This window comes from Cohnella hashimotonis (assembly GCF_030014955.1).
GTDB lineage: Bacteria > Bacillota > Bacilli > Paenibacillales > Paenibacillaceae > Cohnella > Cohnella hashimotonis.
The window spans coordinates 5703889-6165261 of sequence record NZ_JAGRPV010000001.1; the positions used below are offsets into that span (position 1 = coordinate 5703889).

The 461373-nt window shown below is 55.9% G+C and carries 358 protein-coding genes, 3 pseudogenes and 1 other annotated feature (2 of these 362 cut by a window edge); of the genes and pseudogenes, 100 read left to right on the forward strand and 261 right to left on the reverse strand.

Annotated features, from left to right (window positions below; all coding sequences use genetic code 11):
• The 3 genes from KB449_RS22990 to KB449_RS23000 all read right to left on the reverse strand — a co-directional run.
• A protein-coding gene (locus KB449_RS22990) for a response regulator (RefSeq protein ID WP_282910579.1) crosses the window boundary here: on the reverse strand, positions 1-313 show its start. It extends 1340 nt beyond the left edge of the window; 313 of the gene's 1653 nt are visible here — the first part of the coding sequence; its start codon is at positions 311-313; the stop codon falls past the left edge of the window.
• Positions 314-320: 7 nt separating this feature from the next.
• Complete coding sequence (locus KB449_RS22995) at positions 321-2039, reverse strand: sensor histidine kinase (RefSeq protein ID WP_282910580.1); 1719 nt, start codon at positions 2037-2039, stop codon at positions 321-323.
• Between the two features lie 98 nt (positions 2040-2137).
• On the reverse strand, positions 2138-3877 hold the full coding sequence (locus KB449_RS23000; RefSeq protein ID WP_282910581.1) for an extracellular solute-binding protein: 1740 nt from the start codon (positions 3875-3877) through the stop codon (positions 2138-2140).
• Positions 3878-4207: 330 nt separating this feature from the next.
• Between KB449_RS23000 and KB449_RS23005 the strand changes: the two genes are divergently transcribed.
• Together KB449_RS23005 and KB449_RS23010 are read left to right on the forward strand one after the other, a co-directional pair.
• Entirely contained in the window at positions 4208-5065 is an 858-nt protein-coding gene (locus KB449_RS23005) for an ABC transporter permease (RefSeq protein WP_282912892.1), read from the forward strand.
• Between the two features lie 21 nt (positions 5066-5086).
• Positions 5087-5965 carry a carbohydrate ABC transporter permease gene (locus KB449_RS23010; protein ID WP_282910582.1) on the forward strand — a complete coding sequence of 293 codons (879 nt, stop codon included), beginning with the start codon at positions 5087-5089 and terminating at the stop codon, positions 5963-5965.
• Positions 5966-6860: 895 nt separating this feature from the next.
• On the opposite strand, the gene KB449_RS23015 is transcribed toward KB449_RS23010, so the two are convergent.
• From KB449_RS23015 to KB449_RS23025, 3 genes are all read right to left on the reverse strand, one after another.
• Entirely contained in the window at positions 6861-9452 is a 2592-nt protein-coding gene (locus tag KB449_RS23015) for a GH39 family glycosyl hydrolase (RefSeq protein ID WP_282910583.1), read from the reverse strand.
• A gap of 67 nt (positions 9453-9519) precedes the next feature.
• Positions 9520-14547 (reverse strand): S-layer homology domain-containing protein, encoded by a 5028-nt coding sequence (locus KB449_RS23020; protein WP_282910584.1) that lies wholly within the window; start codon positions 14545-14547, stop codon positions 9520-9522.
• A 209-nt stretch (positions 14548-14756) separates the two neighbouring features.
• Complete coding sequence (locus tag KB449_RS23025) at positions 14757-15731, reverse strand: oxidoreductase (RefSeq protein WP_282910585.1); 975 nt, start codon at positions 15729-15731, stop codon at positions 14757-14759.
• A gap of 147 nt (positions 15732-15878) precedes the next feature.
• Between KB449_RS23025 and KB449_RS23030 the strand changes: the two genes are divergently transcribed.
• Positions 15879-16322 carry an Lrp/AsnC family transcriptional regulator gene (locus KB449_RS23030; protein WP_282910586.1) on the forward strand — a complete coding sequence of 148 codons (444 nt, stop codon included), beginning with the start codon at positions 15879-15881 and terminating at the stop codon, positions 16320-16322.
• On the opposite strand, the gene KB449_RS23035 is transcribed toward KB449_RS23030, so the two are convergent.
• Both KB449_RS23035 and KB449_RS23040 read right to left on the reverse strand, forming a co-directional pair.
• A complete protein-coding gene (locus KB449_RS23035; RefSeq protein ID WP_282910587.1) occupies positions 16313-17653 on the reverse strand; it encodes an LLM class flavin-dependent oxidoreductase in 1341 nt (446 codons plus the stop codon). The genes KB449_RS23030 and KB449_RS23035 overlap by 10 nt on opposite strands.
• A gap of 198 nt (positions 17654-17851) precedes the next feature.
• Positions 17852-19735 carry a 3'-5' exonuclease gene (locus KB449_RS23040; protein ID WP_282910588.1) on the reverse strand — a complete coding sequence of 628 codons (1884 nt, stop codon included), beginning with the start codon at positions 19733-19735 and terminating at the stop codon, positions 17852-17854.
• Between the two features lie 256 nt (positions 19736-19991).
• Here KB449_RS23040 and tnpC point away from each other — a divergent pair, with 256 nt between their 5' ends.
• The gene (tnpC, locus tag KB449_RS23045) at positions 19992-21449 is read left to right on the forward strand and encodes an IS66 family transposase (RefSeq protein WP_282910589.1); all 1458 of its coding nucleotides are present in this window, start codon (positions 19992-19994) and stop codon (positions 21447-21449) included.
• 273 nt (positions 21450-21722) lie between these two features.
• On the opposite strand, the gene KB449_RS23050 is transcribed toward tnpC, so the two are convergent.
• The gene (locus KB449_RS23050) at positions 21723-22280 is read right to left on the reverse strand and encodes a hypothetical protein (RefSeq protein ID WP_282910590.1); all 558 of its coding nucleotides are present in this window, start codon (positions 22278-22280) and stop codon (positions 21723-21725) included.
• Between the two features lie 32 nt (positions 22281-22312).
• Positions 22313-22732, reverse strand: coding sequence for a hypothetical protein (locus tag KB449_RS23055; RefSeq protein ID WP_282910591.1), 420 nt, complete (start codon positions 22730-22732; stop codon positions 22313-22315).
• A 136-nt stretch (positions 22733-22868) separates the two neighbouring features.
• On the opposite strand from KB449_RS23055, the gene KB449_RS23060 reads away from it, so the two are divergent.
• Together KB449_RS23060 and KB449_RS23065 are read left to right on the forward strand one after the other, a co-directional pair.
• A complete protein-coding gene (locus KB449_RS23060) occupies positions 22869-23606 on the forward strand; it encodes a hypothetical protein (protein ID WP_282910592.1) in 738 nt (245 codons plus the stop codon).
• A 94-nt stretch (positions 23607-23700) separates the two neighbouring features.
• On the forward strand, positions 23701-24684 hold the full coding sequence (locus tag KB449_RS23065; RefSeq protein WP_282910593.1) for an aldo/keto reductase: 984 nt from the start codon (positions 23701-23703) through the stop codon (positions 24682-24684).
• A 71-nt stretch (positions 24685-24755) separates the two neighbouring features.
• Here the strand turns inward: KB449_RS23065 and KB449_RS23070 are convergent, their stop codons facing one another.
• Positions 24756-24881, reverse strand: coding sequence for a hypothetical protein (locus tag KB449_RS23070; RefSeq protein WP_282910594.1), 126 nt, complete (start codon positions 24879-24881; stop codon positions 24756-24758).
• A 155-nt stretch (positions 24882-25036) separates the two neighbouring features.
• Positions 25037-26050 carry an alpha/beta fold hydrolase gene (locus KB449_RS23075; protein WP_282910595.1) on the reverse strand — a complete coding sequence of 338 codons (1014 nt, stop codon included), beginning with the start codon at positions 26048-26050 and terminating at the stop codon, positions 25037-25039.
• Positions 26051-26164: 114 nt separating this feature from the next.
• Between KB449_RS23075 and KB449_RS23080 the strand changes: the two genes are divergently transcribed.
• Entirely contained in the window at positions 26165-27055 is an 891-nt protein-coding gene (locus KB449_RS23080) for a LysR family transcriptional regulator (protein WP_282910596.1), read from the forward strand.
• 134 nt (positions 27056-27189) lie between these two features.
• On the opposite strand, the gene KB449_RS23085 is transcribed toward KB449_RS23080, so the two are convergent.
• Complete coding sequence (locus KB449_RS23085) at positions 27190-29193, reverse strand: peptidoglycan D,D-transpeptidase FtsI family protein (protein WP_282910597.1); 2004 nt, start codon at positions 29191-29193, stop codon at positions 27190-27192.
• Between the two features lie 342 nt (positions 29194-29535).
• Here KB449_RS23085 and KB449_RS23090 point away from each other — a divergent pair, with 342 nt between their 5' ends.
• Positions 29536-29961, forward strand: a complete 426-nt coding sequence (locus KB449_RS23090; protein WP_282910598.1) for a PH domain-containing protein — start codon at positions 29536-29538, stop codon at positions 29959-29961.
• A gap of 752 nt (positions 29962-30713) precedes the next feature.
• Entirely contained in the window at positions 30714-31130 is a 417-nt protein-coding gene (locus KB449_RS23095; RefSeq protein ID WP_282910599.1) for a VOC family protein, read from the forward strand.
• Positions 31131-31355: 225 nt separating this feature from the next.
• Here KB449_RS23095 and KB449_RS23100 read toward each other — a convergent pair whose 3' ends face one another.
• The 6 genes from KB449_RS23100 to KB449_RS23125 form a co-directional block, all read right to left on the reverse strand.
• On the reverse strand, positions 31356-31790 hold the full coding sequence (locus KB449_RS23100) for a hypothetical protein (RefSeq protein ID WP_282910600.1): 435 nt from the start codon (positions 31788-31790) through the stop codon (positions 31356-31358).
• Entirely contained in the window at positions 31790-32656 is an 867-nt protein-coding gene (locus KB449_RS23105) for a carbohydrate ABC transporter permease (protein ID WP_282910601.1), read from the reverse strand. The genes KB449_RS23100 and KB449_RS23105 overlap by 1 nt, the downstream gene beginning before the upstream one ends.
• Positions 32657-32687: 31 nt before the next feature.
• The gene (locus KB449_RS23110) at positions 32688-33296 is read right to left on the reverse strand and encodes a carbohydrate ABC transporter permease (protein ID WP_282910602.1); all 609 of its coding nucleotides are present in this window, start codon (positions 33294-33296) and stop codon (positions 32688-32690) included.
• Positions 33297-33528: 232 nt separating this feature from the next.
• A complete protein-coding gene (locus KB449_RS23115) occupies positions 33529-35805 on the reverse strand; it encodes an ABC transporter substrate-binding protein (RefSeq protein WP_282910603.1) in 2277 nt (758 codons plus the stop codon).
• 316 nt (positions 35806-36121) lie between these two features.
• Positions 36122-37231: a carboxypeptidase-like regulatory domain-containing protein gene (locus KB449_RS23120; RefSeq protein ID WP_282910604.1), complete on the reverse strand. Its 1110-nt coding sequence runs from the start codon at positions 37229-37231 to the stop codon at positions 36122-36124.
• 75 nt (positions 37232-37306) lie between these two features.
• Positions 37307-39079: a pyrroloquinoline quinone-dependent dehydrogenase gene (locus KB449_RS23125; RefSeq protein ID WP_282910605.1), complete on the reverse strand. Its 1773-nt coding sequence runs from the start codon at positions 39077-39079 to the stop codon at positions 37307-37309.
• A gap of 397 nt (positions 39080-39476) precedes the next feature.
• Between KB449_RS23125 and KB449_RS23130 the strand changes: the two genes are divergently transcribed.
• On the forward strand, positions 39477-39902 hold the full coding sequence (locus tag KB449_RS23130) for a cupredoxin domain-containing protein (RefSeq protein WP_282910606.1): 426 nt from the start codon (positions 39477-39479) through the stop codon (positions 39900-39902).
• A 69-nt stretch (positions 39903-39971) separates the two neighbouring features.
• On the opposite strand, the gene KB449_RS23135 is transcribed toward KB449_RS23130, so the two are convergent.
• The 11 genes from KB449_RS23135 to KB449_RS23185 all read right to left on the reverse strand — a co-directional run bounded on the left by KB449_RS23135 (position 39972) and on the right by KB449_RS23185 (position 50946).
• A complete protein-coding gene (locus tag KB449_RS23135; RefSeq protein ID WP_282910607.1) occupies positions 39972-40391 on the reverse strand; it encodes a MarR family winged helix-turn-helix transcriptional regulator in 420 nt (139 codons plus the stop codon).
• A gap of 149 nt (positions 40392-40540) precedes the next feature.
• Positions 40541-40966, reverse strand: a complete 426-nt coding sequence (locus tag KB449_RS23140; protein ID WP_282910608.1) for an SRPBCC family protein — start codon at positions 40964-40966, stop codon at positions 40541-40543.
• 75 nt (positions 40967-41041) lie between these two features.
• Positions 41042-42067, reverse strand: coding sequence for a sigma-70 family RNA polymerase sigma factor (locus KB449_RS23145; RefSeq protein WP_350356241.1), 1026 nt, complete (start codon positions 42065-42067; stop codon positions 41042-41044).
• Between the two features lie 286 nt (positions 42068-42353).
• The gene (locus KB449_RS23150) at positions 42354-42677 is read right to left on the reverse strand and encodes a hypothetical protein (protein WP_282910610.1); all 324 of its coding nucleotides are present in this window, start codon (positions 42675-42677) and stop codon (positions 42354-42356) included.
• Positions 42678-42870: 193 nt separating this feature from the next.
• Complete coding sequence (locus tag KB449_RS23155) at positions 42871-43302, reverse strand: hypothetical protein (RefSeq protein ID WP_282910611.1); 432 nt, start codon at positions 43300-43302, stop codon at positions 42871-42873.
• Between the two features lie 367 nt (positions 43303-43669).
• On the reverse strand, positions 43670-44929 hold the full coding sequence (locus KB449_RS23160; RefSeq protein ID WP_282910612.1) for a hypothetical protein: 1260 nt from the start codon (positions 44927-44929) through the stop codon (positions 43670-43672).
• A 64-nt stretch (positions 44930-44993) separates the two neighbouring features.
• Positions 44994-49169 (reverse strand): sigma-70 family RNA polymerase sigma factor, encoded by a 4176-nt coding sequence (locus KB449_RS23165; protein WP_282910613.1) that lies wholly within the window; start codon positions 49167-49169, stop codon positions 44994-44996.
• Between the two features lie 147 nt (positions 49170-49316).
• Entirely contained in the window at positions 49317-49838 is a 522-nt protein-coding gene (locus KB449_RS23170; protein ID WP_282910614.1) for a hypothetical protein, read from the reverse strand.
• The gene (locus tag KB449_RS23175; protein ID WP_282910615.1) at positions 49835-50362 is read right to left on the reverse strand and encodes a hypothetical protein; all 528 of its coding nucleotides are present in this window, start codon (positions 50360-50362) and stop codon (positions 49835-49837) included. The genes KB449_RS23170 and KB449_RS23175 overlap by 4 nt, the downstream gene beginning before the upstream one ends.
• A 71-nt stretch (positions 50363-50433) precedes the next feature.
• Positions 50434-50733, reverse strand: coding sequence for a hypothetical protein (locus KB449_RS23180; protein WP_282910616.1), 300 nt, complete (start codon positions 50731-50733; stop codon positions 50434-50436).
• A 24-nt stretch (positions 50734-50757) separates the two neighbouring features.
• Positions 50758-50946, reverse strand: coding sequence for an aspartyl-phosphate phosphatase Spo0E family protein (locus KB449_RS23185; RefSeq protein WP_217591919.1), 189 nt, complete (start codon positions 50944-50946; stop codon positions 50758-50760).
• A 165-nt stretch (positions 50947-51111) separates the two neighbouring features.
• On the opposite strand from KB449_RS23185, the gene KB449_RS23190 reads away from it, so the two are divergent.
• Positions 51112-51363, forward strand: a complete 252-nt coding sequence (locus KB449_RS23190; protein ID WP_282910617.1) for a helix-turn-helix domain-containing protein — start codon at positions 51112-51114, stop codon at positions 51361-51363.
• An 84-nt stretch (positions 51364-51447) separates the two neighbouring features.
• Here the strand turns inward: KB449_RS23190 and KB449_RS23195 are convergent, their stop codons facing one another.
• From KB449_RS23195 to KB449_RS23220, 6 genes are all read right to left on the reverse strand, one after another.
• A complete protein-coding gene (locus KB449_RS23195) occupies positions 51448-53466 on the reverse strand; it encodes a hypothetical protein (RefSeq protein WP_282910618.1) in 2019 nt (672 codons plus the stop codon).
• A gap of 399 nt (positions 53467-53865) precedes the next feature.
• Positions 53866-54600: an NERD domain-containing protein gene (locus KB449_RS23200; protein WP_282910619.1), complete on the reverse strand. Its 735-nt coding sequence runs from the start codon at positions 54598-54600 to the stop codon at positions 53866-53868.
• 101 nt (positions 54601-54701) lie between these two features.
• Positions 54702-55415 (reverse strand): NPCBM/NEW2 domain-containing protein, encoded by a 714-nt coding sequence (locus KB449_RS23205; protein ID WP_282910620.1) that lies wholly within the window; start codon positions 55413-55415, stop codon positions 54702-54704.
• 183 nt (positions 55416-55598) lie between these two features.
• Positions 55599-58043, reverse strand: a complete 2445-nt coding sequence (locus KB449_RS23210) for a DEAD/DEAH box helicase family protein (RefSeq protein WP_282910621.1) — start codon at positions 58041-58043, stop codon at positions 55599-55601.
• Positions 58027-58353 (reverse strand): nucleoside triphosphate pyrophosphohydrolase, encoded by a 327-nt coding sequence (locus KB449_RS23215; RefSeq protein WP_282910622.1) that lies wholly within the window; start codon positions 58351-58353, stop codon positions 58027-58029. The genes KB449_RS23210 and KB449_RS23215 overlap by 17 nt, the downstream gene beginning before the upstream one ends.
• A 266-nt stretch (positions 58354-58619) precedes the next feature.
• Positions 58620-59978 (reverse strand): IS4 family transposase, encoded by a 1359-nt coding sequence (locus KB449_RS23220; protein ID WP_282906693.1) that lies wholly within the window; start codon positions 59976-59978, stop codon positions 58620-58622.
• Positions 59979-60241: 263 nt separating this feature from the next.
• On the opposite strand from KB449_RS23220, the gene KB449_RS23225 reads away from it, so the two are divergent.
• From KB449_RS23225 to KB449_RS23240, 4 genes are read left to right on the forward strand one after another with little or no spacing between them, the layout of a single operon-like run.
• Positions 60242-61498, forward strand: coding sequence for a DNA cytosine methyltransferase (locus KB449_RS23225; RefSeq protein ID WP_282910623.1), 1257 nt, complete (start codon positions 60242-60244; stop codon positions 61496-61498).
• Between the two features lie 28 nt (positions 61499-61526).
• On the forward strand, positions 61527-63563 hold the full coding sequence (locus KB449_RS23230) for a sensor histidine kinase (RefSeq protein ID WP_282910624.1): 2037 nt from the start codon (positions 61527-61529) through the stop codon (positions 63561-63563).
• Positions 63564-63566: 3 nt separating this feature from the next.
• Positions 63567-64244: a response regulator gene (locus KB449_RS23235; protein WP_282910625.1), complete on the forward strand. Its 678-nt coding sequence runs from the start codon at positions 63567-63569 to the stop codon at positions 64242-64244.
• Between the two features lie 5 nt (positions 64245-64249).
• Complete coding sequence (locus KB449_RS23240) at positions 64250-65203, forward strand: hypothetical protein (protein ID WP_282910626.1); 954 nt, start codon at positions 64250-64252, stop codon at positions 65201-65203.
• Positions 65204-65376: 173 nt separating this feature from the next.
• On the opposite strand, the gene KB449_RS23245 is transcribed toward KB449_RS23240, so the two are convergent.
• Both KB449_RS23245 and KB449_RS23250 read right to left on the reverse strand, forming a co-directional pair.
• On the reverse strand, positions 65377-67257 hold the full coding sequence (locus KB449_RS23245) for a DUF2075 domain-containing protein (RefSeq protein ID WP_282910627.1): 1881 nt from the start codon (positions 67255-67257) through the stop codon (positions 65377-65379).
• Positions 67258-67268: 11 nt separating this feature from the next.
• Positions 67269-67601 carry a nucleotide pyrophosphohydrolase gene (locus KB449_RS23250; RefSeq protein WP_282910628.1) on the reverse strand — a complete coding sequence of 111 codons (333 nt, stop codon included), beginning with the start codon at positions 67599-67601 and terminating at the stop codon, positions 67269-67271.
• Positions 67602-67867: 266 nt separating this feature from the next.
• On the opposite strand from KB449_RS23250, the gene KB449_RS23255 reads away from it, so the two are divergent.
• Positions 67868-68371 carry a hypothetical protein gene (locus tag KB449_RS23255; protein WP_282910629.1) on the forward strand — a complete coding sequence of 168 codons (504 nt, stop codon included), beginning with the start codon at positions 67868-67870 and terminating at the stop codon, positions 68369-68371.
• 199 nt (positions 68372-68570) lie between these two features.
• A complete protein-coding gene (locus KB449_RS23260; RefSeq protein WP_282910630.1) occupies positions 68571-68858 on the forward strand; it encodes a hypothetical protein in 288 nt (95 codons plus the stop codon).
• A gap of 122 nt (positions 68859-68980) precedes the next feature.
• Here the strand turns inward: KB449_RS23260 and KB449_RS23265 are convergent, their stop codons facing one another.
• The 4 genes from KB449_RS23265 to KB449_RS23280 form a co-directional block, all read right to left on the reverse strand.
• Positions 68981-69757: a hypothetical protein gene (locus KB449_RS23265; RefSeq protein WP_282910631.1), complete on the reverse strand. Its 777-nt coding sequence runs from the start codon at positions 69755-69757 to the stop codon at positions 68981-68983.
• Positions 69738-70286 (reverse strand): RNA polymerase sigma factor, encoded by a 549-nt coding sequence (locus KB449_RS23270; protein ID WP_282910632.1) that lies wholly within the window; start codon positions 70284-70286, stop codon positions 69738-69740. The genes KB449_RS23265 and KB449_RS23270 overlap by 20 nt, the downstream gene beginning before the upstream one ends.
• 123 nt (positions 70287-70409) lie before the next feature.
• A complete protein-coding gene (locus KB449_RS23275; protein ID WP_282910633.1) occupies positions 70410-71438 on the reverse strand; it encodes a hypothetical protein in 1029 nt (342 codons plus the stop codon).
• Between the two features lie 23 nt (positions 71439-71461).
• A complete protein-coding gene (locus tag KB449_RS23280) occupies positions 71462-72094 on the reverse strand; it encodes an immunity protein Imm33 domain-containing protein (RefSeq protein WP_282910634.1) in 633 nt (210 codons plus the stop codon).
• A gap of 257 nt (positions 72095-72351) precedes the next feature.
• Here KB449_RS23280 and KB449_RS23285 point away from each other — a divergent pair, with 257 nt between their 5' ends.
• From KB449_RS23285 to KB449_RS23315, 7 genes are all read left to right on the forward strand, one after another.
• Positions 72352-73536 (forward strand): stalk domain-containing protein, encoded by a 1185-nt coding sequence (locus KB449_RS23285; RefSeq protein WP_282910635.1) that lies wholly within the window; start codon positions 72352-72354, stop codon positions 73534-73536.
• Positions 73537-73586: 50 nt separating this feature from the next.
• On the forward strand, positions 73587-73721 hold the full coding sequence (locus KB449_RS23290) for a hypothetical protein (protein WP_282910636.1): 135 nt from the start codon (positions 73587-73589) through the stop codon (positions 73719-73721).
• Between the two features lie 5 nt (positions 73722-73726).
• Entirely contained in the window at positions 73727-73993 is a 267-nt protein-coding gene (locus KB449_RS23295) for a hypothetical protein (RefSeq protein WP_282910637.1), read from the forward strand.
• A 156-nt stretch (positions 73994-74149) separates the two neighbouring features.
• Positions 74150-74749, forward strand: coding sequence for a TetR/AcrR family transcriptional regulator (locus KB449_RS23300; protein WP_282910638.1), 600 nt, complete (start codon positions 74150-74152; stop codon positions 74747-74749).
• 31 nt (positions 74750-74780) lie between these two features.
• On the forward strand, positions 74781-75614 hold the full coding sequence (locus tag KB449_RS23305) for a DUF4097 family beta strand repeat-containing protein (protein ID WP_282910639.1): 834 nt from the start codon (positions 74781-74783) through the stop codon (positions 75612-75614).
• Positions 75615-75635: 21 nt separating this feature from the next.
• The gene (locus KB449_RS23310) at positions 75636-76292 is read left to right on the forward strand and encodes a hypothetical protein (RefSeq protein ID WP_282910640.1); all 657 of its coding nucleotides are present in this window, start codon (positions 75636-75638) and stop codon (positions 76290-76292) included.
• A gap of 328 nt (positions 76293-76620) precedes the next feature.
• Positions 76621-77184: a dihydrofolate reductase family protein gene (locus tag KB449_RS23315; protein ID WP_282910641.1), complete on the forward strand. Its 564-nt coding sequence runs from the start codon at positions 76621-76623 to the stop codon at positions 77182-77184.
• A gap of 80 nt (positions 77185-77264) precedes the next feature.
• Here KB449_RS23315 and KB449_RS23320 read toward each other — a convergent pair whose 3' ends face one another.
• On the reverse strand, positions 77265-77990 hold the full coding sequence (locus KB449_RS23320) for a VCBS repeat-containing protein (RefSeq protein WP_282910642.1): 726 nt from the start codon (positions 77988-77990) through the stop codon (positions 77265-77267).
• Positions 77991-78151: 161 nt separating this feature from the next.
• Between KB449_RS23320 and KB449_RS23325 the strand changes: the two genes are divergently transcribed.
• The 9 genes from KB449_RS23325 (at position 78152) to KB449_RS23365 (ending at position 86108) form a co-directional block, all read left to right on the forward strand.
• Entirely contained in the window at positions 78152-78922 is a 771-nt protein-coding gene (locus tag KB449_RS23325) for a barstar family protein (protein ID WP_282910643.1), read from the forward strand.
• Positions 78923-78933: 11 nt separating this feature from the next.
• On the forward strand, positions 78934-79665 hold the full coding sequence (locus KB449_RS23330) for a class I SAM-dependent methyltransferase (RefSeq protein WP_282910644.1): 732 nt from the start codon (positions 78934-78936) through the stop codon (positions 79663-79665).
• A gap of 22 nt (positions 79666-79687) precedes the next feature.
• Positions 79688-80152, forward strand: a complete 465-nt coding sequence (locus tag KB449_RS23335) for a DinB family protein (RefSeq protein ID WP_282910645.1) — start codon at positions 79688-79690, stop codon at positions 80150-80152.
• Complete coding sequence (locus tag KB449_RS23340) at positions 80145-81056, forward strand: RCC1 domain-containing protein (RefSeq protein ID WP_282910646.1); 912 nt, start codon at positions 80145-80147, stop codon at positions 81054-81056. Before KB449_RS23335 ends, KB449_RS23340 begins: the two co-directional genes overlap by 8 nt.
• Before the next feature lie 261 nt (positions 81057-81317).
• Positions 81318-81776, forward strand: a complete 459-nt coding sequence (locus KB449_RS23345; protein ID WP_282910647.1) for a CDI toxin immunity protein — start codon at positions 81318-81320, stop codon at positions 81774-81776.
• Between the two features lie 109 nt (positions 81777-81885).
• Positions 81886-82482, forward strand: a complete 597-nt coding sequence (locus KB449_RS23350; protein ID WP_282910648.1) for a HEAT repeat domain-containing protein — start codon at positions 81886-81888, stop codon at positions 82480-82482.
• Between the two features lie 76 nt (positions 82483-82558).
• A complete protein-coding gene (locus KB449_RS23355; protein ID WP_282910649.1) occupies positions 82559-82924 on the forward strand; it encodes a hypothetical protein in 366 nt (121 codons plus the stop codon).
• 575 nt (positions 82925-83499) lie between these two features.
• Positions 83500-85149, forward strand: coding sequence for a P-loop domain-containing protein (locus KB449_RS23360; protein WP_282910650.1), 1650 nt, complete (start codon positions 83500-83502; stop codon positions 85147-85149).
• A 434-nt stretch (positions 85150-85583) separates the two neighbouring features.
• Positions 85584-86108 carry a DUF4871 domain-containing protein gene (locus KB449_RS23365; protein ID WP_282910651.1) on the forward strand — a complete coding sequence of 175 codons (525 nt, stop codon included), beginning with the start codon at positions 85584-85586 and terminating at the stop codon, positions 86106-86108.
• A gap of 263 nt (positions 86109-86371) precedes the next feature.
• On the opposite strand, the gene KB449_RS23370 is transcribed toward KB449_RS23365, so the two are convergent.
• The 5 genes from KB449_RS23370 to KB449_RS23390 all read right to left on the reverse strand — a co-directional run bounded on the left by KB449_RS23370 (position 86372) and on the right by KB449_RS23390 (position 93173).
• The gene (locus tag KB449_RS23370) at positions 86372-88363 is read right to left on the reverse strand and encodes a GDSL-type esterase/lipase family protein (protein ID WP_282910652.1); all 1992 of its coding nucleotides are present in this window, start codon (positions 88361-88363) and stop codon (positions 86372-86374) included.
• A 15-nt stretch (positions 88364-88378) separates the two neighbouring features.
• Positions 88379-89971 (reverse strand): glycoside hydrolase family 43 protein, encoded by a 1593-nt coding sequence (locus KB449_RS23375; RefSeq protein ID WP_282910653.1) that lies wholly within the window; start codon positions 89969-89971, stop codon positions 88379-88381.
• A 42-nt stretch (positions 89972-90013) separates the two neighbouring features.
• Positions 90014-91144 (reverse strand): glycoside hydrolase family 88/105 protein, encoded by a 1131-nt coding sequence (locus KB449_RS23380; protein ID WP_282910654.1) that lies wholly within the window; start codon positions 91142-91144, stop codon positions 90014-90016.
• Between the two features lie 6 nt (positions 91145-91150).
• Complete coding sequence (locus KB449_RS23385; RefSeq protein WP_282910655.1) at positions 91151-92206, reverse strand: dienelactone hydrolase family protein; 1056 nt, start codon at positions 92204-92206, stop codon at positions 91151-91153.
• Between the two features lie 76 nt (positions 92207-92282).
• Positions 92283-93173, reverse strand: a complete 891-nt coding sequence (locus KB449_RS23390; RefSeq protein ID WP_282910656.1) for a pectinesterase family protein — start codon at positions 93171-93173, stop codon at positions 92283-92285.
• A gap of 80 nt (positions 93174-93253) precedes the next feature.
• Between KB449_RS23390 and KB449_RS23395 the strand changes: the two genes are divergently transcribed.
• Complete coding sequence (locus tag KB449_RS23395) at positions 93254-94123, forward strand: helix-turn-helix transcriptional regulator (RefSeq protein WP_282910657.1); 870 nt, start codon at positions 93254-93256, stop codon at positions 94121-94123.
• Here KB449_RS23395 and KB449_RS23400 read toward each other — a convergent pair.
• Positions 94120-95589: a glycoside hydrolase family 28 protein gene (locus KB449_RS23400; RefSeq protein WP_282910658.1), complete on the reverse strand. Its 1470-nt coding sequence runs from the start codon at positions 95587-95589 to the stop codon at positions 94120-94122. The genes KB449_RS23395 and KB449_RS23400 overlap by 4 nt on opposite strands.
• 16 nt (positions 95590-95605) lie before the next feature.
• Complete coding sequence (locus KB449_RS23405; RefSeq protein WP_282910659.1) at positions 95606-97387, reverse strand: glycoside hydrolase family 43 protein; 1782 nt, start codon at positions 97385-97387, stop codon at positions 95606-95608.
• A 194-nt stretch (positions 97388-97581) separates the two neighbouring features.
• On the opposite strand from KB449_RS23405, the gene KB449_RS23410 reads away from it, so the two are divergent.
• The 4 genes from KB449_RS23410 to KB449_RS23425 all read left to right on the forward strand — a co-directional run bounded on the left by KB449_RS23410 (position 97582) and on the right by KB449_RS23425 (position 103853).
• Positions 97582-99858, forward strand: coding sequence for an AraC family transcriptional regulator (locus tag KB449_RS23410; protein WP_282910660.1), 2277 nt, complete (start codon positions 97582-97584; stop codon positions 99856-99858).
• A gap of 397 nt (positions 99859-100255) precedes the next feature.
• Complete coding sequence (locus tag KB449_RS23415; RefSeq protein WP_282910661.1) at positions 100256-101212, forward strand: ABC transporter permease; 957 nt, start codon at positions 100256-100258, stop codon at positions 101210-101212.
• 12 nt (positions 101213-101224) lie between these two features.
• Complete coding sequence (locus KB449_RS23420; protein WP_282910662.1) at positions 101225-102109, forward strand: carbohydrate ABC transporter permease; 885 nt, start codon at positions 101225-101227, stop codon at positions 102107-102109.
• A gap of 169 nt (positions 102110-102278) precedes the next feature.
• On the forward strand, positions 102279-103853 hold the full coding sequence (locus tag KB449_RS23425; RefSeq protein ID WP_282910663.1) for a DUF3502 domain-containing protein: 1575 nt from the start codon (positions 102279-102281) through the stop codon (positions 103851-103853).
• A 388-nt stretch (positions 103854-104241) separates the two neighbouring features.
• On the opposite strand, the gene KB449_RS23430 is transcribed toward KB449_RS23425, so the two are convergent.
• A complete protein-coding gene (locus KB449_RS23430) occupies positions 104242-106461 on the reverse strand; it encodes a glycoside hydrolase family 36 protein (RefSeq protein ID WP_282910664.1) in 2220 nt (739 codons plus the stop codon).
• Between the two features lie 177 nt (positions 106462-106638).
• On the opposite strand from KB449_RS23430, the gene KB449_RS23435 reads away from it, so the two are divergent.
• A complete protein-coding gene (locus KB449_RS23435; RefSeq protein ID WP_282910665.1) occupies positions 106639-107535 on the forward strand; it encodes a helix-turn-helix transcriptional regulator in 897 nt (298 codons plus the stop codon).
• A 58-nt stretch (positions 107536-107593) separates the two neighbouring features.
• Here the strand turns inward: KB449_RS23435 and KB449_RS23440 are convergent, their stop codons facing one another.
• From KB449_RS23440 to KB449_RS23500, 13 genes are all read right to left on the reverse strand, one after another.
• Complete coding sequence (locus tag KB449_RS23440) at positions 107594-109960, reverse strand: alpha-L-rhamnosidase-related protein (RefSeq protein ID WP_282910666.1); 2367 nt, start codon at positions 109958-109960, stop codon at positions 107594-107596.
• Positions 109961-109975: 15 nt separating this feature from the next.
• Entirely contained in the window at positions 109976-112153 is a 2178-nt protein-coding gene (locus KB449_RS23445) for a hypothetical protein (RefSeq protein WP_282910667.1), read from the reverse strand.
• A 45-nt stretch (positions 112154-112198) separates the two neighbouring features.
• Positions 112199-113035: a carbohydrate ABC transporter permease gene (locus KB449_RS23450; protein ID WP_282910668.1), complete on the reverse strand. Its 837-nt coding sequence runs from the start codon at positions 113033-113035 to the stop codon at positions 112199-112201.
• Between the two features lie 16 nt (positions 113036-113051).
• Entirely contained in the window at positions 113052-113942 is an 891-nt protein-coding gene (locus KB449_RS23455; RefSeq protein ID WP_282910669.1) for a carbohydrate ABC transporter permease, read from the reverse strand.
• A gap of 59 nt (positions 113943-114001) precedes the next feature.
• Positions 114002-115375 (reverse strand): extracellular solute-binding protein, encoded by a 1374-nt coding sequence (locus KB449_RS23460; protein WP_282910670.1) that lies wholly within the window; start codon positions 115373-115375, stop codon positions 114002-114004.
• A 542-nt stretch (positions 115376-115917) separates the two neighbouring features.
• Complete coding sequence (locus KB449_RS23465) at positions 115918-118230, reverse strand: glycoside hydrolase family 95 protein (protein WP_282910671.1); 2313 nt, start codon at positions 118228-118230, stop codon at positions 115918-115920.
• 223 nt (positions 118231-118453) lie between these two features.
• Positions 118454-119020 (reverse strand): cupin domain-containing protein, encoded by a 567-nt coding sequence (locus KB449_RS23470; RefSeq protein ID WP_282910672.1) that lies wholly within the window; start codon positions 119018-119020, stop codon positions 118454-118456.
• A gap of 588 nt (positions 119021-119608) precedes the next feature.
• Complete coding sequence (locus KB449_RS23475; RefSeq protein WP_282910673.1) at positions 119609-120559, reverse strand: NHL repeat-containing protein; 951 nt, start codon at positions 120557-120559, stop codon at positions 119609-119611.
• Positions 120560-121092: 533 nt separating this feature from the next.
• Complete coding sequence (locus KB449_RS23480) at positions 121093-121329, reverse strand: hypothetical protein (protein ID WP_282910674.1); 237 nt, start codon at positions 121327-121329, stop codon at positions 121093-121095.
• Between the two features lie 149 nt (positions 121330-121478).
• The gene (locus KB449_RS23485) at positions 121479-123383 is read right to left on the reverse strand and encodes a glycoside hydrolase family 127 protein (protein ID WP_282910675.1); all 1905 of its coding nucleotides are present in this window, start codon (positions 123381-123383) and stop codon (positions 121479-121481) included.
• A 60-nt stretch (positions 123384-123443) separates the two neighbouring features.
• Entirely contained in the window at positions 123444-124313 is an 870-nt protein-coding gene (locus tag KB449_RS23490; protein ID WP_282910676.1) for a carbohydrate ABC transporter permease, read from the reverse strand.
• Positions 124310-125236, reverse strand: coding sequence for a carbohydrate ABC transporter permease (locus KB449_RS23495; protein ID WP_282910677.1), 927 nt, complete (start codon positions 125234-125236; stop codon positions 124310-124312). Before KB449_RS23495 ends, KB449_RS23490 begins: the two co-directional genes overlap by 4 nt.
• A gap of 72 nt (positions 125237-125308) precedes the next feature.
• Positions 125309-126727, reverse strand: a complete 1419-nt coding sequence (locus tag KB449_RS23500) for an ABC transporter substrate-binding protein (RefSeq protein ID WP_282910678.1) — start codon at positions 126725-126727, stop codon at positions 125309-125311.
• Positions 126728-127050: 323 nt separating this feature from the next.
• Between KB449_RS23500 and KB449_RS23505 the strand changes: the two genes are divergently transcribed.
• Entirely contained in the window at positions 127051-127941 is an 891-nt protein-coding gene (locus tag KB449_RS23505) for an AraC family transcriptional regulator (protein WP_282910679.1), read from the forward strand.
• Positions 127942-128299: 358 nt separating this feature from the next.
• Here the strand turns inward: KB449_RS23505 and KB449_RS23510 are convergent, their stop codons facing one another.
• The 9 genes from KB449_RS23510 to KB449_RS23550 form a co-directional block, all read right to left on the reverse strand.
• Positions 128300-128551 (reverse strand): type B 50S ribosomal protein L31, encoded by a 252-nt coding sequence (locus KB449_RS23510; RefSeq protein WP_282910680.1) that lies wholly within the window; start codon positions 128549-128551, stop codon positions 128300-128302.
• A 100-nt stretch (positions 128552-128651) separates the two neighbouring features.
• Positions 128652-128978 (reverse strand): DUF3024 domain-containing protein, encoded by a 327-nt coding sequence (locus KB449_RS23515; RefSeq protein WP_282910681.1) that lies wholly within the window; start codon positions 128976-128978, stop codon positions 128652-128654.
• A gap of 39 nt (positions 128979-129017) precedes the next feature.
• Positions 129018-129287 carry a 30S ribosomal protein S14 gene (gene rpsN / locus KB449_RS23520; protein ID WP_282912893.1) on the reverse strand — a complete coding sequence of 90 codons (270 nt, stop codon included), beginning with the start codon at positions 129285-129287 and terminating at the stop codon, positions 129018-129020.
• 56 nt (positions 129288-129343) lie between these two features.
• The gene (locus KB449_RS23525; protein ID WP_282910682.1) at positions 129344-130237 is read right to left on the reverse strand and encodes an AAA family ATPase; all 894 of its coding nucleotides are present in this window, start codon (positions 130235-130237) and stop codon (positions 129344-129346) included.
• Positions 130238-130257: 20 nt separating this feature from the next.
• On the reverse strand, positions 130258-130407 hold the full coding sequence (rpmG, locus tag KB449_RS23530) for a 50S ribosomal protein L33 (protein WP_282910683.1): 150 nt from the start codon (positions 130405-130407) through the stop codon (positions 130258-130260).
• A 113-nt stretch (positions 130408-130520) separates the two neighbouring features.
• Complete coding sequence (locus KB449_RS23535) at positions 130521-131729, reverse strand: MFS transporter (protein ID WP_282910684.1); 1209 nt, start codon at positions 131727-131729, stop codon at positions 130521-130523.
• Between the two features lie 78 nt (positions 131730-131807).
• Positions 131808-132395, reverse strand: coding sequence for a TetR/AcrR family transcriptional regulator (locus tag KB449_RS23540; protein ID WP_282912894.1), 588 nt, complete (start codon positions 132393-132395; stop codon positions 131808-131810).
• 156 nt (positions 132396-132551) lie between these two features.
• Entirely contained in the window at positions 132552-133580 is a 1029-nt protein-coding gene (locus tag KB449_RS23545; RefSeq protein ID WP_282910685.1) for a hypothetical protein, read from the reverse strand.
• 303 nt (positions 133581-133883) lie between these two features.
• Positions 133884-134810: a helix-turn-helix transcriptional regulator gene (locus KB449_RS23550; protein ID WP_282910686.1), complete on the reverse strand. Its 927-nt coding sequence runs from the start codon at positions 134808-134810 to the stop codon at positions 133884-133886.
• 96 nt (positions 134811-134906) lie between these two features.
• Here KB449_RS23550 and KB449_RS23555 point away from each other — a divergent pair, with 96 nt between their 5' ends.
• Complete coding sequence (locus tag KB449_RS23555; protein WP_282910687.1) at positions 134907-135389, forward strand: effector binding domain-containing protein; 483 nt, start codon at positions 134907-134909, stop codon at positions 135387-135389.
• Positions 135390-135454: 65 nt separating this feature from the next.
• Here the strand turns inward: KB449_RS23555 and KB449_RS23560 are convergent, their stop codons facing one another.
• From KB449_RS23560 to KB449_RS23570, 3 genes are all read right to left on the reverse strand, one after another.
• The gene (locus KB449_RS23560; RefSeq protein WP_282910688.1) at positions 135455-136858 is read right to left on the reverse strand and encodes a M56 family metallopeptidase; all 1404 of its coding nucleotides are present in this window, start codon (positions 136856-136858) and stop codon (positions 135455-135457) included.
• 9 nt (positions 136859-136867) lie between these two features.
• Positions 136868-137242, reverse strand: coding sequence for a BlaI/MecI/CopY family transcriptional regulator (locus KB449_RS23565; protein ID WP_282910689.1), 375 nt, complete (start codon positions 137240-137242; stop codon positions 136868-136870).
• Positions 137243-137428: 186 nt separating this feature from the next.
• Positions 137429-137905 carry a hypothetical protein gene (locus tag KB449_RS23570; protein WP_282910690.1) on the reverse strand — a complete coding sequence of 159 codons (477 nt, stop codon included), beginning with the start codon at positions 137903-137905 and terminating at the stop codon, positions 137429-137431.
• A gap of 550 nt (positions 137906-138455) precedes the next feature.
• On the opposite strand from KB449_RS23570, the gene KB449_RS23575 reads away from it, so the two are divergent.
• Together KB449_RS23575 and KB449_RS23580 are read left to right on the forward strand one after the other, a co-directional pair.
• Entirely contained in the window at positions 138456-139259 is an 804-nt protein-coding gene (locus KB449_RS23575) for a class I SAM-dependent methyltransferase (RefSeq protein WP_282910691.1), read from the forward strand.
• Between the two features lie 54 nt (positions 139260-139313).
• Positions 139314-139967 carry a hypothetical protein gene (locus KB449_RS23580; RefSeq protein WP_282910692.1) on the forward strand — a complete coding sequence of 218 codons (654 nt, stop codon included), beginning with the start codon at positions 139314-139316 and terminating at the stop codon, positions 139965-139967.
• Between the two features lie 62 nt (positions 139968-140029).
• On the opposite strand, the gene KB449_RS23585 is transcribed toward KB449_RS23580, so the two are convergent.
• From KB449_RS23585 to KB449_RS23605, 5 genes are all read right to left on the reverse strand, one after another.
• Positions 140030-140461, reverse strand: a complete 432-nt coding sequence (locus KB449_RS23585) for a DoxX family protein (protein ID WP_282910693.1) — start codon at positions 140459-140461, stop codon at positions 140030-140032.
• Positions 140462-140513: 52 nt separating this feature from the next.
• Positions 140514-140909 (reverse strand): VOC family protein, encoded by a 396-nt coding sequence (locus KB449_RS23590; RefSeq protein ID WP_282910694.1) that lies wholly within the window; start codon positions 140907-140909, stop codon positions 140514-140516.
• A 162-nt stretch (positions 140910-141071) separates the two neighbouring features.
• Positions 141072-141866: an alpha/beta fold hydrolase gene (locus KB449_RS23595; protein WP_282910695.1), complete on the reverse strand. Its 795-nt coding sequence runs from the start codon at positions 141864-141866 to the stop codon at positions 141072-141074.
• Between the two features lie 983 nt (positions 141867-142849).
• Positions 142850-143227 carry a VOC family protein gene (locus KB449_RS23600; RefSeq protein ID WP_282910696.1) on the reverse strand — a complete coding sequence of 126 codons (378 nt, stop codon included), beginning with the start codon at positions 143225-143227 and terminating at the stop codon, positions 142850-142852.
• Positions 143228-143309: 82 nt separating this feature from the next.
• Positions 143310-144143 carry a helix-turn-helix transcriptional regulator gene (locus KB449_RS23605; RefSeq protein WP_282910697.1) on the reverse strand — a complete coding sequence of 278 codons (834 nt, stop codon included), beginning with the start codon at positions 144141-144143 and terminating at the stop codon, positions 143310-143312.
• A 118-nt stretch (positions 144144-144261) separates the two neighbouring features.
• Between KB449_RS23605 and KB449_RS23610 the strand changes: the two genes are divergently transcribed.
• Complete coding sequence (locus tag KB449_RS23610) at positions 144262-145395, forward strand: serine hydrolase domain-containing protein (RefSeq protein ID WP_282910698.1); 1134 nt, start codon at positions 144262-144264, stop codon at positions 145393-145395.
• A gap of 98 nt (positions 145396-145493) precedes the next feature.
• On the opposite strand, the gene KB449_RS36580 is transcribed toward KB449_RS23610, so the two are convergent.
• The 6 genes from KB449_RS36580 to KB449_RS23640 all read right to left on the reverse strand — a co-directional run bounded on the left by KB449_RS36580 (position 145494) and on the right by KB449_RS23640 (position 156024).
• On the reverse strand, positions 145494-149852 hold the full coding sequence (locus KB449_RS36580) for an S-layer homology domain-containing protein (protein WP_282910699.1): 4359 nt from the start codon (positions 149850-149852) through the stop codon (positions 145494-145496).
• A gap of 180 nt (positions 149853-150032) precedes the next feature.
• Positions 150033-153101 carry an ATP-binding protein gene (locus KB449_RS23620; protein ID WP_282910700.1) on the reverse strand — a complete coding sequence of 1023 codons (3069 nt, stop codon included), beginning with the start codon at positions 153099-153101 and terminating at the stop codon, positions 150033-150035.
• On the reverse strand, positions 153098-154252 hold the full coding sequence (locus tag KB449_RS23625; protein WP_282910701.1) for a response regulator: 1155 nt from the start codon (positions 154250-154252) through the stop codon (positions 153098-153100). The genes KB449_RS23620 and KB449_RS23625 overlap by 4 nt, the downstream gene beginning before the upstream one ends.
• Before the next feature lie 190 nt (positions 154253-154442).
• The gene (locus KB449_RS23630) at positions 154443-154922 is read right to left on the reverse strand and encodes a DinB family protein (protein WP_282910702.1); all 480 of its coding nucleotides are present in this window, start codon (positions 154920-154922) and stop codon (positions 154443-154445) included.
• The gene (locus tag KB449_RS23635; RefSeq protein WP_282910703.1) at positions 154919-155599 is read right to left on the reverse strand and encodes a carboxylesterase family protein; all 681 of its coding nucleotides are present in this window, start codon (positions 155597-155599) and stop codon (positions 154919-154921) included. Before KB449_RS23635 ends, KB449_RS23630 begins: the two co-directional genes overlap by 4 nt.
• Before the next feature lie 14 nt (positions 155600-155613).
• Positions 155614-156024, reverse strand: a complete 411-nt coding sequence (locus KB449_RS23640) for a GNAT family N-acetyltransferase (protein WP_282910704.1) — start codon at positions 156022-156024, stop codon at positions 155614-155616.
• A gap of 84 nt (positions 156025-156108) precedes the next feature.
• Here KB449_RS23640 and KB449_RS23645 point away from each other — a divergent pair, with 84 nt between their 5' ends.
• Positions 156109-156810 (forward strand): HAD family hydrolase, encoded by a 702-nt coding sequence (locus tag KB449_RS23645; RefSeq protein ID WP_282910705.1) that lies wholly within the window; start codon positions 156109-156111, stop codon positions 156808-156810.
• Between the two features lie 276 nt (positions 156811-157086).
• Here KB449_RS23645 and KB449_RS23650 read toward each other — a convergent pair whose 3' ends face one another.
• From KB449_RS23650 to KB449_RS23700, 11 genes are all read right to left on the reverse strand, one after another.
• Positions 157087-157881: a TatD family hydrolase gene (locus KB449_RS23650; RefSeq protein WP_282910706.1), complete on the reverse strand. Its 795-nt coding sequence runs from the start codon at positions 157879-157881 to the stop codon at positions 157087-157089.
• A 385-nt stretch (positions 157882-158266) separates the two neighbouring features.
• Positions 158267-163051, reverse strand: coding sequence for an S-layer homology domain-containing protein (locus KB449_RS23655; protein WP_282910707.1), 4785 nt, complete (start codon positions 163049-163051; stop codon positions 158267-158269).
• Between the two features lie 32 nt (positions 163052-163083).
• Positions 163084-165192 carry an apiosidase-like domain-containing protein gene (locus tag KB449_RS23660; protein WP_282910708.1) on the reverse strand — a complete coding sequence of 703 codons (2109 nt, stop codon included), beginning with the start codon at positions 165190-165192 and terminating at the stop codon, positions 163084-163086.
• An 18-nt stretch (positions 165193-165210) separates the two neighbouring features.
• Positions 165211-166296, reverse strand: coding sequence for a glycoside hydrolase family 99-like domain-containing protein (locus KB449_RS23665; protein WP_282910709.1), 1086 nt, complete (start codon positions 166294-166296; stop codon positions 165211-165213).
• 89 nt (positions 166297-166385) lie between these two features.
• A complete protein-coding gene (locus KB449_RS23670; protein WP_282910710.1) occupies positions 166386-167210 on the reverse strand; it encodes a carbohydrate ABC transporter permease in 825 nt (274 codons plus the stop codon).
• On the reverse strand, positions 167210-168088 hold the full coding sequence (locus tag KB449_RS23675; RefSeq protein WP_282910711.1) for a carbohydrate ABC transporter permease: 879 nt from the start codon (positions 168086-168088) through the stop codon (positions 167210-167212). The genes KB449_RS23670 and KB449_RS23675 overlap by 1 nt, the downstream gene beginning before the upstream one ends.
• A gap of 98 nt (positions 168089-168186) precedes the next feature.
• A complete protein-coding gene (locus tag KB449_RS23680) occupies positions 168187-169584 on the reverse strand; it encodes an ABC transporter substrate-binding protein (RefSeq protein ID WP_282910712.1) in 1398 nt (465 codons plus the stop codon).
• 101 nt (positions 169585-169685) lie between these two features.
• Positions 169686-171239, reverse strand: a complete 1554-nt coding sequence (locus KB449_RS23685) for a response regulator transcription factor (RefSeq protein WP_282910713.1) — start codon at positions 171237-171239, stop codon at positions 169686-169688.
• Complete coding sequence (locus KB449_RS23690; protein ID WP_282910714.1) at positions 171236-172969, reverse strand: cache domain-containing sensor histidine kinase; 1734 nt, start codon at positions 172967-172969, stop codon at positions 171236-171238. The genes KB449_RS23685 and KB449_RS23690 overlap by 4 nt, the downstream gene beginning before the upstream one ends.
• A gap of 184 nt (positions 172970-173153) precedes the next feature.
• Positions 173154-174086 (reverse strand): AraC family transcriptional regulator, encoded by a 933-nt coding sequence (locus KB449_RS23695; RefSeq protein ID WP_282910715.1) that lies wholly within the window; start codon positions 174084-174086, stop codon positions 173154-173156.
• 77 nt (positions 174087-174163) lie between these two features.
• Complete coding sequence (locus tag KB449_RS23700; RefSeq protein ID WP_282910716.1) at positions 174164-174670, reverse strand: MarR family transcriptional regulator; 507 nt, start codon at positions 174668-174670, stop codon at positions 174164-174166.
• Between the two features lie 161 nt (positions 174671-174831).
• On the opposite strand from KB449_RS23700, the gene KB449_RS23705 reads away from it, so the two are divergent.
• Entirely contained in the window at positions 174832-175926 is a 1095-nt protein-coding gene (locus KB449_RS23705; RefSeq protein WP_282912895.1) for a nitroreductase family protein, read from the forward strand.
• Positions 175927-175999: 73 nt separating this feature from the next.
• On the opposite strand, the gene KB449_RS23710 is transcribed toward KB449_RS23705, so the two are convergent.
• Entirely contained in the window at positions 176000-177028 is a 1029-nt protein-coding gene (locus KB449_RS23710) for a DUF4185 domain-containing protein (protein ID WP_282910717.1), read from the reverse strand.
• A 173-nt stretch (positions 177029-177201) separates the two neighbouring features.
• On the opposite strand from KB449_RS23710, the gene KB449_RS23715 reads away from it, so the two are divergent.
• Complete coding sequence (locus KB449_RS23715) at positions 177202-178050, forward strand: AraC family transcriptional regulator (RefSeq protein WP_282910718.1); 849 nt, start codon at positions 177202-177204, stop codon at positions 178048-178050.
• A gap of 10 nt (positions 178051-178060) precedes the next feature.
• Here the strand turns inward: KB449_RS23715 and KB449_RS23720 are convergent.
• The 18 genes and pseudogenes from KB449_RS23720 to KB449_RS23805 form a co-directional block, all read right to left on the reverse strand.
• Positions 178061-178624 (reverse strand): annotated as a pseudogene (locus tag KB449_RS23720) (RNA 2'-phosphotransferase).
• A gap of 149 nt (positions 178625-178773) precedes the next feature.
• A complete protein-coding gene (spoIIP, locus tag KB449_RS23725; protein WP_282910719.1) occupies positions 178774-180015 on the reverse strand; it encodes a stage II sporulation protein P in 1242 nt (413 codons plus the stop codon).
• 190 nt (positions 180016-180205) lie between these two features.
• Positions 180206-180526 (reverse strand): hypothetical protein, encoded by a 321-nt coding sequence (locus KB449_RS23730; RefSeq protein WP_282910720.1) that lies wholly within the window; start codon positions 180524-180526, stop codon positions 180206-180208.
• A 525-nt stretch (positions 180527-181051) separates the two neighbouring features.
• Positions 181052-181936, reverse strand: coding sequence for an alpha/beta hydrolase (locus tag KB449_RS23735; protein WP_282910721.1), 885 nt, complete (start codon positions 181934-181936; stop codon positions 181052-181054).
• Positions 181937-181969: 33 nt separating this feature from the next.
• Positions 181970-183025 (reverse strand): sialidase family protein, encoded by a 1056-nt coding sequence (locus KB449_RS23740; RefSeq protein WP_282910722.1) that lies wholly within the window; start codon positions 183023-183025, stop codon positions 181970-181972.
• On the reverse strand, positions 183022-183843 hold the full coding sequence (locus tag KB449_RS23745) for an HpcH/HpaI aldolase family protein (RefSeq protein ID WP_282910723.1): 822 nt from the start codon (positions 183841-183843) through the stop codon (positions 183022-183024). The genes KB449_RS23740 and KB449_RS23745 overlap by 4 nt, the downstream gene beginning before the upstream one ends.
• A 12-nt stretch (positions 183844-183855) precedes the next feature.
• Positions 183856-184923, reverse strand: coding sequence for an FGGY family carbohydrate kinase (locus KB449_RS23750; RefSeq protein ID WP_282910724.1), 1068 nt, complete (start codon positions 184921-184923; stop codon positions 183856-183858).
• Positions 184920-185600 (reverse strand): hypothetical protein, encoded by a 681-nt coding sequence (locus tag KB449_RS23755; RefSeq protein WP_282910725.1) that lies wholly within the window; start codon positions 185598-185600, stop codon positions 184920-184922. Before KB449_RS23755 ends, KB449_RS23750 begins: the two co-directional genes overlap by 4 nt.
• Positions 185597-186445, reverse strand: coding sequence for an amidohydrolase family protein (locus tag KB449_RS23760; RefSeq protein WP_282910726.1), 849 nt, complete (start codon positions 186443-186445; stop codon positions 185597-185599). Before KB449_RS23760 ends, KB449_RS23755 begins: the two co-directional genes overlap by 4 nt.
• A complete protein-coding gene (locus KB449_RS23765; RefSeq protein WP_282910727.1) occupies positions 186432-187391 on the reverse strand; it encodes an aldo/keto reductase in 960 nt (319 codons plus the stop codon). The genes KB449_RS23760 and KB449_RS23765 overlap by 14 nt, the downstream gene beginning before the upstream one ends.
• 163 nt (positions 187392-187554) lie before the next feature.
• Positions 187555-189546, reverse strand: a complete 1992-nt coding sequence (locus KB449_RS23770; RefSeq protein WP_282910728.1) for a DUF8034 domain-containing protein — start codon at positions 189544-189546, stop codon at positions 187555-187557.
• A 72-nt stretch (positions 189547-189618) separates the two neighbouring features.
• Positions 189619-190491: a carbohydrate ABC transporter permease gene (locus tag KB449_RS23775; RefSeq protein ID WP_282910729.1), complete on the reverse strand. Its 873-nt coding sequence runs from the start codon at positions 190489-190491 to the stop codon at positions 189619-189621.
• 13 nt (positions 190492-190504) lie between these two features.
• Positions 190505-191413 carry an ABC transporter permease gene (locus KB449_RS23780; RefSeq protein ID WP_282910730.1) on the reverse strand — a complete coding sequence of 303 codons (909 nt, stop codon included), beginning with the start codon at positions 191411-191413 and terminating at the stop codon, positions 190505-190507.
• A 6-nt stretch (positions 191414-191419) separates the two neighbouring features.
• Positions 191420-197434 carry a right-handed parallel beta-helix repeat-containing protein gene (locus KB449_RS23785; RefSeq protein ID WP_282910731.1) on the reverse strand — a complete coding sequence of 2005 codons (6015 nt, stop codon included), beginning with the start codon at positions 197432-197434 and terminating at the stop codon, positions 191420-191422.
• An 81-nt stretch (positions 197435-197515) separates the two neighbouring features.
• Positions 197516-199114, reverse strand: coding sequence for a type 2 periplasmic-binding domain-containing protein (locus tag KB449_RS23790; protein WP_282910732.1), 1599 nt, complete (start codon positions 199112-199114; stop codon positions 197516-197518).
• 180 nt (positions 199115-199294) lie between these two features.
• Entirely contained in the window at positions 199295-201580 is a 2286-nt protein-coding gene (locus KB449_RS23795; RefSeq protein WP_282910733.1) for a helix-turn-helix domain-containing protein, read from the reverse strand.
• A 274-nt stretch (positions 201581-201854) separates the two neighbouring features.
• Positions 201855-202433 (reverse strand): YdeI/OmpD-associated family protein, encoded by a 579-nt coding sequence (locus tag KB449_RS23800; RefSeq protein ID WP_282910734.1) that lies wholly within the window; start codon positions 202431-202433, stop codon positions 201855-201857.
• 26 nt (positions 202434-202459) lie between these two features.
• Positions 202460-202927, reverse strand: a complete 468-nt coding sequence (locus tag KB449_RS23805) for a VOC family protein (protein WP_282910735.1) — start codon at positions 202925-202927, stop codon at positions 202460-202462.
• An 89-nt stretch (positions 202928-203016) separates the two neighbouring features.
• On the opposite strand from KB449_RS23805, the gene KB449_RS23810 reads away from it, so the two are divergent.
• Positions 203017-203928, forward strand: coding sequence for a helix-turn-helix transcriptional regulator (locus tag KB449_RS23810; RefSeq protein WP_282910736.1), 912 nt, complete (start codon positions 203017-203019; stop codon positions 203926-203928).
• 44 nt (positions 203929-203972) lie between these two features.
• Here KB449_RS23810 and KB449_RS23815 read toward each other — a convergent pair whose 3' ends face one another.
• The 11 genes from KB449_RS23815 to KB449_RS23865 all read right to left on the reverse strand — a co-directional run bounded on the left by KB449_RS23815 (position 203973) and on the right by KB449_RS23865 (position 220600).
• Positions 203973-205262 (reverse strand): carbohydrate-binding domain-containing protein, encoded by a 1290-nt coding sequence (locus KB449_RS23815; protein WP_282910737.1) that lies wholly within the window; start codon positions 205260-205262, stop codon positions 203973-203975.
• Positions 205263-205449: 187 nt separating this feature from the next.
• Positions 205450-206040 (reverse strand): ankyrin repeat domain-containing protein, encoded by a 591-nt coding sequence (locus KB449_RS23820; protein ID WP_282910738.1) that lies wholly within the window; start codon positions 206038-206040, stop codon positions 205450-205452.
• A gap of 31 nt (positions 206041-206071) precedes the next feature.
• The gene (locus KB449_RS23825; RefSeq protein WP_282910739.1) at positions 206072-206464 is read right to left on the reverse strand and encodes a winged helix-turn-helix transcriptional regulator; all 393 of its coding nucleotides are present in this window, start codon (positions 206462-206464) and stop codon (positions 206072-206074) included.
• A 136-nt stretch (positions 206465-206600) separates the two neighbouring features.
• Entirely contained in the window at positions 206601-207158 is a 558-nt protein-coding gene (hxlB, locus tag KB449_RS23830) for a 6-phospho-3-hexuloisomerase (RefSeq protein ID WP_282910740.1), read from the reverse strand.
• A gap of 4 nt (positions 207159-207162) precedes the next feature.
• Positions 207163-207795, reverse strand: coding sequence for a 3-hexulose-6-phosphate synthase (gene hxlA / locus KB449_RS23835; RefSeq protein WP_282910741.1), 633 nt, complete (start codon positions 207793-207795; stop codon positions 207163-207165).
• A gap of 834 nt (positions 207796-208629) precedes the next feature.
• Complete coding sequence (locus KB449_RS23840) at positions 208630-211713, reverse strand: hypothetical protein (protein WP_282910742.1); 3084 nt, start codon at positions 211711-211713, stop codon at positions 208630-208632.
• 11 nt (positions 211714-211724) lie between these two features.
• Positions 211725-214307: a glycoside hydrolase family 2 protein gene (locus tag KB449_RS23845; RefSeq protein WP_282910743.1), complete on the reverse strand. Its 2583-nt coding sequence runs from the start codon at positions 214305-214307 to the stop codon at positions 211725-211727.
• Positions 214308-214310: 3 nt separating this feature from the next.
• Entirely contained in the window at positions 214311-217085 is a 2775-nt protein-coding gene (locus KB449_RS23850; RefSeq protein ID WP_282910744.1) for an alpha-mannosidase, read from the reverse strand.
• Positions 217086-217108: 23 nt separating this feature from the next.
• Positions 217109-218710: a type 2 periplasmic-binding domain-containing protein gene (locus KB449_RS23855; protein WP_282910745.1), complete on the reverse strand. Its 1602-nt coding sequence runs from the start codon at positions 218708-218710 to the stop codon at positions 217109-217111.
• A gap of 61 nt (positions 218711-218771) precedes the next feature.
• The gene (locus tag KB449_RS23860) at positions 218772-219716 is read right to left on the reverse strand and encodes a carbohydrate ABC transporter permease (protein WP_282910746.1); all 945 of its coding nucleotides are present in this window, start codon (positions 219714-219716) and stop codon (positions 218772-218774) included.
• Positions 219710-220600, reverse strand: coding sequence for an ABC transporter permease (locus tag KB449_RS23865; protein ID WP_282910747.1), 891 nt, complete (start codon positions 220598-220600; stop codon positions 219710-219712). Before KB449_RS23865 ends, KB449_RS23860 begins: the two co-directional genes overlap by 7 nt.
• Positions 220601-220797: 197 nt before the next feature.
• On the opposite strand from KB449_RS23865, the gene KB449_RS23870 reads away from it, so the two are divergent.
• Positions 220798-221898, forward strand: a complete 1101-nt coding sequence (locus KB449_RS23870) for a GntR family transcriptional regulator (RefSeq protein WP_282910748.1) — start codon at positions 220798-220800, stop codon at positions 221896-221898.
• Positions 221899-221967: 69 nt separating this feature from the next.
• On the opposite strand, the gene KB449_RS23875 is transcribed toward KB449_RS23870, so the two are convergent.
• The 6 genes from KB449_RS23875 to KB449_RS23900 form a co-directional block, all read right to left on the reverse strand.
• Entirely contained in the window at positions 221968-227229 is a 5262-nt protein-coding gene (locus KB449_RS23875) for an S-layer homology domain-containing protein (RefSeq protein WP_282910749.1), read from the reverse strand.
• Between the two features lie 601 nt (positions 227230-227830).
• Complete coding sequence (locus KB449_RS23880; protein ID WP_282910750.1) at positions 227831-228265, reverse strand: HEAT repeat domain-containing protein; 435 nt, start codon at positions 228263-228265, stop codon at positions 227831-227833.
• A gap of 98 nt (positions 228266-228363) precedes the next feature.
• The gene (locus KB449_RS23885) at positions 228364-228774 is read right to left on the reverse strand and encodes a hypothetical protein (protein ID WP_282910751.1); all 411 of its coding nucleotides are present in this window, start codon (positions 228772-228774) and stop codon (positions 228364-228366) included.
• A gap of 180 nt (positions 228775-228954) precedes the next feature.
• Complete coding sequence (locus KB449_RS23890) at positions 228955-230091, reverse strand: beta-galactosidase (protein WP_282910752.1); 1137 nt, start codon at positions 230089-230091, stop codon at positions 228955-228957.
• Positions 230092-230107: 16 nt separating this feature from the next.
• Positions 230108-230848 carry a sugar isomerase domain-containing protein gene (locus KB449_RS23895; protein ID WP_282910753.1) on the reverse strand — a complete coding sequence of 247 codons (741 nt, stop codon included), beginning with the start codon at positions 230846-230848 and terminating at the stop codon, positions 230108-230110.
• 1 nt (position 230849) lies between these two features.
• Positions 230850-231605 (reverse strand): sugar isomerase domain-containing protein, encoded by a 756-nt coding sequence (locus KB449_RS23900; protein ID WP_282910754.1) that lies wholly within the window; start codon positions 231603-231605, stop codon positions 230850-230852.
• A 204-nt stretch (positions 231606-231809) separates the two neighbouring features.
• Here KB449_RS23900 and KB449_RS23905 point away from each other — a divergent pair, with 204 nt between their 5' ends.
• A complete protein-coding gene (locus tag KB449_RS23905) occupies positions 231810-232574 on the forward strand; it encodes a DeoR/GlpR family DNA-binding transcription regulator (protein WP_282910755.1) in 765 nt (254 codons plus the stop codon).
• Positions 232575-232592: 18 nt separating this feature from the next.
• A complete protein-coding gene (locus KB449_RS23910; protein ID WP_282910756.1) occupies positions 232593-233567 on the forward strand; it encodes an N-acetylglucosamine kinase in 975 nt (324 codons plus the stop codon).
• On the opposite strand, the gene KB449_RS23915 is transcribed toward KB449_RS23910, so the two are convergent.
• Entirely contained in the window at positions 233564-233722 is a 159-nt protein-coding gene (locus tag KB449_RS23915) for a hypothetical protein (RefSeq protein ID WP_282910757.1), read from the reverse strand. The two genes, KB449_RS23910 and KB449_RS23915, sit on opposite strands and share 4 nt — an antisense overlap.
• Positions 233716-234636, reverse strand: a complete 921-nt coding sequence (locus tag KB449_RS23920) for an AraC family transcriptional regulator (protein ID WP_282910758.1) — start codon at positions 234634-234636, stop codon at positions 233716-233718. Before KB449_RS23920 ends, KB449_RS23915 begins: the two co-directional genes overlap by 7 nt.
• Positions 234637-234765: 129 nt before the next feature.
• Between KB449_RS23920 and KB449_RS23925 the strand changes: the two genes are divergently transcribed.
• The gene (locus tag KB449_RS23925; RefSeq protein ID WP_282910759.1) at positions 234766-235881 is read left to right on the forward strand and encodes a Gfo/Idh/MocA family protein; all 1116 of its coding nucleotides are present in this window, start codon (positions 234766-234768) and stop codon (positions 235879-235881) included.
• A 321-nt stretch (positions 235882-236202) separates the two neighbouring features.
• Here the strand turns inward: KB449_RS23925 and KB449_RS23930 are convergent, their stop codons facing one another.
• Together KB449_RS23930 and KB449_RS23935 are read right to left on the reverse strand one after the other, a co-directional pair.
• Positions 236203-236352: a hypothetical protein gene (locus KB449_RS23930; RefSeq protein ID WP_282910760.1), complete on the reverse strand. Its 150-nt coding sequence runs from the start codon at positions 236350-236352 to the stop codon at positions 236203-236205.
• 21 nt (positions 236353-236373) lie between these two features.
• Positions 236374-236616 carry a TroA family protein gene (locus tag KB449_RS23935; protein ID WP_282910761.1) on the reverse strand — a complete coding sequence of 81 codons (243 nt, stop codon included), beginning with the start codon at positions 236614-236616 and terminating at the stop codon, positions 236374-236376.
• Positions 236617-236788: 172 nt separating this feature from the next.
• Here KB449_RS23935 and KB449_RS23940 point away from each other — a divergent pair, with 172 nt between their 5' ends.
• Both KB449_RS23940 and KB449_RS23945 read left to right on the forward strand, forming a co-directional pair.
• Positions 236789-237283 (forward strand): small multi-drug export protein, encoded by a 495-nt coding sequence (locus KB449_RS23940; protein WP_282910762.1) that lies wholly within the window; start codon positions 236789-236791, stop codon positions 237281-237283.
• Positions 237284-237321: 38 nt separating this feature from the next.
• Positions 237322-238113 carry a helix-turn-helix domain-containing protein gene (locus KB449_RS23945; RefSeq protein ID WP_282910763.1) on the forward strand — a complete coding sequence of 264 codons (792 nt, stop codon included), beginning with the start codon at positions 237322-237324 and terminating at the stop codon, positions 238111-238113.
• A 130-nt stretch (positions 238114-238243) separates the two neighbouring features.
• On the opposite strand, the gene KB449_RS23950 is transcribed toward KB449_RS23945, so the two are convergent.
• From KB449_RS23950 to KB449_RS23960, 3 genes are read right to left on the reverse strand one after another with little or no spacing between them, the layout of a single operon-like run.
• Positions 238244-238888 carry a peroxiredoxin-like family protein gene (locus KB449_RS23950; RefSeq protein ID WP_282910764.1) on the reverse strand — a complete coding sequence of 215 codons (645 nt, stop codon included), beginning with the start codon at positions 238886-238888 and terminating at the stop codon, positions 238244-238246.
• Between the two features lie 30 nt (positions 238889-238918).
• On the reverse strand, positions 238919-239611 hold the full coding sequence (locus KB449_RS23955) for a cytochrome c biogenesis CcdA family protein (RefSeq protein WP_282910765.1): 693 nt from the start codon (positions 239609-239611) through the stop codon (positions 238919-238921).
• Between the two features lie 16 nt (positions 239612-239627).
• On the reverse strand, positions 239628-239894 hold the full coding sequence (locus KB449_RS23960; RefSeq protein WP_282910766.1) for a thioredoxin family protein: 267 nt from the start codon (positions 239892-239894) through the stop codon (positions 239628-239630).
• A gap of 183 nt (positions 239895-240077) precedes the next feature.
• Here KB449_RS23960 and KB449_RS23965 point away from each other — a divergent pair, with 183 nt between their 5' ends.
• Both KB449_RS23965 and KB449_RS23970 read left to right on the forward strand, forming a co-directional pair.
• Positions 240078-240791, forward strand: coding sequence for a response regulator transcription factor (locus KB449_RS23965; protein WP_282910767.1), 714 nt, complete (start codon positions 240078-240080; stop codon positions 240789-240791).
• Positions 240788-241822, forward strand: a complete 1035-nt coding sequence (locus tag KB449_RS23970; RefSeq protein ID WP_282910768.1) for a sensor histidine kinase — start codon at positions 240788-240790, stop codon at positions 241820-241822. Before KB449_RS23965 ends, KB449_RS23970 begins: the two co-directional genes overlap by 4 nt.
• 210 nt (positions 241823-242032) lie before the next feature.
• Here the strand turns inward: KB449_RS23970 and KB449_RS23975 are convergent, their stop codons facing one another.
• Positions 242033-242812, reverse strand: a complete 780-nt coding sequence (locus KB449_RS23975) for an immunity 22 family protein (protein ID WP_282910769.1) — start codon at positions 242810-242812, stop codon at positions 242033-242035.
• A 298-nt stretch (positions 242813-243110) separates the two neighbouring features.
• On the opposite strand from KB449_RS23975, the gene KB449_RS23980 reads away from it, so the two are divergent.
• Positions 243111-243659, forward strand: coding sequence for an SAM-dependent methyltransferase (locus tag KB449_RS23980; RefSeq protein ID WP_282910770.1), 549 nt, complete (start codon positions 243111-243113; stop codon positions 243657-243659).
• A gap of 122 nt (positions 243660-243781) precedes the next feature.
• Positions 243782-244825: a copper amine oxidase N-terminal domain-containing protein gene (locus KB449_RS23985; protein WP_282910771.1), complete on the forward strand. Its 1044-nt coding sequence runs from the start codon at positions 243782-243784 to the stop codon at positions 244823-244825.
• A 183-nt stretch (positions 244826-245008) separates the two neighbouring features.
• Here the strand turns inward: KB449_RS23985 and KB449_RS23990 are convergent, their stop codons facing one another.
• From KB449_RS23990 to KB449_RS24000, 3 genes are read right to left on the reverse strand one after another with little or no spacing between them, the layout of a single operon-like run.
• Positions 245009-245206 carry a hypothetical protein gene (locus KB449_RS23990; RefSeq protein ID WP_282910772.1) on the reverse strand — a complete coding sequence of 66 codons (198 nt, stop codon included), beginning with the start codon at positions 245204-245206 and terminating at the stop codon, positions 245009-245011.
• A 41-nt stretch (positions 245207-245247) separates the two neighbouring features.
• Positions 245248-245589: an endoribonuclease MazF gene (gene mazF, locus KB449_RS23995; RefSeq protein ID WP_282910773.1), complete on the reverse strand. Its 342-nt coding sequence runs from the start codon at positions 245587-245589 to the stop codon at positions 245248-245250.
• Positions 245583-245813: an AbrB/MazE/SpoVT family DNA-binding domain-containing protein gene (locus KB449_RS24000; protein ID WP_282910774.1), complete on the reverse strand. Its 231-nt coding sequence runs from the start codon at positions 245811-245813 to the stop codon at positions 245583-245585. Before KB449_RS24000 ends, mazF begins: the two co-directional genes overlap by 7 nt.
• 135 nt (positions 245814-245948) lie before the next feature.
• Here KB449_RS24000 and KB449_RS24005 point away from each other — a divergent pair, with 135 nt between their 5' ends.
• Positions 245949-246128 (forward strand): copper amine oxidase N-terminal domain-containing protein, encoded by a 180-nt coding sequence (locus KB449_RS24005; protein WP_282910775.1) that lies wholly within the window; start codon positions 245949-245951, stop codon positions 246126-246128.
• A 110-nt stretch (positions 246129-246238) separates the two neighbouring features.
• Here KB449_RS24005 and KB449_RS24010 read toward each other — a convergent pair whose 3' ends face one another.
• The 4 genes from KB449_RS24010 to KB449_RS24025 all read right to left on the reverse strand — a co-directional run bounded on the left by KB449_RS24010 (position 246239) and on the right by KB449_RS24025 (position 249739).
• The gene (locus tag KB449_RS24010; RefSeq protein WP_282910776.1) at positions 246239-246532 is read right to left on the reverse strand and encodes a hypothetical protein; all 294 of its coding nucleotides are present in this window, start codon (positions 246530-246532) and stop codon (positions 246239-246241) included.
• Positions 246533-247062: 530 nt separating this feature from the next.
• On the reverse strand, positions 247063-247800 hold the full coding sequence (locus KB449_RS24015) for a hypothetical protein (RefSeq protein ID WP_282910777.1): 738 nt from the start codon (positions 247798-247800) through the stop codon (positions 247063-247065).
• Positions 247801-247982: 182 nt separating this feature from the next.
• A complete protein-coding gene (locus tag KB449_RS24020) occupies positions 247983-248465 on the reverse strand; it encodes a hypothetical protein (RefSeq protein ID WP_282910778.1) in 483 nt (160 codons plus the stop codon).
• 8 nt (positions 248466-248473) lie between these two features.
• A complete protein-coding gene (locus KB449_RS24025) occupies positions 248474-249739 on the reverse strand; it encodes an AAA family ATPase (protein ID WP_282910779.1) in 1266 nt (421 codons plus the stop codon).
• Between the two features lie 291 nt (positions 249740-250030).
• On the opposite strand from KB449_RS24025, the gene KB449_RS24030 reads away from it, so the two are divergent.
• Positions 250031-251809, forward strand: a complete 1779-nt coding sequence (locus KB449_RS24030) for a chitobiase/beta-hexosaminidase C-terminal domain-containing protein (RefSeq protein ID WP_282910780.1) — start codon at positions 250031-250033, stop codon at positions 251807-251809.
• A gap of 66 nt (positions 251810-251875) precedes the next feature.
• Here the strand turns inward: KB449_RS24030 and KB449_RS24035 are convergent, their stop codons facing one another.
• Positions 251876-252277: a hypothetical protein gene (locus tag KB449_RS24035; RefSeq protein WP_282910781.1), complete on the reverse strand. Its 402-nt coding sequence runs from the start codon at positions 252275-252277 to the stop codon at positions 251876-251878.
• Between the two features lie 222 nt (positions 252278-252499).
• Between KB449_RS24035 and KB449_RS24040 the strand changes: the two genes are divergently transcribed.
• Together KB449_RS24040 and KB449_RS24045 are read left to right on the forward strand one after the other, a co-directional pair.
• The gene (locus KB449_RS24040) at positions 252500-254650 is read left to right on the forward strand and encodes a sensor histidine kinase (RefSeq protein WP_282910782.1); all 2151 of its coding nucleotides are present in this window, start codon (positions 252500-252502) and stop codon (positions 254648-254650) included.
• Between the two features lie 4 nt (positions 254651-254654).
• Complete coding sequence (locus tag KB449_RS24045; RefSeq protein WP_282910783.1) at positions 254655-255362, forward strand: response regulator transcription factor; 708 nt, start codon at positions 254655-254657, stop codon at positions 255360-255362.
• Positions 255363-255411: 49 nt separating this feature from the next.
• On the opposite strand, the gene KB449_RS24050 is transcribed toward KB449_RS24045, so the two are convergent.
• Together KB449_RS24050 and KB449_RS24055 are read right to left on the reverse strand one after the other, a co-directional pair.
• Positions 255412-255828, reverse strand: coding sequence for a hypothetical protein (locus KB449_RS24050; protein WP_282910784.1), 417 nt, complete (start codon positions 255826-255828; stop codon positions 255412-255414).
• Positions 255825-256034 carry a hypothetical protein gene (locus KB449_RS24055; protein WP_282910785.1) on the reverse strand — a complete coding sequence of 70 codons (210 nt, stop codon included), beginning with the start codon at positions 256032-256034 and terminating at the stop codon, positions 255825-255827. The genes KB449_RS24050 and KB449_RS24055 overlap by 4 nt, the downstream gene beginning before the upstream one ends.
• Positions 256035-256353: 319 nt before the next feature.
• Here KB449_RS24055 and KB449_RS24060 point away from each other — a divergent pair.
• Together KB449_RS24060 and KB449_RS24065 are read left to right on the forward strand one after the other, a co-directional pair.
• Positions 256354-256461, forward strand: a pseudogene (locus tag KB449_RS24060) (LysR family transcriptional regulator); the annotation flags it as partial.
• A gap of 152 nt (positions 256462-256613) precedes the next feature.
• Positions 256614-259682: an ATP-binding protein gene (locus tag KB449_RS24065; protein ID WP_282910786.1), complete on the forward strand. Its 3069-nt coding sequence runs from the start codon at positions 256614-256616 to the stop codon at positions 259680-259682.
• Between the two features lie 62 nt (positions 259683-259744).
• Here the strand turns inward: KB449_RS24065 and KB449_RS24070 are convergent, their stop codons facing one another.
• Entirely contained in the window at positions 259745-260890 is a 1146-nt protein-coding gene (locus tag KB449_RS24070) for a response regulator (protein WP_282910787.1), read from the reverse strand.
• Positions 260891-261976: 1086 nt separating this feature from the next.
• On the opposite strand from KB449_RS24070, the gene KB449_RS36585 reads away from it, so the two are divergent.
• On the forward strand, positions 261977-264535 hold the full coding sequence (locus tag KB449_RS36585) for an S-layer homology domain-containing protein (protein ID WP_282910788.1): 2559 nt from the start codon (positions 261977-261979) through the stop codon (positions 264533-264535).
• Between the two features lie 80 nt (positions 264536-264615).
• Here KB449_RS36585 and KB449_RS24080 read toward each other — a convergent pair whose 3' ends face one another.
• Positions 264616-265503 (reverse strand): AraC family transcriptional regulator, encoded by an 888-nt coding sequence (locus KB449_RS24080; RefSeq protein WP_282910789.1) that lies wholly within the window; start codon positions 265501-265503, stop codon positions 264616-264618.
• 217 nt (positions 265504-265720) lie between these two features.
• On the opposite strand from KB449_RS24080, the gene KB449_RS24085 reads away from it, so the two are divergent.
• The gene (locus tag KB449_RS24085) at positions 265721-266476 is read left to right on the forward strand and encodes an SDR family NAD(P)-dependent oxidoreductase (protein WP_282910790.1); all 756 of its coding nucleotides are present in this window, start codon (positions 265721-265723) and stop codon (positions 266474-266476) included.
• A 72-nt stretch (positions 266477-266548) separates the two neighbouring features.
• Here KB449_RS24085 and KB449_RS24090 read toward each other — a convergent pair whose 3' ends face one another.
• The 5 genes from KB449_RS24090 to KB449_RS24110 all read right to left on the reverse strand — a co-directional run bounded on the left by KB449_RS24090 (position 266549) and on the right by KB449_RS24110 (position 270533).
• Complete coding sequence (locus KB449_RS24090; RefSeq protein ID WP_282910791.1) at positions 266549-267262, reverse strand: ABC transporter permease; 714 nt, start codon at positions 267260-267262, stop codon at positions 266549-266551.
• A gap of 47 nt (positions 267263-267309) precedes the next feature.
• Positions 267310-268074: an ABC transporter permease gene (locus KB449_RS24095; protein WP_282910792.1), complete on the reverse strand. Its 765-nt coding sequence runs from the start codon at positions 268072-268074 to the stop codon at positions 267310-267312.
• Positions 268071-268778: an ABC transporter ATP-binding protein gene (locus KB449_RS24100; RefSeq protein ID WP_282910793.1), complete on the reverse strand. Its 708-nt coding sequence runs from the start codon at positions 268776-268778 to the stop codon at positions 268071-268073. The genes KB449_RS24095 and KB449_RS24100 overlap by 4 nt, the downstream gene beginning before the upstream one ends.
• Positions 268779-268857: 79 nt before the next feature.
• A complete protein-coding gene (locus KB449_RS24105; protein ID WP_282910794.1) occupies positions 268858-269856 on the reverse strand; it encodes a sensor histidine kinase in 999 nt (332 codons plus the stop codon).
• A complete protein-coding gene (locus tag KB449_RS24110; protein WP_282910795.1) occupies positions 269853-270533 on the reverse strand; it encodes a response regulator transcription factor in 681 nt (226 codons plus the stop codon). Before KB449_RS24110 ends, KB449_RS24105 begins: the two co-directional genes overlap by 4 nt.
• Positions 270534-270760: 227 nt before the next feature.
• Between KB449_RS24110 and KB449_RS24115 the strand changes: the two are divergent.
• Positions 270761-270877: pseudogene (locus tag KB449_RS24115) on the forward strand (carboxymuconolactone decarboxylase family protein); the annotation flags it as partial.
• A 65-nt stretch (positions 270878-270942) separates the two neighbouring features.
• Here the strand turns inward: KB449_RS24115 and KB449_RS24120 are convergent.
• Together KB449_RS24120 and KB449_RS24125 are read right to left on the reverse strand one after the other, a co-directional pair.
• Positions 270943-271176 carry a hypothetical protein gene (locus tag KB449_RS24120; protein ID WP_282910796.1) on the reverse strand — a complete coding sequence of 78 codons (234 nt, stop codon included), beginning with the start codon at positions 271174-271176 and terminating at the stop codon, positions 270943-270945.
• A 24-nt stretch (positions 271177-271200) separates the two neighbouring features.
• Positions 271201-271770 carry a TetR/AcrR family transcriptional regulator gene (locus KB449_RS24125; protein ID WP_282910797.1) on the reverse strand — a complete coding sequence of 190 codons (570 nt, stop codon included), beginning with the start codon at positions 271768-271770 and terminating at the stop codon, positions 271201-271203.
• Between the two features lie 149 nt (positions 271771-271919).
• Between KB449_RS24125 and KB449_RS24130 the strand changes: the two genes are divergently transcribed.
• Complete coding sequence (locus KB449_RS24130; RefSeq protein WP_282910798.1) at positions 271920-272849, forward strand: ketopantoate reductase family protein; 930 nt, start codon at positions 271920-271922, stop codon at positions 272847-272849.
• A 134-nt stretch (positions 272850-272983) separates the two neighbouring features.
• Here the strand turns inward: KB449_RS24130 and KB449_RS24135 are convergent, their stop codons facing one another.
• Together KB449_RS24135 and KB449_RS24140 are read right to left on the reverse strand one after the other, a co-directional pair.
• On the reverse strand, positions 272984-273571 hold the full coding sequence (locus KB449_RS24135; RefSeq protein ID WP_282910799.1) for an SF0329 family protein: 588 nt from the start codon (positions 273569-273571) through the stop codon (positions 272984-272986).
• Positions 273572-273580: 9 nt separating this feature from the next.
• Positions 273581-274570 carry a tRNA dihydrouridine synthase gene (locus KB449_RS24140; protein WP_282910800.1) on the reverse strand — a complete coding sequence of 330 codons (990 nt, stop codon included), beginning with the start codon at positions 274568-274570 and terminating at the stop codon, positions 273581-273583.
• A 192-nt stretch (positions 274571-274762) separates the two neighbouring features.
• On the opposite strand from KB449_RS24140, the gene KB449_RS24145 reads away from it, so the two are divergent.
• A complete protein-coding gene (locus tag KB449_RS24145; RefSeq protein WP_282910801.1) occupies positions 274763-275278 on the forward strand; it encodes a thioredoxin domain-containing protein in 516 nt (171 codons plus the stop codon).
• Between the two features lie 440 nt (positions 275279-275718).
• Here the strand turns inward: KB449_RS24145 and KB449_RS24150 are convergent, their stop codons facing one another.
• Positions 275719-276471, reverse strand: coding sequence for an SDR family oxidoreductase (locus KB449_RS24150; protein WP_282910802.1), 753 nt, complete (start codon positions 276469-276471; stop codon positions 275719-275721).
• Positions 276472-277294: 823 nt separating this feature from the next.
• Between KB449_RS24150 and KB449_RS24155 the strand changes: the two genes are divergently transcribed.
• Positions 277295-277918, forward strand: a complete 624-nt coding sequence (locus KB449_RS24155) for a TetR/AcrR family transcriptional regulator (protein ID WP_282910803.1) — start codon at positions 277295-277297, stop codon at positions 277916-277918.
• 167 nt (positions 277919-278085) lie between these two features.
• On the opposite strand, the gene KB449_RS24160 is transcribed toward KB449_RS24155, so the two are convergent.
• The 4 genes from KB449_RS24160 to KB449_RS24175 form a co-directional block, all read right to left on the reverse strand.
• Positions 278086-281988 carry an InlB B-repeat-containing protein gene (locus tag KB449_RS24160; RefSeq protein ID WP_282910804.1) on the reverse strand — a complete coding sequence of 1301 codons (3903 nt, stop codon included), beginning with the start codon at positions 281986-281988 and terminating at the stop codon, positions 278086-278088.
• 369 nt (positions 281989-282357) lie between these two features.
• Complete coding sequence (locus KB449_RS24165) at positions 282358-282654, reverse strand: hypothetical protein (RefSeq protein WP_282910805.1); 297 nt, start codon at positions 282652-282654, stop codon at positions 282358-282360.
• A 41-nt stretch (positions 282655-282695) separates the two neighbouring features.
• Complete coding sequence (locus tag KB449_RS24170; protein WP_282910806.1) at positions 282696-283271, reverse strand: DUF3885 domain-containing protein; 576 nt, start codon at positions 283269-283271, stop codon at positions 282696-282698.
• Positions 283272-283314: 43 nt separating this feature from the next.
• The gene (locus KB449_RS24175) at positions 283315-283611 is read right to left on the reverse strand and encodes a hypothetical protein (protein WP_282910807.1); all 297 of its coding nucleotides are present in this window, start codon (positions 283609-283611) and stop codon (positions 283315-283317) included.
• Positions 283612-283989: 378 nt separating this feature from the next.
• On the opposite strand from KB449_RS24175, the gene KB449_RS24180 reads away from it, so the two are divergent.
• Positions 283990-284334, forward strand: a complete 345-nt coding sequence (locus KB449_RS24180) for a helix-turn-helix domain-containing protein (RefSeq protein ID WP_282910808.1) — start codon at positions 283990-283992, stop codon at positions 284332-284334.
• Positions 284335-284661: 327 nt separating this feature from the next.
• Here the strand turns inward: KB449_RS24180 and KB449_RS24185 are convergent, their stop codons facing one another.
• Positions 284662-285417 (reverse strand): DUF6710 family protein, encoded by a 756-nt coding sequence (locus tag KB449_RS24185; RefSeq protein WP_282910809.1) that lies wholly within the window; start codon positions 285415-285417, stop codon positions 284662-284664.
• A gap of 290 nt (positions 285418-285707) precedes the next feature.
• On the opposite strand from KB449_RS24185, the gene KB449_RS24190 reads away from it, so the two are divergent.
• The 7 genes from KB449_RS24190 to KB449_RS24220 all read left to right on the forward strand — a co-directional run bounded on the left by KB449_RS24190 (position 285708) and on the right by KB449_RS24220 (position 291212).
• Positions 285708-285935 carry a hypothetical protein gene (locus KB449_RS24190; RefSeq protein ID WP_282910810.1) on the forward strand — a complete coding sequence of 76 codons (228 nt, stop codon included), beginning with the start codon at positions 285708-285710 and terminating at the stop codon, positions 285933-285935.
• A 161-nt stretch (positions 285936-286096) separates the two neighbouring features.
• Positions 286097-286702, forward strand: coding sequence for a hypothetical protein (locus tag KB449_RS24195; RefSeq protein WP_282910811.1), 606 nt, complete (start codon positions 286097-286099; stop codon positions 286700-286702).
• Positions 286703-286736: 34 nt separating this feature from the next.
• The gene (locus KB449_RS24200) at positions 286737-287165 is read left to right on the forward strand and encodes a hypothetical protein (protein WP_282910812.1); all 429 of its coding nucleotides are present in this window, start codon (positions 286737-286739) and stop codon (positions 287163-287165) included.
• Positions 287153-287713 (forward strand): hypothetical protein, encoded by a 561-nt coding sequence (locus tag KB449_RS24205; protein ID WP_282910813.1) that lies wholly within the window; start codon positions 287153-287155, stop codon positions 287711-287713. Before KB449_RS24200 ends, KB449_RS24205 begins: the two co-directional genes overlap by 13 nt.
• Entirely contained in the window at positions 287706-287996 is a 291-nt protein-coding gene (locus KB449_RS24210) for a hypothetical protein (RefSeq protein ID WP_282910814.1), read from the forward strand. Before KB449_RS24205 ends, KB449_RS24210 begins: the two co-directional genes overlap by 8 nt.
• Before the next feature lie 130 nt (positions 287997-288126).
• Complete coding sequence (locus tag KB449_RS24215; protein ID WP_282910815.1) at positions 288127-289485, forward strand: AbiJ-related protein; 1359 nt, start codon at positions 288127-288129, stop codon at positions 289483-289485.
• A 26-nt stretch (positions 289486-289511) separates the two neighbouring features.
• The gene (locus tag KB449_RS24220; RefSeq protein WP_282910816.1) at positions 289512-291212 is read left to right on the forward strand and encodes a hypothetical protein; all 1701 of its coding nucleotides are present in this window, start codon (positions 289512-289514) and stop codon (positions 291210-291212) included.
• A gap of 443 nt (positions 291213-291655) precedes the next feature.
• On the opposite strand, the gene KB449_RS24225 is transcribed toward KB449_RS24220, so the two are convergent.
• From KB449_RS24225 to KB449_RS24255, 7 genes are all read right to left on the reverse strand, one after another.
• Complete coding sequence (locus tag KB449_RS24225; protein ID WP_282910817.1) at positions 291656-292246, reverse strand: ATPase; 591 nt, start codon at positions 292244-292246, stop codon at positions 291656-291658.
• A complete protein-coding gene (locus tag KB449_RS24230) occupies positions 292239-292415 on the reverse strand; it encodes a hypothetical protein (RefSeq protein ID WP_282910818.1) in 177 nt (58 codons plus the stop codon). The genes KB449_RS24225 and KB449_RS24230 overlap by 8 nt, the downstream gene beginning before the upstream one ends.
• Before the next feature lie 114 nt (positions 292416-292529).
• Complete coding sequence (gene rlmD / locus KB449_RS24235; protein WP_282910819.1) at positions 292530-294149, reverse strand: 23S rRNA (uracil(1939)-C(5))-methyltransferase RlmD; 1620 nt, start codon at positions 294147-294149, stop codon at positions 292530-292532.
• Between the two features lie 106 nt (positions 294150-294255).
• Entirely contained in the window at positions 294256-295170 is a 915-nt protein-coding gene (locus KB449_RS24240; protein WP_282910820.1) for a diacylglycerol kinase, read from the reverse strand.
• A gap of 650 nt (positions 295171-295820) precedes the next feature.
• Positions 295821-296912, reverse strand: a complete 1092-nt coding sequence (locus KB449_RS24245) for a sirohydrochlorin chelatase (RefSeq protein WP_282910821.1) — start codon at positions 296910-296912, stop codon at positions 295821-295823.
• A 116-nt stretch (positions 296913-297028) separates the two neighbouring features.
• Positions 297029-298405 carry a hypothetical protein gene (locus KB449_RS24250; protein ID WP_282910822.1) on the reverse strand — a complete coding sequence of 459 codons (1377 nt, stop codon included), beginning with the start codon at positions 298403-298405 and terminating at the stop codon, positions 297029-297031.
• 197 nt (positions 298406-298602) lie between these two features.
• A complete protein-coding gene (locus KB449_RS24255; RefSeq protein WP_282910823.1) occupies positions 298603-301947 on the reverse strand; it encodes a beta-galactosidase in 3345 nt (1114 codons plus the stop codon).
• Positions 301948-302081: 134 nt separating this feature from the next.
• On the opposite strand from KB449_RS24255, the gene KB449_RS24260 reads away from it, so the two are divergent.
• Positions 302082-304412 (forward strand): helix-turn-helix domain-containing protein, encoded by a 2331-nt coding sequence (locus tag KB449_RS24260; protein ID WP_282910824.1) that lies wholly within the window; start codon positions 302082-302084, stop codon positions 304410-304412.
• A 402-nt stretch (positions 304413-304814) separates the two neighbouring features.
• On the opposite strand, the gene KB449_RS24265 is transcribed toward KB449_RS24260, so the two are convergent.
• From KB449_RS24265 to KB449_RS24275, 3 genes are all read right to left on the reverse strand, one after another.
• Entirely contained in the window at positions 304815-306416 is a 1602-nt protein-coding gene (locus KB449_RS24265) for an extracellular solute-binding protein (RefSeq protein ID WP_282910825.1), read from the reverse strand.
• 121 nt (positions 306417-306537) lie between these two features.
• The gene (locus tag KB449_RS24270; protein ID WP_282910826.1) at positions 306538-307458 is read right to left on the reverse strand and encodes a carbohydrate ABC transporter permease; all 921 of its coding nucleotides are present in this window, start codon (positions 307456-307458) and stop codon (positions 306538-306540) included.
• Between the two features lie 16 nt (positions 307459-307474).
• Positions 307475-308419: an ABC transporter permease gene (locus KB449_RS24275; protein ID WP_282912896.1), complete on the reverse strand. Its 945-nt coding sequence runs from the start codon at positions 308417-308419 to the stop codon at positions 307475-307477.
• Between the two features lie 378 nt (positions 308420-308797).
• On the opposite strand from KB449_RS24275, the gene KB449_RS24280 reads away from it, so the two are divergent.
• Positions 308798-310093: a glycoside hydrolase family 125 protein gene (locus tag KB449_RS24280; RefSeq protein WP_282910827.1), complete on the forward strand. Its 1296-nt coding sequence runs from the start codon at positions 308798-308800 to the stop codon at positions 310091-310093.
• A gap of 388 nt (positions 310094-310481) precedes the next feature.
• Here KB449_RS24280 and KB449_RS24285 read toward each other — a convergent pair whose 3' ends face one another.
• The 4 genes from KB449_RS24285 to KB449_RS24300 all read right to left on the reverse strand — a co-directional run bounded on the left by KB449_RS24285 (position 310482) and on the right by KB449_RS24300 (position 316116).
• Positions 310482-312920 carry a glycoside hydrolase family 31 protein gene (locus tag KB449_RS24285; protein WP_282910828.1) on the reverse strand — a complete coding sequence of 813 codons (2439 nt, stop codon included), beginning with the start codon at positions 312918-312920 and terminating at the stop codon, positions 310482-310484.
• A 43-nt stretch (positions 312921-312963) separates the two neighbouring features.
• Positions 312964-313785 (reverse strand): carbohydrate ABC transporter permease, encoded by an 822-nt coding sequence (locus tag KB449_RS24290; protein ID WP_282910829.1) that lies wholly within the window; start codon positions 313783-313785, stop codon positions 312964-312966.
• A gap of 1 nt (position 313786) precedes the next feature.
• Positions 313787-314656 (reverse strand): carbohydrate ABC transporter permease, encoded by an 870-nt coding sequence (locus KB449_RS24295; RefSeq protein ID WP_282910830.1) that lies wholly within the window; start codon positions 314654-314656, stop codon positions 313787-313789.
• Between the two features lie 92 nt (positions 314657-314748).
• The gene (locus tag KB449_RS24300; RefSeq protein ID WP_282910831.1) at positions 314749-316116 is read right to left on the reverse strand and encodes an ABC transporter substrate-binding protein; all 1368 of its coding nucleotides are present in this window, start codon (positions 316114-316116) and stop codon (positions 314749-314751) included.
• Positions 316117-316331: 215 nt separating this feature from the next.
• Here KB449_RS24300 and KB449_RS24305 point away from each other — a divergent pair, with 215 nt between their 5' ends.
• Together KB449_RS24305 and KB449_RS24310 are read left to right on the forward strand one after the other, a co-directional pair.
• A complete protein-coding gene (locus tag KB449_RS24305) occupies positions 316332-318179 on the forward strand; it encodes a sensor histidine kinase (RefSeq protein WP_282910832.1) in 1848 nt (615 codons plus the stop codon).
• Positions 318180-318193: 14 nt separating this feature from the next.
• Positions 318194-318952: a response regulator transcription factor gene (locus KB449_RS24310; RefSeq protein ID WP_282910833.1), complete on the forward strand. Its 759-nt coding sequence runs from the start codon at positions 318194-318196 to the stop codon at positions 318950-318952.
• Positions 318953-319077: 125 nt separating this feature from the next.
• Here KB449_RS24310 and KB449_RS24315 read toward each other — a convergent pair whose 3' ends face one another.
• The 13 genes from KB449_RS24315 to KB449_RS24375 form a co-directional block, all read right to left on the reverse strand.
• Positions 319078-320046 carry an S-layer homology domain-containing protein gene (locus KB449_RS24315; RefSeq protein WP_282910834.1) on the reverse strand — a complete coding sequence of 323 codons (969 nt, stop codon included), beginning with the start codon at positions 320044-320046 and terminating at the stop codon, positions 319078-319080.
• 106 nt (positions 320047-320152) lie between these two features.
• Entirely contained in the window at positions 320153-325894 is a 5742-nt protein-coding gene (locus KB449_RS24320) for a X2-like carbohydrate binding domain-containing protein (protein ID WP_282910835.1), read from the reverse strand.
• Positions 325895-326432: 538 nt separating this feature from the next.
• Positions 326433-327254 carry a carbohydrate ABC transporter permease gene (locus tag KB449_RS24325; RefSeq protein ID WP_282910836.1) on the reverse strand — a complete coding sequence of 274 codons (822 nt, stop codon included), beginning with the start codon at positions 327252-327254 and terminating at the stop codon, positions 326433-326435.
• Positions 327255-327262: 8 nt separating this feature from the next.
• On the reverse strand, positions 327263-328147 hold the full coding sequence (locus tag KB449_RS24330; RefSeq protein WP_282910837.1) for a carbohydrate ABC transporter permease: 885 nt from the start codon (positions 328145-328147) through the stop codon (positions 327263-327265).
• Between the two features lie 73 nt (positions 328148-328220).
• A complete protein-coding gene (locus tag KB449_RS24335) occupies positions 328221-329603 on the reverse strand; it encodes an ABC transporter substrate-binding protein (RefSeq protein ID WP_282910838.1) in 1383 nt (460 codons plus the stop codon).
• Between the two features lie 398 nt (positions 329604-330001).
• Complete coding sequence (locus KB449_RS24340; protein ID WP_282910839.1) at positions 330002-331606, reverse strand: response regulator; 1605 nt, start codon at positions 331604-331606, stop codon at positions 330002-330004.
• A gap of 68 nt (positions 331607-331674) precedes the next feature.
• Positions 331675-333462, reverse strand: coding sequence for a cache domain-containing sensor histidine kinase (locus KB449_RS24345; RefSeq protein ID WP_282910840.1), 1788 nt, complete (start codon positions 333460-333462; stop codon positions 331675-331677).
• Positions 333463-333648: 186 nt separating this feature from the next.
• Positions 333649-335262: an ABC transporter substrate-binding protein gene (locus KB449_RS24350; protein WP_282910841.1), complete on the reverse strand. Its 1614-nt coding sequence runs from the start codon at positions 335260-335262 to the stop codon at positions 333649-333651.
• Between the two features lie 120 nt (positions 335263-335382).
• Positions 335383-336312 carry a carbohydrate ABC transporter permease gene (locus tag KB449_RS24355; RefSeq protein ID WP_282910842.1) on the reverse strand — a complete coding sequence of 310 codons (930 nt, stop codon included), beginning with the start codon at positions 336310-336312 and terminating at the stop codon, positions 335383-335385.
• A gap of 38 nt (positions 336313-336350) precedes the next feature.
• Entirely contained in the window at positions 336351-337355 is a 1005-nt protein-coding gene (locus KB449_RS24360; protein ID WP_282910843.1) for an ABC transporter permease, read from the reverse strand.
• A 96-nt stretch (positions 337356-337451) separates the two neighbouring features.
• Positions 337452-339077, reverse strand: coding sequence for a response regulator transcription factor (locus KB449_RS24365; RefSeq protein WP_282910844.1), 1626 nt, complete (start codon positions 339075-339077; stop codon positions 337452-337454).
• A 71-nt stretch (positions 339078-339148) separates the two neighbouring features.
• Positions 339149-340969: a cache domain-containing sensor histidine kinase gene (locus KB449_RS24370; RefSeq protein WP_282910845.1), complete on the reverse strand. Its 1821-nt coding sequence runs from the start codon at positions 340967-340969 to the stop codon at positions 339149-339151.
• A gap of 257 nt (positions 340970-341226) precedes the next feature.
• A complete protein-coding gene (locus KB449_RS24375) occupies positions 341227-341568 on the reverse strand; it encodes a YerC/YecD family TrpR-related protein (protein ID WP_282910846.1) in 342 nt (113 codons plus the stop codon).
• Between the two features lie 288 nt (positions 341569-341856).
• Here KB449_RS24375 and KB449_RS24380 point away from each other — a divergent pair, with 288 nt between their 5' ends.
• Positions 341857-342444 (forward strand): aminotransferase, encoded by a 588-nt coding sequence (locus KB449_RS24380; protein ID WP_282910847.1) that lies wholly within the window; start codon positions 341857-341859, stop codon positions 342442-342444.
• Between the two features lie 565 nt (positions 342445-343009).
• Here KB449_RS24380 and KB449_RS24385 read toward each other — a convergent pair.
• The 7 genes from KB449_RS24385 to KB449_RS24415 form a co-directional block, all read right to left on the reverse strand.
• Positions 343010-347113: an S-layer homology domain-containing protein gene (locus KB449_RS24385; RefSeq protein ID WP_282910848.1), complete on the reverse strand. Its 4104-nt coding sequence runs from the start codon at positions 347111-347113 to the stop codon at positions 343010-343012.
• A gap of 353 nt (positions 347114-347466) precedes the next feature.
• Positions 347467-348411 (reverse strand): DUF1861 family protein, encoded by a 945-nt coding sequence (locus KB449_RS24390; protein WP_434082563.1) that lies wholly within the window; start codon positions 348409-348411, stop codon positions 347467-347469.
• Between the two features lie 105 nt (positions 348412-348516).
• On the reverse strand, positions 348517-349512 hold the full coding sequence (locus KB449_RS24395; RefSeq protein WP_282910850.1) for an inorganic phosphate transporter: 996 nt from the start codon (positions 349510-349512) through the stop codon (positions 348517-348519).
• 29 nt (positions 349513-349541) lie between these two features.
• A complete protein-coding gene (locus tag KB449_RS24400; RefSeq protein WP_282910851.1) occupies positions 349542-350156 on the reverse strand; it encodes a DUF47 domain-containing protein in 615 nt (204 codons plus the stop codon).
• A gap of 368 nt (positions 350157-350524) precedes the next feature.
• On the reverse strand, positions 350525-351598 hold the full coding sequence (locus tag KB449_RS24405) for a glycosyltransferase family 4 protein (RefSeq protein ID WP_282910852.1): 1074 nt from the start codon (positions 351596-351598) through the stop codon (positions 350525-350527).
• 12 nt (positions 351599-351610) lie between these two features.
• Positions 351611-352813, reverse strand: coding sequence for a glycosyltransferase family 2 protein (locus tag KB449_RS24410; RefSeq protein WP_282910853.1), 1203 nt, complete (start codon positions 352811-352813; stop codon positions 351611-351613).
• A gap of 152 nt (positions 352814-352965) precedes the next feature.
• Entirely contained in the window at positions 352966-353343 is a 378-nt protein-coding gene (locus tag KB449_RS24415; protein ID WP_282910854.1) for a hypothetical protein, read from the reverse strand.
• Positions 353344-353516: 173 nt separating this feature from the next.
• On the opposite strand from KB449_RS24415, the gene KB449_RS24420 reads away from it, so the two are divergent.
• Positions 353517-354761, forward strand: coding sequence for a sialidase family protein (locus KB449_RS24420; RefSeq protein ID WP_282910855.1), 1245 nt, complete (start codon positions 353517-353519; stop codon positions 354759-354761).
• An 80-nt stretch (positions 354762-354841) separates the two neighbouring features.
• Here KB449_RS24420 and KB449_RS24425 read toward each other — a convergent pair whose 3' ends face one another.
• Both KB449_RS24425 and KB449_RS24430 read right to left on the reverse strand, forming a co-directional pair.
• Positions 354842-355276 carry a hypothetical protein gene (locus tag KB449_RS24425; RefSeq protein WP_282910856.1) on the reverse strand — a complete coding sequence of 145 codons (435 nt, stop codon included), beginning with the start codon at positions 355274-355276 and terminating at the stop codon, positions 354842-354844.
• A gap of 127 nt (positions 355277-355403) precedes the next feature.
• Positions 355404-356465 carry an LLM class flavin-dependent oxidoreductase gene (locus KB449_RS24430; RefSeq protein ID WP_282910857.1) on the reverse strand — a complete coding sequence of 354 codons (1062 nt, stop codon included), beginning with the start codon at positions 356463-356465 and terminating at the stop codon, positions 355404-355406.
• 363 nt (positions 356466-356828) lie between these two features.
• Here KB449_RS24430 and KB449_RS24435 point away from each other — a divergent pair, with 363 nt between their 5' ends.
• Positions 356829-357677 (forward strand): amidohydrolase family protein, encoded by an 849-nt coding sequence (locus KB449_RS24435; RefSeq protein WP_282910858.1) that lies wholly within the window; start codon positions 356829-356831, stop codon positions 357675-357677.
• Between the two features lie 124 nt (positions 357678-357801).
• Here KB449_RS24435 and KB449_RS24440 read toward each other — a convergent pair whose 3' ends face one another.
• From KB449_RS24440 to KB449_RS24450, 3 genes are all read right to left on the reverse strand, one after another.
• A complete protein-coding gene (locus KB449_RS24440; RefSeq protein ID WP_282910859.1) occupies positions 357802-361977 on the reverse strand; it encodes a glycoside hydrolase family 9 protein in 4176 nt (1391 codons plus the stop codon).
• A gap of 838 nt (positions 361978-362815) precedes the next feature.
• Entirely contained in the window at positions 362816-364138 is a 1323-nt protein-coding gene (locus KB449_RS24445; protein WP_282910860.1) for a M20 metallopeptidase family protein, read from the reverse strand.
• Between the two features lie 129 nt (positions 364139-364267).
• The gene (locus tag KB449_RS24450) at positions 364268-365245 is read right to left on the reverse strand and encodes an NADP-dependent oxidoreductase (protein ID WP_282910861.1); all 978 of its coding nucleotides are present in this window, start codon (positions 365243-365245) and stop codon (positions 364268-364270) included.
• Positions 365246-365395: 150 nt separating this feature from the next.
• Here KB449_RS24450 and KB449_RS24455 point away from each other — a divergent pair, with 150 nt between their 5' ends.
• The gene (locus tag KB449_RS24455) at positions 365396-366031 is read left to right on the forward strand and encodes a TetR/AcrR family transcriptional regulator (protein ID WP_282910862.1); all 636 of its coding nucleotides are present in this window, start codon (positions 365396-365398) and stop codon (positions 366029-366031) included.
• Between the two features lie 25 nt (positions 366032-366056).
• Here the strand turns inward: KB449_RS24455 and KB449_RS24460 are convergent, their stop codons facing one another.
• Together KB449_RS24460 and KB449_RS24465 are read right to left on the reverse strand one after the other, a co-directional pair.
• Positions 366057-366983 carry a hypothetical protein gene (locus KB449_RS24460; RefSeq protein WP_282910863.1) on the reverse strand — a complete coding sequence of 309 codons (927 nt, stop codon included), beginning with the start codon at positions 366981-366983 and terminating at the stop codon, positions 366057-366059.
• 66 nt (positions 366984-367049) lie between these two features.
• Positions 367050-367874, reverse strand: coding sequence for an AraC family transcriptional regulator (locus tag KB449_RS24465; protein ID WP_282910864.1), 825 nt, complete (start codon positions 367872-367874; stop codon positions 367050-367052).
• Positions 367875-367993: 119 nt separating this feature from the next.
• Here KB449_RS24465 and lacZ point away from each other — a divergent pair, with 119 nt between their 5' ends.
• Positions 367994-371146, forward strand: coding sequence for a beta-galactosidase, LacZ type (gene lacZ / locus KB449_RS24470; protein ID WP_282910865.1), 3153 nt, complete (start codon positions 367994-367996; stop codon positions 371144-371146).
• A 703-nt stretch (positions 371147-371849) separates the two neighbouring features.
• On the opposite strand, the gene KB449_RS24475 is transcribed toward lacZ, so the two are convergent.
• Positions 371850-372971, reverse strand: coding sequence for an ABC transporter substrate-binding protein (locus tag KB449_RS24475; RefSeq protein ID WP_282910866.1), 1122 nt, complete (start codon positions 372969-372971; stop codon positions 371850-371852).
• Positions 372972-373138: 167 nt separating this feature from the next.
• Between KB449_RS24475 and KB449_RS24480 the strand changes: the two genes are divergently transcribed.
• On the forward strand, positions 373139-374245 hold the full coding sequence (locus KB449_RS24480; RefSeq protein ID WP_282910867.1) for a FecCD family ABC transporter permease: 1107 nt from the start codon (positions 373139-373141) through the stop codon (positions 374243-374245).
• Positions 374246-374247: 2 nt separating this feature from the next.
• Positions 374248-375012: an ABC transporter ATP-binding protein gene (locus KB449_RS24485; RefSeq protein WP_282910868.1), complete on the forward strand. Its 765-nt coding sequence runs from the start codon at positions 374248-374250 to the stop codon at positions 375010-375012.
• 524 nt (positions 375013-375536) lie between these two features.
• Here the strand turns inward: KB449_RS24485 and KB449_RS24490 are convergent.
• From KB449_RS24490 to pxpB, 11 genes are all read right to left on the reverse strand, one after another.
• Positions 375537-376730 carry an LLM class flavin-dependent oxidoreductase gene (locus tag KB449_RS24490; RefSeq protein ID WP_282910869.1) on the reverse strand — a complete coding sequence of 398 codons (1194 nt, stop codon included), beginning with the start codon at positions 376728-376730 and terminating at the stop codon, positions 375537-375539.
• 36 nt (positions 376731-376766) lie between these two features.
• On the reverse strand, positions 376767-377726 hold the full coding sequence (locus tag KB449_RS24495) for a substrate-binding domain-containing protein (RefSeq protein WP_282910870.1): 960 nt from the start codon (positions 377724-377726) through the stop codon (positions 376767-376769).
• Between the two features lie 58 nt (positions 377727-377784).
• A complete protein-coding gene (locus KB449_RS24500) occupies positions 377785-378096 on the reverse strand; it encodes a 2Fe-2S iron-sulfur cluster-binding protein (RefSeq protein WP_282910871.1) in 312 nt (103 codons plus the stop codon).
• Positions 378097-378131: 35 nt separating this feature from the next.
• On the reverse strand, positions 378132-379841 hold the full coding sequence (locus KB449_RS24505; protein WP_282910872.1) for an FAD-binding protein: 1710 nt from the start codon (positions 379839-379841) through the stop codon (positions 378132-378134).
• Between the two features lie 39 nt (positions 379842-379880).
• On the reverse strand, positions 379881-380642 hold the full coding sequence (locus KB449_RS24510; RefSeq protein WP_282910873.1) for a LamB/YcsF family protein: 762 nt from the start codon (positions 380640-380642) through the stop codon (positions 379881-379883).
• Between the two features lie 220 nt (positions 380643-380862).
• Positions 380863-382287, reverse strand: coding sequence for a UbiD family decarboxylase (locus KB449_RS24515; protein ID WP_282910874.1), 1425 nt, complete (start codon positions 382285-382287; stop codon positions 380863-380865).
• An 18-nt stretch (positions 382288-382305) separates the two neighbouring features.
• Positions 382306-383367, reverse strand: coding sequence for an ABC transporter substrate-binding protein (locus KB449_RS24520; protein ID WP_282910875.1), 1062 nt, complete (start codon positions 383365-383367; stop codon positions 382306-382308).
• Positions 383368-383490: 123 nt separating this feature from the next.
• Positions 383491-384288 carry an ABC transporter permease gene (locus KB449_RS24525; RefSeq protein WP_282910876.1) on the reverse strand — a complete coding sequence of 266 codons (798 nt, stop codon included), beginning with the start codon at positions 384286-384288 and terminating at the stop codon, positions 383491-383493.
• Positions 384288-385079 carry an ABC transporter ATP-binding protein gene (locus KB449_RS24530; RefSeq protein WP_282910877.1) on the reverse strand — a complete coding sequence of 264 codons (792 nt, stop codon included), beginning with the start codon at positions 385077-385079 and terminating at the stop codon, positions 384288-384290. The genes KB449_RS24525 and KB449_RS24530 overlap by 1 nt, the downstream gene beginning before the upstream one ends.
• Positions 385080-385083: 4 nt before the next feature.
• The gene (locus tag KB449_RS24535) at positions 385084-386112 is read right to left on the reverse strand and encodes a 5-oxoprolinase subunit C family protein (RefSeq protein WP_282910878.1); all 1029 of its coding nucleotides are present in this window, start codon (positions 386110-386112) and stop codon (positions 385084-385086) included.
• Positions 386109-386930, reverse strand: a complete 822-nt coding sequence (gene pxpB / locus KB449_RS24540; protein ID WP_282910879.1) for a 5-oxoprolinase subunit PxpB — start codon at positions 386928-386930, stop codon at positions 386109-386111. The genes KB449_RS24535 and pxpB overlap by 4 nt, the downstream gene beginning before the upstream one ends.
• A 285-nt stretch (positions 386931-387215) precedes the next feature.
• On the opposite strand from pxpB, the gene KB449_RS24545 reads away from it, so the two are divergent.
• Positions 387216-387953 carry an IclR family transcriptional regulator gene (locus KB449_RS24545; RefSeq protein WP_282912897.1) on the forward strand — a complete coding sequence of 246 codons (738 nt, stop codon included), beginning with the start codon at positions 387216-387218 and terminating at the stop codon, positions 387951-387953.
• Between the two features lie 370 nt (positions 387954-388323).
• On the opposite strand, the gene KB449_RS24550 is transcribed toward KB449_RS24545, so the two are convergent.
• The 6 genes from KB449_RS24550 to KB449_RS24575 form a co-directional block, all read right to left on the reverse strand.
• Positions 388324-389550 (reverse strand): MFS transporter, encoded by a 1227-nt coding sequence (locus KB449_RS24550; RefSeq protein WP_282910880.1) that lies wholly within the window; start codon positions 389548-389550, stop codon positions 388324-388326.
• A gap of 18 nt (positions 389551-389568) precedes the next feature.
• Positions 389569-393000 carry a glycosyl hydrolase gene (locus KB449_RS24555; protein WP_282910881.1) on the reverse strand — a complete coding sequence of 1144 codons (3432 nt, stop codon included), beginning with the start codon at positions 392998-393000 and terminating at the stop codon, positions 389569-389571.
• Positions 392997-395207 (reverse strand): alpha-L-rhamnosidase C-terminal domain-containing protein, encoded by a 2211-nt coding sequence (locus KB449_RS24560; protein WP_282910882.1) that lies wholly within the window; start codon positions 395205-395207, stop codon positions 392997-392999. Before KB449_RS24560 ends, KB449_RS24555 begins: the two co-directional genes overlap by 4 nt.
• Positions 395208-395244: 37 nt before the next feature.
• The gene (locus KB449_RS24565; protein WP_282910883.1) at positions 395245-396060 is read right to left on the reverse strand and encodes a carbohydrate ABC transporter permease; all 816 of its coding nucleotides are present in this window, start codon (positions 396058-396060) and stop codon (positions 395245-395247) included.
• Between the two features lie 11 nt (positions 396061-396071).
• A complete protein-coding gene (locus KB449_RS24570) occupies positions 396072-396950 on the reverse strand; it encodes a carbohydrate ABC transporter permease (protein ID WP_282910884.1) in 879 nt (292 codons plus the stop codon).
• Positions 396951-397037: 87 nt separating this feature from the next.
• Complete coding sequence (locus KB449_RS24575; RefSeq protein WP_282910885.1) at positions 397038-398666, reverse strand: ABC transporter substrate-binding protein; 1629 nt, start codon at positions 398664-398666, stop codon at positions 397038-397040.
• A gap of 371 nt (positions 398667-399037) precedes the next feature.
• Between KB449_RS24575 and KB449_RS24580 the strand changes: the two genes are divergently transcribed.
• A complete protein-coding gene (locus KB449_RS24580; protein WP_282910886.1) occupies positions 399038-400114 on the forward strand; it encodes a LacI family DNA-binding transcriptional regulator in 1077 nt (358 codons plus the stop codon).
• A gap of 157 nt (positions 400115-400271) precedes the next feature.
• Here the strand turns inward: KB449_RS24580 and KB449_RS24585 are convergent, their stop codons facing one another.
• The 3 genes from KB449_RS24585 to KB449_RS24595 form a co-directional block, all read right to left on the reverse strand.
• Positions 400272-402752: a heavy metal translocating P-type ATPase gene (locus KB449_RS24585; RefSeq protein ID WP_282910887.1), complete on the reverse strand. Its 2481-nt coding sequence runs from the start codon at positions 402750-402752 to the stop codon at positions 400272-400274.
• A 98-nt stretch (positions 402753-402850) separates the two neighbouring features.
• The gene (locus KB449_RS24590) at positions 402851-403210 is read right to left on the reverse strand and encodes a metal-sensitive transcriptional regulator (RefSeq protein WP_282910888.1); all 360 of its coding nucleotides are present in this window, start codon (positions 403208-403210) and stop codon (positions 402851-402853) included.
• A 501-nt stretch (positions 403211-403711) separates the two neighbouring features.
• Complete coding sequence (locus KB449_RS24595) at positions 403712-404773, reverse strand: LacI family DNA-binding transcriptional regulator (RefSeq protein WP_282910889.1); 1062 nt, start codon at positions 404771-404773, stop codon at positions 403712-403714.
• Between the two features lie 156 nt (positions 404774-404929).
• Between KB449_RS24595 and KB449_RS24600 the strand changes: the two genes are divergently transcribed.
• Complete coding sequence (locus KB449_RS24600; protein WP_282910890.1) at positions 404930-407488, forward strand: discoidin domain-containing protein; 2559 nt, start codon at positions 404930-404932, stop codon at positions 407486-407488.
• Positions 407489-407561: 73 nt separating this feature from the next.
• On the opposite strand, the gene melA is transcribed toward KB449_RS24600, so the two are convergent.
• Positions 407562-408860 (reverse strand): alpha-glucosidase/alpha-galactosidase, encoded by a 1299-nt coding sequence (melA, locus tag KB449_RS24605; protein ID WP_282910891.1) that lies wholly within the window; start codon positions 408858-408860, stop codon positions 407562-407564.
• A gap of 137 nt (positions 408861-408997) precedes the next feature.
• On the opposite strand from melA, the gene KB449_RS24610 reads away from it, so the two are divergent.
• Positions 408998-409852 (forward strand): helix-turn-helix domain-containing protein, encoded by an 855-nt coding sequence (locus tag KB449_RS24610; protein WP_282910892.1) that lies wholly within the window; start codon positions 408998-409000, stop codon positions 409850-409852.
• A 544-nt stretch (positions 409853-410396) separates the two neighbouring features.
• Here the strand turns inward: KB449_RS24610 and KB449_RS24615 are convergent.
• Positions 410397-411965, reverse strand: a complete 1569-nt coding sequence (locus tag KB449_RS24615; RefSeq protein ID WP_282910893.1) for a 2-isopropylmalate synthase — start codon at positions 411963-411965, stop codon at positions 410397-410399.
• A gap of 92 nt (positions 411966-412057) precedes the next feature.
• Positions 412058-412291 (reverse strand) — a binding site (T-box leader).
• A 484-nt stretch (positions 412292-412775) separates the two neighbouring features.
• On the opposite strand from KB449_RS24615, the gene KB449_RS24620 reads away from it, so the two are divergent.
• Both KB449_RS24620 and KB449_RS24625 read left to right on the forward strand, forming a co-directional pair.
• The gene (locus KB449_RS24620; RefSeq protein WP_282906615.1) at positions 412776-413096 is read left to right on the forward strand and encodes a transposase; all 321 of its coding nucleotides are present in this window, start codon (positions 412776-412778) and stop codon (positions 413094-413096) included.
• Between the two features lie 11 nt (positions 413097-413107).
• Positions 413108-414028 (forward strand): IS3 family transposase, encoded by a 921-nt coding sequence (locus KB449_RS24625; protein WP_282912706.1) that lies wholly within the window; start codon positions 413108-413110, stop codon positions 414026-414028.
• A gap of 292 nt (positions 414029-414320) precedes the next feature.
• Here KB449_RS24625 and KB449_RS24630 read toward each other — a convergent pair whose 3' ends face one another.
• The 8 genes from KB449_RS24630 to KB449_RS24665 all read right to left on the reverse strand — a co-directional run bounded on the left by KB449_RS24630 (position 414321) and on the right by KB449_RS24665 (position 425123).
• Positions 414321-415865, reverse strand: coding sequence for a diguanylate cyclase domain-containing protein (locus KB449_RS24630; RefSeq protein WP_282910894.1), 1545 nt, complete (start codon positions 415863-415865; stop codon positions 414321-414323).
• 181 nt (positions 415866-416046) lie between these two features.
• Positions 416047-417054 (reverse strand): aldose 1-epimerase, encoded by a 1008-nt coding sequence (locus KB449_RS24635; RefSeq protein ID WP_282910895.1) that lies wholly within the window; start codon positions 417052-417054, stop codon positions 416047-416049.
• 4 nt (positions 417055-417058) lie between these two features.
• Positions 417059-418075 carry a Gfo/Idh/MocA family protein gene (locus tag KB449_RS24640; RefSeq protein WP_282910896.1) on the reverse strand — a complete coding sequence of 339 codons (1017 nt, stop codon included), beginning with the start codon at positions 418073-418075 and terminating at the stop codon, positions 417059-417061.
• Between the two features lie 51 nt (positions 418076-418126).
• The gene (locus KB449_RS24645) at positions 418127-418963 is read right to left on the reverse strand and encodes a carbohydrate ABC transporter permease (RefSeq protein WP_282910897.1); all 837 of its coding nucleotides are present in this window, start codon (positions 418961-418963) and stop codon (positions 418127-418129) included.
• The gene (locus KB449_RS24650) at positions 418960-419937 is read right to left on the reverse strand and encodes a carbohydrate ABC transporter permease (RefSeq protein WP_282910898.1); all 978 of its coding nucleotides are present in this window, start codon (positions 419935-419937) and stop codon (positions 418960-418962) included. Before KB449_RS24650 ends, KB449_RS24645 begins: the two co-directional genes overlap by 4 nt.
• Before the next feature lie 60 nt (positions 419938-419997).
• Positions 419998-421380 (reverse strand): ABC transporter substrate-binding protein, encoded by a 1383-nt coding sequence (locus tag KB449_RS24655; protein WP_282910899.1) that lies wholly within the window; start codon positions 421378-421380, stop codon positions 419998-420000.
• Between the two features lie 342 nt (positions 421381-421722).
• The gene (locus KB449_RS24660) at positions 421723-423987 is read right to left on the reverse strand and encodes a helix-turn-helix domain-containing protein (protein ID WP_282910900.1); all 2265 of its coding nucleotides are present in this window, start codon (positions 423985-423987) and stop codon (positions 421723-421725) included.
• A gap of 44 nt (positions 423988-424031) precedes the next feature.
• Positions 424032-425123 carry a DUF3048 domain-containing protein gene (locus tag KB449_RS24665; protein ID WP_282910901.1) on the reverse strand — a complete coding sequence of 364 codons (1092 nt, stop codon included), beginning with the start codon at positions 425121-425123 and terminating at the stop codon, positions 424032-424034.
• A 255-nt stretch (positions 425124-425378) separates the two neighbouring features.
• Between KB449_RS24665 and KB449_RS24670 the strand changes: the two genes are divergently transcribed.
• The gene (locus tag KB449_RS24670) at positions 425379-426437 is read left to right on the forward strand and encodes a LacI family DNA-binding transcriptional regulator (RefSeq protein ID WP_282910902.1); all 1059 of its coding nucleotides are present in this window, start codon (positions 425379-425381) and stop codon (positions 426435-426437) included.
• Between the two features lie 436 nt (positions 426438-426873).
• Here the strand turns inward: KB449_RS24670 and KB449_RS24675 are convergent, their stop codons facing one another.
• From KB449_RS24675 to KB449_RS24700, 6 genes are all read right to left on the reverse strand, one after another.
• Positions 426874-430269: an alpha-amylase family glycosyl hydrolase gene (locus KB449_RS24675; protein WP_282910903.1), complete on the reverse strand. Its 3396-nt coding sequence runs from the start codon at positions 430267-430269 to the stop codon at positions 426874-426876.
• Positions 430270-430637: 368 nt separating this feature from the next.
• Positions 430638-431396 (reverse strand): phytanoyl-CoA dioxygenase family protein, encoded by a 759-nt coding sequence (locus tag KB449_RS24680; protein WP_282910904.1) that lies wholly within the window; start codon positions 431394-431396, stop codon positions 430638-430640.
• A 17-nt stretch (positions 431397-431413) separates the two neighbouring features.
• Positions 431414-432799 carry a class I adenylate-forming enzyme family protein gene (locus KB449_RS24685; protein ID WP_282910905.1) on the reverse strand — a complete coding sequence of 462 codons (1386 nt, stop codon included), beginning with the start codon at positions 432797-432799 and terminating at the stop codon, positions 431414-431416.
• Positions 432800-432815: 16 nt separating this feature from the next.
• The gene (locus KB449_RS24690) at positions 432816-434204 is read right to left on the reverse strand and encodes a hypothetical protein (RefSeq protein ID WP_282910906.1); all 1389 of its coding nucleotides are present in this window, start codon (positions 434202-434204) and stop codon (positions 432816-432818) included.
• The gene (locus KB449_RS24695; protein ID WP_350356242.1) at positions 434188-435612 is read right to left on the reverse strand and encodes an alpha/beta hydrolase; all 1425 of its coding nucleotides are present in this window, start codon (positions 435610-435612) and stop codon (positions 434188-434190) included. The genes KB449_RS24690 and KB449_RS24695 overlap by 17 nt, the downstream gene beginning before the upstream one ends.
• A gap of 241 nt (positions 435613-435853) precedes the next feature.
• A complete protein-coding gene (locus KB449_RS24700) occupies positions 435854-437128 on the reverse strand; it encodes an MFS transporter (protein ID WP_282910908.1) in 1275 nt (424 codons plus the stop codon).
• A 180-nt stretch (positions 437129-437308) separates the two neighbouring features.
• Here KB449_RS24700 and KB449_RS24705 point away from each other — a divergent pair, with 180 nt between their 5' ends.
• A complete protein-coding gene (locus KB449_RS24705; RefSeq protein WP_282910909.1) occupies positions 437309-438235 on the forward strand; it encodes a LacI family DNA-binding transcriptional regulator in 927 nt (308 codons plus the stop codon).
• Positions 438236-438496: 261 nt separating this feature from the next.
• Positions 438497-440656 (forward strand): alpha-amylase family glycosyl hydrolase, encoded by a 2160-nt coding sequence (locus KB449_RS24710; protein WP_282910910.1) that lies wholly within the window; start codon positions 438497-438499, stop codon positions 440654-440656.
• A gap of 77 nt (positions 440657-440733) precedes the next feature.
• On the opposite strand, the gene KB449_RS24715 is transcribed toward KB449_RS24710, so the two are convergent.
• The 8 genes from KB449_RS24715 to KB449_RS24750 all read right to left on the reverse strand — a co-directional run bounded on the left by KB449_RS24715 (position 440734) and on the right by KB449_RS24750 (position 451532).
• Positions 440734-442740 (reverse strand): ABC transporter ATP-binding protein, encoded by a 2007-nt coding sequence (locus KB449_RS24715; protein WP_282910911.1) that lies wholly within the window; start codon positions 442738-442740, stop codon positions 440734-440736.
• Positions 442741-442756: 16 nt separating this feature from the next.
• Positions 442757-443284, reverse strand: a complete 528-nt coding sequence (locus KB449_RS24720) for a TlpA family protein disulfide reductase (RefSeq protein WP_282910912.1) — start codon at positions 443282-443284, stop codon at positions 442757-442759.
• Positions 443285-443299: 15 nt separating this feature from the next.
• Entirely contained in the window at positions 443300-443806 is a 507-nt protein-coding gene (locus KB449_RS24725) for a MauE/DoxX family redox-associated membrane protein (protein ID WP_282910913.1), read from the reverse strand.
• Between the two features lie 334 nt (positions 443807-444140).
• Positions 444141-446168, reverse strand: coding sequence for a methyl-accepting chemotaxis protein (locus KB449_RS24730; RefSeq protein WP_282910914.1), 2028 nt, complete (start codon positions 446166-446168; stop codon positions 444141-444143).
• Between the two features lie 73 nt (positions 446169-446241).
• Positions 446242-447963 (reverse strand): alpha-amylase family glycosyl hydrolase, encoded by a 1722-nt coding sequence (locus KB449_RS24735; protein WP_282910915.1) that lies wholly within the window; start codon positions 447961-447963, stop codon positions 446242-446244.
• The gene (locus tag KB449_RS24740; RefSeq protein WP_282910916.1) at positions 447960-448796 is read right to left on the reverse strand and encodes a sugar ABC transporter permease; all 837 of its coding nucleotides are present in this window, start codon (positions 448794-448796) and stop codon (positions 447960-447962) included. The genes KB449_RS24735 and KB449_RS24740 overlap by 4 nt, the downstream gene beginning before the upstream one ends.
• Positions 448793-450103 carry a carbohydrate ABC transporter permease gene (locus KB449_RS24745; RefSeq protein WP_282910917.1) on the reverse strand — a complete coding sequence of 437 codons (1311 nt, stop codon included), beginning with the start codon at positions 450101-450103 and terminating at the stop codon, positions 448793-448795. Before KB449_RS24745 ends, KB449_RS24740 begins: the two co-directional genes overlap by 4 nt.
• An 88-nt stretch (positions 450104-450191) precedes the next feature.
• Positions 450192-451532 (reverse strand): sugar ABC transporter substrate-binding protein, encoded by a 1341-nt coding sequence (locus tag KB449_RS24750; RefSeq protein ID WP_282910918.1) that lies wholly within the window; start codon positions 451530-451532, stop codon positions 450192-450194.
• 450 nt (positions 451533-451982) lie between these two features.
• Between KB449_RS24750 and KB449_RS24755 the strand changes: the two genes are divergently transcribed.
• Together KB449_RS24755 and KB449_RS24760 are read left to right on the forward strand one after the other, a co-directional pair.
• Positions 451983-453011, forward strand: coding sequence for a LacI family DNA-binding transcriptional regulator (locus tag KB449_RS24755; protein ID WP_282910919.1), 1029 nt, complete (start codon positions 451983-451985; stop codon positions 453009-453011).
• Positions 453012-453016: 5 nt separating this feature from the next.
• On the forward strand, positions 453017-454984 hold the full coding sequence (locus tag KB449_RS24760) for a glycoside hydrolase family 15 protein (RefSeq protein ID WP_282910920.1): 1968 nt from the start codon (positions 453017-453019) through the stop codon (positions 454982-454984).
• Between the two features lie 165 nt (positions 454985-455149).
• Here KB449_RS24760 and KB449_RS24765 read toward each other — a convergent pair whose 3' ends face one another.
• From KB449_RS24765 to purM, 6 genes are all read right to left on the reverse strand, one after another.
• Positions 455150-456166 (reverse strand): S66 family peptidase, encoded by a 1017-nt coding sequence (locus KB449_RS24765; protein WP_282910921.1) that lies wholly within the window; start codon positions 456164-456166, stop codon positions 455150-455152.
• A 226-nt stretch (positions 456167-456392) separates the two neighbouring features.
• On the reverse strand, positions 456393-457214 hold the full coding sequence (locus KB449_RS24770; RefSeq protein ID WP_282910922.1) for an alpha/beta hydrolase family protein: 822 nt from the start codon (positions 457212-457214) through the stop codon (positions 456393-456395).
• Positions 457215-457553: 339 nt separating this feature from the next.
• Positions 457554-458813, reverse strand: a complete 1260-nt coding sequence (purD, locus tag KB449_RS24775; protein WP_282910923.1) for a phosphoribosylamine--glycine ligase — start codon at positions 458811-458813, stop codon at positions 457554-457556.
• A 22-nt stretch (positions 458814-458835) separates the two neighbouring features.
• Positions 458836-460395: a bifunctional phosphoribosylaminoimidazolecarboxamide formyltransferase/IMP cyclohydrolase gene (gene purH / locus KB449_RS24780; RefSeq protein WP_282910924.1), complete on the reverse strand. Its 1560-nt coding sequence runs from the start codon at positions 460393-460395 to the stop codon at positions 458836-458838.
• Between the two features lie 264 nt (positions 460396-460659).
• Positions 460660-461280, reverse strand: a complete 621-nt coding sequence (gene purN, locus KB449_RS24785) for a phosphoribosylglycinamide formyltransferase (RefSeq protein WP_282910925.1) — start codon at positions 461278-461280, stop codon at positions 460660-460662.
• Positions 461277-461373 carry the end of a phosphoribosylformylglycinamidine cyclo-ligase gene (gene purM, locus KB449_RS24790; protein WP_282910926.1) on the reverse strand. The gene runs 950 nt beyond the window's last position, so the window shows 97 of its 1047 coding nt (coding positions 951-1047); its start codon lies off the right edge, out of view; the stop codon is at positions 461277-461279. The genes purN and purM overlap by 4 nt, the downstream gene beginning before the upstream one ends.

The following is a 461373-nucleotide window of genomic DNA, read 5'->3' on the forward strand; positions in this document are numbered from 1 at the left end:
TCAGAATATAATCGACGGTATCGAACTGCAGCGCCTGCCTTGCATATTCGAAGTCGGCGTAACCGCTCATCACGATGCACTTGATCCGCTTGCGCGCCTGCATGACCCGCCGGATCAGCTCCAGCCCGGACAGGCCCGGCATCCGGATGTCCGTCACAAGGATGTCGACCGGATACGTATCCAGCACCTCGAGCGCCGCCGGCCCCGAGTAAGCCGTATGAACCTGACTGATCCCGAGCGATTCCCAGGGGATGGACTTGACTAGACTGTCTACCAAATGCGCGTGATCGTCGACCAGCAGAACCTGGAACATGCCCGCTTCACTCCTCTATGCTGTCATGCCAATGCAGAATGGTTGTCAGCCCGCCGGCCGCGGAGGCTTCGAACCGTAAGCCTGACCGGCCGCCGAACTGGTAGCCGAGCCGCTGATGCACGTTCCACAGGCCGCAGCCGATCTCGTCCGTGAGCGGCAGGTTGATCTTGCGGGACAGCGCGCTTCGCCCCTCCTCCGTCAACCCCGGTCCGTCGTCCTCGACGACGATCGTGTTCTCTCCGTTCGCCGAGCTGCCCCGGATGACGATCCTTCCCGCCGTCTCGCACGGCTCGATGCCATGCACGATCGCGTTCTCAACGACTGGCTGGATGAGCAGCCGCGGGATCTGCTTGTCCAGCAGCGCATCCGGCAGCTCGATCGATACGCTGAGCCGCTTCATCTGAAGACCTTGAATGCGCAAATAGTTCTCGACCAGCGCCATCTCTTCCCGGACGGCGACGAGCTGCTGCTCGTTGCGCGTCGTATACCGGTAATATTTGCTGAGGCTGACAGACATGGCGATGATCGCTTCCTTCTCCTCCAGCACGGCCATGCTCTTCATAAAGGCCAGGCAATTGTACAGAAAATGCGGATTGATCTGGGATTGCAGCTGCTTGAGCGTCGCTTCGCGCGAGCGGAGCTGCTCGGCGTAAACTTTTCCTACGAGCAGGTCGATCTCCTCGGCCATGTCGTTGAACTTGTGGAACAGGAAGGTAAATTCGTTGTCGCCTTTAACCGGGATCCGTGCGGCGTAATTGCCCTTCTTAAGTTGCTGAACGCCGCGGATGAGCGCCTTGATCGGCCTGCGGATGTTCTGGTACAGCACGTAGGAGATGAGCAGGCTCACGACGAGCAGGATGGAGGCGAACATAATAAAATAGCGGCGCGACTCGGTAATGGGAGTCAAAATATCCTGCACCGGCACATAATCGACCAGATACCAGCCGAGCTCCTCCGACTGCATGTAGTTGACGAAATACCCCACATCGTCGATCTCGATCGTATCGTAGCCCCGGCTCTGGATCGTCTTGCCGCCCAGTTCGACCTTCAACCGATCGGCCATGGACGCCGAGCCGACAGGCACAATCGACGCCGTCCCCCCGGGATCGAGCAGGAACGTCCCGCCCCCGCTTTGCGCTCGGTCGTTGTTGTCGAGCAGCTTGACGATATTGTCGGCCGTGAAGCCGACCTCGACGATCAGCCGGGCATTCTCCGCAAGCCCCCGCTCGCTGATCGGATCGAAGGCGTACATGACGAACCGGTCCCGCGCCGCGTCGTACCGCCAATCCGGCACGGCCCGCTGCGCGATATCTCCCGCATCGTAGTAGACGAGCGACGACTGACCGACCGCCCTGCCGATCTTCGGCGCATAGATGACGACCGAGTTTGTAAACGCATTCGCAACGCTTTGCAGCATCAGCTTCTGACTGATCGTCTGCACCGTTTTCAGCGCGTTGTAGTTCATGTCGTTCTCGTACAGCTCCATGTCCCGGAATTCCTTGACCGTCGGGTCGCGCAGCAGCATGTTGGCCATCATCGACAGCTGATTGACATTGTTGTCCAGCTGCTTGTACAAGTAGTTCAGCCGGTCCATCTGGGATTCCCGGATATGCCGCTCCAGCACGGAGACGCTCGTTCGGTTGGAGATCATGTACAGGGTCAGCAGCGGCACCAGCAAAATGAGAATCAGGATGTTTACTTTCGCGAAGCTGTTCATTTTGACCATGGAGGATCGCCTCATCCGCGCTTTTGCTTTCTATTATGAGCGGTGCCGGAAAAACGGACAAGAGAGACGGACGATCCCGCCTCCGCTTGCCCGTTCCGTTATTTTTTAAGCACGTTCTGCGCGTACCAGTCGTTCACTTCCTGCGTGATCTTGTCCCCGCCGCCGGACTTCCACTTGGCGACAAACGAATCGAATTCCTCCAGCGGGCTCGTGCCGAAAATGATCTTGACGATCGTCTCGTATTCCAGCTTGCCGAGGAAGTCGCCCTGCGTCTTCTGGGTATCGGTCGTCGGACCGACGAAGGCGTTGATCGTGTCGGCGTCCTGCTGCGTTTTCCACGCCTTCATCGCCTCGATCTGGCCGTTGATGCAGAGCGGATTGTTCTTGCAGGAGTCGAAGCTCTCCTGCTCGCTCTCCGTCCGGCCCGGCTTGCCCTGCACCAGATAGTCGAGATAACCGTCGATCTGCTCCCACGGATCGACGAAATAGTTAGGCATGAAGCCGTACTTCACGATCTGGAAGGAGCTTCCTTGCGCCGCGTAGCCTTGGTCGATCAGGCTTTTCCGCGTCATGTCCCAGATGCCGCTGTCTCGGCCGAACTCGTACATGGCCTGGGCGTACTTGAACACGGCGTCGGGATGCTCGTAATTTTTATTGATCAGAATCGTCGCCCCGATCAGCGGAAACGCGCGCCTGCCGGCCTGGCCGTCCGGACCGGTCGGCACCGGGTACACCTTGTACGTCGCGCCCTTGATGTTTTTCTCCAGGTCGGGCAGCGGGAAATAAGGGAACCAGTTCGGTCCGAACACGATGCCCGCCTTGCCGGAGGTGAACAGCCCCGTCGCCGTAGCCCCGTCCTGCTGAGGCGCGTCCTTTGAAATGTAGCCCTTGGACATCCAGTCGCGCAGCTCGGCGATCGCGTTTTTCATCTGCAGCTGCACCGGATCGTAGACGAGCGATTGTCCGTCAGCGGCGGGTCTCCAGTTGTTCGGAATGGCGCCGAACGCGCCGAACAGCGCGGTCGTGTCGGCAAAGATGTCGCCCGACAGGTTCTTGAGCTGCAGCGCCAGCCCGACCGTATCCTTCTTGCCGTTGCCGTCCGGATCCTGGTTCGTGAAGGCGTCCAGCACCTTCTCCAGCTCGTCGATCGTCGTCGGCGCCTTGAGACCCAGCTTGTCCAGCCAGTCCTGGCGGACGTACATAACCGGCGAGCCGTTCGGGCCGAACGACGGAATCGGCAGCGCCATGATGCGGCCGTTGCGGGTAACGGAGTAGAACAGGTCCGGATTGGCGTCGTACACCCGCTTGACGTCGTCGGTGGCGTACTGCGCGATCGCGTCCGTCAGATCCATGAACTTGCCCGAATCGATCAGCTGGTTGGTCAGATCGGTGTCGCCCATCGTGTTGATGACGTCGGGCAGCTTCTCGCCGGACGACAGCGACAGCAGCATTTTCGTCTTGAAGCCTTCGTTTTTCGTCGGCGCCGTCCACAGCACCTTGATGTCGAGCCCCAGATTCGCCTTCACCTTGTCGAACAAAATATTTTTCTCCGCGGTCTCGCCGTTGAAATACTGGATGTCGTCGCTGATCGGAATAACGGTGTTGATCGAGATCGGCGGGTCGTATTTGCCGTTCTGGAAAGGCGCGGTCTCCTTGGCCGCAGGCGCGGATTCGCCTGCGCTTGCCGTGGCGGCGCTCGCCGTCGACGCGGCGGCCGATGCGGCCGGAGACGAGGAACTGCCGGCGTTGTTGTTCGCATTGCCGGAGCATGCGGCCAGTATCGATACCAGAAGCGCCGGCGCCAGCGTCGCCGCGATCCGTTTGTTGCGTACGTTCATGTGTGGACCTCCCGTGTATTTGATTTTGCAAACTCAGCATATCGGAAAAACTTCGGCGAAAATAGAAAACAAAATCAAGAAAAATAGCAATTCGTCAACATGAACGGGCGGCCGCCGCACAAAGTTGAGAGAGTGCTTTTTTTGTTGAGAGATTGGCGTATCTGGGGGAAAACGACTCTTTTACAATAAATTTATGCCGCTTGCACACCGCCGCCCGCTCTCCATTCGAACCGTCGTTTTAGCTATTGCAATCTATCCGCGCAGGAGGAACGTCCATTGAACTTTATCAGATCCGTCTTGGATTCCCGGCAGACGTGGCAGCTCCACGCGATGCTCGTGCCCGGAATCGTGCTCGCCGTCGTCTTTCTTTATTTGCCGATGCTCGGCCTGGTCATCGCCTTTCAGGACTTCAAGCCCTGGCTCGGATTCGTTCATTCGCCCTGGGTCGGGCTCGACCATTTCCGCCTGATGCTGTCCAGAGAGGACAGCGTTCAGGTCATCCGCAACACCTTCGCGATCGCCTGCCTCAAGATCGTGTTCGGCCTGCTCGTGCCGTTCGTGTTCGCGCTGCTGCTGAACGAGCTGCGCCATATGTTTTTCAAGCGGCTCGTGCAGACGCTCGTCTATTTGCCCCACTTCATGTCTTGGGTCATTCTGGGCGGTATTCTGATCAACCTGCTCGGCAACAGCGGCCCCGTCAACCAGCTGCTGTCCTCGCTTTTCGGAATCGAGCCCGTGCCTTTTCTGGCGGACGGCGACTGGTTCCGGTTTACGGTCGTCGTCAGCGACATCTGGAAGGAATTCGGCTTCGGCACGATTTTGTTCCTGGCTGCGCTGACGGCGGTCAACCCGTCCTTGTACGAAGCGGCCGAGATGGACGGCGCCGGACGCTGGCAGCAGACGCTGAACGTAACGATTCCCGCCGTGACGCCGATCGTGATCGTATTGGGCACCCTCTCGCTCGGCAGCATTTTGAACGCCGGCTTCGATCAGATTTTTAACCTGTATAACGCGCTGGTCTACGATAAAGGCGACATCATCGATACGTTCGCCTACCGGGTCGGCCTGCTTCAGACGCAGTTCAGCTTCGGCGCGGCCGTGGGCATGTTCAAGGCGCTGATCAGCTTCGTGCTTATCGTGGTCGCGTACCGGATGGCCTTCAAATTCGCCAACTACCGCATATTTTAAACCAAGAGGGGCCGAGCGACGATGTATTATAAATCCAGAAAATATCGCCTTTTCTATATTTGCAACTTCGCTTTTCTGCTTGTCGCCTCCATCGCCTGCGTGCTGCCGCTCATCCATATCCTCGCAGTCTCGTTCAGCGCCAAGGAACCGGCCAACGCGCAGGCGGTCGGCCTGTGGCCGATCGGCTTCAACACCGACGCGTACAAGCAGACGTTCTCGAATCCGAACTTCCTGGAGTCGATCGTCGTATCGATCGAGCGGGTGCTGCTGGGTACCATCATCGGCATGGCCGTCACGATCCTGACCGCCTACCCGCTGTCCAAGATGAACGCGCGGTTTCGCGGCCGGACGATGTACACCTGGTTTTTCGTCTTTACGATGCTGTTCAACGGCGGTCTCATCCCGACTTATATGGTCATTCAGAAGATGCATCTCATGAACTCCATCTGGGCGCTCGTGCTGCCCGGTGCGGTATCGGCGTGGAACATGGTGCTGCTGCTTAATTTCTTCAAGACGGTGCCCCGGGAGCTGGAGGAAGCGGCGCTCATCGACGGAGCCAACCACATCAAGACGCTGTGGTACATTTATTTGCCGATATCGATGCCCTCGCTCGCGACGCTCTCGCTCTTCACGATGGTGGCCCACTGGAACTCCTGGTTCGACGGCATGATCTACCTCACCGACGCGCAAAAATGGCCGCTCAGCACGCTGCTGCAGACGATCGTCGTCACCGAGGACTTCAGCAAGATCAATATGCGGCCGGAGGACGTCAAGCTCATCTCCAACGAAACCGTCAAAGCCTCGCAAATCTTCATCGGCGCGATTCCGATCCTGCTGGTCTACCCGTTTCTGCAAAAGTACTTCGTGAAGGGGATGGTGCTGGGGGCGGTTAAGGAGTGAGCGCGAGGGGCGCGTTAGTTTCCCGATTGCGCTTATCGCAGGCGCTGCACGGGCCAGTGAGGGCGCGTTAGTGCCCGAATGCGCTTATCGCAGGCTTTGCTCGGGCCAGTGAGGGCGCGTTAGTGCCCGAATGCGCTTATCCCGGGCGTTGCACGGGCAAGTGGAGGCGCGTTAGTGCCCGAATGCGCTTATCGCGGGCGTTGCTCGGGCCAGTGAGGGCGCGTTAGTGCCCTATTGCGCTTATCGCAGGCGCTGCACGGGCAAGTCGGGGCACGTTAGTGCCCAATTGCGCTTATCGCGGCGGGCGTTGCACGGGCCAGTGAGGGCGCGTTAGTGCCCTATTGCGCTTATCGCGGGCGCTGTATGGGCAAATCGGGGCGCGTTAGTGCCCTATTGCGCTTATCGCAGGCGCTGTACGGGCAAATCGGGGCGCGTTAGTGCCCGAATGCGCTTATCGCAGGCGTTGCTCGGGCCAGTGAGGGCGCGTTAGTGCCCTATTGCGCTTATCGCAGGCGTTGCTCAGGCCAGTGAGGGCGCGTTAGTGCCCGAATGCGCTTATCGCAGGCCGTGGAACGGTGATCCCCGCGGCTTTTTTGTAGGTGTTAAGCTCGTTGATCTACGTGCATACTTTGGGTTTCTAGCCTCGCGCCACCGCTCATGTGTTGATCTACGTGCACACTTGGGGTTTCTAGCCTAGCGCCACCGCTCATGTGTTGATCTACGTGCACACTTTGGGCGTCTAGCCTCGCGCCACCGCTCATGTGTTGATCTACGTGCACACTTTGGGCGTCTAGCCTTGCGAACCGCAACATGCCCCCTGCCTCCTAGCGCGCGTCATCGACGCCTGCCTGAGACAGGGGGCCTTTCATATCGCGCCAAAAGCTTGCGTGTTCATCTACTGCGTAATCGTGACCTGGCTCAGCTGCGGATTCCAACTCAGCGAACCGCCGACCGGATATTCGACCTTGACGTAGTTCGTGCCGGACGGGATTCGCTCGGGCGGCAGCCGGTACGTTCGCTCCGTCCAAAGGCCGCCATTGATGGGCGCGTCGGCGTAGTCGGCTCGTACGGGAAGCCAGACCTGGCCGTCCCGCGAAGCATAGAAGCTGAAGTCGCGAATCGCTTCCTGGTCGGTGGCGAACAGGCCGACGGCCTGCAGCTCGTTCACGTGACTGCGATGGTAGGTGATGTATTCGGCCGGACTTCCGCTCGTGCCGGTACGCATCGCCCGGCTGGCATCGCCAAGCGCTGAGGCATTGGACGTATCGAACGCGAGTCCCGCGCTGTGGGTGGCTGCTTTGCTCCAGTCGTTCAGATGGTCGGTGTCCGCCGTCGGCGTATACCGCACCGATACGCGGCTCAGCTGCGGATTCCAGTTCAACGTGCCGCCCGTCGGAAATTCAATCTTGATATAGTTGGTGCCGGCGGGCAGCGAAGCCCAATTGTAGTCCCGCTTCGTCCACAGATTGCCGTTGATCGGCGTGTCGGCCGTCGTATATCCGCTCTGCAGCGTCCACGTTCCCGCGGCCCCGCTCGGCGACGAATAGACCTTGAAGTTGCTGATCGGCTCCGCGGACGTATCGAACAATCCCGTCAACGCCATGCCTTTGGCATTGTCGTACCGATAGACGACATACTCCGGCGTCGTCCCCGTTCCCGTCCGCGCCAGCCGCCTCGTATCTCCAAGCGCGGAGACGTTTAAGCTGTCGAAAAACAGGCCCGCGCTATGGCTATCCATTTTCGTATAATCGTTGACTTCGTCCGTCGCCGTGACGGTATTGGAGAGACTCGTTACGTTCGTAATCTCGTACAGGACGACGCCATGCCGGTTCAGCGCAGGCGACAACGAGATGGCATTGCCTGAAACCGTGACGGCCGAGGTCGAAGAAGCGGTCAACGCCGCCAGCGTCTGATAGGCGCCGAGCCTGCTGTTCCAATACGTTCTCGCGGCTGCGTTCGTCAGCGTCGCCGAAGCCTCGACCGTCTGCGGCGACCATCCGCCGTAGTCGGCCGACGACAGCGTCGAGCCCTTGTCGCTCCACCACTGCGGCCAATAGTTCGCATGGGTGTCGTCCACGGTCCAGCTCCGCACGTTAACGGTGCTGCCCGCGACAGGCGCGATCTGGTTGATGCCGAGCGTGAACGTCTCTCCGCTCGTCGCCGCCGGATTCGGATTATAATTGTGCAAAAAGATGCGCAGCGTCTTGGTCGCGTCGTTGTAGCCGGCATACCCGTCGATGTAATTGCCGGCGTTCGTCGCGCTGCCGCCGATCGACAGACCGGCTCTCCGGTCGCCCGCCAGCTTGTGCGCGAGCGAGATGACGTTGGTCGAAATGGTGGGAACGCTCGCGCCGCCCCATACGCCGTTCGCATTGAGCGCCCACACCGAAAACCAATCGATGCCGTTGTCCACGGTCTCTTTGATTTTTTTGGCCAGATACGCGCCTTGATACCCCGTTCCCGTCGACCGCGAATACAAGTCCTTGCCGCCGCTGTCCGTCAGAAACCAGCCTTCGTCCACGCCGACCTGCAGATTCGTCAGACCCTGCGTTATCGCGCGATCGCGCAAGCTTGCGATGACGGCCGGCAGCGAGTTGGCGGTATAATTGCCGGGCGACTGGTCGTAATAGGATGCGGTGATGAAATTAATTTGCGTGCCGGTGCCTCCTGTCTTGTAATTCGTCCCGCTCGCGCAGTGATCGATCAGGTCCCGGGGATCCCACAAGCCCGGCGTCACGGCCATCGCGTGCGCGCCGACGACCAAGTTGCCGGCCCCGACGGCATCCTGAAGCGCCGCGACCGTGTAGTCGTACAGCTTGAAGTACGCCGTGCGGGAAGCCGCCGCGTTCGGCGAGCCGGTCCCGTCCCAGAACCAATCGGAATTCTCGTACTCCGACAGCACGCCCCAACGCCACGACTTCATCTCCTGCACGCCGAACTGCGAGACCAGCGAATTCGCCAGCGCCTTGATGTAGTTGTAGTAGACCGTATAGTCGGCCGGCGGCCTCGTGTTGACGTTAAAGCCGCCGATATTCGGCGCCGTCGAATACTTGAGCGGCACATTGCCGGTAACGATATAAGGCTTCAGCCCCTTGTTCAGCACGTTCTGGATCGCCGCTTTCAAGTCGTCGAACTTGTAGTCGGTCATCGTCGACGCGTTGGCCGGATCCACGAACAAGTCCCGGTCGTTGCAGTTCGCGTATCCCGCGTAGCAGCCGCCCGTCGCCGCGAACAGGCGAACGTATTGAACGAACGGATAGTTGTCGGCAAAATAGCCGTTGGGCTGGCCGGACGCGGCGGAAGTCCAGTCGCTTTTGTAAAACCAGCTGTTGAGCGTGTTAAAGGTGTCGAGCAGCGTATCGCTTTGAACCGACGCGTCCACCGTGACTTGGTAAGCCGCATCGGCGGGTGCAGGCAGCGAGACGGCGCCAACTGCGACGGAGGCGGCGATCAGGCAGCTTAATAAGGCTTTTATCCGGATTTTCATGAATCAGCTCTCCTTTTAATGAAGAAATAAAGATGCCGCGCTTGCGGGCACGGCATCTGTCGATTTCTTATTGCGGCAGGAAAAGCAGTCTCTGAATGATCGCTGCGGACTCGGCGCGGGTTGCGGTCGACTTCGGCTGGAAGCGTCCGTCGCTCACCCCGTCGATGACGCCGGCTTGCCGCATGGCGGCGATCGCCTGCACGGCGAAGGGCGAGATCGACGTCTGATCGGCAAACGAACCGGTCTGCGATGCGGCGATGTCCGAAGACGCAAGCGCCCCCGCCTTCTGCGCCGCCCGGTACGCAAGGACGGCCATCTCCTCGCGCGTGATCGGTGCCGCCGCGTCGAACTTGCCGCCGCTGCGTCCCTGCACGATGCCCAGCGTCTGGGCGCTGGCCGCCGCCGCGTAATACCAGGCGCCTTCCTTCACGTCGCTCAGCGTGCTCGCGGCGCTGCCGTCGATCAGGCCAAGCCCTTTCATCAGCATCTGCACGAATTCTGCGCGCGTGACCGTTCGATTCGGCTGGAAGCTGCCGTCTCCGCTGCCTTGCACGATCTCCTTCGCCGCCAGCGCGCGGATGTATGTCTCCGCCCAAGGCGCCGTGCGCAGATCGGTGAAGCCGACATCCGCGTATGCAACGGCGAATCGGCTGAAGTGCCCCGGCCGGAACGTCGCTTGTCCTGTCGCCGGATCGAACCTGGCGTTGGACACGGCCTGCGGAACCCCATTTTCAGGCAAGTACCAGACGACGACCTGCTCGGGCCGCGCACCTTGCTGCAGGGTGTAATCCAGCGATACGGCGATCGCCCCCGACGGCTGCCAGGAGGTGACGGCGCTGCCGTTCGCAGTCAGCGCAAAGTCGTAGACGGGACTGCCGCCGAGCTTTTCTCTTGTTCCATCCGGCAGCGTCGAAGCATCCACCAGCTTCAAAGTCAGCGTCAGCAGACCGGATGAGGATTCGCCGAGCAAGCCCGGCGCCTTGTCGAGGGCCATCGTCACGACGCCTGCCCCCGCCTGAATCTTCAGTGTCTTGACGCCGCCGGAGCCGGATTCGCCGAGCAAGGCCCGGATCGGCATCTCGAGGCGAATCTCGGTCGGCGAGGCAGCCCCGTCGACCTTTGCGTCGATGGTCAGCGTACCTGCGTCATCCTTGGCCGATCCGGCCGCCTGGCGAACGTCTGACTCGGACAATTTGAATACGGCTGCGCTCTTCTCGTCCGCTCGCGTCACCGCCGTTAATCTGCCGCTGCCGACAGTCACGGAGGTACCGCCCCCGTTCGACGTCTGGCCGCCGGATCCCGGACTCGGCGTCGGATCGGGGCTCGGGCTTGGGCTTGGACTTGGGCTTGGACTTGGGCTCGGACTTGGGCTTGGGCTTGGACTTGGGCTTGGACTTGGGCTTGGGCTTGGGCTCGGACTTGGGCTCGGACTCGGGCTCGGGCTCGGACTCGGATCGCCGCCACCCGGCTCCTCCGCCGAAGCCGTCGTGCCCGCTGCCGCGGCCGACAGCCCGGATTCGCCGCCTGCGCCCAGCGCCGACACCTTGTAGTAGTAAGTCGTGCCTGCCGACAGGCCGGTATCGCCATAGACGACATCCGCCACCGAGGCGTCATTGATCTTCTCGAACGGACCGGCCGAATCGGCGGCCCGGTATACGTTGTACCCGGTTGCTGCGGCGGATGCCGTCCAACTGACGTCAAGCGCCGATGTACCTTTCTGACCGACCGTCACTCCCGTAGGCACCGGCGGCGCCCCGTACTCGGTCACCTGAATTTCGACTCTGCTGAGCTGCGGATTCCAGAACAAGGTGCCGTTTTCCGGATACGCAACTTTTAAATAAACGGTGCCCTGCGGCAAATCCCCAAGCGTATACTTGCGATTGGTCCACAGCACGCTCGAAATCGGCGAATCGAGCACGGCCGCGTCTTCATAAGCCGTCCAGGTCTCTCCATCAGGCGAAGTCGAAAACGCGAAATCGTAAATCTGCTCCTGATTGGAGGCGAAAAATCCGTTAATCACGGCTTTGGACATGCCCGCGAATTTGTAGACGACGAACTGCTCAGGCTCCTCCCGGGTCTGAGAACGCATAAGGCGGCTCGGGTCGCCGAGCACGCCGCCGTTGCCCGTATCGAACTCCACCCCGTCGGTATGCGCGTACACGACGCTCCAGTCGTTCAGCTCATCGACGTGCGTCACCGTTGCCGTGCTGGCGGTCGTCGCGCTTACCGGCGCCGAAGGCGTCGATTCTCCCGCGCTGCCGACGGCTGCGATCTTGTAATAATAAGTCGTGCCCGCGTCAAGCCCGGCATCCTGATACACGGTCGCGGTCACAGGAGCCGCGGTGATCTTGACATAGGGGCCTGCGACGCCTAAAGCCCGGTACACCTGATAACCGCCGGCGCCCGGCGACGTCGCCCAGCTCAGCTGAACGGCCGCCATGCCGTCCGCGCTCGCAGTTACGTTAACCGGCGCGGGCGGAGCCGTCTGCACGGCCACCCGGCCCAGCTGCGGATTCCAGAAGTTGTTCCCGCCCAGAGGGAACTCGACTTTTAGATAGACGTCCCCTGCCGGAATGTCCGTCAACGAATACGTGCGGCTCGTCCAGAGCAGGCTCGTAATCGGCGTATCCGCATGCTCGAATGCCGTATGCGCCGTCCAGTCGGCTCCGTCCTTCGACGTATAAAACTTGAAGTCGCGGATCGCTTCGTCGTTCGAGGCGAACAGGCCGGTCACTTGAGCGCTCGCCATCTCGTCGAACCGGTAAACGACGTAATGGGCGTTGACCGGGTCGGCCGTCGACCGCATGACTCTGCTGCTGTCGCCCAGCAGCGAACCGTTGCCCGTATCGAACTGAAGCCCATCGCTGTGACTGTCCGCCATCGACCAGTCGTTCAGCTCGTCGACATACGAGAGCCCGTTGTCGCAGGCGCATGCCGCGTAGACAAGCTCCACCTTGGACAGCTGCGGATTATAGAAAAAGGCTTGCTCCGGCGGGTACTCGATTTTCACGTAATTCGTACCGGCCGGTACCGCGCTGAGCGTATATTCGCGTTTTGTCCATAACCCGTCGTTAATCGCGGAATCGCGGCTGCTCCAGCCGAGCTGCCGGCTCCATGTCGCGCCATCCGGCGACGTGTACAGCTTAAAATCGCTGATGCGCTCGCCGTTCGTGGCGAACAGCCCCGTCATGGTCAGGCCGATCATGCCGGGATAATGATAGGTGAGCGTCTCGCCGCCTTCCGGCCGGAAGGATGAGCTGCTGCGCATCACCCGGCTGCCGTCCCCGAGCAGTGCGGCGTTGCCCGTGTCGAACACGAGACCCGCACTATGCGTGTCGGTCTTGCTCCAATCGTTCAGATCGTCCGTAACGACGGTCGGCGAGGCCGTACTTACGGCATTCTCGATCTCGTAATACACGACGCCATGATGGCCGAGCGTCGGATGCAGCGTGAGCGAGCCGCCGCTGACCGTGGCCGTCGTCGTCGTGGGCGTCAGCGAGGCCAGATTTTTATAAACATCCTCTCTGTCGTACCAATAATCCCGATCCGCCTGGCCGACGAGCGCGTGCGGCACCTCGACGGAATACTTGGACCAGACATTATAGGAAGCGTCGTTTAGCCCCCGACTCGCCTGGTCCGCCCACCACGTCGGCCAGAAGTTGGCGTGCTGATCGTCAACGACCCACTGCTTCACGGTGACGGTATTGCCCGACAGCGGCGCGATATTACGGATCGTCACCGCCGGCGCTTCGCCGGAGGTTGCATTCATATTCGCATTGTAGTTATAGAGCATGAGACGCACCTTGTTGTCCGCGCCGTCATACCCGCCGATGCCGTCGACCTCGTTGCCCGCGCCTGCCGGCGTCCCGGACACTTGCGCGCTAATCCGTTTATCGCCGACCATCCGGTAAGCCAGATTGGCGACGTGGGCGCTGACGGAATCGACCCCACCCCAGATGCCTTCCGTGTTCATACCCCACATCGAAAAGTAATCCGCGTTCCAATCGTGCATCTGCTTGAACAGCCTGGCGTCCGCGGGCGCCTGGAAGCTGTGCCCTACGACGCGCGAATACAAGTCCTTGCCGTCCGGCCCCTGCAGGATTCTCCCCTCGTCGATGCCGAACTTCAAGTTCGTCAGTCCGTTCTCCTGCGCGCGGAGGCGGAGCATGTTGATCGTATCCGCCAGCGTCTTGGAGGACGGCGCCGGCACGCCCGGCCGCTGGTCGTAGAACGAGCCGCTGATAAAATCGATCTGCGTCCCGATCGCGCCCGTCTTGGCGTTGATGCCTTTGGCGACGTGATCGATGAACTCCAGCGGACTCCAGATGCCCGGCGATACGGCCATCGCATGCGCGCCCACGGTCAGGTTGTCCGCTCCGATCGCAGCCTGCAGCGCGGCCACCGTGTAGTCGTACAGTTTAAAATAGGCGCTGCGCGTCCCCGCTGGATCGACCGCGCCGTCGGTGAACCAGTCGCGGTTCTCGAACTCCGTCAGCACGCCCCAATCCCACGTTTTCACCTCATCGATGCCGAATTCCGCGACAAGCGCACCCGCCAGCGCTTTGATGTAGCCGTAATACACGTTATAGTCGTCCGGCGGGCTGACGTTCACCCCGAATCCGCCGATCGCGGGATGGGCGCTGTACTTCATCGGCACGTTGCCCGTGACGATATACGGACGCAGCCCCTGCCGGACGACGTTGCCCGCCGCTTCGATCAACGAGTCGAACTTGTAGTCCGTCAGATTCGACCGGTCCGCAGGATCGACGAACAGATCGCGGTTCGTACTGCAGCCGGCATAGCCCTCATAGCAGCCGCCTGTCGCCGTCATCAGCTGGACGCGGTCGATGAACGGATACCGCTCCGCGAAAAAGTCGGCCGGCTGACTCTCCGCCTCCTCCGTCCAATGCTCGTTCAAATCCCACACCGTCAGATCGTAAAACTTGTTCGATATCGTCTGGCCCTGCGCGCCCAGGTCGAACGTGAGCTGCAGCCCTGCCGTCTCCGCGGACGACACGCCCGGCGCCGGTACCCCAACCGCGCCAAGCGCCATCGCCACAACGAGTACAGCGCTTACAAATTTTCGTTTTAACATCGCCGTGCTTCCTCTCCCCATGAAGTTTTTCCCCGCATGAATGCCGACAACGGGCGAATTTCCACCCAAGCATAACGAAATCCGGAGAACGGCGATAGAAAACAAAATCAATAAAAACAGCATTCCGTTAACTTCTTGATCTAAAAAGACAAACAACCCGCAAGCGGCACGCTTTTGGCGTGCGCATCTTGCGGGTCTTCTCTTCTCATTCACGCCAACAACCTTCCGGCAAAATCCGGATCGTCGAGCATCGGACTGCCGATGGCGATCAGATCCGCCAGTCGATCCTCCAGCGCGCGGTTGGCGAGACTTCGCGTATGAAGCTTGCCGACCGCAATCACCGGAATCCGGAAATGCTGCTTGATCGCGGCGGCATGCGGCAGCTGATACGCCGGATGCACGTCCGCCGGCTTGATCGGGAGCAGTCCGCCGCTAGAGACGTGAATGCCGTCCAGCTCGGCTTCGAGCGGCTTCAACAGCCGCACCCATTCCTCGGGCGTAAGCCCGCCTTCGCAATAGTCCGTTGCGGAGATCCGTATGAGGACCGGATAGTCCCTCCCCACTTCCTGCCTGATCGCCAAGAGCGCCTCCTTCAGAAATCTCGATCTGCCCTCGGAATCGCCGCCATACTCATCCGATCTTGCATTGGTGAGCGGAGATAAAAATTGGTGGATCAAAAAGCCGTGCGCGGCATGGATCTCAATGCCGTCAAACCCGGCTTCGACGCTTCTGGCGGCAGCGAGGCGATAATCTTCAATGACGCCGCGAATGCCGGCCTGCGTCAACGCTTCGGGCGTGCCGTAATGATCGTCGAAAGGCAAGGCGCTTGGCGCAATCAGTGACCGAGTCACCTCGGGAGAGGATTTCCGGCCGCCGTGCGACAATTGGACGAACACGGGCGTTTCGTGCGCGTGAATCGCATCCGTTATCTTTTTCAAAGGCTGCACGTGCTCTGCCTTATAAATACCGATATCGCTCGGCCATAGCCGGCCATTAGAAGAGACGGCTGTCGATTCTAAGATAATAAGTCCTACATGTCGCGCTCTCCGGCCGTAATGGGCGATATGATGATCCGTCGGGAACGCGTCGAGCGTGCCTTTATATTGCTGCAGCGGGGCCATGACCAGCCGGTTTTTGAGCTTCAAACCGCCCAGGGTCGCGGTGTCGTTGACGGTCACTGTCATAGAAAATTCTCCTTCGCAAGTCAGGTTTGACATTTTATAATGGATTCAAGCAGATTCACATGCGATTATCAAGGCCAAACATCGAATACTCATTATTTATTAAATCATTTTCTTTTCATAACCTCAATTCATTAAGCGGAGGCTCTTATGGACCATATCGATTCCAAAATCTTGACGCTCTTGCACGACAATGCCAGAATATCGATCTCCGAAATGAGCAGAACGATCGCCATGTCGCAGCCTGCCGTTACGGAACGGGTTCGAAAGCTCGAGGAGCAGGGGATTATCACGGGTTACCGCGTGCAGCTATCTCCGCACAAGCTTGGGAAGCATACGACTGCCTTCGTGTTGTTTAAAACGAACAAATGCCCCGACTTGACCGCGTTCTGCGAATCTTCGCCTGATATCGTGGAGCTTTACAGAATCAGCGGTGAGTACAATTTTCTGATGAAAATCGTTACGGAAACGACGGAATCGTTAGCCAGCTTGCTGGACGAATGCAATGCCTTTGGCTTTTCGTCTATTCTGGTCGTGCTCTCCACGGCGTTCGAGGATAAAAATATCGCGGAGGTCGGCCCCACTTATCCTTGAGCATCCGCCGCCGTCGTGGCAAGCGCATGGCGATTGGCCGGTATCGGCACGCCCAGGTTGCCTCGCAGCGTGTCCGCTTCGTATTCGGTGCGATAGATGCCTCTTTGCTGCAAAATAGGGATGACCAGCTCCACGAATTCCTCCAGCGCGCTCGGCGTAACGGATTGAATGAAGAAGCCGTCCGCCGCTTCTTCCTCGTAGTAACGCTGGATCAAGTCGGCGATCTGCGCCGGCGTGCCCATAAAGCCGCCTGGCGGCGATACGAAGCGAAGCGCGACCTGGCGCAGCGTCAGATTTTCCTCGCGCGCGATTCGCCGGATTCGTTCGGTCGTGCTCCTATAGCTGTTGCTGCCGAGATCGCCGAGATCGGGGAACGGCGCATCCAGCGGATACTGCGTGAAATCGTGATGCTCATAGAATCGGCCGAGATGGGCGATCGCTTTTTCAATCGTGACCAGGTTCGCGATTTCCTCGTATTTGGCCTTTGCTTCATCTTCCGTGCGGCCGATAATGACGCCGATGCCGTGCAGGATCGCGATGTCGTCGGGCGACCGCCCATAGGCCGCGGCGCGCGCTTTGACATCCCGGTAGAATTGTTTGGCGTCTTCGATATAGGCATGCTCCGTCAAGACGGCATCCGCCGACCGCGCGGCGAGATTTTTGCCGGCTTCTGACGAGCCCGCCTGGAATACGACCGGCTGCCCTTGCTTCGAACGTCCGATATTGAGAGGCCCGCGGACGGAGAAAAATTCGCCTTTGTGGTCAAGCGTATGAAACTTGGAACGGTCGAAAAAAACGCCGGTGTCTTTATCGCGGACAAAGGCGTCGTCCTCCCAAGAGTCCCACAACCCCCGCACGACTTGGAGATACTCCTCCGCCATGCGGTAACGCTGGGCATGGGAAGGATGCCCGTCCTTGCCATAATTGAGGGCGGAGCCTTCCAGCGGCGAGGTGACGACATTCCAGCCCGCTCTGCCGGCGCTGATGTGATCCAGCGAAGCGAACTGCCGGGCAGCGTTAAACGGTTCGCTGTAGGAGGTCGACAGCGTGCCTACCAGGCCAATTTTGCTCGTAACGGCAGCAAGCGCGGACAAGATGGTAATCGGTTCGAACCGGTTCAGAAAATGAGGTAGGGAATCCTCCGTGATAAAGAGCCCGTCGGCGATAAATATGAGATCGAACTTGCCGGCTTCCGCCGTCCGCGCCTGACGTTTGTAAAATTCAAGGTTGACGCTCGCGTCGACCGGCATGTCAGGGTGTCTCCACAGGCCGGTATGCGCCCCCAAGCCTTGAAGGATGGCTCCGAATTTAAGCAGTTTTTTTCCGGACATTCCGATTCGACTCCTTGTCGTTGTATGATCGAGACCTCATCGACGCTATGCTTCGATAAGCGTATCACCAACTATTCAAGGCGGTCTATGCGGATTTAAAGGGAAATGGACGTTAAAAAATTAAAATTAACGGAAATCGCATGCGGAAAAGCCCTCCACGAATGAAGGGCCCCTACACCGCGCTATATTCAATCAGATTCACCCCATCTTCTTCGAAGCCTTCCCCTTCCTGCTCCGTTGCTCCAGCACCTCGTCCAGATACGCCGTAAACTTCGACTCGCCGCTGTAGGACACATACAGCCAGTCGAGCGCCCGCGTCAGCGCGATGTAGAACAACGACACTTCCTTCTCCTCCGCCGCTTCGAGCGGAAACGGCATGCTGTCGACATTCACGACGAAGACCGCTCTAAAATCCAGCTCCTTCGCGCCGTCGATCGTGGAGATCTTGATAGAATCGTGAGCGCGTTCCAGCCGCTTTTTCGCATCCTCGTTTTCCGTCACCCAATAATAGGGCATGCCCGCTTCAGTCAGCGCTCTGCGAATCGTATCGACGTAGGAGAACTGGTAGTTATCCTTCACGCGGTACAGAATGGCCATGTCGGCGTACGAAATGCTCTTCTCGTTGTGTAGAAAAGCGATTCGTTCGCACACCCGCTTGATCTCATCGGTAAACCGATCGCATCGCGCAATGACCGGCTCCGGCCCCTTACGGTGCGTGCTGTAAGGCGGGATGATGTCTACGCCGTCCACGGAACCGCTTCTCACCGTATCCTGCAGGGCGGAATGCCGCTGGTAAAAATCCCAGGCGAACTGCGCGATCTGCGCCGTGTTACGGTAATTCATCGAGAGAATACGGGACCTGCCGCGTAGTGAATTGGTTTGCGCCCGATCCCCCGCCAGCGGATTCCCCTGCAGCTCAGGGTTCAAGACGAGACCCAGCAGCTTCAGCCATTCCGGCTCGAAGTCCTGCACGTTATCGATCAGGATCGCGTCGTACGTCGGCAGGATCGCCTCATGTTGATCGAGCTTCCCGATCAGGACCGGTATATCCGTCACCCGCGCATTCAGGACCGCCCTCAGCCACTCGTAAAAGCCGAACACCTCGATGTTCGACGCCACGGCGGCGCCCGCCTTCTGCTCCTCGAGGCGGATGAGATCCAGCAGGTCCTCCGGCTCGTTCATCAGCTGCTCGATCGTCTGCTCCAGCGTCAGCGATCTCGCGGCATCGCGGCACAGCACAAGAAGCTTCCAGTCCGGGTACTGCTTGGCAAGCGTTCGCGCCCGGCCGGCCAGTTTCGCCGCATTCCCGCATCCCACCGCCCCTCGCCTTTTCCGCTGATCGTCGCCCGACTGCCCGTCCCTATTTTCCGCATACGAATCTGTGGTCTTGATATGCCGAAGCGAGAGGAGCAGCTGATCCTGGTCATCGGCCGGCTGCCTGAACTCCGCGCTGATCCGCGCCTCGGCGAACAGATGCTGCCGAATCGCCCGAATATCCGCCGTCGTCAGATAATAGCGGCTGCTGCTCCACACCGTGAACATCGCATGTATTTTCTCGATCAGGACATCTGCCGAAAAAGCTGCATCCTCCGGATCCACCTCGTCGCGGCACAGCACGAATTCCCGGGCGATCGCCTCGTAAAGGTCATACTTGATGAAGTCTGCCTGCTTCAATCTCGTAAATACGGTCCCGCAGCCGCACGGAAATTTGAGCTGACCCCGCAGCTTCCCCGCGGGCTGGATCAGTTGCTCATCCTGCTTCAGCTGCTGCGCGACAAACCTGGCGTTATCTCTCGCCTCGTTGTACGGATTCCGCACGATCTCCACGCGCCCCGCCGCACCATGCAGCTGCCATTGATCATGATCGACCTGGAGTAGCGCGGCCGGCGTATAATCCTTCACGTCCAGCACGACCAGTCCCAGATCCGGACCGATAATGACGAAGTCGAGCCTCCGCCCCTCGATCTCCGGTTCGTAATACACCATATAATCGCTCGGCAGGTATTCTTCCAATGTGCGAAAAAGTAAACGTTCCCCCGCTGCAGCACTCGTCCGAATAACCTCCGGGACCATATAGGCCATCTTTCGTCACACCTTTAACGGATTGATTGCATTTGACACTAGTATATATGATTTGCGGTATCTTACAGAAAATTATTCGAATTCAATCGTCTGATCGTCGAAGTCAGATCGCCGATTCGATGCGTTGACTACCGTAGCACGCCAGACGCTGCGAAGAAATAGTTGCCAAAAAGGTTACTACTTAGGTCCGCCCTTTTAGTTTTCTGGATATAGGTGTAAAAGATTATACCTATGCGTTCAGAAACGGGGGAGCCGGATGATAGATAAGAAACTCATCAAGCAGATCAGTCATAGTGATCCTGAGACCATCGAGGCGTTCATTACATCGCTGGTCGATCAGTTTACCGCTACAATCGCGCAGTATACCGCTAAAATCGAGAAGCTTGAAAACCGAATCAAAGACCTCGAACGTCAGCTTGGCCAAAACTCCCGCAATAGCAGCAAACCGCCTTCAAGTGACGGTTTCCGCAAGCCGACCAACTCGCGGCAGCCCGGCGGAAAAAAGGGAGCGCCAAAGGGCCATGACGGACATACGTTGCTCTTCGCTGAAGTGCCGGATCACGTCGTTCATCAAACCATATCCGTCTGCGGCGCTTGTCAGGCGTCGCTCGAAGCCGTGCCGTCTTTGGACTACGAGAGACGTCAGGTTTTTGACCTGCCTGCACCACGCGTTGTGGTCACCGAGTATCGCGCAGAGAAAAAGTGTTGTCCGCATTGTCGGCGTACGCAGCGCGCCCTCTTTCCTGAGGGCGTGAATGCTGCCACACAATACGGCGACGGATTCGCAGCCTGGACCGCGTATTTGAGCGCGTTTCAAATGATTCCGCTTGCGCGTATTGGGCAACTCTTTGCCGATTTGACCCGTTACCGTCCGAGCGATGCGACGCTCTTGTCGTACCTAAAAGTCATGCATCACCGCCTAGCACCGGCTGAGCAATGCGTGCGCGAGGCGCTGCTGAAAAGCGACTATCTGCATTGCGACGAAACGGGCTTTGGTGTCCAAGATCACGAGCACTGGCTACATACCGCCTCCACTGCCGATTACACGCTATTTACCGTTCATCCCAGCCGCGGAAGTGTGGGCATGAAAGCAGGAGAAATCTTGTCTACTTACACGGGAACGGTGATGCATGACAGCTACGGCGCTTACTTTAAAGATGAATTCTCCTTCTCCCACTCGCTCTGCTGCGCCCATCTGCTTCGTGAATGCCAGGGGATAAGCGAGCATGACAAGCATACCTGGTCGACGCGGATGAAAACGTTGCTGCAGGAAAGCTGGAAGACAGCTTCGGACCACCGAAAACGAGGTGAGCCTTTGAGACAGGAACACATCCAGCAGATGCAGCAACAGTACGACGAAATTCTAAAACAAGGTGAACTTGAATGGTCCAAAGATCCTGTTCGCCCCAAAACCGGCCCGAGAGGCCGAAAAACGAAAAGCAAAGCGGCGAATTTGGGACAGCGGTTCCTGAGTTACAAGGACGCCATTCTCCGCTTTCTTTATGATGCCAAGGCGCCCTTTGACAACAACCAGGCCGAACGCGATATTCGCATGGTGAAAGTCAAAGACAAAGTTTCAGGCTGCTTTCGTACAGAGCAAGGTGCAAAAGTTTTCGCGCGCGTGCGCGCCTTCATTTCCACGCTTCTCAAGCAACAACTCCCCATACTCCCCTCCCTTTCGGCGGCACTCCGCGGCACGTTTACTTTCGGTTGACCTAAGTAGTAACCCAAAAAGCATCTATTTTCGCCGATTTTCCAAAATGATTCGGAATAAGTGTTAAAAGGCAGTTAATTCGTCGCGTAGAACCATTCTGCAGCCGTATGCGGTGGAATAATTGCCTTTTAACCACTATTCGGCGGGGCAACGGTGTGCAAAGAAAAATAACTGCCTTTTGACAGCTATTTATAGATTTAGCGAAGTCCGGCCGCCCGGCAAAACCGCAACTATTGTATTGATTGACACACTCCTTAGATTGGGAGTACCTGATTACAAATTTAACGACAAAATCTTCTTCGTTCCTTGCACGTCAAACTGAATCGTGGATTCGTTTAACCATCGAACCTGTTGGATTCCCGTGTAATTCTCATCGTGTTGCAATATAAAGTTGAAATCGTCAGATGGCGTATGACGCAGCAACAGTCGATTGGAGGACTTCTGATAGGTTTCGAAAAAATAGTGACTTTCCCCTAACGTTGCCGTCCGATAACGAAGCACCAACGAATGCTTATGCTGAGGAGAGTCAAATTGTTGATAGCTCCATTGCGGAAGCGCGTAATGCGCATACAGATACACGCCAAGCCCAACACCTAGAACAATTGGCATGGAGATGATCAGGATCGCCCTTGCCCAGCTTAAGGAGATAGAAAACAAAAGCATAATAACAACGTGGGCAAGTATAAAAGACAGAACAATGCTTTCCTTGAGAAAAAATAGAACATAGCCATTCAAATATAAAATGAGCAAAGAAGCATCTACGAGAATCATCAATAGAAGCAAGACTAGAAAAACGATTTTAAAAGTCCTCTTTCTTGTCTCCTTGTACACGCGTTTCCTCCCTTCAAGCCGAGCTTACAAGATTATTGATTGAGCGCTCTTTGCCGCCAATTCTCCCCGAACCTCTTGAAAAAAAGCGTAGCGATCGCAAGGTGGATGATATCGATTCCCCAGTAGACGACAATCGCGTATTTATAGTCTCCGAACAGCCAGACGCCTAATAAAGAAACAAGGACAGCAAAGATCACGTGCATGCAGCCCATCAAAAGCAAGTAAATCCATTCAGATAAAGAATTTCTGGATTGTATACAGCAGAACAAGTAATTAAGGAATAGCGAGCCTACAGCTAAACCTAATAATTTAATTAAGTAGGCTTCGGGGTCATACGGAACAATATACTGCCCCATCAAATCAACAAGCGAGAGGTATTCTACAAACTCAAAAAATAGAACCCCGATCAATACAAAGAAAAAAATCAACCTGAGTACGGCGCGACTATTCAATAAAGATACCGCTCCTTTAAATGGCGGAGATGACGGATGACGAACCTTTTTAGTATATATCGACTTGCTAGAGATGGATATAAATTCATGAATATAATAAAATCTGGTTGAAGGAAATTTCATGAGGTGAACATCAATGCGAATTATAACACGGCTTGCCATCGCCATTCTCGTGCTGGCAACGATGCTGGCCGCATCCGGCTGCGGATTGAAGGATGGGCTGCCCGGAGCGCTTAGGGGAGAGTGCCTTGGAGAGATCGATTGGGTCGACTTTCTTATGCTGGGCGATGTGATGTACACGTCCAACATCGAAGGAACGAAGGGCGTCTCCGAAGGAAAGCAAGGGGAGAAGATTGGCGAGGTATCGTATATGTTGGATGAGCATGCCTGCACGGACCATCAGTCGAAGAACGGCGATGCCGCCTACCTGCCGATCGGCACGGCGATCTATGCGATGAACGGCTATAAGCCTTCGTACCGCGTCATGGCGGAGGGCAAAGTGTACGAGGCTCGCAGCAACCCACATGCGAAAACGATCGGCGACCTGTGGGACATCGACGGGAGGATTGCAAAGGTCAGCCTCGAGAGCGGAACGGACGGCAGTCCGATCGGCGACTTCGCGCCGGAAGCGTCGGCGGTCTTCGCCAGGGATCTGCCGCAACTGAAGCTGGTCGGCTCCGATACGATCTACAAAGACAATAAACCCGAATACGGCATTTTCCTGCGGGTGCATCTGCAGGACGGGACTTCGTTCCGGATGGTCTTCTACGAGAACGCGAATGCCTTCCCCACGGGCGCCTATGGCACCGAAGCGATAAAGTCGGTTATTGTCGGCGAGCGAACGCGGATCAAGAAGGCGGCGGGATTGATGTAGCAGAGGCATAACAGAGGCATGATAGCGCATTCAATCCCCGTCTGCTACAATACGGTTGACGAAAATTCACGTACTGACAACGGAGGATGGACATATGAACTTACGGCCGCTGGGCAAAACGGGTTTGCAGGTGAGCGAAGTCAGCTTCGGTACGTGGGCGATCGGAGGCTCATGGGGGCAGACGAACGACGCAGAGTCGCTCCGCGCTTTGGACAAGGCGATGGACGAAGGCGTCAACTTCTTCGATACGGCCGATGTCTACGGCGACGGCAAGAGCGAGCGGCTGCTCGCCCGCGCCACCAAGGGCAAGGAAGACAAGATCCACATTGCTACAAAGTTCTGCCGTCAGGGAGATATTCACGACCCGCAGACGTATTCGGAACAGCGGGTGCGCCAGTGGTGCGAGGACAGCCTGAAGCGTCTCGAGCGCGATACGATCGATCTGTACCAGATCCACTGCGCGCCCTTCGAGATCCTGAAGCAGGGCGCCGTGTTCGAGGTTCTGGACAAGCTGCAGCAGGAGGGCAAGATCCGTGCTTACGGCGTCAGCGTCGAGACTGTGGAGGAAGGTTTGTTCTGTCTGGAAAAGTCGGGCGTGCAGGCGCTGCAGATCATATTCAATATCTTCCGGCAGAAGCCGATCGCGGAGCTCCTCCCCCGCGCGGCCGAGCGCGGCGTCGGCTTGCTCGTCCGGCTGCCGCTCGCCAGCGGTCTGCTGACCGGCAAGTTCAAGGCGGATGCCTCCTTCGAGGCCGAAGATCATCGCAACTTCAACCAGAATGGCGAAGCCTTTAACGTCGGCGAAACGTTCGCAGGCCTTCCCTTCGCCAAAGGGGTAGAGCTCGCATCGCAGCTCGGCTGGATCGCAGAAGGCCGCGGCAACATGACGCGCGCCTCGCTTCGCTGGCTGCTGGACTTCAAGGAGATCACCTGCGTGATTCCGGGGTTCAAGAACGTGCGTCAGGTCGAGGACAACCTCGGCGTGCTGGCCATGAAGCCGTTCACTGCGGAAGAGCACGAGCGGTTGCGGAAATTTTACCGGGAGCAGGTTAGCGAACATATTCGGGGCGCTTACTAAAGCTAGATCGGAACAGGCGCTCATAAAGCAGCGGATCCCCACACGGCGGATCCGCTGCATTCATTTCATGACTAGTTGATGCGATTCAATCCTTCCAGCTCTTTGACTCGCTCCTCTAAATGAGCGATTCTTTTATTCATTTTGCCAATAACCGGAACCCCAAATACAAGGATTAAAATAAACAATACCACAGCCACGTTCAACACCTCCTCTTAGATTCATCGGCCGTTCGGTCGTATCCTTTCATATAAAAGGCGATGTACCCGATGTTTATCGGTTGGATAAGGTTCGCCTTAAACGAAAAACAGAGCCGAGACGATATACGTCTCAGCTCTGCGTTCGTTCCGCCTTGTTAATGATGAAGCGCCAACAGACGCTCGAGGCTGTCATCGATAAATTGGTTGTCTGCCTTGTTGATGCCGCGACCGGCAAAATGGCCCCAGATCGACTCAATCGGTTTAAAGACGGCATGCGGCATAAGCTCCGCTTCGTACTTGTTATCGTCCGCCGGGCAGAAAAGATCCGTGCTCCCCGGCATGACGTAGGCATGTGCCGTAATGCTCCTCAGCGCCTTCTCGAAATCCCCGTTATAGGCAGGGTTCGCACTAATATCTGCGCGTATGCCCGTCCCTAACATGGCGAGGACATTGTGCGGATCCATTTTCATAAAGCTATCTTCCCAGACGCCGGTCATAAAGTCCGCCACCGAGTCGAATCCCAGCTCGCGATAAAGCCCCTCTCTGTAAAACGCCTGCGACAACCCCCATCCCGCATACACACGGCCAACGGCACGCATGTCGGCGGCGGTCAACTGGCCCAGCTTGCTTGAATCGAATCCGACTGCTGCCAAGAGCGGCGCTCTCACGCCCTCTAGGACCAAATACGTTTGAGGCCAAGTCTTGGCCATGCCGGCGATCGGCGCGATTCGTTCCACTATACCCGGATAACTCGCTCCCCACTGGAACGCTTGAATCCCTCCCAGGGACCATCCGACGACGAGCGCGATCTTTTGAATGCCGAACCTCTCCGTCACGAGCCGATGCTGGAATTGAACGTTGTCATAAACGGTAACCTGCGGGAAGTTGGCCTTGTCGAAAGGCGGTGGCGTGTTGGTCGGAGAGGAAGACAGCCCATTGCCCAGCAAATTCGGCACGATAATGAAATATTTCTGCGGATCCAGCGCCATGCCTTCTCCGATCAACCACTCATTCTGAACATGCTGATCGCCGAACGCAGTCGGATAGACGATGACATTGTCTTTCTTTTCGTTCAAACGGCCATACGTCTTATAAGCGAGAAAAGCGTCCGGCAGCGTCGCTCCCGACTGCAAAGTGACGTCACCCAAATCAAAAATCTCGTAGTCCATCGTAAGATCGCTCCCTTCTTGTCGTTAGTATAAATCCGTGCTACGATCAATAAAAGTGAACACAATTCAAAGTAATATTCATTTTTATTGAAAGTAAAAAGAGGTGGTCACACGATGGAATTGCGCCAACTGAACACGTTCCGAACGGTCGCATCCACTTTAAATTTCAGCCGGGCCGCGGAAGCGCTGAACTACGTCCCCTCCAACGTTACGATGCAGATGAAGGCGTTAGAGGACGAGCTTGGCGTTCGTCTCTTCGATCGCCTGGGCAAGCAGCTTGTGCTTACGACGGAGGGCAAACGCTTTTTAACGCATGTGCAAGACGTTCTCGACAAAGTGGACGAAGCGCGCAGCGCGGTTCATGACAATGAACATCTAACCGGCACCTTGACGGTGAGCGCCAATGAGGTCGTCTGTGCCTACCGGCTGCCGGCCGTCTTCAGACGGTTTCGTTCGCAATATCCGGGCGTCCGTCTGATCTTCCGCTCCGTGCCGAATCAAGCGCTCAGGCAAGCGCTCTTCGACGGAGCTGCGGATGTCGTCTTTATACTGGACGAACCCGTTCGCTCAAGCGGACTCGCCGTCGAACCCTTGCTGGAAGAGACCTTCCGCCTGTTTGCCGCGCCGGACCATCCGCTCGCTGCACGAACCAAGCTGCAGCCGGACGATTTTCACCGAGAAGTTTTTCTGACGAATGAAAAAGGCTGTCCCTACCGCACCATGTTCGACCGCTCATTCGAGAAAGAGGGCATCGACAGCATCACCTACCTGGAGTTTCAAAGTGCCGAGGCGATCAAACAATGCGCCATCTCGGGGATCGGCATCGCCTTTCTGCCGGAGATCGTGACGGAAGCCGAAGTCGCACGGGGCGAGCTCGTCGCGCTGCCGTGGCAAATTCCGGACTTGCGCGTGTACACGCAGATGCTGTGGCATAAAGACAAGTGGCTGTCGCCCATTATGACGGGTTTCATAGAAGCGGTAAGGGAAGTTTCACCGAAGGCGTAGTGCTCATTTCCGAGCATCCGAAATATCAACCACATAATCATCTACGTCGTAATCAATGTAGTGTCGATTCCAAATTTGTCTGGTCTGGTCGTCACGACCGCCTGGATCATGATCCATATTGGAATCAAGCTATACTACTGTGTCTGATCAATCGTCCCGATCGGCGGCCTTGGACCTGCATCCGTGAGGCCGACCTCGGCATCGTACGCATCGAAAATCTTGCGCGCGATCGGCGCCGCGCCCCAGCCGCCGTAGCCCCCATCAGGCACGATAACAGCGACAGCGAGCTTCGGCTTATCCTGCGGGGCGTAGGAAATAAAGACGGCGTTCTCGACGAACTTGCGCTTGCCGACGCCCTGCTGCTGGGACGTACCGGTCTTGCGATAGAAGTCATAACGCACGCCGTCGAAGCCTTCAACCTTGACCTGCGCCATGCCGTCTTCGATCGTTTTCCAATACGAATTCGGCAGCTTGATCTCGTTTAGCATCTCGGGCTTCATCGTCGTCATGACGTTGCCGTCCGCATCGGTCGTATGGTCGACTAGCATCGGCTTCATCCGCTTACCGTGGCTGGCGAGCGTAGCGGCGTATTGGGCCAGCTGCAACGCCGTATACTTGCCCTGCTGGCCGAACGACGCGTAGATCATCGCCGACTGAGGGCTGTCCCGTGTCGCGCTTACGAAGTAATCCACAATGCCGGGCATTTCCAATGGCAGCCCGCTGCCAGTTTTCACCCCGAGTCCGAACTCCTTCATGTGCTTGTCCCAGATGTCGACGCTTTTTTTCTTATATTGCATATAAAGCGCGTTACCGACCATTTTCGCCATGTATGCGTTGGACGACTTGGCGATCGCCCTTGTAGGCGTGAGCGAACCGTTGTAGGCGCGTCCGGCATTCTGAACCTCAGCCTGATCATCGCGACCGAACTTGAAGTAACCCGGGTCCGTCCATGTAGTCGAGGGCGTGATGACCTTTTCCATCAACCCGGTCAGAATCGTCAACGGCTTCTGCGTCGAGCCCAGCGGCACAAGCGACGTCGGATGCTGCGAGCGTTCCTTGGGGTCCTTGTAAGGCGGAAATACTTCCCGGATCGCGCCATTGCCCATCGCAGCCGTGATCTCGTCCAGTTCCTCCTGGCTGATCCCGCCCTGCCAGATATTCGGATCATAATCCGGCATGCTCGCCATCGCCACAACCCTGCCGGTCTCCACCTCCATTGCGACCGCATATCCCGTCGTCGGCTGCGCATCTCTGAGCGTCTTGGCCGTCGAAGCGCGGGTCGTCGCGATCTGATCGAGAATGGCTTGCTGCGCAGTGAGCTGTACTTTGCGATTAATCGTCAGATACAGATTCTGCCCTTTGACCGGCTTCGTCAGCTTCATGTCGCCGACGATCCGGCTCGTGACGTCGATTTGATAAGATTTATAACCGTTAAGCCCCCGCAGCTCCTTCTGATACATCAACTCGATGCCGTCGTAGCCGACCTCCTCCGAATCCAGATACTTAAGCGTGGGATCCGATTGATTCGCGTTGATTTCTTTGTAAAAATCCAGATTTTCCTTGGCTCCCTTCATCTTGTTCATATAGCCAACCAATTGTACGGCGACCCGGTCGGGAGTATATTGGCGAATGCTCTCCTCCACGATCTCCACGTCGGGATACTCGTCGCGGTGCTCGCTAAGATAGGCGATCTCTTCTTTTGACAGTTCCGATTTGATCCGCCGTTGCTGAAACGGCAGATGCGTTATGCCATCGATGTCCATCGCCTCGATCACGTCCTCAGTCGTCATCGGCTTGGAACGCTCATCGCCTTTTTCGTTAAACAGCTTCACGAGTTTTGCAGCCAGCGCCTCCGCGGCTTTCTGCTTAAAACCTGTTTTGAAAGTAAAATACAGCGACTGCGTCGAGATCGAATAGGCGATCCGACGTCCCGCAGAATCGTAAATATTGCCGCGGATGGGCGGGATGGATACGCCCTTCGTGATCATGCGCGTCTGGCGCTCCTGGAGACTCGGACCCTCGACGAGCTGCACATAAGCAAGACGCACGATTAGCCAGGAGAACAGGAAAAAGGTAACCATGAAAAAGACATTTAACCTGATACTGAATTGGCGACGGTTTTGAACTTCTTTTTTCATTCGTTCCTCGGTTTTATGGTCAACTTCATTCCGCCATTGGATACCCACCCTTATATTGTCATATATTGAGACGAATCCCTTTTTAGAGAGGTTCAATCTTTATTCAAAGATTTTCGAAAATGGCATTGACGTCCACATTCACGAGCTTGAACCTGCCTGTCAAAAACGCAGCGCATCGAAGGCGTTCTTCACCGGACTCGATTCGCGCTCAACCCGCAATTCCTCGACAATAAGAGCCGGGAAAAAGTCGATGAAATCGTGAATACTGCGGTCTCTGAGGAAGGTTTTAGCGAGATTGCGCCGAATTGTGTATCCATCTCATCCCTAAGGTGGTCATCGTTTATGGGTCTTTTCAGCGGATTGTTCAACAACTATTCTGAGGTGTCGGTCCAGGAGCTGCAGGAGAAATACGGTGCTTTTCTGACGCCGAACGAGACGATTCAGACCGGCTTCAAGCTGATTCGGGACGCCTTCGTGTTCACGGAGGAACGGCTGATTCTAATCGACCATCAAGGCGTGACCGGCAGCAAAACAAGAGTCGTGTCGATTCATCTGGACGCGATCTACGAGGTGACGATGGAGACGGCGGGCACCGGATTCGACGACTGCGAAGTGACGATCCACTATATTACTTCCCCTTACCACAAGAGCAACAATATTTCAGTCTCGTCGTACAAATTTGAGTTCGGCAAAAAATTTAACGCAAAGCCGATCTACACGACCTTGATGTCCATCGCCCTTGCCAATAACAAGCGGTTGAACGGTTGACGCTCGGCCATATACATTTCGAAAAGGCTCAGGTTCCCTAAGGATCCTGAGCCTTTTTATTTCTACGACGCCCGACTCGCAGCGCCTCGTAAAGCTCAAGAAAGTCCGCTTTCAAATCAATTGTAATAGGATACTAAATCGCTTCGATGAGCGTTGTATAGGGCTTTCCACATCCGCAGACTTGCAACCTCGATTGTTCTGGAAACGTCTAGTAGAAATGAACAGCTTCTTCATAGAGAGACTGTCTTACAAGCTGGAAATTAAATAGGCGGTGTCCAAATGAAAACATGGATCTTCAGTCTCCTCCTCCTCAGCTTGCTCCTCCTTCTCGGTTGTGGGCAACGTCCTAATGAACAAGCCAACTCCCCTGCCGCGCTTCCTCAGCAATCGGAGACAAGCGGCCATACCGCAGCGGCAGACCTGGTCCCAAGCTCCGAACCAACCAGCGAGCGTTATCCCGCAGATCCTTACGGAATCAAGGTGAACGAAACGATCCTATTAGAGAGACCTTTGATTTTATGCGTTTCGTGGTCAAAGACGGACTCATCGTGCAGATCAAGATCTTTCATCTGATCCCCTGAGAAAAAAAATGCCTGCGCTATGGGCAAATATGGATGGCATTTATACCAAATTATTTTTAAAATTCGATCTTCCCACGCAACCACACCGATGAATTCCCGAATCGGCTGTCGTCTAATTATACGTAGACTCAACGACAACCAAAAATTCACTTAACGATGGGGTGTATGAAAATGGCATTAACGTCCACATTCACGAGCTTGAACCTGCCTGTTAAAAACGTAGCACAATCGAAGGCGTTCTTCACCGGAATCGGATTCGCGCTCAACCCGCAATTCCCCGATAGCGAGAACTCGGTAGCCATCGTCATCGGCGACAATCTGCAAGTCATGCTGATCGCTGATTCATTCTTTAACACGCTCACGGAGAGGGAATCCGTCGATACGAGCAAGTATTCGCAGTTCACGATCGCACTCGCCTTCGAGAGCCGGGAAAAGGTTGATGAAATCGTAAATACCGCGGTCTCCCTGGGCGGGAAGCTGCACGCTGAACCTGAGGATCATGGGTTTATGTATCATTGGGGTTTTGTGGACTTGGACGGCCACCTGTGGGCGATCAACTACATGAACGCGGATGCGGCTCAAGGTTAAGGATAACGAAGCGCACGATTCGTATTTGGTTTTAAAATGAAAGCCCCTGGGCGCTTGATATGCTCTCTGTACAGTAGACAGGCGAAATAATAAAAAGCCTACAGCTGTATGGAGGCATATCATCTTCATTTAGCGGTCCTTAGAATGGTTTGATACTGCGTGATGCTTGTACCCTCGTCGGCGTTCAACTAGGTCACCCACTTTTCGACCTGCGGGATTATACGCCTATTCGTTTGCAAGCACGATTTTTCTTTCCTTTCCACGAAGAACTGCAGGATCCAGCACGACCTTAAGCGGTTTGCCGGCTTCGATACGTTGGCTTGAAGGTGCAGCGATAAAGGAAATGGCGCTGATGCGCGTTCCTCTCGCTTCAATCCGGACTTCCCGCCTTCGTGCATAGTTTCCATCTAACCAGTAATGATCTGGACGCTCTACGATGTACACATAGCTTCTCCCTTGCTCCTCTGCGATAGATCCATTTTGAACAGTCATCTTTTGCAGGACGCCATCCATATATTGCGATTCGACTGTGCCTGCTTCTACGCGCACCGCCAGCAGATCCGAATACTTCACCACGAGTGCCCCGCAGAGGATAAGTACCAGCATTCCTGCGCCGATTAGCGAAGCCGTTTTCCGATACCTGCCCACATTCGACTCCATTACCCGTCCCGCTTCCTTCCATCTTTAAATATCGCTTGCATGCCCTGAATAATCTGTTCATAGAAAATCGAATACGCGATTAGAACGGGCACTAAAAACACAAGGGAAGGAACAAAGGCCTCGCCGGGTTGGACCTCGATCGATTGCCGAATGAGTATCGATAAAGGCATAAGCTGCATATCGGTCAGAAAAAATACAGGCTGCTCAATCATGTTCCACGAATCGATGATCTGTATCAACGCAATCGAACCTATACCGCTCTTCGTCAGCGGAACGACAATATGCCAAACCAGCCGCCACCAGTTCGCCCCATCCATTTTGCCGGCTTCGATAAAAGCATGCGGGATCCGCACTAAAAACAGATAAAGCAAAACAGCCGAGAATGGAATGAACCACTGCGGCAGCAGGAGACCCATCGGGTGGTTCAACAGGCCCAGCGCGTGCAGCGTCAGGTATGAAGGCACGACGGTCACTTGAAACGGCATGAGCATGAGGATCAGATATAAGGAAAGGACAAAGGCTCTCCCCTTCACACGAAGCAATGCCAGCGATACAGCCGCAGGAAAAGCCAATATCATCTGCCCCGCTGCGATGCCTGCGCTGTATAAAAAGGAGTTTAAAAAAGCGCCAGCCAGCTTGGAGCTTCCGGTTGTCACGCGAACGAACTCTCTAAGATCGAATGCACGAATAAATATTGTCCCTTGACCGTTTACGCCGCTTATTTGATTGATCGTCGACTCTACTTGAACCGGATCCGCCAAAGCGTAGTTCACAAGGATTAAACATGGAATAAATAAAACGAAAACCACCAAACTTATTCCTGTCGCCTGGAGCGCTCTGCGCCCTCTAGCGAGACGAATATTCAATGTCAGCACTCCTCATCCCGGATATCGGATATTACGGCTCATAAGCGGATCGATTCATTCGAACGAGGAGTAGAATCAGAAGCGCCGCGACTGCAGCCGTCAATGTAGATGAAGCGACCAGGCGATTCAGGTTCAATTGTATAAAGTTGTTATTCATAAAGTGCTGGACGAGATAAATCGATCGGGGCGGATAGGCGCCGAACATCGCGTACGCTTCCTTGTATATTTTGAAGTTATAAAAAAAGCCGAGCAGCGCGATGAAGCTGAGCTCCGGCAGCAGCAGCGGGATCGTGATCCATCGGGTCTTGCGCATGAACGACGCACCATCGATTGCAGCCGCCTCGTATAGATCACCGGGTATCGCCTGAAGTCCGCCGAGCAGAATCAATATCGGATAGGCACAGTACTTGATCAGAAAAAAACTGACGAGCGGGACAAACAACCAGTTCCCATCCAGCCAATTGATGAGAAGCCCGCCGAATATCTCATGGATAACCCGATTCACGATGCCGGAATTGCCGAATAGCAGCGTCCAGCTGTAGGCAATGGATGCCGTAGGAATCGCGTAATAAAGCACGAATGAATGCAGCAGCCATATGCTGCCCCGAATGGCATTGTGCACGGACAACGCCACAGCCATGGCCAACACCACATGTAGCGGCACTGTCAGACAGGTAAATAACAAAGTGTTGAGGACCGCGACTTGGAAAGCGGCGTTATGAAAAAGTTCCGAATAATTTGAAAATCCCAGCCCCGATGCATCATTGAAACTGCGAATGACGCTCCAAAGGAAAGGATACAAATAAAATACGACAACTCCCCCTAAATGGGGGAGCAAGATCAGCCAGCCGATCCAAAAGCCTTTCGTCCGCTTATTCATTCATGTATAACCAGAGCTTGTTCTGTATCGTTTCCACGGCCGTGTTCAAGTCGGTTACGCCCTCGGCATATTGCCGTGCGGTATAGAATAAAGCATCCGTCAATCTGTGATCGATATAGCGAAGCGTATCTAAGCTATCCGTGATCTCGCGGAGTCCTTCGATGGCCTCGATCCGCTCGGGAGATGTACCTACATTTTGCTTAAGTTGATCGAAGGTGTCCTTATAAAGGATATTATTGGGTTCGGCGTGCTCAGCAAGATACAATGCGAGCTCAAGTGCCTGTTCTTTTTTATCGCTTTTTTTATTAACCGCATAGCCTTCCTGGATCATAAACGGGTGTCTTCCCGATTGCTGGAGAGCAGGCGGCCCCAGCAGCACCTTCTCTTTTCCCAACAAGTCCAAGTAATCCGTGAATGAAGAGACGGTAAAGTAGTTTGCGATATACAGCGGCTTATCTTGCGGAGGCGAGGCGTAATCGTTCGCATTTCCGGTTCTTTTTAAGAAATCCAGCAGCTGCTCGATCAATGCTTTTTGCTCTTCCGGTCGGTCTCGCAGGCTCATCAGATCCGATTCGAATGCATCGCTGATCCGTTCATATCTGTTAACGAAGGAATCCTCGCCCGCCCCCATGTACCATGCTTTTACGTTCGGATTGTTTTTCTTGGCGAGTTCGGCGCGCTGCAGCAAGTCGCTCCATCTGTAGCTGGACGGCGGCAGATCCGCGCCTGCCGATCGCTCCGCAAGAACGGTGAACAACGATATTCGGCCTGGAATCAGTTTGAGCGTTCCGTCTACTGTGGAAGCCTCGAGTATATTCGGAAGAAATTTATTTTTTTCCTGCTCCCATTTCTCAGCGTTTATGGTCGCGACATCCGCAAATAGATCCTTATCCAAGTAATCTTTAAATGGCAGCAGCTGAGTAGCCATAATATCCCACTTAAGCTTATCTGTAAAAATCTGAAGACTTACATATTGCTTGTAGTCCTCAAAATTGAATTCCTCGTCCGACTCCCGAAAAAAAGTGAACTCCACTCTTAAACCGGGATGGCTCTTCTCAAACTGCTTCGCCTTTAGCTCCAGATTATTGTCCTTAAAGGGCGCCAATACGCGTACGACCTCTTTTTGCTCGGCCTCGCGCGCCAAAGCCGCGACACGCGCTTTTTTCTCATCACCGGATAGTTCGCGGTATAAGAATCCCTTGCGAATTGTTCTGGTCTCGTCGGTTGCTTGAAGAAAGAGGACCAGCTCATTCTTATCATTATAAAAATAAGAGCCTGGCTGTAGCGTCTCGCTGCGATTCATAAACGGCAGCACCCAATCGCCGGATTGATATTGTTCATACTTAATGATTTCTTTGCGATACTTGCCATTTGCATCATAAGCTAGAATACTGTCAACGGATGATACATAGATCGACGAGTCATGCGCTTCAAACGATACGCCGCGGGACAGAAAACCACCAGGTAGTTCAGTGCTCCAAGCCGTGTTCCTCGACGAAGGCGAATAGGAAGAAATATAGGAATGGCCGGAGGAAGGTTCTTGCAACACAACGATCTGGTCGGCGCTTATGAGATCTGCATCGATAATGATTCCGCTCGGCAATTTCTGAGCGACTCCAAGTTCGACGTTAACGGCTTGTGTCGAAGCTATGGCTACCTCATCTAATGTGCGTCCCTGCTCGTCCAAAATTTGAATGCCGGTATTGCCTATGAGGACAATACGCTTCTCGCGCGCTATGAGTTTGATCGGTTTAAAATTGCGAATCGACTCAGACGGCTGTACGGATAATTCGCGAATAAGCTTTCCCGTCTTGTCATATACAACGACAACCGACTCTCCGTCCATATACGGCAACTTATCTTTATATCGAATTTTGAATTGAAGGATATAGATATCTCCGGCTTCACTCGTATCGTAGATGGGACGATTGCCTACGCCGTACTCGGCATTCGGATATAGTTGAACGTTGCTGTAATCGATAAGCCGGGATAAGTCATTGCCGATCGTTTCTTTCGGAGTCAACGATTCGTCCGCATAGGCCAGATTGAACGATTGTTTCTTCGTATCATATAGAGACAATATGTAGTTCTCTCCGGCACCCTTTTTGACCGTATAAACGGGAAATTGTTCAGCAGGTATTGCGATCTCTGACTCCTCGTAAATCGGGCTTTGAGATTTTTCCGTTTTGGAGGAAGAACAGCCCAGCAACAAGAATATGATGGCTGCCATCAGAGACAAAAGCTTAACAAGCATAAAACGCCGATACATGAATGGCCTCCTTTATAGCGCTGACATAGCCGGAATAGTATTCTGATTATAGGAAAATTATGGTCATTAGTCCCCTCGCTCAATCTATCAGCGACATGCCGAAATGTCAATTATTTAAAATTTTATTTTACGAAAGGAATTGAAGGGCGTAACTGGAAATAACCCTAAAAGGTTAAGGACAACCGTGAGCACCCGCTTGCTCTTGAACTGCTGTACCCAGCAAATCACAAAAACGGGACCGAGCGGAGAGAATCTCCAGCTCGGTCCCGTTTTATGATGGAGCGGCCGCCTTGTCAGCGCGGCTTGGCTCGAAAGCTTATTGCCCTTCCTGCTGCGCCTCGATGTTTCTCGGCGCATTGGGCTCGGCCTTGATGAAGGAGCCGGGAATTGGATCTCCGGCTTTCTTTTTCCCTTGTTCGATGAACGCGGTCATGTTCGTTTCAAAAAAGGTCGGCTTCTGCTCCCAAACCTTGCTCGGAACCGTCAACGTGAAATGCCCTTCCGCGTCCGGAATCGTAACGGTATAATCGGTGCCTTCCGGAACGTTCAGTCCGACCAGCATCCCGGTGTACAAAGCGCCCGGGGCGGTATGGCTGACCAGCGTCGGCGGCTTGTCGACGATGACCGTCCCTTCCTTCGGCAGGGTAATGTCGATGTTCACGCTGGTGTCTTCGGGGATGTGGTAGACCTTGCCCTTGGGCAAAGTATAAACCATCGCGTTGTAGCGGACATTAAGATCCGTCTCTTCGTCTTCTTCCGGCAAATAATACATCTCATAATGGCCGGCCGCATCCGTTTCGACGGATTTGGCGAAGCCTTCGCCCTCGTCCCGGACAATCCATACGGTGGCGCCTTGAACCGGATGGCCATCCGCATCTTTAACGGTGCCGCCGATCCGGTATTTATCTTCCTGAAAATAAGCGACCGACGCGGTTTTGTCGGCCAGCAGGCGTCCCTTGACCACGGTCTGATCCGGATCCTGCTCCGATCGAGCAGCCGATTCCACGACAACCGGGTGAAAAACGCGCAAGGAAGCCGTCGCCCCGGTTCCTTTGCCCACCGCTTCCCGATCGATCGGCTTGCCGTCCACGGTCGCCTGGTCGAGGTTCACCACGTTGACGTCGGTCGTCCCCAGCAGACTTTGATCCAGCAAGATTTCAAATTTACCGCTCGCATCCGTTTCTATATTCCGTTTGCTCTCGCCCGTGTGCAAGATGGCGCCCTGGACGGGATGATCGCCGAGCAGCAAGGTTCCGTTTACGTTGGAACGGTGCGTGCCGTCCATTTTCCACTGCTTCAGCGTAAAAGCCGTTTCGTCCAAGCGAATCTGCAAGGGCGCCTGGTCTTTTTCTTTGGCTTTTTCCGTGCAGCCGGCGGCCACTGCCGCGAGCAGGAACAGAATGACGGCTCTGGATAACCATTTCATAGGCGATCCCCTCCTCTCATATCAAAAGCGGGTCCCGAGGAACCCGCTCCAGCATGGCCTTGAAGCTTCAGAAAATTACTTGCTGCTGCTTTCGTGCGCGTTTCCGTTGTTGGCTTGCCCTTCGCTGCCCTGCGTTTTGTCGCCGCCGAGCGCGAATACGTGGATTTTCGGTTTCGTGCCGCCGGTGGTGAAGGTCAGGTACGTTTTGCCGTCGACGGTGAAGAGCGCCGGAGCGGCCTGAACGTTATCGCCGGACGTTTGGAAGGTCCAGAGCACCTTGCCCGTTTTAATATCCATGGCGTTGATCTTGCCGTCGAGCTCGCCGTAGAAGGCAAGACCGGTATCGGTGCTGGTCAAGCCGCCGCGCATCATGTCCTTCGTTTTGTTCTGGTACACTTGCTTGCCGGTGTTGACGTCGATCGCGGTTACCGTGCCATAAGGCGTGATGTCGGCCGGCACTTCGCCCATCGCCGTGCCGAACGCCATCGCTCCCGGATTCTGCGCATCGAATGCATGATCCTGGTCTGCGGCGCGCTTGATCAAGGACGGATACTCAACACCCGGGATCAGCACATAGTTGGTGGCGGGGTCGTACGTCTCCGGCGCGTAGTTTTCTCCGCCGAGGACGCCGGGATACACCAACACGCCTTCTTCCGTCGGCTCGGGGTGATCGATCTTGGCGAACGGCACGCCGTCCCAGATTACATCGCCCGTTGCCGCATCCCACGCCCACCATTGGCCGGATTTGCCGCCTTCAACGACGACTTTTTGCGATTTTCCGTTGACCGTGGCGTTCAGGATCATCGGGGATGCCGCAGCGTCATAGTCCCACTGGTCGTGACTGATCTCCTGCTGGGCCCAGATCAGCTTGCCCGTGGCGGCTTCGACCGCGACGACCGAGTCCGTGTACGGGTTCGCGCCGGGACGGTCTTTGGCGTAGAAGTCCGGAGCCGGGTTGCCGACGGAGAAGTACATGATTCCCGTATCTTGGTCGATTGCGACCGGGTTCCAGACAGCGCCGCCGCCATGGTACTTGCTGTTTTTCAGCCAATCCTGGCCCTTCGGCGGTACGGTCCAGAACGGAGCGTCCCAGGCCGGCGAGAGATCGCTCGCTTTGTAGGCCATGACGAAGCCGCGCACGCCGTTGTCGCCGCCGCTGCTTCCGATGAAGATGTTGCCGTTAAAGTAAATCGGAGCGGTCGTCTCATAGTAACCATTTTCCAGCGTTACGCCTTCCACCGCATCGGAGATGGCGACCGCTTTGACCAATGCGCCGGTTTTCTGATCCAGCGCGATGACTTGATTGTCCGTGGTCAGCATGAAGACCTTGCCTTCGGCGACTGCGACGCCACGGTTGGCGACGATACCGCCTTTGCTAATTTTCTCAAGCATGGCGGCGTCAGGCTTCCAGTGCCATAGCTGCTTGCCGGTTGCGCCTTCGAATGCGAATACCTGGTTGCCGCCCGTCGTGATGTAGATCACGCCGTCCACAACGACCGGGTACGATTGGTTGCCGTTTTTTACATCCTTATCAAGCGATTTGAAGTCTGCCGTCCAAACGACACCCAGATCGTTGACATTGTCGGCCGTGATCTCCTTAAAGGGAACGTGGCGCGTGTTGCCCAGATCGAATCCGTAGGTCGGGAAGTTTTCGAACGTCGAGCCTGCGGAAGAAGAAGCAGATGCAGATGCAGATGCGGACGCAGATGCGGACGCGGATGCTGAAGGCGAGGCGGATGCCGAAGCCGACTGGGACGAAGAAGCGTCGGAATTATTGTTGCTGCTGCAAGCCGACAGTGCTAGCACCGCAGCCATGACAGCGCCGGATAAAGCCAGTTTTTTACGCAAGATGTATTCCTCCCCGGTTGATAAGTTGAAAATGCCCCCACTTTTGAAAATGAAATAAAGAATTGTTCATTTGCCAAAAGGCCGTACGCGACAGAAAGAACCGTCCGATGACGTCAATTGAGCCATGCAGCGGTACGCGTCCTATTTGTTTGGAAGGACTCCTTTCCGTAAAAAGATGAGCTGATTTCTCTTACTGTTAAGACACATATCGTTCACAAAGCATCTTACGCCTGTGCTAAATATTCGTCAACGATAATTTTAATATTACGATAATGTTTCTATTTGATCTCTTTTGTTTAATTAAATTGTTGACGGACGCCAGATTACAGGCGTATACTTTCTCGTTGTTAGGAATCTTATTGGTAAGTAATATTAAAACAGCTGGGGGTAGTTCGACATGAAAAAAACAAGATCTGCGCTTTTCATCGCCATGCTTGCCTTGGCAGCCGTGTTGGCCCTGAGCGCCTGCGGCAGCAATAATGACGACAACGCATCCGCCTCTTCGCCTGCAGCTTCTGCTTCCGCAAGTTCGAGCGCATCGGCACCTGCCGCAGCCGGCGAGACGAAGGAAATTACGTTGAAGGCAACCAACTTCGAATTCGACCAGACCGAGATCAAAGCCAAAGTCGGCGACACGCTGAAAATCACATTGAAAAATGAGAGCGGCGTTCACGGCATGGAAATCAAAGACCTGGGCGTTAACATCAAGAACGGCGAAACGGCTACGATTGTACTGGACAAAGCCGGCACTTACGATTTCAACTGCTCCGTCATGTGCGGTACCGGACATGACAACATGACCGGCCAATTGATCGTCGAATAATCGTACACAAGAAAAAGGGCTTTCCCTCGCGGGAAGCCCTTTTTATATGCATGTATTATAGGATTCGATTTAATTGCCATCGACCAATTTCCCGAACAACTGCGCCAGCATGGCCACCTCTGCGTCGGTAAGAGGCGTAAATACCTCATCCATCAAGGCGTCAAAATCTCTCTTGACATCCGGGTACATTTCCCGGCCTTTTTCCGTGAGCTCGAGGAAAACGGCACGACCATCTTCGCCATGCTTGACTCTGCGAACGGCGCCCAGCTCCGAGAGCTTGTCCGCAATGACGGTCACCCCGCCTGAAGTAACGCCTAACATATACATCAAGTCTTTTGGCTGTTGTGGGCCCGCGTTCAACAGGATCAGCGTGAATGCCTGGCTGCTGGTCAATCCGTTCTTGTTGTGCTTCGCCCAGGCTGTCTCCCACATCTTCCGATGCAGCGTAAACTTCTCCAGATAAGCCGACAAATATTTGCGTCTATCCAAACGAAAAACTCTCCTTCAGGCATCGGCGTCACTTGAGCAATTCCATTATAAGCGAATCATCTGATATTCTCCAAAATTCCGGCGTTAAAATGCAAACAAAGACGCCAGGCGCATAGGCCCGGCGTCTTCATCGATCCGCTACCGACGGATTAGTTCTGCTCGGTATAGGCTTTGAAATTGTCCATAATCGCTTGCCAGCCCGCTTGCTGCATCTCAACGGGATTGGTGCCTTCCGCGTCAAACGTCTCAACGACCTTCGTCGCATCGCCTTGATTGACGAACGTAATATCCACGCGTCTCCCGTCTCCGATCGTGTAGGAGATCGCCTCATGCAGATTCACGACGTCGTAGACGCCGCCAAAGTCAAAGCCCATGCTGCCGTCCTTCGCTTCCATACGTGTCGTAAACTCGCCGCCCACCCGCAGATCGTTTTCCGCTCTCGGCGCATGCCAGTCTTCGGATGCCTGGTTCCACTTCGTGATGTGATTCGGCTCGGTCCAATAGCGCCATACCTTCTCGACAGGGGCTTGGATGACAGTTTCCACGGTTACTTTCGTTGGTTGGTTCGTTTCCATTTAAATAGACACCTCTCTCATAATATTCGTCGTTTGGTTGTTCTCAATCATATAGACGTAAGCCAAATACGAAATTCATCGGTCGAGTCGCTCAGGCAGCCCAAATCTTGAAAATAATTCGGCATTGATGAAATTTTGAACGTGCAGGATTTGATCTTCTTTGGTCTCGATGACGTGGATGCCCCAAGGCACCAGGCTGGCGTCCTCCTTGCCCGGCATATACTGGGCCAACGCCGGATAACCGCCATTCACCGTAACGGGCACAAATCGCGAACCCTCGCAATGCCAGCGCGTAAGCGAATAAAAGGCAGACAAATCGTCCTTGCCGCGGATCCACATCTCGAAGGGCGGCATCGACATGCAGCCTTCCTCGTGGAACAACGCGACGAGCGCGTTGATATCGAACTGTTCGAAGGCTTCCACGTACCGGGATAGCAGCTCCTGCTCCGGCTGAACATCCATGCTGCTGAGCTCGTCGGAGCGAAGCTGCGCCCGGTCCATCGTCTCGCGGGCTCGCTGCAGGGCGCTGTTCACCGCTGCGGGCGACATCGCGAGCGTTTCCGCGATCTGCTTGGACGACCATTCAAATACATCCTTCAAAATGAGTACCGCACGCTGCCTCGGAGGCAAAGCCTGCAGGAGCGCGATGAAGCACAGCTGAAGCGTATCTCTGCGCACGAGCCGATCCTCCGGATTGCCGCCAAAGTCGGGAGACGGCCAGATCCATGACGCGTCCGGCTGCGTATCGCGCGGCTCAACGATCGCGACGGCCGGATCGAACAAGTCAACGGGAAGCGCGCGGCGCTTGGATTGCCTCAGCTTGTCCAGGCAGAGGTTAGATGCAATTCGATAGACCCAAGTTTTGAACGAAGATTCCTGTCTGAACGTGCTCCCGCTCTGCCAGACCCGAATACTCGTCTCCTGAACGGCATCGTCCGCATCGTCCATCGAGCCCAGCATCCGGTAACAGAACGACGTTAAGCCCGGCTTCAAGCTTGCAAATAAAGGTTCGTCAAATGCGGTCTCGTTCATCGCGGCCTCCCTTAACGATCTCCCCGAAGGGCTACTTTCAGTATAATTCAAGGGGGCGGAGAGGCTCAATTGAATTTGTAGGCGGGAGCTTGAAGCTGCCGGGCACGATTGTTGAGGCAGCCGCTAACGATGAGGCACCCCTTCCTTTTCTTCTCTCATCATTGAGCGGACCTTGTTTTCGTTAATGGGACGGGGGCACGAGCAATAATGGTATGCCCTTGTTATACCTGTTTTTTAGGATTTTGAGATAGTATCTGTTTCATCACCTTCTCCCTCGTATACGTCATAATAATGAATTCAGGACGAAGAAAAACCTTGAAAGGCGCGAAGCCATTCAAGGTTTTTTAACACAATGCTATCCCATCCACAAGACGGTATCGTCCGTTTTAAATGCTGATGGTAACTCTTTAACAAGCAAATCAATCCTGGAAACCATGTATTCCAAATCAGTATCCTGTAAATTAGATTGCGCCCAATTCCTTAACTGCTCCAACTCCATAAGTGTTGATTTCAACTGGTCTTTTCTTATCTCTATTCCGTTCCAAATTCCAGTAATGCCCAATTCATCAATTGCAGGTTCCCAAAACTCTGTAAAGAATTTTTCTCCTGAAATTGGCACTTCAAAACCTAATTCAAATAAATCATCATCTTGATTCATTCTAAACAAACCGACTGACATTATGAGCCTCCAAACTGAGCTGAGAAGTTATAGCCGACATTCGTCGGGCATGGGATCAAGTTCTTGACATCTGCTAATGGCAAGAACTTGATCCCATAAGACAAAAAAGCCGAGACCCTTAAGGCCATGTTTTTGACCCCGACACCAAGAAAAAAAGCCATAGAGAGAACAGTCCCTCTTGTGGTTTTACAACCTATTTCTTTGCTTCTACAGAACTACTTTCTCTTTTTGAAGTAGTTTTATTCAAATAAAATGATTGGCCCGTTTGATTGTTTAAATTTTCAGCCAATGTGGTTACTTCACACGTAAGCGAAAGATACCGTGCCATCCAAAGTGAAATATCAAACATTCGGTCATTAAATACTTCTTGGAATGAATCAGTTGTAGTTGCTTCTAGCAAAAATTGATAATCAGGCCATTTATCACTATTCTGCATACTTCTTAATTCGACCTCAAAACCAAGAACCTCAGCGTAACCCACTAAATCATAAGGTTCATCTTCCATATTTTCATATCTTAATGTAGATATATTTAGTCCTTTTTCCATCTTTGTGCCTAAGTCCTGTAAAGTACCTTCAAATTGAATAAATACCTTTGTACGAGCACCATATACTTTGTCTGCCATCTCCATTTTGACCTCCTATTTACTCAAAGGCTTAAACTCGACTACGACCTTTAACGGAAATCCCGAGCCGCTGACCATCTTGCGCTGCGATAATGTCGATACCGACATGTTGGACATGCGCACACTCATGGCCCGCCTTTGACAGACAGTACATTACAAGGTGTTCTGCAAAATCGCCGGTTATCTTAGCGTGGTTACTGCTGTATGCCGTTTGCAGTGTCATAGGGGACTCCTCTTCAGAATTATATTATGTAGGAAGACAGCAATGGCTTGAACAGAGCATAGAAGAAACGCTAAACCGTTCGCTGGCTATTCTCCTGCTTCTTTCGCATATCGCCGTGATTAGCACAGACGAACTCAGCCAATATTAGCGTTTCACTTGATTCATGTCTTCATCCTCCCAACCTTCCAATGTCGGCAATAGTTTTACTGGCACAACCATAGAAGGATCATAAATAGCAATTTCCTCAGATTGTCCGCTAAAAAGATACCAGGACTTTCGAATGCTGCCCCATGTTGTTCCATCCGGGAACGCAGATGCTGACCTTAAATAATGAAATAACTTCTCATTCGTTTGGTACCATTTGCCCTTATCCCCGTCTTGGACAAGAATGTATATAATATTTGATTTGTCGGACACGATGTCCACAATATTAGCGCCATTTAATGGAGTACCTTTTAAATCAAACTCATATTCCTCGGCATTTTGAGATAAATTAAATTTCCGAAATGCGTTGGCCGAGGAGTTGAATTGATAGACATACTCGCTGCCTTGACTCATGGACTTGTAACCGGACAAGGTTCGCCACCCGTCAAACGTTTGCTGAGATGTGAGCGTGAAGTTATCCAGATCGATCTGATACAAGTCGTCCTTACCGTCCGCCGCCCACATAGGATAGGAGTTTCCTACCATCGAGCCGAATAAAATCTTCAAATTTTTCAAGGCTGAAGGTTGGAAGAATTGATATCCTGCATATATATCGATACTCGACTTTGTTTTGTCCATCGACGTTGTCCGATTTATACTAATGTCCCATACAATGTTCTTGTCAGCATCCAAAATCAGAAATTGATCATCCGCGAACAACTTCATCTCGATATGTTCCCCAAGCGTCACGGGCAATTTGTAAATCTCGGCTTCTTCATCTCTAACATTCGTTAGGTAATAGGGCGGAAAATAAACCAACTGGTCATCGCTCGTCAATAACCAACCTTGGAAGGATTGATTCTCCATTTCGTATGCCTTAGCATGGCTCACGAATTGATTAAACTGAGAATCCGTAAGCCTTTTAATCTCAGGACTTAATTGGACATTCGTTAATTCGCTAATTAAAGAATGAGAAAATCGGTTGCCCTGTGCGTTAGTGGAATCCAAGTCCTCGCCGGATTGGCTAAAGTCCATATCGCCTGATTCGAGTGACTGCTCTCCCCCGCTCGTGGCGCTTGCAAGGGGATATGAGTCTGAGGACGCTATAGCGCCTGCTTGATTCATTTCTTGATCGTTTTCATCGTTTTCATACATCTTAGATGCATCGGCAATTCCCCGGGAAGCAAAGTATTGCGAATAAATGATCGCTCCGCTCCCGATAATGAGCAATATTGCAAAGACAAACAAGTACTTTTTCATGAGCAGACTCCGATCGCGTCAACATTTTCAAATATGTTTTTTGAAACGTTTCCGGTTACCGCTATTATAGACCGTCGTGCTTTACGAAATTCAACTGCTTTTCCTCCACCGAAACCACACCCTCATCCTCCACCACAAAAGGCGCACTCCCACTCTCCAACTTGGCAGTCGTCTCCAACAAAAACTTCCCATCCTTGGAGTACTTCAGCTCGGCAAGTCTGCGCTGCCAATCCGCACGCGACGCTCGCCCGCCATACTCGGAACGCAGGATGTAGGCCAACCAATCCGTATCGCACGCGATCTCCGGATGATCACGTTTCACCACGACATGATCATACGATCCCAGCAGCTGAAATCCGCCGCTCTTTCGCAAACAGTCCGTGAACAGCGCCTCCGTCCAGGCCAAATCCGCTTCCAGCTCCGGCAGATCCAGATCGCTCAACAATTGTGTAATCGTCGTGTACGGCACTCCCTGCAATTCTAGACCATCCAGCCTCTCCATCACCGCATCGACCAGGTGACGCGCTTTTTCGTCGGTCCAGCCGAAGCGCTTGCGATGGATATATTCGCCGAATTGACCGTCCCGGTAGAAGTAGATCTCCTTGCTTGCCGCAAGCACCGAGTCGAGCGTCACCGCTCTTGCGCCCACTTCCTCCGTCACCCATTGATAGACGACTTCGCGAGCAACCTCTGCCTCTTGCTCTTCCAGATACTGCTCGACTAACGTTTGCAGCGTCAACTCTCCTGCCGGATGGTCAGCCGACAAGATGAGCGGATATCGAACCATTCGGTACTTGTCCCCTTCCGTCCCCTTCAGCAAATCATACAGGAGAAAGGATGATCCAATTCCAAGCGATGCGCATGAATCCAGCATATCTTCATACAGACGATTCACATGGATGACGCCTGTTTCCGCCAACAACTCCTGAAGCTTGTCCGCGATCGGTGCCAAGTCTCTGCCGGTATACGGATAGAATTCCCGCAGGCCAACGACGCCATGATCTGTACTTACGAAGTCCGGGTCCGTACTGATGGAGAATTCAAGCGTAAACCTCTTCCAACCTCGTTTCCCCACAAATTCATCTCGTAAATGCTCGATTTTCATCGGTTCACGATGTTCCCGGATATAGACTTTAATCTGCTCCGCATTGCTAAGCTGGAAGGCGTCGTCGCTATGCCAAATATGCGGAAACTTGTTAGGTGCAAGCTTGCTCGAGCCCAGTTTTCGTAGCATCGTATACAGCGCATACTCCGTAGGGATGCCACCCTCTTGAAGCCGCTCCTCGAAAATTAAATACAGTCGATTAACCGATATCGGGCTGCGCTTTTCCAGCAATTCCAGCGCTCTGTCCGATACCTCCTGCACAAGCGATTCATCTACATGAACGTATTCATGATGGATAAACGCCCCTCTTCCCCACAAATAGGCGATATCCATAAATTCATCTCTCGAAAATACAGCGGCGAAGTCCCGTTCCTTGACGTACTCGCTAGGCTTGATGATGTTGGCCAGCGCCATCAATTCCTCTTCTCGCTTATAGACTTCAACACCTTGCGGGAATTGGCGGAGGACCATTTCAACGACCTCCCATTTTCGAGAATTTCTTAGGAAGTAGTTGCCTTCCGTCGTCGTCTCCAGGTCGCGCGCAATCAAATTCCAAGCCAGTTGCGAGGGTAAACCTTCCTCCTGCAATGCTACGTTAACAATTCCCCGTAACGACTCTTCATCCCATACGCGACCTCGTAATCGAACATTCAACTGTTGTCGCAGCGCTTGCTCGACACGATTCACTTCTTCAAGCGTCCGTGTCGTCCACCATCCATAGGATTCCAAATAGATAAGCCCTTCTACTTCTTCAATGACAAGCTCGATCAATCCATTCCCGAAGCTATCGTTGATGTCCATCGGATAGTAGAAGAATCCATGCTGATCTGTACAAGCCTGGTTCAATGCGCGCTCGAGCTCGATCACATCCGGGTGGAACGAACGAAGTACCTTCGGCATAATCTGACGGACGCGTTCTCTCGTCAATCCGAACTTCTGCCCAAGCCATTCTAAAGTTGCCTTTCGGCCTTCTTTTCTTTCTAGCCAACTGGTGTATACAATTTGCAGATTTCGATTGCTATCGATTGCTTCCTCGGTGAGTTTGGCAGCCAACTTCTCCATCGTTCTCTGTAACGAATAATCGATTCGTTCAGAATCGGACATCGCCTCCAATTGCTCCCGCATCAGAATCTCGGATCTGTATTCCTCTAATCTTGCGATCAGCAGTTCCGCAAACTTATCAATGGAGGTTTTGCCGACACTATCGCCTTTAGAGAGCTGAGTGAGCATCATCGGGAGCAACCCGAGACTTGTTATACCTTGTTCCTCCAGATAGCGCGTAATTCGCTTGACAGACGGATACTCGGAGGTGGTGATCGGCATCGACAGATCGCTGTCGCTCAGTTCCAGCACCTGATGTCCCCATATTAACTTCTTGCTTTGACCGGTTGTTTGATCTGCAAAAAGTTTGTTCGATTCGTCTGACGCAACGACTTGCTCCAATTCGCCATTCTTGGAAACAAACCGTTCGAGCTGGCCCGCCATTTTCTCAAGTGCCCCTGCACCCGCTCCTTTGATGTTCGCCAAGAGGCTGCTTAGATCGTTCGGCAGGTCCCCTAACACCGTAACATTACAGTTTTCAATCATTCCTTTTAAAAAAGCCGCGCACCCGTAAATAGGCACATCTTGGATCGGAAAAGTCAGCAACTGCGACGGAATCTCGATGACGTAATCCGCAGATCGGACAATGTGAGACGACTGATCATTAGGTGCAGCTGTGCCAACCGTTTCTTCAGCTGTCGGATGAAGAATATACGGCTGCAGCGCTTTTTGGACAACCTCATACCGATGGCGAAGCAGCCATTGAAGCGAATATTGCGGCAATCCTATCAGTTGATCCGATGTGCGAATGCCGAACCGCTCCAACTGACGCACTACATTGAGAGCAAGTCTATCTTCAAGCTGAAGCCCTGGTGTCAACGAAGGTACCGCTGCCCATTCGTCCGTTCGCTCCAGCTTAATGAATCTGCCCCACTCCCCGACAAATTCAAATCCATAGAACCACAACTGCACAAGCATGTCGTGGAGCAGCTTGGGCTGCTGCCGGTACAGCTCGTGAAGCCGATCCTCCGACCAATCGTTAAAGTAAACAATGCCCAGACTGCCGGCAATCTCGCTCATGCGGCTCGGCTTGTAGGAAGAGACCTCTCGCCACTGAAGGTAGGACGGGACTTTAACGGAAGCTTCCGTCTCTGAATTCACCTCAATTTGTTCTCTTCGATCAGGCTGCGCTTCAAGATTCCAGTCCCGCTCGGCATTCGATTGCGTTGTTGAACCTTCTTCATATTCTTCAAATACTTCTGTATCGAGCGCTGCAGCTGCTTCCTCCTCGGGTACTGCCGCCTCATCCATCTCAGTCCCAGTCGGTGTGGTTGTATGTGCCGACACATATCGCCTCTCAGTCGGATCCTTCCCAGTCAGGAACCACGCCGGCTCACGCTTGGTAGATTGGCTTCCACTGCGGGCAAATCGGAAGTAGAAGCCTTGCTCCTTGAGCGCAAAAAAGGCGTCCTTAAGCTCCCATCCGCCCACGACCCACAAACAACCGCCATGATCTCGCTTGTCGATAATCGATAGCGATCTATCGGTCAGATAATCCGCGATCTCTATTCCTTGTTCATCTTCTTGCTGAGCCTCCCCTACCTCCATTCGCACCGTTTCGCCGAATCGCTTATCGATCAAGGGGAGTTGTTCCTCTACTTCTCGCATTTTTTCCGGGAAGGAGGGCTGCGGTCTCCGATATTCAGGGATGATAGCACCAGGTAATCCGTATGTTTCCGCGTACCAGGCTGACAACAGATATACGTAACGATCTGCTGTAAGCGAGAGATCAGTCGGAACTTCACTCGGATCATGGGCAGCAGCATCGCCATTAATCCGGAGCCATTCGAAGCCTTCTCGAATGTCCTCCGAGAGGATGTCTCTTTGAGCGAACAGCTGAAGCCGCTCCACTTGTTGAATCGCATAATCCGGCTCAACCTTCTCGATCCCGGCAACAAGCGCCGCCAGCCGTTCTCCGAACAACCGGCCCCGTAGAAGTGCCGGTCTCGGACTCGCCCATACCGCGGCCTCCACTTGTTCCGCAAGCTCGGCCAGCATCTGGTTGACATGATATAAGAACGCAAAGTATGACAATCTGGTTGCCCCTTTCCAGCGTGACAAATTCCTTATTTGAGCATAATTACCACTAACATAAAATTCGAGTTTATACGACTTTTTTCCTGCATGAAAAAAGCCCTACATGACTGAAGGGCTTCACTGGGTACACTTCCCCGGCATCTTCTAACGATCTTGCACAACAATGGTTTTAACAGCCTCATCATGCTCGCTATTAAACACTTCGTTTACCCATTCCCGAACCCGCACATACCACGTGGCGTCCGCGGAGCTGTAAGTTAATTCATCAATAGCGTAATACGGAAAACCTACATCTCGTATCGCTTGTTGAACGGCCTCTTGTTCCGTTAGCTTGGCAGGGAGATCAGAAGCTTGAGCAATTACGTTTACCTTCTTAGCCATCAGGTGCGAAGGCATTTCCAGAGAAACAGGTGCCCGAGCGTCCGGAATGACCGTGACTTTCTGTCCAACTTCCAGGCTCGAAGGGACATTGGAAAACCACATGGGAGGCTGGCCATCCGGACCGGCGGATAGGAGGATCTCTTGATCTTGAATGTCGGTAATATAGCCGGTCACCTGATCGACCTGTTCGCCCGATTCTCGTTGACTGCATGCGGCCCCAATGAGTGCAATCAAAATGATGAGCCCGAGGCTAAGGATGTATTTCATTCGTGTCGCAACATTCACCGCGACGACCAACTCCAGAAATCAGCCGATGTCCCATTCGCCAACCATTCATTCCTTGTTCTTAAGAGAAATTCTTTCTTAGGTCTCATGTTTGGATCTGAAATTTTAACAAAAGCTGCATATTCATATTTCAACGTTTCTTCTCGGAAATACCCATTTAGTTTCTCAATGTCGTATTGCTCCAGACGCTCCGAGACTCCCATTTTCTTAACCTCAACCACTAGCAGATTTTTAGAAGAATCTCTTTTATGTACGATGATATCGGGATAAACGGATTTGCGTCCGGATAAAACTTCTTCTTCATCCAGCACATCTGCGAGCCAAGGGATCTGCTTCCTGCCTCCAAGATTCCTGTTATACTCTACGTCAACATTCCAGTCCTCAAAAAATAGGGTGCCCAGATGAACAGCTAGCCGATGGGTGATCGATCTTTCATTTGAATTGTTGGAAATGATGAGTGAGTCAAAATGGTACAGCCTATTCAGTGCATTTCTAAGTCGATTTTCAATAAATTTCTTATCCACTTGTACACCTACCCACTTTTTCCCGAGGTTATTTATAACTATTGTAGCACGATAAAGTGGAAGAAGCGGATTTATGAATGATCCTCTTCTGGCTTACTCCCATCAGCAATTAGCGCCGCAGCCAACCGAGCGCCATCCTTCACGCCCTCCATATACAGACGCTCATTCTCCAGCGCTCGCCTGTACAGATGCCTGTCTTCCCAAGCCATGTACTTGGTAAACTGTATCACATCCATACCGCCGTACAACGACGCGAACGCCTCCTGCTCCTCGGCGCGTGCTTGCTGCAACTCCACTCCTACATCGCTGTGGGAAATAATCTCGTCAAGCCGCTGCTGTATGGCATTCCGAAACCAGTCCGGCACTTCCATCCGCCTCCCCCTTCCTTGCATCCATTATGGACGCAGCCGCTTATTGCGTTCCGCCTTCTTCTTATGTAATTGAACGATCAGCTCGTCCACCTTTCGACTCTGCGCTTGCACCGCCTCGTTCATGTACAACGGTATCCCCTGCTCCAACGACCGCCGCCCCAGCTCGTTTAACTTTCGCTTTTCCTCCTCATACTGATGGAGTAAGTGGAGCATGGTTGGCCCTCCCTGCATCGTGTTTAATCGTTTTGTGCTCTTCTAAGATGCGGGCACTTTCATAAACTTTACTGCGAAAATCGGTTTATTTCATTTTAATGCGATTATCGCATTAAAACAACCATAACCTCACTTACAATTTGGCTAAATGTGAGGTGCGATCAGATGAAGCATCGGAAAGAACCGCCAGGCGATAAAAACATAATCGGCACCAAAGTGGTTGCCGTCCGAACTGCTAAAGGGTTAAAGCAAAAGGAGTTTCTGGCTAAGCTCCAGACCTTTGGTCTTGATATAAGTCCAACTAGTCTGTCACGTCTAGAAGGGCAGTACCGGCTTGTTCAGGATTTTGAGGTTCTCGCGATTGCGAAGGCTTTGGATATTACCGTGGGGGAATTATTGGGAGAAGTGACTTCATAGCGAAACCTCTCTCATCGCCACTAGCGACGAGAGAGGTTTTTTTGCAAGCGAAGGTAAGTTGGGATGCCTCGGACGAGGCTTTTCTCAGTTTTTACTTCCAGCAGTTAAAACAATATTGATAAACCTACTCCAGTATGTCTCAACTAAGGAATCAATTTCAGTATAAGAAATGTCGCTTTGCAAATGTGTTTTATACATACTTTGTATGTCTTCCTTATATCCTGTTCCTTGCCCCCATCTAGTTTTTGCATTTTTCCAAAATAAAATATTCTCAGATTCATCGGTAGCAAATATTTGAATATTTAAAAGTCGATAAATTGATTCGTTTAACTCTCTCATTGAATTATCGAATTCTTTATTCACTTTATCATATAATCTATTAAAGAATGTTTTCGTTTTAATTGTCATGTTATGAAACTGCCTGATTGTATCGATTTTCGATATTATTTGATCTTTCATCTTTTTAAATTGTTCTTTATAAATTTCCTCAATAGTAACCGATCCTAAATAGTAAATGTCATGTGAACTGAAGATACCGTAGGACCTGTTAATAGCGGCTAATGTTGAAGGATGAATTGATCCCAATTTTTTAAGATAAACATTTGAAAATAAAGCCTTGTAATCTCCATTTGCATTTTTTAGAGCAAAAATTTCTTCCTTGATTCTATTCAAATGTTCTTCAGCATAGATATCATTTTCAAAGTTAAATTTGATGCTTTTAAATTCTTGAATTAAAATTTCAAGTTCATTTAGCCAGCCTTGTTCTCTTTTTTCAATTAGCTCTCCGAGTAAATTCAAAATGCTTTTCCTATTTTCATTGATTTCATTTATTTTAGCCAGTTTAGCTGCTTCTATGCTTTCATATTCTTCTATTTCATCTTCAGAGACTTTTATCTTTTTATCTTCAATACCAAACATTGAATTGAAAAACATGATGTTTTCAGTAATTACCGGTATTTTTTCAGATAAAAACTTGTTTTCAATTTCTCTTTTCCTTACTATAATTCCCTCTTCTTCATTTTCAACCTTATCATTGTAGGATAAAACATTAGCTGCTTCATCTTTCTTATGAAGAATTAGTAATATCATCTTAGCCGATAAATCCTTCAGTGATTCATCATATAAATATCTCTTAAATAAATTGAATACAGGTTCCGAGGGACTTGGAGGAAACGAATCAGTGATAATGCATAAATTTTCTATACCTTCACGAATATATTGTTCAAGATCTTTTCTATCGAAACTCGATTGGGAATCCAACCCTCTCGTATCAATTATTGACTGAATACGAGGCAACGAATCAAAATCAAGAATATTTTTCGATAGGGAAATTGTAACTTTTCTAGGAATTAAGATATCTGGAAATTTAACAAGATTTATATCTTTAAATGTTGATTTTATCCATTCCGCTTCTGATTCTATTGCTTCATGTGAATTTTCGTAGATGAATTTGGTAGTTATCCTATTATCTATACTCGCTAACCGAACTACTTCATTTTTAAAATCTTCAAACTCTACGTAATCTTTTGCTCTTTGAATTGCTTTGTCAACTTCTTTTACGACAACCAACTCAGTCATGTTTCTGATAGCTCTCTCAACTTCTGAAGCAAGGTAAAAAGTTCTAGTGTCCTCAAAGTGCTCGTATTCACTCATTCTCTTCTTCCATACAATATTACAAAATGTTTCAATCTCATTTAATGCATCATTCGAACTGTAAGGTTCAATTGCTATCTGTGTAACTTCTGATAAAGATTGATTTAATATTACATCACAAATCGTCGTCCCACCCGCACCAGTTTCTAATAACTCCTCAATGATCTTCTTGTTTTTCCCCTTACCTGATATCTTCGCTTGAACATTTCGTTCAACAAGTAGATTAAATAAATTACTAATAGCCGTTGTTTTACCAACCCCTTTTTGTCCAATGAATACCAAATTAAACTTCTCAACTGATAAGAAATGCTCTAATTCACTAGCCTTTTCTAGTATCATATTGTATGAATCTTTATCGAATTCATCTACTTCATTCATTGCTAATTCTTCTAAAATTTCTTGTTTTAAAATTGTAAGCTTTGATTTGTCTTTGATAGCATCCTTAGGCATTTTGACCCCTCCACCATTTCACTAGATACATGCATTTTAATTTAAACAAAATTATAATGTTGTCGAATTAAGTCGTTTTATTTAGTAAGAATAAACTCTTCGGAGTGAAGAAGAACGAATACGCCACCTGGGAGTTCATCGCCAAGCTCTCATTTGCTTGTCCAGCGTCATTAAAAAGTTGAAGGAGTCGCTAGGTGACATTCGCCTATATCCCCGGCTAATATAAGTGTTTTTTTATGGGAGAGGGCACGCCTAGCTAGTGGAATTGGCTGACATGCCTTACAAGTGGAGACCGTGGAGAGCATTTTGAATTCAAGTCTAGATGCTCCTTCTTCTCCGGGATCTCAATCACACCGAACGAAAAAAGTCCTGCATGTACTAAGTGATCTGCTTTCATTACTAACTTGTCTTCGTAAATCCACACTTCGGATAGCTGCTACAGCCAATGAATGCACCATTCTTTCCGCGTCTCTCCATCAGCTTCCCGTTGCATCTTGGACAGATGCCCGCACTCACCAGCGCCTCTTTCTCCTTCAAGTTTACTTTGATGTCAGCGACGTGTTTTTTTCGTTCTTGTCGGGTATGAACAGTCTTAGTAGACAGTGCCTTATGAATATTTAGCCTCTTCTCCTCAGACAACACAAGCGTCTTATACTTCTGTATCGTTGATACCAACCTCGTCGTATAAACGACCTCTGCACTCATAGGCTCAAGCTTAAGGTCCGCACGCGTGCTAAAAGCAACGATGGATATGAATGGTATCGTCTCATCCTCCAGAAAACTTTCCAGCGCCTTAATATGTCCGTAGTTCTGCCGGATCGGATTGTAGAGCTTCTCCTTGCGTTTGTATATCACTTGCGTCCAATACTCCGACTTCTCGCTCCCCATGATCCATCCCGTGTAGTTCTTGGTCTCAATGACAAACACACCATAATTCGATACGACGAGATGGTCGATCTGCGATGTCTTCCCGTCAGGTCGCTGGATCATAACATCGTGGAGTACCGTGTACTCTTTGGGATCAAGCTTGCCTAGCTTACGGCGAACGGAGGTTTCGCCTATCATGCCTTTAATTTTTGGGGATCTGGATATCACCCCCAGTATGAGGATTATCAATAACAGCAGATAAATCATCCGAACACTCATCTCCACTTTGCGTCCGTAGCGGACCTTAATCTTATATAAAAATGTAGTTAAAAAAGCGCCAATCAGGCGCTTAGAGCTAGAGCACTTAATTACTGAAACAACTTTCCATCAGCTAAAGATGCATAAATTGATGTAAACGAATCTCCCTGCTTCTCTACAATAACGCGAAGTTTTAAAACACCCGTTAAATCTACACTCACAGGAATAGGATTATTCCCACCCTTTACATCTGTCACTGTGAGCAATTCGTTATCATCTCCAATAAATTTGAATGAAACAGTGTCTGGGGAGTTCTTTGTTTTATCGTCGATACCTACAAATGCTGTAAACTTTTTATACTGTCCATTTAGGTTGTAATCAATAGACTCAATAGAACCGTTAAAATAATTAGTATTAAAGTTAATCCCTTTTTGATAAACATTAGAAGCAATTTGAATCTTTTCTCTATTATAGTTTTGATTAAAATCAATATAAGACTCACTTGGTGCATCTAATCTAGCATAACTAATATCACTCAAATATTTAAATGATCCAGGCTTCTTGCCAATCCAAGCAGTAGAATTCTTACTATCGTAATTAAGCTCTTTACCGAGGGCTTTCGTAACGTCTTTTAAAGGAACATACAACTGTCCCTTATATGTAATAGCTGCATCTGTGCTGGGCTTTTGTACGCCATCGATCATATATTTTACTTGCTGGAAAACCACATCAATCTTTATCGAGCTAGCAGCAATCGCAGCAGAGGACGATATAAGGCTCCCTACCACCAATCCAATTGCTATACCTTTCACCTTATCCTTCACAAATAACACTCCCTTTCCGTTTTCCACCTACTATTCGACAGAATTCCTTATTTTCCCTCTTGGGTCTAAAGAAATACTTTTAAAAAATAAAGATTCCACACCTACTGAGACAAAAGTTATAAACCAGGTCTATTTCCTCAGCACTAATAATCTTGTTATCCAAGATATAAAAAAAGCCCCTCATTACTGAAGGGGCTCCCGCTTCTGCTCTCGTCGTTCAAAATGATAATGCAACCGATACAAGCAAATTTCCTGCGTCCACTGATACAACGTCAAGCGATCATCAGGCGCAATCTCAAACCTCAAACCGAAGACGCCATCTTCGAAACGAGTCGTACTTCCCTTAGCCGATCCCCACTTCGTCATCGGCATATTCTCAATCAACCGACTGATGCCGCCTTCATCATAGTTCCATAGTTTCTGAGATTCCTTGTCAGAAAAGTCGATGCGCCGCCGGTATTCCTTTTCCGTAAGGTAGTTGTGAAAGAATGACGCTACCTCCTTGGCGGTGACCGGCTCAGCCCAATGCTCCGGACCGCGCTCCAGCATATACAGAAGCACGATCATTTTGTAGCTTTTGGTCATAACCGTCTTCTCTACATCGCGGATCCAAGCTTCGTAGCGATAATAAACTTCCTCTTCTTCATTCGTTAGGCACTCTGCCCACAGTAGAAAGCCGACGTACGAACCAAATTCACCACGAAACTCCCAGCTGTTTGAGCTGCCATGCAGATGAAGTTCAAGATAGGTCGGAATGCACCCAAGCTCATTTTTCAGATCTAGAAACGACCGCAGCAGGCGATCGCGATGCGGCAGCTTCTTGTGGCTCAGCTCTTCCAGCAAATTAATGACTGCCGTCTCCAGATGAAGCTCGCAGCCCGCGGGTACTGAGGGGATGACCGGCTCCTTTGCGGTTCCCTTGAATCCTTCGTCAATTGAAAACAGCCGCAACTTCACATCCGCATTGCGGTAGTTGCCGATCAGATCGACAATGGTACAGTGCGTTTTGCGCTCCGACAACCGCAATCCACGACCGACCTGCTGCGTAAACACCGTCAGCGATTCCGTGGGACGGACGAAAAGCAACGTGTCCACTCTAGGGATGTCGACGCCCTCATTGAACAAGTCCACCGTGAAGATAACTTCCAGCTCCCCGGTGTCCAGCATCCGAATGGCCTTTTCCCTCGAGATTCCGACCGTACCTGAGTGCAGACTGATCGCGGGCACGCCTCGATCCTGGAAGTATCCAGCCAAGAAATCAGCCTGCCGAATGGAGGAGCAAAAGCCGATCGTTCGGGTCTGTTTATGCTCATGCCAGGCCTCGAAGATCCGCTCAGCCAACGCATCCCGAAGCTGCGCAGCCGTTAGCTGTTCATCGTCATAATGTGTGCCCAGCCAGTGGATTGAAGAATAATCCGTATCGTCATAGACGCCGAAGTATTGGAACGGAGACAACCAACCGCGCCGGATCGCCTCGATAAAGTGCAGTTGATAGGCGACATTGCCGTCACAAAGGGCATACACGTCCTTGCCATCCATCCGATCCGGCGTCGCCGTGATGCCGAGCAAGAACTTCGGTTGAAAGTATTGGATGACCGACTGATAGGAGTTTGCCGCCGCATGGTGGAACTCATCCACAACGATCAGATCGAATCGATCCGGCGAGAACGACTCCCGGTGCTTCTTCATGCCCAAGGTATAGATGGATGCGAAAACACACTGAGCGTCCCCCTCCTTGGACACGCCGTTGTATATCCCCAAGGACTTATCCGGCATGATCCGTTGAAATGATCGCTTCGCCTGATACAGGATCTCCTCTCGATGCGCGATGAATAGCACACGTTCAAACCGCTGCGCGAAGAACCCGGCCAGATAGGTTTTACCCAGACCGGTGGCCATGACGACCATCGCCTTGTCGTATTCCTCCTCCAGCGTTCGCTCAAGCGCATCTAACGCATCGAGCTGCGCAAATCTGGGCTGGATCGTCGATAGCTCAACGGAGGCCGCCGACTCCTCTACAGGAGCATTCCCACTATCACTCCGGTACTCTTCTTCTTCCATCTCCGTGATCTGGCGGATGAGCTCCGGATTTTTGCGATGATAGGCTCGATATTCTTCTTCGTAAAGGGAGATCGTGTGCGCGTTCAGCGGCAGCGTGTTTTCGTGATAGAAGTTCTGCATGAACTTCTCCAGCGCCAACTGGAACGTATACGGCTCGGCCTTTGCATTCATCGCCAAGTTCCACTCCATCCCCATCCGCATCGCGGACATAGAGAAATTCGAGGAACCCACGACAAGCAAACCTTCGCCGTTCTCGTAGTCGAAGAGATAGGCTTTCGGGTGAAAAGACGTCCCCATACTCCGCCACAACCTAGCCTCCAGCCGGGCGTCAATATCGAGCAGCGCCTGCAGCCCTTCCGGCTGCGTTACAAACAGATAATCGCCGGCGAGCACCTTCACCTCGGCGCCCCGTTCAATTGCCCGCTTCAGATGCGGCGCCAGAAGGCGCACGCCTGATTGCATGATGAAGGACGTCATGATATAGATCCCTGAAGCATGCTGCATGCCGAGAATAAGTTCGTCACCAAGGTTCTCCGTGATCAGCTTGACGTTAAGCGTCGTCGACATCGATTAGATACACCCGCTCATGGAAACCACCTCGCGCCTCGGCTTTCCGCTCCCGAATTGCCTCCAGCTCTTCCCACGAAGCACCATGCACGGTTGCTAGTGCACGGATTATCTCCAGAATATCAGCCAGTTCCTCCAGCGAATCCTTCGGATTCTGAGCTGCGAAGTATTCCGCAGACTCTTCCTTGAGCTTCGTGACGAGCTCTTTAATATACTCTTCCTCATCGAGAATCCGCGTGCGATACGCCAAGCTCTTGGCCTCCAGCACTTGGGGAATTCGATCACGTACAAGCTTATTGTAAACTGGCATTATATAATCACCCTTTCCCAAAAAATATTTTTATATATTGTAACATGGTAAAGGAATGAGGCGATCACATGGGTTAATGACCTTTTTTCATACCGAACATACTTTACAGGTCAATCTCCACAATCATTACTTGTTTTCTCCCTCATTAACTCCTAACTCCTAACTCCTAACTCCTAACTCCTAACTCCTAACTCAATGTACTAAAATTGTACATAAAATTGATTTCATTTTTAGACGCTTCAAATTGCAAGTAGAGACTAAATTACTCAACTTTCGCAGCATGAAATCGGCAAACAAGCCCTGATGTAACTGGGCAAACTGGCAATCCATTGCTGGAGTTGACGCTGAATCAAAGCCCCCAGCTTCTTTCCTGCTTTCGTGGCGATTTCGCTGATCAGATCAAGCAGTTGTTGCAAGGCGACTGTCCAATCCAGCGTGCCGACTTCGTCGCACAGCACATAAAACAAACCGCCGAACGTGCGTGCATCTGTACTCTGTCGATGCTGCCAAGCCAGTAGCAGGTAACGCGAAAAGACAATTGTGGTGTGGCTGATCAGCAAATCATAAGAGCGGCCTTGGAATTCCTTTTGCAAACGTAGCAGTGACTTGGTGCATTTGAAGAAGACCTCGATGTCCCAGCGGATCGCGTAAATTCGGATGACGTCCTCTACACAGAGCGCTAGGTCTGTCGTTAGAACGGCGAGCCAATCATTCTTCTTCGAGCGGTTGCGAACGAATACCACATGCACTGGCGTGCCGCAAGCCAGCACCGTTCGGATCGAGCGGAGAATGCTGCGTTTCTTGCTCGCTACAGGCGTGGCGACTGAGTAAAGCTCTTTAAGCGACAACTTCTGGCCTTGCATAAGGAATCGTTTGTTGTCGTTCTTGACCATGCCAATCACATCAAGTCCACGGGAGACGATTTCGCGAATGAGCGGCGCATGCGTGAACCAACTGTCCATCAAGACATAAGAGGCGGTTGCTCCGGCCGCCAAGACGCGGTCCAGCATGGACGCAACGACTTGCGGAGCCGACAGAAGCGCTTCCTGCCGACGCTTGTAGCCGTGCGACCGTTTGTCGACGGACTCATTCATGCCGGTGATCGCCGACTTGCTTGAACTGAGCAATGCAAAATCCACGGGTAAGAACGTGTGGCCGTCCGACCACCCCATCGTTAGCATGCGGAAACCTTTGTAGTACGCACCTGTCGCATGATCTTTGAACCGGGCGAGCAACTCAACGGCTTTGCTGCGATTGCGTTCGAACATCGAATCGTCGACGATGAAGACGGCATCCCGATCCGCAGACGTCAGCGCGTCCACCTTCTTTACGGTGGCGACACTAAGCGAGGTCAAAAACCGGCGCCATGCAAGGCCGGTATGATTGAGAAAGCGATAAACCGCATCTTTGCCGGGCATGGAATCATCTTTGCGGCTCTCCAGCAGACGAAACCAGTTTTTCTGATGAAACAACAGAACGAAGACGAGTTGAAACAATTGGGCGCAGCTAAAGCCAAAGCGTTTGCGAAATCCAGCTTGCTGTAAATGCTGCATGACTTTCAATTCTTGAAACGTCGGTTTTAGTTCGTTAGGCAGTTGATTCAAATTGGAGGGTTGGGCTATCATAAGGGTAGACACCTCTTCGGTTGAAGTGATTGCTCGACACTCTCACTTTATCAAACGGAGCGGTGTTTTTCTATTTACAAGCCCAATACCTGATCGCCTCGCGAGCTTACAACGACCTGCACTTAAGATGATTTTTGCTCTGCGAAAGTTGAGTAAATTAAATCATAAAAATATGATTTTTTTTTGATAAGCTCAATTCCCCCTGATAAATCTAACGAGATTTATGATATTCTGGAAATAAAAATACAACTAGGTGGATATAAATGGCGATTAAATACTTACATCAAGTTACAGCTATGTCCCAACAAAGCTTTAATGTTCTCGATTTGTTTTCCGGAGCGGGGGGGATGTCAGAAGGATTTTTACAAGCGGGATTTAAAGTGCCAAACGCTTGTGATTATAGTATTGAAGCATCTACAACCTATCAAAATAGACACAAACAATTAGGATATAAAGAATCAAAATTCCTCAATAGTGATATTGGTGAACTCACAAAGCCTAAAAAGTTAAAAACCTTTTTAGATGGAGTTACTATTGATGTTGTAGTGGGAGGCCCTCCTTGTCAAGGCTTCAGTCTTAGTGGGAAAAGAAGCAAAGAAGACCAAAGAAACCGCTTATTTCTCGATTACTTGAAAATTGTAAAAATGGTGAAGCCAAAATATTTTGTTATTGAAAATGTTGAAGGGATGCTTACTTTTAAATTAGAAAAAGTAGAAGGCGTAAGTGGGACCATCTATGAAAATGAATTTGTACCTGACATCATTGTAAAGGAGGCCCAAAAAATAGGATATTTTGTAGAATATAGATTGCTAAACGCAAAACATTTTGGTGTTCCACAAAACCGTCCACGCGTAATTTTTCTTGGTCATAGAGTAAAATATACAAAAAACAAAATAATCCATTTGGTAACTCCACCGAGATTTCCCGAACCTAAAAGCTCATTCATTTGTGTCAAGGATGCAATTTCTGACTTAAGTTTCCTTAAATCAGGAAACAAGTCTCTTACATATAATTCCTTATATAAACCAACAGCCTTTCAAATGGCTCTTAGAAATGGACTAACGCCTAGTATTAATGGACAAACCATTATATCCAAAACCATATTTAACCATTCAACTTCAAAACATAATGAGAATGTTGTAGCCCGCTTTAATTTGTTAAAAAACGGAGAAAGCATTGGGGAGTTATTAAAGCGCCTTTCAGTTGAAGACTTAAAAAAATATAAAACAAAAAAATACAGATGCAGAAAACTCGATCCAAATAATGTATCTCCCACCATACTTACATTGCCAGATGATATAGTCCATTACGACTCTACGAATCCTAGAATACTATCTGTTAGAGAATTTGCAAGATTGCAAACTTTCGATGATAGTTTTGAATTTTTAGGAAAAAGAACGACAGGTGGAGATAGAAGGAAACACGAGACTCCGCAATATACTCAAGTAGGTAATGCGGTTCCTCCTTTGTTTGCTAAGGCAATTGCAACACAGATAATGAAGGCTTTGTTAGGAATTTAATATTTATTTGTTATTTGGAGGTGATTATTTGCCTACACTACATTTTAGTTCTTCAACGAATATAAAGGACCTTGTAGGTAGAAGACTTGTAACCAATAAAATTTCTGCGATTTTCGAATTAGTTAAGAATTCATTTGATGCTGATGCTGAAGAAGTTAACGTTTTAATAGATCCGGATAAAGATATTTTAATTATAAGTGATGATGGTTCAGGTATGGACTTAAAAGATATAAAGACCATGTGGATGGTAATTGGAACTGATAACAAAAAAGGGATTAACTTGACCCCAAAAGGTCGCCCGATTAATGGAGAAAAGGGTATTGGTAGGTTTTCTGTCGATAGATTAGGAAACAAGCTTCAACTGATAAGTCGGAAAGAAAACACGGATCAAACCATATGTGTTGATTTTGACTGGGGGAAATTTGAAGATCAAGAGAATAAACTATTAAGTGATATCCCCATCCAATATTCTCTAAACACATCTATCAAAAAGAAAAAAGGTGTAATTTTAAAAATATCAGGCTTGCGAGATTCATGGACTAAAACTGAAATTGAAACACTCGAGAAGCGTCTTAAAGGCATGCTGTCTCCATTTTCGAGTCTAGAAAACAATCCATTCAAAATCATACTAGATTGCAAGAAATTTGGATATGACAAAAAAACATTAGAAGCTTATAAGCTGGATGAGATAAGCTCACTCTGGGTTGAAATGAACATCGAAGTCAGTAATCCTCATGTTGTTAACTACGAGGTATATAGGAATGGCGCATTAATTGAAGAAAACAGTTATCCAAACAAGTTTAATTTTGGGCCGGTTAAGGTAGTTATATATTCATTTGATAAGGGAGATAAGCAATCTTTTAATCATAGATTTAAAGAACATGTCAAAGATTACGGAAACATTCGAATTTATAGGGACGTTTTTCAAATTTATCCTTATGGTGAGGCGCAAAATGACTGGCTTGAACTTGAATTAAGAAAATCACAAGGACATTTTAGGTTTTTGGGTGTGCGCGATATTATAGGTTTCATTCAAATCTACCGCGAACATAACACTCAATTTATTGACGCAACTAATAGACAAGGTCTAGAAGAAACAGAAGCCCTTAATCAATTAAAAAATTTTATTGGAAAAGATGTAATGAGTAAATTAGAAGAATACTTTTTTTTCAAAAAATTCAAAGTTGCTGACAGCCAACATGTAGAACATCGTGTTGAAATAACAGAAGCCACGAAAAAACTAAATACAATGGCTAAAGATATTAAAAAGTTCTCTCCTGAACTGGCTAAACAAGTTACAGATCTTACTAAAGTAATTAGAAGTAGCAATATTGAACAAGATAAAATTATTAAAAATCAACAACAACTTGTTGAGGTATACAAGAGATTAGCTAGCAAAGAAACATTGCTTCAAGGTATTATTCATCAGGTTTTAATTCGCTTACAGAATTTAGAGACTTCCGTTTGGAACCAAAGAGCAGACTTAAAGAAAATTTTAATAGATGAAAGTTTGCTCAACATTATTTCCAACAATGAAAATTTTATTTTAGAAACAGCAAAAGAAGTTAAAAGCTATTTATTAGGTGCGAGAGATTACCTTCTCAAAAAAAGGGAAAAAGTTGAAATAAATCTTTTTGAACAACTTACAAGGATATTCAATTCTTTTAATAATACTTTTACAAATGAAGGTATACAGCATTCGCTGAGCGGACCACAAAACGTAAGGTATAAAGTAGACTTAAACGATCTAAAAGTAATATTTGAGAACCTTATTTCCAATGCAGTTAAGTCTTTGAGAAATATTTACGATAGAAATAAAAACATAACTATCTCTTATGAAGTATCTGCAACAAAATTAAACATTTTTTTTAGAGATAATGGTGTTGGTATAGATGAAGCCATTATTCCTCACATTTTTTCTCCATTCTATACAACTACAGAAGGTGGTTTTGGAATGGGACTTTCTATCGTAGATGAATTAGTTAAGAATAATAATGGAGAGATTAATCTTATTAAATCTGACATTGGTGCTGCCTTTCAGATTAGTTTTAACTTGGGGGATTAATACATGCATGACTTTACAAGAAATATCATGATAGTAGATGACTCGAAAAATATAAGTAACGAGATTAAGCAATATATCAGTATATTTGAAAGTTTAAAAGCTGAACATCAACTAGACTTCAACTTGAACTTCACGGCGATTCAAAAATATGATCAAGCAATCACTTTACTTGAAAGTAAAGACTCAGTTTTTGATGTATTGCTCATTGATTACGATTTAAGACAGACTGGCAATGCAGAACGTGGTAGTGATCTTGTCAGGGAAATTAGAAGCAGGATAAACAAACATTGTAAAATTATTTTTTATACAATGGGTGATCTAGCAACTGTCTTTCCCCATAGAAATGACTTAATAAATTTATTTAATCAAGGTATCTATAAATTTCTTTCTAAGGATACATTCTCTCAAAGTCATAATATTTACGGACAACCAGAATTACAGATCAGAGTAGAAATAATGATTGAAGCAATTCATAACATAGATTTTGTACAAGTTACTCTTGAGCGATACTTTGCTGAATATGGAGATATCGTCTCTGAAGAACGTATTAGGGTCAATAATAATGAATATACGCTTAATGAGATCATTACTCTCATTAGACGTGATGAAGACACAGGTAGGGTTTATAAAAGTAACCTTGCAGAATCAGTTATTATTCATAATTTAATATCCGGGAGATAAGATCATTGAAAATAATTCACTTCTTTCCTCGTTCATTAGGGATAAGATTTTTAAATTCATTCAAGCAATTTCTTCAAGAATCATATGGTTATGCCTATATTTTTCACGATAAATCCGAAGGTTTAGTTTCCGAACTCGTCAATAGACACAATGAAACTGATATCGTGATATTTACTGCACATGGTACAGAGGATAGTATAATAGGAGAGATGGTCAAAGGCGAGGAAGTATCTCTTCGTGAAGACAAACTTTCTAATCTGAAACACTCCTTTGTATTTTCTTTTTCGTGCTCTACAGGTGCCTTAGGAGAGCGTTTATGTTTAAATTGTAATGTGTTATCTTATATAGGCTTCAACGATATAATCAATTTATCCGTCAAATCGGAAGACAATGCATTCAAACAAGAATTAACAAAAGTATTGAAGTTAATATATAGTAGTGCTTTACAAATCTCTTTTGACACATTTATAAAAAGAAGTTATGATGTCGGACAATTTTCAAGGTTAATTTCTTTGAATTTGAAACGCAGCTTTTCAACGGTTCTTGCAATGAATAGTAATCAATTGAGCACCTATTTTAGTATTAGTGCCGTAACTTCTTCTAATCCAGCTTTTATTAAAAAGCTGCATAGTGATCTTCTAACTACTATCGATTCGGTAAGGTCAAGAATTGTTGTCCATGGCGAAAAAGGGTTTATTCCATGGTTCTTTATTGAAGATGATGAAGCAAAGAATCGAGAAATAATATTGAAATTAGAAAACGTTAGTTTCTCAAGCCAAAATGAATATTATCGCTTTTTTATCTTGGCTTGGCTTTATCTAAGAATTGGGCAGAGCAAAAATTCCATTAGAGCCTTCAATAAATCTCATAAACTGTTTCCGGATTTTGAACCACTAAAATTATTTCCTTTTAGTTCAGAAGACTTCGAACAACTGTACTCTGAAACAGAGGCAGGTTGAATTTCTAATGTTCAAATAAAACTAGGTATAACACAGCCCCCACAAAAGAAGCTTGTTGAGGGGGCTGTGTTATACCCACTGATAAACTAAAGATATACAGGTCCATCATCCAATAAAGTCTAGAAAAATCAAAGTTTCAGCATTATGCATAACTGGAAGTAGAAGTTCAAGTATTATTCCTGTGACTCATGCACCACCATTATGCGCCTCCATTGCACCTCTAAATATTTCTGAAGCTCCGGATCACGGCAATACAAATAGCATCCCTTCATCCCTCGAGAGATTAAGACTTTGTATATATTCTTAATCAGTTTCGTCAGACGCTCATTATCGTTTTTCAGCCCGCGTTTCCCCATCTTGTCCTTATAAGCGTCATAGTCCGCATAGATCTGCTTCGTATCTGGGTCATATTGCAGATCATTTCCGATGATCACGCCGACATAGTCGAACTCCAGTCCTTGCGAGGTATGCACGCACCCAATCTGTTCCACGCCTCGCTCATCGATCGCCCAGGTAGACAGCGCTCGCCCATTCCATGGCATCTTGAACTGATGCTCTGGAATGTCGACGTCCTCGACCTCTCCGTTCGGATTGCCGTCCTTCGCGTCGGTCCAGTTCCACGCATACCCGGCTAGCATGCGAGCTTTGTAACCCTCATCGACCTTCCGCTTAATTTGGTCATATACGGAAAGTGGGCTGTCCATAAGCATAAACTGGAAAGCATCCTGATCCCAGCCATTAAAGTTGCCTGTCTCTCGGATCTGGAAAATGTGATCGATCCAATTGAGGAAGCCCTCCGCTCCCGAGCAGCGAAACTGCGCCGACAAGGCGTATTCGAGGACATCGGAGCTGTTCAATTCGGCGATCCGTTTAATCTCCTCGACGGTGCCGATGTCGTCGGGGCGAATGCGCTGGAAGTCGTCGATGAAGAACACGTTGACCTTGGATGATTTAATGATGTCTTCAATCTGGTTTACGCCCTGATACATATAGGCGCCCTTCCCCTTCAGACGGTGGGCTTCGTCCACGATTAAGACGTCAAAGAAGTCGGCTGGGGAATTGTAAAACTGACCGGAGCCGGAGAATAAATTTCGAACTCTCACTTTATGCTTCGCTTGCCTATCAACCAAGGTTTCTACCATCGCCGACCGGAAGGAAGCATTGGGAGCGACGAATTTAACGTTCAGCTTCTTCTTTAGCAAGCCACCTAATGCGTTCATCGAAATCACCGACTTGCCGGTACCGGGGCCGCCCTTTACGATGACCGTCTTCTTCTCCGTAACGTCCTTAGCTGCGCTGATGATGGATTCATAAGCAATCTTCTGTTCGTCCAGCAGCGTGAACTCGGTACTGCCCTTGAACAGTCCGTCTATATGCTCAATAAGCTTCTTGGAGGGACGGATTTTCCCGTTCTCAATTAAGTAGAGCAGATTAATGCCGTTGCCTTTGCCGGTATGTTTATGGATAAAGTCCTGAAGCTTCAACGTATCTTCAGATCGGAATAAGGGCGCCTTCTGGATAATCGGTTGGTACTGCTCACTCTGAAGCGGGTCCGGCTGCGGTGACCTGTAATTATGCAGATAAGCGCAAGAGTAGCTACGGAGCTGATTCGAGTGAACGGCTTCGTTCATATCCTCGAGATGCTGTCGGTAGGACCATGCCTGATAGGAAGGATGCGGCATTTCCCGCTCCCGCCCTCCGACGCAAGCCAGGACCACATCCTCGCGATCCGTTGCTTTGGCCGAGTCCCACTGCTTCAGTTCCACGATGATGAAGTTTTTGTTGCCAGCCTCGTCGTGCCCCGTCACGATAAAATCGACCCGCTTGCTTGTCGCTGGAATATTGTATTCAATTAAGATGCCGCAGTCATCGGCAATATTGGAGTTGCGAATGACGCGCTCCATAAATTGCATCGAGTTGTTCCAGGCCCGAATCTCCCCTTGGCTTGGATGCATCCCCATCTTGCGCACGAAGGCCTCTTCGATCGTAACCGTGAGCAGATTGCTATCTACTTTTTCCCGAAATTCACGCGCGCTACTGCTAAATATAATCAAGGTCCGCACCTCTATAAGTCTGTATATTTGTCCTTCCGGCCATATGCCTTCTCCACCGGATACTTCTGCTCGTTCTTGGCCAGCTTGTCCCGAATGACATCCTCAAGCCTGACATCTACGGCATCCGCCAGATAAATGGCATAGATGAGGACATCCGCCAATTCGTCCGCGATACGCTCTTTCTTCGAATCCAGCGCTTCCTCGGACGTTTTCCATTGGAAGTTCTCCAGAAGTTCAGACGCCTCAATGCTTAGCGAGATCGCCAGATCCTTAGGGTTGTGGAACTGCTCCCAGTTGCGATTTTTGCGGAACTCCAGGACCTTTCTTACGATCTCCTCATTCATGGGTCGTCCTCCTTACCTATACTTCAGATTATATAGTAGAATTTGGGTGCTGTGGCCGTTTTCGTCGAATAGACACTTATGACTGCAAAAAAACTCCCTTCCAACGACGAATACCGCGTGAGAGAATCCCTCTTTTAGATTTGCATCGTTGGTACGTCTCCCTAATAAGTGATCAGAAAATGAGTAATTCTTTTCAGAAGGTACCATAGAAAAATGGTACTCCCTAAGAGCCGCAGCCGATGCTAGGCTTTTCCTGGGGGTGCACAATGAAAAGGATTATCTTCTTATCTGTAGTTCTGTTTTTACTCGTGCCGTCAGTAGCCTTCGCAAACTTCGTATGGCCTGCAATGTACATGACCAGCTACGTATATTCCTGGAAAATCATACTGGCAAGCATATTGCTCGAGATGATCGCGATCCGGTGGATGACCAAGTTCCCCATCCTTAAATCCATGGTCGTGAGTGTAGTTATAAATGCAGTTTCAGCAGTGATTGGGGCTTTCCTATTGCCCTTCTCAGGAATCGTTTGGGAGTTAATTTACGGTCCGATTAGGGAATGGATCTTTGATTATGGCACCTTCCACTGGAGTACCTGGATTACCACCTTATTTATTGCCGCATGTATGAATGTAGTTCTGGAAGGTTTGGCAATGCGAATCATTTTTAAATTCCGAAGCTCGATCGTACATATTCTTCTCCTCTTTCTCGTCAATACCATAACCATTCTTTTCGCCGCTTTCGCCATGCAGAAGGAGCATCCGTTCTTTTGAAACTGGAGGTAATCATCGCGGCTGTCTTGGTCAGATGGACCGTGCTGCTTAGCGGACTTCTGTCTAAGCTGATGAGGGGCGCAAGATCCATCTGCAACTTATTTCCAGTGCGATCGTCAAATATCATAAATTCGAAGTCAGCCTGCTCTGCTTCGTAATTCCTTAGTACCATTTTGCCTTTCCGGGAGGGCGAGGGCTCGTGTCAAAAAGACTGAAGAATATCGTGCTTACTCTCGTCGTGATCCTATTCGTCTACTTTTTATTTCTTCCCTCAATAACGCCTGAACTAGCCGTCCGAAAGCAACTGTTATTTTCCTTTCACCCCATTAAAGCAGTAACGTCTGCGGTGCGGCAAGGTAGCATAAAAAACGACCCGAAATATGGAACGCTCTATGAAGTAGCGGATCAAGCTATAACCGAACCATTTATATATGTTAAAAAATCATGGTTAGGTTGGCGTGTAACTTCTGTTGGATCAGGACCGTGAGTCGATCTCGACATCCATGAAGAAGCTCCGCCGTCTTATAGGGACTGCGGAGCTTTGCCTCATTATAGCTCGGTCAAATTGCCACTAGCTTTAATGCACTTGCATAATTCTACTCCCTGCTTCTACTCCCCATTCAGCTCAATCTGCTCCAATATCTCCATACATTCTTCTACAGTTCCTTCATTGGTCATTACCGTGAATATATGCTTGTCCGTTATTAAGTGAGCAACTCTTCTTACTTCTCCATCTACGTAGATGACTGCATGTCCTTGGATCTCGGTTTTTTCCTTCTTTTCAGTGGCATAGGCGTCGCTTGTTAAAAACCATTGAAGCGTCTCCTCTTCAGCGACCGGCTCAGATGCCTGGACAAATAAATACTCCACACCGCCTGATGTTCGAAAAGTAGTTCTGAGTGTGAATCCTCTCTCCGTTTTCTCAGCCGATATAGCCGATCTTTCTAAATAAGAGGTTTCGTCTTCTTCGGGTGCGTGTGAGAGCTGAACCGACTTGGGTACGAAATTCTCGTCAGCTGGCACCTCCGATATATCGATGTGACCAAGCGGCAGATTACTTGAGATGTCCGTTGGCTTCGGCACGGCAGGCTCTTGATCCGGCAACTCCTCCAAGCCTCCAGCTTGTGCTTGTCCGCCTTGTTTCACAATGGGGTCTGGTTGGTGCTCGATCCCCACCGAGCGATGCGTAACGAACAGCACCGTTAATACGACGAGCAATGACGCCAGACTTACATGAACCAACCAGGAACGAATCGGCTTTGACGCTGTAGCTTCGGCATTTTGAGAACGCAGCACTATTTTTTGCAGCAACCGATCGTTAAACTTTTTTTGTTTAAAAATATCCGCCTGCAAGTCCTTATACCAATCAGGATCTGAATGGTTCATACGCGTAGTCCTCCCCCAATCGTACATTCATTTTTTTCCGTGCCGCAAAAAGTCTCGACCTTACCGCTCCCTCCGAAATATCGAGCAGCTGAGCGATCTCTGGTATGGACAGCTGATATTTGGCGTGCAGGATCAGGATCTCTCTGGATTTTACAGGCAGCTTCAGGACAGCGATCCACACCTCATTCGCCGCTTCATGATCCAGGTAGGTCTGTTCAGCGGATCTGCTGCTTTCCTTTAAGCTCACGTTTCCGACAAGAAAAACCTTACGGATAAAAGCGGACTTCCGATAGTTGTAGCTGATATTGCGTGTTATTTTCAGCAGCCAAGTCTTCATGGATGACTCGTTCCGGAAGGATACGACATGACGGAATACCTGCAGGAATACATCCTGGGTAATGTCCTCCGCCATGCTCTGATTTTTGACAATGGAATAGGCGTAGTTCCAGACCTCTTGACCGTATTCGTGCATCAGCGCTTCAAATGTTATGGGATCTAAATTTGCCATCGTACGAATGGAGCCTTCCATCAATTCTCACCACCTCGATATATAGACAACTCAAACCGAGTTTTGTTTGCACAAAAAAACCAGCGGCATGCTTGGACTGGAAGTGAAGTCCCAGGATGCGCTGGTACACTCATCTATCGAACATTAGGGTAGGTCAAGTTTTTTAACTAGCGACTGGCGCTTTGCATCCTTGTAGAACTGATTGCGATTTCCATCATAATAGAAGATGTTCTCCTGCTCTGCAGACTTCTGTGTCAACCGAATGCGATAGAGTCCCTCAGGCATCAGAAAAGCATCGCATGTAATGTCGTAATTCGTGCCAGCCGCAGACGGCTTGAACCCAAACCGCTTGGCAAATAGCCCCCTGACCTGCTGGAGATCCCACTCTAAATTCTCGCCCGTTTCCCCATAGAACACGGCCGCTCCATTCTCCACTTTAGCGTACCATCTTGCTATGACCGTATCGCTGCTTCTTGGCATCTCAATGACGTATTCGTTCCATCCATTCTTGTTCTTTTCCGTGAACGATAAGACGTAATACAGATACAGATCGTCGGGATTGCTAGGCGCTGTTGATGAACCTGGCGAACGCCAGTAGAAATATCCCGTCTTCTTGTCTTTATTAATCCATCGGGCGTTCGTTGCTGCATCGATCAAGTTGTATTCTTTGCGAAGCTGCTCCAAATTCTGATCCTGACCATCAAAGGACAGTCGCTTCAGCTTCCGCTCATGCGCCTTAACAGCGATCTGATGATGCGGCGTGCGGATCTCAAAATCCCAATACCCGTTAGCCTTTAACATGGCTTCTGTCGTCCCATTGAGATAATCATTCATGACTTCAGTTAGATTCCAATCATACCGCATATAAAAAACGGGATATTCTTTCGTTGGAAATACTATTTTTGAAAGGCCTCTGTCGATTAAGTATGGCTTGATCGGGTGATCCCAATGGTCTACATCGGAAATGATAACCGGGGCGGCTGCGCTTTTCTTCGGCTCTTGTTGGCCAGTCGATGGCGTTTGGCGCGAATGTTGGACCGGGTTAGCAGCATGACTTGCCTTATTTGGACCGTTAACCTGCGCCGAGCCGGATGGCTCCGATTCACCGCAGGCCGTGGTCGCTTGCAGAATGAGGAACAAAACGATTCCATATGCGAACAACGCGTACTTCATGAGACCCCTCACCTATGATCAAATTAATCGGATGATCCGTTCCAATCCTTGATTTCAATCCAAGGACTGTTCGAATTTTCTCTCTCGAAGGCCGTTCCGAACGCGCCTTTGAGCGGCGTTATCAGGCTAGGATCCTTATCGAGTAAAGCGTATACGTTTACGATGCTAATGTTTGATTTATTGCTATTATATTCATCGTCCTCGGTACCTTCGAGCAACCTCCATCCGCTGTCCTCCTCCCGGTCTGGCTTTTCACGGTAGAGCCACCGCACGCAGCCGCCTTCTTCCAGGCATTTATTTGAGACGACAGCCATTTGTTCGCCAATCTCTAACCAACGCGGATCGTCTTTGGGGATTAAAATTCTGGCAATATGCCTGGGCTCGAATTCAATGATATCGCCAATCTGCAAGGATTTAATGTATACGGGCTGATTGGTTAGAATCCCGGTGTACGTCTGACTCCATCGCTTCTTCCCGGTCACTTCCACCCACATTCTTTCCGCGCGAGGATCGTCCTCGGCCGGATGTTCTAGCACAAAGTGCAATCTGACCAAGTCGCCTTTCTTTTGCAATTTTCTCTCTTTAAGATTGGGGATAAAAAATGTATTTGGATATCGTAGATTCGTTTGCTCTACGTCCTCCAGGCTCCATTCCAAGTTTAATCTTCCTTCCTATCCTGGCATTAATAAAAACCGGCCACTTCTAATTTCACTATTCATCCAACTAAAATATTCAACTAAAATGAAGAATTTCCTTTACCATCCCGATTACCGATTCGGCGATTCCATTTACATGTACGGTCGTAAATAACTGCCCCCTTTGTCTGCCATTTAATGGGCAAAAGTGGCACCCCTTCTCGTGGTTATCATTGGTATACTTGATGAGACACCAAGAAGAAGGGATCTGAGATGCATTGAGTAAGGTTTTATCGGGGTTGTTGTTCGCTTCCGCCATGTTCCTTAGCTTGCCTGGACAGGCATGGATGGAGGCGGCCCCGCCCCAAGACGTACAACTGCAACAGGACTCGGAGGTTCACTTTCAGGATCAGATGTTAGAGACTGCGATCAGGCAGCAATTGCAAAAGAAAGATGACGCAGCCGTTACGACGACAGACATGGCGTCATTGACCACCCTCAATCTTACAGGCGTAAAAAGTATAGCGGGCTTGCAATATGCGACGAATCTGACGCAGCTGTATCTATCTGCGGGCGAGGTTGAAGATATTAGACCGCTCAGCGCCCTGACCAAGCTGACGAGCTTAAACCTCTCGGACAATCACATCGCGGATCTCAGTCCGCTTAAGCCGCTGACCAAGCTGCAATCTCTTTACCTCACAAAAAATCGGATCACGGATCTCCAGGCGCTAGCCGGATTAACCCGACTGAGCTCGCTCTACGCGGGGAACAATCAGATCAAGGATCTGGCTCCTCTGAAGAAGATGACGCAGTTGGTCGACCTGAACTTCGCGGGCAATTTGGTTTATGATCTCGAGCCTTTGCGATCTCTGAAAAACATCGCTTACTTGGACCTATCTTACAACCGCGTATGGAATCTGGAGCCGATTCGCAACCATACATTTGCGCATTATTACGACACGGGCGCGCTTATCTACGGGCTTAATTTTGTAGGCAATTATTTGGATCTGAGGCGCACTTCCTCATCGTACAAGATTCTTAATGCGCTTGAACAGATGGACAGTCCGTCAAGCACCACGCCGATCAAAAAATTCGAACGCTTAGTCATCGGCAGCACGACCGCCTATATCTGGGAGAGCCCTTTTCAGCTCACACATGCCCCGTTCATTGTATCGGACCGCACGTATGTCCCCATTCGGTTCGTGTCCAAGTGGTTGGGGGCTGAAGTCGGCTGGGACCAGACCAAGAAAGAAGTGACGATTCGCAAAGGCACGCAAACGATCCGTTGGACCGTGAACGAGAAAAATGCCGACGTAAACGGACAGACGGTACCCTACGATGTGCCGATGCTGCTGAAGAACAACAGCGCGTTTGTCCCGGTACGCTTCGTGTCCGAACGGCTGGACGCCTCCGTGGAATACATGACAAATCCGAAGACCGTGCTTATATTTGATCATAAGTAACTGAAATAGCCTGCCGGCGATCCGGCAGGCTTATCCGGGAGGAAGCAGCCATGAGCGATTTAAAACAAAAGATCGTTTACGAACGCGGAACGAACGAATTGCTGGAGAAAAGCTTGCGCGCGCAAAAGCTTATGCGTGGAACGGAACGCCGGTCACCTTATCGCAAGGGAAAGCAGGAGCACTGACCATTTTGGATGAGAAACGGGAAAATAACCAAATCACGCTCACCTATGAAGTGTCGGGCGCCCGCATCTTCGATCAAGTGCAGCACCTCTGGCTCGAGGACGGCAAGGGCAACCGATACGACAAGGAAAACGGGACGATTCGCAGGGAAGGCGGCAACAGGTATCAAGTTACTTTTTCGAATATAAGCGATGTCGATACGCTGTATGTTTGCACGTATCAGTTAAACGTTCATTATTTGAAGGAGCTTGAGGTTACGGTGGATATGGCCTAATGACTATACGGCAGCCGGTTTGAAGACCGGCTGTTTTTTTACATAAAGCTGGTTCAGGTTGGTAGAACGTTGACATGAAGAAATGGCGCGTATAAAATAAAAAATATTGATCGATCAGGATTTTAAATGATCAATCAAGTTTAGGAGATGAATCGAATGGAAAATAAACAATATCTGATCGCTGAAGCGCGCAGAGAACAGGTCATCAAAGCCGCTATTAAGGTTTTGACGGAAATCGGATACCACAGCACAAGTCTTTCCAAGATCGCAAATACAGCCCATATAAGCACAGGACTTATTTCTTATCACTTCTCCGGCAAGGAAGATTTGATGAGAAATACGTTGATGTATCTGGTTGAGCATGAGCGAAGCTATATCAAGGAAAAAGTTGCGCCGAAACCAACCTACATGGAGAAATTGGTCGCTTTTATCGAAGCAAGCCTGGCCTATGTGGGTACGAACGGTGAAAATAGCAACGCTATGCTTGAAATCGTTTTTAATGGCCGCACACCGGACAACGTCCCCTATTACCAGGCCGAAGTTCATGAGGAAGACGGACTACTCGTTTTGTTGAAGGACATTCTCCGCAATGGACAAGAAACGAAAGAATTCGGTGACTTCGATCCCCAAGTGACGGCCATGATTATACGAGGAGCGGTTGCAGCGGCGAGGGGGCTTCCTCAAAAGGGGGATGCGTTAAGCCTGGAGGCGTACAGTGAGCATGTAATCAAGAGCATTTTGAAAATGATTCGCTGACACACATTCGAACAGGGAAAGGAAATAATCGATGATCCATCATAAACGGTATGGTCCAATATTCGTGCTGATCGTTCTGATTCTCATCGGGACGGCATGTCAGTCGCGCGATTTACTCGACAAGCTGCCTGCTCACGAGCAAAAGTGGACGTTTACGCAAGGCAAGCAGCTCTCGCTCGTCGTCGACAGCGAATATGACGTGAGCATGGCGTTTATCGCGAGCGCCGACGGATCCAATTATATAGAGATTAGCGGCAATATGCAGCAGCACACGATCGATCAGCTGGAAGCGACGGAGATTGTGGGGAATACACTGAAGGTGGAGCTGAATAAGGATGTGAAATTAGTCGCCCCCAATTACAAGTCCACCAAGCTGCAGATGACCGTAGCTTTGGCGAATGACGCCCGGCTGCAACAGGTCAGCTACAAGTCAAATGCCGGCCATGCAAGCTTTACCGATTTGAAGGCCGAACATGTCGACGTTTCTTTTCATTCCGGCGATGTCAAGGTGGATGGGCTGCAGGGCGCTTTGACCGTGGAGGGGACTTCCGGCAATATTACCGCCGCAGACATCGACGGTTCGGCCGACGTCTCCTTGCGCACAGGAAAGATCAAGTTCGATCGGTTTAAAGGAGACGGCGTATTTAAACTAACGTCCGGCAGCATTGATTTGACGGAGCAACGTTCGGATAACCTGGATATTTCCGTGCGTACCGGCGACGTTACGCTGTCGCTCGACCCGGCGTTCAAAGGATTCTTTGACCTGAAGACCATGACCGGACGCGTCAACGCGCCGGAGCCCCCGCAAGAGACGACGGACAAGATCAAAGTACGGGCAACCTCGGGTAATATTCGCATCCGGTGACCCCCTTGAAAGGAGTCCGGCATGATTAAGAAGCGCAAGTGGCGCAGAGCCGCAAAACGCGTCCAGGCCGGTAATGGGCGTCCACTAAAGCCGATCCGATGGTGGCAGCTGTTCGCCCGCAGCTTGTTCTACCTTCCGTTGACGAGTGATGAGGGCCGACAGGCCGTCTTCGCCGTTGACGTTCCGCATTGGCAACAGCTTCAATCGGACGACGGGAGAGGCAAAGCACACCTGTACCTCGATGGCAAACATTACGCGATGTCCAAACTTCCTGCGGCTTTCCCCGTTCCGGGAGGAACGATCATCGTAGAGACCTCAGCGTTCGGCATGAAGCGTTGCCACTTTGTGACCGACGAGGGACGCATGCAACAGCTTATCCCGGATGCACGCTCCGCGGAAGGCTATCGCACTCGTCTTGACAGCACACACCCGGTATTGAGCCGATGGATCGGATTTGGATCGCTGGTCTTGCTCATCGTTCCGATGGTGCTCGCCATTCCACAGGTCATCGAAGCGGTCTCCAAGGTGCCCCCGATCGCTCAGCAATTTGGTATTTTCATCTCGCCCATTCATTTGCCGGTATGGCTCAACGTCGTGCTCGGGGCCTGCGCCGTCGCAGCCAGTATCGAGCGCGCAATGCGATTGCGATGGAATGCGCTGCTTGACGGGTCCACTTGAGGGTTCTGTTAAAGGAGTGACCTCTCTTCAGGAGAAGAGCCCTTCCTCCGCTTCCGTTAAGCGATATAAATAATAAAGTCCTTTCATTTGAAGTCTGATCCATCCTGTTTTCACTAGATCCTATGCCTTGCTAGTCTAAATCGCGATCCTGATTCTCGGTTACCATAGATTAGCGCAATAAGAATGAAAACTGAGCTTGGCACATTAGCAATCCATGAGAAGCCCGGCCTCCTTTGGAATGATAAGATGTTGTTGAATGCCAAAGCCTGCCGAGTCCCGTCGGCGGGCCGTTCAACCAACGGTCACGAAAATGGGAGGCGTTATTGGAATGGCTAAACTGATCTATCCTATTAATCTATCCTTGGACGGCTACATGGAGGACGAGCGCGGCGATCTCGATTGGTCGGTCTCCGATGACGAGACCTATGCGTTCTGGACCGGCTTCCAGCGGACGATCGGCACCTACCTGTACGGGCGCGGGATGTACGAGTCGATGGTGTACTGGGAGACGGCGCACGTCAGCGACGACGAACCGGCGGATAAAGCGCGGGAGTTCGCGCAGATCTGGCGAGCGGCCGATAAGATTGTGTATTCCAGCACCCTTCCGACGGCAGCAAGCGCCAAGACCAAGGTCGAGCGTGAATTTGATCCTGAGGCGATCCGCAGGCTGAAGGCGTCGTCGGAAGCAGACATTACGATCGGCGGCCCCGAGCTTGCTGGACAGGCCATGCGCGCGGGACTGATCGACGAGTGCCACCTGCTTCTTAATCCGATCGTCTTAGGCGGAGGCAAGCGAGCATTGCCCGACAACCTCCGCGTGCGGCTCGAGCTGCTCGGCGAGCGCCGCTTCCGGAGCGGCATTATTCATCTCCACTACCGCGTGACCGTCTGACCGACAGCCAACTCAGCGACAACAAGCTGCCGCAGATCGGCAGCTTGCTGCGTTAATGGCCATTTAACGGAAGAAAAATCCTAGAAAAGACTGATCAGCTTCGACCCAAGTATAGCGACTGTCAATCTGGAGGATGCAAATTGCGTGCCGTTCCAAGTCAGAAGGTTCTCGACATAGCCTAACGTATCGGCGTTCGTCGTCCCGATAATGCGTTGCAGCGCAAATAAATCGTAGCCCACGCCTCTCTCGTTCGTCACGATGGGAAACAGTCCGCCTAGCGCAAGGACCTCGCCCTGGACAGGCTTTTTCAGCTTGCCGTCGTCATCGTAATATTGCGATAAATAGTCGTAGCCTTTACTACTAATGTCTATAGTAAATAGCACGTCAAGCTGCGGATTACTGACGCTCACCTTGTAGAAGTCCTCGTAATTCACGTTAAACTTATAGGCCTCGTTATATTTTTCAAAGTCAAACATCTCATAAACGACATTGTTCTTGAAGGAATACATATAAAAGATCCCGTATCCCCCGCTCCCGCCGGTATCGATGCTGACTAAAATGTCCTGTACGTTATCCTTGGAAAAATCCCCAAGGAAGAGCCTCGCATTGTATCCCGCGTTATTGGGAAGATTGACCGCCGTGCTGCGGTTCGAACGCCCATCTTGAATGATCAGCGTAATGTGGTCGGCGAAGGGTCCATCGGATTGGTTGCCGTATAAATACACGTTATCAAGGATGCCGTCCCCGTTAACGTCTCCTTGCTTCGCGTCGAGCAGCACAATGCTTCGTGCATGAGCGTAATGCATTCGAACATCCCCTATTCGCAGTCAAATGCCTTATGCCTACAAATATGTAGGTCGGTACCTAGGGGATTGTGCGGATGCCTAGGAAGGAAGACGAAAACGGAGTTAACGGGCCGCTTCGCGTGGTAATATGAAGTATTCCTATGTTCGCTTGGAGGGAGCCAATGGACTTTAAGTATTCGATTGTGAATGATGATAACGATACAGTCCTGGGTTTCTGCAATGAGGTAAATATACGAAAAGCGGACGATGAATGCTGCTCAGTACTGCGTTTATATGACTTGAAGTTAACAGAAAAACATAGGAAGCTGCCTACAACAACCCTCTCAAACTTTCGTCTCCATATTTTAAGCCTGGATGGTAAGAACCTGGGCGGATACTCTTTCTCTCCACGTAACCATTTCAAATTACAGTTTCTAGAGACTACGCAAGGTCCTACTGATATCGAGGTTCGCTTTTCGGAAGCCCCCCTCCCTTTCGCCTTTGAGGTGTGGAACCGTTTGCGTGAGCGTCCTAATGATCCGGGTCAATGGCATTCCTGTTCTCACGGAGAGAAACAAGCCTGGTTACAGGTTTTACGTTTGAGATGCAATAAACCTCAAATAGACAGGAAAGGACAAGTTCTTTCCGTTGATGGAAGTATAATTCAAGATGAAGAAACGTTTTTCATTGCCCTAGGAGAAGCCATAAATGGCCCTTTTGGCTATTATGGAGCGGACCTGGATGGGCTTGCGGATTGTCTATGCGGGGGGTTCGGTTTGATTCCACCGTTTACATTAACGTGGACAAACTTTCATAAATCGTTTAACAATGGTTTATTAGCTCATGAAAAATTCATTGCTTTGTTGCTTCATTTGCTTACTAGCAGCGGCTGTGATGTACATTTAACGGCATCATCCGAGAAGGTAAAAACGATGGTTGATATCAAAGTTTAGGAGTTGTATGAATGAAGGAGAAAGTCATTCAAGCGTACGATAGACTCGCAAAAGACTACGAAATGCATGTGGATACGCAGAGCGGACATAACGCTTATTACGAACGACCGGCCATGATGGAGCTTTTGCCGGCGGATATGGACCAACTGTCAGTCCTGGATGCCGGTTGCGCTGCGGGATGGTATACGGAGCAGTTTATCAAAAAAGGGGCGCAGGTAACGGCGATCGATATGAGTCCTGAGATGGTCGAAGCCTGTAAAAGGCGAGTCGGCGATCAAGCAGCGGTGTTCACCTGTGACATGACCGATCCGCTGCCCTTTATGGACGAGGCCTTCGACCTTATCGTTAGCTCTCTAACCCTACACTACATTGACGATTGGGCGCCCACCTTCCGTGAATTCCATCGCGTGCTGAAACCAGGGGGAAGCTTCGTTTTCTCGGTTCACCATCCCTTCATGGATTTTAAACACTTCAATCGCCCGGACTACTTCGCTCACGAGTTATTGGCCGAGATATGGGATAAAAAAGAAGCGGGTCCTGTGGAGGTCACTTTCTTCAGGAGACCCCTTCAAGAGATTATGAACGTCACGTCGGCCCAGTTTATCATTAACCAAATCATCGAGCCAAAACCAAGCCTGGCATTCAAGGATATGCCCGAGGCAAAGGATTGGTATACGAGATGGTACGATCGTCTGGCGACGAATCCGCATTTTTTGATCGTGAGGGCTTGTAAGCCCCAATAAATCCGCAAAGGAGAATTCTGAAATGAAAACGATCAAGCGCATGATGGAACACATGTATTGGGCGGACGGACGTATCTTGGACGCGCTCGAGGGGAGCAAGACGAAGGACAAGGACCTTCTAAAGTTGGCACGGCACGTCGCGGTCGCGGAGCACGTCTGGCTATCCCGCTTGCAAGGCAAGGGCAGCGCGCAATATTCGTTGTGGGAGGACACGGAAGACCTGTCGGCGATCCGGAAGATGTTCGAGGAAAACGCCGAGCAATATCGCCTCTATATCGAGGGGCTTGAGGAGTCCGAGTTAGACGAGACGGTCGACTATGCGAACCAGAGCGGGATTAAGTTCCAAACGTCCATCCGCGACATCCTGTCGCAAGTACTCCTGCATGGACAATACCACCGGGGACAGATCAACCGGGGGCTTCGGATGGAATCGGCAGAGCCTGTCCAAGTCGATTACATCACCTTCGCGAGGCCTAAACGTGGATGATAAATCAACGACTGATGCTGCGCTAAAGGTGAACCGGTGGCCTAAAGGTACCATAGCGGCTGGTCACCGTCACACCATCGGTCTACGATCCGACGGTACGGTGGCGGCAGTAGGCGACAATAAACTGGGCCAATGTCATGTAAGCGACTGGCGCAACATTGTAGCGGTCGCGGCCGGCAACGTTCATATGGCGACAAACACGGGGAATTCGCATACCGTCGGCCTTCAATCGGACGGTACGGTGGTGGCCGTGGGCTGGAACAAGCATGGCCAATGCGATGTAAATGACTGGTGCGATATCGTGGCTGTCTCGGCAGGATGGCGTCGTACCGTCGGACTCAAATCGGATGGCACGGCGGTGGCCGCAGGCCGAAATCATGAAGGCCAATGCGAGGTAACCGACTGGCGCGATATCGCGGCGGTATCGGCGGGCGACTGGCATACCGTCGGGCTTCGATCGGACGGCACGGTGGTGGCCGTCGGCAATAATCGGTATGGCCAATGCAACGTAAACGGTTGGCATGAGATGGCGGCAGTCGCGGCGGGTTACCTCCATACCGTCGGTCTGAAGTCGGATGGTACGACGGCGGCTGTGGGGTTAAATCGGCATGACGAATGTGACGTGAGCGACTGGAGCGGTATTGTGGTGATCGCGGCGGGTAGTTATCATACCATCGGGCTCAAATCGGACGGCACGGTGGTGGCTGCGGGGAAGAACGAGCACGGCCAGTGCAACGTAAGCGGCTGGCACGATATTGTGGCGGTGGCGGCGGGCTGCGCGCATACGCTTGGCCTCAGGTCGGACGGCACCATGGTTGCCGTGGGCAGCAATGAATATGGCCAATGCGATGTAGGCGGCTGGCGTGGCGTTGGACTTGGCGATATTGGGGAGGCGTGCGATTGAAAATTATAACCTTTTTGTATGGAAGGTGAAAAAGATAGCTCTTTTAAATCGAAATATTTTCGATTTGTCTATTGGTTCATGGTTGTTTTTTATGGTCTATTCAATTCATTTAATGATCCAAGGCTTAAAACGAGAAGCGAAGAAAGGTTAGAAAGGTGATAACTTCGAACCAAGAATGACTACCGTCAATCTGGAGGATGCCGTGCCCGGACAAAAATTTTCCTGCATACCCCAAATCAGCTATGATAGAGGCTTGATCTCATGGATAAACAAGAAAGAAAATTTCGAATCGATCAGCTAAAAGGAAAAGTAAAAAAGGAAGTACAAACTCATACTTTGTTTGATGAATGTATTCATTCATTAGGTGAAAATACAAAAATATATAGTTTGGACGAATCCGTTAGAGTTATTGCCAGGTTAGTTATGTCGATTCCTTTTACGGACTGGGGACGAATTGACTGGAATTCGGTTGAGCAGAAATTCACCATTCATGATATTGGTGAAATAAGAAAATTAAATGCGTTTGAAATCGAGGATGAGTTATTAATTATTTGGGATGAGATGAATTTACCTGTGATAGAGAGCTCATTGGAAAAGATCCTTAATCATATTGATGATGTTGAGGCAGTTGGATTCAATACTTGGATTGTAAACACGGAAATGAATAAAATTATTGAGATACACCATGAGGGTGGGATAATCGTTGGAATTCTTACATAAAGGAGCGGCTGCCACAGCACCCATATGAAGTAACCGGGCAGGATTGCGCACTCACATCGCGAATCTTTCGTGCTGACAACGATATTTTATATAGGCTAAGGGGATTCCAATGGACAACTGGTACAAGATCATACAAGACCCCAATAAAGATATGTATCAAAAGCTTGATGAGCAGGTAGACGAGTTCTGGCATTGGTCCAAATCCGTCAAGCAAGACCTAGAATGGGAGACCAACTATCCGCACTGGACTATCCTAAACACCATTTTTAATAGCATAATTGAAACGACAGACCCTAATAAATGGGATCGAAGAACAATCAATAACTTACTTTATATTTTAGGGAGAGATAATGAATGTGAATTGCTGATCCAAAAACTTAGTGAATTCCCCGCAAGCTTTATATTCCTATCTGAAGAAGGAATCCATTATCCCGACCGCGACGCCAAATGGCAGTTAGCTCATTATTTAACGAAATGTACATCAACCCATTTTTCTGAAGCAGAACAACTTCTCATCAAATATTACGAGGATGAAAACGAGTACGTCAAAAGACATGCCCTTTTAGCATTAGGGATTATCAAATCAAATTACGCAGAAAAATGTGCGCTGAATTCATGGAGTACAGGAATTAAATATCAAAGGATAGCTGCGCTCCAAGTCCTTAAGCAATTAGACTCTCCTCATTATGATAAGCTCCAACGTTGAACGACTGACATCTGACTGGGCGACATTTTTAATGATCCAAGGCTTAAAACGAGAACCAAAGAAAGGATAGAGCGACATGGAACATGTATCGATTGCAGATCAGCAGGAATCCATAAAATCTTTGCGTTCGACAATCAGCAAACTGGAAAATGCCTTATCCCAGATGACTGAAACCGGCGCAAGTACGACGCTAGTGAAGAAACGACTCAAAGCTATTAACGTTGGCCTAGCTATGCTAGAAAACGTTTGGCATCAAAGCCCCCACGACTATACCCTGGAAGACTTAACAGAAGCCCGTATGGTGATCACGGGTTTATTTCCATCCATTGAAAACAGTTATACGAAGTCAAAGGCAGGCAGTCCCCAAAAAACGCTTTTGGAAAGACGAATAAAAGCGTTGGAGCTTGCCCTTCATGCAATTGAATTTATTATAAAATTGTAGTTTTCCGGATACGCGCAAGTAAGCACCAATTTATTTCCCCAATCGGGATTCATAATCAAATTCCTTTATTATGGATAAACTTTGTGTTATGATTCTGTTGCTGTAAAAATTAATCGTAATGAGGTGAGGACAATGAAAACAAAAACAACATATATGTCCTATCCTCCTATTGCTGCTTAGTTACCGATTACCTTAACGAATACATTAGGCCCTGAGGGTAGGTTTTCCCTCGGGGCTTTTATATTTTAGGCATAAGAGAAAGTTTAAGCTTTCTTGCCGGTCTATGACAGCCACTCTGGGAGTGGCTGTCTTTTTTATATTTTGCAATAGCCCGGGATTACATCGTTTGGGGGGATCGGTATTGAACTTGCGTTACTTCGTAAGGCATTCATCTTTGGCGGGAAATGGTCGCTGCCTTGTTCCAAAGGATAAGGGGCCACCTTCTTAACCTAACGTTTCAGCTTCGACACGGTTCTTGTGTGACTCACCGCTTCTCAAATCGGAAAGGATGATGCTTTATTAAAAGACTCGCTCAATATTTTCGTTCCTTGCAATCCGGACAGTCGTCTTACAATTTGATTTATGAGGGCTCCTACTATAATCAAGGGGCAATAATAAGCGACCCCACGTATTGGAATCATGATGTTGCCTATTTCATTGAACGGACCCACAAGCTCACGCCGGATATACCGTGCATCACCATAAAAATACCCTACGACCGTCTTCATTTAGATGAAAAGATCGAACCGGTGGTTCTCTCCGATTTTGCATTAAGAAAATGGATCAGTCACATAGAAGCATTGAACGAATCCGTTTATAACCGATCGCGTTCCGATAAAGAAAACGGTGTTTTTTATAGTTTCCGTCCGACCAGCGTGGTGTTGCAGCGTAATGCCTCCTTCGTCGAAGTCATCTCTGACATTTGGTATCTATGCTTAATGATCACGGTTCAACTTCCATTCCAGAACAACGATAAAGCGATGCGCATGCTCTGCAAGATGCTTCCAAGAGAAGTGGAGGAATTCATAGCCAACTTTAATCTTGCTCAATTGCACGCTGCTAGTGAATTGGTCAAAACACAAAATAGTATTCGCGAATGGCTGAAATCGAGCGATTACAGCGCGTTTATTGCGAATGGCAGCATTTTGCCGAGAAATAAGGACAATAGCGGTCCATTGGAAGACGCTTTGCCTTTTACATCCCCGGAAGACGTTGAAGTTGAAATTTGCGGCTTGCGAGGAATGGGCATCAAACGGGGAGTAACGGTCATCACCGGCGGTGGCTATTCGGGTAAAAGCACATTGCTCGACGCCCTCAATTCAGGGATTTACAATCACTGTATAGGGGACGGACGAGAATTTGTGATAACGGATCAAAGCGCCATGGAAATATCGGCAGAGGAAGGGCGTTCCATCAGCAATATTAATATTACGCCTTTCATTAAATGGATCCCCCATCGTTCTGTTGATCGGTTTTCGACGGACTACGCTTCAGGCTCCACATCCCAAGCCGCCAACATTATGGAGGCCATCAACTACGGATGCAAGCTCCTTCTTATTGATGAAGACAGAAGCGCGACAAACTTTATGATTCAAGATATCAAAATGCGTTCATTAATCAAGCATGAACCCATTACGCCTTTTACGGAACGTGTCCGGGAACTCTATGAAAATGCCGGCGTATCTTCCGTGCTTGTTATCGGAGGCAGCGGCGAGTTCCTAGCCGTCGCCGATCAGGTCATCTTGATGGACCATTTTGTGCCGATAAACGTAACCAAGGAAGCAAAAAAATTATGCGAACACGATCAACCGCGCGAACGTATCCCCTATACAAGCTGGGAGATCAAAAGAGAAATAACCGCCGATCGCTTTTCGAGCTATCCCCAGGGCAGCGGCAGAGAAATGCTGATGGTCTCAACCATGGGGTACCTGACGATGGGTGACGAACAAGTGGATATCAGAGGGCTTTACAACATCACGTCGCACGCCCAGCTTGCAGCGATCGCCTTTTTGATTCGCAAAATCGCGATAAGTAATCAGGATCGCCTCATCCCTCTTCATGAGAAGATCGAATCGGGTCTCGAAGATATGGAGAGAAATGGCGTGGATATCGTATTTTCTTCTTCTTTTCCCGATTTCGATAGATGGCTGGAATTGCCACGAATGAATGAAGTGTTAGCTGTTATCAACCGAATGAAGCATTTAAATTTTATTCGTTATAGCTGATCAACCTGAATGGATTCATCTGATTGCATTCATGCACCAACTGGAGATCCGGAAGCCAAGCGAAAGAAATTTCGATTGGTTCATTCAACAGTTTTCGCAGAGGACGAATCGTGGGGGACTTCCTATGGCCTTGGTGGCAGTCGAGGATACTTTACCCGTGGGTAGCGTTACTCTTCTCGACCATCAATTACTTCCTCATTCAGATCTTATACCATGGGTTGCCATCCTCTTCGTTCTTGAACAATATCGGGGACTTGGTGTAGGAGGTCGATCGGTGGTTATGAGAAAGGAAATAGAACAATTATGACCTTAGCGGCCTATCGCGCTAAAGGGAGACCTAAAGCTCAATAAGGACGAAAAGGCAGCCGCATTGATGATGATTCGGCTGCCTTCTCTATGCTAACGGGAGTTTAGCCCAATAGGATTGTGATAAAATGGAAGGGGAATTTCTTTCATTATTTAAAGGAGAAGCTATGCGCATCGGAATTCTGCATGTTAATGGGATGAGAGGAGTGATTGATGTGAAATTTCTTTGTACAAGCATATTAATTGTTGGATTGCTAATTTTATTTGGTTGTTCAAATACTGCCGAAAAAGATGCAGAAGTCAGCCCGAAGTTTGTAAGTACGGGGATCGAATTGCAAGGCATAGAAGGGAAAATCGGTATCTTGGGACCGGGATTCGTGGCGAATCAGGCTAATAAATATATGTGGCATTTATGGGGAAGTAAAGCTGATTTAAACGGGAATTTTAAAGTCGATGCCATTAATTTAAAAACCGGTAATAAGGTAAATCCATTTACTCTAAATATCCCCATGTTATTGGGTGGTCCAAATAATGGTGCAGATGCTCATCTACCATCTACAATGAAGTTACCTGAACCTGGAGTTTGGCAGCTTAACGCTTATATTGACGAAAAGTTGTTCGGTAGTATTAATGTCGAAGTCAAAAAATTATAAAACTATCGGAGAACGTTCTTTATTAATAAACAAAAATTGTTGAAGTTCCCTTTATAGGTATGGACTTAGACGAAATAACCATATGCTCTGACACATTTACGAGTTTTCTAAAATATTTGGCTTCTTTGCCCGATTGAGCATTCTGGGATTTTCACTAAATCTGTAGATACTTGCAAGTACGCGCTAAGAATCAAATACAAATAGGATGAAGCAGATGCACCTCTGCCCCATCCTATTTTTGCTTGGCTTGATTATATGCCTCGCTAGTCTAAAGCGCTGACCTGGTTCTCCCCCAACACATCCTGCCGCAGCACCCACATGAAGTACAGCGCTTTGGCGGCTTTGGCGCGAGTGACAACGGTCTTGGGCTCGAAGGCCGTGCCGTTTGCTTTCCGGCCCCGGGCGATTCCGGCTTCCGAGCGGATCAGGCCGAGCTCGTACGCTTCCTTGGCTTTTGCGAATAACTCGGGGGCCATGGCTTCCGTGTCGGTCAGCTGTCCGAAGGAGACGAGCGGGTAGTACATCGCCCCTCTCGCGCCCGAATCGAGATTCGGATCGTAGCCGGGATCGCCGGGGACAACGGATGCGCCGTTGTAGTCGGTCATGAACCGCGGCTTGTCAGCAGGAAAACGGGCATGGTAGGCGTCGGCTAAGATGGCGGCCATCGTCTCGCGGGTCAGCTCGCCGTCCGGGTAGTCGGAGATAGACGATAAGGCAACGCCGAATGCTAGCGACAGCGCCAGCGTGAACGCGGACACGGTCATCGACTCGTCCGGGCGGAAGTTGCCCTGCGCATCCTTGTGCATGATGCCGAGTTGGATGAGCTTCTCGATCTGGTTGCGATAATAAGCGTCGGGGCCGGTCGTCGTGTCCTGCGTCATCTCGGGGAAGATTGCCGACCAATCGCCGGTCGAAGCCGCGTCGTTGACTGCCGGCAGCAGCAAGGACGAGATGGCGCCAGCCGTGAGATCTCCCGCTTGGCCCAGGCGGCATAGCTCAGTCGCGACAATGCGGGCAAACGGCTTGGCTAGCGCCTCCTTGTAGTGCGTGCCGTCGATCTTGTTCGCGGGATGGCCGTTGGCATAGCTGCCGTCGTTGGTCTTGCCCGGCGTCTCGCCGGCTTCGATGGACATGACGAAGGCGCTGACGGCGTCCGGGCCGGATTCGTTGTAAAACTTGAGGCTCTCCGCATTGAGATCGACCAGCGTGATCCCGGCGGCTTCGGCCAGGCGCTTCATCAATGCAGGAAACTGGCGGACGACGAAGGAATTCGTGAAAACGTCGGAGAGCGCATCGCCGTCCACTCTCGACATCGGCGTCACCATGACCGGGATGAGGCCGCGCGCGCGAATGGCCGGGAAATACAGCTCCGTCATGTATTTCGCGTACATCTCTTCGGTTGACCCGCGCCCGAAGCGCCGGAACTCGTCGTAGCTCTCGTCGTTGTGGCCGAACTGGATAAGAATGTAGTCGCCGACGCGGCCTTCGAGTAGAATCTCGTTGAGACGGCCTTCCCAGTACGAATTCTTGAACGAGCGGCCGCCCATCGAATAGTTGACGACGTTCACCCGGTCCGCGTCGAAAAGCGAGCCGATGATCTGTCCCCAGCCGCTCATAGGCGCTTCGTCGAAGGTGTACGTCTTGACCGTCGAATCCCCGAGTAGGAAAAGATTCGGCACACGTCCGTCCTCTCTCTTCTGCGGGGGCAGCGGTTCGAGCGTGATCTCCGCCAGTCCGACAGGAACGCCGATCCCGGTTGGCTCGATCTCGACTTCAATCGCATCGTATCCGTTGACATACGTATATGTCCACTCGCGGTCCGCAGCCTCAGCCTTGAAGCGGATCGGCAGTAGCTTCGCCGAATCCCAGTGGCCGTCGTGGAGCAGACGGTCGCCGTGCATGCCGGATACGGAGACGGTCGTCTGCGCGGCTTCCGAGGTCAGCTTGACGCGGATGCGATAAGCGCCGGGCGGCGCGTCAATGCGGAACGCCATGCCGTAGCGGTTGTATTCGTCGGCCTCGAAGCCCGGCTCGGCGTCGAACGCCGTTTCCACGATCGAGAAACCCGAGCCGTCCGACCGGATGCCAGCGGTATGAACGGTTCTGGGCGGCAACGCGCAGGTCTCCTCGACGAATCCGTATCCGACCGTTGGATCGTAGAGCGGCGCGCGCCCATCCGCGCCGAGCGTCACGGCCAGATACCCGGGTTTGGGTTGTTCGGTAAAATTAAATTTTTGTGCAAGCCCCTCCGTCATGCGTGAGGCACCTCCTTACTTCTGTCCGCCGACCCGCGCCGACACACGAAACCAGTCTGCCTCCAACTGCCCGCCGCCGGAACCGGACGCGAACAAGCCGAGCTTGGCGCCGACCCAGTGGCCTTCCGAAGCTTGGAACGCCTTTGCCGGGACCTCGGCATACGATGCACCATCGTCCAGACTGTAGCTGTAAACGTAGCTGGCATCGGCCGAAACCTCGACCCGCAAACGGACGATCTCCGTCCCTGCCAGCGGGAGCGACCATGACTCGGCTTCGCCCGTCTTGTCGCCCGAAGCGAGATAGAGGGTCAGCGGGCTATTGGAAACGCCGGCGTCATCTGCCTTTACAGCGTTCGCCGTTCCTATGCGCACAGCCAGGCAGCTGTACCGATAGCCGAACACGATCAGCCCGCCGCTGTCTCCGTCCTTAAGGCCCATCGCGTCCACGAGGCATTCGGCCGCAAACGCCGGCGCCGGGAACTTCTGCATCAGCAGGTTCGGCGCCATATACAGTCCGCCATTCTCCCCGGTCCGCGGCACGACATGCAACCGAATAAAACCCGGCCGCGTCGACAGATCAAACCAGCGCATGTCCGGATTCGCCTGCCACTGCCATTGCAGTCCAAGCTGCGGCGCGTCAAATTCATCCGACGTGGCCGGCACCTCTACCGCGCACGCTTCGCCCACATTCGGCTTGCGCCAGCGCAGCACCGGCTCCCCGATCGCTTCGCCGGATCGCCGCTCGCCCATGACCGGCCAGCCGTCTTCGTCCCAGCTCATCGGCTGAAGATGAACGACCCGGCCGTACGGCCCCTTGTCCTGGAAATGCACGAACCACGACTCGCCCGACGCCAGCTCCACCCAGCCGCCTTGATGCGGGCCGTTGACCTCCGTTTCACCCTGATGCAATGCGATCCGGTCCTCGTACGGCCCCCAGACGCTATCCGAGCGGAACACCGTCTGCCACCCCGTCGCGACGCCGCCCGCCGGCGCAAAAATATAATAATAGCCGTCGCGTTTATAAAACTTCGGCCCCTCGAGCGTCGGATGCTTGTCCGTCCCGTCGTAGACAATCCGGCCCTCGCCCAGTACCGACCGGCCGTCCGCCGACATCTCGCAGACGTTCAGCTTGTGCTTGATGCCGCTGCGGCTGTGCGCGTACGCGTGGATGAGATACGCCCGGCCGTCCTCATCCCACAGCGGGCAGACGTCGATCAGCCCCTTGCCCGGCTTCACCAGATGCAGCGGCGCCCATTCCCCCGCGGGATCGTCCGCGGTCGTCATCAAGATGCCGACGTCGGGATCGCCGTAGTAGATCCAGTACTTGCCCGCATGGTAGCGCAGGCTCGGCGCCCAGACGCCACCCCCGTGCTGCGGCGCATCGTATCCAGCCAGCGGCATGCGGGGCACGGCATGGTTGATCAGTCGCCAGTTGACCAAGTCCCGCGAATGCAAAATCGGCAGCCCGGGCACATGCCCGAAGCTTGATGCCGTCATATAGAAGTCGGACCCGACCCGGATGACGTCCGGATCGGAATAATCCGCGTGCACGATCGGATTGAGATAAGTGCCGTCGCCCTGATCGGGCACCCACGGATGCTGCGCCACGCGAGCCCCTCCTTTTCGCCTCAAAGTTACCGCTCCGACCGACTATTCCTGCGCCAAATAACGCTCGATCTCAAGCGCGCACAGCAGCAGCGGACCGATGCCCATATAGTGATCCGAGACGATCGCTTCCGAAATGTAATAGTCGAACGTGCCGTTGCGATCCTTGCTTAAGCCCGCGCCGTTGCAGATCCGGTGCAGATGCACGCCGTCCGCGTCCTCCGTGACGAGCCGTTCCTGGATGCCCTGCCAGCCCTTCAGCGCCGCATCGCGGAAGCCGCCGCTCAGATAGCCGAGGCGCAGCGCCTTGGTCATCGCATAGACGAACATGATGCTGCCGGACGCCTCGAGGTAATTGCCCTTGCGATCGCCTTGATCGAGCACCTGGTACCAGAGGCCGCTGGCCGGATCCTGTACGCGAACCAAGGCATGGCACATCCGTTCGAAAATGCCGATGATCGTCCCGCGCTTCGGATGCGCGACTGGAATATGATCGAGGCAGTCGACGACCGCCATCGCGTACCAGCCCATCGCCCGGCTCCAGAAGTTCTTCGAAAGGCCCGTGCTCGCGTCCGCCCACTCCTGCTCGCGCGCCTCGTCCCAGCCATGATAGAGCAGCCCCGTCCGCGGATCGCGCGTCCGGCGCTCGACCAGCAGCAGCTGATGCGCGACTTCGTCCGTCAGCTCCGGGCGCTCCATCACTTTCGCATACTCCGCCAGAAACGGCGATGCCATATACAAGCCGTCCAGCCACATCTGGAACGGATAGATCTTCTTATGCCAGAAGCCGCCCTCCGACGTGCGGGGCTGCCCGATCAACTGCGTCGCCAGCGTATCGGCCGCCTTGGCGTACCGTGAATCGCCGCCGCGCGCCAGCAGCGGAAACAGATTTTTGCCCTGATTGATCTGGTCGAGGTTGTACTCCTCCAGCGAATACGTGGCGATCTTGCCGTCCTCGGCGATATAGTGGTCCATGTGCAGGCGCATAAAGTGGAAATAACGCTCGTCGCCGATCTGCTCGCCCGCCCGCGCCATCGACATCAGCAGCATCCCCGGGACGTACGCCCAGCGTTCGAGCGGATACGGATGGTAGCCGTCCTCCCCGCACTGCCGTATAATCGTGTCTGCGATCCGCGTCGACCAGGCCGTTTGCTTCGTTATCGATTCGGTTGTCATCGTGTGTCATGCCCCTCTCTCGTTATCCAGGTACGCCGTCAGCCGCAGCTGCTTCCGCAGCCACGCATACGCCGGTTCCCCGTGAATCTCATGCCCGCCTTCGAAAAAGTCCGCCTGCACGGCTTCCGTCGCGCCGGCTTCACCATATAGACGCTTCAACTGTTCGTAAGCCTTGAGCGCCGGCTCGCGCGGGAATACGCGGTCCGTATCGCCCGACTCCAGGAACAAGCCTCTCGGCGCGATCAGCCCGAGCAGGTCAGGCATCTCCGCTTCCGGCAGCAGGCCTGGAATGTAGTTGTCCAGGCAGTGATTACGGTCGAGAATGCTCTCCTCGAACAAGCTCGCATACCCGCTGACCACGGCGCAGCAGATGCGCGGATCGAGCGCCGCCGCGAAGCCCGCCACGAGGCCGCCGCCGGAGATACCCATGATGCCGATGCGCGACGGATCTACCTCGGCACGGCTCTGCGCATAGTCGATGGCGGACTTCGTCTCCCTTACCCGCAGGCCCGCAAGCGTGCGCCCGGTCATAAAGAGATGAACCGCCAGCCGGAAGCACGAGGACTGGCCCGGACCCTGCGCAATGTCCTCATTCAGCCTGCGGTCGCCGAAGCCCGCCAGCTCCGGCGCGATCGCGACGAACCCCTGCCGGGCGAGCGACACCGCAAAGTCCTTGTGCAGCCCGGCCGCGCCCGCCCGCTCGCTCCCGTCCGGCTCCAAGCCGACGATCTCTCGCGCCCCGTAGCCGTGGCCGTGAAGGGCGATGACCGCCGGCAGCTTCGCCGCTTCTGAGTCCGCGCCGGTCGGAACGAGCACGTACACGCGCATCCGCAGCCCTTCGACCGTGCCGATCTCCACAAGCTCGCGCGTATAACCGTCGCATGCGACCCGCTCCAGCAGCTGCGGCTGCGGATCGTCCCCGGTCTCCGGAAATGCGCCGAGCAGTCGGCCGAACGTCTCGATCAGCTTGCCTCTCGCCTCGTCCGTTATCGGCAGGCCTCGCGCCTCCCGTTTCTCCGCCGCCTGATGCTTCAGCGTATCCAGATAATGCTCCAGCTTCATCGCGAATCCCTTCCTTTTCTCATCAACGGCCTTCTATTCTATCAACAGAGCCTTATATTCGATCAGCAGCCTTCGCTCAATACCCTTCCGGATGCCAGCCGCCGAAAATCTCGATAATCCGGTAATCCGCCGCCTCCGCCGCGGACAGCTGCCGCGACCATGCGACCCGCGCCCCCAAGTCGGCGCCCGGCCCGCTGCTCGCAAACTCCTCGTACCTGCTCGTCCCTTCGCGATCCGGCTGCCCCCAGTTGTGCCAGCCCTCTGCCGCCACCGAACCGTCCATGACCGTCCGGATGAACGCGACATGCGCGTACGGACGCCACGGCCGGCCGAGGTAAACGTCCCTTACGCCTTCGCCGCTCGTAATCTTGCAGTCGAGGAACACGTACCCGAACCGCGTCCCCTCCGGCGTCGAGGCGGCGGTAATATAACCGCGCGACCGCTTGTTGTGCAGCGTGCACCGGTCGAACACCGCCGTAGCGGCGCCGAAAATGTAATCGACGTCCCCTTCGATATAGCAGTCGTTATAATATTGCAGGCCTTGGCCCGTATATAGCGTATCCTGATCGCCCAGCAGCGCGGCATTGCGGAACACCGCCCGCCCCGCGTCGACGAACGCTGCGACGGCCTGGCCGGTGCCCGGTCCGGATGCGTTGCGGATCGTCATATTCTCTACGGTGAACGACTCGGCCAGCACGTTGAGCGTGCCCGAGCGGAACGTGCCGAGCGGCTGCCCGTCGGCGCCCAGCGTATGGGCGTTGTCCGACCAGGTCAGAATCGTCCGCTCCCGGTCCTCGCCCAGCAGCAGAATCGGCGGCGCCGTGGCCGGAATCGTGATTTTTTCCTCGTATACGCCTGGCTTGATGCGGATCGTGACCGGCGCGCCGCCCGCTGTCGCGAGCGAATCGACGGCGTCCTGCAGGCGGCGATAATCGGCGTCTCCTTGCGCAGATACAGTGATCACCACAGCATGAGCTCCTTTCCAATACGAACCTTATTCATTATAATCTAGGATCAAGAGCCGCTGCCCGATACGGAGGAATGACGATGTCCGCCTCGATGGACGCAACGCCCAAATATTTCGTGGAAAATGGAAGCGTCAGCATTCAGCGCATCAAGCGCCACGGCGTGACCGCAATGCCGCGGCCGCACAGCCACGATGCGGTGGAGCTGTATTACCTGCTGGACGGCGAGCGCGTCTACTTTGTCGACGGCAAGGTGATCACGCTGCGAAAAGGCGAGCTCATCGCCATCGCCGGCGGCGTCATCCATTCGACGGCCAGCTCCGAGATCGCCGAGTTCGAGCGCGTCCTCATCCATTACGAGCCGTCCGCGCTGCCCGGCACGCTGCGGGGCCAGGTGCTGTTCGAGGCCGGCGAATCGTGCCGCGTCTTCGCGTTGAACCTGCGCGAGCGCGAGGAGGCCGAGCGCCTCATGCGCCGGATGCTGGAGGAATGCGCGCTAGCGCGGCCTTACTACGAGCCGTGCTGCGTGTCGCTGCTCGCGGAGCTGACCATTCTGCTCGGGCGCTCCGAGCGGTCGGCGGCGGCCGGTGCTTCCCGGGACGCGCTGCATGCCAAGGTATCCGAGGTCGCCGAATATTTGCAGCGGCATTACCGCGAATCACTGACGTTAGCGGATACGGCCAAGCACTTTTACCTCAGCAGCTCGTACCTGAGCCGCGTCTTCCACCGGCTGACCGGCTTCCATTTCCGCGAATACATCCTTCATCTGCGCGTCCGGGAGGCCCAGCGACTGCTTGCCCATACCCGCAAGCGCATCTCCGACGTCTCGCTCGACGTGGGCTTCGAGCATCTGTCCCACTTCAACAAAGCGTTTAAGCAGGCGTGCGGGCTGACGCCCATGCAGTACCGCAAGCTCGCCAAGGCGGACCCGGCGAGACAAGCCGAGGTCTAGCGGATATCCGTGTTCGTGCAGGCATGGAGCCGGATCTCCGGCTCTGAAGTAACCTGCAGCCGCAAGCCCCGCAGCGTCAGCCGGTCGGCATGGCGTGCGACGACGCCAGTGGCCGTTTCCGCCGTGAAGTTTTCCACCGTCAAGCCTTCGAGCGGCAGCTCCGGCAGCCCGTTGATCAGCAGCGCCGTCTGCGCGCCCACGCAGCTCAGATCGCGCAGCGTAATATTGCGGATGACCGGCGTCTCCTCCGTCACTTCATAAGTCTGCTCATCGTAGCCCTCCGAGCCTTCCTTGCCCGCGTAAAACAGATGGAACGACACCGCCTCGAGCGGGATACCAGACATATGAATTCGCTCCATGACGATGTCCTCCACGACGCCGCCCCGGCCGCGCGCGCTCTTGAAGCGAATGCCGATATCGGTGTTCATGAACAGGCAGTCGGAAACGCGAACCGCCCGCACGCCGCCCGACATCTCGCTGCCGACGACGACGCCCCCGTGCCCGTGATACACCGTGCAGTCGCGGATCGTCACGAATTCGCACGGCAGTCCGCGCCGCCGCCCTTCCTCGTCCTTGCCCGACTTCAGGCAGATCGCGTCGTCGCCGACATCAAACGTGCAGCGCTCGACGAGCGCGTGCCGGCAAGATTCCAGGTCCAGTCCGTCGCCGTTCTGCGAGTACCAGGGATTGAGCACCGTCACGTCCCGCACCGTCGTCTGCTCGCAGTCCATGAGGTGCAGGCACCAGGCAGGCGAGTTCTGAAACGTCGGTCCGTCCAGCAGGACGCGCTTGCAGCCGCGCAGGCTGAGCATCGCGGGACGCAGATGCGCCCGCGCCGGCATGTAGGCCTCGGGGTCGGTCACGCCTTGCTCGCGCAGCTGATGGACCAGGGCCTCCCCGTCCCGCGCTTCGGCGGTCGGCCACCACATCTCGCCGCCTTCGCTGAGCACACCGCCCGACTGGAGCAGTTTGCGCCACTGGTCATCGGTCATCTTGAATCGCTTGACCGGGCGCCAGCCTTCGCCGCAGCCGTCGAACACGCCGCTGCCCGTGAACGCGATGTCCTCTAGCGCTTCGCCGTCGAGCGGCGACAGGCAGCGCACGGCCGATTGGCCCTCGTACTGCGTCGCGACCAGCGGATACAGTGTCGGGTCCGACTCGAAGCGGACGAGCGCGCCCGCCTCGGCGTGCAGCGCTATTCGGCTGCGCAGCCGGAGCGGCCCCGTGCGCCAGATGCCCGCGGGGATGCGCACGGTGCCCCCGCCCGCCGCAGCGCAGTCGTCGATCGCGCGCTGCAGCGCGTCCGTGCACAGCGCGAGCGGATCGGGCGCCTCGACATAGTCGGCGAGCGAGAACGTCCGGTCCGGGATGTCCGGCAGCGCGGGGATCGGGTAGGCTTGGTCTTCGGGTTTTGGTTGGTCCCGGTGTTTGGCTTGGTCTTGTGCCGCTTTGGTCTGTGCCGTCATCTGCGTCTCCCCTCCCTTAAGCGTCCGCCGGTTCATAATCGAACCAGTCGAAGTACGCGTAGTTGTCGGTGTCGGTGTCGGTGTCGGTGTCGGTGTCGGTGTCGGTGTCGGTGTCGGTGTCGGTGTCGGTGTCGGTGTCGGTGTCGGTGTCAGTGTCGGTGTTCGCATCGCGGCCTGCCACGTGACTGTCCGCTGAGCCAGCCTCGCGATCTGCCACATACCCTGCCGCCGGGCCGGTCTCGGGACCAGCCCCGCTGCCTGCCTCGCCACTTGCCTCCTGGCTCGCGGCATACATACCAATGTAGGCGCCGGTAAACCCGCCCGCAATATCGGTGCTCAGCAGCGTGCCGTCGGCGTCTTCGAGCAGCGTCCGCCACTCCGATGCGCCCGGCTCCCGCCAGCTGAACGCGTACCGTTGGCCGTCCGCCTCGGCGCGCAGTTCCAGCGCTTCGCCCGCGAACGCGGCCGTCGCCAGCACCGTCTCTTCGCCCCGGCGCCGCTGCGTCAGCCGAAGCTCGGTACCCGCTCCGGCCTCGCCAATGCCGAACCGGCCGTACGTTAGCCGGAACTGGTTGTCCGCGTTCTGCAGCAGCACGAGCCCGGCCTCGTCGCCTTCCGCCTTCGGCGCGAAGCGCATCGCGGTCGCCGCAGCGAACGACATGTGCTGCTGCCTGCGGCCCACGAACGCCGGATTGTCGTTCCTCGTGATCGACGCAGGCTTCAAAGCAAGCCGCAGCGCGCCCGGCTGCGCCGCAAGGCTCCAAAATTCGCCGCGCGGCGTGCGAATAAAGTTCCAGCACGGCGCGAGCGCCGGCGCGTCGAAGTCGTCCCGCACCGCGGCCGCCGGCCAAGGCGTCTCGGGCAGATCCGGCGCTTCGCCTTCCAGCTCCACGACGCCTTTGCCCGGATTGACAACCGGCCACCCGTCCTCCCATGCGACGGGCACGAGGAACGTTTCCCGCCCGAGATTGCGATAGTAGCCGCCATAAGGACGGGACGCGAGGCACACCATCCACCAATCGCCCTTTTGCGTCTCGATCAGCTCGCCGTGGCCGACGTTGACGATCGGATAGCCGCGTCCCAAATGGCGGTGCGTCAGAATCGGATTGCCTTTGTAGCCCTCGAACGGTCCGGTCGGCGAGTCGCTGCGCGCGATCGTGATCGCATGCGTGTGGCCCGTGCCGCCTTCGGCGATCGTCAGGTAGTACATGCCGCCGATCTTGTACAGATGCGGCCCCTCCTGGGCATGGGCGACCTTGAGCGCGCCGCGCCACAGGCTGACCTTCGGTCCGACAAGACGCCCGCTCGCGACATCCAGCTCCTGCAGCCAGATGTCCATTTCCTTCGCGTATTGCTGGCCCTCGGGCGGTCGCCGGTTGCCCGTATAGTAGACTTTGCCGTCATCGTCGAACAGCAGCGACGGATCGATGCCCGGCGCGTCGTCCAGCCACACCGGATCGGACCAGCGGCCCGCCGGATCGGTCGCCGTGACGTAGAAGTTGCGGCATTCGAGGTCGTTCGTGACGAACGTCGTGATCATATAGAACACGCCGTCGTGATAGCGAATCGTAGGCGCCCAGATGCCTTTGGAGGGCAGAATGCCGTCCAGGTCCAATTGCGACGGGCGGTCGAGCACATGGCCGAGCTGGCGCCAGTTGACCAGATCCTTGCTGTGGAAGATCGGTACCCCGGGATAAAACTCGAAGCTCGAGGTGACGAGGTAATAGTCGTCGCCGACGCGAATGGCCGACGGATCCGGATAAAAGCCGGGGAGAACGGGATTGCGGAACGTGCGCATGCTGCGGCCTCCATTGCCTGACGTTGAAGAAGCAGCTTTAGTATAGTTGATGAAAACGTTAAATTATTGGCATTCCCGTGCTCATTTTTCATTTTTTTATACTTTCTTGTCCTCACACCTTCGATTGCCATGCAATAGACAGTTAACAATCGCCTCGACATCCTTTATAGTAAGTCTACAAAGGAGCGATGGGCATGAACGGGGAAAGACGGCTGAAAATCCGGTTTTTTATGAGCTTGACGTTAATCTCGATCTGTTCGGTGCTTGTCCTGGCTACCGCCCTTTTCTTCTGGTTCCGCGGCAAGACGATCGACTACGTCAACAAAGCCAACGATAGCGTGCTGCTGAACACGGAGACGGTGTTCGCCAAATATATGGATTCGGTGCAAAACTATACGCTCGCCTTCTACCGCCACCCGAACATCAACTCGGTCATGCAGAGCGGCGACAGCAGCTGGAGCGACCAGTTGTTCAGCGCGCTCAGCCAGATCAAGGGGACGCTCACCGTCAACCCGTATCTTGAAAACGCTTATATCATGGGCGCCGACGGTCCGGTCATGATGTTCGAGAACAATCCGCTCAGCAAGGCGTCCAAGCAGGAGCTGTACGAACGCATTCGGGACGGCTTGATCAAGGATTCGCCCTTCTTGTGGACCGCGACGCTCAACAACGGCGACAAGGAAACCGTCATGATGACGTACTACAACGACAAGGTGTACGCGAACAGCGAATACACCGGCGCCATCGCGATCTCGACCAATCTGGGCAAGCTTCAGGAGAACATCTTCACGGACGTCGCGGACAGCGATACGCACTATGCCGTGCTGAGCCCCGAAGGCGCCGTACTCATGCAGAGCGGTCCGCCGGGCGACGACTACGACGAGGCGCTGCTGCGGCGAATCGTCGGCGGGCGCAGCACGTCCGGCACGCTCGTCTGGAAGCCCGATCGCGGCCCCAAGCAGCTGATCACGTATCGCCTGGCCGCCAAGCAGGGGCTCTGGTATCTGTCTGAGACGTCTTACCGCAACAGCATCCGCGACATCTCCAACGCCATGGTGCTCCTGATCGCGCTATGCGTCGTCCTCGCGGCGGCTGCGGCGGGCGTCGCGGCGTTCGTGTCGCATCGCATGTACAAGCCGATCGGCGCGTTGTTCGGCAACATCCGCAGCCTGTCGGGCGAGCGTCTCGCCTTCGCGGGCGCGGGCGGCTTCGAGGAGGCGAACCGGGAGCTCGAGCGGATCGCCGGCCGGTTCGGCGAGCTCAAGCGCGAGAACGAAGACAGCGCGCTGCTGTCCTGGCTCACCACGCCGTACCGCTCGGGCGAAGCGGTGCCTTCGGCGCTGCCGCTGCTGAAGGGCGGCGGCCCCGGCAGCGCGGCCTTCTGCGTCGCGGTGCTGCGGCTGGACGAGCGCTTCGGCGAAGGCGAGGCCCCGACGGACGCGACCGACGCGGAGCGGATGGCGCGGCTTCGCGACCTGCCGCGGGCGGTCGAAGCTTTGTTCGAGGGTGCCTGCGCGTGCCGCGGCTTCTTCCCGAGCCCGGGGACGGCCGTGCTGATCGTCAGCGAAGCGCGCGAAGGCAGCTTCGGCGATCAGGGCATCGCCCGCGAGCGCTGGGAGGAGCTCGAGCAGCTGGTCCGCGCTTGGCCGGGGACGCAGGGCGCGCTTGGCGTGAGCCGGCTGTCCGCCGATCCTTCCCAGTTGAAGTCGCTGTACGAAGAGGCGAGAGATTGCCTGCAGTACATGAAGTTCCAGTACCGAACACCCGTCGTCTACGCCGAGGACGCCGCACAGCTGTCGGACGCGCCGATGCCGGATCAGACGCTCGAAGCCGTGCTGCAGGTCGTCCGCGAGCAGAAGCACGAGCTGATCCCGCGCGCGGTGGAGCGCGCGCTCGCTGAAGCCGGCGGCTATCGCGCCGAACAGGCGACGATCGCGCTGTCGCGGATCGCCTCGGAGCTGTCCGCCATCGCGGACACGGGCGCGGCCGGCGGAATCCCGCGGCACGCGGACTTCCTCGAACTGTACCAGCGCATCTGGAGCTTCGCCGGCTACGAGGAGCTAAGAGCGTGGCTCGAGCAATTAAGTTTCAGAGCCTACGAGAAATTAAAGGAACGCAACGCCGTGCAGACGCGTGACGTCGCCGGGGAAGCCATCGCCCATATCCGCAAGCACTTCGCCGATCCGATGCTGTCGCTGAACGCGCTAGCGGACAAGCTCGCGATCAGCCCGCCGTACCTGAGCCGCCTGATCACCGAATCGACCGGCAGCAGCTTCCCAGACTTCGTCAACCTCGTCCGGCTGGAGCATGCCCGTTCCCTGCTCGTGGACGAGCTAGAACTGGACATCCGCACCATCGCCGAGCGCTCGGGCTATGGCAGCAGCACGTACTTCACGACACTGTTCAAAAAGCGGTACGGCATGACGCCGACCAAGTGGCGGCTCAATCACATCGTGCAGCAGAGCGAATGACCGCAAGCGTCGTCCGCGAGTCTCGACCGCTAGCCTCGATCGCTAGCCTCGACCGCTAGCCTCGATCGCTAGCCTCGACCGCTAGCCTCGATCGCTAGCCTCGATTGCATTCGTCGTTCGCGACTCTCGATCATAAGCCTCGACCGCTAACCTCTCCGAAATCCTCGTTCGCAAGCCCCGAATCCGCGCCGGATCCGGGGTTTTCGTTTTTTTGAGCGATTTCATTTTATTGAAGGCGGGCTTCGCTTCGATTTTTTAAGCGATTTCATTTCTTTGAGATGGCGCTTTGCCGTCAGGGTGAATAAGCTTGGGTCAGTAAAGCGCTTTCGGTCCACGCATCGATGCGAAGCTGCTTTGGCGCCCCATCCACCAACCGCATGACAAGGAGTGAATCTCGATGACGGAAAAAGCTTATCCGACGCCCAAGGCGCAAGGGCGAAGCAAATGGCTGAGGTCGCTGCGCAACGACAGCTCGCTGTTCCTGCTGGCGCTGCCCGGCGTGATCGCGCTGATTCTGTTCGCTTATTTGCCGATGAGCGGACTCATCCTCGTGTTCAAAAATTACAATTTTAACGGCGGCATCTTCGGAAGTCCCTGGGCGGGCTTCGACAACTTCGACTTCTTCTTCTCGAGCATGGACAGCGCCATCCGGGCGACGCGCAATACAGTCATGCTGAACGTGCTGTACATGCTGACCGGCACCTTCTTCTCGGTGGCGCTCGCCATCGCGCTGAACGAGCTGCGGAGCAAGGGCTATATCAAAATTACGCAGAGCGTCATGTTCTTCCCTTACTTCATCTCGTGGATCGTCATCGGCGCCATCCTGTTCTCCCTGCTCGACTTCGAGAAGGGGATCGTCAACCGCATGCTAGAAGGCATCGGCATGCAGCCGATCGACTGGTATGCGCATCCGTGGCTGTTCGTCGTCGTGCTCGTGCTGGCGAACATCTGGAAAAGCGCAGGCCACGGCGCCATCATATACTATGCGGTGCTCCAAGGCGTCGATACGTCCTACTACGAGGCGGCGCGAATCGACGGCGCGTCCCGGTGGCAGCTCATTACCAAGATCACGCTGCCGATGCTCATTCCTTCTATTATATTGCTCACGCTGCTGAGCATCGGCGGCATGCTGAAGGGCGACCTCAGCATGATCATGGGCGTCACCTTCCTCAATCCGCTGCTGCTGCCGACGACCGACATCATCGACGTCTTCGTATACCGGACCGCGATCCGTTCCGGCGAGTTCGGCTTCGCGTCGGCCATCACGCTTTATCAGTCCGTATTCGGTCTCGTGCTCGTGCTCGTCGCCAATAAGCTGGCCGGCTGGTACGACAGAGACAGCAAACTATTTTAGGAGGGACGCGTCATGGCAATCCGGGAAAATCGAACGCTGCTGATTTTCTTCTACGTATTCATCGGCGTGTTCGCCGCCATCTGCTTAATCCCGTTCATCCTCGCGGTATCGGGTTCGCTCTCGTCGGAGGCCAAGATCGCGGCGAACGGCTACTCTTTTTTGCCGCAGGGCTTAACGCTGGATACTTATAAATTCATGTTCGGCTCCAAATCGGACGAGATCATCCGCGGTTACCTGAACTCGGTGAGCATCACGGTGCTCGGTACCGTGTCCGCCGTGCTCGTCACGTCCGCCTACGCCTACGTCATCACCGCCAAAGGCTTCCGGTTCCGCGGCGCCTTCGCCTTCTTCGCCTACTTCACGATGCTGTTCAGCGGGGGAACGCTCCCCTGGTACATTTTGACGACCAAGTACTATCATCTGAACGATACGCTGGCCGGCCTGTTCTTGCCCTACTTGCTCAACGTGTTCCTGATGTACCTGCAGGCCAACTATTTCAAAAGCATCCCGCACGAGGTCGTCGAGTCGGCGCAGATCGACGGGGCGGGGCATTACCTGATCTTCTTCCGCATCATGCTGCCGCTCGGCCGCGTCGGGCTCGTCACCATTGCGCTCTTCTACGCGCTGCAGTTCTGGAACGACTTTTTCCTCCCGCTCATGCTCGTCACGGACGAAAAGCTGTTTACGATCCAGTACATGATGTACTATATGATGGCTAACATTCAATTTCTGGCTTCGGGGAATGCTTCAAGGATCAGCGGCGCCCTCATCGCGCCTCCACTCGAGACGGCCAAGCTCGCCATGACCTGCCTCACCGTGCTGCCGATCGCGATCCTGTATCCGTTCCTGCAGCGCTACTTCGTCCGAGGCATCGTCGTCGGCTCCGTCAAAGGCTGACCTTTGACAGCTTCGTTCATAAAACTAAAGCGATTTCATGTTTTTTAAGGCCATCAAACCGTTGATTTTTAACGCTTTTCATTTTCTTAAGATAGCCGCGAACGGCATGTAAACGTATTCTGAAATCGCTTCCCAAAACGCCAAAAAAAAATCCAGGAGGTCATGTTCCATGGTACGTCGCAATGCTTCCAGGGCGCTGCTCGCCCTCGTCTTCACCATCACGCTCGTCTTGTCCGCCTGCAGCTCCAAATCGAACGAAGGCGGCGCTGCCGAGTCCAGCTCACCGGCTGCATCTTCCGGCGCGGCTTCGTCCGGCGCAGCGTCATCCGACGCGAACGATCCGTCCAAGCCCGACTTTTCCGAACCGGTCAAGCTGAAGCTCTTGTTCTACACGGGGCAGTCCAAGCGCATGGCCGAGCTCGCCAGCAATGAACTGAAGGATCTCGTCAAGAAGGAAATCAACGCCGAGATCGAATACGTCTACCTGCCCTGGTCCGAATACGGCGGCGGCAAGACGGACCTCATGCTCTCCTCCGGCGAAGAGTTCGCCGCGTACACCGACATCAACTATATGTCCAAGTCCGTATCCAAGGGCTTGTATGCGGACTTGACGCCCTACGTCGATACGTATGCGCCGGATCTGAAGAGCAACGTCGCGGCCGCTTCGTTCGACGCCTTCAAGCAGAACGGCAAGCAGTATGCGATTCCGGTCGGCAACCGCGCCAGCTCGGCCGCCTTCTACAGCGTCATGGTCCGCCAGGATCTGCTCGAGGAAGTCGGCATGACGACGATCGGCTCGCTCGCGGATCTGGAGCAGTACTACGACAAGGTGCACGCCAAATATCCGGACATGATCGGTTTCGCCTCGACGGACGCCACCTACATGCTCATGTACGAGTACACCGACCAGAACCTGAACTGGATCAACAACTTCATCGCGGTGAATGAGGCCGCCCAAGACGACAAGCTGATCAGCTGGTACGAAACGCCTGAATTCAAGAAATACGCCGGCCTGATGAACGGCTGGTACAAGAAAGGCATCATTCCGAAGTATGCCGTCACGAACCAGCCGCAGCTGATGTCCGACTGGAACGCGGGCAAGGCGATGTTCTTCCCGGGCACGGCGACCCGTCCGATCGAAGGCATCGCGGGCATCACGAAGGCGGTGCCGACCGCGAAGCTGCAGAACTACTTCCTGAGCAAAAACGACCGGCCGAAGATTAGTCGCGGCACGTACAACACCGCCTACTTCGTGTCGGCCAACGTGAAGCACCCCGAGCGTTACGTCGCCTTCTTCAACCTGCTGCAGAAAAACCAGGAGCTGTACGACCTGTTCACCTACGGCATCAAGGACAAGGACTACTCGATCGACGAGAACGGCCGCGTGACGAAGCTGACGTCCGATCTCTTCTTGGACGACTGGATGATGATGAACGATAAGTTCATGCGCTTCGAGAAGAGCGTGCCGGACGACTTCATCGAGCAGTACAAGCATTGGGACGACGACGCGATCCTGTCCAAGACCGCAGGCTTCAACTTCGACAATACGGCCGTCAAAAACGAGGAGTCCAAGCTGAACGGCGTGTTCACCGAGTTCATCGCGCCGATCGCCAGCGGCTTCGTCGACTACGACACCTACTTCCCGAAGGCGCTCGACAAGCTGAAGGCCGCGGGGCTCGACAAGTATATCGCGGAATATCAGAAGCAGTTCTCGGCGTGGTATGCAAATAAACCGAAGGCATAGGTAGTTGTGTTCAGCTCAAGCTGCCCCATGTGTGGGGCGGCTTGGGCTGAAGTCGTCTCATCTGGCACTTTCTGCAACACTTGTGGCGCGATTCGGGCAGGAAGTGGATTCGTGCAGTGTACTTCGACCTCCGCGCCGCGACTTGTGCTAGAGTGGCTTCGTACAGCGTTACTTCGACCGCTCACGCCGCGATTCGGGCTCAACGCAAAAAACGCTCGTCCCTGGGATTGCCATCCCGTGACGAGCGTTATTTGTCTTTCGCCGGCTATAGCAACCGGTGTGTGTGGTCTCCCGGCGCGCATCGACAGCGCGAGCAAGCCGTCAGCTTGCAGCACCGCTGCCTCAGTCGGGCTGCATTCTTGTCCTCAAGTCCCGCAATTATCTATTCTCATCCGTAGTTCCCTGCGAAACGAATCTCGAATAGCCGCGCCTGATACAGCTTGGGCATTCGAACGGTCAGCTGTCCCGTCTTCGGGCTATAGTGGCAATCAACCGCATAACCTTCGCAAGGATACAACTGCACGATATCCGCCCGAATTCCGCCCGCTCTGCTCACGCCGTCCGAACCGACCAGCGGAATCGTCCGGTATTCGTCGCCATCCCCTAGCCTCCAGACCGACAGCAGCAGCCGAGAACGATCCCTAGATGCTAGCCCGACGGCAGCCCAACTCAACCCGTCGTTGATCCGCGTAAAGCCGAGCGGCCAGATTGGATAGGCTTGCGAGATGAAAGCGCGCTCCCGCTTGAACAGTTCGACCGCCTCCGCGATCAGCATGCGGTTCGCCTCATCGGCAAGATGGATGTGGCCGGACAGATAAAGATTGCCGCACATGCCGTTCACCATGTTGAAGATCGTCTGCTCGCCATCGGCCATCGCCGCCAGCCGGTCCGTCTCCTTCAAGATCTCCGGATTTTTCAGATCCTGATAGAGCAGCGGGTTGGGATAAGCCCAGATGCCGAGTTGCTCCGGCAGAACCGCCGCCAAGCTGCCGCCGATGATCGACGGATATTTGCGGTAATCCTCTTGATCGCTGGAGCTTTGCAGATGAAAATGGGCCAGTGCTTCATAGTCCGCCCTCATGCCGCCGGAGCTGCAGCTTTCCAGCCTTACATGCGGGTGGCGCGTTCTCACCTCGTCAATGAAGCGATAAAATGCCGTAAGTGCCTGCCGCAAGCCCTCCGCAGCCGCCTGGCCTCCGGTATCGTCGCCTGGCCCGATGCACAGATTGTAATCGTTCTTGAAGTAACGAACACCCATCTCTACGAGGCTGTCGACGACGCCATGCATATAAGATCGCACGTCCGGATGACCGAATTGGAGAAACGACCGAGCCCCCCCGCCCACGCGAATGCCGTAACGGCGGATAAACCAGTCGTCCGGCTTAGTGGCCAGTGCCGCGTTTTCGCCGCACACTTCCATCTCCAGCCACAGGCCGGGCTCCATGCCTTTGCCCGCGATATAGGCGAGGAAAGACGCCAGTCCCTCCTCGCCGAAGCGGTCGCGGCTCGGCTGCCAATCGCCGAGACCGCTGCTCCATGACGTGCCAATCTCGCCGAACCACCCCGCGTCCATGCAAAAATATTCGCAGCCCGCAGCGGCTGCCGCATCGACAAGCGGCATCAGCTTCTCTTTTGACGGATCGCCCCACAGCGTGTTCATATAATCATTGTAGACAACGGCAGCTGGTCGCAATTCCTCGTACAGTCCCTTCGTCAAGTAGCGGCGATATGCCGTCAGCTCTCTGATCGCATCGGTGAAGTCGCCTTCGCAGCAGCCGAACGCCGCCGGAACCGCTTCGTAGCTCTCGCCCGGCAGTAGTCGCTTGCTCCAACCCCCGAACCGCTCGTCGGCTCCATCAGCATGAATAAACAAGCCGCCGCTGTCGTCGTCCCAAGAGCCGCGGTAGCCGATCTCCAGATGCCAGTTCGCGGACGTCTCCAGCTGGCAATACCAGGTTTTTCCCGTCTCCAGGTCTTCCAGTACCATAAGCGGCAGCAGCTTGCCTGTGCTCCAGCTGCCGACCGAAGAGAAATGGACGGCCGACGTGCTCGGATGCACCGATGTCGGGTACAAGCCCAATTCCTCCAGATCTCCAAAGCGCCATTGGCCTTCCCCATTCCAGGTTTGGCGGCAGTAGTGAACGCGGATCTTCCGTTTGTCGTACCAGGGTAGAAGCCCGTCCGTGGCGACGCCCTGCACGCACATCGATGACAGGTGGGTCACCACGACCGGAGAATCCCCTTCATTGGTGACAACGGTTGTCTGCCGGATCGCAGCCGCTCCGGGAATAAATCGCATATCGACCTGTACCTTCAGCCGCAACTGTTCGTGCCGATAGAGAAGCTGCATGCCTTCGGCGTCTGCTGATTCGGACACCAGCCCCATTTCCGTAGGCAGGGCGGTCAGCCCGGTGATCAGTGCCGGATTGTATCCATGCGGTCGCCCTGCAACGGCCAGCTGAAAATTGGAAAAAGGAATGCCCGGGACCCGCTCCTGCAGTGCCTTGGCCGTATTCAAGGTGATCTGCATCCAACCTTTTTCGGTATGCGCAAAGCCGAGATGCATCCCTTCATGCTCGATCGTCATCCTGTTCGCGTGTTCCTTCATTCGTATCCTTCTTTCCGGGAAGCCAGCTTCGGCCGACCGGTTTCCGTCGGCTCCAGCACCTAGAATTTGCAATATAATAACCTATCAAACGAATACGGATTCTGCTACAATTTCATAAAACGACGCCTGATGTGATTTCATTTTTGCATCATTTAACTTTAATTTAGGAGTGCTGTCATGGAGCCCGGATCGATGCTGTATATGGTCGCCCCTCCTATGCCCTTTTACGTAATAGGCGGAATTAATACGTATTATCCGGGTGACGAGCACCCCGACCGATACGCGATCGGCGTGTTCGATATGCTGCTCGTGAAAAGCGGTACGCTTCGAATCGCGGAAGAGCGGCGAAGCTGGCGGGTCGGCCCCGGACAGATGCTGATCCTGCGCCCGGACCTGCACCATTACTCCGCCGGCCCCTGTGAAGAGGAAACGCATCACTACTGGCTGCACTTCATGCCTGCCGGCGAATGGTGGGAGGTTCCGGAAGACCAGCGGCCGCCCGACAAGGACAGACTCGTCCAGCTGCAGTCGGTTCGAACGAAGTTCCCCCTTCATCGCGTGTACACCATCGCGCTGCCTAAATACGGCATGATACCTTCCCCGGGAAAAACGTTCGATGCGCTCAAGCATCTGATTCAATCGGAGCTGGAGCCACAATCCCTGGTGCTGTGGCAGCATCAGTCTATCTTGGCCGAGCTGATCCGGGACTTGCACCGCGATCAGAAGTCCGTTCACGATACGCAGGCCGTACGGCTGGCCGAAGAAGCGGAGGCATTCCTGAAGCAGAACTATAAGCATCCGTTCACGAATGCGATGCTTGGAGAGGCCTTGCACTTTCACCCCAATTACATTGCGCGCAGCATGCGTAAAGTGCTCGGCTATACCCCGGTCGAGTATCTGATGCAATATCGCTTGGAGCAGGCAAAGCTGCTGCTCATGAAGACGGAGCTATCCGTTACGCAAATCGCGGAGGAAGTAGGTTTTCAGCAAACCGCCTATTTTTCGCGCTGCTTCTCGAACAAGGAAGGGATCTCGCCCTTACAGTTCCGCAAAACGTTTAAGAAAAAAGGCTGAAAACCCACGCTTCGCGGGGTTTTCAGCCTCGTCCATCGGTAGCATGCTCGTCATCCATCTATTTTTCTTGAAGGTCGGCGACCACATGAATCTCGTCTGTACGCTCGAATAGGCGCTTCGTCCCATCAGGCAACCTAATCTCCGTCGGCTTGCCGCGTAGCCCGCTCGCACGCAGACGGAATTTTCCGCTTCGCTCGTCAAGCTCCCATGCGACGTTCACGACCCCATGGGGCGTTGACACGCCTCCCTTCGCCCAAGTCAAAGATCCGATTCGAGGCTGGATCAAGATTCGCTCATAGCCGGGAGCGCCCGGCTTCACGCCGAGCCATTCGCCGGTGCATTCGTAAAGGGGGGATGCTCCCCAGCCATGGCAATCGCTGCGCTGCGAGACTGGGTCCTCCAGCCACGTCGTCAGACCGAGACCGATCTGCTCCCGCCACAAGTCCCACATGCCGACAGTCCGGTCGTATATTCCTGCGGCCGACGCCGCCCGAAACAGGAAGAAGGCCATCGCATAAGATACTTTCGCTAACGAATTCTCGTCCAGCATGCTTTCCGCCAGACGCACAGCCTCCTTCCCTTCGACGGCATTGGCAAGTATCGCCCATAGCTGGGCGTGCTGGCTGTATTGATCTAACGAAGGCGCGTCTTGGAACAGCGCTCTCTCCTGCGACCAACAGTGGCGCTTCACCGCGTCGATCGTGCGGCTCGCCCGGATTCGGTATTCTTTGCCCGTATCCGTGCGCCCGGTTGCTTCGTTTAATAAAGCGGCTTGCTGCAGCGCATTCGCGTACATAAAATTGTATACGGTAAGCGGCAATGACTGGCCCGGGGCGGGAACGCCTTTCGATTCCTCCCACTCCCTGACCCAGTCGACGTAAGACCAATACCCGCTTGGGGCCGGACCTGCGAGCCCCGTGTCCGTTACCGAGCGTTCGAACCAGTCCAGCACCGCATCGATGGTCGGCCGGTATCGTCGTACGAGCGAAGCGTCACCCCAATACGCATAATGATCGTGAACCATCATGACCCAGTGCAGCGCGAATCCCGGGATGACCTGCGCCTCGTTCGAAGGAAAGCGGCTCTGGAGCATGCCGTTCGGCAACATGGACTTATGGAAGTCGTCAATCGCTTTGCGCGCCAATCGGTCATCCCCGCCGATTCGATACGTAAACAACGCCTGCAGTCGCGTGTCCATAATGTATTGAAGCCGTTCGTAATACGGACAGTCAATATAAGTTTCGAACATGCAACGCCGCAGCGTTCGGATGCTGATGTCCCACATGGGAGCGAAAGTTTCGTCGGAGCAGGCGAAGGAAGCCTTGATTTCCAGCGGGTATCCGGTGTCGCGGTAATCGATGCTGCACAGGGTCAAAGGCGTTTCAGCCACCTCGACGACGAGGCGCACGAAGCGAAACGTACGGTAGTCGAACGTCTCGTATTCCTCGCGCTCGGACAGATCCGCACCGCCGACGCGGTACGAATCGGTTCCCCCGCACAGCCCTTTCCCTTCATGATCATCACGGTTACCTTTTCGGCCTTCGCCGTCTACATAGCTCTCCGAGCAGAGCAAGCGAATCTCGCTTCCCCCGCCGCTCTCGGTTGCGATCCTCAAAAAACCGTTAACCAGTTCCCCCGCATCCAGCTCTAGCGAAACTTTGCTTCGGGCCGGCAGCACAAGCGGGGTTCCGCCGCTTATGATAGCTTGATAGCACCGATCATCATGTATTCCCTCGCTACGTACCACGCGAGCGAAGGCGCGGGGATGCTCGAACGGGAGCGGAATCGGCCGCGGAGCAAGGGGCCACGCGCCGACGATGCCGTAGACGCTCGTGTTCGGCGATTCTCCGATCGCCTCCGCCGGAGACCATCGCGAATCGTCATAATCGGTTCGCTGCCAACCGTGCGGGAGCCGTCCGCCATCCGCCTCCTCCAATCCTCCCGTTACCGTGAGCGCCTGCGGCTGAAATCCGACAGCCTCGTCCGGCAGGCATCGCCACGAGTCGTTTGTAGACAGCGATTCCAGCAGACCTTCCTCAGCGTAAACATGACCTTCAAGCAGGAACCCTCCCACCGGAGCGCCGATGATGGCGAGCGGCTTCGTGCCGTCCTCTCCATAATGAAGCACCTTGGCCGCCAGCACATTCCCGCCCTCCCTTAACATAGAGGAGAGATCGACCGTCTCGTAGTATTGCGTCCACCGATCCCCCGGGCAAGGCCCGAAAGCTACGGGTTCCCCGTTGAGGTAAAGACGGTAGCGGCTGCTCGCCGAAACATCGACGATCAATCGGCACTTGCGGGAAGGCGGGAGATAAAACGCGCGCCGGAAATACACGATGCGGCTTGCGACGGAATCGCTGCCGTCTCCGTTCTGCGCCCATATCCATTGGGCAGACCATGTTCGATTCGTTTGGTCGATTTTCATCGTTTTCTATCGCCGTCAATACCCTGCGGGCAGCGCAAACAGCTTTCCTTCCCCGGGCGCAAATGAGGCGGACAGTTGCCCGGTCCCGCTGTTATAGTTCGTCGCAACCTCCGCACCCGTCGTCTTGGACACTTCGGTAACGGCCGTCGGCTTCGGCGTTAAGGCGAAAGTCAACGTTCGCGAATTTACCGTATCCCTGTTCACGACCATGACGTACTTGCGTCCGCTCCCGTTCACGAAGGACCCGATCACGGTTGGCTTCGTCGTGTCCGTCGGTTTCCAGAAAAAGCTCGCCGGAAGCGCTGCGGCGCCGGTTGGAATCGCCCCCGTATGGTAGACCGCTTGCGAAGTCAGCGAGTTAAGCGACGGTCCTAGTTTCAATACCTCGCCGTTAATCTCACGGGCGGATGCGTAAGAGCCGGTTTTCGTTCCGTCCGGCAAAATGATGCCGTCGTGGAAAGGCGAGTTCCAAACGCTGTCCTGCGGCGTCCAATAGGTAAAATAAATATAGCCTTTGGCGCCATAGGCCAGATTGGTGTAGATCTGATAACGCATTTCTTCCTTGCTTGGCACGCGATAAGTGCCCGTTATACCGACCGATTGAATGTACGACCAGAAGTCGACCTTGCCAAGCAGCGCTTGCCGGCGAATCACTTCCAGGTTTTCAAAATAGTCGTTCCTGAATGCCCCGGCTTCAAGAAACGGATAATGGTCGAACACGAGAACGTCCGGATGCTTGCTGACCCATCGGTACACGTAATCCTCGTATGTCAGCGGGGTAATGTTTTGGTTGATCGTGAACCAGAAGTCCGCATTGATCGGCGCTCCGCCGACATAGGCGGTACCATCTTTCTCCCACTTCTCGCCCAGGTTGGTATGAATGACCCAGCCGACCGAATTGTCGCCCCCGCCGTTATGTGTCAACTCCATGTAGTAGAGGGTATTGGCGCTGACCGCCGTATTGATCGGAAACTGCGGCCAGTTGGTTGAAGCAGAGGTAATCGTCGTTTCGGCGATCTTGGTCGTTTTAGCCGTGGAATTCCATAAAGTGAGCTTAAGCGCTTCGCCCGCCGTCATTTGAGAGCGGTCGAAGTACATTTGAATCGTATTGATGAAATTAACATTCGGCCCGGTGCGGAACGTCTGTCCAAGCGGCGTGACGGAAGTAACGTAATCGCCGGCCATCGGCCGAAAACCGAACAACCCTTCCGCAGAGCTCGGCAGCAAATTCGCGTACACCATATGCGACGGGTCGTTCGTCTTGAGCCGTTGCTGTACTTCCTGCAGGCGCACCATCAGATCGACCGTCGGCTCGTCCTTAAGGTTGTAACCAAGCACGGCAGGATTCGCGTTATAGAAATCGACGAGCGTATCGAGATAAGCGTCGGACGGCCTGTCTCCCTGTCCGTAAGCCGAGGCCAGTTGGGAATAACGGATCTCGAAATACAGATCCTTCGCTTGCGGCGTTCCGTTCAGGTAAGCCTGGCCGCCCGCATACGAATCGTTCGCGCTGACCGCGATCCGCGCACCTTCTCGCGAACTGTTCGTTTGCAGCTCCATATAATACGTCTGATTCGCGTTAATATTAGAGAACGACGCATACGTAGGATTAAGGTTTGGCGCGATCTGGAATTCTACGATGTCATTGTCGATCGGCCCCGTTACGGCGTCGCAGCCGATCGTCGTCGTCTTGCTCGGACTGTCGTATACGCAAAGCTTCAGCTTGGCATTGCTGGGCAGCGTCGTCTTGTCAACCTTGAGCGCGACATGGTCGAGAAACCACCCAGTCCCCGACGCGGGCGAAGCGAACGTCTGCCCGATCGTGCGATCCGACCGCGCCCTCCATCCGTCACCGGCACTCCGCTGCACGGCCATCTCGCTCTTTAATTCCAAGCCGTAGTCGTGAACGAGCAGTTTGAGACCATGCGCTGCGGCGTATTGGAGCGCCCGCTCGTTCGAAGCATGCGAGACGACGTTATTGGTCCCGACAATGAACGTGGCGTTCATGTTGGCAATGTCTGCGTAAGCGGCATCGTTGGTCTCCGCGGGCTCGGGCGGGTAGAAGATGCCTATCGGGAACGGCGAGACCGTGGCGGCATCGGCCGCATTCGGCTGCCATGCAAATCCAAACGAACAAGCGGCGAGCGTGAACATGCAGGCAATCGACCTTGCGGCAACCTTGTACATTTTCACAAAAATTCTCTCCTTTTCGCGATCCGATTTTCCGCCGATTCAGCTCTAGCCTTTCAGACCGCCGGTCGTAAAGCCGGATACGAGTTTATTTTGGAACAGGATAAATACGAACAGGATCGGAAGGACGGATAGCGTCAGCGCGGCGAACAAGGTCGTCCAGTCCGCCGCATACTGCTGCTTCAGCATCATGTCGTACAAGCCGACCGAGATCGTATACAGACGGTCGTCCTGTAGAAACATGAACGGAAGGAAATAATCGTTCCAGACAGACACCATCGTCACCAGGCTCACCGCAGCGATGCTAGGTCCGCTCAGCGGCAGCATGATACGAAAGAAAATTTGCCAATGACTCGCCCCGTCGATGAACGCCGCTTCCCCGTACTCCCAGGAAACTCCTCGGTAAAAGCCGTGCAAAATAATGAAATTCATGCTTAGGCCGCCCGAATATAAGATCAGCAGCCCGATATGGCTGTTGTACAAGTGCAGGTCGAGCATCAGTTTATACAGCGCGGCCAGCGACCCGACCTGCGGAATGAGAAACGAGCTGATCGCGAAAAAGTAGACGACGTTTTTTCCCGTAAACTTGTACTTGGCCACCGTATAAGCGGCCATCGACGAGAATATTACGGACAGAAACGTGCCTGCCGCAGTAATGTAGAAACTATTAAAAAAATAGTTGCCGAGACCGCTCTCTTGCCATGCTTTGCCGTAATTGGACCAACGCAGTTTCTCCGGCCAGGACCACACATCCGCATAAAACTCCGGATTCGATTTGAAGGCGTTGATCGCCATCCACAAAAACGGATACAGTATGGTCGTGGCATAGGCGAAAAGTCCAATTTGGAGCAGCAGGCCGCTTCCTTTTCGTTGGAACGAATTCACTTGATCATCTCCTGGGTCAGTATTCGACGACGGTCTTGCGGTCAAGCGCATACTTCACGGCGTACGTAATTCCGAAGCCGACGAGGATCAACATGATGCCGAGCGCCGAGGCTAGCCCGTAATCCCCCTTCTGAATCAATACCGTAATTTGCAGCGCCACTGTGTTGGTCGTCGAATTGGGGCCCCCGCCGGTCAACAGCTTGGATTGCAGGAAAATCGTAAAAGCGGAGCTCGTGCCGATCAAGATAAGTGCTGAGATATTGGGCCAGATCATGGGAACGATGACTTGGACGAGCTCCTTTCTTTTCGACAGCCCCTCGAGCTTGCCCACCTCAAAAATTTCCTGCGGAATCCTCGCGATCGCGCCCATAATCATCGTCGCGTAAAACCCGATGCCCGCCCACACGCAAAAGAAAAACACGGTTGGAAGCGCAGTCTGCGTATCCCCCAGCCAGGATCGCTGCCAACCGTCCAGGCCGATCCAGCCGAGCAGCGGATTGACGATGCCGATGATGGGACTCGTAGCGAACGAAAAAACCATGGTCATAATGACGATCGAGATAATCGTCGGCAAGAAATAGACGGCTCGGTAAAACGAATGGAATCTCACTTTTTGCGACAACACGTACCCTACCACAATCGAGAGCGGCAGCAGGACGAGAACGTTGAGCGGAATCCACAACAGCGTATTTTGCACCGCGTACCGGTAAACGGGGTCTTCGCCGATCAGCTCGAATACTTTGCGGTAGTTGTCCCAGTTCACCCATTCGATTTTTCCGGTATATACGTTCCAGCGCTTGAAGGAATAGACGACGGTCTGATAGTTGACGAACACGGTAAAGACGAGGAAGTGCAATACCGGATAGGCCAGCATCGTAAAGATGAACAGCTTCTGTTTGCGCTTCATGCAGTCGATCCTCCAAATCCGGCTGCACCGGTTCCTGCGAAGGAACCGGGCAGCGTTAGCTATTTCAATCCCAACTCTTTCTCGTATTCGTCCCACTTATCCTTGGCAAATTTATAATCGTCTTCGAACTGCTGATCCGCGGTCTTTGTGCCGGTCGAAATGTTGCCGTTGAACTCGCCGGACGGGAAGATCCCTCCGAACTTCATGTACATCGGGCTGCTCGAGTTGAACGTAAACGGCTTCGAGCTCTGCATGATATCCACGACGCTTTGCGTAAACTCGCTCACCTGGACGCCATCCATGTCATACTTGAACGGACGCAGGGCGCCGGTAAGCGCTGTGAACTGCTTGTTCATTTCCTTCGTCGCGGCGAAGCGAACGAATTCTTTGGCCAGTTCCATTTCCTTTGCTTTCGTCGGAATAACCGTAATATCGCCGCCTACCATGCTGAATGCAATATTCGTTTCTTTGGGGTTGTCGACGAGCGGGACCGGCATCATTTTCATTCGGAAACCACTCGGAATCGACGACTTCATTTCGTTCTCCAGCCAATGCCCGTTTGGAATCATGGCTGCCTTGCCGGACAGGAACAGCATTTGAGCTTCCGTATGATTGACCGCCTCCGAGCCCTTCAGTACCCAACCGTTTTTGAATAATGCCTCGTATTGCTCCAGTGCCTGCTTTTTAGCCGGATTGTTAAGCGGCTCGGGCGACTCCATCTTCAGAAGCTCGTCCAGATAATCAAAGCCCCCGGCCTGCACGATCATCGGCTTCACCAAGAAGTCCATGTACCCGCCGGGAATTTTGCCAGGGTACACGATCGGCGCGATGCCTTTCGCCTTCATTTGATCCGCAAGCTGCGCAAATTCCTTCCAGGTTTTCGGAACCTCCCAGCCGTTCTCCTCGAACATGCCCGCATTGTACACCATGCCAAGAAGCCCGTCGGACCAAGGAAGCGCGTATATTTTGTCTTTGTCGGACACGAATTTTTGAGCTTCCTCGTTCATCGTATCTTTGAACTTGCCGCCGTCAAGGCTGTCCCCGTCATAAATGTCGGACAAGTCGGCCAGATAGCCCTTGCCCGCCCAAATCTGCCATTTGTCCGAGTGGATGAGGAAGGCCACGTCCGGCAAATTGCTGCCCGATTCAAAGCGAGGGTCCAATTTGTCCATGATGCCCGCGTCTCCTTCGAGCTCGACGGTCACATTCTGATGGACCTTCTCGAATTCCTTCTTTAGCGCCAGGAACCAGGCGTCACCGTAACCGCCCTTAAAATAAGCTACTTTCAGCGTCTTTGGCGCGGCGCTTGAAGACGAAGCACTTCCGCCAGACGTCTCCTTCTTCTCTCCTCCGCATCCGGCCAGTAACGCGACAAGCATGACAGCGACCAGTAAATGAAAGGCATAAACATAAGTTTTGTTTTTTGGATTCATTGTTTTAGCTCCTTCTTGAATGTTATGAAGCGTTTTCATATAATGCCGCCATTCTTCTCTGTTTCCCCCCTGGGCGATAGAAATGAATTTCGAATGTTAGACAGAATTTGTAATATTTAATTCCGTCTGTCATTCATTATATGGCATTATATAAATAAAAAAATGCGATCTACAAACCTTATTTTTGCATTATTTAAACTTACGTTTTTACATTCAAAGAACCTAGAGAACATCCGTTAGGGGCTAACATAACCAAGAATAGTCGTGCTTTTAAATAAGACGATGTATATTATATTCAACTATTCGGCAACAAAAAAAGTGCGCAGGCTAAGTCTGCGCACGCTGAGTGATCTTGTACCAGCCCGAAGGCTGTATGTACCTGCAGCATTCATTCAGTGGCTTCTATTCTTTCGTGGTGCGACTCGGGCATAAGTGGCGTCGTACAGCGTTACTTCGACCGCTCCCCCCCCCGACTGAGGCTCAACGCAAAAACGCCCGTTCCGGATTATCATCTCGGGACGAGCGTTTTTGTCTTTCGCCGGCTATAGCGGCCGGATAACCACGGTCTCTCCCGCGCGCATCGATAGCGCGAGCAAGCCGTCGGCATGCTCCGCCGCCGTCTCGACCGGGCTGCCGTCCAGGCGCAGCGCCCGGATCGGTTCGCCTGCGCCGACGCGCAGCCGGAGCGTCTCGCCGCCGGTCGACGTGATGCGCGCCTCCGTCAGGCGGCCGTCGCGCCACGCCAGATCCAGCTCGAAGCCGCCGCGCGCGCGCAGACCCGTGATACTGCCGGCCGGCCATGCCGCCGGCAGCGCCGGGAACAGCGCGACATGCTCGAGATGGCTCTGGAGCAGCATCTCGGCGATGCCGGCGATCGCGCCAAAGTTGCCGTCGATCTGGAAGGGCGGATGGTTGTCGAACAGGTTCGGCAGCGTCGACATGCGCAGCAGCGCCATCGTATGGTCGTAGGCCTGCTCTCCGTCCAGGAGACGCGCCCAGAAGTTGATGATCCAGGCGCGGCTCCAGCCCGTATGTCCACCTCCGTTTTCCAGCCGGTGCAGCAGTGTCTCGCGAGCCGCATTCGCCAGCGCCGGCGTCTCGGTCGGACTGATCGTCGTGCCCGGATGCAGGCCGAACAAGTGGGAGATATGACGGTGCCCCGGCTCCTGCTCCTCGTAATCCTCCAGCCACTCCTGCAGCCGGCCGCCCCTGCCGATCTTCATTTCCGGCAGACGCGCCTTGGTCTCCTCCCACATGCGGCGGTCCGCCTCGTCCGTGTGCAGGATCAAGCTGGCTTGAATGCAGGCATCCAGCAGCTCCGCGATAATCTGCGTATCCATCGCCGGTCCGTAGCACAGCGTGCCGGTCTCGCCGCTCGGCAGCCGGTAGACGTTCTCCGGGGAAACCGAAGGATTGGTTACGAGATACCCTTCGGGGCTCCCCACCAGGAAGTCGACGAAAAACAACGCCGCTTCCTTTAGCGTATCGTAGGCGCGCCTTAAGAACCGCTCGTCCGGATCAAAACGGTAATGCTCCCACAGATGCAGACTCAGCCAGGCTGCGCCCATCACCCACTGCGTAGCCGGACCGTAAATGTCCTGGGGCGCGGTATCCGCCCAAATGTCCGTATTGTGATGCGCGACGAACCCGCGGCAGCCGTACATCTCGCGGGCCGTCACCCTGCCGTTCTCCCGCATGCGCTCGACCAGCTCGAACAGGGGCTCGTGGCATTCCGCGAGGTTGCAGGACTCCGCCGGCCAATAGTTCATTTGCGTGTTGATGTTGATCGTGTATTTGCTGTCCCACGGCGGCGTCATCGAGTCGTTCCAGATGCCCTGCAGGTTCGCCGGGAGCGAGCCCGGCCTGCTGCTGGCGAGGAGCAAGTAACGGCCGAAGTGGAAATATAGCGTGATCAACCCTGCATCCTCCGCACCCTGCGCGACCTGCGTCAGCCGTTGTGCGACGGATCGGTCGTTCGCAGCATCCGTGTGCGAGCCCAGCGTCAGCTTCATTCTATTGAATAGCGGCGCGTAATCCTTAATATGTCTCGCTTTTATCCGATCGTACGTCTCAGCCGCCGCGCCCTTCAACACCTCCAAGCACTGACGCTCGGGCTCCGGATAGCGGAACGTGCTTGCCGTTGTCAGAATGAGCGTCACGGCATCGGCGCCTTCAACGAATAGATGCTCGCCGATGATGCGAACCTGCCCGCCTTCGGCGACAGCCTTGACCGCTGCCGTATAGGACAGCCCGTCCCGCCCACCGCAATCGTTGCTCATTGTGATCGTATCCGTGCCTGCTCGCCCCGACGCGTCCATATAACGCCCTTTATTTCGCTCAAAGCGCGCATTAAAAGAGATCGCCCCGGCCCGATCCGCCGTGAGACGAATGAAAACGGCCTGGTCCGGAAAGCTGCTGAATACTTCCCTGCGGTACTTCACCCCGCCGTATTCGTATGCGACGGACGCGACGGCCGATGCCAGGTCGAGCACCCTGCGATACCGCGCCGCCACGCCCTCGGGATGATCGAACCGGATCACCAGATTGCCCGCCGTTAGATAATGCCGCTCGCTGCGCGGCGTGGCGGATAGCGCGGCTTCGGCCAGACGATGTGCTTCCTTGAGCCTGCCTTCGAATACCAGCTTCCGCACTTCAGGCAGATAGGTCAGAGCGTCCGGATTGTTGCGGTTGCGCGGACCGCCGTACCAGACGGAGTCGTCGTTGAACTGGATCAGTTCCTCTTCGATCGTGCCGAACACCATGGCGCCGAGCCGCCCGTTGCCGATCGGCAGCGCCGAGTTCCAGTCGCCGGACGGCTCATCGTAGGACATCAGCGTTTCAGACAACAGCTTCATTCTTCGCACTCCTTTACTTTCGGGTCGCTTGGCGGATCGCAATCCAAGCAAGTCCCCTCAAGTATAGGTCAACGAATCGCCAATTTCTTGGGATAGCGATGTTCCTTTTTCTCCTATTTATACATTTTTGTCCTGCAATAAGCGTCTCGATGCCATGACGCTCTCCCCAAGCAAAGAAGCCGACCACCCGGGTCGACTTCTTTGTTTTAAATTACAATCGCGCTCATTCGGCAGCCATCGCATCCGCCTTCGTCTGATGCACCGTCCCGAAGGGATGCTGCGGCGGCGCGTAGATCACGTACACCTTAAGCGGCTGGCTGCCGGTATTGGTCACGTTGTGCCAGGTGCCGGCAGGAACCATGACCGCGTCTCCTTCGCCAGCCGCAACCTGGTAATCCAGCCGGTCCTTGGTTTTTCCCATCTGCACCAGTCCCTGGCCCTCTTCGATCCGGATGAACTGATCCGTGTGAGGATGCACCTCAAGACCGATGTCGCTGCCGACGGGAATGCTCATCACGGTCACCTGAAAATGCTCACCCGTCCAGATGGCAGTACGAAACGTGTCGTTCTGCTTCGCTGTCTTTTCAATATTAATGACGACCGGTTGTTTCCCGTAGTCCTTGATGGCGTTCGCTGGCGCGGGCTGCGCGCTGAACCGCTCGTTGCCATACGGGGACGGATAGGACAGATACGCAGGCTGCTCAAAATAGGGGTAGCTGCAGCTGCGGTATAGCTCCCATACATAATAAGAGTACGCCAGGCTCGGATTGGCTTGGTGCAAAGCTTGCATTGCGTTCATCCCTTCGCGCTTGATTACTTCATCGTATGCCCGGCGTGGGCAAATGTACCTTGGCCGCCATAGGTAGCAATCGTCGCTGCATCGTTCTAATGCCGAAATGCCTGCAAATATACATCTTTTTAGGCCGATTTCGCCACTTTGGGATAGGAAAGATGCAAAAATGCAGGCTTTTTCCTCGATCAGCCGGATTTCGTACTTGTGCTTTGAAAATACCTGCATATTTGCATGTATTTCATCAAGTGCCGTTGGCCGACAGAAAATACATGCGCATATGCAGGCTTTTGACCTGCAAACTCCGCGCCGCCAAGCCTAGGTATGCCGAACGAACGCTTTCCCTATCAACGCACCACCGCCCACGCACCGCCACGCACCTACGCCCCTGCACCGCTGCCCACGCACCGCTACCCACGACCACCGCCCACGCACCGCTACCCACGACCACCGCCCTCGCACCGCCGTCCCCTCCTAAACACACCAATTTCCGCAAAAAGATCCCCTCCAACGGCGCTTCCGTTCGAGGGGATTTTCGTTTTATTCTCTTATTCTCTTATTCTCTTATTCTCTTATTCTCTTATTCTCTTATGTCCCCAGAATCTTCTTCCGATTCAACACCGCCGCGTTCGGCGGGCCGTAATCGTGCATGACGTCGATCTTGGAGATCTCGTCGTTGTACACCTTGAACGAGCGGATCGCCGAGTACGAGTCGATCTCGGTGACGTACACTTTGCCATCGAAGTAGGACATGTAGTACGGCACGCCCTTGAAACCCATTTTCGTATACAGATTCTCGGCGGTGCTAAAATCGGACAAGTCCTTCAGCCGGATGAACTGGTTGTAATACACCGTGATGTAGTAGTAGTTGCCGATCTTCTTAATATCGTTCATCGCCCGGTAGCCTTCCGGCACGTCGTACTTCTGCTGCAGGGAGAAGGTGCCGTCCTTGTAATTGGCGACCAGAATCTGGTTCGGTCCGCTTACGAAGTACATCAGGCCGTCGATAATCGAGAAGGATCTGACATACGACGCCTCCATATAAGGGAGGTTCTTCTTGCTGTCGATCACGACATGGCCGTCTTTGACCGATAGGGTGTACATGTTCTGCGTGTCCGAGGTGAGGACGTAGAATTTCTGGGTGGCCGGATCGTAGATGGTCCGGTGCGGTCTGCCCGTAATGCCGCCGATCGCCTGCGTTCTGACGAAGCCCTTGGTCGTCAGGGTATACACGATCAGGCGGTCTCGGCCGGTGTCTTCGGTGATGAAAATGGTGCCGTTGCCCGCGATGGAGTGCGGAGCGGCTATGTAATCGTCGAGCACCTTCCACTGGCTGATCGGAAGCTTCACGTCTCGGCTGTAGAGAATTCTATGATTCCAGGAGTCGGTGATAAAGTAGAGTCCGGAGATCTTGGTGATGAACATCGGCGAATACAATCGGTCGGCATAGGTGGCGGTAGCGGCGTTGGTCGGCGTCGACTGGAAGACGAGCGCGATCAAGAAAACGAGCATCGTGAAGCGCAGGCTTGCTTTTCTCAAAATATCCCTTCCCCTCTAGTTGATGGTCATCAAATATATAACCACAACTCCCCTATTTCGTAACAGGCGAGGACAATTTGAGACAAATCCCACTGGATGGCGCGTATAAAACAAAAGCGCTCCCCCGAGAGGAGCGCCGCGTCATATCGTTTCTGTTATTTCTTGCTGGTGTCGGCCGGTACAGCCGGATGATGGCTAATCGCGAATACCAACGGTTCGTCTTTGGGTTCAACGCTAGTGAAATTCGTGATCTCCTCCCGCGGCCGCGGATCAGGTTCTTTTGCGACAACTTTGCCGGCATGATTGGCCTTGGCATAGTTTAAGGATTGTCCGATAAACGTCCCTCCCATTACGCACACGCATAATACCCCAATTAGCACAGCCCACTTCGTTCCGTTTACACGCAATTGTATCCCCCCCATTTATTGTTATTTATTCAGACGCGGTAAAGGAGGGGATGTTGCAGTCTCGCACAAACAGGACGAAGCAGAGGCTTTCCTGCTTCGTCCCGTTTGCGTTTTTTCCCATGAATCTTAAATCAGCGCGATCGCCAGCAGCGTAAACAGCGACAGCGCGACGATGCCGGCCCCCCAGCCGCCGTAGCCGCCATAGCCGACGCCCCATGCGGACAACGTCAATTCGCCCTTGGCAGGCCGCAGGTACAGATTATCCCAGTCCACGCCCACGATGGTTCCCTCAAAGGCCCCGTTATGCGTAGTCACGCGCACTCTGCGGTTTTGGTGTTTGACGCAGAATTCGTACATTCCCATTCGCTTCCAACCTCCCTATACGTATGCCGGCAAGGCTGATATCAACGTATGAGAGATGTACGCGCCTTGATTGGATTGATAGAGAAATGTGCGGTTGTCCACGCCGCGATTCGTTTATCGCAGCCGGTACTTCTCCCGCATCAAAACCGTTATTTCTCCCGAATCCACACCGTCATCTCGCCCGGCTGCCGATTGCCCCAGTAGGCGTAGGGCACCGCCGTGATGCGGACGCCGTTCTTTTGCCGGTTGACCGGCCTGTAGAGCTCGCCGCGCCAGGAGTGCTCCTCCGAACGCAGTCCTTCCCCGGTCAGGACGACGGTGCCGCCCAGCAGGTCTTCCCTATATTCCGCGACCAATTCAGCGTCCTCGGCCAGGCTAATATCCGTGAGGTCGGCGCCGTTGTCCGCTTCCTCCAGGCAATAGACGATCGGGCCGTACTGCAAAGCGACTTTACCGGCGTTCTCGTGCACCTTGGGGTTCGACTCGATCCGCTCGACGACCATCGGCAAGTGAAGCAGAATCTCATCGCCGTCTGTCCACGTTCTGCGAATACGCGCATAGCCGCGCGTGACGATCGCATCCAGCGCCACCGGCTCTCCGTTCACCTGAATGCTCGGCTGCCTGCACCAGGCTGGTATGCGAAAAGCAATGGCGCAATCGGTCGGCGCATCGACCTGTACGCGAACCTGGATCGTACCGTCCCATGGATAACGTGTGTCCGTCCGCAAGCTGATTTTTTGCCCCCGGACCTGGAAGCTGCTCTCGTTGGCACCGTATAGATGCATGGCGATCTCCGCTTCGTCTTGCGTAAAGAAATACGTATCCAGAGAGGCGAGCAGCCGCGCGATGTTGGGCGGGCAGCAAGCGCAGCCGAACCACGGCACGCGCTCGGTCTTCACATGCTGCATATCGTAACGATACTGCGCGACGGCCGGATGAACCTCCAGCGGGTTGACGTAGAAATAACGCGTCCCGTCCAGCGACATGCCGCTCAGAACTCCGTTGTACAGAACGCGCTCCATCACGTCCCCGAATCGGCTGTCCATTTCGAGCCGGAGCATTCGGGAGGCCAGCATGACCAGTCCGATGGACGCGCAAGTCTCGGTGTACGCGGTATCGTTGGGCAGATCGTAGTCGAGCGTGAACCGCTCGCCATGCTCCTGCGAGCCGAGTCCCCCGGTAATATACATTCGCTTGGACGTCACATGGTCCCATAGCTTGCGAAGCGCCGCGGTCAGCGTATCGTCGCCGTAAGCGATCGCCAGGTCCGCCATGGCCGCGTACAAATACATCGCCCGCACGGAATGGCCTTCCGCGGTCTCCTGCTCTCTCACCGGGGCGTGCGCCTGATGATAATCGAGCTCGAACCAACGGTCCTTGAATTGGAAGCCGAACCCCGGATCGTCCTTGAGAAAGCTCGGCTGCTTGCCCCGCTCCTCGATAAAATGGCGACACAGCTTCAAATACCGTTCCTCCTGCGTCGTCCGGTACAGCTTGGCTAACGCGAGCTCGATCTCTTCATGCCCGCAGTACAAGTGCGTCCGCTCCGACTCGGGCCCCATGATCCGGTCGATATAGTCCGCGTAGCGGCACATGATGTCCAGGAAAGTCCGCTTGCCCGTCGATTCGTAATAAGCGACCGCCGCTTCGATCAGGTGCCCCGCGCAATAGAGCTCATGACCGAATGCGAAGTCCGTCCACCGCTTGTCGGGCTCGGCGACCGAATAATAAGTATTTAAATAACCGTCAGGCTGCTGGGCCCTGCCCATCAAGTCGACGACCGCATCGATGACGCCTTCGAGCTGCGGGTTCCGATATTGGCGCAGGCTGTATGCGGCAGCCTCGATCCATTTGGCCACGTCGCTGTCCTGAAAAACCATTCCGTAAAATGTGCCTGTCTGCTCGCCGGCCGCAATTCGGAAGTTTTCCACGGCATGACTGGGCTCCGCGCCTTCAATCTCGTCGTTCAGCGCCTTCCACTGATAAGGAATCGTCGCGAGGGCCGTCTGCCGCACCTTGGGCTGCCAAAACTGATCACTAAGTCTAACCTGCATGTCAATCTCTCCTTCAATGGGACAACGATGGGACTGTGCGACAGGAGGCGCGAGCTCGGACTAGCTTTTCATGCCGGTCAGCGTGATGCCCTCTACGAAGTACTTTTGACCGATCACGTAGAAAAGGACGCCGGGGGCAAAGGACATACACGTGGCCGCCATCGTCAGCGACCAGTCCTGCTTCAATTGGCCTCTGAAATTGGTGAGCCCGAGCGCGATCGTATATTTGTCGCTACCGTTGATATAAATCATCTGCTGGAGCAGGTCGTTCCACAGCCCGATGAAGATGAACAAGGCAACGACAATCATGGCCGGCCGGATGGCGGGCATGATGATGCTGAACAAGATGCGGAAGTACCCGGCCCCGTCGATCGTCGCCGCCTGATCGAGCTCTCTTGGAATCGAGACGATAAACTGCCGGATCAAAAAAATATTAAAAGCGCCGCCGCCGCAAAAATACGGCAGAATCAAGGGCAGATAGCTGTCATGAAGCCCCAAGCCTCGCGTCCACCCGATATACAGCGGAATGAGCGTTACCATGGCAGGCAGCAGCATCGAACCGACGCATAGCGCCCAGATCAGCTTTTTCCCGCGAAACCTTAGTCTGGCGAAGGCATAGCCGCACAAGGTCGCCGTAAAGGTCCCTGCCAGACACGAAGGAACGATAATGATCATCGTGTTCCACAAGTACTTCCAGAACTTGAAAATCTCCAGCGTCTTCTCATAGTTGGAAAACAGCCAGTCGGCCGGGAGCAGCGAAGGCGGATATTTGTAGATCTCGGCGTTCGTCATGAGCGACGTCCGGAAGATCCACCAGATCGGGAACAGTACGAGTACGGCAAAAAACACGACGACGACCAACGTAATGAGGTTTGCCGTCCGCTCCTGGCGTTTCTTGCTCTTGAGTCTCCCGTATGCTACCTCGCTCATTTGTCGTCGTCGCCTCCTTCGTCGAAAATCCATCCTTTGGACGTTTTGAACAGTACGCCGGTGAAAGCCGCAAGAATCGCAAAAATGATAAAGGTCGTCGCGCAGGCGTAGCCCAGCTTGTAATTGACGAAAGCTTGATCGTACATCAGGTAAGTCATGAAACGCGAGGAATTGCCCGGTCCGCCGTTGGTCAAGGAAAGCGCGGGGGTAACGACCTGGAGATTGGCGATCAAGCTCATCAGCAGGTTGTAAAAGATGATCGGCGACATGCTCGGCAGCGTAATATGGCGGAAGCGTGCCCATCCGTTCGCGCCGTCGATCTGGGCAGCTTCATGGTAGACGCTAGGCACGTTCTGCAGCCCGGCCAGGAAAATGACGATCAGGTTCCCGGCCAACCAGACCGAGATTAAGGAAAGCGAAGGAACGACATGGCTGGAGTCCGCGATAAACAGCACCTTGTGCAGGCCGATCTCGGAGAGCAGGTAGTTGAAAAAACCGAAATTCGCCTCGTACAGCCAGGACCAGCCGACATAGATGGCGGCAGCCGGCAGCACGTAGGGCACATAAAATACGGCTCTGAAAAAGCCTCTCGCCGGAATCTTGCGATTGAGTAGCATCGCTATAAATAGGGAATAAATCATACTTCCGGCTACTGATAAGGCGGCAAAGTAGATCGTCGCGATAATGGAATCCTTGATGTAGGGGTCCGAGGTAAACAGCTTGCTATAATTGTCGAATCCGATAAACTTGGGCGCAGACAGTCCTGTCCAATTCGTCAGGCTGATGCCGAGCACGCTGAGCAGCGGCACGTAGGTAAGAAAGATCAGGCCGATAAAGGCGGGGATCAGGCAAATATATGCGACGCGCGCCTCGGCTGAATAGATTCGGGAACGTCGTTTGACCGATTTGTTGATGGTGTCCATAGCTCGCTCCCCACCTCATGTTTAAAGGATGACCGCCGCTTGCGCGAACCCGGCGGTCATCCTGTTTATCTATTATTTGCTGCCGGCATGCGCGGCCTTGAGCGCGTCGAGATTTTTGGCAATCGCGTCTTTGGCGGTCGTCTTGCCGGTCCATACGTCTCCCAGAATCGAGCCGAGCAAGGTGTTGAAGTCCGTGGTGTGATTCGTGTAGAACCAGGAGGCCGGTCTCGCTGCGGACGATTGCGCGTAATCGACGACTGCGGACTTGTATTCTTCATATGGAGGGAAGTTCGGATTGTCGACCCATTTGTGGGTAAGAGTCTCGTCCTTATACCACTTCTCGAGCGTCGGCATCCAGATGCCCGAGCTGATCAGTCCCCAGTTGTTTTCCTCGGAGTTGTACCATTTGAGCCATTCCATCGCTTCTGCCGGGTGCTTGGTCTGGGAGAATACGACGTTGGCGCCGCCCGTGTTGAGCGTCACTTTTTCCTTCATGTAAGGCAGCACGGCCACGCCGTATTTGAGGCCGCCTTCCTTGGCCGTGTTGAGGCTGGTGCCGACGTTCCAGGCGCCGTTCGTCGCCATGGCGACCGTGCCTGCGATAATGGTGCGCTGAATGCCGTCATCGGTCTGGCCGACGGACAGCGGCGCGACATGATCCTTGAGGTACAGATCCGCGACGCGCTGAATCGCTTCGGCGCTGGCGTCCTCTCCGATTTTCACCTCGGTGCCGTCCGCGGAATAGAAGCCGCCGCCATTGCTGAGCGTCCACGTTTCGAGCTGCCAAGGGAGGTTTTCGACGGATGCGCCATACTGCATGATGCCGTCCTTATCGAAGCCTTCTTCGCCGGGATGCTTGCCCTTCTTGTCGTTCGTCAGCTTCTTGGCCGTCGCTACGAATTCGTCCCACGTCCATGCCTTATCGAGCGCGGACGGCGGATAGGCCACGCCGGCTTTGTCGAACATGTCTTTGTTGTAATAGAGGAGGAGCACTTCGTTGGCTGCCGCGTAGGCGACTGTCTTGCCTTGATATTTGTAAGCCAGGCTGTCCAGCGGTTTGCTGTCGCTGCCTTCGTACATGGAGCTGACGTCGTTCAGCATGCCGTCGGAGGACCACTGGATGACGCCGTCTTCCTTGAGCATCCCCGTGTCCGGCAGCTGATTGCCCGTTGCCTGCGTATTGAGCTTCGTCATGTAGTTTTCCCAAGGAATCGCGACCACTTCGACCTCGATCCTGTCCTGGGAGGCGTTGAATTTGTCCGCGATCTTCTGCGTGACGCTGCCTTCTTCGGCGCTGCCCCACATCGAATACGTAATCTTGACCTTTTTCGTCTTGGCGGGCGCCGTTTCGGCTGCCTTCGTACTGGCGGCTCCCGTCGCTGCCGGCGATGATGCGTCTGTCTTGTTGTTGTCATTGCCCCCGCAGCCTACGGCACTCATTGCCATTGCTGCCAGGAGAACGCCTGCCCCAAGCTTCTTTCCTGTGTTCATTGCCCCACTCTCCCTTTAATATTCGCATCATGACTGCCTAACCGTTCGATCCATCGGCCCGGAAGACCCAAGCGAATGCGTCAAACGTCGAGCGCCCGCCTGCTCCAAGCCCGCAAGCTTTGTTCGCCTTCTTGCAAGAAGAATTTGGTAAGCGCTTTAATCGTATTGTGCCATGAGTGAATGTCAAAATAAACAAATGAATCCAACCTAAATTTTAATAATTTCAACCTTTTATCTTTTTCTAACGAGCATGTTCAAGTATCATAAAAATTGAAACGTCTTCCAGTTCAAAGCGATCGATAAGAGGTTTGGGAGGAACGCGCGTGGACACGGCGATCTTGCACTTCATCTCTCCGCCTATTCCTTATTTCGTAGACTTCGGTTATGCGCATTATGGCGTCGGGGATTCCCATATCGAACGGAACGAGATCCGCGTGTTCGATCTGATCGTCGTCCGTAAAGGTGTGCTCCCCATCGGCGAGAATGGACAAGACCGGGAGATCCATGAAGGAGAAGCGTTTATTTTATTGCCGAATGGCCATCATTACGGCAGCGCGCCCTGCAAGACGGATACGGAGATCGTCTGGATCCACTTCCAGACGTTCGGCAGCTGGCAGGTGTGCCTGGACATGGACGAGTGCATGGGCAACCAGATGGCTTTGATCGAGGAGCACAAAAAGCTGGCTTATCTGAACCATGCTGACGTCAGCTCTATATTCATTCCGAAACATATGAAACTATCGGCGAAAGCGATCGAGGTGCTCGAGACCTTCTTCCAGCAGGCGCACGAGCCGCAATCGCTCCGGAACTGGAAGCGGCAGGCGACCTTCCAATCGTTCCTGCAGCATCTTAATCGCGAATCGTCCTCGTCCGCCAACAACACCGCGATCGAGCTCGCCGACCGGATCGAGCTGTTCATTAGACAAAATTATGCAAGCGATATCACGAATTCCGTGCTGCAGCAGAAGATGAACTATCACCCCAACTACCTGGCCAAAATGATGCTTAAAGTGTACGGCATGACGCCCATGAACTATCTCCAATACTACCGGCTCGAACAGTCCAAGCGGCTGCTGCTCCAGACGCCCTGGCCGATTGCTCGGATTGCGGAAGAGGTAGGGTTCCATCACGTGTCGCACTACTCGACGTTTTTTTCGAAAAAAGAGGGGCTGTCGCCGTCGGGGTTTCGGAGCAAGTTTGCGAAGAAGCATTAGGGGGACGGCGGGCGGTGGCACTCGATTGCCCGCGCGGGGCGGCCATGTAACGCTGTACAGCGTCTCTTTGCCTCGAATCCCCGCGCGGGGCGGCCATGTAACGCTGTACAGCGTCTCTTTGCCTCGGTTGGCTAGTTCATCGGGCCATGTAACGCTGTACAGCGCCTCTTCTCATCGATTGGTTAGTTGGTTCGGCCATGTGACGCTATACAGCGTCTCTTTGCCTTGGTACGTCGGGTGGTCGAGCTATGTAACGTTGTGCGGCGTCTCTTTGCCTCGAATGCCCGCGCTGTCTGGCTATGTGGCTCTGCGCATAAAAAATCGCCGCCCGCTTCCATCGGAAGAGAGCGGCGACGCTTTACTTTCTAACTTGGGACAATCTCTGGTTGAACTTGTCGATTCGCCCGCCCGTCTCGGCCAGCTTCTGCTTGCCGGTGTAGAACGGATGGGACGCGGAGCTGGTGTCGACCCGGATGACCGGGTATGTTTCCCCGTCTTCCCATACCATTGTTTCATTCGAGCTTCTCGTGGAGCCGCTCAGAAATTTGTAACCCGCGCCGGCGTCGTAGAAGATAACCTGCTGAAACTTGGGGTGTATGCCCTTCTTCAAAGTAATTTCCTCCTTCATCCGGGTTTCGGCCTCTTGGGCAACTCACCACATAAGGTGCAAAGGTGCGTGCCGGCTGCCATCCTCATTTTGTTCGCTAGCATCAAGCTGTCCAAAATATACCCTGGGGGTCCGCTTCAACCTGTTCAAGCTGGGACTCAAAATCGAAATGCGGCTCGATTTCCTCGACGGTCTCCCATTCGCCCGTGCTGCTTTTCGCGCATACCTGCCACAACGACCGCTGCCGGCGAAATTGAACGATCGGCACGCTCTGCCATCCTGCCTCATCCGGACGCTCCTCCGTCAAGGTCACGCCATCCTCGTCCCACCTATAGGACAAGCGTACCGAGGCACGCATATTACGGGGCACTTTGAGCGCGATGTAGCCCTCCAATATTTTCTCGATCCTGCGGACTGTAAAGGTGTCCATCCGTTAATCCTCCGCCTAGAGCGCCAACGCGCAAACCCCTTACCAGCTTGCTTTTTTGACGCCTGGGATTTGACCTTTGTAGGCCAGCTCGCGAAACGCGATCCGCGACACCTTAAACTTCCGAAGGTACCCGTGCGGCCTGCCCGTCAGCTCGCAGCGGCTGTGCAATCTCGTTGGCGACGCGTCTCTCGGCAGCTTTTTCAGCCCTTCGTAATCCTTGTTTTCCTTCAGCTGCCTCCGGATTTCCGCATAACGCGCCACGGTCGCTTGCCGCTTGCGCTCTTTGACGACCTTCGATTTTTTAGCGATGACGAACACCCTTTCATCCTTATTCATGCGAATAGCGTCGTTCAAAATCGTAATTATTACGATAAGTTGACGCGCCTTATTCCATTCTTCATTCGGCCGCCTACCTTACCGCAAGCTGCGCTGGCTTCTTCCCTTGTCGCAACTTCATCGCGATCCGGTTTGTACTCGGCATACGAATCCTTCACATGGCTATCGTGCAACAGACGGTCCTCGATGATCGCCTTGCGCTTGGCCTTCAACAGAATCTGCTCCATGTCGGCATAGCTGCAGCCGCTAAGCAGCTCACTCGCGTTCTGACCGACGCCGTCCTCCTGCGCAAACCCGCCGAGCAGCTGGCCGATATACTCGGCGCGCGTCCGCTCGTCCGGCATCCGATACGACATCTTCGTATCGAACCGCCGCCAGACGGCCTGATCTAGCTCCGTCTCCAGGTTCGTAGCCGCCATCAGCACGCTGTCCCCGTCGAAGGCATCCAGGCATTGCAGCAGCGTATTGACGACTCTCGCCATCTCCTTGACCTCGTCGTTGTTGTCGCGCGTACGGGCGAGCGCGTCGAATTCATCCAGGAACAGTACGCAGGGAGATGCGTGAGCATGCTCGAAAATTTTGCGCACATTGCTCCCCGTCTCGCCCAGATGACTGTGGATGATCGCATCCAAGCGCACGACGATCAAGGGAAGCGCAAGGCGCTCGGCGATGTGATAGGCGGTCAGCGTTTTCCCCGTGCCGGGCGGGCCGTACATCATAATCTTGTTGGGCACCGGCACCTCGAAACGCGCAAACTTCTCCTTCATCCCCAAAATGGCGATGAACTCCTCCACGATCTTCCGGTTGTGCGTCGGTAATACGATATGCTTTGCTTTTCTGGCGCATTCCTTGGGCGTGTAATAGGTCGCCATGTCGATTCCCTTTGCCCGGGGAAGACGGACGGCTGCGTTGCTTTTGCTCATTTGCAGGCTGCTCCCCGGACTTAACGCGTCTCGCGGTGAAGCGTATGCCGCTTAAGCCTCGGGCAATACTTCATCAGCTCGATGCGGCCCGCGTGCGACCGTTTATTTTTAGTGGTCGTGTAGTTCCGGTCCCCGGTCTCCGTACAAGCAAGCGTGACAATAACGCGCATGGGGCATTCTCCTTTAATCGTAATATTTACATATTAGAAAGATACCTTTTCCCCTTGCCTATGTCAAGGGGAGAAGATTGAAGACATTCATGCGTCCGCTTCGACTGCCTTGCTTACCGTTGGTCTCCCGTCGCTGCCGTCTCTTTCCTACTCTTGAGAGACACCGCAAAGCATATCAGCAGCACCACGGCCGCGAGCGCATACGGCGCATTGATCTCGATGTCGAACAGCACGCCGGCGATGACTGGACCAACGATGTTGCCGAGGCTCGTGAAGGCCGAATTCAATCCCGCTACATAACCCTGCTGGTCTTTGGCCAGCTTGGACATCTGGGTGCTGACGGTGGGGCGCAGAATATCGGTGGCGAGGAACACGACAAAGGTGACCGTGAAAATCAGCCAGAATTTGTGCACGAACAGCATCAGAAGAACGAAGATACCTGCAACGAGCAAGCAAGCCGTAATGATGCGTTTTTCCCCGAAGCGGTTCAGCAGCCAGCTGAAGATCGTGAGCTGCACGACCGCGCCGGCGATCGAGCCGAACGTGATGACGAAGGCGATGTCCTTCGGATCGAAGCCGAACTTGTGATCCACGAACAGCGAGTATATCGTCTCGAAGTTGGCGAGGCCAAACGACATGACGAAGACGATGATCAGGCTGAGAAAATAAGGCTCGCGATACGAAAACCGCAGTTGGGTAAGCAGATTGCTGCGTTTCTCCGCTGCCTTTACTGGAACCTCGTTTCCCTTTCCTTTTGCCGGAAGAGATTCCTTGAGGAAAAATAACGTCACGAAGGCTGCGATAACGCCGCCTACCCCGGCTGCATAAAATGGCGCGCGAATGCCGAACTCGGCGATATAGCCGCCAAGGCCCGGACCGATGATAAACCCGGTCGTGATCGACGCGTTCACGTAACCCATTCCGGCTGCCCGTTCCTCGTCCGTCGTAATATCCGCCGCATACGCCATGACGGCCGGCATGATCATCGCCGCGCTGAGACCGCCGAGCGCACGCGATACGAACATGAGCAACGGCGATTGCGCGATGCCGAATAATCCTTCGGATGCGGCGAACACGAACATGCCGATAACGATCATGCGTTTTCGTCCCACCGTATCGGCCATGCGTCCGGCCAGCGGGGAAAACAGGAACTGCGCAAGCGAGAAAACCGCGATCATCAGCCCCATGAGGCTGCCGCTCACGCCCAGTTCATTCATAAAGCTCGGCATGATTGGAATAATAAGACCGATGCCGGTGAACACCAGAAACAAGTTGAGCATCAAGATGAGCAGCGCGCCCTGTTGTTTAAGCAAGATAGCCATTTCTGAAGTCCTCCAAGTTCGATCGACGAATACTGAATATTCATTCTAGATGTGGGCAAAAAAAAGGAAAAGCGGCGTTTATGCGATTCCGTGCAGGAACACGTCCACCGCCAGGCGATAGGTAGTGAGGGCCGTTTCTCGGTCCATGCGCCGGGTATGCTGGCTGAGCCCGAACATCAGGCTGTCCAGAATGATGGCAAGTCCGGTTACGTCCGCTGCCTTGAATTCCCCGGCGTCGATGCCTCGCTGCAGCAGCTGCTTGTTGAAATTAACATACCCTTTCACCATCTGCTGGATCCGTTCCTCAACCTCCGAGCCCTTCTCGGCGTTGTTGAAGAACTCATCGATCGCCTTGGTCAGCGGATGATTGATCTGATCGAGCGCCAGATGCTCGGCCACGCCGTACAGCTTGTCGGCCGTCGTCGCGTAAAGCGCCTCCTTCGCGAGCCATGTCTCCTCCCACTCCCGGTCCCATTCCTCGATCAGATACAGGAACAGCCCTTCCTTGCTCTTGAAGTGGTAATAAATATTGCCCGCACTGCACCCGGTCGCCTTCACGATCTCCTCGATCGCGGTCGCTTTATAGCCTTTTTTGATAAAAAGCGCCTTGGACGCCTCTGCGATTTTCTTTTTGGTTTGCTCGGTTTGGAGTTGTTTTTTGTTGATGGGGGATCACCTCGAATGCGATGTGGGGCTGGGATGTTGAAATACTGAATGATTATTCAGTATTATAGCGTTCTAAAAGTATTTTAGCAATCACTGTTGTTGTGGGCGAGAAATAACTTCCAATTTCAACCTTAAACATGTTTTTCATGCTTCACTTTAGTCTTTATTGTCCTTGCATTCTTTTAAAGTTTTTATTGTTTTAATGTGTAAATTATCTGATGTTATACTATGAGTAATATTGCAATCATCTCTAATAATAATCTGATGTTCTTTCTCAAATATTCTAATGCCCTCAATGTGATTTATACCTTCTAGTTCGTAATCGACCGCTACATAATCCATATCGAAGTTTGATATAGACTTGCCTAGATACCCCGGAATATATAATACATGACTAATTAAAACAATAATGATTGCTATCATCATTATCCGTGAAAGAAAAGTATATACAAATTTTGACCACTGCTTCCTACTCTTTTTAGAGAGTGCGTTTATTAACCACACAAAAAAAATTAGTACTGAGAATATCCATAGTTCAAAATTCAATGAATATTTAATTCGAGAATTAAGATATTCAGGGTCGAGTAACGTTATATTTTGAATAGAAACTTGTTCTCCTGCAATCTTTCTAATAGCAAACTCCAAAATGCTATCATATCTTGATTTAAACAACATTACGTACACAATAAAGGGGACTATATTTAAAACTACATATAAGGAAGCAGAGAAGGATAACAAATAAATTATTGCTAAAAGAAGGCTTCTTAAGCATTTCTTCAGTATGCTTATGTCACTTGTTGTTTTGACTTTTTTAATAAACAAATAATGCAAAATAATAGGAGTAAGCAGTGGAACCATTGAACTTATCACCAGAAAACAAAATATAAAGGCATATTTAAAAACTAAATCATCTTCAAATGGTATAGGATTTTGAAATGCAGACACTATCGATAAGGCTTCGTTTCTTGCCTTGCTTTGTAGAACAATAAACCCCAGCATATAATATAATTTTATTGATAAAATACTAAATATAAATCCAATCACCAGTTTTAATGCTAATGGAGTCTTCAAGTACAAGAGTATTACAGAACAAAAAGGTAGTTTTTCTTTATAGTTCTCAACTTTTTGAATTAATTTAAGATTTATGTCCTGATACCATTTAAAAATGTTCATAAAAGAATACACGCAAGAACATCCCCATCTATTAATAAATAAGTAAAATATCGACTTCTTATTATAGCAAATCCCCTTCAATAATCGACAATTTTATACAATCCAGTAAAAATGCTTATACAATGGCACTTCATTAAAACAAACGTACACTGAGTAGTCTAATCATTATCTTCTGAGCTCGATACGCAATCACACAAGATTGAAAGTGTTATATATCTATTGAGCCAACCATTCTCTACAGATATCGCGAACAGTTCGACGATTATCAACAATATCCGTAACATAAATGCGCCTGATCACATCATTACACATCCCCTACTCGTCGTACCTCCCCAAAATCCCCCGCAAATACGCCCGAAACGCAGCCCGCACTTCCGGCGGCTCCAGCACTTCGCACTTATCCCCGAACGCGAGCAGCTTGTCGTAACCGAACGTATTGTTAACGATGGGATACGTAGCGAGGCAGGTGTCTTTCCCCATCTCCAGGACATGCGCTTCTCCGAAGCGTTCGATCACTTGATCGACGACGGAGCGATGGATGCGAATCTTGACGTCGACACGATCCTGATTCATCCAAGAGCCTCCGTCCATCGGCAGCGGCTTGAATTCTCTCGGTGAAAAATGGTCCTGCAATACTTGCAGCCCTCGCATCCGCGCCAGCTTGAAGATGCGGTAATCCGCACGTTCGACGCAGAAGGCCTGCAAGTACCAGCTGCTTTCTTTGAAAACAACCTGGTACGGCTCGACCTGCCGGCCGCTGAGACGCCCGTCCCGATCCGCATAATCAAAAGCCAGATAACGCGAGTCGTTCATCGCCGTCTCAACAAGGCTCAACAAGCTGCGCAGCGACTCGTTTCCTTGATTGAGCGACAGATCGACTGCGAATTTCCCGCCCGCCGCCAGGTCGCTGCCGCCCTCGCGATGGATGGCATTCAGCTTCTCGAGGACGTAAGCCAGCTCTTTATGGCCGAACAACTGCCGGTAGCTTTTTAAACCGGCCGCCAACGTCTGTACGTCGCGCTGCGTGAAGAACGACTTGTCCACCTTATAAGCCTTCATCAGCCCGACGCCGCCCGTCGCGCCTTCGTGCGTATAGATCGGCAGTCCGGCGACGGTTAACGTATCGATATCGCGATAAATCGTTCTGCGGCTCACTTCCAGGCGCTCGGCCAATTCCCGGGCACTGATCCGGTCGCGCTCAAGCAAGATCAGGATCAACGCGATCAGGCGATCGATTTTCACCATGCCACCCCCGACTCAAGTATGCCATACAGGTGTCATAGTTGACAGCTTATGCTGAAGAGGTCATTCACACTCACCGATCAGGAGGCATCACCAATGAACAAGGTTAAAATCGAGAAAAAGCCCGCTTTTCGTCTCATCGGATTTAGAACGGTGCTCCAAGGCGGGACAAGCATCCACGCGCCGCAGTATTCGAACCAGAAGACGACTTTTTTCAAAAGCCAGATCGAAAACGGGCGGCTCGCCGGCATTCGCCCCCTTGCTGAAGGCCCCTATGGCTATGCCGCGGTCGCGTTGGAAGATGGCAGCGTCCGCTATTATGCGGGCGTTTCCTCCACTAAACCGTTGCCAGCAGGTGCAGATGAGCTACATTTCCCGGAAGGCGAGTATGTCGTGCTGTCGGGCCAAGGCGGATTGTCGCGCCTCGCCTTCGATCGGCTGGAGGATCAGGCCTTGGGCTCGCTCTTTACGGATGCATTCGAATACGAATATAACGGCGGGCCGATCGCGGAAGTGCTGCTGAACGGGAATCCGATGGACGCGGAAGTCGAGGTATGGGTGCCGGTGCGGAAAAAGTAAAAAGAAAAACCACATGGAGCCGATGCGCTCGCATGTGGTAAAGGTCATTCGCATTCATTCAAAAGTCACTTTTCAGAAGAAACTGCAACCGCTTGGGGTTCAACAGCAACAGCCTTGGCCACCGGTTTGGCAGCTTGAGCAGCAGCTGGCGCTGCAGTCGCTTGCGGAACGGCATGTACTTCGTCAGCCGGAGCCGTCTGGGGCACGGGTTTGGCAGCTTGGGCAACCGTCGGCGCTGCCGTCGCCTGCGGAACGGCATGTACTTCGTCAGATGGCGCCTCCGATGCTTGCGTAACGGCCGTCGGCGCAGCGGCCGGCGCGGCTGTTGCATGCGGCTCGCTTGCGGGACTCGCTGTCTCTTCGCCTTCGGCCGCAGCTGTCGGAACCGGTCCCGGCACTGTCGCCCCGGACGCAGCTGCGGTTGCAGTCAGCGCTTCTGCGGGTGCCGCTTCTTGTTGCGCGACTACGGTCGGCGTATTGTCCGAGGCCCAGACGGCCGCGGTCGTGCTGACCGCTGCAATCAAGAACACTGCGGACACGGTCAGAACCATCGTTTTCTTTTTCAATTTTTTCACGTTCAACATGAGCGTTAGTCTCCTTTTGAGTTGTTTACCGTCCCCCGATAAGGAGGCGCAGAACCGCGTCGGTAAATTCCCCGAGCCTGCCACGACGTTAAGCAGCGTGCTGCCATACCTTTTCCGCTCGGCATGGGACATGCCGACGACGACTTCCTCGTCGCAGGACAACTCGCTCCAGAGCTGAATCTCCTTGCGGAGCAGATGCGCCAGCGGGTTATACCAATGCAAGGCGCCGACGACCAGCGCGAGCGCCTTGACCCACAGGTCCTTCCGTTTCAGATGCATCAATTCGTGTCGGAGCACCATGTCCATGTCCAAATCCACGCCCGAGGCAAGCGCTTGAGGAAAATAGATCGTCGGCTGCCGCAAACCCGCCAGAACGGGACTTCGAACGATGGAGCTGCCGGCGAGCGCGACTTTGCTTTTTAAGCCGAGCTCTTCCTTGAGAAAAGATAGCCGTACGGCGGCCTCGCCGCGCTCCGGCAGATCGGTGCGCGAACGGGACAGCGCGACGGTGAACCTGCGATAATCGTACAGCTGCCGCGCCGCAAATCCGATCGCTCCGATCGCCCATATACTCAGGAAAATAAGGGCTGCACTGGCTGGAATGGTTCGCAAGGACATGAACGACTCCGGAATGAAGCCTGCTTGGGTGATGGACGTCGAATTCTGCACGGTGGTCGTGGTCGTATGAGCGTCGATCAGCGGAAAAATCCATGAAATGCCGGCCGCGACGGGCAGCAGGTATAACAAGATCGCGATTTTTTGAAGCCGATAACGCCACTTGGCAGGGAATATGTGGACAGGTACTTTTCGCAAAAACAATATGCAGGCGGTGACGACACTACCGGCTACGGCCAGCGTAAACAGCAATTCAAGCATCGTGTTCATCGGCAGCACCTACTTTTCTGAAAACCATTTTTTCAGATCGGCGATGTCTTGATCCGACAGCTTGTCACCGTCGTACATGGCCGCAATCAAGTTCTTCACGGAGCCTTGATACAACCCGTCCAGGACGTGCTGCGTCTCCAGCAGCTTGTAATCCTCGGGCGTAATACGCGGCATGTACTTGTTGGTCCTTCCATCCCTCGTCGCCTCAAGCGCGCCTTTTTCCACCAACCGCGATAAAAAAGTGGAGATGGTCTGCGCCTTCCACGCTCTTCCCTTTTGCGCAAACAGATGCAGTAGTTCCGTGGATGTGACCGGAGGCGTGCACGCCCAGATCGCTTCCATGAGCTCCATTTCCGTATCCGACAGCTTCTGAACCAGGGCCACTGGCAACACCTCATTCATCCATCATGCGTCCATGACGGCATCTATTACTACACTACGTAGTAATAATAAACTACTACATCGCGTAGTAGGTAGTCAAGTAAGGCGGCGATAACGTAAAAATCCCTTCCGCACGGAACGTGTCCGACTGGAGGGGATGAAGTGACAGGATTATTTAGTTACGTAAGATTACCTACGGGCTTGTACCTCCGCAAATTCGCGCGCGCACTTCTCCATCAGCATGCAGAACGAACGGTTGTGGCCGATCAGAAACGAGGAACAATCGTACCGGCCGCGCGCAGGCTCAAAGGTGACCAGCAAGCGCCGTGGCATATAAGTCATCGCCGCCTGCACGAACCGGTCCGCCAGCGGAGAAGCGATAAAGGTAATGTAGGCGTACATGGAGTGATCCTCGGGCTCGTCCAGCACGCTGACGCCCGCACACGAATATTCGGTCGCGATCCCGATTCTCTTAAACTGCACCAACGCGCCGAGCAGCTCTGCGTCGATCTCGACGGGTCCGAGCCAGGCCGTCTGCTTGGCCTTCCGCCGAACCTTCGGCCGCTCCGTCCACTCGGCCAGCTCCAGCCGCCGCTTCCTCCACATCACATCGTCATGCTTGCTGACGATCGTCTCGCCATCTTCCGTTTGGACTGCATCATACATGTTCGACACCTCCGGCTGCATCTAAGGGAACGGGAACCGGCCTATATCCGACGCACGCAGCCTTCACGTACCTCGTCATTATTTTCGCGCGTGCGGGCGGGCACGTCAAATTTAGCGGCCGTCATTGGTTTATTAGTAATAATTACACTTAGGAAAGAGTACTCTTTTTCTGCTGCCTCTGTCAAGAAAACAGGGTTCGACCAGGAAACTTTTGTAACTTTAGCTGCTTGAATTCGTCTTATTTTAACAGTAAATTCGTGGAGGGATTGGATGAAAGGCCTAAAATTTAGCGGCGGTCTACTCATTTTTGTAATTGGATTATATGTTGCCTCGCAAGGATATTCGACATACACGTTTAGTGCACGGAGCAGTGACGGCAGTATGGGAATAAATAAGTTAGGTTTCTTTATCCCCGCAACCGACTCCCACCTGCACACAACTGGAACTATATTCGTTTGTATTGGTCTCGCGTTAATGATTGCAGCTTCTTGCATGATGTATTTAATTCTGAAGAAGAAAAGAAAACAGAGATAACCTAGGAGGAACGGCTATGGACAAAAATGCTGCACATAGAACAAACATGATAGGCGGAGACGAGGTTGATGCCATATCGGTCGAATGGGATAAGCGTGTTGTTCACGAGACCAATAGCTTATTTTGGGATACGACAGGAAACGATATTTTGGGAGCAATCGCGCTTCCATTTTACGGAGCATTTGTTTCAGAAGAAAGGCGCCGGCTATTTGGAGATGTCTCGGGAAAAAAAGTGCTGGAAATAGGCTGTGGCAGCGGCCAATCCTTGCAATACCTGGGGGAACGCCAAGCCTCTGAATTGTGGGGGATCGATCTCTCGGAAAATCAAATCGAAAAGACAAGGCAACAATTGACGGAACACGGTCTCTCAGCGACATTAATCTGTTCCCCCATGGAAGAAGAATGCGGCTTGCCAGAGAATTACTTTGACTTTGTCTATTCGATTTATGCCCTTGGTTGGACAACTGACCTTGAGGGCACATTTCGTAGGATCGCATCTTATCTAAAAAAAGACGGCGTATTTATTTTCAGCTGGTCTCACCCGATACACAAATGCGTTGCTGCAGAAAACGATAAGCTTGTTTTTAAAAAATGTTATTTCGATGAATCCTGGTATTCGGTCTCTCTCGGCGAAAATACGCTTGCATTATCGGATCGTACACTATCCACCTATGTGAATGCTTTAGCAAAAGCCGGCTTCGTCATAGAACAAATGATTGAGGAATCTGATGATGAACTGGTGCAGGCAAACGGCAGCGATTTTGCAAAAAAGGCAAAAATGCTCCCAGTGACTTTTGTAGTTAAGGCGCGCAAACCATAGGCAATATAGACGAACATTATGATTCGAAATTCGTTAACCAAGGGTGTGAAGGAAATGGCTAAAAAAGGCTGGATCATCTCAGTTTCGCTTGCCGCGGCGGTCATTTTCATATTCCTGGCACAGAACAAAAAAATCGAGTCTCTGCGATTGCAATTAGACGAAACGAAGCAGGAACTAAAACAGAAAACAGAAGAAATCAGCACAACCCGGAACGAGACGGATGCTCAGAAGAAAAAGCTTGTGAACGTAACATACAGCTTAGAAGCGGAAAGAAAGACGTATGAAGAACAAAACAAGGTATTAAACGAGGAATTGCAACGAGCGAATGCTATGGTGATTACGAATGTATCGCTGTTGTTCGGAGATCGAGCACCTGTGGTGGATAGTTCTATCCCATCCCATATTTCATCGACAATTATCGAGCTGTATGAGGCTATGCAAAAAAACGATGCGGCAAAATTTTCTGAACTCGATAAGAAGGGCGTTCTCACCTCTTTTTACGAGCAGCGAGATAAGGTTGAAAAATTATTATGGTTACAAAACGACCCCGATCATAGAGCCGAAGCCGTCAAAGAGTGGTTAGAAGTCAACAACGCTGAAGTGCGGTTGATCAAAGTAATTTACTTGATGAGGGACGGCTCCATGATCGACCCGAACTATGCCATGGTACGGGAGAACGGTAAATGGGTGCTCTTTAGAGCAGATTGACCCAGATTAAACGCCAGTAAGCCCCCGCCTGCTGGCGAGGGCCGAAGTCATAAACCGGCGCGTCATGCGCCGCCGCTAAGCAGCTTCCGCAGACGCTCGTCCCGCAGCCAGAGCGCGCCCCAGACGAGGACGGCTACATAGACGGGAAACAGCGTGTTCGAGAAAAGCGGTGCGTCGATCCTTACTTGCGCGGCTACTGCGCCGCCCAGGTACGCCGTCAACAGCAGCGCACCAAGGAAGGCAGTGCGCGGCACGATGTACAGCAGCGTCGCCAGCAAGCTGAGGATGCCCATGATCGCCAGGTGGCTCTCGGCGAATCCGAGCTCACGCGTAGCCTCGACGACCGGCACCGGTCCGACGAGCTTGCCGATCCCGTCAAATAACATGAACAAAATCGCGATACCGCCCAGCGCCCTCGACGTCCAGCGGTGCGCGCCCGATCGGTCCGCCGTCCGCGTGCTTTTCTGCATGTTCAATTCCCGTTCGATTATCATATAGATTCATCCTCTCAATTTGAATAGGTATGCGCAGCGTGGAACGAGCCGTTTACTGCTTCACGATCTGCCAATGAATGCCGTACTTGTCTTCGACCTCGCCGTGATAGGCGCCCCAAGGCTGCAGTGCAAACGGGAACTTGACCGTTCCGCCGCCGGCCAGGTTTTCGAATGCTTCGCGCGCCTCCTCTTCATCCGCGAAGTTAAGCGCCAGGGAGACGGCACGCCCGCCGCTGGCCGACGCGAAGGTATCGGACAGGAATAGCACGTTACCGCCCGCCACCTCGAGTACGAGATGCATCACCTTGTTTTGCATGTCGGCCGGCGCGTCCGGCAGCTGCCCGTGCGTCATGACGGACACAATTTGCCCGCCGAACGCCTTCGCATAGAACCCCGCCTGTTCCCTTGCATCCTCCGATTGAATATAAGCATTCAGTTGTGCCTTCATGTTTAACATCCTTTCTAATTTGTTTATTTGGCTGCTTCTAATTAGACAACGAACGGCAGACGACGAAATCGACATACCGGCAAAAACTTTTTTGAGAAAAAAAATCCGCCCGAAAATTCGGACGGATCGCAGGTTAAACGGAAGCAAGACGAGACTGCAGGTTTACTGGAAAAAATCCGTTAATACGGGCGCCAGCGCGGCGGGTTTGACGATATGCGTCTGGCCGGGGAGCGTCCGATGCTGCGCATTCGGGAGCGCCTGCGCGAGCGAATCCATGCCATGGCGCATCCAGGCGGGACTCTTGCCGCCGACCGCGACCAACGTAGGCGTCCGGACGGCAGACCATCGGCCGAGCGGCTCCTTGCGGCCCTGCTGCTGGTCGATTGTCAGCCGCGTATCGTACGGAAGCGTGTGCGCCACGGCCTTGAGCTTGGACCAGGCCGGCATCAGCGGCATGATCGCCACGATCGGCGCGGGCAAACCCACGCCTTTTCGCATGAACAGCTTGATCGCGTCGCCCCGCCGCCCATCCCGGATCAGCGTCTCCATCCGCCGCTCATAATCGTCCGGCACGGGCTCGCGGCTGCCGTCCGTCACGAATGGCGCCTCGTACAGCGCCAGCTTCCGGATCGACGGCAGACGCAGCGCCGCATCAAGTGCCAGAGCCGCGCCCGAAGAGATGCCGTATACGAACGCGGATCCGCCTGCTTCCTCGATCAACGCTTCAATGTCCTCCACCTCGCGTTCCACCGCATAAGGCGCCTTGTTCCCGCTCTCGCCGCGCCCTCTGCGGTCATACGTATACACCGTATAATGCCGCTTGAGCAGCGCCGCCAACGCGCCGTTCGGACCGTTCGTCCGGCTGCACAGCGCTCCATCGACTAATACCAGCGGCTCTCCTTCGCCGACCCGATCGTACGCGATGCTGGTGCCGTCCTTCGAAGTGACTGTTTTCATAGCGACCTCCCGATTGATATTGACCTCTATGAAGACGACGAACGGACGAGGCTGCAATCGACATGTTGTTCATATTTTTTTCGACAGTCGCTGGAAAGAACCCTGCTGGCTAGCAAGCCGCGCGCCAACTATTGATCTACGTGCATCCTTCAGCCGCCCAGCCCCCGCAGATCCGCCAACTATTGATCTATGTGCATTCTTCAGCCGTCCAGCCCTCGCAGACCGCCAACTATCGATCTACGTGCATACTTTAGCCGCTCAGTCCCCGCAGACCGCCAACTATCGATCTATGTGCATTCTTCAGCCGCCCAGCCCCCGCAGACCCGTCAACTATCGATCTATGTGCATCCTTCAGCCGCCCAGCCCCCGCAGACCCGCCAACTATCGATTTACGTGCATACTTCAGCCGCTCAGTCCCCGCAAACCGCCAACTATCAATCTAAAAAAGCGTCATGGGAATTACCTGCAATAGAAGACGGCAACGCCTCCGGAGCTGATGTGTGAACTGTGGCGGGACGACGTATCCGTGTGCGCAATCCTAACTGTGGCGGGACGATACCTCAATTGTGCGTAAGACCGATGCGTGACCGGGCGACGTTTCCGTGTACGCGATCCGAACTGTGACGAGACGAAGTTTCCCATGTACGCGATCCGCCTACTCGAGCGCTACAGACGAATGCCTGCAAATATACATCTTTTTCGTGCATGACAGCGCTGTAGCGAGAAAGGTTGCAAATCTGCAGGCTTTTCCCTCTTTTCCTTCGATATCTCGGACTTCGTAGCTAAAAGGATGCTGATTTGCAGGAATTTCCGCTTTAGCTCACAGAATCGGCTAAAAAGCCTGCACGGATGCAGGCTTTTATTTGTCGTCCCGTCTTTTTTGGTCTTCCTCCCGCAGCTCCCCGCGCAGATGCGGCGGTGCGTGTCGGCTGTCAACCTCAGCCGCTTTTACATCGCCTTTTTCGCCGCTTGATCCGACACCTTTACGCGACCAGGCTGATCAGATTGCCGTCGGGGTCCTGCACGATCGCATACCGCTCGCCCCACGGCGTATCCCTCGGCTCGAGAACTCCGCGATGTCCGAGCGCCGTCAACTGGCGGTACACGCCATCCAGCGCTTCGCGGCCCTCCAGTTCGAAGGCGAGCTCCGCCCGATAGCCGACCGGCGCTTCCCAGCCTTCAATGATGCTTTTCACCGATTCCACCTTGTCAAAAGCGAAAACAAATCCATCTTGCTCCACATCGACGTGATGCGCCTCGTCGGCTCCCTCGGGGATAACGAGCCCAAGCGTTCGGTAGAAATCCAGCGCCCTCTTCATCTCTTCAACGTAAATCGAGACTCGTTTCATCTTAACTGTCATGGCTCCCAGCTCCTATCCGCTTTGTTTTCACCCCCATTGTAATCACTGGCCCAGTTCTGAGAATAGTAAAAAACGGCCCTGTTCAACCGCTTTGCGTCAACTGTTTGAGGGGCAGCCCATAATAGCGCGCGAACGTATGGCCGAAGTGTGATTGATCGTAGTACCCGTATTGAAGCGCCAAGTCCGCCAAGCTGGGATAATCCCTTCTGCTCAACGCCTCCAGCACGCTTTGAAAACGGACGATACCCATCATCTCCTTCGGGCTAAGGCCAAGCTCCCGTTCGAAGGCCCGCCGCAAATGCCTCTCGCTGAAGCTCACTTTATTCGCCAAATCCGACACGGAGAGATTACCCTTGCAATCGTAGATATACTGCATGCTTTGGTGCATCAAGGGTGTGGCGGGCGCTGACGCGACGGTCAACATGCGCTCCAGCTGCCGCTCCGCAATCTCGATCCTGTCCGCAACCGACGCGGCGGCAATCATCCTATCGCTCCATTCCAATGCCTCGGGTCCCCAGACTTCCTCTATAAAAACGTGATTGGCCGCAAATTCCGACAGGGGCGTACGCAGAAGGGTACGGGCAGATTCCGCGTACAGTCGAATGCCGAATACGGAGCGCGCCTCGGCAAACCGCATCACTTCCGCATGCGTCTTCAGCCCCACGACATAGGCGGCCCGACGGCTTGAAGCAGCGCGAAGATCCAATATAATATCGACACAGCCGTCCGGAATGGCGCGATGACCGTGATTGCCCGGCACCGGCTGGAAATCGACCGCCCAATAGGCGGCGACATGCGACGCCAAGCGGTCGCTTGGCGCATACTCCGCGACACTGTGCGAGTGACGATGCCATTGCGGCTGCAATTGTGGCGCATGCAGCGGGCGATAAGGGTGCGTCATATATGGATGCGTCATCTGGGTCTCTTCTTTCTTTTTGATTTGGAGCTTGAGATTTGTCCATGAAGCGATTTGCGGGAATGGTTCTCCCTGCACAATAATAGAGACAAAACCATTTGTAAAGGATGAGGAAGCTATGGACTTCACGCCGCTGTCCCGGTTCATCGATCGCATCGTCGCGTGGCGCATTCCGTGGGCGGAGGTGCTGGTTATGCACCGCAACGAGACGGTTTTCCGCTATCGCGCCGGCTACGAGGATCTGGAAGCCAAGACCCCGATTGGGGAGGATCGGATGATTTATTTGTATTCGCTGACGAAAATACTGACGTGCGCGGCCGCGCTTCAATTGGTTGAAAAAGGGGCGATTCTGCTCGGCGATGCGCTCTCCGACTACTTGCCGGAATACGCTGAGATGAAGGTGCGCCAACAGCAGCCGGACGGAAGTGATTCGGTGGAACCGGCAGAGCGGCCGATCACGGTTCGCGATTTGTTCACGATGACGGCCGGCTTCTCCTACGACCTGACGGCGCCTGCTCTTGCGGAGGCAGCGAAGCGCACGAACGGCAGGCTGCCGACGCGGGAATTTGCGGCGGCGCTCGCCAAGGAACCGCTGCTGTTCGAGCCGGGAACCCGCTGGAATTACAGCCTGTGCCATGACGTGCTCGCGGCGCTCGTGGAGGTCGTCGACGCCAGGCGGTTCGGCACTTACGTGCGCGAGGAAATTACCGGTCCGCTCGGCATGCGCGACACCGGCTTCTTCCTGTCCGAAACGCAGCGCAGCCGGCTCGTGCCGCAGTACCAGTACGACGATGAGTCGTGCAAAGCCGTGCGTATGGACGGAGACTGGCACCTTGTCGGAACGGAGTTCGAGAGCGGCGGGGCCGGACTGTTGTCGACCGTGAGCGATTATGCGCTGTTCCTGAACGCGCTGACCAATCGGGGCACAAGCCCCGACGGCGTGCGCATCTTGTCTGCCGCCGGCGTCGATCTGATGCGGGCGGACCAGTTGAGCGAGCATACGCGTGGCGATTACAACTGGTCGCAGCTCGCCGGTTACGGCTACGGACTCGGCGTGCGGACCCATATCTCCAAGGCTGGCAGCGGCTCCTTGTCTCCGCTCGGCGAATTCGGATGGAGCGGCGCGGCCGGCGCCCTCGCGATTATTGATCCCGAGTCGCAGCTGACCGTCATGTACGCGCAGCATATGGTGAACAATCCCGAGCCGTATGTGCATCCGAGGTTAAAAAATGTAGTGTATGGTTGCTTGTAAGACCGGAGGTGGGGTGTGGCGGAGTTGCGCAGTTTTCCGTGAGTAAACAAAGGGTACAGCCCCCTCAAAATAACGAGGATGCTGTACCCTTTATTTACTTAAATCAAGCCCGACTTTTGCAATAGCCGCTGCACGAGCGCCGCGACCTCGGCCCTTGTTACGGCTTCCTTCGGCGCAAGCTTCGCGTCGCCGCGTCCCGTTGCGATGCCGGCCGTCACGCTCGCCGCAACGCCTTCCTGCGCCCATGCTGATACTGCAGCCGCATCCTTGAACGGGCGCAGCGCAGCGTCGGCCGACGGAATCGAAAGCTTGCCTTGCAATCCGGTAATCGTCAAGGCTTTGGAGACGATGACCATGGCCTGCTCCCGGGTGAGCTTGTCGTTCGGCCGGAACGTGCCGTCCGCAAAACCGTCGATCAAGCCATAGGCGCTTGCCGTGGCGATCGCGGCGCCGTGCCAATCCCCGGCCGCCACGTCGGAGAATGAGGAATCGCCGCTCTCCGGCTTCAGTCCGAGCCCGCGTACGACGATCGCCGCAAATTCCGCGCGAGTCACTTCGCGGTCCGGGCTGAACAGCCCGCCGCCGGTACCCTCGACGACCATCCGGGAGCCCATGTCTTCCACCGCGTCCTTGGCCCAATGATTCATCGTATCGGTAAATGCCATCTCATGCGACACGACCGCATACGTGCTGTTGGTCAAACTGTTGATCTTGGCATAATAGCGGCCGTCGATGACGACGACTTGCGTCGGCACATGGCGTGTCGTGCCATCCTGATCAATAACGACCCCCGTCGTAATCTTACTCGCATCCACGCCGTCCGGAATCGCGATCGTCCGCTCGATATAGGCGTTGAACCGGGTCACCTCTACCGATTCCGTGCCATAGCTTGCGCGAACCGTGAAGCTGACCGGCGGCACGGCAAGCGTGAACTCGCCGTTTGCGGCCGCCCTCTGCGCCGCGGCTATCGTGTCCGCAGACGGTTCGGCAATCTCGATCTGCACCTGGATGTCTTCGAGCTTCAACGCTTGCCCCAGCTTCCCGGACAGGGCGTCGATGTTGAATTCCTTCGCCGGAATCGTATAGCTCGCGTTGTCTGTCCGGAGAACGAGCGTAGCCGATGCATTCTCCATGTTTTTGACCAGCTGTCCGGTCAATTGCCCGATCTTCTGCGACGACTCTCCTGCAACCGGTATCGTCACGACCGCATGGCTGCCTTCCGCATCCAGCTTCGCTTGCAGCCTGGCCGCATCCACGGTGACGGTCGTCGTCTTCACGCCACCGGTTTCGGCGGTTTTCGCCTTGCCCAGCTTCTCCACTTTGCCATTGACCAGAACCTCTACCTCATCGGTCGGGACCGGGTTCGAAGGGACATCAATCGGCGGAACGTACCCATCGTCCTCCTTCACGACGACAGCCGTCGTCTGGCCGAAGCGAACGACAGCGCCCGCCGCGTCGATTTCCGCAACGCCGACTTTATCGCCGTTCGCTGCTGCGATCAGCCCGTTAGCCGGCAGGTCTGAATACTCGGACAGGTTCAGCGCGTCGCCCACATTCGGTACGTTCACACTGCCGCTGCCAAAGTTATAGTACACCAGCTTGTTCACCGACATTGGCTCCGGCGTTACCGTTAGCCGCGTCTTGCCGTCGTTCTCCGCGCCGCTCGGGTCGTTCGACACGACCGTCAGCCCCGCTGCCGGAACCGGTCCGGGTCCTTCGGATTCGTCCGATGCCACGGCCGTCGTCTGGCCGAAGCGTACGACGGCGCCCGCTGCGTCGATTTCCGCAACGCCGACATTATCGCCGTTTGCCGCCGCGATCAGGCCGTCCTCCGGCAGGTCCGCGTACTCAGACAGGTTCAGCGTTTCGCCTACATTCGGAACGGTCACATTACCGCTTCCGAAGTTGTAATACACCAGCTTGTTCACCGATTCTGGCTCTGGCGTCACTGCCAGCCGCGTCTTGCCATCGTTCTCCGCACCGCTCGGATCGCTCGAAACGACCGTCAGCCCGGACGCCGGAACCGGACCCGGCCCTTCCGTCTCATCCGTCGAGACGGCGATTCCCTGGCCGAAGTGAACCACGTTTTCCGTTGCCGCATCGATCTCCACGACTCCGATATGATCGCCGTTCGCCGCCGCAATCAGCCCACTCTCTGGAAGCTCTGCGTATTCGGCCAGGTCCAGCGCCTCGCCCACGACAGGCACTGTCACATCGCCGCTGCCGAAGTTGCGGTACACGAGCTTGTGGCCCGGTGCCGGAGCCGGAGTCACGGTCAGCTTCGTCTTGCCGTTGTTGGCCGCGCCGCTCGGATCGCTCGCGTCGACCTTCAGACCGCTGATGGTAATCTCCAGCGTGCCCTCGCTCCCGCTGACGGCATAATCGATTCCGTCGAATTTGCCGACATAGCCGGAGTATACCGCCTTAAGGGTATGGACGCCTTCCGAAAAGTCGCCGACCTTAAAGGAAAACGTACTGTACGCGCCCATTATCGTCCCTAGCTGCACGTCTTTTTTCTGCAAAACGCCGTCGATGTAAAAGGACTGCGTGCCGCCATAACTCTGCGATCCGATCCCGGAAGAGGAAGGGGCGCCCGTTACGTAAGACAGGTAGTAGCCGTCGATCTGCCCGAATGTTATATTTTTTAAGCCGCTGATCGTTGTCGTCGAAGGCGTGCCGCCGAAGGAAAGCTTCGCGCTCTTGTTCCCCGCCTTGTCTACCGCCTCGACTTCATACACGGCATTTGCCGGCGGATTGCTTACAATAGTGGTCGTTTCGTACACCTGGGTGGCCGTCCCGTTGACATACAAATTATAATAGGCCACGCCGCTGCCCGTGCCATCGACCGCGCCGTCCCACGATAGATTGACATTGCCGCCATTCTCGCTCGGCGTGATCGAAGCGCCATTCTCCCAAGCCGGCGGCGTGTTGTCGACCAACACCTCGGGATAGAAGACGCTCGTCCGGCGGCCGTCTTGATCCACCAGGTAATAGCCGTCGTCCAACCGCTTCTTTCCTTCGATCGCTCCCGTCGTGTCAACCGTGACCGGTATCGGCGCGCTCTCGCCAGGACCGAACGTGCCGACATTTTCATCATCCGCCGCCCGATAGACCGTAGCCGTCTGGCCGTAAACGACATAACCGGAGTTCGCATTAACCGTCAGCTCGTGCGAATGCGAGATCTGATCCGATACGGCGCTCGGATCCACGTCGAGCTTGAGGTCCATGCCGCCGTACAGCTGCGGATAACCGTCCGCCTGCATGAACCAGTAGTGTTCGAAATCCCACTTTTTGTTCGATTCCTGTGCAGATGTGAAGGTTGCCTTTTCCTGCAACTCGAATGTGCTGCGACCGATGCCGTACTGCGCAGCGTCGGATTCGCCCGCGTCCGGCACGCCGGACGTGCTCGTGTCCCAATAGGACGCGACCACCGTCGATGTCGATTGAAAATTATCGCCGATCAAACCGTGGGTCAGGCCAGTCGTTACGATATTTCCGGCTGAATAATTGTGCAGAATCTTGTCTTCGCCCGAGAAGCCGAGCAACCCGCCGACCACGGAGCCGGTTACGTCGCCGGTGGCGTAATTCATCTGAATATCGTTTCCGTTCGATGCGCCGATGAGACCGCCGACGTTACTGCCGCCAAGCGATGTGACGGCTCCCGTCGCATAGCTCCTTGTCACCCTCGTACCGGTGGCGCTGCCGATCAGGCCGCCCATTCCTTCGCCGCTTCCGACTGACGCCGCGGACGAGGAATTGTACACTTGGGTCTTGTCGGACAATCCGACGAGTCCTCCAACGCTTCGAGCACCTGTCACGACACCCGCACCCATTTGATTGTAGGCGAAAATAGCATAAAAGGAATTGGCAGCTTCCGCGTACCCGACCAAGCCGCCTACGTTTCTATTCCCCGTCACGTTTCCTGTCGCCTTGATTAAAGACACCCACACTTGTTTGTTGCTGTTCGTCTGCGCGATCGCTCCCGCCAGCAAACCTACATTATTTTTTCCGACGACGCCTGACGCCGGATCCGTCTCGATCGTCAAATTATACACGGCACCGTTGGTAATCTGGGAGAACAGGCCGATATTGTCCTCCGTCGGCCGATCGATCGACAGGCCAGAGATCGTATGGCCGTTGCCGTCAAACGTACCGGTGAAGCCGTTATCGGAATTAAAGCCGATCGGCGTCCACGCTTCCGTCAGCGCGATATCGTTCTTCAAAATATAATAGCCGCTTAGCGGATAATTGCTTGAACCGATGAGACCCAGGTTAAACGAATTCGTGACCTTCCAGGGACTTTCGGCCGTGCCTTGTCCGCTCATGCCGCTATCGGCATAAGCGCTCCCGCCTGCGGAGGAAAACAGAGACAAGACCAGCGCCAGGCTGGAGAGGAACGCAAGCCATCTCCTGTCACGCCAAGCTTTACTCCATCGCGCGCCGTGTTGTTTATTCACGTCGTACCCACCTTTATCCAATAGTATCCAATCCTTGCTCAGCTTATCTGACGGCACCTTAAAGAAACCTTAAAAATCGACATTTTTCTAAATCGGCCGCAAATAAAAAACAGGCTTTACCGTTCCAAGGAACGGAAGCCTGTTCGTTTAGAGTAATCCTTCATTTGCTTATCGCGTGCTTCAAGCCGATCGATCCGGGATGCGCACCGTGATGGTCGTGCCGCGTCCTAGCTCGCTCGCAAGCTCCAGCGCAACCCCGTATTCGTAATTCAGACGCTTGTTGATATTCAGCAAACCGACGCCCTGGGTTTCCTTCGCATCGGCGCGATCAAGCAGCTTCTTCAATTGTTCGGGCGCGATGCCGACGCCGTCGTCGGTCACGACCAGCTGCCATTGTCCGTTCGACAAGGCCGCCGTCAGCTTGACCGTGCCACCCTCGATCCGGCTGCCGATGCCGTGCCGTATCGCATTCTCGACCAACGGCTGCACCAGCAGCGGCGGCAATCGGAGCGCATACGCTTCTGCTGCGATGTCGTAGTCGAAGCGGATCCGATCCTTGAACCTGGCCTGCTCGATATCGACATACGTCCGAATCAGCTGAAACTCCTCCGCAAAGGCGATCCGTCCCTCCGCGTTGCTGAAGCGGAAGCTGCCGCGCAAGTAATCGGAGAGGTCGACGATCATCTTGCGCGAGCGGTCGGCGTCGGTATAGCTGGATGCCGCGATGCTGTTCAGTACGTTGTGCAAAAAATGCGGCTTGATCTGCGATTGCAAAAAAGCGACCTCCAGATAGACCGCCCGGCCAAGCGACTCCTTCATCGCAAGCAGGCTGCCGATTCTGGCCTTCAGCTCTTCCAGGTCGAACGGCTTCGGCAAGTAATCGTTGGCCCCGGCCTGGAAGGCGGCCACCTTCTCCTGCGGCTGGATGGCCGCCGTCACCATCAGAACCGGCAGCTCCAGCAGCGTATAACGCTTGCGGATCTGCTGGCACACCTCGTAGCCCGACAGGCCCGGCATCATCAGATCGAGAATGACGAGGTCGATCCGGCCCGGCCGGTCGATCTCCGCCAGCGCCTCGTACCCGTTTTGGACCGCGATCACCTGGTAATGGAGAGGCTGAAGCGCGTCCAGCAGCACCTTGAGGTTCACGTGTTGATCGTCGACGACGAGCACCGTTCGCTCGCCGTCCGGATTCGAGTAATGCGGCGTCGCAAAGGAATATTCGGCTGCCAGGGGCTCTGACAGGCGGTTCGACAGGGACGATGAGGACGCATGAGACGATGAAGACTGCGCCGCGTCAAGACTTCGGGCCGCGATCGGGAGCGTGAAGGTAAACGTCGAGCCGACGCCGGGCGAAGAAGCGACCATCAGCGTGCCGCTCTGCAGCTCGACCAGCTGCTTCGCGATCGACAGCCCCAAGCCGAAGCTGCGGCTCTGCGTGGACTCGAGCGATCTGAACGGCTCGAAAATGAACGGAAGATCCTGCGGCTCAATTCCTTTTCCCGTATCCTGCACCGCAATTTCCAGTCTGCCGCCGCGCTCCGCTCCGGTCACGACAACGCTGCCGCTCTCGGTATGCTTGATCGCGTTATCCAGCAAGTTGCCGATGACCTGGCTCAAACGACTCTCATCGGCCAGCGCGAGCGGCAAGTCCGCAGGAACGCGATTGTCCAGCGCGATGCTCCGGCCCATGCACAGGTAGGAATAGAACTGTACCTGCACCTCAGCGACCGAGCGGACGTCGATCGGCGCCGGCGAGATCCCGAGCTCGCCGCGCTTCAGCTTGGACAGGTCCAAAATGTCGTAGACGAGCTGCGAGAGCCGCTTCGTAATATCCGTAATTAACTGAAGCTTATCCCGCTGATCGGCGGTCGGCGGAGATGCGGCATTATCCAGCATCGACTGAGAGATATTCATCACGCCGTGCAGCGGCGTCTTGAATTCATGCGAGGTACGGGCCAGAAAGTCGTCCTTCATCTTGTCCGCTTGCAGCAGCTGACCGGACAGCTCTTCGATTTTGCGAAAAGCGTTCGAGAATCGGAGCGACATGAGCAGGGCGAGCATCAGCAGCACCAGGAAAGGCTCGACCGGCGGGAACGCATAGATCGGCACGCCAAAATAAAAATTCATATTCAGGCTTAGCGCCATCACGTTCAAGGCCAAGGCGGCCACCGCCAGATACCGGCTGCCGGCCACGCGGTGCAGTGCGGCCAATATGAACACGTAGGTAGCGTAGAGCAAAGCGAAGGTTGCGAATAGAGACGTCAGCGGACGAGTCAGCCCTCCCGATAGCTGAGGCCCGAAGCCGGCATTCAGTACGCCCAGTACCGCTCCGATGGCCACGCTGCACCGAACGAGCCATTTAAAGCAATAGGGCCGAAACGCCGTATTTAAATAAAGGAAAAATCCAAGTCCCACGCCGATCGCCGAAGTTAGCTGGATGCGATAATAAAGCCGGAACGGGAGCCAGCCGGCTGCATGGAGCAGCACCCGCTCGCCGCTGACGCTAATAAACAGCGCGATGCAAAGACAGACGATGCCAAATACGGCAAGCGAGAAATCGTTCCTGCGCTGCGTGTATAGACCGAAAAAATACAGCCCCATGATCAGAAAAACGCTGACCGAAATCCAGTCGTGCGCGGTCGCCCGATCGCGAAGCTCGGTAATCTGGCCGGCCTTGCCCAGCCGAATCGACTCGACGATCCCGCTGTTGGCGCGAAAATCGTAGTTGGCCACTTGGAGCAAAATTTCGTTCCAGCCCGGCTGCAGCGTAAAGTAGCTGACATACGGCCGATTAAACGCCTCGTATTGCCGCGCCTCCGCCGGATTTCCGCTCGAGCCGACGACCTGGCCATTGACGATGAGACGATTGGACACCGGGATCGACGCCGTTTTTAAACCGTATACCTCGCCCGGATCGCGGACCTGGACGCGCAATCGATAGGTGGCCATGCCGAGCGTATCCATCTGCTTCGACCAGGATCCGGGCACCTGCGTTACTGCGGGCGTCAGCGGCTCTCCGCCTGCGGCGAAGTCCCGTCCGGTCAGAAGCTTGCCGGGATACAGCTCCCACTGGCCGTCCAGCGGAATGACGCCGTCCTCCTCGAACCGCCATGCGCTGAGGTCCATATACCCGTTAACTGCTGCAGTTGCCGGCTTCTGAAGCCGGGAGGAGAAGGTCAACAACAGACTGAAGGTCGCGATTAACAAAATGAGCGTGATCAGCGCCGCCGCGGCTTTTTTCCTCATCGGACGCCCCTGAAGGCTTCGTCCGTCGTCTGGCGGATCAGCTGAAGCGTCTCCTCCTCCAGCTCGGCAGCCAGTTGGATCCGCACCGCCTGCTCGAGCTGGCGGCCGACGCGATGGGCCTCATGTCGATCGCCCGCCTCCAGATGCAGCCGCATCAGCTCTCGTCCATCCAGCTCGGACTCGGGGGCGAGCGCCAGTATGCGCTGCAGGCTGTCCGCCGCCAGTTCAGCACGGCCCTGCCCCCGGAACGACGAGTGCCAGCCGCGAAGGGCGCGGATGTACGAGGCTCTGATCTCGAGCTGCCTGGGCACGGCCCAGCCGAAATCGCAAGCCTCCATGTATTCGCCTTGGTACAGCTGGTTCATCCGGTCGTATGCGCTTACGTCTTGAGCCGGCGCTAGGGCGGTCAGACATCGCTCGAAGTCCGCGACATCGACTGTCACGCCTTCCAGCTCGGCCATGAAGCCTTGATCGAACTTGTGGATGCGGATCGGTACGCGATGCTCCGTCAAGGTTTTCCGCAAATAGGACAGGCATGTGTACAAATACGTCTTCGCCTTGTTCAGATCGTAGCCCGGCCACAGCGCTTCGATGATCGCCGCCGCATTCGCGGACTTCCCTTCGTGATGGACGAGGTACGCGCAAAGCTCCTTTTCCTTTTTCGTCTTCCAGGACACGCCGCCCTTGCCGGCTTCCGACGCTTGGATCTGGAACCCGCCCAAGCATTGGACGACAGGCGTGGGGCTCGGCTCGGCGCTCCCGCTCCGGTTCGCTTGGGAAGTTAGTTGCGGCAATGATTGCCGGATGCGCGTCACCGCGTTCTGCAACCGGTCTATCGTAAACGGCTTCAGCAAATAATCGGTCGATTGGATCTCGAACGCTTCGACCGCGTACTCCGAATAGGCCGTCGTGAAAATGATAGGCATCGTAGGCATCGTCTGCCGGATCCTTCTGGCCGCTTCCGTCCCCAGGATGCCCGGCATCTGATTGTCGAGGAACACCGCATCCACGGCTGAACCTTCCAACGCATCGAGCGCCTGAACCGGATTCATGTATCTGCCGGCGATCTCGACATCCCCCAACTGCCTGAGCAGGATCTCCAGCAAATCCAGGGCATCTTCTTCATCGTCAATAAGCATCACGCGAATCATGCGGACTTGTCTCCCTATTTCCATTTCGCCAAAATTTGACTCTTTTCTTGCCTTTCGACAGCGAGGGGGCGGTTCCCTTCTTGAGTCGCGGAACTCACTTCCGAAATTAAACGCTAAAATACGCACACCCGCATTCGCCACCAGTTAGCCGGTTTTTCCGGCTATCTCCGACTCGCGCGCCCGCGCTAGTTCAGATGACCGCTGCGATTTGACCTTGATGATGACGGTCGTGATCGTTAAACTCATGGATGATATAGAGCAGCGAATAGGGCGTACCGGTGTGCGGGCAAGTCTCGATGCCGTTTACCGTTACGTATTTTGCCGCAACTTCGGGCTCCTCCAACAAACGTTCGACCAACGCATGGCGCGTTTGCTTGAATTCGTCGAGCAGGCGATCTTTGGCCACGCCCGACCGGGCGTACGCATACGCGATCCGGTTAAACGCATCGAACGCCGGAAACGTCACCCCTTCGCCGCGCTTAATCGCGGGAATGACCGTATCGATCAGGTACTGATCCCAATGCTGCAAATGCGCGATAATCTCCGCTACGGTCGCTTTCCCCTCGGCAACAGGCCCCGTCCATACCCGTTCATCGATCCTCCGCAAAGAATCCGTCCAGTCCGTGAATTGCTTAAAAAGAACGATCGTATCGGCGCCCAAGCTGATCACAGCGACACGCCCTCCCCATTATTTTTATAGTTTAATAACCATGCGATCAACGCGGCGTTACTGAACGTTTCTGCGATTACTTTGTTCGCGTCATGTCGCAATCCGGTATAGTAGGTAGCCTGAACCGGCGTGCCGATGGACGTCAATGCTTGGACCATTGCTTTGGTCTCGGACACAGGAACCCTATTGTCATCCTCGCAGTGAAACGTCCAGATCGGAACCTCCTTGAACAGCGCCGCTCGACTCGGGTCGAACCAGCCGGACATCGGTACATAGGCGGCAAACGGCCGCGGCGACCTGGAAGCGTAATCCCAGACCCCATGTCCGCCCATGCTGAATCCGGCTGCGTATATCCGATTCGCGTCGACACGATAGTTCCTTTGAATGTCGCCAACCAACGCGACGGTCCATTCATATTCCTTCGTCCAATCCGAGTCGGCCGGACATTGCGGAGAGACGACGATAAACGGGAAATGTTGTTGGTTTTCTGCGAACCAGGCAAGCCCATACCCGTCCAAAAGTTCAATATCTCTGCCTCGCCTGTTCATGCCGTGAAGAAATAAGATCATCGGATAGTCCGCTTCGGTCGAGGAATAGTCATGGGGGAGAAATAACTGATAGTTAGCGACCGTGTTTTGAGGCGAATCGGCTTGGCGACTATGACTGCTTACAGGCATCTCGTCCACTCCTTTTAACACAAGTTTTTCGTAAATATAATTTCTAAAGGCTCCCGCTCAAGCAGCAAGCAACCCGAATCCCGATAGCCGGACTTTCTATAGAAATGCTGCGCCTCTTCGTTAGATAAAGTAGACGTCATCGCCAGCTTAAAGCCCCTTTGCTTCATCTCCTCTTCCCAGAAGCGTATAGCTGTCCTTCCGAATCCTTTGCCGCGATAGGATTCATCGATCCAGATCATATTCATGAACGGCGTGTTGTCCCAAAAGTATCCATAGCGCATCCAGCCGATCGTGTCATCATTGTCCGATTTAAATAGATATATTTCATTTTGGCATATTTTCTGCGCAATTAAGTTTTCCAACACATGTTGATCATGTTCCCTTAAGTATTCATAGTCGGCTTCAGTCGCGTAAATAATTCTCAAAAGTCCCCCTCCAAACGAACCGTTCATCGGTATAATCATAATACGCATCCGAAAATTCTAGCATCGCATTCCGGGAGGTAGTACGTGAGCTACAAGGCGATTCTCTTTGATCTCGACAATACGTTGTTAAACTACTCGATGAGCGAGCTCAAATCCATGCAGAACACCGTAGAGAAGCATGGGCTCATTCATAAAGCGACTTTTTCTTGGAACACTTTCTGGGCGCTTTTCAGCGACGTCAACTTCCGTTATTGGAACGAGCGACTGGTATCCAACTATACGATTTATCAAGTTCTCGAATACTCGTTCCGGGATACGCTCCAAGGTCTTGCGTTGGATCACTCGGAAGCGAGACTCCTCTCTACGTTATACTGGGAAACGTTTTGCCGCGCTTGCGATTTCGAGGAGCATGCCATGGAGATCTTGACTCACTTGCACGGCAGGCACAAGCTGGCCATCATCTCCAACGGCATCGGCGAAGCGCAGCGAAGCAGGCTTGCGGCGGGCGGGATGAATCACTTTTTCGATGCCCTGATTATTTCAGATGAAGTAGGGTATTGGAAGCCCGACAAAAAAATATTCGACGAAGCGCTCCGGCAATTAAGCATTGACCGCAGCGAGGCATTGTTCGTCGGCGATTCGTTGCGGGACGATTACGTTGGAGCCGTCAACGCCGGCATCGACTTCTGCTATTACAATCGAGCGGGCCTACCGATCGATGCGGATGTTCGCCCGAAGTATGTCGTTCATAGCTTGATGAATGTGGCTAGCTTGCTGGGAAATTAATCATGGCGTTTATCTGGCCAAACGAATGGCCAGCATAGCGGTTCGTCGCTACAATGGCGAAACCGCGAACGGCAAGTGGTATCGAAAGCTTTATTGCTCTTGGGACATTTGCGATTATCGATTCTACCGGACGAAGCAGCAGGCGATTCTGGAGTGGGAGACCGCACGTTCGGCTTGGAAGCGTCGTTGGAGCCGAGCAGATTGGATCAACGATTGGGAGAGAACTTACCACAGAAAGTAAGAAGAAACGCTGGTCAGGGAAGCCCGACGCTTCTTCTATGTTAGGCGAAAAAATTCTCTAGCGGTCTCCGTCGTGGCCTTCGCCACTTCTTCGGCCGGCTTGCCGATGCAACGCGCCACGGCTTGCAGGATGTGCGGCAGGAACTTGGGCTCGTTCCTTCCCTCCGCCGGTTTCTCCTGCAGATCTCGAGGCGTCAAGAACGGCGCATCCGTCTCCACCATCAGGCGGTTCAGCGGAATGTTCCGCACGAGATCCCGCAGCGGTTTGCCCCTTCGCTCGTCGCAGATCCAGCCCGTAATCCCGATGTAGAAGCCCAACTCCAGATAGGCCTTCAGCTCCGCATAGGTTCCGGTGAAGCAATGAACGACCGCTTTTGGCGCGCCATGCTCCTTCAGGATGGATATGAAGTCCTGATGCGCCTCCCGATCATGCAGAAAAAGCGGCATATCGAGTTCGATCGCAAGCTTGATCTGCTCGCCGAACCACCGGCGCTGCACGTCCCGCGGCGAGAAATCCCGGTTGTAGTCCAGCCCGCACTCCCCGATCGCGACGACTTGCGGCTGGGCAGCCAACTCCCTAAGCTTCCGGATCGTGTCCGGGCTGCAGCTCTTGGCATCATGAGGATGCACCCCCGCCGTCGCATAGAGCTTGCCCGGATATTGCCCGGCGTAACGTGCCGCTTCTTGACTGCTTCTAAGACTGGTTCCTGTAATGACAAGCGGCGTGACGCCGCTCGCAATCGCCTTCTCGACGACCGCCTCACGATCATGGTTAAACGAGCGGTGCATCAGGTTGATGCCAATATCGACAATTGGATTGGAATAACTCATCTCTTTCTATTCTCCTCTTCCGCGTATGGCTGATAGACTGATAGACTGGTAGACTGGTAGACTGGTATGCCTATTTTAGAAAATATTGGTCCACAAGTACAGCGTTCAGAGCAAGATGAGTTGACGTAGGTCCATACTTGGCAGGGGCACGGCTCCTCCGAGCTGGATGTGTTGACGTAGGTCCATACTTGGCGGGTGCACGGAGCCACTGAGCTAGATGTGTTGACGTAGATCCATACTTGGCAGGTGTACGGCACCTCAGAGCTGAATGTGTTGACGTAAGTCCATACTTGGCCGACGCATCGCGCAGCATAAAGCAAGAAGCTGCCTCCAAGTCGTGGATTCGACTCGAAGACAGCCCCTGTTGCAATTCAGTTGGTGAAAACTACGACCGGTTCAGCACGGCCATAACGATTGTTACGGCTTGGGCGCGCGTTACGATGCCGGCCGGATCGAAGCGGTTGCCGCCAATGCCTTTGATCAGTCCGGCCTTCGCGGCGGCGGCTACGTAAGGTACCGCCCACTTCGGAATGCGGTCCGCATCGGCGAAGGAAATCGCGGATAGTCCCGATTCCTCGTCCGTCTGCAAGCCCGCCGCCCGAGCGATCAGCACCGCCATCTCCACCCGGGTCATCGCCGCGCCCGGACGGAAGGTGCCGTCGGCATAGCCGGAGAACCAGCCCTGTTCAACCGCTTGGGTCACGTACGGTAGCGCCCATGGGGCAATGCTGGCCGCATCGGCGAACGCCGCCGTCCCTGCATTTGCGCTTGAGCCTGCTTCTTCACGCTCAGGCTTCAACGCCCGCCCCAGCATGACGGCGAACTCCGCCCGGCTCACCTTGCGATTCGGCTGGAACGTTCCGTCCTGGTACCCGTTGACGATGCCGAGCCGGACCGCTTCGCGAATGCTGTCCGCCGCCCAGTGCGCTGCCGGAACGTCGGCCGGCAAGGCTCCGCTGCCCGGACCGCCGGGCTGCGTCCCCGGATCCGTGCCCGGCCCTTCACCCGGATTTGTGCCGTTGCCGTTGCCGTTGCCGTTACCGTTGCCGTTGCCGTTGCCGTTACCATTGCCGGTTCCAGTACCGGTCCCTGGCGACGGCCCCCCGCTTTCCGGCGCAACGGAGAATCTCACCTCATAGGTCGACTTCGTCTCGCCGTCCTCCGCGGTCACTTCAACGACGGCTTTTCCCGTCGCGGACTCGGGCTGCACAATCTTTACTGTTGCCTTCTCATGCATCGGCGCCGCCGTGACGACCGGCGCAGCCGCCGTGCCCGAAGGCAGCACGACGTCGTATCCGGTCTTCTCCGCTTCGAAGCCCGGCACCGAAGCACCGGCCTCGCCATAGGCGAGCGTCTTCAACCGCGCGTCATGCGACTGCGCGTCCTGATACACTTCGATCGCGCTGACCCGGATAATCCCTAGCCCATCGCCCTTGTAGCCGACGATCCGGACTTTGTCCGTCGTGACTTCCGGGATGAGCGCTTTGACCGCATTGGACGTGTTGCCCTTGACCGAATAGAGCGCCACCCACTTCGTTCCGTCCCAATATTGCACGTCGAAGTCCTTGATCTGATAGCCTTGGGTGGAATACACCTCCAAATGATTGAATGTCGTCGGCGCCTTGAACGCCACCTGCAGCCATTGCGGGTTGTCGTAGGATGCCTTGACGTTCGTGTCGGACGTCCACCCTTTCCAGTCCCCGTATTGGCTCGTGATCGCCTTGACCGGACGATAGTCGTTCAGATAGTCCGTCGTTGACGCGGTGACCGTCGCGCCCTCGAACAGCGGATTGACGATCTTGTCGTCGAACTTGATCGTATACTCGTAGGTGCCGCTGACGCCCGATCCGTCCCTGGCGGTGGCAACCACCTTGACGGTTCCCTCTTTGAGCAGATAGATGATGCCCGTATCGGGCGTAATCTGCGCCTTGTCGGTCGGCGTGACGCCATCCGCCTCGTAGACGGCCCATGCCGCACGCTGATCGAGCGTATCGTTTGGCTCGAAGTAAGCGAGCAGTTGACGTTTGCCGCCATCCTTGATCGTAATCTTCCCTGCCTTGGCCGGCGGTTCGCTTTTGTCCTGCCGGGCGATGATGACCGTCTTGGCGCCCGACATGCCGCTGCCGTCTTTCATGGCAGCCACCACCCGGACGATTCCATTGCCCGCCCCGGCCGCCGTCAGCAAGCCGGCTTCGTTAACGGTCGCCAATGAAGTCGGCGTGCCGTCCGTATTCACGACCGTCCAGTTCACGCTGCCGGTCCTGTCGCTGCCGGCGATCGCAGCCGACATTTGCAGCGTGCCCTGCCGTACGAAAACGGTCGTGGCATTGTCTGCGCTCATGACATCCAGCTTAGGCGCGAGCGCGGACTCTGCGGAGGTGACGAGCAGCACCCAGTCCTCCCCGTCCGGCTTCTCGGGAACGGTCCATTCTCCGTTGACCGGAACGACGCGATCGGAGATCAATGTATACGCTCCGGTTCTCGTGTCGTACCACTGCGCTTTGTACGCCGTGTCGGCCATTTTTTTCAGCGTCCCCGTCTTCTTGTCGCTGTCGGCGAAATAAACGACGAACGTCCGGCTGCCGTCTACGGCCATGAACGTATTGTCGCGCGCAGCGAAGTCGGCATAGCTCGCATCGCCGAATACCGGCGTCAGCTTCCACCACTCGAGACTCGAATAGAACCGTTTGAAATACGTCATCTGGCTGCCTGCAGTCGCGTTCAGCCCGTCGAACCAACGGTAGTACGAACCGTAGTGAAACCAATCGTCCGGCGAATGGTTGATGGCCCACACGCCCTGGGACCCGTAGCCGAAGCCGAAGGATCCGTTCTGGAACGCGATGTAAGGCGTTTTTCGCGGGCTGTCGGCCGTCGTCACATTATTCTCGTAGCCCGTCTCGTACGTGATGACCGGCTTGACCTGCGGGTAAGCCATGAACGATTGATAGAAGTCCTTCGTCAAGGTCAGCACCTGGGCCGCGAACCAGGAATGAAACGGCAGGTCACCCCAGGTCGTCTCGAACGAAGGAACCGCCGCCATATGGGCGGTCATCGGGTGCTTGTAGTCGTCGCTGTCGGCGATGCCTTGCGCCACTAGCTTCCAATATTGCGGATCGAGATCGCCGAACTTCGGGTCGATCTCCTGCGCAACCGTCCAGAGCACCGGGTATGCGCCGTACCTCGCTTGCCAGTAGCGGCCCAGCCGCTTCAGCACATCGGGGTCCGTCACGCCGAGTACGCTGGTGAACGTCAGCGCTGCGTTGGCATGCACCAGTCCGGCATCCGCGATATATTGGAATTTGCGGTCGATATCCGCGAGCTTGGCCAGGCTGTCCGATTGGATGCCGCGGGTCACGTTCAAGCCCATGCCGTTCGAATACAGCGGCTCCGACTGGTACACGGTATAGCCCTGGCTGACGCGATGGTCGACCGCGTACTTGAACTGCGAATCGACGCCGTCGACGTTCGAGGAATCGAACCTTTCGTCCGGCATCAGCCAGTGCGTGTCGCCCAGATAAAAGAAAGGCGTGCCGTCACCGTAGGTGAAATATCGTTTCCCTTCATCTGCCTTCAAGAAGCCCCGTTGATAAATATCGAGCGGTCCGGCGTACGGAATAACTTCAAAAGAGACCGGTTCGCCCTTATTCAAGCCGGCATCGTCGGATACGTTCGAAGCCGTCGTTACCGTCCATTGCCCGGCCGACGTCGGCGCGAAGCGGACCTTCCACGTATGGCCGCCGTCCCAGAAGGCCGGACGGGTCAGCTTCTCGCCATGCGGACCCGTGAAGGTCGCGGTTACGTCGACGGCGAGGAACGGATCGTCGTACGTCTTGGCGCTTACCAGCGCGAGCTCCTGCTCCCGCCAGGTCTCGCCTGCGGACACGATTGCGATATCCGTCGAACCGGCGATGCCCGAGCCGTCCGCAGCCGTTGCCGTCACGGTGACGATGCCGGGCGATCTCGCGGTCAGCAGTCCGGTCGACGGATCGATCGATGCGTCGCCACTGGAGCCTTCCTTGGTCGCGACCTGCCAGGTAACCTCTTGCCGAGTGGCGGTGGCGGGCTCATAGACGGCGTTCAGCTTCATCGTCAAGCCCTTCACGACCTCAAGCTTCGCCGGCCCCTGCACCGCAATGCGTTCGATCGGAATCGGCTGGGAGGAGTATACCTGGAACTCGTACAGATTGGCCCAATCGCGTGCGGTGAAGCGGACGTACCTGCCTTCCGTCCCCGCGGGCAGCAGCGCTCCCAGCTCGTTCGGCTGCGTCTCTCCGTTCGTCGCCGTCTTATCCTTCAGATAGTCGTACGCGCTGCCGTCGCCGCTCAGCACGGCCGTCCAGTGTTCGGCATCGTCGGAGACGTAGAGCTTGTTCGTGCCCTGCCACATCCGGTTAAAAAGGATCTTCACGTAATCGAGCGTCAGCTTGCGGCCGAGGTCGACATAAAAATCGACCGTGCCGTACCCGCCCGCCATCGTGCCGGGATTCCCGTCGGTCAAGCTGGCAGGTTCGCCGTCATTGAACTTCATGCCGTTGTAGCCGGTCACGCTTGCCCCCTGCGAGACCAGCCGCGATCCGTCAGGCGCAGAGGCCGCGTAATCCTTATTTTCGGCCAATGGTTCCTGGGAAGTATACACCTCGACCTCGTACAGGTTCGCCCAGTCCTTGGTCGTCACGCGGACATAACGGCCTTCCGTCCCGTCGGGCAGCAGCGCCCCGAGCTCATTGGGCTGATTCTCGTCCGTCGCGGTCGTATCCTTCAAATAATCGTATTGCCCTTCGCTGCCCGAGACGACGGTCTGCCAGCTCTCGCCATCGTCCGAGACGTACACGGTATTGTCGCCGCTCCACATCCGGTTGAACAAGATCCGGACATAATTCAACGGCTGCTTCCGTTCCAGATCGATCACCAGATCCACGCGCCCGTAACCCCCTGCCAGCGTGTCCGGCAGGCCGTCCGTAAGATTGGCCGGAACGCCGTCGTTAAAGGTCATTCCGTTATAGCCGGCGACCGCCGCCCCCTTCGACACGAGGTAGGAAGGCTCGGGCGCCGTCTCGTAAGCTTTGGCCCCGGCCGCAGCCGCGGGAAGCGTCGCGGGGATCGCCTCCAGCAGCAGACCGAGAATCAACAGGAAGGCCGTCAGGCCTGCCAACCGTCTTTTCGCAAACAATCGATATCACTCCTTCGCATCATTAAGCGCGTTCATAGGTTATAAAGCTCGAATTCGTAGATGATCGGCGCGTGCTCGTTGCCCGACGTGAAGTAGATCCGCGCCTTGCTTCCCGTCACGGCGGGAAACGTCAGCACGCGCGGGATGCCGGTCGCGCCGATCGTCGTTCCCGTGTACGCCGTCTGCCAGGTCGAGCCGTTCCAATATTCGATCCGGAATCCTTGCGTCCGGCCGTTGTATTCGGTCAGCACGGCCTGGTTAAACGTCATATTCGCCCCGAAGTCGACGGCCAGCCACTGTCCGCTCCAGCAGCCGTTGCACGCTTGCCAATCGGTGACGTAATTCTGATCGAACGCCTTGGGCGCCGTCTGGCTCGCATCCCATGACGACGAGCTGGAATACGTCTTGCCCAGCGCCAGATTGGCCGGCGCCGCGGTCGTCGATTTCTGCACCAGCAGCACCCAATCGGAGGCGTCCGGCTTGCCAGGTATCGACCAGAGCCCGCCCGAGGCATGCACGCCACCGGAGATCGTCGTGTACGCGCCGGTGCGCGGGTTGAACCAACGCGCCGTATACAGGCGGCTGTTGTCCATCTGCTTGAGCGTTCCCGACGCCGTCGTGCCGTTAAAGAAAAACACCACGTATGTGCTGTTTCCGTCCGACGAGAGAAGCGAACGCGCGCCGTCGCCGAAAGAACCCCATGCGCCATCGTCGAACCGGGGCGTGAGCTTCCACCATTCCAGGCTCGTATAGAACGCTTTGAAATAAGAGAGCCGATCCCCGGTCGCCAGATTGGCGCCGTCGTACCACCAGTAATATCGAGCCGGCAGCTCGTAGGCGGTGCCAAAATCGTCCGGCTCTCCCGGCTTGGCGTAGACGTCGTTCCACACGCCTCCCGCTCCGTAGCCATAACCGTATATACCGTACTGGAACGCCTTGTAGGCCGCGCCCAGCGCGCCGTTTCCGTCGGTCCAGAATTGATCGTAAGCGCTCTCATAAAGCACCGAGGGCTTGACGGCGGCATTGTTCCAGAAGTTTTTGGCGATGCTCATCCCGGTCATGTCGCCCTGCCACTGCACGGCCCAGCCGTCGTGATAGGCTTTGCTCGCCCACCACGAGGTCGAAGCGACCGTGGAGCTGACGTTTTCCATGTGCGGCAAGAGCGGATGGTTGTAGGCGTCATTGTCCGAGATGCTTTGGCCGACCGCATACCACTTCTGGATCGTCGTCGCATCGTAATTGCCGTACATGTTCTTGTCGATTTCCTGCGCGATCGTCCAGATGACGGGATAAGCCCCGTAGCGGGCGACCCAGTAGCGCGCGATTTTGGCCATGTATGCGTTCGTGTAGACGCCGTAGCTTGCGGGATCGTTCGCCCAGCTCACCTGCGCATTGGCATGGACAAGGCCTTGATCCGCGATGTACTTGAACTTCCGGTCGAGGTTCGCGAAGCCCGCAAGATCGGCGCTCGTAAAGCCGTCGCTCAGATTGGCGACCGCTTCCTCGTCGGCGCCTGCGTGCGTCCCGCCCCCGTGCGGCTGCCAGATCGGCTCGGATTGGTAGACGGTAAAGCCTTGAGCGACCCTTTTGTCGACCGTGTACTTGAACTGCGAAGCGACGCCTGTCACGTTGGATGTTGAGAACCGCTCATGCGGCAAGATCCAGTGCGTATCCCCCAAGTAGAAGAACGGCGTACCGTCCGCATACGTGAGGTAACGGCCATTCGTGCTCACTTTCAGAAAGCCGTGCTTGTAAATGTCCTCGCTGCCCGTATAGCTCACGGCATCGACGGTCTTCGTCACGCCGTGCAGGCCCGCGTTCGCCGTATCCGTAGCGGCCGTCGACATCGTCCAGCTACCGGTCTTGGTGGGCGCGAAGCGGACCTTCCACACATTGCCCCCGTCCCAGAACGCCGGACGCGTGATGACCGTTCCGCCCGGTCCCGTAAAGGTCGCCGTCACGTCCACGCCGTTGAACGGATCCGCGTAAGTAACGGAGCTGTTCAGCGTAATTTCGACCGACTGCCACTGCTGAACTGAATAGTCGGCGGCATACGCCGTCCGGGCGCCGGGAAGTCCCCCAAGCACCGCCAATCCAAACATTGAGCCGAACAATACACAGAAGAAAACGATTTTTCGCATCTGATCTCTCCCTCTCGGTCAAGAATGAAATACGTTTCGGATCGCTTCCAGATAACCCATGCCATGCTTGGTGTCCGGTTCCAGATACCCCCCTTCCGTCCATTCGTTCCATGCATAGACGGTCAGCATCGGGGGCGATAGCCGCGTGCGGTCCAGATACGCTTTGGCTTCTCGCAGCGCCGCTTCAAAAGCGGCCGGCGTATTGTCCGTGGCGACCGGCGTATACGGATAATCCCCTCTGACGTACGGCAGGTCCGGATCGCAGCGCGGGCTCGGGTCCCATCCCATCGTCACGTTCGGATAGTAGGGCACGGAGGCGAATCGCGCCTGCAAGTCGTCCCACATCCCCGTCGCCTGCTCGGACCACTCGGCATAGTCGACGCCGGGGAACGACTCGGGCTCCGCATGATGCAGCCATACGTAAGACGTTACGCTGTCCGCGCCAAGCTTGGCGAGCAGCGCGTTCGCGTCGGGGCCGATGATGTCGGCATGCCGCGGATTTAATCCCCACTCGACGAAATTGAGATGCAGATCCGCATAGCCGGCTTCCCTGACTTTGCGGCGAAAATCGGCCAGCGCTTCCGCCGTTGCCTCCATGCCGCCCAGCCCGCGGATGAGCGTCATGCACTCGTAAATCGAGAAGTACAGCTTCCCGTCGATCGTCAAGTAGTTGTCGTAACCGAGATAATGCCCCACGATGTAGTCGGTCATTACGTCGAACCGCGCCCGGGACACTTCGTTGTGATTCGCCCACATAAGCGCGAACTTCAGCCGATCGCGGTTGCCGGCCTGCAGGAATCCACCCTCCAGCGCGCGCTGCAGAAACGGCCCCTCTCCCCCGCCCATGTCCCAGTACCAATCGTACAGAAAGCAGGTAATGCCGTGGTCGGCCGCCTCCCGAATCTGCATTTCGGACACGCGCGGGTCCGCTTCGTCGATCTCGCCCCAGAGCGGTCGCTTCGGCTGCTCGTGCCCGGGAAACCGAGGCTTGGCGCTTCGCAGCGACGGCCATTCCGTCCATCCCTTCCCTTTGCTCGCTTCGTTCTTCGGATCCGCATGCCACTGCGGAAAGTAGTAAACCGCCACCTCGTAGCCGCTGCCCATTCAAGCTCCCTCCTGTCTTTTGCACGGCCTAGCCTTTCAGCGTTGCGTTTAGCCTACTAGCCTACCAGCCTATCAGGCCTACTAGCCTTTTAGCCCTTAACGGAACCCATGACCAGCCCGCGGAGCATGCGCTTCTGCGTCAACACGAACAACAGCAGAAGCGGCAGCATCGCCAGCACGCTGATCGCGAATACCGGGCCGTAATTGGTCGATTGCTTGTTGAACATGAACTGGACGATCGTCGGCATCAACGTCATCTTGTCCGGCGAGTTGAGGAAGATGAGCGGGGTCAGGAAGTCGTTCCAGATGCCGTAAACGTTCGTGAGAATAAACGTGCCGGTGGCCGGCAGCAGCAGCGGAAAAATGATGACCCAGAACATCCGCAGCGACCCGCAGCCGTCGATGCTTCCCGCCTCCTCCAGCTCTCGGGGAATCGACTTCGTGAACGCCGAGTAAAGAAAGGAAGCGAAAGGAATGAAGCCCGCCGTATACAGCAGAATGAGCAGCGTGCGCGTGTTGATCAGATGGAGCAAGCTCGCCAGCTTAAACAGCGGGATCAGCGAGCCCACCGTCGGAATGACCATCCCCGACATGAACAGGTAGAAAAAGAAGAGAAACAGCTTTTCCCTCCTGCGCGCCAGCACGAACCCGGCCATCGACGCGACCAGAATCGTAAGCGCCAGCCCGCCGACCGTGACGAGGAGCGAGTTGAACATGCTCCGGAAAAACGACGTGCCCAGCGCAAGCTTGTAGTAGTCCAGATAAAGCCGGTCCGGCATTGCGAGCGGTTTGTAAAAGAGGCGCGGCTCCTTGAACGTCATCACGACGAGATACAGCACCGGGAGGAGAAACAGAAGCGCGGCCAGGATGAGCACGATTTCAAGCGTTAGGGACGCCCGTTTGGATCCGTTCATCAGAGCTCGACCTCCTTGCGTCTGGTGGCCGACAGCTGCGCGATCGAGACGATCACGATGAAGATGGCCAGCACGATGCCTCCCGCGGTGGCGTACCCGTAGTTATTGTCCTTGAAGGCGGCGTTGTAGACGGCCAAAAACAGCGTGTACGAAGACGTGCCGGGACCGCCGTTCGTCAGAATGTACGGGAGATCGAACATCTTGAGCGCGCCTACGACCGTCAGAAACAGCACGATCGTCACGGCGGGCATGAGCATCGGGAGCGTGATGCGGCGAAATAGCGAAAAGCCTCTCGCCCCTTCGATCTCGGCCGCTTCGTACATGTCCTGGGGAATCGCCTGCAGGCCGGCCAGATAAATGATCGCGCAATAGCCGATCGCCTGCCATTGCGTCAGCAGAATGATGGCCGGAAACGACGTTCGCACGTTGCCGAGCCAATCCTCCGTGACCGATTCCAGTCCAAAGCGGCCCAGCACGGCGTTGATCAATCCGTCGTACTGCAGCATCTGCCCCCAGACGACGGAAGCGACGACCAGGCTGACGACGACCGGAAGATAGAACGACGTCCGGATGAACGACCCGGTACGGAACTGCCGGTTAAGCAGCACCGCCGCCAGCAAGGCCAGCGGATTTTGCACGACAAGCCCGAACGCCGCCATCTTGAGCGAATTCAGCAGTCCGTCCGTCATGTGCGGGTCTTTCCACAGGTAAGCGTAATTGGTCCATCCCGTAAACTTCGGTCGTCCCACCCCGGTCCAATCCGTGAACGAATAATAGATGCTCTGGAGAAACGGAACATAGAAAAAGAGAATAAAAATAGCGGCCGCAGGGATGAGAAAGAGGACCGCCGCCGCATATTGCTTTCGTTTCAAATTCATCGCCGCTGTTTCCTCTCCGTTGGAATGAGGCGTTCAACCGCACGCGAAGGGGCTGCGGTTGAACGCGGGCCGGCTTGCGTCCGCTGCCGGTTACCCGATCAGGACGCGGGCAGCACGACGGTCGCCTTGTCTTTATTCATCGCATCCTGCGCCGCCTGCAGGTCGGCCGGATTGAACTTGACCCCGGAGACGACGTTCGTCAGCACGTCGACCATCGCGTTGGCGCTGCTCGCCGGCATAAAGGAGCTCAGCCCGTACGGAAGCGTGAGGCCGCCGTCCAAATATTGCTTCACCGTGTCCATGACCGGATCGGCGAATTGGACGTTGACGTCGGTGAACATCGGCAGGCCGCCTTCGCCTTCCAGCCACGGCCCCATAATCTCAGGGCTTACCATCAGCGAGACGAGGTCCTTGGACTCCTGGACCAGCTTCGTCTTCGCGTTGATGCCAAGGCCCGTGCCGGAGTTGAACACGATGCTGCTCTTGCCCGCATCGTCCATGAACGGGAAGAAGCCGATCTGGAACTTCTCAAAGCCGCCCTTCTCGATGTTCTCGACGTTCGACGCCGGCATCCAGGGCCCTTGCACGATCATCGCGGCTTCTCCGGAAGCGAACAGCTGCGCCGATTGCGGCCAGTCGATGCTCAGGGCGTTTTTGTTGAAGTAGCCCTTGCTCTTCATCGTTTCCACCTGCTGATATACCTTCTGGATAACGGCGTCGTCGAACTTGACCGTGCCGTCGTACAGCTTCTTGCCGTAGTCCGCGTCGCTTGGGAACGTGTAGGACTGCAGCCAAGCCATGAGGAACATGTTGGCGGTCCACAAGTCCTTGAAGCCGAGCGCGATCGGCGTCTTGCCGGCGGCCTTGATCTTCTCGCTGGCGGCGAGGAATTCATCTGTCGTCTTGGGCGGCTCGATGCCCATCTTGTCGAACAGATCCTTGTTGTACCAAACGCCGCCGCCGATGCTGCCGGAGCCCGGCGCGCCGTACAGCTTGCCTTCATACACCAGGGACGGGTCCTTCTTCGCGGCGTCGCTCATGCGCGACACCCAAGGCTCGCCGGACAAGTCCATGAGATTGCCGGCTTTGGCGTAGTCCAGCGTCTGGTAGAACGTCACGTCCGGCGCCGTGTCGGAAGCGAACTGCGCCTTCAGCTTGTCGAAGTAAGTCGCGCCAAGCGTCACGTCCCACTGGATCGTGGCGTTCGGATACAGCTTCTTGTAGCCTTCCTCGACCGCCTTGCGGAACGCCACCTGATGCGCGCGCTCGTCCAGGAACCAGGCGCCGGCGCGAATCGTGAACGTCTTATCGTTGGAAGCGGCCCCCCCGCTTGCCGTCCCCGTATTGGTGTCGCCTCCGCTCGTCGCGCTTGCGGTCGCGGAGCTGCTCGGACTGGCCTGCCCTTCGTTGTTGTTTCCTCCCGAACCGCTGCAGCCCGCCAGCACCGACGTAATCAGCAGCGTCGACGCCAGCAGCGATGTAACCCTCTTTTTCATGTGCGAGCCTTCTCTCTGTAACAGGATAACTTTCTAGCTTCATTGTAATCGCTTCACTTTCTCGCACGGATACTTGCATTCTGGTTTATCATTGCTGTGTTTTACTTCCCTCCGTCGCGCTGCGCAGATGCATGGAGCTTGTAGGCGCTCGGAGACATCCCGACGACCTTCTTGAACAGCAGGCTGAAGTGCGCGTAGTTTTTGAACCCGACCGCATAGGCCACCTCGTATGCCTTCAAGTCTTCGCTCAGCAGCCTGGCCTTCGCCGCCTCGATGCGGGTTAACCACAGCAGATCGGAAAAGTTTTTGCCGGTCTCCTTCTTGATCACGCGGCTCAAATAGGAATAATTGACGCTCAGCCGTTCGGCGACCATCCGCAGCGTCAGCTCGTCCTCGTACGCTTGTCCGATGATCGCCTTCGTCTCGGCGACGAGCCGCTTGGGCGCCTGTTCGACCAGCGTGCCGATCCGGGCGGCGCAGCCCTGCAGCAGCTGCTCGATATCCCGCATCATATCTGTCAGGATGACGCTGGACAGCAGCTTCTCCCGGATCCGCAGCTTGTCCTTCGGATCGATCGAGAGACCGAATTCCTCCATCACGTATTCCGCCTTCTCGACCAGGTTGATGCAAAAATGCTGAATGTCCGGCTTGCCGGCGCCCACGGTCAGCATCGTCCTGTAGGCCTCGCGCAGCGCGTCCGCGATGCCGTCGCGATCCCCGATGCGCAGCAGCTCCTCCAGCCGGTTGGTGGACAACAGCAGCTGCCGGTCCTTCTCGCTTCTTATCGATCGGATCGCATCGTAAGCGATGACGGACCGCTTCCCGATCAGCATCCGGTATTCCATGCATTCCGCGATCTGCCGGAGCGCATCCGGCAAGCGAAGCAGCGATGGCTCGGCCCGTCCGATCCCGACCGATAGGGAGAGCTCGCTTGCGGCGCCGCCCAGCTCCACCATTTGCTTGGCGAGCGCCAGCGCCTCTTCTTGCAGGCTGGCGGGATCGATCCCGCTCCCGCGCAGCAATACATAAAGGCCGGCATTCGTTCCCTGCGTCCAATAAGGAACGGGACTTCGCTCCAACGCCGGCATCACCGCCGCCAGCACGGCGCGCTCGCGGAACGGACTCCGCTCGCCGGCCGCTCCCGCGACCGTATCCAGCTCGCCATAGAGCAGGATAAACGGCTCGTCCGGCTGATTGCGGTCTCGCAGCCACGCCAGCTTTTCTTCGTCGCGATCCGCCGGCCCGCCGAACAAGACGAAGAATGCTTCCTGATGCTTCCATTCCGTCATGAGCTGCTGCTGCACTTGCTTTACGGCCCATACCAGATCCGCCGCGACGAAAGGCTTCGTGATGAAATCTACGGCGCCGAGTCGAATCGCTTGCCTGGCATACTCAAATTCGTTGTAGGCGGACAGAAAAACGATCGGCAGCTCGGGCTGCTCCTTGCGAATGGCCTCTGCAAGCGCGATGCCGTCCATCACCGGCATGCGGATGTCCGTCAGCAGAATATCCGGCCTGATGTCGCGCGCAAGGGCCAGCGCTTCGGCTCCGTTCGCGGCGACCGCCGCAACGCTGCAGCGGATGTCCGCCCATTCCGGCATACCTGCGATATAGTCTCGAATTTCCCGTTCATCGTCCACGACCAGCATTTTCATCCCGTCGATTCCTCCTGCCATATTTGGATCGGTATCGTCGCCCGCACGGTTACGAAGCCCCCGTCGCGAGTCAGCTTGACGCCGTAATCGCTGCCGAAATGATGCCGGATGCGGTCGTTCACATTGTCCATGCCGGAGCCGAGCCCGCGCCTAGCGCGCTTCTCGCTGGCTCGCGGAGAATCGCCGTCCGGCGCTGCTTCTTCCTCGGACGAAGGGTTGCGAATGACGATCTCCAGATGGTAGTCCGCCTCCTGCACCTCGATCTCGATCTTGCCGCCTTCGGGCAAGCGGTCGATGCCGTGCAGGATGCTATTCTCCACGAGCGGCTGCAGCATGAACCGAGGGACGGCCGCCTGGCGGAACATCGCAGGCAGGACGATGGAATACTGCAGCCGCTCCCCGAAGCGGTATTGATGGATCTGCAGAAAGCTCTCCACGTATTGCAGTTCCGTAGCAAGCGGCACGAAGGTGCCGCCGGGCGTAATCGAGTAACGGAAAATGCCCGACAGCTTCCGCACGACATCCGGTACGTACTTCGCTTTATCCGGCGATTGCGAGATGACGCTGATATATTCCAGGATGTTGTACAGGAAATGCGGGTTGATATACATGCGGATCGCCTTCAGCTCCGCTTCGCGCACCCGCAGCTCGTTCTTGTAGTTCGTCTCGATCAGCTGCTCCGTCCGGGTGACCAATTGATTGTAGCCGCGGCAGAGCATGGCGATCTCGTCCTGTCCGCGGATGTTCGGGAAGAGGCGGTATTCCGCAAGCTCCGCCTGGCGCATCAGCCGGTACAGCCGCCGGATCGGATGGGTGATCCGCTTCAGAATTTGATAGGTCGTAATAAACACGGCCGCCCAGGCCGCCAGCGTCACGGCGAGCGCGAACAGGGTTTGCTTTTTGACCAGCGCGTTCGCCCCCGCCGTCGCGATGCGGACGTACTGAAAATCGGACGTTTGCGATTTCTGCCGGACGACGAGCCTGTTCTCCAGGCTGCCGGAACCCAGCAAACTTCCGATATCGGACAGGTCGGAGGAGGATACGATCAAGTTGTCCGCGTTCGCGATATAAAACGTCCCCGGCTCGTAGTTCTCGTACAACTGGGAAGCCTTGGCCGGATCGAGGGTCAGGACGAGCATGCCGATCTCCGTTTCCGAAGTCATCGCGGCACCGCCTGCATACAGCTTCAGGTCGCATGCCATCCGCCGGTAGTCCGTGAAAAACGCCCATTGCGGCACGTTCGGGAACTCGAAGGGCAGCAGCCGGAAAGCCGATACGTATTGCAAGCGCTTACCGGAATCCGTAGCGTAAATGTCGCCGGCTTTGTTGATCAAATAAAGATTGTCGACGAAATCGCCGACATTGTTGCGGGCCTGCTCCAGCTCCGACTGCATCAGCTCGGCCGCGGCCGCTTCCTGCCGCCGATGGTCCTCGCCATCCGAATTCGTTCCCTCGCGGGCGTCCATCAGCAGCAGCGAACGGATCGCTTCCTGCCGCCCGAGCTCCGACAGCAGCTTGCGCACCTCATGCAGCCGGGCGTCGATCTTGCTCGCGGTGGCGTTCAGGTCCTGCTGGACCGTCTCCGTCTCCTTCTTCTCGAGCAGCTGATCGGAGCGGACATAGAAGGCTGCGCTGACGACGACGAGCGGGACGAGCGTCAGAATCGAGTAGCTGATGAGCATTTTGTACAGCAGGCGGGAGCGGATCGTGCGAACGAGGCCGGCTAGCATGCCGGCCCCTCCTTGGCTTTATATTTAACTTTAGCCGTAACGATCATGGCCTTGTTTTCGAATGGCGTTCTTTTCAAACAACATCCTCCTCTTCTAACCTTTGTCTTGCCCGCTTCCGGATGCGTTTCATTGATTTCCCTTCATTATAGGCGCGGGGAGCGGGATTGTATTTAGAGGGGATACCTCAAAAGGTGGACGATTTTACGCGATGCAGCATCTCGTCCGCGTACTGCTTCGGCGACCTTTTTTCGTGACGCTTGAACAGCCGGCTAAAATAATGCGCGTCGTCGTACCCGACCATCTCGCTGATGCGCTTAATCGGATGCTTCCCTTCCAGAATGAGCTCTTTAGCTTTCTCCATACGGCATTGGATGACGTATTCCATCGGCGATTTTCCCGTCGCTTTCTTGAACATCGTGCGCAAGTAGTTCGGAGACAGCGCCAGGTCGGCCGCCAGCCGCGCAAAGTCGATGCTCTCGCGATAGTGATCGCGCAAATAGAGAACGACCGCGTCGATTTCTTCCCGCCCCTGCTGCTTGTTGGCGTTCTCTTCCGCATAAGCGGTATCCAGGTACATGAGACGCAATATTTTCAGCAAAATCGCGCGCATCTCCAGCTGGAAGCCGGGCGTCCGCTCGGTGAACGCATGCAGCAGTTCGGTGAACAGCCGTTCGTAGTGAAGCGGGTCGCCTGTCCGGATCAAGGACGGAAACGCCACTTCGCCCGGTTCGACGAGCGGACGCTCGTCCAAGCCTTCTTCAACGGGGAGGACATCCTGCGTATAGTCGCAGTCCGAGTAAACTTCCGGCGGAAAATCGAGCGTGTCGCCCATGTAAAGGTAATCGAAGTGAACCGCAAAATAACGCGCGTGCCCGGGAGGAATCATGCAGGAATTGCGCTGGTGCGGCCGAATGACGTGCAAGTCGCCTGCGCTGACCGTATAGGAAATGCCGTCAAGAATGTAAACGCCGCCTCCATGCGTGAAGAAAACCAGCTCGTGATCGTAGATAAAACGAGGCGGCACCTTGATATCTCCCGGCCCGTCGTATTCGTGGATATAACGGACATAGGGCGCCAATTGCAAAAAATTGACTTCCATGCGTGCGGAAACGGTCATGGCCGAGTCACCCCTTTGCGTTCCTGCCTCTATCTTCCCCGGATGCCCGATTCCAGTCAAGCTGGCATTCTACAGCCTTACAGCGTTACCTCACCTTTCACCATCTTATCGGTCTCATCGATCAGCGTCTGGATAAACTTCAGCGATGCCGCGAGCTCGGGTTCCGTAAAGGCATCTAACGCCCGGATAAAGGAAGCTTCTATTTTCTCGTGCATCATAGCGTGCACCTCGAAGATCTGCCTGCCTTTGGGCGACAGGCTAAAGTACACTTCCTTTTTGTTGTCGTTCAACTGACTTCGCTTGATAAAGCCCTCTTTCAGCAGCTTGGTGCTTATTTTCGTAATGCTCGCCTTGGACAGATTCATTTTCTCCGCGATGGACGTGTTGTTGATGGGCTCGTTGCGCCCGATGCAGTCGATGACGTGAACGCTGGTCATATGACTTGGAATCGATGCAATGCCCTGCACCCGCGCCAGGTCGGCAAACGCCTCGATCTCGGTAGACACCGTGTGCTCGAATACATGCAGATAGTGATTCAGACGGCTGTGCAGCAATCGCTTAAGCCCGTCGGATGTGCTCGTCATGCCGTAGCGCCCCTTACTATACAGTGATTATCGTTTATGTATAAACAAATATATCACATCGTATAAGCGATAAAAATTAAATTTGACAGATGTATGCATCGGAATTATAGTTTACCTGTAAACAATATTAAATTGTGTACGGGGAGGGATTTACGGTGAATATGTCCATTACGATAAGAGAACGCAGATCCATCCGCAGATATAGCGCCAGGCCGGTAGCACGTGAAATGATCGATTCCTTGCTGAATCAGGCTGCAAGTTTGTACCAAGCCGAAGGCGAAGGCGCCTCTCATTGGCGCAGTATTTGCTATTCCACCCCGGAAGCGCGTCACAGGCTGGCCGACAGCATGATCGCCAAGGTCAAGGGAAGCACGCTCGGCAAGCTGCTGCCGGGAAAAATGCTCGACCTCATGAAAAAGCAAGTTACGGATACGCCCGCGCACCTAGTCTTTATCGCGGAATCCGGAAGTACGCAGCGGCAGAGCGACGAAAATTACGCGGCGGTATGCAGTATCATGCAAAACGTTCAGCTGCTGGGCTGGGAGCAGGGACTCGGCATGCTGTGGTATACGGATCCGATGCTGAACAGCGCGGCATTCGAACGGGAGATCGGTCTGCGGGCGGGCGAGAGATTTGCGGGGGTCTTAAATATCGGATTTTATGAAAAGGTGCCGCGAGCGCGCAAAAGAACGCCCGCGGAGCAGAAGTGGACGGCTATCGAAGGCGACGCGAGCGGGTATGTGGACCACCTTCAGGTATCTTCGCAGAATGGATCTGGGCCTGCACATAAGGCATCTTCGGGAAAGGTTTCTTCTCGAACGGTATCTTCGCAAAGCGTTCTGGCCCTGCTGAACGATGCCGTCTGGGCGCCCAACGACGGACTGCGAGAGCCGTGGCGTTTTGTCTTCGCGGCCGTTGGCGAAGCGGCGGATCGACTCCGCGCCTTGGACGGGGATGCTTCCGCAGCGTTTCTGCTGGTCGTAGCCAAGGAAGAGCCGGACTCGCATAAGCGCAAGGAAGATTACGCGGCGGTATGCTGCCTGATCCAGAACTTTCAATTGCTGGCCGCATCCGAGCCGTGGCCCGTACGGCGCACGATGCCGGAATGGATCTACGATCCGGCGCAATGCAAGCCTTTCGGCGTCCGGCCGCAGGAGCGGATCGTAGCGGTGCTGGCGCTTGGCGGCGACGGGCTGCATTCCTCTTCGGCGCTAGCGTCCCTGGCGTCCGTACCGATTAACATTACGCATTGCTAAGCGTACGAGAAGCTTGCGGGATATCCAGACCACGACAGATTTGCGATTTTCTCCTGAGTCACATACTTCTCTCTCAGCGCAGCTTCAACCGGACTTTCTGAAAAGTAAAATTGTAATCCTCTTCGCTGCCGGAAGACACCATCCACATTTCCTTGCCGTCTTCGCTGATCCATTTCGTCGGAAATATGGGCTGATAGTCACCTGAGCTTCCCCAGTTGTTGTCCTGATGGAACAGGGACCAAGGCCCCCATGGATTCGGAGCCTCGAACAAGGTCAACTGACTCGGAAACCGGCTGTCGTCAACGGGATCTCCCGGCTGTTGGTGATAAGGACGAGGGTTACCTTGTTTGTCCGTGAATGAAAAGTTGCCCATGATGTACCGATTTAAGCCTTTATTGAACGAAACATGATTTTCTCCCGTCATCAGCGGATATTCAAATACCGGAGCTGCGCGGTCCGCATCCGAATGCCAGACCGGTTGGCCATGCTCATCGCCCGAATAGAACGTCCACGCATCGCGCTCGAGGATGCGATCTCGGCGGACTTTTCCCAGGAGCAGGTAATCGCCGTTGCACCAATAGCTATTCCCGTCCATCGCGGCAGGGAAATACGCATAGACGAACTCGTCCCTGGCCCCCTCGTAATCCTGCCCGAATTGGATGAAATGCGGAGATGCCAATCGGCCGTCAAAGAAATCCTGCCGAGTCGCCTCCCGGTTCCATGTGTTGCCGTTATCATCGCTCGTAATGATCCAACTGGAAATATTATGTTGGCGATTAAAAGACGGATTATCTCCGAAATTCATCAGCTGCACCGCGAAATACAATACACCGTTCAAGCTCAGCAAGCTCGCCGGCTTGACTCCCCAATGCGGATGCACATGGGGACGCTGGCAATATTCCTTGGGGTCGATCGGCAGGTTGTCGATGAGAAACAGATGAGGATACGGCCCCCAGAATGGTTCGCCCGGATGGCCTTCAATCCGCCATACGTTCATTGGACTTCCAAGATTGTCCCCTGCCGCGCCGTAACAATGGCCGTCCGCCGCCCAAGTAATCGGCCACATGTCTCCGTCGGCTTTGTGATATCTTCGGCTGTCCATGATCGCGCATTCAATCATTTCGCTGATTGGAAAATCGCCGCTCATTCTTGCACCCCATCTATGTGTTATATTTTTTATGTATCCAGCTATATTATATCCTTGATTTAAAAGGACTTTTCTAGCTAAAATGCTTAAAAATATAACTATTGCGCTAATTAGTAGAGGGGATAACTATGGATTCAACAGATTATGGAATGCTTGTCTACACACCAAGTCAGTTGGCTAGGTCTACGTTTTTGTATGTGCAGCATATCGGAAGATGGAAGTATGACGACGATTACGTCATTACGCGGGAAGGGTTTGAAAGTTATTTATTTCAATACACCTTTAGCGGTCGCGGCTATCTTAAGCACGAAGACAGGGAATATGAGTTACTGGCTGATTCCGTCATTCTTATCGATTGCCGGAAATTTCATGAGTACGGGACGCTTTCGAATGAGCAATGGGACGTAGGCTGGGTACATTTCGATGGAAACGGAAGTGCCTCTTATATGCAAGCTATACACGATAAATACGGACCCGTCATTCGGCTTCCGGTTCCACACAGGTTCATTCAGCACCAGCAAAGTCTTATCGAGATAATTAGAGGCAACGGAGTTAACCTTGAAGCAGAAGCCGCACTTCATATCTTTCAGTTACTAATGGAGGTTTTCACAGCAGGTACAACCTCCCCTTCCGGCAATGGTATTCTGGTGCGTCAAAGCGATGGCCTCGAGAAAGCACTTCAATACCTGCAAATTCGTTATGCCGAACCTATTTCCGTAGACGACTTGGCCCGAGAAGCAAACATGAGCAAATCCCACTTTACGAGAGCCTTCAAACTTTGGACCGGGTGCTCTCCCATTGAATATTTAATCAGGCAGCGTATTACAATGAGCAAATCACTCTTGCTCAGAGAACGAACAAAATCAATAGAGAGAATTGCCGAGCTCGTTGGCTTTGAGAGCGCTAGCCATTATATTGTGACTTTTAAGAAATACGAAAATCGCACGCCGCTGCAATATCGAAAAATGTGGTTATGATTTTTCATTTCTAGCCTTCCTTTGCGTCCCATACCGAGCAGCACGCCGGCGGCACGCGGTCAGCCAGCCACACCTCATTGCCGGCGTAATAAAACGCAAAGCCTAGCTGCCGCGCTTCCGCCGTGTTTACGCGCAAAATAACAAGCTCTCCCCTTCGGCTCCCTGCGAGCGTCGCAAAATGAACGCCTTCCGACAAGTGAACGTACTGACGACCCATCGGGAGCAGCCCTTCCTGCAATATCGACGGAAGCGCCTTCGTATTCGTACCGTGATACAGAATCTCCGGCGGCTCGCCCGGCGTATATTGGACTTTATCGTGACTATGGCCGTACCTCGCCCGGATACGTCTGTCCTCGATGACAAACCGCTGTTTATCCGAATTTCACACGACCTGCTCGAGGTCCTCCAGCTTCACCCACGACCAGCCGGACTGGGCTTGAATAGATTTAATGAAGGAAGGGAGCGGGCATGAGCCGTCCTCCGGATCGAGCGTCACGCCAAACGCTTCGGGGCTGTGCCGCAAAATCTTGGTCATTAGTTTGCTTAGGCTTTTCTCTGTCGACGGGTTTAGCATCGAGATCTCCTTCCTGAAATTTCTGTAGTCAAATCGGCGATCAAGCGGAGAATGTATAATGGTTCCTTATATCGCAAGACGCAAGGATCGACACAGTTAAAAAGCCACGCAGAACCTCCTCGAGGAAGTTCTCCATGGCTCTTTTCATATTATATCGACAGCTTCGACGCCCCGACATAAGCGGCAAATATATCCCCGAACGCGTCGGCCGTATTCAACGCTTCCTGCAGCGTATTGTTGGCGCCGCCGAATTCGAGCAGCATGCTGTTGGGCGACAGCGATTGGTTGTATTCGCCGTCTCCGTGCGCCTTGTCCTTCATCAGGACCCCACGCGACAAGCCTGGATATTTCTTCTCCAGCCGTTCGCTCAGCGCTTCCGCAAACTGCTTGTTGGCTTTGTAATCCGCATTGCCCATTCCGATAACGAACAGTACCCGGGCATACGTCTTGCCGCCAATCGTTACCGTCGTCTGCTTGCGAGGCACATCGCCGTCCCGGTGGATATCGAAGAAATAACCGAGCGACGCATTCGACTTCATCGCCGTCTGCACGATCTTGCGGGATTCGGTATACGATTGCGAAAAGCTCAGGTTCTTTTCCGCAAGCCGCTCCGTAATATCGTCTTCAGCCGTGAAGGCCGAGATGCCTCTCTTCTGCAGCGCGGTTCCGAGCCTATCGCCTACCAGCGTGATGTTGACCTTCGGGTCGTCGATCGAAGAGCCTTTGGTCTGTGTGGCCACGTTTTTCCAGGACTCCCGGTTGTGCGTGTGATAAATATAAACCTGGCGTCCGCTCGCCGACGATGCCGCCTTGACCGTACTCGTACTATTCGTCGATACGACCCATGCGGCTACATAAGCCGTCCCCTTCGCGCCGCGCGAGATGCGGTACCAGTCCCCCTCCTTGCTCAGAATGGGGTAAGTCTCGCCAGGTTGGGCCTTGCCGACGATTTCGTCCTCGGTGCTTGGCCCCTTGCGCAGGTTGGTGACATCCGTAATCTTCACGACCGATGGCTCGGTACTCGTCTTGACGACCGCCGCGATAGCGCCACTTGTCGAACCTTTGGTCGTCTGCTTGATATATTCAGCGGATACCCATCCCGTCTGCTTCTCCGACAGCTGAATTTTCAGCCACTCGCCCTGCTTGTCCAACACCTCGTAGCTGCCGCTTTTGCCGATCATCTGGATGACCGACGCAGTCAGCTTCGGCGACGTCCTTACGTTCAGACGGTCGACCGTGCTTTGTGCATACGTTTTGCTCGCCTTCACGTCAGCCGTTTTCACCGCGGCGCCGCTCTTCGACTGGGAGGAAGCCGCCTGTGCAATAGACGGTCCGGTCGTACCGAGCAACAGACATGCGCTGATTACCGCGCTTCCGATCGCATAACGCAATAAGTCCGCCCCTTTCATTTCAAAAAAATAGGAAGATGACTCATCCGGCTTCTCGACCAACAGGATTTCGACATGAAACTTGGATTTCCTGCTTGGATCGGCAAATTTCCGCGTAAACACGGCAAATAAAAAAGGCCAGCCGGAATTCCGACCGACCTGCTATGACGACTATCAAACTTCTTTTGGTTCGTTAGATATTTTTTTCTATATACAAATGCTCCATGATTTCGCCTTTCCCAACCTTACGACTGCCCACTTGAAAATCGATGGGGTTGCCTTCTTTTACGAGATGACAAATGGCTGGAAATGCCTCTTCATTAATCGTGAACATCTCAATATCGACTTCATACCATTCGTTTAAAAATAGAAAATCGCCAACGTCTCCGATCGGCTTTATAATTCCAGAGAAGGTTAATCCATTGCCAAAATTGACGCCAGGCATGAGTGCTATTTTAGTACTGAGATTATTTTCAAGACCACCGAACATAACCTTTGCTTTGAGCAGGAGCACTAGAGATTCCTGTGATCAAAAAGAGTGGAGCCGCCGATTTGTGGTCTGGGTGCCGGGCTGCGGATATCTACTGTCCTAAGACAGTCGTTTGCGCATTTGGTAGCCGGGTACCGCCCATCTACTGTCCTACGACAGTCGTTTGCGCACTTAGCAGCCGTGTACCGCCGATCTACTGCTCTACGACAGTTGTTTGCGCACTTAGCAGCCGGGTACCGCCCATCTACTGTCCTACGACAGTAGTTTGCGCACTTAGCAGCCGGGTACCGCCCATCTACTGTCCTACGACAGTAGTTTGCGAATTTAGCAACCGAGCTGCTGCCATCTACTGCCGTACGGCAGTAGATACCATTCTCCGGAAACCGGCCCTGGCCAGCCATACGATTCCCGGTCATCGAAAAGAGGCTGTCCTCAGGCCTTTTATGGCCTTTGAGACAGCCTAGGTAACTTCCGACGGACCTGCCCTATTGAAATTTAATCTAGTTGCTGCTTTCTCTGCCGCTTATCATACGACATCTACCGTCCCGCTCAGTCCTGCATATATCCGTGCCGTTCCAGAAACGCTTCGATCCGGCCCATTGCACGCAGCACCTCGACTTCGGCGGCCGTATAGTCGAATAGTATAAATGCATGTCGCCAGCCAGGGTAAAGCGCCAGCTCCGCGTCGTTGCCGACCGATCGATAGGCATCATAAAAGCGAACGGCATCCTCGGGCGCAACGACGTCGTCGGCCAGGCCGTGCAGGATCAGCATCGGCGGTTGTCCGGCCGACACGCGATAGAGCGGCGACCATGCCTTGGCTCGCTCATGTCTCTCCATCCAGGCGCGCAACCCGTCGTCCTCGCATCCGACGACAGGCGATCCCGCCGGAATCATCTGCTTCCATTTCCCCGTCAAATCGACGATGCCGTTGCAATTGACGATGAGATCGGCCCTGACGGAAACTTCGCGATTGGCGGCCGCGCCTGCCTGCTCAGAATCGTGGCCATCGACGAGGTCGACCGCAAGGCTGGCCGCAAGATGACCGCCGGCCGAATCGCCGACGACGGCGATCCGATCCGGGCGAATGCCGAACCGGCTGGCGTTCGTCCGGATGAAGCTGATCGCCGAACGGCAGTCCGCCATGCAATCTTCGAGCGAGGACGCCCGGCATGCCGTATCCGGCTTACCCGGGCTCGGCAGCAGCCTGTACGCCACGCTGAAGGATACCGCGCCCCGGTCCGCCATCATCCGGCAGTGCCGCTCGAATTGCTCCGGTGCGCCGCTATGCCACCCGCCGCCGTGAATCCATACGACCGCGGAGCGGCCGTCCGCTTCGTGCCAGCCGTCCGGCTTGCAAACCAGCAGCTTAAGACGCGCGCCATCCGTTTCTTTATAGATGACGGTCTCGATCGGCCGATCGCCATCGCTCATCGCGCTCCCCCTCCTCGCCCGCGGGGCTGCGCCTTAAACCTCTACCTTGGCCTCGGCCGCCGTCTCTAACTCTACCTCGTGATCGACGAACAGGATGTTGAAGCGGCTGTGCTCGATCGTGAATCGGATATGCCTGCCCCCCTCCTCGCAGATGCCGTCCGCATAGCAGAGGCCACCGGGAAAATCGCTGACGATCCGCTTGTAGCCCCAGGTCCGCATGTCGTCGTCCGAGATCCAGACCGCCAGCGGAGTACGCTCCAGCATGCCGTGCCTGCCGTTCGGCGTATGGATGAGCGCGATTCGGCCGCCCGGCATGGCGATCAGCTTCGGCTTGTTGGACGGATTGGGAATGTCGGTGCGCTCGGCCGCGCTCCAGCCGGCCCCGCCGTCCCGCGACTCGCTTCGCCACAGGCAGCCGGATTCGTTGACGCGCAGCAGCATGACGAGCGTGCCGTCGGACAATTCAGCAAGCGTCGGTTCAGGCCAGTTCCACTTGGGCTGCCCCTTCCCCTTGATCGGCGTCCGCGGCCCTTCATGCCTTGTGTAGGTCCGGCCGTTGTCCTTGCTGATCAGCACGCCGTTTTCCACATGCGAGATGCGCGCTTCCCATATCTTGAGGCCGCTCTGCGCCAGGCGGTCATTTTCCTCGGGGGAGATCGGGTAGTGCTGATACGGAATGACAATGTCGCCGTTGCTCAGCCGAATCATTCCGCGCGCGAACGAAAAATTCGGCAGGGCGGGATGGATGCCGATGTCCTCCCACGTATAGCCGTTGTCGCGGCTTTGCATCGTCGTGCACTGCCAGTTGACGAAATGACCGTTGTGCAGCGTCAAAAAAGCGTAAAACACGCCGTCCAGCAGCATCAGCTCCGTGGCGTAAACCGCCTGACCGTCTTCCGGATAAATCGAGAACGGCTCCGACCAGGTCTCTCCGTTATCTTTGCTATGAAAAACGACGACCCGATTGCCGGGCGCCGGCTCCGTGATGTCGCCGACCTGGCCGACGCAGATCAGCTCGCCGTTCGGACAACGCCGAAGGATCGGCTCGCAGCTCAGATGGTCGCGGTGGACGAGACGAATTCGGTTCATCGTTGCAGCTCCTCTACTTGTTGGATAATGCCTCGGCATGCCAGCTTCAGCATATGAAGCTCACTGCCAATGCAGTAAATGCCCATGCCGTTCGCTTTGGCATGCCGCAGAAAGACCGGCTCCGAGGTGATGATGCCGCCGGCCTTGCCGAGACGGCGCACCGCTGCGGCAACGGCGGCGATCGCGTCCAGGATCGGCGCCGCCTCCCCGAGGCAATCGAGATCGCATGCCAAATCGTTCGGTCCCACGATGACGCCGTCAACGCCGTCCAGGCCGACGATCTCATCGATCGCGTCCAGGCCTGCCTGCGATTCGATCTGCGCGAATACCAGCGTGCGTTCATTGGCTTGGCGCATATACTCGCGGATGCCCGTCGGCGCGTACAAGGTATGGCCGCGGGTCGTGGAGATGCCGCGCCGCCCGACCGGCGCGTACTTCGCATGCCGGACGACGGCGGCGATGTCTTCCTTGCCGCCGGTCATCGGCAGCAGCAGGCCGTCGGCGCCCATGTCCATGAGCCGGGTGATCTCACTGCGCGCATGATCCGCCAGCCGCACCAGCACGGTGATGCCGGCAAGCCGGGCGGTCATGATGAGTCCCGACAACGCGGCGTGGTCGAAGCCGCCGTGCTCCGTATCAACGATAAAAAAGTCCAGGCCGCCGCTCTTGAACAGCACGGCCATATTGGGAAACGGAATTTCGCTGAGCATCGTGCCCGTATACGTCTCGTTGGGTTTCAAATCGTTTTCACCTTCTTCATTTGCTCGAACTAGTCCGTTCATGGATACGTTCATCGATACGTCCATAGATACGTTCATCGATCCGCCCGCTCAACCTGTGAGATCGCTCAGTTCGATCAGCCCGTCCAGCGCATCGCGATCCGGACGCAGCCGATAGGGAACGCCCAGCCGGTCGCAGACCGCGGCCACCAGCGCCTCGTGATGCCTGGCCGCTCCGCCGGTCACGAGGAGCCGCGCCCTGGCAGGCAGCTTGATCAACGCGGCTTCATAATCGCTAACCATCTCGTCCGCAAGCCCGGCCGTGCCGGAGCGAACCGCCATCTCCCGGCCGCCGGGCAAGCCGGACACGGTGCACAGCGTCCGGCCCGCGAAGTACGGCCGGCTCTCGAACTCGCCTGCCGCATGCGCTTCCGCGATGACGCACAGCTGGGCCGCCGTCCCCAGGTTGAGCAGGTACTCGCGCTCGTCCTGCAGCCCGCTTCCAAGTACCGAAGCCTGGTGGTCGCCGACCGGGCTGTACACCGCCACAGGCCCCCAAGCGCCGATCGGCAGCACCTTCATCGTCGCCTCTGGCAGTTCCAGCTCCGGATACGGGTTAAATTGCGGCGATCCGTCTTCTTTGTTGTACATGCCCGAAGCTGCCGCGTCCGTAATATGCGTCGCATTCGCGCCGGTCAGCCTATAGGCAATATAGGACCCCAGCGTGTAAAAGCGCCTCGCCCGCGAAAACAGTTCGGGCTCCAGCAGCTTCATCGCAAACAAGCCGCAGAGCGGCGAGTTCGGCTTGACGCAGCTGCCCGACGCCGGCGGCAGTCGAACGGGGAGCTGCGCCAGGCAGCTGCGCCCGTTCGCGGACAGCGTGCTGCGCCGGTCCTGCCAGGAGATATACGGCGTCAGCAAGCCGCCGCTGCCGTCGCCGAGCAAATATCCGTGCATTTGCGTGGAGATGTAAAGGCGGTCCACCGTGGCGGCATAACGCTGCAACGCGTCCATGACAGGCCGGACGATATCCTCGACGCTCACCTCGTGTATAGGCGGACGATTCTCGACGGGCATCGGAAACGGCACCGAAGCGGCCTCGGACTTCAGCCGCTTCTCCCGGTCGTAGACCGCCCACTTGATCGAGGTGCTTCCGATATCGAGGAGCAAGCTTTTCATACGATCCGCTCCATCCCGCGCCACAGCTCCTCCCCGGCCTTCGCATCCGCCCACGGATCGAAATGAGGCGCCATGACCCCGTGCCAGTCGGACGGCGAATGATTCGTCGTCAGCAGCCCTTGCCGCTTGACCGCGCCCGCGACGGCCGGCAGCTCGCGATAGTTGAACAGAAGCGCGCCGGCGCTGCCGATGACGCAGCTTGCATTGAAGCTGCCCGGCGTCTCCTCCTGGCGCTGATAGTGGTAGTAGATATAGCTCGACGCAAGCGCCGGCTTCAATCGCGCGAGGGTGCCGATCCGTTCCTCCGGCCGGAAGCGGACGCCCGATGCTTCGAGCTCCTCAGGAAGCCCGTCGTGGAAAATATCGATCATCGGGACTGCCAGCCTGAACGGCGTCTCTTCCGCGCCGCCCGTCCGCGTCCCCGCGACCGGCGCCGGCGGCCATTTCTCCAAATACGTCTCGTAGCAACGCGGCCAATCCCAGACGGCGCCTCCCCCCGCGTCCAGGCGCTCGGCATACGTGCAAACGTACGGGCCGCAGGCGAATACGGATATCTCGCGCAAGCCTTCGCTCTCCCAGCCTTCCCGCAGCGCGGCGGCCTCCCGTCCGACCTGCTGACGGAACGCGTCCTCCGCTCCCCGGCGAAGCTGGGCGTAATACAGCTGCCTCTCTCTCATAACGACCGATCTCCCGCTTCCGTATAAAATCGCCGGGCGTTCGCCCCTCTCGCAGCATCCCGCTCCGATTCGCTCCACGCCTGCGGCAGCAGCCGCTCGAACAGCTGCACGACGTCCCGGTACGTTCCCGCCGTCAAGGCGACCGGCCAATCGCTGCCGAACAGGACGCGGCTTGGACCGAACAGCTCCGCCGTGCGCTGAATATAAGGCGCGAGCGCCTCGGCATCTGCGCCCCCCGCCGCGGTGATCATCCCCGACCATTTGCAATAGACGCGGGGGAACGACGCCAGCTCGCCCATCCGCGCTGCCCACGGCTCAAGCTCGCCCCGGCGGACGTCCGGCGAACCGATATGGTTGATGGCCGCCTTCAGCCGGGGGAGTCGCGTCAGCCATCCGGCCACGACCGGCATATCCGCCGGTCCGATCAGCAGATCGACGGCAAGGCCGTCCCGCTCCAGCTGGGCCAGATTCGCCAGCAGGCGCGCCGGGGCGGGCTCCTGGCGGCAAGGTTCGACGATGGCGCGGTCGATGCGGATGCCCGCGAATCGCGGATGGCGGCGGAGCCTGCCGTAGTCCTCTGCAAACGAATCCGCCAGCGGGTTCAGGTAACCGACGACGCCGGCGATCCGTTCGTGCCGGTCGGCCAGCGCCAGCAAATATTCCGTCTCCGCCGTCGTCGCCGCGGCTTGTATGGCGATGAAGCCTTCCATGTCGCACCCCGACGCTGCGGCGAACAGATCGTCCGGCACATAATCCCGGTAGAGCGCGGCATTGTCCGGCTTCAGCCAGCGGTAATCTCCCCGCGCGAGCTGCCAGAAGTGCACGTGACTGTCAAGATAGCGCATGATCGCTCCCCTCCTCCCGGCGAGCTTTCGGACCGGAGCGCCCGCCGTCGCTCCACGCCCGGTACCATCGGAGCCAGGAATCGTACGCCTGCTGCTCGAACGACTCTGCCAGCAGGTCCAGATTTTCCTCAAGCTGGTCGAGCGAAGCCGGTCCGAACAAATTCAGCGCGATATCGGGGCTGCCGAGCGGAAATTGCAGGGCGAAGCCGACCGGATCGACGCCGCTGCGCGCGCACCAGCTCCGGTAGGCGACCGCGGCGGGCAAGCGCCGCCGCCGATGATCGTCCTCCGTCAGCGCCAGGCTGCGCGGGTCATCGCGCGAGATCAGCCGACCGGCGAGCGGGCTGCCGTTGACGACGCAGACGCCGGACGCCGCGGCCTCCCGAATGAGCGTTTCCGCGCTCTGCTCCAACGGCGTGTAGTCGCCGTAGGTCAGAATGCTGTCGAACGCCCCGCTTGCCGCCGCTTCCCCCAGCACCTCGTGGCTGGCGGTGCCGATCCCGATATAGCGGATCAAGCCTTCCCGCCGGGCCGCCTGAAGCATTTGCAGGATGCCGTCCTCGCCGAATGCCTGATGGAGCGACGTCGTCTCGTGCAATTGATATAGATCGATATAGCCGGTGCGCAGCCGCCCGAGACTTGCCTCCAGGCTCGCGCGGACAAGCGCCGCCGCCTCCGGGCCGCTTAACCGGACCGGCACGACGATCGCCTTGGTCGCGATGAACACGGTCCGCCTGTCCGTCCCGGCGACGAATTGCCCGAGCACCTCCTCGCTCTCGCCTTTGCCGTAGTTATAGGACGTATCGAAGTACCGAATCCCGCTCCCGTAGGCGGCGCGATGAACGGCCGCGTCCCTCGCGTACGCGCAGCCGATGCCGTAAGGGATCGGCCCACGGCGGCCGTGCCGCAAATAAAAGCGCCGTATGTCCTCGATCAAGGCTGTCACTTCCGCTCAAGTCCTCCTTCAAGCGCTATTCCGCATGTGCTCTTCATCAAGTTTTCCGCAAGGCTTTTGCCTCACGCCATCTCCTTCATGCCTTCTCCTCATGCCCTCTCCTCATGCCGTAGCCTCATGCCGTAGCCTCATGCCGTAGCCTCATGCCGTCTCCTCAAGCCATCTCCCAAGGCTGCCGGTAGCTCGGCTTGTAAGCATGCCGCTCCACCTCGAGCACCAGCGGCAGCCGCGAAGCCGGCGCCAGCTCGACCTCGAACGCCGGCGCGCCGATCTCCGTCGTCCGCGTCGTCCGCTCGGCGGCAGGCCATGGCGCCCCGGCTTCTACGTACGTCGCAAGCTTCAGCTCGCCGGACAGCTGCCCGGCATGGACGCGAACGATGCGGTGCTCGCCGTAGCCGCTCGCCTGCACGATCAGCCGCCGCGCGCGGGACGGATGCAGATTGACCAGCTCCAGCTCCACCTCGTCTTCCGTCAGCCGGCTGACCAGCGCCGCGACGTCGTCCGGCACGCCGGGACGCCGCAGCTCCGCATCGTAATACCGCACGCGCGGGAACCACAGCCCGCCGTTGTAGATCATGCGCGGCGCGCCGCACATGAGCTGCGACAGCGCCTCCGTCACGACCGGATTGCGATACTGGAAGTACGTCTCGCGGTACGACGACGGATCTTCCCGATCGTGATGGATAAAGGCCAGCCGGTAATACAGCAGCGTCAGGCTGTGCCGGAGCATATGCAGCGGATAATCCGGGTATTCCCCGTGCAAGTAAGCGGCCCACGGCTCATCGTTGCCGCCGAAGTCCTTCTTGACGCGGAAGCCGGACCGGACGCGCCGCGCATCGTCTTCATGCGCGTGCCGCAGCTTGACCGCGCGGTCCCAGTCGTCCTCCGCCATCGACGCATGCCACAGATGCACCGGGAAGTGCGGCTCCATCGGCTGAAATTCGAACCAGCCGTCCCGCCACAGCACCGGACTGCCGGTCGGCTCGTGCGGACGCGACGCGCTCCCGTCCGCCAGCAGCACGCTGTCGATCCACAAATCATAGTCGTACCAGCCGGGATCGCCGTACTTGTACGGCACATGCAGCGTGCCGCGGTGCATGATGCCCCGCTCCGTCAAGGCGTCGAGCTGCCGCCGCGCGAAGTGCAAGTACCGTTCGTCGCCGCCGCTGACGAGCCAGCCGTTTTCCGCCGCCGCCATCACCGCGCAGCCGACCGCATGCCAGCCGTGCGGCCACGTCCAGCCGTAGTAGCCGCCGTACCATTTCCCGCCCGTATACTCGCCGACCTGCCCGCTCAAGCCGACGTTGTCCGGCACGACGCCGCCGTTCGCATCCGCCCGCTCCATCCAGCCGCCGACGTAGCGCTCGATCCACAGGCGGTATTTGTCGTCGCCCGTATGCAGATAAGCCTGCGCCACCATCGACGTGACGGCCAGATTCACCGCCGCGTCGCCGCGGCTCTGCCGCGCTTCCAGCGCCCGGCCCATCGCCGCTGCGGCCGCTTCCGTCTTCACGTCGTCCAGCCGCTCGACGCCCTGCACGTCCTGGAACGGCAAGCCGTAGAACCGTTTCCAGTTCGCATAGCCCCACGACTTGCCGGCGAAGTTGCGCCAGCCCGGCCCCATGCTGCCGCTGTGCGGACTGCGGATCACGTTGCGCGCCGCGTCGTAGTTGCGGGCCGTTTCTTCCACATACAAGTTCGCGTACCGGATCGCGCGCTCCCGGTTCGTCCCGCCTGCGGGGTCCATCATGTTCAGCAAGTAAAAAAACAGATAGCCCTCGCCCTGGTGGAACCAGTCGTATCCCTGCTCGTACTCGTCCACGACCATCGGATGGCCGTGGCCCGTCTGAACGCCCGCGAACTGCTTGACGATCGCGTCGTACTGCCGCAGCGACCATCCCCGAAGCCGCTCGTCCCCGCCGAGCATATACAGGAGCGGCCAGTTGTGGAAGCTCTCGAACATATCGTCGAGCGCGTCGATGTCCTCGTGATCCGCGTCCGTCGGCCACAGCATCGTGCCGTCCTCGCGGACGTATCGGGAGATCGCCAGCTCCGCCGCCTCGTTCATGCGCGCGATGAGCGCCCGCTCCAGCAACGCCCATGTCGGCGGTTCGACGAGCGGCAGCGTACTGCGTATCGCTATCATTTTCCGTCTCCCTCATCCCTTTGTTGAATAAGCGCCTGCTTCTAATCTGAACCTGTTCCTGCTCCGGCAGCCTCAGCCTTTAACCGAGCCGACCATCGTGCCCTTCTCGAAGTACTTCAACAGAAAAGGATAAATGACGAGCAGCGGCGTGATCGCCACCATGATGGACGCCATCTTGAGGCTCTCCGGCGCCGGAGGCTCCTGGGTTTGCGTCAACGAGGCGAACGAATCCTGCCGGTCCTGGATCAAGATTTCCTGAAGCACGTACTGCAGCACGAATTTGCCGCGATCGGTCACGTACAGCAGGTTGTCGGAAAACTGGTTCATATGCATGACGAGATTCCACAGCGTCAGCGTCACCAGCACCGGCACGGTGAGCGGCAGCATGATCTGCAGCAGCGTCCGCATCTCGCCTGCGCCGTCGATGCGCGCCGACTCCTCGAGCTCCTTGGGGATCGTGCGGAAGAAGCTCATCATGACAAGCACATGGAACGCGCTGGCCATATGCAGCACGACGTAGACGCCCCGCGTATTGATCAGCTCCAGATCGCGCAGCAGCAGGTACGTCGGAATGATGCCCCCGTCGAACAGCATCGTGAACAGAATGACCAGCGTAAACGCCCGCTTGTACGGGAAATAAGGGCGGGACAGCGGATAGGCGGCCAGGATGGTCACGAGCAGGCTCGCCGCCGTGCCGACAATCATCCGGAACAGCGTGTTCTCGTAGCCGACCCAGATGTTGCGTGCTTGGAATACCTGCTCGTAAGCTTCCAGGCTGAACGATCTCGGGAAAAAGTGAAACCCGTAGCGAAGCGCCTCTCCGCGGTCGCTGAACGATACCGACAGGACGTGGACGAACGGGTACAGCACCATGAGCAGCACCGTCCCGATCACCGCATACAACACCGCGTCGACCGCTTTTTCGCCCGGAGATTTTAAGTTCATTGCGTCTCTCTCCTCACCATAGTCCTTGCTCGCCTCCGCTGGCCTTGCGGGCGATCGCGTTCGTCAGCAGCACGAGCGTCAGCCCGACGACCGATTTGAACAGCCCGATCGCGGCCGTGTAGCTGTATTGGAACTGCTGCAGGCCGATGCGGTACACGTACGTCTCGAATACGTCGCCGCGGTCATAGTTCAGCGGATTGAGAAAGTTGTAGATTTGCTCGAAGTTCGTATTCAAAAATCCGCCCAAGCTCAGGATGAGCATCACGACGACGGTCGGCATGAGGCACGGCAGCGTAATATGCCAGATGCGCTTCCACCGCTTGGCGCCGTCCATGACGGCCGCCTCGTGCAGCTGCGGATCGATGCCGGCGATCGCCGCGAAAAAAATGATCGAGTTCCAGCCCAGCTCCTTGAACAGCATCGACAGCACCAGCAGGGGCCGCAAATATTGCTTTTCGCCCATGAAGAAGATGGGATCGAAGCCGAGCAGCTGGATCACATAATTGACGACGCCCATGCTGGGGGACAAAAAGTAGATGAACAGGCCGGAAATGATGACCCACGAGATAAAATGCGGCAAATACGTCGTCGTCTGGACGATCCGCTGGAACCAGCGATGCCGCAGCTCGTTGAGCATGATGGCGAACGCAATCGGCGCCGGGAACACGATCAGCACGAAATAGACGTTGATCAGCATCGTATTGCGGAACAGCGTGTAGAAGTTCGGGTCGGCGAACAGTCGGCGGAAGTGAAGCAGTCCGACCCACGGACTGCCCCACACGCCTTCCACCACCCTGAAATTTTTGAACGCGATCAGCAGGCCGTACATCGGACCGAACTTGAACAAAATGAAGGCCGACAACGAAACCAGCAGCATGACGCTCAGCTCTTTATATTTCCAGAACAGTCGGATCTGGCTCAAATCTCTCTACTCCTCTACGGCCATGATTGCGATATTGTCAAAGTAGACGACGGCCGGCCAGCGGTCGGAGGAAAACTGCAGGACGAGCGTATCGATCGCCCCGGGCGCGTACGTAAACACTTCGGTCCCGTTGTTCAGCTTGAGCCGCACGCCGTCGATGTCGACCGTGTACTGATTCGTATCGAGATCGAGCAGCATGTCGATATGCCTCCACTGGTTCAGCAGGCTCGGATACGTCGACGCAGGGCTCCAGTCTACGTAGTAGTAGCCGTAGGCCGAGAACAGGCCGCTCAGGCCGCTGGCCGTCACCGGCGCCTTGGCCGGGAACAGCTGGAAGTGCGCCGTCTGGTTGCCGGTATGCATGACGTCCCAGCTCAGATGCAACTTGCCGCTATCGAGCGTCGACGGCAGCGGAATCGTCAGCCGCGGCGCGTCCTGCTGCCCGTCGGAGGCGATGACCAGCGAACGGTTGAATCTGCCCGGCACCTCCGCGATGCCGATGCTGCTGGTCGTGCCCGTTCGGACGGTCCAGGCCGACGGCAGCCCGCTTAAGGCGTTGAAGTTCTGCGCGTACAGCAGCTCGCGTCCGTACGGCGCCGTGCGAATCTGCTGCACCGCGTCGGCCCGATCCCAGACGTCGGAGCCGTTGACCGCTTGCACCTTCCAGTAATAGGTCGTCCGTTCGTCGAGCCCGTCTGCGGCGGGCATCGTGAAGGCGTTCGTCGCGATGTCCTCGTAGACGAACGTCGGCGACGTCAGCGCCGGGTCGGTGCCGATCAGCAGACGGTACGATGAGGCGCTCGGCACGTCGGTCCACGAGAAGGCCGCCCCGTCGGTTACGACGTCGTGCGAGCCCTGCTGCGGCGCGAGTGGAATCGGCGCGTCCCGCGTGAACAGCACGCCGTAGTGTGCTTGCACATCGGCAGCGGGATCGGCCGACGTCCAGACGAACGTCAGCTCGTCGCCGGCCTGCAGCGAGATCCGTTCGTGCGCCTGGTACACTGACGTCAGCACCGATGCGCCGGCAACGGGATCGCCGTTGACCCGCAGCTCGAAGTCATAGTCGGAGCCGTCCAGCTTGCGGAGCGAAGCGAGCGCCTCGACCTCCCCGTCATACGGAGCCGTCCACTGCCACTCCGCCGCCGTCAGCGACGTCGCCGTGATCGCGCCGCTGAACCCGGCCTGCGGCTGGCCGGCATGACCCTGTCCGACGCCATCCGCATAGGAAGCCACGCGATAATCGTACACCTCGCCGACCGCCGCCTCCGTATCGAGCCAGCTCGTCGCCGCCAGCGGGCCGGCGCCCGTGCCGGTGTCCAGCCGCTCGTACGGATCTGCCGAGCCGTGAAGCTTGCGGAAGACGTAGTAGCCGTCGGCACCCGTCACCGCGGACCAGTTCAACTGGACGCCGTATACGGCCGGGATGACGGATACCTCCGACGGCGAAGGGAGCAGTCCGCGCTCGATGACGATCGTAGACTCGCCGCCGTCCGCGACGAGCGGCCATGCGCCGGACACCGCGTTTTTCCGCAGCACGTTGTTCCTGGCATTGGGGGTGACGACGATGGCGCTGCCGACCTTGTTGTGCTCCAGCAGGTTCGCCTGCACGTTCCCGCTGGCCGATTGCACCGAGTTGGTGCGGAACGACAGCCTGTCGGTGTCGTTGCGGCGCAGCGTATTGCCGTACGAGATGACCGACGCGCGCGCCGTGCTGCCGTAGCCGTATTCGGAATAGGTGATTCCCGCCTCCGGCGAATCCGCATTCTGAATCAGGTTGTAGTAAGCCGCGCCGTACTGGCTCGGGTGAGACGAATGATCGAGCGCTGACACCGTGGAGCCGCCCTGCTCCGCCGTATTGCCGTCCACGATGTTATCCAGCACGTTGCCCCACAGCACAAAGTTGTTTCCTTTGTTGAGATAGGCATGGTTGCCGACCACGAGGTTGAGCGTATGGAAGTGGGCGACGACCGCCTTTGAACGATAATCCGGCGTCACGTCCCAAGGCTTGTCGACATACACCGTACCGTCGCTGCTGCCCGTCACCTTGCGATATTGTCCAAGTCCGCGGCCGTCGACGATCAGCACGTACAGCTCCTTCATCTGGTTCGCGGTCCAGCTGACATTGGCGAATGTCAGCGAATCCGGCGTGCCGTCCTTCACCGCACCGTAGTAATGCGTAGTCGGGAATGGCGCATCGCCGTTGTTGTCGAACAGCACATATTCGCCGTCATTGGTCGGCGTCGCCTCGTTGCCGACATAAGTGATGTTGTTGCCGGATACATAATTCATTTCGTTCGGCTTGAGGCCCGGCCGGTCGAAGCCCATGTTGAACGTGATGCCGCGGCTTGCCTCTCTCACCCCTGCGGCATTGCGGCCGTCGATCGTGTTGCCTTCGATAATGTTTTTGGACGAGCTCGTAAACACGATCGGCGTATATCGCCGGGTCAGTACCGTATTGTCGATAAAGCGCCCGTATTCGGATAGGTCGAAGTTGATGCCGTTATAGCCCTCGAACGTGTTGCCGACGATCTGCAGCCGTTCGAAATAATCCGTCGTGCCGCTGCTCCCGAAGACGCCGCTGAAGTAGCCCTTGATTCCGCTCGTCGGGAAATAGTTGCGAACCTCGTTGTATCGGACGAATACATCATCCGCGCCGTCCTCGATATCGATGCCCATGTCTACGCTGACGCTGCCGACCAGCTTCAGGTTCTCGACGCCCGAGCCGTCACCCACGCGCACGATCGCCTTGCCGAGTCCGCCTGTCGCAGGACCGACCGGGTCGCCGGTTATAAACTTGATGACCGACTGATGCTCGCCGCCGGCGTCCTTGCCCAATCCCTTCAGCGCCGTATGCTCTCCGACGTGAAGCGTATTGGAAATATCGTACGTCCCCGCCGGCACCAGCACCGTGCCGCCGCCGTCCGCCGCGTCGAGCGCCGCCTGAATGGCCGCCCGGTCGTCGACGCCGTCGTCCGGAATCGCACCGTAGGTCGCGATCGACACCGAGTACGTCGAGAACGGCTCGTCGACGACCTCGATCGTCTGCGTCTCTCCCCAGCCGTACGCCCCGCCGTAGCCGTTGTGCGTCCAAATCTCGTACGTGCCGGGACCCAGCGCCAGCGGCCATTCGAACACGAGCTCGTACGGCCCCGCTTCTTCGAGCGTTACCGCCGTTGCGTCGCCTTCCTCGTCGACGAGATACACATAAGCCGCGTTCGAGACGCCGGCAAGCTGCTTGCCGATGATCCGCACCTCGCGCGAGGAAGCCGTATTCAAGCGGTTGGGCGACGCGAAGTAAACCGTCGTCTTGTTGAGCAGCTTGGGCGCGCTCCACTGCGTATCGTTCACGGCCCATACGGCGTACATGCCCGGCGTCTCGGCCGCCGGCACGACCGCCCGCAGCGCCGTATCGTTGCCGTACGGCTCGCCGATCGCCGCCGCTTCGTCGCGGTCCAGCGCTTCCGGGTCGGCCGCGGCGCCGATCAAGGCTTCAAGGCCGGCAGCCGGCGTATCGTCCAGACGCAGCAGCCGCACGTCGTCCGTATCGAAGCTTGCGCCGAACAGCTGGAACATCTCTCCCGGCTTCACCTCCGTCGGCGCTGCGGAGAACAGCACCGGCACGCGGTTGCCGCTGGCGTCGAGCTGCGTCGTCAGCCTCGCCGCGCTGCCGCCCGACCAGCTGTCCGCTCCTTTGTGGGCGACGACCTTCCAGTAATAAACGGTGTCGTAATCGAGCGCCGCAGACGCAGGCAGCGTGTACGCGTTGTCCGTAATGCCGTCGATAACCTGCGTCACCTCGGTGAGTCCGCTGTCTCTGCCGATGACGAGCGTATACGAATCGGCGTGGGCGTCCCGCCATTCGAACGCGGGCGTGACGGACGTGTCCTCGCTGCGGTCGACGGGACCGACGGCCGACGGCGAAGTCGGCTGCCAGGCGACCGTCACGTCGTCCACGTCGTAGGCGCCGGTATGATACCCGTTGTCCGCGCCGCCTCTGCCGTACTTGTTGAAGACCATGAACTGGGTCAGCGGATTCGCGCCCTGGAACGCGATCGGCTGCTGGTTCGTCTTCTGTCCGTCGATATACAGGTCGTACGTGCCCGCATCGACATCGACGACCATGCGGTAGTCGTACCACTTATCCGCATCCATCTTGCCCTGCGACCGGTAGGTCGGGTCGGTCGCATAGACGTTGCCGTAGTCGACGAAGGCCCATACCGGCTGTTGATTGTAGGTCAGATTGTTGCCCATCGCATACGTGAGGAAGCGCTGGGTCGAATCGCGTCTGACGCGGAACGACGCGTCCAGCGTGCCGTTCGCGACCGTCCGTCCGAACGGATAGATGAGCGCCGGCCCCGCATCCGTCGAACCGGTCGAGCGATTCAGCTCGACATAGCGCTCCCCGCCGGCCTCGACGACCTGCACGGTGCTGACGGTGCCAGGCGCAAACGCCGTGAACGGCGCGGGAACGCTGCCCGACGCGGCCGACTCGAAGTCCTCCGATACCCAGACGCTGTCGTCGGTCTCCGTCAGCCACAAGCCGCTGCCCGCTTCGGTGACGCCGTCGTCCGCCAGCACATGCCAGCTATAATTGCGCGAAGCGTCGAGCGCGAAGGGCACCGTAAATTGCGTGCCGGCAATGCCGTTGTACGCGTAGGATTGAGGCGTGCCGTCGACGGATGCGATGCTCACCGTGTACGCGGCGCTGCCCGGCACCGCCGTCCAGGTCAGCGACGGATAGCGGCTCACGTCCTGCGGGCCCGCCGGATCCTTCATCGTCTTGAAGCTGGCCGTGTCGGCGGACCAGCTCCAGCCGTCGTCATGGGCGACGACCCGCCAGTAGTACGTCGTGTCGTAGTCCAGCCCGGCGGCGGCGGGAATGCTCAAGCTGTCCGCCGTACCGGCCGCCGCGCCGCTCCATGCGATGTCGGTCATCGCCGCGTCGCGCGCGATCACGATCGAATAGTCCTCGGCGCCGCTGTCCTGCCACTGCAGCGTCTCCGTCAACCCGAGCTGGCTCGCGCCGGATGCAGGCGCTGCCGCCCGCGGCGGCGTCCGCGAATGGCGGATCGTCACGTCGTCGACCCAGTACGGGCCGGTCTGGTACGCCAGATCGCCGCCTCCCCGCCCGGCGGAGTTGTACACGGTGAACTCGCGGATCGGCTGGGTCGCCTGGAACGCCACCGGCGCCGCGTTCGCCTTGACGCCGTTGATGTAGAAATCGTACGTCCCCGCATCGATATCGGCGACCAGCCTGTAGTGATACCACGTATCGGCATTCATGGCGCCGACGTCGCGGTACGTCGGATCGTACAAGTAGTGACGGTTGTAGTCGACGAAGGCCCAAGCCGCATTTTGCGAGCGCGTCAGGCTGTAGCCGAGCGAATACAGAATGAAGCGCTGCGTGCTCGAACGCTTCACGCTGAACTCCGCGCTGACGATGCCGTCCGTCAGCGGCGCGCCGAACGGATACGTGAGCGCCGGCCCGTATACGGCGGAGCCTACCGACCTGTTCAGCTCGATCCGGTGCTGCGTCCCGTCGGCGATGACCTGTACGGTGTTGTTGGCATCCGGGGTGTACTTCGTGAAGCCCGCCGGCAGCGTGCCGACCGCATCGTCCTCGAACGCGTCGGACACGAGCTGCTCCCGATCGGCCGGCGTCGCGAGCGAATCCTCGGCCCACGCCGTCCAGCTCCCCCCGCTGCCCGACTCGACCGTCAGGTCGTAGGTCGCGCCCGGCTGAAGACGGTTCGGCAATGCGAGGGAACGCACGCCGGCAGGCAACGTGTACACGGCCTCCGGCGCCGCTTCTCCTTGCCGTTTTACGGTCAATCGGTATTGCGACGCGCCGGCGTCCTCGGTCCATTCGAGCTTCGGATACAGCGAGGCTTGAATCGTCAAGCTGCCGCTCTCTTCGGCGCTTGCCGTCTGCATGACACCGCCCGCGGGCGGCAGCAGCCCCCACAGCAAAGTCAGTAAAACCGTCCAAACCGTAATTCGCCTGAAAATTCTGACTTTCATCTTTATTCCTCCTGCGGATTCGGATTCAACGGCGCGCCTTTCCGCTCTTCCGGCGAAGAGGCGCACCGCTTCAGGCGATGATTACTTCAATGTGGCATACAGCGCGTTCGCTTCATCGGTCAGCTTCTGACCGCCTTTGGCGTACCATTGCTTTACGTAGGCGTCATAGTCGTCCAGGCTCTTCTGCCCGGTGATGATCTCGGCGAACGTGCGCTGCATCAGCAGGGTCAGATCCGCCTTGTACATGCCTTCCGAAGGCAGCACCATGAAGTAGGTGGCATCCGTCCAGTTGTCGCCCGCTCCGTATTTTTGAATGGCGGCCGTGAGGTCCGGATCCGTCAAGTCGGCGCGCATGGCATTCGTGTTGATGGCGCCCATGGCGAACATGCGCGCGCCTGTCTGATCTCTGTCCTCGACTTTGGCCCATCCGTCGAGGAATTCCGTCGGACCGCTCGTGCCGGATACATATTTCCACTGCTCGCCTTCATAGCCCTGGTTAAGCAGCAGGTACAGCCCGCGGTCGGTACTGTAATCCCGCATCATCTGCAGAATGCGATCCAGCTTGCCCTGGTCCTTGGCCATTTGCGAGCCGAACACAACGTAGTTGCTCTTGGAGCCCCAGCTCCACGAGCCGCTGCCTCCGGGACCGGTCGGATTCACGCCGGGCGCCAGCGTCGCCGAAGCGTTGATCTCCTTCATGCTCGCGATGGTGGAAGCATCCTCGCGATACAGGCGGCCGATCGTCTCTTCGATGAAGCCGATGCGGCCGTTGAACAGCTTCGTCCGGTACGACTCCTGCGTATCGGTGATGAATTCGGGATCGATCACCTTGTCCGCGTACCACTTGCGCAGCGTGGCGAGCGCTTCCTTCGTCTCCGGCATGACGGAGCCGTTGACGACCTTGCCGTCGCGGACATGCCACATCGTCGGCTCCACGCCGTACGCGCCGAATATATTGTAGAAGCCGGACGACCATGTGGTCGTCATCGTGCCCGTCAAGCCGTACGTATCGTTCTTTCCGTTGCCGTCCGGATCGTTTTTGGCGAACGCGTATACGGCTTTCTCGAACTCCTCGAGCGTCTCCGGCGTCTTCTCGATCCCGACCTTCTTCAGCCAATCCGTGCGCCACAGACCGGCAAAATCGTAGCCGCGGAGCGTCACGAACATCGGAATCGCCCACAGCTTGTCGTCGAAGGTGGCCGGCGCGAATAAATTGCCCGGCACCGATTGAATGTCGGCTTCGTATTCGGGCAACCGCTCCCCGATCAGCGACCTCTCGATCGGCATCAGCACGCCCTGCGTCTGATAGGCCGCGACCGCGCTCGGATCGCTTAGCGTGAACACGTCCGGCACTTCGCCGCCGGCGATGCTCGCATCGGTGATTTTGACCGGCTTAATCGTCACGTTATAACGCTTCTCCAGCTCCTTCTGGACGCGGGTGTCGGCGATGACGCCCGGCGCCTGGAAGTGAATGCCCCAATTAATCGTATAGTGCTCGTTGTTCGACGCTTCGGCGGAAGCCGTGGCGCTCGCGCTGCTCCCCGCAGTCTCCGCGGGTGCCGCCGAAGATGAAGCGGGCGACGACTCGGACGAGCCGCCGGACGAGCAGGCGCTCAGCACCGATGTCAGGATGGTCGCGGTCGCGGCCGCCTTTGCCCACCAACGCATGTTTTGTTGCATGTAGATGTTCCCCCTTGGCTTAGATGGAATCGCGATCGATTCAGGCACAGCGTAACGGAATAGATAGCGCTTTCACAATTTCGTTATTCCTATTTTTTTGCGTTTTCCGTTAATATCGGCCGTTTTTGCCTTTGCCTTTTTCGCGTTTTCTTATGTAAAAAGAGAATCATCGCTGATTCTCTAGGTATTTTCCGGCTTCGCGCCATGCTGCCGGCGATATTGTCCGGGCGTCATCCCGGTTTTCGTTTTGAACAATCTCGTAAAATAGCTGAGCGTATTGTAGCCGATTTGCTGGCTGATTTCTTCGATGACGAGGTCGGTGTCCGTCAGCAGGCGTTTGGCCCGGCCGATTTTCAGCTCGATGATGTATTCGTTGATCGTCGTGCCGTACCGCTCCTTAAACAGCTTGTTCACGTAGGAAGCGCTCAGGCGCACATGCTCGGCCACCTGCTCGACCGACAGCTGCTCCTGATAATGCTCCTGAATGTAGCGAACGGCGCGCTCCAAAGTGGCGTCGTGCACCCGGGACGATATTCGCGCATACTGCTCGATCAGGGCGTCCGCGATAGTCTGAAGCAGCCGGATATATTCATAAAGCGTCATGTCGTGGCGCTCGGGCATCGAGAGCTGCAGGACGAGCGTCTGCTCTTCCGCGCCGAAGCCCGCGATCAGCTTCAGCATCTCGCCGCGAATTTGCGTCATCGATTGCTGCATGACGACCGGGTGAGGCCTGTGCTCGAGCATCCAGTCCCGCAGACTGTCGAGCCCTTGCCTGACGCCTTCCGCATCTTTATCTTTAATCGCCTGCACGAGCCGCTTTTCGATCGCGCCCGGATACGATTGGAGCCGGTCCGCGCCGTCGTCGCCGTCCTGCAGCCGTTCGTAGCGGATAATCGCGCCGCGGCCTGCGTACAGCTTGCGGCGCAGCGCCTCGTTCGCCTGCCGGTAGGCCTGCTCGAGTCGGTCGATCCCGCGGTGAAGCTCGCTGATCCCGACCGTCATCGGCGGCAAGCCGAATTGCAGCGCCTGCCGCTGCCAATGCGCCGCCATGTCGGGCGCCGGTTCGCCGCCGACGATGACGACGATCTGCCCGTCGTCGCGCAGGACGACCTCGCCCGACACCTGCTTGCGGAGCGAATCCGTCCATTCGAGCAGCGACAGCTGCTGTTGGATGTTGTCCTCCGCCCGTCGGCCGTCCGACTGGCCCTCCGGCTCGAACAGGATGAGCGTATATTGGGCTTCCCAGACCGACCAAACTTCTTTTTCTAAAGGCGCGATCGGCAGATGTTTGTACTGGGTCAAGCCCAGCCCCTGCATCATATCGAGCAGCAGCCTTTGCCGCACGATTTCCTCATGATTTTGCCGCTCCTGCTGCCGCGTTCGCTGCAAGCGATCATACACCGAAACGATGAGCTCCGCCTCGCTGCGGCTGTCGCTCGTCTCCTCCTCCAGCCTCCGGATATAAGCGATGGATTGCGCCAGCGGCCGATAGATGCGCCGTGAAAAATACCAGGCGCTCACGCCTGCAATCGCGACATAAAGGAGAGAGACCGAGAACACGACGGTTTTGAGCTTGTCGATATGCGCGAGCAGCTGCGCCACCGGCACCAGGTGCACGAACCGCCAATGCGTCGCAGCCGATTCCAGCGTGGTGACCAGCTGCTTCCGATGCGCGACGGTCGCGACGATCGAATCCCCGCCGCGCTGCGCCAGCGCGATCTTGACGATCCGGTCCCCGTTCGTCCGCAGCTCGTCGCCGCCGTAGAGGAACTCGCCGGACGGACCGAGGACGAGCATCTCGCCCGCGCTCGACGAATAGGCTTGCAGGTAATCGCCCAGCAGCCTGTCCTGATCGATGTTGATCACGATCGCGCCGATCGGCTTGCCGATCAGCGGCATCGTCTGCACCAGCGTGATCCAGCGTCGTTCGGGCGCCGCGGCTTCCGCTGTCTTGGCGACCGCGCCTTCCGGATGCGTCTCGCGATTCACTAGCCATTGCGTACGCTGCGCGTTGCCGCCGTAAGCGGAGGTCCAGCCCCGGTCCGCGAATTCGGCAAGCGGCCGCGCCTGCAGACCGCTCGTGATGATCTGGTCCAGCTTGTCGTAATACAAATAGATGGAATCGATATACGGGTTGAGCGAACGCTGCTGCTTCAAGTAGTTGTTCAGATCGATGATCGACCCGACGGACAGCGTATTTTCCCACTCGGCGAACATATAAGACTGCGTCATTAAAATGTTGGCCGCGAGGCTGCTCACCGAATCCAGCTCCTGATCGATCAGCGACAATTGCTGCGTCAGCGCGGCCGCGTTCGACTGCTGCGCATTTTCGAAGCTGTTCTTCTTCGCAAGCGAATACGTCAGCAGCGAGATCAGCAGCACGCTGCTTAGCAGCAGCACCGTGATTAGCACGAGCATCCGGATGTAAAGACTCTTATCGACGTTCGCCAGACGAAACTTGCGCATCGTATCCCCCGCTCTGCGAAGCTTAATGGAACCGTTTACAAAATGTGCTTAAGTGGCCGCTTCGCGCCGGACCGGCCCCTCTTTACCTTAATTCTCGGGTTCAGATCCGTCAATCCGAAAACGCCCGCAAGCAATAAATAGTTTATTATAATAAACAAAGTTTAATATAAGAGAAATGATATCATCTGTCTATGTGAAGCACAATCTAACTTGCGTCCTACTCCAAAAAGCAGTTAACCCCCAGAACTTGGTCTGGGGGTTGAACGTGCACCGGTTATGAATCCGAATCCGCCAACAGCCGTCCGTCATCGTGCCACTGGCCATACATCTTATTTTGCCTGGTGGATTGCATAAACTTCTCCAATCGCTTGTCGAACAATTCGGCATCTTTCTTGTAGCTTTGAATGGTGTCGATTCGGACGGTACGGTACAAATCCGGGAACGTGGCGAAGTTCTCGTACGCCGCCGCATCCACTTGCAGCCTTTGCTCGATGACCGGATCGATCCTGAACGCCTCCGGACGCATATCCGGGAGGACGCGCCTGCCTTCCTCCTTCATCATCCCCAGCCGCTCGAGGCGGCGGACCCGCGCTTTATTCAGTTCGGTCCATGCGCTTTTCCGGCTCCTGGGAGATAGTCTTTGCGCAACCTCCGTCTCTGAGATTTTCTTTTTCGTACTATCGATCCACCCAAAGCATAAGGCTTGTTCGACGACGTCCAGATAGAGCAGCGCACCCGAAGCCGGCTTCATGCCGACGACTACCCAGCATTCTTTTTCGGTCCCGCCATTGTCGCGGAGCCAGGCCCTTAACTCTTCTATGGTTTTTACTGCCAGCAGATTTTTAATCTCCATAAAGCAGGCTGCCCAGCTCCTTTTTTTTACGATTGCTTCATTGCGAGCACGCGATCCAGAAATTTGTCCGCGTCGCTATTGAACTTCCAGACGATGCCGAACGCATCGACCAGCATCCCGAAGCAAGACGACCATGGCGTATCGGAAAGTGGCATGATCACATGGCCGCCCGCCGATAGACGCTCGAAGTAACGTTCTAACGTCTGTTTGCTTTCGTTTGTGATGCTGATGAGCACATTGTTGCCTTTGACCGGCTCGCCCGATCCCTGCTTCATCGCGGACAGCAGATCCGATATCATGATCTTCCCGCCGGCGAATGCGATCGACGACTCCATGATCATGTTTAATTCGTGCTCCGGCAATGGATAATTCGGATCCTGCGGGAGATCGCCGAACTTTACTTGCTTGACCTCGTCTGCCTCAAACGCCTTCGCATAAAAATCGATCGCTTCCGCCGCATCTCCGTCGAAATTCAAGTACGCAATGACCGCCATGAATAAAACCTCCTCTTTGTTATATGTGCAGCATACGCTATGATAGGTGACAGTATATTGTCATCATTTCATCTGCACGGGAGAAAAAGATGGAGAAAATCGAGCGGTTAATCGCGATCGTGATGATTCTGCTGCAAAAGGAAGTCGTCTCAACGACGGAATTTTCTCGACTGTTCAACGTCTCTAAACGAACGATTCTCCGCGATATGGAGACGCTCGGCCTGTCCAACATACCGATCTATTCGATACATGGGGCGAATGGCGGCTACGGCATTATGGACGAATATAAGATCGATAAGCGTCTGTTGAACAGCGGCGACCTGGAAAATATTTTGGCGGCTCTTGGCGGCCTGGAGCAAATCTATTTGAGCCAGGAAGTCGAAATCACGATTAAAAAAATCGAATCGATGGTTCGCGGCGCACCGCTTAAAAGCGCCATACATGTTTCCTTTTACAATTGGAGCGGTCGCGATGAGATGACCGGCATCTTGAAGTTATGTCAAGAAGCGATCGCGCATAACAGACAGGTAAACTTCGATTATATCGATAAAAACGGGGCGTCGACAGCTCGGACGGTCGAGCCGTACCAGCTTCATTTTAACGAGATGAGCTGGTATTTGATCGGCTACTGCTTGACGCGTATGGAATATCGAACCTTTAAATTGTCCAGAACCGACAACCTGACGCTGGGCAAGCAGACATTTGTTCCGAGAGATCACGCGGCGGACCGGACGTTCGCAGAAGGATATTCGCCTGAGCTCGTTCAAGTTAAGGCGCTGATCTCGCCTGCGATCAAAGATCAGTTTATCGAAAGGTACGGCCGCAAGCGCATCGAACCCCACAGCGCCGATTGGCTGTCGGCAACGATCCAGCTCCCGCAAAATCCAATCGGCTTCCGGCATTTGGCGAGCTTCGGAACCGAGCTCAAGATTGTTGAGCCGCCATCTTTCGTGGAAGCGTTCCGGCAGTATGTAGCGGACGTTCTAAAAAGTTACAGCTAAAAAAAGAGAGGCTCTTCGCCTCTCTTCATTCGTTGACTGTAATACTACCGACGCATACCGCCTCTGCCGCCACCACCGCCGCCACCCATGTGCGATTCCGGCATTTCCGTGATTTGCTCGCCGTTAACCGTGACATCTCCGCCGTTCAATTGCGCCGTGCCATCCGCGTCGAATGAGGAAGTCGGCGCCGTCACTTTAATCGTACCGCCGTTCACGTAGAGATCGCCGTTGGAATCGAACGCGTCCGTGTCGCCGCTGCCCACGGTCACGTCCAGCGTGCCGCCGTTGACTACGATCGCCACGTCGCCCTCGGCCTTCTGCGCGGCATTAATGCCGTCGTCGTTCGCATACAGCGTGATCTGGCCGTCGTTGACGAGGATATAGTTGGCTTCGATGCCTTCTTCGCTTTTCGTAATGTTAATGGTGCCGCCGTCGATTTGTACCAGGCTGGTGCCCTGGATGCCGTCGTCTGCTGCGGCGATATTCAGCGTGCCGCCCTTCATATAGATATATCCAAGCGTCGCATCATCTGCGTTTTCGCTGTGCAGACCATCCTTGCCCGAATCGATCGTGACCGCTCCGTCGTTGATCAGAATGGAATCGTTCGCCTCAAGCGAATCCGCAGCCGATTGAATGCTGTAGACGCCGCCCGTGATCTTGAGGTCGTCCTTCGACGAGATGCCGTTTCCTTCCTTCGATACGATGTCCAAGGTTCCGGTGCCGTTCAGCGTCAGATCCGATCGGGAGAAAATGACCGCATCCAGATTGGTTTCCCCGTCCGCCGCATAAGTGCCGGTAACCTCCATATGATTCGTGCCGTCGGCGGAGGTCACGAATACTTTGTCCGCTGCCTTTACATAGATGGCAGGCGCGTCCGCATTGACGATGCTGACGCCGTCCAGGACGAGCTGCACCTTGGCATCGTCGGGCGCCTCGACGGTCACTGTCGCGTTCGTCGCCTCGCCGCTCAGAACGTAGACGCCCTCGGCATCGATCGTTACGTCATTGCCGCTCTCCAGTTTAACTTGCGTGGCACCCGTCAGATCCGCAGTCTGCGCCAGATCCCGGTCGCTGAACATCGTCGATGTGTCCAGCTTGGTCGTCGCGGCTGCCGACGTACCGCCGGATGATGCTGCCGTGCTTGTCGTGGACGTTGTTGCGGATGGCGTGCTCGCTGATTGCGTGCTTGCCTCCTGCGTGCTGGTCGTGCTGGCTGCTTGCGTAGCCGCGGCATTCCCGCTGCCGCTTTGCCCCTGGGAACATCCTGCGATCGTCGCGCTCAGCAATACGGCCATCGTCACGGTGCTTAAGGTCTTTGCTTTTTTCAATTTCATTGATTAACACTCCTCGAAAGCTCGGTAGCGAGCATTTATTTATCAGACCGCGAATACCGCTTCATGTCTTACTTACATCATGCGGGCTGCGGCTTAAATCAACCTTAAAGATTAAAGCATCGCGTTCGCGCAGAACAAAATCCCCTCAAACGATTCGTTTGAGGGGATGCGGTAAGGGGGAGGCTGATTACGCCCCCGCTTCGGTTAAAATGTCGGCGATTTCCCGGAAGCCTCTTTGCCGCGCATGCATCAACGGCGTGAGTCCGTCTCTATCCGTGATATTTAAGTCGGCACCATGGCTAACCAGCAGCCTTACGATTTTTTGATGCTTTTCCCCGCCGTTGCCTAGAATGACCGCCTCCAATAAGGCCGTCCATTGCAGATTGTTGATATGGTTCACATCGGTGTCCGAACGGCTGAGCAGTGCTTCGACAACCTCGACATGTCCGCGTTCCGAAGCGGGAATCACAGCGATTCCCCCGAACCGGTTCGTCAGTTTGGTATCGGCACCCGCGTCGATCGCGAGATTGACGATATCGAGAAACCCTTCCGCTCCGGCATACAAAAGCACATTATTTAAGCGGCGGTCGCGAATGTTGATGTCCGCACCCTTTTCAATAAGCGCCTTCACGACTTCCGCCCGATTGTTATAGGTGGCTGCAAGGACGGCCGTTCTTCCGTCGCGATCCGTCGCGTTGATGTCCGCTCCTTCGCGGAGCAGCTTCAGCACGCTTTCCACGTCGCCCTTTTCTGCCGAGACGATCAATGGCTCGTTCACAATATTCACCTTCTTTTCTGCAAACCGATTATCATGCGTCGGCTGCTGCGATCTCCGGACCCGTCTTGCCGTCTTTCCAGATCACTTGTTCGCCGTAATTTTTGCCCCAATTGTACATCATCTTCAGCACGGGGATGAGACTCTCGCCATATTCCGTCAACGTATACTCCACCTTCGGCGGGACCACGGGATACACTTTGCGGAAAACCAGCCGGTCCTCCTCCAATTCGCGCAGCTGATTAGTCAGCATTTTTTGCGTAATGTGGGGAATCAGCTTTTTCAGCTCGCTGAACCGTTTCGTGCCTTCCAAACCGAGATGCCACAATATAATTAACTTCCACTTGCCGCCGATCACCGCCAGCGTCAGTTCCTTCTCGCAGTTGATCGTCGCCAAGTCGATTCGATCCTTGATTTCCGTCGCCATCGTCATCCCTCCTCATGGCAGTATACAACGAGCGATTACAGGATGTAAAAGCTTATACCTTCCATTTGGAAACTAAAGAACAGCCCTCGCCATGTGCGGCGAGGACTGTCCGTTAATCGAGCGGTTGGCGTGCCGCTTATTCCAGGTTGGCATGCCTGCCGTACATCCGGCCGGTGTCCTGTCCCTGCTTCTCCATCATCCTGAGAATGACCGCGTCGTAAAAGATCAACATCGTCTGTTCGAACAGCGAAGCCATCGGCTGAATGGTCGTATAGCTGCCGCTCGCTTGATCTTTGGGCGATCCGGGCAGCCTGACCACCGCGTCCGCTAGGCTTCCGATCGTAGACTCGGGCGCGATTGTGACGGCCACGACGGATGCGCCGAGGCTTTTGGCTTTTTGGGCCATCGGGATCAAGCTTTTCGTTTCCCCCGAGCCCGTACCGATGATCAGCACATCGCCTTCGCCGATGCCGGGCGTGATCGTTTCGCCGACCACATACGCGTTGGCCCCGGTGTGCATCAGACGCATGGCGAATGCCCGTCCCATCAGGCCCGATCTGCCTGCGCCGGCGACGAACACATGGTTCGATTGCAAAATGAGGTCCGCCAGTGTCTCGGCTTCCGCATCGGCGATCTGCTCGGCCGAACGCTGGAGCTCCTTGACGATCTCGGCGACGTATTGGATCGCTTCCATGCGTTTAGGCCCGGCCGACCAGTTTTTTCATTTCGGCCGCCGTCGCCTTCTTGTCCGACTGGCCGGTGATGCCGCCGCCGACAATGACCAGATCCGGCTGGGCTTTGATGACTTCCGGCAGGGTGTCAAGCTTGATGCCGCCGGCGATCGCCGTTTTGGCTTGCTTGACGACGCGTTTGATCGCCGCAAGCTCCTCAAAGGAGTTTTTGCCTTCGGCCTGATGGTCGTAACCGGAGTGCACGCAGATGTAATCAACGCCGAGCGCGTCGATTTCTTGCGCTCTGCCTTCGATGTCCTTCACGTTGATCATGTCGACCATGATCTTTCTGTTTTGCTTGCGGGCTTCCTCGACGGCGCCTCGAATCGTCGAATCATCCGATACGCCCAGCACGGTGATAATATCCGCGCCCGCTTCGGATGCCTTCATGACCTCGTAGCCGCCGGCATCCATGATTTTCAGATCGGCCAGCACGCGCAGCGACGGGAATGCCTCTTTAATTTCCTTTACCGCTCGCAGCCCTTCGTTGATGACGACAGGCGTGCCGATTTCCACGATATCTATATGATCCGCCACTTCCGCAACGACTTGCTTCGCTCCGGCAATATCTACAAGATCCAGCGCCAATTGAAGTTCCATGGAATGATCTCTCCTTCAGGATGAATGTGCTTGATTAGCTCTAGCCCATTGTAGAGTCAACGTTCCATTTGCGTAAGTAGGCACTTTCGCGTGAGGGAGTTACCTGGAGGAAACTATAGCGCGGCAAAATACGGCCGGCGAGCGTCTGTGCGCTCCCGAACGGCGTAGCCAGCTGGGCCGATGTGGCTGGGGGCTCGGTGGCTGGGGGCTGGAGTGGCTCGGGCTCGGTGGCTGGGGTAACAGTGTGGCTGGGTGCTCGGTGGCTGGGGGCTGGCTGGAGTGGCTGCGGCGGTTGCGACCGTACGACGGTGGGTAGCGGACATAGGAGCCCTTATTTTGTGAATAAGCGGTCCATTTGCGGCGGTAGCGGACAGGAGGTACGTTATTTAGCCCAATGATGGACAAAACGGCTCGCATTTCCGAAAATAGCGGATTCTGAGTCCGCGGGTGAATGGAAATGCGAGAATTGCGCAGAAATAGCGGATCGTGTGTCCAATCGCATGGAACGGCTTTGTGTGACGGTCCGGGTAGAAAGCACCCTCGCTGCCGTTGATCAGAACCGGGTCCTCCCGGGCAAAACTGCAAAAATACATCTATTTCGCCTGATATGAACCATTTCATAGCGGATACCTGCAAATATGCATCTATTTCGTTGTCTCGTGCGATTGCCGCCTCCTTCTTCGAGATTTACCTGATTATTTGCAGGTATTTCATCGAACGCCGCTGCTCGGCAGAAAATAGATGCAAAATTGCAGGTGCGCGCCGCACGCGACATTCGATGTAAAAAAAGAACGCCCTGTATAGGACGTTCTCATCATACAAACGATAATAAACTTAACCGTATTCGAACGCATCGATCACAACGTTATAATCGGTCGCCGCAGCGTTTTTCGTCCGGTCGACTTCCACCTTGACGGTGTGCGAGCCGGGCGCCAGATCGGCCGTGCTGTAGACGATCTGCTGATATTTCTTGGCCGCGCTGTACAGATCGACCGTGCGGACCAGCTTGCCGTCCACATAAATGTTGGCCCGGCCTTCGTTCGAGCCGAAGCCGCTGATCACTCGAACGGCCGTGCCGGTGAACGTCAGCTGCGCGTTGTTGCCGGCGGCGCTGCCGAACGTCTCCGTGCCCGCGTAATCTGACGTGTCCGACCACTGCCCCCAGCCGCCGGTGTACGCGACGGATGCGTGGCGGTCGTCCACCTTGGTCGCGAGCGACGTGCCGTACTCGAACCGGTCGATGACGACGTTCGCGTTGGTCGAGGCGGCGTTTTTTGTCCCTTTGACGACGACCTTGACCGTATGCGCAGCGTCCGTCAGCCCCGTTTTCGCAAACAGCACCTGGCGGTACCGCGCATCCGGCGCGTACAAATCGACGTCGGACGCTTGCAGCACGCCGTCGACGTAGAAGTCGGCTTTGCCCTGGTTGCCGCCGTACTTGCCGATGACCCGGATCTGGCTGCCGGTGAACGAGAATTGCGCATAACCGCCCGCCGTGTAGTTGAACTTCTCGGTCGCCGCATGATCGAGCTTGTCGCCGTCCCAGTTGTTCCAGGCTCCGCTATAGGTGACGGCAGCGTCCCGATCGTCGACGTATTTGGTCTGCAGCTTCGCCGGCGCGCCCGCGGCGCTCCAGTTCACCGTCACCGTCACGCCGCCGGGATCGTTCCAGTATTTGACCAGCGCCGACTTGCTCTCGTCGTCCCATTCCTGCGAATACAGCGTGCTGCGGCCGCTGCCGTTCACCGCCGTCGCGAGCTGCGGCACGAGGCCGTCCTTGCTTAAGATACGGATCGCGCCAAGCGCATTCGAAGCGCCTTTGGCCGTAACGACGGTGCTCGAAGCGCTCTCGGCGATCGCCGGATTGTTGCCTTGCGCGAACAGCACGCGGGGAATCGTCGTCACGGCGATGCCGGAGACGTCCTTCAGCAGCGCCGACTTGCCTGGCGCGACCTTGCGCGTCGTGACGACCTGAAGGTCCGGGTCGAGCACGTCGATGTATTTGCCCGTCTCCACGGCCGTGCCGCTGATCGAATAAATGCCTTTGTACGGGCCTCTCGTATAGGCAATCGCGTTTTGGACGCTCACCGACACGCTCTTGTAGACGGCGCCGATATTTTGCATGATGTTAAACATCTTGGAGCTGCCGCCGGCGCTGTTCCCGAAATAATACGGATCGATGCCGAAGTAGACGAACTTCCCGGTTCCGTAGCTTTTCTCGAACGCGACCGTCGTCGTCCCCTGCTTATACATCGGCGTGAAGCTGCCGCCCGTATATCCGATGTAGCCGACGCCGGACGTCGAAGGCAGCGAGCCGATGCCGGCAGCCAGCGCCGATCCGGCTTCCGCCGACAGCGTCGCGTTCGACAGCGTGCCGGCCGTGCGGCCGGTCGCGCCGATGCCGAACAAGCTGAGCAAGTGATCCTGGGGACTTGCGTAGCTGCTGCCGCCCGAGTTCCACCATTGGTTCGGCGTATTCTCGTACGGCGTGCGCCCGCCGAAGTAAACGACGATGCCGCCGCCGTTCACATAATCCCGCAGCTTGATATTGTAGGCGCTGCTTTGCGGCTTCATGAGATCGTAGCTCACGTAGACGACGTCGAATTGGCTGAGTGGGTTCGCAGCGGCCGTAATTCCTTCGAGCGGCACGCCGTCGATCAGGAAGCCGCGGTGCAGCAGCGGCATCGCGAGCGAATAAACGCTGTCCTGATTGGCCGTATTGCCCGGGCCGCCCGCCTGCCAGTTCGTCGTATCCGAGATCAGGATGCCGGCCTTCAGCGGATGGTTGGACGTCGCGATCGCGCTTGTGTAATTATGCATGTCGTTCAAAACCGTAATCTCGTTCGCCATCGCGGTCTTGAAGCTCTCCGGCGCTTCGTTCTCGTCGATGCCCATAATCCGTTCCGGCCAGATCGGGATCTCGAACCGGTACGCATTCGGCTGCGATACGGCGGCCGCCAGCTGGTGGGCGTTCATGTCCGCCAGCCAATCCCATGACTTGGCCGCATAGCCGTCGCCCTTCGGGTCGATGATGAGCGCGACGTCCTTGCCCGGATTCGCCCGGCCGAGCTGCGCGAAGTAGCTGTAATCCAGATATCCGTTTTCGAAGGGCAGCGATACGGACGCGCCCTCGTACAGCACGCCGCCCTCCATCGTGTTGGACCATGCTTGCCCGACGATGCCGTCGACATTGGCGTTCGCCAATCCTTCCTGGCCCGCGTACGGGTTTTTCCAGGGGAAATACGAGAGCTGGCTGTGCGCGGCGATATACGTTTTGACGGTCGGATAGTTGGTCTTGATATAGCCGAGGACGGCGTCGATCTCCCGCTGCAGCAAGTAGTTCCGCAGCTTCGACGCTTTGAGGAAATTGGCTTCGCTGCCGGCCGGGTTGGCCCACGCCGTGCCGTAATAGGCGAGCCATTCGGCTTTGAACGCGTCCTCGTAGCCCGCGTCGCCGAACAGCTCCGGCTCTTCCAGAATGATCGTCGTCGCGCCCTTGCCGATCGCTTTGACCGCCTGGTCGCGGACGTAATCGTTCCAGCCTGCGGTGGGCGTCACATAGCTGTGCGTGCCCAGATGCTGCTTCAGGTTGCCCGCGGCGTCCTTCTGCACGATATCGTAGTGCGTCGATCCATCGTAGAAGCCGCCGACATACCGGTTGTCAAAATCGTGGGTGAATGAAATCATCGCCATCTTTTCGTAGCCGGCGTTGCCGTAGTTCGTAATCGCATTTTCGTAAGGCTCCTTGTTGCTGATCAAATAAGGAGCCGCAGCGTCGACCGGCAGATGCAGATTGGTTCGATAGTCTTGCCCGGTCTGAAAAAAAGTGTAGGCGTTCGCCTGCGCGGCGACGGCGCTCTGCGACAGCGCCGCGACTGCGACCGCGGCTGTCGCCAGCTTACGAATGGACTTTTTCATTCACGGCCACCTCACTCGGTAGGGGTATTCATCGCTTTAACGCTCCAGCGCCGGTCCTGAGGCAAAATGTCCGCGAAGCGACGACGGACGGTCTCGCCGGGAAAAATGAGAAATCCGTCTTCCAGCGGCCGGACAACCGGGTGGTTGCCGCCGTCTTCAGGCGTCGTGCCGCTAATCCTCACCCATAGAGCGACCGTCTCTCCCGTATTACGGACTGCGACAGTCGTTCCGCCGTCTTCCTCTTTCGTCTCCCATTCCAGGGAAGTCGCAGGCAAAGAAAGAAAGGCTTGCAGCGGCGGCTCCTCGTCCCGTTCCTTGACGGCGAAGGCATATTCGTTGTCCGCCAACGCCCGCCGATCCGCGGCGCCGATCGCGCCAAGCGTGACGAATACGGCGGCAGCCCGGGGAATCTGAAATTCAACGGTGCCGGCAAAAGCGGTCGGGTTCGTCATATTGCGCAGCGAATAGGAGCCTTCGGATAGGATGCCGCCTTTCTCGTCCCTTGCCGCCCATGCCACCGTGAGATCGTCCGCCTTCCTGCCATCTGCCGTTACGTAGATCGATCCTCTAAACGTATCGCCTGGCCGATAGGAAATGCCGTCATACTGAAGCGAGACGTGCAAATTGCGATTCGCCTTTGCCACCCAGCTATAAGCTAGCTTCGGGTTGCCGTAGTAGTCGATCGCACTCGTGCAGGATACGTTCGGATACGGTTCGTTCAGCTGCCACAGCAGGCTTCCGCTGCAGTGCGGCGCCCGCCTGCGGTTCGCTTCGACGGCGTACCGGATGCCTTCCGCCTGCAGCCACTGCGACGCCATGACCATCCGTTCGAACGTACCGAAATTCGAGCCGAACAGGCTTTGCAGCTGGTCGTCCATATTCCAGTATTCATAGCCATGCAACAACCACTCCACCGACCCTGCATGCCCGGCTTCCATCCGATGCGCCGGCATGAAGCGTGCTATGCTTTCGATCGAAGCAAAGCCGTCCCCGCCATATTCGCTGTGCAGCAGCGCATCGCTCCGGTTATACAGCCGGTAATGCCCGGTCTCCCCCGCATATTTCCACGGTCCGTGCACGTCGTACATCTTGTCTTTGCCGGCGTGGGCCTCTTCCAGGAAAAAAGTCGGGCCTGTAGGCGAAGTGGGCAGGTAAAGCCTGGTCTCGTCGAGGTCGGATACCAGATCCCGAAGCAGGCGCAGGTTCGTCTGCCTGTCGGTGAGCGGCACCATCTGGCTGTCCAGATGCCCGCCCTCCGTCAACTCGTTGCCGCCGCACCAGATGGTCAGGGACGGATGATTGCGTTTGTCGCGAATGACCTGCCGCATCGTATGCGAGACGGTATGGAGAAAGGCGGGGCTTGCGGACGGCTCATTATTGAAGCCCGAGCTGGACTGCATCATCTCCTGCCAGACGAGAATGCCCGCTTCGTCGCACAGCCTGTAAAAGAAGTCCTTCTCGATCAGACCGCCGCCCCACACGCGAAGCATGTTGACGTTGGCCCGTTTGGACAGCGCGATCAGGTGCCGTACCTGGTCCTCGCGATCCCTGCCGTACAGCTGATCGGCGGGCACCCAGTTCCATCCCTTGATATAGATCGGCTCTCCGTTCACGGCCACCGTGAACGCCAGCGCATCGGAGGGAGCGCCGGGGTTGGCGCGGAACGACAGCGTGCGGAAGCCGATATGGCACTCATGATCGTCGGAGGAGCAATACCCGCCTTCAGAATCGTCGACCTCAAGCCGCAGGTTCAGCCGATACAGCGGCTGCTCTCCATAACCGTTGGGCCACCACAGCCGCGCATCCGGAACCGTAATTCGCTGCCTGACCGTCTGCAAGCCGGGAACCGCTTCACCTTCATAGCTGGCCGCCCCGGCGATCCGGCCGCCAGGTTCGTACAGCTCGGCCGTTAGCCGGAACCGTCCCGACCGTACGCTGTCGATCGCGGCGCTCACCGTCGCTTCGCCGCTTCCGTCCGCCCCGGGAACCGCTTTGACCCTGACGTTGTCGAAGCGGCTCCATTCCGATATTTGCAGGCTGACGCCCTTCCAGAGTCCGATATGCACCAGCCTCGGGCAGAAATCCCACCTGTAGCCGAACCTGCTTTTCAGATGGTCCACCTGCTGCGTGTAGCCGAGCTGCGCCACCCCGTCCGGCGATCGCTCCACGACCACGACCAGCGTATTGCGCTCGCCGTACCGCAGCGATGCCGACAGATCGAATTGGCCGGGAACGAACATCCCCGTATGACTGCCTATTCGCTCGCCGTTAAGCAGCACCTGCGCCGAATGATCGACGCCCTCGAGCACCAGCGCGATCCGTTTGCCCTTCCACGACGCTTCGGAGGTAAAAGAAGTTCTGTACAGCCAATCCCGCTGGTTCACCCATTCGCATGCCGGCGCGTTCGCGCCATAATACGGGTCGGGCAAGTAACCCGCGCGGTGCAAATCCCAATGGACGCTTCCCGGCACTTCGGCCGGAATCCAGGGGACGATCCCCTTGAGCTGCACGCCCACTTCCATGCTTCGCCCGAATGCCCAGAAGCCGGGGTACGATCCGGTCAATTCCCAATTTTCCGTCAGATCGATGCGCATCGGTTAACGCTCCCTATTCAGTCCAAACCATAGCTTCAAGGTTACGATTTCCTTGGGCTTCGCCGTGATGCGCAGCATGTTCCCCTGCTCGACCTGGATCGTACCGACGGTCTGCTCATCCAGATTCGTCCGCTCCGCCTTGATCACAGGGTCCGCGGGTTGAATGCTCCCGCTCGATTCGTTATTCGCGCTGTTCCACAACCGGATGATCCAGGCGTCGGCATCGTCTTCGGCCCGCTTGCAGGCGCTGACGATCAGATCGGAGCCCGTCAGATTCAGGTAAGCATGCCGGGCGGGCAGGTTGCTGTCGCGTCTGTGCAGCGTTTCGAAGGCGACCGGTCCCGGCTTCCGGTTCACGGCCCGAATGCCGAGCGAAAACTGCTGCTGATCGGCGAGCAAGTCGCCCCATGAGGTGTCGGCGGGATTAAACGGCCGGAACGCATATTCGAATTCCAGTCGTCCCAGCAGTTGTCCGCCGTCGCCGCCGTCGCTCATCACCTCGTCCCTCGTGCTCCGGTATAGCGTAAGCGCCGCCGTCCGCGTCCGGTCGTTGCGCAGCTGCGCTTCATAAAGCCCCTTGCTGTAAATTGCGAATCCATGCCGTTCGCTCCGAATGGCCAGCAGCCCGTTCGAAGGCACGATCCCGCTGTCCTTCTCGATATGACGGCTATAATCCGGCAGCTGTACGCTTCGCTCGACGAGATCGAACGGTGTGCCCGTATAATAACGGTCGCTGTCTACGCGCGTCGGGAACAGCAGCTTGAGGCGGTGGTCGCGTACGCCGTTATCGACGACCGTGCGGCAGCGGATGACCGTGTCGTCCTTGCGCAGCGTGATATAGGTCGTGACCGGCAGGCCGATCCGCTTGTCCGAGCGCTTCGTTCGGTCCGAAGCGATCTCTTCCGGCACTTCCAGCTGCAGCGCCAGGCGCAGACAGGTTTCCAGCGGCCCGTCGTGCACGATGGACACCGACGCGTGGCCGACCGTGGAGCTTACCGTCTCGTTGCCGACCGGCGCGATATACTGCCAGCCGTCCCCGATGTCGGCCTGATCCTCGAGGGCCAGCAAACCCTCCGTTTCATAGCCGGTCTCCAGATCGCGCAGCGACAGCGTGCCGTTCGCCGCGACCTCCAGGCGAAGCTTGCCGTTTTCCCATACGTTCGGCGCTGTCTGCTGACTGCCGACATAACGCACGGGCTCCGCAGCCCGGCGGAATGCGTATTCCCCTTTGCCCGGCAGCTCCGATGCTTGCATATCGACGGTGTAGGTCGTATAACCGAACGCCGGAATGTCTCCTTTTAGCGCGACGGTGATCCTGTCGACCTGCTCCCCGCGCGGAATATCGCGATAGGGACGCCATCTTCTCATGCTTTGCTTCTTCACGCCGACGACCTGGAATGGCACCGCTTCGCCTTTCGAATCCAACAATCGGAAATTCGTGCCGCCGATCTGCGGAGAGATGGCGGGCACGGCCGAATTGAGCGGCAGCTCCAATTCGACTTGAACCACGCCGTCTACCGGGCGCTGCGACGAATTGAACAGCACGACGGCGTGCCGGCCCTCCAATGCGGACTCCGCGATATGCCCCGACACATAATTGAACGCTTCGGTCAGCATGCCTTCCCCGAGCGAACGGCTCTGGGCAAAGCGATACAGCATATCCTCGTGCACCGGCGTGATCGAGCATCCGCATATCGAGTCGTGCGGATGGTTCTCAAGCAAATGCTTCCAGGCTTGATCGAGAAAGGCTTTCGGGTAAGGGCGGCCTTCCCGCGACGCAAACGAGCTCCACGGCTCCGCCCACCCGGTCAGCAAGTTCTCGCAGTGCTGATTGTGCTGCTTGAGATGAACGCGGGACGAAAGAACGTTCGCCAGCACCATGTTATTGACGCCATTATAGCCGGGCATGCGCTGCTCGCCCTTGAACACTTCAAGCTCGCCGATCCGGGCGCGCAGCGCTGCGACATAATCTTCGATCGTGCTATGCGCCCACGCCACGCCCGGCGTCCTTTCGTTTAACCGCCCGAGCATCCATCCCAGGTTCGGTTCGATCTCGATATGATCGCAGCCGTCGAGACTGAGGGCAATGTCCGTCGTCGCGCGTTTAGCCTTGTAGTCGAGCATCGCTTCGGCGCGCTCGATCAGCTCTTCCTCCTCGTACTGAAATCCCCGGTCCACGAACGGCCAGCGCAGAAAGAAGTAAAAGTCGCTGTACGATCGGTCTTCGTCCAGCTTCAAGCCAAGCAATCGGCTGCCGTCGGCGCCTTCCCACCACAATTCCGCAGGATCCGCGTTGCCGTAAAAGCCGCGGAACAAAACCGCATTATCGATGCCGAACCCTTGGAAAATTTGCGGCATCTGGCTGTTGTGCCCGAAAATATCGTTCACGTAGCCCGACTTCATCGGCTCGAACCCCATCTGACGCGATTGCCGGAAGCCGGTCAGCAAGTTGCGCACAAGCGACTCCCCGCTCACGAGAAATTCGTCCGGCATCACGTACCAAGGTCCCGCGGTCAATCTGCCCTCCCGCAAATGCTTCAACAGCTCTTCTTTTCGTTCCGGGCGTATTTGCAGGTAATCCTCGATCATGATCGTCTGGCCGTCCAGCATGAAGTGACGATAAGAGGCGTCCTCCCGCAGACGTTCCAGTAATTCATCCATCATATAGACGAGCCGCGTTCGGAAGCTTTGGTAGTCCTGGTACCATTCCCTGTCCCAGTGCGTATGAGAGACGACGAATACTTTGCCGAGCTGCTTGCTCTGTTGCTGTAGGGTCATTCTCCGTATTCTCCTATCCTCTTTTAATACTTGGGCTTCGTTTTATTTTTCTGAAGCTCGTTGACTTCGTCGACGATCTTCTGTCCGCCGGCCTTCAAATACTTGTCGATGGCCGTATCCCATTCCTGCTCCGTCACTTTGTCGTTGATAATCGCGCCGTCGACGACCGATTGCAGGTAATCGGTGTACAGCTGCGCGCCCTGCTCGACTTCAAGCGGAGAAAAGACGGTCGGATTGCGGTATTCCGGATATTGAACGGCATTGTACGCCTCGAACTTGGCTTTGGCATCCGCGAAGGCTTCGCCGACGCCGGAGCCCTCATAAGTCGCTTCGATCGTATCCCAATCCAGCGCTTCGGACATCGGCTGCAGGAACTTCAGCGGCTCGATCTGACCGGTTTTATAATCCGCTTCCTTCTCGTCTTCTCCCAGCAGCACCTTCTTGCCGTCTACCACGTTGTAGGTCTTGCCTTCGACGCCGTATCTTCTAAAATCGCTGCCTTCCGTAAGCGTCCAGTTGAGCACGCGGAAGAATCCGTCCGGATCGGACATTTTCGCGTTCACGTACATGCCTCTGTCCCAAGCCCCGAACGGGCGAATGCCGCCCATCGCGCCGTCCGGGCCTTCCAGCGGCGGGAGAATGCCGATCTTCGCTTCCGGATGCGTCTTCTTCAAGGTCGAGTAGATCTCCGGACCGTAACCCCAGTTGATGCCGAGCACCGCCGCCTGGCCGGAAGTGAACTTTTGCTTGGCATGATCCCAGTTTTTCGCCATCAGAAATTCCTTGTCCAGCAGTCCCTTGGCTCTCAGGTCTTTCAAGTAAAAATAGTATTCCTTCATCTCTTTCGTCAGATAGAAAGGAACGATCGTATTCGGATTTTCTTTGTCCTCTCCGGTGGCCGGTCCCCAGCCGAAATGCGTGAAGCCGAAGGAGGTCGACAGCGCGCCGAGTCCCCAGATCGTATCCTGGGCGGTCAGCGGAATCATCTTGGCGTCGCTTTGCTTGATTTTGGCCAAGGCATCTTCCAGCTCTTTAACCGTCTTCGGTTCCGGAATGCCGAGCTTCTCGAAGATGTCCTGGCGATAGTACATAAAGATCGGAATGAGCGGATTGGATACATTGGGAATAAAATAAATATTGCCTTTGTCGTCCGTCAGCGTATCCCATACCGATTGCGGCACGGCTTCCTTGATGGCGGGGTATTTATCGAGGTATTCGTTAATTCGCAAGAAGGCGCCCTGGTCCTGCATATCCTTGAACTTCTTGTCCGTCGGCCCCGCTGCCCAGAACACGTCGGGAATGTCGCCGGAAGCGATGACGGTCATGATTTTCTGGTCGTATTCGGTTACGGGTATGATCTGTACGTCGATTTTCGCATTGGCTTTCTCGAACATCTCTTTTTCGTAGGCTCCGCCTTTCGTATAGGTGGCCGCCCCCCACACCGGCCGGACATAACTGAACTTGGCCGACTCTTCTTTACTTCCCGCAGTCGCGCTTGCCGTCTGACTTCCTCCCTGCGTCGAGCTCGATTCGCTTGCTTTTCCGTTTTCTTTGTTGCCCGAGCAAGCCGCCAGCATGGTCGCAATCATCGTCAAGACAAGCAGTATAATTCCGCGCTTACGCATTGCACGACACCCCTTCGCCAATTGTTTTATATGAAAAATCCTGACGGATCTCCCAACGCACTTAACCTTTCACGGAGCCCAGCATGATGCCTTTTACGAAATACTTCTGGAGAAACGGATAGACCAGCAGGATCGGTACGATCGAGAAAATGATGGCCGCCGCTTTGATGTTCTCGGGCGTCAGCATGATCTTGGTCGCATCTTGCCCGATTACGGCCGTTACCCCTCGCGTATTGAGGGCGTTCATATCGATGACGATGGAACGAAGCAGCACCTGAAGCGGCCATTTCGTATTGTCGTTCAGGAAAAACAAGCCGGTAAAAAAGTCGTTCCAGTGGCCCACCGCGTAGAAAAGGCCGATCGTCGCGATTGCCGGCTTCGAGAGCGGAATGATCATTTTCCACAAGATGCCCATATCGGAAGCCCCGTCGATCCGCATGGCCTCCTCCAGCTCCTCCGGGATGCTCCAGAAGAAATTGCGCATGAGAATCAGGTTAAAAGGAACGACCATGCCCGACACGACCAGCACCCAGATGTTATTGAGCAGGTGCAGTTCCTTGAGCAGCATGTAGGTCGGGATCAGCCCTGCCCCGAACAGCATCGGGAAGATGCAGATCCATAGCAGAAATTTGTTGCCCGGCAGCGCCGTTTTGGACAGCGAGTAAGCGCCGGTTATCGTAAAGGCCAGATTGCACAGCGTTCCTGCGACCGTCGCAAAGACGGTGACGGAAAACGACTTCAGCAAGATGGAGGTCGAAAAAATATACTCGTAGGCCGCAAAGGTAAAGCTGTAAGGCATGATCATGAGCGGGTGCTTAAAAATCGCGTCCGCCTCGCTGAACGACATGGCGAACACATTCAGAATCGGTAGCAACGTTACGAGCGCCATCGCCGTCAATGCGAGATAGATCAAGGTCTGCACCCAAACCGGATTGCGGTCCAGGCTTTTGGGGCGGTTGATGAGCGCTAATTCATTCGTTTCAGCTTGAACCGGCGGATTTACCACAGCGACTTCTCTCCTGTCCGTCGAATGATATGATTGGCCGACACGATCAAGATCGCCGCGATCACGCCTTTAAAGAGGCCTACTGCCGTGGCTAATCCATAATTCGCTTCCAGCAATCCGACGCGGTACACGTAAGTGTCGATAATGTCCCCGACGCTATAGACCACCGGATTGGACAGGATCAGGATCTGCTCGAATCCGGCATCCAGAATGCTTCCCAGTTGAAGAATGAGCAGCATCGCGATCATCGGCCGAATCCCCGTCAGCGTAATATGCCAAATCTGCCGGAGCTTGCTCGCCCCGTCTATTTTCGCGGCTTCGTACAGATGGGGATCGATGCCGGTCAACGCAGCCAGGTAGATGATCGCCGCCCATCCGAACTCCTTCAGGATGCCGGTGACGACGACGAGCGGACGGAACAGATCCGGGTTGGCCGACAGATTGATCGCTTCGATGCCGATCTTCTCCAGCAGCAAATTAATGATGCCGGACGGGCCGACGACATTGTAGATAATGCCTCCGAATATGACCCACGACAGAAAGTGAGGAAAATAGGCGATCGTCTGAATGCTTCGCTTGAACCACATGACGCGCACTTCATTCAGCAGCAAGGCGAAGAGGATTGGAACGGGAAAACCGAAAATAATTCTGTAAAAGCTGATCAACACCGTATTGCGGATGAGTTCGGGGAACTTCACGGAGGAGAACATCGTCTCGAAATTTTTCCACCCGACCCAGGGGCTATCCCCGATACCCAAAAACGGTTGAAAGTTTTTGAAGGCGATGACAACGCCGTAGAAGGGAATATAGCTGAACAAGATAAAATACAACAGCGTGGGCGTCAGCAATAAGTAAAAGTATCGCCATTTCCAAATCGTCCGCAAATGCCTTCCCCCAGACTCGAAATATGTATCCGCTTTCTTTCAGCAACATCATAGTATACATATTGTCTTATGTCAATATTAATTTTGTTATATTTATATCATACATTTAACTTAGATCGAGCAATTCAGCTTATCCTGATTGCGTCTGTAATAGCATAATGTTATATTACTTTATAATACCTTTTGACGAGAGGAATATGTCCTTGACCTCTGATAATCAGCCTTTATACCTCCAAATAAGAGATATGCTTAGGGAAAAAATCAATCTGGGCGTATTGAAGCCGGGGGATCAAATTCCAACCGAGTCGGAGCTTGTCCTGCAGCACGGCGTCAGCCGCATAACGATCAAGAGCGCACTGAAGATGCTTGTCGAAGACGGCCTGATCTATCGGATCGCAGGGAAAGGCACATTTGTGTCCGACCCCGATTCTTCCGAGCCGATCCCGATCGATGCGAATGCCCCCTATAAAAAAGTGGGCTTTCTCAGTCCGCTCGCCAACGACGAGTTTTCGATGAAGCTGCTGCTCGGCGTGCAGGAAGCATGCAAGGAACAGAATTTGATCCTGATCGTCCGGTCCGCCTCGACGCAGTTCGAGGAACAAGAAGGCATTCGATTCCTGCGCGCAGCCGGCGTCGACGGGCTGCTTATCTTTCCTGTAGACGGCGAAGCCTACAGCGAGGCCGTATTAAGTTTAAAAACGGAGGGCTTCCCATTTGTCCTCATCGACCGCTATCTGCCGGGCATCAAAACGAATGCCGTCTATTCCGACAATTTTGCCGGCGGAAGCATGGGCACCGAATTTTTGGTGCAAAAAGGCCATCGCCAAATCGGGATCATATCGGGCACCAAATCCAAAACGTCCAGCTCCGAAGACCGCTTCTCCGGGTATTTGGATATGGCCAAAAAAGCCGGGCTCAAAATCGAACCCGCGCACTGGCTGACCCGTATTGACGAGGTCACTTATATGGACCCCAATATCGGTCGTGATATGATTGGAAAGTGGCTTGAATCCCAACCCGAGATTACGGCCATTTTTGCTTTTTCAAGCGCCATCGCTCTTTATGTAGCGGATGTAGCGGCGATGATGGGCAAAAAGGTGCCCGAGGAGCTTGCCATTCTTTCCTTCGACGCTCCCCCGATCCGCGATTTTCAAGGGTGCTGGTTCACCTACATCGAGCAGCAGGAAGATAAAATGGGCGAAGAAGCGATTGGCTTGCTGCTAGCGGCCATCGAAGATCCCGCCATCAACCGGCAGATCGTCATTCCCGTTAAGGTGAACGAAGGACGGACGACATAAATCATCACGGAACAAACGAACCGCCCCGCCGAGCTTCCAAGCGCTGCGGCAGGGTGGTTTTTTGCTTTGTTAGGATTGGAGGCCAGCCAGCATTTTGGCCAAAACCTGCGCGCCTTCCGCCCGGGTCAGCTTTTCTTTGGGCGCGAAGCGGTTATTTCCGCGTCCGTCAAGGAAGCCCAGTTCCCGCGCTTTATGCGCTGCGTTTTGTGCCCACACGCTAATCTGAGCCATGTCGGCAAAAGAATCCGCAGCTGCGACTGCCCCCTCCTTTCCCTTCCGGTATTCGTAAGCGCGAATGGCGATCGCCGCCATCTCTTCGCGCGTGATCGTATCGTTCGGCGCAAATAACGCCGCGCTGCGTCCAAGCACGATGCCGGCCTCGTATACGGCGGCGACGCTGTCCGCATACCACTTCGCGGCGTCGACATCATTAAATGTCGCGTTATTTACGGCCTTTAACGTCAATGCGCGCGCGATCATGGCCGCGAATTCCGCTCTCGTGATGTTGCCTTGCGGATCGAACCGCGTATCGGAAACCCCTTCAATCACATGTTTGGCAACCATATTTTTAATCGCTTCGCCGGCCCAGAAGCCCGCGCTCACATCCGAAAACGATTTATCATATGCCAGCACCGCATAATGGGCTGCATGATCAACTTTAAAAGCCATGACGCCGTTGCTTAATGTTCCGCCGATATACGTCATCGTTCCGTCCGCAGCCACTTCGTACGCGCCTAACAAGCCCGGATTCGCATCCGGATTGACCTTCAACGTGAGCGTTAACGGCTCCGCCAAGGCGGTTACCGGCAGGACCGAGCCGTCGCCGGCAACGACGTTCAGCTGAAAATCAATGACGTCGCTGGCCGCAGCTACATGAACCGATCCCTTATTTAAACCTTGAACGATCGTCGCAACCTTCTCGTCCGGAATATTGGCTGCCGAGATACGGATCTGCGCGCCGTTGGCCTGCGAGCCGGTAGCGGCGCCCTGGATGCTTTGCAGCTGCGCCTTGGAGAACGAGATCGTCATATGGTTTTGCGCGATTTGCAAACGATTCGAACCGATAAGGTCGGCTATGTTCGTCGGGAGCAGCACAGATTCCTTATTTTCCATCACTTGAATGCTGATCAGGCCATCCTTTGCATTTTTTAGGTCCGCTTCCGTAACCGTTTGTTGTTTGCTTGCGACTACAGGCGCCGTCGGCGGGATCTCCGGCGCAGGCTTGCCGACCAGCTTCATATCGGCCCAATTCGCCTGGTCGTCGCCATTGCCCATCCACATGAGCTGTCCCCATACGTCGCCGCTGAGCTTGCGAGTCGCGAGCATGCTCATCCCCACGAGCCGGTCATTGTCCGGAACGAAAGGCGTCGTTTGCAAAGCGTCCCACGGGATCGCCATCTCGAGCACGTACTTGTGCGCCTCCGGATCAATCGTAGATTGAATAGCCGCATCGGTTAACGGATATTGTTGCACCCCTCCGTCCTCTCCCTGCCTCATAAAGACATGCGGCTGCGAATCCGGTCCGCCGGCCGTGAACAGGACTGCATAATCGCCCGACCGGTAGGCCGCCCCCGACTTGTTGCGGTCGATATCAAGGAAGAGCATCGATGCCGTCGAGCTGAACATATTGGCGCCCGTCTCGGTAAACAGGAACTCGCTGTCTTCCCGCTGCTCCAGTACGTACAGATTTTTGTCGTCCCACTTCAGCCGATACTTGGCGTTTATGGTCCCCGTATTCCCCCACAACGCGCCATAGCGCAGCAGATCCGGGTCGCGCTGATTAATGACGATGTCCTTCGCGTCGCTCCATTCGCTTTCATTCACGACACCGTCTACCGTAATCGGCGAGGACGCCCAATTGCCCGCATAGACCGGTTTAACGAAGTTGATATTGATCGGCAGCATGTAATCGACTCCGATCTCGCCTGCCGACAGACGTATCGGCTGCTGCGGCGAAGAAGAGGCAATATCCGTATTCGGCGTGACCTGGACGCGAATCGTTCGCGTCTGATGCGGCTGAATCTCCAGGTTATTGTCCGGAAAAGCGATCGCCAGCTCCGGTTCGCTATCGCCGGATAGCGTCAGCCTGTGGAGCATGCCGCCCCAGCCCCGTCCATAATGATCGCCGATTTTGACATAGACGGATCCGACATCGCCCTGATAGCCGCCGACCGGATAGCTGCGCTCCCTGTTGTTCGTGCTTCCCTCTACGGCGCTGTCCGGTTCGTAATCTACAACGTTCCAATTCGTTCCATCGGAGGACAAGGAAACCTCAAACCGGTTGGACAAAGCCAATTTTAATACAGGGTTGCCCAGGTCCTGCGGCACGGGGATCTTGTATACGAAGTAGTTGGTTCCATCTGCGTAACGCGCCCCTCCGGATATCGCCGAGCCCGCGTTTTCGACCAGGTAGTCTCCCTCTGCAGCCGATTCCGGAACGAAAGACAAGGTATCCTTCACGGTCGGAAGAATCGACATCGCCACTTGATGCGCTGCCGTATCGCGATTCGTCACGGCCAGCTCCAGGGCTTTCGTCTCTCCAGGCTGGATGTTCAAGGTATCGTTCGCGCGCACGATAAACGGCGCAATGCGCTCTTCGTAACTAAGCGTGAAGCTGTACATAACGGGACCGTACCCTCTCGAAGGGTCCGCGTTTGTCATTTTCACGTAGACTTCGCCGTCGGCATTCGCGTATTGGGCCAGATTGCCGATCCTTCGTACGCCTTTATTCGCGCCTCCGACGACCGGTTCTCCGTTGTCATCCAGGTCCGCCCGGAAAAGCTCCGTCCAGGCCGCATCGTCGCCGGAGACGCTGATGACGTAGTTGTTCGCGATCTCCAGCATCAGGCTGGCTTGCGGATATTGACGGACGTCGAATTTATAAACAAGCTCCTGATCGTGGTCCGTATATCTAAAATCGGGGTGCTGGCCGCCGGTATAACGGACTTTATAGGCGGCGTCACGATCATTCTGATTCGTCTCCACGCGCTTCTCTGCAAAGTCGACCGGCGAAGAATCGGGTACCGGTGTGCTCGACCACCGAACACGAATGGTCACGCCTTGCTTCTGATGATCGTGCCGGATCAGCAGCGTCCTCGAGCTGTTCTCCCATTCCGTCGATACGGTTACGGGTTCGTTTGCGGCATCCGTTGCCGTCACCGTCTCCGGATACAGCCCGGCAGGCGCGCCCAGTCTGGCGCTCGCACGGGAATTCGGCGTACCGGCCAGCTTGTAGCCGGTTTCCGTCGCGCTTTCCACGACATCCGTCAGGTCGCCGCTAGCGAACAACACCTCAGGCTTAACCGCATCTCTGTCATTGATGTCGTACAGCATCGCATTGGTACGGGGCTGCATCTCCGTCATGCCTGTAACAACCTGCAGCCGGTCGTCGAACAGATCGATGTAGGCGCCTTGCAATTGCAATTGCTCGGGCCGATCCATCACTTGAATCGTCGTATACGGTCCGCGGACGGACTTCAACAGATTCGCCTCGGCGTACGTTCCGCCCGCTTGCTCCACCGCATATTTCGCAATATCGCGGATGAGCTGGGAAGCCACCGGGCTGGAAGCAAAGTAATCGGGCGATACGCCAACGACGATGACCTTGCCTTGCTCGACCGCTTGCTCATAAGCAACGGACCGGCCGTTCGCCGCGTACAGCGAAGTCGCGCCGGGGCCCAGCTCCGCCGAGGTCACCGTAAATCGCTTCGGAACGTTGATCGAGGAACGCCCGCCGAATGCGCCGATCCCGCCCGAGGCTTGCAGCGCGACATCGTTCGCACCGTCGGAAGCTCGCTCGCCCGTTACATTTAACGCAAGCTTGTTCCATAGATCCTGCTTCGGCGAAGACAGATTCTTCTCCGTCCACCACTCGTTTAATTGGTCCGTACTGCCGGAGCCCCCGGTGTACACCAGAACGCCGCCGGCCTTCACCCAGTCGCGTAAAGCGTCGTTCACCTTAGCGCCCGTGCCGTTTCCGGCACCCGCGTTGCCTTCGATCGCTTTCCAATCGTCATAGCTGACGAACAACACCTTCGTATCGGCCAAAGCATGCGGCCTGGTCAACGTTTCCGCCGGAATCACCTGCAGCGGTATGCCTTTGGCCACCAAGGGAACCATCGGGCCGTAGAAGGACGGGACTGCGCCTACGGTCGACATTTGCGAGATCGTATCCGAATACAAGATGCCGATCCCCTGCGTACCGGCCTCGATCGTTGCGGATTTGTCGTACATATCCTGCAGCGCCCGGTACACATTGGTTTGGATCGTCTTATAAGTCCCCGGCGCCTGCGCAAAGCCGCGCTCCGACCACGGCACGACTTCAAACTGTTTGAATTGCGGCTGCATCAGCTGCGCGGCAATGGTCGTTTTATAAAACTGCTCGTACTCCGTCCAGCTATATCCCGGCGTATCGGCCTTCGGGTCGGCCAACGCGTACAGCTGCTTGCCGTCATCGTCCAATTTTAAATGGGCAAAAGAAGAGTAATCGATGTAAGCGGATTCAAAAACCCGCCGTTCGCTCGTCCCGTTCGTCGGAACCGGCACAAGCGCGGTATCGCTCCATACCTGCGCAATATAACCGTCGATCGTCGGGATGTTGTAATAGTCATAGTTTGACGTCGTGATCCCGTACATGAGGTAGCTGATCGCCGTATGCGAGGCCACCAATACTTTGACGTCCGGATCGTACGCCTTGATTCGTTCGGATACTTCTTTAAGCGCACGATAGCACAAATATACTTTGAGCTTTTGCGATTTGAACTCCGCTTCCTTCGAGGAAGAAGGATCCACCCAATTTTCCCGGTAATAAGCCAGCCACTCTCGTTTAAACGCGTCGGAATAGCCGGATTTGATGAACACGTCCGGCTCCTCGAACACAATCCGTCTGGCGCCTGCATCAATACTCGTCTTCGCCATGGAATAAATGAAGTTATTCCAATTCTCCGTCGGCACCATATAAGGGACATCGACGCTGGTCGAGTGGGTGATGAGATTCCCGCTCTTATCCTTCTGAATTTCGTCCTCGTGTTCTACGCCGTCATAGAGCCCCCGTTTGTAATAATTCATGTCCCGATTTAAAGCCATCATCACATCCACTTGATATCCCCGGTTAGCCCAAGCCGAAACCTTCGACTGGATCGACGCAGGCTCGCCTACATAAACCATCACCGAATCCGCCAATACGTGGGCGCTCTCATTGTCCCCTGCCGCCGCCGTCTGGAATGTCGTACGCACGACCGGCGGGTCGGTCACGGGATCCGTTGCCGCATAAGCAGGTACAGACCCCGCCATTGTTAGCGCTACCAAAAAACTCAACATCTTTTTCTTCATCACACACCTCCGAAGGATAAATTCAAGTTCAAGCATATTATTACATAACAAAATATATCTTTTAGATTTGTATTATGTCAATATAAAATAATATTGATGTACGGCACTGTCCGTCGTATGTGCTTGTCTTGTCTGGTCTGGTCTGGTCTGGTCTGGTCTGGTCTGGTCTGGTCTGGTCTGGTCTGGTCTGGTCTGGTCTGGTCTGGTCTGGTCTGGTCTGGTCTGGTCTGGTCTGGTCTGGTCTGGTCTGGTCTGGTCTGGTCTGGTCTGGTCTGGTCTGGTCTTGGACTGCGCTCGGGCGGTTTGGTCGAAATACCTGCAACCATACATCTTTTTCGTCTATGTGGCCCCATTTCAGAGAGAATACCTGCAAATATACATCTATTTCGTTATCTCATGCGATTGCCGCTTCCTTTTTCGAGATTTACCTGCATATTTGCAGGTATTTCATCGAGCGCCGCTGCTCGGCAGAAAATAGATGCACAATTGCAGGCTTTGTGATCTGCATCCCCTCCGGGAGACTTCATTCATCCGAAGCGCGCGCAAAAAAACCAACTCCCGACCGGGGAGTTGGCTTTGGATCTGGCGTTGTTCTATCTCATTATAACGAAGCCCACACTTTTTCCAGCCACGCATCAAAATCAGCGCCTCTTTCGCCTTCATAGGCGTCATAGACGTCGAGTCTCATCTTCTTCAGCTTCTCTTTAAATTCTTCAAAGGAATGGCCAGCAGGCAAGCTTTTTTTAATGCGCACCAGGATTTTGTTGACGCCCTTGATCAAATCGCCCGTTTTCCGAGTCGGCGGTTGAACGTCTTCGCCCCACTGCTTAAGCATACGGTACGCGGCCTCTTGAACGAGGTAGACCGTGTCGTTGTTTAATCTGTGCTTGAGCACATCGATCGTTTTAGGCGTGTTCCACTGACCCAGCTCTTCTACCGCTTTCAAACGTTCTCTCCAGCTGGACGTCCGATTCGCGGCTCCTTTCAGCTCTTCATAATTCGGAGGCAGCTCTTTATTTGCTTCATCTATGCTCAATCGAATCCATCCCGTCCATTGTAATTGTAAGCGCAAGTTGGCACGCACCCTGCTCTATATAGTATAGGCTTCGTTTCTAACAAGCAACACGCTGCGCCCTAACCAACGATCCATTCGATCTCCTCAATGCCGATTACTTCAATTTCATTACAATAGAACTTAAATGTATCCTCGTTTTCAAAGTCCCTGACCAGATACTTTATAGCGTCCCAGCCCCGATCCGCAATATCCAATATTTCAAAACCGCTCAATTGAATGACAGTCCCATCCGCAGACAAATGAACGCTGCCTAATTTCTTAAAACAAATGGTGACCATGTATTTGGGAGCATCGCTATATTTGGGTACCAAGACAAAGTTAATGATCAGGCTCGCATGGTTGTGTTCATCGAATAAATGAACCGTATCGATTTCAACCTTATAATTCAAAGCTGTGACAAATTTCAAATCCCCAATGGTAAAATCATTTATCTTTGCGGTTATTAATTCAACGTTTTTAATTCCTAACATCAGTTCTCCCCTCCTGATAAAAATGCACTTGTGCGAATGAGTTGTTCTTAATATTTACATCGCTGAGGAGGTCCTGAATAAAGTTGTTCCGCCAAATAAAAAGAGCGCCCCATCAAGGACGCTCTCCAGCTCCATACATGCGCTCCATAGATGCATTCCATCATGCACTCCGCACATTTCCTACGCTCCGTTTGTCTCCCGCAGCCGAATCAGCTTGCCCGCGCCCGGTTCGAGGCGGATCGTCACCGAAGGCGCCTGATCAAAGACAATAATCGATTCGGCCTGATTATCGTGACTGAGGTTGACCACGAACAACGAATCGGGCTCCCCGTCGGCGGAGAAGCAGCCCGCGACGACCGGGTCCCCTTCCAGCCCGGCCACCGGTCCGAAGGACGGCAACACGCGCTCGACGCCGTCCGGAATCTCCCCGCGCACGAGAATGCCTTCCGGCCGCAAAGACTGCAGCACCTGACCGACGACGGCCAGCTCTTCGTTGATTCGCTTGACGCGGTCGTACTGTTCGGTTCTGGAGCCGTCCTTGCGGATGAGCGCTTCCCCGAACGTCTCGTTGTTCCAATCGTCGGGCGACCAGTAGGTGAAGTATTGGATTCCCACGGCGCCGAAGGCGAGACTCAGATTGACCTGCCAACGCAGCTCCGCTTCATTCGGTTCCCTGTATTTGCCGTTGAACGACAGCGTCTGAATGAAAAGCCAAAACGGCACGTCGTGCCGGCGGCACGCTTCGCTAATCGACCATAGGTTCGCAAAGTAGTCCGGTTTGTTCTTATTCATGAGCAAAGGATAATGGTCGTACGACAACACTTTCGGCTTAAACGTGCTGAGGAATCGCTCCACATAATCCGCGTATGTATCCGTTCCCCACATCGGCGGCTTCGCATAGGTGGGCAGCAAATTGACGTACGCCAGGCCGTCGGGCACATGCGCGTAATAGTTGTCGGCAAGCGCGGCCAACCGTTCGAATTCTTCGGCGCCCGGTTCGTCGAAGAATAAGTGCCCCATATAGGCGGGATGCGCGGAATAAGGAGCGACGAGCGGTCCCATTTCCGATAACTCGGACAATGCCAGGTTTTTTACTCGCGGATCGCTGACCAGGTACTTGAGGCCGTTCGCCTCGGCGCAATCGAGCGCCTTGATCACCGTCTCTTCGCCATCCTCGATTTCCCTGAATCCGATTACAAAAGTAAACCCGCCGTCGCGGATCTCCTTGTATCGCTCGACGGAAATCTCGGATGCCGGAGGCGGCACCCACATTCCGACCGGAAAAGTTTGCGCGCCGACAAAATCAGCTTTGCTCATGCCCCGTTCCCCCTGCCTACATATAGTGGATTTGCGACCTGTACTGCGCAAGCAGCGCCCGGTTGTAATCGTCCCCGCCGTCCCGATTGCCCGACATGAACACCGGCGGCGTCATGCCCCGTTCGACCAGCAGCCGCAGCGTCTCCGAGATGACCGCGTGCATCATCGTAATGCCGGTAACCGTGGAGATCGCGCCTGTCTTGACCGGCAGTCCCGCGATATCCAGCACCGCGTCCCCTTCCGGGCACATCAGATCCAAGACGAGATCCGCGACCTCGAACAGGCGAAGCCCGCTGGCATGCCGGCTCGTTACGGCCCCGGAGTATGCCATCGAAGTCAACGCGACGACGGATATGCCCCGGTCCCGCGCCCATACGGCCATCTCGACGGGAACGTCGTTGCGTCCGGACACCGAAGCGATAAACAGGACGTCCCCCGCCCGGATCGGCGAGCCGGACAATACCGCTTCGGCGATGCCCGATATTCGTTCATATTGGCTCGTGAGCGTGACCGGACGAACGTCCAAAGTCATGCCCGGCAGCAGGATCGGATTCATGAGCAGAAACCCGCCGGCCCGGTAATACACCTCCTGGGCGAAGATGCTGGAGTGGCTGCAGCCGGTAATGTAAATCGACCGCCCGTCCGCCACCTTGTCCGCGAGCAGCGCCGCGACGGCGGTCATCGCCTCGCGCTGCTCGCTTTGAATCCGCCGTACCGCCTCGGTTACGCACTCGCAGTATTCCGCGATCGGGTCCATCTCAATGTCCCGTCTCTTGGTAGCGCAGCATCTGCGTTTCGTTAAACTTGTCGCTGCCGGGGTTATTGATCGACTTGAGCACGGTCGGCTTGATCCCCCGCTCCAGCAGCAGTTGGACCGTCCTGGCTTCGATCGCCCACATGATGACGGCCGAAGAGATGCCCGAAGCCGGACAGATCGGCGCGTCCATGTCCGGCACCTCGATCATGGCGTCCAGCGCGGGCGCGCAGTTGTCGATCGCCAGGTCGGCCAGCTCGAACAGCCTTTTGCCGGTGGAGTGATCGCTCTTCAACAGCCGCGAGTAAGTCAGGCTCGTCAGCGCGATGACCGTGACGCCCAGCTGCCGGGCTTCGAACGCGAGATCCACGGGAAATACGGTCTTGCCCGATACGCTCCCGATGACAAGAACATCGCCGGGCTGGACGTTGCTCGACTTTAACGCATACCTCATCAGACCTTCGAGGCTGCGGTCCTTCTCCCCGTCCTCGGGACGCTTGCGGACATCGTTGTCGATCTCGAACTTCATGGAGAGCCGCTTGAAGCTGTACAGCCCGCCCGCTCTATCGATCAATTCGCTGTCCAGCATGTGACCGGTGTCGAATACATGAAGACCACTTCCCCGCTCGACCGCATCGGCGATAATGGCCGACGCCTGATCGATGACCCGGCTTTGCGTTTGCTCCACACGCTGAATTAATTCGTTAATCTTCTGAAAGTAGACTTGCTTGAGATCGAACGGTTGTGCAAGGATAACCATGCGCCTCCCCGGAATAGAGTAACAGTTCGGAATACGCCAAACCTTTCGATTTCTTTCGATCATTTATTATTTTATTATATTTCCCTGATTTTACACCTGTCAATTTATATATTTATTTCATCATTCATTGTGGATCGCAAGCTTTTGATATAAAATCATTCATAAATCCGTCCGTATATCGCAACACGCAAGGAGAGATCGCCGATGTTCGCTTCGCAAAGAAGAGACGAGATCTATAAGCTGGCCCAGGATCGTCAATTCATCTCGGTTGCCGAACTCAGCAGCATGTACCAGGTATCCGAAGTCACCATCCGGTCCGACCTCAAGCTGCTCGAGCAGCAGGGTAAGATTACGAAAAACTACGGTGGCGCGTCCATCCTGAGGGAAGACGTGCAGCCGCTTTCCACGACATCTCAATTATTGAGCGACATCAAGGCGGCGATCGCGCACGAGGCATCCGCTTTGATCGAAGAAGGCGACAGCCTCTTCCTCGATTCCAGTTCGACGACCATTCTAATGGCGGACGCGATTGCCCGGATGAGCAACGTGACGGTCATTACCAACTCGATCCCGATCTTCGACAAGCTGAAGGAATACCGCAACGGAACGGTGATCGGCATCGCCGGTACCCTGAGTCCGTACACGCAGTCGTTCGTCGGCCCATTCGCCGAAGAGATGATAGCCAAGCTCAGGGTAAGCAAAGCCTTCATCGCGCCGAAGGGTCTTCTGCCGGAAGGGCTGCGGGATACGAGCGTGCAGGAGGCGGCCATTCGCAACAAAATGATCGCGTCCGCCGATAAGGTTGTCGTGCTCGCGGACCATAGCAAATTCAACAACGAGAACGTTGTCTTCAGCATCAGCAGCTTCGACAAGGTTCGGCACGTGGTAACGGATCAAACGCCGATCGAGCCGTTCATCCACTTTTTTCAGCAGAAGGGCATTGAGGTTCGGGTCGCTAACCTGACTTAGGCGGAGGATGGATGGCCGATGAGATATATCGCGTCTTTGGATGGGGGCGGCACCAAGCTGAGCTGCCTGATCGCCGACGAACGAGGGAAGCTTGCGGGGCGGGCGACCGCGGGATCGACGAACTCGCAGTTCGATACCGTCGACGAGATCCGGTCGGCCATCCGCTCGGGGCTGACCCGCGCGCTGGAGTCCGCGGGCATCGCAGCTTCGGACCTCTCGGCAATTTATACCGCGATGCCCGTTCTTCAGGCAGAGATCGTCGAACGAGCGCTGGACACCCTTGCCGGCGGGAATACGGCCGTTCATATCTCGGACGAATTCACGCTGTCCCTGTTCGGCGCTATTCAGGAGCGGTACGGGAGCCTCGCGCTGGCGGGCACCGGATCGTTTGCCGGCGTGCGCAATCAGGACGGCTTTTCGGCTGTCGGCGGTTGGGGCGCCATGATCGGAGACGAAGGCTCGGGGACGTATATCGGCCAGCAGGCGTTGGCAGCTTGTTCGCTCATGGCGGACGGGCGCGGACCGTCCACGGTGTTACTGGAGCGAATTTTGCGCCTGTGGAATGCGCCCCGCCTGCTGGACGTCATGATTATGCTCTATGCGGCGAAGCTGAACGCGCAGCGCAAGCTCGTCGCCTCTCTCTGCCCGCTCGTCGGACAGTGCGCCGCCGAGGGCGACCAAGTGGCCGCTCGGATTCTGGAGGATGCTGCCGGACAACTTGCCGACCAGATGGTGCACTTGATCGGGAAGACAAGCGCGCAAGACTTGCCGCTAACGGTATCGGGCGGAGTCTGGAAGTCCAGTCCGCTGCTGTTCCGCTCGTTCGGCCGGCGCGTCAAGGAACGCTACCCGGACATCGCCCTGATCCCGCCCAAGTTCGACCCCGTCGTCGGTGGCATCTTGCTCGGGCTGGAGGCGCTTGGCATGGATGTCCGGCAGTTGGCGGATGCTTCGTATGACGACTTCGCATTTCCCATTCTGCCATTGGATTAACGGTCTCCCGTCTGTCTCCCGTCTGTCTCCCGTCTGTCTCCCGTCTGTCTCCCGTCTGTCTCCCGTCTGTCTCCCGTCTGTCTCCCGTCTGTCTCCCGTCTGTCTCCCGTCTGTCTCCCGTCGATCTGCATGCGATTGCGGGAACCGCCTACCACGCTTCATCCCCTCCGGACATTCTCGCCTGTACCGTGCGGGCGTATTCGGACGGACTCATGCCGACTTCCTTCTTGAACGCCCGAGAGAAATAATGAAGGCTCGCATAGCCCAGCTTAACCGCAATTTCGGACATATTGTACGATTCTTCCCGGATCATCGCCTTGGCCCGTTCCATCCGCATCCGTGTCACGTACTCCATAACGGGAACGCCCGCAAGCCTGCGAAAGACCCCCTGGAGCCGGGCCCTCCCGATGAAAAACGCGCCGCAAATCGTTGCAACGGCGAGCTTGTCATGCAGATTGGCCCGGATGAAGGCAACGATGTCGCGGTACAGCCGCTCGTCGCCGTTCTCGAGCGTCGCCGGGCGCAGGACGGCGGGTGACGCTCGATTCTCCTCCATCACCCGCAGCAGGCGGATCAGAAAGATTTCCAGATAACCGCGCAGCAGCTGCTCGCTGCCCGTCTTGGGGCGTTCCAGCCGCTTCAGCGGATAAGTAAACGGGAAGCAAAACGTATGCCGCGCTTCGCCGATGATCTGCGCGAGCAGCTCCCGTTCCGTTTCTCCGAGCCGGAGCACCTTGTTTTCAAACAGCTTCATCGCCGCGGAACCGCAATCGAAGGTGATGACGATCGCATTAAGCGCCAAGCCTTCGACCGCACGGAACTCGTGGAACTCGTTGGGCTTGTGGAAAATGATCTCGCCCTGCCGCAGCGTATGCTTGACCCCGTCTGCGCCGGCTACGATCTCTCCCCGATCCAGATACAGCAGCTCCCAAAAGTCGTGCTTCTCTCCGCCGAACCGGAAGTTTTTCCCGAGCTCCAGATAGTACAGCGTAATCAGCCGATTTACGGTGATCAGCTGCCTCAGCTGCGTGCGTTGATAACGACGGACGCCTTCCTCTGCAATCGCCAACTTGCCATACCTCCCGCTCAAGCTGCTTATAGATCAAATCGCGGTGCGCATTGTGTAAATCCAAAAGCCTGGAATGCTTCTATACTACGAGCATACGAACGATTCAACAAGCCAAAGGGAGTGTCGAACATGAATATCGGCGTCATCGGCTACGGGCTCAGAGCCCGGCATATGGTGCAGGTCATGCTGAAGGAGGATCCCTCGTGCCGTCTCGTCGCGGTTGTCGATCCGAGGCGCGAAGAACGCGACCAGGACGCCGGCTTCCGGTATTACGCAACGGTCGAAGATATGCTCCGGGATGCGCACGTCGACGGTATCGTCATTGGCACTCGCTGCTCGCTGCACGTGGAAATGGCGCTTAAAGTGCTGCCGACAGGCATCCCGCTGTTTCTGGAAAAACCGGTTGCGACAACGCTATCCGATCTGCTGCGCCTGAAGGCCGCCCACGAAGCATCGGACTGTCCGGTCGTCGTGTCGTTCCCGCTGCGCGTGACGACCATCGTCAACACCGTGAAGGAAATCGTGGATTCCGGCAAGATCGGCACCGTAGAGCATGTGCAGGCCATTAACAATGTCCCGTACGGCGGCGTCTATTTTCATTCCTGGTACCGCGATCCTTCGCTGACGGGCGGTCTGTTTCTGCAAAAAGCCACGCACGATTTCGATTATATCAATGCCGTGCTGGGCGCGTCGCCGGTCGAAGTGAGCGCGATGACGTCCAAGCAGGTATTCAGGGGAGACAAGCCCGCCGGCTTGAAATGCGTCGATTGCGAAGAAAACCGGACTTGCCCGGAAAGCACGGCGTTTCTGCCCCAAGCGGATGCCTGGCCGCATTGCTGCTTTGCGGAGGATACCGGCAACGAAGACTCGGCGAGCGCGCTGCTGCGCTATCCCTCGGGCATGCATGCCTCCTATTCGCAAAACTTTTTTGCGCGCCGCGGGGCCGGCGCCCGGGGTGCGCGGTTTTTGGGCTACAAAGGAACGGTTGAGTTTGACTTTACGACCGGCAGGATTAAGGTATTCATGCATCATACGCCCCGCGTGGAGACTTACGAGTTCGAAAACGACGACGGCCACTTCGGCGGCGACAACGTGCTGGCCCGCAACTTTATCGGCATGATGGCCGGCAAGGAGCGGCCGATGTCGACGCTCGAAGACGGCCTGCTCAGCGCGCTGTCCTGTCTCAAGGCGACGGAGTCGGCCGCCACCGGGCAGTTCCGCGCCATCGGCTGGGACCGGCTATGAGAATCGATGCGCACCTCGCGTTTACCTCCTCGCGTTTACCTCCTCGCGGTACCTCCTCGCATCGTGGCTTCGCCGAAATGCCTGCAAATATACATGTATTTGGGCCGATAGCTCCCCTTTTGGACAGGATAGATGCAAATACGCAGTTATTTTCCTCGGTCAGGCGAATTTCCGGCTTTCCGCTCTGAATTACCTGCATATTTGCAGGCATTTCATCGAGCAGCGTTGGTCGGTAGAAAATACATGTACCCATGCAGGTTTTTGACCCGCAAAGCTTCCGCATCCGAAAAGGTCCGGCGCGCCAATGGCGCGCTTGCCTGCCTACGAATCGCCGCCTCCCAAGCCATTGCCGCCTCCCAAGCCATTGCCGCTTCCCGAGCCATTGCCGCCTTCCGAGCCATTGCCGCTTCCCGGCCATAGCGCCTCCCGGGTCAGAAAGGAAAGCACGTACAAAAAGGAACGCCCAAACAAGGAAGTCCTCCCACCTTTTCGTTAACTCTTCGTCAAACTGTCCACGACGTTGTCCACGACATATTGCAGCTCGGCCTCCAGCGAGATCGGATCGCTGTAGATGAAGCCCCGGGTTTCGTTTCGGTACACGCGGCCGTTTTTCACGGCGGACTGGTTGTTCCAGAACGAATCCTGGAACACAGGCTCCGGTTCCTCGCTTCCCTTCCGGCCGCTGATGAAGATATAATCGCCGGCATATTCGGACAGCAGCTTCAGCATCGGCATAGCCCAGCCCGCGCCCCCAAAATCGCAAAAATGCTTGAAATAACAGGACTGCAACGCCAAGTTGACAAGACGCAACCGCCAGTCGCTAGCTTGCGGAAAAGGCGCTTTATACAATTTTTAAAGGCTGACTTGCGGAAGTTCAGCACACTTAACCGGAATCGGGAGGATAACCATGACGAAGGATATGTTAAAATTCGTGGTAGAACATCTAAAGGACTGGGACCCCCTGCTTCAGTATGCGGGGATATTGCTGGTCGCCGGCATCCCGTTTGCCGAAGCGATGCTGGCCACCATGGCCGGAACCGTACTCGAGCTGCCGGTTGTTTGGATACTCCTGCTTGGATTCGTCGGCAATTTACTGTCCGTGCTGACGATCGTCGCGCCTTTCCATGCTTTATTCCGCTGGTTGAGGAATCGTCCGAACAAAAAATCGGGATTCGTTCACCGTCGTTCCGAGCGGGCGCGCGAAATCTTCGATAAGTATGGCGTGCCGGGACTCGCTCTGATCTCGCCGTTGATCGCTTCGGGGCATATCGCCGCCTTCACGTCTTTGGCTGCCGGTACGGGAAAACGAAAGGTGATTGTGTGGCATATCGTCAGCATCGCCGTTTACAGCGTGGTCGGTTTGGCCGTCGGCCTTTTCCTGAAAACGAAATTGATCGAATAGCAAGCCATGTAATCGCGGGCTGGGGAGGGTTTTAAAGGGTGACATTCGGCGAAAAGCTGGTGAGTCTGCGCAAAGAAAAAGGGTTGTCGCAAGAAGCGCTGGCCGAACAGTTAGGAACGACCAGGCAAGCGGTAAGCAAGTGGGAGAACGGTCAAGGATATCCGGAGACAGAGAAGCTGCTCATGATCGGCAACGTCTTTGAAGTATCGATGGATTTTCTGTTGAAAGATGCCGTAGAACCGCGCTCGGAGCGAGAGGCGGGCTATTACGTCAGCAAAGAAATGGCCGAGGGATACTTCGTATATTCCCGCAAGTATGCCCGCTCCCTCTCCTTCGGCATCTTCTTTTTGGCGCTGGCCTTTGTGCCGTACTACTTGTTCGATCGGGACGTGGCTTATTACTTGCTTCCGACGGTTATTATAGGTACGATCGGCATCGGATTTTTGGCTTCCACCGCGCTTTTTGAAGAAGTGTCGTACAAGATCTTAAAGCAGGAACCGCTCCTGATCGATCAGCCGTTCCTGCAGGAAATTCGACAGCGCTACGCACACTTGAAGCAAAAAAACAGACTGTTCATTCTATCCGGCATAGCCGTCTTCACGGCCGGATGCTTACCCGTCGTACTCGTTCGCAAGGAAATTGTGGCTTTTGAAAATTTAATGTCTTACTATCCGCTGTTTTTTGTGCTGATCGCAGTCGGTCTATTCATCATGATCCGGCACTTCACGCTGTTAGAAGCCTATCGTCTGCTCGCAAACAACGACGTGTACACGCGCAGGTTCGGCTTCAAGCTGCGTCGCAAGATGCTCAAGAAGTTCGACGACCTGTAGGTCGCGCATGCGACAGGCAATCCGACCAACCTTCCAGAGCGATTTGAGCCGGCGAACAGAATGACTTCAAAAATAAAGCCCATGCGTTATCGGCGCATGGGTCTTCGTTTTGATTCATATCAATCACGATTTACAGCTTCCTTAGCTCGTCCAGAATATCCTCCGGCGCCAAGCGCTTCATAAAATCCGGGTTGACGTACGCGGACCGGACGATGCCGGATTCGTCGATCATGAAGGTGGACGGAATGGGCAGAATCCATCGGTCGGTCGCGTTGTACTCGGCCAGATCCATCTTGAACTGGTTCGACATCAGCTCCTGAAGGTATGACGGCACGTCGTATAAAATATGGTAGAAGGCGGCGACCAGACCGTTCGTATCGCTGAGCACCTCGAACTGCAGATCTTCCTTCTCTTGATGGGACAGCGTGTTGTCCGGGCTTTGCGGGCTGACGGCGATGAGTCTGGCGCCCAGCGCGTGAATCTCCGGGAGCACCTTCTGGTAAGCGCGAAGCTGCGCGTTGCAGTACGGACACCAGCCGCCGCGATAGAAGGTGAGCACGACAGGTCCCTTAGCTAGCTCGTCGTATAAGTGGACGGGGATACCCTTCGCGTTTTTCAGCGTAAAATCCTTTGCCTTCTGCCCTTCCTGCAAGCCATATTGAGTGCCCGACTCCTGCTGTTCCCGGATCGAACGGAACATCGCGGCCTGGACCTCCATGGGCGAATGCGCGACAAATTGCTGCTTCATTTCTTCCAGCGTTTGATTTAAGGACATGGATGATTCCCCTCCTATGTGATCACTCTATTATTTCATAAATCCAATCGCGAGGAAAAGGATGCCAAGCGCGATCGAAACATAGCCGGCAACTTTTTTGACGGGACCGCCCCATTTTGCCAATCTGCGCAGAATGGAGATGGAGAAGACTGCGACAGCCGCGAGAATCACGCCTTTCCCCAGCGAATAGGCCGTCATGAGCAGCGCGCCGTGCAGCGGACTTCCCTGGAGCGCAATATAGCCGATCAGCGCAAAAAAGATCGGGATCGCGCAGGGCGAAATGACGAGTCCGTACGGAATGCCCAGCTTGAATGCGGCCGCGGGGCCTTGCGAACGTTCCGGCCGGTTCAACGACTTTTGGAATGTCGGCATGGCGAACGAAATGACGCCAAGCAGCTGCAGTCCGGCCAAAATATCAAAGATAGGCGGCACCCAGGTCAGCAAACGATATTTTTCAACAAAGGGCAGGAACTGTTGGCCAAGCAGCGCGATGATCAAGCCGACCGCCAGCGAAGTGACAACCATGCCCAGAATAAAGTTGATCGCGATCAACAAGGCCCTTCTTTTATTATCGGCAGCGCCTCGCTGAACGTAACCCGCGAACATCGCCAGCACAGGCAAATAGCAGGCCAATACCGCGCTTACGATGCCGACGATAAACACAAGGATGTAGGTCGAGACGGAAATGCCGCCCGTAATCGAAAAATGATATAAATCTTCCATATGCGTCTCCTTTTATCTAGCGTTCCTCTTCATAATCGAGCCATGCATACACGCGTTCGCGAAGCTCGGACAATTTGGGCAAAGTGCCGAATTCCGTTTTCCCATTGATGAGAATCGCTCCGGCGCTGAAAATGTTCAGTTGCTGAAGCCGCTCGAACGCATCGACCACATGCAGCTCCCGAACCTCGATTTGCGAAAATTCCGCCGCCACCTGCTTAACGAGACTGAGTGCCTTTTGACAAACAGAACATCCTGGTCCGGCCGACACCACTTCGATTAACAAAAGCCCCTCCTCCTTCACTCCATTCTGTTCACGATCCTCCGTGCAAAAGGAAGATTAGCTTTGATTATAGAGATCGGACTGTTAAATCCTTGTTAAGAAACGCGGCGAAAGATTGCATAATTTTCCTCGCATCGCGGAAACGCGAATGCTATGTTATTCTCTGTAGCAGGAAGGAGTGGTCGTATGCGAATTCTCATCGTTGAAGACGAGGAGGACCTCTCGCGTGCTTTAGCCAAAGGTTTGAAACGGGAAGGTTATGCCGTGGACTGCGCGCTTGACGGACTGACCGGGTGGGAGCTGGCGGACACCAACGAATACGACGTGATTCTTCTCGATATCAATCTGCCGGAACTGGACGGCATCTCGCTATGCCAACGCATTCGCCGGTCCTCGCACCATCACGACGTATGTATCCTCATGCTGACCGCGCGCAGCCATCCGGACGAAGTGGAAGAAGGACTCGATTCAGGGGCGGACGACTATCTCCGCAAACCCTTTGTTTTCAATGAATTGCTTGCCCGTATCCGGGCGCTCCTGCGGCGGCGTTCGTCCGTGAAAAGCACGGTTCTGCGCTTCGACCGGCTCACCCTGGATTCGAAAACCAAAGAAGTATGGTTCGAGAATGAGCTACTTCCGTTGACGAAAAAAGAATTCGGCTTGCTCGAATATTTGATGCTCCATCCCGGCGAGGTCATCTCGTCCGAGCGGCTGCTCGAGCATGTGTGGGACATCCACGCGGATCCGTTTTCCTCTACGGTCCGGGTTCATATCAATTCCTTGCGCAAGAAGCTCTCGCTCCATGATCCGGCGGCGGGCGAAACCTATATTCAGACCGTTCAAGGTCATGGATATCGATGGGCGCCGCGCGCAGCCGGAGAGAAAGAGGCCACGACATGAGACGTTGGAACCGTCTATCCCTGCGCTCCAGATTGACGCTGTTCGCCATTCTTTATCTGGCGGCCATGCTGATCGCCTATACGGCCTTGGAGTCTTTTTTCTCGGCTACCGGGATCGTGTCGGAGCTGCAGGGGCGGATCATCAGCCTACTCGTCGCGCTCGCGGGCATGATTCTCAGCGCGCAATGGCTCGCATCGATTATTCTTAAGCCTGTGAAACGGATGAGCGAGACCGCTGCAGGCATCACCGCAACCACGCTCGACAAACGATTGGAGATCGACCAGCTTCACGACGAATTGAAGAAGCTCGGCATCGCGTTTAATACGATGCTGGACGGGCTGGAGCGCGCCTTCGATCAGCAGGCCCGCTTCGTATCCGCGGCCGCGCACGAATTAAGAACGCCGCTGTCCATCCTGCGCACCAATCTGGAAGTGTCCGGAGACAACGATGGCATCGATCCGAGCGATTGGCAGGATTACAGGGCGACCACGGAGCGGACGCTGTCGCGGCTGGAGTCGCTGACGGAGAATTTGCTGCTGCTGGCCGACGGATCGTACGATCGTACGGAGCGCGAGCACCAGGTGGTGGAGCTTGCCGACATCCTTACGGATGCAGTCTCGTTTATGGAACCGATGGCAGTCGAATACGGCGTGAAGCTCCAACTGGTAGAGCCCTGCTCTGCGTCGGTTAGGGGGGACGAAAGCTTCTTGTTCCTGGTGTTTCGAAACCTGCTGGACAACGCCATCCGCTACAATCGGCCGAACGGGAGCGTTACGCTGCATGTTGCGCATGAAGATGGGCGCGTTGCGGTTCGGGTGGCGGACACGGGGAAAGGAATATCCCTTTCGAACAGGGAGTTGGTTTTCGAGCGGTTTTATCGCGTCGACGCTTCGCGAGCGCGCAGGCATGGCGGGGCCGGCCTGGGCCTGTCGATCGTCCGCCATTTGCTTGGCTTTTTTGAGGGAACCGTTGAATTGGAGAAGAGCTCGGAAGAAGGAAGTGTGTTTAAGGTATTGTTGGTGCGGGGTTAGGCGCCTTCGCGCGCCGACAGGCAACCGAAGCGCTGCTGGATACTCGGGAGGTTCATCGTTTGAATAAAGTTGCAATGCAGCTAAAAAGTGCAAAGAGACTGCCGCGGCAGTCTCTTTGCTTTGCAGCTTTTCATTGACTATAGCCGGACTGTCGAGGAAACCCTGGATGAAATCTCGAACCTCATTCGGCTTTTTCATCGATGAGGAAATTCATTCAGCATCGAATTTTCCGATATACGCCATCCCTAAAGCAGAACCGATTGCCGAACCGTCTATTTTAAATGGTTCATATACGATCAAATCGAGAATAGCGTTTGCCGTGGGGGATACTTGCAGTTCGTCGACTTTTAAAATCATACTTTCCGCAACATTAAAATCTTCCACTTGCATAATTATCATTTCGTCCAGTTTTTCCTTTTTATTGCTATAGTAAAAATGAATATTTACGATTGCATCTTCATCGATGTTCAATTTCTTAATTTCTTTTCTTACCGCTTCAGATGAATGTATCGATAGCGTCTCGCTTTCTCCAACCCATAAATAATGAACGACAGCACCGCCAATTTCATGATTCGGGGTATTTCTGTTCACCTTGCCCAAGTATGTTGTGCGTATGGATTTTGACGCGCTCTCCGTGCTTAAATCCTTGTCTTCGTAGGCGATCAGCGCATTCACCCGATCCAACCGATGCCGATTCCACAACCTCCCGAGCTCTTCTCTGTCGGCAACAATCGCATCGACAATGCGATCTGCATCCACTGATTTTCCGTAATATTGTAACTCTATGTAGTCTTCGTCATAGGTGTCCAGCTCAACTTCCTTGCAAAATTCACATCTTAGCGCAGGACTCGGTTCTGCATCTTCTTCTCCGCCTGTTGGCGGTTCATTATCATAGATGGCCCAAGCTTCTAAATATTTTTCCTGGTCTACAAATTTCTCAAACTCTTCTTCAGATTCAAAATATCCTACCCAAACGTGCATGCTAGGCATCATTCAAATCTCCCTTGCTTGTATTTGATCCTATATTATACAAATACATTTAAGAATGCGAGCTTGCGAGAAGAGGATCCTGAGAGAAGCGGCCTGCGAGCTTAATCCTTTGGCTTCAAGCTGTCGGCTGACCTCGCGCCATGCGATCATAGTGGCGGGTATCGACGCACTTAAGGTAAAATAACGTGGCAAGCGCCATGAAGGCGCACGGAAGGAGCGGCCTGTATGCATGGACAAGGACGCGCCGGCAGCCGAATCGGCTCGCTCTCCAGTCGGCTCTCGGGAGAGGCGCACTGACGTGGCAGCGGCGTATACGGCCGGCTTGTGGGTCGGCATAATAGCGGCGGGAGCGGCGCTGCTGGCCGTGTTCTCCATCGTCTGGCACAGCTGGCGCAACGGCATCTCGCCGATGCCGGCGTCCGGCCCCGCCCGCCGTGCGGTAGCGGCGGAGCTGCTGCGGCTCGGTCCGCGCGGCACGGCGGTAGAGGCCGGCTCGGGTTGGGGCACCCTGGCGCTGCATGCGGCGCGGCGCTGTCCCGGCTGGCGGCTGATCGGCATCGAGAACTCGCCGCTGCCGTTTGCGGTGTCGCGGCTGCTGGCGAGGGGGCGGCCGGGAGTGCGGTTCATGCGCGGCGACTTGTTCGCGTACCCCTACGAGGACGCCGACGCGGTGATCTGCTACCTCTATCCAGGCGCGATGAATCGCCTTGCGCCGCTGCTCCGGCGGCATCTGGCGCCCGGCGCCTGCGTCGTCAGCGTCTGCTTCGCGCTGCCGGGCTGGACGCCGGTGCGGACGGTCGTCTGCGCCGATCTGTACCGGACGCCGGTCTATGTCTATGTCCGCTAGGATGGGGAGATTACCGCGATCCGTGCATGCACCAGCGGGCTGCCGCTGCCTACGAATGTCGTCCGTTTCGGAATGCGCGCTTTCGGCTAATTCATAAAAAAGATGAGGGAAGGGATCTTTATATGAAGAAAAATCCGTTCATCCTTTTATTCGCTTTGACGGCGATGCTGTTCGCGATAGTGCCTCTTCCGTCTGCACATGCCGATTCGCCCGTCACCTCCACCAATTTTTACGTCGCGTATAAAGACGAACCGATCGTCCAGAAGGCCCTTCAAGCGGGCGGCATGACGGCCGAACTGGCGGCCTACCTAGCCGACGAATCTTCGCCGCTTGCGCTGCGCGCCGCCGTCATTAATGCCATAGGCTGGGACACCGAGCCGACCCATCGCGCGGAAGCCTATGCACAGCAGGCGTACGGCAAGTCGCTTGCAGCGATCAAGCAGTCCGAGCTGCGCGGCGACGAACGCTTTGTCATCGGCTACTTGCTGGCGATGGACGATTATCTGGATACGCGCGAGGCGGAGCAATGGCTCGAGGACGCACGCCGGCAGCTGCCGGACAGCTTCACCGCTGCGTTGATTCATGCCATCGTCCAAGCGCAGGAGGAGATGAAGGACGCCGGTTGGCCGCAAGTGTGGAAAGCCGTCGCAGACGTGGCCTTCGATCCGGACTTGAAGATGGATATGCGGCCTGAAGCCGCCAAAATCATTATCGATTATATGGTATTGTACAGCGACAAAAAGGTAATCAACCCCTTTGCCGAAGAAAGTCGCCTTACGCTTCGAATCGGGGATCGCGACTTCAAGCTGAACGGCGAGACGTTCGAGATCGATCCCGGCTACGGCACGGCGCCAGCCTTGATCGATGGCAGCGCCTACCTGCCGGTTCGTTTCTTGACGGAGGCTGTCGGCGGAGACATTCGCTGGGAAGCGTCCACGCACACCGTGCGTGTAGAGACCGCCCATGTATCGATGAAGCTGACCATCGGCGAAAAGACAGCTGTGGTAAATGGTGAGGAAAAGCAGCTGCTTGGCGCTCCATACCTCTCAAACGGGCGCACCATGCTGCCGTTCCGCTTCCTCGGAGAAGCGCTCGGCTTTGACGTCTCATGGGACGCAACAACGCGCGAGATCGGTCTGACGTTGAGCTCGCAGTGGCATAAATAATTGGATAAGAGCTCGGAAGAAGAAAGTGTGTTTAAGGTTACGTTGATGCGGGGTTAGGGAGATCGCCATCGTTATCAAGACTGCATTATGAAATGGTGACAGTAGCTATCTCCCTCCCAGCCCATAACTTGAAGCTGTATCCTGATTCAAGCAGGTGCCACGGTGCCTCATCTACGATAAAAGCTACATCCGCATGGTTTGCGATTCATCGACCACTTCTGTAACGCGAACCAAGACAGTCCACACATCGCCATGAATGATCCTGCCAACGACCTCTCCAAATATGACGACAATATCGCGAAGCCATTCGTTTAATGGGAATTTGTTCGGGTCTTTATCTTTATCCCATTCAATGATGGCTTTGCGGTGTTTTCTTTCCATCCTATCCTTCAGAATTAGCCCCTCGAAAAGCTAATTATCGGTTAGCGGATCAGTAAGTCCAGTTTTTTAATTACCTCTGACAGAATCTCTGGTGGCACTTTACAAATGAACGCTGCCTGTCTTGATTGCCAGTCGAGACTTTTTACCTGATCTGCCAGGATGACTCCTTCGATTGGCAAATCCTGCGGGATAATTACTTCGAACGGGTAGCCCTTTTGCTTGGAAGTTACCGGACAGAGCAAGGAAAGTCCGACCTTACCATTATAAGATGCAGGCGAAACGACCAAAGCCGGGCGTTTACCTGCCTGCTCATGCCCTGCTTGCGGGTTGAACTGCAACCATACCAAGTCGCCGCGATCCGGTACGTATTCTTTGCTTACCATGCTTCCCGTCCTTGTGGCTTACCGGTAGGAATCTCAGTGTGGACATTATCCGGCGTGATTTGGGACAGCAGCTCATCGAGCGCTTTCGACTTCGGCTTGATTACAAGGTGACCGCCTTCAATATCCAAGTCGATTTCGGTTCCTTCCTCGATCCCCACCTTCATGGCAAGGGATTTCGGGATGCGAATGCCGAGGGAATTACCCCACTTTTGGACCTGAAACATGTTACCGCCCCCTAAAATGTATAAACAAAGTATACACATAAAGTCATTAAAAAATCAATTCGAGGTGGCGTATGATTGGAAGTGATTACCTAAAGCACAGAGCAAGAATAATGTTTCTGATAGGCGAAAGGAAAGGTGATTGAAGGAAGAAATAACGATTGCGGCGAAATGACAACTGTCGTAAACGGCGAGGAAAAGCAGCTGCTCGGCGCTCCTTACATCTCGAACGGGCGCACCATGCTGCCGTTCCGCTTCCTCGGAGAAGCGCTCGGCTTTGACGTCTCATGGGACTCCGCAACGCGAGAGGTCGGTTGACGCTGGGCTCGCAGTCGCACAAGTAATTGGATAAGAGCCCGGAAGAAGGAAGTTGTTTAAGGTTACGTTGGTGCGGGGTTAGGGAGAGCGGCATCGTTATCAAAACCGCATTATAAAATGGTGACGTTAGCACTCTCTCTCCCAGCCCATAACTTGAAGCTGTATCCTGGTTCGAGCAAGTGCGGTGCCTTGTCTACGATAAAAGCGACATCCGCGTAGGTGCGCGATTCGTCGATCACTTCTGTGACGCGAACCAAGACAGTCCATGCATCGCCATGAATGATCTTGCCGACGACCTCTCCAAATATAACGACAACATCGCGAAGCCATTCATTTAAGGGGAATTTGTTCGGGTCTTTATCTTTATCCCATTCAATGATGGCTTTGCGGTGTTTTCTCTCCACACGGGTTGCCTCCTTTTTATGTACGTAAATGCCAATCATTGTCCTCTGCTATTTTATTTACTCGCTCTCTTCTTTAGTTTTCGTAGAGCAAACGCTCTCGTATCTTCGTAGCTGTCATACGAGCATTCTTCCAGTATCTCTCGAGGAAGTATTTTTCTTTTAGCCATTTTTTGAATCAATGAATTTCTGCAAAATGAACACAGCGTTTGTCTGTACATGTAGAAAAAGACGGATGGATCAATTCTAACGGATCGGTTATCCAATAGATCTTCTATCTTCATAAAAACGCCATGCCAGCCGTTATCCTCATAAGATACTGTCAGGCCTTGAAGACCTTCGACAAGAATGCTTTCACTTTCAGGCTTATAGCAAGCGCACAAAAGGCTCAGTGCATTTGCGAGCTCTTTCTTTTGCGTAATCAGGTTTATCGCGAAGCTGTTCGTCCGTTCTGACGGTAAAAGCTGAAGCATCTCAAAAGCAATGTCTCGTATGGACCGATCATCACTTTCTGTAAGGTCAAAAACAATCTGTTAGCCCAATGGGAAACGAACTTTCTTGAACGTCCATAATAGGCCTAGTTTTGTTGCCAAATCGGATTCTTCAATAGCACGCTTTGCTAACTTTACTAAGTCCGTATCTGTAGCCACTTTGGCATACCGAAGTGAAAGCATCCGGCTTCGAATGGGATTTTCTCTTGCGGTTTGAATCAGGTTTTCTAATGTCGGTGCGGGAATACCCTCTTTATTTGGCGTCTCTGAAGGTGACACAGCCATCAGAAATGCATTTATTTGTTCCGATTTAGCCGCATTTTTCTGTAGATATTTATCGACACGTTTGTCTCCAAACTTATTTTTTGAATTCGCGTAAAACCAATCTACTTGAACGGACTTGCTGTTCTCTAGGATGCGTTCGCCAAGCTGTGTAACAATGCTCTTAAAAGCAGAAAACTCATCTATGGACGTGAGCCATATACAAAGCCATTCTAAATTATTCTTTTGTTTCCGAGTAGTACGTTGTGAAAGTGTTCCCAGCAAAATACGATACTTTTCATATAATGTGTCCCTGGCTTTCATGCTGCCATCCATAGAAAATGAATCTAAAAGCTCGCACAGCTGATTGAATAATCCTGCATCCAAATTTTTTCTCATAAATCTTTGGATGATGGCTTGCTCAAAGAAATCCCGATCTTCAAATAGGCCAATTGCTTCATACAAAAAAATCCCACGTCCCCCTTCGCTTTGCATGTCATAGCAAGTATTCCGAATCAAATCCCTTTAATCCCCTTCAAAATTTTACTATATTTCTAGATTGCTGAACGTTTAAGTTCTCGACAATATTTATAGTACAAAAAAAGACCAAGGCTACAAGCCCTAGTCTCAACCCCAATCTCCCCTTAGTCTTTCAAAGCTATCAAGATGGAATTTCCATATAAAGGACATGATTTGCGCAACTATCTATTTCTTCTTCTTCGAATTGCTGGCATTTCTTCGTAATAAGATTTCAAATGATTGTCTAAACTCCATATTCTTATTGACCCTATTGCGGGAACAATATCCTTATACTTTTTGTATACTTGCACTATCGAAAGGTCACCGATTCCAATCTCCATTACTGCATGCTCGACAACTGCACCTGATATTTCTAACAAATCTTCACGCTCGAACTCTTGACCAAAATATGTCCACGGAGCCTGATCATTCACCGTTCTCTTAATTAATTCAGACATTGTTTGAGCTCGTTCTCTTCTCAAATTGCCATCAGCAATATGTGCAATATGATTACCCGTTTCAATTATAGTTGCCAAGGGTAGAATCAATGTTTGCTGATTATCTTCTTGCAAAAGTGCCAGTTCTACAATAACTTCTCGATGGTTCTGATTCATGTGGGGAATGTTGATTATATTGCACAGGATAGAAGTGTCGATAATACTCACATGCATTCCTATACTCCCAACCAGCCTAAATCATTGCTGCTGTTATCTGGCTTCTTTAATGCTTTTACCAATTCATCTTTCACAGTTAGGTCGCCTAAATTACCTTTTGATAATAAGGTAGGTAAAGATTCAATATCTGGCAAAGCATAAAATTTGCTCGAACCATCATTCGGATCTCTGTAACATAGAACAACGCCTAATAACTCTTCTCTCGTAAGTGCATTAAGCAAAGTAGGGTTATGCGTTGTGATAATAACATCGATTTGCTTTTCTTGGGTTAGTCTAGATATGGTTTGAATTAACGTTTTGATTCTGCTTGGATGAATTCCATTATCAACTTCTTCAATTACAATCATACTGCCTGGCTCTTCACTGATTAGAGAAGATAATATTGCCAAATATCGGAGTGTACCGTCTGACAATCGCTTTGCCTCAACAAATTCAGAGCGCTCTCCATACCGTTCTTTTAATCGAAACATAACATCGCCAATTGAAGTTTCAATAAATGAAATATCCAATATCTCATTTTCCGGCAATTCTTTTAATGCCTTTAACAGACCTTTTTTGTATTCTTTATTCTGGCATAATTGATACAGTACGGAAGATATATTGTCAGCTGTCGGCCTCAGTTCGTGGTCACTCATTCTTGAATAATCTCTCATGCGACTAGGGAGCGGATCTAAAAATAAGATCTTTCCCAAGCGCTCTAAAACTAAATTAATATAAGTAACATTCTTTTTGTTATTTTCGGTTGTCACAGGCATTTTAGATGATAGTTGAGCTAGTATAGAAACAGAGCGAATACATGTAAGCTCGGGATTTCTACCCTTTCTTCCATTATTGTATTCGACGTTAATATCACTAAATTCATCAGATGTATCTTTCGTTTGAAAAATGACAATCGTTTTTGCATTAGAAGAACGTTTATACAGATGTTCTGCAAGTATAAAAACTCGATTGCTGATTTTTATAGTGATTGAGTATTCAAGATCATAATTTTCATCGATATCCACCAAACAGCCTAATGTAAAAGTATCCGTACCAATCCTAGGGCAGCCTATACTTCCACCTCTGATTTCACTGTCAACATTTTTCGATCCATCAAGTATTACTGCCAGTTCTCTCCCGGATGATATTTCGGAAAGAATCTTTATTCCCTCAATCCCATTAGTCTTACCACCTGCGTTGGTACCGATTATAGAAGTTAATTTCTCTATTTCTAAAATTGATTGATCAAAGCTTTTGAAGTTTTGGAACGAAAAACTTTTTAGCATTTTCCCCCTCCTTACCATTGTATCGAACTTCCTTCACATACTACTCATTATAACAGATTACATTCACTGCCAAACAAGAAAGGCTCCTCTTGCCTTCATTGCTAATAATGTGAATTCTGGATAACCAACCTGCTCCGAAGCATACTTATATGGCTCTCAGGATATATGCTCAGAGCCAGAAGCCCCCTGCAAGCTCTATCTTAAAGTTTTCTTTACGTTTCATATATCGACAAATCTCCCCTGATAAAATGGAAGAAGGAAAATCGATATTATCCTTCAGGGGGACAAACGATGAAGAAAAAATTTGTGGGTTTGTTGATGGCGGTGCTGCTGTGCTTTCACTTTTCGGTCAGCTTTGCAGCAGGCGCAGCGAAGACTTCAGCCGACTTTTCGGACTTGCAGGATCTGGATGCTGCGACGAAAGCCAAGTTCGATGCGTTGATCTCCGCCGGTGTATTCAACGGTGTGAGCGAAACCAAATTCGGTATCGGGGATGAGATGAATCGGGCGCAATTTGCTAAGGTTGCAGCGTTAATTTTTGATTTGGAGGTAAACAAGGACGCAAAGACGTCTTCGTTTAAAGACGTCAAAGCCGACGATCCTGCAAATGGATACGCGTTGCCGTTCATCGAGGCGGTGAAAGCAGCAGGGATCACGGAAGGCTATGGCGAGGGGATTTACGATCCAGCCGGCAAGGTGACGAAGGAGCAGCTCGCGACGTTTCTTGTTCGCGGACTCGACATGAATGAGGAAGCCAAGGCAACGCCAGGCGTGAATGATGCTACTGTATCTGACTGGGCGAAGGGGTATGTCGCCTTGGCGTTGGAAAAGAAATTGTTGGATAACGGATCAGACGGACAGTTCGGCGGTCAAACCAACGCAACGCGCGATCTGCTGCTTACGGGCGCATTCGAAGCCCAGTCGCAATACACAGCACAGGTAGAACAAAAGAAGAAAGAGGAAGAAGAAAAGAAGAAGGAAGAAGAACTGAAAAAAGCCGAAGAAGAAAGAAAAAAACAGGAAGCGCAGTCATGGTCTCCAACTCCGCTGCCGGTACAGCAGGAGGAGCCGACTCCAACTCCCCCGCCGGTACAAGCTACCGTTGAGACGCCTGCGGCACTTCCTGCAGGCGGCGCTGTGACTCCGGGAACGCAAGTTACTTTGACTTCGGCGACCGCATCTGCGGCAGTGTACTATACGACGGATCTCAGCGAGCCGACCGCTTTCAGCACGCCGTATACGGGACCGATCGTCATTACAAGCAGTACGACGATCAAGGCCATCGCCGTTAAGCCCGGTTCGACGAATAGCACAGTTGCGAGCTTTGAATATAAGGTCGCGATGCCAATCGTTTTGCCGGACTCCATATCGCCTTCAACTTCGGCTGAAGGACAACCTTATACCAGCAATGTAGCGAAGCTGTCCGGAGGAACGGGCGCCGTTACTTATGTGGTGACGAGTGGCGCACTGCCTGTAGGGCTGACTTTGAATCCAAGCACGGGAGAGATTTCCGGAACGCCTAGCGTGAGCGGTGATTATAACTTTACGATCAGCGCGACGGATTCGGCAGCGCCTCCAGCAACAGCAACCATGCCATATACGGTTACGATCGCGCCTTCACTTTCCAAAACGGCACTCGCGTTGATTAATGCTGCATCGGAGTCGGGCGATTGGGACCATGTTGACTTAACGACTTTTGCCGAAGCGGGTGTTACGGGTGTTACATCCGAGAACTTTTACAGCGTCCAATATTACTTGGATCCTGCTGTATCCACGCATTCGCCCCTTCCAAGAACATTGGCCGACATTCAAGCGATTGTTGACGAGACGATTCAACAAATGACGGTAGATGCCATCTATGCCTATTTAAATCCTTTCGGCGGAGGATCCGCCCCTACCGTAGAAGCATTCGCTCGCGCCGGCATCACCGGTGTGGATGCTGCCAATTTGGACGCGATATTAGATGAACTTCGTTTGGCCTATCAGGAGTCCAGGAACGATCCTTTTGGAACGCCGATGTCTACGAAACAAGATATTCAGGACGTTGTCGATCGTTTCTTGACCGTATAAAGTAATCTAGAAAAATAGCAGCGCAAGGGAGGTCATCCCTGCGCCGCTATTTTTTCAATATCCATCTCACCCCAGCGAGGCATACTTGCTCGATCGCATGAACGCCCGATGGGCTTCCTGGATCGCATTCGTGCGCATCAGCAGCTCCTCGGAGCCGCCTTGCTTCAGTTGCCCGGCAATCTGCATCAGCTTAAACGTGTTGTAATAGTTCGCATCCGCTTTGCTGCGGCTATGCTGCAAGGTGTCCTCATATGATTGGCGTTCCATCGAGAGGCTCATCGCTTGTTGATGTAGATTGGGATCATGTCGCTGCAAGTAGTCCAAATCGTCTGTGCGCAGCTTCTTGCCTAGCATGAGTGTGTTTCGAATAGATGCCACGCGCGACTCATCCTTCGTCTCGCGTGCGTCCTTGTATGGTTGCATCGTTTTCAAATATTCACTGATTGGCTGCCCGGATTTTATATTCACGCCATTCCCCTCCTAAATACGAATAAGCGTTGTACAAGCCGCTGCTCCCCCTCGACCGTTTCACTCAAAATGACCTTTAATCCAATTTAACATAGTCGTTTAACCCTTTAAATGAAACGTAAAGAAAACTTTAAATTTGCGCAGTAACGGATTTCCATTCATGATGCTATCATTAAGCAATCAACCTTTTCATAGCGCATCTTGTAGATTGGGGTCGACTTCATGATGAGGGGTATTCTCCGATTCGGTTCTCGTTCTATCCTGCTTCATATCGCCGTTGTCGTTGTTGTCGGTATGGTCGCAAGCTATGCACTCGTGGCTGCACCGGACTCCCCTAAGTTTCAAAGTGAAAAAGGCATGCTGGATTTAACGCAGGTTCATGTCAGCGAGCATCCGATCAAGTTAAACGGGGAATGGGCGTTCTATTGGCAAGAGCTGCTGTCGCCGGCGGATATACGGAGCCGTATGGAACGAGGGGAAAAGGAGAATCGATATATCGACATCCCCGGATCCTGGCTGGGCTACCCGTTGGATGGTCATTCGCTCCGAGGAGAAGGCTTTGCAACCTTTCGGCTGGTCATCCGCCTTAGCGAGCAGGATCGGAATGCGCGGCTTGCGCTGCGGCTGCCTACCATTTTTCATGCGTATCGATTATGGGTGAATGGAGAACGGCTGGCCGAGGTCGGCGTGGTCGGTCAGGACAAGAGCGGCGTGACGCCGCGTCTGTCAACGAAGCTGGTATTCTTCCAGCCTGCGGACAACACAGTAGAGCTGGTTATGCAGGTAGCCAACTTCCATCATAAGCGAGGCGGCATCACCAAGTTTATAGAGCTGGGCGGCAGCGATACGTTAACGGTCAGGAAAAATCTGAGCGAAGCCTCGGGGATGTTCGTAACGGCAAGCCTGCTGGTGATCGGCTTGTATAATCTGCTGTTGTTCGTGCAGCGACGCAAGGACAAGGCGACGTTGTATTTCGGTCTGTTCAGCCTGTTGTTCGGTATCCGATCGTTGCTGGTCGGCGAGCTCATGCTTACGCAATGGTTTCCTCATTTCCCGTGGGAACTGCAGTTCAAGATCGAATATCTGATTCTCTGCGTCAGCGGTTATATCATCACGATGTATTTTGATTGCATTTTCCCGAATTATGTGTCGCGATGGTTTCGTCTTGGCAGCCGGATCGCAACGGGCGCGCTCTGTCTGGTTGTTGCGGCCACCCCTGCGCTCATTTATTCAAACTTGTTACCGGTAATCGGCGTGATTGTTGTTCTGCATATGGTGTATCTCATGGTTGGGCTGGTTTATTCAGCTATGCGGCGGAAAGAGGGAGCGCTAATCTTCCTTGTGGTGTCGGTGATTGCTTTAGTTACGGTTATCGACGACCTTTTATATTTTAGCGAATGGTCGCCGATCGGCAATACCTCTCCGCTTGGTCTGTTGATATTTACGATCGCCCAGATGATGCTGCTCTCTTCCAGATTTACGAGGGCGGCATCTAACGAGGAGAGAATTGCGCGCGAGCTTCAGGACGCCAACCATAAGCTGACGGAAATGAATGCGAATTTGGAACGGACCGTTCAGGAACGCACGCAGGCCTTATCCGCAGCCCACGACGATCTTCGCGCATCGTATGACCGGTTGCTTCACTCCGAGCAAGGGAGGAAGAAGCTCCTTGCCTATATTACGCATGATCTGCGCATGCCGCTGTCCAGCATGCTGGGATATGTAGAGGCCGTACAGGACAGGGTCAAGCCGGAACGCAACGAACAGTACCTAAAGTATATCCGCGATAACACGATCAGGATTAACCGGATGATCGAGGAGCTGTCCTTCCTGTCGCATTTGGAGACGGGACAAGTCTCGTACCGAATGGAGCCTGTTCCTGTGGTTCGTTTCTTGCGCGGTTTTTTTGAACAATATGAGCTGGTCGTGCGAGACGCAGGGTTGGATTTTAGGCTGGATACCGGAGATGCGGAAGCTCAGCGACTTCACTTGCCTATCGTCGAGATGGATGCGCAGAGATTAGAGCAGGCCTTGTTTAATCTCGTATCGAACGCGATGAAGTTTACCTCCGGAGGCGGGCTGGTGCGTATTGCGCTAGCTGTTGGCGACGTGAACGATACCCGATCTGCGATCATTAGCGTCCAAGACTCTGGCACGGGTATCCCTCCGGATCAGCTCGAGCAAATCTTCGATCGCAATTACAGGTATGATCGACCGGGCATGGAGAATGACGTAGGGGGCAGCGGGCTTGGTCTTGCGATTTGCAAAGAAATCGTACAAGCGCATGGCGGGACTGTAAGAGCAGAGAGCGACGGCAAGACGGGGTCGATATTCTATGTGTCGCTGCCTTGTATTGTAAAGGAAAGAAGGTGACGGTGTGGCGGACACGCACAAAATCATGATCGTCGATGACGATCCCCATATTTGCGAGATTGTTCAGGTGTATTGCGAGCGGGAAGGTTTCCTATCCGCCTACAGTCATAACGGGACAGAAGCCATGAAGCTGTTGGCGTCTTTCGAGCCGGATTTGATAGTACTGGATGTCCTGCTGGCTCATGAAAACGGGATTGAGTGGTGCAGAAACGCACGCAGCTACACGAATGCGCCGATCGTGTTTCTGAGCAGCCGCGAGGAAGACGAGGTGAAGATCAGCGCCTTATCCGATGGCGGCGACGATTATGTGACCAAGCCGTTCAGCCCGGGCGTACTTATGGCCAAGATCAAGGCACACCTGCGCAGAGTGTCGACGGGCAGAAGAGAACAATTGCTGGAGTTGCCGGGTCTAACGCTGGATTACTACGCACAGTCCGTCAACATCGGCAGTAAAACTGTCTTTTTATCTAAAAAAGAGTTCAGCCTGCTGTCCTATATGGCACAAAACGTGAATCGCGTCGTCACTGTAGATACGTTGTTCCAGCTCATCTGGGGAATGGAGAGTCTGGAGGATACGAGAACGGTCGCCGTACACATCAGTAACTTACGCAAAAAAATCGAGGTTGACCCTGCCGATCCAGAGAGAATCGTTACGATTCGGGGGAGCGGATATATGCTGGTTGCCGGCAGTGCGTTGCAGGCGCGAACATAGCGTGAAATCCGTGGCAGGCATAGATACAAACAAGCTAAAAGCCCTGGCGTTATTCGCTAGGGCTTCTCTTCTTATAACCCTTCGATAGGTCCGGATACTTGACCTCGATCGGCAGCCGCGGAATCTGTACCTTAATGATGAGGTCCGAGTAATCCTCCACTCTTTCCGTCATGTATGCGCGCAACGTGGCCCTCTCGACCTCGTATAACCCGCGCCGGCCAGCTACAGCATATGTAAAGATTAATTTTAGCCCGGAGCGCTCCGGTGTATCCTTGATCCAGATGCGGCGCTCCTTGAGTCTGCCCATTGATCGTTCCAGTTCTCCTTGCAGGAAACTGCCTACAAGCTTAGTGATAGCCGCTCGCGTGCCGGTTGCCTCTTCATGCTGCTTGCGCGCCAGCTCCATGAGCGTCATGATCTCGACGTGCTGTTGGATAAGCTGCAGATCTTCTGCTTGTGCGCTCATGAGATGTCACGACCCTGCATCGGCAGCGGCCGGCATGCTAAGATGCGATCGGCGTGCAGACTGCGCGGCGCGTGCTTAGACAGGTCGTAGGCAGATACCTTATTGTCGGTCACTGCAATCACCTTAACCGGGCGTTGCGTAAAATTGCCTTGCTGATCTTCATAAATCATCATAATTTCTCGGCTTATATACTTCGTGACGTCCATTCTGACCGCCTCCGTATAGAACGTATGTTCTTATAATACCCGGAAAGCTGGATTTTATTCAATAGGAGGCGGATTCCATATGGGTTGCAAATTGAAGTAAAGTAAATTCGCAAAATCACGCCAAAGTGTAAAGCAAAACCGGGACGGCACAGAAACAGCTTTTGCTTCAAGGGCATATCCCCGAAACGAACCAGGATAAGCCGTACCTCCCTTAGGACATCCCGCTTAGCCATTTACTTTACATGATGTCCCAAGGAGCCGAAGTATATATTAAACTATAAAGTACATATACTCGGGTGCATGGGATGGAGAAGATCATATGGAGCTTCTGCAGTTGCGGTATTTTCGGACGGTGGCACGGATGGAGCATATGACGAAGGCGACACAGGCGTTGTTAATCGCGCAGCCTGCGTTGAGCAAACATATTGAGTTCCCCGTTTGCCGGCGCAATTTTCAACTCGTATGGCAAGACAAGCGGTACCTGTCCCTCGCTGCGCGCAAGTTCCGCGACTTTCTCATCGGGTACTTTGCCGAATCGAAGGACTTCCCTTCGTCCTCGTCGAGACAGGTTGAACTATGATGACTAAAAGAAAAGCTGTTCTGATTACCGCGTCATTCTTTATCGCTTTGCTCCTGTTGCGCGTCCTGTGGGCTTCTCTTCAAGCTTCGCCGGATCGGCCGCTTGCGGTTCGCGGCGAGTTGGATTTGCGCGGCTTCGACTTCACCAAAAATCACACGGTTACATTAGACGGGGATTGGGCGTTTTATCCCGGCAGGTTCGTGATGCAAAGCGGGGCGAACGCCGGCTTATCCAATGAAGGAATGAGGCTTGTTCGGGTGCCCGGGAACCTGGGCCATTCTCTATCCGGCCACGACTCGCCGTACGGCTTCGGCTCCTATCGTTTACGTATCAAGGTCAACCCGGATCCCGATCTCGTCTATGGCATCCGTGTTTCGAGCGTGCGTAGTTCTTCTGAAATATTCGTGAACGATCGTCTTGTGGCGCGTAAGGGGCAACCGGCAACAAGCAAGGAGCAGTATACGGCCCGGAGCATGCCCTATTCCGCCGCTTTTAATGCCGATACGGACGAAATCGATATTGTCGTGCAAGTTGCCAATTACGACAACAAGCTAAGAAGCGGGCTTGTGGGATCGATCAGGTTCGGCAGCGAACGCGCGGTGAACAAAGAAGTGGGATTTTCCGTCCATATGCAGCTCATCGTATGCGTCGTTCTGGCGATCCATGCCTTGTACGCGCTTATTCTGTACATGACGGGAACCCGGCATAAAGCGTTAATCTCTTTCTTTATGCTCATTGTTTGCGCGCTTTTCATGACCCTGCTCGATGATGATAAACTGCTGCTTGTATGGCTGCCGGCCATCGACAACGAGTGGTCCGTTAAACTGGTTCTCCTTTCTATTATTGGCGTAGGCGCCTTCCTGATGCTCTTTGCCAAGATGCTATTGCCGGAACATGCGACGAACCGCGTGTTCCGCTGGTTCCCCTCGCTCTGCGCGATCGCAGCGCTGTCGGTTGTGCTCCTGCCGTCCAGACATGCGCTGAGCGCATTGTTTGTATACTATCTCATTGATTTGCTCGCCTGCTTGTTTATTCTCGCCTTTTCGCTGCGGACGGCCACGAGAAGCGACCATGATGCTATTTATTTGGTGCTCGGTATCACAAGCGTCCTGACGAATGTCATCGGAGGTTACCTCAAGACGCCGCTCGATATGGGCTATTATCCGATCGATTTGATTGTCGCCTGCCTCGCTTTCGCAGCATTCTGGTTTAAGCGCTATTTCCGCATTTCCGCGCAAACGGCGAAGCTCGCCGAGAAGCTGCAGAAAGCGGACAAGCTGAAAGACGACTTTCTGGCCAACACCTCCCATGAATTGCGGAATCCGCTGCATGGCATTCTTAACATTGCCCAGACCGTCCTGGATACCGGCATTCGCGATCAGGACGATAAAAGCAAAGAAAATATGAAGCTGCTCATTTCCGTAGGCAAGCGAATGTCGTATATGCTCAGCGATCTGCTCGACATGGCGCAGCTTCAGGAGAATGGCATCCGCTTGCAGAAGGGGAGTGTCCGCGTTCAGGGAGTCGCATCCGGTACGGCCGATATGCTTCGTTTCCTGACTGAAGGCAAGCCGATCCGCATCTTCAACGACATTCCGGAGAGCTTCCCTCCTGTCATAGCCGACGAAAACCGGCTAACGCAAATTTTGTTCAATCTGCTTCACAATGCGGTGAAATATACGAATCAAGGATATGTCGCGATAACGGCCGAGATTACAGGCGAAATGGCGAACATTGCCGTCGCAGATACCGGCATCGGGATGGATCACGAGACGCAGCAAAGGATATTTGCGCCCTACGAGCAGGGAGACTCTGGTATAACGGCGATCGGAGGCGGCATCGGGCTCGGACTCAGCATATGCAAGCAGCTTGTAGAGCTGCACGGAGGCACGCTGGAGGTGAACTCCGTTCCGGGCCGGGGCTCGGTATTCAGCTTTACGCTGCCGTTATCCGATTCATCCGTCCTGCCGCACGATACGGAAGCAGCCCCTCCATTCATGGCCGCGCACGCAGAAGCGGCGGCCTCCGCTTCATCCGGACCGCGCGGAGTCATCTCCGAACCGGAAGCGGCGAATGCTCCGGACCGGCTTAACATTCTCGCTATAGACGATGATCCTGTCAATTTAAATATATTGAGCAGCATCCTCACGGCGGACTGCTATAACGTCGTTGCGGCTTCAAGCGGCCTCGAGGCACTCGACCTGCTGGATACGAGAGAATGGGATTTGATCATGACCGACATCATGATGCCGCACATGTCCGGATACGAACTGTCCCGCATCGTTCGCGAGCGCTTCTCCGCCTCGGAGCTGCCCATCCTGCACCTGACCGCCCGCAGCCGCCCGGAAGATATAGACGCCGGCTTCCAGTCGGGCGCCAACGATTATGTGACGAAGCCGGTTGATGCGATAGAGTTGAAGTCGCGGGTACGGGCATTGACTGAATTGAAGAAATCGGTGCGCGAAAGGCTGCGTATGGAAGCGGCATGGCTGCAGGCGCAAATTCGACCGCATTTTCTGTTCAATACGCTCAATTCGATCGCCGCGCTCAGCGAAATCGATAATGAAAAGATGAGCGAATTGCTCGAGATGTTCGGCCATTATTTGCGCGCAAGTTTCGACTTCCGGAATTCGGAACGGCTCGTTCCGCTCGAGCACGAGCTTGGTCTTGTCCGGTCGTATCTGTACATCGAAAAGCAGCGGTTCGAGGACAGATTGAGCATTCACTGGGAGGTGAACGCAAGCCTGAATCTGCGTATCCCCCCGCTATCCATTCAGCCTCTGGTCGAAAACGCAATACGGCACGGTCTGCTAAGTCGTGTTGAAGGCGGAAATCTTCATATCCAAGTTACCGAAAACGAACATGAGGCTAAAATTTCAATTGCGGATAACGGTGTAGGCATGGATGAGGATACGGTGCGGCGATTAATGGACGGCCGCCCGGACGTAAGCAAGGGAATCGGCCTGTACAATACGGATCGTCGATTGAAGCAGTTATACGGCAAAGGATTGCAAATCCGAAGCGTTCCGAATCAAGGCACGATCATCGACTTTATCGTATCCAAATGAGGGAGCCGGGGGAAAAGACTAGGTGTCCCGCAGTCTGAATTGGCTTGGGGACACCTTCTTTTTTATGTGTAAACCGCTCGATGATCGGATTGCTTCCATCGGGCGTACCATTCGATGATGTCAGGACCGGGGCCTACTCCCGCTTCCCTATCCAATGTTCGAACGATAAATTGATACTGCTTGTCCACAGAATCCGCATCGTTCAGTCGTGCATACAGATCCATAAGCGCGAGACAGCTATCTTCATGGAGAGGATCCTGCTTTTGTAATTGATGGTAGACGCCAATCGCCTCTATGGGCATGCTGCGAGCGCAATAGAATTGACCCAGCTGCCGGGCATGCTGCAGCCATAGCGCCTTAAGTCTTTGGCGCTCGCCCTCCGCCCACACATAATTATCCTCTTCGTAAAAATTGCCGCGATACCTGTCGAACAGCCGTTGATGCTCAGAGACCTGTTCGATTGAAACGGGGTTTAAACGGCGAAGCTCCTGCTCCCATTCCTCCGCATCGATTCGCAGCTGCTTCGACTCGAGGACATATCCGAACTGAGCATAGCGGATCGAGATATAATTTTCTCCGACTGTATCCTTCCATACGCTGCGAATCCGATTAATGCTTGTCTGAAGATTGGCGAGACCTTTGCGTTCGTCCAGCTCCGGCCAGAACAGCTCCAGCAGGACGTTCTTGCTAATCACTTTTCCCCGATGGAACAACAAGTAGGCAAACAGCTCTTTCGCCTTCGTCGTCCTCCACTTCAGAACCTGCTGTTCCCCGTCCGGCTTGCTGAGCTGCATGGCCCCCAAGCAATGATACAGCAATCCGTCTTCTTTCGGGGGCTCCGTCTTCGTCGCAACGCATCCCCGCAGGCGCTGTATGGTTCGGCTCAACCGTTCACGTCTTACCGGCTTCACCAAGTAATCGGTTGCTTCCAGATTGAATGCCTCAACTGCATATTCATCATAGGCGGTCACATAGATGATTTTCGTGTCCGGCGCAATCGACCGTATTCGCTCCGTTGCCTTCAAACCGTTCAATTCCGGCATGTGAATGTCCAGAAAGACGGCGTCAGGCTGGATCTCGGCAATATGCTCGATCGCCGGCTCCGCTCGCAAGAAGGCTTCGGTCACTTGGCAATCGGAAAACTCCCCCAGCATTTTTTCCAACCTGACCAGTGCCAGACGCTCATCGTCTACCAGCGTGACTTTCATCCGGTGCGAACCTCCATCCGTCGATCATGTTGTCATCTTTCTTCTCTATTTTATATCGGCCAGAAACGTTTCCTGTTGCACAAGGAAATGTTGAGCGAACAGCGCTAATTCACCCGTAGCGGAGCGGAGTGTTGGTGTCGCCTGTTGCCGTGGTTAGAGATTGGTTAGAGCCGCACTTTATAATCAATTTGTCTATCATTTTTATATGCTCTCTTCAGGAGGAATGAACAGAAGATGAAAGTGAAAAATCGAAGCCTGCTCTCTCTTTTAATGGCCGTCGTTATGATGTTGACGATGATCCCATTTTATCCGTTAGACGCAAGAGCAGCGGAAGCACCTGCCCTTGATCCGGGCACCCCTGTCCGATTATCCGAGACAACCTATCGGCTGTCCAACGCAGCATTCGGAACAACGGGTGTCGTTCATGCGGCGGGCGGATACTTTACTGTAGTCGTCAATAACGGCTCTATTGCCGTTGGACCTTCTTCAAGCGGTATTACCGAGTTGACTAACGGCATAACCATTAGCGGCATTGTAACCGACCAATCTACGCCGACGAATAGAGTATTCAATTTTTCGGCGGGTACGACTTATGAAGACATTCAAGCTTATATTCGGGCGATGACATTTACGCAGGATGCCGGGCAAGCCCAACGTATCACAGTAAACGTAACGCCGGGGGCTCAATTGGCCGATGGCAAAACATCTGTACGTACCTACGGTGGACGTTATTTTGTATATGTGGCAAGGCAGACCGCCACTTTGAGTTTTAAAGAAGCCGTGACGATTGCAGCGAACCAGAACGGACATCTTGTAGAGCCGACAGCGGACAATCCGGGCGAAATGTTTGCGATCGCGAGTATGTTTAAAGAATTTAAGAGCCCGAGCCCCTGGAGCGGGGACGGGGGAATCTGGCACTTTCTAAGCTTTATTGGCGTTACCAGAGCTCAAGGGCCTGAATGGAACGAATTGAGTCTTTACGGCGAAACTCGGTATGTCACACGCCCGAATCAGGCGACAGGCATTGACCAAAACCTTCTGCCAAACGGAACGCCCACCCACATTACGCTTATGCTGGACAATAATGTGACGAAAATCGGTTACTTGCCCGTAAATAATACGCACGGCGATACTAGCGTCTATAAAGACCCTGGCGTTATTGTCGAGTATAATTCAGGTGCCATTACCGACATCGTCACCGCCACCCAAGTGGTTGATAGCTTTTCCGGCGGCATTGCGGATGTAACGTCCGTCGTTTCTTCCGTTTATAACGGATCCGGCGCCATTACCGCAATCCCTGCCGATATTAGTACGGTGATGACGGTTACCGATGAAGACGGAAACACAGTAACGGGACTCCGCGCATTTGACCAAGCGGGCAATGAGCTTATTGCAGACGAGTATGGTTGGTATCCAAGCAACGGAAAGCCCATTGTCTTTCAACCTCTGATGCCGGGCGGAAAGTACAAAGTAGCTGCTTCAACGACATTCGAAGCAAGTACGACGACGCCAGGTACGGCTGAAGAGACAGAAAACGTGACATTGCCGACAGCAGGCGATAACGTTGCAGCAGGAAAAGATACGGACCATCCCGGTAAGACGACCATTACAGTAAATCCATCGTCCACGCTGGCCAGATATGCTATAGCCGATGCAGACGGCAATGTGGTAAGCGATTGGATAACGGGTACGGGTTCGGATATAGCCTTTGACAACCTTGAGCCAGGGACCGCCTATCAAGTGGTTACGGTTCCTGTCGATATGACAGGAGAGCCTCCTGAAACGGGATTGAGCGGCACCAGCGTTACTACGCCGGAATATCCGGTGATGGGCGGCGTCGTGTCGATCGGCGGTACGGCAAAGACCGGTCAATCGTTGACGGCGAACTTATCGGGGATTACGTACACGCCTAATGTATCGGGCAATGTGCCGACTTATCAGTGGTACCGAGACGGCGTCGCCATCACGAACGCGACGGGCGCAAGCTACACGTTAACCGAAGACGATCTCGGCGCGAACATCACCGTGAAGGTAACGGCGGATGGCGTTCATGCGATAGGTAGCGTGACGAGCGCGGCGACGGCCAAGGTCGTGAAGTCGGACGGAGCTGCGGCGCCGGTTGCGCCGACAGAGGACAGCAAGACCGCTACGAGCATTACGTTGAAGGCCGCGAGCGGACAGGAATACAGCATGGACGGCGGCGTGACATGGCAAGACAGCCCGACGTTTAATGGATTGACGCCGGATACCGAATACTCATTTGTAACGCGGGTGAAAGAAACGGCGACGCAAAACGCGTCTGCCATCAGCGCGGCGACAGTGATTCGCACGCCGGCTTGGATATCTACGGGAAATAACACGACAACGGTAACGCCGAAGCCGGAGGATGCCGGTCTCGAAACCTCCGTGAACGGCAAGGATGGCTTGCTGGCAACGGGCAAGACGGCAACTACGGGAGATCGTACGACAACAACGGTTCAAGTCGATTTGAACAAGCTGAACGAGGCCTTGACGCAAGGAAACGGACAGCAGCTGACGATTCATTCTCCGAAAGACGGCGATGTGAAAGTCGACGGATTGACGGCAGAAACCGTTAAGCAGCTGGCTGATAAGGACGCGAGCCTTGCCATCAGCAACCCGCTGGCGATCTATCCGGTGCCCGGCGGAAAGATGGACTTAAGCGAGGTGTCCAAGCAATTGGGCAACGCAGCGCTTGGCGATATTGCGGTTCATATCGACATCGTCCGTTCTTCGGACACCTTGATTAACAACGCTAAGAACAAAGCATCTGCGGAAGGCTACGAGCTGCTCGTGCCCCCGGTCGATCTGGATCTAACCTTCTCGCATGAAGGCAAGACGATAAGGTCGGAGCAATTGAACGGATATGCGGAGAAATACATTGCCCTGCCGGAAGGCATCGATCCGAACCGCATTACGACAGGCGTCATCGTCAATCCGGACGGCAGCGTTTTCCACGTGCCGACGGTCGTCACAAAGATTAGCAATCGCTATTATGCTTTGATTAACGATTTGCACAGCCATGGCTCCTATTCGGTCATCTGGAATCCGCAGGATTTTGACGACGTGAAAAGCCACTGGGGCAAAGCGGACGTGAACAATATTGCCGCCAGGCTTGATCTTGAGGGAACCGGGAACAATACCTTCTCGCCGAATCGCAGCGTAACGCGCTCCGAGTTCTCTCAGATCGTTGTCGCAGGTCTGGGTCTGATGCGTCAGAATGCGCCGCAAAACAGGTTCCCTGACATACCTGGCTCCGTATGGTATGGCAATGCGGTCACCATTGCCAATGAATTCGACATCGTCCGCGGTTACGACGACGGCAATTTCTATGGCGACCAACAGATTACGAGGGAACAGGGCATAGCCATGATCGCCCGTGCTTACAACCTGATCGATCCGCAAGCCGCGCTTAGCGAGGCAGAGATCGCTTCCCTGCTGGCGAAGTACGAAGACGCTTCAAGCGTATCCAAATGGGCGAGAGCGGATGCGGCCCGACTGATCTCGGCGGGAATCGTAGAGGGCAACGGCCTGCAGCTTCTGAGCCCGCAGTCGAATATGACGCGCGCCGAAGTAACGGCATTGATCGCAAGACTGCTCAAGACAACCGATCTGATCGACAAGTAAACAAGCGATCCGAACAACCATTGCCGACTGTTAAGTCGTCGATGGTTGTTTTTTTCTGCGCCAAGTGCAGTGCCAACTATCTAATCCCTCGTGCTTTCGATTCGTCTTAGATTCTCGGTATCCCGAGCTGGAGATGAACCAAAGAAACGAGAGTACTCTCGATTAAACTGTGAGGGGCTTTGATAACCAACATGATAAGCGGCGCTTGCTACCGGATAGCCTTCAAATGCAATGAGATTCCTAGCCTCCAACAGCCTTAATTGCTTTTGAAATTGAATTGGGCTTAAACCCGTTGCCCTTTTAAACTGTCGGTGAAAGGTATTTAAAGCCATACCAGATTTTGATGCCATCTCGCCAATGTCTATTGGCCTCATAAAATTTTCGCGAAACCATTTTACAATATGGGATATCTTGAATAAGTTACTTTCCCGCAGACCAAATTGCCTCAGATACCATCCTTGCGGTCCCATCAGAACGCGATATAGGATTTCGCGCTCATAAGCCGGTGCGAGTGCTGGAATATCTCTTGAAGCTTTCGATAATCGCAATAAGCGCAGCCATGCCTCCATCAATGCAATGTCCATTTCACAAGCGGCGAAATGCTCGGAATCATTCGGTAATAGATTTTCAGGAAGATCTCTTAATAAACGCTGAAGAACAGTCTGATTCAACTTAAGACCAAGGGACATGTAAGGACGGCCCTCGCGGTCTGGATGTACGCTCGCTGTTGCAGGAACGTGCACCGGTAACACGTAATAGGATGGCCCTTTCAGGTCAGTGCTACGCTCCCCGATTGATAGAATCTTTGTTCCTTGAACCGTAAATCCAATCATTGGCTCGTAAAGCGCTGCGAGTTGGTGAGCGGGGATATCTCCCTTAATCATACTTAGCCCCGGTACTCCGGTTTCAATTTGTCGAGTACCTGCGTCTTTCATGAGATCAATAATTTCTTCAAGGACGTTATTCATGCACTTATATTATCACGCGACTTCTTATCTCTCAACATAGCCACGATATACTTCGGCATTTTTAGGCTCATCACATGACAAATATAAAGGATTATTCGGGTTAATCAAAGAACAACGTGGTGTTTTTAGGCAATCAGAAGGCATTTTTAGATCTATATTACTGCAACAGATACAACTAAAATTGAAACCAGATCGAACACAAAACAAGGAGGAACTTATGAAAATTGCGATTGTAACGGGTGGAAGTAACGGCATTGGAAAAGCGACGGCGCTTGAGCTTGGCAAGCGCGGAATTAGCGTCATTCTCACATACAACTCTTATAAGGACCGCGCAGAAGCTGTCGTTAAGGAAATTGAGAAAAATGAAGGCGTTCGAGCAATCGCACTGAAGCTGGATCTGACTCGAATGTCAACATTCGACGGTTTTGTGCTAGAAGTGAAAAAGAGCCTCCAAGACATTTGGAACAGGACGACTTTTGATTACTTAGTTAATAATGGCGGAGTCGGCGGACCCATGATGTTCACTGAGCTGAGCGAAGAATACTTCGATAAGATTCTGAACACGAACTACAAAGGACCGATTTTTTTAACACAGCGACTTGTCGGATTCATGGAGGATGCCGGAGCTATTGTAAATACCACGAGCTCATCCAAAAACCAGTCGTTTCCAGGCTACTCCATCTACGGCTCGTTAAAAGCGGCATTCTCAAATTGGACCCGCTACATCGCCAAAGAGCTTGCACCTCGCCAAATTCGAGTCAACGCAGTATCGCCCGGTCCTACGCACAGCAATTTTGGCGATGGCGTATTCGATAAACATCCTGAATTCATTAAGCCGCTGGCTGAGCAATCTGTATTTGGCAGAATCGGCCAACCCGAAGATATGGCGAAGGTCATTGTGAACTTATTGTCCGATGATTTCGGCTGGGTTACAGCCCAGGACGTTGAAGTGTCTGGCGGCCATTTGCTTTAAGAAGGCTACGATCCCCATGTGAAAGGTGTCCCACTGTCACTATCATGACTTATGGGACACCTGCATTTACTATCACACATCTCGCTTGCGGTATACAGCAGCAGCAATGAGGATTGCGGCAAGTGTCCAAGCCCCCAGAAGGATGCCGCCTTGCACGGGGGTGAACGCACTGGAATCATCGGGCTGCGGAATCCACATCACGACTCCGGCCGTATCCGGAAGATACTTAGCGAAAGCTGCCTGGTCCCGTATAAGCGGACCTGCGATGAAGTAATAGCCGAGCATGATAGCGAGACCAGGAAGCATCCTGCGCAGAACAACGGCAATTGCCGCGCCGATCAGTACAGTCAAGGTGAGATATGCGCTTACTCCCAGCATGGCGGGCACGAAATCTCCCCATACAATAGGAGCCCCGGCATCTCCGATAACAATCTGCGTCAGCAGAACGCCAGAATAGGATACAACGAATGCGGCAGGAATAAGCACGACGGTCAGGGCGAATAACGCCGCGAAAATTTGGATGCCTCGCCGCGGCATTGCCGTCAGTGTCGTGCGAATCTGACCGCCATTATATTCGGAGCAGGCAGTCAGTATTCCCAGGATCATAAGTCCCGCTTGCGAATAGCTGATAGAAGCCAACCCGATCTCCAGCGTGCTATGTATGGAGGTTAAGCCCTGCAACCCGGCGTTTGAGACAGCATAAGCCAGCATCAGATTGACGATAAAGGTGCCCCCTAGGGTGAACCATGTAACTGGCAGCGAACATAACTTGGACAGCTCCGCCATTATCGCCCGACAGACGTCTTGGCCAGATGTTCGGGTTATTCGCGTACTCATGCATCCCTCCGACAAAAGATAATCGTTCCAAGGATCAACAATGCTGTCACCCAAGCTGCCATGACGACACCGCCCCAAAGCGGCGTGAGTGGACTCCCGGCACCTTTGATTTCAACAAACATGCGCATACCGGCCATATCCGGCAGATAGTTCGCCAAAGGGGTGACGCGAGTCAGCAAATAAGTCACGCTCACGAAGGAGGTATTCAGAAGCAAAACGGCCAGCGGCAGAGCGGCGTGCCGAGTCAGGATTGTAATACCAAAGGCCAAAAGCGCGGTAAGCATCCAGTAGCATACAACGCCGACAAATCGAGAAATATCGGTACTTCCAAGCGCAGGAGCATGCTCCGCAAGGATGATCCGAACCACAGCCATTGTAAGCGCGATCGCGATGATGGCTAGAATGGCGCTAACCGTTGCAACGGCAGTCGCTTTGGACAGCAGCAAACGAATTCGTGATGGGTTGGCTGTCAAACTGGTGGTCATCTGGCGTCCCCCGCCGGATTCTTCACGCTCGGTGAAGTACTCACTGCTGATCGCGATAACGCCGACAATAATAACCCCCATAACGCCGAAGCCCAGCTCTTCAAAACCAACAGCGTATTCGACCGATGTTTGAACGCCTTTTGTGATCTCGGAAAGCTCCTGAAAGGCGCGAATGACGGCGATTCCAGGCGCAACAAGTATACCCCCCGCAGCTGCGATCCATAGGGTGGGTAAGGAGAGAAGCTTTGAAAACTCTGCAGCAAGCGCTTTTTTCATGAGATGTCCCTCCTCGCGGTAAACTCGAAGAAGGCATCTTCTAATGTCTCATGGGAACCAACGATCTCGGCAAGCGTACCGTTCGCCACGATTTGCCCCTTATTAAGGATAACAATGTCGTCTACCGTTTCGGCGGTTTCCCCCATCAGATGACTCGATAATAATACGGTGCGCCCCGATGCCGCACGTTCACGGAGAAACGTCCTGATCCAACGGATTCCCTCGGGGTCAAGCCCATTAGTAGGTTCGTCCAATATCAAAATCTCCGGATCGCCAAGCAGCGCGGCAGCCAAGCCCAGTCGCCTCGCCATGCCAAGAGAGTAACTGCCAACCCTCTTCGAGGCGGCATGCTCAAGCCCTACAATCTCAAGGACTTCATTGACCCGAGAATGAGGAAGCCCCGCTGACCTGGCAATCCAGTTCAAATGCGCTCGCCCTGTGCGCGACCGATGCGCTCCCGATCCGTCAAGTACGGCGCCAACGGTCGTCAGCGGATCGGTAAGCTTGGCGTATGGCACGCCATTGATCAGCGCAGTGCCCGATGTGGCTCGGTCAAGGCCCAATAGGATCCGCAACGTAGAACTTTTCCCTGCGCCATTGGGACCGAGGAACCCGGTCACGCGACCGGGCTTCGCTTTAAAGCTAATACCGTTTAGGATATGATGCGATCCGCGGCGCTTTGTTAACTGATCGACGGTGAGCAAGCATAACACCTTCCTTGTCTTTGTTATGCTTCACATCCTACCGAATCAAGTCTAAAATCAGGGAAGGTTATTTCTAAGTTTAGTCTAATTTTTTTCCGATCCGCACGGTCGTCCCCTCCGCATCGGAACTCAAATGGACTTGAAGTCTCATTTCCTTTAGCATGTACTTGGAAATCGTGAGTCCCATGCCGGCGCCGCGATTGGCAGACAAGGCATCCACCCCCGGTCCACGATCTTGTATGATGAAATGCTCTTGCCCGATATCCGCAGCAATACGGATAAACCTTCCATCGGCTGCATGGCGAAGGACGTTTTGAAACAGGTTGCCAAGCACGCGCGTCATCCATTGCGGATCGATGTCCCATGAGAAGGTCGCATCAAACGGCAAGTCCGCGTCTATATGGAAGCCCGCGTTCTCAAATGCCGGATACCACGATGCAACAGATGTTCTTAGGAACTGAACCATATCCGTGGTCGCGGGATAGTACGGGTATTTGCCCGATGTAAGCAAGGTATAGGACAGAAGATCATCCATCAGCTCGCTCATATGCGTGATCGTGTGGTCAATCGCTGTTAGCGAGACCACCCCTTCCTGGCTGAGAGGTTCCCTTTGCAATCTGGAGGCATGCCCGCGAAGAGCGGTCAGCGGCGTCCTTAAATCATGGGACAGGTTGGCAATGAGTTGTTTTCTGAGCGATTCTTCTTCCTGCTCCCGCAGGTGGCTATCGTGAAGCTTCCGAATCATTTGATTAAACGAAGCCCCCAGCTGATCCACTTCATTCATTCCAGCAGCACGTTCCGGGATCGGTTCTGGAATCCAGGACCCGTCCCCGGGAACGGTCATCGCCTTTTGCAGGCGGATGAGCTGCTGCCGAAGGCGATAGAAAAACACCCCTGACACGGAAATAAAGATGATAATGATGAGGCCGATCAAAACGGATATGCTGCGTGTCGTATCCATGCTCGGGTCAGAAGACGGATATACGCCGGCTACCATCATAAGGATCATTACGGGCAGCAGCACAAGGCTTAGGAAATGAACCACTAAGTACCGTCGAAAAAAAGTGTGCTGTTTCATATTTTCACCCGATATCCGAGGCCGCGTACGGTCTGGATGATCTCCGGCGCATTGGGGTCTTGTTCCAGTTTCTCGCGAAGATGGCGAATATGGACCGACAGCGCTTTGTCTCCATTGATGAATGATTCTCCCCAGACAGCCACCCATATTTGCTCTTGCGTAAGAATCTGATTCGGATGGCGCAGGAAACACGCAAGAATTTGGTATTCCTTTCCTGTCAGGTTAACTTCTTCTCCAGTGCGTTCGTTGATCACCGTACGTCCGGAAAGATCAACAAGGATGTGCTGTCCAAGCTTTATATGATCCGGGAGTCCCGCTCCGCTGCGGCGGAGCAGCACTTCTATTCTGGCGGCCAGCTCATCGAGGTGAAAAGGCTTGGTGACATAATCGTCGGCAAACTGCAGCCCCTGCAGCTTATCATCGACAGCCGCGCGGGCGGACAGCAGCAAAACGGGCACCGAAGGCGCTGCTTTCTTCAATCGCTGGCCGACCGTAAAACCGTCCAGTCCAGGCAGCATGATATCGAGAATAACCACATGACTTCCCTGTATTTCGTTTTCCGCATTTTCACCGGATAACAGCCAGCGGACTGCATACCCCCGCTGTTCCAGTTCCTCCTGAACCCAGCGTCCGATATCTTGATTGTCTTCTATCAATAAAACACGTTTCGGCTTCATGACATCACTTCCCTTGCTAACTGGTTCTGTCCTACTAATCATAGGCTTTGGAGGGATCCGCTTACAAGAGCAGGAACCTTGCTGTAACGATCCATTTATGCAAAAAGGCTGACGATTGTTTTCGTCAGCCTGCCGCGATACAATGCGGTATTTTCCAGTTCAAGTTCTGGCCGATCATAACAAACATCCATCCTGCAAAGGTGAAGAGCGGGCCTAACGGGAACCACGGCCGTTGCGAGCCACCGCTTCGGATTCATATTAACGCGGCTCTTAATGTGGGACTCTCTCCTCAAGAGATCATTGAGGCGATTGCGCATTGTGTTTTAACCCTGCAAACACCTTAGAAATCGTAATTGTCGAAAAATAAATCGGCATTTTATCACGGGAGGTCTGTTGAACAAAATCATACTCATGCATCCCATACCTCACGCGATTTGCTTACTTCCTTAAGAAGCTCTTTCCCTCGTTCAGGCGTTAAAGTGCCGGCCGCTTCCAGAAGATCATCAACGCAATAGTCGTCTTCTAGAGCTTCCACAGTTTGCTTTTCTAGGTCAATCAGTACACTAGGGTTATTTATATTGAGTTTTTGTAGGATGGACTTTATCGTATTCGCAGCTTGTACATCCATTTTTTTGGAGATCATCATGATCCCTCCATTGTCCCGTTTTTACTCTTTCTTGACCGTGCCAAAGATATGAAACGGCGTTATCCCATTTGCAAATAGGCCATCGACCAACTTGGCCCATTCTTCAGATGATAGATCTTTTCCGTTGCGTATCCAAAGGCGAAACAAAGACATTAATGTTGATATGTAAAACTCAATCAGGTATGGCGCCAAAATTTCATTTGTTGGAAGGTTCACAATCAATTTCTCAAAGGGTATTTCTCTTTTCAGGCGTTCAACAAAATGAACAGAACCATAGTCACCGAGGAGGGCTTTTAGGATAGAAATTTCTTCTGTACTTTCCAAGCATTGAAGCGCATCCTGGAAAGTATGCGTAGAAAGCTCTCTGCTTGCCATTTCCTCGTTAATGGATTTCAACATCTTCTCTTCAACGTAGTTCAGCAGCTCATAAATATCTGTAAAATATTGATAAAATGTACTGCGGTTATATCCTGATTTGTTGGCAATCTCTTGAATCGATATTTTTTCAATTGGCTTCTGGCTATATAAATCACAGAACACATTTATAAAGGTCTGCCTGGTTTTGTCCGTAATTTCAGGTTGCTTGTTCATGATTGTTCTCCATTTCCGGCTCAATAGATGACCCGACAGATATTGAAAATCTGATGGTTGATGACTGTATGGTGAATTCATACAATATTATTATACAACACGTTGTTGGATCATCAATAAGGATTATCAACTCTTTGGGGGAGTCTAACATGAAAATTTTATTCTTCGGTAGAGGTTTAATATCGACCCAATATGCGTGGGCTTTCGAACAGGCAGGTCATACAGTTGAGTTTTACGTTAGAAAGGGGAGGAAAGAAACCTATGGGAGCCGTATAGAGCTGGAAATGTGGGACGCACGAAAAGGGAAAAAGCTCATAAAAGAACGCTGGAACGTCAAACTGCATGAAGAGATCCTTCCCAATTATGATCTCATTATTGTGAGCGTCAACACGGAACAACTTCCGGAAGCAGCACAATTCCTATCAACTGCTGCAGGAAATACCCCGATCCTCCTATTCAATAACATTTGGCAAGATTTGAAATCATCGATCGCACCATTGTCTATGAACAATGTTGTCTTTGGCTTCCCCGGAGCAGGAGGCGGCATCGCGGACAATAAGCTTAGGGGCGGCTTTTTGAAAATGGTATTTCTAGAAAAACCACGGGCAGGCACTGAGCCTATTAACAAAAAGGTCAAAGAACTATTTGAAAGTGCCCATTTTAAAATTAGTTGGATCAAGGATATGCAAAGCTGGTTATGGAATCACTTTGCCATGAATGCAGCAATGGAGACCGAGGTATTAAAACGGGGAAGTTTTCCAGCGATCATGAACCATCGTGACTCGTTCGTAAATGTTGGTAAGCATATGAGGGAAATGGTCCCTGTGCTTAAAGCAAGAGGCGCAAAGCGTGATATGATTTTGCTACTATTGACTAAGGTTCCGCCGGCCCTTCTCGGCATCCTGTTTAACAAGGTTATTTTTGCAAAAGGCAGCTTGGCACGACTCTTCATGGAATACAACAATAGTAAAGCAGGTTTTGCGGTGTCTGAAGTTGTGAGAGAAGCCAAAAAGGCAGGCATACCTCTGCCGCGTCTTACAAAGGCAATTGAAAATACGGAATATGCAAAAGGAATATAAAAAGACACCACTCCGGCGTCCAGTAGAACCGGCGAGTGAGGCAAATGCCGCACTCGCCCATTGGCAAACGATAATACATGTCTTAAGAGGTGACTCCTTGCTCATCTATGATCAATCGCGTGTTTCATCCTTCATCACGCACTACGCCTCAGCTCATAAAAATACTGCACAATCGGATGCTTGAACTTCATCTGCCCAGCCATGTTTAATACCCGCTTTTTCCCGACTCTTCTGTCCACCAGCGCTAGAATATTCAATACAATATCATGGCTCTCTATGCTTTCCTCTATAGAAGTTGATAAATACTTATTAGCCACGACGATAAAATTCGATTTACTTAATGAAACCTGTGCTGACAAAAGCGCTTTGGCATGCGCTGTACTTTTTCTGCTTCTGGCCATGACGATTAAACGATCTTCCGGCACTGTACCCTTTGTATTTTTTCTGATCGCTTCAATATCTTCATTGCTGATCGGAATTTGAATATCCGGGTCATTCTTAATTTCCAGCTCCGTTTGATACCATCTGATAGCGTTCGTTTTATCATTCATATTGAGTATATTCTTTTTATCTACCATAATATAACAAACACCCGGTTTATCGGGTAAATAACGGTAACCCTGTGCGCGGTATTCTACTCTATTATTTAACGCGGGACTGAGAAAGCCCTCCAGTTGCTGCTTTAATTTGCTCCCAGGATATGTGGCCTCCCCCCTCTCCAATCGCCGATCCTAGTCCCCACGTTCCTCGTTCTCATCATGCACCTTGCTTTCAAACTCGCCAAGCAGTGCGCGCACTTCACTTGTTGACTTTGCGTTCATTAAGTTATTTCTTAATTCGCTTGCTCCCCGAAATCCGCGGACATATATTTTGAAAAAACGGACAAGTGAACTGAACGAACGAGGTTCCAGTCCTGAATATTGATCATAGAGATCCAGATGCAGCCGCAGCAAATCCAGCAATTCCTCACTGCTGTGCGTTTTCGGTTCCTTCTCAAAAGCAAACGGATTATGAAAAATACCGCGCCCGATCATAATGCCGTCCACGCTGTATTGTTCAGCGAGCTTAAGGCCGGTCTGGCGGTCAGGGATATCCCCGTTAATGGTCAGTAGCGTATCCGGTGCCACTTCATCGCGAAGCTTCTTAATCTCCGGAATCAGTTCCCAGTGGGCATCTACTTTACTCATTTCCTCTCTCGTGCGCAGATGGATGGACAGATTCACGATGTCCTGCTTCAAAATATGGGTTAACCAGCCGCGCCACTCGTCGACCTCGCTGAAACCGAGCCTTGTTTTTACGCTGACGGGCAGTCCCCCTGCTTTGGCCGCTTGGATGATATCCGACGCGATCCCAGGACGGCAGATCAGGCCGCTTCCCTTCCCGTTCTCCGCCACATTCGCTACAGGACAGCCCATATTGATATCAATGCCTTTGAATCCCTCTTTTGCCATACCGATGCTCATCTGACGGAAGTATTCGGGCTTGTCTCCCCAGATATGAGCGACGATGGGCTGTTCATCCTCCGTAAAAGTCAAACGCCCGCGCACGGAATGGTTCCCCTCCGGGTGACAATAGCTCTCCGTATTCGCAAACTCCGTAAAAAACACATCCGGTCTGGCTGCTTCGCTCACGACATGGCGAAACACAACATCCGTCACATCTTCCATGGGCGCCAGTATAAAAAAAGGCCGTGGCAAATCGCGCCAGAAATGATTAGTCATATCGAAAACCTCTCTATAAATAATGGGACTCGGCCGAAATCGTCTCGCAGCCGACGCATCGGCTCCTTAAAACATTATAAACGGGAAGACGGGTATACAACAGAATGATGATATAATCATGGCAAGCCAGCAATAATTAGCCATGACTACGAGTCCATCATTCCAGGTAACATCAAGCAAAGGGGATTGAACATGACACGAGTTATCGAAAATGCATTTTTAAGCTATGGCAAGGAAGATGCACCAGTAAAAGTAGAAGTGTTTTTAAATTTAGCGTGCCCGTATTGCGCAACATTCTTTCAAGCTGCTGATGAAACATTGCCTTCTTATATCGAGAACGGACAAGTTCAATATGTGGTTAAACACTATGACAAACCGCGCGAAATGCTTTTATACGGCACTCTGGCGAACGCGTTTTTAGACTATAAGGTTCCGGAGCGAGTCTACGAGCTTATGAAGGATTTATTCGCCAAACAAAGCCAGTGGAGCGAATCCGGCAGCCATTCGATTAAAACAATGTTAACCGAAGCGTATGGGTTACAGGAACAACCTGATAACATCGACTTAAGTTTAAGCATCATTGACGAAGCCATTAAACGTCATGTGAAGATGGTGCCGACCGTATTCATTAACGGCAAAGAGATCCAATACCCTGATGAAATTGATGCAAACGGGTTAATCAAGGAAGTCGAACAAGCTTTGGCCTAAGAAAAACTGTATGGCGAAATATGAATGCGAAACAACAACCCCCGAAACCGTATTCGGTTCGGGGGTATTTACGGTGGGCAAAAGGTTTGCTGTTCGAAGCGCCTCTCTCCCACGGACTCGAACCGGATTGAATTTCCGGGCTTAATGGTTATGTTTCGGGGAATGGGCGCGTATAAGTACAAAGCTACCTCTTCCGCGACAGCGCGAGCGGATGGCCGCCCGTCTTGTGCCAGACGGCGCCTCGACCCAAATCCGTTTCCGATGTTTCTTCGGCATATGCGAAGTCCGTTTTCCCAAAATAACGATTCGCCGCACTTTTGCCGCCGATACGGAGAGAGCAAAATAAATGTAAAAATCGCCCTTGTCCGGCTGACTGAGCCAGACAAAGGCGATTGCGAGCCCGGGAACGCACCTTGTCGGTCACGTGTCCGCTGGAGGCATTAATCCATTTGGATGCCGCCGTTCACTTTCATGCAGCTGCCGGTGACGAACCGACTCTCCTCGCCGGCGAAAAAGGCGATCGCCCCCGACAGGTCATTCGGCAAAGCTACCCGCTGCATCGGAGTCATCGCCGCGATCTGCTGCTTGACCGCTTCCGGGGTTACGCTTGACGCTTCTGTTTCGACCAGTCCGGGTGAAACGATGTTGGCAGTCACCCCATAAGGCGCGCTCTCCAGCGCCACATATTTGACGAACGCTTCAAGCGCCGCCTTGGCCGAGCCGTGTGCGGCCATATAAGGCACCGGGGTGTCGGCCGCATTGCTGGAAACGTAAATCATTCTTCCGTATTTCCGTTCGATCATGGCAGGCAGTACGGCTTGCGTCAATGTAAAAGCGGCCTTCATCTCGTCGTTCAACTTCTGGGCTAACTCTTCCCATTGCATCCCCAATACCGGCTTCATAACAAAAGACATATGCGCATTGTTCACCAGAATGTCGATGCCGCCCCATGCTGCCCGAATGGAATCCAGTGCTTCCCTTACTTGTTCGGGATCGAGCACGTCCGCTTTGGCGAGCGCCGCCTCTCCCCCGGCTTGCCGGATCTGATCCACGACAGCTTGCGCCGACTCCGCCTGGCGCACATAATTTACGGCAACCTTAGCCCCAAGCCTGGCCAGCTCCAGCGCTGCTGCCGCGCCGATTCCGCGGCCCCCTCCCGATACGAATGCAACTTTGCCATGTAGACGATTCATACAGTTCCCTCCAAATTGTGTGATAAAGAATGTTTTTCGAACCTTTAACCTAAAGAGATGTCACGTCCCGTCAATGTTGGCAAGCTCGCGCCTTCAACAATGATCCAATATTCGTTATTGGAAGGATCGTTCGATTCCCTAATAGACCGGTTGTCATTGGAATAGGTCGATCTCTGCCGAGCGTCGGCCGATGAAATATCATCTTTCGTTCACGCCCGTCGCATCTTTCCTATCTTTTGATATTACGTCGTTTGACTCAAGTCGAGTAGTGACAGCGGTCATCACTTTCGTCACATAATCAATCCAGTATGCAAGAAAAAGGTACAGCCTCCTCCAATCAAGAGGATCTGTACCTTTTGGTCAAAGCAGCTGGTTGCCAGATGATGATTTATTCTATCTTCGTACGCTCGGGGAAGGATTCGGTCACGCGATATTGAAACATTGCAGACGGGGGGCCTCGAAGCGATCCAATCCCGAGAGTGCCATCTCCTCAGAATTTTCGTACTGATGTGAGCAAAGAGAGTAATGCTCGAAAGTCCTGCATAAGCGACTTCCGAGCATCACGTGTTTACATTCAACACAAAACTGGACAACTTTTTTGAGGGCTCTCGTCTGGCCTCGACAGGAGTACGATAACCCAGCACCTATGAAGTTTTTATAAGGTTGCCGACATCGACGCTTCGATCTGCCTTTCCTGAAGCAGTTTATCCAACTGAACCGTTCAGTACTAAAATAATCAATAGGAAGCCAAAAACATTGACCGGCTTTTCAGTAATGTGAAATACTTAGATACAACCAAACCAGGAGTTAGGGTGATATTCCCATGACGATTTTGCCACCAAGACAAGCTGCCAAACGCAAACAAATCGTAGATACCGCTCGGCAATTGTTCTTAACTCGAGGCTATGCCGGCACGAGCATGGATCTCATCACTTCTGAAGCCGGTATATCCAAGATGACCCTCTATCGCTATTACCCAACGAAGGAGGCCTTGTTTTCCGGTCTGCTGCATGAAGTCATTGACGAACTTACCGAAGAGAAGCAGCCTGAGCTGACGAACCTACCCGCTCCGGCAAATCGGGAACAGCTGTACGACATCCTTTTAAAGATGGCCCATGTGATCTCTGAGAAGCTGTCCGACCCGTTATATCTTTCCATTCTCCGTATCATCTTCTCGGAGGCTGCCCGGTTCCCCGAGCTAAGAGATCTGTATCTGCAAAGTACGCCGAGAAGCATCGGACTGCTAGCAGATTTGTTGCAAAGATCAAAGCAAAACGGACTGATTCGTCTGGCGGATGAAGATATCGGGATGTCGATCCTCATGTTCATCGGTCCGTTCGTATCCAACGTCTTCAATGGCGTGCTCGGTTCAACGACCACTATGCCTTCCCATGCCTTAGAGCAGCTGTGTCGCATATATGTGGATGCGATCACTTTCACGCCCTGAAGATCAAGCTCGACTCTCAAAAATCTCTCAAAATTCGGCTAAAACCCCGCTGCGCCCGGAATTTTCCAAGCCAGCGGGTTTTGCAATGGACCGAGGACGATTTTACCTTAAATCTAATGAATGACTTCTGTTATCGGTCTTGCGGCAAGCTCAACAAAGGATTGACCTTACCTATCGATTAAACCTAGCGTTTGCAGCGTTTTGATTAATACAACCGCCGCCTGTGCGCGTGTCGTCTCTCCTTTTGGACTAAACGTGTCCGCGCTTGTGCCTCTCATAATTTTAAGCTTGACCATCAGGCGAACGTCCTCAAGATAGGCCGAATATGCTTTGGAGATATCCTTGTAACCGTCCAAGCTTACAAACTCCTTCGTCATCGGCAGCTTTTCAAGGTTAATCACGGCCGCCAACATGCTCGCCATTTCCTCTCGGGTCAGCGGTTGATCGGGCTTGAAGCTCGTACCCGTTGCAAAGTCGAGCAGTCCAAGTTCCTTCGCTATTGCTACCACGTCGAAGTACCATGCGCCTGGCTTTACATCATCATACGGCGCTGTGCTAGTCGTAACTGTTCCACGTCCGAACGCTCTTGCCAGCATGGCGGTAAACTCTGCTCTTGTTACAGCTTGATTCGGATCATACTTTCCGCCGCCAACGCCCTCCACAAGTCCCTTCGCTGCTGCGAGCTCTACGTCTTGTCTGCTCCAATGCTGCTGCACATCGGTAAAGCTGACCAGATTTTCCGCTACAGCGTATACACTGTTGGAATAGGATTTGATCATCACGTACCATATGCCATCGATCTGCACCTTCGTTGCAGGGATAAAATCAAATTTTTTCGTGGTTTCGTAATAGCGGAATGCGCCCCACTGCGCAGGCATGCTCACCATGTTCTTCGGCATCGGAATGATCCTTGTCAGCGCCTGACTGAACTTGTCCGCCGTTCCGATGACTTGCAGTGTATTGGAGTTAATGATAACGATGTGAAAATCTACAATCGCGCCCATCACTTTTCCAACGGGTAAATCGCTCGCAAGCTTCGTTTGAATGCCCTTGTCGCCAGATTTATCGGCCAGCGTGATCTTGATGCTGATATCCTCGGCTCGAAGATTGTTCTTAGCAAGCAAATCGTTCAGCCCCGGAATGAGCGATGCAAGATTGACCGGCACTTGATAGCTGCCATAAGGTGCCTGAATCTCGATAAAGAAGGTGGCGTTCTTACCCTCCAGACTTGTCAAAATACGAGCCGGTATAGCGACATAGGCTGTGCCATCTGCGGTTGGTGTCACTTTCAGCATGATGGACGGCTTCGTAATGTCGATGCTCGCTGGGTCAAGCAACACACCATTTACATCAATCATAGGCTCGGCAGCGCTTGGTGTTTCATCGATTGGCGTTGCGTCATTATAAATTTGCGTCCATTTCGCGTACAATGTAACGGGCGATGTGACCGCTGTTGCGAAATCGTAGGCGGACGTTAAGCTACTATTGCTGTACCAGCCGCCGAAGGTGTACCCTGTCTTCGTCGGATCAGCCGGTTTAGTAGCCGTACCGTTGTAGTTTACCGACTGGTTGCTCACCGCCGAGCCGCCGTCGCTACTAAAGCTCACCGTGTAGCTGTTAATCGTCCACTTCGCGTACAGCGTCACGTTGGAGGTAACTGCTGTTGCGAAATCGTAGGCGGCCGTCAAGCTGCTATTGCCGTACCAGCCGCCGAAGGTGTACCCCGTCTTTGTCGGATCAGTCGGTTTAGTAGCCGTACCGTTGTAGTTTACCGACTGGTTGCTCACCGCCGAGCCGCCGTCGCTACTAAAGCTCACCGTGTAGCTGTTAATCGTCCACTTCGCGTACAGCGTCACGTTGGAGGTAACTGCTGTTGCGAAATCGTAGACTGTCGTCAAGCCACTATTACTGTACCAGCCGCCGAAGGTGTACCCTGTTTGCGTCGGTAGCATCGTCGGTTCGGTTGCGGTACCGCCATAGTTCACCGATTGGCTGCTCACAGCCGTACCGCCGTTGCTATTGAAGCTCACCGTGTAGCTGTTAATCGTCCACTTCGCGTACAGCGTCACGTTCGAGGTAACTGCTGTTGCGAAGTCGTAGGCGGTCGTCAAGCCACTATTACTGTACCAGCCGCCGAAGGTGTACCCCGTCTTCGTCGGATCAGCCGGTTTAGTAGCCGTACCGTTGTAGTTTACCGACTGATTGCTCACCGCCGAGCCGCCGTCGCTACTAAAGCTCACCGTGTAGCTGTTAATCGTCCACTTCGCGTACAATGCAACGGGCGATGTGACCGCTGTTGCGAAATCGTAGGCGGTCGTCAAGCCACTATTACTGTACCAGCCGCCGAAGGTGTACCCCGTCTTTGTCGGATCAGCCGGTTTAGTAGCCGTACCGTTGTAGCTTACCGACTGGTTGCTCACCGCCGAACCGCCTTCGCTACTAAAGCTCACCGTGTAGCTGTTAATCGTCCACTTCGCATACAATGTCACGTTGGAAGTAACTGCTGTTGCAAAATCGTAGGCGGTCGTCAAGCTGCTATTACTGTACCAGCCGCCAAACGTATACCCTGTTTGCGTCGGTAGCGTCGTCGGTTCGGTTGCGGTACCGCCATAGTTCACCGATCGGCTGCTCACAGCCGTACCGCCTTCGCTACTAAAGCTCACCGTGTAGCTGTTAATCGTCCATTTCGCGTATAGCGTCACGTTGGAGGTAACTGCTGTTGCGAAATCGTAGGCGGCCGTCAAGCTGCTATTACTGTACCAGCCGCTGAAGGTGTACCCCGTCTTTGTCGGATCAGCCGGTTTAGTAGCCGTACCGTTGTAGTTTACCGACTGGTTGCTCACCGCCGAGCCGCCTTCGCTACTAAAGCTCACCGTGTAGCTGTTAATCGTCCACTTCGCGTACAGCGTCACGTTGGAGGTAACTGCTGTTGCGAAATCGTAAGCGGTCGTCAAGCCACTATTGCTGTACCAGCCGCCGAAGGTGTACCCTGTCTTCGTCGGATCAGCCGGTTTAGTCGCTGTACCGTTGTAGTTCACCGACTGGCTACTAACCGCTGAACCACCGTTACTATTGAAGCCCACCGTATAGCTGTTAATCGCAAAGTTCGCCGTTACATTCAGGTTGGCTATCACGTTTGTGTCCGTCCGACTCGCTGTCGTTACGCCATCACTCCAACCCGCGAAGTGGTAGTTCGTACTTGGAACTGCCGTAACCGGCGTTCCGCTTGCGCCGTGATTTACGATTTGCGATGTGTTGCCGCTTAGTGATCCGTTGCTTCCTGCTGTATAGGTCAGGGTGTACGTCTCAATCCCCGCGCGCAAGCTCCCCGCTTTGATAAAGAGATCGGAGTCGTAATTACCATCTCCCACATCCGCTATAGCTAGCTTAATATGGTTGATTACGTGAGGGGTGACGGTTGCGGATACCGACATAACGGTCGTAAGCCCATCCATCTGCATCAAGGTCGAGCCAATGTTGTTGATATAGTACATCGGATGATTGCCCGCGTTTACCGCATTAATCGACACGGGAATCGAAGTATTAGGAATCAGCGCTTGATTGACGCCATTAACGTAGATAGCAAAAATATCATTGTACCCAGCATTCACAAATTCAGGATATTCTTCCGATGCAAAGACATACTGTAAGGAGAATTGGTTATCATCCGGAATAAAATCAAACTCTAAGATCGCAGCGTCAAACGTTCCTCCTGCTGTCAACGCATCTAAATCGGGATCTCCGCCAATACCACCTTCAACTCCCGCGCTGTATGTATTATTAGGACCTTGCACAATAGCAGCATCCCCCGTGCTAAGGATGATGCCGGAGTCGAAGCCGATGTTATCCGCGCCCCCGCTAAAGAACCCGAAGGACCCATTCCCCCCATGCTGAGTGATATTCGAAACCTGAATTCCGGTTCCGACTATTGCATCCGCCAAAGCCTGCGCATCGGTCGAAGTCGTTACAGACAGGGTTCCTGCCGCGTCAGCCTCGGATCCTGGAATCCTAGGAAACGCCAGCAGCAGAGCGAGCAAGCATACCGTCACCGGCCAAAATCTTTTTTTCATAAAAAGCCTCCCACTTCAAACTGGGTGATAGTAAAATAGCCATCTGATACTTGTATCCCTCCGAGCATTCAGATTGTCGACCAGAATACATCCGATGGGACTTTGACACGCGATACGCGATCCCGAGACTCATCCCACCATCTCTCCCATTCGACAAGAATCTACCATTTTGTCATTAACAATACTGTACTGTATAGTACTCAAAAAAACAATAGTTGCGGCAACCCACTTAGACGAACCGTGTGATGAAGGTTAAACCTGGCTTTTTCGAAGGGACCGTTGAATCGGAAAAGAGTTCTGAAGAGAGAAGTGTGTTTAGGGTTATGTAAGTGCGGGGCCAGCGAGAGGGACATCGTTTTCAAGATCGCATTATAAAATGGTGACGGCAGCAATCTCCCTCCCGGCCCATAATTTGAAGCTAAATCCTCGTTCAAGCAAGTGCCATGGTGCCTCGTCTACGATAAAAGCCACATCTGCATAGGTATGCGATTCATCGACCACTTCTGTAACACGAACCAAAACAGTCCACGCATCGCCATGAATGTTCTTGCCAACGACCTCTCCAAATACAACGACAATATCGCGAAGCCATTCGTTGAATGGAAACTTGCTCGGGTCTTTATCCTTATCCCATTCAATGATGGCTTTGCAGTACCTTCTCTCCATCATATCCCACCGTTTCATTCTCATCGTATAGACAAGAGGAATTAATCTTCTTCCATGAACATCGAGTCAATTCTCTTACGATCGTATCTCAATATCCAATCATTTCGTTTTACATAAAGCTCTCTTAGCGCTTCCTTGGAGCTGGCTGCCACGTCAAGTCCTCTACTATCATAAAAATGAAATATCGTATTTTTCGAAAGGTTGACGAAGTAAATATCATTAGGCGCAAAAAGGACCTTTCGATAGTTTAGCTCCGAACGCTTACATCCCAGAACGTATCGATAGGATTCCCATTCATCATCATCGTCATCATATTTATGTAAGTTTACACAGGCTAGTGTACGGATCACTTTAGAATTATAAAAGGCATGATCGAATGCCTTTAACTTCGTTCGCTTTGTAGCCCGGTGTGAATCGTGATTTACAACCATAAGTATGTCGTCATCGGCATGATGTACATCTGTAAATAGGGTTTTGGCTCGATGATGGACTTGCGCTCGATACGCTTCATCGGACACCGAGGGATCTGGATTCCCGACTTCAAATCGGATGCCATACTCCGCATTATAGAACAGTGAAGATTCCAGTTTTAACTTCGACGAAAACTTCTCTTCCATGAAGTCATTTAGAATAGAAAGTGTGTTAATAGTCGTACCTCCATTACTCGGAATCAATGTTAATCCATTTATCGGCCAGCAACGCCGCAACCATTTGAGCCCCGTCCTGTACGCCTTTCATATAAAAAAGTTCATGCTCGAGCGCCCTCTTGAATAGATGCTTATCCTCCCAGGCTAAATACCTGGCGAACTGTGTCTCATCCATGTTGCTGTAGAGTGCTTCGAATGCCATTCTCTCCTCGGTACGCGCTCTTAGCAATTCAGGATCTAAATCGTTTTGGACACAGATTGCATCCAAACGTTGCTGCATCGCCATCCGAAACCAAGCTGGAAGCTCCACTCACTTCTCCCTCCGATATCTCACTATTTGTGTAGCCGCTTATCATATCCTGCTTGCTTGCGATGGAACTGAACGATTAACTCGTCAACCTTCCGACTTTGCGCCTGAACAGCCTCATTTTTGTACAGCGGGATTCCTTGCTCTAACGATTGGCACCCAAGCTCGTTTAACTTTCGTTTTTCATCCTCATACTGATGAAGTAGGTGGAGCATGGGTTGGCCTCCTTATCTCCAATCTTTTGGATATTACCAATGCTCTTTGTAACTTATTAATCATTATACATTTGACTATTATTTGTATCAATATTTTAATTGTGACCTCTTTAAAGTGATTTTTCGTGACTCAAATAACCTCTAAACTCATTATGAGGTGTACAACATGTCCGAAATTTTGAAAAACGTTGGCCAGCGTATCCGAGAAATTAGAAAAGCAAAAGGCTTATCCCAAACTGCCCTAGCCGAAAAATGTGGTTTTACCTTTTCGTACATTGGCGGCGTTGAAAGAGCTGAGAAAAACATCTCTCTAATCAACTTAGAAAAAATAGCAGAGGGCTTGGACGTAGGAGTACACCAATTCTTTGTTTATTCTTATCAATATGAACAGCTGCCTGCTAATGAAAAGATTATTCAGGAAGTGGTTTCTATGCTGATCCAGCATGATGAAGGAACGATTGAAATGGCAAAGAATATATTGTCGGAAGTTTTAAAGCGTTCACGTCAGTAAGCCATGTCAAAGCGGCATGGCTTACACTTTTAAATTCTTAAAAAAGCACCCGAAGTTGCCTAATCAAAGTAATCCGTGAAATACTTTTATCATCTTCCATAACGGAAAGCCGTAAAAGAGCCTGAACAAGTCGGTGATACCCCTTTTCAGACGACGGACAAGGATAACTGAATCGACGGTATCCCTTAACCAGCGGAAATGCGATTTAATGAGCACGATATCGAATTTACCTTATTCCTCATCCTTCATCAGTAGTTGTAGAAAAGTCCGCTTCGCTGTGCTAGTTTTTGTGATACCTTCAACTTATGTAATATTACAGGGAATAGTTTATCTAGAAATTCCTTGTGCTAACATCATTCTTCCAACTTCGAATATGGCGGCGAATTCAATATTCATAACCTCTGAAATCACTGAATCATCTTCCAGCCGTTTATACTGAAGCCCATCAGTATACACATATTTGTAAACTTCACTAAAGTCATACACATTTTTAGCTATTAATGTTCCTTCTCCATATATAATTCCTGAAGTAATGGAGTGATTACCTCCTTCAACAAAACAAATTCCCATAGGCAACAACACATCCACTCGATGGTTTGATGTGTCTTCCTTCCACTTACCCCATGGCCTTGATTCGCCTATGGAAGAAATTGATTCCACATATCGAGAAATATTCCACGGCCAAGGTAACACTAAATCTTGAATAATATTTACTTCTATAGTCCTGTTCTCTTCCTTATTGTAAATCATATTGTACATAGTTTTTCCATCTAAAGAGACTTTCTCAGACAGTCCGAAAAATGGAAGCCACGGCGTGATGCTCGGATACTTTTTCGTTTCGCCATGATCATCTTCATAAAGAAGATTAGTTAAGTAAGCTGTCTGTAATTTCATTCCAAGTAGTTTCACGAAATCCAGTATAGGATGCCTATACCCTTCGTTAACTTGACGTTGCTCTGCTTTGTTTAATATTGAATTAGCTAAACTGAGCATTCTATCGAATTGCTTTTTTTTAATTTCAAGATCACTTAAAATAACTGCGGTATGCTTCTTACTTCTATTTTTAAGAAACCAATTTAGCAAAACACCCTACCTCCATAAAGCAATCACTTTTATTAGACCTACTCAATATTCATAATACAGTATCTTTCAGAAAGTTTTTAAAATCTGGATGTACTTTTATGATGTATTCATCAATAAAACTCTGTATAAAAGGTTATCTACAATATCGCCCGCCCCGCTTCCTTAGGGACATAAATCAAGCGGGCCAAGGTCAGAGATGAGCTTGCCCGTGTACTGGAATATCTTCGTGAGAACGGTATTGAGTTCATCGCAGCGGGCGTATCCACTCTCAACAGTTGAAGGAGGATGAGGTGTCTTGGCCTACAGTATTATTCACTCATCCAGACTTTGTTGTTCTGCCAGTGCATGCTCATGCGTTACAACAAAACGGTGTTTTTAACTTAGAGCCACAAGAAATCGGACTCCGTTTTGTAGTTGCCGATATCGAGACTAAAGAAGATTTTGAGCGAAATACGCTGGACGGAGATGCCTTCATGGGTTCTTGGGTCACACAACAAGTCGCCGTGGCGAAAATGTAAGCTACCTTTTTGAGCTATGATTGCAGGGTTCGACCTCATTTGAGAGTCGAACCCTTTTATTGAGTTGAATTAACCACATATTCGTTCGAGTTTTTGTTGAGCCTTATGCCCTATTGCGTTAAGATTAGAGGATAATGTTACCAATTCCGACAGGAGGCTTTATGATTCCATCATATGATAGAGAAGCTGATCTAAGAGAGAAATTCAATCAATTCGTCAGCAGTAAAGTCACCGGGGTAACGGAAGACTATTATTCCCGGTTGTCGGTTGAGGACTTCGAGGAGATCAAGACGACCCTAAAGGACATACATAACATCATCACGTACAAGACGACAGTCCGTTTCATCGATTGGGTAAGTGAGCGATTTCCCTATGTAAAGGAAAATTATCAGATATATTTGGATCAAGTACTAGGTACGAAGCCGAGCGACAATGGATACGATCTCGTAGTTACTGGTGGGGTAAACATCATTGCCGAAATCAAATGCAATAAGCCGATCAACAACGGGTATAAATTTGGCTCCGCTCAGAGAAATGGTATCGTTAAGGATATCAGGGGGTTACTCGAAGGCAAGTCCAAGGCTAAATCTGTTGCCCCAAGCAATGCGTATAAGTTTCTTGTCATCTATGACTTTGGTGAATATACGTTGAAAGCCGTGCAGCACCTTATCAAGAATATTGAAGCTGATCTAAGAGGCAAAGTTGAAGTTTACGATGACAGCACCACTCTAACCTTGGAGAAGGTATATATCGTATTTACAAAATAAATAAGGTGCAGTACTAGAAATGAAGTTAGACCTTATGAAATTCTTCGATGGCTATGTAAAAAACTACCATACCTTCAATTTCTCTATTCATCATGGCAAGCACTCTTTCACCATGACAGAAATTGAGTATTTTTCGAGACTTGGCTCGGTCAACTTAGACAAGCTTTTTTGTGATCGTGAAGTGCGTCCCTATAACGTCATTGGCATTATGAGTATTCCAAGTATTTACAGGGTCGAGGAGTTACTCAGTATCGCAAAAGCTACATGCAAGGTTGACAACGCCTTACTTGTATTCAAAACATATTCGTCGAGAAAGAGTCAGTCCTACTTTGACGAGGCTCATGCTTATCTGCTCAACAAAAGAAAAATAATCGCTACTAAATTGGCGTTAGTATCCGATATTGGCGGTACCTTATTTATGCATTTCAATAAACCGTCTCAAGGTGAGCAATGGACTACTTAAATCATTATTACCAAGAAGCCTATATCTTTGGGACAGTACATTCCCGTTTCGAAGCTCAGGGCTTCCTAACCGCATATGACTTCTTCTGTATCATAATCTGGAAAGCAAATCGGGCCAAGACTAAGATAGCGAAGCGTTTGTTAAAAAGCGGCAGCTATGCCAATCTTGATGAAGCTGTGATTGCTCTTACTTCAGGTATTAACGAAGTTTCAGACCACAAAAACCGACTTCGTTTATTGATGATGAATTGGGGTTTTCAACTCCCGATGGCGACGGCAATACTGACCGTTTTATATCCAGATGACTTTACGGTTTATGATATCAGGGTTTGTAATGAACTGAACGGCTTTCATAATCTCAAAAATATGGTTAGCTTCGAAAGCATCTGGAGTGGTTTTCTTTCATATAAGCAACAGGTTGAGTTGGTTGCACCAACAGACATATCCCTTCGAGATAAAGATCGCTATCTATGGGGTCGATCTTTTGCTAGTCAGCTTGAGAATGATATCGCAAGAAATTTCTTGGAGGAGGAACCCGAAGATGAGTGACGAACTAAAGCATTACTTACCAGAAGAAGTTCCCAACCATCTGTTCACACAAAGCCGATTAAGCAAAATGGGTCTTGCTCCTTCCGCAGATCATGCCGCCTTTGTTGTTTGTCCAGAACAGAGGCAGAAATTCAAGTTGTACGACATCAATGCGACTAGACAGCGTAAACAGCAAAAGTGGTTCTCTCTCGTTCAGAAGGATGCGACGGTCGAGCAGATATTGGCTGAACGCAAACGTGAACTAGAGGTCAGGAAAGCTCAAATAGGGCCGGGTCCCAAATAACTATTTTCGGTGTCGAACATTTTTGGTAGTTTGATCGACGTCGATTAATTATCTACTTGTAACCAGATCGTTTGCTTATATATTAAGTTTATTGCTCAGTAGTAAACTGCATATTGGAAGGGGGTATTCAATGGCTAGTCTTAACGAACTTATTGATGCGATCACTCTGGTACTAACAGAGGAAAAAGCATATGACTTACCCACCGTTTGCACGAGATACGGTCTGGATAGCGGAGATGAGTCAGAGGCATTTAGAAGTAGACGTGTCTATGTCCAAAAAAGGCTTAAAGCTAAAGATCAATTATTCCTACTAGACATGGCAAAGCGGGTTATTAACGACTATGGTTCAGCAGCTAATTCTTTAGCTAAACTAGTTCTTCGTCTTAGCCCAACAGGACTCTTTACGATCAGTGAGATAACTAGACGAAATATCATGGATGAACTACATGCTAGGAATAACATTCCGGGCAAGTACGATTTGATCGAGTTCTTAAACAGGATATGGGATTTGGACAGCATGCCGTCTTTAGATTCCCGTTTCAAGACAGCATCAGGCGATATTTGGCAGCATATGATCAATAATTCTGACTGGGACGATTTTTACTTATACGAGAAGTACTTAGAGTTATTGACTGCAACTGATGAAGTGTTTATTAAATTTTTGGAGCAAGTCGTACATCCGTTAGTGCGGCAACAGACCGAACAGGATGAGTATGTTGAGTTCATCAATAAGCATTTAGTACACGATGGCTATAAATTCTCATTGGCAGACAATATATCGGGGTTCCCAGTATATAAAATAAGCAAGGTTCTTGATGGGGTTAAAGGCAATGTGAAAAACCTGATATTCGCCACGGTGGGTCAGAAGCCGGAAATTGTGATCAGTGACTCGATCAACAACGATATTAAAATCGTAAAGCATGAAGAGAATTGCTTAGTCTATGACCGAGCAATTCCGAACACTGGCTTGTACTGGGCAGACCTTGTGACGTGGTGGGCAGATAGAAGTGGCACTGCGGAGCCATATCGAGATACTGAAAAATCTCTCTATTGGCGTTTATATAAGACATTAGCTTCTCCACCGGAACAGCTATTATTCAGAAATTATTTCAAGTACTTTAAGGGATTGTTTGACAAGAATTTTCCTGCTCTTATTCCGCAGGTTTACTTGCACTATGATCCATACACGATAAAACAGCGGGCTGGAAAAGCGCTCTTGCCCAGGCAGCGAATGGACTTCCTTTTGTTATTCTCTAATAAGCAGCGAATAGTCATTGAAATAGACGGAAAGCAGCATTACTCTGATGGTGAAATTTCTAGTCCTCAAAAGTACGCTGAAATGGTGCATGCTGATAGAGAGTTAAAACTTAGTGGCTATGAGGTTTATCGATTCGGCGGATATGAGCTGATGGACGAAGAAATAGGAGCACCTATTGTTAAAGAGTTCTTCGAAGGATTATTCAAAAAGCATGGAGTCAAATCATCATAAAAACTAAATGATAGTTGGAGGGGACAATGTTACAAATAATCTCAGGAAAATTTTATGGAGATAGGCATATTCATGAGAATAAAGGTCTTGGAATCCTGTACTCCAACTATAGTTGGTTCAACTCTATAGAAACCGACATAGTCTCTTTAGAGCCTGCTGATCTTCATGGAGATGTCAAAGGATACATTATTAGTTATGTAAACAAACTTGAAAGTGATGAAGGAAAAGGGTTTTCTTTAGTCAGAACGGGTGACCCTGAGATTGTGCAGCAATTCAGGTTACTGTGTTCTTTTGCATTGAATGCGTACTTCGATCATGACAAAGTAACCGTACAAATAAATTGCAGAGAAAAATCAGAGGGTATAGGTGACGATACAGTTCCGGCGCAGTTTGTACCTAATTTTTTCAAAAGGGAAATTAATGGTACTGCTGCAGAGGTCGACTATTTTATCTCATTTGTAAAGCACGTGATTGGTTTGAGACGGGAAGACTATAATAACGTCATTGCGTGTTTAACAAACTATTTGGATGCACTGGAAGCTGTAAACTATAACATCGATTTGGCTTATTCAATGATCATCTATTCGCTAGAAGCCTTGAGTAAAAAGTATAACCACTATACTCCTTCTTGGCAAGATTACGATCAACGGTTGAAGAAAGATTTAGAGGCTCATTTCGAGACAATTGATGCCGAGAAGGCTCAAGGGATAAAGGATATACTGGTTAATTCCGCACACTTGAAATTACAGCAAAATTTTATTGACTTCGTAAACAGTAATCTTTCTGATTCCTTTTTTGAAGAAGAGTCTTTCGGTGTGAGTGCTGCACTTAAGAAGTCAGAATTAAAAAGAGCACTCCGAAATGCGTACTTTCTAAGATCTGGGTATGTCCACGAATTAAGAACAATGTTGAAGCAGTTAAAGATACCCACGATAGCCGCCGGAGACGTCTACAATTGGCAGGGTGATCCTTATTTAACGTTTTCGGGGCTGATTAGAGTTTTTAGACATGTAGTAAAGAATTTCATCTGGTCGAGAGAAACTGTTACCACCGAAAATATAGACTGGAGAAGTGAATTGCCTGGTATGGTGATTCTTGAGATCGCCCCTCAATACTGGGTGTGGCAACATGAGAACTTCCTCACCGCTCATTCAACGAGTAAATTTTCTGGTTTCCTATCACAATTAGCTGAGGTACTATCTCAAAACGAGCCTCTAACTAGTTTAAAAGAGTTACTTGAAAAGTATATTATACTTTTACCGAATGCAAAGAATAAGGAAAAAGTATCAATGTACTGTATGTTCTTTCTATATACAATTTCGGTTAGGGAAGAACATAGGCCTGTTAATCATCAGAAGTTTATAAGTGAAAATGCCGAACTTACAGAAATACCTTGTATAGAGAATATGGTGACTTATCTGTATACCGGACAGGATTGGCCTTGGGAAAAAGAAGTATGCCTACGCATATATGACGATTACAATACTTCTAGATTCTCAGCAAGCTCATTAAAACTTCCAAGTATTTTTGAGATCGGCATACTTTGCCGCTTAGCAAACTTGTGTGATCCATGTGAAGATTTAAATAATAGAACGCGTTTGTTTAAAAACGCTCAACATGAGGCAGCAGGATATGAACAGATTCAAAATTATATAAAGAATTGTCTTGATATTAATTGTAATGCTGATATATCTTATATCCTTAAAAGGTGTAAAGGAGAGTCATAGAAAGATAGGAATAATGCCGATGGAATTTTGTGAGTAAACGTTCTATCTAGAGACATGCGTGCAGCAAGAGCAGCAATAAGGTCATGCTATCAAGCAGGCAAGGAAAGAACTCAAAGCTTATTGGCGTTAGTCGAAGGCAAGGCGCTCGCTTATAGCGGGCTTTTTATTTTGCTTAGAAAAGTTTATTTTAATGGGAAACGTATAAGCGTCATTTCGATAGCGCCAAGGCTAGTTCATCCAGCGGCGCGGCTTGCTGCTTGTCGATGCACGCTACTACGCTAGCGTCTATCGACGCTATACCTTCCACCTTGCTGCGTAAAGCCCAGGGTGAGTTCGCATCCAGCTTAGCTTCACCTTGCAGGTGGCAGGCAGTATATATTAATGGTCGTTCCAACGTTTGAAGGATCCCTAAAGCAAAAAACAGCCCAACTACTTGGCTGCTTTTACGAATTTATTATCTTTTTCATAATGCATTCAGTCCATTGAGGGAGGGATTCCGATTGCGAGGTTATTAAACCGTTTGTTGCACTCAGAATAATTTCACCTTCTGTATGACTATTATCAATAACGATCAAATGGTTGATCAAATGAATGTGAGACAGTAGATTTTGAAGAGATGTTTGATGCCGTCTGATGATATCTTCAGAGGGAATGTGATGTCCGCCATTTTCCACTCGAATGGCTACCCTCTTGATATTCAAATGATAATCGCCCAGACCGACATAAAACATTGTAACCTCAAATCCGTTTGCCTTTGCATCGAGCATAAGGCGGATGGCATTTTTTCCAGCGAGTGTTGTTTCGACTGAGAAATCACGTTTGTTATGAATACAATCTCTGGCCAGTTTAATGGCGTCTTTCCCTGCAGATACTTTTCGGCTTTCAGGGTGAACAGGATCTATTCCCCGTGCAAGAGCATCAGGATCTATGTTAACGCTGATTCCAAGCCGATCTACGATCAAGTTTCTAATCGTGCTTTTTCCACTTCCGTTATTTCCTGCAAACACATACATGATCGGTGCCAACTCATGCATGAGGGACATCCTCTTCGGAAACGGGAACAACATCTCCGTTGTAGTATTCTTTTACGATTTGACCATCTTTTGTCTTATATACAATATATGTCCCGTTGGCTTTGGCATCCAATTTTGCGCGATCGCCCGTAAGTCTAATTAGTTTTTGCAGATCTTTTATTTGATTCATGTAACTCACCATCCCGTTACATCAGTCTCATTTGAATCTGATTATAGCACAGCTAAAACTTTAATTTAGTAAAATGGTCTTCTTGTTTGATGAGTAACTTATGGAGTCATCCTATCACCTTGTTCTGATTAACCTCGACACGCACTCAACATGGGTGGTATGGGGGAACATATCCACCGGCTGCACCTCCACCGTGCGATAGCCGCCATCCTCCAGCACGCGCAGATCGCGCGCAAGCGTAGCCGGGTCGCAGGAGACATAAACGATGCGCGCCGGACGAAGCTCCAGCATCGTAGCGAGCAGCGCCGGATCGCACCCCTTGCGCGGCGGATCGACGACGATGACATCGGGAGCGACGCCTTGTGCTTGCCATTGCGGCATGATGACTTCGGCCGGGCCGACGGCGAATTCGGCGTTGTTGATGTGGTTGAGCAGCGCGTTGCGGCGGGCGTCTTCGATGGCTTCGGAAATGATCTCGACGCCGTAGACGCGGCGGGCGTGGCGGGCGAGGAAGAGGGTGATCGTGCCGATGCCGCAGTAGGCGTCGATGACGGTCTCTTCGCCGGTGAGGCCGGCGTAGTCGACGGCGGTCCGGTAGAGGCGCTCGGTCTGGGTCGGATTGACCTGGAAGAAGGAGCGCGCGGAGATGGCGAAGGTGATGCCGCCGATCTCGTCGTAGATGACGTCTTCGCCCCAAAGGACGCGGGTCTCTTCGCCGAATACCTGGGAGGTCGGGCTGGTGTTGATGTTCTGGCAGATGCTCGCGACGCCGGAGATGTCTTCGCGGATGAGTCCGCAGAGCTCGTCGGCGTGCGGCAGGTCGCGGCCGTTGGTGATGAGGACGACCATGCGCTGGCCGGTCGCTTCGGCGTGGCGGACGACGACATGGCGAAGCAGGCCGCGCCCCGTGGCGCGGTCGTAGGCGGAGTAGCCAAGTGACCGGGCGATGCGCTTGACGGCGCGCACGGTCTCTTCGTTCTGTTCCTGCTGAATGAGGCAGGCCTCCATGTCCACGACCTGGTGGCTGCCCTGCTCGAAGAAGCCGCCGATGAGTCCATGGCCGCCGATGCCGGCCGCCATGGGAACCTGCGCCTTGTTGCGGTAGCGCCAAGGCTCGTCCATCCCGATGACGGGATGGACGACGACCGGCGCGCGCCCCGCATCGGGCGCGATCTCGCGGCCGCCCGCTTCGCCGGCGACCTCCTCCAGCGGCGCCACCGGCAGCTTGCCGATGCGCGCCAGCACGCCCGCGACGTGCTCCCGCTTCCAGCGGAGCTGCGCCGCGTAGCCCCAATGCTGCAGCTGGCAGCCGCCGCAGGCCTCGTAGATCTCGCACGGCGCCGCGATGCGGTCCGGGCTCGCCGCCACAAGCGCCGCCATTTGCGCGCGGCCAAACGACTTGCCGATGCTCTGCACCTCGGCCTGCACCCGGTCGCCCGGCACCGCGCCCGACACAAACAGGGTGTAGTCCTCCACCCGGCCTACACCCTGTCCCTCATGCGTCATCCCGACGATGTCGATGACGACGGAATCGCCGACCGCGACCGGCACGCCCGCGATCCGGCTCGGCGCCCCGCCCTGCCGGCGGTCCCGCGCACCGCGCTCGCGCTGCGGCTGCCCCTGCTGCGGTCGCCCGCCGCTCGCACCCGAAGCTCCGCGGCCGCCCCAGTGCCTGCCACCCCGATTCGCCGCGCTGCCCCGCGAGCCGCCGCTGCGCTTGTCCTTGTCACTCATGCTGTCCAGCCCCGTTCATAGGTTCCGCTTCTATATAAAGATAATGTCCCTTCAGTGATGCTTCATCTTCCTTGGCCCTTCAGAGACGCTCCGTCCCGCCTGACCGTCAGTGATACTTGGTCTCCCCAAGCTCGTCCATAATGATCCGCACATGCCCCGGCAGTATCGTGAATGTCCGTGCCATCTGCCCGCCGTATTCGCCGTCGAGATTCATGTCCAGATCCGCGTCCGACTCGACCGTCACCCGGTTCGTCTGAAACATCGTAATGTGCGAATCCTGCAAATGCTCTCCCCGCATCGCCAGCGTCGCAATACGAATGAATTCGCCGAGGTTGCACTTGCGCATGAGCAGCACGTCGAACATGCCGTCGCTCGCCGAAGCGCTTGGCGCGAGCTTCTCGAAGCCGCCGACGGAGTTGCTGTTGGCGATCAGCATGAGCATGTACTCGTCCTCGAACTCGCCGACGCCGTCCATCGAGATCTTCATATGAAAGGAACGCAGCCGCGCGATCTTCTCGAATCCCCGTATGTAATAGGCCAGATTCCCGATCATCGTCTTGAGCTTGCTCGGCACTTCGTAGGAGAGCTCGGTCAGCGAGCCGCCGCCTGCAATATTAATGAAGTATTTGCCGTCGGCTTGTCCGATGTCCACCGGCTTCGCGTAGCGCTTGACGATCAGGTCGCAAGCCTCGTCCCACTTCTTGGGGATGCCGTGCGCTCTGGCAAAATCGTTGGTCGTCCCCACCGGCAGAATGCCGATGACGGGACGCCGATCGTGAGGGGCGATGCCGCTGATGACCTCGTTCAGCGTGCCGTCGCCGCCAGCCGCGATGACGATGTCGAAGCCCCGTTCCACCGCCTCGGACGCAGCCTTGACCGCATCGCCCTCCGCCTCGGTCGCATGGCAGGACGTCTCGATCCCGCCCCGCTCAAGCCGCTGCAGGATCTGCGGCAATCTCCGGCGCATCTCCTCGCGTCCCGAGGTCGGGTTATAGATCAACCGCGCTCTCACAATATCCAACTTGAATCCCCTCTTCTATCACTCTATAGGAAAAGCGCGTGCATCCGTTCCAATTCCCACTATTACCTATTCATGCTAGCGAATCGTCAAGCCAATGTCAACGCGGCTCCGCGGCTTCCGGCAGCTGCTCCAGCATCTGACACGTTCCTGACATAATCCCGCAAAAAAACGCCGCTTGCGCCACAAGCGGCTTAACATGAATTTACAATTGCCGACGGCAAGAAAAACCTTCCGCGTAGATCGCTGATCGCCCTGGCGGATTTTTTAAGTTTGACGGATATCCGAAACTGGAGTCGCGCGGAATCCTTGTCCATGACTCATCTGCCAGCCGTTTCAAATGGGCATCCGACCGTCTCCCGTGTTGTTCTATTGCCGCAATACCTGCACATATACATCTTTTTCAGCCGATGTCGGCCCTTTTAAACCGGGAGATGCAAAAACGCAGTTATTTTGCCCTATCATCCGAATTTCCGTCTCGTGCTTTGCATTTACCTGCACATTTGCAGGTATTTCATCCGGCACCGTCGGTCGGCAGAAAAGACATGTATAATTGCAGGTTTTGGGACCTGCAAGCCACCGAGAAGCTCTGGCATTCCGAATGTGCGCTTAGCTGCCCATAACTCGCCGTCAAATTATACTTTCTTATATGTTTAAAAAGGGGAGGCAGCTTCACGCGTTTCGAGCCAGGCACGCGCCCGGTGTACGATCCATTCGCCGATCTGCGGATGGGGCAGCAGCGCGCTCTCGGCGTAGTCGATGTCCTGCCCCGCGAGGCGCCCGGGAACGGCCGAAGAGGTAAAGTACCCCTCGCTCAGGAAAACGGGCACCGCCAGCAGCCGCGCCTGCGGATACCGCTCCCGCAAACCCGCGATCCGTGCCGCCGTCTCGTCCGGCCGCAGCAGCGCGGCGTCCGCGCCCGCGAAGCCGCCGATGCGCGCGAGCTCCGCCGCCAGCCCCTCCAGCTCCCGGCGCCACGCCTCGTAAAACCAGGGCTCGTCGCTGCCGTGCCCGATGAGCAGCACGCACTCCGCCGCGGGCTCGCGCGACCGTGCGCCGAGCTTGTCCGCCAGCACGCGCGCGATCTGCGGATCGCTGCCGATCGGCTGGCCGTACGTGAGTCGTGCCATCACCTCGACCGGCTCCAGATCGGTTTCGCGCCGCGGCTCCGCATAAGCGCCGAGTGCCCAGCCGATCTCGTCGACATGCGTGCTGCCCGACGAGACGAACAGCGGCAGCGCGTAGATGTCGGTCACGCCCTGCGCCTCCAGCGCGCGCACGCCGTCCTGGATCAGCCGGCCTTCGACCAGCTCCAGGTACGAAGCCGCGACCGGCAGGTCCGCAGGCAGCTTCGACCTCGCCTCGGCGACGGCTTCTTCCACCTGCGCCACCCAACCCGGCTCGCGGGAGCCGTGGCTGATAACCAGCACGCCTGGCCGCATCTCCGCGCTCGCCTCGCGATCCGCTCTATCCCTCGCCGCCGACGGCACTGCCCCTTTTTCGATAACCTGATCCTGCATGCCGTTCGCCAACTGCTCTTGCGCACCGCTCGCCCGATCTTGCAACCCGTTCGCCAACCGCTCTTGCGCACCGCTCGCCCGATCTTGCAACCCGTTCGCCAATCGCTCTTGTGCATCGTTCGCTCGATCCTGCATCCCGCTTGCCAACCGTTCTTGCGCATCGTTCGCCCGATCCTGCATCCCGCTCGCCAACTGCTCTTGCACACCGTTCGCCCGATCTTCCATCCCGTCCCGTGCCTCCCGCTGTTACAGCTATTCCCTTCATGCTATCCAACGCGATAGACTGTGTCAACGAAGGGACCATGAGAGCTGACCGGGGCAGAAGAACGTTCAAGCTTCTTTCATTCCCCTCCCACATCCTCAAACCCGATATACTGCGGCAGCTTCTCGAACTCGCTTCCCTCGAGCCCGCCGTTGTCGTAGATCCCCAGCTTCCATGCGCCTTCCGGCACAACCGTGCCCGCCGGAATCTCGAAGTACCGGCTCTCGCCCTCGACCACGTCGATAGCCGAGCCCATCGGCTGCCGCCATTCGTCCACGAAGAAGAGCGCTGCGCCGTAGTCCGGGAACCGAGGCTTCACGAGCACCGTGCCGCCGATCTTGCCTGCCTCCGTATCCGTATCGACGAACAGCGGATCCGGGTCGCCGCCGACCGGCACCCAAGCCGCCGCCGACTTGCCGCCGTCGCGAACCGCATAGATCGCGATGCTGCTCACGTCCTTCAGCGGAAACTCGGGCAGCGTCACGCGGTACGCCTTGCCGTCGAAAGGATAGTCGTTGGTCACGTCGACGAGCGGCTGCAGCGGCACGCCGTTCGCGTCCGCGCTGTACACGACGTAGTTCACCGCATTCGCGCTGTCCGCGTCGTACCAGCTGAGCTCGCCGGATACGCGCGTCTTGCCGCCGGAGAGGACCGGCTTGAAGTGAATATCAGACACAGGCGAAATGGCAGAATTTACATCGCCCGGATTGACCCAACTCGCCGCTTCGTTCCGGATATCGTCGTAGGACTGCACGGTCGCGCTGGCGCTGTATTCAAAAACGTCCCCGTCCCGGTAAGGCACGACCTGCACTTCGCCGAGAATATTGAGATTCGGCAGCGGCAGCCTGTAACGCCCGGTTGACGACTTTGCCACTTTTTCCACGCCGCCCGGATACTGGATCTGATAGCCGTCATAATCCATGCCGTCCGCCGGGTCCTTCCAGCTGACCGCCGGCCACGCGCCCGAATAGGGATTGGCGTCTATGTAAGTCAGCTCTCCCACCAGGTACGCCGGATAATCTCTCAGAGAAGCCTTCGCGACCGGTACGGCCACGGACTTGCCGCTGTCGGACGCGTTGTAAACCCCCAGCGCGGCCGCTTTGCCCGTCACCTTCGTATCGTCCGGAATGATGAACGCATGGCGCTCCGGCGCGTATTTGCCGATCGCCTTGCCGTAGCGCTTGCCTTTATCGTCCAGCAGATAGGCCTCGTAGCTCTTCGCCGCCGATTCTCCGCCCTCGTTCACGTATAAAATGCCGCCGATCTCTCCCGCCTGCTCGTCCTTGTCCTGGAAAGAAGCCGTGGCGATCGATGCAGTCGCGATCGATGCAGACGCCTTCGCAGCCCCCGTCTTCCCCGCCGACGCAGCTTGCGCGGATCCCGCGTACAGTCCGACCGACCCAGTGACCATAAAACCCAAGAGAGCGATGCCGATGGCGCGAAGTTGCCGATACATGTGTTTCCCCCTAGATAATAGTCTATTAGAAATAGTCTATGACTCCGGCTTGTAACCTGTTTGAACGCCTACTATCGTCTTTGAGAAATGTATTAAACCGATTTATCCGGCTTAAATCTGAGATTTTTATCAAAAATAAAGCGCTCGCCCGATGGGCAAGCGCTTCGCATCAATGTTAGACAACTCGGCTACGGAGCCTAACTCAGCTCACCCGCAGCCTTTTTCTCCTCCGCTCCAGCAACCCGGCCGGATTGGCTCACGACCGTATCCCGGTACGTGGCGATCAGCCCGCCCTGCGCGTCCGTCGCAAACAGCACAGACCGTTCGCTCGGCACGGTGAAGCGGTAGCTCGTCTCCCCGTCCCTGATCGCCACCTCGCAATCGGCGCCCGACTCCGAGATGAAGATATACAAGCTTCCGTGTTTAAACGTCAGCCTCGTGCCATACACGCCGGGGTGGTCTCCGCCTTTTTCCCACGCCATGGCGCCGCTTCCTGCCTGCGCTTCTTGCAGCGCGGCCGCGTACAACGCCTGCAGCGTATCCGTGCGCTCGTTCAGCTCGAGCGGCAGCGGGCACCAGAGCAGCTTGCCTGCGCCGAGCGGTCGGACAAGCAGCTCGGCTGTCTGGCTCCAGCCGTTGCCGTCCGCGCCAGGCACGACCTCTTTGTTCAGCTGGCCGATCTTGCGGTCGCCGAAGGAAGCGCGGTACGTGCGGCCCGCGATCCGCACCTGTTCCTCGCGCGACAGGTTGGTCAGCCGATAGGCTGCGCCTACCGCCCTCGCGGCCCGCGAAGTCGGCTTCCAGTAGGCGTCGAGTCCGATCGGGCCGGTAAACAGCAAGGTGCCGCCATGCATCTCCACATGCCCGAGCAGCTTCTCCAGCGCTTCGTCGCTGAAGCTGTGCGCGCTCGGTACGATGATGAGCCGCGGCTTGTCCGCGGACAGCGAATCGAGGTGCAGCTCGCTAATGCCGTAGAAAGGCACCTTCATGTCGTAGGCCAGCACCCGGGTCAGGCTCTGCGACGCCTCGCAGGCGAATCGGCGGCTCGAGAAGTCGTTCGTATACGGGAAAACGACGGCGATGTCGGCGAGCTCGCGATCCGCGAACAGGTCCGAGATGCTTCCAATAAAGCGGCCGAAGTCGTACGACACGTCCGCCTCCGGCTTCTCGGTGCCGTCCGCCCGCAGCGCGCCGATGTTGGATTCGCACACGTTATCCATGAAATAATTCGTGTTCCACAGCCAGTGCACGGCGCCGGCGCTGCCGCCCGCGAAGGCATAGGCGTACTTGCGCTCCAGCAGGTTTCGCAGCTCCTCCTCCGTCCGTTTGGCGCGATTGTCCGGCATTTCCACGTACATGATGCCCGTCTCCTGGATGAGCGCAGGCTTACTCGGGTCTTTGCCGAACAGGCCGTCCCACAGCAGCTGGTCGTTGAGCCACCACGTATGCACGTTGGTGTAATCGACGCTCTGCGCATACATGAAAGGCGACGGCCGCGGTCCCCTGCCCAGCGCCTCGTCTTGTCCGACGGTGACCAGATGTCCCGGGACGTGCGTCCGGATCGTCGCACTCAGCGCTTCGACCCAGCGGTTGTGCATGTCCATCGTGAACAGCGTATAGTCGAGCCAGCGCCCGTTTTTCTTGAGCCGCTTGATGTCGTGGATGTCAAAAGCGATATCGGTCTGCTCCGGCGGCTCCGCGGATGAGAAGTCGGGCAGCTCGGCCTGCGTCATGTTCCAGCGCGCCTGCAGCCGGTCGATCATGCCGTGCCGCTCTTGCAGCCACTGGCCGAACGCCTGACGCTCGAACTTGTCGTGCACCGCGCGGGGACCGGTGAAGATCCGCGTCGGGTCGAAAAGCGACGGCTCGTTGATCAGGTCCCACTGCACGTTCGACGTATCTTTGTGGCGGGAGACGATAGCTGCGATGAAGCGTTTCTGGGCCTGAACGCTGCGCGGATCCAGGTACGGATTGCGTCCCTCCCAGGCCTCCGGCGCGAACGCAAAAAACGTGAAGGTCACTTCCAGACCATGCCGCGCCGCCGTCAAAATAAACGCGTCGATCGCGCGCAGCTGCTCCTCGGAGGCATGCCCGTCCTCGAACATCAGGTGCCGCCACGCGCTCCACATGCCGGTGCGGATCCAGTTGATGCCGGCCCGCTTCATCGTCGCCATATCCCGGTCCCAGATCGCCGGATTCGGCAGGTTGATGAACTTGCGGCCCGTATCCGATGCCATGTAGGTCATGCCGACCACGGGAAAAGGCTTGCCGTCCTTGATGAAATAATCCCGGCCGGCGGCCAGCGGCGCCCCGCGTCGCAGCAGCTCCCGGTCGTAGCACCAGAAGCCCTGGTGCAGCAGGCGCCGTTCGCCCGATGCGGACACGGCTTCGCAGGCGATCGCGTAGCTGCCTGGCTCGAGCGCCACGGGCGCCACGAAGTTCACGTATGCGATCTCGCTCCCGACAGACAGGTCCAGCTCCTCTTGCCAGAGCGCATCAACCTCGGACATCGCAGCCCGTACGTCCAAACTCGACGCGATCGCCGCAATATGCGGATCCGCGTACAGGTCGTCCGACTCGGACGACGCCGTCTGCGCGGCTGGGCCCGATTGCGAAGCGACAGCCTGCGTATCCTGGTTCAGCCCGGCCGCCTTCGCAGCTTCCCGCTCATGCTCCGGCGCCGCCCGCTTGCGCAGCGAGATCCGCAGCCGCCATTCCTCCGGCTCGCGCGCGATGCCCCCAGCCGGGGTGATCCGCTGCGCCTGCACCGTCAGATGCGGCGTTTCGCCCGCGTGATACGCCGCATAGCTCGGCTTCAGCCACAGCTCGGTCACGCCGGCTTGGCAGTAATCCGCCCATCGGAGCAGCGCAGCCGCGCCGCCGCCGGACCAGAACCGCGCCGTCAGCCGCTGGTTCGCCAGCAGCCATCGGCCTCCGGCGAAGTCGCCGCGGAAGCGCTCGAGCAGCACGACCGGCGCGGTCACCTCGCGGCCTTCGGGGCTGACGCCGACAAGCAGCGGCTGGATGCGGGCGTTCATCGGCCCCGAGGAGCCTGTCGCCTGGTTCAACTGGTCGCGCTCATGCGTCACATGCAGCACGAGGCCGTACGTTTCGCCGATGTCGAACAGTGCTTCGCTCCCCGCCAGCAGCGGGCGCTCCGGATTGTGCCGCAGCGAGGCGGCACGGGTGCCGTCCGCGACCAGCGCTTCGTGGATATGAATCTCCTGATGGTAGGCCGTCATCTCAGGTTCGGCGGCCCAACCTTCCGCGGTCAGGCCGACCGGCCGCTTGAACGGCGCGCCGCCCGCGTGAACCCAGCCTTTGCCCGCTCCGAGATGACGGGAGATCGCCGGCCAGGCGTCCTTCGGAAAATACGGTCCGTGCAGGTGGACGAGCGTTCCCGCATCTTCCGCTTCCAGCGCCTCGGCCAAGCCCGCCGCATCGACGACCCGGCCGCTGCGCCGCAGATCTCGCAGTGCCGCTTCGTCCGGCGCCGCTCCCTCATAGGGAAATCCTGCATCGTAAAAGATTATGGTTGCCATGTAAGCGGCCCGCTCCTTTATATTTGAAATCGTTTCCTTTCCTAAAAGCCCGTTTTATCGTTATAATGATTGAATATCGTTATAATGTTTGAACTCGCGTTCGTCGAACGAGATTGATGCAAGGAGCGATGCCGATGTTGAACTTGACGGACACGCGAGCTTTCGTTTCTCGCATGCGTCTGAACTGGAGCCATTTTAAATCCAAGCTGCTCTTAAAATACACGCTCTCTTACATCCTCATCTTCCTGATCCCGCTGACCGGCGTAACGGCTTCCGTCTACGAGAGCGCCGTTCGCAGCCTCCGCACCGAGATCGAGCAATCCAACCTCAATCAGCTGGATCAAGTCAAGCGAACCTTGGACGGCCGCATTACCGAGCTGCAGGAGATTGCGGGACGGATCACCTATGACGAGCATCTGACCTCTTACATGGTGCATCACGACTACTACGGAATGGAAGCCATTCAAACGTTGGCGAACTATAAGGCGAGCAGCAGCATTTTGCAGGATCTCTTTCTCTACTTCCGCGACGATTCCGTCGTCTACTCCTACCGCGGGCTGATGAACCTCGATGTGGCGTTCGGGAGCACCTACCAGTTCAGCCAGACGAGCAGGCAGGAGCTGACGCGCGAGATGAATACCGCGATCCAGCCGGTCATGCGTCCCGCCGAACAGGTTACGATCAACGCCCGCCAGGAATCAATGCTGACGCTGCTGGTGCCGATCAAGCCGAACAATCCGTTTCCGTACGGCACGGTCGTCTACCTGATGAAAGAAACCAATCTGACCGGCATGATGGCTTCGATCTTGAACGACTTTTCCGGCAGCAGCTATATTTTCGACGCGCAGGGCAACAAGCTGACGGGCACCAGTCACGGCGAAACGATGGACCGGGCCGGACTGAACCGGATCGCCTCCCTGTCGACTGGCATTCACAGCATGAAGCTGGACGGCAAGCAGCAGTCCGTCGTGGCGGTGAAGTCGGAAACCAACGGCTGGACCTACGTGACGACGATGCCGAGCCATCAGTTTTTCGGCCGGGTCGCGCATATCAAGTCGCTGATCCTCATCGTCTTCTGCCTCGTCGGCCTCATCGGCATCGCGGCGGCCATGGTGCTGGCCAGAAGGCAGTATCACCCGATCAAAAATCTGATGGAGTTCGTCAAGCTCAGAAGCAGCGTCAACGTCGAGGCGCCAGACAGCCGCAACGAGTGGGACTGGATCCGCCACACGATCCACGAGTACAGCGCGCGGGCGGATATGCAGCAGCCGTACGTGCGCAATCAATGTCTGCTCCTACTGCTGAAGCACGGCAAGCCGGAAGATCCCGAGATCGAACGGCTCGTGCAAAGCGCGGGACTGGAGCTGGCGCCCGGGAAAAGCTTGTGCTTCTCCGTCATCCTCACCTGGGAGGAGCTGCCCGATCCTGCGTCTTCGCGCGCGATTGTGGCGCAGCTGGCCGAGCGGTTCCGCGAGGCGAGGTTCCCGGAACTGGGGGCGAGCGCCTACGGCGTGGACCTCTCCCCGTCGGAGCGGTTCGCGCTGATGGTCAGCATGAGCGCCGAGAGCGATCAGCCGGTGCAGGAGCGCGTGGAGCAGGTCGTCGGCGCCGTGCTGTCGCACCTCGGCGACGAGCTGCGGCAGCAGCTCTCGCTTGGCGTCGGCACGCCGTACGACAGCTTGGGAGAGCTGAACCAGTCGTTCATCGAGGCGGCGACGGCGCTGCAGTTCCGCCTGATGGGCGAGCAGGGCCGCGTCACCTACTTCGAGGGGCTGGCTCAGCAAGAGCACGCCTCAGGGGATGCGTTCTGGCTGCCCAAGAAGTCGATGCTGAAGCTCGAGCAGAGCCTCAAGCAGGGCAACGAAGCGGTCGCCGCGCAGACGATTCAGAGCCTCGTGGCAGAGATCCGCGGCGTGAAGCTGTCCGTCTCCCTGCTCCGCTGCGTCTGCTTCGATCTGCTCAATGCCTTGCTGCGCACCGCGTCGGAGTATGGCATGACGGGCGTGATGAACAACATTCCGGGCTTCACGTCGTTCGAGACGCTCGAGGAGCTCGAGAGCCGGCTGATCGAGCTGTCGTCGTTAATTTGCCGTCAGGTCGAGCGCAAAACCGAGACCGAGCAGCAGTCGCTCATCGAGAACATCGTCGATTACGTGGACAGCCAGTACGCCGACTACACGCTCAGCCTCGAGCATATCGCGCTCAAATATTCCGTCTCCACCTCATACCTGAGCCGCAGCTTCAAAGAGAAGATGGGCATGACCTTCTCCCAGTACATCTGGCGGCTGCGTACGGACGAAGTCATGCGCCAGCTCGTCACCACGAGCGCGCCGCTCAAGGAGATCATCGAGCGAGTCGGCTACCTCGACGCGCCGAACTTCATCCGCAAGTTCAAAAACGAGACCGGCTACACCCCCGGCCAGTACCGCAAGCTGTACGCGCAGGTGAACGTCCCCGCAGAGTAAACGGGTGTGCCGGATGGCTGCATCCGGCACTTTTCGCGTGGGCGCGAGCTCTTTGGGCTGAGTTAGCCGGTTTTTCCGGCGATCTCGTCCCGCCCAGACACGCAACGTCCTGCCAAAAACAAAATTCTCCGCATCGGCGGGCGACGGCGGAGAATCATGAGGAGGTAGACGGATTGACGTCCGCTTCCGCAGGAAGCGGGAAGGCCGCCTGCCGGCGCGGCCTTCATACACTTTCTGCAACGCGGCGCAAGCACATCCGCTTGCATACCCTTGCTTTTTCGTTGCCTTTTCGTCTGACAGCGCCATAAGCCAGCAGCCAGCAGCTTGCCGTCTTCAATCCTACAGCTTGCCGTCTTCAATCCTACAGCTTGGCGCCTTCAATCCTACAGCCTGCGCACCCTCTTAGTTAGAAGCCCAACGGTCGTACGCGCCCTGATAGATCTTCGCCATTTTCTCGGCGCCCATCTTCTTCAGCGTGTCCACGTACTTGTCCCAGTTGCTCAGCGGCTCGGCGCCGGTGATGAACTTGGCTTCCATTTGGTTAACGTACGTATTGAGGTCGGAGGTCAGGCTGTTGACCTGCGTCTGCTCGTCGGACGTGAGGAACAGCGTCGGGAACGGCGGGCGCGCGCCCCGATCGAGCAGCTTCGTTTGCGTTTCCTTGGCGACCCAGATCTCGAAGTCGCCCTTCAGTCCTTTTTCGATATCGTCCGTGTTGATCGTCGGCGCAGGAATGCCGTAGTTCGGCGTCAGCGTCGAGCGATACTTCTCGCGGTCGGTGCCGCCGTCCGGGATCGGCAGATATTCCTTCGTGCGGGTCGCTTCGTCCGTGTATTTCCACAGGATGCCTTCCGGTCCTTTGTTGAACAGCAGCGCGCCTTCATAGGAATACAGGTAATCGACCCAGCGCATCGAAGCTTCCGGAGACGGGTTCGTGCTCGAGATGGCGAACGCGCCCGGCGTGATGCCCGCATTGGCCGCGATGGCCGGCTTGTCGACCATTTCGCTTTTCACCGGCGCGTACATCGGATCGTCCGTCGAAGGATCGCCGCCGAGGGACATATAAGCGTTCCAGTTGGCGAACATGCCGACCTGGTTGTTCTGCACCTTGGCCTTCTTCTGCTCGTCCGTTTGCGAGAAGCTCTCGTGGTCCAGCAGCTCCTCGTTCCACAGACGGTTCATGAACGTGAGATATTGCTTGAAGCCCTCTTCCAGCGGCGTGTAGTGCACCTTCTTGTTGTCGTCGACGTAGATCGAGTCCTCATAAACGCCGAACGAGCCAAGCAGCCAGGTGCGGATGTCGCGAAGGTTGACGTCTCTGGCGTTGCTTGCCGTCAGCGGGATTTCGTCGGCCTTGCCGTTGCCGTTCGGATCCTCGGTTTTGACGCGCTTCAGATAGGTATACAGCTCTTCGGTCGTGGTCGGCAGCTTCGTGATGTTCAGCGCCTTCAGGAAGTCGCCGTTGTACCAGATCGGATTGCGGTACCAGTGCTGGCTCATCTCGATGACCGGCAGCGCATAGATATGGCCGTCCGGCGCGGTGATCGACTTGCGCACTTCCGGATTTTCTTCCAGGACCTTCTTGAAGTTCGGCGCGTACTCGTCGATCAGCGTCTCCAGCGGAATCAGGATGCCCTGCTCGCCGTAGTTGATCTGCTCGGCCGTCGTCAGCCCGGCTGCGTAAAACATATCCGGATAGTCGCCGCTCGCGAACACGAGGTTTTTCTTCGTATCGAAGCTGTCTTTGGGCGCGTTGCGGAAGTCGAGCTTGATGTTGCTCTGTTCGGCCATGATGTCGAGAACCTTCATCTTCTTCCAGTCCTGATCGCCCGTGTCGGGCGCCATCAGCGTGAGCGTGAGTGGCTCGCTTACGATCGGAAAGCCTTCTTTGTTAACCGTGGCGCCCGCCGATTCTTTTTTCTCGTTCGATGCGCAGCCGGCAAGCAAGCCGACTCCGATTGACGCCGCGAGCAGCAGCTTGCCTGTTTTTGCGTACGATCCCATGGATGAACCCTCCCGTTTATAATGATGAATCGCGTAATGGGTCGCCCCGTTCGCCGCAAGCGACGGCAGGGGCATCTATAATAAGCGGCCAAAACCGATTATTAACAAAGCCCGCGTGCCGTCAGCCCTTGACCGAGCCGATCATGACGCCTTGAACGAAGTAGCGCTGCAAAAACGGATAGACCGCGATAATCGGCAGCGTAGATACGACGATAACCGCATATTTGAGCAAGGAGGCCGTCTCTGCCTTCGAGTTCATCGCCTTGGCGATGTCCCCGCTGATCGCGGCGCCGGTCGTCTCCGCCGTCATCTCCTGGAGGACGAGGATCTGCCTGAGCACCATCTGGAGCGGATACTTCGCGGCGTCGTTCAAATAGAGCAAGGACGGCAGGTAGCTGTTCCAGTGGGCGACCCCGTAGAACAACGCCATGACCGCGATGATGGGAAAGGAAAGCGGCAGCACGACGCGGGTGAACAGTCTCAGGTTCGTACAGCCGTCGATCTGCGCGGCTTCCTGCAGCTCTCTCGGGATCGTCGTCTGGAAAAACGTCCTGGCGACGATCAGATTCCAGACCGAGACGGCCACCGGCAGGATGAGCGCGCCCATCGTATTGATCAGGTGGAGGTCCTTGACGACGAGATACGTCGGCACCAGTCCGCCGTTGAAGAACATCGTGACCAGGATAATAATAACGAAGAACGTGCGTCCGACAAAATCGGAGCGGCTGAGCGCATAGGCGGCGGGCAGCGTTACTACAAGGTTAAGCGCCGTCCCGAGCACGGTATAGATGATCGTATTGAGATAACCGCTCCAGATTTTGGAGTTTTGGAACACGAGCGTGTAGCCGTCCCAGGTGATGCCCTTGGGCAGCAGCCACATCTCTCCGGCGTTCACGAGCTTCGGCGAGCTGATCGACGCGCTAAGGATATAGATGAGTGGATACAGCACGACGACAAGCGCGATGGCCAGGAACAGATAGACGATAAACATGAAGATTTTGTCGCCCTTGGACGCCTTTATCGCTGAATTGGCAGGGTTCATATCGCGTTTCTCCCTTCTACCACAGACTGGTCTCGCTGGTCCGCTTGGCGATGCGGTTGACGAGAATCAGCAGGATGGCGTTGATGACCGAGTTGAACAGGCCAACCGCGGTTGAGAAGCTGTACTGCGCGTCGACCAGGCCGGTCCGGTAAACAAACGTGGAGATGACGTCGGAAGACTCCATGTTCAGCGAGTTTTGCAGAAGCAGGATCTTCTCGAAGCCCACGCCGAGGATATTGCCCATGTTGAGGATGAGCATGATCGTGATCGTCGGGACGATCGTCGGCAGGTTGATATGCAGGACGCGCTTAAACCGGCTCGCGCCGTCTACGATAGCGGCCTCATGCAGCTGTGGGTCGACGCCCGCCAACGCCGCCAGATAGATGATCGTGCCCCAGCCTGCGCTTTGCCACACCTCGGACAGGACGTACACCGTCTTGAACCACCGCGGATCCGTCAGGAACTGCGGCGCGTCGATGCCCACCCACTCCAATATTTTGATGATGATGCCCGAAGACGGCGACAGGAACGTAATGATCATCCCGGCCATGACGACGACGGAGATGAAGTGCGGCGCGTACGTCACGGTCTGGACCGATTTTTTGAACAGCCCGTTCTTCGCTTCGTTGAACGCCAGCGCCAGAATGATCGGCAGCGGGAACCCGACCGCAAGCGCATACAAGCTGATGCCGAACGTGTTCCAGATCAGATCCCAGAAATAATACGAGTGGAAAAACCGTTCAAAATGAGCGAATCCGACCCAGGGACTGTCCATGACGCCTTTGGCCGGCATGAAGTTTTTGAACGCGATCTGGATCCCGTACATCGGCAGGTAATGAAATAAAATAAAGTAGATCAGCGCCGGCGCGACGAACAGGTACAGCTCCCAGTTGCGCCAGATCCGTTTGCCGAGCGACGCGCGTTCGGCAAGCTTCGTCGGCAGCGGCAGGCTGCCGTCCATCGCTTGAACTTGCTGCGTTTGTGCTTTCACGTTGCTCCTCCCTTCTTGCTGAACCGCCAGGCGGAACCTGTGAGCGCATTCATCCCTCGGCAGGCAGCGGCGTGGCAGCGATTACAATTCGAATTGTAGGGAAGGCAGGCGCGCACCGTAAATATGTGAGATGTGCATTGTCATTGTGAAACGAGGGGAAACCCTTGGGGCCCAAGGGTTTGACGTGTACGCGCTATCATTCGGACCGGGGCGGAAATGTGTAAAATTTTAACCGTTTTCAACGCTGCAAACGATACATATTGCGCTGTGTCGCGAGGTGTGCCAACCTGATTGATGATTCGTTCGGCGGTAGGCCGACCCCCAGCGACCCCAAGGAGGAAAATAAACATGACGCAGTCCGTATCCGCCCTGCCCGCTTCGATCCGCGACTTTCTGGACGAAGCCGACCGGCGCCTCGCCCACCGTCCCAAGCTGCAGCGGATGTTCCGCAACTGCTTTCCCAATACGCTCGAGACGACGACCAAGCTGCTGGACGACGGCACGACCTTCGTTTTCACCGGCGACATTCCGGCCATGTGGCTCCGCGACTCGGTGGAGCAGGTGCGCCACTATCTGCCGTTCGTCCGCGAGGACGAAGAGCTCCAGCGGATTATCGGCGGGCTCATTCGCCGCCAGCTTTTTTACATTAATCAGGACCCTTATACGAACGCGTTTAACGAAACGGCCAGCGGCAAGCACTACAACGACGGCGACCTGTCCGACATGACCCCCTGGATGTGGGAGCGTAAGTACGAGCTGGACTCCCTCTGTTTCCCCGTGCAGCTGCTGTACGACTACTGGCAGGCGTCCGGCAAAACGGACGTGTTCGACGACGCGTGCTATCAGGCACTGGTATCGATCACAGGCGTCATCCGCACCGAGCAGCGGCATATGGAAAAATCGCCTTATCGCTTCCTGCGCCCCGGCTTTAAGGAGACCGAGACGATGCAGAACGAAGGCCTCGGCCTGCCCGTCAATTACACCGGCATGACGTGGTCCGGCTTCCGTCCGAGCGACGACGCGTCCTTGTTCGGCTACAACGTGCCGGGCAATATGTTCGCCGTCGTAATCCTCGGCCATATCCGCGAGATTGCTAGCACGATTTATATGGACGAGGGCCTCGCGGAGCGTGCGCAGAAGCTGCGCGAGCAGATCGACTTCGGCATCCGCGCTTACGGCATCGTCAACCATCCGCGCTTCGGTCGCATCTACGCGTACGAGACCGACGGCTTCGGCAACTACTGCCTGATGGACGACGCAGGCACGCCGGGCCTCATGTCCATTCCGTACTTCGGCTACGCCCCGGCGGACGACCCCGTCTATCAGAACACGCGACGGTTCGCGCTCAGCTTCGACAACCCTTACTACTTCGAGGGAAAGTACGCCAAAGGCATCGGCAGCCCCCATACCAAAGACGGCTATGTCTGGCATATGGCCCTGTCCATGCAGGCGCTGACCAGCACGGATGAGCAGGAGGTCAAGGACCTCATCGAGGTGCTCATCTCCACAGACGCCGACACGGGCTTCATGCACGAGGGCTTTGATTGCAACGATCCCGCGATCTTCACCCGCCCCTGGTTCGCCTGGTCCAACTCGCTCTTCGCGCAGGTGATCTGCAAGGCGATGGACAAGGGCTGGGTATAGGGCGCGGGAGCTTCGTGGCACATATGGTTGTTCCTGGCGGACACGAATTGTTCTGAAAGACCATTCGAAATCGCAGGAATGTTTGCTTGAGACTTTCGGAGCGAGGCGGCGCTGCGAGACGGCTCGGTTGTTTCTGCTTGAGACTTTCCAGCCCCGGCCCGTCACGATCGAAGTTGGTGGAACTGCTAGCCCCCGTCCTTCGGAATCTGCGTTTCGGCAGACCCTTGCCCTTGGCTACGGCAGGCGCTCGCCAGCCCCACGTTCGGGACATTCACCTTAAAGATGACGACCAAACTGGGCTTGCCACAATCGAAAAAACGACCCCGAAAGGTCGTTTTTTGAACAAGTGCAGCATCTAGAAAACTGGACGACGGAACACTGGTTACGCTCAAAAAACCACTTCTGCTGCGATACCCGTATATCGGATCGATTGAACGACGGGCTCAGAAGAAGACCCTGACCGAACAGACGGCTCGAACAGCTGGACGACAATTTCGCGGTCGGTTATTGGACCGCAATGCGTGCCCCTTCTCTCTCCTACGGCAAACGTCCGGCGCGCTTCGTCCCACTGAAGAAGGGTATTTGCATAGTGACCCTTTTCATAGTCGTAGCTGTCGCCATCGTCCTCGTAGAGTTCGAATGAACCGCTCTGTCCGGCGTAGATGCGAACAATTAACCGGCCGTCGGACGATACGTCTTCGGCATGCCGTATCTCGCCCCCGATAGGCAGAATAGAACCGGCTCGAACATACAGCGGGATCCGTGCCAGCGGCGCCTCAGCTTCGATGACCTGGCCTCCCTCGTATGCCCGACCATCCCAGAAGTCGTACCACAGACTGCCGTTCGGCAGGTAGACACTTCTCGTTTTGCTCCGGCCATCGATCGGCTTCGATCCGCTGCCGTAATACATCGGCTCCGTGACAGGATTGACCAGCAAAGCCGGACCGAACATGTACTGGTCGCCGATATCGTAGGTACGGGGATCGTGCCTGAAATCGAACGGCAGTGCGCGCATCAAAGTATAATCATCCTTATAGATACGGAAGGCAAGAGAATAAATATACGGCAACAAGCGGTAACGAAGAGACAGGAACGAAGCCAGCGCTTCGTAGAATGGCTCCCCCGGCTCGCCGAATCGCCAGATCTCGCGCGGCGTATCCGTGCCGTGCGAACGGAACATGGGCAGAAACGTGCCGTACTGGAACCACCGAACGTACAATTCGCGGTAACCCAGATCGTCAATGCCTTCATCGTAATCTCCGCTCCAGAACCATTGGTCGGGCTTGTTGCGGACGAAAAACCCGCCGATGTCCAATGTCCAGTAAGGAGAGCCCGTAGCGCAGAAATTGAGTCCGTCCGGGATTTGCTTGCGCAAGGTGTCCCAGTTGGCGGAAATATCGCCCGACCAGGTGATCGTCCCGTACCGGTGCTGGCCAGCAAAAGCGGACCGGGTCAAATTAACAACCCGCTTGCGCTCGCTTGTCCTGCGCTGCCCTTCGTAGATGCCGCGGGAGTGGAGCAAGGAGTAGGCGTTGATCCATTGCGGATCGATATACAACTTGGCCTCGGCCGTATTGATGAGCATCCGTTCCTCCGGCTCGGGCTTGACCGCTCCCTTCCAGTCCGCTTCGAACGGCTCCGTACAATCGCACCACCAGGCGTCGATACCGTGGACGAATAATCCCTCGTTCGCCTGCTTCCAGTACAGTTCCCGCGCCTTTTCCTGAAACGCGTCGTATGTCGCCTGATTGGCCAATAATCCATTCTGCCGGGCCATTTCCTTGTGATTGTCGCTGTCCGGGTTCATGATCGGCCAGATGGACACCATCAGGCGAGCGTTTATCCGGTGCAGCTCGTCCATCATTTTCGTCGGGTCGGGGAATCGCTCCGGATCCAGCGTCTTCTGCCCCCACAGCTCGCCGGTCCAAGACTTCCAGTCCAGGACGATGCAATCGAGCGGCAGCCCGCGCGCACGATACTCGCGTACCGTCTCGATCAACTCGTCCTGGGACGTATAACGCTCCTTGGATTGCACGTACCCGTAAGCCCACTTCGGCAGCATCGGCGCCTTGCCCGTAAGATGACGGATGCCTTGAACGACGTCGTCCAACTCGGATCCGGAGACGAAGTAGTAGTCCATCTCCGCGTCCACATCGGTGGATAGATAAGAACCGAACGCGTCGTCGTGGAACTTCATCAAGGAATAACTGTCCACGACGATGCCATAGCCGCCTGTCGACACCAGTACGGGAACGACGGCTTTCATATTTTGCTGATACAGATATTGGTGCTGGCCGCGCAGGTTGAACATGCCTTCTTCATGCGAACCCAGTCCGTACAATGCTTCCCCGTCCACCCAGTCGAACGCAAGCCTCGTTTGATAGGCTTTGCGGTCGACTTCTCTCCGGATATGATCCGCGCGGACTCGCAATCCGTCGGCACCCTGTCCGGTTTCAAGCTTGACATCGTCGTCGAATACGGCTTTGACAACTTCGATCGGAACGAGCGTCTTGCCTCCGCGGGACGGTTCTTGCACGAGCAGGCTTCCATTCGTGTCGTAGTAGGCGAAGGCGCCGGTCTGCTTGTCGATTCGAATCGTGATGTCCGCGGTACTGAAGATCAGATGATAGCTTTCTTCCTTGGTCGTATACGATAGGTCTGGATCCGGACCACGAATAATCATGATGCTCTCTTGGCCGCCGAATGCCGTCTCCATTGTATATTGAATGCGGATGGTCCGGCTCGAATATGGCGTGAGTTTCATCCTGCCTTCCGACGTCTCCAGAACCAGTCCGCCTGGCTGCGCTTCATAACGTAATATCTTCATCGTATCCTCCTGTGCTCGCGACCATCTTTTTGGCTGCGCTATTCTAGCCTTTGACCGATCCGCTCGTCATCCCCGCGATAATAAACCGTTGGCCTAACAAGTACACGATTAGAACCGGCAGGATGGTCAATATGATGTCCGCGCTGACCAGGTTCCATGATTGCTGGAACTGTCCGAAGAAATTATAGACAGCGAGCGTCATCGGCCATTTTTGGGCACTGTTCAAATAATAAAGCGGGAGAAGAAATTCGTTCCAAGTGTTGAGAAACGCGAGAATGAACACCGTAACCGCAGCAGGCTGAAGCACCGGGAAAATAACGGAGAAATAGAGCCTGACCGGTCCGCATCCGTCGATCACGCCCGCTTCGTCCAGCTCCTTCGGCACGCCCCCGATAAATCCGAACAGGATAAAAACGCTGAACGGAATCTGCGTAACCATGTACAGAACGATGATTCCGGCCCTGGTATTCATCAATTCCGTCCATTTCATAACGTCAATCAAGGTAAAGTAATTGAGCGGCAACGCGATACCTAAAATCAGGAAGAAGTAAAGCAGACGATTGAGACGCGATCTGTTCCGAGAGAGCGCGAAGGCAGCCATCGACGAAAAGAGGATACAGAAGAGGGCAGAGATACCCGAATAAGCGAAGCTGTTCAGAAACGAGTGGCCCAGCTTGCCCTTCTCGATAACCGTCGAGAAATTGTCGAAGTGAAACGTTTTGGGAAGCGCAAAGCCCATGGAGCTGGATTCGGCCCCCGTTTTGAACGCATTGATGACTATGAGCAAGATAGGAATGATCGCAATCAAGCTAACCACGCCTATCGCGGTATTCGCGATCACAGCTTGCAGCTTTTTGTTTTTCATATCAGCCTTGTTCCTCTCTTGACATAAGCTTGATGGCAAAGAAGCCCAGTATCGTCATAATGACAAACAGAACGGTGATTAATGCCGTGCCGACGCCATAGCTTCCGAGAGAAAACTGACTGAATACCTGCGTATAGACCACGTCGGTCGCATAACCGGGACCTCCGTTTGTAAGGACGTACACCGTATCGAATATTTTCAGGCCGTATAACAGATTGAGCACTGTCGTCACGGTCAAGGAAGGCATCAGCAAAGGAAGGGTAATATAACGGAGTTTTTTCCAGACACCGGCTCCGTCGATATCCGCTGCTTCGTAATAAGAGTGGGAGATCGCCTGCAGGCCGGCCAGCAGGATGACCATGATATAGCCCGCGCCTTTCCAGACGTCGACCGCGATAACGGATTTGAACGCCCATTGAATGTCCGTCAGCCAATGCTGCGTCCAAGACGACAATCCTACCGCCCTCAGTGTCTCGTTGATCAGTCCGTATTGCGGATCATAGATCGATTTGAAAATGATGCCGACTACGAGCATCGGAATCACAGAGGGCATAAAAAGGATGACGCGATGAAAGCTCTTTAGCCGGATTCCTTTGTTCACCATCAGGGCAAGCAGCAATCCGATGATCGTCTTGAGGACGATCGTGGCCACCGTGAAGACCACCGTATTCCGAATGCCATGCATGTAGTTCTCGTCGGATGAGAAAATCGTGCTGTAATTATCCAGTCCTATGAAGCGGATCGTTTTGACGTAGCTGTTCCAATCCGTAAACGACAAATAGATGCCCATCAAGCTGGGAACGACGGTAAACACGACGTAGAACGCCAAGGCGATCGCAATAAAATAAAATGGATACATTCGTCTGGTCATGAGTCAGTCCCCGTTCTTGGGCGGCCTTAAGCAGAAAGGGGCCGATCCCGGCTTCCGCCGTCGAGCCCCCGCCTGTTCGTGCCGCTTCGTTCTTACTTCCAGTTCGAATCGCCGGCCGTCTTCGCCTGCTGTTCTCTCCGCTTGTCGATGTTTTTCAGGATATCCTTCGGCGTCATTTGTTTGTTCATCATAGCCGCCATATCCTTGCCGATATCCATCCATTGCGGATTTACATAATTGATTGCGGTTTGATAGACCGTTCCGGTCGTCTTGCCGTACGTATCGAAGAACGCTTTTTGCTCATCGTTGAACTTGGGGGTGATATCCTTGAAGTTCAGTGTCGTGAACTTGGGTTCGTTATCGAGCAGGTACTGCAGATTTTCTTGCTCAGTCAGAAATGCAAAGTATTGCTTGGCTTCTTCAACATGCTTGGAGCTGGTGGAGATGAACTTGCTTGGAGCGGCAGGATTGACGTTCAGATCCTGATTGTCCATGAGCGGAATCGGGAAGAAGCCGTAATCGGAAGCCTTGCTGCCCGGAACCGCTTGCTCGATCTGAGCGGGAAGTCCGATATTGTAGAGCGTCATGGCGTATTTGCCGCCGGCCATGTTCTTTTCCGTGTCAGCGTACGTATTGGAGAATGCGTATTCGCCGAAATACCCCTTTTGTACCAATTCGCTAAATTGGGAAAGCGACTGCTCGAGTACGGAAGCATTTTCGAATTTCTCGCTGTTGTTGATCAGCTTGTCGGCAAGTCCCGCGTCGAGCTCCTCGTATCGTACGCCGATCTCGGGAAACCAGAGCGTGTGATGCCAGCCGTCCGATACGGGCTCGTAAATCGGCGTTACGCCGGAAGCTTTGATCGCTTCGCACGCTTTGAGGAACTCCTCGTAGCTTTTCGGAACGCTCAGACCGAGCTCAGCGAATATCGGTTTGTTGTACACCATGATCCAGCTCGAGCTGGGGTCCCAGACGGTGAGCGCATAGACCTTGGATTTCCAGGACGATTGCTCGATAAAGAGCGGGTCTTCCCTTTTAACCCATTCCTCGTTCGACAGGTCGACCGCGTTGTGCTCTACGTCGTATAGCGGACCCAGATCGAACTTGCCGCTCTGCCCGCCGAAAATGTCGGGCGCTTCGCCCGAGGCCAGCTTCGCCTTGAGCACGTTGCTGTATTGATCCGACGGTACGATCTGGTAATCGATATGGATACCTGTCTGCTCCTCGAACTTTTCGGCCAGCTTCATTTCCGGGTCCTTGATCCAATCCTGGCTCGCCAGGTATGACAACGTTATGTTTTTCTTCGCTGGCGTGGTGCTGGCCGCCTCGCTCGCCTGGCTCGTGGCGCTCGCGGACGAACCTGACGCTTGCGGCGAAGCATTTCCGCCAGAATTGCCGCAGCCGCTCAGCAGCCCTCCTGCCAGTCCAGTCAACAGAAAAAGACTCATTGTTTTTTTCATGCCTATTCCCCTTTTGAATCTGATTTGTAAACGCATTCAATCGATTGCTTTCTCATTATAAATGAAGCGCTCCCACCCTCTCCATGCAGAAGTTTGTGCGTTTGTTTGTACATTTTTTCCGAGGGTTGACAAGCCACCGGATACAGATGAGAATGAAAAAAACGAATTCGACGGGAATGGGAAAATCAACGAATTCGACAGGAATGGGAGATCTAATGAAGCTGATCCGCAAGCCTCGTTCAATTCGTTCGATCTTATTTCTTACCTACTCGTCGATCATCGTCATCGGCATCGCGATCCTGTTTGCGCTTTTTTATGTCTGGTCCTCCGGCTTACTGAAAACCCAAGCTTTTAATTCCATATCCGAGTTATCGTCGACGCTTCAGACGCAGTTGGACCTGGAGATCCAGAAGCTGGACTCCGTCTCGGTGAGCATCTTGTACTCCAACCTCATTACAGATCGAATCTCGGCCTATGAGACGCCCGGCACCGATAATTTGAATCCGCTCTCTTCGGAGCAAAGCGGCAGCCGTTACAATAAAACGGACACCGCCCTTTACGATATACTTGTGGCCCTTGTCGGCCCTTCTTATCCGGTCCAGCAAGTATATTTGCATTTATTCTCCGGCATCTCAATCGGGGTCGGCTTTGACAACAGCCAGAAAAAGTCCGATGTCGCAAACCAGCCCTGGTACACGGCCGTGGAGAGAGACAAACGAACGAAAGTCATCACCCTGTCCAAGACTGGCGACGGTGTCCTTGGCTTGAAAAATAATGTATCCGTTTCCCTGCTTCGTCATTTTTCCGACAAGTATAATGCGCCGAAGGGCATCGTAGAGGTGCGGCAGAGCTACAGCAAAGTGTTCAGCGGCGTCATCAGGCAAACCAAGGAAAATCCTTCGCTTGAACAAGTTCTTATCTATACGAATGAAGGCGAAATCGTCTATCCATACGAATACACGGAACAAGACAAGCAGATCGTCGATCAGATTCTACGCCTGCCGCCCGACAGCTTGATTGCAGGCCAGCCTACGTTCATTTCAAATTCTCTAACCAGCGATAAAGACCTGCTCACCATCAAGCATTCCGATCTGACGAACTGGAATATCGCAGTCATGATCTCGAACAAAAACTTGCTTTCGCCGCTCAATAGATTTACTAAAATCGCCATTTTGGCTACGCTCATTCTCTTGATTTTTCTCATCGTATTGTCGTTCGTCGCCTCCAAGAGAATCACTCGTCCTTTAAGCTCGCTCAACAAGACGATCAAATCCATCAGTCTGGAATCCCTCGTAACCGGTACCACGGCCGAACTCAACAGCGGACTGAACGAATGGGACCGATTGAATGCATCGTTCGTCAAAATGAACGGCAGGCTCAAAGAATCTTTTGATCAACTGCTCCTTTCTCGAACACATGAGATGCAAGCTAAAATGACAGCGCTGCAATCGCAAATGAACCCGCATTTTCTGTATAATTCACTGGCCACGATTAGCGCCATGGCCTACGAGCAATTGAATGAACAAATCATCGCCCTGTGCGACAATCTATCCGACATGATGAGATATATCTCAGCCGATGAATCCTCCTTGGTCGATATACAGACCGAGATTAACTACACCGAAATGTACTTAAATTGCATGAAGCTTCGCTACGGAGACATGCTGGCTTGCTCGATCGTACTGCCCGCTTCGATTCAATCGATCCAGATTCCCAAGATTATCATTCAACCGTTGGTCGAGAATGCGATCAAGTACGGCACCAAAACGAGCCCGCCTTGGGAAATATCGATTCGCGGCACCGTTGCCGATCGGCGCTGGCTGATCGAAGTCACGGATAACGGCCCCGGCTTCAACGATCAAGAATTAACGAGGTTTTATGCGCAGGTGGAGGAAATGGAGCGGAGTCAGGTGCTCCCCGCGCTGAAGTTGCACGGCATGGGACTGCTCAATATTTACATCCGATTGAACCTGCAATATGGAAACCAAATGTATTTCCAAATTCGCAACTTGCCGGACCGAGGGGCTGTCGTCACGATTGGCGGTCCCTTACACTCGAAGTAAAGGTGGAGAAACCTTTGAACCCGATTCATGTCATCGTAGCGGAAGACGAGCCTTTGCTGCTTCGCACGCTCGTCAATCAAATTCAAAGAACGGACGATTTATTTCAGGTCGTTCTGTCCGCCAGCGACGGCGAGAGCGTCCTTCGCTTTATGAAGAGCGAGCGAGTACCCGATCTCCTGTTCACGGATATTCACATGCCTTTACTGGACGGCATCGGCTTGATTCGGGCAGTAGAACGGGATTATCCCGCAGTGAAGAAGATCGTCATCAGCGGCTACAGCGAATTCGAATATGCCCAACAGGCCTTGAAAATGAACGTCATCGATTACTTGCTCAAACCGGTGAAGATACGGGAACTAGAGAACTTGCTGTCCATGTTGAAAATGACGATCGAGAGCGAAAGGGCTGCTCTGAAGTCGCCAAGCCTACTCACGGGACGTCAGTATACCGCCGAAGAGATCGTTAAGACCGTGGCGGATTTTATTAAAAACAACTATTCGCTCGAGCTTAGCTTAGAGGACATCGCCCGTCAGTTCAACGTAAATGCATCCCACTTAAGCAAAATCTTTTTGAAGTATACCGGCGAAGCGCCCTCCAAATACATCATGTCGTTAAGGATGAACGAAGCCAAACAACTGCTGTCATTGAAAAAGGGGCTTTCTATTAAAGAAATAGGCGAAGCAGTCGGATATCCGGATCCGTACTACTTCAGCCGAATTTTCAAGCAGTCTACCGGCATGACGCCGACCGAATACAAAAGCCGATTGCCATGACCGGCATATCAGCTTGCAACAGCGATAAGCAGCCCTGGTCCGATGTTTCTCCGGACCAGGGCTGCTTATGTTCAATGGCTTCAATTACAAAGTGCGATCGATAACGCTCCTAGGTCGGCCCAAGGTTATTGCCCCTGCTGTTCCAGCATCCGCAGCAGGATCGTTACCGCTTCAGCCCGGGTCGTTTTCCCGTTCGCGTCGAATCGGTTGGCACCTTTGCCGCCGATGATTCCCAGATTTTTGAGAGCGTATACCGCCCCTTTGCCCCATGCCGGAATCATAGAGTCATCCGCAAAGCCGGCATTCGTATCCGCTGCATCTGACAGCTTGAGCGCCTTGGCGATCATCTTCGCCATTTCCGTTCGGGTGATTTCGGCCTTTGGACGGAAAGTCCCGTCCGAATAGCCGTTAATAATTCCCGCTTTTACAGCAAGCGAGACCGATGGTTTGGCCCATACGCTCAATGCATTTAAGTCCGCGAATACAAGATCTTCGCCTTCGCCCGCCAGCTTGAGCGCTTTGGCAAGCAGAACGGCAAATTCTTCTCTGGTTACGGTACGGTTCGGTCGAAAAGTACCGTCTTCATAGCCGTTTACAATGCCAAGCTCCGTAGCTTGAAGAATAGAAGCTTCGGCCCAGTGTCCTTTGATATCCGCAAAATTCACCTTTTCGTCCGAAAGGTTGACGCTTGCGACAGCTTGCAATTTGTGAAGCGTCAATTCAGAATCCACAAGTTTGATCTCGCTTAGCGACAGTGCGGCAGCGCCGCTTTTCACGCGCTTGAATTCAAACGTGACTAGATCTGCCTTGCCGTCAAAGCCCGGCACGCTGCCTACCTTCGTATATGCGAATTCAATTGTACTCCCTTTGACGATCGGTTGAACGGTGAAGCCATCGAGCTTCGTGGAACCGGAAACGAAAGACAATCGGTCCGAATTATACGTCACGATCATGTCAAAAGCGTACATGTCCTTCAGACCGTCGGCTTGAACGGTTACTTGAACGTTTCCGTCGACATCGATCCTTTTTAATCCAAACGTAGGGTTGCTTTCTGCTGAAGCAGGAATGCTCCAGGCGACCAACAGGATTGTCAAGATCAGCGCGCTAAAACACCATTTCCGCATCATTTGCAAGATGACCTACCTTTCTTTAACAAGTCCACATGCCCAATTGTGAATTGGGCATGTGGACTATATCTGATTAGTGATGTTCCTTCAGCCAATCGCCTATAATCATCCGGGCTACGGCTGCCAGCTCTACGATGGTGATCTTGCCATTGTTGAACAAGTCGGCTTTCTCGACCTTACTCCAGTTCGGATCCGTAAGATCCACATTGAAGTATTTGGCGATAATCGACAAGTCGCGAATGGTAACTGCGGATTGTCCGGGCACAAGCGTAACCACCTGCCCTGCGAACGTCGTCTGAGCGCTCGCGAGAGCCGTTACTGCAGCATCTACCTGGGATTGCGTTGCCGCTGATTGGCCAAATACCGTCTTAGCCGTTTGTACGGCCATATTGAACGCGCTGATCGCGCTATTCGGATATTGTCCGATCTTTTGGCCTTCCACAGCGCGGCCCAGCTTGCTTTCCGCTGCAATGATCGCTTCGCTCAGCGCCGACTTGTTAACTAACGGAGGCTGAGAAATGACACTGTTTTGGAATGTGCTGACCGCAGCATTCAATGCCGCAACTGCCTCGTCAACTTGATTTTGCGTAACGGACGTACTGTTGCGGACCGCGTTAGCCGCTGCGATCGCGCCGCTTAGAGCCGACGCCGCATTGATCGGATATTGTCCCGGAGACGTACCGATCGAGGCTCCGTTGTACAGTTGTTCTGCGCTCGTAATAGCGGTATTGAGTACCGATTTGTTAATGCCGACAACACCTTGGATGAAGGTCTGAACGGCGGTATTCAAGCCGGCCAGCGCGTTATCGACATCCGTTTGCGTCGAAGCGTCCTGGTTCGCAATCGCTCTCGCCGCATTGATCGCCGTGTTGAGGACGGCTTTCGAGCCTGCAGGATATTGTCCTTGAGTATCGCCTTCGACGGCCATATCGTGCAGCTCTTGCGCCGATTGGATCGCTGCCAGGAGCGCGGTCGTATCAGCCCGCTTGACTTGGATCGACAGAATCGCATCAGCAGCGTCTACATTTGCGGAACCATCGGAATTGGCTACGACAAAATCCGATAAAGTAACGGTTGTCGGGCCGAAGGTTGCGTCTGCCTTCGCTTTGGCATTCAATTTCAGCAGGTCGGCCGTGCCTGTCGGCAAATGTCCCGAAGTGCTAGTCAGCATAATCATGATCAAGCCTTCATCCGGAACAACGCCCGTTCCGATGATGGAGACTCCCGGTGCGAGCGATTCCGCTGCACCTTCGCCGAGGATGAGTTCGTTGTCCGAATTGAGCACTGTCGCAAATTCCAGCTTCGCCGGATCGTAATGAACGACCAGGCTCGCGGAATTGTAATTCTCCTCGACCCCTTCAAGCGCTACCTTCGTTTCGAAGGATTGGGATACCCGCACGGAAGCCGGTCCCGTCAAGGCCGCTTTCAGCGTCGACGGCTCATTAACCGTCGTATCGGAGATCGTGATGACGAGTTCCTTCGTTGCCCCCCCGCTGAAATTGAACTTCAGCGTAGCGGTTCCCACCGCCAGCGTACCCAGATACGACTTGTTGATCGTAACCGTATTGCCCGAAACGGCGTAGTCGACGCCAAGCTGTAAGGTCGTGCTGCCGTTCGCGATGCTGCTCAGGCTATTCCCGTTCAGTGTCATAACGGTCGTCACGTTCGCCTGATTGGCGACATTCTTGTCAAAGCTAGCCGTGGTCGGCTCAATCGTGCCGGTCGCCACAAGCGCTTTGAATGCGTTGCGCAGCGCGTAATACGAATTGTCCGCCGCTTGCTGCTCGATCCCGCTATTGGAGACGGCACTATTGGCTTCGCTTAATGCGCTTGCGAATGTGTTCCATGAATCGCTTGTGTAAATCGTGCTGTCCAAGCCATCGACGTCCGCAATCAACCCGGTCAGGAGCGTTTTGTCGACCGATGCGACAACTGGATTCGCAGGTCCGCCGCGGCCGGCTTTGACTTCGTTAAAATAGGTTTCTATTTTCGTGACTTCGTCTGCAGTCAGCACTCTGTCGTAGATGAGAATCTGCAAGACTCTGCCCTGGAAGCGGTAGGGAGTTGCAGCCGACATCGTGTAGCCTACGCCCAGATCCGAGCTGTTCCCCAAAAGGGCCTTCGCATTGGTTCCAGGGGTGCCTATGACGCTGTTGTTAACAAAAACGGATCGATTGTTTCCGTTCAGCTGTGCCCGAACGCTGACCAGACCGTTAGTGGCAGAGGTTGCAATCTGCTGCCCGCCGCCCGATACGCTACCGTCCGTATTACCAAAGCGGATGTTAACTCTGTCTGTTCCCAGACCCAGATTAATACCGCTCCAGCCGCTGTTGGCAGCCCAGGTTTGGTAAGCCTCGTTCAAACCGAAATACACAAGGCCACTTTGATCGCTGGAGTTGTTGGCCGTGGCTGTCGGTTTAGCCAGCGCGTAGATCGTCATCTGCGTTTTGCCGTTATAATCTTTAAAGCCGGCAGCTTTAAGCGGCCTTGACATCGCGCCGAAATCTACATAGTCGTATACATCGTTCTTCAGCGTGGGATTACCGGTCGGTATTCCAAGATTATCACCGCCGCTGCCGGGGACGTTTGCCGGGGCAAGCTTCGCCGGGATGCTTCCCATATTTGACCATCCGGTCACGTTTCCGTTGCTGTCTTTTTCCACGCCTTCATCGGCTTTGAGCCACAAATCAAGACCGTTTCGAGGAATATCGACAGGCGTCAGATCGCGCACCACAATACGAGCATGCGACTGGCTGAGTACATCGCCTTCGCTTGACCGTACATAAATAATGTATGGACCGGGCAGCAGAGGCGCTGTCATCTCGATCATGTTGCCGGAGGCTTTTGTTTCTTTGTTGCTTTCAACAAAGTTTCCGTCACTCGACGAGGATATCCAGATCTGTTTTGAGGCGTCGTCCAAATCGTAGGCAAACCTGACTTTCCCGCCCGGAGCTACCGACACCTCGGCCGGGAGCAGTCTGTTGGCCTCCGATACACTGGTCGTAAAGTTGATGGTTTGGGAATTCGGCACCGTCGGCGTGCTGACTACCAAAGTCCAGCTTCCTTCGGTGGCGATTTGGTACCCGCTCGTCACGGGGGTGCCATTAAGCGTAAAGGTGTTGCCGCTGCCATTCAAAGTCAGTTTAAGAGGCTGTACCGGCGAAACTTCGTAATTTTGCCCCTCGTCGACATTGGCCGTTGACGCGCTCGCGTCGACGTATACCGTATACTTGGAAGTGGCCGTCGGGGTGCCGTCTCCATACACGATATATAGTTTGTATGCTCCCGCAGCAGTCGGAGCGCTGATTGTCTTCGCGTTGCCGGCAGCTTTTTTCTGCGTAGCGCTTTCATTGAAGACAGTCGTGTTCGCAGGCGCGAGCCAAACCGTATCTTCAGCTTTCAGCAGACCTCTGCGGTTCAGCCTATCGCCTTTGCCCAGAATAACGTTGGAGGCCAGTTCAAACTCGGTATCGGCAATGAGGCTGTTCGGAATCATATCCGTGTATTCGTTTGCAAGACCCGAATTCAAAACGATATCATTGCCTTCAACCGGCCAGATGCGGTCTACGCTTTTGTAATTGTCAAGCGTAATCCGGGGAGCGCCGTTCTGGTTGTTATCCCCGTCCACATAACCGCCGACAGCATACATATCGCTTTTACGCTTCCAGTTGTTGAATTCATACAGACGGCTTTGTCCCGGAGCATAGGAGAGCTTGGACTGCACGACGTTGCCAATAAACTTGATGAACGTGCTGCCTTCGTCGGGATGGAACCCGTTCGTCCAGTTGTTGGAGGACGTCGGTTTATCCGTCGGATTCGGATTAAGGAAGTTGTAGTTCATCTCCGTGAAATTCGTCCAGTTGTCAGGATTCCAGTTGTTCGCAGGGTCGGTGACGGCGGCATTTGTCAAGTTGTTGACGGTATCCCATGTTCCTCCGCCCGGCAAAGTACCCGGATCGCCCTGACGTCCCAGAGAGTAAATCGCGCCGGAGTCATTAACGACCGTGCAAATTTCCTCTATCCGGTTGTAGTTGATCTTGTTGTTTCTTGAGGTCGTAGAGATATCTTTGGACCTTGCCAGACTCGTTTCACTCGTACCGTGGTAAGGGCCGCCGGTCTTGTTGGTGCCCTGGGCGGTAAAGCCGAACCCGTCATACTCGTCCCAGCCCCAGCCGATGCTCATGGCGCCGTAGGTGGTGTCGTAAATGTAGTTGTGCAGTACCTGCATGTTCGTGGTGTAAAAGGAAGCCAGTGCGTTGGCGCCCGGGAATCCATAGCAGGTGTGGTACAAAAAGTTATTTGTAATATAAATATTTTCCGGTACGGCTTCCGTACCCGCCGCGAATTTTTCCTTGTCGACGCCAGCCCAATTCTTGATTGGCGTACCGGAGGCTGAGGCGCTGGATTCATGCAAGCCCGCCTGATCGTTTTCATAGATATGCTGCGGATGTCCGATGACAATACCGGAAGCGAGCGTATCCACGATATAGTTTCCGGTAATTTCGATATCCTTGGCATCGTTTTCCACATGGATGCCGATAAATCCGGCAAGTCCGATCTCGCCGTTCAGCACTTTGATATTCCTTGCCGCGTTGATCCTTACAGCAGCCGGCGGTATGTCATAACTCCGGTAGAATGTCTCATGCCAGTTAATACTGCTCGGGAAGTAAGCGGTGTTCACGATCGCGCCCTGAACGGACGCGAAGCCGCGGGAACTGGTCGTTACCGGACCCGATCCGTCGCTATAAGTATAGGTACCCGTCAATTCAGTCAGTTTGTAGTCGGTATGGGCAAACGTCAGCCCGTCGAAGGTGATGTTCTTGACACGCCCGTTATCCGAGCCTGCAACAGGGTTCAACCGATCTCCTACAGGGGTCCCCTTGATATCGACGACCGTCTCAAGCCTTGGAATGATTACGTCGGCGGTATTGATATCCTCGCCCTCTAGCGGGATGTAATAAAGCGTGCTTTCCGCTTGATCGAAATAGAAATCTCCGCGTTTGTTTAAAAATTCGAACGCATTGCGGATGACTTGATTGTTGCCTGGATTGTATTGCGTGTTATTGCTCAAAGACTGTGAAATCGCCGCATACGGCATCTGAAAACGAAGCATGACGCCGCCCGGCTTGTTGCTGGCTGCCGGAGCTTGTTCGATCGAAGCGAAGGTAACAAAAGGCCGCGCCCATCTAGCGGTGGAGCCGCCAACGCTTTCGGCTTCGATGTTTTGCGGATTTTTCGTTTCCGTCGTCAGACCTACGCTGGCATCGAATACGATAGCCGCCCGGATGTTGCTCCCGTTCTGCCACGCCCAAGGATTATCGGTACCGTTAAAGCTGACCGTGGGCGTACCGGTGACGGTTCTGTTTCCCGAAGCGACTTGCGGGCTCACCGTCATGTTGGCGCGCTTATCGTTGACATAGATCGCGCGCAGCTTGTCGCTACGGTTCAGCGTCGTTTTATACGCTTTCAAGCCGCCAGTCTGAGTAAGGCCGACAGCTTCTGTCCATACGCCTTTTTCCAGCATATCGCCGCCGCTGATTACCGGCTTCGCACCTGGCGCCGCCTCATAGCGAATCGTACTGGTTGCGCTTCCAGAATCGTCCTTGTTGAAAACCAGGGTGTCATCTAGCGAATAAAATCCATCTGCGATTTGAACGACGATATCGCCGCCGGTCTTGGGCAGCGTCCTTACGACTGCTTTTGCTTTGGCAATCGTTCTGTACGGCTTTAATTGTGTTCCGTCCCCTGTGTTATCGTTGCCGGTTGTAGCAACATAGATAGTGGCACCGGGTGAATTGCCACCAGCAGCGACCACCCTCCCTGAAAATGGAAGCATGGAAAATAGCATTGCCAAAGTCATGCTCCAAATTAATACTCTTTTTCTCAATTTCATAAACCTCCTTGGAAATGATGAATAAAAGCGCTTTCAAATTTCTCACTTATTATAGTTGAACCCTACTTTGATCTCCATGCAGATGCTTGTGCGTTTACTTGTAGTATTTTTCCGAGGGCAGACATCTATTTCGTCGTGGATGCATTCGGGAACCGTGCGTTTTTCAATTGACGCGACAGGAATTAGACTGTATAAATTTAGAATCCCTACAACCGTCTCCCCTCCCGTCCCTCTATCGTTCAGCTTGTTATTCTCTAGGTGTGCGCTGCTTTACAGGTTCCGAGCGATTCGCGCCTATAGCCACAATGGAAGCGCTATCAGTTATCATACTTAGCATCCGCTCATAATCCCAGAGACGATTGTTCGTGCATAAGGAATATTTTCGGGATGATGGACGGGATACGGTTCGGATGCAAAAAAAGACACCTTGGCGGTGTCTCCTGTGCCTCTCATGGCTTCATTACTTGAGGATGGCCCCCGCCGTCAGCGCGTTTTCGATCTTTTCGTTGCCGATCAGATATACGATGATCATCGGCAGGCTGGACAGCAGCATGCTGGCGCCGATCAGTCCCCAATCCGCAACCCCTACGTTAACGAAGTAACTCAGCAAGCCCACGGTGAGCGGCCGGAACTGGTCCTTGGAAGCAATAATGAAAGCGAGGGGGAACTCGTTCCAAATGCGAATGAAAATGAGCACGCATTGGGTCATGAGCGCCGGCATGACGATCGGAAATATAATTTTGAAAAAGGTCTGGTACACGTTCGCTCCGTCGATGCATGACGCTTCCTCCAGCTCCTTGGGCAACGAGCGCAGGAACGCGTACAGCATGAGTACGCAGGACGCGATCGCGAACCCGGAATACGGCAGGATGAGACCAAGATAGCTATTTTTAATATGAAGCGTCTTGATCAGCTGAAACAAAGGGATGACGACGACTTCAATCGGCACGATCAGCCCTAACGATACATAGAACAGCGCCGCCGAGTTGAATCTCCATTGCATTCGGCTGAGGCAATAGGCAAGCATGCTGCCGGTCGTCAGCGTGAGCACGATCGTCCCTGCGGTATAGATCAGGCTGTTCTGGAAGTAAGTATAAAAATGATATTTGGACAAAGCTTCGCCAAAGTTCAGCCAATCCCAAGAGGTCGGAATGCCGAAGGGATTGGCGTAAGCCTCGTTCTTCGACTTCAAGGCCATCGTTACCATCCAATACAGGGGAAACAAAAACGTGCAGCCGACGGCCACCCAAAATACGCGGCTCAACACTTTCAGAAAAATCACTCCCTAGCTTAGAACTCCAGCTTCCCTCTCGCCACAAACCGCTGGATGATAAAAGAGATCACGAGACATTGAATAATGAAGAGCACGGCAATGGCGGTCCCTTTGCCGAACTGGGAAGTGTCGAACGCCGTATAGTACATCTGGTAGATGACGGTTCTCGAGGTATCCCCGGGTCCTCCGGCCGTCATGACGCGCACATGCGAGTAGAAGGCCATCGAACCTAGCGTAGAAAGGATCAATACGTACTTGATGACGTTTTGCAGCAGAGGGATCGTGATCTTAAGGCACACCTGCGCAAAGCTGGCGCCGTCGAGCAAGGCCGCTTCGTAATAGTCTTTGGGAATCGTCTTGATTCCCGTATAGAACAGGATGGCATTCAGTCCGATATATTGCCACAGGAACGACAGCCCGATGCTCGGCATGACCGTTTTCTTTTCCGTCAGCCACGAGTGCGTCCAGTCGCTTAGTCCGATGGAATGAAGGATGCTGTTGAACAGTCCCCAGTTCGGCTCGTAGAACGCAAGCCAAATCTGGGCCACGACCGTAACCGACAGGATCGCGGGAAACATGGCCGCCGTCTTAAAAAAGCGGCGAAGCCTTGGCGTTTGCACGTCCATAAAAAGCGAGAGCATCATGGAAAGGGGCAGCCCCAGCAGCAGCGATATGGCTACGATAAGATACGTGTTTTTGTGAGCGGTCCAAAAGGAAGGCGTCGACAGCACTTCTCTGTAGTTATCCAATCCGACAAAGCCCAGATTGCGAAAGCCGTCATGGTCGTGCAAACTCATCCAGATCTCCGGAAGCAGCGGGTATACGCAGAATACGGTAAACAACAGCAAGGCCGGCGCGGTAAACACGAATATGGATAACTTGGTGCTGAAATACTTGTTCATAGCGCTCTCCACCGTTTAATTTATGTCTAACCCCCCGCGGGTTCGCCGAGGGGGATTAGCTGTTGCCGGTCCGTTAATTGTCAAACCACGTGTTCTCGCTCCAGATCTTGTTCATCGCTTTGTTGAAATCCGGGGCGGCATATTCGCCCGTCAGCAGGTTAGCGCCTTCCGTGGACATCTCGGCCGACGTCCGCGCATCCAGCGAGTTCAGTGCCATCGAAGCGATCTTGTTCGGGATCGGATTGTACCAGTCCACGAACTTCTGCATCAGCGGGCTCTTGTCCGCGGGGGTGTTGCCCGTCTGCAGGGCGATCGGCGCTCCGGTCGTCTCGAAGTACAGGGCATCCGCCATGGCGAGGAACTCGGCCAGCTTGACCGCCTCTTCCGGGTGCTTGGTCTTGCCGCTCACCGCATAGCCGTTCAGCGGAGAACCCCAGAACTGCACCGATTTCGTCGGGTCGTACTTGTCGCCGGCGCTCGGGAACGGGAAGAAATCGACCGTCTCGTCTTTCGCGAGATTCGGCAGCTCCCATGTGAACATCATGAGCATAGCGGCCTTTTTGGACGTGAACATCTCCATCGCCGGTCCGTAATCCAGGTTGGCGATGCCGTCCGGGAACACGCCTTCCTTGACCATCTTCTCGATCCGGGCCGCTCCCTCCTGGACGGATGGGTTATCGAAGTTCGTTTTGTTGCTCACGAGGTCCGCCATCGCCTGCGGATCGCCGATCTGGATCATCTGCTGCAGCATGAAGAGCTTCACGCCCCATCCGTCCTTGCCGGGCGTAACCGCCGGCACCATGCCTTTGCCCTTGAGCGTCTTCGAGATTTGGAGGAACTCGTCGAACGTAGCGGGCGCCTTGACCCCGGCTTGCTCGAACATATCTTTATGGTAGAAGATCACCGGCGTAAAGTACGTGTCGGCCCCCGAAGAGAGGCTGTAAATCTTGCCGTCGACGTGCTTCAGCGCATCCGGCACCGCATACTTGCTCAGGAAGCCGTCATTGGAGATGTAGGAGGTCAGGTCCATGATGCTGCCCGTGCTCTTCAGCGGCGTGAAGTAGCCTGCGTCGTTCCAGAAGACGTCCGGCATATCCTCCGACGCGTTTAACGTCTTCAATTTGTTCGCCATATCCTCGCCGCCGCCGCCGGGCTCGAATTCGACCTCCAGATTCGGCAGCGCTTCCGCAATCTTCGGCTTAATATACTTATCCATGATGTTGTTGCGATTCTCGTCAGTCGTAATGGTAATGACCCTCATTTTGATCTTTTTGCCGTCCGTCCCCGCGCTCTCCTTGGCGCTCTCCGTGGGGGCTGCTTCCGAACTCCCCGCCGCGACCGACGGGCTGTCGGACGGCTTGCTGTTGCTGTTTTCATTTTTGCCGCTGCATGCCGACAGTACCAGCAAAGCGCCCGCCATAAGGATCGCAGCCTTTGCCATTGAATTGTTTTTCATCGTTTGCCTCCCCTGCGTATCGACCTTTTCTTAAAGTTGACGCGTCTTTGAAAGCGATATCAACCTTGAATTTATCTTACGAATCTTCCCAATTTTAGTACAGAGATTATTCTCGGCCCGGAAGTAAAATTGACGGCAAAAAATGAAACTGTCGCAAACTTCAGCCTAATCGCCACGGTTCGCCCACGACGTCCGCCATGTGGTGTCGTGCAGCGCCTCTTTGCCCCGGCCGGCGCCACTATCACGCCCATGTGGCGTCGTACAGCGCCTCTTCGCCCAAACCCCAGTGCCGCGAACCAGCGCAACAAGCGGCGACCAGTGGGGTGCCTACCGCCAAAACGCAAAACAGGATGAAGCGCGGCGTCGGCCTGCTTCATCCCGTTTCGTTCGAACGAGCTTTAACCCATCTTGTTGATATACTTGCTCGGGGGAATGCCCATATACTTTTTGAAACACTTCCCGAAATAATTGGCATCCGCGTATCCCACCCGCGTGGCTACGACCTGGATGACCGTATCCCCCCGGTCGAACAGTTCCTTTGCTTTCATGATCCGCGTTTCGGTCAGATAGTCGTTAATGGTGACCGTCGTTTCCTTTTTGAACACAAAGCAGAGATGGTTGTAATTCATATGTACGCTTTTGGCAATATCTTCGATTCTCAGCTCTTCATTCCCATAGTGACTCGCAATGTACGCTTTAACTTCCTCGATGACTTTGGCGGAACGATTCGGTTTGCGGCGATGCACATGGTCCATTACTTTTAATATCAAGGCACGAATCCAGCCTTCCAGCTCGGTTAAGGTTTTCATCTGCTGCACGCGCTGAAGCATATCGGGCTGCGATTCCTGCCCGAACACGTCCTCGAAGCTTTGCGACGCTTCGGCCAGAAACTCCACGCAAGTCGATACGATCTCCATGCCGGCGAGCAGCAGCATTTCGATCGAGGCCTGCTTGGCGCGGACATGCCCGAAAAAATCCGCAAGCCACGCTTCCGTCTCGGACGGGTTGCCGACGCGCATGCCCATCAGCAAACCGCTCCTTTTTTCCACCGGGAACAAACTGACGTTCATGCCGGTCTCCGGCGCTGCGGCATACGCGAATACTTCGTCGCCCCCCATCACAAACCTGCGCTTCAAGGCAAGCAGCGCTTCCTTGTAAGAACCCGAGATCGCAGCCAACGATCGGCAGGCGCCCCCGATCCCGATCGTTGCCGAGCACGGCAGCTCGCGAACCTTGTCGCGAATCGTTCTGCACATGGCTTCCAGTGCGTCGGACGAGCCGTCCGGCGATCCGACGACGAGGACGAGACGGTCCTCATAATCGCGGCAGACGGCACACGGGTAAGCGCTCTCCATCTCGCGCTGCGCGATCGCCTGAACGGCAGCCTTGCGCGCCAGCGGGTCCTCTTCGCGATTCCAATCGTCGCAAGGGTCCAGATCGATCGCGACCGCCGAATAATAGGGCCCCTTCAGATCGATTCCGAGGGATGCCAACCGCTCCTGACCCGACGCCGCTGCCGCCTGGCCGTTCCCCTGCAGCAAACCGTTCAGCACCTGCTCTTTTAAGACAGGCAAGCTGTCTCTCGCTTTCTTCCTCAGATCCTCAAGCTCCATCCGGCCCATACGCTCCGTTTGAATCTGTTCCTTCATGTCCAGCAGGGAGCCCCGGAGTTCTCCCTCGTTAATCGGCTTCAGCACGTAATCGAACACGCCCAGATGCACGGCTTGCCTGGCATAGACAAATTCGCTGTGCCCCGACAGCACCATAAATTTCGTATCCTGATCCCGCTGCTTCGCTTTTTGAATAAATTCGATGCCGTCCATGATCGGCATATTCATATCGACCAGCACGACATCGGGCTGTAACTCGGGCAGGAGCGCCAGCGCTTCCGCCCCGTTTTTCGCTTCCCCGGCAATCTGAAAGCCCAGGTCCGTCCACGGAAGCGATATTTTCAAGGCTTGCCTGAAGTAATACTCGTCGTCTACGATAAGCACCTTATACATGACCGATCCTCCTGTTCCCCGCCCGGAGCGGGTCGTCGTAACATTAGCTTAACGGTTCGCGCAACGCGCTATAGACGTCTCAGAGGCAATACGATCGTTATCTTCGTGAAGGCGTCATACTCGCTTTCCACTTTCGGCCCGTATCTCTCTCCGTACAGCATGCGGATCCGGTCGGCTACGCTCCTGAATCCGAATCCGCTTCTTTCCTTGGTCATCATCGCCTGGATTTGATCTTCGCGCATGCCGACCCCATTGTCGAAAATTTCGATGTGCACGTCTTCGCCCACTCGCCGGCCCCCGATGCGTACGAATCCTTTTTCGCTTTTCATCTTCAGTCCGTGATAGATCGCATTTTCCACGAGAGGCTGCAAGGTCAGCTTCGGAATGGAATAGGTCATGATCTCGTCGTCGATCTCCATCGTGTACGCCATATATTCCACGTAACGCAGCTGCTGAATTTCCAGATAGCTTGCCGTTAAACGCATCTCGTCTTTGATCGAAATAATATCGTTCCCGTTGCTTAGCGAAACTTTATAAAATTCCGCCATATATTGCGCTGCCGTTATCGCTTCTCTCCCCATGTTCAGCTTGATGAGCGAGATGATGGTTTCAACCGTATTGTAAAAAAAATGCGGCTTGATTTGGGACTGCAGCAATTTAAATTCGATCTCGGCCTTCGTTTTCTGCTTCTCCGTGTTCTCGGCCATCAGCGCTTCAATGCGATCCATTAAATTGTTGAACCCGTCGCTTAAATACCCGATCTCGTCTCTGGACTGGTACGCGCTTCTGACCTGCATCTTGCCCGTCCGAATCTCTCTCATCGTCTTGGCGAGGCGAAAAATGGGACGCGTGATCGAACGGGACAGCAAAAAGGAAACGATCAATGCGAGCAGCAAACATACGGCGCCGATTCCAATGATCAACTGGTTGATTTTCTTGCGTTCCAGCGTGATCTCGTCGATCGGAATCGTGCTTACGATCGTCCATTGGAGCGGTGTGAAGCGCTGCGTGGATACGAGCATCCGCTTGCTGCCGCTGGTTTGCGTAAAGCTGACGTCTTTTTGTCCGAAGTCGGGAATGGCGATGGAGAACGCTTCGTCGAATTTACGGTACAGCAAATCTTTGTTTTTGGCGGAAATGATGCTGCCCTCTGCGTCTAAGATGTAAAACTGTCCGCCCTTATGGTTTTTTCCCTCCTCATAGATCGAAGTGATGACGTCTTCTTTGACGTACAAAAAAACGCGTCCGATCGTTTTTCCCGTATCTTTGTGAACGACCGTCTTGGATACCGCAAATACGTTGTCTTCTCCCTCGTACCTGAATTTGAAGCGGATCAGACCGGTCCAGACGGGCAAGTAGAAACGATCCGCGCGCTCGTCCCCGTCGCCGAACAGGCGGGAGGCGTATTCATTATCGGCAAAGCCCACGTCCACCCATTGACGATTGGCGGTCAGAATGCTTACCGCTTTGATTTTGGTGTTCGGCTCCACGATGTTGCTGATCGTTTCGGAGAGAATTTTATTCATGGAAAGGTTGCTGAGTCCTGCCACAGGCTTGTGCGCATAGGAATCGTTATTCAACAGCAAGTCGTTATAAAGCACGTTTTGCAAGCGATAATCGCTCGCCAGAATTTTGGAATAGTCTTCGATCGTCGATAACAGCGTTTGCAGGTTATTCCTGATCAGCACAAGCTCCCGCGAGGAATCGTTGACAGCCTTCTCGATGATGGCTTTCTGCGAGATGTTGTTGGTGAAGATCGATTGGCTCGATATAAAAAACACGATGATCAGCAGGTTCGCAATAAAAATCTTATTATGGATGGATATGCCGCTCACATATTTTGTAAGCCCTTTCACTTTGGAATAGCTTCCTTTCTTCGAAAGATAAGCAAGCGGTATATTCTAAAGTATCGGCAGATCCGCGCGGCCTGTCAACTTGAATTTTCCAGAACGAGCGTTCGCCCGGAAGCGACATTTTCCGCGCTCCGCAGCAAAGCCGCCGAGCGCTTCCGCGCCGGCGGCTTTCCTTTGCCAATCTACGATTTACTTGCCCAGAAACGCATTCAGCTGCTTCTGCTTCTCGGCGATGATCGCGTCGAGACCGTTCGCCTTGAGCTTTTTGTAATACTCGTCGGCCTTGGCCGGATCGATCGAGCCGGTATCGAGGCCCGGGTCGTACTGCTTGCGGATGTTGGACTCGACCGACACCTGCGACTTGACCGGCTCCGCGTTAAACGTGAAGCCGAGGCCCGGCGAGTTGTGCGCGCCTTCGTTGAACTTCTTGAACTGCTCCCACTTGTCCGGCGCTTCCGTGTTCCAGACGTAGTTCAGGAATTGGCTGCCCAGCATCCAGGTCGCGCCGATCGCATAGTTGCCCGTATTGTCGGTCGGCGTGATGATCTCGCCGCTCTTCGTATAATGATCGCCCTCGATGCCGAAGTTGAGCAGGTTGTTCAGGTACTTGTCGGTGTGCAGCAGGTCGATGAACATCATCGCGCGCTCCGGATCGCCCGACGTGGTTGAGATACCGAGCATCGAGCCGGCCGTGTCGCTCGTCGCGACGGTGCGGTCCGTCATCGCGACCTGCGCCAGCTTGCCTGCGAGACCGGTCGCGTTCGCCGTCTCGGCGTCCTTGCCCGGCTTGAGCGCCGAGGTCATCATGAACACGTTGCCCTTCTTCATGGCATCGTTGCCGCTCAATTGCGTCGTCGCCGCGTCTTTGTTGATATAGCCCTTTTTGAAGAAATCGCGGGTGATCTCCAGCGTCTCCTTGTAGCGCGGCAGCTCGTTGCGCGGCTTGACCGTCGTCTCGTCGCCGTCCTTCATGATGGCGCCTTCGATCGTATTGTCGCCCAGGAAGTCGTACTTGGCAAAGTAATGCGAGTTGAAGTTATCCCCGTCGCGCAGGAATACCGGCGTCATCTCGGGCTTCTCGGCCTTCACCTTGGCGAGGACAGGCTCGAGGTCCGCGATCGTCTTGGCCGCCATCAACTGATCGGTGACGCCCAGCTCGTCGGCGATATCCTTGCGGAAGATGATGCCGCCCTGCTCCGCGAGCTCCTTGTTCGTCGGGATGCCATAGTTGAACCCGTTGATCTTGGCGCCCGTCAGGAACGCTTCCGGCAGCGTGGACAAAATGTCCTGGCCGTACTTTTCGAGCAGGTTGCCGTGCTTGCCGTTCGGGTCGTTCAGCGGCAGGAAGGCGCCCTTGGCGACATTGGTCGCATGACCGTTCCAGCTGGCGGTGAAGATGATGTCCATCGGATCGCGGGAAGCGATTGCAAGATTCATCTTGTTGTCCCATTGACCCCAGTCGACCAGGTTGATATCGAGCGTCGCGTTGATCTTTTCTTTGAGATATTTGTTGATCTCGGCCTCGACCTTCGCCTCGTCCTTGGGCGGCGTGCCGGGCAGGTACAGCGTCAGCTTGTATTCCTTGAGATCCGATGCCGCCGCGGACGGAGACGCGGCATCGGATGCGGAGGCGCTCGCCGATGCGGAGCCGCTGGCGGATGCCTTCGGCGAAGCGGATGCCGAAGAAGAAGCGGACGCGTCGGCGCCTTTGTTGTTGTCGTTGTTGCCGCCGCAGCCTGCGAGCACGACGGAGAGCGCCGCGAGGGCGAGCGCGGACTTGCCGAGCCTGGTTTGCACGAACATGGGTATTGCCTCCCTTTTCATAGTGAGTACAGCTGTATATGCGTGAACCGGCCGGTAACCGGGTTCAGCCTGCAAGTGGGGTCCGGCAGCCGCCTCGTAGGGCGACGGCAGGATTCCGGTTCAGCCCTTGACGGCGCCGACGGTGAGCCCCTGGATGAAGTAGCGCTGGAAAAACGGATAGATGAAGATGATCGGTCCGATTCCGACGACGGCCATCGCCATCCGGGCTGTCTCGCTCGGCATCTGGAAGTTCGGATTCGCCTGCATGATCGCCGAGTACGCCTGGGAGTTCGAGCTTAAATATGCGATATCGAGCAGCGTCTTGTACATGCGGAATTGGATGCTCATCGGCCCTTCCTGGTTGATGAAGAGAAGGCTCAGGAACCAGTCGTTCCAATAATTCAGCGTGCACAGCAGTCCGACCGAGGCGAGCACGGGCAGCGACAGCGGCAGCACGATCCGGACGAAGGTGCGCAGCTCGCCCGCTCCGTCGATCTTGGCCGATTCGATAAGCGCCGGCGGGATCGAGCCTGAGAAAAACGTGCGGATCAGGATGACGAAAAACCCCTGGACGAACATCGGCAGCATGAGGACGAGCATCGTATTTTGCAAATGAAGCCCTTGCTTGTAAGTCAGGTAGAACGGCACGAGTCCGCTGTTGAACAAAATCGTGAAAAACACGATGAAGGAAAAGATGCCGCGGTGCTTGAAGTCTCGCCGCGAGATCGGGTACGCGTACAGCGTCATGATGGAGAGCGCGACGAGCGTGCCCACGACGGTGACGAAGATCGACACGCCGTAGGAATGGACGATCGGCTTCCAGTCGTTCAGCAGAAAATCGTAGGCGCCCAGGCTGAATTTTTTCGGCCAGATGTTATAGCCTTCGACCGTCACCGTCCGTTCGTCGGACAGCGAGACGGCCACGACGATGAGCAACGGGATGACGCAGAGCGCGCTGTAAATCCAGAAGACCGTATTGATGACGGCATTGGTGCCGGCGGAGATTTCGTTCGCGTTAAACTTTCGTTTTCGGATGGCGCTGGTTGCCATGGTAGGTTCCTCCTTCTGTGATCGCGGGCGGCGGCGCCTTAGAACAAGGCGTCTTCCTTGCTGATGCGTCTGACGACCAGATTCGCGCCCAGCACAAGGATGAAGCCGATGACTGCCTGGTAAAGGCCGGCCGCCGAGGACATCCCGATATCGCCCGAGACGAGGAAGCCTTGATACACGTACGTGTCGATGACCAGCGTCTTGTCGTAGAGCGCGCCGGCATTGCGCGTCACCTGGAAGAACAGGCCGAAGTCCGCGTAGAAAATCCGGCCGATCTGCAGCAGCGTCATCGTTATGATGACCGGGCGGATGAGCGGGATCGTGATCGTCCAGATCTGCCTCCACTTGGTCGCCCCGTCCATATGGGCTGCTTCGTAGTATTCGTTGTCGATGCCGACGATCGCTGCGAGGAAGATAACCGCGTAGTAGCCGATGCCCTTCCACGTGTTGACGAGCGGCAGGATGACGGGCCACCATTTCGAATCCGAGTACCAGTCGATCGGCTCGGCGCCGAACCAGGGCAGGACGAATTTGTTCAGAATGCCGATGTCGGGGTTGAGGAACGCGTACACGAGATACGAGAGGATGATCCACGACATGAAGTAGGGCAGAAAGAGGACCGTCTGATGCAGCTTGGACAGCGTCCGGTTGCGCATGACGTTCAGCGCGATCGCGATCCCCACGCCGATGATCGTGTTGAGGACGATGAACGCGGCGTTGTACGCCATCGTGTTGCGCGTGATGACCCAGGCGTCGCTGCTCGCGAACAAATACTTGAAGTTGCCCCAGCCGACCCACGGACTGTCCATGAAGTTCTGAATGAAGCTCGGCGACGCGTACGTCATCTGCTTGAACGCGATCAGCGCACCTGCCATCGGAATATAGTTGTTGACGATCAGCACGATCAAGGCCGGCGCCATCATCAAGTAAAACACGCCGTACCTTTTCCAGTAGCCCTGATTCAGCGTCTTCGCCCTGACCGCTTTGCGCACGGGCTTGTCGATCGCGGCCGGCACGGTTGGCGTGGCCTGCTCCATCTCCATCACGTTCCCTCTGTTCTTTGGTCTGTGAGGTTATTGTACCGGGCAGGCGGGCGCGCCATCTATCTACTGGGATGACCGAGATAGCATTATTGTGACTTACATCGATTGGTGCTTCTTCCGATAATCCTGCGGCGTCACGCCCGCAATCTTGCGGAACAGCTTGGCAAAATACGAGAAATGCAAATAGCCCAGCCCTTCGGCTATGTTGCTGATCTTGTCGTTCGTCTCGGTGAGCAGCCGCTTGGCGCGCTCGATCTTCGCCTGGGCGATGTAGTCGGTGAGCGACATGCCCGTCTCCTTGCGGAACAGGCGCGACAGATAAGCCGGATTGCGATAGACGGCTCTCGCAATCTCTTCGCGTCCGAGCTCCTCGCTCAGATGCTCCTGGACGTAGCTCTGGATCTTGGCAATGACCGCGGATGCGTCCCGCTGCCGATCGAGCAGCGCCGCATTCGTCTTGGCGAGCAGCCGCAGCGCCCAGGCCGTCATGCCGTCCGGCGTCCTCGCCGCGAGGCCTTCGGCCAGCTCCTGCTGCGAGAGCAGCTCGCCGGCCGGTACGCCGCGCCGCAGCGCGGACTGATAGAGCATGTGGACATAGCCGTAGTAGAACAGCTCCAGGCTCTCGCGCCCTGCCCCCTCTTCCTTCATCCGGCGCAGCGCGTCCGATATCGCCGCTTCCAGCTCCGCCACGCTGCCGCCGTCCAGCAATATGCTCCACTCCATGAACGGCGGCAGCGTCTGGCCGCTGACCGCCATCACCGCAGCGGCGGCGCTGCCCGCATGTCCCGCGCCGTTCGACGCGTCTATGACCGACGCCGGCTGCGCCACGTTGGCGCGCTCCACTCTGGAGAGGCGCTCCAGCTCCGCGGCCAGCGCTTGCGGCGCCGCCGGTTCGCCCACGTAGCAGGACACCGTGCAGTGGAAATATTCCCGGCAAGCCCGTATGTACTCGCTGCATCGCTGCAGCACCTCGCCGCGCGCCTCGTTCGCCTTATACAACAGCACAAGACTCTGCTGGGCGCGATCCTGCAGAGCGGCCCCCGCGCCTTCGGCGCCGACGATAATCTCGGCCGCGGCTTTGCGAAGCGCGTATTCCATGATGCGCTCGTCGCGTCCGTCGAGGCCGACGTCCCACTGTTCGACGCTTAGCAGCACCGGCAGTACGGGATCGCCGGCAGAGAGCGGGATGTCGTACGTCGCGTACTCCCGCGACAGCCGGTCCGGCGATGCCGGCAGCCCTGCCGCCAGCGCCTCCTGCCAGAACCGCTCCACCAGGATCGGGAGCTGGTTCGTCCATTGGCGGCGGTACGTCTCAAGCGTCTCCTCGAATGCCTGCTGCGCCCGGCGCTCTTCGATCTCCGCGACTGCCCGCCGTACGATTTCCTTCAGCGCGTCATGGTCGACGGGCTTAAGCACGTATTCGAAGCAGCCGTGGCGCATCGCCTCCTGCGCATACTCGAAGCGGGCGTGTCCGGTCAGGAAAATCGTCAGCGTAGCGGGACACGCCTCTTTGATAAACCGCAGCAGCTCCATGCCGCTCGCGCCGGGCATCTCGATGTCCGAGATGACCAGGTCCACCTGATTCGCCTCGAGCTGCCGCCGCGCTTCGGGAACGCTGTCGGCCTCCAGAATGCGGGCGATCGGCAGATCCCCCCACTCGATCCCCTGCGTGATTCCTTTGAGCGCATAGATCTCATCGTCCACCACCAGCATCGTTACCATTGCGCTTCCTCCTTCGTTTCTCGATTCCAGCGCCGACCGCGCGTCTTTCCTTTTCCAATGTCCGCTTCGTTCTAACCCGTTCCTTCTTCGCCGATGCCTTCCTCTATCGCGTCATCCCCGGCCGAAGCCGCCGCTCCCTTGTAAGGCAGCCGGATCGTCACGACCGCGCCGCCTTCCGGCGCGTTGGCAAATGCGATGCCCCGCTCGTCTCCGTACAGCATCCGATAGCGCCGCAAAATATTCCAGATGCCGAGATGCTCCTCGCCCGTCCCCTCCGCGTAAGCGCCTGTAGCCAGTTCGGCGAGCATATCCGCAGGAAACCCTGCACCATTGTCCCGAATCAGCAGCAGCATGTGCGCCTCCGGATCTGCGGCATCCGCCTCTGTCTCGATCAAAATGCGGAACATCGTGCCGTCCGGCACCTTTTTCCCGAACCCGTGAATGACCGAATTTTCCACGAAGGGCTGCACCATGAGCGGCGACAGCTCGCAGCGAAGATGCTCCGGCTGCACGCGCACGTCGTAATCGAGCTTGCCCGCGTAGCGGATCTTCTGAATCTCCAGGTAGTGGCCGATATGGCGCAGCTCGTCCGCAAGCCGCACCGTCTGCCGATGGCTCTGCATGAGAAAACGGAAATAATCCGCCAGATGCAGCGATAGCTTTTGCACCGACTTGAAGTCCTTGAGCGCGGCCAGATTGTAGACGATATTGAGGCTGTTCATGTAAAAATGCGGGTTGATCTGCACCTGCAAATGCTTGTATTCCGCCTTCTGCACACGAAGCTGCTCCTCGTAGACGTCAATCTTCAGCTTCTCGATCTGTCCGGCCATATTGTTGAACGTGCCCGACATGAACGCGAACTCGCTGCTCTGATCGGTCGGCAGGCGGATGTCGAAGCGTCCCTGCCCGAGCTTGCGCATCCCCCGGATGAGATCGACCAGCGGCTTGAACATGATGCGCTGCAGGAACACAAGGTAGATCATAAGCAGCAGCGCCACGAGCAGCGGGATCCAGTAATAGAGCACCTTTTGGAAAAAGGGGAGGTTCTGCAAAATGAAGTCCTCTCGCATCACGATCGCGTAGACGACGTCGACCTGGTCGGAGGCCCGAGACAACACAAGATACGATTTTCCGTCCTGCTTCACGATCCCGTAATCCCCTGCGCGCGACACGATCGCCTGACGGAAAACGTTATCATTCATCAGCGTCGAATCGCTGTCCGCGAGCAGCTCGCCCTTGTTGTTCAGCAGAAACGTCCCGCCGTCCGGACCGACGTCGAAGCCTTCGAGCACACGCAGCAAGCTGCGGTCCCGCACAAGCACGCCCGCGTAGACATCGAGCCCGAGGTCGTACGTCCACATCAGATACTGCGAATCCTCGGCGGCGCCGATGATCATCGGCGTCCATTCGCCGGCGTCCGGCTGCAGGCGACCCGTGCCCCGCAAGTAATTGCGCGACCAGCCGAGCAGCACGTCCTTTTTGTCGTTGTAGGTGCTGTTGTCCTGCGTTACGTAATAAAGATCGTCGGCCTTCCGGTCGAAAATGAAAATCGTGTCCATCATGCCGTAGTAAATGCCGCTGGAGTCGCGCACGAACTGGTTCAGCAGCCGGATCTTCGCCAGCATGAAGTCGCTGTCGGCGGCGGTCAGCGCCTGTATGAGCGGCACGTCGGGATTGCTCTCGAGGCGGTTGAGATACACCATGTACTCGTGAAGGATATTGTCGTTCTGCTTGATGTTGGTCTGGAGCAGATTGTCGTAGTGGGCGGAGATTTGCTGGCGGACGACCTTCATCGCGTAAAGGTTGTTATAGATCAGGAAGACGACCATGGGAGCGATTACAACAAAAAAGCCGAAGACGATCTTGAACCGTACGGAATGCCAGATGCGCATGGATGTCTCTCCCCGGACCGACGCGTTTGTTACTAGCATAACCGCCGTCCGGCAGTACGGCAATGCCAAATATGTAAATGATGGGCAGCCATTGTCGCCCCATGTTGGCCGCAAATTAGCGCTTGCACGAGCCGCAAATTAAAGAAAGGGCTGTCCGTCAGCCGCCCTCCGGCGCTGTGCGAACACCCCTGCTCCTATCCATCGGTCATTCTATACGTGCTCCGCAAAGCCCCTGGAACGGAAGCTCTCCGGACAAGCTAGACTTGCTCAATCTCCGTCGCTTGCTCCGCATCGTCGGCTGTCTTGCCGAAGCGGCCCAGACGGTCCAGCGTCAACTTGTAGCCGTCGTTGCCGTAGTTCAGACACCGCTTCACGCGGGAGATGGTCGCCGTGCTGGCTCCGGTCTCCGCTTCGATCTGGTTGTACGTCTGACCCTTGCCGAGCATCCGCGCGACCTCGAGTCGCTGGGACAGCGACTGAATCTCGTTGACCGTACACAGATCGTCGAAGAAAACGTAGCATTCCTCCACGGACTTCAGTGTCAGAATCGCTTCGAACAATTGGTCGATCGACTTGTCATTCAGCTTCTTCAGCTGCATTCGGGCACACCTCAGTTTCTAACGAGTAGCTCCGTTACGTGAACGGAACATGAATAGCGGTTCACTCTATTGTACTGCGTTTAGGTAAGCAGTTCAACCTGCAACGTATTCGCGCTTTACAGAGCTAAAATCGGGCGGGAGCCGCAAATTTAAGCGCCTGGGCGGGCATTCGTCCATTCGGCGCCGGGCCATCGCACATATGTTGTATCATCGGACGCCGCCATAGGTTGATCCTGCCCTGCGGCATGGGCGGGCGCGGCGATTCAGAGCAAAGAAGGAAGTGATGGCATGAACCGCATACCGTCTTCGTACAATCGCAACTGGACCGGCGGTCCTGGCGGCTTACCCGTGCAAGGCGGCGGAGCCGGCCTCGATGCTTTCGGCGGGCTCGGCGGGTTTGGCGGCGCAGGCGCTGCCGGCGGCGGGCTCGGCGCGGGTGCCGGCGGCGGCGGCTTTCCCGGGCTCGGAGGCGGCGCTCCCGTCTCCGGACCGCCGGCGCTCTTCGGCGGCGCGCCTATTCAGGCCGCGGCGCAGGCAGCCGCGCCGGCCGCGAAGGGCGGCGGGCTCAGCGCGCTGCTGAACGCGGGCAACCTGGAGAGCGTCAAGGGCTTTATCGACAAGATGGGCGGCATCGAGGGCCTGATCAGCAACATCGGCAAGATCCAGAAGATTATGTCCTCCGTCCAGCAGATCGCGCCGCTTATCAAGATTTTCACGTCCAAAGGCAAAAAGTCCGCCGAGGCGGACGACGAGGATTATGCCCCGCGCCCGCGTCGCCGCAGGCGCAGACGGTCGCGCCGGCGCACCGGCAGCAGCAGCCGCAGACGACGCACGGGCAGCGGCGCGCGGCGGAGGGCGGGCGGCCGGCGACGGTGAGTTAGACCGCGGGCGGGGTGCAGCGGGGGACGGACGAGGAAGATGGCGGGCAAGGCGGATGGCAGATGGTGGATGGCTGACGAGGCTGCGGGTGGCGAGTCCATATTGCTCGGTTACGGACACAGGAGCCGCTATTTTTCGTCGCCAGCCCCATTTCGCTCGGTTGCGGACTCAGGATCCGCTAATCCGTTGCCGAAGCTGATTTTCCGCCGCCCAAACACCGAATAGCGGATCCTTGTCCGCTGAGCAGCCAATTGTGCGGCGTTTAAGCAAAATAGCGGCCCTGGTGTCCATTCGATTCGCACGCGCCGTTTGCGCCGCTACGAATGGACCTAGGAGCCGCTATTTCCGTCATCAAGCCCATCTGACTCGATTCCGGACAAAGGATCCGCTATTCCGCCACCGAAGCTGCTTTTCCGCCGCCCAAACGCCGAATAGCGGATCTTGTGTCCGATGAGCAGCCAATTGTGCGGCATTTAATCAAAATAGCGGTCCTGGTGTCCGACAGAATGCGCACAGTGCGAAAGCGAGGCCCGATTTCAAGACCTAGGTCTTCGCTGTTTTACTATGTTAACTGAAGCGTCTTTAATGTCCTGAACAGCAGTTCCGCAGCCTCTCCCCGAGTTGTAGCTTTTGAAGCCTTAACGGGGAATGCGTCTTGTTTGTTCATAATGCCTGCGCGCAGAAGAGCGTCCGCAGCCTTAGAGGACCATGAGGAATATCCGGCATCGACATTAAACGCTTGCAGCTCTACGTTTTCTTGCGTCTTTAAACCGCCATACAACAAGCTTTGATACAAAATAGACACCCACTCCTGCTGGGTAATCGTCTGGTTCGGACGGAAACTTCCGTCCTCGTAACCTTTGAGAATCCCGGCCTTGGCAGCCGCCCCGACGGCCTCCGCATACCAGGCGCCGGAAGGCGTGTCCTTAAAGGCCGCTGCTTCTCCGCTCGGCACGATCCCAAGAGCCCTCGTGATTAACGCTGCAGCTTCCGCACGCGTCACCGATCCCTCCGGCTTAAAAGTACCGTTTTGATAACCGTTTATTACGAATCGCGTTGCCATCTTATCGATCGACGGCTTCGCGAAGTAGCCTTCTTTAACGTCGTTGAAACTTGCGGTGTGAGCAACAAGAAAATATTCCGAATTACCTTTACGATAGAGCGTTGCCTTGATGCCATTTGCGTTCGATTCGAATTTTGCTGGCACGGATACTAATTTCCCTGTCTTTTCGTCCAAGGTGACTGCGGCGAGGGATGCAATCGGCTGATTTGGTTTAGAGAATGAGATGATATGCCCCACGTATGCCGAAGCTTCCTTAATCTCGGTGGGTACGCCCCCCAATTCGACGAACATTTTAAATTCATACCGCGGCGTAACTTGCTGTACGCTGCGGCCATCGACAATTACCGGGTTGGCCGGGGGAGTGTCTGACAACCGCCGTACGTTCATTACGTATTTAGCGTCGGCAGTCTGCGCATACCCCGATGCCGTAAAAGCTGCTGCAGGCAGTACGAATCCGCCTATTGCAGATTCCATGCGGATAACGACATTTTCATCCTTCAATCTAATTTTATTCAATTGATAGCCAGTTAGCGTCAGTTGATACTCTGTCGCTGTTTCGGGGATCGGCAGACTCAACTCGTGCTTGGAATCATCCCATTTTTCCAGGCTAGCATCAAGCAGCTTATCGTCGACCGTCGCGGAAATAATCGTCTCTCCGGCTGCACTTTTAGCGGTAACCGCCACTACAGGAGTCGAGCCGGGTTCCCCATCTTTGCCGCCGGATGAACCTCCGCCGCCAATGCCACCCCCTATGCCTCCGCCGATACCTCCGGAGCCTCCGCCTCCACCGCCGGCATTTCCTCCGCCTGCGTTGCCGCCTCCGCCAGTTCCAGAACCTTCACCGTAATAAACCAGGACATAAAAGCTTTCATGTTTGCCGGGCGTCGTTACGGCAACATACAAATACGGGACTGCGTTGTCCAGATTCATGCCGCTAAGCGTCACGGAAGAGGACTGGCCAGGCACGGTTCCTTCTCCGTAGAGATTCAAGTAAACGTCGTATACTTTCACCTTGTCTCCGGACTTGAGACCATTTACTGTCACGGTATCGGCAGCCCCGCTGGTGTTATTTACATATATGCTGGATTCAGCGGGCTCAAGCGTCATGCGATCAGGGATAGCTGCGAAGCTGAAACCTGGCGATCCGTATCCGTTACTGTCGCGCAATTGCACTGCAAGGATGAAGGCGCCGTCAGGTATATGCGTTCCCGATGGGATGGAAAATTCATAACTGCTCTTGCCCGAAGCGTTTACGATCCCGATGGGTTCGCCAATTACATCGTTCTCCCCGGCAAAGTAGACCGCATATTGATCGCCGGACAATTCTCCAGATGCGCCGGCAAAGGTCACTTTGCCTCCGATCGAATCCGGAGAGAGATCGGTGTCCGTAAATGAGACGTTATCGGCATAGTACGTATCCGCGTCCCACAGTCGAGTATACGTCGCAGCTTCCTTAAGCTCGACCACATCGCTCACGCCTGATGAAAGTACAGCCGGGATAACGCCCATCCACTTCGCTCCCGGTGGAGGCGATGCGGCTAAGCGGTACAATATCGTCCCGTCGGAAGCACGTTGGTAGGTAAATATGTTTGTCCAAGTGTGCGGATCAATCTCAATGCCGGCTGCGTTATAGTAACGAACGCTGTAACTCACGACGAAATCTCCCAATGGACCCGGAGCAATCCGGATATCTCCCATAATGCCGCCCGTGCGGTCGTCTTCATCAAAAAAATCCACCGATACTGGCTTAAGGCTGCGATTAAGCTGTTCCTTCATATCGTCTATACTTGCAAACTTCATCAACGTATACGAGCGATTGTTGTCGGGCCCGCTTCCCGCATAGAGCAGGATACTGCCATCTTCGCGAAGGACGCCATAACCAGCGACAAATGGAAATACGTAGGTCGGTTGGAATGAATCCCGATCATATAGGGCGTTCGAAGCAAGAACTACTTCTCCTCTTGCATCGAGCAGAGTTGCGCTATAGTAGCCATTTTTATATTGACCGTAAACAAGCTTGATATTGTCTGCTGCAAGTCGACGTGAACCATAATATACGTAATCTCCGTCTACGATGACTTGTCGGGTGCCGTAATCAAAGTCATCGTCGGACTCTTGAACAACCTGATCGGTTGTCGTATCTATTCTAAATAGTGCGGCTCCAGAAGATTCCGTCTCGCCAAGATACAGCATGCTTGCATTCTCGTTCAAAGTGAGCCACGGAGTGCTGTAATTTCCCGGTAATGTATGATATACATCCGTAAGAACGCTTAATTGTCCGAACGAGCCGCGATTCGTAAAATATGCCTTGCCAGAGCCCGCTGCGACGTCGGCCGTACGCACGCCGACCTCTACCTCAACGATCGGGGCCAAGAAATCGGTCTCTCCTGCCGTATCGATTTTTGCGATGTGCGTGGTGCCCCCGAGGCTTACATAGATAATACCGTCGCGGATATCTAAACTGCCCGGCTTTGAACCGATATAACGGTCCCCCGTCACTTGCATCGTTTGAGCATCAATTTGAACGAGACGGTTTTTCGAAGATGAGACGGCATACAGGTACTTTCCCCCTGCCCCTTCCGCCCAGGTATCGAAGTAGCTATCGAACTTGATCCAGTTATCTCCTTTTTCGTAGCCAATCGCGATCGGTGCAGAATCAGCATTGAAGATATGCTTGTAAAGCGTTGTACCAAACCCGCCCAAGCTGTACAGTGCGTGCTCGCGATCCACTATGCCCGCCGCGGGATTGTATGAGGTGTTGAATAGGGCTGTTTCGATTACTTCCTGACGCGTATATATGCCTAATGCGGTATAAATGTAACTATCGTCTACGTCCAGAATTCCGGACCACAAAGAAGACACGACTCGTTGATTCGTAACGTCAATGATTGAACTGCCATAATAGACGGTCCCTTCGTTGACCAACACTGTGTTTCCGCTTCCCACCTGCTTGTCGTCCATTCTCCACAGGAGCGCACCCGAATCGATATCGATCGATAATAATGCGCCTCCAGATATATGCGTCTGTCCGATATAGAGACGGCGATTGGGCGCATCCAAACTTAGCTTCGGATAATAGACCAACTGGTCCAGCGTGATCTCCGTGATCGAACCGGTGTTTATATTCTGCTTGTACACGGTTTTTATCCAATTATGTCCGCCGGCATAATAAAGATCGCTGCCGTCAACGACAACTTCCCAAGGTTTAACTTCAGTCTCAATTGGCGTGCCAGCTTCCAACGTGTTCAAATCAACGACAGCGATCAGCGTCGCATCGCTCAGCGCGACGTACAAGCGATCTCCTTGAACGTACAACCCGCGGGGCGACGAACCGACGACAAGATGTTTGACGATATTCATACTGGATTTATCGATGACAACGACTTGATTGCTGGCTGGAATGCTTACGAACACATAACCAAAATCTTCGGCCATCGCCATATTGTCGGAATATCCTCCGAGATCGACACTTCCTGCTTCCTCAAGCTCCGGACTCCGTGCCGAAGCGGTATTCGGATTCCACAAATCCGCGATCACACCAAACAGCATGCATATCACAAGCAGATAAATCTCCATTTTTTTAAAGTCCCAGCGTTGCAACATCCTATTCCATCCGCTCCCCTAAAACAATATGTAATAGCAATATTTTCTATTGTAAGGGGTTGGATATATTTCCGCTAGCACTAAAAACTCCCTTTAAGTACACCACCTTTGCCAGTCTGGATCGTATAAGTCGCTGTATTTTCGTATCCTATCGAAACGATTTTCGCCAGGTAGCGCCGCGCCGCATCCAACGACAAAAACCGCCCCAACCGGAGCGGTCCCTATCTCTCGCATCTAATGCCTTTAACTTGCTAACCTTTAATGCCTTGCACTCGCTAACCTCTATTGCCTTGCACTTGCTAACCTATAATGCCTGTTCTTGCTAACCATCATGTCTTGCAAGCGCTGACTTCTTAAGCCTCGTACTCGACAAACGGATCCTCGATCACGATCCGCGCGGCCTCGGCGTCGCTGACGCCGGTGTACAGCGTCGCGGTGCCGTCGCCGTTGCGGCGCAGCCCGCCGCTGAACAGCACGTCCTCCAGGTCGGGCCGCTTGGCCGGACCTTCGGGGAACAGGTTGCGCGTGGCGATCAGCTTGAGCGGCGTGTGCGCGCGGGTCGCCGGGTCGAGCGCGAACACCATCGGGTAGTAATGGCGGATGTTGCCGTAGTCCATCCAGGCGACATGCCCGAGCACGCCGAGCTTGCCGTTGTTCAGCAGATGAATCTCGTTGGCGCCGCCCCACTCGACCTTCAGGAACTGGCCCTTCAGTACCTCTGCGTTCGCCATCAGTTCCTCGGTCAGCTCGTCGAGGTCCGAGATCTCGGCGTAGCCGATCATCGCCCGCGCGTCCCCGACCGGCATCGGCCGCGTAAAGACGCCGATGGTGCCGTTCTGCTGATCGACGAGGCGCACGTCCTTCATCGTCAGCGGGCCCTGCGCGAACTCCCGCAGCTCGCGAACGCGATAGCCCCGGTAGAACACCGTGCGCCACGTTGTCACGTAATGCGGATCGTCGGGATCGAAGAACACTTGAACGCCGCCGAGCACGAGCTCGCCGCGGACGAAGGTGAAGAAAGGATCCTGCAATTCAAAGACAGGCGCGCCTTCGCGGGGCGTCCACTTCCCGTTTTTCTCCACAAAAAACATGATGGAAGAGCGCTCGCTCGCGCGGTCTTCAACGCGGCCGGCGATGACCCATTCCCCTTCGTCGAGGAATGGCGCGGTCACGTTGTACACGTCGCGTCTGCCGACTCCGGCGAAATAAAGCTTTTCGCCCCTGGCGTCCGTACCTTTGAGGCGGAACTCCTTGAGCAGTTCGACGCATGATTTGGCTTGCTGTGCGGATGCTTGGATCATAGGCGTGAATTCCTCCAGACTCCGTCCCGTGGAGAACACCATGTTTCTCTATATTGTAATGTGGTAACGGCTGCATTGGCGCGTGCATCGGTGCCCATTTTTTTAGTGAAACAGGCTCAGTACCGCATAGATGGCCGCCGCAATCAGCGCCGAGATCGGGATCGTAATGATCCACGTCATAATGATCCGGCCGGCCATGTCCCAGCGAACGCTCGAGAAGCGCTTGGCCGCGCCGACCCCGAGGATCGAGGAAGTGATCGCGTGCGTCGTGCTAACCGGCAGATGGGTGAGCGTTGCGGTGAAGATAACCGCTGCGGATGCCGCGTCCGCCGAGAAGCCGTTGATCGGCTCGATCTTGAAAATCTTCGTGCCCATCGTCTTGATGATCTTCCAGCCGCCGACCGACGTGCCGAGCGCCATCGCAAGCGCCGCGGAGATCTTGACCCAGAGCGGCACCTCGAGATGATCCTGCCAGCCGGCGGACACGAGCGCCAGCGTGATGATGCCCATCGCCTTCTGCGCGTCGTTCGTGCCATGGGTGAACGATTGAAGCGCGGCGGTCAGAATCTGTCCGGTCCGGAATCCCTTGTTCACTTGATGCGGGCTCGTCCTCGCGAAGAGATGCTTCAACAAGAACATAATTATATACCCCAAAACGAACGCAATGATTGGCGAAAGAAGCAATCCGAGGACAATTGTCGAAAATCCGCCAACATTTATGCCCGCCCAGCCCTCCGAGGTGACCGCCGCGCCGGCCAGCGCGCCGATCAGCGCATGCGAGGAGGACGAGGGAATTCCTTTCCACCAGGTGATCAGGTTCCAGATGATGGCCGCGATCAACGTGGCGATGACGACCGTCAGCCCGTGCTCCAGCTTGAAGGGGTCCGTCACCTTGCCGCCGATGGTCTTGGCGACTCCGGTATACAGCAGCGCGCCGACCAGATTCATCACCGCCGCGAGCAGAATCGCCACGCGTGGCTTGAGCGCACGTGTGGATACGGAGGTGGCGATCGCGTTCGCCGTGTCGTGGAAGCCGTTGATAAAGTCGAACCCCAGCGCCAGGATGACGATGATGACGACTAAAATGGTGATATCCATGCGATGTATTCAGTCCTGTCCCGGGCGCATTAAGAATTGCGCATAATAATGGATTGCAGCGTGTTGGCGACATCCTCGCAGGAATCGGTCGTCTGCTCGAGCCGCTCGTAAATTTCCTTGAGCTTGATCAGCTCGATCGGATCCTTGACGTTCAGGAACAGCGTCTTCACGCTCTCGCGCAGCAGATCGTCGCCTTCGTTCTCCAGCTCGTTCAGCTTCACGCAGTGCGTCTGGATGGCGAGCAGTTTCTTCTGGCCGAGCAGATAGATCGCCGACTTGATCTCGACGGCAGAACGGTTCAGGCAATCCGCGAATTTGCGGATGCTTCCGTCGGGCTTTTTAACATGGTACATATCAAAGCGGGATGCGACGGCTTCGATGCCGTCCAGCACGTCGTCAAGCAGCTTGGTCAGATCCAGAATGTCTTCGCGCTCGATCGGCGTGATGAACGTCTTGTTCAGCTCGGTGATGATCAGATGCGCAAATTGGTCGCCGCGATGCTCGTAATCCTTCATTTCCTTGGAAAACGCGCTGGGGTCGGGAATATCGCTGTTGACGGCGGCCAGAAACCGCTCGGTCGTTTCCATAATCAGATCGGCCATATCCTCGAGCGTTTTAAAAAAGATGTCTTTTTTCCGGAACACGTTTAAGCCCCTTCTTTCACCAATGGATGCCTTGATTTTACATTCTTCATCACGATTCGTCACGCATTTACACAGCGATGACACAAATTGCCTTACATATTTTATCACAGTGGACAAACATGGTATAGGGTCTGGCGCAGCGAGGCTTACGATTAGTTTTGCCTTCCACCGATCTTCTAATCCGCCCAGGCGTCAGGCCCGATTTCTATAATTGATATCCATTGTAAAAGGAGCGGCTGAAAGTAAATTGAAAATGAGCCGACTTCACGCTTAAAGTTAGCCGCCCCCAGCTTAAGATGAGCCGGCCGCCTCGTGGCTCCGTTCTTCCTTGCGCGCGCGCAAAAAAGCCGCAACGACGGCGATTTCCGCTAATCGTTGCAGCCGAGCTGACGCATCATTTTCGTAAATTGCTTCGTGTAGAGCTGCGGGGAAAACTGGGTGCGGATATGCTGATCCGCAGCTTCCACGATCGCGGCGCGGCGCGAATGGTCGCGCATCAGGGACAGCGCCTCTGCCGTCGCGTGCGCGATATCGCCTCTGCGATAGAACTTTCCCGTCTTGTCATGCCGGATGAACCTGCGTACGCCGTCCGAATCCGTGGAGAGCACCGGACACCGGCAGAGCATCGCCTCCGCCACCGCGTAGCCGAAGCCCTCCATAATGGAGGTCGAGCACAGGAATCCGCCCGAGTCCCCGATGATCGACATATAGTCCGACATCTGCTCATGCGGAATGTTCGAATGGCGCACGAGCCGGTCCTTTAGCCCCAGATACCGCAGGGTCTGCTCGAACAGGGCTTTCTCCGGCGGCTCCGACAGCGTATCGTCGTCGAACATCCACAGCTGCAGGTCCGGATAGTAGCCTCTTAGATTGTTTCCGATCAGCAAATACTCCTGCCAGTTTTTATTTTTCTCCAGCCGCCCCACCCACCCCACGATGGGAAAGGGTTTCTTGGGATAAGACTCGTAGCCGAACTGCTCGGCATCCAGCGGGTCGTCGAAGCAGAATTGGGGCAGCCGGGGAAACAGCTCGCGCATCAGCTCGATCAGGTGATCCGTCTTCGGATACAGCAGCGCGTCCGCATAGACTTGCACCCTTGCCGCGAAGTCCTGGAGAATGGCGCGCGCAGTCTCGTAGGTGCCAAGTCCCTGGATTTCGAAGATCACCTTTCCTTCGTAGTCCCAATTCCGGATTTTCTCCAGCAGAAAAATGTCCGTGCATACGACGATCACGTCGTAATTCTCCCGCTCGATCAGCCGCTCGATCAAATAGTCGTTGCCCGTAATGAACGTCTTGATGCCGCTTATGTTTTTGCGTCCCTGACCGTCGTGCGTGTACAGCAGATGGCACTCGTGCCCGGCGCGCATCAGGGCCCGGCTTCGAACCCGGTTCAGCGTCTCCATGCCGCCGCTCGGATTATAAAAGGTGAACAGAATTTTCATCTCATCACCCATTCACGTGGATTTTAAAATCGCAAGAAGAGCTTCCGTGCGAAACAGCTCGTTGTACAGGTTCGGCTTCGGCGGTGCGCCATAGGGCAGCCGGTAGAGAATATCCGTGCGGTCGTCGGCATAGTAACTGGACAGCAGCGCCTTATCCGCCTTGGACAGCTGCGCGATCAGAAACTCCATATCCATCGGATCGGGGAAATGCGCGGGGCCCAGCACCATCGTGTACTCCGTTCGGAGCATCTGTATGGCGTACAGCAACGCTTTACGCTCCGGCTCGTTCGCGAACGATTTGAAGTCCGTTACCGGGTGCGAGATGGTGGACAGCAGCGCGGTCGCTTGCCCGCCCGGCGTCAGATCCAGCACGTAGCAATAGTAATTGCTGAACGCCTGCTCGTATAAGTTTTCAAGACGCGCGATCGCCGCGCCGTCCGCTGCGCTGACCGGGAAGATCACGGTGACGAGCGGCTCGATGTTCCTGCGTCTCCTGGCCATATGTCTGGCCAGATGATAACGGTAGCGCCAATAACGGTGCTGAGCGTCCGTCTGGAGCGATGCCGAGATGCTGAACGTTGAGTTCACCCGGTAGTCCATCAGCTCGACGGGGATGTACTTGATCTCGCAGTTTTCCGTCAACCGCAGCCAATAATCGTAATCCTCGACAGGCTGCAGCTCGTAGCCGTCGATCATTTTGGCGTATTTCGCCTTATACATAAAAGAGACCCCGATGATCGAGGAGTCGAGCAGCTTATCTTTGGATTTGGACTGATATTGACGCAGGGCGGCGAGCTTGAGTTCGTCGTTCAGCGGCCGGTCGTCGTTGTCGATCGACTGGAAAGAGCTGTAGACCAGGCCGAGCTCGTCGGGTCCTTTGGCCAGCGCCTTGCGCAGCGTAGCGAAAAAAGCCGGGTAGTACACATTGTCGCTCGACACCCAGGTCAGATAACGAATCTGCTTCATTTTATACAGCTTTTTGAAACCGGTGTTCAGCGCGTGGGCCACGCCCTGGTTATGCTCGAGAGGCAGCACCTCGACCCGCGCATCGCCGTCGGCGTACTGCTTCACGAGCGGCTCCATCTCGGGCGCGCCGTCGATCACGACGATCAGCTTGAAGTCCTTGAACGATTGCCGAAGCACGGACTCAAGCGCGGCTTTCAGAAACGCCGGCTTTTGCTTGTAGACGGGCATGACTACGCCCAGGTCGACCATGAAGCGTCACCTCTTCCGCGCATAGATGATGTTAGTGTATGGGACTTCATCCGGATTGCTTGTGCGACTAACCCAGACCGGCCTTCGTTTTCTGCATGGAAACAACGCGAAAAAACCGGCGCTTGCGCGCCGGCTTCGGTCGTCTGCATTCCTTAGACGGGAATTGTCAATCCGTTGGTCGGCGTCAGCTCGGAGTGCAGCACTCGCTGCTCGGTCACGAGATTGCCGAACTCGTCAATCCCGTACGTGGACATGGCAACCTGGGTCAGCGTCGAAGTGATGCTGTATTGCACTTCATAGGACACGTTGCCGGCGATGAAAAAGGTACGGATGTCGGACGAAAGCGCAGGCAGGATATAGCCCGTCACATACAGCGGCGTCAGAGCCGGCGCGCTGCCCGGAACGCCGAACACTTCAACGACGATCGTCGCGCTCGCGTTGCTAAGGTTTCGCGCGCTGACGACAATGTTGGAGGCTGCGCTGCCGGTCGCCCTCGTATTGGTGATCAAACCCGTTGTAAAAGTAGCCATTGGATTCCCTCCTTCCTCCTCTACTTTATTCCGTAAGCATCGCATGAAACTGGACAACTTTGCCCCGGAAATGGCGCATTTTTTTGCCGGCGGCAGGCTTGCGCATAGCTCGCGGGGCGCATATGGCAATAAACTAATATAAACGTGCGGGCGAAAGGAGGATGCGTGCGAGAATGACCAATTTCAACTTTCAAGTCACTCCGGCGGGCTTTCCCAAATTCGAGCCAAGCGTCGCTGTCAATCTGCTGATGACCGGCATCATGGTATCCGTATCGGTCGATACGACTTCAGGCTCGCCGATGATCGGCCTTTACCGTTCGCTGGACGGCGGGAGCAGCTGGAGCAATACAATGCTGCCCTTGCCTGCAGGGTTTACGGGCGCTGAAGCGCCGACAGTCGCTTACGGATTCCCGAGCACGTTTGTCGTCGCCGCACATGCATTCCCCGGCCCTTCGGACGGCACGACCATCTTCTACGTGTCCACCGACAACGGCGCGACATTCAGCGGACCCAAGATCGTTGCCCCCGGGTTCGGCACCTACATCAACAACGACGAGACTAACATTACGGTAGACGTCGGCCAATCCAGTCCGTACCTCGGCAATATCTATGTCACTTATAACCACCAATTCAATGTCGCGAACGGAGGCAACTCCACGGCCTTCTTTCAGCGTTCAACGGACAACGGAACGACATGGAATACGCCGGTCCTGCTGTCGAGCGAGTCGGATCAGGTCGAACGGCCGGAGGTCGCCGTGAGCCTGACCGGGATCGTATATGCGGCGTGGGTGACCGTCAATCCGAGCTTTCGATACGTCATTCGCAGATCGTTGGACGGCGGCGTGACGTTTGAAGATTCAGTTTTGGTTTCCCCTGTCGTTCCCGTCCCGAACCCGCTGCCCGTCCCGAATTATGCCTTTCGCGTGCTTACGTTCGCCAGCATCTCGACGGACCGGTCCATCGGGCCGTTCACCGAAGACGTCTATGCGGTGTGGCAGGACAACCGTCAGGGCTATGCCGACATCTTCATGTCCAAATCGACGGACAAGGGCGAGCATTGGTCCGTCCCGGTCAGCATCACAGGCGCGCCGGCCGGCAGTCAGAACTTCTTCCCGTCGGTCGATGTCGACCCGCTGACAGGCGTCGTTAACGTCATTTATTACAGCAACCAGGTCGACGGCTTCGACCTGGACGTGTTCGTCGCGCGGTCGATCAACGGCGGAGCGACGTTCACGAACACCCGCATTACCAACACCTCGTTCAATCCGAACGGCAGCAGCCCGACGCCGGTGCCGACCATCGGAGACTACATCGACATCATCAGCGTTCCGCCCGGCGGCTACATCGGCGTTTGGATGGACACGAGCCCGGGCTCGCAGACGATTTTCGCGGGATATTCGGATATCGTGATTCCTTGACGACGTCGCGGAAAATTCGCAGAAAACGAAGAAGAGCCCTTGCGCGGGGCTCTTTTTCGTTTTTCGTTCGTTACGGCGGGTCAGTCGGATACGCCGGTAAAGTTGTAGCTTTCGGGCCCGACCCGGATCGTTCCGAGGACGGACGCGGTTACGAAAACCGTGTAGGCAACGCCGGCCGTGTTAGGCGCGTTAAAATCCGAGCCGGCAATCGTGATCAGCTGCGGGCCGAGAAGGTTGATGTTGAGGTTCTCCGACGCCGAGAATACGAGTACCCCGCCCGTCGTGAGCCCCCGATATACGTCCAACGTGATGTTCGTTACCGCTGGGAGCAGCGGAAGCTGGAGCGCGATGATCCCCGTGAATTCGACCCGGGTCAAGCCCGCGGTCCCTGCCGACAGGTCGAGCGTCTGCTGGGCCACCAACTGCGGCGTGCCGATTACGCTGATCGGAATTGCGATCGAGTTGGCATAACTCGCATTTTGCGAGGTTTTGGAATCCAGAAATCTGGCTGCCATTGGAATCCCCTCCTTCGTCATATGGTATGACTAAGTAGGACAGCCGGTCTGTGCGTTGACCGCAACGGTATTCGCCTCTTTGATGCGGACGCACTTTTCAATACACCTCGTCACGCCCGACACCTCGTCACGCCCGCTGCAGCGTCAACGGCCGATCGCTCCACACCGTGCTCGGGATCTCCCGGCGCAGCACCGGCATGACGTCGGCGGCGAAGCGCTCGATCTGCTCGCGCTGCTCGTCCTCGGTGAGCCCGTCGACGCTGATCGCCAGCACCTGGTTGCCGAAGCCCTCGTAGTATCGCAATATTTTCTCGATGACGCTGTCCGCGCTGCCGACGAGCGTCGATCCGCGCTCGATTGTATCCTCGAGTCCCGTAAACGGAGATTGGTTGTGCTGCGACGAGGCCGTCGCCGCGAACGCGTCATAGTACGGCCGATATCGCCGGAGCGCCTCTTCCTTCGTATCGGCCAGGTACAGCTGGCCTGCGCCTGCGCCGACAAGCGCGTCCTTCGGGTCGTGGCCGTAATATACCCAACGCTCCCGGTAATGGTCGATCAGCGCCTGATACTTGGCCATCGGATGGAACGTGTTGGACGAAAAAATCGGCTCGCCGTATTTGGCCGCCAGCTCCGTCGAGAGCGGGCTCGACGCACTGCCGTGCCAGACGGGAATTCGCTGTTGAAAAGGCCTCGGATAAGTCGTCACTTCGCTGAGCGGCGGGCGGTACTTGCCTTCCCAGGTCACCTTCTCCTCCGTCCACAGCCGCTTCAGCAGCGCGTAGCGCTCCGCAAGCGACTCCCACTGCTCCTCCTCCCGGATGCCGAACAGCGGATAGTGGCGGGGATCGTTGCCCTTGCCGATGATGAGCTCGAGCCGCCCCCCAGAGAGATGATCGAGCGTGGCATAATCCTCGGCGACGCGCACCGGATCGAGCACGCTGAGCACCGTCACCGTCGTCAGCAACCGGATTCGCGACGTACGCGCGGCGACGGCGGTCAACGCGACGGCCGGCGACGAGGACAGAAACGGCTCGCCATGCCGCTCTCCTACGCCGTAGGCGTCGAACCCCAACTCCTCGGCCAGCGCGGCCTGCTTCAACACGTTTTGAAACTTCTCCTGGTCGGTCAACGTCTCCCCGGTCACCGCGTTCGGTATGTTCATCAGCAGGCTGAATAAGGCAAATTTCATGGCGGACCTCCTCGGGATTGGGCACTCATACAGCCCCTCATACTATTCCAGGTATTTTAGTCAGAATTACAGATGCAACTACTATACGCCTGTCGCGACGCAGCGTCTAATAGAGTTTTTGAATGCATCGATCGATATTAATAAAAAGAAGCGCTCCTCCGAAGATCGCTCTCCGCCCGCACTCCCGCCACCCCCTCCACGCCATTCACACATCCCCCCCCCCCCTTCCACGCCATTACTTTTGCCGTCTCGCAGCCGATTGGATTTGTTAATCCTTCGATTCGATTATTCGATTAGACCCTGACGGAACCCGGATGGTAGATTCTGTAGTAAACGAGCATTCAACCGAGGAGGACCCGCGACGTGATCATCGATTTTCGCATGAAGCCGCCGATCCCCGCATGGGAATCGTTGTTTGCGGAGGGCAAGAATGCGCTAAGCAACCTATTGAATTTGCAGGGGCTCGCGCCCGTGCTGTCGGAAACGCTGGACGAGGTCGTTCGCGAAGGCGAAGCGCTGGGCATCACGCACACGGTCGTCATGGGACGCGGCGGCGAGCCGGGTTCGTCGAACGAGGAGCTGGCCGCCTTCTTGGCGAGCCGCACGGACGACCGGTTCATCGGATTTATCGGCGCGGACAGCACGGATGTGGCCGGTGCCGTTGCAGCCATCGAGCAGTATGCGGCGACAGGGCTGTTTCGCGGGGTATCGATCAATCCGGCCGTGCTGCAGCCGCGCTTCCCCATTGGCGATCCCGCCTGGGACCCGATCTTCGAAGCCTGCCTGAAGCACGGACTCCCGCTTTCCATTACGTTGAGCGGATTTCTCGGCCTTGTCGGCCCGCAGGTCGACTTCGACTATGCCAGACCCGGCGGCCTGGCTCGTGCGGCCAGGAAATATTCCGATCTGAAAATCATCGTCTCGCACGGCGCCTGGCCCTTCGTCTCCGATGCGATCGCGCTCGCCATTTTCTGCCCCAATGTCTACCTGTCCCCGGACCTGTACCTCGGCTCCCCGGGCAGCAAGCTGTACGTAGAGGCCGCCAATTTTCAGCTGGGAGACCGGATTCTGTTCGGCACCTGCTATCCCAACGTTCCATACGACTTTGCCTTGTCCCATTTTCGGAATCAGGAATGGAAGGAAGGCGTGCTCGAGCGGATTTTGTATCGAAACGGCGCCGAGCTGCTCGGCTTACCTTATTCATTTGAATGATGCGAGAAGAGAAAAGCCGCCGCAGGATCGCTCCCGCGGCGGCTTTTTCGCGCATGTCGCACCAATTTCTCTGCTTCGTTCCTGCTTCGGATTCGCCCGATCGCCGGGACGCCCCACCGAATCCTTACTGTCCGACGTACACCTTCAGCCAGCCGTCGCCGATGCCCGACTCGTCGATCCACTTGCCGCCGCTGTACTTGCCGTACTTAAGGCTGGCGTTCACCTCGGACGTGCTCCACTCATAGTTGGCGTAGTCCGAATTTTTGGATTGTCCGAGCACGATCGCGTACGTCGTACCGCTCGCGAGACCGCTGTACGCCAGCGGCACGCTCACGACGGCGAAGTCTTCGCCGATCGCGGACGCTTTGACGGTCGCGGTCGCGAGCGCGCTGCCCGTCGGCTTATTGTCCTTTGTCGAGTACAAGGTAACGACGAGGTCGGCCGGCCCGTTGTACTTTTTAACTTTGACCTCGACCTTCGTCAGCTTCTTGTTGGCATTGGCCGCGAACGTCTGATAGCGCTTGACCTGGTCGCTCGTCTCGCCGAACGTGAAGCCGTCCGTACCGTTATGCGAAATATCGATGACGGACGCGGAGGACTGCCCCGGCGTCGTCGCGGTGACCAATGCGGTCCAGCCGCTCGTGCCCGCGGCGTTGACTGCACGCACGCGGTACTTATGCGTCGAGCCGGCCGTCAGGCCGGTGTGCGTGTAAGACGTGCCCGTCGACGACACATATGTCGACGAACCGTCGATCTCGATCTGATAGCCGGTCGCGCCCGTTACGGCCGTCCAGCCGAGCGAGATCGACGTGCTGCTTGCTGCCGTCGCGGTCAGACCCGTCGGCACCGCCGGCGGCTGCGGCTGATTCTGGCTCGTCGTCGCGGTAGCGAGGGCGCTCCAGCCGCTCGGACCCGCGGCGTTGACCGCGCGCACGCGGTACTTGTGCGTCGAGCCGGCAGTCAGGCCGCTGTGCGTGTAAGACGTGCCCGTCGACGACACGTACGTCGACGATCCGTCGATCTCGATCTGATAGCCGGTCGCGCCCGTCACGGCCGTCCAGCCGAGCGTAATAGAAGTGCTGCCCGCAGCTTTGGCGGTTACGCCCGTCGGCACCGCCGGTGGCTGCGGCTGATTCTGGCTCGTCGTCGCGGTAGCGAGGGCGCTCCAGCCGCTCTGGCCCGCGGCGTTGACTGCACGCACGCGGTACTTGTGCGTCGAGCCGGCCGTCAGGCCGCTGTGCGTGTAAGACGTGCCCGTCGACGACACGTACATCGACGATCCGTCGATCTCGATCTGATAGCCGGTCGCGCCCGTCACGGCCGTCCAGCCGAGCGAGATCGACGTGCTGCTCGCCGCCGTCGCGGTCAGCCCTGTCGGCACGGCCGGCGGCTGCTGCGGATCGGCGCTTTGGGCGACATACAGCTTCGTCCAGCCGTCTCCAATGTCCGACTCGTCGATATACGCCGAGCCGTTGAACTTGCCGAACTCGATGTCATTGCTCAAATTATAGCCCGCGAGCCACTCGTAGATGTTGTTTTCGCTGCTCGGAGTAGTCTGGCCGAGTACGATCGCGTACTTTTTGCCCTTCTGCAGGCCGCTATACTTCAACGGCGCGGACAGCGCCTTGTAGTCCTCCGTCACTGTGTTGGCCGCGATCGTCGCGGTGGCCAGCGCATTGCCCGTCGGCTTGCCGTCGGCAGCGGTCGCATACAGCGCTACCGTGGCATCGCTCGCATTGCCGAACTTGCGCAGCTTGACCTCAACGCTCGTCAGCACCGGATACATGTCGGCGATAAATGTCTGATAGCGTTTGACCTGGTCGTTCGCCTGGCCGAACGTGTAGCCGCTATCGCCGTTATGCGAGAGATCGATCACATTGCTCGGCGGCGCTACCGGCGTCGTCGCCGTCACCGGCGCGCTCCATGCGCTCGTGCCGCCGAGGTTCATGGCGCGTACCCGGTAGGTGTGCGTGGAGACAGGCTCCAGCCCTTTGTGCTTATAGGCGGTCTGCTTGGCATTGTTGATTACCGTGCCGTCCACCTCAAGCTCGTACTTTTTCGTACGATCGGTTTCATTCCAGCTTACCGTCATCGCAAATGCGCTTGCCGGAACGGCCTTGAGGCCGGTCGGCGTTTCGGGAGGCAGCGGCGGTACAGCCGTGACGCCGGTCACGAGCGGACTCCATTCGCTTTCGCCGACCGCGTTTTTCGCACGCACGCGGTACGAATGCCCGGTGCCCGGCTGCAGGCCGTCATGCGTGACGAAGAGCGTCTTCACATTTTCCCGGACTATGCCGTCCAGCTCGACATCGTAGCTCGTCGCACCCAAGGAGCGGCTCCAGTTCAACTGGATCGCCGTCGTGCTCTCAGCAGCAGTAGCGGTGAGACCCGTCGGCGTCTGCGGAGCCTGGGCGGATGCCGCAGGCGCGGGCACGAACTTGGCCAACAGCTTGATATAGCCGGATTGATAATAGATGCCGTTCTCGGAGATCTCCCACGATCTCTCGGCCGGCTCGTCGTTCGAGGTGGCATTCCAATCCTTGTACGTCTTCTGGGCCGGCTGATCGCGCGGCGGGGACTGGATGCCCGTGTATTGCTCGCTCGGACCGCCCGGGACGAAGCCCGGAGGCGCATTGTCCCACTGCGTATTGTCGCCGAACCAGCTATGGTAGATTTGCTTGATCGAATTTTCCGCGCCGTACGCATCCATGTTGGTCAGGTACGTGAAGGCGAACGGATTGACGCCGTGGAAATAGTGCAGTACGTTTTGCGCCTTCTTGTAGAAGTTGTCCCGCTTCGCAGGATTGATATCGTACTGATAGAAGTCATAGGAGGAAGTACCCGAACGCGCCCTAACCTGCAGACTGCCCCAGTGATAGGAGAAGTCCGGTACAAAGGAGCGGTACAGGTCGTCGTTGTCCTCAAACGACTGGGTGAAGTCGTGCACGTCGCGGCGTTCAAGAATATATGCCTTGACCGCAGGGTCGGCATCCGGCAGCGTCGTGTAGAACATCAGGCCGTCGGCCTGCTCGCCGAAGTACAAGCCCCAGTATGCGTCGGACATCGGCCAGGTCGTCTTGTAGTTGGCTTTAAAATAATCGTGATAGGTCTGATCGCCCGTCAGCGCGAACAGATAGGCAGCCGAGACGGTCGCCACCTGCGCTTGTTTGTCCAAGTCGATGTCGGCTTTGCCGGCCTCTATCTCGAAGTGGTCCACATTCGTTTCCTTCGGATTGTTCTGGTACCACTCCCACGCCTTGATCGCCCGCTCGCGCAGATCGGCCGCATAGTCCGCCAGCTCCGGGAACTGCCGCAGCGTGATCGCCGCATGCGCGAAGTTAAGCGCCGTGACGATCGTCGAGGCGGACGTCTTGGGCATATAGTAGCGCTGAACGGTAATTTTACTCGGCCTGTCGTTGAATTCGCCGGTTTTTCCGCTAGCCGGGAAGCCGAGCTTCATCAACACGCCGCCGTCGTCGTCCTGCATCTTTTTCAGCCAATCCAGCTCCCACTTCACCTCGTCGATGACATCGGGGATGCCGTTGCCGGATTCCGGAATGTTGTAGTCGTCGGTGAAAATGTCCGGCTTCTCTTCGTACGCCGTCAGCAGCTCGTTGATCGGCTGCGCGGTATACGTCACGTACTTGTTGAAGTCGCCGGCGTCCATCCAGCCGCCCGACAGATCGCGCTCGGTGGCGGGATTGTTGCGGTCGAACACGCTGCGGGCCTGCGAATCCTGACCCGGACCTATGAGCGCCGCGTCGTCCGCGAACGCCGCTCCTGCGTGCTGCGCCAGGTGAGGCGTGCCGATCCGCTGATAGTAATACGTCTTGATCGCCGCTTTGAGCACGTCCTTGTATACGTCGGGCGAGATCGTGAAGTCATAGGATTTGAAATTGTTCGCGGGATCGTAAATATAGTAATCCCCGGTCGCGGTGACTTCGGAAAAGTCGAACCACCAGCCGCGGTCGCCCGACTTCTCCTGCGTTTTTCCGTCGTTCCAAACCTTCGGCGCGCCGCTGAACGCGACCGAATCGTCGGAAACCCGGCGCACCTCCAGCGTCCCGCCTGGCGTATAAGCGTCCGCGGCATTGTAGCCGACCTGCGGATCGACGAGCACGGCCGTCTTGTCTCCGTCCGGCAAGTAGCCGAACTGGTCGATCATGATATATTTTTGCACGGTGGCCCCGGGCACGGCGGCGTCGGCCTTCGCCCCGGGCGCCGGCCAACTGCCCGCGAACAGGCATAGGCTTAACAAGGCCAGCAATAAGCTTTTTTGATTACGTTTGCGTATCTTCATCGGATCTCCTCCATACATTGTCTCGCAAAAATCTTGATAATAGCGTTGGCACTCTGTTCCCTTTGCAGCCGATCCCGCAGACACGCGCGTCGGCTCATCAAGCCGTTCATCCGCTTCGACGGTCGGCATCCCCTCCCCCTCTTCACCTCGCATAGTCCCCCTAATTTTCATCTGTACCGCGAGCCGGATTTTGCCTTTTTAACGATATCCCCTTCACTCAGGCACGGGCCTCAACCCCCGCATTCCCTGTCTTGATTGGACTATTCTAGCTCCACTGCCTGTCATTCAGACAGTTACGCAGGTCATCGGATTCGTCATCTTTTCCCAAAATCGGACAAGCTTGCTGCGTCATTTCGCCGAGAACAGACACGTGCACGGGGGTAAGAGCAATGGCGATAGCAATGCCGGCTGACCTGTCAGCCTGCCTGTCTGTCTGTGCAATGGGGATATTGGTCAAACGGCAGAAAAGCGTGCGTTCCTATGCGGATGGGATACCGTTCAAACGGCGGAAAACATGCTTTCCTGTTCGAAGGGGATACCGTTCAAACGACGGAAACACACGCGTTCCTGCGCGGAGGGGATACCGTTCAAACGGTGAAACGGGCGCGTTCCTGCGCGGAGGGGATACAGTTCAACGGTGAAACGGGCGCGTTCCTGTGCGGAGGGGATACCGTTCAAACGGCGGAAACACACGCGTTCCTGTGCGAAGGGGATACCGTTCAAACGGCGGAAACACACGCGTTCCTGTGCGAAGGGCAGTATCTACCGATACAACAAAAAAACCGACGCGGGGTCTTGCTTGCGTCGGCTTCACTACGTAAAAGCCTATATGACTCTTTTATTCCCAGCCCCGTTCCAAAAAAGCAACGGCCGCGCGCGCGTGCAGCTTGGCTCCGAGCGCGATCGCGCGTTCGTCCAGGTCAAACGACGGATGGTGGAGCGGATGGACGATGCCCCGCGTCTCGTCGCGCACGCCGATGAGCAGCATGGCGCCCGGCGCCTTGTCGAGGTAGTAGGCGAAGTCTTCGCCGGCAAGGCTGGGCTGGTCGAGCACGCGAACCTGCTCCGCGCCGAACACGTCCGCGCCCGCCCGCTCGGCAAGCCCGACTGCGACGGCGTCGTTAATAAGCGCCTTGCCCATGCGGAAGCTCGGCCAGGCGGTGCCGCCGAAGCGGTCGGCGCAGGCGGCTGCGCAGCGCTCGAGGACGAACCGGATCCGCTTCACCGTCGCATCGCTGAAGGCGCGGTAGGTGCCGAACACCTCCGCGGTGTCCGCGATAACATTGCCTGCGGTGCCCGCTTGGAGCTTGCCGAAGGCGAAGGACACCGGCTCGAGCGGGTCGGACGCGACCGCGACGGCGCTATTCGCCTCAACGGCGAAGTGCGCGGCCATGAGCAGCGCGTCCGCCGCCAGATGCGGGGCCCCATGATGGCCGGACCGTCCGCGGAACGTAAAGCGGAAATGCGAGGATGCGGCCATCGCCTCTCGCCGGTGAATCGCCAAGCCGCCGGTTTCCAGTCCCGGCCAGACGTGCAGCGCAAAAGCCGCGTCGATGCCGTCCGCCGCCCCGCTCTCGACGAGATCGCGTCCGCCGCTGCGCAGCTCGCCGTCCACCGGACTCGGCGCGGCTCCCTCTTCGGCGGGCTGAAATACGAACCGTACCGTCCCCGCCAGCCGTTCGCGCACCCGGCTTAGACCGTAAGCGGCCGCGAGCAGCATCGCCGTATGCGCGTCATGGCCGCAGGCATGCATCGCCCCCTCGATCTCGGACCCGTATTCGCGGCCCTCGATCTCCCGGATCGGGAGCGCATCCATATCCGCGCGCAGCAGCACGGTCCGTCCCGGCTTGCCGCCGCGCAGCACGCCGACGACGCCTTTGCCGAAGTGGTCGCCGACGCCCTCCTGCACCTCCAGTCCGTACTCGCGCAGCAGCTGCGCGACGCGTGAGGCCGTCCTGCCGACGTCGAACAGCAGCTCGGGAAAACGGTGAAATTCCCGCCGAAGCGAGATCCATTCCGCCTCCCGCTCCTCGATCGCGCGGCAGACGGCGTCGACGTCCGAGCCAGGACTCCCCTGCACCACATGAAGCGTGTGCTCCCAGCCTGTCGACTCGGGACTGCACGAAGCTGTCGATGACGCTAGATTCGCCGATAAAACCATTTTTCCCACCTGCTTACTATGTTTTATATGGTCACGACTGTACCACCTCGGCGTCCCGGCGTCAATCTGCGGGCTTATCGGAATTTTCTATCGGTTCGCGCTTCTTCTATATCCAGTCAGCCCCGCCCTCTAAGCGTCGGTTCGAAGCACGATTTTGCCACGCGCCCGTCTGCTTTCGCTCAGCGCATGCGCGCTCGCCGCTTCCGCGAGCGGCATCGATGCGCCGATCTCGATCCTTAGATCTCCGGTGACGATCAGCTCTCCGATCCACTTGAGCCTGTCAGCGTCGAATGGCGCCATGCGCAGCGCCTGCACGCGAACCCCGACGTTCTCAGCCAGCTCCGGCGAGTACCGCCCCCAACCGATTGGCACGAGCGTGCCGTCCTTGCGAACGGCCCGGACAAGGTCGTCCGTCCGCTCCCCGCCGACCGTATCAATGACAGCGTCCGCCGCTCCTTCGAGCTCTCTCCAATCGTCCGCCGTATAGTCAAAGACGCTGTCGGCGCCGAGCGACTCCGCGAATGCGCAGTTGCGGTCCGACGTCACGGCGATGACGCGAGCGCCTGCGAGCTTTGCGAACTGCACGGCGAAGTGACCGACGCCGCCGGACGCGCCGTTAATAAGCGCCGTCCGGCCAGGCGCGAGCAGCGCCTGCTCATGCACGGCAGTCCATGCGGTGAATGCGGACATCGGCAAGCCCGCGGCTTGTTCGTCGTCGAGCGCCCCCGGCAGCGGCGCAAGCCGTGACTCGAGAACGGTTGCATATTCCGCGTAAGCGCCCGCCGTCGCCGTCATTCCATAGACGCGGTCTCCGGCGCGGTATCGCTCAGCTCCCCGCCCTGCCGCTTCGACGACGCCAGCCAGATCGTAGCCCGGCGTGAACGGCAGCGTTAACGCCAAGCCGAACTTTTCCGAGGCCCAACCCGAGCGCATCTGCCAGTCTCCGGGATTGACCCCCGCCGCGTGCACGCGCACGAGCACTTCGCCCGGCCCCGCTACCGGCCGAGCCACCTGCTCCAAGCGCAGCGTATCCGGCGGGCCGTATGCGTGGAAGCGCACTGCGTTCATCGGTGACATCCCGTACATATCCGTCCATGTCTTGTCCATCCCGTTTCCCTCTTTCCGCTCCGTTGTGCGCCAACTGCGCACTCGCTTATAATGTAGCGTGCCGAACGCAGCGCGTTCAATCGACAATGACGGCGATTCGGCCGTTAACGGACACAACCCCGATATTGTCGGGAAACGGAGGTCGCGGGCATGAGTACGAACATGGATGCGGACATGGGTACGAGCCTTAACGCAGCTGCGAGTCAACGGGACAGACGTTCCAGAAGGACGGTCAGACTGCTGAAGCAGTCATTCCGCGAGCTGGTCGAGGAAAAGGGATTCGAGGCCGTGACGGTGCGGGATATCGCCGAGCGTGCGGACGTCAATCGGGGCACTTTTTATGCCCACTTCCCTGACAAATACGGCCTGCTTGATCTGGTCATCCGCGAAAAGCTGCAGGCGCTGCTCGGCGCCCGGCTCGGGCCGGACGCGAGCTGGCGCCGCAGCGACCTGCGGCTCGCGATCGCCGCCGCGCTCGACCACTTCGCGGATGTGTACGGCGGCTGCCGGCGGCGCGAATCGCTCCATCCGCTGTTCGAGCAGGCGGTCCAACAGGAGCTGGCCGCCCTGTTCGGACGGTGGCTCGCAGCCGTGCCCGCGCCCCCAGAAGCTTGGCCTGTCCCTGCCGCTACCGTAGCGTCCGCGACCAGCTGGGCGATCTTCGGGGCGGCCAACGAATGGGCCCGCGAAAAGCAAGCCGTGTCGGCCGAAGACATGTCCGATCGCTTGCTCGCCGTCGTACTCGGCGGCGTCGCGGCGCTGACGCCCGGCGGGATGCCGGATTGATCGCGATCGGCAGCCCTATGCGTCTCTACTCGACGTCGGGATAAACGGTCGTTCCGCCCTCGTCGGTTTGGATTTTAAGACTGTAATCCTTTCCGGAAGCGAGCGCGGCAGGCAGCTTGCCCTCCACTTTCCACTCGCCGTCGCGCACGTCGGATTTTCCGGTCCAAAGGACGGCGTCGCCCTTCGACAGCGTCACGGTCGCCGATTGCGAACGGCTGCCATGCCCGCTCACCGCAAAAGCCGCCCCCGGCTTCAACTTTTCCGGATAATCGTATTTTTGAACCGGCGGCATCCAAACCTTGTAATCCTCGTTTAAAAACCGATAAAGTTCGGCGGACTCCGCGAAAACGGCTGCCGACTCCGAACCGGCTGCTCCATCCTCGATAACTACGCGATCGACCGCATCTTCGCAGCGTAAATTCACGTTGCCCTTCTCAAACTTTGTTGTCGTGCAGCGCCAAGCCGGCCGTACGACGATCAGGCGTCCGTCCCGAAGCTCTACGTTAACCGCCATGCTGCGGTTTTTGATCGGTGTGGCGAGTCCGGTCCCTTCGATCGGCCGCGCCGCTTCGATCCAGCCGATCAGCTGCGAGATGCGCTCTTCGTCGCGATCCGGGTACAGCGTCGCAGCCAAATCCGACCAGAGGGGCCATGTCATATAGACCCACTTGACGTCCGAAGCTTCGGCGCGCTCGCTCAGCATACGGGACGCCAACTGCGGCTTCGGTTCGGCCGAAGGACCGACGCTCGGCACCGGCTTGTACGACGGTACGGCCGCCACCGCTTCCTCCGTCCGTAACGCTTCGCCCCCTTTTACCGCGCTGCTGCCGGAAGCCGCTCCATTTTGCGCGCCTGACTGACAAGCTGACAATAATATCATCGACACCAGAATAGCTGCAGCCATCCAGCGAATACGCCTGCCTCTTCTCTTGTCTTCGTATTGTCGCTCCATCGATCATCGCCCCTTTAACCCTTCAACGATACGCGGCGGTTAAAAGTTGCCGTTCACCGGAAGCGTTCAATCGTTTCCCGGCAGTCCGTACAGCCGCCTGAATTGCTCCGGACTGAACCCCGTCGCCTTCTTGAATACCGCGCCGAAGTAGCTCGCGTTGTCGAAGCCGACGTCCCGCGCGACCTCATGCATCCGCCGGCCCGGCGCGCCGAACATGAGCTGCTTGGCCCGCCCGACGCGCTGCAGGTTGACATACTGCAGCGGCCTCATCTGCACCGTCTTCTGAAACAACCGGCACAAATATTGCGGCGATACCCCCGCAGCCTCCGCCAGCTCCCCCAGCGAGAGCGCCCGGTGCAGATTGTCTTCGATGTACGCGACGATCGGCTTCATCCGGTTTATGTCCTGTTCCCGGTTGCCTACCGACTGCATGCGTCCCAGTTCAAGCAGCAGGGCGTATATGCCGTGCGACCGCTCCAGATTCGCCTCGTACGAGAGCGAGTCGCCCTCGAGCATCGCCGCGAACGGTTCCAACAGCCCCGCCTCCGCCAGCCGGCCGCCTCCGGAAGCGCGCCAACCGGCGTAACGCAGCAGCGCGCCTGCCTCCCGGCCGTTGAACGCGACCCACGCCATCTCCCACGGCTTCGAGACGGGGCGGTACGCATGCGCGACGCCCGGGTACAGGACGAACGCTTCTCCGGGTCCGACGCGGACGGACCGGCCCTCTACGGTATATTCGCCGCCCCCCCGTATCGTCTGATGCAGCTGATAATCGGGAAAGCCCTCCTCGCGCTCAGTCTCGGGCTGATGCTCCCAATAGCCGATCGATGTCACATACACCGGCAGCAGCGACGTCCGGTCCGTCCGGCAGAACAGCATCTTGCTTTTCAACTGGCATCGCTCGTTTCATATTTTAATAGTTCGGAATAAAATCCTTTTATTTAACCACTCTACCATAGAGTCTATAATGTGAATATATTAACGACATCAATGGAAGAGGAGCGCTGCCAGTGCGTCAGAAGCTGCAATATACCCCGCCGGCCAACGGCTATCCCGAATGGAACAACAATCCCGACGTCTTCCAGCTGAACCGGATGGAAGCGCATTCCCATATGATGGCCTATCCTTCCGCAGAAGGCGTTCTCGCAGGGGATCCGACCGCTTCGTCTTACTTTCTTTCCCTGAACGGCACCTGGAAATTCTCCCTCGCGGACACGCCGGATCAGCGCGCGGCCGATTTTTACCGAACGGATTATGACTTGAGCGGCTGGGCCGACATGCCTGTGCCGTCGCATTGGCAGTTCCACGGCTACGATTACCCGCAATACACGAATATCCGCTACCCGTGGTCCGAACGCGAGCCTGAGCTGAAGGCGCCGTTCGCGCCTACGACCTACAATCCGGTCGGCTCCTACGTCCGCTCGTTCGAGGTGCCCGCCTCGTGGGCGGGCCAGCCCGTATTCTTAAGCTTCCAGGGCGTCGAGTCCGCCTTCTACGTCTGGGTTAACGGCGAGCTTGCGGGCTATAGCGAGGACACGTTCACCCCTGCGGAGTTCGACATTACGGCCTACCTGGTCGAAGGGGAAAACAAGCTGGCCGTCGAGGTGTACCGCTGGTGCGACGCAAGCTGGCTGGAGGACCAGGACTTCTGGCGGCTGTCCGGCATTTTCCGCGACGTGTACCTGTACTCCGCTCCCGCCCTGCGGGTGTCGGACTTCTTCGCGAAGCCGACGCTGGACGCGGACTACCGCGACGCAGTACTGGCCGTGGACGTAAAGCTGGAAAATTACTTCGGCAACCGCTATGACGCGAGCCGCCTGGACCTGCAGCTTTACGACGCTTCCGGCAGCCCTCTATGGGATGCCGCTCATTCGCTGGCCGTCGCTTCCTCTTCAGAGGAAGTGCTCGCCCTGACGCTGTCCGCCCCGGTGACGTCACCGCTCAAATGGAGCGCCGAAGCGCCTCATTTATACACGCTGGTGCTGTCGCTCTACGGCGACGACGGTGCGCTCCTGCACGCGACCGGCTGCCGCGTCGGCTTCCGTGCATTCGAGCTCAAGGACGGGCTCATGAAGATCAATGGAGAGCGGATTCTTTTCAAAGGCGTGAATCGCCACGAGTTCTCCTGCGACACCGGACGCGCGCTGTCCAAGTCGGACATGATCCGCGACATCCTGCTCATGAAGACGCATAACGTCAACGCCGTACGTACGTCGCATTATCCGAATCAGCCAATCTGGTATGACCTTTGCGACGAATACGGCCTGTACGTCATCGACGAGACCAATCTCGAGACACACGGCAGCTGGGAGTACGGCCAGGAGGAAGAAAAGGAGTTCAACGTGCCGGGCAGCAAGCCGGAATGGCGGGACAACGTGCTCGATCGCGCCAATTCGATGATGCAGCGGGACAAAAACCATCCGTCCATCGTCATCTGGTCGCTCGGCAACGAGTCGTACGGCGGCGAAAACTTCATCGCCATGCACGATTTCCTGAAGCAGTCCGATCCGTCGCGCCTTGTGCACTACGAGGGGACGTTCCATCACAGAGCCTACGACGCCGCGTCCGACATCGAGTCGACGATGTACGCCAAGCCCGCGGATGTCGAGCGCTACGCGCAGAACAAGCCCAAGAAGCCTTATATCTTGTGCGAATACAGCCATGCGATGGGCAATTCCTGCGGCGGTCTGCACCTGTACTGGGAGCTGTTCGACAAGTACGACATCCTGCAGGGCGCGTTCATCTGGGACTGGGTCGACCAAGCGATTCGGACTCGTACGCCGGACGGTGTCGAGTACCTCGCCTACGGCGGAGACTTCGGCGAGTCCCCGCACGACGGCAACTTCAGCGGCAACGGCCTGCTCTTCGCGGACCGGAGCGTTACCCCCAAGCTTCTCGAGGTCAAAAAGTGTTATCAGAACGCGGCGTGGACGGCAGTCGATCTGCGCGAAGGTCGCTTCAGCGTCCGCAACAAGCATCTGTTCACCGACCTGTCGGCGTACGCGCTGCGTTGGGAGATCGCGATCGACGGCGTGACGCGCGAGAGCGGCGCGCTCGAGCTGGCGCTGGCGCCGGGCGAGAGTGCAGAGATTATCGTGCCTTACGCGTGGGATGCGCTGCCGGGCGAAGGCGAAGCAACTCTGCTGCTGTCGCTCGTGCTTAAGGCCGATACGATTTGGGCGGAGGCGGGTCATGAAATCGCGTGGGACCAGTTCGTGCTGAAGGCGCAAACGGCCGTTATTGCGGGAGCGTCTGCCAATGCGCAGGTTGCCGCAGCCGGCGATGGCGCCGCTGTCACAGCAGCCTCGTTAGTCACTGCCGAGTCCGGCGACGCGCTGACGGTAACGGGCGAGCGATTCGCAGCGCGCTTCGATCGGACGAACGGCGCGCTTGTCTCTTATGCGGTTGACGGCCGCGAGCTGCTCGTCGCGCCGCTGCGCCCGAACTTCTGGCGCCCCGAGACCGACAACGACCGCGGCAACAAAATGGGCGAGCGCTGCGCGATCTGGCGCGATGCGGGCACCACGCTGCAGCTCGTCGGATTGGCTGCGCGCGCGGCAGGCTCGTCGCATGTCGTGACCGCCGCCTATCGGCTTGCGAACGATCCGTCGAGCGCGGTCACGCTGCGCTACGAGATTGGTCCGGACGGCGCTGTCGAGGCGACCCAGGAGCTCAACCCAGGCAGCGACGCGCTGCCGGAGCTGCCTGCCTTCGGTTTGATGTTTGAGCTGGACGGCGCTTTGGACAATGTGTCCTGGTACGGCCGCGGCCCGCACGAAAATCACTGGGACCGCCGCACGGGCGCGCGCCTCGGCCGGTACGCCGGCACGGTCGCCGAGCAATTCGTGCCGTATCTGCGGCCGCAGGAATGCGGCAACAAGACGGATGTGCGGTTCGCCGAGCTGACCGGCAGCGACGGCCGCGGCCTGCGCTTTGAGAGCGCGCAGCCGTTCGAGCTGAGCGCGCTCCCGTGGACGCCGGACGAGATCGAGGCGAGCGACCATCCGTACAAGCTGCCGCCGAGCCGCGGCAGCATCGTGCGCGTGAACTTCAAGCAGATGGGCGTCGGCGGCGACGACAGCTGGGGTGCGCCTACGCACGAAGCCTACACGCTCCCGGCCAACCGGCCGTATGCGTTCCGGTTTACGTTTAAGCCGGTTTGATTGACGGCTTCACCGATTTCGAATAAGGCCCGGCGATGCGCACATGCGCGAGCGCCGGGCCTTTCTGCGTCGGAGACAGGCCGCGTCCGCCAAGACTAGCGCCTACGCCGGCTAAGAGCTTCGTCCACTGAAAGGGTCCCCCTCCTGCGCTCGGTAACGTTCGCCAATCTATCTCATTACTCGCCAGCCGTATCGCCTTCGCCAGTCTCGGCCGCACCGCTGCTCTCTGCTCGCCAGCCTCGCCCTTGCTCGCCGCGTTACCACCGTTAGCTAGTCATCCGCTACTCCAGCCGTATCGCCGCCCGCAGTTTCATCCGCTACTCAGCATCCGCATCCATTCCAACGTTCCCCCTGCCTGCTAGCTAGATAGTGGTCAAAAGGCATTTATTTCATCCAAAAGCCGCCGAAAAGAAAAAATAATGATCAAAAGGCAGCTAATTTCGCCCCCGCCGTCTAAATCGTTCGCGACCGGCCCCATTAACTGCCTTTTGACATCTAATCCTCCGTCATTCCGTCTGTGCACGAAATTAACTGCCTTTTGACAACTACCGTCTCCCCATTCCTTCCGTACGCGAAGTTAACCGCCTTGTAACAACTACCGCTCCGCGCCACCGCCCCCACGCACGCAAAAGGCACCGCAGGACAAACCTCCCGCAGTGCCTTTTCCTTGTTCACTTGCCGTATATTTCACTTGTCGCATACTTTACTTGCCGTATACTTCCTGCCCCAGCTTCTCCGCAGCCGCCATGATCTGATCGCCGTAGCCCCAGAAAGCGTTGAAGTCGATCACATAGATACGCTTGTTCTTGATCGCCGGAATGTCCTGCAGCGCAGGATTGGCATACGCCGCTTTGAGCGTGGACTCAGGGTCCTGCGCGCCGGTGTAGTAGGACAGCAGCAGTACGTCCGGCTTCTCGGCGACCAGTTGTTCGATGCTGACCTCGTACCCGTCGACGTCGTGGAAGGCGTTGTTCAGCTTGATCAAGGACAGGGCGTCGTGCTGAAACGAGTCGTGCGAGCCGCTGTCCACGCTAAGCGTGCCGTCTCCGGTGTCGTTGACGATGGCAAACTTCTGCGCGGTCTCGCCCTCGTACTTGGTCTTCAACGCATCCGCACGCGCCTTCAGCTTGGCGATATGAGCCGCTGCTTTGTCTTGAACGTCGAAAATCTTGCCGATCTCTTCGATATCGCGGTACAGGCTGTCTAGCGTCGCGCCCTGCAAGCTGGCATTGTTCACGTATGTATGAATGCCCAAGCCGTTCAGGCTGTCCACCGATCCGTTGCCCCAGTCCGCGTCCGCGAAAAGCCCCGCGCGTCCGATGACGAGATCCGGATTCGTGCCGACGACCGGCTCCTTGCTGACGTACCCTTGCGCGAGCACCGGCACTTTTTTGAATTCCTCCGCCGATACTTCGGGATCGGATGCGCCGTTCAGCGCGGCGACGCCCACCAGCTTGTCGCCCAGTCCCAGCTTGATTAGAAGCTCTGCGACCGGCTGCGTATTCGCGACGACTCGCTCGGGGGCCTTGTCGAAGGTCTGCTGCTTGGCCTTCTGTTCCTCACCCTCGCCCGACAGCGTGTAGTTGTCGATGACGAGCGGGTACACGGTCGCCCCGGCAGCTGCGGACGAGCCTTGCGGACTGGACGATGCGGATGCGGACGGCGAAGCGGATTCCGGGGCGGATGCAGACTCGGAAGCCGGAGCCGCCGATGAGGAAGCAGCGCCTTCCTCATCGTTCTTGCTCCCGCAGCCAGCCGCCAGCAGCATCAAAGCCGTGACGAGAATGAGCGCGATCATGGAAATCGGTTGTAGACGCTTGCGCATAATGAACCCCTTTTCTGTGCGTATCTATTGATAATGATTATCATTATTCGTTAATATCCATGTTTTTGTCAACAGAAATTGTAAAAATAATTGACAACGATTATCACTCTCATCTATTCTTAGGCTGACTTCATCCGACCTCAAGACACCGAAAGGATCGTTTCCCTATGTCGCGCACGCAAACGGCGGCCGCTGCCCCCGTCCAACAATCGCCCATTTCTTCTCGTACCGGCTTTCTGCTCCTTCAGCTCGGCCTCATCATCGTCGCCGTCATTTCCGTCATCGTCGCCGTGGCGCTGGGTCAGGTAGATATTCCGGTCGCGGACTCGTATCGTATCCTGCTCTATCACGTGACTGGCATCCGAATCGGCAACGTCCAGGAACTGACGTCGGGGTCGAACGTCAGCATCATCTGGAACATTCGCTTCCCGAGGGTGCTGCTCGCGCTGCTTGTCGGCGCCGGACTCAGCATGTGCGGCACGGTCATGCAGGCTACGGTGCAAAACCCGCTCGCCGATCCATACATTCTCGGCATCTCGTCGGGCGCTTCGCTCGGCGCGACCTTCTCCATCCTGGTCGGCTTCGGCGCGTCCAGCCTGCTCGGGCAGACCGGGCTCGCTTTCTGGGCATTCGCCGGCGCGTTCGGCGCGTCAATGCTCGTCCTGACGCTTGCCGGCATCGGCGGCAAGATGTCCTCGGTCAAGCTCGTGCTGTCCGGGATGGTCATCAACGCCCTGTGCACCGCTTTTACCGACTTCATCATCTACTTCGCCAACAACGCCGAGGGCATCCGCTCCGTCACCTTCTGGTCGATGGGCAGCCTGGCCCCGGCCGCCTGGGATCGCCTCCCGCTCGTCGCCATCGTCGTGGGCTGCGCCGTCCTGCTGTTCCTGCTGCAATTCCGCATTCTTAACACGATGCTCCTCGGTGAAGAAGCCGCGGTCACGCTTGGCGTCAACCTTTATTTTTACCGCCGGATCTATCTGGTGCTCACCGCCGTCGTCACCGGCGTCCTGGTCGCGAGCTGCGGCACGATCGGTTTCGTCGGGCTCATCATCCCGCATCTGGTCCGGGGACTCGTCGGCTCCGATCATCGCCGCCTGATGCCGACGTCCATCCTGATCGGCGGCATTTTTCTCGTCTGGACGGACGTCATCGCCCGCACCGCCATTCCGAAGGCCGAGCTGCCCATCGGAATCATCACCGCCATGATCGGAGCGCCGCTGTTTATGTACATGCTCGTGAAAAAAGGCTACGAGTTCGGAGGAAAATAGAGATGAACCTGGACGTGAAACGCCTGTCCGTATCGCTCGGCCGCGCCGACATCGTGAGAGACCTCTCGCTCAAGGTGCACGGCAAGCAGTTCGTCGGTCTCATCGGCCCGAACGGCTGCGGCAAGTCCACGCTGCTCAAGAGCATCTATAAGGTGATCAAGCCCAATACAGGCGAAGTTACGCTTGCGGATACGGACCTCATCAAGTCGTCGCCCAAAAAAATCGCCCAGATGATGGGCGTCGTCGGACAGTTCAACGACCTCAGCTTCGACTTTGCCGTCCGCGAGATGGTGCTGATGGGCCGCACGCCGCACAAACGCATGCTCGACGCGGACAATGCCGGGGACCTGGCGCTCGTGGATCAGGCGCTGCGCCAGGTCGGCATGGAGCGTTATGCGGACCGCAGCTACCTGTCGCTCTCCGGCGGCGAAAAGCAGCGGGTCATCCTCGCTCGCGCGCTCGCGCAGGAGCCCAAGTTCCTCGTGCTCGATGAGCCGACCAACCATCTGGACATCAAATATCAGCTGCAGATTTTGAACATCGTTAAACGGCTCGATATCGGCGTCCTTGCGGCGCTGCACGACCTCTCGCTAGCGGCTAAATATTGCGACTACCTGTATGTCGTGAAACAGGGACGCATCGCGGCGGAAGGCCCGCCACAGGAGGTTATCACGAGGCGGATCATCGCGGACGTGTTCGAGGTGGAATGCGAGACGTATACGAATCCGGTGACGGGGGAGCTTGGGATTGCGTATTTGACGTCGTAGTGGATTCGCTGCTCGATAGCGCTATCCCTCGGCGTGGGACAGCCTTGTAGCTCTAGATGGAACTTCTTCGCTTAGGTCGGGGGGGGGGGGGCGGTGATGTCGAGGTGCGGTCCAGCAATGTGGCTCTAGATGGAGCTTCTTGGACTCGGTCGGTTATTCGGCCCGGCAATGTGACTCTACATGGAGCTTCTTGGCCTCGGGTCGCGGTGTAGTTGGAGAATGTAGCTCTACATAGAGCTTCTTGGCCTCGGTCGGTGGTGTAGTTGGGAAATGTAGCTCTACATAGAGCTTCTTGACCTCGGGTGGCGGTGTGTTTTGGGAATGTAGCTCTACATAGAGCTTCTTGGCCTCGGTCGGCGGTGTCGTTGGGGGATGTAGCTCTACATAGGGCTTCTTAGCTTCGGCCGGCAGTCGGTCGGAGCGTTCCAGGGCAGCGAAAAGAAAGGGGCTATCTCCAGGCTTTTATGGCCTTTAGATAGCCCCAATTTGCTATTGATTGGCACAGGCTTGCGACCGTATGGCGGTCATGCCTCCGGCTGCACCGCATGCCGCAGACCGGCCTGCTCGAGCAGCGGGATGACGCTCTCGCCAAAGTAGGCGAGCTCCGGCTCGTAATCGTAAAACGTGATCTGGATGCCGTCGATGCCCGCCGCGTGAAGCTGGCCAAGCTGCTCCGCGACGTCCTCCGGCGAGCCGACGACGTGCAGGTGGCCGCCCACGGCGCGCCCTCTGGCGCTATGCTCGAGCCAGGACTGGCTGTCGCCGGCTTTGTGGCGCGCCGAGAAGCTGCCGATCGCGCCTAGATCGGCATGATCCATGATCGCCTGATAATAGGCGAACGCTTCCTCGCGCGTCGGGCGCACGATGATGGTCGGGTTGATGATGACGCGGATCTTGCGGCCGAGCGCGGCTGCGGCATTCTTGACCGTCGCCACGTGCGCCGGCAGCTTGGGCAGCGCGTCCTCCAGCTTCTCACCGGCCGGGCTCGAGACGAACACGACGTCGGAATACTTGGACGCGTAGTCGAAGCCCGCAGGCGAGCCCGAAGCCGTAGCCAGCACGGGGCGGCCGTACAGCGGACGCGGGGAGACGTACGCCTCCTCGAGGTTATAGAACTCGCCTTTATAAGTCAGATTGTCGACGCCGGACCACAGCGCGTTGCAAATGCGCGTGAACTCGGCGGACTGCGCGTAGCGCCGGTCGTGATCGCCGCGGGTGACGCCGAACATTTTCGGCTCGTTTTCCGCGTAGCCCGTCACGATGTTCGCCCCGAAGCGGCCCTGCGAGATATGGTCGGCCGTCGCCAGAAACTTCGCCAGATGCATCGGATGCCAGGGCCCGTACAGAATGTGAATGGTGCCCATCAGCAAGATGCGGCGCGTCGCGGACGCAAGCGCGACCGCGGACACGAACGGGTCGAGGAAGTTTTCCCGGTAGCCGGTCTCCCCGCCGAAGCCGCCCTTGGGCAGCCATTGCGACAGGCCGAAGGCGATGTCGAAGCCTAAGTTTTCCGCCTGCTGCGTCAGCCGCTTGTTGTACTCGAACGACCAGTCGGTGCCTCTCGGCAGCGTCGATTGGGACCAGCCTCCCGTCTGCAGCGGCAAAAACAAGCCGAGCATCAGCGGCTGGGAGAACGCCCGCGACAGCGGGCTGTCCGGCAGATTCTGCGGTTCTTCCGGCGTCCAAAGCTGCTGATCTTGTTGATTGGAGGCGCTCATCGCATCCCTCTCCTATCCCCTATGGATAATATTGATTCAGGTATGCCAGACCGACGGGTGAAACACTTCCTCCGGCGCCAGCCCCCGCTTCAGCAGGCCGTCCTCGCGCAGATAACCCATGAACTTGCCGATCTGCGACCAATTGGCGGACGCGCCGTATGGCCAGATATCGTCGTTCATCAGCTTCGACGAGCGCTCCACCGACTCCCAGCCCCACGGATCGGAGCTGTTGTTCTTGATCGTCTCCAGTTGCGCGGCGATGCCCTCGTTCTTGATATCGAGCAACAGCTCGTACAGGAGCCGGGGCAGCTCCGGAAACCGCCGGGCCGTCTCCGCCTTCAGCGATACCAGGTGCATGATCGGAAAAATGCCGGAGCGCTCGTAATAGGCCCGCTCCTCGTCCCACACGTTCGGGATGAGCCGGCGGATGACGCCGCCTTCGCCCGAAGCCGGGAACAGATGCGCCGGCGGGCGGCGCGCCGACATGATCGCATCGACGCGTCCTTCAGCCAGCGCTTCGAAGATGTCGCCCTCGGCGAGCGTCGCCGGGATGTCCACGGGAACCCGCTCCGGACGGAAGGTGAACCACTGCATCTCATCGCCGCGGATCGCCCACTCTTCGCGGAACATGCCTCTCACCCAGACCGCCGCCGTCATCTGGAATTCGGGAAACCCGAAGCGTTTGCCCTTCAGCTCGGAAGGATGGCGCAGCGGGCTGTCCGCGCGCACGTAGATCGCATTGTGCCGGAACGAGCGCGACAGAAAGACAGGGATGGCCGTCAGACGCGTATCTCCGCCGCCCTTGGCGATCAAGTACGAAGCGAGCGACAGCTCAGCCACGTCGTACGTTGCCTCGGATATTTGGTTGATAAAAATTTGCTCCACCGTTTCCCGCTTGGCTTCGATCTCAAAGCCGGCCGGGCGGCGGGCGGCGGACAGCAGCTTCAGCGTGCGGTCGCTCTCCGACATCGCGACCGTCAGCTTGGGTTGGGTCATGGTCCGTCCGCTCCTTCCTTAAATCGCTTCTTATATGAAAACTATGACAATTATTCGATTAATCCAGATCCGTCGCCAGATCCCTGATCCAAGGGCGCCCCTTGAGCGGTTCGACGCGGACTTCGCTGCCGGCCTTGGCGCGAATGCTGCACAGGAAGCCGGCCTTGCCGTCCACGAGCGCCGAGCATTCCTTGCAGGCATTGGCCGAGCGGCAGGAATAGCGCACCGTCAGGGACGGATCGCGGTGCTCGCGGATCCAGAAGATCGCATCGAGCAGACTCATTCCTTCCCGATAAGGCACGTCATAAGAGACGACGGCCGGCTCCGAGCCGGCTTCTCCGCGCGTCACCTGCAGCTTGATGTCGGACATGTTCGCTTCCTCTCCTTCCTTATCGGACAATCGCATCAGACGCTCGCCGGGGGCTGCGCCTCCGTCAGCGTCCAGCCGCCCGATTCGCCGTCGAGCGACAGGCTGTAGCTCTCGGCGGCAGGCAGCGTCTCCTCATAGTCGAGGCGCACGTGCGCGCCGCGCGATTCCTTCCGCTGCAGGGCGCCGATGACGATCGCTTCCGCGACCTTCAGCATGTGGTCCGCCTCCAGCTTCTCGACTGGCGGCAGCGCGAGCTTGCCCGGCTGTGCCAGCGCGATCGCGTCCAGCTCCGGCCGGAGCGCCCGCACCTCTGCCAGCGCGGCGGTCAAGCCTTCCTCCGTGCGCAGCGGCCCCGCGCCCTTCCACATGATCCGCTGCAGTTTGCGTTTGAACGCTTGCAGCGAGGCACTGTCCCGCTCGACCGCCGCGGGATGCCAGAACGCCTCGAGCCGCTGCCGCTCCGCTTCCAGAGCCCTGCCGACGATCGCTTCGACATCCGCCGCCCGGCCTTCGCGCGCGCGAGCCGCCGTCTCCCCGGCGATCCGCCCGGTCACGAGCGCCTCGGTGATCGCGTTGCCCGACAGCCGGTTCGCGCCGTGCATGCCGTAGATCAGCTCGCCCGAGGCCAGCAGACCCGGTACGCGGGTGCGCATCTGCGCGTCCACTCGCACACCGCCTAGCATGAAGTGCGCCATCGGCGCCACCTCGACCATATCGCGCGTGAGGTCGACGCCCTGATTGCGCAGGATGTCGATGACCGGACCGAACGCTTCCTTCAGCTTGTCCTCCGGCACCATTGTGAAGTCCAGGTACGCGCCCCCGTGCGGAGAGCCGCGTCCCGCCTCGACCTCGCGGAAGATCGCGAGCGTCGTCTGGTCGCGCGCCGCGGTGTATTTGCCGCCGACTTCGCCGTTGTACTTGTGCATGAACTCCTCGCGTTCCCCGTTCAGCAGGCGTCCGCCCAGCTTGTAGCGGAACGGGTCCCACATGATCGGATCGATGCCGACGAGCGGCGGGAACAGATGCGCGATCGGGAAAAACTGCACCATCTCCATATCTCGCAGCTCCGCGCCGGCCTCCGCGGCCAGCACGTAGCCGTCGCCGGTCATATTCGTCGAGGCGCTGTTGCGCTCGTACACTTCGGTCAACCCGCCGGTCGCCAGAATGACGGAGCCCGCGGAGATGCCGACGGGACCCATACCTTCCATTTCGAACCCGACTGCGCCGACCGCCTTGCCGTCCTCGACGACGATTTTCGTGATCATCACGTTTTTGAGCCGGCGGATCTTCTCGTCCTTCCAGATCGCCCGCTTCAGACCGTTCGACGTCGCGCCGCCCGTGTTCAAAATATCCACGTACACGCAGCGGGCCCGCGAGTGGCCCGGCGCAAACGCCTGCGAGCGCTTGCCGTCAGGCGTCCGCGCCCACTTCACGCCGTAGCCTTCGGCCTCCAGAATAACCTCCGCGCCGCGATCGACGATCGCGCGCACGATCTCCGGATCGGCCAGTCCGCGGCTCCCCTTCATCGTATCTTCGAAGTGGACGTCCGCGTCGTCTTCCTCGGCTTCGCCGAGCGCGACCGCGACCGTCATCTGGGCGAGGATCGTAGCGCCTCCGCGGCCGATCAGGCTCTTGTCCGTCAGGATGACGTCGGCGCCTTCGTCCGCTGCGGCTCTGGCGGCCATCATGCCGGCCGCACCCGAGCCGACGATCAATACATCGGTTTGCAGCAAAATCGCATCCACGCGCGCCGCTCCTCTCTGTCGTTCGTTTGTGTTAGCCCCTTAGCCGCCGAACGCCCGCACCTCGATGCCGGACTCGGACAGCTTGCTTCTGATTCTGCTTGCAAACTCGACGGCGCGAACGCCGTCGCCGTGCACGCAGATCGTATCCGCGCGGATGGCGACGTCGACCTGCTGCTGCGTCATGACCTTGCCCTCGGCGACCATTCGGACCACCTGATCGAGCGAACGATCCTCGTCCGTGATGACCGAGTCCGGCAGCCGTCTGGACGTAAGCGAGCCGTCGGACTGATAAGTCCGGTCGGAAAACACTTCGCTCGCCGTGCGCAATCCGACGCGTTCGCCCGCAGCGATCAGCTCGCTGCCCGCGAGGCCGAACAGGATGAGCGACGGATCGATCCGGTAGACCGCCTCGGCGATCGCATTCGCAAGTCCCGCATTGCGGGCGGCCATGTTATAAAGCGAGCCGTGCGCCTTCACGTGCTGAAGGCGCGCGCCCTCCGCCTGCACGAAGCCCCACAGCGCGCCAAGCTGGTAGACGACCAGATCATAGGCCTCGTCGGGGCTGATATCCATGTCCCTGCGGCCGAAGCCGATCAGGTCCTGCAGCCCCGGGTGCGCGCCGAGCGCGACGCCGTTGTCCAGCGCCAGGCGCACCGTCCGGCGCATCGTCGCCGGATCGCCGGCATGGAACCCGCAGGCGATGTTCGCCGAGGTCACGTACTTCAGAATCTCTTCGTCCCGCCCCAGCTTGTAGGCGCCGAAGCTTTCTCCCAGATCGCAATTCAGATCCACCGTTTTCATCGCAGGCGTTCCTTCCTCTCGCTGCGTCCCGTCGGCCGATGCATGGCGCGCCCGGCCGCCCGGAACGAATATTGAATGCCGCCCGTCCGCGGCCTCTCGTCCGCGCGCGAGACCGATCTGTCGCGCGCAGACGAAGAGCCGCCGTACGGCGGCCGCGCCCCAAGACTGCGGGATCCGGAGCGCGGCACCGACGGCGCTGATTCGACTAATTTATTACAAATTACAGCCACTTGCTCAGCCCGTCCGTCCCCGGCTCGGACAACGCATCCAGGTCGGCCAGCTCGATATGCTCGCGCGGCACTACGGCGCGCTTCGGGAAGACGATCGGCGGCGCCGGCTTGGTCGCGTCGACGATCGCCGCTGCGGACATGCGCGGCGTGTTCTTGCCTTCCTTGCTGTACTCCCAGTTGGTCGGCAGCAGGCCGCCTGGCCCGTTCCACTTGGGGATAACCAGCAGATCGCGCTCCGCGTCGAAGCGGGTGCCGATCGCCCATGCCACTTCCTCGCCCTTGAAGACGTCGATGTCGTCGTCAACCACGACGATGTGACGCAGGTTTTCCTGCTCGGTGTTCAGCGCGGCGAACGCCGCCTTCTTCACGTCCGCCTCCCGCTCCTTATGAAGCGAGATGTAGCAGTGCATCCGGGCGTAGAACGGCACGTGCACGGTCTTCAGGCTCGGCACGACCTCTTTGACGGTCTGGTAAATGCTGCCCGACCGAGGGACGCCGCCGACGACGAGATGCTCCCGGCTCGAAGCGACGATATCCTGGAAAATCGCGTTGTTGCGGTGCGTAATCCGCTTGATGCGGATCGTCGGCACCGAACCGCCGCCCAGGTAGTGGCCCGGCCATTCGCCGAACGGTCCTTCCGGATGCTCCTCGTCCGGCAGTATCTCGCCCTCCAGGATGATCTCCGCATGCGCGGGGACGAGCAGGTCGGACGTCTCCGCCTGGACCAGCTCCAGCGCCTCGCCCATCAGCGCGCCGGCCGCCTCGTACTCGCCGCCGATACCCTGCACCCGCGACACCGAGCCCATGACGAAGCCCGGGTGATGCCCCAGCGCGATCGCGATCGGCGCCGGCTTGCCCATCTTTTTGTACTTCTTGTAGATCAGGCCGCCGTGATGCGCGCCAAGGAACCAGACGCCCATGTCGGTCGCGTTAAAAATCTGATGCCTGTAAATGCCCGCATTGATGAGACCGGAGTCGGGATCGCGGATAATCATGACGCCTGCCGACAGATAGGGGCCGCCATCCATTTCGTTGTGAACCGGAATCGGCAGCTTGCCCAGGTCTACGTCCTGCTCCGCGATGACGTTTTCCTTGACCTTCGCCCGCGAGCGCTCGACGACGACCGGCTCGATCGGCTTTTGCAGCTTCTCCCCGTATACCCGGGGAATATCCTGCACCTCGCAGCCCAGATACAGGGCGATGCGCTCGTATTCGGTCAGCAGGTTGGACACGCAGGCGAAGTCCGCGCCTTTTACCCGGTTAAATAATAGCGCCGGATATTCGCCTTTCTCCGCGAGCGCCGCGGCGTAGCCGGTGATCCCGAAGCGGGGATCGACCTCCTTGTCCACGAGCCGCACGCTGCGCTTGTCGAATTCCGCCAGTTGGCGGAGGTACGTCCTCAGATCCTGGGCCATGCTGCCATCTCCTGTTCGTTAGGGAAGTAAAGACAGATCCACTGCGTCGGCGAACGGAATTTCCTTTTTCAAAATGCCCTGGTCAAGCTGCGTCTTTTGCACGTATTCCGCACCGGCCTCGGTTACCTTCAGCCCTTCCGGCACCTTGGTCAATTGGGTGGCGACAGCCTGCTTCAGCACGTCGGCCGGCACCTTGTCGAACAGCTTCTGCACAGTAGCCGCCGCGCTATCCGGGTCCTGCTGCGCACGCGCATTAACCGCTCCGCTTACTTTCAGGAACTGCTTCATGAGGTCTTGGTTTTTCGCGACCCAATCCGTTTTGGCCATGATGACGATGCCCGCAAACTCAAACGGCGGATCGTACAGCACGCGGTAGTTGCCGGTCGCGACCATCTGCGACAGCGTCGGCTCCGACACCATGCCGCCGGCCGCCTGGCCGCTCTCGATCGCCGCCAGCATCGTGGCGCCGCTGCCGCCGTTGATGAGCTTCACGTCCTTTTCCGGATCGAGTCCGGCTTCCTTCAAGCCTTCGCGCAGACCGGTGTCGGACAGGCTGCCGACCTTGGTGACAGCGAGCGTCTTGCCCTTTACTTCGGCCAGCGATTGGTAAGGCGCGTCCTTCTTCACGACGAGCGAGTAGCCGACGCCGTTAAAGATCTCTGCATACGCCTTGACGCCGAGTCCGTTCTGAATCTGGCGCAGCACGTGCTCGTAGGAGCCGAGCACGACGTCCAGGCTGCCGCCGACGAGCGCCTGCACCATGTCGGAGCCGGCCGTGAAGTCCTTCTCCTCGATCTCGATGCCCGCCTTCTCGTAAGAGCCGTCGTTGATCCCGAGCTGGGCGACGAGCGGCGTCATGCCGCCGCCTACGAGGCCGAGGCGGATTTTGCCGCCGGCCGGTGCCGCAGGAGACGCATCGCCGCTGCCCGAGGCGGACGGCGAAGCCGAAGCCGTAGCGCCCGCATCGGAGCTTGCGCTTGCGCTGGAGTTAGAATTGGAATTGGAGTTTCCGCACGCAGACAGCACGACCAGCATGATCGACAGCAGCAGCAGCAGCGCGAATGATTTTTGCTTTTTCATGGAAATAGACCTCCTCTGGATTGTAGAGCTTGCTTTGGAATGTATATCAAGCCGCTCCGTTTGTCGGGTCCAGCGTGATGTAGGGTCTTATAAAAAGGGGAAGCTTGCCCGGACGGATGTCCCTTAGCGGTGCCGGAGCAGGACGCGCTCCAACAGCAGCACGCATTGCTCGAGAACGACGGCGATCAGCATGATCAGCACGAGTCCGGTGAAAATGCCCGTCGTATCCAGCATGTTCGAGGAATACGTGATGTAGTAGCCGAGTCCCCGGTTGGAGCCGACCAGCTCCGCGATGACCGAGCCGATCAGCGCCATGCCGATATTGAGCCGGATGCTGGTCAGAATCCAGACGGTGATCGACGGGAGGACGACCCAGCGCAGTTTGTGGGACCACTTGGCCTTGTACGTGCTCATCATGTCCATCAGGTCTTTGTCGATGTTGCGCATGCCCTCGAACGCGTTGTAAAACGCCACGAAGATGACCATCGCTGTGACCATCAAAATCTTAGAGGAGAGTCCGATGCCGAACCATACGATGAACAGCGGCGCGAGCGATACGCGGGGCAGGCTGTAGAGCGCCATCATGTACGGGTAAATCCATCGTTCGAAAATGCCGCTGAATGCGAGGCCGATGCCGAGCAGCGTGCCGCCGACCATCCCGATCGCGAGACCCGCTATCGCCTCTTGCAGCGTCGCGCTCATGTGATACCACAGATCCCCGTCTCCGAGCATATCGACGATCCGGCCGGCGATGAGAGACGGCTTGCTCAGCCAAAAGGCGTTGAACGCGCGGCCGGACAGCAGCTCCCATGCGCCGATCAGCAGCACGAACACGACGATCCGGCCGGCCCATACGGACGTCTTGGAATACTCGCGTTCGCGAAAGCCCGAGCGGGTCGTGCGCTTCGATGTTGCAGCCATCAGTCGATCCCTCCCGTACCGCCGCCGGACATCTGCATCCAGATTTCCCTTTGCAGCTCTTTGAACACCGGATCGAACCGGATGTCGTAAAAAGGCCGGGGCCGCGCGAGCCGGATGTCGAACTCGGCCTTGATCCGCCCGGGGCGGTCCGTCATGACGATGACGCGGTCGGACAGCGCGATCGCTTCTTCGATATCGTGCGTGATGAACAGCACGCTCTTGCCGACCGATTCCCAGATGTGCAGGAATTGCTCGCCGATCTTGACGCGGGTCTGCGCGTCCAGCGGGCCGAACGGCTCGTCCATCAGGTAAATGTCCGGATCGTAGGCGAAGGTGCGCGCGAGCGCGACCCGTTTGCGCATGCCGCCGGACAGCTGCTTCGGATAGAAGTTCGCGAAGCCTTCGAGTCCGACCATTTTCAGCAGCCGGTTCGCCTCCGCGACCTGCTCCTTGTCGGGCAGTCCCTTGATCGCCAGCGGCAGCCGGACATTGTGGAGCACCGTTTTCCAGGGGAGCAGCGCGTCGTTCTGAAACACCATGCCGACCCCGTCGGGAACGTCGTCGATCGGCTTGCCGTCGATATAAGCGGCTCCCGCCGCAGGCTGCAGCAGACCGGCCGCGACCTTGAGCAGCGTCGATTTCCCGCAGCCGCTCGGGCCGACGACGGAGACGAACTCGCCGTCCTTCACGTCCAGATCGACGCCCCGGAGCGCGACGGTCCGCTGTCCTTTCGAGTGATACTCCACCGCCAGATCCCGTATCGAGAGCTTCGGCTCCTTGTCCTTTGCCATCGACTCACACCCTCCCGTTCCCGCTGGCTTGCATGCGTTCCAACCCGCTGCGCAGCGTTCGAATTCCGTTCTCGCGTACCAGATACAACCGCTGCGCCTCCTGCAAGGAAACGCGTCGGAACCGGACCGTGCCGCCCAGATTGGTCTGGGCCAGCAAAGGCAGATCCACCGATGCGACCTGCGCGATCTTCGGGTACCCGCCCGTCGTCTGCCGGTCCGCCATGAGCGCGATCGGCTGGCCGTCGGGCGGCACCTGCACCGTCCCGAACGTCACCGCCGAGGAGACGAGCTCCCGCTTTTCCTTTAGACGCAGGCCGTCGCCGTCGCCGGACAGCCTGTAGCCCATCCGGTCGGAATCCGTCCGCACCTTGAAGGCGTCGGCGAAAAATCGCTCCGCGCTCTCCTCTTGGAACAGCGCCAGCTCCTGTCCCGCGACCGCCCGCACCTCCGGATTCGCCGCATAGGAAGGCAGCAGGTCCGGCGCGACCGACCAGCGACTGAATGCGACGCCGTCCGCCTGCGCTTCGTCCGCGAGCAGCGACGCGAGCGCCCGGCTGGCAGGAGAAGCTGCCCCGATCGGGAGCCGATCGCCCTTCTGCAGCGCGCGTCCCTCCCAGCCGCCGATGCCCGCCCGCAGGTAGGTGGAGCGGCTGTTCATCTTGATCGGTGCGTCCACGCCGCCTGCGACCGCCAGATACGCGCGGCAACCCCGCCTTGCGCGGCCAAACCGCAGCACGCTTCCTTCCGGCGCGACGACCGTCTTCCACAGCGGCAATGCCCGATCGTTCAGCTGCGGAGACAGATCGCCGCCGCAGACGGAGATGAGCGCGGGCTCCGCAAAATAAATCTCCGGCCCGAGCATCGTGATCTCGAGCCCCGCCGCGCGCTCGTCATTGCCGACCAGCAGGTTCGCGATCCGCAGCGCGAAGGCGTCCATCGCGCCGCCGACGATCACGCCGAACTGCTGCGAGCCGTGCCTGCCGAGGTCCTGGACCGTCGTCAACAGCCCGGGCTTTACCATAATCATGCTCATCCCCGCGCCGCCTCCCGTCGATCGAACTCTTCTCGGGAGATCGGTCTGAACCGTACGATATCCCCCGCCCGCAGCAGCGTCGGCGGCGTGGCGTCCGGCAGGAACAGCGGCTCCGGCGTCTTGCCGATGAGCTGCCAGCCGCCCGGCGTCGCGATCGGATACACGCCCGTCTGATCCCCGGCGATGCCGACGGTGCCCGCCGGAATCGACAGCCGCGGCGTCTGCCTGCGCGGCGTGGCAATGCGCTGCGGCAGCCCGCCCAGGTAGGCGAAGCCCGGCGCGAAGCCGAGCATGTAGACGAGATAGTCGGCGGAGGCGTGAATCTCGATCACCTCTTGCTCCGACAATCCGTGCGCCTCCGCAACCTCCGGCAGATCGGGGCCCAGCTCGCCGCCGTAGCAGACCGGAATCTCAGTTACTCTGGGCGTGGTCTGCGCGGCGTTCTCCAGCTTGGCCAGCTGCTCGCCGAGCCAATCCGCGACCAGGCCGAGCGGATTCGTGCTGCCGGTAGGATCGGCGTTGCCGGTAGGATCGGCGTTACTGTCCGGATCTGCCCAATCGGCCGCGGTCCGATTGCCGAGACCCCCGAGCGCCTTGAACGGCTCGAAGTATACCGTCACGGACAAGAAGGCGGGCACGTATTCGATCATGCCTGGGAAACGGTGCCGCTCCAGATGCTCGGCCAGCTGCCTCACCCGGTCGTGCGTCTGCCGGCAGATCGTCTCGCCGAGCTGCACCGTCACCGCCGAATCGCCGAGCGGCAGCAGCTTCGCCTCTATCGCGCCGTAATTGACGTAATTTTCGGCCAACCCTTTCAATTTCATCATCACCTTGTATAATAAAGCCTGTGTTATGAAAATCCCGAATTTCGGGACATTGATCCCAAATTTCAAATCTATATAATACGATCATTATAGTAGGTAATGTGAAAATAGCAAGCAGGAATTCCGATTTTGGCATCGGACGACAACATCCGCATATCCAAGCGCCGGACGTTCAGGGTATACTTACCGAAGAAAGCAAGCGGGACGGACGCGAATCGGAGCGGTATTCAGGAGGAAGTCGTGGAAAACAAGAGCAAAAACAAGACGGTTATCAAGTCTATGGATCTATTGAATTTGTTTTTGAATCATAACAAACTCAGCATGAACGACATCATCCGCTTGTCCGGCGTTCCCAAATCCTCCGCCCACCGCATGATCGGTTCGCTGGCAGACATGGGCTTCCTGACCAAGGATCAGGACGGCCTGTACGCGCTCGGCCTGTTGTTCCTTCAGTTCGGCAATCTGGTCGCGGAGCGGCTCGATATCCGTCATGTCGCCGCGCCCGACATGCTGCGGCTGCGGGACGGCATCGACGAAGCCGTTCATCTCGCCGTACGCGACGGCGACTTTTCCATGTACGTCGAGAAGCTCGACACGGACCATCCCGTGCGGCTGTTCACCAAGATCGGCAGAAAGGCGCCGCTCTACGCCGGCGCGTCTTCGCGTATTTTACTGGCCTTCATGCCCGATGCGGAGCGGGAACGTTATCTTAGCGAAGTCGAACTCGATAAGATCGGAGACGGTACGATCGTCAGCATGGCCAAGCTGCGGGAGACGCTGGCCTTGACCCGGAAGACGGGTTACAGCTTCAGCCGGTCCGAGCTGGAGAACTACACGGCGGAGCTGTGCGCGCCTATCTTCGATCATGCCGGACGAATGGCGGCCGGGCTCAGCATCGCCGGTCCGGAGGTCCGATTCGGCGAAGACCGCCTGCCCGAACTGATCCGGACCGTCAAGCAGACAGCTTACGACATCTCGCGAAAGCTCGGCTACGCGGGACCGCCTATTACGCTGTAGCGGCGGTCGACTAGCGCCGGGAACGCACGAATGGTCCGCTCACCCACGCTAACGGGATGCGAGCGAATAGCGCAAAATTGCGCTACTATCGCTCACACATCCCCAGCCCGCTCCTCCGCCGCTAACCAGATACGCATGGATAGCGCAAAATTGCGCTATTCTCGCTCGTACAGCCCAGCCCGCTCCTCCGCCGCTAACCAGATACGCATGGATAGCGCAAAATTGCGCTATTGTCGCTCGTACAGCCCAGCCCGCTCCGCCGCCGCTAACCAGATACGCATGGATAGCGCGGAATAGCCCGAAATGCAAAGAAGCCGCCCCAGAGTCATGTTCATGACTTTGGGGACAGCTCCTTATGTTGCGTCTCGAGTCATTTCCCGGTTTTGCCGCGCACGGACGGGAGCAGCAGCAGGAACGGCACAAGCGCCGCCCAGCCCGCAAAGAAAGATAGGGCGAACACGGCCGGCAGCCCAGCCCGCTCGGCCAGCGCAGCTCCGATGAGCGGCGCGGCGATGCCTCTGAAGCCGACCAGCGACAAGTAAATCCCGCTGAAGGAAGACAGGTAGCGCCCCGACGAGCGTGACAGATAGTTCATCCACGCCAGGTCCATGCCCGCCGAAGCGATGCCCATCGCGAATGCGCCGGCCGCGGCAGGCCAGAAACCCGGCAGCAACCAGTAGGCCAGCGGCAGCAGCGTGCCCGCCGCGGCGCACCAGGACAGGACCGGGATCGCCGTTCGCTTGTCGATGACATGCCCCCAGATCGGGTTGAACAACAGCGCGGCGGCCGTCGTCGCCATGCTGATCAAGCCGATCTGCCCATTGTCGAGGTTCATTTTCCCAACTTGGTACACCGGATAGACGGATGCCGGCAGCAGCATAAAAAACTCGTAAATAAATACGCCGGCGAGCAGCAGCTGGAAGCTGCGGTCCGCGCGAAGCGCGGAGAGCGTCTCCGTCCAACGCGCTCCCCCGGAGGCGGCCTTCTCCTCTTGCGCCGACTCCGGCTCGCGAATGCGCGCGAACATGCAAATGCCGACGACGCCGAGGACGAATCCGATGAGCGCCGCCGCGCGAAAGTCGTCCGCCAGCCATTTCCCCGACACGTATGTCCCCGCAAGCGTCGCCAGCCCCGCGGACACCCGGACGATGGACATATAGGTCGCCCGCTTGCCTTCCGGATAGATGGATCGCATCAGACCGACGTAAGCGGGCGTTGCCACGCCCTGGAGCGCAAAAAAGAGCAGCGTCAACGCGGCCAGCGATAGCGGATCGCTAACGAAAGCCATCGGCAGCAGCGCAAGCCGGGCCGCTCCGTGGAACAAAAAGACGAGCCTTACCTTGCCGTATCCCGCCGTAAGCTTCCCCCAAAATATCGCCAGCAAATTCGCGGCTGCCGCAGCGGAAGCGATCGCGGCCGTATGCCACGCGCCGCCTCCGAAGCGGAGCGCCATGACCGCCAGATAAGGGACGATCATGCCGATGCAAAGGCTGTTCACGACCGCGGCCGCGATGTCGATACGCCAATTCCTGCGCAGCAGCGCATGCGACTCGCCTGGTGCCAGCGCTTCGGAAGCTTGCTCGTCGGCTTCGCTCATGCCGGCTCCTCCTCCCCGCTATGCCCCGGTTGGGTTCCGCGACTGCGCGGGCAGCTTCGATCGCAAACGGGGCTCTGCCATCCCCGCCGGCACGAGCGCGTACGCTTCGCTGTATGCTGCGCCCTCCGTGAGCCAGTTGCTTGGCGCATAGTATGGCGTCAGCACCGGCAGCTGGTGGAGCGGTCCGAACGTGTTGCGCCGCGTCAGTATCCACTTTACTTCAAGCTCGCTCTCGCCCGAGATCGGCACTTCGTACGGATGCCAGACCACGGTATGTGCGCCGGTATGCCTTCTAGTCTGTGCATCGCCAGTTTGTGCCTCGCCATGCTGCGCCTCGCCAGTCTGTGCCTCGCCAGTTTGCGCCTCGCCTCCCGCGCCTGCGTCCGTGCCTGCTTCCGCTTCACGAACGACGATCGCGGCCGCTCCTTCGCCGAACGCAGCGTACAGTTCGCCGCCGGCATGCGCCGTTCCGAGCGTCGCAGCCACGCGCGCCACCTCTTCGCGGCTAATCCTGTAAGTGATCGCTCCGCCGTAAAAAGGCAGTCCCTGCCCCAAAATATCGCCCGCCTCAAGCCGCTCCGGCAGACGCGTCAGCGTCGGCTGCGTCCCGTTCAGAACGACGCCGAAGCCGCCGAGCAGATAGAGGTTCTCCAAGTCGAAGTCGGCGTGCAGATCTGCGGACACTTCGAGCAGATTGCCACCCTGCCGCAATTGCGCGGGCGCGATGCGCAGCTTTACGAAGCAAGGATCGATCCACCAGCCTTCCGGTGCCGACGTGTCGATCGCTATGCCGTTCAGCTTGATCTCAAGCAGCTCGGGACGCTCGGCCGCCAGATACAGCTCGCCCTGCGGAATCTCCGCAGCGTCGAATGCGAAACGCAGCGACAGCCTTGCCCTCTCCCCCGCGGATTCGGCCAGATATTTGCGCCGGTACCAAGGCTGGATCATGTCTCCTGCCCGCAGCGGCAGCCCGCGCTCGCGGCGCGCGGCGGCGTCGATCCGCAGCACCTCCTCGGCCGGACGCCATTCGCCGTCGTCCAATCGCCATTCGGCCCTGTCGAGCACGCAAACGTTGGGCTCCTCCAATGCGTACGCGAACGGCCCTTGAAGCGGCATCTCTGCGGCGTCAGCGAGCCGAACCGCGGCAGGCAGCGTCTCCTCCGGGACGGCCCGCCCGTCGCTCACGACGAAGACGCGCTCGCCGGACGGCGGAAAATCCGTCGTCAAGACGAGTGCATTGCCCTCGCGAAACGCCTCCAATGCAAATCGTTCGCCTGTGAGGCAGTTCCACTCCTCGACGGCCGCGGCGCTCGCCCACAAGTCGTTCGCCACCAAGTCGCTTGCCACCAAGTCGTTCGTCCCCGAGTCGTTCGCCCCCGAGTCGTTCGCCCCCGAGTCGTTCGCCCCCGAGTCGTTCACCCCCGAGTCGTTCACCCCCGCGGCGCTCGTCCCCGGACAGCCCGCTCCCCCACCGCCAACCGGCGCCGGCAGCCGGATCGTGACATCGCGCAGTTCATTCGTCCTGTCCATGTTCATCAAGACCACGATCGTCCGACCGCCTAACCGGCGAACTTGCGTGTGAATGCCCGGCAGCGGTTCGCCGCCCGCGCCCTGCGCGGACACGATCGCGCCGACACCGGCCCCCGCGCGCAGCAGCGCCGCCAGCTCCGCCGTCTCGCAGCGGATCGCCTGCCCTCCGTCGGCGAATCCGGCACACCACTCGCTCGGCAGCGCGTCCACATAAGCCGGCGCCTCGCCCGCGAACACGACCCGGCCGCCCGCCGCCGCAAACCGCTCCAACAGCCGCAGCGTATCGCTCCGGATCGTCGTCATGCCGGACACGAGCACCGCGCGATAGACCGCGCGGCCGACCCGAAGGCGCGGCGTCCCGTCTTCCCCCGTTTCGACGCATGCCAGCCTTGACATCATTTCCTCGTCGCCGTAGTCGAAGTCGATTCGTTCCCCCGCCAGCAGATGGTACAGCGCCTCGAACTTGCGCTCGAGCTCCCGGACCGCCGGCGACACCGCCGACAGGCCTCGCGACCAGTCGGGATACGTCTGGCACCAGACGCTCTCGACCGGATGGACGACCAGCAGCTCGCACGCCGGCTCTCCCTGCGACAGCAACAGTCCGAGCCGTGCGTAGTACGTCTCTACGGTCTCGTACTGCCGCCACCAGGCGGACTGGTAGAAAATGCTCGCGGGGTAATCGCGCTTGGCCTCGCCCGCCATCGTGTACCAGGACAAGTGATGACAGCGGAGGTTAATGCCGAGCAGCGCCTGCCAGTCGCCCACCGCCTTGTGCCCTTGCAGCGTCATCTGCCAGCCCGTACAGCCGTACAGCTCCGACATGAGCCAGGGCCGCCCGAGCTGGCGCGCCGCGGAAGAGAGCTGCTTGACGATCCAGTAATCGACGTTGCCTTCGGTCAGCACGTCAACGCCGGGGTGACTCATATGCTCGTAAAAGCGCATGACCGAGCCGACCATCGCGGTCTGGGCCGTCAGGCTGTCCTCGTGCAGCGTATGTCCGGTCAATGCGATCCCGTTCGCCTCGCACCAGTCGCCGATCGGCTTCGCGAAGCTTTCCATGAACAGCTCGGTCAGCAGCTCCGCGTAGTGCCATTTGACCTGCGAGACAGCGCGGCCCTCGATCTGCAGGAACAGCTCCGGCAGTCGCGGCGCCAGGTCGTAGCCGAACCGCTCGCGAAATCGCTCGAACAGCGATGCCGTCCAGGGCGCGAGCCATTCCGGATCGGGATTGGCGAGCCCGAAGCCGTCCAGCAGCGCGCCGCGGTGAGGCTCGTCGGTAAAAATGCCTTTGATGGAGCGCCCCAGCCGGTCGCCGCACGCATTTTTGTAGGCTTCATGGGTCAGCTCGATAAAGCGGTCCACGGCCTCGCGGTTCATCGTGTCGACATAAGTGTAGCCGTTGTAAAAGCTCTCGCTCGCCTGCTCTTCGACGGTGAAACAAAGCGCCCACCGGCCTGGCGCGGGCCGCTCTCCATCCGCAAGCTGCCGCACTTCGCTCGCGGCGAGTCCGTCAAGCGCGCACTCGAACAAGGCAAGCGGCGGATCCTGAGGCGGAATGAATGCCTCCGCGCCGCTGACGCGCAGCCGGATGAACTTCCGGCGGTAATCGGGCTCCCGCGTAACGAGTCCGCCGGCTGTCCCGCTCGGCCATCGGTCCTCGTCGTACAGCCAAGCCTCCATGCCAAGCCGCTCGGCCTCGTCCGCGCACGCGTTGATCAGCTTCATCCATTCCTCGCCCATGTATTCGGTCGCCAGCCCCGTCCGCGAATGCATGAAGAAGCCGCCGAAGCCCATCTCCTTGAGGACGCCGATCTGGCGGATCAGCTCCTCCTGCCGAAGCTCGCCGTTCCAGGACCAGAACGGCTTGCCGCGGTAATCGACGGGCGGACGTTCGAACTGTTCCTGCAGCAGGCCGCTCATCTCGATCCGCTCCTCTCCGATTGCGCCTCCAGCGATTCGCCGCCCCGGCGGACCCTCGCCGCGACGCCTGCTACAACGACCTCGACGCCTTCCGGAACGTGAATCTCGCCCGTCAATTCTCCTCCCGTCTCGCGCCGCCAGGAGACGGCGATCGTACCGCGCGGCGTATGCACGGTGCCCGAACAGCGCGCGATGCCGCCGACCGCCGTCGGTTCGAAGCGTACAGCCGCGAACCCCGGCGACAAGCACGTCACGCCCAGTACCGTCTCGGAGATCCACTTGACCGGCGTGCTCGACCAGGAATGGCACAGGCTGATCCGGTAAGAGCCGTACGACTCGTAGGTCGTCAGCGCGTCGTGGTAGTCGCCCCCCGCGTACGAATCGGTGTAGGTCTCCCAAAAGGTCGTGGCGCCACGGTCAAGCATGCCGCCCCAGACCTGCTCGATGATGCCGTAGGCGCGGTCGTGCATGCCGTACCGGGAGCAGCATTCGGCGAACTGGTAGGCGGACAGCGGCGTCACCGGATCCCGCAGCTCGTAGCTCGATAGAAATGCCCGCGCCCGCTCCTCGCCCACCATGCCGGCCGAGATACCGAGCGCCTTGACCGCAAGCCGGTTGTCCGGACGCATGAATTCTTCCTCGTTAGTCAGCGGCCGCGGAGGCAGCTGTCCGATACCGAGCGCCGGCAGATCAGCCGACAGTCTGCCTAGCGCGGAGAGCGTCATGCCGTAGATCGCCTGCAGCCCCGAAGCCCGTTCCTCCGCGGTGAGCGGCACCCATTCGATCAGGATGCTGCCCTCCGGCGACAGCCGGCCCGTCGTTTCATCCGTGTTTTCGAACACCCATCCGGCATGACGCCGCAGCGGTTCGCTCATTTCCAGCGCAAACGCGCGGTCGCCCGTATAAAAAACATATTCGGCCACGGCCTGAATCCACCACAGCGTGTATTCGCAGATGCCGTTCATCCATTTGCCATGCGGCGTGCCCTCTCCCAGCTCGCGGAGCGCGCGCCGGATAACGGCCGTGTCGTCCCACAGGAAATAGCACGAGCGCGCCGCCATGTACAGGTCGAACGTCCAGTTGAGCCGGTCGCGCTTGATTCCGTCCCAGAGCCCGATCTGATGGCAGATTCGGCTCGTATGGGCGGATACGTCGTAGACAAGCGGCAAGCGGGTCGCGTCCGACGCGAACGAGCCGGTCTGCTTGAGCGCGACCTGCACCGCCTCGAACCGGACGGATGCGGCGAACGCCGCTCCGGCCTCGCCGAGGAAGAACAGGCGCACGAAGCGCATGCCTTGCGGCAGCGTATGAAGCGACTCTCCCGGCGCGGCGCTGAACCATTCCGTAATGCAACCGTCGTAGCGCTCCAGCTCCTGCATCGATTCCGCGCCGTTCCATAGCACGGTAAGCGCGGAGGTCCCTTCGTTGACGAGCAGGATTCGCGCGTTGTGCTCGCGTTCGAGATCGACTGTCGCCTGCGGCAGCGCGGCGAGATCGAGCCGCTGCTGGGCCGCGCGACGGAGCGTCCATTCGTTCTGCTTGCGGAGATGGTAGAACAATTCCAGTCGCTCCGGCACCGGATCTTCGAGCGGCGCCCCGCCGCTGCCGGCGAGCGTGCCGCCGAAGCGCCAAGCGCCGGCGCCCGCCGGCGAAGCGTCCACGCCGAAGCGCTCCGGCACGGTCGAATCCTCGAGCGGAGTCGCGACGATATCGCCGTAGCCGCCACGAACGAACCAATCCGGCGACGATTCAAGGTCGCCGAACGGCTCCTCGCCGAGCAGCGCGACGACGTCGGCGCGCTCGCCGTCCGCGAGCCAGTCCTCGCCGCTCGGCAGCCATAGCCCTTCGCCTTCGACAAATCCGATAAAACCGACCGTGCGCGCGTGCAGGTAGGCGTTGACGTCGGCGATCGGATAGTCGTCCTTCGCCACGATCTCGACGCTAAGCGTGTGCCGGCCCGCCGGGATCGACGCGGGGAAGCCAGCGACGCTCGCAAACGCTGCGGCCGCGGCCGGGGATTCGACGATGCGGCCGACGATGTCGCCGTTCCAGCGGACGACGGCCGCGCCAGTAAGCGCCACGCGAAATACGGCGCCCTCGATTGGCGCGTCTGCATTCAGATGCGCGGTCAGCGTCAAGCTGCGTTGTTGATGGCGTTCCCGATGCCAGATCCACTTGGGAAGCGCGCGGTTGTTAGCGATGTCCAAGATCAGTCAGCCTCTTTCCGGGCAATTCGGTACGCGCTCACGCCTTCACGGCGCCGGTGACCATGCCTTCGATGTAATACTTCATGCCGAACAGAATGAGCAGGATCGTCGGCACGCTGCCGACGATATAAGCGGCGAAGGACAGTCCAATGTCCGTCCGGCCCGAGCGGTTGAGCCCGACCGCGGCCATCGTGAACGTCTGGTGCTCCTGGCTCAGCACGATAAACGGCCACAGGTAATCGCTGTATACCGCAAGGAAGGTGACGATCGCGACGGTGACGAGGATCGGCAGGCTCAGCGGCAGCGCAATCCGGGAGTAGACGTAAAATTCGCCGCCGCCGTCGATCCGGGCCGCCTCGAACAGCTCCTGGGGCAGCGACTCGTAAAAGGTGCGACACAGCATGATGCCGAGCAGCTGCGTGCCTGCGATGTAGGGCAGGATCAGGCCCAGGTAGCTGTTCGTGAAGCCCAGATTGTTGATAATCGCATAGAGCGGCACGATGTTGAGCAGCGACGGGATCATCATGACGCCAATCAGCATCAGGTACAGCAAGCCGCGCAATGGGAAACGGTGCCGGGCGAACACGAAGCCGGACAGCGAACCGAGCAGCACGGCGCCCAGCACGGTGACGAAGCAGACGTATAGCGAATGGCCGATGCTGGCTTTGACGGCGTCCCAGGCGGCCGAATAATTTTCCCATTTGAGCGCGGACGGCAGACCCCAGAAATCGACGAGAATCTCGATCTGGTCCTTGAACGAGAAGTAGATCAGCAGAAAAAAAGGCACGAGCGTAGCGACGAGAAGCGCAACAAGCACGGCGGAGCCCGCCCATTTCGACATGCGCGCGGTCATGGCAGGACCTCCTAGTAGTCGGTTTTGAGAAACTTCATATTAAACAGCGTCAGCGCGAGTATAACGAGGAACAACGATACGCCGATCGCGGAGCCGTAGCCGTACTGCGAGCTGCCGAACGCGGCGTTGTACATGATCATCGCCGGGTTGGTCGTCGCGACGCCGGGGCCGCCGCCCGTCATGACCATGATCTTGACGAAGTCTTGGAGGCTGCCGATGATCGTCAGAATGGTCACTACTTTGAATTGAGGCACGAGGAACGGCAGATGAATTCGGGTGAAAACCTGCCAGCCGTTGGCGCCGTCGATTCGGGCCGCCTCGATCTGCTCCTGGCTCATGTTGCCGATGGCCGCGTAGAAGATCAGGAACGGAAGACCGGCGATAAACGGGAAGTTGTAAAAAACGATCGCCCATAGCGCGGTGCTGTCCTCGCCAAGCCATGCGTGAACCCAGCTCTCCAGGCCTACCAGCGTCAGCAGTTGGTTCAGCAAGCCGTTGTTCGGGTCGTAAATGTTCTGCCACAGCAGGATCGTCACGATGCCGGGCAGCAGCATCGGCAGGATGAAGCCGGTTCGGAACGTATATTTGATTCTCGGTCCGCCGATCAGGAAGATCAGCTCCGCGGCGATCAACGGAAATACGATCGCTTTGACCACGTCCGTCAGCGTGTAGATAACTTGATTGACGGCGCCTGTCCGGAAGCTTGAGTCGCCGAACATCGTCCGGAAATTGCGCAGCCCGGTCCACTTGGACTGAACGAGATTCCAATCGGTAAAGGAATGGAAAAACGCGAGAATGACGGGATAGTAAAGAAAGACGACGATAAACAAAAAAGAGGGCAAAAGAAACAAATAGGACAGCCCGTATCTTTTCCATCGCGCCGTATTCATGGCATCAGCTCCTTTGAAGCGGGACTCGCGCCGGCCTAGGCGGCCGGGAGCGCCATCGGGCGCCCGCCGGACCGCTTGCGCGCGGGTTTAAGGGTTGGTCTTGGGATCGAGGTCGAATTTGTTGTCCGCGATGTACTTCTCGTTCGTCTTTTTCGTGTATTCGGCTTTCTTTTGCAGGAACTGCTCGAGCGTAATTTTGTCGTTGTAGTATTGGAGCTCCAGCGACTTCCCTTCGGCTGTCGCGTTGGGCTCGGCGGCCGGGTTGCCGTTGGCGATCTGGCCGATCGAACCGTTCATGTTGCCCGCGACCTTAAAGCCGTCCAGGTACGAATTAACGACATCGGGCAGCGTGACGCCTTTGACGAGGCTCGGTCCTTGCACGAACTGGCCGGCTTCGATCGTCGTCGTGAACACCTTTTGCGCTTCCTCGGGCGAATACAGGAACTGCAGGAAATCCTGGGCGCGAGCGACCGTGTCGGCGTCCTTCTTGGCGGTGACGGAGAGCTGGTGGCCCGGCACGAGAATGCCGCGCGGGTCGCCCGGGAAGTTCGGATCGGCTTCCTTGAAGCCGGGGAACTTGAAGGTGCCCCATTCGAAGCCCTTGTCGCCCAGCGCTTGCTGATCCTTGAGGATCTGGCCGACCTGCCAGCTGCCGTTCCAGTAGGCGGCCGCCTTGCCCGAGATGAACAGCTGGTAAGCGTCGGCATCCTTCATCGTCGCGTAGCCAGGCTGCAAATACGTCGACAGCTGCTTCAGCGTGGACCAAATTTTCTGCTCGGCCGGCCCCACCGGATCGTATTTGCCCGACTTCCACAGCGCCATCGTGCGCTCTGCGTCGACGACCGCGCCGATATCGAAGAACGGATCGTTCGGATCGTATTTGACCTTGCCGTTGATCGCTTCGACCTCCGGCGTATTGCGGGCGTCTCCCGGCTGCACGAGGATATCGGGAATCAGCGAACGGTTCGCCCAGTCCTCGAACGCGCCTACCATCCAGCCTTCGTAGTCGGAGCCGGTCGCTTGCGACATCGCGAGCGGGATGATCTTCTGATCCTTGAGCTTCTGCAGGTCTGCGAACAGATCCTCCCAGGTCGTCGGCGTCTCGGTGATGCCCGCCTTCGCGAACAAGTCTTTGTTGTAATAGAAGCCCGTGCCGACGAGATCGAACGGCAGCATGAAGATGTCGCCGTCGGCGGTGTAGGCGTATGGCCAGTAATCGCCGTTGATGCCGTCGTAAAGCGTCGTGCCGTTGTTGTAGGCATTTGGCGCCTTCACGAAATCGTTCAGCTTCAGGATGTAGCCTTTCTTGACGTTGTTGGCCGGCGTATCGCCGAGCAGGTTGGCGTGCACGATATCCGGCGCATCGTCGCCGCCTGCCGCCATCTTGGCCTGAAAGGATGTCTGGTAGGTCGTGTTGTCGGACACGATGTCGATCTTGACGGTCGTCTCCGGATGAAGCTTCTGGTAGTCCTCGGCCGCAAGCTGAAGTCCTGCCGTATAGTAATTGGTGATCGTGGAGAAAACGATCGTCTTCTTGGCTTTGGGCTCGCCAGCCGATGCGGAAGCGGTTCCGGAGGCGGATACGGATGAAGATGCCCCGGCATCCGAAGCCGAGGACGAAGCATTGCCGTTGCCGTTCGAGCCGGAGCAGGCGGAGAGCGAAGCGACGGCGAGCGAGGAAGCGAGCAGCAAAGCCGTTTTTTGACGAACATTCATTTGTGAAGTTCCCCTTTCCAAATGAGTTTTTAATAAAACGTTTTTATTCACTGGTGCCATACAGCGCTAAAATTCGAGAAAAAATGCCGTGATTACGGATTTCGTCTCCGTTGACGATTTACCCGTGTTCGTTTTCCGCGCTGTAAGCCCTTTCTTTTCTCTTGCACAATCAGCATATCATTTTCCGCAACGTATTCTCAACATTAAAATAAAACGTTTTTATTACTCAAAAAAACCGCGTCGCATAAGGATTATTGAGAAAATCGCCTATTAAAACGCTGCCAAAATCGGCATGCTTGGATGAATTCGATGCCTATATCCGCATGATTTATGCTATATTGATAAAAACGTTTTAAGCGAGGTTGCAGCCGATGGTTACAATCAAAGATATAGCTCGGGAAGCCGGCGTCTCCATCTCGACCGTCTCGTTCGCGTTTAACGGCACGGCGCCCGTCGCGCCCGAGACGAAAGCCCGCATCATGGAAGTCATCAAGCGACTGAACTATCAGCCGAATTCCGCGGCCCGCGGACTCGTGACGCGCAAGACGAACAGCGTCTGCCTTTTCACGCCACATCCCGCCACCGACTTCTTTTCCTTTTCCGGCAACAATGACTTCAACGGCCTGCTGCAGGGGATCGGCGAGGTGCTCGACCACAAGGATTACAACCTGCTGCTCGCTTGGGACAGTCTCGGCCATAAGACCAAGACGCCCAAGCTCGTTAAGCTGATGCGCGAACGGGCGATGGACGGCGTGCTGATCTGCTTGCCCGAGCACGATTTTCAGACAATCGAGGAGCTGACCGAACAAAATTTCCCCGTCGTCATCGTAGGGAGCAACAGCCAAGCGAACCGCGTCAACTCGGTGGACGTGGACAATTACGAGATTTCGTATAAAAACACGCGCCATCTGCTTGGACTCGGCCATCGCCGGATCGCCTTCATCAGTCCCGGACCGCTTAATTACCTGGTATGCGAAGACCGGTACGAGGGCTTCAAGGACGCGATGGAGGAAGCGGGACTGCGGCTTAGGGACGACTATTTGTACATCGGCGACGAAAAGGAACAGAGCGGCTACAAGGCCGCGGAGCACTTCCTGACGCTGAAGGAGCCGCCCACGGCACTCGTCGCGGGGCGGGATGCGCAGGCGGTCGGCGTCATCGACTACGCCCGGGCGCACGGCACCTCGGTGCCCGGCGACCTCGCGATCGTCAGCTTCGAGAACAGCGCCGCCGCCGTCAAGTACGGCATCTCCTCCGCCACGACCAATCTGTACGAGATCGGCAAGGAAGGCGCGAGGCTCATGCTGAAGCTGCTCGGCCGCAAAAAAGACCGTGCCCCGCAAAACGTCGTCATCCCCTCCGAGCTGGTCGTGCGCGAGAGCTGCGGGGGGCGGTCTAGTGCTTTGAATGCCGATGTGAAGGCAGAGGCTGACGCGGATCAGGCATAGAACAACAACCGTCGATTATCGGTTCATCGATAGGCCCGAATCTTGCGGACACCGACGATGAGGAAGTCAGATCTGCAAAACGCAAAAAGGGATGAGGCAGAGGGCCGCTCTGCTTCATCCCTTTTTGCGTTTTGCTCGAAAGCTGTGTAGCTGTCGGTTAGGACCGCAGCTTCGCCCGCTGCAGTCGCAGCGCGTTCAGCACGACGGATACCGAGCTGAGCGCCATCGCTGCGCCGGCGACCCAGGGCGCGAGCAGGCCGATCGCCGCCACCGGGATGCCGACCGTGTTGTAGCCGAGCGCCCAGAACAGGTTTTGACGGATGTTGCGCATCGTGAGCCGGCTCATCTCGATCGCGTCCGGGATGCTCGCGAGATCGCCCCGCATGAGCGTGACGTCAGCCGCCTCCATCGCGACGTCCGTCCCCGTGCCGACCGCCATGCCGACGTCGGCCGTAGCGAGCGCCGGCGCGTCGTTGATGCCGTCGCCGACCATCGCGACCTTTCGGCCCGCCGCCTGCAGCTTTTTCACCTCGGCCGCCTTGCCCTCCGGCAGCACTTCCGACAGTACGCGGGAGATGCCGACCTGGGCCGCGATCGCCGCGGCCGTGCGGGCGTTGTCCCCCGTAATCATGACGACCTCGATCCCCATCGCCTGAAGTCGGGCGACCGCAGCTGCGGAAGTATCCTTCACCGTGTCCGCCACCGCGATCGTTCCTGCATACAAGCCATCGAATGCCGCGAGCATCGCCGTTTTGCCCGCTTCCTCAAGCCGCGTCATCGTTTCCGATGCCGTCACCCCGATCGCCACGTTCTCCCGTTCCAGAAGACGGCGCGTGCCGACCAGCACCTGCCTGCCCTCCACGACCGCACGCACGCCGTAGCCGGGCAGCGCCTCGAACGATTCGGCATCCGGCAGCGCGATGCCGCGCTCGCGAATGCCCGCTACGATCGCTTCCGCGAGCGGATGCTCGGAGTTTTTCTCCGCCGCGCCGACGAACCGCAACAGTAGGGAAACCTTATCCCCTTCGCTCAGATATGCCTCAGCATCTGCTGTTTCGTCCGAGATGATGACGTCCGTCAATTCCGGCTTGCCCCGCGTGACGGTACCCGTTTTATCCAGCACGACCGTATCGATGGCCTGCGTCATCTCCAGGTGCTCGCCGCCCTTGAACAGGATGCCGAATTCGGCCGCCCGGCCGGAGCCGGCCATAATCGAGGTCGGTGTCGCCAAACCGAGCGCGCACGGGCAAGCGATGACCAGAATCGCAATCGCCTTCTCCAGCGCCCCGGCGAAGTCCCAAGGCTGCACGAAGAAATACCAGACGAGAAACGCCGCGACCGCGATGCCGACAACGATCGGCACAAAGATGCCCGATATCACGTCCGCCACGCGCTGAATCGGCGCCTTGGAGCCTTGCGCTTCCTCGACGACTTTGACGATTTGCGCGAGCGCCGTGTCCTTGCCGACTTTGGTCGCCCGGATGCGCAGTCTGCCGTTTTTGTTGATCGTGGCGCCTATAACCGCGTCGCCCGCTTTTTTGCCGACCGGCAAGCTCTCCCCCGTCAGCATCGATTCGTCGACGGAAGACTCTCCCTCGATGACTTCCCCGTCAACAGGCACCTTCTCGCCCGGCCGGACCAGCACGACATCGCCGCGTACGACCTGCTCCACCGGGATCGAGAGCTCCGCGCCATTTCGTACGACAAGCGCCGTTTTCGCCTGCAGGCCCATCAGCGACTTGATCGCCTCGGACGTGCGGCCTTTGGCCAAACGCTCGAACCACTTGCCCAGCAGCACCAGCGTAATCAGAATCGCGCTCGTCTCATAGTACATCGGCGGCGCGTGGTGCACGCCCATTTTCGCGGACGCCCAATCGACCGTAAGGTACAAGCTGTAGAAATAAGCGGCAGAAGTGCCAAGCGATACGAGGACGTCCATGTTGGCGCTGCCGTTGCGCAGCGCTTTGTAGGCGCCTACGTAGAAACCGCGACCGATATAAAACTGCACGGGCGTCGCCAGCGCCAGCTGGAACCAGGGGTTCATGAACAGCTCCGGTACGTAGATCCATGCGGTAAAGGAAAAGTGGCCGACCATGCTCCAGAGCAGGGGCAGCGACAGGATGGCGGAAAAAAGCAGCTTGCGCAATTGGCGGCTGCGCTCGGCTGCGCGTCGGTCCGCTCCGGCGTCGTCCGCTTCGTCGCGCTTCGGCGTCGCCTTATATCCGAGCTGCTCGACTTTATGCTGCATATCGGCGACCGACACTGTTCCGGGTACGTATTCGACCCGGGCCGTTTCCAGCGCCAGATTAACGGACGCGGCGCTGACGCCCGGCAGCTTGCCGAGACCCTTTTCGATCCGTGCGGCGCAAGCGGCGCAGGTCATGCCTTCGATCGAGAAGTCCGCCGTCTCCTTAACCGTATCGTATCCCAGCTTGCGGATCGTCTCCTCCATCGCGCCAACGCCGACGCGTGACGGATCGTAGCTGACGCTTGCTTTCTCCAATGCGAAGTTCACATTGGCAGCGTCGACGCCTTCAAGTTTGACAAGGCCTTTCTCGATGCGATTCGCGCAAGCTGCGCAGGTCATTCCCGTTATAGCCAATGTCGCCTGCTCCGTACCTTTCGAGTTCGACTCCATCGTGTACAATACCCCCCGACCCTATAATTTAAGCCATAAGAAAACGGCGTATCCGCCGCGAATGGTTGATTTGGATGATCGATTCATTCAAGCGCTCTTTACTTGATGAGCTTGTTCATCGTCGTCATTAATTCGGCCAGCACGTCGGTATCGCCCTCCTGGATCCGCTCGACGACGCAGCTCTTGAGATGATGCTCAAGCAGCAGCTTGCCGACGCCGTTCAACGCCGATTGTACGGACGCGATCTGATTCAGCACGTCGTCGCAATAAGTATCCCGCTCGATCAAGCCTTTGATGCCCCTCACTTGGCCTTCGATGCGATTCAGCCTGCTGATCAGACTGCTCTTGACCTTATCCGAGTGGTGGCTTTTGCGCTCTCCGCCCTCGTGGTGGCAAGACTCCGCTTCGTCGCCCTCGAAGAGCGGCTTGTAGGCTTCGGGATTAACGGTATCGCTCATGATCGCAGCCCCCTTCTCTTGCAACAATTATACTCCCCCACCCTATGTAAAAGCAAGCGTAATGATGAGTTTTTGCGCGGGGCGTAGCGGTGATAGCGGTACGGATTGCCGCTCCCCCATGCGTAGCGGGCCCTGCGGGGTCATAGCGGCATGGATTGCCGCTAAACCGCCTACGTAGCGGACCTGCGGGGTAATAGCGGCACGGATTGCCGCTAAACCGCCTGCGTAACGGGCCCTACGGGGTCATAGCGGCAGGGATTGCCGCTAAACCTCCTGCGTAGCGAGCCTGCGAGGTAATAGCGGCACGGATTGCCGCTAAACCTCCCCGTGTGTGGCCCGGCGGAGGAGATAGCGGCATTTACTGCCGCACTGCAATTGCGCCGGGGTGGCTATGGTGCGAATATCGGATTTTTTTCCATTAAGTTACTGCGCCGAAATGGTTTTGTCGCGGATAAAGAAACTTTTTGCGGCCAAACGCCGGCGCTAGGTTAGCTCGCACGCTCAATAAAACCGCAGCCCCGCGTCGCTCGAAGCCGGATCGCTGGACGCGCGGACGACGAGCTGCGTCGGGATGACGAGCTTGCGTGCCGGCGAGCGTTTGTCCGCGATGATCTCCAGCAGCAGCCTGGTCGCTTCGGCGCCGATGTCGTACAGCGGCGCCTTCACGCTCGTGATGCCGTGATGCTCCGCGAGCGTCGTGTTGTCGAATCCGGTGACGGCCAGCTGCCCCGGCGTCCCAAGTCCCGCCTGCCTCGCCGCGGCGATCGCGCCAAGCGCCAGCATGTCGCGGCCCGCCACGATCGCAGTGGGCGGGTGCGGCAGCGCGAGCAGCTCCGCGGCGATCCGGTAGCCGGTCTCCGCGCTGAAGTCGCCGACCCACACGTACTCGGGGCGCAGAGGCAAACCGCTAAGCGTCATCGCCCGCTGGTAGCCGGTGAGCCGGTAGAAGCTCAGCATCGTATCGAGCGGGCACGGTGCGATAAAGGCGATGTCTCGATGCCCGAGCTCGATCAGATGCCGGGTCGCCATCTGCGCGCCGGCAATATTATCCATGTCGACGGAATGATAATCGGTCCGGTTGGACAGCTCCCCGAGCGTCACGAGCGGAACGTCGTTGTCCAGCAGCAAGCCCGGAATTGGATCGTCCACATGCGGGCTCGGGTAGATAACGCCGCCGATCGCGCCCGAACCTATAATTTCACGCTCGATATCGGACAGCTGCTTGTGCCACAGCAGCGTCAGACGACTGCCCGACTGGCGCAGTTGCTCGCCAACCCCTCTTAATAAATCGAGAAACGTCTCGTCGAGGTACATTCGATCCTTATTCTCAAACGCCTCTGGCACGAACAACGCGATCTCCGTCTCATTTCTGGACGGGACGCTCCGCACGATCGGCCGATAGTTCAAGCGGGCGATCGCATCGCCGATTTTTTTTCGAGACGCTTCGCTGACCGGCGCGCTGTCGTTCAAGTAGTTGGATACGGTCGCCGGCGCAACGCCCGCTGCCTGCGCCACGTCCCTGATCGTCACCTTCAATGTCGGAACACCTCTTATTTTAGCCATACGCGCGCTTTTCTCCCCATTTTAACACCGAGCCGTCTCTTGAACAATTTGACGCACTATATTTGTTTAATTAAACATCAATTAAATATTCATTGACGATTTTCTTTTTTTTAGATATGATCTCGACGAAAGCGATTACAAGGAGGGATTAAATTGATGAAAAGAAAAGCAAGCCTGCGTGGACTGGCGTTGCTGTTGCTGCTCACGATCGCCTTTCCGACCAATGCGTTCGCGGTCGTGAACGGCTCGACGTCGGCCGGCTGGAACGTGTTCGACCCGTCTACGGGCGGCTCCTACCGGTACGGACCGTCGATGATCCTGAACGCGGACAACAGCATCGACATGTGGACCTGCTCGCCCGGCGCATCCGGCGCGTGGGACTACATTCGGTACAAGCACTCTCCCGACAACGGCGCAACCTGGGGCAGCGAGTCCGTCGCCCTGCAGCCGACGGCCGGCGCGCGCGATGCCTACTCGGTATGCGATCCCGGCGTCGTCAAGTTCGGCGGCTACTACTATATGGGCTATACGTCCACGGAAAACGTCAACGGAACCGACAACGACGTCTATGTCGCGCGGTCGGCAAGCGTTACCGGGCCTTGGGAAAAGTGGAACGGCAGCGGTTGGGGCGGCACGTCCCCCCAGCCGTTCATCGTCTTCGACGACGCGCCGATTGACACGTATGGCGCCGGCGAGCCGAGCTTCGTCGTCAAAAATTCCACGCTCTATATTTACTACACCTGGATGAGCCGCGATCCGTCCACCGGCAAGCCGGTCAATCAGACGCGCGTGCGTACGGCTTCGACGACCAACTCCAACTGGCCGGGCAGCATGACGTATCAAGGCGTCGCCATTAACCGCGATCTGGACGGAGACGATTCGACCGATCACAAGTACGTTCCTTCGATGAACAAGTTTATCGCAATCGGGACAGCCAGGCGTTTCGGTCCTTTCGCCTACATCAAGCTGTACGAATCGGCGGACGGCATCACGTACAAGCCGGCGACCCTGCCTAAGAACTTCATCAGCGTCGCGGCCCACAACGCGGGCATCACCGGCAACGAGCTCGGACAATTCGATACGACGAAAAACAATCGGATCGCCTACGCTTACGGCACCGTTTGGGCTTACTGGTACACCGCGATGAATCCGATCACGCTGACCGACAGCGCGCTGCCAGCGGTGCCGATCATTAGCGCCGCAATCGCCGGCAACGGCCAGACGACGCTGCACTTCCGCACGTCCGGCGTCGCTGGAGAGACTTACAAAGTCAAATACGGCACCGCCAGCGGCAGCTATACGTCGACGTTGACCGGCATCTCCTCCAGCCCTTATACGGTCACCGGACTGACGAACGGTACGCCCTATTACTTCACGGTCGTCGCGAGCAACGCGAGCGGCGACAGCGGCAACGCGCAGCAAGTGAGCGCCACGCCGCTCGCGTTGACGGCGAGCCCGCGCAGCGGCGTGACCGTATCCAGCCAGATCGCCGGCTGGGAGGCTTCGAAGGCGATCGATGCGGATCCGAACACGACGTGGTCGAGCGCAGGCCACTCGAGCAACGCAAGTACGGAATGGGTCACGGTCGATACCGGCGCTTCACGCATGATTCAACGCGTCACGCTGACGCCGCGGCAGCCCAACGAGCTCTCGTATCCAAGCAAATTTAATATTCAGGTCAGCACGGACAACGCTACCTGGGTGAATGCGGACTACGATATCCGGCAATATCGGATCGAGTCGCCGGCCCGGAACGTATATGATTTTAACGAACCGCTCTACGGCAGGTATGTGCGCGTCTATGCGACCGAGCTGGGTCACGACGAAAATCAGCCTTGGGGCTTTCAGCTTCAGCTGGGAGACGTGAAGATCGAGGAGATTCCGTACGGCACCTCGCAGTCGTCCGCGATCGCGGGCTGGGAAGGCGCCAAGGTATTGGACGGCAACCAGACGACGGTTTGGTCGAGCAACGCTCATAGCGCGGCCGCCTCCGCGGAATGGCTCGCCATCGATTTGGGCGCGGCAAGACCGATTGGAGCGGTCAAGGTGACGCCTCGCCTATCTGGCGTGGCTTTCCCCGTCGACTTCAAGTTCCAGTCGAGTGTCGACGGCACGACGTGGACGGACATCGCGGGCGCTTCGTATATCGGATATGCCAATCCAGGCTCCGCGGCGCAGACGTTCAAATTCGGCAGCGGCGTCACCGCCCGATACGTGCGCATGTACGCAACCAAGCTGGGCGCGGACGATTACGGCAATTACTATATGCAGATCGCCGACATGAGGCCAGACACGCTGCCGCCGCGCACGTCGGCTTCTTCTTCCTCCATCGCCGGCTGGGAGACCGCAAAGATCGCGGATGGACAAAACGACACGTACTGGTCGAGCGCCGGCCATACTGCGGCTGCCGCTACGGAGTGGGCGTCGATCGATACGGGCAGCGTGCAGAGCTGGAGCGGCCTGCGCATCCGCCCGCGTCCGGACGCCGGCTTCCCGGTCAACTTCAAGCTCCAATCGAGCGTCGACGGCACGAACTGGACAGATATCGTCGGTCATGATTACATGGATTACTACAATCCGAAAAGCACGACGCAAGTATTCCCGTTCAGCAGCCTGGTATCGGCCCGCTACTTCCGGATGTATGCGACCAAGCTGAGCGCCGATTCCTTCGGCAACTACTACATGCAGCTCGCCGAGATCATCGCCGATCATTGAACGCAGTTACGCAGCAACAGGCCCATGCGCATTGGCATGGGCCTGTTTGATGTTCGACTCCGGCTTGCAAAAATCAACGGAACTTCGGCAGCCAGTCGCCGTGCGCTTCGATCAGGTCGTCGCACAGGGAGACGATGTCGTCCATCGACAGTTCGGCGGACGTGTGCGGATCAAGCAGGGCGGCGTGGTAAATGTGCTCCTTTTTGCCCGTCACCGCGGCTTCGATCGTGAGCAGCTGGGTGTTGATGTTCGTCCGGTTGAGCGCGGCCAGCTGTGGCGGCAGGTCGCCCACGTACGTCGGCGTCACGCCCGAAGCGTCGACCAGGCACGGCACCTCGACGCAAGCTTCCTTCGGCAGGTTGGTGATGAGGCCGGTGTTCATGACGTTGCCGCCGATCTTGAACGGCACGTTCGTCTCCATCGCGTCGAAAATGTAGGAGGCATACTCATGCGAGCGCTCGTGCGAGAGGCTCGCGTTGTTCACGATGCTGTCGCGCATCTCGCCCCACCGCTTGATCTGGTCGATACAGCGGCGCGGATACTCGTCAAGCGGGATGTTGAAGCGTTCGATCAGCTCCGGATAGTTTTTCTTGATAAAGTACGGGTGGTACTCGGCGTTGTGCTCGCTCGACTCCGTCACATAGTAGCCGAACTTCAGCATCAGCTCGTAGCGCACCATGTCGTGGTGCTTTTCCTTTTGCTTTTCCGCCGCGCGGCGCTTGATCTCCGGATACAGGTCGACGCCGTCCTTGGTCACTTCGAGCAGCCAGGCCATATGGTTGATGCCCGCGATGCGCGACCGCACGCCTTCCTTCTCCATGCCGAGTCCGTCAAACAAATGATCGACGCACACCTGCACGCTGTGGCAAAGACCGACCGTTTTCACGCCGCCATGGGTATTCATGACGTTGGTCAGGACAGCCATCGGATTCGTATAGTTGAGGAACCAGGCGTCCGGACATACCTCGCGAATGTCGCGGGCGAAGTCCATCATGACCGGAATCGTGCGCAGATTGCGGAAAATGCCGCCGATGCCCAGCGTGTCCGCGATCGTCTGGCGAAGGCCGTATTTCTTCGGCACTTCGAAGTCGGTAATCGTGCACGGATCGTAGCCGCCGACCTGAATGGCGTTGACGACGTACTTGGCGCCGCGCAGCGCTTCCTTGCGGTCGGAATAGGCGACGATACGGCACTTGCTGCCGTTGGAAGCCTGGATGTTGCGAAGCATGCTCTCGGATTCCTTCAGCCGCTCCGGATTGATATCGAACAACGCCAGCTCAAAGCCCTGAAGCGAGGGCACGAGCATGCTGTCACCCAGTACATTTTTGACGAATACCGTACTGCCCGCTCCGAGGAACGTGATCTTGGACATGAGAAATTAGCCTCCCTGATTCCCGGTAGTATTAAGCCTATCTGCGATTTATAATAAATAAAAAGCGCTTCCGAGAATATGGAACAATACGTTCAACTTATGGAATAATGTAGTCTATCATGTGGAGGGTAATCATCATGTCCAATCCGTTCAGCCGCACGTCCGTGCATCCGAATCCCCGCGCGTCCGCGACATTGTCCGTTCTGTTCGCGGGACACTCGCAGACCGAGCCTGAGCATCGGATGGGACCGCAGAAGCTGGACCACTTCCTCATCCATACGGTCGCCGAGGGCAAAGGCTGGTACAGATGCCGCGACAGGCACTATGACCTCGGGGAAGGCGATAGCTTCGTCATTTTTCCGGGCGAGATGTACGTCTACGAGTCGGACAAGGAACGGCCGTGGCGGTATCGCTGGATCGCCTTCCACGGTCCCGATGCCGAGCGCTGGCTCGCCGCGGCGGGCGTCGACGCGCTGCATCCCATCGTGCGGGGCGGCAGCGAAGAAGCGCTGCGCGCGATGCGGGCGGTGGACGGCGCGTTCGCCAAAAAAAGCTGGACCGCCGAATGGGAGGCGGAGGGCTGGCTGCGGCTTGCGTTCGCGGCATGGGCCAGGGCGAACCGCCCGGCCGGACCGGCTGCCGGCGCCGAACCGCGCAGCCTCTCCGCCGTCGAGGCGGACCGGGCCGCGCGCTGGCTGCAGGCGCAACAGTCGGATCCCTCCGTCACGATCGCGCGGATGGCCGCCGAGCTCGGCTACCACCGCACGCATCTGACGAAGCTGTTCAAGCGGGAGACGGGCATGACGCCTGTCGCCTACCTGCAGCAGCTGCGCATCGAGCGCGCCAGCTCGCTGCTCGCCGAGCCGCTCTCCGTCGAAGAGGTCGCCCTGTCCGTCGGATACAGCGACCCGCTTTACTTTTCCAAGTCGTTCAAGAAGCTGACGGGCCAGACGCCTTCGGAATATCGGCGGCGAGTACGGGCGGGAGACTAAGCGAACAGTCATTACCGAAACCAAGACGCCTTTTTTCGAGAATACATTTCTGCAAAAATCTGAATTTCTTTGCCTTAATCCGCTCACCATCCGTACTCCCGCGAAGCATATCGGCAATTCATACCGCTATCCTTCCACCGCACGTACTCCCGCGAACCCATAGCGGCAATTCATGCCGTTATCCGCCCACCGCTCGTACTCCCGCGAACCCATAGCGGCAATTCATGCCGCTATCCGCCCACCGCTCGTACTCCCGCGAACCCATAGCGGCAATTCATGCCGTTATCCTTCCGCCGCACATACTCCCGCGAACCCATAGCGGCAATTCATGCCGTTATCCGCCCACCGCACGTGCTCCCGCGAATCCATAGCGGCAATTCATGCCGTTATCCGCCCACCGCACGTACTCCCGCGAATCCATAGCGGCAATTCATGCCGCTATCCGCCCACCGCCCGGGTATTTAAATTTAATCCGCTAACCCGCAAGCAAACGGGCAGCCGCGCATCCCTCCGGACGACCATCGCGACTGCCCCACTCCCTTTCCTAGCCGATTTCCACCGCCGCTTCCTCGCCCGGCGCCGAATCGAGCACGATGGCATTAATGCCGTTCAGGAACGCCAGCGCGCTCGCCTTGATAATATCGGTGTCCATCGCCCGCCCGGCGTACGTCTTGCCGTCGTATTCAAGCTGGATGTTCACCCGGCCGACCGCTTCTTCCCCTCTGGAGAGGCTGTTGATCTTGTAATGCTTCAGCCGCACCTCGAAGCCCGCGAGCTCCCGGATGACGCCGTACAGCGCGTCGATCGGGCCGTCGCCGACCGCGCTGCCCTTGAGCGCTTCCGCACCTCTCCGCAGCTTCACCGTGGCGGTCGGACACAGCTCGTTCGTAACGACCTGGAACGACTCCAGCTCGAACAGGCGCGCGGCGACCGCTTCGTCCTTCGGCTGCGCTTCGCGGTGACCGTTCACGAGCGCGAACACGTCGTGATCGTACACTTCCTTGCGCGCGTCGGCGAGCGCCAGGAACTTCTCGAACAGCGCCTCGAAGTCGGCGTCGTCCTTCGGCTCGAAGCCCATGCGCGCCGCGGCGTGCTTGAACGCGTGCCGGCCGGACCGCGCAGTCAGCACGAGCTCCATGCTCTCGGCCCCGACCTCCTCGGGCGACATGATCTCGTACACGCGCTTATCCTTCAGCAAGCCGTCCTGGTGAATGCCGGAGGAATGGGCAAACGCATTTTCGCCGGTAATCGCCTTGTTGACCTGCACGTCGAGACCCGTCAGGTGCGTCAGCAGCTTGGACGTCGGAAGCAGCTCCGTCGTGCGGACGTTCGTGGAGCACCCAAACAGCGCCTCTCGCACCTTCAGCGCCATGACGACCTCCTCGAGGGACGTGTTGCCGGCGCGCTCGCCCAGGCCGTTCACCGTGACTTCGACCTTATCCGCGCCGCCCCGGATCGCGCTCAGCGTGTTCGCCGTCGCGAGGCCCAGATCGTTGTGGCAGTGAACGCTCAGGATGACGCGTTCGTCGAGATTTTTGAGCCGTTCATTGATACGCCGGATCAGCTCGCCGAACTCATGCGGCTCCGCGTAGCCGACCGTGTCGGGCACGTTAATCATCGTGGCGCCGGCCTTGACGACCGCCTCGATCGTGCGCCACAGATAGTCGAAATCGGATCTCGACGCGTCTTCGGTGGAATACTGCACGAGTGGCAGCAGCGACTTGGCGTAACGGACGGCTTCGACGCCCATTTCCATGACCGCGTCCTTCGAACGGTTGAATTTTTTCTCGACGTGAATGTTCGACGTGCCGAGCACGATATGAATGAGCGGCTGGTCCGCTTCCTTGATGCTCTCGTAGACGGCGTCAATGTCGCTCTTGACGGCGCGCGCCAGCGCAGTCACCGACATCTGGCGTCCGACCGCGCGGGTGACGGCTTGCACGGACTCGAAGTCTCCGCGGGACGATGCGGGGAATCCGGCCTCGACGATATCGACCTTCAAGCGTTCCAGCTGACGGGCGAATTCGACCTTCTGCACGGCGTTCAGCTTGGCGCCAGGCACTTGCTCCCCGTCTCTTAACGTGGTATCCAATACGATAATTTTGCGGCTCATGGGATATCCCCCTCAGGTTTTATAATGGGAAATCTATGTGAAGCAGGCTCGTTTAAACCCGGAATTTAAACGACAAAAAACCCCGTCTCTGTTATAGAGACGGGGTTTAACCCGCGGTACCACTCTAATTCGTTCCCGACATGCGGAAACAATCTCGTTCGATGGCCAACACCATCTATCCTTGTAACGGCGGAATCCCGGTTTACCCTACATATCAGGCAACTGTTCATAGAGGAGTTCAACGTGATCCGCGCTGCCGTTTCGCACCAACCAACGGCTCTCTGAAAGGCGTCTTCACATCTACTGGTTCTAATCAACACATTTGGCTTATGAAGTTATCGGTAATTATAGGCCGCGTGGGAAGCGGTTGTCAACAGGCATTTATCATGCCCTGCCTACAACGGTTTAATTCATCAAACTGGATCGCGGAGGGTCGGCCAATCGTAGGCAGATCGGTGGCTCGTCGGTGGCTCGTCGGTGACTGGTCGGTGGCTCGTCGGCGGCTCGGCGGCGGCTCGTCGGCGGCTCGTCGGTGGCTCGTCGGCGGCTCGTCGGCGGCTCGTCGGCGGCTCGTCGGCGGCTCGTCGGTGGCTCGTCGGCGGCTCGTCGGTGGCTCGTCGGTGGCTCGCCGTTAATAGTTGGACTATCGTCGCCCCGTTGTTCTTTCGCCGCAATGCCTGCAAATATGCATCTTTTTACGCCGAGATCGCCCCTTTTGGGCAAAAAAGATGCAAAAACTCCTAGGCCCCCTAATCGAATTGGAGTCCCCCCCTACAATGATTTAAACTAGGGATAAGGGAGATGAGCGGGATGGGAAAAAGGTTAAAGGAAGAAACACGGCTTAGAATTGTTAAGGAAGCATTGGCTGGGGTTAAGGTGGGGGTGCTTGCTCGCATGTACGACATTCACCCCGAAACCATTCGTTTGTGGATACGCGAGCATCGTGACTTTATTCCACCGGAGGACATTCCCTCGGCAGACGAGCATTTGCAAGAAATCCAGCGGTTGCAGGAAGTCGAGCAGCGGTATGACAGAGCGGTTAAAGCGCTTGGTGAAAAAGAACTCGAAATTGAAATTCTGCGTGAACTGCTAAAAAAAACAACCCCCGTTTATCCGAAAAATTCGAAGTAGCAGAACCATTTATTAAACGGGGGGAGCCTGTAGCACGGGTTCTGCGCATTCTCGAGTTGAATGAGTCCACCTATTATGAGCGGCGTAAGCGTGCCGCTCAGCCTGACGCAGAACGCGTCGAGCCGGTCCGCAGGGGACGCCCTGTGCCCGGATACGCCTACAACGAATCGGGCGAGAAAGTCTGCGACGAGCAAATCCAGGAATGGCTGTTGCTACTGCTGGAGGGCGAAGAGCACGTCTATGGCTATAAGCTGTTAGCGCGCTGTATTCGCAAGCAGTACGGGGTGAAGCTGAACAAGAAAAAGGCTTATCGCATGTGCAAGGCACTCGGCATTCTTCAAAAAAAGCGGCAACGCCTACAGACGCATCCTCGGCGATTGCCGAGAAATCACACCATCACCGCATCGAATCAACTTTGGCAAATGGATATCAAATATGGCTATGCCTTGGGTCAGGAGCGTTTCTTTTTCGTACTCAGCATCATCGACGTGTTCGACCGCGTCGTCGTAGGGCAATACCGCGGCCCTGTTTGCGAGGCCAAGCACGCGGTGCAGACCCTGGGGATCGCGCTGCAGCAGCGCCTTCAGCCGGGTGAAGCACTGCCTATCATCCGCACGGACAACGGCCCCCAGTTCGTCAGCAAGCTGTTTCAAGACATGTGCGAGTGCTGGGACATGGTCCATGAACGGATTCCGCCGCGGACACCGAATATGAATGCCTACATCGAGTCTTTCCACAGCATCCTTGAGCGTTGTTTGTTTAGCAATCGTACATTCATGACGCTGGAGGAAGCTTATGAAGCGCTCGACCAATTCATGGATTTTTATAACAACCGTAAGATGCACGGCAGCCTAAAAAACATGGCTCCAACAGCGTTCGCAGCGTGGGTTAAGACATTGGACGATGCTTCAGCCTTTTACAGATCGGTGTAATCGCTTGAAATAACGAGCTGCGCTATGAAATTGGAATCATTGTAGGGTATGACTCCAGTTTTAGGGGGCCTAGCCGAAAATGCATCTTTTTTCCTCCGCCAGCTTAATTTTCGGCATGTGCTTCGGATTTGCCTGCACATTTGCAGGTATTTCATCAACTGTCCCTGGGCTGCGGAAAATACATGTAGAAATGCAGGTTTTTGCCCCGCCAAACTTCCGAAAGGCTCCGGCACGCTGAATACGCGCTAACCGGCACACCCACCCCTCAGCCCCTCATTTTAAGGTACGCCGTCTACTGCCGTCCCGCCATCCCATAATCGTTGCGGCTGCGCCGTTTCACCGCGTACATCGCCTTATCCGCGCCGTGCATCAACGCGTCGCCGTCCACGCCATCCTGCGGATAGAGGCTTGCGCCGATGCTCATCGCGATCGGGATCTCCTGCCCCTCGCAGATCAGCCGGCTGGCCGCGACGGACGCGCGCAGACGCCGGATCGTCTCTTCGAGCGCCTCGCCCGACGCTACCTCCGGCAGCAGCAACACGAATTCGTCTCCGCCCAGCCTTGCCGCCAGCCCCCGATCCGCGACAGCCTCCCGGAGCAGCCTTGACGTATGCAGCAGCGCCTCGTCTCCGGCCTTATGCCCGTACTTGTCGTTGATATCCTTGAAGTAGTCCAGGTCGATCAGGACAATGCCCATCAGACCGCCCCGCCGCCTCGCTTCGGCCACTGCCGGTTCCAACCTCTCGTAAAAATACCTGCGATTCGGCAGCCGCGTCAGCGGATCGTGATAGGCGAGGTACCGGATCTCCTCCTGGTACTCCCGCTGGGCCGTCACGTCCCGCACGATCAAGAGGATGTGCGGCTCGTTGTCCACCATGATATAGTCGCCGTCCAGCAGCACGTCCAGGCGTTTGCTCGCACCCTGCACGGTCGCTTCATAGCCTTTAATCTCGCGGGTATCGCGCATCTGCTCGCTGACCACGGTCTTCATCAGCGAGTAAAACGCCTCGCGGTCCTCGCGCATGTCGCCGACCAACTGCTCCGCTGCCGGATTCGATTCGCGAACCGTACCCGACCGGTCCAGCAGCACAATAGCGGCCGGATTCAGATGAAACAGCTTCTCGTAGCGCTTGTCCACGAAATTCAGAAAGTCGTGACGCCTCATCGTCAGCCTCAAAGTGAAGCACCATAGCAGCCCGCAATAAATATAGGGATACGGAGGCATGAACGAGCCGTAGCTGAAGAGCCCGAACGCGATAATCCAGAGCGCCGTAACGACAACGCCCCAGGTCGTCAGCGTATACAAAGACTTCAGCTCGGCTGAAGCCGCGCGAGCCCTGGCCTTCAGCAGCGGGAACAGGTACAGCAAACTCACCAGCGTGCTGACGATCAACGCAATATAGTACGAAGGATTATAGACCGGCTGCTTCCACATCCCGCTCTCCACGAAGCGCTGGGTGGAGATGATCTCCTCCGCGCCGAAAATCGAGATCAGCGGAAACAGCGCCGGCACATAAAAAACGTAGGGATAGAGGAATCGCGGCATTCGCTTGTCCATCCCCGTCAGTTTGGCGGTAAAATGAAAGCCCAGACCGGGAATCAGGATGCCCGTATTGCTGAACCACAAGGCGGCCAGCGCGGGACTATAGGAGATCGGAAGCAGTTGGCGGACGTACTCCTCCAGAAACAGCGAGGAATAGCACAGCGTTATAAGACTGACCAGCCGGTGCTCCGTTTTTTTCGAATTGCGGATCAGCACGTCGAGCCCCATGCAAATGAATAGCGCAAGAGGAAGAAGATGCGTGAATAGCGGTATGAGAGCTTGCTGCAGGCTCATCGTGTCCTCATTTCTTTCAAGCCGAAAAGGACTGAATGCGAAAATAAAGGAAGTGGCTTCATTTTATCGCATAAATCGACAAAGTGTCCATTCCTCGATCAAGCGTCTGCGCCAGGATTAGACAAAACCCCCGGCGTTACGACATTGCCGCAACGCCGGGGGTTTCCGCTTTCCCGCTATTCTATGACTCTTCTGCCCGATACGGCTCCACGACAATGCTGCTAGCTGCCGATACGGACGCGTACGGCGCGAGCGCTTGCAAGCCCGTCGCCTCCGGCGGCAGCGCCAGATTAAACGCATTGGTCACGCAAGTATACGGCTCGGGGCACACGAAGCCCTGCCGGCCGTCGCCGTTGTGGAGCACCCATGTGCCGAAGGCGCGATCCGCGCGATAGCGCACGCGGATGCCGGCGTCCGGATCGGTCAGCACCGCTTCGTTAGCGCTGTCGCCGGCGGCCTCGAAGACATCGTCCAAGGCAACGCCGGCGAGCGGCATCCCCTGCCGGAGCTGCGCTGCCCGCTCATCCTCGACCAACTCGCCCGTCGGCAGGAAACGCTCGTCCAGCCGCCATCTGCGGCCGACCGGCGCCGAGAACGTGCACGAATCCGGTGACGAAGCCGCACCCAGCGGAAAGTTAAACGCCGTGTGATAGCCAAGCCCCCACGGAAACGCGGCATCGCTCTCGTTGTGCAAGTCGATTCGCTGAACGAGCGCGTTCCCCTGCAGCTCGACCCGCATGACGAGGCGGAAGCGGTGCGGGAACTGCGCCGCCACCGACGGATAATGCGCAGAGTCGAACGCCGTGACCAGCCTCGCGCTCTCTTCGTCCCGGCCGCAGGAGACGACCTCCCACGCCTTGTCGTGCACGAAGCCGTGCGCATGTGAGCCGGTCACCGGATCGTTGATGTCGAGCCGGTAGGCTCTGCCTCCGAATTCGAACGTGCCGCCGGCGATGCGGTTCGGCGGAAACAGCACCGGAATACCGTACAGCATCGGCGCGGACTCGTACGCCTCGACCGACGCAGGCGTATGCAGCAGCTCCGTACTGGTCGTCTTGCAGCGTAGCGAGACGACGCGGCTGCCCAAGGCGGGGACGATCGTCGCCTGCAGACGATCGTTCTCGATCAGGACGCCGGGCCGTCCCAGCCAGGCGACGATGCGGCCGCCATAAATATCGTCCGGCCGCACGGCGTCAGATCCGTTCGACCGAGCCGCTCAGGACGGACCGGTGGATGGCATGCACCAGCTTCGTGTTGAGCAGGCCCGCGGCCGCGCCCGACTCCGGCTTCGTGCCGAGACGGACATGGTCGACGAACGCGTTCAGCATAAAGCTCGGCGCGGAGGTGAATTGGCCGTTGATCGGCGTGCCGAGCGTATGCATATGGCTGTAGACGCCTCCGGCCTTGCGCACCATCTGATCGGACAGGTCCACGTACAGCGCGCCGTCGTCCCCGATGATCTCGTACTTAAAGTCGTAGATCAGCGGCATCGACTCAGGCAGCACCCAACTGGTCGTGAACGTCGCATGCGTGCCGTCGTCGAAGCTGACGACCGACTGGATCGAATCGTACGTGTCGATGCCCATGCCGACGAGCTTCTTCTTCGTGCCGACGGCGTAGACGCTGACCGGCGTCGCGGTCTTTTTCAGCCACAGCGCGATATCCGTCGCATGCGGCAGCAGAAACCAGCCCGGCGACGAGCCCTTCGACCACTTGAGCATCTGCGTAGGAACGAAGATCGTATCGTTAAGACGCGCATTGATCGTGAGAATATCGCCGATCTCGCCGCGCTCGACCGCTTCCTTGACGGCGACGAACGGCGTATTCCAGCGGTTCTCGAACGCCACCATGCAGGTCACGCCGGCGCGGTCGACCGCCTCCCGCATTTCCTCGGCTTCCTCGACAGAAGTCGAGAACGGCTTTTCGACCATGAAGTGAAGCCCGTGCGCCGCCGCCAGCATGACCGGCTCCTTGTGGAGAAAGTCCGGCGTTGCGATGACGAGCGCGTCCAGCTGCTCCCCGGCGATCATCTCGCGAACGTCGGCATAGCCGGGAACGTTGTAGCGCGCCTTGCTCTTATCCAGCGTAGCTGCGAAGGCATCGCTGACGGCAACGAGCTCGGCAAACGGATTTTGCAGCAGCGTGTCCGCGAACAAGCTGCCCCGGATGCCCATGCCGACGATGCCAAATCTGATTTTTCCCTTTTCCATAGCCGATAGCCCCTCTTCTAGAACGTAAAATAATTGCCGCGTATGCCTGTATTACTTGACCGCGCCTGCCGTCATGCCGCTGACGAGATGCTTCTGCAGCAGCCAGAACGCGATGACGATCGGCAGCGTCGTCATGACGGAGCCGGCCATGAGATAGTCCCAATTGACGACATATTGCCCCTGGAAGCTGGCGATGCCGACCGAGAGCGTCCACTTGTCGTAGTCGCTGAGGAACGTCTGCGCGAACATAAACTCGTTCCAGCTCGTCAGGAAAGAGAAGACGGCCGTCACCACGAGTCCCGGCAGCGTCAGCGGCAGGATCACCCGGACGAACGTCGTCCAGCGCCCCGCACCGTCGATCGAGGCGGCTTCGTCGATGGCCGTCGACACGCTGTCGAAGTAGCCCTTGAGCATCCATGTGCAAAACGGAATCGCGATCGTCGCATACGCGATCACAAGGCCGAAATAGGAGTTCAACAGGTGGTAATCCTTCATGATGAGATATAGCGGGATAATGAGCAGTGAACCCGGCAGCATCTGCGTCAGCAGAATGATATAGCCGATGCTCATGCGGCCCCGGAACTGAAAGCGCGACATCGCATAGCCGCCCAGCGCGGACACGATCAGCGACAACACGGTCGTGAGCAGCGAGACGATGGCCGTATTTTTGAACCAGGAGATAAAGTTCACGTTCGGGTCGGCCTTCGCGTTCAGCATGCCTTTGTAGCCTTCCGCGTTCAGATGCTGCGGCAAATACTGCAGCGGCTTGCTGTAAATCTCGGCCTGCGGCTTGAGCGAGGTCAGGATCATCCAGACAAAAGGCGCGATTGCGAACAATGAAATCAGAACGGCGGCGATATAGACGATGGGCATGTTTCTTTTTTTCACGCCGATTCACCCGCCTTCGTAGCCTTCATGTAGAGCACGGTGAAGACGACCGAGATCAGCAGCAGGAACATGCCCGCCGCCGCGGCGAGACCGAAGTCGAACGACTTGAAGCCGGCCCGGTATATGAAAATCGTCAGCAGCTCCGTGGCGCGGCTCGGTCCGCCGCCCGTCAGCACGTATACGATGCCGAAGTCCTTGACCGTCCAGATGACCAGCAGCAGGAACACGATGACGGATACGGGCTTCAGCGCCGGCAGCGTCACGCTCGTGAACTGCTTCCAGGCCGAGGCCCCGTCGATGCTCGCCGCTTCGTAATGGTCCTTGGGAATGCCCTGCAGACCGGCGAGCAGCATAATGGCGGCGAACGGAAAGCCCTTCCACACATTGACGAACATCGCGGCCCATAGCGCCGTATTGGATTCGCCCAGGAAGGCCAGAGGGTTCGACAGAATGTTCATTTTGATCAAAACGTCGTTGACGACGCCGAATTGATAATCGAACATGAGGATAAAGACCAGGCAGGTGACAACCTCGGGGACCGCCCACGGGATGATGACCAGCGCACGGACGAGTCCGCGGCCCTTGAACGGCGTGTTAAGCAGTACGGCGGTACCGATGCCCAATACAAAGCGCAGGACGACCGTGACGAAAATGTACAGGAAAGTAATGCCTAGCGATTGCCAGAAATAGCCTGAGTCCATGACCGCCGCGTAATTATCGAATCCGACGAACGGATGCCCGTCCGCAATCGGCTTCGCGACTTTCCAATATTGAAAGCTCATCAGCGCCGCCTTCAGAATCGGATACAGCAGCACGAGCCCGACCGCCAGCGCGAGCGGCGCAATAAACAAATAGGCGGCCCTGTTCTGCTTCAGCCTTCGCCATTCGGAGCGCCAGAAACGCGAACGGCGGGGCGGGGCGGTCTGCTGCGTCGGCAAGGAGGGCTGTCCGAGAAGCGCGTTGTCGTTGTTCATTTCCTTCCTCCTCGCAGGCGTCGAATCCGGCGGCGGGAGCCGCCGGACCGGCCTGACGAATTAATTCATCGCTTTTTTCATCTCTTCCGCCGCCTTGTCGAGCGAAGACTTGGCGTCCTGCTTGGCGACAAACATATTTTGCGCATAGTTGATCAGCGTCTGGTTCAGCGTGCCGAGCTCGGGGATCGGCGGATCCATGACGGCCGGGGCGTACACGTTCTGCTGGAAGTCGAAAAATTGGGCGGCGAGCGGGTTCGCCTGGGAATAGGCGTCCGTGCCGGCATAAGCCTTGCTGCTCGGAATCATGCCGGACTGCGACACGATCTCCTGCGCTTCGGCGGAAGCCATCCATTTCAGGAAAGCCCAAGCCTCGTCGGGATACTTGCTGTTCGCGGAAATCATGGCGACGAGCGGATAATTATGCGGATTCGGCTTGTAGGTCTGGCCTTCGTATTCGACGGAAGGCTGCGGAATCAGGCCGAGATCGTCCATCAGCGCTGCGTCGCGCTCTCTTGTCATGCCGATGAACCACGGGCCGTCCATCATCATCGCGGCCTGGCCGTTCCAGAACATCTCGCGGCTGACCTTCTTGTCCCGCGTGCCCGGAGGCGTCGCTTGCGGATTGTTGATGAGGTCCTGCCACCATTCGGCCGCCCAGACGTTGGCCGGCGAGTTGACGTTGATCCGGTCGGCCGTATAAGGGCCGGATTCCCCGTCGGCGAAGAAAATGCCGCCCGACACCGGCCTCGCCACGAGACGATACCATTCGGAAGCGACGAACGGGTGCGAGCCTACGACGCTCGAAAATCCGTATTGATCGACCGTGCCGTCCCCGTCCGTATCTACGCCCAGCTTGATCGCGGCTTGCTTGAAGTCCTCCAGCGTCTTGATCGAAGCGGGATCGATGCCGGCCTTTTGGAACAGCGACTTGCGGTAAAAGATGCCAGTCGTGCCCCAGGCGTAATCGGATAACGCATAATAAGAGCCGTTTACCTTGCTGAGCTCCTGGCCGACGAGGTCCGTCTCCAGCTCCGTTCCTTTGATGCGGTCGTCCAGATTCAAGAAAGCGCCCTTTTCCCCCTGCAGCGCGTTGTAGGTCGCGATGTTTTCGGGATAAACCTGGACGATGTCGCCCTGCGTACCTGCGATGATCTCGGTGGTCAGCTTGTCCCAGAAGTTCTCGTAGTCCGTGCCGTGCACCGTGATTTCGACGTTGGGGTTCGATTCGTTGTACTTTTGGATCAAGGCGTCGATCGCTTTCTTGTGAGGCGCTTCCGCATAGACGGAAGTTTCGAAGGAAAGCTTGATTTTCTCCGCGCCCGCCGAGCCGCTTCCCGCCGCGTTCGCATCGTCTCCCCCGTTCGAGCATCCTGCCAGCGCGACCGTGCCGACCGCGCTAGCCGCCGTCAGCAGCGCCAGGCTCCTCTTGAATCTGTTTTTCATCGATTGACCTCTCCCTCTTCGTATCGATTGTCGACCTGACCAGCCTGCCGCCAAGTCGTGCCTTAATCAAATCATCGCCGACCGGCCCGCACAACAAACCATTTTCTCCGATCCAACCAATCGGACAATTTCATGTCATCGTAAGCGTTATTACGATGATACGTTTAATGACATGAACCAATCATACTTTTCATTGCCTTAACCAACCTAATTCCACCTGCCAACTTTTTTCCCCATGTCAAAAAAGCCCGTCGCATCAACATTCTTAAGCGTTCGATGGACAAAAACAAACAATCCGGCCGCGCATGAAAGCGTGACCGGATTGCCGATTGCAGCGGGTCGTTACCCCTGCTTTTCCTTGCGATAATCGATCGGCGGCACGCCTACGATTTTTTTGAACGTGCGAGCGAACGAGATCGGACTGCTGTATCCGATCCGCTCGGAGATCTCCTGGACCGGCAGGCTCGTCTCGGCGAGCAGCTGCTGGGCGTGACGGATGCGAAGGTCGATCAGAAAATCGACGAACTTCAGGCCGAACTCTTCCTTGAACAGACGGCTCAAATACTTGCCGCTGATGCCGAATTTCTCGCTGAGATAGTCCAGCGACAGCTCGGGCCGCGCGAAGTCGGACTCGATGAACGCCTTGACCTCCTTGATGAGCACGCCCTGATTCCGCGATTCGCGGGACTGCTCCACCCGCTCCTCGAACGCTTCGAGGGCCTCGAAAAAGGCGTGCGCGATGTCGCCCATCATCTCGACCTCGGCCAGCGTCTTGGCGAGCGCCGGCATGACGTCCGTGCTCCACAGGCGTCGGTACTCGGCACTCATGCCCTCCACAGCCCGGCCGAGGTTGAAGATCAAGTAATTCATGACCTGCCCGATATCCTCGCGCGACGCCCGGTCGAGCTCCATCTGCCGGATCAGCGAACGGAATTCCGCCCGCCACTTTGCGTCCGACAGACGCAGCAAGTCGACGATGCCGTCGATCCGCTGCAGGTGGCGGAACACCTCGCCCCGGCCGGTCGGTCCGCCCGTATGCTTCAGAATCCGATTGTTGCCTTCAATGGACTTGTATTGCAGCGCGGCGAGCGCTTCCTGGTAGGCATCGTGTATATTCTCCGGACGAACCGCGGGTTCTCCCAGCCCGATCGTCATCTCGAACGGCATGTCGTCCCGGATGCGCGCATGCCACTCCCCGATCAGCGCGGACATCGCCTCGTCCGGCTCATCCCCTTCGCTCATGAGCATGACCGCAAGCTGATTGGCCATCGTCCAGAGCATCCATACCCGGCAGCCGTCGGCCTTCTCCGTCAGTCCGCCCACGATCGACTCGACGGCCTTTTTCCATCCGTCCTGCTCCTCTTGGCTGTAAGTCCGCCGCCATTCCGCGCTCCGGTCGATCTCGAGGACGACGACGAACACTTTGCCGAACGCCGGATACATGCCGTGCTGCTCCGCCGTAGCCGCCCACTCCTCCGGTCCGACCTGGCGAATGCCCTCCAGCAGCCCGTACAGGTAAAAGTTCCGTTTGACCTCCAGGTCCTGCTGGAGCTGCAGCTGGAACCGGCTGTTCTGGTCGATCATGTTTTCCATCATCGAGTGAATATATCTGAATTCTCCGCCGTACCGCTCGTCGCCGTCCTTGACCGCTCCGCTGCCTGGCGAGTATCTCTCCAGCTGCGCGACCAGGTTGCGGATCGGACGGTAATTCTGCCGGGTCATCCAGACGATCCAGCCGAGCGCCAGCGCGCAGACGAGCAAGCCCAGCACAAGCCAGACGTTAAAGAGGGACAGCAGGAACGTAATCCACTTGCCGTCATTCCACTCGCTGACGAGGCGCCAGCCGGTATAGTCGGAAACAGATGCGGACGCAAGCGTCTTGTTGGCCTTCGGCGCAGCGGTTGACGGGTCTGTGTGAAACAAATCCTGCCCTGATCCGTCGTACAGGTGAAGCTGCGTGACCGAAGCGTCGTACATATCCCGGACGAGCTGCTGGAGGGAAGCCGCGTTGACATTGATGACGATCAGCCCGTAGCGGCCCGAGAAGATGGACACGCTCCGGGTCAGCGTCACGACCGGCGTCCCCGTCTCGGACGGGAGCTCCTTGTATAGTCGAAGATTAGACCATTTGCTGTTCGGCGACTTCAGGCTGGATTCGATAAAAGGCGCGTCCGGGTAACGGCTGAGCGGATAGGTCGTGCTCATGTTCAGGACCATGCGGTCGTCCGCCCGAACCATGTAGATCGAATGAATGAGCGGGTTGGCGATCTTGAGCTCGGCCAGCTCGTTCATAACGTTGACCTGCAGCGACAAATCGGCGGCCGTGGGCTCGGAAAAATACCGCAGCACGGTGCGATTGCGCAGCATTTCCAGCGTGATCTTCTGGTCGATCGCCGTCAGCGACGCGTCGACGACAAGCTGCGCCTGCCTGGTCACGTAGTCGTTGGTCTTGCGGGCGGCGTCCTGGTTGCGGCTGTTCAGAATCTGGAAAAAAATAAAAAACAGAAACGCGGTCAGGATAAAAAACGCCGGCAAGTAAGACAGCAGCATTTTGCCGAACCAGGTTCTGCTGCCGCCCGTTCTCTCTCTGCGAAGCTTAAAGCCCATCCTCTACGCCCCTTCTTCTGGCTGCGATTGCGGACATTGTGCGTTTATTCGTACGTTACATGACTCGCGAACCCGCCGTCCGTCGGCACCACGTGGTAGTAGGTCGTGCCCGGCAGGAACTTGAGCTCGCGGCCGTCCCGGTAGATGCGGATGATGTCGCCCGGCGCCCGCTTCCACTCGCAGGAGATCGCCCGTCCTTCCTGGAACAGCATCGCCTCGCCGCCGGATTTCAAGTCGATCTCGAGCCGGCCGTAATCGTCGTAGGCACGATGCTTGGCCGACAGAACGACGAGGTTCGCCGCCGTGAGCTGTTGCGAGTTGTTGAGATCGATATGCGGCTGATCGTTGACCGAGCGGGCGTATAGATGCGTGGATGCATCGTATCGGTAAGACACCTTGTAGTCCGACAATTGGAACTTAAGGTCGATCTGCGAAGCGGCCGGCTCCCCGATCACGTCCGGCGTCGGATCGAACTGCACCAGCGGCACGAGCGCCGTTTCGTCGTACTTCAACTTCCGCGCGCCCGTATACAGCTTTTCTTGCGTGGAATACAGGTTATGCGGCGCTTTACGGTCTTTGCTGCGGTAAAAGTAGGCGCCGGCATTGTTGATCTCGTCCATGTCGGCTTTGCCCGAGTGCTGCAGAATGGCGAGCGCGTCGTTGCTCGCGCCGGCGTGAACGAGGACGCCGCCGTAGGTTTCGCCGATGTCGATCAAGTAAGGACGGATGCTGCGGATCGGGCCGATCGGATCGTCGAACGTCTGGCTCTGGAAGATCGCGACGAGCCGCGTGATGCCTCCCTCTGCGAGGATCTCCCACACCGTGTCGGCATGCGTCAGGCCGGACTGGGGCCGGGCGGCCTTGAAGTTGTTGATCATGACGCTAAGCGGCCTTCGGGTGATGGCCTGCTCCGTCGGGAGGCCGGTGAGCGGGGCGAGGAATGCGGCTGTCGGATCGGCCGCGGAGGCGGTCGGCGCGGGCGAAGCCGAGGCAGACTGCGAAGCCGTCGCGGTATCGACCGGAGCCAGCGCGGGCTCGGCCTTGGAGCCGCAGCCGGTCGCAAGCGCGGCCAGCAACGATGCGGCGGTCAGCGCGAGCGCGGCGCGGCGCACTGGGCTGGGGTAGCGTAAAGTCATCCGTTATCCTCCATGTCGTCGGTCTGTGCGTTCCGAACTTGATTCTACTATTAAACCATAACCCGAACCGCTTGTCGCGGTCGCACGGTCCCGGGCAAGCGGGCATCCAGTCAGATCCTGTCGATTTCGCGGCGTGTGCAACGTTTGCGTATGTCGCGTTGCGAACCAACTGTGCTATAATGGGTGAAACCGGTTTTTCAAACCATTGATCGTTGAGGGAGAGGGATTTCGTTGCCGGAGGGAACCTCGCGGAAGGTGACTATACAGGATATCGCCGACGCCGCCCAAGTGGCCAAGTCGACCGTGTCCAAGGTCATTAACGATTCGCCAAAAGTATCGGACCAAACGAAGAGCCGGATCTGGGGCATCATCCGCGAGATGAATTACACGCCCAGCAGTCTTGCCACGCAGCTCGCCAAGCAGACGAGCCGGAATATCGGCTTGTTGATCGACTTATCCAGGGAGCATGAGTTTCTCGACCATTTTTTCTTCAATATAATAGGCGGTATCGAGAGCGCGCTCGTCGAGCGCAAGTACGAGCTCACGATCTCGAACATCCAGCAGCCCGACCGGCCAGAACAGCACTTTATGAAGCGTCTTGTTCTGAACCGGCGGGTGGACGGTCTGATCGCCAACAATTCGGTGCTGACCGAGCCGCTCTGCGAGGAGCTGCTGGCGCACCGCTTCCCGTTCATCTCGATCGGCGAGGTGCAGTCGCCGGTCAGCTGGGTGGACTTCGACAACGAAGCAGGCGGACATATGCTTGCGGCCCATCTGCTTGAGCGCGGCTACCGGCGCCTTGCTTTCTTCGCGGGCGAGCGCGACGAGAAGCTGTTCGTGCGGCGCTTCGGCGGCTTCGCCCGCGCGCTCGCCGAGGCCGGCTTGCCGGCGCCGGACGAAGCGGCCCTGCGCGGCCTCGCGGACACGGACTCCGGCTACGCGCTGGGTCTCAGGATGCTGGACCTGCCGGCTGGCGAGCGTCCGGATGCTGTCGTCTGCATGAGCAACTACGCCGCCTTCGGCCTGCTCAAAGCGGCCCGCGAGCGCGGCGTCGACGTGCCGGGCGGACTGGGGATCGCCGCCTTCGACGATTACCCGATGTCGCCGTATACGACGCCGCCGCTCACCTGCCTCAAGATCGACACGTTCACGCTCGGCGTGTCGGCCGGCGAGCTGCTTCTCGAGCAGCTGCGGGATCCCGATATGCCGCTACAGAAGCGCATGCTCGAGCCGCAGTTGATCGTGCGGGAGTCCACGCGATCGGAGACTGCGGCCGGCGGACAGGCGGTTGGATCCTCTGCGGCGGATTTCTAAGGCTGCAGAATCATAGTCGGGCCGGTTTAACGACTCTGCTTTTTGCCGAAGCCGCCCCTGCTTAGTCCGGATGCCGAAGGCCGCCTTTCCCGGCCCGGAAGCCGAAGACCGCCTTCCTGGCCCAGATGCCGAAGCTGTCTTTCCTGATCCGGATGCCGAAGCCGCCTTTCCTAGCCCGGATAGTGGTCAAAAGGCAGTTATTTTCGCAAAATGCCCTTACTCGTCCAAGATAGTGGTCAAAAGGCAACTATTCAGAGCCTCGTGGCTTCATCGAGCAGCTTTGGACAAAATTAAATGCCTTTTAACCGTTAATGCCGACTCAACACCCGCTTTCATCCGATTTAGTTGCCTTTTAGCAATTATCCGCCGCCCCCCCACACAGCGCAAAAGCCTGCCGCTCCCATTTGGGAACGGACAGGCTTTTTTGCTTACAGTCTTAAAGATCCTTCCACCGCGCCACGGTCATGTTCACCGTCTGCGCGCCGCCGCTCGGCGTCAGCGTGCGGTTCGCGATATCCGCTCCGCTGGACGTCGATTCTACCGATGCCCATGTGCCGCGCGTCAGCTTGTACGTGTACGCCGTGCCCGGCGTCAGGCTCAGCGTGATGCTGTACACGCCATCGGTGCCCTTCGTCAGCTGATAAGCCGGATCGGATGCATTCCAGCTGTTGAAGCTGCCCGACAGATACACCGGCCCGCTCGCCGGCGTGTTCGACGGCACCGTCACGCGGAACGTCACGCTGTCCGCCTGCGGCTCGCCCGCCGTCTTCGTGCCGCCGACCAGCGTCCATACGCCGCTGTCGAAGTGATAGTTGCTGCCGCCGTTGCTGTCCCACGTGCCGCTGCCGTTATTGAACGCCGCCGTAAGGCCGGCCGCGCCGCTCAGCGGAATTGTGATCGACTTGTAGCCCGGATACGTCGTCGATGCCGTCATTTGTACGCCGGGCGACGTCGTCCATGTCGTCGAATTGTCCAGCTTGTAGTGGATGTAGGCATTCGTATACGCCGTGTTCTTGTAGTAGATCGTCACGCTGCCGCTGCCCGCAGGCGTCGTGACCGTCGCCGCCGCGCTCGCCGCCGAGGCATTGCCTGCAGCGTCCAGCGCCTTGACCGTGTAGCTGTAGGTCGTGCCGGCCGCGGCCGTGCTGTCCGTGTACGACGTTGCGTTGCCTGCCGCGCTGCCGATCTTCGTACCGCCGCGGTATACGTCATAAGCCGTCACGCCGACATTGTCGGTCGACGCCGTCCACGTGACGTTAACCGTCGTCGCGGACGTCGCCGTCGCGGTCACGCTGCCCGGCACCGTCGGCGCCTGGTTGTCGACGTTCGGCGCGCCCGCCGCGATGTTGCCCGTCGGCGTGTACGTCCACGTGCCGACGCCGAACAGATAGTTTTGCGAGTTGTTGCTGTCCCACGTGCCGCTGCCGTTGTTGAAGCAAGCTTCGAGTTGGGTCGCCGTGCCGATGTTGATCGTGATCTTGTTGTAGCCGGATACCTCGGAGACCGGCATCGCCACGCCCGGCGCGGTCGTCCATGTGCCGCCGACCGGACGGTAATGGATGTAAGGCGTCGCGAAGCCCTGCTTGTAGTAAATCGTCACGTTGTTGCCTGCCGACGTCGTCGCCGATGCCGCCGCGCTGAACGCCGACAGATTGCCCGCCGCGTCCTTCGCCTTTACCGTGTAGCTGTAGGCGGTGGCGGCCGCCAGTCCCGTGTCGGTGTAAGACGTGCCTGTAGCCGTGCCGACCAACATGCCGCCGCGGTAAACCTCATAGCCCGTAACGCCGACGTTGTCGGTTGAAGCGCTCCAGGTTACCTGGATGCTGGACGAACTCTGCGCAGTCGCGGCCACATTTTGCGGCACGCTCGGCGCCGTCGTGTCCGGCTGGCCGGTCGTCGCCGAAGCCGAAGCGCTCGCCGCCGATACATTGCCCGCCGCATCCTTCGCCTTCACGGTATAGGTGTACGTCGTGTTGGCGGTCAGGCCCGAATCCGTGTACGTCGTGCCGGTCGCCGTGCCGACGAGCGTGCCGCCGCGGTACACTTCATAGCCGGTCACGCCTACGTTGTCGGTCGAGGCCGTCCAGTTCAATTGCACGCCGGTCGTGCCTTGCACCGTAGCGGTCAAGCCCGTCGGCGCGGTAGGCGCCTGCGTATCGGACAGCGCCTTGGCGTATACCTTGGCCACGTTCGCGCCCAGCGAGACGGTGATCTGTTTGCCTGTTGCGCCGCCGGATTGAACCGTGACCGTGTCGGACGTGTTAAGCTGATTGACCAGCACCGTGCCGACGGTCAGTGTGCTCTCCGCACGCAACGGAATCGTGATGGTCTGCGTGCCGCTGGATGCGTTGCTGAACGTCGAGATGACTTCCTGGCCGACGTTCGCGCCGCTGTCCATACGCCGGGAGAAGGCGTACACATTTTGCGCGGACCACATCTCGCGCTGCGTTCCCTTGCGTAGCGCCTCGTAATTTTTGCGGATCTGATTCAGCTTGGCCACGTATTGGAACGTGCTCGCATTCTCGTCGAAGTAGTTGGTGATGATATTGCCGCTCGCGTCGCGCTTCACCATCGACCAGCGGTTCCACGTATCCGCGATGCCGCCGCCGATGATCGCGCCGTTGCCGTTGCCCTTGTTCTGCTCGGTGCCCTGGAAGACGACGGGGACGCCGCGCACGGTGAAGAGGAACGTCAGCGCGTTCTGCAGCTTGGCTACGCTGCCGCCCGCTTCGGTCAGGAACCGGTTGCGGTCGTGGTTGTCGAGGAAGGTGACCATGTGGTTCGCGTTGCCGTTATAGAGGGAGTCCTGGGCCAGCGTGCTCTTGATGTTAGAATCGAACGATTGCCCGTAAGCGAAGCTGTTCAGCACGGAGAAAAACAGCGGGAAGTCGAGCATGCCCCACTCTTTGTTCGTGCCGACCCAGCGGGAAACGAACTCTGCATTGCCGTCGAAGTTCTCTCCGAACGTGTTGACGCCCAGCAGGTTCTGCAGATCGCCGACATCCGTCGGCTTGATCAGCTTGGCCGCATCGACCCGTGCGCCGTCCGCGCCCGTGTAGTCGAACCAGCCCTTAATGGAGTTGAAAATGGCCGACTTGGCTGCCGGTACGTCGAAATCGATGTCGTCCAGACCGGCGAGGTCGTGGTTCTCGATGTAATCCTGCGCCCATTGGGTGTAGTTGCCGTCCACGAGCGACCAGTTGATGTCACCGTTGTGGTGATACCAGGCGGGATTGTTAAAAGGCGCCGCAGGCTGCAGGCTCGGAATGTCATAGTACGCCTGCGTGCCCAGCATGTAGTCGCCGACATGGTTCGGCACGACATCGATGACGACCTTGATGCCGTACGAATGCGCCGTGTCGACGAGCTCCTTGAGCTTTTCCTTCGTGCCGAAATACGGATTGGCCGCGTTCGGATCCTTGACGTTGTAGCCGTGGTAAGCGGTATTCTTGCCCGTGCCGCCGTTCTCGCGGTTCGTCATCTGCGGCTCGGCGACCGGAGAGATCCAGATGGCCGTGTAGCCCATGTTGGCGATGTAAGGCATCTTGTCGATGACGCCCTGCCAGTCGCCGCCCTTCATGTAGCGGAAGTCGTCCTCGACCGTCTCTCCGTAACGAATTGCCGAGCCTGTCGCATTATTCGTCGGATCTCCGTCGTAGAAGCGGTCGACCATGATCTGATAGATGGTGTCGCCCTCGCCGATCGTGCCGATGCTGGCTGCCTGCGCCGGCTTCGGCGCCGTTGTCAGCGCAGGCGCGATCATCGCGAGCAGCAGTACGGCCGCCAGCCAGCGGACCGTGAGATGCCGAAGGATGCTTGTCTTACGAATCATAATAAAGTCCAACCTCCTCAAATGATTAAGCGCTTACAACAACTTGCTCCGTTATTCCCAGCGCGCTCCTTTCTTTTCGGCCCGTCGTTCGGCTGCCTCATAATCTCTCGCAAGAATTAGGGGAACCGGTTTCCCTAGTAACAACATAAATCGTCAGCCAGAAGATGTCAATCCTTGAATCGGAAATCCAGGAAACAAAAATAATAGCTCCTTCGCTGTCGAGAGGCGGCTTGTCTTGTGCCGACGAGCACCGAATCTGATGGCCGCAAACTAAAAAGAAACGGCAGGCTTCCGCCTGCCGCGCCTTATCGACGGCAGCCAGCCGTCTATGAAGCCGCTATCTGTCGCCCCATCCACGCATGCCCTGTTTAGAACACTTGCTCGCTGTATCCCATCAGCCGCCGCCTGCGCGGATTGCTGCGTTGCGCGATCTCTTCGGGCACCCGATAGACGCCGTTGATGTCGTAGGTCATGTGCGGCACGATAAACTTTTTGCGGTAGATAACCTGCTGCACATATCGCGGATCGTCGCTCTGATTGCGCGCGCCCCGGTGCCAGATCTGGCTGTTGAACACGAGGCAGTCGCCCGCTTCCGCCAGAATCGAGATCGCGCCCTGCCCTTTGTATTCGCCAATCTCCTCGGCATGGCGGATAGCTCGACCTGCGCGGTGCGAGCCCGGTACGACCTGGGTCGGCCCCTGATCCTCGGTAACGTCGTCCAGATAATACAGCGCGTTCATGAGAAAAACCGGCATCGGGATGCTCGCGTCAATCTCCGCGCCCTCCGGCAGCGGGAAAAACAACGCCTCGTCGACGTGCCATTTGCTGACACCGTTGTTCCGGGTCGTGCGCATGCCGTTCATGCTGCTCAGCTGGCAGTCGGGACCAAGCACCTTTTCGATAAAGGTGCTGATGACGGGATGATCGACGAGCGCCTCGAAGATCTCGCCCCGCTCGAACATCGGACCTTGCATCATGACGTTGTCGTCCTTGCCTTCGAAAGCCTGCCGGATGCCTTCCTTGAGCGCGGCCGCCTGGCCGCGATCCAGCACGCCTTTGAACAATACGTAGCCGTCCTTGTGGAGCTGCTCCAGCTCTTTGGCAAAGTGCGTAGCGAGCGTCGTCATGTTGATTCCGCCTCTCTTCATCCGTTTAGATTGGGATTACCTTCCTGCGCCTGCGGCTTGCGAATTTTTTTGAGCCGGTTGCTTGTGAGCGATTCCCTGGTAATGACGATCTTCTGCGGAATCTTGTGGGCAGGCAGCTTATCCCGGCAAAATGTCCATATGCGCCTGCGCAGTTCGCCGAGGCTCGGCTCCATATCCTCGCGCAACTTCACGGTCGCCATCACCATCTGCCCCGTGATGCCGCTCGTCTCCGCGCTGACGACGACCTCCTCGATGCCGGCCAGCTCCTGGAGCACGCTCTCCACCTCCGCCGGATATACTTTTTCCCCGCCGACGTTGATGATCTCCGAGCGCCGCCCGAGGATACGGATATAGCCGTCCTCTACGACGGCTTCGTCGCCCGTACGCAGCCAGCCGTCCTCGGTGAACGGGTCGGGCGCGTTCAGATAGCCGATCATGGCGGATTCCGCCTTGATCTCGAGCAGACCGTCTACGATCCGATACGAAGCCCCGTCTCCCTGCAGCGAGAACAGCAGCGAATCCGAGCTCTTGGACTTCGTCTTGAGCACGCCCAGTTCGGACATGCCGTAAGCCTGCACGGCGCGAACATCCGGAAACGCCGCGTTCCAGGCGGCCAGCGTGTGTACCGGCATTACCTCGGAGCCGTAGGAGACCACCTTCAGGCTACTGAGATCGTGCATGCGATGCGCGCCGCTCAGGAGCAGCAAATTCATGAAGGTGGGCGAGACCGGCAGCGCCTCGATCCCGTACCGCTCGATCGTCCGGCATACCTCCTCCGGCGATCGGTCTTTCAGTACGTGCAGGCAGCCGCCGTTGGCAAGCGTGGTCAGCATCGTGTTCATGCCGCCGATATGGTCGAACATCATGAAGGGAATCGTCTTCGCGGCACGGCCCTCCGCGCGGAACTTCGCCAGCAGCCGGTCCGCGCGGTGCACCGCCGCCTTGCTCCTGCCCGTCGAGCCCGAGGAAAATAGGACGAGTCCCGGCACGCGCTGGAGGAGCAGTCCAAGCAGCAAAGGGTGGCGGACTTCCGCGCCCTCCCTGCGGCGTATCGACAGTCCCGCTTCGTCCGCGCCGATCCTGACCTGCGCTTCCCCGATGTCCAAATATTCCTCGATTTTCGCCGCTACCAGGCTTCCGTCGATCGGAAGCACGACGCAAGACTGGCCAAGGAGGGCGAATACGGCGGCAGCCGCATAGGGCGAATATTCGGTCTCCAGCGAGACGACCGCGCGCTCGATCCCCTCGGCCTGCAGCCGTTCTCTCATCGTCCCGATCTGCGCGCCCAGCCAGGCGTACGAATACGCCCGATCCCGCCAGACCAGCGCAGTCCTGTCTCCGAACCGCCGGAAACGCTCCGTCAGCATGCTGTATTCTTGCATAGCTTAGCGCTCCTCCTCAGCCCGCCTCGGGCAGCCTCTCGAGCAAATAACCGACCAGCGTGTCGACCGTACGGTAAGGGCTGTCGGGCACGGATGCCGCAGCGATATCGGATAGCGCGATGCCGCAGCCGAGCGCTTCCTCGATGCCTTGCTCGACGGATGCGAGCAGCGAGACGAGCCCGAGCGAGTCGAGGTTCCCGTTGCGCCCGTAGAGCGGCGCTTCGGCGCCGAGCTCGACTGGAACAGCGCCGCCTTGGAAACGGTTCAGGTCCTCGCAGCTGTCGAGCACGATCCGCAGGATCGTTTCGCGTCGGCCGTCCGGGCCGCGCGCATCGGACCGCTGCCGCTTGGCGAACAGCCCGGCGCCGCGAGCGTCCGCCCAGAGCATCTCGTACAGCCGGTGCTCACGCTTCGCCAGCGCCTCCAGCGCAACGCCCAGCTTCGCCATTCGTTCGGCGGCCGCCCGGCCTTGCAGCTGTTTGTGAGCATCCTCCCAATCCGCTACGATGGCATCGAATGCCGCGGCATGGCCGTCGAACGGCGAGCCTAGCGTCTCCGCCGCCTCCCGCAGCAGATCGCGGAAAAAGTACCGGCTCCATCGCATGTCGAACACGAAGGCCGACAACGCGCCGAGCGCCGCCGCGCCTTCGGCCAAGCTGCGGTGCAGCTGTCCGAGCAGACGTCTGGTTACCGCGTAGCCGAAATAATACGTTCGCGCTTCTTCCGCGACTTCCCGTGCCGACAAAAACTCGTGCGCATGCGTGGCCACCGCCTGCAGCAGCTGCTCCTCATAGGCAGAACACTTCGCGTCGTCGGCAGCGGCGATGCCTATGGAGCAGTACGAATGTAGCTCCTCCTTGCGCTTCGCGTTCGCCAGCTCGGGAATCGCCTTGTTGCCCTTCCAGAAATCGTCGAACGCCTGCAGCGACAGCGGACCGGCGTAGCGCGCGGGCACCGGATCATACACGTGCAGCCGCGTCTCCTCGATGCCGTATACCGCGAGCCAATGATCGACGAGGTACTGGCGGGAGCCGGGATCTACGAGCTTCTCAATATACTTGGGCGACAGATAATCTTCGCAATGAGGCAGGTAATAGCTGGTGCCGGTGACCAGGAACAGCTCGCCTTCGCCAATGAGCCGTTGCCCTTCCCGCAGGCCTTCCTCGAGGCTCGCGAACTCCGTCTTGCCCGTCTGGCGCCAGACCGCTTCCGCGTAATCCAGCTTGTTAAAATAGGTTTTCACGAGCCCCGTGTCCGAGCAGGCCGGCACGCCGTAGAGCCGCGCGGCCGCGAGCAGCCCGAGCCCGCTCCGGATGCCCTGCCGCCTCAGCACCTCGCGGACGAGCGGGAGATTGCACGGATAGTAATAGGGAATGTCCATCAGCGGTTCAAATGGTCGAATCATCATGATCCCTCCCTTCCGCCGCGCGGTACGGCGTCTCTTCCCAGCGGGCGACCTCGCAATGCAGCGAGATATCTTCGGAAGCCCGGAACGTACGGTTTGGCATGACGCCGCCCGCTGCGTCCGTCTCGAACTTGCGGAATCCCTTCGTGAAACGAAAGCGAAAGCCCGTATCCCTCGGCACCCGGAATCGTCCGGCATAGCGGTTCCCGCCCGCATGGGCGAGCCGCATGCCCATGCCGCCATAGATGGCGGCGGGCGGCGCAGCCTCAGGCGGCACGTCGGCGGTCATCTCGACGACGACGCGATCGGACAGCGCGGGAACGACGGTGTAGACACCGGTTGCCACGAGCCCGCCGGACGTCAAGGTCAATGTCGTCGTACCCGGGCTCAGCGGTATTAACGTCCCGTCGGGCAGCGCCTTCAGCACCGACGGGTCGCCGACGCGGTATTCGCCGTTAAGTACGCTCATCACGAAGCCGCTGTCGTAACCGAGTACGGCATTGACTTGCGCCCGGTGTCCGCCCGTCAAGCCAATCTCGGTCCGGCCGCGGAGCTCGAGCGAAGCTGGCGTGCCCATGCGACCGAACATGAACAGCAGCGGAATATGCACCCGATCGCCCCAGTCGGTCTCCTGATGGGCGGCATCGGCCTGCTCGAGATATGCGAGATCCTCGCCGTAGCGAAAGCCCTCCCCGAGCAGCTCGACCGCCACATCGCGAACATGCCTCGGAAGGAACAGTCCTTCCGCATCCCCGATGTCCATCCATACTTTGACGGGGGGACGGCCCCGGCAAGGCCTGTAAAGACGCTCTTCGCGCAGCCCCGACGGCGTGCTGTCGTCCAGCTGCGCCTTGACGAAATACGGCGACAGCATCATAAGCTTGCCGAACACGTCGGGATGGCGGAACCCCATATGGTACGTGCACAGACCGCCGGCGGACGAGCCGAGCAAGCCTGTATTCGCGGGGTCCGGCAGCGTGCGGAACCGGGCGTCGATATACGGCTTCACCTCGTTGACGACAAAGTCTTCATAATCGAGACCCGCGCACCGAACGACGTCCGCTTCCTCGGCCGGCGCCTTGAAGTGATAATATTCGTTGGCCTCCGCCGGCCTGACATGGGCGATGGCGACAATGATGATTCCTTCCATCAGACCTTCCCCGATCAACCGGTCGGCTGCGCGATGGATGCGCCAGGACTCTGTGCCTGGCGCCGCTGGGTCGAAGGCGCGCTGTCCCGCGTGCATGTACAGCACGGGATAGTGCCTGGACGTCTCCCCCTCGTAGCCCGGGGGCAAGTATACGAATAACCTCCTTTCGTTGTCTAAACGGCTGGCGCGAAATCCCTCTACCGTCAGTATTGCAGCTTGAAGCGGCAAGTCTCTCCCTCCCGTCCGGTGATCTTCCAAGCTTCTCTGCTCTTCTCTCCTCTTCCCTTCTTTTGCTCCTCCTTCCGCATCTCCCGGCTCCGCGTCAAATCGCGCCACGTCAAAAAACCCCGCTGTCCCGAAACGATACCGGGAAAACGGGGTTGTTTTTAAAACATGACAACCATGTTTTAAAAAGTCATGGCCCTCAGATTGTGCATGGATGATGCACCTCAAATTTAATACAAATTGTATAATTTGTAAATATTTATTTTTAGACAGACTATCGGTATGTGCGGATCGGCTTCAACAGCGCGGCGGCGACTATGCCCAGTACGAGCAGCACCATACCGAGGACGGCAAGCACATGTCCCGCGCCCCAACGGTCGGCGAGCATAGAGACGGCTGCCAGCGACAACGTGGGGGCTACGCTCGTAATGGCGCCCAGCGTACCGTATATTCTCCCCTGCAGCTCGCCGCGAACCTCCGTTTTCAGGATGATCTGGACCATCATCGAGCAAAAAGCAAACAGCAGGCCGCCAAGCAGGATGAGCGGCAGCGCCAGCAATGGCGACGAAATGAAGGCGACTACGGCGTAAAGCGGCCCGAGCGGCAGCAGACCTGCGAATACGAGCCGCCCACGCCTTCCCAGCCGTCGTCCGAAACCAAGAATGATCCCGGCCCCGGCCAGATAACCGAGGGGAATGCACATCTCGAGCAGACCGAACTCGATCGGATTAGCCCGCCACTTGCCGACCGCGATCACCTGCACAAGCATGATGGCGCTCAGAAAAAAGGCGGACAACAGCGGCGAGAGGAGCACGATCGAGCGAATGAGCGCATCCCGCCGCATATAGGCGAGTCCGCCGCGCCAGTCTTCGAGGAACGAAGGCTTATGCTCGGCTGTCGCGCGCTCAACGCGGGGAAATCCCCGGGTCAGCAGCGTGCAGACGGCGGAGAACAGAAAGGCGGCGGCGGTCGTCAAAATGGCGGCGAGTCCGCCGAATGCGGAGACGACGATGCCCGCGACGGCCAGACCGGATATGCGCGCGGCATTGTCGGCGATATGGATGGCGCTCGCGGCCTGCTGGACGCGCGCCGGACCGACGATCGCCGTCGTCGAAGCGTGGAAGGCCGGGCTGAGCAGCAGGCTGCAAAACATGGACAATGAAGCGAGGACGAGCAGCGTCGGAAACGGCGCATGCAGGACAAACAGGGAGACTGCAAGGATCGCCGCAATCGCGCTGCGCGACAGCTCGGAGAACAGCATCAGGCGCCGGCGGTCGAAGCGGTCCGCGATCGTCCCCGCGAACGAGCCGAACAGAAATCCGACGCTCAGGTAGCAGATCTGAACGGCGGCCATTCGCTGCGCGCTTCCCGTCGTCTGCAGCACCCACAGGCTGATGGCGATGCCGTTGAAGCTGTCGCCGAACACGGACACCGTATAGCCGGTCAACAGCCGCATGAACGAGCCGTTGCGCCAGACCGGCAGCGCCTCGGCGGCGGCCGTCGGTCCCGCCTGCCGGCGGGCGTCAGCGGCTTGAATCGGCGCTTGCATACGCATTCCCCCCTTAGCAAAGGCTTCGATTCAAAATCAACTTAATCGTTTAAGTTTCTTTAGTATAGGGAATCATCCTAAAAATGTCAATCCGGTTTTTGCACGTTTGACAGGCTCTCGGGAGGCCCTCTATGATAGATCTATTACGCGAATTGGAACGGAAACGAGGTGGTGCCGCCCATGAAAAAACCGACGCTTAAAGACGTCGCCAAGGAAGCAGGCGTCTCCGTCGCCACGGTGAGCTACGTCCTGAACGACGTTGCGCACCAGACGATCCCCGACGAGACCAAGCGTCGCGTCCTCGAGGCGGTCGGCAAGCTGAATTACGTACAAAATCTCGCCGCCCGCTCGCTGTCCTCCGGCCGGACGCAGCTGCTGGGCGTCCTGCTGGTGGGCAGCGAGCGCGATCTCGTCTCCAAGTACATCAGCTACGGCAAATTCATCGACGAGCTGGAGCGGATGAGCAAACCGAAGGGCTACCACCTCATGACGTCGCAGATCGACCCGGTGAACCCCAACTTTGCCATCATCGCCGAACGCAAGCTGGACGGCGTCTTCCTGGTCGACGCTCGGGAAGGCTCGTTTTATTCGGTCTCCGAGAAGTTCCCCTACGGTTCGCCGCTCGTGCTGGTGGACGGCAACATCGAAGATCCGCTGTTCCGCAGGCTCATGCCCGATTTTAGCCAACTGTTCGGGCTTGTCCGCGAGACATTCGCCGGCAGTCCCTACGCCGTAATTTGCGAGAGCTATCATAACCGTTCTATGACCGAGTCACTGGCCGCTGCAGCCGATGTTCCTCCGGAGCGGATGCTTGCCTTGGACGCCGACGGGGACCTGACCGCCTTTCTGGCACGCAACGAAGGACTGCCGCTAGTCGTGTTCAACGAGTTCGTTGCGATGCGGCTGCTCGGCCGTGTCGATCCGTCCGCCATGATCGTCGTCTGCGCCTCCGAAGCGCCCGGTTACCTGCCGGAAGGCATTCGCCTCCTTGTCCTTGAGGATTCCAAGGCGTCGGTCGCCTACGCGACGATGGAACAGCTGCTTCACAGGCCTTACGAGCCCGAGGATCAGATTCGCAAATTCCGCTTCAGAACGTTCACGTCATAAAGTCGTTATTTTTTTATTGACAAAATGACCAACATTTTCTTATTATTAGGTCGCCAATCATAATTTGAGGGCACTGCTTTTTAAACCTGACGGTTTAAAACAACCCCGGTAACTCCTCTCGGAGCTGCCGGGGTTTTTGCCGTTGCAAAAAAGGAGGTGTCGCGGGCACGGGCCGCGACAGATCGCGGACGGAACATTTGTAATTTTGCAAACGCTTTAGGCACGTCCAAAGCATCTATACGAGGAAAGGTGGATTTTCTCATGTACGCATGGTTTAAAAAGAGCCTGACCGCCGCCGCCATCGCCGCGCTGCTCGTCGCAGGTATCGCTGCTCCGGGCGCCCCGATCGGCACGGCTTCGGCCGCCGCGGATACCGCCGTATCCAACAAACAGAATTTCAGCACGGACGTCATCTATCAGATCTTTACCGACCGCTTCTACGACGGCAATACGTCCAATAACCCTTCGGGCTCGACCTTCAGCTCCGGCTGCACGAACAAGCGCGTATATTGCGGCGGCGACTGGCAGGGCATCACCGACAAGATCAACGCCAACTATTTTACCGATATGGGCATCACGGCGCTGTGGATCTCCCAGCCGGTCGAGAATATCTATGCCGCGGTTACCTACACCGGCGTGACCAACGCTTCCTATCACGGCTACTGGGCACGGGATTTCAAGAAGACGAATCCTTATTACGGCAGCTTCACGGACCTGCAGAACCTGATTAATGCCGCGCACGCCAAGGGCATCAAAATCGTCATCGACTTCGCCCCGAACCATACGTCGCCCGCGATGGAGACCGACACCACGTTCGCCGAAAACGGCAAGCTGTACAACAACGGCACGCTGCTGGGCGGTTACACGAGCGACACCAACGGCTACTTCCACCACAACGGCGGCTCCGACTTCTCCAGCCTCGAGAACGGCATCTACAAGAATTTGTACGACCTCGCCGATATCGAACAGCAGAACAGCACCCTCGACACGTATTTCAAGGACGCGATCAAAGTATGGCTCGACCTCGGCGTGGACGGCATTCGCGTCGACGCGGTCAAGCATATGTCGATGGGCTGGCAGAAAAACTGGCTCTCCTCCATCTACGGCTACCAGCCCGTATTCGTTTTCGGCGAGTGGTTCCTCGGATCCGCCGCGGCGGACGCGGACAACACCAAATTCGCCAACGATTCCGGCATGAGCCTGCTCGATTTCCGATTCAACGCGAAGGTGCGCAACGTCTTCCGCGACAACACGGATACGATGTACGGCCTGGACTCCATGCTCTCTGCGACGGCGACCGACTACGCCCAGGTATCGGATCAGGTCACCTTCATCGACAATCACGACATGGAACGCTTCAAGAGCAGCGCCGTCAGCAACCGCCGGCTCGAGCAGGCGCTCGCCTTCACGCTGACGTCTCGCGGCGTGCCGGCTATCTACTACGGCACGGAGCAATACATGACGGGCGGCACCGATCCGGACAACCGCGCCATGATGTCCTCCTTCTCGACGTCCACGACGGCATTTAACGTCATTAAGGCGCTGGCGCCGCTTCGCAAGTCCAACCCGGCGATCGCCTACGGGACGACCCAGCAGCGCTGGATCAACAACGACGTGTACGTCTACGAGCGCAAGTTCGGCAGCAGCGTGGCGGTCGTCGCCATCAACCGCAGCGCCAGCGCTTCCGCCTCGATCGCCGGACTGATCACGTCGCTCCCGGCGGGCACCTATAGCGATGCGCTCGGCGGCCTGCTCGGCGGCGGCGGCATCACGGCCGGCAGCGGCGGCGCCGTGAGCACCTTCACGCTTGCCGCCGGCGGCGTGGCAGTATGGCAGTCGACGCCGGCCACGACGACGCCCGCCATCGGCCATGTCGGCCCGGTCATGGGCAAGGCGGGCAACACCGTCACGATCGACGGCCGCGGCTTCGGCACGACCAAGGGAACCGTATACTTCGGTACCACCGCGGTGACGGGCACGAGCATCGTCTCCTGGGAAGATACCCAGATCAAGGCGATCGTTCCCGCAGTAGCGGCCGGCAAGTACACCGTCAAGGTGCGCACCTCCGGCGCCGTCGACAGCAACGCCTACAACGGCTTCAACATTTTGAGCGGCGACCAGGTCTCGATCCGCTTCATCGTGCAGAACGCGACGACCTCGCTCGGCGAGAACGTCTACCTCACCGGCAGCGTTTCCGAGCTCGGCAACTGGGCGCCCGCTTCCGCGGTCGGCCCGATCTTCAATCAAATCATCGCCGCTTATCCGAACTGGTACTACGACGTCAGCGTACCGGCGAACACGGCGCTGCAGTTCAAGTTCCTCAAGAAAAACGGCTCGACCGTCACCTGGGAGGGCGGCTCGAACCATACGTTCACGACGCCTTCGAGCGGAACGGCGACCGTGACGGTGAGCTGGCAATAACAGAAGCTTAGGCGCAAAGCGTATTCAAAAAGAGGAGAAGCGGGATGATCCGCCTCTCCTCTTTTGGCTTCGCTTCTTTAACCCTGACCGGAAGACGCAAGCGGCCTTGAATCGTTCATTTTCAAGTACCATTTGGCTTGCGTCGCGTACATCCTCGCGTACTCGCCGCCGTCCCGCATCAATTCGTCGTGCGTTCCCCGCTCGACGAGCCGGCCGTCCCGGAGCACGAGGATGAGGTCGGCGAAGCGGCAGCTGCCCAACCTGTGGGACACCATCAGCGTCGTCTTGCCCGCCGCCAGCCGCGCGAATCGCTCGAACAGCTGCGCCTCGGCGATCGGGTCCATAGCGGATGTTGGCTCGTCCAGCACGATGTAAGGCGCGTCCTTGAAAAACGCCCGGCTTAAGGCGATTTTCTGCCATTGGCCGTAAGACAGCTCGCGTCCGTCCTGGAACATCGCGCCGAGCGGCGTCGCAAAGCCCTGCGGAAGCCGGGCGATGAACTCGCCGGCTCCCGCTCGGGACGCGGCAGTCTCCGCACGCGCGAGATCTTCCAGCCGCTCCGGATCGCCGAGCCCGATGCTCTGCTGCGCGGAGAACTGGAAACGCACGAAGTCCTGGAATACCGCGCCGAACTTGCCGTACCGCTCCCGGCCCGCGCCGATTCGCGTCCCGCCGAGGGAGACGGCGCCCTCCTCCGGCTCGTACAAGCCCATGATGCATTTAACCAGCGTGCTCTTGCCCGCGCCGTTGCCGCCGACGATCGCGATCGTCCGGCCTGCGGGCGCGTCGAAGCTGATATCGCGGAGCGTCGGCTCGGCTTGTCCCGGATAGGTAAAGGTCAAGCCGCGCACGGATATCCCTGCCGGATCTCGCCCGCTGGCGGAGCTGACGGGTATCCGGCAGCTCCCGGACCCGCCGCTTCGCTCAGTAAAGAGCCGTTCCGCGTCGCCCTGTATAGGCTCGCTCCGATCAGCCTCGCGAGACGCCTTCTTTCTGCGCTTCGTTTCACCCTCGTCCGCCTCGCCGTTTTCCGCTTTGCGGCGTTCCGCATCGTCCCGCTCCGTGCCGGTCTCCTCCGGCAGCGCCAGAAACGCCAGCCACTCGTTCATGAACAGCATCTCCTCATGAATGCGGGACAGGTTGACGACGGCGATGATGAGCTGGTGCCTCGTCGTTGCGAGCGCCTGTGTCAACGCAGCAAAGTGGCCTAGCGTCAAGGCGCCGCGCACGGTCAGAAACAGCAAATAAAACGCGGTCCCCGTCGTCACGGCCATCGAGAACGTTTCGGTCCAAAACTGCTTGAGCAGCGATCTTTTTTCCAGCGCGATCCGCTCCCCCGCATTGACCCAGTACAGCGTCCGCCACTGCTCCTTCATGTATCCGAACAGGTCGAACACCCGCATCTCTTTGGCCGCTTCGCGGCCTTTGAGCAGCTCGGCGAAGTATTCGGCTCTGCGGCTGGCTGGCGTCTGGTGCACGATCTGGCGGTATTTCTGCTGCCCGATCCGGATGTTTACGAGAAAAATCGGGATCACGAGCAGCAGCATCCCAAGCGCCAGAGAATAATGCAGGCTCGCCAATATGGCCAGAAAACCCGCGATCGTAAACACGCTCTGCAGCAGCTGGAAGCCGTGCTCCAGAATCGAAACGCCGCGGTACTCCACGCCCTTGGATACCCGCTGCAGCTTGTCGTAATAGTCCGGCTGGTCGAAATATACGAGCGGGAGCCGCGCGCATTTGTCGATGACGGAGCGATTCAGCTCGAAGTTCGCCTTCTGCTTGGTCGCAGCCAGGACATAGGCGCCGCCGAAGCGAATCGCATGCTCCAGCGCGAATGTCGCTCCCTGCAATCCCAGCAGCAGGCCGGCCCGGCTCCAGCCGCCCGGCTCCTGCCTTGCGGCGGCTGCGACCGCGTCGATCAGCGCCTGCGTCCAGTACAGCTGCAGCGAAGGGATCGCAGCCTGCAGCAAGTGCACGGCGACGGAAGCGGCGAACAGGCGCGGAGACAGCCGCCAAAGCAGCGGCAGCACGCGCGTGAAAAAGATTTTGAGCGTCGGCGCAACGGGAGACGTCTTCATGGTCATCGTCGTCTGCACCGCGTCATGCCGATCTTCGCAGCGCTTTTTTCCCCGTCGCGATCAGGTGCTCCAGATGTGCGGCTTCATGGAAAATGCCTTTGGACAGCACCGTTCCGTCCCCCGCCAAATAGTATGCGAACGGCACGCCAGGCACCTCGTACGCGCCCAGATCGTCCACGAACGTCGCCGTTAGCGCGGTTGCATGCGCCTGCATGATCGGCTCGCCTTCTTCCTCCGTAGCGAGCATATACAATTCGAAGCGATGCCTCGGATGACGTTTGCTGAACTGCTCGACAACCGGATATACCTGCTTGCAGGCATGGCAATCGGCGGCCGTAAAGATGGCGAAGAAACCCGCCGGCGGCTGTTCTCCGCCCGCGATGCGTTCTGCGCGGGAAGCGAGCGGAAACGGCGCGCCCACGGGCAGCCCGCGATCGGATGCAGGCAGCGAGATCCGGTACAGCCGCTTCATCATGGCGAGAACCGCGTATGCCAGCAGCGCTACCAACGCCCAGAGCGTCCAATAGGATAAAAAGAAAAAATCGGACAATACCGTCCCTCCCGACTACAGAGTTAAGCCTGACTTACGGTGCCTGGCGATCGACGAAAGCAGCACGTACGCCGCCAGCAGGCCTGCCGACGCCAACGCCATGCATACCAGGTCCGGCGGCGCGACGGCCAGCAGGCTCCGGCCGTCCGCTTCCAGCAGCGCGTAAACGACAAGCGCGGCGCACGCCGCGACCCGGACGTACGTGCGAGTCCCGAGATCCTCCTGCAGCGCGCTGCCGAAGCAGCCGCAGTCGATATGCCGGCCTCTCGCCTGCCAGGCCGCGCCGCTGAAGGCGACCAGCAGCGCCAACAGCAGGACGGCGCCGTAAAGCCGGGTGCCCGCCGGCAGCAGCAGCGCCGCTCCCGCAGCCTCCGCCGCAGGCACCGCGACCGCCGTGACGGCAGCCGTCCCGCTCAGCCCCAGCTCCGCGAGCGTCGTCCGGAACGCCCGCCGGTCCACTGCCTTGGTCGCCGCCGAAAAACCGAAAATGCAGCATAACAATACGATGGCGAATTCGGGCATATCATCATCCCCCTTTCTCTCGGTCAAACGGGTAACCGCCGATGCATGCGGTTATGAACGACAAAGGGATAGGGTCTCCCCTATCCCCTCGCGCTACTAGGACGAGCAGCAGCCGGCGTAAACGTCGCTTCCGTCGGAATAATGGTACCAGAGCACCTTGGTTCCATTGCTGCACTTCTTCGTGTAATCGCACCAGCTGTACAAATAAGACATTACGACTCCTCCTCTCGGAATATGGCGGACCGCGTGCCAGGCTGCTTCAAGCATTTTTGGTAGCGGTCTCATTAATAAATTACCATATTATCATTATTATGTAAATAAAAAACTTAATCGATTAAGTCTTTTTTTGATCGAACATCTTCAACTGCGCGATCAGCTGTTGCGACAGCGACTCCAGCTCGTCGGAGAGCGTTACGAGGCTGGCGCTGACACCCAGCTGGCCGGAGGTCATCCTCGCGACAGCCTCCGACGAGGCCGCGGATTGCTCCGATACGGTGCTCACCGTGCCGATCGCCTCCACAAGCGCCCGCTGCGAACCGTCCAGCTCGACAATAGACGCCGAGGATTGCGCCAGCTCCTCCGCAAATTCACTCATTTCGCGTTTGACGCCGCCGAAAATATCGGCCGCCTCCTTGACGGCCCTTCCCTGCTCATGCAGCACCGGAGACACCGCGCCCAGCTCGGCGACCGTCGCGTCGATCTCCTGCCGGATATCGCCGATAATGCGCGATACGATCGCGATCGACGACTTGGATTCGGCCGCCAGACGGCGGATCTCGTCCGCCACGACGGCGAAGCTCTTGCCGTAGGCCCCCGCGCGCGACGCTTCAATCGAAGCGTTCAGCGACAGGATATTCGTCTGCTGCGACATCTCGTTAATGACGTTAAGTACGGTCTGAATCGAGCCTGCGCGCTCCTTGAGCTTGCCGACGCGCGCCGCCAGCGAGCCGGACAGCCGCTCGGTCTCCTCGGTCCTGCCGATGAGCTCCGCCATATAAGCGGTACCGCGTCCGCTGATCTGCTGCACGCGTCCGGCCGACGATTCAAGACGCGTATTCGTATCGGTCGCGATTCGGAGTTTGGCGCCGATCGTCTCGGTCTGCCGGATGCCACGCTCGGCCTCAGTCGCCAAACTGGACGCGCCGGACGCAATCTGGCCGGTCACCGAGGCGATATCGCCCGCCGTGGCGGCCGTCTCCTGCGAGACCGCCTTCAGCTCCTTCGCGGAGCTGACGAGGCGAAGCGCCGACTCGTTCGTTCGGCCGACGAGCGCGCCGATCTGTTCCATCATCCGGTTGAAGTTCCCGGACAGCCGCCCGATCTCGTTGCTGCGCCTATAGTCCATGCGGACCGACAGATCGCCTTTCTCTCCTCGCTCCATCAGCGCGCACAGCCGCTCCAGCGGGTTGCCCACCAGACGTATTAGGAGATAGCCGATGGCGATCGCGGCGACGGCTGCGGCGGCGATCATCCATACGGTCAGGCTGAGAATCGCCTTGGAGTCGCGCTCCAGCTCCCCGAGCGGCACCGAGCCTACGAGCTCCCAGGATGCCAGCCTGGACGGCTCATTAAGTACCAGACGGTCTCCATTCCATGCTGGAGGCGCCTGCTCGATCAGCGAGGCATCCGCAGCGTAGACGACCTTGCCGTCGTTCGCGATGACACGCATCTCGCCCGTCTCGCCAATTTTGAAGTTGGCGAAGGCATCGCTCAGCAGCTTGCTTTTCAGCTCGATCAGCAGGATGAATTCGGCGTCCGGATGCTGCAGGTTTTTCATCAGACGACCGAACGTCACCGAAGGTTCGGGGGAGTAGTCGAACAACCCCTTGCTCATCGTCGGCACGTACACGATCTCTCCCTTGGCTTCCGCCATCTTCCGCAGCCACGCCTTGCTGCCATCGGAGACCTGGAGCGCGCTCGCGCCCGTCGAAGACAATGCCCCCGTATTGTCCAGCGTCTTCGGCACGATGCGGATGGACATCATGTTGGGCTCGGCGGACAGCATGCTGTTGAACCGGTCGACGATGCGATCCTGTGCCGCCTGCTTCTCTCCCAGAGGTACATCGGTCCTAGAAAAGGCGACGAGATCCTGACGCAGCGAGGTGTCGACCATGAATTGACGGCTGAGCCCCCCGTACATCGACAGCAGGAAATCGAGCTTGTCCCTCGCTTGCTGCAGCGTCTGCTGCGACGAGAGCGACATTTTGTCCCGGATGATGCTTTTGGCCAGCTGATAGGAGCTAAGACCGAGCGCCGTTACGATGACGACGATGCTGGCAAACACGATGCCCAGCATTTGGACCCCCAGCGACTTGCGCTTCTCTCTCCATGTTTGTCCGAGCGAACGGGTGACGACAGCCATGCCCAGGTCTCCTTTTTTAATGAAATAAGGGTAAAAAAAGAGCCGCTCCCTTGCGGAATGCGGCCTTCTGCTCTCACTGCAAAATCGCTGTGCCATAGGGCGGCAGCCGCAGCTTGCCGTCCGCGAACGCGGTCGACTCGCTGTCGGTGGCAAAGCGTACGCCGCTGACGGAGCTTGCGCCGCCGACGTTTAGATCGACGGTCCGCGCCTCGCCCGTCAGATTGTGCACGACGAGCAGCGCCGCAGACGCGCTTACCCGTGCGAAGGCGAGTAAGCCGCTCTCCTCGATATCGAACGGAGCGAAGCCTCCGTCCCCGAGCGCCGGCTCCTCGTTGCGCCAGCCGATCAGCAGCTTGTATCGGCTGAGCAGCGAATCCGGATCGTCGAGCTGCTCCTCCACGGACGGCGTATCATCATTTTGAGTCGCGAGCTCCCACGACGTCTGGTCGTCCGACTTGCCGTCCTTTTTCCAGAGCATCGGCTCCCGGATGCGTTCGTCCGGCTTGGCGCCCTTCATCCCGATCTCTTCGCCGTAATAAAGGAACGGATTGCCCGGCAGCGTCAGCAAGAGGGCCGCTGCCAGCTTGGCCCGCTCGACGTCGCCGCCAAGCTCGCTCATGACGCGGTTCTGGTCGTGATTGCCCAGAAACGGCGCGTCCACAAACCGGCCACCGGACACTTTACTATAGTAGGCAAGCTGACGCGCCAGCACCGAGTCAAGCGAGGAGGCGTCGCCCGTCTTGACCGCGTCCAGCACGAGCTTTGCCGCCTCGAAGTTCAGCGCCGAATCCAGCGCCTTGTCGAGGAAGGGGCCGACGACCGCGGTCGTGTCCCATACCTCGCCGACGAGATACGGCTCGCGCCCGTTCTCCGAGATGCCCTGGCGGAATTGCTGCCACCAGGCGACGTTCTTCCGCGAGGTCGCGGGATCGGCGGACGACGATTGGAAGTCTTCGTATACATGCTTGGCGGCATCCAGACGGTAGCCGTCCAGGCCCAGCCCGAGCCAGTATTGTCCGATCCTGATCAGTTCCTCGCGCACGTCCGGGCTGTCCAAGTTCAGATCCGGCATCCGATCCGAGAATACGCCGAGATAAGAACTGCCGGATGGCCCATGGTGCCACACTGCCTGTCCCCACGGACCGAGCGCGGATACGTCCGCCCCGTCCGAGGCCCACTTGTACCAATCCCGCTTGACGCTCCTCTCGCCGCCGGCGGAATCGGCGAACCAGGGATGCCGGCTGCTCGTATGGTTCAAGACCAGGTCCATGATGACCTGGATGCCTCGATCGTGCGCCTCCGCGAGCAGCGTCTTCAGGTCGTCGACCGTCCCATAGTCGGGGTTGATGGCGTAATAATCGGTTACATCATAACCGTGGTACGAGGGGGACGGAGTGATCGGCATGAGCCAGATCCCCTTGATGCCGAGCTGCTGCAGGTAATCCAGCTTGTCCGTGACGCCTTGCAGATCGCCGATGCCGTCGCCGTCCGAATCGCTGAACGAGCGTACGAATATTTCGTAGAATACGCCGGCGCTTGGACCCATCGCCGGCGCATTCGCCTCGCCGAGCGTGACTGCCCCCGCACCCGATGCAGAGGCGGAAGGCGTAAGGGACGCCGAAGCGGAAGCAGACGCCGGAACGGAAACGGACGAACCCGCGGGCAACGCCTCGCCGCTTGCGTCGCCGCCCGGCGCATCGGCCCCTTCGCAGCCCGCAAGCCATACCGTCCCCGCCATGCACACGCTCAGGGCCAGTGCCAGCGGGCGACGCGCCCCGCTCCGCCGGCGCCTCATCCTTTGTCCGCGCCGGACGTCAGGCCTTCAACCAGCAGCCGCTGGAAGATAATGAAGATGACCACGACCGGAATCGAGACGAGCACGGAGCCTGCCGCAAAGACGGTGAATTCCGTCGATGTCTGCGTGTTGACCATGTTGAACAAGCCGACCGCCAGCGTCTGCTTGGCCTCCGTCCGAAGCACCGTCTGCGCGAAAATGAACTCGCTGAACGTGCCGGCGAACGAAGTGACCGCCATGTAAACGACAAGCGGGCGGGATAGCGGCAGCAAAATGCGGAGGAACACGCCCCAGTTGCTTGCGCCGTCGATGATGGCGGCTTCCTCGAGACTTTTGGGAATCGTATCGAAGTAACCCTTCACGAGCAGATAGCCGACGGCTGCACCGGCCGAGGACACCATGATCAGCGCCGTGTGCGTATTGAGCAGCTTCATGTTCAACAGCAGCACGTATACCGCCGTCAAGCTGAGAAACGACGGGAACAGACCGATGATGAACAGGCCGCTCATGATCGACTTGCGCGATTTGAACCGGAACCGAGAGAAGGCGTAGCCGGTCAGCAGTTGGAAGAATACGCTGAGCACCATCGTCGTGAGCGAGATTTTGAGCGAGTTCATGTACCAGCGTCCGAACTGGAACTTCTCGAACAGCTCCTTGTAGTGAATGACCGTCCACTTCTCGGGGATCAACGTCTCGCTGAACAGCGAGGTACCCGCGCGGAACGAGGACAGGACGATCCAAAGCGCCGGATAGATCGTAAAGACGGCGATCAGAATCAATAGCACGTAGCTGACCGTCAGCCAAGCGTTTTTTCTGAACCGATATCCGCTCATCGCAACAAATCATCCTCTCTGAACGAGCGTGTGCGCCTGAAGCTGAACAGCGCGAAAATCGCGATGATAATAAACAAGAAAATGCTGATGACCGCCGCGAAGTTGTACCTGCCGTTCGTAATCGAGAGGCTGTACAGCCAAGTGATCAATATATCGGTATGTCCCGCGAACTGGTACTCGCTGTTCGTCGGGCCGCCTCCGGACAAGAGGAAGATCACGTTGAAATTGTTGATATTGCCCGCGAATTGTCCGATGAGAATCGGCGACAGGGAGAACATGACGCTCGGGAACGTAATTTTCCGAAATTTATAAAGTGCGGAAGCTCCGTCGACTTCGGAGGCTTCGTACAGGTCGCGGGGAATCGTCGTCAGGATGCCGATTATAAGCAGCATCGAGAGCGGAAATCCAAGCCACAGGTTGACGATGACGATCGTCGCCTTGGCCCAGAACGGATCGGACAGCCACTCCGGGCCGACGATTCCGAACTTGAGCAGGGTCGAGTTGATCGGTCCGAATTGGGCGTTGAACAAATTGCGCATGATCAGCAGCGACAAAAAGGCGGGAATCGCGAACGGAACCATATAGATGGCGCGGAAAAACGATTTGAAGCGGATGCCCTTCTGCTGCACGAGCAGCGCGACGGCGAACCCTCCGAAAAAGGTGGTGAACGTGGAAAGCACCGCCCAGGTCATCGTCCACGTGAAGACGCCGAAAAACGTATGCGCCCACTGGCTCAGACTGAACAGATCCTTGAAAGCGCGGAAGCCTTGCCAATCGACCAGCTTGCCCGGCGGCTCGTGCGTATTGTTATAGTTGGTGAATGCGATCATGACAGAAAAAATAATCGGCAGCACGCTGAAAAAGAATACGAAGATCAACGGAATCGTAATGATTAAGTGCGCGAACTTTTTGTCCGGAATATAGCGAAGCGTCTGCTTGATATTATTAAGCGTCTTTCCTTCTTCGCGCAGCTTGCCTCCGCGATAGGCGTCGATCGCGTTCATGACGAGCAAATAGGCAAAAAGCGCGAAAATGAAGAGCATGATGAGCCCTTCAATCATCAAAAAGATCGAGTGGTCGCCCTTGACGGGCTTGTAAATCTTGCCGACCAGCACAAGCTTCTGCTGCGTCTCTCCGAGCGTGGTGATTCCCCAGATCGCATGATGCCAATTGTTGATCGTAAAGTAGACCGCGAACGCGTAGAAAGCGGCGAACGCCGATCCTTTTACGAATTGTCGGTTGTAAATTTGGCCCAAGCCCATAAAAACAGACGAGAGCGCTGCTGCCGTAATCCGATGCTGGCGCAATGTCGGACTCTCCTCTCATTGGACAATCACCCGCAGTAGTTTACGGGTGATTGTCGGTTAATCGAACTTCCTGCCTGTCGGAAAAGGATTACTTCGCTTGCTGGATCAGCGTCTTCATGTCGGAGACGGCTTTGTCGAGCGTCGCCTTCACATCCGCATTGTTATCCCAAATTTGCGGATAGACGGCTCCCATGGCGGTCCAGAACGAAGCGGTCTCCGCGATCGAAGGCATCGCCTCAACGTTCTTGAACTGCTCGACGAACGCAGCGACCAGCTCGTTGTCCTTAAGAGCCGGATCCTGATCCAGTCCGTTGCGGGCGGAGACGACGCCGGACATCTGGTACATCTTGATCGCGGCGTCCTGCGAGGAGACGAAGTGGGCGAACAGCTTGGCCGCGTTCGGATATTGCGAGAATTGGCTGACGAAGTAGGCCTGCACGCCGGCGAACGGCTTGGGCGACTTGCCGTTCGGCATCGGAGGCAGCGGCACGGCGCCGACGTCGAAGCCCAGCTTCTCCTTGGTGAACGAACCGAGCTGCCAGATGCCGTCCATGTCGATGGCGAGCTTGCCCTTTTGGAACAGGTCCGTCTTCACGTCCGGCGTCGCGTCGGCCACCTTGAACGGCATTACTTCCTTCATGCTCTGCATGAACTTGAGGCCTTCTACCGAGCCTTCGTTGTTGAGGCCGATGTCGCCCGGATCGGTATTGTTTTTGCCGAATACGTAGCCGCCGTTGCCGCCCATGAATGCGTAGTTGAAGTAGGAGTCGTCGAGCTTCCACATGATGCCGAATTTTTTCTCCGCCGGTACGTTGTACGCTTTTGAGAATGTCTTGATCGCGTCCCAGGAAGCGAGATCCTCGGGTTTGGCAAGGTTTTTGTTATAGAAGAGCAGATAGGTCTCGATATTGCGAGGATAACCGTATAAGATGCCGTCGGTTGCCGTCACCGCATCGACCGCCGTCTTTGCGAAGTTGGCCTGGGTATCTTCGGCGTAGAAGTCGTTCGGAAGAATGACGCCCGCTTGAACGGCGCGGTTCAATTGGTCGTGCGCGAGCATGAACAGGTCCGCGCCGACGCCTGCAGGGCCGTCTTTTACAATTTTATTGAGCGCGTCCGCAGAGCCTACTTTTTGGAATTCGACTTTGATACCATATTTCGCTTCGAATTCTTTGCCCATCGTTTCCAGGAAATCTTTTTGCTCCTGGGCTGCCCATACAACGAGCTTAGCGCCGGCTTCGGGCTCGATGTCCGTCGCTTCCGGCGATGCGGATTCGGACGGCGCCGAAGAAGACGCGGTAGCGGAAGACGACGACGCGGATGCCGACGGCGATGCGTTTCCTCCCTCGTTGTTGCCGCTGCACGCGGCGAGCGATGCGGCCATCAGGGACAGGGCGGATACCAGAATCAAGGATTTGTTTAATTTCACTGCTTTTTCCCCTCTCTTCAGATCGAGTGCAAGCTCGGACACCTTGCGCAAACGTTTGTACTTAAGGGCAAAAAAATGGCGGAACATCGACTTTGAACGATTTGATAACCGTTTAAGTTGTCCCGCATCTCCCTGTCGTTCATTTGGAAGCGCTTTATGTGCCGCACAAATAATATACAACATTTTCCCGGTATGTAAAAACGATCGCGCCTATCAAAAACAGATTCGATCTCCTCGCTTACTTCTATTTTCTCATTAATTCTCTATAATTCTCACTTATTCTAAAATTAGATTTCTTTTTTATTTCATTTATAAAAGCAGGTACGCAGAAATAGTACCGGTTTCCCTAAATGACATTTTTCCAGTCCAAGGTACCGTTTACAAGACTGATGCGTTCATGTAACATAGAATTATTCATTAGTTCAAACGCTTGCATAAGTGGAGGTCGCCATGACAGTCACGATTAAGGACGTCGCCAAGAAGGCGGGCGTATCCCCGTCAACCGTCTCCCGCGTGCTCTCCAATCATCCGCGCATCAGCAAGGAAACGTCGCAGAAGGTGAAGGAGATCGTCGAGGAGCTCGGCTATCATTCGAACATTATGGCCCGCGGGCTCATCAGCAATAAGACGTACACGCTAGGCATGGTGCTGCCGCGTCCGGCGGAGGAGCTGTTTCAGAATCACTTCTTCTCGGAAAGCATCCGGGGCATCACGACCCAGGCTTCCCGCCAAGGCTACGACGTGCTGATGACCGCAGGCAGCTCGGAGCAGGACGAAGTAGAGGCGGTCACGCGTCTGGTCAAGGGGCGGCGCGTCGACGGCATCATTTTGCTGCAATCGCGCAAGAACGATCCTATTATCTCTTTTTTGCAAAAGGAAGCGTTCCCCTTTATTCTGATCGGTCACTACGGGAGCGAGGATATTCTGTGCGTGGATAACGACAACGAGCAGGCCTCCTACGATGCCACCGTCCATCTCATCTCTCAAGGTCACGAGCGGATCGGCTTTGTCAGCGGACCGACCAATCTAACCGTATCCGAGGACCGGCTTAAGGGGTACCAAAAGGCATTGTCCGAGCATGGCCTGCGGATGGAGCCCGACTGGATCGTAGAGGGCGAATTCCTCCAGGAGAGCGGCTATCGGGCGATGGCCTTCTTCATGAACCTGCCGGAGCGGCCGACCGCCTTGGTCGTTATCGACGATATCGTCACCTTTGGCGTCCTGCGGGGACTTACCGAGCTCGGCTACAAAGTACCGGACGACCTGAGTCTGGTCAGCTTCAACAATATCGCGCTTTCCGAGCTGTCGTCGCCTCCGCTCTCCAGCGTCGACATCGGCATCTATCAGCTTGGCTATATGGCCTCGCAGCTGCTCATCCGCCATATCGACGAAGACAAGCCCCAGCAGCTGCGCACGATCGTGCCGCATAAGCTGATCGTCCGCGAATCTTCCGTTAATCTCAGACGCAATTGGAGTTGAACCGAATGAACGATTTTACGCTAAACAAACCTCACCTGATCGACGCCGTCGTCGGCAACGGCCGCATGCTCGGCTCGCTGGGACGCACCGGACGCCTCTATCGGCTCTGGTGGCCGCACGTGGACTTTCCCCAGCATGTCGACGAGATTCGCACCGGCCTGAAGCTGGACCACGACGAGGCGGGCACGACCTGGTTCGACGCTCCCGAAGACGGCTGGCAGCACCGTATCGAATATGTGCCGCGAACGAACATCGTCCGGGTATTCGCCGACCATCCGGACTTTCCCCTTGCCGTCCGTCAGTCGGATTATGCGGTGCCGGACGAGGCGTTTCTCGTAAGGGAGTACAAGATTTCGAACCGTTCCTCAGAGCCGCTTTCTTTTACCTTCGTCTGGTATTCTTCGTTTCGGATTGCAGAGAGCGCGCTTTACAATACGACACTTTTCGATGAGACCGGCGATGCGCTGGTCCACTACCGTCACCGCTACTTTTTCGCCGTGGGCAGCGATCGCGAGTGCGCGGGCTTCCAGTGCGGCTCGTCCAGAGCGCAAGCGGAGCATGCCTGGCTCGACGGCAACGACATCGACATGCAGCCGGACGGCGCGCTCGTCTGGCGCATCGAAGACCTTCAGCCCGGGGAATCATTCACGCTCCCGGTCTACATCGCGGCGGGCCATAACCGTCCGGAAGCGCTCGGCGCGCTGGCGGATGCCAAGAGCCGCTCCGTCTCCGAATGGTGCGAACGGACGACAGATTACTGGCATGAATATCTTCAAAATGCCAATCCCGCTCCGGCAGGCGTCGATCCGGAGATCGCCGAGGCCTATGAACGCTCGCTCCTGACCTTCAGGCTGATGGCGGACGAACGGACGGGCAGCCTGCTGGCGGCGCCAGAGCCCGACGAGCAATTCTCCCGCTGCGGCGGCTATGCCTATTGCTGGGGCCGGGACGCCGCGTTTATTACGACTGCGCTCAACAAGTCGGGCCTGACAGGGGTCTCGGAGAAGTTTTACGAATGGGCATTGAGCGCCCAGGAGCCGGACGGTTCCTGGCAGCAGCGTCACTATCACGACGGCAGCCTAGCGCCTTCTTGGGGGCTGCAGATTGACGAGGGCGCCTCGCTCATCTGGGGCATGTGGCAGCTGTACGAGCAGAATCGCGATGCGGCGTTCGCCGAGCGGATGTGGCCGGCCGTCGCCAAAGGCGCGGCGTTTCTCGCGGGCTACATCGACGAGGAAACGGGACTTCCGCTGCCCAGCATGGATCTATGGGAAGAACGCAAGGCCGAGCATACGTACTCCGCGGCCGCCGTCAGCGGCGGGCTGCGTGCGGCGGCCGCGTTCGCCGAACTGATGAACGAGGCCGAGCTGGCCGGCCGCTGGCGGGAGATCGCGGACCGGATCACTTCGTCGATCGAGTCGCTCTGCTGGAACGAGTCCGCCGGCAGCTTCTACCGCGGGCTCAAGCTTAAGGTAGACGGCGGCGTATACGCGCATGCGGCCGCCCAAGGTTTGGAGGGCAGCGCCAGTCGGACCGCCAAGGGCTATGAGCATTACGAGCTGCGGCACGATCCGATCGTCGATATCAGCCTGCTCGGCTTATCCGTGCCGTTCGGCGTGCTGCCGGCGGACCACCCGTACATGCGGCGCACGGCCGATACGATCGCAAGCAAGCTGCATGTGGAAGGCGTCGGCGGCATCAAGCGCTACGAGAACGACGGCTACATCGGCGGCAATCCTTGGATCTTGACGACGCTGTGGCTTGCGCAATATCGCGTGCAGAACGGACAGCTGGCCGAAGCTGGCGAACTGCTGCGCTGGGCGTGCGAACACCGCACGGAGACCGGCTTGCTCCCCGAGCAAGTCGACCGCAGCACCGGCGAGCCGGCCTGGATCGTGCCGCTCACGTGGTCGCACGCCATGTTCGTGCTGACAGTATCGATGCTCGAAGAAGCCGGGTACTGGGCAAAATAAAATGAAGAAAAGAACCGCTGCGAGGCGGTTCTTTTTTTCTTTTTACATGATGAGCGTATGCCGGCTTCCGGCGAATTGCGCGGTTTTTCCGGCTAACTCGACGCTCCGTCACCACAACCGGCCCAGATACGCGGTTTTTCCGGCTAACTCGCGGGGCTACCATTCTCAAGATCTGAACGTCTGCACCAATGTCCCGCCACCCGCTTCGACGGTAACCTCGGCATACGCCCCGTTGATTAGCGTCAGCTGCGGCGGCTTGTGCCCGCAATCGATGTCGTAAGCAACCGGCAAGCCTAGGTCGTCGGCGATCTCTTCGAACAGATCGAGCTCGGTATAGCCTTCCCTCGGAATATGCACGCCGCTGCGCCCGAACAAAATGCCCGCGCAATTTTCGAACCAGCCCGCCAGCTTCATCTGCACGAGCGAACGCCGCATATCCACCGTGACCAGCTCGCAGTTCTCCAGGTACCACAGGATGGTTTCGCCCTGGATATGTCGCTCGCGGAAGGCTCGCACGTCGCCGTAGGGCGTACCGATCAGATGACGGATGACGTCGATACAGCCGCCCAGCAGCCGGCCGCTCGCCTCCATCCGATCCCCGCGCACGACTTTCCAGACGGTCGGCTCCGTCAAATGGTAGACGCCTTGCGCCGAAGCATCCTCGTTCCACGACGCCTGATGATGCGACGAGGAAGTTTGCGAGATCGACTCGCCTTCGCGCGTCCGCAGCACCTGCTCCCATGCGGCTGTCGTCGGATCGGTATATTCGCTGCGCAAGTCCACGAAGTTCGTGCCGTGCGCCGTCGCCATTCCCGTCCGGAGCGTCACCGCAAGCAGCAGCACGCTGATATCCGAGTAGCCCATGACCCACTTGCGCCCTATGGCATTAAAGTCCAGATGCTCGATCACTTCGATCAGCAGCTCGCCGCCCCAAGGAGGTATAACCAGATCCGTATCATCGTCATGCAAAAAAGCGTTCAGCTCTGCCGCCCGCACGCGCGCCGGCGCCGACTTGGCTTTGTGCTGCGTCCATGTCGTCTCGCCTACGACGACCCGATAGCCCTGCTGCTCGAACCGCGCGACTGCCTCGCGTACGAGCGAATGCGCTTCCCGGGAAACGCCCGAGGACGGCGCCGTGACCCCGACCGTTGCCGGCTGCGGCAATCTAGGATAAACAATCATCGCTCTCGCCCCTTGTCGGATGCGTCGCGCTCCTGACGCTTCCGTATTCGTTTGATCGTCTAATAACAGTTTATCCGCAGCTGCCGCCGTCGTCCATCCGTCGCGACTAGGGCTCGTAATGAACGCAAAAAAGCAGCGGTCATGGCCGCTGCTCAGCGATAAGGTCCTAAGGTCAAATGAGATTCCTGGGTCAAATGTAATTCTTGGGTCAAATGAGGGTCCAGGATCAAATGCTCCAATGCTGCCAATCCCGCTGCCGCTGCTCATAGCCGACGAGCCAATCTCCCGTTGCCTTGAACAGCTGCTCTTTATGCTCGCCCTTGGAATACGTATGATCGGCCTGAAAAATAATCGACTTCTCGCAGCGGCCTTCGCCGCGAAGCCAGAACGTCTTCTCCAGCAGGAACGTGTAGTCTACCGGAATCGTCTCGTCCCCTGTACCGTGCACGAGGAACACATCTCCCGGAAATTTCTGCGTCTCCTGAAACGGCTGATGCTTCATCAGCGCATCGAAGAACGCCGGCTTGATCGAATAACCAAGGTAGTCCGCCTGCCCTTTGGTTACGGCTTCATCGTATGCCTTGCGCCCTACGATCCGGAGAATGTCGTTGAACGGATAAGAGACGGGCGACCAGAGCGCCAGCGACTTCACGCGGCGATCGCGCACGCCCGTCAGCAGCGCGACCGCTCCGCCCAGGCTGTGGCCGAGCAGCGTTACGCGCGTCGGGTCGACGATATCGAGGCCGAGTCCGTAGTCGAGCACTGCCCGCGTCTGCTCGATCATCGAATCGAGCCCATGGTCCCCGTAAGCGCCATCGCTCTCTCCGCATCCTGCGAAGTCGAATCGGATCACCAGGTTGCCCCGACCGGCGAACTCGCGCGCAGCCAGCACGAACAGCCGATCCACGCCGATGCGGTTGCCCACGAAGCCGTGATTGATAATGACAAGCGGCAGCTTGTTGCATTCGGTCTTCCCTTCCTGAGAAGGATAATGTATCGTAGCCGCCAGCGACAAATCGCCGTATCGTATCGTTAAAGAGCGCTCCATGAGAACGTCCTCCCTTTTTCCATTAATTCCGATTAACTTACTATGTATTAAATATAACGCCAGACGTCTCGCCTGTCAATACAAGGTCGAGAAAAATAAAGGCGGAAGTGGGGAACACTAACCGTCCGGATATGAAAATCAAAATATGGAGGTTACCGGAATGGAAGCATTCACAAATTGGGTGTCCACGCATGTACTTACGTCGATGCTGATCGTCGGGTCGGTCATCGCCGTCGCTTTTGTTTTCGCGAACCGCAAAGCGCTGTTTTACAAGCAGTAAGAGGAAAGAGCCGCTCAGGCGCTCGATGTGCGCGGAAGCGGCTCCTATTTTTTAGACGTTTAAACCAGCGCCTTCGCGGCGATGTCCGTACGGTTTTGCTTGCCTTCGAACGTGATGCCGGACGCGGTCCGGTAAGCCGCTTCGCGTGCTTCGGCGATGCCGGCGCCCAGGCCTACTATACCGAGCACACGTCCGCCCGCGGTCACGATCCGGCCGTCCTGCTCCGCCGTGCCGGCGTGGAAAATGAGTCCCTCGGCGGCCGTTTCGAGTCCGTCGATCGGCAGCCCCTTCGGATACGAGCCCGGATAGCCGCCGGACGCGAGCACGACGCAAACGGCAGCCTTGTCGCTCCATTCGATCTCGACTTCGTTCAGGCGGCCTTCAAGCGAGGCCAGAATAATCTCAAGCAGATCGCTTTTCAGGCGCGGCAGTACCACCTGCGTCTCCGGATCGCCGAAACGCGCGTTGAACTCGACCGTCTTGGGACCTTCCGGCGTCAGCATAAAGCCGCCGAACAGCACGCCGCGGAACGGGCGTCCTTCGGATACCATCGCGCGCGCGGTCGGCTTCACGATGTTCTCGATCGCTTCGTCGATGACCGACTGCGGGATGTGAGGCAGCGGCGAGTAGGTGCCCATGCCGCCCGTGTTCGGACCTTTGTCCCCGTCGTATGCCGGCTTGTGATCCTGCGCAGCCGGCATCGCCCGCACCGTCTCGCCGTCCACGAACGCCAGGATCGACATCTCCTGTCCGGTCATGAATTCCTCGATGACGATCTTGTCGCCGGCCGCGCCGAACGACTTGTCGACCATGGTATCCTTGAGCGCCTGCTCCGCTTCCTCGCGGGTGAAGCAGACCGTGACGCCCTTGCCCGCCGCCAGCCCGTCCGCCTTGATAACGATTGGTACCGGCTGCGAAGCGAGATAGTCGCGCGCCGCAGCGTAATCGGTGAACGTTTCGTACTTCGCGGTCGGGATGCCGTACTTTTTGAGCAGGTTTTTCATGAAAATCTTGCTGCCTTCGATCTCCGCCGCAGCCTTGTTCGGCCCGTACACCGGGATGGATGCCGCTTCGAAAGCGTCGACGATGCCCGCCGCCAGCGGGTCGTCAGGACCGACGACGACGAGGTCGATCGCCTGGTCCTTGGCGAACCGCACGAGCTTGTCGAACTCCAGCTCCCCGATCGGCACCAGCTCGGCAAGCTGCGCGATCCCCGCGTTGCCAGGCGCGCAGAAGATGTGCTCGGCCTTCGGGTTTTTGCGCAGCGCCCAGATGATCGTATGCTCGCGGCCGCCGCGGCCTATGACTAAAATACGCATGTTCTCGTTCTCCTCCTGCCGATCAATGCTTGAAGTGACGAACGCCCGTGACGACCATCGCGATGCCGGCAGCGTTCGCCGCAGCTACGGATTCCGCGTCCTTCACCGAACCGCCCGGCTGGATGATCGCCGTAATTCCTGCCTGCGCCGCCAGCTCAACCGTGTCTCCCATCGGGAAAAACGCATCCGAGGCGAGTACCGCGCCCTTGGCCTTGTCGCCCGCCTGCTCGATGGCGATGCGGGCTGCGCCGACGCGATTCATCTGGCCGGCGCCCACGCCGACTGTCATGCTGTCCGCCGCGAGTAGAATCGCGTTCGACTTGACATGCTTCACGACCTTCCATGCGAAAAGCAGCTGCTTCAGCTCTTCAGCGGTCGGCGCGCGCTCCGTGACGACCTGGAGGTCGGCTTCGTCCAAGGAATGGACGTCGCTTTGTTGGACAAGCATGCCGCCGTCGACGCTCGTCACGAGCCATTCCGGCTTGCGCTCGGCCGCACTCTGCATCTGGCTGTCGGTGCCGGTCGCGAGCAGGCGAATGTTCTTTTTGCGGCTCAAAATGTCCAGCGCTTCCGGCGTGAAGTCCGGCGCGATGACGATCTCGAGGAAAATCTGCGCGAGGCGGTCGGCCGTCTGCACGTCGATCGTGCGGTTCGCCGCGACGATGCCGCCGAAGATCGACGTCGGGTCGGACTCGTACGCTTTGACGTACGCTTCGTCGATGTCCGCGCCGATGCCGACGCCGCATGGGTTCATATGCTTGATCGCCACAACCGCCGGCTCGTCGAACTCGGATACGATCGCGAGCGCCGCGTTAGCGTCGTTAATGTTGTTATAGGACAACTCCTTGCCGTGCAGCTGCTTGGCCGTCGTGATGCTCGGGCCCTTCTTGGCGAGCGGCTTGCGGTAGAAAGCGGCCTGCTGGTGCGGGTTCTCGCCATAGCGAAGCTCCTGCACCTTTTCGTAGGTGAACGTCAGGCTCTCGGGCAGCGGGTCGCCAAGCTGTTCGGCGAAGTACTCGGAGATGAGCGCATCGTATGCCGCCGTGTGACGAAACACCTTCGCCGCGAGGCGTTTGCGCGTCTCGAGCGTCGTGTCGCCGCCGGCTTGGATTTGCGCGAGAACTTCGGCGTAGTCGCCTGCGTCGACGACGACGGAGACGAACGCATGGTTTTTAGCCGCGGAGCGCAGCATCGTCGGACCGCCGATATCGATGTTCTCGATGGCGTCCTCATAGCTGACGTCGGGCTTGGACACCGTTTCCTTGAACGGGTAAAGGTTCACGACGACGAGGTCGATGTAGTCGAGGCCCAGCTTCTCCATCGCCTCAACGTGCTCGGCGCTGTCGCGGATCGCGAGCAGTCCGCTGTGCACGGCCGGGTGCAGCGTCTTGACGCGGCCGTCGAGAATTTCCGGGAAACCCGTCACGTCGGAGATGCCGATGACCGGCACGCCCTCGCGCTCGAGCAGCGCATGCGTGCCGCCCGTCGAGATGATCTGCACGCCTTGCGCGGCGAGCGCGCGGCAAAATTCGGTGATGCCCGTCTTGTCGGATACGCTGACCAGCGCTCTTTTAATAGCCATGACTGTTCATCCACTCCTAGTAGGGTTGATTAATGCCGCCGGGGTGGGGTTATCCCCTTCACTCAGCCGCGGCTGCGCGCTGGTTCCTGAGCGAACGGGATAAGCCCACCCCGGGGCGTTCGTGCGATAGTTGGGGTGAAACTTAAAGACGGCTGCATGCTAGTTACCTGATGGAATAGCGATGCGGTACATCGTTATTCTGCGGTGACGGCGCTGTTGCCGGCAAATATCGATACAACATAACGTTTACTTCAGTAACCCGTACTACCCATCCACAGTAACGATACGGCCCGCCAGCGAGACGCGACCTTCTGCGATCAGGCGCACGGTGCGCGGGAGGAGCTCGTGCTCGACCGCGTGGATGCGGGCCGCGAGCGTCTCCGCCGTATCACCGGTCTCGAGCTCGATGACTCGCTGCGCGATAATCGGACCGCTGTCCAAGCCGCCGTCTACGAAATGCACGGTTATGCCGGTAACTTTGACGCCGTAGTCTAGCGCCTGCTCGATCGCCCGTATACCGGGAAACGCAGGCAACAGCGACGGATGCACATTGATCATGCGCCCTTCGTAGGCGCCGACCAGCACGTCCGTCAAGATCCGCATGTAACCGGCCAGCACGATCAAGCCAATCCCGCGCGAAGCCAACTCGGCCGTGATCACGGTCTCATAGGCTTCGCGGGACCCGTATTCCTTTGGCCGGAAGACGAACGTCTCGATACCAAGCTCGCGAGCGCGGGATATGACCTTTGCCTCCGGCTTGTCGCAGACGAGCAGCGCGATCTCGGCGGGGCCGAGAGCGCCCGCCTTCGCCGCTTCGGCCAGCGCCTGGAAGTTGCTCCCGCTGCCGGACGCGAATACGGCAATGCGGAGCTTTTCGCGACTCATTGGAATTCGGCGCCTCCGAACGTCACGACGCGCGAGCCTTCGGTCACGCGACCGATGACATAGGCTTGCTCGCCGAGCTCGCTCGCCAGCGCG

Bases quoted from the DNA above. Each gene is read 5' to 3' on its own strand.
- KB449_RS22995 (WP_282910580.1), bottom strand. From the start codon at position 2,039: ATGGTCAAAATGAACAGCTTCGCGAAAGTAAACATCCTGATTCTCATT.
- KB449_RS23000 (WP_282910581.1), bottom strand. From the start codon at position 3,877: ATGAACGTACGCAACAAACGGATCGCGGCGACGCTGGCGCCGGCGCTT.
- KB449_RS23005 (WP_282912892.1), top strand. From the start codon at position 4,208: ATGCTCGTGCCCGGAATCGTGCTCGCCGTCGTCTTTCTTTATTTGCCG.
- KB449_RS23010 (WP_282910582.1), top strand. From the start codon at position 5,087: ATGTATTATAAATCCAGAAAATATCGCCTTTTCTATATTTGCAACTTC.
- KB449_RS23015 (WP_282910583.1), bottom strand. From the start codon at position 9,452: ATGAAAATCCGGATAAAAGCCTTATTAAGCTGCCTGATCGCCGCCTCC.
- KB449_RS23020 (WP_282910584.1), bottom strand. From the start codon at position 14,547: ATGTTAAAACGAAAATTTGTAAGCGCTGTACTCGTTGTGGCGATGGCG.
- KB449_RS23025 (WP_282910585.1), bottom strand. From the start codon at position 15,731: ATGACAGTGACCGTCAACGACACCGCGACCCTGGGCGGTTTGAAGCTC.
- KB449_RS23030 (WP_282910586.1), top strand. From the start codon at position 15,879: ATGGACCATATCGATTCCAAAATCTTGACGCTCTTGCACGACAATGCC.
- KB449_RS23035 (WP_282910587.1), bottom strand. From the start codon at position 17,653: ATGTCCGGAAAAAAACTGCTTAAATTCGGAGCCATCCTTCAAGGCTTG.
- KB449_RS23040 (WP_282910588.1), bottom strand. From the start codon at position 19,735: ATGGCCTATATGGTCCCGGAGGTTATTCGGACGAGTGCTGCAGCGGGG.
- tnpC (WP_282910589.1), top strand. From the start codon at position 19,992: ATGATAGATAAGAAACTCATCAAGCAGATCAGTCATAGTGATCCTGAG.
- KB449_RS23060 (WP_282910592.1), top strand. From the start codon at position 22,869: ATGCGAATTATAACACGGCTTGCCATCGCCATTCTCGTGCTGGCAACG.
- KB449_RS23065 (WP_282910593.1), top strand. From the start codon at position 23,701: ATGAACTTACGGCCGCTGGGCAAAACGGGTTTGCAGGTGAGCGAAGTC.
- KB449_RS23075 (WP_282910595.1), bottom strand. From the start codon at position 26,050: ATGGACTACGAGATTTTTGATTTGGGTGACGTCACTTTGCAGTCGGGA.
- KB449_RS23080 (WP_282910596.1), top strand. From the start codon at position 26,165: ATGGAATTGCGCCAACTGAACACGTTCCGAACGGTCGCATCCACTTTA.
- KB449_RS23085 (WP_282910597.1), bottom strand. From the start codon at position 29,193: ATGAAAAAAGAAGTTCAAAACCGTCGCCAATTCAGTATCAGGTTAAAT.
- KB449_RS23090 (WP_282910598.1), top strand. From the start codon at position 29,536: ATGGGTCTTTTCAGCGGATTGTTCAACAACTATTCTGAGGTGTCGGTC.
- KB449_RS23095 (WP_282910599.1), top strand. From the start codon at position 30,714: ATGGCATTAACGTCCACATTCACGAGCTTGAACCTGCCTGTTAAAAAC.
- KB449_RS23100 (WP_282910600.1), bottom strand. From the start codon at position 31,790: ATGGAGTCGAATGTGGGCAGGTATCGGAAAACGGCTTCGCTAATCGGC.
- KB449_RS23110 (WP_282910602.1), bottom strand. From the start codon at position 33,296: ATGGCTGTGGCGTTGTCCGTGCACAATGCCATTCGGGGCAGCATATGG.
- KB449_RS23115 (WP_282910603.1), bottom strand. From the start codon at position 35,805: ATGTATCGGCGTTTTATGCTTGTTAAGCTTTTGTCTCTGATGGCAGCC.
- KB449_RS23120 (WP_282910604.1), bottom strand. From the start codon at position 37,231: ATGAAATGGTTATCCAGAGCCGTCATTCTGTTCCTGCTCGCGGCAGTG.
- KB449_RS23130 (WP_282910606.1), top strand. From the start codon at position 39,477: ATGAAAAAAACAAGATCTGCGCTTTTCATCGCCATGCTTGCCTTGGCA.
- KB449_RS23140 (WP_282910608.1), bottom strand. From the start codon at position 40,966: ATGGAAACGAACCAACCAACGAAAGTAACCGTGGAAACTGTCATCCAA.
- KB449_RS23150 (WP_282910610.1), bottom strand. From the start codon at position 42,677: ATGTCAGTCGGTTTGTTTAGAATGAATCAAGATGATGATTTATTTGAA.
- KB449_RS23155 (WP_282910611.1), bottom strand. From the start codon at position 43,302: ATGGCAGACAAAGTATATGGTGCTCGTACAAAGGTATTTATTCAATTT.
- KB449_RS23160 (WP_282910612.1), bottom strand. From the start codon at position 44,929: ATGAAAAAGTACTTGTTTGTCTTTGCAATATTGCTCATTATCGGGAGC.
- KB449_RS23180 (WP_282910616.1), bottom strand. From the start codon at position 50,733: ATGGAAGTGCCGGACTGGTTTCGGAATGCCATACAGCAGCGGCTTGAC.
- KB449_RS23185 (WP_217591919.1), bottom strand. From the start codon at position 50,946: ATGCTCCACTTACTCCATCAGTATGAGGAGGAAAAGCGAAAGTTAAAC.
- KB449_RS23190 (WP_282910617.1), top strand. From the start codon at position 51,112: ATGAAGCATCGGAAAGAACCGCCAGGCGATAAAAACATAATCGGCACC.
- KB449_RS23195 (WP_282910618.1), bottom strand. From the start codon at position 53,466: ATGCCTAAGGATGCTATCAAAGACAAATCAAAGCTTACAATTTTAAAA.
- KB449_RS23200 (WP_282910619.1), bottom strand. From the start codon at position 54,600: ATGATTTATCTGCTGTTATTGATAATCCTCATACTGGGGGTGATATCC.
- KB449_RS23210 (WP_282910621.1), bottom strand. From the start codon at position 58,043: ATGTCGACGACGCTTAACGTCAAGCTGATCACGGAGAACCTTGGTGAC.
- KB449_RS23215 (WP_282910622.1), bottom strand. From the start codon at position 58,353: ATGCCAGTTTACAATAAGCTTGTACGTGATCGAATTCCCCAAGTGCTG.
- KB449_RS23220 (WP_282906693.1), bottom strand. From the start codon at position 59,978: ATGATAGCCCAACCCTCCAATTTGAATCAACTGCCTAACGAACTAAAA.
- KB449_RS23225 (WP_282910623.1), top strand. From the start codon at position 60,242: ATGGCGATTAAATACTTACATCAAGTTACAGCTATGTCCCAACAAAGC.
- KB449_RS23235 (WP_282910625.1), top strand. From the start codon at position 63,567: ATGCATGACTTTACAAGAAATATCATGATAGTAGATGACTCGAAAAAT.
- KB449_RS23250 (WP_282910628.1), bottom strand. From the start codon at position 67,601: ATGAATGAGGAGATCGTAAGAAAGGTCCTGGAGTTCCGCAAAAATCGC.
- KB449_RS23255 (WP_282910629.1), top strand. From the start codon at position 67,868: ATGAAAAGGATTATCTTCTTATCTGTAGTTCTGTTTTTACTCGTGCCG.
- KB449_RS23265 (WP_282910631.1), bottom strand. From the start codon at position 69,757: ATGAACCATTCAGATCCTGATTGGTATAAGGACTTGCAGGCGGATATT.
- KB449_RS23270 (WP_282910632.1), bottom strand. From the start codon at position 70,286: ATGGAAGGCTCCATTCGTACGATGGCAAATTTAGATCCCATAACATTT.
- KB449_RS23275 (WP_282910633.1), bottom strand. From the start codon at position 71,438: ATGAAGTACGCGTTGTTCGCATATGGAATCGTTTTGTTCCTCATTCTG.
- KB449_RS23290 (WP_282910636.1), top strand. From the start codon at position 73,587: ATGAGCGATTTAAAACAAAAGATCGTTTACGAACGCGGAACGAACGAA.
- KB449_RS23300 (WP_282910638.1), top strand. From the start codon at position 74,150: ATGGAAAATAAACAATATCTGATCGCTGAAGCGCGCAGAGAACAGGTC.
- KB449_RS23305 (WP_282910639.1), top strand. From the start codon at position 74,781: ATGATCCATCATAAACGGTATGGTCCAATATTCGTGCTGATCGTTCTG.
- KB449_RS23310 (WP_282910640.1), top strand. From the start codon at position 75,636: ATGATTAAGAAGCGCAAGTGGCGCAGAGCCGCAAAACGCGTCCAGGCC.
- KB449_RS23315 (WP_282910641.1), top strand. From the start codon at position 76,621: ATGGCTAAACTGATCTATCCTATTAATCTATCCTTGGACGGCTACATG.
- KB449_RS23320 (WP_282910642.1), bottom strand. From the start codon at position 77,990: ATGCATTACGCTCATGCACGAAGCATTGTGCTGCTCGACGCGAAGCAA.
- KB449_RS23325 (WP_282910643.1), top strand. From the start codon at position 78,152: ATGGACTTTAAGTATTCGATTGTGAATGATGATAACGATACAGTCCTG.
- KB449_RS23330 (WP_282910644.1), top strand. From the start codon at position 78,934: ATGAAGGAGAAAGTCATTCAAGCGTACGATAGACTCGCAAAAGACTAC.
- KB449_RS23335 (WP_282910645.1), top strand. From the start codon at position 79,688: ATGAAAACGATCAAGCGCATGATGGAACACATGTATTGGGCGGACGGA.
- KB449_RS23345 (WP_282910647.1), top strand. From the start codon at position 81,318: ATGGATAAACAAGAAAGAAAATTTCGAATCGATCAGCTAAAAGGAAAA.
- KB449_RS23350 (WP_282910648.1), top strand. From the start codon at position 81,886: ATGGACAACTGGTACAAGATCATACAAGACCCCAATAAAGATATGTAT.
- KB449_RS23355 (WP_282910649.1), top strand. From the start codon at position 82,559: ATGGAACATGTATCGATTGCAGATCAGCAGGAATCCATAAAATCTTTG.
- KB449_RS23365 (WP_282910651.1), top strand. From the start codon at position 85,584: ATGGAAGGGGAATTTCTTTCATTATTTAAAGGAGAAGCTATGCGCATC.
- KB449_RS23370 (WP_282910652.1), bottom strand. From the start codon at position 88,363: ATGACGGAGGGGCTTGCACAAAAATTTAATTTTACCGAACAACCCAAA.
- KB449_RS23380 (WP_282910654.1), bottom strand. From the start codon at position 91,144: ATGACAACCGAATCGATAACGAAGCAAACGGCCTGGTCGACGCGGATC.
- KB449_RS23385 (WP_282910655.1), bottom strand. From the start codon at position 92,206: ATGAAGCTGGAGCATTATCTGGATACGCTGAAGCATCAGGCGGCGGAG.
- KB449_RS23395 (WP_282910657.1), top strand. From the start codon at position 93,254: ATGTCCGCCTCGATGGACGCAACGCCCAAATATTTCGTGGAAAATGGA.
- KB449_RS23400 (WP_282910658.1), bottom strand. From the start codon at position 95,589: ATGACGGCACAGACCAAAGCGGCACAAGACCAAGCCAAACACCGGGAC.
- KB449_RS23405 (WP_282910659.1), bottom strand. From the start codon at position 97,387: ATGCGCACGTTCCGCAATCCCGTTCTCCCCGGCTTTTATCCGGATCCG.
- KB449_RS23410 (WP_282910660.1), top strand. From the start codon at position 97,582: ATGAACGGGGAAAGACGGCTGAAAATCCGGTTTTTTATGAGCTTGACG.
- KB449_RS23415 (WP_282910661.1), top strand. From the start codon at position 100,256: ATGACGGAAAAAGCTTATCCGACGCCCAAGGCGCAAGGGCGAAGCAAA.
- KB449_RS23420 (WP_282910662.1), top strand. From the start codon at position 101,225: ATGGCAATCCGGGAAAATCGAACGCTGCTGATTTTCTTCTACGTATTC.
- KB449_RS23425 (WP_282910663.1), top strand. From the start codon at position 102,279: ATGGTACGTCGCAATGCTTCCAGGGCGCTGCTCGCCCTCGTCTTCACC.
- KB449_RS23430 (WP_282910664.1), bottom strand. From the start codon at position 106,461: ATGAAGGAACACGCGAACAGGATGACGATCGAGCATGAAGGGATGCAT.
- KB449_RS23435 (WP_282910665.1), top strand. From the start codon at position 106,639: ATGGAGCCCGGATCGATGCTGTATATGGTCGCCCCTCCTATGCCCTTT.
- KB449_RS23440 (WP_282910666.1), bottom strand. From the start codon at position 109,960: ATGAAAATCGACCAAACGAATCGAACATGGTCTGCCCAATGGATATGG.
- KB449_RS23455 (WP_282910669.1), bottom strand. From the start codon at position 113,942: ATGAAGCGCAAACAGAAGCTGTTCATCTTTACGATGCTGGCCTATCCG.
- KB449_RS23460 (WP_282910670.1), bottom strand. From the start codon at position 115,375: ATGAATCCAAAAAACAAAACTTATGTTTATGCCTTTCATTTACTGGTC.
- KB449_RS23465 (WP_282910671.1), bottom strand. From the start codon at position 118,230: ATGAAGCTGTTGTCTGAAACGCTGATGTCCTACGATGAGCCGTCCGGC.
- KB449_RS23470 (WP_282910672.1), bottom strand. From the start codon at position 119,020: ATGCAAGCTTTGCACCAAGCCAATCCGAGCCTGGCGTACTCTTATTAT.
- KB449_RS23480 (WP_282910674.1), bottom strand. From the start codon at position 121,329: ATGGGAATGTACGAATTCTGCGTCAAACACCAAAACCGCAGAGTGCGC.
- KB449_RS23485 (WP_282910675.1), bottom strand. From the start codon at position 123,383: ATGCAGGTTAGACTTAGTGATCAGTTTTGGCAGCCCAAGGTGCGGCAG.
- KB449_RS23490 (WP_282910676.1), bottom strand. From the start codon at position 124,313: ATGAGCGAGGTAGCATACGGGAGACTCAAGAGCAAGAAACGCCAGGAG.
- KB449_RS23495 (WP_282910677.1), bottom strand. From the start codon at position 125,236: ATGGACACCATCAACAAATCGGTCAAACGACGTTCCCGAATCTATTCA.
- KB449_RS23500 (WP_282910678.1), bottom strand. From the start codon at position 126,727: ATGAACACAGGAAAGAAGCTTGGGGCAGGCGTTCTCCTGGCAGCAATG.
- KB449_RS23515 (WP_282910681.1), bottom strand. From the start codon at position 128,978: ATGGACACCTTTACAGTCCGCAGGATCGAGAAAATATTGGAGGGCTAC.
- KB449_RS23525 (WP_282910682.1), bottom strand. From the start codon at position 130,237: ATGAGCAAAAGCAACGCAGCCGTCCGTCTTCCCCGGGCAAAGGGAATC.
- rpmG (WP_282910683.1), bottom strand. From the start codon at position 130,407: ATGCGCGTTATTGTCACGCTTGCTTGTACGGAGACCGGGGACCGGAAC.
- KB449_RS23535 (WP_282910684.1), bottom strand. From the start codon at position 131,729: ATGGCTATCTTGCTTAAACAACAGGGCGCGCTGCTCATCTTGATGCTC.
- KB449_RS23555 (WP_282910687.1), top strand. From the start codon at position 134,907: ATGAACAAGGTTAAAATCGAGAAAAAGCCCGCTTTTCGTCTCATCGGA.
- KB449_RS23560 (WP_282910688.1), bottom strand. From the start codon at position 136,858: ATGAACACGATGCTTGAATTGCTGTTTACGCTGGCCGTAGCCGGTAGT.
- KB449_RS23570 (WP_282910690.1), bottom strand. From the start codon at position 137,905: ATGTATGATGCAGTCCAAACGGAAGATGGCGAGACGATCGTCAGCAAG.
- KB449_RS23575 (WP_282910691.1), top strand. From the start codon at position 138,456: ATGGACAAAAATGCTGCACATAGAACAAACATGATAGGCGGAGACGAG.
- KB449_RS23580 (WP_282910692.1), top strand. From the start codon at position 139,314: ATGGCTAAAAAAGGCTGGATCATCTCAGTTTCGCTTGCCGCGGCGGTC.
- KB449_RS23585 (WP_282910693.1), bottom strand. From the start codon at position 140,461: ATGATAATCGAACGGGAATTGAACATGCAGAAAAGCACGCGGACGGCG.
- KB449_RS23590 (WP_282910694.1), bottom strand. From the start codon at position 140,909: ATGAAGGCACAACTGAATGCTTATATTCAATCGGAGGATGCAAGGGAA.
- KB449_RS23595 (WP_282910695.1), bottom strand. From the start codon at position 141,866: ATGAAAACAGTCACTTCGAAGGACGGCACCAGCATCGCGTACGATCGG.
- KB449_RS23600 (WP_282910696.1), bottom strand. From the start codon at position 143,227: ATGACAGTTAAGATGAAACGAGTCTCGATTTACGTTGAAGAGATGAAG.
- KB449_RS23605 (WP_282910697.1), bottom strand. From the start codon at position 144,143: ATGACGCATCCATATATGACGCACCCTTATCGCCCGCTGCATGCGCCA.
- KB449_RS23610 (WP_282910698.1), top strand. From the start codon at position 144,262: ATGGACTTCACGCCGCTGTCCCGGTTCATCGATCGCATCGTCGCGTGG.
- KB449_RS23620 (WP_282910700.1), bottom strand. From the start codon at position 153,101: ATGAGGAAAAAAGCCGCGGCGGCGCTGATCACGCTCATTTTGTTAATC.
- KB449_RS23625 (WP_282910701.1), bottom strand. From the start codon at position 154,252: ATGATTCGCGTGATGCTTATTGACGATGAAGAAGATGCCCTGGATTTG.
- KB449_RS23635 (WP_282910703.1), bottom strand. From the start codon at position 155,599: ATGCCTGTAAGCAGTCATAGTCGCCAAGCCGATTCGCCTCAAAACACG.
- KB449_RS23650 (WP_282910706.1), bottom strand. From the start codon at position 157,881: ATGAGTTATTCCAATCCAATTGTCGATATTGGCATCAACCTGATGCAC.
- KB449_RS23660 (WP_282910708.1), bottom strand. From the start codon at position 165,192: ATGCGAAAAATCGTTTTCTTCTGTGTATTGTTCGGCTCAATGTTTGGA.
- KB449_RS23665 (WP_282910709.1), bottom strand. From the start codon at position 166,296: ATGGGCAGCGGCTACGAGGTGGCGGTTTACTACTTTCCGCAGTGGCAT.
- KB449_RS23670 (WP_282910710.1), bottom strand. From the start codon at position 167,210: ATGAACGGATCCAAACGGGCGTCCCTAACGCTTGAAATCGTGCTCATC.
- KB449_RS23675 (WP_282910711.1), bottom strand. From the start codon at position 168,088: ATGAATTTGAAACGAAAGCAATATGCGGCGGCGGTCCTCTTTCTCATC.
- KB449_RS23680 (WP_282910712.1), bottom strand. From the start codon at position 169,584: ATGAAAAAGAGGGTTACATCGCTGCTGGCGTCGACGCTGCTGATTACG.
- KB449_RS23685 (WP_282910713.1), bottom strand. From the start codon at position 171,239: ATGAAAATGCTGGTCGTGGACGATGAACGGGAAATTCGAGACTATATC.
- KB449_RS23690 (WP_282910714.1), bottom strand. From the start codon at position 172,969: ATGCTAGCCGGCCTCGTTCGCACGATCCGCTCCCGCCTGCTGTACAAA.
- KB449_RS23695 (WP_282910715.1), bottom strand. From the start codon at position 174,086: ATGACCGTTTCCGCACGCATGGAAGTCAATTTTTTGCAATTGGCGCCC.
- KB449_RS23700 (WP_282910716.1), bottom strand. From the start codon at position 174,670: ATGACGAGCACATCCGACGGGCTTAAGCGATTGCTGCACAGCCGTCTG.
- KB449_RS23705 (WP_282912895.1), top strand. From the start codon at position 174,832: ATGTCCATTACGATAAGAGAACGCAGATCCATCCGCAGATATAGCGCC.
- KB449_RS23710 (WP_282910717.1), bottom strand. From the start codon at position 177,028: ATGGACAGCCGAAGATATCACAAAGCCGACGGAGACATGTGGCCGATT.
- KB449_RS23715 (WP_282910718.1), top strand. From the start codon at position 177,202: ATGGATTCAACAGATTATGGAATGCTTGTCTACACACCAAGTCAGTTG.
- KB449_RS23735 (WP_282910721.1), bottom strand. From the start codon at position 181,936: ATGAGCGATGGCGATCGGCCGATCGAGACCGTCATCTATAAAGAAACG.
- KB449_RS23740 (WP_282910722.1), bottom strand. From the start codon at position 183,025: ATGAACCGAATTCGTCTCGTCCACCGCGACCATCTGAGCTGCGAGCCG.
- KB449_RS23745 (WP_282910723.1), bottom strand. From the start codon at position 183,843: ATGAACGTATCTATGGACGTATCGATGAACGTATCCATGAACGGACTA.
- KB449_RS23750 (WP_282910724.1), bottom strand. From the start codon at position 184,923: ATGAAAAGCTTGCTCCTCGATATCGGAAGCACCTCGATCAAGTGGGCG.
- KB449_RS23755 (WP_282910725.1), bottom strand. From the start codon at position 185,600: ATGAGAGAGAGGCAGCTGTATTACGCCCAGCTTCGCCGGGGAGCGGAG.
- KB449_RS23760 (WP_282910726.1), bottom strand. From the start codon at position 186,445: ATGCGCTATCTTGACAGTCACGTGCACTTCTGGCAGCTCGCGCGGGGA.
- KB449_RS23770 (WP_282910728.1), bottom strand. From the start codon at position 189,546: ATGATAGCGATACGCAGTACGCTGCCGCTCGTCGAACCGCCGACATGG.
- KB449_RS23775 (WP_282910729.1), bottom strand. From the start codon at position 190,491: ATGAACTTAAAATCTCCGGGCGAAAAAGCGGTCGACGCGGTGTTGTAT.
- KB449_RS23785 (WP_282910731.1), bottom strand. From the start codon at position 197,434: ATGAAAGTCAGAATTTTCAGGCGAATTACGGTTTGGACGGTTTTACTG.
- KB449_RS23790 (WP_282910732.1), bottom strand. From the start codon at position 199,114: ATGCAACAAAACATGCGTTGGTGGGCAAAGGCGGCCGCGACCGCGACC.
- KB449_RS23795 (WP_282910733.1), bottom strand. From the start codon at position 201,580: ATGCGCAAGTTTCGTCTGGCGAACGTCGATAAGAGTCTTTACATCCGG.
- KB449_RS23800 (WP_282910734.1), bottom strand. From the start codon at position 202,433: ATGGAGATTAAAAATCTGCTGGCAGTAAAAACCATAGAAGAGTTAAGG.
- KB449_RS23805 (WP_282910735.1), bottom strand. From the start codon at position 202,927: ATGGCGGTCATTGCGTACTTGAATTTCGACGGAGATGCGGCGGAAGCG.
- KB449_RS23810 (WP_282910736.1), top strand. From the start codon at position 203,017: ATGGAGAAAATCGAGCGGTTAATCGCGATCGTGATGATTCTGCTGCAA.
- KB449_RS23815 (WP_282910737.1), bottom strand. From the start codon at position 205,262: ATGAAATTGAAAAAAGCAAAGACCTTAAGCACCGTGACGATGGCCGTA.
- KB449_RS23825 (WP_282910739.1), bottom strand. From the start codon at position 206,464: ATGGCGACGGAAATCAAGGATCGAATCGACTTGGCGACGATCAACTGC.
- hxlB (WP_282910740.1), bottom strand. From the start codon at position 207,158: ATGGAAGCGATCCAATACGTCGCCGAGATCGTCAAGGAGCTCCAGCGT.
- hxlA (WP_282910741.1), bottom strand. From the start codon at position 207,795: ATGGAACTTCAATTGGCGCTGGATCTTGTAGATATTGCCGGAGCGAAG.
- KB449_RS23840 (WP_282910742.1), bottom strand. From the start codon at position 211,713: ATGAAAAAGTCCATTCGTAAGCTGGCGACAGCCGCGGTCGCAGTCGCG.
- KB449_RS23845 (WP_282910743.1), bottom strand. From the start codon at position 214,307: ATGCGCATCGATCTGACGGAAAATTGGGAATTGACCGGATCGTACCCC.
- KB449_RS23850 (WP_282910744.1), bottom strand. From the start codon at position 217,085: ATGACCCTACAGCAACAGAGCAAGCAGCTCGGCAAAGTATTCGTCGTC.
- KB449_RS23855 (WP_282910745.1), bottom strand. From the start codon at position 218,710: ATGCGTAAGCGCGGAATTATACTGCTTGTCTTGACGATGATTGCGACC.
- KB449_RS23870 (WP_282910748.1), top strand. From the start codon at position 220,798: ATGTCCTTGACCTCTGATAATCAGCCTTTATACCTCCAAATAAGAGAT.
- KB449_RS23875 (WP_282910749.1), bottom strand. From the start codon at position 227,229: ATGAAGAAAAAGATGTTGAGTTTTTTGGTAGCGCTAACAATGGCGGGG.
- KB449_RS23885 (WP_282910751.1), bottom strand. From the start codon at position 228,774: ATGTTAGGAATTAAAAACGTTGAATTAATAACCGCAAAGATAAATGAT.
- KB449_RS23890 (WP_282910752.1), bottom strand. From the start codon at position 230,091: ATGAGCAAAGCTGATTTTGTCGGCGCGCAAACTTTTCCGGTCGGAATG.
- KB449_RS23895 (WP_282910753.1), bottom strand. From the start codon at position 230,848: ATGGACCCGATCGCGGAATACTGCGAGTGCGTAACCGAGGCGGTACGG.
- KB449_RS23900 (WP_282910754.1), bottom strand. From the start codon at position 231,605: ATGGTTATCCTTGCACAACCGTTCGATCTCAAGCAAGTCTACTTTCAG.
- KB449_RS23905 (WP_282910755.1), top strand. From the start codon at position 231,810: ATGTTCGCTTCGCAAAGAAGAGACGAGATCTATAAGCTGGCCCAGGAT.
- KB449_RS23910 (WP_282910756.1), top strand. From the start codon at position 232,593: ATGAGATATATCGCGTCTTTGGATGGGGGCGGCACCAAGCTGAGCTGC.
- KB449_RS23925 (WP_282910759.1), top strand. From the start codon at position 234,766: ATGAATATCGGCGTCATCGGCTACGGGCTCAGAGCCCGGCATATGGTG.
- KB449_RS23935 (WP_282910761.1), bottom strand. From the start codon at position 236,616: ATGCCGATGCTGAAGCTGCTGTCCGAATATGCCGGCGATTATATCTTC.
- KB449_RS23940 (WP_282910762.1), top strand. From the start codon at position 236,789: ATGACGAAGGATATGTTAAAATTCGTGGTAGAACATCTAAAGGACTGG.
- KB449_RS23950 (WP_282910764.1), bottom strand. From the start codon at position 238,888: ATGTCCTTAAATCAAACGCTGGAAGAAATGAAGCAGCAATTTGTCGCG.
- KB449_RS23955 (WP_282910765.1), bottom strand. From the start codon at position 239,611: ATGGAAGATTTATATCATTTTTCGATTACGGGCGGCATTTCCGTCTCG.
- KB449_RS23965 (WP_282910767.1), top strand. From the start codon at position 240,078: ATGCGAATTCTCATCGTTGAAGACGAGGAGGACCTCTCGCGTGCTTTA.
- KB449_RS23970 (WP_282910768.1), top strand. From the start codon at position 240,788: ATGAGACGTTGGAACCGTCTATCCCTGCGCTCCAGATTGACGCTGTTC.
- KB449_RS23975 (WP_282910769.1), bottom strand. From the start codon at position 242,812: ATGCCTAGCATGCACGTTTGGGTAGGATATTTTGAATCTGAAGAAGAG.
- KB449_RS23985 (WP_282910771.1), top strand. From the start codon at position 243,782: ATGAAGAAAAATCCGTTCATCCTTTTATTCGCTTTGACGGCGATGCTG.
- KB449_RS23990 (WP_282910772.1), bottom strand. From the start codon at position 245,206: ATGGAAAGAAAACACCGCAAAGCCATCATTGAATGGGATAAAGATAAA.
- mazF (WP_282910773.1), bottom strand. From the start codon at position 245,589: ATGGTAAGCAAAGAATACGTACCGGATCGCGGCGACTTGGTATGGTTG.
- KB449_RS24000 (WP_282910774.1), bottom strand. From the start codon at position 245,813: ATGTTTCAGGTCCAAAAGTGGGGTAATTCCCTCGGCATTCGCATCCCG.
- KB449_RS24025 (WP_282910779.1), bottom strand. From the start codon at position 249,739: ATGCTAAAAAGTTTTTCGTTCCAAAACTTCAAAAGCTTTGATCAATCA.
- KB449_RS24030 (WP_282910780.1), top strand. From the start codon at position 250,031: ATGAAGAAAAAATTTGTGGGTTTGTTGATGGCGGTGCTGCTGTGCTTT.
- KB449_RS24040 (WP_282910782.1), top strand. From the start codon at position 252,500: ATGATGAGGGGTATTCTCCGATTCGGTTCTCGTTCTATCCTGCTTCAT.
- KB449_RS24050 (WP_282910784.1), bottom strand. From the start codon at position 255,828: ATGAGCGCACAAGCAGAAGATCTGCAGCTTATCCAACAGCACGTCGAG.
- KB449_RS24055 (WP_282910785.1), bottom strand. From the start codon at position 256,034: ATGGACGTCACGAAGTATATAAGCCGAGAAATTATGATGATTTATGAA.
- KB449_RS24065 (WP_282910786.1), top strand. From the start codon at position 256,614: ATGACTAAAAGAAAAGCTGTTCTGATTACCGCGTCATTCTTTATCGCT.
- KB449_RS24070 (WP_282910787.1), bottom strand. From the start codon at position 260,890: ATGAAAGTCACGCTGGTAGACGATGAGCGTCTGGCACTGGTCAGGTTG.
- KB449_RS24080 (WP_282910789.1), bottom strand. From the start codon at position 265,503: ATGAATAACGTCCTTGAAGAAATTATTGATCTCATGAAAGACGCAGGT.
- KB449_RS24085 (WP_282910790.1), top strand. From the start codon at position 265,721: ATGAAAATTGCGATTGTAACGGGTGGAAGTAACGGCATTGGAAAAGCG.
- KB449_RS24090 (WP_282910791.1), bottom strand. From the start codon at position 267,262: ATGGCGGAGCTGTCCAAGTTATGTTCGCTGCCAGTTACATGGTTCACC.
- KB449_RS24095 (WP_282910792.1), bottom strand. From the start codon at position 268,074: ATGAAAAAAGCGCTTGCTGCAGAGTTTTCAAAGCTTCTCTCCTTACCC.
- KB449_RS24105 (WP_282910794.1), bottom strand. From the start codon at position 269,856: ATGAAACAGCACACTTTTTTTCGACGGTACTTAGTGGTTCATTTCCTA.
- KB449_RS24110 (WP_282910795.1), bottom strand. From the start codon at position 270,533: ATGAAGCCGAAACGTGTTTTATTGATAGAAGACAATCAAGATATCGGA.
- KB449_RS24120 (WP_282910796.1), bottom strand. From the start codon at position 271,176: ATGATCTCCAAAAAAATGGATGTACAAGCTGCGAATACGATAAAGTCC.
- KB449_RS24125 (WP_282910797.1), bottom strand. From the start codon at position 271,770: ATGAACAAGCAACCTGAAATTACGGACAAAACCAGGCAGACCTTTATA.
- KB449_RS24130 (WP_282910798.1), top strand. From the start codon at position 271,920: ATGAAAATTTTATTCTTCGGTAGAGGTTTAATATCGACCCAATATGCG.
- KB449_RS24140 (WP_282910800.1), bottom strand. From the start codon at position 274,570: ATGACTAATCATTTCTGGCGCGATTTGCCACGGCCTTTTTTTATACTG.
- KB449_RS24145 (WP_282910801.1), top strand. From the start codon at position 274,763: ATGACACGAGTTATCGAAAATGCATTTTTAAGCTATGGCAAGGAAGAT.
- KB449_RS24150 (WP_282910802.1), bottom strand. From the start codon at position 276,471: ATGAATCGTCTACATGGCAAAGTTGCATTCGTATCGGGAGGGGGCCGC.
- KB449_RS24155 (WP_282910803.1), top strand. From the start codon at position 277,295: ATGACGATTTTGCCACCAAGACAAGCTGCCAAACGCAAACAAATCGTA.
- KB449_RS24160 (WP_282910804.1), bottom strand. From the start codon at position 281,988: ATGAAAAAAAGATTTTGGCCGGTGACGGTATGCTTGCTCGCTCTGCTG.
- KB449_RS24165 (WP_282910805.1), bottom strand. From the start codon at position 282,654: ATGGAGAGAAGGTACTGCAAAGCCATCATTGAATGGGATAAGGATAAA.
- KB449_RS24170 (WP_282910806.1), bottom strand. From the start codon at position 283,271: ATGGAAGAGAAGTTTTCGTCGAAGTTAAAACTGGAATCTTCACTGTTC.
- KB449_RS24180 (WP_282910808.1), top strand. From the start codon at position 283,990: ATGTCCGAAATTTTGAAAAACGTTGGCCAGCGTATCCGAGAAATTAGA.
- KB449_RS24195 (WP_282910811.1), top strand. From the start codon at position 286,097: ATGATTCCATCATATGATAGAGAAGCTGATCTAAGAGAGAAATTCAAT.
- KB449_RS24200 (WP_282910812.1), top strand. From the start codon at position 286,737: ATGAAATTCTTCGATGGCTATGTAAAAAACTACCATACCTTCAATTTC.
- KB449_RS24205 (WP_282910813.1), top strand. From the start codon at position 287,153: ATGGACTACTTAAATCATTATTACCAAGAAGCCTATATCTTTGGGACA.
- KB449_RS24210 (WP_282910814.1), top strand. From the start codon at position 287,706: ATGAGTGACGAACTAAAGCATTACTTACCAGAAGAAGTTCCCAACCAT.
- KB449_RS24215 (WP_282910815.1), top strand. From the start codon at position 288,127: ATGGCTAGTCTTAACGAACTTATTGATGCGATCACTCTGGTACTAACA.
- KB449_RS24220 (WP_282910816.1), top strand. From the start codon at position 289,512: ATGTTACAAATAATCTCAGGAAAATTTTATGGAGATAGGCATATTCAT.
- KB449_RS24225 (WP_282910817.1), bottom strand. From the start codon at position 292,246: ATGCATGAGTTGGCACCGATCATGTATGTGTTTGCAGGAAATAACGGA.
- KB449_RS24230 (WP_282910818.1), bottom strand. From the start codon at position 292,415: ATGAATCAAATAAAAGATCTGCAAAAACTAATTAGACTTACGGGCGAT.
- rlmD (WP_282910819.1), bottom strand. From the start codon at position 294,149: ATGAGTGACAAGGACAAGCGCAGCGGCGGCTCGCGGGGCAGCGCGGCG.
- KB449_RS24245 (WP_282910821.1), bottom strand. From the start codon at position 296,912: ATGGAAGATCGGGCGAACGGTGTGCAAGAGCAGTTGGCGAGCGGGATG.
- KB449_RS24250 (WP_282910822.1), bottom strand. From the start codon at position 298,405: ATGTATCGGCAACTTCGCGCCATCGGCATCGCTCTCTTGGGTTTTATG.
- KB449_RS24255 (WP_282910823.1), bottom strand. From the start codon at position 301,947: ATGGCAACCATAATCTTTTACGATGCAGGATTTCCCTATGAGGGAGCG.
- KB449_RS24260 (WP_282910824.1), top strand. From the start codon at position 302,082: ATGTTGAACTTGACGGACACGCGAGCTTTCGTTTCTCGCATGCGTCTG.
- KB449_RS24265 (WP_282910825.1), bottom strand. From the start codon at position 306,416: ATGGGATCGTACGCAAAAACAGGCAAGCTGCTGCTCGCGGCGTCAATC.
- KB449_RS24270 (WP_282910826.1), bottom strand. From the start codon at position 307,458: ATGAACCCTGCCAATTCAGCGATAAAGGCGTCCAAGGGCGACAAAATC.
- KB449_RS24275 (WP_282912896.1), bottom strand. From the start codon at position 308,419: ATGGACGGCAGCCTGCCGCTGCCGACGAAGCTTGCCGAACGCGCGTCG.
- KB449_RS24280 (WP_282910827.1), top strand. From the start codon at position 308,798: ATGACGCAGTCCGTATCCGCCCTGCCCGCTTCGATCCGCGACTTTCTG.
- KB449_RS24285 (WP_282910828.1), bottom strand. From the start codon at position 312,920: ATGAAGATATTACGTTATGAAGCGCAGCCAGGCGGACTGGTTCTGGAG.
- KB449_RS24290 (WP_282910829.1), bottom strand. From the start codon at position 313,785: ATGAAAAACAAAAAGCTGCAAGCTGTGATCGCGAATACCGCGATAGGC.
- KB449_RS24295 (WP_282910830.1), bottom strand. From the start codon at position 314,656: ATGACCAGACGAATGTATCCATTTTATTTTATTGCGATCGCCTTGGCG.
- KB449_RS24300 (WP_282910831.1), bottom strand. From the start codon at position 316,116: ATGAAAAAAACAATGAGTCTTTTTCTGTTGACTGGACTGGCAGGAGGG.
- KB449_RS24305 (WP_282910832.1), top strand. From the start codon at position 316,332: ATGAAGCTGATCCGCAAGCCTCGTTCAATTCGTTCGATCTTATTTCTT.
- KB449_RS24330 (WP_282910837.1), bottom strand. From the start codon at position 328,147: ATGAACAAGTATTTCAGCACCAAGTTATCCATATTCGTGTTTACCGCG.
- KB449_RS24335 (WP_282910838.1), bottom strand. From the start codon at position 329,603: ATGAAAAACAATTCAATGGCAAAGGCTGCGATCCTTATGGCGGGCGCT.
- KB449_RS24340 (WP_282910839.1), bottom strand. From the start codon at position 331,606: ATGTATAAGGTGCTTATCGTAGACGACGAGTATTACTTCAGGCAAGCC.
- KB449_RS24350 (WP_282910841.1), bottom strand. From the start codon at position 335,262: ATGTTCGTGCAAACCAGGCTCGGCAAGTCCGCGCTCGCCCTCGCGGCG.
- KB449_RS24355 (WP_282910842.1), bottom strand. From the start codon at position 336,312: ATGGCAACCAGCGCCATCCGAAAACGAAAGTTTAACGCGAACGAAATC.
- KB449_RS24360 (WP_282910843.1), bottom strand. From the start codon at position 337,355: ATGGAGATGGAGCAGGCCACGCCAACCGTGCCGGCCGCGATCGACAAG.
- KB449_RS24365 (WP_282910844.1), bottom strand. From the start codon at position 339,077: ATGGTAACGATGCTGGTGGTGGACGATGAGATCTATGCGCTCAAAGGA.
- KB449_RS24370 (WP_282910845.1), bottom strand. From the start codon at position 340,969: ATGCGCATCTGGCATTCCGTACGGTTCAAGATCGTCTTCGGCTTTTTT.
- KB449_RS24375 (WP_282910846.1), bottom strand. From the start codon at position 341,568: ATGCAGCTGAAGAAGCTGAATGACAAGTCGATCGACCAATTGTTCGAA.
- KB449_RS24380 (WP_282910847.1), top strand. From the start codon at position 341,857: ATGAACCGCATACCGTCTTCGTACAATCGCAACTGGACCGGCGGTCCT.
- KB449_RS24385 (WP_282910848.1), bottom strand. From the start codon at position 347,113: ATGTTGCAACGCTGGGACTTTAAAAAAATGGAGATTTATCTGCTTGTG.
- KB449_RS24395 (WP_282910850.1), bottom strand. From the start codon at position 349,512: ATGGATATCACCATTTTAGTCGTCATCATCGTCATCCTGGCGCTGGGG.
- KB449_RS24405 (WP_282910852.1), bottom strand. From the start codon at position 351,598: ATGAAAATTCTGTTCACCTTTTATAATCCGAGCGGCGGCATGGAGACG.
- KB449_RS24410 (WP_282910853.1), bottom strand. From the start codon at position 352,813: ATGGTCGACCTGGGCGTAGTCATGCCCGTCTACAAGCAAAAGCCGGCG.
- KB449_RS24415 (WP_282910854.1), bottom strand. From the start codon at position 353,343: ATGGCTACTTTTACAACGGGTTTGATCACCAATACGAGGGCGACCGGC.
- KB449_RS24420 (WP_282910855.1), top strand. From the start codon at position 353,517: ATGACCAATTTCAACTTTCAAGTCACTCCGGCGGGCTTTCCCAAATTC.
- KB449_RS24425 (WP_282910856.1), bottom strand. From the start codon at position 355,276: ATGGCAGCCAGATTTCTGGATTCCAAAACCTCGCAAAATGCGAGTTAT.
- KB449_RS24430 (WP_282910857.1), bottom strand. From the start codon at position 356,465: ATGAAATTTGCCTTATTCAGCCTGCTGATGAACATACCGAACGCGGTG.
- KB449_RS24440 (WP_282910859.1), bottom strand. From the start codon at position 361,977: ATGAAGATACGCAAACGTAATCAAAAAAGCTTATTGCTGGCCTTGTTA.
- KB449_RS24445 (WP_282910860.1), bottom strand. From the start codon at position 364,138: ATGGTTTTATCGGCGAATCTAGCGTCATCGACAGCTTCGTGCAGTCCC.
- KB449_RS24450 (WP_282910861.1), bottom strand. From the start codon at position 365,245: ATGGACAAGACATGGACGGATATGTACGGGATGTCACCGATGAACGCA.
- KB449_RS24455 (WP_282910862.1), top strand. From the start codon at position 365,396: ATGAGTACGAACATGGATGCGGACATGGGTACGAGCCTTAACGCAGCT.
- KB449_RS24460 (WP_282910863.1), bottom strand. From the start codon at position 366,983: ATGGAGCGACAATACGAAGACAAGAGAAGAGGCAGGCGTATTCGCTGG.
- KB449_RS24475 (WP_282910866.1), bottom strand. From the start codon at position 372,971: ATGCGCAAGCGTCTACAACCGATTTCCATGATCGCGCTCATTCTCGTC.
- KB449_RS24480 (WP_282910867.1), top strand. From the start codon at position 373,139: ATGTCGCGCACGCAAACGGCGGCCGCTGCCCCCGTCCAACAATCGCCC.
- KB449_RS24485 (WP_282910868.1), top strand. From the start codon at position 374,248: ATGAACCTGGACGTGAAACGCCTGTCCGTATCGCTCGGCCGCGCCGAC.
- KB449_RS24490 (WP_282910869.1), bottom strand. From the start codon at position 376,730: ATGAGCGCCTCCAATCAACAAGATCAGCAGCTTTGGACGCCGGAAGAA.
- KB449_RS24495 (WP_282910870.1), bottom strand. From the start codon at position 377,726: ATGACCCAACCCAAGCTGACGGTCGCGATGTCGGAGAGCGACCGCACG.
- KB449_RS24500 (WP_282910871.1), bottom strand. From the start codon at position 378,096: ATGTCCGACATCAAGCTGCAGGTGACGCGCGGAGAAGCCGGCTCGGAG.
- KB449_RS24510 (WP_282910873.1), bottom strand. From the start codon at position 380,642: ATGAAAACGGTGGATCTGAATTGCGATCTGGGAGAAAGCTTCGGCGCC.
- KB449_RS24515 (WP_282910874.1), bottom strand. From the start codon at position 382,287: ATGGCCCAGGATCTGAGGACGTACCTCCGCCAACTGGCGGAATTCGAC.
- KB449_RS24520 (WP_282910875.1), bottom strand. From the start codon at position 383,367: ATGAAAAAGCAAAAATCATTCGCGCTGCTGCTGCTGCTGTCGATCATG.
- KB449_RS24525 (WP_282910876.1), bottom strand. From the start codon at position 384,288: ATGGCTGCAACATCGAAGCGCACGACCCGCTCGGGCTTTCGCGAACGC.
- KB449_RS24530 (WP_282910877.1), bottom strand. From the start codon at position 385,079: ATGGCAAAGGACAAGGAGCCGAAGCTCTCGATACGGGATCTGGCGGTG.
- KB449_RS24535 (WP_282910878.1), bottom strand. From the start codon at position 386,112: ATGAGCATGATTATGGTAAAGCCCGGGCTGTTGACGACGGTCCAGGAC.
- KB449_RS24545 (WP_282912897.1), top strand. From the start codon at position 387,216: ATGGATCTATTGAATTTGTTTTTGAATCATAACAAACTCAGCATGAAC.
- KB449_RS24550 (WP_282910880.1), bottom strand. From the start codon at position 389,550: ATGAGCGAAGCCGACGAGCAAGCTTCCGAAGCGCTGGCACCAGGCGAG.
- KB449_RS24555 (WP_282910881.1), bottom strand. From the start codon at position 393,000: ATGAGCGGCCTGCTGCAGGAACAGTTCGAACGTCCGCCCGTCGATTAC.
- KB449_RS24565 (WP_282910883.1), bottom strand. From the start codon at position 396,060: ATGACCGCGCGCATGTCGAAATGGGCGGGCTCCGCCGTGCTTGTTGCG.
- KB449_RS24570 (WP_282910884.1), bottom strand. From the start codon at position 396,950: ATGAATACGGCGCGATGGAAAAGATACGGGCTGTCCTATTTGTTTCTT.
- KB449_RS24575 (WP_282910885.1), bottom strand. From the start codon at position 398,666: ATGAATGTTCGTCAAAAAACGGCTTTGCTGCTCGCTTCCTCGCTCGCC.
- KB449_RS24580 (WP_282910886.1), top strand. From the start codon at position 399,038: ATGGTTACAATCAAAGATATAGCTCGGGAAGCCGGCGTCTCCATCTCG.
- KB449_RS24585 (WP_282910887.1), bottom strand. From the start codon at position 402,752: ATGGAGTCGAACTCGAAAGGTACGGAGCAGGCGACATTGGCTATAACG.
- KB449_RS24590 (WP_282910888.1), bottom strand. From the start codon at position 403,210: ATGAGCGATACCGTTAATCCCGAAGCCTACAAGCCGCTCTTCGAGGGC.
- KB449_RS24595 (WP_282910889.1), bottom strand. From the start codon at position 404,773: ATGGCTAAAATAAGAGGTGTTCCGACATTGAAGGTGACGATCAGGGAC.
- KB449_RS24600 (WP_282910890.1), top strand. From the start codon at position 404,930: ATGAAAAGAAAAGCAAGCCTGCGTGGACTGGCGTTGCTGTTGCTGCTC.
- melA (WP_282910891.1), bottom strand. From the start codon at position 408,860: ATGTCCAAGATCACGTTCCTCGGAGCGGGCAGTACGGTATTCGTCAAA.
- KB449_RS24610 (WP_282910892.1), top strand. From the start codon at position 408,998: ATGTCCAATCCGTTCAGCCGCACGTCCGTGCATCCGAATCCCCGCGCG.
- KB449_RS24615 (WP_282910893.1), bottom strand. From the start codon at position 411,965: ATGAGCCGCAAAATTATCGTATTGGATACCACGTTAAGAGACGGGGAG.
- KB449_RS24620 (WP_282906615.1), top strand. From the start codon at position 412,776: ATGGGAAAAAGGTTAAAGGAAGAAACACGGCTTAGAATTGTTAAGGAA.
- KB449_RS24630 (WP_282910894.1), bottom strand. From the start codon at position 415,865: ATGAGCCTGCAGCAAGCTCTCATACCGCTATTCACGCATCTTCTTCCT.
- KB449_RS24640 (WP_282910896.1), bottom strand. From the start codon at position 418,075: ATGGAAAAGGGAAAAATCAGATTTGGCATCGTCGGCATGGGCATCCGG.
- KB449_RS24650 (WP_282910898.1), bottom strand. From the start codon at position 419,937: ATGAACAACGACAACGCGCTTCTCGGACAGCCCTCCTTGCCGACGCAG.
- KB449_RS24655 (WP_282910899.1), bottom strand. From the start codon at position 421,380: ATGAAAAACAGATTCAAGAGGAGCCTGGCGCTGCTGACGGCGGCTAGC.
- KB449_RS24660 (WP_282910900.1), bottom strand. From the start codon at position 423,987: ATGGGCTTTAAGCTTCGCAGAGAGAGAACGGGCGGCAGCAGAACCTGG.
- KB449_RS24665 (WP_282910901.1), bottom strand. From the start codon at position 425,123: ATGACTTTACGCTACCCCAGCCCAGTGCGCCGCGCCGCGCTCGCGCTG.
- KB449_RS24675 (WP_282910903.1), bottom strand. From the start codon at position 430,269: ATGATTCGTAAGACAAGCATCCTTCGGCATCTCACGGTCCGCTGGCTG.
- KB449_RS24680 (WP_282910904.1), bottom strand. From the start codon at position 431,396: ATGACGACGCTCGCTACGCACTTTGCCAAAGAGCTGGAGCAGCTCCAC.
- KB449_RS24685 (WP_282910905.1), bottom strand. From the start codon at position 432,799: ATGCAAGAATACAGCATGCTGACGGAGCGTTTCCGGCGGTTCGGAGAC.
- KB449_RS24690 (WP_282910906.1), bottom strand. From the start codon at position 434,204: ATGATTCGACCATTTGAACCGCTGATGGACATTCCCTATTACTATCCG.
- KB449_RS24700 (WP_282910908.1), bottom strand. From the start codon at position 437,128: ATGCAAGCGCCGATTCAAGCCGCTGACGCCCGCCGGCAGGCGGGACCG.
- KB449_RS24705 (WP_282910909.1), top strand. From the start codon at position 437,309: ATGAAAAAACCGACGCTTAAAGACGTCGCCAAGGAAGCAGGCGTCTCC.
- KB449_RS24710 (WP_282910910.1), top strand. From the start codon at position 438,497: ATGTACGCATGGTTTAAAAAGAGCCTGACCGCCGCCGCCATCGCCGCG.
- KB449_RS24715 (WP_282910911.1), bottom strand. From the start codon at position 442,740: ATGACCATGAAGACGTCTCCCGTTGCGCCGACGCTCAAAATCTTTTTC.
- KB449_RS24725 (WP_282910913.1), bottom strand. From the start codon at position 443,806: ATGCCCGAATTCGCCATCGTATTGTTATGCTGCATTTTCGGTTTTTCG.
- KB449_RS24730 (WP_282910914.1), bottom strand. From the start codon at position 446,168: ATGGCTGTCGTCACCCGTTCGCTCGGACAAACATGGAGAGAGAAGCGC.
- KB449_RS24735 (WP_282910915.1), bottom strand. From the start codon at position 447,963: ATGAGGCGCCGGCGGAGCGGGGCGCGTCGCCCGCTGGCACTGGCCCTG.
- KB449_RS24740 (WP_282910916.1), bottom strand. From the start codon at position 448,796: ATGAGCGGATATCGGTTCAGAAAAAACGCTTGGCTGACGGTCAGCTAC.
- KB449_RS24755 (WP_282910919.1), top strand. From the start codon at position 451,983: ATGACAGTCACGATTAAGGACGTCGCCAAGAAGGCGGGCGTATCCCCG.
- KB449_RS24760 (WP_282910920.1), top strand. From the start codon at position 453,017: ATGAACGATTTTACGCTAAACAAACCTCACCTGATCGACGCCGTCGTC.
- KB449_RS24765 (WP_282910921.1), bottom strand. From the start codon at position 456,166: ATGATTGTTTATCCTAGATTGCCGCAGCCGGCAACGGTCGGGGTCACG.
- KB449_RS24770 (WP_282910922.1), bottom strand. From the start codon at position 457,214: ATGGAGCGCTCTTTAACGATACGATACGGCGATTTGTCGCTGGCGGCT.
- purD (WP_282910923.1), bottom strand. From the start codon at position 458,813: ATGCGTATTTTAGTCATAGGCCGCGGCGGCCGCGAGCATACGATCATC.
- purH (WP_282910924.1), bottom strand. From the start codon at position 460,395: ATGGCTATTAAAAGAGCGCTGGTCAGCGTATCCGACAAGACGGGCATC.
- purN (WP_282910925.1), bottom strand. From the start codon at position 461,280: ATGAGTCGCGAAAAGCTCCGCATTGCCGTATTCGCGTCCGGCAGCGGG.